This is a genomic window from Arcobacter peruensis (genome assembly GCF_003711085.1).
Classification (GTDB): domain Bacteria; phylum Campylobacterota; class Campylobacteria; order Campylobacterales; family Arcobacteraceae; genus Poseidonibacter; species Poseidonibacter parvus.
Window position 1 is genome coordinate 1,730,148 of the sequence record NZ_CP032363.1, and the last position, 461,373, is coordinate 2,191,520.

The following is a 461,373-nucleotide window of genomic DNA, read 5'->3' on the forward strand; positions in this document are numbered from 1 at the left end:
TTTTATTCTTTTTTCTTGGTATGCTTGCAGTTTTCTTTAAATCAGAACTATCGATTCCACAGCCTTTACCAAAGCTATTTTCTCTTTATTTATTAATAGCAATTGGACTTCATGGGGGATATGAACTTTCAAAAAGTGGTATAGATATTTATATTTTTAAATCACTTGGCTTAGCTGTATTTATGGCAACACTTGTACCAATTTATAGTTATTTTATCTTGCGTATAAAACTCGATACCTATAATGCAGTTGCAGTTGCTGCCACATTTGGTTCTATTAGTGCAGTTACATTTATTACTGGAATTACTTATCTTCAAACAATTGGAGTTGAGTATGGGGGATATATGGTTGCAGCTATGACGCTTATGGAATCACCTGCAATTATCATTGGTTTAGTTTTTGCAACATTATTTGCAAAAGACAAAAATGACAAAGATAATAAAGAAAAAACAGGTACAAATTGGGGTGAAATTTTAAGAGAAGCATTTTTAAACCCTTCTGTTTATTTACTTGTAGGTGCTTTAATTATTGGAATTTTAACTGGTCAAAAAGGTTGGGATTCAATGGAGCCATTATTTGGTACATTATTTAAAGGAATGCTTGCATTCTTTTTATTAGATATGGGAATAGTAGCTGCTAAAAGAATTTATGAACTAAAAAAATTAGGACTATTCTTAATTATATTTGCAATAGCAATGCCAATTTTTAATGCCTCACTTTCAATGGCATTAGCTTACTTTTTTGAATTATCAAAAGGTGATGCATTTTTACTTGCACTTCTAAGTGGTAGTGCCTCTTATATTGCAGTTCCTGCAGCTATGAGATTATCAGTTCCAGAAGCTAATCCTGGTATTTATTTACCACTTAGCTTAGCAATCACTTTCCCTTTTAATATATCATTAGGGATACCATTATATTACTATTTAATAAATTTACTTTGGGGGTAAACTATGAAAAGCATGAAAAAAATCGAAATGATAATAGAATCAATTTATTTAAATAAGGTACTAGATTTATTTAAAGAAAAAGATATTACGGGATATACAATCATCAAAGATATAGAAGGCTCAGGTGGTCATGGAATAAAAATGGCTGATCAGTTTAGTGATATACAAAGTAATAACTATATTTTTACAGTATGTGATAGCTCAAAATTTGAAGAGATAAAAGAAGAAATAAGAGCCTTTACTAAAAGATACGGTGGGAAATGTATCGTTAGTGATGCGATGATGTTACTATAAATCTTTTTAAACTAATTCTTATAATTTGAATCATAGAACTATTAGTTCATGATTCAACACTACACAAACAATAAACGAACTCTTTACGCAAGATACACATAAAAAATCTATAATACACTTATCAAACAAACGAAAATAAAAAATTAATATTTAAAAGGATTTTAAAATGAAAAAATTATCAACAACTATTATAGGATTAAGTTTATTAGCAGGAAGTGCATTATCAGCACAAGATACATTTGCAAGTTTTTACCCAGTTGAGAACGATGATACACCAAGTTATCTTTCTTCAGTTCAAGATGATTCAAAAGCTTATCAAACTTTAGCAGTTGCAACTAGTGATAACAAAGTATTTGCATCTTTTTATCCTCTTGAGAACAATGATTCTCCAGATTATTTAAGTTTTAACAATACGCAAACATCAGCAGCAAGTACTAATATTTTAGCAGCATCTGCTATTAGTCATTGTACACTAGCTTCTTTCTATCCAGAAGAAGATACTGATACTAGACTTCATACTTCTTGTTAATAATTTAACAAGAAACCCCTCTCCTTAATTTAAGAAGCTAGCAATTTATTTTGTTAGCTTTTTTTTACTTGATTTTACAAGAATTCATAAGCACTAAAAATCAACCTATCTCTATTTTTCTGCTTAATTACAATCGTATAGTTTGTATCATTAGATACTACTTCAAAATACTCTATATCTTCTAAGAGGATATCTATAAAAGCATTATCATAAAATTCAATTGGAGTATCTTGAAATAAAAACTTATCTTTACTTTCCATTCTAATTAGTTTATCATTTGAAGAAATAAGATATGTTACATAACTATAAAAAGGATTATGATATGTATTTGAAGTTTTAAAAGTAATTTGTGTATTCTTATCATTATCTATTTTAAATGTAATCTTAGTTGTTTTTTCAAGAATATCTTCAAGAAAGATATTACTTAATTGATTTGTTGATTTAATGTCAATTTCTTTTGTTTTAAATTGTGTATTTGAAAGCTTCGTTTGATCAAGAACTTTATATAAGAACAATAATAGAATCATAAAAATTGTAATAGATATTACTACCTCAAGTAGTGTAAAAGCTCTTTTCATAATCACAACTTAATTTTAAAAGAATACATATTTTTTTTTATATCATCTTCTATGCTATAACTTGTTTCATATGTAGTGATACTAAAATTTACAACATCGTTTTTAAAACTTGCAGTATCTACTTCTTCTTTTTTTACTTTTATTTTAATATCTTTTAATTCTCTTCTTATATCATCATTTTTAAATGTATATAATTTTCCTAAATATCTATTTTCATTGATATTATCTTTTTCATTGATATTAATTGCTGTTTGAATATAATCTTGGAACACAGATTTTTCTTTACTCTTAGTCACTAAAAAGATATTATCACTTTTAACTTGTAACAATGTAAGCATTACAACACTTAACATTATTATTGCGATAATTACTTCCATTAATGAAAAAGATTTTTTCATTTATTTAATACCAATTCTTACAGCTTCAGCGACTGAAGTTTCACCATTTTCTAGCATTAATCTTAATTGTTGGTCTAATGATATCATTTCATTTTTAGCAGCTAATTTCATCAAAGTATTATCATCAACATCTGTTTTTAGATACTCTTTTACTTCTTCTGTTAGAACAAAAAGCTCACCTATTGCAATTCTTCCTGTGTAACCTGTAAATTTACATTCATTACAACCGCAAGGTTTATAAAGCTTTATGTCTTTATTTAAATTAAATAAAGCATGTGATGCCTCAGAATCATCCTCTTCTTTACACGCTTCACATAATTTTCGAACTAACCTTTGTGCTAAAACTGCTAAAAGAGATGAAGAAATTAAAAAGTTTTCAATTCCCATATCCATAAGTCTTGTAATTGCTGCAGGTGCTCTATTTGTATGTAAAGTTGAGAAAAGTAAATGCCCTGTAAGTGCAGCTTGAACTGCTATGGAAGCTGTTTCTTTATCTCTAATTTCTCCAAGCATAATGATATCAGGATCTTGTCTTAAAATTGATCTTAAACCAGAAGCAAAAGAAAGCCCTACTTTATCATTTACTTGGATTTGTGAAAATTTATTTGATTTATATTCAACCGGATCTTCAACTGTTATAATGTTTTTTTCAACACTTACAACTTGGTGTAATAATGAGTGTAATGTAGTTGATTTTCCACTTCCTGTAGGTCCTGTAACTAAAACCATTCCATATGAGTTTTTAAGTATTTTTTCTAATTCATTTGTAATATAAGAAGGAAAACCTAACTCTTTTAAAGATAAAATATCTTCACTTTGCATCAGAATTCTCATTACAACTCGTTCACCATAAAAAGTAGGAAGAATTGAAACCCTAATATCTAAAGTTTTTCCAGCAATTTTAATTTGTGTTCTACCATCTTGAGGTATTCTTTTTTCAGAAATATCTAAATTTGAAACAACTTTAATTCTTGAAATTACTAAAGACATAATATTCTTATCAAGCTCTATATGCTTTGAAAGTACCCCATCAACACGGTACCTTACTTCTGCTTTAAATTCATGCATTTCAATATGAATATCTGAAGCTTGTTTTTTTATTGCTTGATAAAAAAGTGAATTTACAAATTTGATAATTGGAGCAGATTCTTCTGATGTTAAAATATCACTTCCAACTTTCAAAAACTCACTAACTGAAAAATCTTCATCTTCAATTGTTGCATCTTCTTGTTCTTGTTGAATTGCGTTCATTTCTTTATCTGTTCTAATTTCCAAAAACTTATTGTAAAGTTTTTCATAAGAGATTTCATCTAAAAACATTACTTCATATTCATATTCACATTTTGATAAATAATCAAAAGAAGTACTCATATATTCTTTTGATAATATAATTACAATTTCATCATCAACTTTAGAAAATAAAACATAATTTTTTAAAGCAAAAGTATAATTCTCAATTTCATAAGGTAATAGATTGGTATTGTGTATTTCTTGAATATTCATCTAGTTTCCTAATATCTCAGCAACTCTTTTTTCATGCTCGGTTCTGCTATCTATATCCTCATTTTGGATATTTAAAGCTTTATTACTTTGATTTTTTATATCTTTATACTCTTTATCTAGCTCTTGCATTTTAGCTTTATATAAATCTTCTTTTTTTAAATTATCAATTTGTTTTTGTTTTAACCTAATTAATGACTCTTTTAAATACTTATCTTCTAATAATTTTAATTCAGATAATTTATCTCTAACATAAGTTAAATCTTTTGATTTTGGAATAATATAAGGCGTAACAATAATAACTAAGCTTTTCTTTCTTGAATCAGTTTTATCATGTGTAAATAATTTACCTAAAAGAGGAATAGAGCCTAAAACAGGAACTTTACTTTCTGTTGATTCTACTTTATCTTCTATTAATCCACCTAAGATTACAGATTCTCCATTTTTTACAATTGCTGTAGTTAAAACTTCTTTTTTTGTTGTATCTGCATTTCCACTTGTTGTTTCTGTAGTTTTTACATCTTCTAAAACAGTTGTAATTTCTAAAGTAACTTTATTATCATTGGAAATACGTGGTTTTACTTTTAGAGTTAAACCAACATCTTCTCTTGAATAATTATCATTAGTAGTTCCTGCATCTGATACAGTAGATGAAGTTTTAACAGAAATAGTTTCACCAACATAAATTGAACTTTCTTTATTATTAATAGCTAAAATTGATGGTTCAGAGACAATATCTAAAGCTCCATCTTGGTCTAACAAACTAATTGAAGCTCCAAGTGCTAAACCAGATGTAAGAGTAGGAATAGATAAACCAATATCTCCAGGAGTAAATGCGATTGAACTTCCTCCATTTAAACTTGAAGAAAATGTTCCTAAGCCTTTACTCCCTGTTCTTCCTCCTAAAATTCCATATTTGATTCCAATTTCATCAACTAAAGTATTTGTAACTTCAATAATTCTAGCTTGTACATAAACTTGAGCTTTCTCTTTATCTAATTCGCTAAGTAATGCTTTTATATAATCAATTTCATCAGAAGGTCCCATTAAAACAATTGAATTTGATTCTTCATCAACAGATGCTAATGGCTTTGCATTTGGATCTAGGTATTTCTTTTTTCCAATAATTCCATCAATGATTTTTATTACATTTGAAGCTTCAACATTTTTTAATGAAATTACTTTTACAACTCTTTTAACTAATGAATCATTACTATCTATATTTTGAATATATTTTTTTAAATATTTTATATTTTGGTTTTTACCAACTATTACAAGAGAATTATCATCTGCATTTGAGATAATTGAAACTTTTTCAGTTTCTATTTTTTCATTAAAAATTGATTTTGCTACATTGATTAAATTTTTCTTTGCATCATCTGCTTTGATATTGTCTAATCTAATGATTTCAATACTTTTCTTAGCACCATATGTCATTACATTAACAACCTTTTTAACTGTATTAATATTGTCTTTAAAATCTGTAAGTATTAAACTATTTGATTCTTTATTAGTAACAAGTTTTGCATTTTTTGAAATTAAATGTCTGATTTTTGAAGCAATATAATCTGCATTTGCATTATGAACAGGAAAAACTTCTGTAAGCATTTGATAGTACAATTTACTATTATTACCGTTAACAACAGGTACATTATTCTTTGCACTATCATTTAGCTTTACAATTCGCATTATATTTTTACTTTGAATAAGTGTGTAGCCTTTTGCTTCTAATGAATAAATCAATATTTTCACTAAATCTTTTCTGTCAACTGGTTTTGTTGAAATAAAATCTACATTACCTTTTATATTCTCGGTTACTAAAATATTTTTATCTATTATCTTAGATGTGATTTTAACCAAATCCATGATTTTTAAATCTTTAAAATTAATATTTAACTTCTCATCTGCAAAAGATGAAAAACTAAATATTAATACTAATACTAATAAAACAACCCTAATCAATTTCATAATTTAACTCCACTATTTCATTATTTCTTAAAACTTCTATATTTAAATATTTAATATTATTAATATTGTTATAAACTTTGAATGCATCTTCATACGATTCTAAAGTATTATTGTTTATAGATTTAATTACATCATTCTTCTTTAATCCTAACTTTGTAAAAGCTGAATTTTTTTGAATTCTTTTTACTTCAAATCCTTCGATTTTACTATTTTTTCTAATTTCTTGAATTTGAATATTTTCCCAAATTTTATCAATATCATTTATATATGAATTTAAATAACTTCTTTTAATCTTAACATTTGAAGCATCTTCAATAATATTTATATTTGTATTTTTTTCTATTTCAGAAACTAACTCTTTTAATTTATTATTTGCTTGTTTGATATCTAATCTATACTCTTTTGCTACTTTTTCCATAATTACATAGTCTTTATATAATCGCGTAAGAACATAGCCATCAATATCTTCAAATTGGGATAAAATATAACTTTTTTGTGTTCTTTTATTAACAATTGTTATCCAACCTGAATTTGATACTGTTGAATATATAGCTTTTAAATTATAATTTACTAAGGTTTTTTGATTATCTTTATTCTCTTTTTTTACTTTTGCTTTAACTTTGATACTATTTTTAGAATAAAAGCCATCAAATTTTTTATACTCTAAAAAAGATGTTGATTTTTCAATATAATCAACTCCATTTTTTGGAAGAATGATAAAAACAACTGTTGCAATAATATATGCAATTAGAAATATAAATAAGTAAGGAATTGATTTTTGTATCAATTTATTAAATCTTGTATTCATAAATTCTTTTCCCATATATATTTACCATCAATTAATTTCATTTGTTTTAATAATTTGCTATATTTTCTTTTCATAATAGGAGATGCTTTTAATTCTAAGATTATCTTTTTTGCAAAGATATCTAATTTTCCATTTATCTCTCCAAAACTTCCATAACTTTGTATTTTAACATTTTTAAAATCCAAAACTGAATACTTTATATCAATATTTTCAATTAATGAAGGAATCATTCTAGATAAACTCTCACCAACTTTTACATTAGAAATATTAATATTATTAAAAAACAGAAAAGTAGAAAAAGACATTTTATCTATAACTGCTACATTAATTCCTTCATAATAAATTTTTGCATCACTAACATTTAATACAAATAATTTTTCGTCTCTTTTCTCATTTGAAATTATTACTTCTTCATTTGATAATTTATGTTCAAGTAAATTATATAAAGACTCTTTAGGTAAAAGTGTAATTATGAAAAAGAGCAATAATACTAAATAGAAAAAGAATTTAAATATTTTTTTCATTAATTAAGTCCTATTTCTAAATTGATATTAGTTTTTTCTATCAATAGTTTCTTTATAATCATTTGCTTATTTAAAACCCTATTTAAAAAATTGTTTAAAGCTTTTTCATCGCTTGAAGTAATACTTACTTTTATACTGTTTTTTGTTTCAAATCTTGATATTTTTGAGTTTACATATATTTTATTCCTTAGAATCTGATCAATTGTTTTATTTATATTTTTTTTATTATTCCAAGTTCTTTGATATGCCTGATAATCTTTTGCATTTTTACTAATAGACTTATATTCACTGTTTTTACTAAAAAAGTTCTCTTTTTCAATATTTAAAAGATAAAAAGATATCAATAAGATAGTAATAAAAAGAGCGATGATATATAAAGGATTTAATCTACTCATAATTTAATCCTTATATTTAAATCTTTTCCATTAATATTACTAGATAATATTTTATATTTTTTTGAGATATAATCTTCTATATCTTTTTTATTAGAATTTTCTAAAATTAAACTCAAATTTTCAGCTTTTAAATTTATTGTTTTAATTTTGATTTTATTTTTAACTAATATATATTCTAAGAAATCTCTTTTACTAATTTCATTTTCTAATTTTTTACTATTACTTTTTAAAATAGCTTTAGTTTGTAGCAAACTTTTTGGAAGATTAGATTCTATTTTAATTTTTTCTATTTTTTTATCTATGATTTCTACTTCTTTTTTATAATCAATAATTTTATATATATTCAATATTGAAATACTAATTAAAACAAAAAGAATTGAATAGATTTGTTTTGAAGTTAATAAATTATTATACAATTTGATATTAACTTTATTTGAAGACAATTCAATAGAGTCTATTTTTTCTGATAAATCAATGGAATTACTTGTAATTAATTTAGGAACTTTTATTAAAATTCCATCCTCTGAGTACATAAAAGATTTTCCATCACTATTAAACTGCGTAAATTTTTTACATTCATTTTGTGCAAAATATACTCCATTAACTAAAGATAAAGAGATGCCTGATTGTTTGATTACATCATATATTTTTTTATTGATATAAGCAAAGCATAAATATTTATTCTCTTCAAGTTTTATAACCTGATATGATAAATTTGTTATATTTTCTAAAATATCTTCAAATAATGTTGGTAAAACATGCCTTGCTTGCATTATATTTTTTACAGGAATATCAAATATCCTAACCCAGTAAAATTCTGGAGAAAGTATAATGTCTACTTTTTCTATTGTTGCAATCTTAGTATTAGTACATAAGAACACTTTTTTATTTTTATTTGAAACTAGACTCAAAATATGCCACCTTACCTTCCTTATCAAGTATATAATAAGCTTTAAAAAGCTCGTTTAAATGATTAATCTTTATAAAAAGTTCGTATAAATCGCTATTAGCACTTTTATTTATAAAACCTATTTTATTTTTTATATCTAAAATTTCATCACTATAGGTATCTTTTATAAATTTATCAATAATAAAATCAAGTTGTTTACTATTTTTTATAAACCTATTATCTTTTTCTTTATATTGATTCTCTTGTACTCTATAAATATCTTTAAAACTATAAAAACTTGAGATATTATATTCATTAAAAAGCTTTTCAATACTATTTTCTTTACTATCTTTTGAACTTAAAGAATTTACATCAACCTTATCATATTTTACAAGAGTGAATAAAAGTTCACTATTCCCTACTTTTGTGGGAATTGATAAGTTATCATTTTCCAAAAGAAGTTCATCTATTGATTCTTTATTATCTTTAATAACTTTACTTACTTCAACTTGAGCATTGCTAGTTAACGTAATCATTTGCGTTTTATTTAATCTGCTACTTTGCTCTTTTATATAAGAATTAGTATCTTCCAAATTCTTTAAAATCAGAATTGATAATGCAGAAATAAATAGAAGTGAAATTAATAAAACAATTGATTTTTTCATATTAACCCAAGTTCATTGAAAATATTGGTAATAACATTGAAATCACAATAAATCCAATTGTAACACCAACTATTAACATAAATACAGGTTCCAATAAAGCAAGAAAAATATCTGTTTTATCTTTATTTGCTTCATTATATAAAGTTGCAAGATTATTAAGAATTTCATACATTCTACTAGTATCTTCACCAATTGCAATCGAATGAATAAAAGCCTCATCAATTTTATAAATATTATTTGTACTTAATAATACTGATAACTTTTTCCCTTCAACTACACTTTTAGAAGCTTCTACAAATACCCTTTTAATCACAGAGTTTTTTAAAATATTAGCACTTAAATTTATACTTTGTACAATAGGAACTCCAGATTTTATTAAAATAGAATTCATGTATGAGAATCTTGCTAACTCGCCTTGTTCAATCATTGTTGAGAAAAAAGGAAGTTTTAAAGTAAATTTATCAAAGGCATATTTGAATACTTTTGATTTTTTCATTAATATTATAAACGAAGTTATAATCACAAATAAAATTGCTAATATATACATATAATTAGTTGAGAAAAAATCTCCTAAAGCAATTACAATTTTAGTACTCTGGGGTAATTCTTGATCAATCTGAGTAAAAATACTTGTGATTTTTGGAACAATAAAGCTTAACATAAAACCAACCATAAAAAAAGAAATAAACAGAATAAATAAAGGATAAGCCAAGGCTGAAGAAACTTGTTTTCTTATTCTATCTTGCTCTTTTAAAAAATGAGCCAACTCTAACAAAACAGATTCTAATAATCCACCATTTTCACTAATTTTTACAGATTGTTTAAAAAATTCTGGAAGATTAACTACATTTTGAGACTCTAAAGAAACATAAAAATTCTTTCCTTCATCTAAATATGTTGAAATTGATTCAAAAAATGAGTTAAGTACTTTATCATTTTTGTATCTTTGGTTAAGTAAGTTAATAGCTGAGATTAGCGATATTCCTGAGTTTAAATAAATACTTAAATCTCTAGAGAGATAAGATAAAGAAGATAAGCTAAGAGTTTTTTTTCTTTTTAGTGAAAACTTTGATAAATTAAAATCTTCTTGACTTAAAGAAGTGTATAAAATACCTTTTACTTTTAACTTTCCCTTTGCTTCATTTAAATTTAAAGCTTCAATTTTAGATTTAACTTTTTTTCCAGTAGAGTCAAAACCTTGATATTTAAAAAGCATCTTGAACCTCTATTTGTTTCTCATCAAATGTATTTAATACTTCATTTGTTGAAGTAAATATTTTAGCTTCATTAAATATTGAATTAAACAAATAAACTTTTTCATCTAATGTATCTAAAATAATTTCGCTTCCTTTATAATCACTATTAATTGAAAATAAAAAAACAATATTTTCACTTATATTGTTAATATTAACATCTCGATAGTCAATTACATTCATATCTTTATTGTATTCATAGACTTCTGGTTTTTCTTCAAATACATTTTCAATTATAAAGTCTTCTTTTATTTCATCATCAATTCTAATATAACACTTCAACTCTTTTTGAATACATAAAAAATCAAGTTTTTTCTCAAATTTGAAATTTGATAATAAATATTGCTTCAAAGATTTTAATGAAAAGTTACTACTTTCATTTTTTACAGAAAAATTAGTGTTTGAAAAAACTAAGTAATATGTAGTTGTAATTAAAATGATTACAACTACTAACTCCAATAGAGTAAAAGCTTTTTTCACTCTATTCAATTTCAATTATTGATTACACTTTGAATAATAAATATCATCAGCTGTACTTTCTTTTTTATCAGAACCAAGTGATATTAAATCAAAGTCTTCTTCACCTTGAATATAAATAAATTCATTACCCCAAGAATCCCTTGGTGCTTTTCCATCTTCAAAATATTTTTTTTCTACAAGAAGAGAAAGACCTTCTTCAGTTTTTGGATATGATGAAGTATCAAGTTTAAACATTTTTAATGTTTGAGCAATACTTTTCATTTGAATACAAACAATTTTACTTTTTGCTTCTTCACTTTTTCCTGTTAAGTTTGGTAGCACGAACGCTGCTAATAATCCAAGAATTATAATTACAACCATTAATTCCATTAAAGAGAATGCTTTTTTCAATAATTTGCCTTTTGTCTCAATTTATATATAAAATAATTATATTATAACAAAATTCTAATTAAGTGTTAAATTTAAAAGGTAAAAGTGAACAAGTTTATTAATAAAAACAACTATAATAAAATATTTGGAATTAAAATGACAATGGTTATTGAAAATTAAAATTTTATTATGAGTGTATTAATTATATGAGATATTAAAATCCCTATAGGTAATGAGCCTATAGAATTTAACAATTATTTAGAAGTGTTTTTAAGTACTGTAAGTAATTCAGATGAAAGTATTATTCCTGCTTTACTACAAGCATCAAATATGTTTTCATTGTTTTGAACAAGTCTTATACAAATTTCTTCTTTTTCTGTTAGTTTTACATCAATTATTGACATGATTATCCTTTATTATTTTGTTTACATAAAAATAATGATTTAGCGAGGGATAAATTATTAAGTTAGTGTGTTTTAGTGGTACTCCCAGCACGATTCGAACGTGCGACCTACGCCTTAGAAGGGCGTTGCTCTATCCAGCTGAGCTATGGAAGCATTTATTTAAAAGTAAAAAAGCCATAAACAAAAAGTCAAAAACTTTTTATTTATGGCTTTTTAATGGAGCGGGAAACGAGACTCGAACTCGCGACAATCTGCTTGGAAGGCAGAGGCTCTAGCCAACTGAGCTATTCCCGCAAAAGTATAAATTCAGTAAACTGAAGATACTTTAAGTATAAATGGTGCGGATGAAAGGACTTGAACCTTCACGCCGTAAAGCACTAGATCCTAAGTCTAGCGTGTATACCAATTTCACCACATCCGCATAAATATCTTTTTTACAAAAAAGATTAAAAAAAGTGGTACTCCCAGCACGATTCGAACGTGCGACCTACGCCTTAGAAGGGCGTTGCTCTATCCAGCTGAGCTATGGAAGCATCAAAATATTTAAAAATGGGGTAAGTAACCGGAATCGAACCGGCGACCCTCTGAACCACAACCAGATGCTCTAACCAACTGAGCTATACCTACCACAATTTAAATGGTCGGAGTGAAAGGACTCGAACCTTCGACCCCCTGGTCCCAAACCAGGTGCGCTACCAGGCTGCGCTACACTCCGACAGTCACTATTCTTACGAAAAGTGGACGGAATTATATTATGTTTTTGATCTTTTGTCAAGAGTTAATTTAACAAAATCAGAAATTTTGTTAAATTTTATAAAAACATTACTTTATTTTGTATTTTCTTCTATAAATTTCAAGTACTTCTTACTTGAATTACTAATATCTATTTCAATAATTTCAGGAACATCATAACTGTGATGTTCTTTTATTTTACTTTTAACTTTATCAAAGTCTTCTTTTTTAGTTTTTATATTAACTAAGATTTCATTGTCACAACAAAACTCATCGTGCCAATTATAAAAAGACTCAATTTCACTTAATTGAACACAAGCTGCAAGCTTTGAATCAATTAAAACTTTTGCAATATTCTTTGCTTCAGCTTTTGAAACACACGTTGTTTGGACTAAAGTAATATTCATAATCTTCTAACCTCTTCTATTAAATCAGATGGAATAAGTGAAAAATCATTTTTCTTATAATTAGCTCCAGCTAATGCATGTGCTAAAGAAGCACTAATCGCAGCATCTAAAGGCTCATAGCCTTGAGCAAGAAGGGAACCAACTAACCCACTTAAAACATCTCCACTTCCACCTTTACTTAAAACTGCACTCCCAAAGGTATTAATATACAAGTTCTTACCTTGAGAAATTATTACATTTGTTCCTTTTAATAGTAAAACTACTTTTGGATACTTGCTAGTAAATTCTTCAACATATTTTATTCTATTATTTTGTAATTGTTCTACAGAGATATCTGCAATATTGCTTAATTTTAGAAGGGAACAAAACTCTTTTGGATGAGGAGTAAGAACAATATCTTCATCTAAAGCATCAAGTAATAATTCATCATAAAACAAATCTGCATCAACTATTTTTTTCACATCTTTTGCTAATATTTTCTGAACCTCAGCTATTTCATAATTTCCAAGTCCCATACCAATTGCAATTGCTGTACAATTTTTACTTATAAAATGTGTTTGCATAATATGATAAGGTAAATCTAAATTTTCATGACAAACAACACTTACAATCCCTGTACCAAAACCAAAAGCCGCTTTTGCTGCAATTATTCCTGCACCTTTTTTACAACCTGCAACTACATTTAAATGTCCGTAAGAGCCTTTGTGTGAATTGTGTTTCTTTCTATTTGGTAGTTTTAAATCTTTTTTTTCTAGAAGGTATTTATTTGTAGAGGTTTCATATATTTCTCTTTGAACCCCAAGATTAGCTACTTTTATCTCACCTACAAAATCTTTTGCAATATCTGAAAACAATGAAGTTTTTAAAGCTCCCATTGTAATAGTTACATCAGCATCAAAAGCAACACTTTTAACTTGTCCATCAAAAGAAATACCACTAGGTATATCGCAAGCTATTTTTATTGCATCTAAAGAATTTAATTCATTTATCAATAAAACTGCATCATCGTCTAAAGCTTTATTTAAACCTGTTCCAAAAATACAATCAACAATAATATCACTAGAAATTACTTCTTCAATAATTGGAATATCTAGTGCTTTCGCTCTTTTTTCTTGAAGTATTGCCATTTGTGATTTTGCTTTTGAATAAAAGTATAAAGAAACATCAAACTTTTTATGTAACAGTCTTGCAAGTGCAATTCCATCAGCTCCATTATTTCCACAACCACAAGCTATTAAAATAGTTTTTTTATCACTATGATTTTCTTGAATATATAATTGCATACTTAAAGCAGCATGTTCCATAAGTATATCTTCACTTAATCCAAACTCTTCGTAACATCTTTTATCTAGTGAGTTTACTTCATCAAATATTTTTTGCATATATAATCCTAATCTATTTTTTCTTTAAAACCTCTATTAAAATACCTTGAATAACCGCACCAATAATTATATAAATAAAAAGTATTCCAGTAAAAAGTGCTCCAAAATAATCTATCATAATTGGAATAAAAGGTATTTTAATTGCCCTTGTATACATAAAAGTAGCTAATAAGCCATTTTTTAAGCCATTTTCTTTTAATTGAGAAAGCATTGGATACCAAACATACATTGGACCAGCACTTATAATTCCACCTAAAATGGAATAAATCCATGCTTTAACTCCACTATCTTTTCCAAAATGTTTCATAATAGATTTTGGTTTTAGAAAATAATTAAGTATTGTTGTTATAAGAATAATCATAACAAAAACTGGTAAAAGTTTTACTAATACCTCATAGCTTTTTATTAAAGATAAAAAAGAATTTTCTCTATCGAAAATAAAAAGTGCGAAATAAATAATTATTACAATAATTAAAAATTTAAGTCCTTTAAATTCTATTTTCTTATTTTGTTTATTATTTTTGTTTTTATTCATGATTGAATCCAAGTTACCGTTATAACTGTTAAAATAGAGATAGTAAGTGTTGTTATAAAAGCTAATAAAGTTCTATAAAGTGTAAATCTTGCTCCAAAAACTTCAACCTCAGCTGGTAACTGAACAACTCCAAGAGTTACCCATGATAATACAAAAGCAGTAACAGCATATAAAGAAACACCAGAATCTCTTAATTCTCCACCTAAGATATAAGAAATCATTGGATTACCAGTTAAAACTGCCCCCATTGAAGTTCCAATTGCACTATCAATAAAATTATTAGAAACAAACATAGAAGCTAACATTTCTTTTGTAATATATGTATCAAAAAGACCAAGTACTAATATAATTGCAAAAAGCATAGGAAGCATTGAAACTAAACCTATTATTGCTTTTTTAAAAGATTCTTTAATCATTGTTATTCTTTAATTTCTAAACTTCCAACCATCACTTTGTAATATAGTGATAATTTTTTCTTTCACATCGCCTTGAAGTTCAATCCATTCATCTCTAATAGCACCACCACAAGCTAGTTTTTTCTTTAAAAGTTTTAATACTTCTTTTTTATCTGTATCATTTAAAGAAAATCTACCTACTAAAGTAACAGGCTTTCCTTTTCTTTTTTCATAAGTAAATACTAATTGATGTTGATTTTTTGGTAAAATTTCATTTTTATTGAAAGTACTTGGAGCGGTAGGTTTATTAACTTTATTATTCTTTTTATTTGCTTTTGGCTTTTTTGCTTTCTCATCATACTTTGATGTGTCGTGATTATCGCCATCAAGTTTTGCACCCATTTCAAATATCATTTAAAATCCTTTTAATCTTGATTGAATATCAATTTCATCTACGTTTATAAAATCATTCATCTTATATTGCTCAACTGCTACTCGACCAATCATAGCTGCATTATCACTACAGTACTTAAGTTGGCTTAGATATAAAGCTGTACCATTTTTTTGGCATAACTCTTCAATTTGAGTTCGTAAGTGAATATTTGCACTTGCACCTCCAACAATGGCAAAGTTCTTAGGTGCTTTTTGCTTAAACAGTTTTTTTGTTTTTTGCATTATATGTGCAACTGCTGTTTTTTGAAATGATGCACAAATATCATATTTATCTTGGATCTGAATATTTCCATCTTCACAGACACATTTTTCAATTCTCATTCGAACAGCATTTTTAAGTCCTGAGTATGAAAACTCAATATTTGGACTTTGTCTTAAAGGAACTGGCAATTCAAATCTATTCTCATTACCTTTTAATGCATATTCTTGAACAACAGGACCACCTGGATATCCTAGACCTAACATCTTTGATACCTTATCAAAGCTTTCACCAAAACTATCATCCATTGTACTTGCTATTAGATTCATATCATTTAATGAATTTGCTTCTATTATTTGAGTATGTCCACCTGAAACTAATAAAATAGTCATTGGCAATACTTCTTCTTTTTCTATAAAAAGAGAATATATATGACCTTTTAAGTGATTAACTGAGATAAGAGGAATATCCAGCGAAATACTCAAAGCCTTTGCCATAGTCACACCTTCCATTAGTGTAACTGATAATCCAGGTGCAGATGTAACTGCTATTGCTTTTAGTTTTGGAAAATATTCCACACACTCTTCAAGTATCTTTGGTAAGGCTTCAATATGAAGTCTTGCAGCTAATTCAGGAACTACTCCGCCATAAACACTATGTTGTAATTCTTGAGATATTTTTTTGTGATAAACAAGCTCTAAAGTTTCAATGTCTGTTATTGCAATTGAGCTATCATCGCATGAACTTTCTATACTTAAAATCATTTATTTAACCAGTCTAATGCAAAATCAATTGAGCCAAAACCTGAGTCTGCGTTTATGTGTCCTGCATTTCTTAATACATTAATTTCTACATTTAAAACTTCTTTTAAATCTAAAGCTTCCTCTTCACTCATATATGGATCATTAGTAGAAGCTATCATAATCACTTCTTTTGCTTTTAAATCTTTTGCAATAGGATAAGGGTAAAAAGTACTAGCAGCATATACAACTCTGTTTCTACTAACTGGTGCAACAAGCATTAATTTATCTAAGCATATATCTAAATCATCACAAGTGTGAAACCATAAAACATTTGCAAGGGAGTGACAAATTACAATGTCAGGATTAAAATGCTTTATTTCTTTTGTTAAGCACTCTTTCCATTCTTCTAATTTTGGATTATCTCTGTTTGGAAAAGAAGGAAAAGATACTGTAAAGTGTTGCGAAATTAGTTCACCTGCTAATTTTGCTTGCCAATGAGGGTAATCACTTCCACCAAGACCGTGTAATATTAAAACTTTTTTATTCAAAATTCAAATCTCTCTTTATATATTTCTAATACATCTAACATATTTATTTTTATGTCTACTATCAAAATAAGGTGTTCCACTTACAAAATGCATATAATCAGCATAGAACCACAAAGTTCTCCAGTGTGATTTTTGCGCCCAATAACCATCTGGCACATTGTATTTAAAAGCTTTTTTTATGTAATTTTTGAAATTCTTTTTATCAACTATTAATTCAAACTCTTCAATCTTTGGAATTCGCCAGTTTGAATATCCTGCAAAACTTAATTGCTCACAATATGTTATAGCATCTTCATGAGTTTTTAAAACTTTTACAACTGAAATATCATCAACCCACATAAGTTTTGCATTTGTATCAACAACTACTTTTGAGCTTTTTCTGTATATTTGTGCATCTAATAAAGATACAAAAATAAGAAATAAAATTAAGTACTTCATTACTTATCCTTTTTTATCTCACTTATTTCAAACTTACCTTTTTCCAGCATTCCTCTTGCGCTTTCATCTGTCAATTCTACACTAACTTTATAACCAGTTTTAAATACTAATCCTGCAAGTTTTTTTACTGGTTTTTCTTCTTTTTCTTTTGAAGTTGTTGCATGTTTTTTCCACTCCTGAAGTTTTTCTTCATAAACTTCAACTATTTCTTTTTCAAACTTACTTCTTGAATAGATTAAATATACAACCAACACTAATAAAATTCCAAAAGGAATTAATAAATCAACACTCACAATATGCTCTCACTTCTTTATCAATTGCAAAAATATCATCTAAAGTGTTTATTTTTACATTGTTAAATTTATTTAATGCCTTAAGTGAAATTCTTGATACATCTAAAAAGCCAATTTCTGAGTTTAAAAACTTAGAAACTCCTACTTCATTTGCTGCATTTAAAACTACACCTAAATCAAGATTATTTATAATCTCATCTTTTGCTTCCCAAATTGGATATCTTGAAGTTTCTATTTTTTTAAATTCTAAGGAACCTACTTTCACTAAATCAACTGGTTCTAAAATAGGAGTATCGCACTTTCCTAAAATTGCATAAGCAATTGGAAGTTGCATTGAAGCATTTGCAATATGTGCTGTTGTACTTCCATCTTTGAAATTTACCATTGCATGAATTAGTGATTTTGTTTCAATAATCGCATCAAGTTTTCTAATATCAAATAGCCATGCAGCTTCCATAAGTTCAAATATTTTATTTGTCATAGTTGCAGAATCAATTGTGATTTTATTTCCCATTGACCAATTTGGATGATTTAAAGCTTCTTTGATTGAAACGTTTTTAAGCTCATCAAGAGCATAATCTCTAAAAGAACCACCACTTGCAGTTATTGTCATTGAATCAATAGCTTTTTTTTGAATTAAATACCATAAGCCAAAATGCTCTGAATCAATAGGACTAAGATTTGTATAATCAATAAATTTACCAGCAACGACAAGTGATTCTTTATTTGCCAGAGCTAACTTTTTACCGCACTCAATAGCTTTTAGTGTTGGTTTTAATCCTAAAAATCCAACAAGTGCATTTACAACAGTTTCACTCTTAGAATTTTCAATTGCATTAAGTATTTCATCTTCGCCAAAAGTTACATCAGAATGATTTACTTTTACAATATCAACTTTGTTTGCGATAACTACTTTACTAGGTTTAAACTCTTCAATTTGTTTATTTAATACTTCAATATTACTTCCAGCTACTAATATTTCAACATTTAAGTTAAATTTACGTGCGATATTTAAGGTATTAACACCAATTGAACCAGTAGAACCTAGTATTATCATCCAAGAACCCTAAGTAATACTAACATTACAATTGCACCAAAAAGATAACCATCTGTTCTATCTAATATTCCACCATGACCTGGTAAAATATTTCCACTATCTTTTATATTTGCTTCTCTTTTTAAATATGATTCAAATAAATCACCAAACACAGAAGCAAAAGCTACGATAATTGATATTACGAAAGCTGAAACAATATGAAGATTATCATTTGCAAAATATGTTCCTAAAATTGCAGCTACAACAACACCACCTACAACACCTTCAATAGTTTTATTAGGGCTAGTTTCACAAAATTTAGTTTTACCAAAACTTTTACCAACAAAATAAGCACCCGTATCAGCACCAGCTACAACTACAAGTAACCATAATAAAGTCATAACTCCGTATTCACTGTAAAGTGATAAAAGAAAAAGAAAAGATGCAGTTGGATAAAAAAGAGGTAAAAACATTTTTTTATCAAGTGTTTTTTTGTATGCAAGTTGTGAAGCATAACCAATAGCAACAATAAAAATCAAATCTTCAGGTGTTGGATAAAAATATGCAGCGAACCATAAAAGTGCAGAATAAACATAAATACTATCACTTTCTAATTGGAAAAGTTTTTTTGCTTCAGAAATAGAAATCATAAGAAGTGTTCCAAAAAGTGCCCACATAATGAAATATGAATCAATATATCCTATGATTATCATAGCAATAATCAAAACTAAACCTGTTTTTATACGAGTTGAACTCTCTTTTATAATGTTAGCCATTAAGTAAACCTTGTGTTGTTTAAATTACATTGATTATACAAAAATTTGGCTTTTGCTTATATTTTGAATAAATAAAAATATAATTTTGCTAGAAAAACATCTTTTAAATCTTTATTCCAATAGTCGTATAAGGATTATATAAAACATTCGCACCTGATTGAATTTTTACATTTCTTCTTTGTGTGAAATCTACTTCATAATCTCCTGGAAAATCTACAGAAAATTTTGCACAAATTACAGCTGCTTGTTCTATTACACTATCAGGTATAGTTTTTTTAGTGTTTTGTACAAATACATGAGAAGATGGTCTATCTTTTAAATGAAACCAAAAATCACTTGCTTTTGAATTTTTTAATAAAAATATATTTTCTCTTTCACTAGTTCCTAACATGATTTTATAACCTTCAAAAAAGAAGCTTTCATAAGGTTGGGCTTTTTTAGTTCTTTTTTGATTCTTTTCTTTTTTAGGATATAAGAATTCACACTCTTCAATATCTTTTGCATTTTCTAAACCATTAACCATTCGATAAAGAAACTCTAACTTTTCATCTAAGTTATCTTTTTCTAGTGAAATGTACTGAGCTTTTTGTTTAGCTTTTTTTGCTTTTTTAAATAAATCATTTGAGTATTTTGAAGGTGAAGCACTCTCTTCTAGAGATATTTCTACTTCTTCTCCTTTGTAATCAAATGTTGTAAAAGACTTCTGGTAGGCTTTTATATTATGTAAATTTGCTAAAATCAAATTTGCTTTTTCATATAAAGAGTTTGATTCTTCTTCTAACTCTTCTTTTTTAGCTAATGAACTTATTGTTTTTTCAAGTTTTTTGATTTTTTTCTTTATTTGTGAAATTTTTTGTTTCTTCAAATTTTCTAAATTCTTAGATTCTTTTTCTTCATAAATTTGATATAAATACTTTTCAATATCATCAACAACTTCCATTTTTGGAACAAAACTCTGTTTAGGGATTTCATCAAGCTTTATTCCAACTTTAACAACTCTACTTGATGAAAACTCATCAATATGTCTTAAAGCTTCAATTATAATTCTATTTTCATCTAAAATTACAATATTTGTATGCTTACCTGTAAATTCAAACTGTAAAATAGTTGTTAATTTTTTATATGATGAAGATGAATTTACATGTATATTTATAATCTTATCATCATTGTATAACTCAATTTTTTCTATTTTTGAGTTATAAAACCTTTTTTGTAAAGCAACATCAAAAGGAGCATTGAAATCTTTTTTAGAATTTAGTACTTTTTGTGATTTAAACACTGTACTAGAGCCTTTTGACATATCAAAATATATTATATTCCTATTATTAAATTCTATTATAATAGTATTATTGTCAATTCGCTTTATAAGCTTTATATTTTGCGTATTCTCTACTAAATACTCAACTAACTGTTTTAATAAAAAATACTTCACTATTACTCCACTTTTAACTAATATTATCAACTAAGATTTATTTTTATATGTATTAGATATAATTATAGCTAAATTTTCATTAGGAGATAAATATGAAGTTATTAAAAATCGCAATAGCTGGGTCATTAATTTTAGGAGTTTGTTCAACATCTTTATTCGCAGATGCAACAAAAGGTCAAAAACTATTTGTTAAAAAATATAAGGGTTCTTGTGGTTTCAGTGGTGATAAATTCGCAGCTAAACACTCTCAAGACGAATGGGAAACTATTATGGAGAGTGGTAAGTTTAAAGAAGAACTTCTTAAAATTTGTCCAAATGTAAAAGAAGCTGAAGTAAAAGACAAATGGATTCAACACTTATATGATTTTTCTTATAAATTCGCAAATGACTCAGGAAATGTTCCTGCTTGTTAATTCATAACTAAATCAAAAAAAAAGCTAATATCTTTTGATATTAGCTTTTTTTATGTCTAAATATTATAAGTTTTACTTATTTTATAAGTCTTCGTTAGCTTCTACTTTACAATCATTTACTTTACAATCTATATTTGCATCAAAATAGAATACGTCTTTACCTACTCTATCTTTTAACCCCAAGGCAACTTCTGCAGATTGCATTCCAGTATTACAATAAAGTACATATAATTTATCATCAGAGATTTGACTCATATCTATAATCTCTTTTTTATCATTTACTGCTACGTTTATCGCACCTTTTATATGTCCTTCTTTAAAACTTTCAGCTTTTCTAACATCTACTAATTGAACATTTTTTGGTAAATCGTTTAATACAACTTTTTCAAACCAATATTGATCAACCATTCCTTTATCTTGTCCTAGATAAATAGTTGCACCTTTAGCTTGATATTTTTCACCTTTAGCTTTTACTTCTTCTACAGCTTTTTCAACTTTTAATACCATACTTGGCATTTGCATCTCTTTCCACTTTGGATATCCACCTTTAAATACTACAACATTTGTATATCCAGCATTTTGTAAAAGAACTGCTAATTCATCTGACATTTCACATTTAATTCCATTACAATATGAAACTATCTTTGCATTCTTATCTTGTGGTAAGAAACCTTGCTTTGCTTTAAATTCTTTTACAGTAACGTTTAAAGAACCTAAAATTGTACCTCTTTTAAAAAGTTTTTCCGCTCTTGCATCAATGAATAATGCTTTCTTTGTTTCAAATAATTCTTTTGCTTTCGTAAAATCAATCACTTGTAAATCATTTGCTTTTACAAATGAAACTAAAATACACACCGCAAGAATTTTGCTAATTAAAGATTTCATAATTTCCCTTATTTTGATATTGAGATAATTATAGCTTAATTATTATAAAATTAATTCATATTAATATTATAAGTATTACTTATTTAAATGAATAAGAGTCCAACTTGTAGATAAGCTCTTCAGCAACTTCAATCATAGAAATATTTAATCTTTTGAAATCACTATTCTTAACTTTTACTAATAATTCATCATAAACATTTCCATAAGTATATAAAGAGAAGAAAATATATTCTTTCGAGCGAGATTCTTTGTTTAGTTCTTTAAACCAAAGAGCTAGAAGAGAAAAATATAGCATTGAAGGGTTGAATGTCTTTTTCTTTTCTAAAGATTTTGATATTTGTTTATTTATATAGTTATATCCATCTAAGACAGCTTTTACACGATAATGTTTCCTATTTTTCATATAATAATCACTAGATAAAGTTGCTTTATTAATTTCTTTTAGCATTACATCACTAATTTTATTAAATTTTTCTATCAATTCTTTATCAGTACCAGTGATGTTAATTTCTTCTTTATCTTTATATGAAAGAATTAAATCTTTACAAAACAATAGTAAGCTTTCTGTTTTTATTTTGGATAAGTTTAAAATCATACTTTATTGTAACCAAAATTTTATAAATTAACTTATAAGTAATTAAGTTTAAGTCTCTTTGCGATAAAATAAGCTAAATTTAATTAATGAAACTTATAAACAAAGGAAACTATTGGAACCAATAGGTGTATTAAAAGACGGTCAAATTTATGATCTTCAAACTGCTGAAGCTTTAAATATCGAAGGTGATATTATAAAGCAAGATAACTCCGCTGAATCTTTAGAGATTCTTAGACACTCATGTGCTCATATGATGGCTCAAGCTATTAAAGAGCTTTATCCTGATGCAAAATTTTTCGTAGGACCAGTTGTTACAGAAGGTTTCTACTATGACTTTAAAGTAGATGCTAAAATCACTGATGATGATTTAGTAACTATTGAAAAGAAAATGAAAGAAATTGCAAACAGAAAATTAAAAATAGAAAGATATGAGGCTACAAGAGAAGAAATTGTTACAAAATTCGCTGATGATGAATTAAAACAAGCTGTACTTTCAAAAATCACAGATGATACTTTAACTATGTATAAACAAGGTGATTTTGAAGACCTTTGTCGTGGCCCACATTTACCAACAACAGGAATGATTAGAGCATTTAAACTTACACGTGTTGCTGGTGCTTATCTTGGTGGTGATGAAGAAAACGAAATGATTACAAGAATTTATGGAATCGCATTCTTTGATAAAAAAGAATTAAATGATTACGTAAGAATGCTTGAAGAAGCAAAGAAAAGAGATCATAGAAAACTAGGAACAGAATTAGAACTATTTACATTCAATGAAGATGTAGGTGCTGGGTTACCATTATGGTTACCAAATGGTTCTAGACTTAGATCAAAGTTAGAGCATCTTTTATATAAAGCGCATAGAGTTAGAGGTTACGAACCAGTTCGTGGTCCAGAAATTTTAAAATCTGATATGTGGGATATATCTGGACATAATGCAAATTATGGTCAAAACATGTATTACACAGAGATTGATGGTCAACAATATGGAATGAAACCTATGAACTGTGTTGGTCATATTCAAATTTTTAAAAATGATTTAGTTTCATATAAAGACTTACCAAAAAAATTATTTGAATATGGTGTTGTACATAGACATGAAATGTCTGGAGCAATGCACGGATTATTTAGAGTTAGAGAATTTACTCAAGATGATGCACATATTTTCTGTACACCTTCACAAGTGAAAGAAGTAATCATTGATGTATTAGAATTTGTTGATTCATTAATGAAAACTTTTGATTTTGAATATGAAATGGAAGTTTCAACAAAACCTAAAAAAGCAATAGGTGATGATGAATTCTGGGAAACTACAACTAAAGGTATTATGGAAGCTTTAGATGAAGAAAACCTACCTTATGGAATTGATGAAGGTGGTGGAGCATTCTATGGACCTAAAATTGATATAAAAATTACAGATGCTATTGGAAGAAAATGGCAATGTGGTACAATACAAGTAGATATGAACTTACCTTCAAGATTTAATGTTGAGTATATCAATGATGAAGGGCATAAAGAACAACCAGTAATGATTCATAGAGCTATTTTAGGTTCATTTGAAAGATTTATTGGAATTTTAACTGAACACTGTGCTGGTGAATTTCCATTTGTTATTGCACCAACTCAAGTTATTTTTGTTCCAATTGCAGATACACATGTTGAATATGCAAAACAGTTACAAAAAGAGTTATTAGAAGATGAAATGGATTCTAAAATCTTTGATATGAACGAAAGTTTAAATAAAAGAATTAGAATGGCAGAAAAACAAAGAGTTCCTATGATTGTTGTTGTTGGTGATGAAGAAGTTCAAAATCAAACAATTGCATTAAGAAATAGAAGAACAAGAGAACAGTCTAACATGAGTAAAGATGAATTTATCTCAATGTTAAATGAAATTAAAAAAGGAAGCAGAATTTGAGTAGAGACAACAAAAAAAACAATGTAATAATGAATGAAGATATTAGAGCTACAGAAGTTAGATGTACAGCTGATGATGGAACTAATTATGGAATTATTTCAACAAGAGATGCACAACAAACAGCAGATGATTTAGGATTAGATTTAGTTTTAATTGCACCTGATGCAAAACCACCAGTTGCTAAAATCATGGATTATGGTAAATTTAAATACCAACAAGAAAAAAAGAAAAAAGAAGCTAGAAAAAATCAAAAAGTAATTGTTGTTAAAGAAATTAAACTTTCTGTAAAAATTGCTGATAATGATATTGGATATAAAGTAAAACACTCAAGAGAATTCTTAGAAGCTGGACACCATGTTAAGTTTAGAGTTTTCCTAAGAGGTAGAGAAATGGCAAATCCACAAGCAGGTATTGATGTACTTAAAAGAGTATGGCCAATGGTTGAAGATTTAGCGGTAATGGATAAAGAACCAAAACTTGAAGGAAGATATGTAAATATGATGGCTCTTCCTAAAAAAGATGAAAATCACAAATAATCAATAATTTATTAAAAAAGAAGAGACTCTACTCTCTCTTCTTTTAACTTTCAAAACTCCTTTAAAGATAATCTAAACAAAATTTAAGTATAATCCAAGACTTTTTCATTAATAAATGAAATTGCAAATTTAAAAAAGGATTTTTCAATGCCAAAGATGAAAACTAACAGTGGCGCTTTAAAGAGATTTAAAATCAAGAAAAATGGTTCTATTAAAAGAGGATCAGCTTTTAGAAGTCACATCTTAACAAAAATGTCTCAAAAGAGAAAAAGAAATCTTAGAGGACCACAAACTGTTGCAGAAGTGGATTCAACAAGAGTTAAAAGAATGTTAAACAAAGCGTAATCATTTATAATTGATTATTTAGTCCCTCCACAAAAGTGGAAAAGTTCAACAATTTTGTTGACACCTTATTATTTTTTAAAATAATGGTAAAGAAAGGAAATATACATGCCTAGAGTTAAAACTGGTGTAGTTAGAAGAAGAAGACATAAGAAAGTATTAAAAGCTGCTAGAGGATTTTTTAGTGGTAGAAGTAAGCATTTTAGAAAGGCCAAAGAGCAATTAGAACACTCAATGGTATATGCATACAGAGATAGAAGACAGAAAAAAAGAGATATTAGAAAGCTTTGGATTGTAAGAATCAATGCTGCTTGTAGATTAAATGATATCAACTATTCTAGATTCATGAACGGATTAAAAATAGCTGGAATTACTTTAGATAGAAAAATCTTAGCTGATATGGCTATGAATGATTATACATCATTTGTATCATTAGTTAATTCTGCAAAAGATGCATTAAAATAATTAAATTTGCATAAACTAAAAAAGGGATTGAAGTTTTCTTCAATCCCTTTTTTTATGTCTACTCTAAAGGCTCATTAGCCTCTATTTTACACTCTGTACCTTTACAATCAATATTTGCATCAAAATAGAATATTTCTGATAAATCTATCTTTGCATCTTTTAATTTACTCCATGCTTCAATTGACCTCCCTCCAGCAGTACAATTAAATACAATTGTTTTATCTTTTGGAAGTTTTGCAAAAAATTCTTGTGCTTTAAATTTTTCTGCTTCAATATTGATTGAACCTTTTAAATGACCTGATTTAAACTCTTCTGGAGCTGTTACATCAACTATTTGGATATAAGATGGAACTTTATCCTCTAATACTAGTTTCTTAAACCATTCTCCATCAACTGAGCCTTCGTCTACTCCTAGTTTTAAGCCATTATTACTGAATTCTTTCTTTTTAACTTCTGCTGTTGCTTTTACTTTTTTTGTTTGAGCTGTAGTGGCTAAACCTAATTTTTTCCATGTTGGAAGACCAGCAGAGTAAACAGATACATTTTTATAGTCTAATGAAATTAATTTTTTTGCAACTATATGTGATTTAACACATTTAAATCCACCGCAAAAAATAATTATCTTCTCATCTTTGCTTACAGGAAATCTTCCCTTTAACTTATCAAGTTTTGTATCTGGAATAGAAATAGCTCCAGGAACTGTTTCTTGTAAAAATTTTTTATATGGTCTTGCATCTATAATTAAACTTGAGTTATTTTTATAAGCAGCTTGTAATACAACTGTATCAATCTCTTTATAACTCTTCTTAATCCATTCCGGTTCACCTGCTGGATAAACTTTTACATTAGTAAAACCTTTTTTAATTAACATCGCAGCAACTTTTGGACTTTTAGCACATTTATATCCACCACAATATACTATTAATTCTTTTTCTTTAGATGTATCTTTTAATAAAGATACATACTCATCAAATTTAGTATCTGGAATATTCATACTTGAAGGAATAGTACCCTTCTTATACTTTGCTTCTGGTCTTGCATCAATTAAGATTGCTTTTGCACTACTTCGAGTACCCTTTGCAATTATTTTATTAACATAATCAAAAGTTACACTTTCTAAATTATATTTATTAATTAAAGACTGAACCTTTTGATTTGGTTGACTTAAAGTATTTTCTGAGCTGTTAGCTAAAGAACCAGTTGATAATAATCCTATTAGAGCAATACTTGCTAGAAATTTATTTGTTTTCATATTTCTCCTTCTATTATACTTCTTATATTAAATTATATAACTATTAGGATTTAAAAATGAAATTTATTTGTATTTTTTAGTGAAAAGTTTTATGATTCCTCTAGGAATCAAAAATAATATATATATAATAAGAGTAAATATTAAAGGATGAAAAGATCCAAAACCATAAGCACCTGAATTTTCCAATGCTGCAATTTGTTTAAGAGGATAATCAAGAAATTCTTGGTAATGCATAATAATAGTAAGTACAAAGAAGATACCTACTATTATAAAGAGTTCTTTTTTCATAGAATAATTAATTAAAAACTATGCTTTACCTGACAACATTCCATATTGTGTCATTGGTTTAAGCATATAAACTTTTAGTAACCACCAAATATATCTCTCTTGAGTTGGATCTAAAGGAAATGAAGGTGTCGGTTTTTTAGTCCAATCAAACTCTGCTAACATAACTTTTCCAATATCAGTAATTAAAGGACACACAGTATAACCTGCGTATTTTGCATTTAATTCTTTACCTTCCATAGCAGCAATTAAGTTATCAACTAAAACTTTATATTGTTTTCTTACACTTCCACCTGTTTTACCCATAGGAACAGCTGCGATATCACCAAGTGAAAAGATATTTTTATATTTAACATGCTGAAGAGTTTCTTTATTAACAGGAACCCAACCTTTTCCAGAACCAACCGCAGAGCTGCCTATTTCATCTGGTGCTTTCATTGGAGGTGTGATATGCATAAAATCAAATGGTACTTCAACTTCTTGATGTTTTGTAATCATTGAATACTCTTCTAAGTCTTCATCATAAGGACCTTTTTCATCCCATCTTTTATCAAATATTGCCGTTTTATTTTGAATATCAACAGTAGTTAAATTATGTTTGTAATTCCATTTAAAATCTCTTGCTTCGAATTGTTTTACAATAGCATCATGATATTCTTTAACACTAAACATTTTGCCACTATTTACATAATAAGTTAATTCAGCATTATCTCTTGCACCTGCTTCTACTAATCTAGAATTTGTTAAATACATGATTTTCTTTGGAGCTCCACCACATTTAATGGCTGTATCTGGATGTGAAAAAATACCTTTAACTTTTTCTCCATTTTTAGCTTTATCAACAAATTTTTGCATTTGTGTCCAAGTTTCAGTAGCAGTGTCAATATTATACATAGATGTGATTCCAGAATCACCAAAGGCTTTTAATATTTTTGAAGCATCACCTGCAGTATAAGCATCACCAACTTCTTCTAAACCTTTAATTCTCCCAAAGTCTAAAGTAAGTCCTGCTGCAATAATTAGGAAATCATAAGAGAGTGTTTCTCCAGAACCTAATACTACTTTATTTGCATCTGGATTGAATTCAACGGCTTTATCTTTTATAAGTTTTACACCAGCTGGTAAGAAATCTTTTGTATTATAAACAATATCAGATTTTTCATAAACACCACTTGCCACTAATGTAGTTCCTGCTTGATATGAAACTGAATTACTAAGAGGTTCAACAATTGTAATATCAGGTGTTGTTAAAGAACTTGATAGTCTAGCAGCTGTTGACATACCTGCAAGACCTCCACCAATAATTAAGATTTTACCTTTTGCTTCACTAGCTTGTGCAACAGTAGCTGCTTGTGCTTCGCTTGTTCCACCCATTAAATATGCAGCAGAACCAAGACCAGCTAATTTAAATGCTTCTCTTCTTGAAATTCCAATTTTTTTAATTTCCGAATCAACTAATTCTAATGCGTCATCTAATTCATTTTTTGCCATTTGACTTCCTTAAGCTTATTTATTCTATAAAATAGCATAGCAAATTTTACTTAATAAGAAACTTTAATATAGCTAAATAGTATATTTTATTTATTTGATTTACTTATAATACTCATTGCTTTGTTATATTCATCTTTATTGTTCAGATTAATAAATTCATCCTCATTTATAAAATCTATATATTTAGTCTTATTGTTTTTAAGTAAATACCCTATCTTATGGATGTCTTTTGATAACATTTGCTTAACTTCATCTAATAAATTTGTAGAAAAAACACCACATAAATTGTGTGTTCTTTGTGTTTGTGCAACACAAATATCACTATTAATTGATTCATTTATTAATCTAGAAATTGACTCAATTGTAACTAATGGTGTATCAACTGTAATTATAAATACTTTTGATGATTTAATTGTCTTAAAAATAGTTTCTAAAGCAATTAGAGGTGAAAAAACATCACCTTTATCTAAAACAAGATATTTATCTTTATTGAAATCAAAATCAAATTTATCCACCTTTGAAGATAAATAAATTTCATTAAAGTGAGGTTTTAGTTTGTTGTATTGATATTGTGTTAGTGAGTTTGAGTTTGAAAAAGGAAGAAGGGATTTATCTTCTCCCATTCTTCTACTTTGACCACCACATAAAATTACACATGGAATTTTAAATGGCTTAATCATTTTTATAAACCTCTAGGGTCTGTAATATATCCAGAAATTGCAGAAGCAGCGGCTACTGCAGAGTTAGCTAAATAAATTTTTGAAGACCTAGAACCCATTCTACCTACAAAGTTTCTATTTGTTGTAGAAATACAAACTTCATCATCTCCTAAAATTCCCATATATCCACCTAAACATGCTCCACATGTAGGATTAGATACAACACCACCTGCATCAACTAAAATATCAATATATCCGGCTTTTGTAGCATCTCTTAGGATTTTTTGAGTTCCTGGAGTTAAGATAAGTCTTGCATGTCGTGCAACTTTTTTACCTTCTAAAATCTCAGCAGCAACTTTAAAATCAGATAGTCTTCCATTTGTACAAGACCCAATAAATATTTGATCAACTTTAATTTCATCAGATACAGCTTTTGAAACTGAATGACCATTTGATGGTAAGAAAGGATATGCAATAACAGGCTCTAATTTATCAGTATCAATTTCGATTACTCTTGTGTAAACTGCATCTTCATCTGAATAATGAATTTTAGGTTCAGCTCTTAATCCACCATTTAATTCAGCTGTTTGCTCTAAGAATTCTTTTGTAACATCATCATATGCAACAATACCATTTTTAGCACCTGCTTCAATTGCCATATTACAAAGACTAAATCTATCATCCATTGATAAGTATTGTATTGCTTCACCAGTAAATTCTAAAGTTTTATATAAAGCACCATCAACACCTAAAATTCTAATGATTTCTAGAATTAAATCTTTTCCAGTAATTTGATCTGCTGGCTTACCTTTAAAAACAACTTTAATAGCTTCAGGAACTTTAAACCAGTTGCCACCTGTAATCATTCCAAATGAAATATCAGTAGAACCCATACCAGTTGAAAATGCACCAAGTCCACCATGTGTACATGTATGAGAATCTGCACCAATGATAACATCACCTGGTAACACTAAACCTTTTTCAGGTAATAATGCATGTTCAATTCCCATATCTTTTTCATCAAAGAAATATTTTAAATCATGTTTAATCGCAAAATCTCTTGAAATTTTTGCTTGATTTGCAGATGCAATATCTTTAGCAGGAATAAAGTGATCAAGTACAATTGCAAAACCTTCTGGGTTTGCTAATTTTTTAAAACCACCATCTTCAAATGCTTTAATAGAAATAGGAGTTGTAATATCATTCCCAATTACCATATCAATTGGACTTCTTACTATCTCACCTGCAAAAACTTCACGTCCTACATGTTCACTAAAAATTTTTTCTGTTATTGTTTGACCCATATTTATCTCTTCCTATAAATTTTATAATATTAATTTTCGCCATTATAGCTAATTATATTTTAAGCTTTCAAATTTCTTTTTAACTCTTTTGTTTACGCTCTTTCATCCACTGTTTAATTTGAGTATAAATAATTATTGCAACTGCAATGTTTATAAGTACATCTGAAATATTAAATATTGCAAACTCAAAACCATAATGCCAATAAAAGTAATCAACAACTCCACCATAAGTAAATCTATCTAAAATATTAGATAAGCCTCCTACAAATAGTAAAGTAATTGCAAACCAATACTCTTTAAATACTTCTTTATTTTTTAATAAATATATAAAACCTGCAACTACCATAGCTAATTGAATATACTTTAAATATTGTGCTAAAAAAGAGAACATTGAAAAAGCAACTCCATAGTTATATGCCAAATGCAATGACATATAAGGACCTTTCACATTCCAATCGAAATTTGCAAATCCAAATTTTATAACTTGGTCAATTGAAAATAGTACAACAAATATTATGACTGATAAAACTACTTGTGTTTTCATAAAACTTTTTTAAAAAATGCTTTTAAAGTTTCCATTCCTACTTCAACATCTTTTTTATTTTTACCTTCTAAAAGAAGTCTGATTTTATTTTCAGTCCCAGAATATCTAATTAAATCTCTCATACCTTTTTGTCTTAAAGGTTTAACTAATTCTTCTAAGCCTTCAATTTCTTCTAATGGTATTTTTTCACTAACTTTCATATTATGTAAGATTTGAGGATATAGTTCAAATGGATTTAATACTTCACTTGCTTTCTTTTTTGATTTTAAAATTAATGCTAAAACTTGCAGTGCAGAAGCTAATCCATCTCCAGTTTTTGCAGCATCTGAGAAAATAATATGTCCACTTTGCTCACCACCAAAATTAATACCTTCTTTTTTCATAACTTCAAGAACGTATTTATCTCCAACGTTTGATCTATGTAATTTAATCTTATCTTTTTCTAAATAATCTTCTAAAGCTTTATTAGACATTACTGTTGCAACACAACCATTGCCTTGTAATAGTTTCTCATCTTTTAAATATTTACAAAGTGCACCTATTAATTTATCACCATCAACTACATCACCATTTTCATCAACAACTACAAGTCTGTCAGCATCACCATCTAAAGCTAAACCAACATCAGCTCTATACTCGCGTACAAGTTTAGCAACATTTTCAGGATGCATTGCTCCACAGTTTTCATTAATATTAAAACCATTTGGTTTATTATTTATTGTAATTACATCCGCACCTAATTCTTCTAAAATAGTTGGTCCTACTTTATATGCTGCTCCATTTGCACAATCAAGAACTATTCTTAATCCATGCAAAGACAAATCTTTAGGAAATGAACTTTTAATTGAAACAATATATCTTCCAATTACATCATCAATTCTTTTTGATGCTCCAATATTTCTTCCTGTTACTTGCTCAGAAATCATGGCGTCATTATCATTAAAAATTTCTTCTATTTTCTTTTCACATTCAACGTTTAATTTATTACCATGGTTATCAAAGAATTTAATTCCATTATCTTCATAAGGATTATGTGAAGCAGAAATCATAATACCTGCATCACATCTCATACTCTCTGTTAAATATGCAATTGCAGGAGTTGGCATCGGACCTATTTGTATTACATCATACCCTACTGCTGTAAGACCACTTACAAGAGCATTTTCAATCATATATCCACTTCTTCTAGTATCTTTTCCAACAAGAATTCTTTTTGTTGTTGAATGTTTCCTAAAATAAATACCTGCGGCTTTTGCTAATTTTAATACAGTCATTGCATCTAAAAAAGTACCAGCCTCTCCTCTAACTCCATCTGTTCCGAATAGTTTCATTAAATCTTCCTAAAATTAAACTTGTTTTAAGTTGCTTTGGGTAACATTCTACCCTTAAAAATTTTACAAAGAGGTTAAATAAAATGGCAAATCATAAATCAGCTGAAAAAAGAGCTAGACAAACAATCGTTAAGACTGAAAGAAATAGATTCTACAAAACAAGAATCAAAAATGTTACTAAAGCAGTAATCACTGCAATCGAAGCTGCAGACAAAGATGCTGCATCTACTGCAATGAAAACAGCAAACAAATATTTACACCATTGTGTATCTAAAGGTATCCTTAAAAAGGGAACTGCTGCAAGAAAAGTATCTAGATTACAAACTGCAGTTAACGCAATATAATTTTATTGTAAATTAAATAATAGATTATGCTACAAGACAAACTACAGCCTTTTATTAATAGATCTGAAGAAATTAATGAATTATTAATTTCTCCAGATATCACTAGTGATATAAAGAGAATGACTGAACTTTCAAAAGAACAGTCAAATATTGCTCCAATTGTTAATAAAGCTAAAGAGTACATCCAATTAATTGAAGATATAGAAGAGAATAAAATGCTTCTTGATGATTCAGAATTAGGTGAACTTGCAAAAGAAGAGCTGAAAGACTTGGAGCCTAGAAAACCAGAATTAGAAGAAGAAATTAAATTTCTAATGATTCCTAAAGACCCTAATGACGATAAAAATATCTATTTAGAGCTTAGAGCTGGTGCTGGTGGTGATGAAGCTGCTATCTTTGTTGGTGACCTTTATAGAGGTTACCTAAGATATGCAGAAAATAATGGCTGGAAAGTTGAAGTTATGAACACTAATGATAGTGAATCAGGTGGATACAAAGAAGTTGTAATTCTTATAAAAGGTGACCTTGTATACTCGAAATTAAAATTCGAGAGTGGTACACATAGAGTTCAACGAGTTCCTGCAACTGAATCACAAGGTAGAGTTCATACATCAGCAATTACAGTAGCAGTTATGCCTGAAGTTGACGATGTAGAAATCGATATTGATCCAAATGATCTTAAAATTGATGTTATGAGAGCTAGTGGAAATGGTGGACAATCTGTAAATACTACAGATTCAGCGGTTAGAATCACTCACCTTCCTACAGGACTTGTAGTAACAAATCAAGATCAAAAATCTCAACATAAGAATAAAGATAAAGCTATGAAAGTTTTAAAAGCTAGACTTTATGATTTAGAAATGAATGAGAAAATGGAAAAAGAAGGTGCTGACAGAAAAGAACAAGTTGGTACTGGAGATAGAAGTGGAAGAATTAGAACTTATAATTATCCACAAAATAGAGTAAGTGATCACAGAATTAATTTAACTCTGTATCGTTTAGACTATATTATGAATGACGGTTTATTTGATGAAGTAATTGATCCTCTTATTGCTGATCATCAATCTAAACTAATTGAGGCTAATGGATTATAATCCATTAGTTTTCTTTTTTTTTATACCTACTGCAAATGATTAAATTAAATCAAACATATACACACTACAAAAACAAACAATCATATATAACAATAAACTTTTGTAAAATCCAAGAAAATGATATTTGGGTTAAAGCTGTTATATATAAACCTGATGATTGTGATGAAATGTTTGTAAGAGAATACAAAGAGTTTGAAGAAAAGTTTATTCTAAAACCTTAAAACCCCTGCTAAATAAATACGTAACCAAATTGTAATCAATACATATTAAACTTCCAACATAAAAATTATTACGGAGAACAATATGTCAATCAAGAAAACATCAATTGCTTTATTAGCAAGTGCAACTTTAACAATGAGTTTAAGTGCAAGAGATCAAATTAAAATCGTTGGATCATCAACTGTATATCCATTTTCATCTTCAGTAGCTGAAGAATTTGGTGCAACTACAAAGTTTCCTACTCCTGTTGTTGAATCAACTGGTTCAGGTGGTGGAATGAAACTGTTTTGTGCTGGAAATGATTTAAATACTCCAGATATTACAAATGCATCAAGAAGAATGAAAGCAAAAGAATTTAAAATGTGTGAAAAAAATGGAGTAACTGATATTACAGAATCTGTAATTGGTTATGATGGTATTGCATTTTCACAATCAATATCAAATGCACCATTTGATATTTCTAAAAAGAATTTAGCATTAGCAGTTGCAAAAGAAGTTCCATCAAAAGATGGAAAATCATTAATTGCAAACCCATACAAAAAATGGTCAGATATAGATGCTTCTTTACCTTCAAGAGAAATTATTGTTTATGGACCACCAAAATCTTCAGGAACTAGAGATGCATTTGAAGAACTTGTAATGCAAAGTACTTTCAAAAAAATGCCTCTTTATACAGATCTTTATAAAGCTGATAAAAAAGCAAATAAAAAATATAAAAAATACTCTATAGTAAGAACTGATGGTGTATATGTTGAGTCTGGTGAAAATGATAACTTAATTGTTCAAAAACTAGAAAAAAACAAAAATGCATTTGGTGTATTTGGATTCTCTTTCTTAGTTGAAAACGATGATAAAGTTCAAGGTGCTACAATTGATGGTGTTAAACCAACTCCTGAGAATATTTCATCTTCAAAATACCCAGTATCTAGATCATTATTCTTCTATATTAAAAACTCTCATTCAAAAGAAGTACCTGCTATGAATAAATATGTTGATTTATTTATGTCTGAGAAAATGATTGGTGAAGATAGTATCTTAGGTGAAATTGGTTTAATTGCTTTACCTACAGAAGCTAGAAATAAAATCAGAGAAAGTGTTTCTAAAAGAAGTAAATTAACTTTAGCTGACTTATCTGCTAAACACTAAATAAAAACAAAGAAAGCAGTTTTAAACTGCTTTCTTTTATTCATAAATATCACTCTAAACTCCCTATTTAAAATACTTTTATAAATGTAATCAATCTGTAACCATCCTTATATATAATCACGAATAAATTAAAATAAAGGCAAAAGTATTGAGCACTTTTGAAACAAGAAACAAGCAAAGAGAATTAACAGAAAAATTAATTAAATCAGCTTTAATTATTGCATCTGGTATTTCAATATTAACTACATTTGGTATTCTTTTCTCAATTCTTTTTGAATCAATAGAATTTTTTCAAATGAGAAGTTTTTGGTACTTCATTACAGGAACTGAATGGTCTCCAGGTGTTGAAGGAAGTAAATTTGGTGCAGTACCTATTTTTGCAGGTACCTTTGTAATTACAATAATTGCACTATTAGTTGCAATTCCAATAGGTCTTGGAAGTGCTATTTATATGAGTGAGTATGCAAGCTCAAATACAAGAGATTATCTAAAACCTATTTTAGAAGTGCTTGCTGGAATTCCAACAGTTGTTTATGGCTTTTTTGCAGCTATTACAGTAGCACCTCTTATTGTAAAAATGGCGGATTTTGTTGGTTTAGAAGCTACATTTAACTCTGCTCTTGCATCTGGTGTTGTAATGGGAATTATGATTATTCCTGTAATTTCATCATTATCTGATGATGTAATAAGATCAGTTCCAGACTCACAAAGAAAAGCAGCTTTAGGACTAGGACTTACACAAGGTGAAACAATAAGAGATATTGTAATACCTTCAGCACTTCCTGGAATTATTTCAGCTTCATTACTTGGTTTATCAAAAGCCTTAGGGGAAACTATGATTGTTGTAATGGCAGCAGGTCTTCGTCCTAATCTTTCTTGGAATCCACTTGAAGATATGACGACAGTTACAGTAACAATTGTTAACTCACTTGTTGGAGACTTTGAATTTAATTCACCAGAAACTCTTTCAGCATTTGCATTAGGGCTTATTTTGTTTGTTGTAACACTGATTTTAAATATTATTTCATTGTCACTAATTAGAAAATTTAAAGAAAAATATAAAGTGAATACATTATGATTAAAAGAAAAAAGAAAAATACACAAAATCCTTTTTACGATCCAACATTAGATAAAAGACATGCAAGTGCAAAGAGATTTAAGAAGTTTACTTTAACATCTTTAATTTTTTCAATTGCATTTTTAGCCTTTTTCTTAATAGACATAATTGGAAAAGGAACACCAGCATTTAAAGTTACATACATAGAAGTAAATGTAGCTTATAATCAAAAATCTGTTGAAGATTCAAGATTTGCAGTTGATAGAAAATATAGAAAAATAGTTTCAAGGTCTTGGCTTAGAGATTTACCTATGCAAGTTAAGCAAAATCCAAAGCTATTAAATACAACTCAAACCTTATGGGTTTTAGCTGATGATCAAGTTGATCAATATTTAAAAGGTCACCATTATAAATTAAAAAGAAAAGATAAGGCATTAGTTGATACATTAAACGCTGAAGGAAAAATTGAAACTAGATTTAATTCAATATTCTTTTTACATGGAGATTCAAAGATTCCTGAAAATGCAGGTCTATTCTCTGCAATGATTGGTTCAATCTTAACACTTTGTATTACTATGTTAGTAGCTTTTCCACTTGGAGTTATGACAGCAATTTATCTTGAAGAGTTTGCAGAAGATAATAGATTTACAAGATTTATTGAAGTAAATATTAATAACCTTGCAGCTATTCCATCTATTTTATTTGGATTATTAGGACTTGCAATTTTTATTAATCTTTTTGGAATGCCACGTTCTTCACCACTTGTTGGTGGTCTTACACTTGCACTTATGACTTTACCTATTATAATTGTAAGCTCACGTGCAGCATTAAGAGCAGTTCCTGATAGTATTAGACAAGCTGGATATGGTTTAGGATTAACAAAAATACAAGTTACAAAAGATCATGTTTTACCACTTGCTTTTCCAGGAGTTTTAACAGGTTCTATTATTGGTTTAGCACAAGCTATGGGTGAGACAGCACCACTTATTATTATAGGAATGATTGCATTTATACCTGATGCACCAACGTCTGTAATGGATGCAGCAACTGTTATGCCTGCACAATTATTTACATGGGCAGGAATGCCAGAGAGAATGTATATAGAGAAAACAGCTGCTGGAATTATGGTACTTCTTAGTATCTTAATCTCACTTAATGCAGTTGCAATTTATTTAAGAAAAAAATTCGAAGTTAAATGGTAGAAGGAAAAGTAAAAATGGCAAAAGATAATAAGACAAAAGTAAAAGTTAATAAACTAAATCTTTGGTATGGAGATAATCATGCTTTACATGGAATTGATGTAGATATTTATGAGAATAAAATCACTGCATTAATTGGACCTTCAGGATGTGGAAAATCTACATTTTTAAGATGCTTAAATAGAATGAATGATTTAATTCCAATTGTAAAAATTGATGGTTCAGTAGTAATTGATAAAAAGAATATTTATGATAAAGATGTTGATGAAGTAAGTGTTAGAAAAAGAATTGGTATGGTATTCCAGCAACCAAATCCATTTCCAAAATCAATTTATGATAATGTTGCCTATGCTCCTATTAAACATGGAATTGTATCTAAAGGAAAAGAGTGTGATGCTTTAGTTGAGCAATCTTTAAAAAAATCTGGACTTTGGGATGAAGTAAAAGATAAATTAAATGATCCAGGAACTTCACTTTCAGGGGGACAGCAACAAAGATTATGTATTGCTAGAACAATTGCTGTTAAACCAGAAGTTATTTTAATGGATGAGCCAACATCAGCACTTGATCCAATTTCAACAGAAAAAATTGAAGCACTAATGTTAGAGCTTAAAAAAGATTACACAATAATTACAGTAACTCATAATATGCAACAAGCAGCAAGAGTAGCAGACTACACAGCATTTTTCCATTTAGGAAAACTAATAGAATATGATGAAACAGAAACTATTTTTGTAAACCCATCAAACAAAAAAACAGAAGATTATATTACAGGGAGATTTGGATAATGTTAAAAACTTACGAAGAAAAAAGAAATAATATCAAAGATGAAGTATTACTTATTGGTAATAGCGTTGTTGAAGCACTTGAGACATCATTAAAAACACTTAAAAGTGATGATGTATCTGCATTAAAAGAGATTGATTTATCTGTAAAAAAACTATCAAATAAATCTAATGAAATTGATAATTTAATTGTTACAGCACTTGCACTTTATTCACCTGAAGCAAAAGATTTAAGAGAGATGGTTTCTTTTTTAAAAATTACAAATGAATTAATCAGAGCTGCATCAAATGTAAAAGGTTTTATTAAAATCTTTAGAAAAGCATATTCAGATGATTTAAACACAAGCACGATTTTAGAATTTACTATTCCTTTACATAAATCTGCCCTACTTTCATTAAGAACTGCAATGTCAATGATTGAAGAAACTAATGATGATCATACAGAAGAAAAATATGGAAGAGTAATGGTAGAAGATAGTAAAGCAGATGACTTATATTCTATGGTTGAAAAAAATATATTAAAATTAATTACAAAAAACCTTGAACTTTCAAAAGAGTATTTTGATATTTTAAGTAGTCTAAGACGATTAGCAAGAACATCTGATAGAGCATCATCAATTGCTTCATTAGCACTTTTTGCACAAGTTGGTGGAGATATTACACAATCATAATTTTATGATATAATTCATGTATGAAAAAAGCAATTATTAAAATAAAAACATACTTTTCTTCAAATTTTGAAGTACTAGCCGCTGCAATTATATTTGTAGGTATTCTTGCTACTGGACTGGATTTTTATAAAGCAATTATTCTAATGCTAGAATTTATTGTTATTATGGAAGTTGTAAAAATGATTTCTGATTTTATTAAAAATCATAAATTAAGACTTAGATTTGTAATAGATATTTTTATTATCTTTTTAATTCGAGATGTAATTATATTAACAACGCATGTGAATAAGGACTACTTTGATATTTCTTTTTTATTAATAGTTGTTAGTGTATTTTTTATTTTTAGAATTTTAGCTATTAAATTCTCACCAGGTGTTATTAAAGTATCAAAAGACACTGTTATTGAATATGAAGATGATAGAGATAATAAAAAAGTTGAAGAGGATAGAAAGTTGATGAAAGATGCAAAATAAACTTATTTTAATTGTTGAAGATGAAGAGGATATTTTAGAATTACTTGAATATACTCTTCAAAAAGAAGGCTTTGAAACAATAGGTTTTCTAAATATTGACAAAACATTAAAAAAAGTTTTAGAGCAAGAAGATATTAGCTTAATTTTAATGGATAGAAACCTTCCTGGAAGTGAAGGAACTACTTTTATAAATGATATAAAAAAAGAGGGTTATAATAATCCTGTTATATATGTAACTGCAAAAGACAAAGATGAAGATATTCTAGAAGGTTTTGATGCACATGCAGATGACTATATTACAAAACCTTTCAATGTAAAAGAGTTAATTGCACGTGTAAAAGCTGTTATTAAAAGAACTTCAAAAAAAGTTGATATCTTAAAAATTAGAGATATTGTTTACAAAGCTAGCAATAAAAAGTTTTATATAGAAGATAAAGAAATAGAACTAACACACTTAGAACATGATCTATTTTTAGAGTTTCTAAAAAATAAAGATATTTTAATGTCAAGAGAGCATTTACTTGAAACTGTTTGGGAAGATTCTCTTGATAAAAAAGTAAAAACTGTAAATGTTGCAATAAAAAGATTAAAAGCAAAAATAGACCCAGATGCTACAAAAGATTATATAAAATCAGTAAGAGGTGAAGGTTACATATTTTGCTAAAGATTCACCAATTATTTTTAAGAACATTTGTTTTAATATTTTTAGGAATACTTTTTACGTTGACAATTGTTACTTATTTTTGGTCAAAAAATATTTATATGAATCAAATAGAAAAAAATCTTATTCAAAATATTGATACTTTTTCTATTGTAGTAAAAGATTTAGATAATATTGATACAATTCTAAAAGATTTAAAAGCTAGTGTAAACCTTCGTATTACCATTATCGATGAAAAAGGTAATGTAATTGCAGAAAGTGATAAAAATAAAGAATCAATGGATAACCATTCAAATAGAGAAGAAATTCTTCAAGCAAAAGATTTTGGAATTGGAAAAGTTGTTCGATTCTCAAACACAGTAAATAAAGAGCTTTTATATATTGCAAAAAAAGTAACAATCAATAAAAACATATATTTTATAAGAATGGCTGATTATACAAATAAAATCACAGATAACTTTATAAAACTTACTGCACAGATTTTTGGATTTATTGCATTCTTTTTAATTATTGGATTTTTTATAACTTACTCAATAAGTATAAAAATCAAAAAAGAAACAGATAACATTTTAAATTTTTTAACCCAACTATCTGATAAAAAGCCTACTTATATTTTAAAATCTAGATATACCCAAGAGTTTTACAAAATAACAAGACTATTAAATAAAGTTGCTTTAAAATTATCAAAAAGAGAAAAACAAAAAGCAAAACAAACAGCAAAATTAAAAATAGCAAATAGACAAAAAGATGAAATCATTTCTGCATTATCACATGAATTTAAAAATCCTATTGCAATTATTTCAGGATATAGTGAAACTATTTTAAATGATAATGATATGCCTGTTGTTATGAAAGAGAAGTTCTTAAGTAAAATTCATTCTAATGCAAATAAAATGTCTCATATAATTGATAAACTAAGATTAACTCTAAAATTAGAAGAAGGGAAACAAGAACTTCTATTAACACCTTGCCCTATTAAAAATATCTTAAATGATATTACATCTGATTTAGAAGATAAATACAAAAATAGAGAAATTATTATATCTGGAGAAGATATAGATTTAAAAGTAGATGAAACACTAATTTCAATGGCAATATCAAATTTAATTGAAAATGCCTTGAAATATTCAGAGGATGAAGTATTTGTAGAACTTACAGACAATTCAATTATAATAAAAGATAAAGGTATTGGAATAGAAGCAAAAGAATTAGAAAAAATCAGAAATAAATTCTACAGAGTCTCAAATAACGGCTGGAACAACTCACTAGGACTTGGTTTATTTATAGTCCAAGCCATACTATCTTTACATAATTTTAAACTAGAAATCAACTCTGAATTTAACAAAGGTTCAGAATTTAGAATAAAATATTAAATAATACTTAAATTAAGGTTTATTTAAGTATTACTACACTATTATTCCACCTCATTAATAAAAGCGGAGAAAATAAATGAAATTTACTCAAATGGCAAAAGCTAACGAAATCGAAAGAGATTGGATAGTAATCGACGCAACTGATAAAGTATTCGGAAGAATAATCACTGAAGTTGCTACTATTTTAAGAGGTAAGAATAAACCTTACTATACACCTCATGTTGATTGTGGAGATTACGTTGTAATCATTAATGCTTCTAAAGCAAAGTTTTCTGGTAATAAATTAGAAACAAAAAATTACTTCACTCACTCAGGGTATTTTGGTAGTACTAAAACTCACAAAATGTCTGATATGTTTGAAAACAACCCAGAAAAATTATACAAACTTTCTACAAGAGGTATGCTTCCAAAGACTACTCTTGGAAAAAATATGTTAAAAAAATTAAAAGTATATGCAGGTTCAGATCACCCACATACTGCACAAATTAAAGGATAAGACTAATGGCTAAAGTTTATGCAACAGGAAGAAGAAAAACATCTATCTCTAAAGTATGGTTAGAAGTTGGTACTGGAGAATTAACTATCAATGGTCAGTCTTTAGACGCATGGTTAGGTGGACACGAAGCAATTAAAAAAAGAGTTATGCAACCTTTAGAAGTTACTAAACAAGAAACTTCAGTAAATATCGTTGTTAAAACTTTAGGTGGAGGATACTCTGCACAAGCTGATGCTGTTAGACATGGTATTTCTAGAGCTTTAGTTGCTTATGATGAGCAATTCAGAGCTGTATTAAAACCTTACGGTTTATTAACTAGAGATGCTAGATCAGTTGAAAGAAAAAAATACGGAAGAAGAAAAGCAAGAAAAAGCGGTCAGTTCTCAAAAAGATAGACACAATTTTTCAAAGATTTTATATCTTTGTATTTTCAAAAGGAAAGCAAATTTTGCTTTCCTTTTTTTATGCACTTTAAGTTATTAATATTCAAAAAAACTATACAATACTTAATGAAATTTTTAATCACATTATTCTTACTCTTAACAACAATAAATGCAAGTACGCTAAACCTTTCAATTAGTTCAAGTCCAAGTAGACTAAACCCTATTTTAGCAAATGATACTGCAAGTTCTCAAATAGCTGACTGGCTATTTAATGGCTTATTCAAATATGATAAAGATGGAAATCCTGCTGTTGATTTAGCCTCCTCTTACACTTTTGAAACAAAAACAAAATTAATCATAAAGCTTAAAAAAGGTGTTAAATGGCACGATGGAGTTGAACTTACAGCTAAAGATATAATCTTTACTTACAATACTATTTTAGACCCAAAAGTATTTAATTCAATTAAATCAAATTATAAAGAAGTAAAAAGTGTAAAAGCTATTGATGATTATACAATTGAAGTTATTTATAAAAAAGCATATTTTAAAGCCTTAGAAATATGGATGGTTGGAATTTTGCCTTATCACTTATTAAAAGATGAAAAAAATCTTATGACAAGTACTTTTAATAAAAATCCAATAGGAACAGGTCCTTATAAACTAGAAAGCTTTAAAGTTGGTCAAGATATAAAACTAAAAGCAAATAAAGATTACTTTGAAGGTGCACCAAAAATTAATGAACTTTTGTATAAATTTATTCCAGATACAAATACTTCATTTTTATTTTTAAAACAAAAAAAACTAGACTTAGCAGGATTAACACCACTTCAAATTGATAGACAAATAGATGATGATTTTAAAGATTCTTTTAAAATTATTGAAAGTCAAAGTTTTTCATACTCATATGTAGGTTTAAATCTTAAAAATGAAAAGTTTAAAGACCTAAGAATTAGAAAAGCTTTATCATTAGCAATCAATAGACAAGAGTTAGTTGATATACTCTTTTTTGGTCATGGAAAAGTTTGTAATGGTCCTTTTTTACCTGGAAGTTTTGCTTATAATGATGAAGTAAAACAAATAAAGCCTGATTTAAAAGAAGCCAAAAGATTATTAAAAGAGTTAGGTTATGATGAAAATAATCCCTTTACTTTTGAAGTTGTAACTAATACAGGAAATGACACAAGAATAAACGCAGCTCAAATCATGCAATATCAATTAGCAAAAGTAAATATAAATATGAAAATTAGAGTAATGGAATGGCAAGCTTTTTTAAACACTATTGTTCATCCAAGAAACTATGAAGCAGTTTTACTAGGTTGGTCACTATCTTTAATGCCTGATGCTTATCCTTTATGGCATTCAAGTTCAGATAAAATTGGACGTTTCAATTTAGTTGGATATTCAAATCCAGAAGTTGATAAGCTAATAGAAGAAGGTTCTGTTACTGTAGATAGAAAGGAATTAAGTAAAATATATAAAACAATATTCAAAAAAATTACTGATGATATTCCTTACTTATTTCTTTATATTCCAAATTCAATAACTGTAGTAAATAAAGATATTAAAAATATTGAGCCTGCATTTACAGGTGTTACACACAATCAAAAAGATTGGATAAAACCATAAGTTAAAACAAAAGGAAAAACTTGAAACAAAATATAATATTATTTGATTTAGACGGAACATTAATAGATTCAACAGATGCAATTGTATCAACATTTTATCACTCATTTGAAGAGCTAAACTATGATTTTAAAGGAAATGATGAAGATATAAAATCTTTTATTGGTTACCCTTTAGAAATTATGTATGAAAACTTAGGAGTGCACAAAGATCAAGCACCTAAATTTGTAGCTTCATATAAAAATAGATATAGAAAAATATCTACATTAAAAACATTACTTTTACCACAAGCTTTAGAAGCTGTAAAATTAGCTTCTAAAATAGCACGTGTTTCAGTGGTTACTACTAAAACTAGATTATATACCATGCCTTTATTAGAGCATTTTGAAATGGCTGAACATTTTGAGATTGTTACAGGTAGAGAAAATGTAGAAAATCCTAAGCCACATCCAGAACCTATATTAAATACATTAGAGCAAATGAACTATGATAAAAACTTTCATAAAGTATGGATGATTGGTGATACAAAACTTGATTTAATAGCAGCAAAAGATTCAAAAGTAGATAGTATAGGAGTGCTTTGTGGTTATGGAAAAGAAGAAGAACTAAAAACTTATACAAAAAACATTAGCCAAAATGCTTTAAGTGCAGTTAAATTTATAGAATCTATTTCTGAATAAACTCTAAAAAAACACAATATATTCTACAAGGATTATAAGCTCAAGTTATGTATAAAAAAGTTACACTTGTTAAATAATTATAAAAATAGTACTTAATTATTAAGTTAAAAGTATATATAATATTACAGACTAATTTATAAATTTAAGTACAAATTAATTTTAAGGAGCTTCTATGTTAGAAATTAGATGGCATAGCCGTGCTGGTCAAGGTGCAGTTACAGGTGCTAAAGGACTTGGGTCTGTTGTTGCCCAAACTGGAAAACAAGTACAAGCGTTCGCTTTTTATGGCTCAGCTAAAAGAGGTGCGTCTATGACTGCTTATAATAGAATAGATGATGAAGTAATTTTAAATCACGAAAAATATATGGAACCTGATTATGTATTTATTTGTGATCCTGGACTAACTTATACTGACGATATCACTGCAAATGGTACTCCCAAAACTAAATATATTATTACAAGCCACCTTAGCAAAGAAGAAGTTATAGCTAATGTTCCAAAACTTCAAGGAATAGAAGATAGAGTTTATGTTTTAGACTGTTTCCAAATCTCTAGAGATACAATTGGGAAAGCAATTCCTAATACTCCAATGCTTGGAGCTTTTATGAAAGTTAGTGGTATGTTTGAGTTAGAGTATTTCAAAGAAGAAATGAAAAGTGTACTTAAAAAGTTATCTCCAAAGCTTATTGATGCAAATATGCTTGCAATCCAACGAGCTTATGACGAAGTGAAGTAAAGGATATAAAATGAATAAACCAATTAATGATATGGGATGGGATGAGTTAGTACCTGGTGCAGCTTTATATGCATTTGAAGGTGAAATAACTTATGATATATCACAAATACAACCAGAAGATAGGCTATATTCTCAAACAAGCTCACAAAGCATGTCTGTTGGCGATTGGAGAGTAATTAAGCCAGTTTGGAATTCAGAAACATGTATTGACTGTCAAAACTGTTGGATTTTCTGTCCTGATACATCTATTATTGCAAGAAATAAAGAGATGAAAGGTGTAGATTATGACCACTGTAAAGGATGTGGATTATGTGTAAGTGTATGTCCTACTAATCCAAAATCTTTATTAATGTTTAATGAATATGAAACTACAGAAGATGCTTTAGGTAAATGGCCTCTTAAAAAAAAGAAGGGTGAATAAGTATGAATAGCAAAGAAATGATATTAAAAGACGTTGAAGTTTGGGATGGAAACATGGCAAACTCACAAGCTATTAGACAAGCTGATGTTGATGTTGTTGCTGCATATCCTATTACACCATCAACTGCTACAGTTGAAAATTATGCAATGTTTAATGCAAATGGATATGTAGATGGCGAAGTAATTATGGTTGAATCTGAACATGCTGCAATGTCTGCATGTATAGGAGCTGGAGCAGCTGGTGGTAGAGTTGCAACGGCAACTTCTTCACAAGGTTTAGCACTAATGATTGAAACTTTATATCAAGCATCAGGAATGAGAATTCCTGTTGTTTTATGTTTAGTAAATAGAGCTTTAGCATCTCCATTAAATGTAAATGGTGACCATTCAGATTTATATTTAACTAGAGATGCTGGTTGGGTTTCAATAGATGCTTTCTCTCCACAAGAAGCTTATGATATGACTTTAATGTCATTTAAAATTTCAGAACATCCATCTGTTAGACTTCCAGTTATTTCTAACCAAGATGGTTTTATGACATCTCATACAGCTCAAAATGTTAAACCATTAAAAGATGAAGTTGCCTCAAAATTTATTGGTGATTACTTAGCTGTTAATGCACTATTAAACTTTGACAAGCCAGTAACTCATGGTGTGCAAACTGAACAAGATTGGCACTTTGAACATAAAGCTAAGCAACATGCAGCTTTAATGGCTTCAATGGATGTTATTAAAGATACATTTAAGCAATTTAAAGAGTTAACAAATAGAGAATATAAAGTAGTAGAACAATATAAAATGGACGATGCAGAAATTGCAATTGTTTGTTTAGGTTCAACTTTTGAAACAGCTACACTTGCAGTTGATCAAATTAGAAAAGAAGAGGGAATAAAAATAGGAATAGTTGCGCCTAGAGTATTTAGACCTTTCCCTCTTGAAGAAATTGCAGATTCTTTGCAAAATGTAAAAGCAGTTGCTTGCATGGATAGATCAGCTCCTGGTGGAACAGTTGGTGCTTTATATAATGAAATATCTGGTGCACTTATTAACACTCCAGCAAGACCATTAGTAACAAACTTAATTTATGGATTAGGTGGTAGAGATATGACAGTTGCACAATTAAAAGATATCTTTAGAAAATTAGATTCAGATGCAAAAGCTGGGAAAATTTCTGGAAAAATCCAAACACTAATTGGTGTTAGAGGTCCAACATTAGAATTTTACGACGTGAAAGGAAAATAAATATGAGTACTCAAAAAGTAATTAAAAACTTAAAATCATTTTCAACTGCAGCTGAAAGATTCGAAGGTTCACACCTTCTATGTCCAGGTTGTGCTCACTCTATTATTGTAAGAGAAGTATTAAATGCAACAAATGATAACTTAGTAGTATCAGCTTCAACTGGTTGTTTGGAAGTTTGTACAGCAATTTATCCTCATACTTCATGGGATTGTTCTTGGATTCATATTGGGTTTGAAAACTCATCAACAGCAATGGCAGGTGTTGAGACAATGAATAAAGCTCTAAGAAATAAAGGAAGAATAAGTAAAGACACTCCAACTCCTAAGTTTGTAACTTTTGGAGGAGATGGTTCAACTTATGATATTGGATTCCAATGGATTTCAGGTTGTTTTGAAAGAGGACATGATTTCATGTACGTTTGTTTAGACAATGAAGTTTATGCAAATACAGGAGGTCAAAGGTCATCATCAACTCCAATTGGTTCAAGTACGACAACAGCACCAGCAGGAACTGACTCTTATGGTGAAAAAAGACAGAAAAAAGATATTGTTTCTATTATGGCTGCTCATGGTTCACCTTATGTTGCACAAGTTGCACCAAATAAATGGAAGGATATGGTTAAAAAAATCCAAAGAGGTTTTGATACTGAAGGTCCAGTATTTATAAATGCAATGTCAGCATGTACGACTGAATGGAAATTTGCTCCAAATCAAACTATTGAGGTCTCTGATTTAGCAGTCGATTCTCTTGTATTTCCATTATATGAAATCATTGATGGTACAGAACTAAATATTACATATAGACCTAAAAATATACTTCCTGTAAAAGATTATTTAGCAGCACAACCTAGATTTAAACACTTATTTACACCTCAATATGAATACATTATTGATGAGTGGCAAACAAGAATTGATAAAAGATGGGAATTCTTACAAAAAAGAGAAGAAATTAGAATGTAATTTCTTCCTAGAGCATTAAAATATTTATATTTTAATGCTCTAAGTTAATCACATAAAAAAGCTCTTACACCATACACCATAAATACTAATACAAAACTCAGAAAAATTATTTTTTATGTTTAATCTCAAATTTTACTATTCTTATGTTATTATATTACATAAAAGTAACTTTTTAGAAGGATGTTATAATGTTTAAAAATGGTTCAATAAAGATAAAATTATTATCAACAATAATAGGTTCAATGGTATTAATAACAGTAATTATGTTAGCTCAATCAATTATTAGTTTAAAATCCACATCAAATTCAATAATAGAAAAATCAAGCTCTAGTGCTTTTAAAGCAAAGGAAGAAGAGTTAAAAAACTATGTTTCTCTAGCATATAAAACAATTGAATCATATCATGAAAGAACTGCACAAGATAAAATACAAGCTGAAGTTGAAAATTATTTATTAGAACAAACAAATTTTATTTTTACTATTATAAATAGTGAATATAATAAATATAAAGACACACTTTCAAATGAAGAATTAAAACAAAGAATAAAATCAATTATTTCAGCATCAAGATTTGGAGAAAGTGGTTATTTTTTTGCATATAATCCAAATGGTATTAATATGGTTCATCCTATTAAACCCTCATTAGAAGGTAAAGATTTATCAAAATTAAAAGATACAAATGGTGTGATGATTATCCAAGAACTTTTAAAAGCAGGAAAATCTGAAAAAGCAGATGGATTTATTACATATTTATGGCCAAAACCAGGCTTTGAGAAAGACCAATTAAAAGTCTCTTATGTAAAAATGTTTAAACCTCTAAATTGGATTATAGGAACAGGGTCATACTTAACTGATGTAGAAGAAAAAATGAAAGCTGAAGCATTAGATGCAATTTCAAAAATGAAATATGGTAAAAATGGTTATTATTGGATTAATGATTCGAATCATGTTGTTTTAATGCATGGTGCTAAACCTGAATTAGCAGGAAAAAACCTTTATGATTTTAAAGATAAGAAAGGTAAGTATTTATATAGAGAAATTGTAAAAAGTACAAATGAAAAAAAAGAAGGTTTATTAGTAAAATACTATTGGGGAATACCAGGAAAAACTGGAGAATTTGAAAAATTCTCATATGTAAAAAAATTCGAGCCTTGGGATTTTATAATAGGAACAGGTTCATACGTTACTGAAATTGAAGAAAAAGTAGCACAGATGAATGAAGAGACTAATGAGAGTATTGATAGTAGTATAGTTTCTATTGTTACACAAATTATTATTGTAATTGTAATTATTTCGTTTTTAATTATTCTATTTATGAAAAAAATTATATTTACTCCATTAACAAACTTTCAAAATGGATTATTAAGCTTTTTTAAATATGTTAATAAAGAAGAAAAAGAGATAAAAAGTTTAGTTATTACATCAAATGATGAAATTGGACAAATGTCTACACTAATTAATGAAAATATAGAAAAGACAAAAAACATTATTGAGCAAGATAATGTTTTAATTAATGATGTAAAAGATATAGTAAACCATGTAGGAGAAGGTTTCTTAGAAAAAAGAATTTCTAGTTCGACAAATAATGAATCCTTAGAAGAGTTAAAATCATTATTAAATAATATGCTTGATAATGTACAAACTTTAGTAGGAACTAATATTAACGCACTAAGCGATGTTTTAGAACAATATGCAAAAAGAAACTTTACTGAAAAGATTGATCCTACAAATAGTGGAAAAATTGGTAATGATATTATAAATATGAATAAAATGATAACGAAAATTTTACAAGATAATCAAAATGATGGACAAAGTTTACAAAAACGCTCTGAAGAATTAACATCAAATGTAAATATCTTAAACCAAAATGCAAATAGTCAAGCTGCTTCATTAGAAGAAACAGCTGCATCTATAGAAGAGATTACTGGAAATATTAAACAAACAAGTGAAAAAGCACATGAAATGTTAGCAATTTCTAGAAAAACTCAAAATTCTGCAAATATTGGAAAAGACTTAGCAACTAAAACTGTAAAATCTATGGATGATATTAATGAAACGGTTATTGCAATAAATGACTCAATTTCAGTGATTGACCAAATTGCATTCCAAACAAATATTCTTTCATTAAACGCAGCTGTTGAAGCAGCAACGGCAGGTGAGGCAGGAAAAGGTTTTGCAGTTGTTGCAGCAGAAGTTAGAAATCTTGCAAGTAGAAGTGCAGAAGCAGCAAAAGAGATTAAAGACTTAGTTGAATCTGCAACAATAAAAGCAAATGAAGGTAAAAAAATAAGTGCTTCAATGATTGAAGGTTTTGCTGAACTTGAAGCAAGAATTGAAGAAACAAGTCACTTAATTGATGATGTTTCAAATGCAGCTCAAGAACAAAATACAGGAATGACACAAATAAGTGACGCAGTAAATCAATTAGATAAATTTACGCAACAAAATGCTTCTGTAGCAGATAGAACCAACACAATTGCAATGGAAACAAATAAGAGTGCAAATGATACAGTTGCAAAGGTAAGAGAAAACGATTTTGACGGAAAAAGTTAAAACAAACTTAATATAAAAACTAAAAAAGAGAGTACATGACTATTATAAAACCTTTATTTAAAATGTCATTTACTCTTTTTATTGCAAGCTTAGGCTCAATATTTTTCATATATTTATCACTTCCTTTACCTTGGCTTTTAGGTTCTATTTTTGCTTCTGCAATTTTAATGAGATTTGAAAATCTTCCAATACAAACTCCTAAAATATTTTCAACTCCTGCACGAATTATGATTGGTCTTACAATTGGTAGCGCTTTTACTCCTGAAATTTTGCAGTTTTTAGATGTGTATTTTTTAAGTTTATTACTTATAATTCCCTACTCTATTTTGACTATTATTTTGGGAATGTATTATTATCACAGATTTATAGGCTTTGATAAAAAGACTGCATATTTATCTTCAATGCCAGGTGGTGTTATTGAAATGGTAATCATAGGTGAGCAAATAAAAGCAGATATATCAAAGATAACACTAGTTCAATCATCACGATTATTTTTTGTAGTAGTTTCTCTCCCTTTTATAATTCAATATATTTTTCATATTGATATTAGTGGAAATAAAATCATAACAACTCCAATAATAAATATTGATTTATTTGAATTAACAATACTATTATTTGCAGGTACACTTGCGGGAATGCTTGCAAAAAAAGTTAATATGTCAGCAGCTTTTCTAATGGGACCTATGATAATTAGTATCCTTTTACATTCAAGTGGGTTAATTCATACTCCAATGCCTGATGAGTTTTTAAAGTTTGTACAAGTCGTATTTGGAACAATTATAGGTTTTACTTTTAAAGGTGTGGAATTTAAAACTATCGTAAAAACTTTAGTTTCAACTTTTGGACATTTTATAATTCTTGCAATAACCTCAGCATCTTTTATATTTTTAGCTTCTGTATTATTCGATTTTCCAATAGAATCAATTCTTCTAGCTTTCTCTCCAGGAGGACAAGCGGAGATAAACCTAATAGCCATACTAATTGCTGCAAATGTTCCATATATTACTTTACATCATATTGTAAGGCTTTTAATTGTTATGAATCTTGCTCCCATTTTTGCTAAAAAATTGTAAAAATATATAATCCTTCTTTTTTCCCTCTATTAATTTATATACTTTTAGTTAGAACAATTAAAAAAATAAAAGGAAAGATAATGGAAAATACAGCTTTAATAATCATAGATTTACAAAATGACTACTTTGGAAGCATCAAAGATGCAAAATGGCCTTTATACAAAACAGAAGAAGCCGCAGAAAATACATTAAAAATTCTTACAAAAGCAAGAGAAAAAAACTTAAAAATTGTTCATGTAAGACATGAATTTCAAGGAGATAATCCTCCATTTTTTGCTCCAAATACAAAAGGTTCTACAATTCATGAATCTTTAACTCCAAAAGAAAATGAATCTCAAGTTTTAAAAAATGGTGTAAATGCTTTTTTAAACACAGATTTAAAAGCTATTTTGGATGAGTCTAATATTACAAATGTTATCATCGTTGGAGCAATGTCATATATGTGCATCGATGCAGTGACAAGAGCCGCTAGTGATTATGGATATAATTGCTTTTTAGCACATGATGCTTGTGCTACAAGCAATATAGAGTTTAACGGTGTAAAAGTAGAAGCTAAATTAGCTCATGCCACAATTATGGCAGCACTTAGTTTTGCTTATGCAAATGTACAAACAAGTGAAGAAATATTAAAACAAATATAAGGAAATAAATGGAACTTAGTGATTTATCTGTACTTTATATCATGGATAATCAATACAAAGAAGAGAAGCTATATTCCCTTCTTTGCGAGAGTGTAAAAAAAGTTAGTTGCACTACAAATATAGATGATGCAAAGTTACAATATATCAAACAATCTCCTTGCTTAATCATAATTGATAGTAATTTTGAAAATAAAGATATTATTGACTTTTTAGTTGAACTTAGAAAAGATGATATAAAAACTGCTTTTATAGTAATCTCAAATAATAAAGACAATCAATATCTAAGCCAATTATTAGAACTCTATATTACAAAGTATTTGATAAAACCTTTTAAAAGTGAAATTTTAATTCAAGCACTAAACAAATGTATGGAAATCATAGAACGTCGTATATATAGTAACTTTAAAATATCTGACGATATGTTTTTCAATTTCCAAACTCAAAGTATCATCAAAAACAATGAATCATTTGTATTAAATAAAAAAGAGAGCTTACTTCTTAATTTATTAATACAAAATCAAGGAAGAATTATTTCTTATGAAGAAATAGAATACACTATATGGAATAATGAATGCACAAGTGCTGCATTAAAATCTCTTATTAGAGATTTGAGAAAAAAGACTGATAAAAATATTATTGTGAATTATTCGGGAATTGGTTATAAATTAGAACTACAAAAAATTAGTATTTAATAACGTTTTGAGTCACTATTATATAATCATAGACACTATATAATAGTTTAAAAATTATCAGAAGTTCAAAACCTACAGGTTATTAAACTTATTCTATAAAGTATTAACTTAGAACAATTTAATTTATCTTAATATAATGTTTTTTATTTATTTTAAGTCTATAAATGAACCCAAAGCAAATAAAATTGAGACTGAAACTAATACTGTTGCAAGAACATGAAAAAGACCAACTGCAGCTGGATTTATACATGAAGTTTCTCGAAGATATATCACAATGGGACACAATAGTTCATTATTAGAGAGGGTAAAAGCATTAGCACCAAAATATGAAAATGCATATCCCATACCTAAAAAAGTACTGCCTAAATGGATAACTTGGCTTATTTCTCCACTTGTTGATAAAGTAATTACAAGAAAATTGTAAGTAATAATATAAATATTAAATATTTTGCAGATAACTCAAAAATTAAAAGAGGATGTTAAATTTGTAGAATTTGATATGAAATTTGTATTTTTTAGTATGGTAAGTATGGAATATTATGGTTAATATATTATAAAAAATAAAAAGGAAAACTATGTCAATAAAATTAACAGTTGATGAAAAAGTTTATTCAGTTGATGTATCTCCTGATACTCCACTTCTATGGGTATTAAGAGACAGCTTAAATCTAACAGGTACAAAGTTTGGATGTGGAGTTGGTCAATGTGGAGCATGTACAGTATTAATGGATGAAGAATCTGTTAGGAGTTGTGCAACGCCAATTAGCACAGTTGGTAATGCAAGAATTACCACTATTGAAACAAAAGAAGATAAAACAGTACATAATCTTCAAAAATTTTGGGTAAAAGAAGATGTTGTTCAATGTGGATATTGTCAATCAGGACAAATAATGAATGCGGCAGGACTTTTAAAGAAAAACCCAAACCCAAATGATGATGAGATTATATCAGCAATGGATGGAAATATTTGTAGATGTGGAACATATAATAAAATCAAAACAGCAATAAAAGCTGCTACAAAGGAAGTGTAAAATGGAAAGAAGAGATTTTTTAAAAACTACGTCACTTACAGCATCTGCATTTGTTATTGGTTTTTATATTCCAAGTAAATCAAGAGCAGAAGATACAAAAGAAGTAGCCTTACAACCAAATGCTTTTGTTGAAATAAATTCTGATAATACAATTAATTTTATTATGGGACAAGTTGAAATGGGTCAAGGTACATATACAACTTTAGCTATGTGTATTGCAGAAGAGTTAAATGTAAATTGGGAAGAGATTAACTTCAAAGCTGCAACAGTTGCTCCTGTATATAATCATTTTTATGGTCCACTTATGATTACAGGTGGTTCAAGTTCTATTGTTGCAAAACAGTTAGAAATGAGAAAAATAGGTTCTGCTTTAAATATTATGATAAAAGAAGCTGCTTCTAAAAAATGGAAAGTAAGAGCTTATGATGTTGAAACAAAAGATTCAAAAGTAACAAATAAAAGAACAAAAGAAGAGTTTACTTTTGGGCAGTTAGTATCTGATTTAGCTTCAATCAAAGTTCCAAAAGATCCTAAAATTAAAAATTTAAATGATTGTACAATTGTAGGAAAACCTCACTCAAGACATCCTAAAGAAGCTTGGGCAAAAGTTACTGGTAATGCTGATTTTGGTTTAGATATTAGAGTTGATGGACTTAAGTATGCTGCTGTACTTCACCCCACAGTATTTGGAGCAAAAGTTAAAAGCTTTGATGCAAGTAATGTAGAAAAAAGAAAAGGTGTAATCAAAGTTAAGCAAATTCCAACAGGTATTGCAGTTATTGCAGACTCTTGGTATGTAGCAAAAGAGGCTTTAAATGATTTAAAAGTTGAATGGGACTTAGGAGAATTTTCTAAGGTAAATACTAAATCTATGGATGAAGAGTACTCTTCACTTATGGAAAAAGATGGTGCATCAATGAGAAAAGATGGTGATTCTGCAAAAGCATTTAAAGAAGCAAAAAAAGTTATCGAACTTAATTATAACTTTCCTTTTCTTGCTCATGCACCAATGGAACCTTTAAGTTTTGCAGCACATCATAAAAAGGGGAAAGCAACACTTTGGTCAACAGCACAATCACAAACTTTAGCTTTTGCTGCAGCACTAAAAGTTCTTGGAGTTGAAGCTTCAAACATTACATATAATACACCTTATTTAGGTGGAGCTTTTGGTCGAAGAGGTGCAATTAACCTTGATTTTGTACTTGAAGGACTTTTTGTAGCAAAAGATGAAGGTTATCCTATTTTAACTTTATGGACAAGAGAAGATGATATTAAACTTGGAAGTTATAGACCAAAATATAAAAACAAAGTTAAACTAGCATTAGATGAACATGGCGATATTACTGCTTTTGATGCAAAAGTGGTAAGCCAATCAATATTCAAAGGTTCACCTTTTGAAGGCTTTGGATTTAAAGATGGTGTAGATGGGGCACAAAAAGAAGGCTTAGCTTCTCATCCTTATAGTATTGAGAATCATGATATGCAAGCATATATTACAAGCTCACCTATTCCTGTATTATGGTGGAGATCCGTAGGACATACTCAATCTGCTCAAACAGTTGAGTGTAGTATTGACCAAGCGGCATATTATGCAAAAAAAGACCCAATTGAATATAGAAAATCTATGTTAACAAATCAAAGATTTATAGACCTGCTTGATGATGTAGCTAAGAAATCTAACTGGAAAAATAGAAAAAAAGAGAAAAATGTAGGATATGGAGTAGCTATTGTTGAATCATTTGGCTCTATATGTGCTCAAGTTGCAAAAGTAAGAGTTTCAAAAGATAGCTATAAAGTTGAAAAAGTTTGGTGTTCAGTTGATTGTGGATTTGCATTTAATCCTCAAAATGTTGAAAATCAAATGGTTGGAGGTATTAATTTTGGTCTTGCAACACTTTTAAGTAGTGAAATTACAATAAAAGATGGAGCAACTATTCAAAGCAACTTCTATGATTATACAGTTACAAGAATTTCTGATGTACCTGATATTGAAGTAAGTATTATTAACTCTGGTGAAAAAATTGGTGGTATTGGTGAACCTGGAACTCCTCCAATTTTAGCTGCCGTTCCAAATGCAATCTTTGATGCAACAGGTAAGTTGTATACTTCAATGCCCATAAAAATGGGATAAAAAATGTTTTCAAATAAAGAGTTTTTGAAATTTATAGAAGATTCTAGAAGAAAAGCTTTAGATATAGTTGTAGCTAGTGTTATCCAAACACAAGGCTCTACTTATGCTAAAGCAGGGAATATGCTACTTGTAAACTCAATTGGAGAGTTTATAGGTGTTTTAGGAAGTCCTTTCTTACATAATAAGATTTTAGAAGCTTCAAAAGATATTTTTAATAGCAAAGAATCCTATATATTTGAATCTATTCCTCAAGATGAATCATCTGGACATGGACATAGTAAATATTTTCTGCAGCCTTTTTTTTTAAGTGAAAACTATGGAGTAGTAGGATTAGCAAAAGAGAATATAGGAAAAACACTAGTTCGTTCAACTAAAGATAATAGTTACAAGATTCTTGATGAAAAATGTGATACTAAACTTGAAAATGATGAGTTTTATCAAACTATTGAGTCTCCTTATAATTTATTAATTTTTGGCTCAGGAGCCCATGTAAAATCACTTATTTCAATGGCAAATTTAATGGCTTGGAAAACAACGGTGATAGATCTAAAGATAAAAGAATATGTAAACGAAGCAGATGAACTAATAGAATTAGAAAAAGTAGAAGATATTCTAACAATGGATTTAAGCTCTTATAATGCTTCAGTTATATTAAGTCATAGTCCAAAAACTGATGATATTTATTTAAAAGCTTTACTTAATTCAAATGCAGAATATATTGGAATGATGGGGAATAAAAAGAATATGAAAAGAAAAATTGAACAGTTTAAATTAGAAAATGATAAAAGATTTTTTGCTCCAGTTGGCTTTGATATTGGAGGGAATACTCATCAAGCAATAGCTCTTTCAATATGTTCTCAAATAGAGGCAAAGAAAAATGGAAAAATCTGATAACTTGACAATTTTAATTCTTGCTGCAGGTTCATCAAAAAGATTAGGAGAACCTAAACAACTTATAAGAGTTAAAGACAAATCTTTGTTAGAAAAAGCAATTGAAAATGCTTTGAAACTTACTTCAAGTATAGTTGTAGTTTTAGGATATAAGAGTGAAGAAATAAGAAAAGAGATAAAAGATTTACCTGTTTCAATAATTGTAAATTCAAATTATAAAGAAGGTATGGGAAGTTCAATTTCTTATGCTATGAAAAATATTCCTCTTACAGAAAATGTTTTACTTATGCTTTGTGATCAACCTTTAATACCTAACTCTCATTACGAAAAGTTGATTGAAAAGTCTGTAATAAATAAGAGTAAAATTGTTTGTTCAAAATATTATAATAGATTTGCTGTTCCTTCAATATTTCCTAAAAAATATTTTAAGCATTTAATTGAATTAAATGCTGATTATGGTGCAAGAAAATTCTTGGAGAATAATCCTGTAGAATTTGTAGAACTTGATAATAAACTTGCTTTAGATATTGATACACTAGAAGATAAAGAGTTTTATTTAAATAAAATAATATGGAAATGAGATAACTGTATCAGAAAATTTCAAAGAGTATGTTCTTGAGGATTCTGATAAATTTGTAGAGTGGGCAGAGGAATCAGTAGAAGTTCAAAAAAGAAATTAATAGTTTCAACAATATACATTTAAAAATATATATGTCCTGGAATCTCTTACTTTTAGAACAGTTTTTTGGAAAGGTAGTAATATCAGGTAAAGTTCAACAAATAAAATGTTACAATTGCGAAATTATCATAACAAAAGGTAAAAAATGTTTGCTTTCAAAAAGACGCAATTACTACTTATTATTTCACTTTTAGTTTTATTTTCAGGATGTATAAATAATATTAGTAAAGAGGGTTTAACCTTAAATATCAATCCAAATGAATTAAATATGCAAGCAAATATTTTTCCAATCAAAAAAGATTTTACTCTTGCAAATATTATTGTTAACAAACCTAGTTTAGGTATAAGTGAGAATCAAATCACTGCAATTGTTGGTTTAGATTTAAAAGCATTTTTTATTCCTGATTCAACTGCAACACTTGCTATTGCAGGCGAACCATATTTTGTAAAAGAAAAAAATGCACTCTTTTTAAGAAACATCTCAATTAATGATATAAGTTTTGAAAACAATCAAATTTCACAAAGCTTTTCATCTGAACTCATTTCAATATTAGACCCACTTCTTAATGAATTATTTAAAAATATTCCAATTTATAAAATCAAAGAAGATTCATATAAAAGTACTTTAGTTAAAGATGTGAAGGTAATAAATTCAGAACTTCTTGTTACTTTTGGTTTGTAAAATCAGCTACTTAAACAAGTTTTGATATAATCTCAAATTAAATACAAACATATTTATATAAAAAATTAAAGGAATTAAATCATGCCATTATTAGACAGTTTTAGAGTTGATCATACAATTATGCCAGCACCAGCAGTAAGAGTTGCAAAAACAATGAAATCACCATCAGGTGATATTATCACAGTTTTTGATTTAAGATTTTGTGTACCAAATGAATCAATGTTAAGTGAAAAAGGTATTCATACTTTAGAGCACTTATTTGCAGGATTTATTAGAAATCATTTAAACAGTGATACAGTAGAAATCATTGATGTTTCACCAATGGGTTGTAGAACTGGTTTTTACATGAGTTTATTAGGAAGCCCTGATGAAAAAACAGTAGGAAAAGCTTGGAGAGCAGCGATGCAAGATGTTATTGAAGTTGAAAAACAAGATGATATTCCTGAATTAAACATTTTCCAATGTGGAACATGTGAAATGCACTCACTTTCTGAAGCAAAAGAAATTGCACAAAATATCTTAAATAGCGATATTGGTGTAATGTCAAATGAAGATTTATATCTTTCTGATGAAAAGTTAACTTCACTAGGAAACTAGTTTAAATGGAACAAAAACTATCACTATTTAAAGAGTTATTTGCAGATTATATTAATATTGCAATCTTGCATATTGATAACTCTTTGGGCTTAGTTGATTTGGCACTTGAAGAAGTAAGAGAAAAAAATGAAGGGAATATAAAATATATTCCTTTTGAAAATGAATCCTCTGCAAAACTTCGTGCAACAGCAAGAGAATACGAATACATAGTATTAGGAAATATCTTATCTTATTGTCCAAATAAAAAAGAGATTTTAAAGCTTATGTATAAAGCTATTGAAAATTCTGGAAATATTATCATTTTAGAAAAAATTGAAAACAATAACAGATATGAAATTTTAGACTTATTAGAAGAGTTAGGGTTTCAAGCTGGAAATTGTATTGAACTTTTTGATGATACATATATTTTCACTGCAAAAAAAATGCATCATTGGGACAATGGTCTTTAACAATGGTTTTAAACTTTGCAAGATAACATAAACAGTGTTGTGCAAACCAAAGATGGTTCGCACACACTTTTCTCACAAAAATACAATCAACATTATCATAATCCTGATGATGGAGCAATCAATGAATCCCTTACAAAACACATACTTCCAACTTTTAAATATCATGAAAATAAAAAAGAATTAAAAATCTTAGATATCTGTTTTGGGATAGGATATAACACTTTTTCAACAATTTATCATATTAAAAAAAATAAATTAAATAAAAAAGTAAGTATTTATTCACCTGAACTTGATGGTAATCTTGTCTCTTCATTACAAAACTTTGATTTTCCCAAAGAGTTTGAAGATATAAAACATATTATAAAAGAAGTAGCTAAAAATCTAAAATATGAAGATGAAGATATAAAAATTGAAGTAAGTATTGGTAATGCAAGAAAATATATAAAAACCTTAGAAAAACAAAGCTTCGATATTATATACCAAGATGCTTTTTCTTCTGAAGTTAATGTTGAATTATGGACAAAAGAGTATTTTGATGATATCTATAAGCTTTGTAATTATACTTGCGTTATGAGCTCTTATTCAGTAGCTACTCCTATTAGATTATCAATGAATGAAGCTGGTTTTTTTATCTATGAATATAGACCAGAAAAAAGAAAAATTACACTTGCAACTAAAAGCAAAAAAAATGTTTTAGGAAAGTTTATTGATATGGATTTAAAAAGACAAAGAAATAAAGAAGCAAAAGCTATTTATGATTAAAACTTGAAATAATTTAGAAGATTTTACTCTGCTAAATTATCTAAAATATACTTTTCAAGCTCTCTTTTTGGAACTTCTTCTTTTAAAGAACGTTCAAATATCTCTTCAATTTTTTCTGAATATTCTTCATATGAAAAGAAAGGAAAATGTAGTTTCCATGATTTTTTAATAAGTTCAATGGTAATATTATCTCTCATTTTTGCTCTAAAGAAATTAAATCCAATAAAAATTATCGCCGTGATAACAACTGCTCCAATTATAGAGATATGTGAATCAATTTTTGCTAATGGCTTATGAGTAAGAAGGGAAATAGGAACTAACACAGATAAAATCAAACCAGTATATACTAAATAAGCCCGTGTTAATTTTAATCTAAATCCTAATTTTGCAGGATCTACGTGCATACCTTCTTTGTATTGTCTATTTGCAAGAAGTAAATCTCTTAATAAAATTGGCTGTTTCGAAACAATATATATATAATCTAAAATTTTTTCTTTAAATGTCTTTTCTTTTGGCATGTATAACCCTATGTATTAATTATAATCATTTTATCTAATAAAAGATAATAATTTGTTAATTTAAAATGATGAAATTTATTTCTTTACTACTTTAATTGTGAATAAAGTGTATTTCACTCATGATTTATCAATCCTTTGCTATGCTTTTATTATAAAGACAACAAAATATTTTCTAGGATTTAATATGCTAATACTTATTTATTTTCTACTAGCAGTAGGCGTCTCCTTTTTATGTTCAATTTTAGAAGCAGTTCTTCTGTCTATTACACCTTCACATATAAAGCTTGTAAAAAAAGAAAACAAAAAACTTGGCAAAGAAATGCTAAAACAGAAAAATAATATTGATTTTTCTATTGCTGCTATTTTAACACTTAATACTTTCGCTCATACATTAGGTGCAGCAGGAGTTGGGGCGGAAGCTGCCAAAGTATTTGGTGAAGACTACATGTTTTATATCTCTGCTATTCTTACTTTATTAATTTTAATTTTCTCTGAGATTATTCCTAAAACTTTAGGTGCGTATTATTGGAAAAGTTTATCTGGTTTTTCTACTAGAAGTATAAAATTTTTAATTCTTTTCACTTATCCTTTACTTATTATTTTAAATAAGATTACTAACTATATAACACCTATGAATAAAGAAGTAATCACAAAAGAAGAAATTCTTGCAACTGCAAATATTGCTGAAGAAAGTGGTATTTTAAAAGAGAGTGAAAGTGGTGTAATTGAAAACCTATTACAACTTAGTGATATTAAAGTAAGAGATATATTCACTCCAAGAAGTGTACTCTTTTCAGTACAAAAGAATGATTTAATCAGAAGTTTTAAAGACCCAAGTATTTTAGATTTAGAAAAGTTTAAAGAATATTCTAGAGTTCCAATATATAAAGATGGAATTGATGATATTATTGGTGTGGTTATCTCAAAAGAATATTTTCATGAATATATTCAAAATAAAATTAAAAATAAAGAAAAAATCATTAAACCTGTTTTTAGTGTAAATGAAAACATACCAATATCTAAATTAATTGACCTTTTTTTAATAAAAAAGGTGCATATGTTTATTGTTGTAGATAACTATGAACAAACAAAAGGAGTTGTAACTTTAGAAGATGCAGTTGAAACACTTTTAGGTGTTGAAATTGTTGATGAACTTGATACAAATATTGATATGAGAGAAGTTGCTAGAACTAAAATGAGAGAAATAAGACGAATTAAAAACAATCAAATTTAAAATTTGTAGAAATTAACATGTTATTTAGATAATTGTATATTCCTTCATATTGAATATTATTTTATAATTATGCAAATACAAACTAATATAATAAAAGGAAAAAATATGAATATTCTTATAGTACTTACATCACATGATAGATTAGGCGACACAGATAATAAAACTGGATTTTGGTTAGAAGAGTTTGCATCTCCATATTACACATTATTAGATGCAGGAGCAACAATTACACTTGCAAGTCCAAAAGGTGGCTTACCACCTTTAGATCCTTCAAGTAATGCACCAGATTTTCAAACGCAAGCAACAAAAAGATTTGAAGCTGATGAGCAAGCAAACAAAATATTAGCAAATACGATTAAACTTTCAAGTGTAAAAGAAAGCGATTTTGATGCCGTTATGTATCCAGGAGGACATGGTCCTTTATGGGATTTAACTAACGATGAAGATTCTATTTCCTTAATTGAAGATTTTGTAAAAGCAAATAAACCAGTAGCTAGTGTATGTCATGCACCTTCTGTTTTATTAAATGTAAAACTAGAAAATGGTGATTATTTAGTAAAAGGCAAAAAAGTTACTGCATTTGCTAATACAGAAGAAGAAGCTGTACAACTTCAAGACATTGTTCCATTTTTACTTGAAGATGAATTAAAACAAAGAGGTGCTTTATATTCTAAAGTAGAGGATTGGAATTCATATTCAATAACTGATGGAAAACTAATCACAGGACAAAATCCAGCTTCTTCACAAGCTGTTGCAAAAGAACTTCTTAAACTTCTTTCATAAAATAAAAAAGGACTTGACACACAAGTCCTTTTTTGTAGAAATCAACACATTTTATAAATAATCTAACAAAGTTTTAACTATAATAAATAAAAAAATATTTGGAAATTTTATGGACAATAGAATATTAAAAGAAGCAAATAAACTTATAAAAGAAGATTCTCTAACAAGAACTAATATTAAAGGTGTGCATTTATATAAAACAACTACTTTTTTACCTAGAACTCCTTTAACTTACGATTTTTGTTTAGTTTTTGTACTACAAGGTAAAAAGATAGGTTATCTTCCCAATAGGAGGTTTGAGTATGACTGCAATAATTATCTTGTAGTACCAGCTGCACTTCCATTTGAGTGTGAAACAATTGCATCAAAAGAAGAACCTTATATATGTATTTTAATTGATATTAAAAAAGAACTTATGCATGATGTAATTTCATCTTTAAGTAAAGAAGATTCTAAAAAATGTAAGTTAGTACAAAGAGCTGTTTTTAGTGATAAAGTAACTATGGATTTAGAAGATTCAATTTACAGACTATTAAAAGCACTTCAATCAAAAGAAGAATCAGCAATTATAGGCGATGCAATTTTAAAAGAAATCTACTATAGAATTGCAATAGGAGAAAACTCTCACTTCTTACATAAAATGTTTTTAGAAAATAAAATGGAAGCAAAAATGACTAGAACATTAAAAACTATTCATAATCAATATAATGAACACTTAGATATTTCAACACTTGCTAAAGAAGAAGAAATGAGTGTATCCTCTTTTCATACACATTTTAAAAAAGTAACTACTCTTAGTCCCTTACAATATATTAAGAAAATTAGATTAAATAAGGCAAAAGATTTATTAACAAGGCAGAACTTTCAAGTAAATGAAACAGCCTATGCTACTGGATATGAGAGCTCATCACAGTTCTCTAAAGATTTTAAAAGTTATTATGGGTATCCACCAAAAGAAGCCAAAGCCTCTTTTGTGATTATCTAAAGATAGATTATTTCATAGCCATTTTAAGAATTTTTTCACAAATATCTAAAGTGATATTTTGATTCTCACCAATTGCAGTCATTCCATGAGCTTTTAGTGATGGAATGATAGTTTCAATAACTTTATCATCAACACTTTCGTAATCGTTTAGATTTGTTGTTACGCCAACACTTTGGTACATTTTTTCAATTGCAACAATAACTGCTTCATTATCATTTTTAATTCCAAAAACATTTTCACCCATTTGTGCTATTTTTTCACTTTTTTGCTCAATCATTACTCTTAATAATGATGGTTGAACAACAGCTAAACTTTGAGCATGGTCAACTCCATAAAAAGCAGTTAATTCATGTCCTATCATATGTGTTGCCCAATCTTGTGCAACTCCGGAACCAATAAAACCATTTAATGCTTGATTTGCAAGAAGCATTAAGTTCTCTTCCCAAATTGGATCTTTTCTATTATCCCAAGTATTTGCAAGAGTAAATAAACCTTTTAAGATAGTTTGGGCATATCCATCATGTAATAAAGACGTGTTTGGACATGTTAAGTATTGTTCACATGTATGAACGAATGCATCAACTAGTCCATTTGCAAGTTGTCTGTCTGATAATGTACTCATTACACTTGGATCTAAGACTGCAAATTTTGGGTATACAAAAGGTGAACCAAAAAATCTTTTTTCATTTGTTGATTTTTTTGAAACTACAGCGTTTCCATTTGATTCACTTCCTGTTGCAGGTAGTGTTAAAACAGCACCAAGAGGTAATGCTTTTTCTATAATTGCACTTCCATCTAAAAAAGCCCATCCATCTTCATCATAAAGTGCAGCTGCTGCTATATATTTTGAACCATCAATAACAGAGCCACCACCAACACCTAAGATAAAATCAACTTTTTCTTTTTTTGCAAGTTCTACTGCTTTTGATAAAGTTTCATAACTTGGATTTGCTTCAACTCCTGAAAACTCTATCCAATCAAAATCATTTAAAGCTTTTGATACTTCATCATAAACTCCATTTTTTTTAATTGAACCACCACCATAAACTACTAATATTTTATTGTCTTTATTTATATGTTTTACTATTGAAGCAATTTGACCTTTTCCAAAGTGAATTGCTGTTGGATTTGAATAATCGTAAATTAAACTCATAATATTTCCTTCATAATTTTTAATTTATGTATTATAGAAGAAATAAATATGAATTAGAATAGCTAATCCTATAAATTATATGTCAATTTATACAAATAAGCTATATTATCTTTTTTTCATTCCTTTTGGCATACATACAAAATACTTATCATCAGGAGTATTCTGACAAGTTCCATTTAACGAGTCACCTCTTGGAGTTGTCATATTACAAGTATCACCACTATTTAATCCTTCACAAGCACTTATTGCTTCTTGTGGAGGAGTTCTTTTTTCTCTATCTTGACCATTTTGTGGTCCATTTGCAAAACTCAGTGTTGTACCTAGTAATAATGTTGCTAAAAATATTCTATTCATCTTAATTCCTTTTAAATTTTGAAAAGTATATATCAAAGAATTAAATACACTTTAAATAAAAAGTTAATCAAAGTTAATACAAAAAGTTAAATAAGTTAAAATTATAATATTTATATAATTTAGTATTATAATTAAGCTTAGTTTAATTAAAGAAGGTATAGAATACTTTTATCAAAGGATAATTATTATCCTAATAAGGAAAAGTTATGGCATGCGATACAAGTGTTAAAGCTAGAGAAGAAAATGTTGCTAACGAAGTTAGTCAAAATGATAATAACACAGAAGTGAAAAAAGGAAAGAAAATGAGCTCAACAATGGTACAAAAACAAATCCCAGAATTTAAAATGGATGCATATGATGCAAAAACAGGTCACTACACAACAGTATCAAGTGAAGATTACAAAGGTAAATGGGCAGTAGTTTGTTTCTACCCAGCAGATTTTACTTTTGTTTGTCCAACTGAAATTGCAGCTATGAATGCACACTATGATGAGTTCCAAGAACTTGGTGTTGAAATTTTAGCAGTATCAACAGATACTAAATTCTCTCACAAGAGATTTGTAGAAACTGAACCAATTTTAGAAGGTTTAAAACTTACTATTGGTGCTGACACTACAACTGTTGTTAGTGAAGACTTTGGAGTATTAATTGAAGAAGAAGGAATGGCTTTAAGAGGTAGATTCTTATTTAATCCAGAAGGAATTTGTGTAGCACAAGAAGTTCAAGCACCAATGGTTGGAAGAAACGTAAATGAATTCTTAAGACAAGTTAGAGCTTGGCAACATGCAACTGCTACAGGTGAAGTTTGTCCTGCAGGTTGGAGACCAGGTAAAAAAACACTTCCAGTAAATACAGATGTAGAGCAAATGACTGGTAGAGTTGGTGATTATATTACTATTGAAGAAATTCTTTCTTAATAGTTAATCATTTTATAAAAAGGGTTAGATTTTTCTAGCCCTACTATAACTTTATAATTGCGGTCATTTTTTGATTGTTACTAACTTTTCCTGACCGCAACTATAAGGTTAATATTTTATCTATGTTTTGACATTCCTTTAGAATGACTACCATGTCCTCCATCATGACCCCAAAAACGTGGACCACAACCAATAAGTGTAATTGATATAATTGTTATTATAATACTTGTTCTAAATACTGTTTTCATTTTACTTCCTTTATATGTTAAAATATAATTCTAAAATTTGTTTTTGGATATTCAATTTATATAATTTTATATCTAAAGCTCGAATCATTTTAGAATTTCTAATTGTATCAACATCATCAATTGTTTTGTACCCAGCTTTATACTCTTCTTCATTTACCTCTAAAAGTTCATCATATAATTTAATATCATTTTGAGCCAATAAAATTCGCTCTTCATAACTTTTAATAGTTAAGACTTTTTCATCATAAGTAGTTTCACTACTCACTTTTTCATCATTTAACTCTTTTTTACTAATTAAGTAATCAAGTCTAGTTTGCTCAATATCATTTGATGAAGTGTAACTAAGGGGCATAGATAAATTTAAGCCATAATTATAATAATCATCACCATCAATAGTTGAGCTATCTTGATATCCATATTGTCCTGTAACAGCTAAAGATGGTAAATAATCACTTTTTTTAATCTCATATAATGAATTATTCACTTCATTTTCTACTTTTATATAGTTTATTGATGTTGCATTTTGTAAATATATTTCCTTACTCATTAATTTTACACTTGGTATTTCTATATTTTTATAGTTTTTACTTGTGTATTTTTTTATTGTATTGATATTTACTAACTTTGCTAAAGCTAATTCTTTTTGAGTATCACTTAATGTATTTTTTGTCATGATGGCATCATTTAAATCACTAATGCCAAGCTCGCCTGCTTTATATTCAGATTTTTTACTTCTTATATCAATTTCGCTGTTTAAAACATTTAGTTTATTTTGTTCTAAATTAATTTCATTTATTTTTGCATCAAGTAAAGTAGAAAAAATAGTATCTAAATCCTCTTTTGTACTAATACTCAAGCTAAGACTTTCCATTTTTTTTAACTGTTTTGCATAATCAATTTGTGAAGTAATTCCTCCAAATTTATATATATCTTGAGAAATTGATAGGTTAAAATCTCTTGTAGTATCCGAGTCTTGATCTTTTTTTATACTTCCATTTAAATTAATATCTGAAAGCCAATCATATTTATTATATTGTTCTTTTTGTTCAATTTGTTTTTGCTTTAGTTCAATTATCTCTTGTTTTGTATCTGATAAGACTTGACTTGTTTGCTCACTTGAAAAAGCAAGTAGAGGAATTAAACTCAATAGTGTTAATTTTGATAATTGTTTCATTTTACAAACTCCACTTTTAAAACTTTTCCAAAATTATTATCATCTAAAGTAATAGTAACTTTATGTGCTGATACAAAAGTTTCATCTAAAGTTTTATCTACTTTTTCAATCTTTGCTAAACCTTCTTTTCCATTAATTAGTACTTTTTTATTTTCAATATCACTGTAATCATCATCACTTATATAAACGATAGCTTTTGATTTACTAATATCATAAGCACTTGCAAGTTCAGTACCTGCTGTTACATAATCTCCAAGATTAACGTTAAACTGCTTTATATATTTATTCTTAACTGCAATAGTTTTTTTCTTTAAAGTGTCTTGAATAGTTTTAATATCTAATTTTAATGATTCAATAGAAATTTGAAATTCAATTAAATCATATAATTTATCATCTTTATCAGACTGACTTTTACCTCTAATAGTTATATATTTTTTATAACTAGCATTTAGAATACTTAGCTTCTTTTTATATAAACTTAGTTGCTTATTATAAATTGCTAATTCTTTTTCTTCTAAAGATGAATCAAGCTTGATAATTGTTTTACTTACAACTTTCGTTTCATCATTTTTATCAAGAGTTGTAATTTGTCCTGATGTTTGTGCATATATTGTAAAGCTATCATAAGGCTCAACTTTTGCCATATATGATTGTGCAAAAACTATTAGTGGTGTTATTAGTAAAAGTAAATATTTTTTCATAATTAATCCTTGATTTTAAATAAAGTTGCGTATAAAGCAGGTACATATATTAGGTTTAAAATAGTTCCCCATGCAATCCCAAATCCTAATGAAATTGCAATTGGTTGAAGCATTACAGATTCTCCTGTTGGGAAGAATATTAAAGTTGAAAGTCCTAAGATTGTCGTAATTGATGTGATTAAGATAGGTCTTACTCTTTGTTTTGCTTTCACAAAAAACTCTTTTCTATTTTTTGTATCGTGTAAGAAATCTAACATAATAATTCCATCATTAATAACAACACCAGCAAGTCCTAGCATTCCTATAAATGATTGGGAATTTAGATTTATTCCCATAATAAAGTGTCCTAAAACAGCCCCAAAAACGGTAAAGGGAATAACAGAAAGTATAATAAATGCACTTTTAAAAGATGGGAAATTTATAAGTAGTGTTAAAAATATTAAAAATAGACCAACCATAAAAGCTTTTAACATATCACTTGCCATTTGAGAACTTTTTTCTCTCTCACCTCCAAATCCTATAGTAACTCCTGATTTTTCAATCTCTTTAATTGTTGCGTCAAGCTGTTTTATTACTTCATTTGCACTTGTAATTTTAGTATCTATATTTGCAAATACTTTTTTCTGTATTAAACCATCTTCTTTTTCAATTTTTTCAAAGTTTCGCTCAATTTTAAAATCAACAAGTTGTGACAGTTCAACTTTTGTATCATCAATTGCTATTAAAAAGTGTTTTAATTCATCTAAACTATCTTTATAAACAGATTGAGTTTTTATATTAATTACTCCATCTTTATTAAAAGTATCACCTTGGTCTTTTTCCATAAAATAGTTTGTAATCTGTGTTGCTATTTCTTTATCTGTAAGTCCTAAATTCATTGCATAATTATTTAGTGAAAATTTATATTCCCAATCACCAAGTTGTGTATCATCCGCAATATCTTTTGTACCTTTCATTTTACTAATTGCACTTTTTAAAGTATTAATACCTTCTAGTAAAGCTGTTTTATTATCACTGCTTAGTTTTAGCTCAATATCAGTTCTTACGATACCAATTCTACTTGTAACTACATTGAACTCTACAACTTTGTCTTCTTTTGTTTGAGCAGTTACAAGCTCTCTTATTTGTTCCATTGCTTCATTTGTAGAAGTTGTTCTTATCTTACTTTTTTGTTCAAAATCAAAACTAAAGTTTAATACTGGATTTATATATCTATTTAAAAAATCATCTTCTTTTGCATCTTCAAGTTCTAAAGATAAGGTAAAACCATTTTCAATTGTTTCACTTGAACTTGCAACATTTGTAAATCTTCCAACAGTTGAATCAATATTTTTTATAAATAAATCTTTTGAATTTTTCAAAAGAATTTCTTCATACTTTTTAGTGATAATATCTGTCTCTTCTAGTGATTTTGATTCATCAAGTTTAAAAGATAGTGTTACATTTCTAGAAACCATATCAGGCATCATTTGAAATCTACTTTGACTGATTAGAAAATATGTAATTAATGGAACAGTTATAAAAAACATCATCAAAAAAGTTTTTTTATAATGGATTATTTTATGTAAGATACTTTCATAAAAATTATATGCTTTTGTCCAATCAAGCATTTTATCTTTTCTTTTTAAAAGATGTTTTGCATGAAGAGGTAAAAAGATAAATGATTCAATCAAAGATGCAAAAATAAGTACAGAAACAACTATTGGTACAAGCATCATCAAAATTCCAAATTCACCACTAATTAAAAGCATTGGTAAAAAAGCAAATATCGTTGTAAATGCTGCTATTAATACAGGTGCAATCATCTCTTTTGCACCATTTAAGACAGCATCATTAATGTCAGCCCCTTCATCAAGATGCCTTTGAATATTTTCACTTACAATAATCGCATCATCCACTACAATTCCAAGTGACATAAGAATAGCCATAAGAGAAATCATATTTAAACTATATCCCATAGCTTCGATTATTAAAAGACCTAAAATAAAAGAAAAGGGTATTCCCATTACAATTACTAAAGATAATCTTGTAGAAATAAGTACGTGCATAGCAAGTCCTACTAAGATAAGACCTAAAGTAATATTTGAGATGATTGTTTTTATTCTATCATCAACAGGGCCTGATGAATCTCTTGTAATATCAATAGTTAAATCAGAACTTGATTTTTCATATTTTTCTAAAATATCTTGAATAGTGTTTGCAACAGCTATTGAATCACCTTCATCATTTTTATATACATTAAGAGATACAGTAGTTTTTCCATTCAATCTTGATATTGTCTCATCTAAGGGATAATCAATTGAAATATTAGCAATATCTTTTAAGTAAACTTTTTTATCATTTACTTTTATAATTGTATTTTCCCAAATTTTCTTATCAAATTTGTTATTATTAGCAGTTAAGTAGATATGATTTCCAACTTGTTCAATTTGACCAACAGGATAGATATAAGATAAATTTTGTAAGGCTGATATAACAGAATCACTTTGCAATCCATACATATTTATCTTTTTATGATCTAAGTAAAAATCTATTTGTAAATCACTATCCCCAAATATCATAATCTCACTAATACTTGGTACTTGATATAGTTTTGTTTTTATAGTTTCTGCTATTTTTAATATTTGAGCTTTTGTTTTATTTTGTGAAGATATAGAAACATTTAAAAGTGATTTTTGTCTTTGTACACTTGAAACAGTAGGCTCTGTCATATCACTTGGAAGATATTGCTTTGCTGAACTTACGGCATCACTAATCTCATCTTGTACAGTTTGTTTATCAACTCCATCTTGGAGTTCAACTTCTATTGTCAAGTGCAATCCAAAAATGCACCAATATGCAGTGCAAAAGTGCACCACTTTGTAACACCTATTTATTAGAAATATCTAACAATCCAGCTTCCCTTTTTTGTTTCAATCTATAGCTTTCACCTGTAACATTTATTAAATGTGAGTGATGAATTAATCTATCTAATATTGCTGTTGTTAATGCTTCATCATTATTGAGTACCTCCTTCCATTTTGTAAATGATAAATTTGATGTAATTATTATTGATCCTAATTCATATTTTTTATTAATTATTTGAAAAAATAAATTAGCTTGATTTTCATTGAACTTTACATATCCAAACTCATCAATAACTAAAAGTCTTGGAGTACCTATAACTCTTTTAAAGTAGTTATCAAGTTTATTTTGAGATTGTGCACTTTCAAGTTGTATAATTAAATTGCTTGCAGATATAAATTTAGTTTTTATTCTTTTTTGTGTTGCTGCATATGCTATTGCACTTGCCAAATGTGTTTTTCCAACTCCACTTGGGCCAAATAGTAAAATATTTTTAAATTCATCTATAAATCTAAAAGTTAGAAGCTCATTTATTAGTGTTTTATCAACTGATGAAGATTTATAATCGAAGCTATCAATTGTTTTTATTTTAGGCAACCCTGCTATTTTTAAAAGCATATCTTTACTTCTTTGTTCTCTTCCTATATTTTCAAACTCTAATAATTTATGTAGATATTCACTATAAGACATTTTCTCTTTTGAAGCTGTATCTGCTAAGTGTTGATACTGTTCTAAAATACCAGGAAGTTTAAACTTTGAACAATATTCATTAATTGATTCATGCAGTAGCATACGAGACTCCTAACACTTTTTCATAATCTGAAATTGTTGTATGATATTTTATATCTATATTTAGTTTCTCTAAATTTATACTGTTAGTTATATGATTATCTTCTTGTTTATTTTTTACTTCTTTTACACTTGAGTAAAATGGCTGTAACAAATGTTTCTCTTCTTTAAACAGATCAATTGGCTTTTTCTTTGTTGTATCATGGATTCTTGAGTTTGCCATTTCTAACCAACTAAATATTTTATTATTTAGTAAATCACAATCTATTTGTATTTGACTACCTTTTAAAGCAGCTTTTAGTGGTACATAGAAGTTACGTTTTAAATATAGATTAAATCTTTCCACTTTTCCTTTAGTTTGTGCACGATAAACTTTACATAATTTTGGAATAAAATTATCTTTTGCAAACTCTAAAAAATCATTATTAAATCCATGTTGATTTTTCCCATATTTATCTCTTTGTATTACTACTGATTTTAAATTATCATAGAGAAGTGTTTGTGGAACTCCACCAAAGTATTCAAATGCTTTAACATGGCAATCTTGCCAAGTCTCTTGTCTCATATTATCTGTAAAATATACAAATGCCATTCTACTAAATCCTAATACCATAACAAAGCCATATACAGGATTTTTCCCTGTTCTTATAAATGTCCAATCAACTTGTGCTTGATAAGATGGCTTTGTCTCAAATCTTATTACTTCTTCTGGAGCTGAATCTATTTTTAATGAACTTAAAAATGTTTGTAATATTCTCACTTTTCCATCATATCCATATTTCTTTATCTCTTCATATATTACACTTGATGGAATATTATCTGGTAAAGCTTGTTGTACTCTGGAAATTATATATTCTTTATATGGATCTAATTTTGATTTATACTGAATATTTTTATAAGATTTTAATTCATTTTCTTTTAATCGTTTTGAAACTGTTCTTCTATTCAATCCAACTATTTTTGATATAGCTCTTATACTATATCCTCTTTTATGTAAAGTATGTATCACGGTAAATTCCTCTTTATCAATCATACCAACTCCAAATATTTTATTTAGAGTTTATTGTATTTATTTCTATTAATAAAGTGGTGCACTTTTACTTTGCACTACTGGTGTATTTTACCTTTGCACTTGACATCTATAGTAAAGCTTCCATTTCTAATAGTTGATTTAACTTCTTCAATACCTGAAATTGTATCTATTTGATTTTCTATTTCTATTACTGCAAAATTATTTAGATTATCAGCACTTGCTCCACTATAACTTCCACTAACTTGAATACTATCTAAAGTAACAGTTGGAAACATCTCTTTTGGTATTTTTATATAAGAAAAAATCCCCATAATTAATATAAAAATTAAAAGTGTATAGTTAAGACGTGAATTCTTTAAAAAATATTCTATTACATTACTCATTCTTATTCTCCGCCAAATTATTATTTGACATAGTAATCCACTTCCTTAAATCATTTATGAATATAAAGTAAATGAAAGTAAATAATAGTTTATCTATTTAGAAAAGTTAATGACAATTAAAGATAAAGCAGAAAAGATTAATATACTTCCCATAAAAATATTAAATACTTTTAATCTAGAGTTTGTGTTTAATAAAGCTTTTGCTTTTTGACCTAAAAGTCCCCAAGAACTAAGACTTAAATAGCAAACAATAAAATATATTACAACAAAAATGAGTAAGCTGCTTTGATTAATTGAAAACATAGAAGTTCCAGAAACTGAAGCTATCCATGCTTTTGGATTTAGCCACTGTAGTAAAAAGCCTTCATAAAACTTCAAGTATTTTATATCATCTTTTATTTCAATATCTGGAGTTGAAGATGCAATTTTATATCCCATAAATATTATAAATAAAGCTCCAAATAAACCTAAATATTTTAAGAAGTCCGGATAATCAAGTAAAATTGTACTTAAACCAAAACTAACAAAAATTAATAATAGTGTAAAACCAATAGTAGCTCCACTAATAAAAGCAAAAGTTTTTAGAAATCCATTATTAATACTAGATGAAAGTATTAATATATTTACAGGACCTGGTGATATTGACATAGCTAAAGAAAAACTAAGCATAGCAATTAATATTGTAAGTGTCATTTATACTCCTAATTTTTTTAAAGTATAAAGTAATTCAAAAATATATTATTGTACAAAATTGAGTCTATATTCATTAGGTGTATTTGCTACAATCTTTAAAAAGTTCCTATGAAGATGACTTTGGTCAAAAAATCCTGATTCTTGAGCAACCTCAGAAATTGAATAACCTTTTTTTAAATACTCTTTTGCTTTATTAATTCTTACATTTAAAAGGTAAGAATGTGGAGTTAAGTTCATCTGTGACTTAAAAAGCCTGATAATATAAAAAGGATTTAGATTAAACTCTTTTGATAAATCTTCTAAAGATATATTTTCTTGAAAGTTTTCATTTATAAACTCTTGAATTTCATAAAATTTTTCATCAACTATTCTTTCTTCTTTTTTTTCTTAAATTTAATGAAAAGAAATCTAAAAAGAATTTTAGCAATTCATTTCTTTTTTTAGAATATAAGACTTATTTCTATTTTGATAAATACTAGTACCTTTTTTATTTACACCAATAGAAAAAGTATCATGAAAATGTTTTTTATAATGTGCATTAGAATTAGAGTATCTTAATTCTAAAAAAGGAAGTTTTTTATGAATAAAGACTTTCGTAAAAGTTTTATTCATGTAAACTAGTTACATCCACAAGAAATATTTGTAGCAGCTTTTGCATTTTTACCAGAAGTTTTATAACCATCTCTAATCCACCAGTCCAGACCACCTAATAATTCTTTTGTTTTAAAGCCTAACTTAGACATGTTTAAAGCTCCTTTTGTTGAAGCATTACATCCAATTCCATCACAATATGTAACATAGTTTTTGTTTTTATCTAAATGCTTTGTACTTTCTTCATTCATTGTTTTATGTGGAATATTTATAGCATTTGGAATATGCTCTAAATTATAAGCGTCAACAGCTCTTGCATCTATTACAACTGTATTACTATTTTTACTTATGGCATCATTAAGATCCCAAGAATCAATTTCAAAAGCAAGTTTTGCTTCATAAAAGTCGATTTGTGTCATTTTATATTTCCTTTTCTCAAAGTATACAATGAATTTATAATTAATGTAAATACTATTATAAAACCACCAATAAAAGTATTTGAACTTGGTATTTCATTTAAAAACAACCAAACCCAAACAGGTGCCATAACTGTTTCAATAATCATTAAAAGTGTAACTTCACTAGCATTTATATATTTTGTACCATTACCCATTAAAACTCTTGCAACTGGTGTTATAAACAATCCCATAATTGCAATAATTCCTAATGTTCTTAAATCAATATTTAAGGTATCGCTAAAAATTAATGAAATAATACTCATGCTAATTCCAAGACATGCTGTTAATACTACACGACTAATATTTTTATATCTTACTAAAAATACAAAAGCTAAAGAGAAAGTACAAACTGATAAAAGAGCAAAAAGATTTCCTTTCATCCCTCCTAAGCTTAATTCATCAATAAAAATTACAACAAGACCAATTATCATAAAAATAGAAGCTAGTATTATATTCTTTGTGATTCTTTCTTTATAAATCAAAAAAGCAAATAAACTTGAAAATAGTGCTGCTGTTCCAAAAATTAAAACAACATTTGCAACACTTGTATTTTTAAGTCCTGAAATAAAAAAAACATTAGAACTTCCCATTAAAGTAGCACATATTATTAACATTGGAAAAGAAGTTTTTGTGATTTTACTGATTACGTCTTTTTGTTTTATAATCAAAAATGATGTCATAGAAATAAATATAAAAATACCAAGATAAAAACAAAAAGTAAGTGCATCAATATTTGTAAGTTTTACAAAAAGAGATTCTAAACTCATAATCAAAACGCCTAGCGATGTGAGTGCTAGACCTTTTGCATTATTACTCAAAGTTTAAGAACTTTAAATATTATAATAGTTTGCATCTTTATGAGGCACAACTATTGCACAAGTTGTTTGCTCTGGATGCATTTGGAATGTTTCAGATAATTCAATTCCATACTCTTCAGGATTAAGTAAATCAAAGAAATCTTTATTCATTGCCAAGTCTGGACAAGCTGCATATCCTGGAGAATATCTACAACCTGTATATTGTTTCATTTGAACATCATTTAAAGTATGTCCCTCTTTAGCAACTATATCTAAATCAAGTCTAACTTGTTTATGAAGTACCTCAGCTAAAGCTTCAGCTAGCTCAACTCCAAGTCCATGAACTTGATAATATTCAGTAAATTTACCTTCATCATAAAGCCCTCTTTCATAATCAGATATTTTAAGTCCTGCACTTGCAAGTGTAAATGCAACTACATCTAATCTATCATTTGCAAAGAAATCAGGAATACATCTAAATGGTTTTCTCTTTTGTCTAGGGAATTCTAATACTTTTATAGCTTCTTCCAAAGGTGGTACATTTTTAGCTTCTTCTTCAGAGTTAAATAAATGTTCTTTAGAAAAAATATAAAGTTTATTATCATGAGAAATACAAGGATAATAAGCATATATAGCAATAGGATCAAAGATATCTTTATCGAGTAAATCATCTTTTAGTTTTCTATATAATGGCTCTACTGTTTCTTCTTCATATTTTAAGAAAGCATCTCTATCTTGTTTCCCTCTTTTATATCCCCATCTTTGTCTAAATAAAACTCTATGGTTTATCCATTTAAATACTAACTCTTTATCTATTGCACTTCCACTTTTTCCAATTCTATCCCATAAAGGAGGAAAAACAAAAGGTGCTTTAGGTGGTAATGATATCTCTTCATAAGGAGGAATTACAACCTCTTCCTTTTCAACTTTATCACTTGTATCTGCTACTTCAATTAAATCAGCTGCTAAAGCAGTATTTTCTAAATCACCTTCTTCAATTCTTTGCATAGAAACTACGCCATCAAAGGCATCTCTACAATAGAAGATTGGTCCGTCATAAATTGGTCTACAAAAATCATTTACAAAGCCTTTTGTAAGTGCTGCTCCACCAATAAGAACTGGAATATCAATACCCATTTTTTGCAACTCTTCTAAGTTTTCTTTCATAACAGCAGTTGATTTTACAAGTAATCCACTCATTCCAATAGCTTGTGCTTTATGCTCTTTTGCTGCTATTAAGAAAGAGTTTAAATCAGCTTTAATCCCAATGTTTATAACTTTAAATCCATTGTTTGAAAGAATAATATCAACTAAGTTCTTACCAACATCATGAACATCACCTTTTACAGTTCCTACTACAATTACAGTTTCACTGGCTTTTTCTTCTTTTGGTAAATATGGATTTAAAGCATCAACTGTAGCTTTCATAGTTTCTGCACTTTGCAATACAAATGGTAATTGCATTTGTCCAGAACCAAATAATTCACCAATGATTTTCATACCATCAATTAGCCATTCATTTACTATTATTTCTGGTTTTACATCATGTCTTAATTCTTCAACTAAAGGAAGTAATCTATCTTTATCACCATCAAGTAATAACTTCTTAACTTTCTCAATAGGTTCAAGATTTTGGTATTCTTCATCACTTTGTTCTTCTAAATCATCAACGTTTGAAAAGTGCTCAATAAAAGCAAATAAAGGATCACCACTTTCTTGATTATTAAAGATTAAATCATCACAAGCTTTTTTATCTGCTTCAGAGATTTTATTAAGAGGTAAAATATGCTTTACATTTACAATAGCAGATGTTAAACCAGCTTGAACACAATAATCTAAGTAAATAGAATTTAAATAAGCTCTAGCTTTTATATCAAGTCCAAAAGAGATATTTGAAAGTCCAAGAGTAGTTCCAACTTCAGGATGAAGTATTTGGAATTCTCTAATAGCTTCAAGTGTTTCAATACCTGCTGTTCTATATTCATCATCACCAGAACCTATAGTAAATGTAAGCATATCAAATACTAAATCATGAGGATCAAAACCGTGTCTATTTACACATAAGTCATAAATACGCTCAGCAATTCTAATTTTATCTTCTTTAGTTTTTGCCATTCCAACTTCATCAATTGTAAGACATACTAAAGCAGCTCCAAACTTTTTAGCTAACTTACAAACAGCATCAAATTTCTCTTCTCCATCCTCTAAGTTAACAGAGTTAATAATTGGTCTTCCACCAATTTGTTTAAGTGCTGCTTCAAGTGCATAAATTTGTGTAGAATCTGGCATTAAAGGAAGTGATATTTTTTGAGAATAAAGCTCAACAACCTTATCCATATCTTCTCTTTCATCTCGACCTGCAAACCCAACAGATACATCAATAATATGTGCCCCTGCTCTTACTTGTTGTTGTCCAACAGTTAAAGTTCCCTCATAATCATTTGCTTTTAGTAATTCTCTAAAGGCTTTTGAACCTGTAGCGTTTGAACGTTCACCTATAAGAAGTGGTGCAGGTTCTTGCTTTAAAGTTACTGTACTAAATAGTGAGGCTAATGATGCTTTTAAGAATCCACAAGGTTTTAAAGGTTTTATATCTTTAACTGTTTGAGAAAGTACTTTTATATGTTCAGGAGTTGTTCCACAACATCCACCTAAAAATGCAACCCCATTAATTTCTAAAAACTCTTTTTGTAGTTTTGTAAACTCTTCTGGTCCCATTGGATAATAAGAAACTCCACCTTTATTTTGAGGAAGTCCCGCATTTGCATGAACAGAAATTGGGAACTTTGAAACTTCGCTTAATGATTTTACATGTTTATGAACTTGCTTTGGACCTGTTCCACAGTTAAAACCAAGTGATAAAATATTAAAAGGAGCCATAATAGCTGCAATTGTTTGTGCATCTGTTCCAATTAGCATTGTTCCTGTCATTTCAATTGTTACTGATACCATAATTGGAATTTGTGGAGCTGCATCATTTAGTGCATGAAGTGCTGCTTTTATTTGTAAAGGATCTTGACAAGTTTCAAGTAAGAAAACGTCCGTTCCACCATCAACAAGCCCTTGAGCCATTATTTTATATCCCTCATACATTTCATCATATTTTATATGTCCAAGTGAAGGAAGTTTAGTACCAGGTCCAACAGAACCTAACACAAATTTTGGATTATCAGGTGTTTCATACTTTACACAAGCTTCTTTTGCAAGTTGTGCTCCTAATTTCGATAATTCATAAGAAGTCTGAGGAATATCGTATTCATCTAAAACCCAAGGCATTGAACCAAAAGTATTTGTAGTAATTAAATTAGAGCCAGCACTTGCATAATTATCATGAATATTTCGTAAGATATGAGGAGCGGTTAAATTTAGAAGTTCATTACAACCTTCTAAATCAACGCCCTCGTACATCCACTCTTCTGCTTTGATATCAGATATTTGAAGCTGTGTTCCCATTGCTCCATCTATTATTAGTACTTTTTCTTTTATAATATTTTGTATTTTTTCTAACATTTTATTCTCTATTTTCTATATTTTTTATTTCTATTAATTATTTGGAGTGTATTCAAATTTTCGTTAAATTTCTGTTAAGCGATTATTGGGTCAATACCCTAGTAATAGAGTATTGATTAGATTTTTTAATATATGCTATTTTTGTATTACTACTCTAATAACACAAGCTTCGCCTTGATGACCTTTTCCTTCATCAAGTATTGTAACTTGTTCATATATTTCTTTATCACATAAGGCAAAAGATTTTTTAAAATCATCAACAGTATAAAGTAAGTCTTCATCCCTTGGGCCACCACTTGAATAGTTTATTTGTTTTGTAGAAAAGAATTCACCAATAAAGTAACCATCATCATTTAAAGATTCTTCAATTTTTTCAAATAATGATATTCTATCTTCTTTATGCATATGTAAATAAGAAGCAACAATTACATCATATTTATGACTTGTATCCCATTCATTTAAATCTAAACACAAAGTATCAATATTCAAATTTTCTTCTGTTGCTCTTTGTTGAAGTTTTGATAATCCAATATCTGAAGCATCTAAAGCTGTGACCTCATAGCCTTTTTTTGCAAAAAATATTGCATTTCTTCCTTCACCTTCACCTAAGCATAGTACTTGTGATTTATCTCTTAAAAGTTTTATTTTAGAAGAGATAAATGCATTTGGTTTTGTGCCATATAAAAAACCATCTCTTGAAAATTTACTATTCCAAAACTCTTGTTGACTCATATTTAAACCTTGTTATTTTACTTAATTTTGTATTTTACTTATTATATCATTAATTTATTATCATTCTACAAATGCAACTTAGTTGCACAATATAAAAGGAGAATTATATGAGATTTTTAATCCCATTTATTTTATTAGTAAATTTTGTTTATGCACAAACAAATATAGTAGTTAGTATTTTACCTCAACAAACATTTGTAGAAAAAATTGGTGGAGATAAAATTAATGTCGTTGCAATGGTTACACCAGGAAGTAATCCTCACTCTTATGAACCAAAACCATCACAAATGGTACATATTTCAAAGGCTGATGTATATTTCCCAATTGGTTTTGGATTTGAAGATACTTGGCTTGAAAAATTTGCGAATCAAAACAAAAATATGAAATTTGTTGAAATGACAAAAGATATAAAAAGAATAATGATGAAAAAGCACAATCATCATCATGGTGATAAACACAATGAGCATGATTCTCATGAACATAAAAAGCATGAGGAACATGCACATCACGATGAACATGATGAACACGATGAACATAAAGAAGAAGTGAAATATAAAGAAGATCCACACACTTGGACAAGTCCTCAAAATGTAAAAATTATGGCAAAAAATATTTATGATACTTTAGTTGAAATTGATGCTTCAAATAAAGATTATTATTTAAATAATTATAATAATTTTTTAGAAGAAATAAATCAAACAAATAAAAAAATAAAAGAGATTTTTTCTAAAATACCAAAAGACTCTAAATTTATGGTTTTCCATCCAGCATGGGGATATTTCGCAAAAGATTATAATCTAGTTCAATTTCCAATTGAAGTTGAAGGGAAAGAGCCTAAACCTAAAATGTTAAAAAGAATTATTGAAGAAGCAAAAAAAGAAAATATAAAAGCAATATTTACACAAAGTGAATTTTCTGATAAAAGTGCAAAAGTAATTGCAGATGAATTAAAAATAAAAGTTATCAAAGAAACACCACTTGCTACAAATTGGTCAAAAAACCTAATACATGTTGCAAATACAATAGCAAATAATAAGTAAAACCTTAAAAGGTTTTACTTTATAAAAGATGACCTAACTCTTCTTTTTTTACTTTTAAATACTCATAGTTATATTCACAAGAACTTATTAAGACTGGAATTCTTTCAACTATTTCAATATCTTCTAAAGCGCTTAATTTTCGTGGATTGTTTGTCATTAGTTTAATTTTATCTATTTTAAACTCTTTTAATATCTTAGGAACTAAATCAAATTTTCTTAAATCAGCTTCAAAACCTAATTTCTCATTTGCTTCAATTGTATTAAAGCCATGGTCTTGAAAAGCATATGCATTAACTTTATTGAAAAGTCCAATTCCTCTACCTTCTTGTCTTAAATAAATTATCATACCACCCTCTTTTGCAATCTTTTTCATTGCAAAATCAAGTTGTTCTCCACAATCACATTTTATACTTTTAAAAACATCTCCTGTTAAACACTCAGAATGAATTCGTATAAAAGGAATTAAGGGTAATTCTTCTGTAAAAATAATAAAGTGTTCAAGTTCATTTTCTTTGAATGACTGTATTTTAAAGTTACCATATTGTGTTGGAAGTTTTGCTATATTTGAAATTTTAAGAGACATAATTCTCCTTTTTTTAGGAGAATTTTATCATTTTATACTTATTTGCAACTTAGTTGCAAATAGTTTTAGTAATCTGGTGAACTACAATCTGTAGTAATTCTATCTATTAATGTTATATACCAATTATTATCAATAAAAGTTAAATAAAAAGATAACTCAGGAGTTAAAACAACTTTATAACTAGTATTTTCGATTTGTTCTGCTTTTTGAAAATCTTTTTGTTTATAAGTACTATAGTTTTTCATCATTTTTAAAAGAGGAAAATCACTTTTATTTGATAAAAATAAACCATCATCATTCCATCCATAAAAAGCATCGTCATTTGGACTACAATCAAACTTAACATTTTTTTCAATTATTTTTAAACTTGTAGATTTTGGCTTTACTCTAGAAATTATATGAGAAATCTCTTCTGTTTCTTCATCTACAATATTATAGATCATTTTTTGCTCAACAATAACTTTTGCCCCATCAATTTTATATAAGTTGTAAAACCCAAATGAAGGATGGATATACTCTTGATTTAATTTAATTAAATCATTTTTAGACATTGCTTTTAAAATATCCCTTATTCTGTTTTTTAATAACAAAGAAACTGCTGGTCTTTTATATATAATTTTTTCTATTTTCTCTGTTTTTGTTTCGCTTAAATCTTCAATTATATTTCCATCTTTATCATAAGTAATAAGTTTATGTGTACACCCTGATAAAAGAAGAATTAATGTCAAAGAAGAGATTGTTTTTATAATATTTTTGTAATTCATATTGTAGATTTGTACCCTATTAATTTTTTTGATAATATACCATAAATACACGCTAATTCAAATAAAATTCACAAGAAATATCTTATGCCATCATTTTTTAATATTATCTTAGATAAAATAATATCTTAAATTAAATCTAATAGGAATTTATACAATGACTGAAGCAAAATATATTTGGATGGACGGAGAATTTATAGCTTGGCATGATGCTAAAGTTCATGTACTTTCTCATACACTTCATTATGGAAATGGTGCTATTGAAGGTACAAAAGCATATAAAACTCATGATGGTAGATGTGCTATTTTCAAATTAGAAGAACATACTAAAAGACTTTTAAGATCAGCAAAAATGACATTAATTGATGTTCCTTTTACTGAAGATGAATTAAATAAAGCTCAAATTGAATTATTACAAAAAAATGAATTAACTGAAGGTGCTTATATAAGACCATTAGTTTATTTAGGTTATGGAGTTATGGGACTTTACCATAAAGAAGCACCTGTAAATGTTTCTATTTCTGCATGGGAATGGGGAGCATATTTAGGTGAAGAAGGAATGAAAAAAGGTGTAAGAGTAAAAATTGCATCAATGACTAGAAATTCTAATACTTCTGGAATGGGTAAAGCAAAAGCAGTTGCAAATTACTTAAACTCTCAAATGGCTAAAGGTGAAGCAGTTGAATGTGGATATGATGAAGCATTATTAAGAGATGACCAAGGTTATATTGCTGAAGCTTCTGGAGCTTGTTTCTTTATTGTTAGAGATGGTGTAATTATTACTCCTCCAAATGATAACTCATTAGAGTCAATCACACAAGCTACTGTAATTGATTTAGCACAAGATTTAGGTTATGAAGTTGTAAGAAGAAGATTAACAAGAGAAGAAGTTTATATTGCAGATGAAGCATTCTTTACAGGAACTGCTGTTGAAGTAACTCCAATTAGAGATATTGATGCAAGAATTATTGGAAAAGGTGAAAGAGGTCCAATTACTGAAGCTTTACAAACAGCATATTTTGATGTAGTTGCAGGTAAGAATCCTAAATACATTAAAGATTTAACTTACATTAATTAAAACATTTTTTTGAAGTACAATAGATCAAAGTTTATTTTGCTCTTTTGTGCTTCAAAAGAAGCCAATAAATAAAATATAAAATTTTAAGGAATATTTATGCCAATAGATAACGACTATTTTAAGAAAAAACAACAACAAAACGGTGGAGGAAATTCATCTAATAATAATGGTGGAGGTGGTAATTATCAACCTCCTTTTGAGCCACCTGAATTTTTTAAAAATTTAGGTAAAAAAGCAGGATTAATTTATGTAATTATTGCACTTATTGCTGCTTTATTTATATTTAAACCTTTTGTAATTGTTGAATCAGGACAAGTGGGTATTAAAGTAACTACAGGTAAATATACAGAAGAGCCATTAAGACCTGGTTTCCATTTCTATATTCCAGTATTTCAAAAAGTTATCTTAGTTGATACAAAAGTAAGATTGATGAACTACAAATCAGTTGAAGAAATCAGTGGATTTGATTCTGGAATTAGAATTAACCCAGCAATTTCTATTCTTGATGCTAGAGGTTTACCTGTTTCAATTGAGTTAACTGTTCAATATAGATTAACAGCAGATGGTGCTCCAAATACAATTGCTAACTGGGGACTTTCTTGGGAAGATAAAATTATTAACCCTGTTGTAAGAGATGTTGTAAGAAATGTTGTAGGAAGTTACACAGCTGAAGAATTACCAACAAAAAGAAATGAAATCGCTGTAAAAATTCAAACTGGTATTGAAGAAGATATTAATTCTTTAAATGGTCAACCAGTAATTTTACAATCAGTTCAATTAAGAGAAATTGTTTTACCAACTAAGATTAAAGAGCAAATTGAAAGAGTTCAAATTGCAAATCAAGAATCTGAAAGAGTAAAATACGAAGTTTTAAGAACAAAACAAGAAGCTGAAAAAAGAGCTGCTAAAGCTATTGGTGATGCTGAAGCAAACAGAATTGAAGCACAAGGTAGAGCAGATGCAGTTACTATTGAAGCAAAAGCACAAGCAGCAGCTAATGAAGCAATTGCAAAATCTTTAACACCAAATCTTTTACATATGCAACAAATTGATGTACAAGGTAAATTTAATGAAGCACTTAAAGTTAATAAGGATGCAAAAATCTTCTTAACACCTGGTGGTTCAACTCCAAATATTTGGGTTGATACTAAAAATAAATCAAGAGATACGGCAGTTAGCCAATAAGGAGGAAGAGTAGAGAAATCTACTCTTTTCTTATCATGAAAAAAGCTACAATATTAATACTAATCAAAATTTTTTTATTTACACTTTTTGTGAATGCAAATCTACTAGAAGAAAAAAAACTAAATCTAAATCCTGAAATAGTTGAAGAAAAATATCAACTAGAAGATAGATACGATAAACCAGTTGAGCTACCTTCTGAAATTAGGAAAAAAGATTCTTCAATAAATTTAGATGTAGATGTAGATAAAGAAAAAAAACAAATAGATAGATTAAAACTAGATGTTGATAAAAAATTTTAAGGCATTATATAATGAATCAAATAGATAAAATTGACTGGGAAAAAATGGATGGCTTAATTCCTGTTGTAACACAAGAAGCTAGTACAAATGAAGTTTTAATGCTTGCATATATGGATAAAGAGGCTTTAAGTCTTACACTCGAAACAAATATTGCTCATTACTTTAGTAGAAGTAAGCAAAGAATTTGGAAAAAAGGTGAAAGTTCTGGACATACTCAAGAAGTTCTAGATATTATGATTGATTGCGATGATGATACAATTTTACTAAAAGTTAAACAAAATGGTGTTGCTTGTCATACAGGAAGAAAATCATGTTTCTTTACTAGTATGAAAACAAATGAAGAAGTACTTTCTGTTGAAGTTGATACAACAGCAGCTTACGGAGTTATTGATACTTTATACCATACAATATTAGAGAAAAAAAATGATGATCCAAAAACATCTTATACGGCAAAACTTCTTCAAGGTGAAGAAAATTCTATGCTTAAGAAAATAGTTGAAGAATCAGGCGAATTTACTTTTGCAATAAAAGATAATGACACTGAAGAAATTATTTATGAAGCTGCTGATATTACTTACCATGTTTTAGTTGCACTTGCATCTAAAAATGTAAGCCCTGATAGAGTAAAACAAGAATTAGCTAGACGTTTTGGAATGTCTGGAATTGAAGAAAAAAATTCTAGAACTGCCAAATAGTTATATTTTAATTTAAATAATACATTAAAAAAGGGAAGATATCAAATATCTTCCCTTTTTTTATTTCAATAAATGATTGTCAATTAGTGACAACCACATCCTGTACCACAACTTTCACCACTTGATTGCTCTTTTTTAGGAGCAGCTGTTGTTGAACACGCACTTACACCTGGAGGTGTTGTAGGTTGAATATCTTCATTAGTTCTATCATCATCAATAGAATCAACAAAAGTAATTACTTTAGCTGCTGCTTCCATATATCTTTTTGCTGAAACACTTTCAGGTGCAAAATATACGATTGGTTTACCAGCATCTCCACCTTCTCTAATAGAAGGCTCAATTGGTAACGAACCTAATACTTGAGTATTATATTGATCAGCTAATGCATCACAAGTTCCCATTCCAAAGATATCTGATTCAGTATTACAAGATGGACAAATAAATCCACTCATATTTTCAACAACACCAGCTACTGGAATATGTAATTTTTCAAACATATCTAATGATCTTCTTGAATCATCAAGAGCAACATGTTGAGGAGTTGTAACATTAATTCCAGCAGCAACAGGTACACTTTGAGCTAGAGTTAATTGTGCATCACCAGTTCCTGGAGGCATATCAATAAATAAGATATCTAAGTTTTCCCATAAAATATCTCTTAATAATTGCTGGATAGCTTTCATAATCATAGAACCTCTCCAGATTACAGCTTGTCCTTCTTCCATTAAAACACCCATTGACATTACATCAACACCGTATGCGTTTAAAGGTTTAGCTTTATCACCAATTACTTCTACTTCTTTACCATTTAAACCCATCATACGTGGAATATTTGGTCCATAAATATCAGCATCTAAGATACCAACTTTTTTACCTTGCATTGCTGCTGCTACTGCTAAGTTTACAGTTGTAGTTGATTTCCCAACTCCACCTTTTCCTGAACTTACCATTACAATTTTCTTAATTTGTGGTGCAATGTTATTACCACTTACAGTATTACTACTTTGTTTTGGAGCTGCTGGCTTATTGAAATTAAGTGTTGCTTTCATTCCAATAGCACTAATACATGCGTTTATATCTTTTGTCAATTGTTCTTCAACATCTTTTGCGCTTGATGTAATATCAAGAGAAATTAAACAGTTTTCACCGTCTATTTTAACATCCTTAACAAAACCAAATTCAATAATTGATTTTGCAAAACCAGGATATTTTACTTTCTCTAATTCTTTTTTAATATCTTCGATATTTGCCATAGAAAAATTCCTTTATATTTTTTATATTTTTGTATTATAATTAAAATAGGATAATTATTGTCTTAATTAAAAATTAAATTTTTAATTATCGCTAATCTTAAGCTATATTCATATTATATACTCTTTATTTACTTAAAAAACTAAAGGAGTTTTATGTTTCGTTTATTTTTTATTATATTTATTTTTTTTGTATCTATTAACAACATAAATGCTTCTATGAGTAAAGAACAGATTAGTAATTATCTTAAAGAACCTCTACAGCTTGGTGAGAAAGATACTAATTTAGCTTTATGGGAAGTTTTGGATAAGAATAATACTTTACATTCTTATATCTTTGAAACTCATGATTTAGCGCCAATTGCAGGCTTTTCTGGTGGAAAGATGAATATGCTTGTGCAAATGGATACAGAAGGAAACTTTCTTGATGTTACATTATTGGAACAAGATGAACCTGTATTTGTTTCAGGTTTGGGAGTTGCTCCTTTTATTGAATTTTTAAATCAATACAAAGGTAAATCTTTAAAAGATAATATAAAAGTTGGTGGAGGAAATGGTAGTGGTAGCTCTGTTCATATTGACGGAGTAAGTAAAGCAACAGCTTCTGTAAAAATTGCAAATGATAGTATTTTAGCATCTGGAATAAAGATTGCAAAAGAAAAACTTTCAGGAGTTGCACCTAAAGCTATTTCTAATCCTAAAAAAGACCTTTTGGAAAAGTACTCATGGCAAGAGCTTCTTGATAAAAAACTTGTAAAAAATATAAAAATCACAAAAAAACAAGCAGAAGAATTATTTATTGATACAGAATATTTTAATGAATTAGATGAAGATGAAGAAAAGGAATTATTTGTTGATATATATGTAGCTGATTTAAGCATTCCTACCCTTTCAAGAAATATTATCAAACAATCAACACAAGATGAATTAGATGGTCAACTTCTAGATACAGAAGAGGCCATACTTGTTCTTGCAAATGGTTCACATGATATTTTAGGAGAAGAGTTTGTAAGAAATACTTCTCCTGATACACTTGAAATAAAACAAGAAGGTTTTGCTTTAAATATTAGAGATGGAGATTATGAAGTAAATTTAAAAGATGATATTCCAAATTTTGAGCAAGATGTAATTTTACAAGTTGATAAAAGATTTGATTTTGATCCATCAAGTTCTTGGACTTTAAATACTAAGATTGTTAGAGGAAATGACACTTTATATGGAACTCCTATAGTTAAGGATTTAACACTTACTATGGATTTACCTAAAAAGTATTTTTTAATTCCTAAAAAAGAAGAAAAAACACCTTTATGGCTTAGTTCTATTTATGAACAAAAAACAAAGTTAATAGTTCTTACAATTTTTTTAACTATTTTGTTTATTATGCTTTATAAATATCAAGCATTACTTTCAAATTTAAGATATAAAAGAAGTATACTTTTAATATTTACACTATTTTTTATAGGTTGGTTTGGACAGGGTCAACTTAGTATGGTTACTGTTTTGGGTGTAGTAAAAGCAATTGTAAATTCACAAAGCTTGATGTTTTTATTATATGACCCATTTTCACTTATAATTTGGTTTTTTGTTTTTATTTCACTGGTAATTTGGGGAAGAGGAACATTTTGTGGATGGTTATGTCCTTATGGGACACTTCAAGAGTTCTCACACTATTTAGGAAGGCTACTTAAACTTCCTAGAATTAGATTTAGTGAAAATTTAAATGATAAACTTGTAAATATTAAATATCTAGTGCTTGCTAGTTTAATTTTATCCGTAATTTTTGCACCAAATATTAGTGAATACCTAGTAGAAATTGAGCCTTTTAAAACATCTATTACTTTAATCTTTGATAGAGAAATACCTTATGTGTTATATGCACTATTTTGGCTATTTTTAGGAATGTTCCTATTTAAAGGGTTTTGTAGATATATCTGTCCATTGGGAGCATTTTTATCATTAATGGGTCGTTTAAAAATACTTGATTGGTTACCACGAAGATTTGAGTGTGGTAACCCATGTAACAATTGTCATAAATCTTGTAATTATCAGGCTATTGATAAAAAAAGTGGAAATATTAAATATGCTGATTGTTTTCAATGTTTAGATTGCGTACAAATATATAGCGATTCTAATCTTTGCAAAATTCTAAAAAAAGATGCACAAAAAGAAAAAGACATGTTAATTAAAAACTGGAGAAAAGAAAATGCATAAAACAAATAAAAGTATATTATCAAGAAGAAAATTTTTAAAAATATCTGCATGTTCTCTTGCTTTTTCATTAACTCCAAATATTTTAAATGCAAATGAAAGAGAAAAAATATCTTGGAGTGGAATTGCCTTAGGTGCCCAATCTAATATGACTTTATTTCATAAAAATAAGCTTTATGCTAAAGATACACTTGATATTTGTATAAATGAAATAAAAAGATTAGAAAATATTTTTTCTTTATTTATTCCAAACTCATCTATTTGTTTATTAAATAAAAATGGGAATTTAAAAAACCCTCCAAAAGAACTAGTTGAAGTTCTAAAATTTGCAGAAGATATTTCTATAAAAACAAATGGTGCTTTTGATGTAACAGTTCAGCCATTATGGGTGGCTCATGCGAAATATTCCAATAATAAGAATAAATTAAAAAAAGCTATTAAAGAAGCAAAAAACTTGATATCTTATAAAAATATACAAATTAAAGAAGATAAAATAAGCTTTAAAAAACCAAATGTACAAATTACTTTAAATGGTATTGCACAAGGATATATCACTGATAAAATCACTTCTATTTTAAGACAAAAAGGTTTTACAAATGTCTTAGTTGATTTAGGTGAACTAAATTCAATTGGTGGGTATAACGAACAAAGAGATTGGAATATTGCAACACCATATCTAGTAAATACTCCTTATTTAAAACTAAATAACCAAGCAATGGCAAGTTCAGGTGGATATGGAACAATGTTTAGTAAAAGATATCATCATCTATTTGATACAAAAACGAGAACAAGTGCAAATTATATAAAAAGTGTGACAGTGAAAGCAAACAACGCTACATTAGCAGATGCACTTGCAACTGCAATTTGTGTAATGCCAAAAAAAGAAAATGAGAAATTAAAAAACACATATCCAGAAATTGAAATATACACATCTTAATAAAAAAAGTTACTTATATAAGTTTCTTTTCTATATAATTATTGATTACAAGTAGTTATGAATTTAAATTAGGAAATGCATGAAGAAGAACTTAATAGAAAAGATAGATAATCTGCCTCCTTTACCAAGTACTATCTTAGAATTAGATGATTTTAAGAAAGTTGAAAACTCAAGTCCTGAAAAACTAATAAAAATAATAGAAAAAGACCCTTTAATGGTTACTACTATTTTAAGAGTAGCTAATTCTTCAATGTTTGGTTTTAGAAGTAAAGTTGATACTCTTAGTCGTGCAATACATTTACTAGGTATGAATTTTACTATTTCTATTGCTATGGGAAGTGTAATTCAAGAAACTCTAAAATCAAATCTATGTGCTTATGCTGTATCTACTGAAGATTTTATTTACTCTAGTGCCTTAGCTTCAAAAATTGTCAATAATTGGATTTCTAGTATTGATTTTGATTTAAAAGATGAATTATTATTGCCTGCATTTCTTCAAGAAACAGGTAAGTTTGTTATTTCAGAAGTGATTCAAGAGAAAAAACAAACAGAAGATTTTTTAAAAATGCTTGATGAAAAAAATGATATTACATTTTGTGAAAAAGAGTTTACAGGTTTTACTTGTGCAAGAATTACAGCCAACATATTTAAAAATTGGTCTTTGGGTCATAATTTAGTTTTTTCAATAGGTTTTGTTGGTGATTTAGAAAATTGTCCAAAAGAGTTTATAAAAAAAGTTCAAATATTAGAAATAGTAAAAATTCTAGCAGATATAAGGAACCCATTAAATGATAAAGCTATTGAAATAGCAATGAAAAAAGTTGTTGAATATGATTTTGACTTAGAGCACTTTTTAAACTCTCTAGATGCTATAAAAGAAGAAATCGAAAATAACTCTTAACTTTTGCTTAAGTAACATTCAACTATAATATGTAACTTTTTTACACAAAGGAAATATTTGCAAAATGTTACTTTAATAGTCTTATGTGCAGGGAATTCTAGTAGATTCAAGCATAATACAAAGAAACAATGGCTAAGAATTGGGAATGAACCATTATGGCTTAATGTTACAAGAAAACTTTCATCTTACTCAAAATTTGAAAAAGTGATTGTGTGCTCACACAAAAACGAATTAAACTATATGAAAAACTTTTGCGATGATTTTACCTTTATTGAAGGTGGTAATACACGGCAAGAATCTATTGTAAACTCTCTAAAAGAAGTAACAACATCTCATGTTATGATTTCAGATGTTGCACGTGCTTGTATCCCCAAAAGTGTAATTATTGAGTTATTAGAAAATAAAGACAATGCTGATTGTATAGTACCTGTCTTAAATGTTTCTGATACTGTAGTCTATGAAGATAAAACAATAAACAGAGAAAAAGTTAAATTAATACAAACGCCTCAACTTTCAAATACTAAAATATTAAAAGAGTCATTGAATACTAAAATAGAATATACAGATGATAGTTCTGCTATTAAAGTAGGTAATGGAAGTATTAAATATATCAAAGGAAGTATTGAAAGTAAAAAACTTACTTTTGGAGATGAATTAGATAGTTTCCCTACTCTAAAAGCTCCTTCAAATAATTTCTTTACAGGAACTGGTTTTGATATACACCAATTTGAAGACAAAAGAGATATGTTCTTAGGTGGTATAAAACTACCTACAGATTATGGATTCAAAGCACATAGTGATGGTGATGTGTTAATTCATTCTTTAATAGATGCATTACTAGGTGCTTGCGGAGCAGGAGATATTGGTGAGTTTTTCCCAGATACCTCTGCTGAATTTAAAGATATTGACTCAAAAATTTTATTAAAAAATATTGTTGAATTTATTTATAATGTAGGTTACGAAATTGTAAATGTTGATTTAACAATAATAGCTCAAATACCAAAAATCAATCCTCATAAAAATGAAATTAAAAATTCTATCTCAAAGCTATTGGGAATTGAAAAACCCTTCGTAAATATAAAAGCAACAACAGCAGAAAAAATGGGCTTTATAGGAAGAGAAGAAGGTGTTGCAGTACAAAGTATTGCAACTTTAAAATATTATAACTGGAAAAATAAATGAATATATTAATTATAGAAAATGAAATCTATTTAGCACAAAAAGTAGTTTCAAGATTATTAGATGATGGACATAGTTGTGATTATATAGAATCACCAAATATTGATAATCTTACAAAAGATTACGATATTGTATTACTTTCAACTTCACTTCCAGCACCTTTATGTAAGAATATAATTAAAAGATATAGTGAGAAAAAATCAATTATACTTCTATTAGTTTCTTATATATCGGATGAAACTGTAACAAACCCTATTAAAGATGGTGCAAAAGATTATATTATGAAGCCATTTATTATGGATGAATTAGTAAGAAAAATTTATCATTATAAAGAGTGTCGTTCTATGAAAAGAGAGCTTCAAACATTACGTGAATATATTGATTTTATGATGGCAGATATTGATAGTAGTGATGTTTTATTGCCACCATCTTTTCCTTCATTAATAGAATCAAACTCACAAAAATGCGCAGATAAATTAGTATTTGAACTATCTCGTAAATTAGATAAACCAATTAGTTTTATTTCACTTGGAAACAATACTTGGCAAAAACAATTAAATGCTATTGAAGATAAGAAAACTATTATATACTTAACTGATTATCACTCACTAAAAAGAAGTGCTAAAGAGAATTTAATCAAACTTATTGAAGATAAAGATTGTGTTATTTCATCGCTTGAAGCTGAAGATGATTTTCCATTTAGAAAAGTAGAGTTTAATGATGGGAATTTATTAATGAGTAATACAAATATCATGACTATTAATGACTATGTTAAATTAATGGTTTTATCATACCAGTCAAAATATCCAGATACAGAACTTTCTAAAAAACTAGGGATTTCAAGAAAATCACTTTGGGAAAAAAGAAAAAAACTTGGTATTGAAAAGAAAAAATAAGGATCAAATTTGAATTTAAGAAAGTTTTTTTTAACAGTAGGATTTTCAGGACTAAGTCCAGTAGCACCTGGAACAGTTGGTTCTTTTGTATCTTTATTATTAGTACTACCTTTGATAGAATATGTACATGTATCAACTATTTTTTTACTATCACTATTAATTTCAGTAATCGCTGTAAAGCAAATTAATATATATGAAGAAGAAGTTGGACAGCATGATGGAAAAGAGATTGTAATTGATGAATTAGCAGGAATGTGGATTGCTATATCTATTTGTGGTATTACTCAAGAAAACATGATAATAATGGCACCACTTGCATTTATATACTTTAGAATCTTTGATATCTGGAAACCTTCAGTTATTGGAAGAATTGATAGGGATGTAAAAGGTGGCTGGGGAGTTATGGGTGATGATATAGTTGCCGGAATTGCTGCAGGAGTTGCAACATCTGGAACATATCAGCTATTAACAATGTATGTATTATAAAATATAATCTACGTTTCAATAGAACAAAAAAAGGGAAAGAGTAAAAACTCTTTCCCTTTTTTTATGTAAACTTCTAAAATAAACAAGATTCTAAAAGAAGTTATTGTTTTTTGTAAGTTCAAGGCAAAAGTATAAATTCATAAGGAGCGTACATAAAGTACGTGACGAATGAATTTATACTTTTAACGCAGAAGTTGCAAAAATAAGATGACTTATTTTACAATCTTGGCGAATTCGTTGAATATGTATTTCGACTCATGCGGCCCTGGAGATGCTTCTGGGTGATGTTGTACTGAGAAAATCTCTTTATTTTTATATTTCACACCTTCAATTGTATTATCAAATAAATTTTGGTGTGTTATTTCTGCTATTTCTATAATATTATCAGGAACATTATAGTTATGATTTTGTGCAGTTATTTCAACTACATTATCTGGATTTGCTACAGGATGGTTACCACCATGTTGCCCAAATTTTAACTTGTATGTATCAAAACCATGAGCAATTGATAACATTTGATGACCTAAACAAATTGCAAACATTGGAATATTAGCATCAATTAGTAATTGAACTTGTTTCTTTTCTTCTGTTAGTGTTAATGGATCACCTGGACCATTTGAAAGGAAAATACCACCAATTTCTTTTGCTTCAAATCTTGATATTAAATCAACTGCTTTAAAATTAGATGGAATTACTTCAACTTCAAGACCAGATTCAACTAATTCATTTAAGATATTTCTTTTAACTCCAAAATCAACTACTACAACTTTTTTATCACTCATAACAGCTTTGTTATAAGATAGTTCTTGATGATTCCATGCTCCAAATTTATGAATATAAGGCTCTTTAGTTGATACTTGTTCAATATAATTAATATCTTCAATTCTAGGAGATGCTGCTAATTGCTTAGCTAACTCTTCTTTTGAAGAAATTTCTGTAGAAGCTATCATCATCATAGCTCCTTCATCTCTTAACATTTTTGTTAAATATCTTGTATCAATAGAACAAATACCTAAAACATTATGTTCTTTTAATAGTGAATCTAAATTATCTTCACCTCTATAGTTTGAATAATCATTGTGATAATTTCTAACTAATACACCTTTACAGTGGCAAGTATTGCTTTCCATATCATTTGCATTAACACCAACATTACCAATTTCTGGCATTGTAAAAGTTACAAATTGTCCTGCGTAAGATGGGTCAGAAATAATTTCTTGGTAACCAGTTAATGATGTATTAAAAACTATTTCACCAACAGATGTTCCAGATGCTCCAAATGACTTAGCTTCTAAAAATGTTCCGTTTTCTAAATATATCCATACTTTTTGCATATTAAATCAATCCCCTTTTTATTAATTCTTCTTCATATAATCTATGATAAACAACGTCATAATCTTCAGTTCCTGGTATTAGCTTTCTTTTATATGTTTTAAGTTTTGCTAATACATCAGAGTCTGCTTCTTCAAAACCTTTCATAAATTGGTCAATAGAAGCAAAAATTACATTTTTAATTTGATTATCTGAACATCTATAATGAATATAATCTTCATCCCATAAATAATCTAAAATTTGATGTGCAATATCTGAAAATCTATCTTCATTATTTAATATTACACCAAAATCATTTGCTAATCTTTTTTTAGTCATCCAAAAAAGCTGTCTTCTATCAGCATTATGGAATTCTATTTCTTCTTCTTGTTCATCAAGAATATTATCAACTTTTTCGTCTAAATCATACTCTTTATCAATATCTTCATCTAAGATTCTTTCAACTTGAGCTTCAATACTATGTTTTTCTTTTCTAATTTCAACAAATTCGCAAGTAAGTAAATCTCTTGTAATTCTTCTTGAAATATATGGTGTATGGTGTGTCTTCATTCTCATGATATTAGCCCCTTATAATTGTATCAGCTCTCTCTGGTGAAGTCGAAACTATTCCTACTTTAACAGATGTTACTTCTTCAATTTTTTCAATATATTTTTTTGCATTAACAGGTAGTGCATCATAATCTCTCGCACCTACAAGTGTATCCCAACCGTCAAACTCTTCATAAATTGGTTTTACATTATCCAAATCAGATGGCATATAATCAATTCTTTCACCATTTAAATCATATGCTACACATATTTTGATTTTTGGGAAACCATCAAGTACATCTAATTTCATTAATGATAACTGGTCACAACCATTAAGTCTAGCTGCGTGTTTTACTGCAATTGCATCAAACCAACCACATCTTCTACCTCGACCTGTTGTAACTCCAACTTCTTTTCCAATATCAGCAATTTTTTGACCTTCGTCTGTAAAATCTTCTGATGGGAAAGGTCCATTTCCTACTCTTGTTGTATATGCTTTAACAATTCCAGTAACCATTCCAATATCTTTTGGACTAATTCCTAAACCTGTACATGCACCTGCACTTACAGTTGAAGAAGAAGTAACATATGGATATGTTCCATGGTCAATATCAAGTAAAGTACCTTGAGCACCTTCTAATAATATTTTTTTATCAGCATCAATTGCATCCCAAACCATATTTGTTGTGTTTGCAATAAGTGGTGCTAATGCATCTTTGTAAGAAGTTAATAATTCTAGTAATTCATCTTCTTTTGGAGTATCAATTTCTAATACATCAAAAATTGCTCTGTTTTGTGCAAAGTATTCTAAAATTGCAGTCGTTAATTTAGAAGGGTTTAATAACTCACCTACTCTAAATCCTGATCTAGAAATTTTCTCAGCATATGCAGGTCCTATTCCTTTTCCAGTTGTACCAATAGCCTTATCACCTTTTAGTCTCTCTTTTGCTTGATCAATTAAAGCATGGTATGGTAAATTTAAATGTGCTTTATCTGAAATGAATAATCTTCCAGTTAAATCACCAAATTGTTCCATTTCTTTAATAATTGATTCAGGAGATAATACAACTCCATTTCCAATAATATTAATAGCTTTAGGATTTAAAACTCCAGATGGAATTAAATGAAGTGCATATCTTACACCATCAACCCAGATTGTATGTCCAGCATTGTGACCACCTTGACTTCTACAAACCATATCATAATTTTGGGCAAGCATATCAACCATCTTACCTTTACCTTCGTCACCCCATTGTATTCCTACAATTAAATCTGCTTTACTCATATTAATCCTCTAAAATTTTTAATAAACTATCTGTATAAAGTGCAAAACCTAATGAACATGAACCCTCACTTGAGTACATTCCACCTTTACACACTGTCAAATTATCACTAATAACTCTGTAATAAATACCATCATAATATTTTAAAGAACCATAATATAACGGTGCAATAATCATATTTGAATAATTAACTTCTTTAGCTCTTGTTAATAGTTTTTTTAATTGGTCTTGTATTGAAGAAGGAACAATGTTTATAATACCTTCTAAATCTTCAATACTTTTTACTTTTATCAATTTGTTTAACCAATCACATTTTAATTTAAATAGTGATGCTATTTCACCATTTTTAAATAAATCAATATCTATATTTAATTCTTGTGCAACAAGTTTTGGAATATTTATATTTGATACTTGTAAAATTGGTTCTACATTAAGTGCTTTTAAAATATCTGTAGTTAAGTTCATAATATCTGCAATATTATCATGACCTATCCACTCACATCCAATTTGATACTCTTCAGTTGAAGGATATGTAAAAATAGGTTGAACATAAAACCATTTTTTATGTGTTGTTGTTCTTCCTAATCTTTTTGAAATAATTCTAACTACATCAAGTGTTGAATCAGCTCTTAGCGCAACTTGCTCATTTTTTTCATCTGAAAATTTAATTAATTTTTTTTCATTTTCAATTGATTGATGTTGCGAATATGAAAAGTTTGGAGTGATAATTTCCTCAAAACCTTTATCATCTAAAATAGCACATACTTTATTTTCTAAAGCTCTTTTAGCTCGGGCTACTTTTCCAAAATATAATCTACTTCCTTTAGGAATTTCGTGTTCAAATACCATTTATTCTAATTTCCTTTGAACATATTTGTAGAAAATACTCTATTTGCAGTTCCATCAAATTCTCTTATTTTTAATTCATCAAGTGCTAACTCAACTGCATTTAAAACCCATGCAGCTTCATTATCTTCAACTAGTCCCATATGATTAATTCTAAAAATTAATGTTTTTATATGATCTTGTCCACCTGCAATATTTACATCATATTTTGTTTTTAATATTTTTCTAATAGCTGGTGCATGTTCTGTATACACAGTAGTCATAGAATTAGCAGGAGTTGTTGGATATATTTCACAACCAATTGCTTTTAATGCTTTTCTTGAAGACTTAGCTCTTAATGCAGTTTTAGTGTAAAGTGCATCAAACCCACCATTTTCTTTTATATTTGATAGAATTTCTCGTAATCCAATGATAAGTGTTGTTGCTGCTGTCCAAGCTGTTGTATTCTTTCTTTGTTGTTTGATTTCAGTTGCTAAATTAAAATAAAAACCTCTTGGTTTTTTCTCAATCTTTTCAACTGCTGCATTTGATAAACCAATTACTGCAAGCCCAGGTGGAAGCATTAAAGCTTTTTGACTACCTGTAATTACAGCATCTAGTTTTGATGTATCAATTTTTTCAACAGCAACTGCAGTTATTCCATCAGCTACAATCATAATATCTCTATTCAATTTTTTAACAGCTTGTGCAATTTCTTCTACTGGATGTCTTAATCCTCCAGCACTTTCACAAATTTGAATAAATATTGCATCAATATCTTGGTCTTGATCTAAAGCATACAGCACTTCTTCTACTGATACAGCTTTGTTCCATTCATTTTTAATTTCAGTATATTCAATGTCAAAAGCTTTACAAATTTTTCCAAATCTTTCACCAAATTTTCCTGAATTAATAGTAAGGGCTTTTTTGTGTGTTAAGTTTGTGATACAAGCTTCCATAGCTCCTGAACCACTAGATGCAAGCATTACAACCTCATCCATTCCATATAGTTCAAATAATAGTTCTCTAGTTTGAGCAAAAATAGCTTCAAACTCTGGAGTTCTATGATGAATCGTAATATCAGCCATTGCTTTTCTTACGAATTCTGGTACAGGAGTAGGTCCTGGAGTTAATAACATATTAGTTTCCTTATTTCTTTCTTTATAGCAAAACGTATTATTTTATCTAAGTCTTTATTATGAAAAGGTTAAAAAATTTTCTTATTAAACTTGACAATCATTATTAATTATATGTATAATAAAATTTACATAACAAATTTAATTATAAAAAGGAAAAAAATGAAATTAGTAAAATTAGGATTAGCATCAATATTAACAGCAAGTGCACTTTTTGGAGCATCATTTAATGTAGACAAGACTCACTCAAGTGTTGGGTTTAAAGTAAAGCATATGATGATTTCGAATGTTACTGGACAATTTGATAATTTTAAAGGTTCATTTGAATATGATGAAACTAAAAATGTTTTAGAATCTCTAAAGGGAACTGTAGAAGTAGCTTCTATTAATACAGCAAATGCAAAAAGAGATAATCACTTAAAAGAATCTGATTTCTTTGCAGCAGAACAATTTCCAGAAATTACTTTTGTATTAAATAAAGTTGATGGAGATAAAGCTTTTGGAAAACTTACTATGAGAGGTGTTACAAAAGACGTTGAACTTGAAGTAGAAACAAGTGGAAGAACAATCAAAGATACAAGAGGAAAAATCAGAGTTGGTGTTACACTTGAAGGAGAGGTTAATAGATTTGATTACGGAATTAAATATAACTCTTTATTAGAAGCAGGTGGTGTTGCTATTGGTGAAAAAGTAAAATTAATCATCGAATTAGCAGGTGTTAAAGCTCAATAATTTAAGCTAATTAGGGATTTAAAATTAAATCCCTAATCTTCTTAAATCTTAACTTTTATCACTTATTTTTCTTGCTAATTCTTCTGAATTACTTGAAAGTGAAACTAATTTTTTCATAACAATTGTAGCTGTTAAATCTCCTGTTACATTTATAGTTGTTCTACACATATCTAAAATTCTATCAACTCCTAAAATAAGTGCAACCCCATCAGGTGGTACACCTAAACCTTGAAGAATTGTTGCAAGTATTATTATTCCAACCCCTGGTGTACTAGGCGCTCCAATTGAAGCACCAACAGTTGTAACTGCTAAAATAACAACATCAATTAAATCTAAATCAATTCCAAAAAGTTGTGTTAAAAATATTGCAGCACTTACTTGATAAAGTGCTGTTCCATCCATATTAATTGTAGCTCCCAAAGGTATTACAAACTTAGAAATAGGACTTGGAATATTTAACTCTTCTTCTGCTGTTTTCATAGATAAAGGCATTACAGCAGCTGAAGATGAAGTTGAAAAAGCCATTAATTGAACTTCTCTTATTCTTTTTAAAAAGTCTAAAGGTTTAATATTTGAACTTAAATAAACAATAATCAAATAAAAGCAAAGAAGAGTAAGCAAGCCTAAAATCACAGTAAATACATACATCGACATTGAAGAAATTGCATCAAAACCAATTTTAATTGTAATATTACATAACAATCCAAAAACTGCATATGGTGCTAATTTCATAGCCCATGAAACAACAGTTAGAGAAAAAGCTTGTAAAGATTTTGCTAAGTCTTTTAAAGGTTTTGCATCATCTTCTTTCATACTCATTAAAGCCACACCTATAAAAATAGATAAAATTACAAAAGCTAAAATATTACCATCAAGTCTTTCTTTTACACTATTTACAGGAATTAAATCAACAATCATATCAGGAATAGAAATATCCTTTAAAACTGATGTCTCTTTTAAAACGACTTGTGTAGATGAAATTTGATTTATAATATCAGCAGATACAAAATTTCCTGGTTGTATAAAATATGTTATACAAATACCAATTGTAACTGCGGTTATTGTTGTAAATACGAAATATGGAGCAATTTTCAAACCTAATACTTTTAATGTTTGAGTATCCTCTGCACTTGTAATTCCTAAAATAATTGAACTCATAACCAAGGGAATTACAATCATTTGAATTAAAGCTAAAAAAACATTACCAACTAATGCAACCCAAGGAGCAATTGCAAAAGCTAAGTCTTTTGATATTAAAGCAAAAGCAGTAGGTGAAAGTAATAATCCAATTCCTACACCTAAAAGCATTCCAATAATTACTTGAAACCATAATTTTTTTAATAAGTCTTTCATTATAATTTCTCAGCTTTAAAAATTATTGCATAAAATACAGGAACTAAAATCATTGTTAAGAAAGTAGCTACTACTAAACCAAATATTATAACAACTGCCATTGATGCAAAAAATGGATCTGAAACTAAAGGAATCATTCCTAAAGCTGTCGTAAGTGCAGCCATTGTAACAGCTCTTAATCTATTGACTCCTGAATGATGAATGGCTTTGTTTAAAGGCATTTTATTTATTTCATTTTCTAATGTTATTTCATCAATTAAAACAATTGCATTTTTAATTAACATTCCCGAAAGAGATAAAAAACCAAGTAGGGACATAAACCCAAAAGGTAAATCCATAACAAGTAAACCAATAACAACACCAATAAGTGCAAAAGGAACAGCTAACCAAATTACTAATGTTTTTTTAATTGAATTAAATAAAGCAATAATAATTAAAACCATAATAATAAAAAATAGTGGTAAAGATTCAATAATTGGTTTTTGTGAATCTTTTGAACTTTTATATTGTCCATGCCATTGCACATAATATCCATCTTCGAAATCTATATTATCAATTTTGTCTTTTACATCAAAAAGTAAATCATTTGCAAGTTTACCTTCAATTGGGTCTGAGTGAATTGTAATTGCTCTTTTTCTATTATATTTATAAATAATATCATCTTCAAAAACTGTTTCATATGAAGTAATTAATTGCTTTAAAGGGATCATTTTATTTGCAACATTTGAAAATATTTGAATACTTTCAATATTTTTTATGTCACTTCTTTCACTTTGTGCTGATCTTAAAATTATAGGTAAAAGCTCTTTTCCATCTCGATAAATCCCAATTGTTCTACCTTGGAAAGTATCTAATATTGCATTGGCAATTGAATCTTTTGTAATGCCATTTAAATTAGCTTTCTCATAAGAAATCACAGGTTTTAAGACTTTTACTTTATTTCTCCAATCGCTTCTAGTACCTTTTGAATATGGTGATTGTTCTATGATTTTATAAACTTTCTCTTCATAAACTCTAAGTTTATCTAAATCATTACCAAATATTTTTGCCTGAACTTTTCCTCCACCTCCAGGTCCTAAAATAAATTTTTTTCCATATACATTCATATCTGGATATCTATTTTTTCCTAAAGTTTCAATATCTTTAATTATTTTATCAGAGTGCTTATAATCTTCTACATCAATTAACATTTGGGCAAAAGCAGAATTTGGTTTTTCAGGATCATAAGTAAGAAGAAACCTTAATGCACCACTTCCTACAAAAGTAGAAATATGCTTAACTCCGTGTATATTTAGAATATCTTTATTTAAAGAACTCACATACTTTGATGTTGTTTCAATCGAACTTCCTTGAGGAAGAAAATAATCTACAATAATCTGAGGCCGTGAAGAATCAGGGAAAAAACTTTGTTTTACATATTTAAATCCCATAATGGAAGCTGTAAACATTGCAAGTGCAATTATAATTATGATAAATCTATGATTAATTGCAAATTTTAAAAGTGCTGAGTATGCTTTATAGATAAATGAAGTATATTCTTCTTTTTCTTCTTCATTATTTTTTTTCTTTTGATTTGATGGTTTTAAAAACTGCACTGCTAAAATTGGTGTTAATGACATAGCAGTAACCCAAGATAAAAGTAAAGAAATCAATACAACATAAAAAAGTGATTGAGTAAACTCACCCGTAGCATCATCAGATAAACCAATAGCTCCAAAAGCTAGAATTGCTACAATAGTTGCTGCAAGAAGTGGTAAGGCTGTTTGTTTTACGACTTGACTTGAAGCTTCTTTTGCATCCATTCCTTTATTTATTCGAACTAAAATACCATCAACTACAACAATGGCATTATCAACAAGCATTCCAAGTGCAATAATTAAAGCCCCCAAAGAGACTCTTTCTAGTAAAACACCAAATAATGGCATAAAAATAAAAGTAATAACAATAGTTACAAGTAAAACACTTCCTATTATTAAACCAGATCTTAATCCCATAAATATAAGTAGAACTACAATTACAATGGCAACAGCTTGTACTAAATTTATCATAAAAGAGTTTATTGATAAAGAAACATCACTAGCTTGATTTGAGATAGTTCCTATTTGAATACCAAGAGGTTTTTTTGATTCTAGTTGTTTTAATTTTTCATTTATAAGTTCACCCATTTTTACAACATTTCCACCTTCAGAAGTGGAAATACCAATAGCAATTGACTTATGACCATCATATTTTAAAATCTCTGAATAAGGCTCTTGATATGAATCTTTAATTACTGCAATGTCTTTTAAAAATATTTGAGCTTGACTATTATTTCCTTTTATTACAATATTTTCTAGCTCTTTTATATCTTTAAAACCATCTGCTTTTACTCTTATAAACTCTGTTCCTATATTTATTTTCCCAAAATTAGGAATAAGGTTTTTTAAATTTAATTCTTGAATAATTGCGTTTTTTGTTATACCTAATTGAGATAATTTTTCTTTATTTATTTCAACAATTAAAGCACGTTGTTGTTCTCCATAAGTATCGACCTTACCAACTCCATCAACTAAAATAAACTCTTTTTTCAAAAAATCTACATAATCTTTTAATTCTTCATAAGTATATTCATCCCCATAAATAGCAAGCATTATTCCATATACATCACCAAAATCATCATTTATATAAGGCGTTTGAACTCTTGGAGGCAGATATGTTGTAGTAACTTTTTTTCTTAATTCATCCCAAATTTGCTTTAACTCATCAGCTTTATACTTATCTTTCATAGTTACAATTATAAAAGATTGTTCAGAAGAGTTTTTTGTAACTATTTTTTTTACAAAAGGAAGAGTTTGAATACTTTCTTCTAATCTATTTGAAACTTCTTTTTCTACTTCAATTGCACTTGCCCCTGGATAGTTTGTAATTACTAAGGCATCTTTTATAGTAAATTCAGGATCTTGAAGTTTACCTATTTGCTCATAAACAATTAAACCATAGGCAACACCTATAATTGTAAGTACATAAATTAACAATTTGTTTTTTAAACTAAATTTTGCAAAATCCATTTTATTCACCTATTTTCTCATAAGCTTTTACCTCATCATTGTTTTGTAAAAACCTAATTCCTGATGTTACAATTTTTGATACACCATCAAGTCCACTTAAAACCTCAACTAAATCGCCAGATATATTTCCTATTTTTATCTCTTGTTTATATACCCTATTATCTTCATTAACTGCCCAAATAAGTGAACTGTTATTTGTATTTGTAAATATTGATTTATAAGGAATAAAAACTCTTTTTTTATGTTGTTCTTTTTCAATTACATTAACTTGTGCAGTCATTCCTGGTAAAATTGTTACACTATCTTGAACTTGCATTTGCAAGGTTGCTTCAAATGTTCGAGTCACTTTTTCAGCTGTTGTTGAAATATCTATTAGTTTTGCTTTATATTTTTTATCTTTATCATTTCCAAGAGTGATATAAAAATCTACTAAACTTTCAATATGCTCTACACTTAACTCGCCTTTTACTTTTCTAATATCACTTTCAGGAACAAAGAACTTAACTTTATATGATGAATTATCTTGAAGTCTTACAATTGCTTGTTTTGCTGTAATTCTTGCATAATCATTAACCATTTTTTTTGCAATAACTCCATCAAACTCAGCAAGCAATTTTGTTTCATCTAAATTTTTCTTTGCAACTTGAATAGCTGCTTTTGTAAGTTGTAGGTTTTGTCTTTGTTTTTCAAACTGTATTTTTGCAACTGATTTTGATTCATAAAGTTTTTTATATCTATTATAATCAGCAAGAGCTTGATTGTAATTAGCACGAGCTGCATTATAGTTTGCTTTATATATTGCATCATCAAGTTTTGCAATAACAGAACCTTTTTTTATCTTTTGTCCTTCTTTATAATAAAACTTTACAACTTTTCCATTTACTTCAAAAGCTAAACTTGAATCTTGAAAAGCATAAACTTCAGAAGGATAAGAAAAAGACCTAGAAAAATTCTCGCTATTTTTTAAATCGAGTATCTTTACAACTTTTGTACTTGGTTTTTCTATAACCTCTTCTTTTTCATTAATACATCCAGTTAATAATACTGCTGATACTACTAAGATTGATAATATTCTATATTTCATTTTGATTCCTTGTTTTTACTATTGCATCTATGATTATATTTGAGATAAAATGTGAAATAAAATCTAGAGTCTTTTGGCTATTTTGTTTTAATTCCTCATCATTTCCAAGAGGAAGGTCTGACATTTGAATGGCATAGAAACTATTTATAGTTCCAGTAATAAAAGAATAAAAAGCATAAATATTCATATTTTTATATTCCTCTTTTAAATCAAAACCATCTAATACTTTCTGTAAAGCACTAACTTCTTCTTCAACAAAAGGAATGAAGCTTTCATCAATATTAGCTCCAAAGTTTGCTAATTCTCGCAGAGCAATTGGAACAATATTAGGATTTTCTTTTATTGTTAAAATAATTGCATTTACATAATCTCTTAAAAGAGTTTTATTCTCTTTTTCTTGTTCAAATATCTTTTTTATATTTTCATTAGATTTAGTAATTGCTTTTTTAACTATTGTCTGATATAAACTTTTTTTATCTTTATAGTGATAATAAATCGTAGCTTTATTCATATCAAGTTTTTTTACTAAATCATTCATACTTACTGTATCATAACCATGTTTAGCAAACTCTTCTTCTGCAATGATTAATATTTTCTCTTTTTTTGTCATTCCAAATCCTAACTAACCGTTTGGTTAGTTTTTATAATATTATAATACATTTTTATAAAATTTACAATAAATATATATGACAGGAATATCTCTAAAATACTTTTGTGATATAATTTGCCAAATAAAAAGGAAACTTCCATGGAACTAAATGTTTGGTTAACGCTACTTTTAGCAACTATTGCTATTTCAATCTCTCCTGGAGCAGGGGCTGTTGTTTCAATGAACTATGGAATTAAATATGGTCTTAAAAGATCTTATGCTGCTATTTTTGGATTACAAGCTGGACTTTTAATCCAAACATTTATTGTTGTAATTGGCTTAGGAGCTATTATTGCAAAATCTGTTTTAGTATTTACAATAATTAAATGGATTGGTGTTTTATACTTAGTATATATGGGATTATCTAAAATATTTGAAAAAGTAGAACTGGCCAAAGATGGGGAACAAATAAAAGACTATAGTGCTAAAAAAGCTTTTGTAAGTGCAACGCTTATAAATGTAACTAACCCTAAAGCTACAGTTTTTTTAGTAGCTTTCATACCACAGTTTTTAAATCCTAATGAATCATTATGGCTACAATTTGGAATAATTTGTCTTACTTTATGTGTTATTGATATTATTGTAATGACAGGATATTCTTCTATGGCTTCAAGACTAAAATTTTTAATAAAAGATGTAAAAGCTATGAAAATTCAAAACAGAATAACTGGAGTTTTTTTAATAATTGCAGCTATTTTTATGTCAATGACAAAAAGAGCATAACTATTTCTTCATCCACACTTTAAACGGTTGTAAAGAGTCTATATAATCTGTAATATCATCAATATCTTTTTCTTTTAAAGGTAATGTTGGCATTGCATTTGCGCTATAACCAAATCTTTCAAAATTAGAATAAGGATCTTTTATATAAGCCTTAATATCTTCTTTTTTTCTTGTATAAGATACAATATTAAAATCTTTTCCAAATGCACTTCCACCATTTACAGTATGACATATAGCGCAATTTGCTAGATATTGTTTTTTTCCATTTTCTACATCTGCTTGAAGGCTTATTCCTAATAAAGCAATAAACATAACGATAATCGTTTTCATTTTTAATCCTTTCTTAGAACTTTAGCAAACATGAAAAGAATTTTTATTGATTTATATCAAAAAAAGTTATAAATTAATATAATAAAATCTTATATAAAAGATGATTGTATCAAAATAATACTATTTTCAAAATTTCCCTTTTATGATACAATCCTAAAAAATAATTTGTATAGGTTTTAGCTTATGAAAACAAGAGTATTAATAAATGGTATAGGAAGAATTGGAAAAGCTGTTTTAAAACAGCTAATGCAAAATAAAGACTTTGACATCCTAGCTATTAATGAAATAAATCCTTACCTTGAAAATATAGTTTATTCAATAAACTATGATTCAACATATGGAGCTTTAGAGGATAAGTTTAAAATTGTAAATAAAAACTTTATAAAAAATAGTTTTACAAAGATAGAAGTACTTAATTTTAAAACATTAAGTGATATTGATTTATCAAATATTGATATTATAATCGATGCAAGTGGGAAAAAAGAGGATATAAAACTTTTAAAAAGTTTGGATGTCCAAGCTATATTTTTAACACATCCAAACTCAAAAGCTGACATAAATGTAATTTTGGGAGCAAATGAGAAAGAACTAGATTATAAAGAGCATAAAGTAATTTCAACAAGTTCTTGTAATGCAACAGCACTACTTCCAGCATTAAAACTACTTGATGATAAAAAGCAAATACTATGTGCTGATATTGTTACAGTTCATCCTTTACTAAATCATCAAAGAGTTTTAGATGGAAGTTTTGTTGCTAGTGAAACAAGAAATGTAGAATACAATTTTGAGTTTGGAAGGTCTTCTACACAAAATATTATTCCAAACAAAACTACAACTATAAAAGCTTGTTCATATGTATTACCTAAGTTTAATTCTACTTTAATTTCTTCAAGTTCACTTCGTGTTCCAACTGATACAGTAGGAGCTATAAACGTAACATTATTTGTTCAGAAAGCTTCTTCAAAAGAAGAAATTATCGATATTTTCGAAGAGTATGAAAATAATCAAGAATTTAAAGTAATGCTAAATAATAATGAACCTTTAGTTTCAAGTGATTTCAAAAAAGAAAAATACACAACTATTATTGACCACCGTTATACAGATGTAAAAAATGGAAAAATGATTAAACTTTTACTTTGGTATGATAATGAATGGGGCTATGCATCAAAAGTTGTAGATATTTTAAAGTTTTATGAAGACATAAAAAAAGCCTAAACTCTTTTGAGTTTAGGCTTTAAATCTAAAAGAAGAAATTGAATTTATTAAATAAATTCAACACCTTTTTCTCCAGCTGCAATTTCACCAATAACATAACCATCAGTGTTAGCTAGAACTGCATCAACATTTGCAGGATTTACAACTAAAATCATACCAACACCCATATTGAATGTTCTGTACATTTCTTCAAGTTCTACATGTTGTCCCATAAATTCAAAAATAGGTAATACTTTAATTGAATCTCTTTTTACAACAGCTTTTAAATTATCAGGTAAAACTCTTGGTAAGTTTTCTGTAATTCCACCACCTGTAATATGTGCTAAGGCATTGATATTTTCTTTATTAGCTTTGAATTCTTTTACATAAATTCTAGTTGGCTCTAATAATACATCTTTTAAAGGCTTACCTTGGAAATCATCATCTAAACTCATTCCTAATTTTTCTAATAATAGTTTTCTAACAAGAGAGAAACCGTTTGAATGAACACCAGAAGATGGTAAGGCAATTAAAGTATCTCCTACTTCAATTTTTTCAATTCTATTTAGCTCTTCTTTTTCTGCAATTCCAACACAAAAACCAGCTAAATCAAAATCGCCGTCTTTATACATTCCCGGCATTTCAGCAGTTTCACCACCAACAAGTGCACACTCAGATCTAATACATCCTTCAGCAATACCTTTTACAACAGAAGTTGCTTCTTCAACTTCAAGTTTTGCAGTTGCATAATAATCTAGGAAAAATAATGGTTCTCCAAAATTACATAATAAATCATTTGTACACATTGCAACTAAGTCAATTCCAACTGTATCAAATTGTTTAGCATCAATTGCTAACTTTAATTTTGTTCCAACACCATCAGTACCTGATAGAATAACTGGTTGTTTGTAACCTTGTGGTAATTCAAAAGCACCAGCAAAAGAACCAATACCACCAAGAACACCAGGGATCATTGTAGATTTAACATGTGGTTTAATATTTTCTACGAACTGATTTCCTGCATCGATATCAACGCCTGCGTCTTTGTAACTTACTGTGCTCATTATTCACCTTTTTAATAGCTTATCTTTAATCTTAGATTAATTTTTAAATATTTTTGTATTATATCTAAATGTTTATAAATATTAATGCCCGAAAAGACAAACCTTCCTTCAATTTAAATAAATATTTATTATTGTAGAATTGTTTTTATGAGTAAAAATTTATTTAAAAATGCAATCGCCTTAACAGGTGGAATTTCAACAGGTAAAAGTACTGTTTGTAACATTTTAAAAGAACATGGTTTTTCTATAATTGATGCGGATAAAATTGCACACAAATTATTAGATGAAAGTTCAAATGAAATAGCTTCAATGTTTGGAGACAAATATGTCTTAGATGGAAAAGTAATAAGAAAAGAGCTAGGAAAAATTATATTTTCTAATGAAGAAAATAAATTGAAACTAGAAGCACTTCTTCATCCTTTAATAGAAAAGCAAATTATTGAAGAATCAAAAGTATTAGAAGAAAAAAATAAAACATACTTTATAGATATTCCTTTATTTTTTGAAAAAATGCATTATCCAATACCAAAATCTTTACTAGTATATACTCCAAAAGATATACAAACAAAAAGATTAATGAACAGAGATAATATTAGTGAAGATGAAGCAAAATTAAAAATGTCAAATCAAATGGATATTGAAGAAAAAAAGAGCTTATCTGATTTGATAATAGATAACTCAAAAGATTTAAAACATTTAGAAAATGAAATTAAAAAAATTATAAAGGTAATTACATGACATATACAAAATATTCTGCAAGTGGAAATGATTTTGTAATCTTTCATACATTTACAAAAAAAGATTATTCACAAGAAGCTATAAAACTTTGTAATAGAACAGAAGGTATTGGTGCTGATGGTTTAATTGTACTAGTTCCAAATGAAAATGCAGATTTTGAGTGGTTATTTTACAATAGTGATGGAAGTGATGCTTCAATGTGTGGGAATGGTACGAGAGCTTGTGCACATTATGCGTATACAAATGATTTAGCACCTAGTACTATGAACTTTTTAACTGGTGCAGGTTTAATAAAATCTATTGTTAAAAATTCAATCGTTGAAACACAATTAACAGCTCCAATTGTTATAAAAGAACAGTTCGAGCAAGAAGGATTCACTTGGTATTTAGTGGATACTGGGGTTCCACATTTGGTAACCATTGTAGATGACTTAGAAAAGTATGACCATGACTTGTGTGCAAAAATGAGATATGAACATAATGCAAATGTTAACTTTGCAAAAATAGAAGATAGTAAAGATGGAAAAGTTTTAAAAGTAAGAACTTATGAAAGAGGTGTTGAAGGTGAAACGCAAGCTTGTGGAACTGGAATGGCAGCTTGTTTTTTAAGAGCAAATAATCTAAATTTAGTAAAAGACAAAACTTTTGTTTACCCAAAAAGTGGGGAAGAACTTACTTTATCTTTGATTGATAGTACTATTTATTTCAAAGGTGCTGTTAAAAAAGTTTTTACTACAAGTTTTTAAAATGTTAATAAATAAATTTTTATTCTTTATCTTACTATTTAGCTCAGCTATTTTTGCAAAAGGTATGCCAAAAGAGTATTTTGAGATTAAAGATAGAGAAAAGCAAAAGATTTATTTTTTCGAATATATTTATAAACTAAGTAAAAATGAAAATGAAAAGATTTTAAAAGAAAGAAATTTTGTAAAAAATGTATTAAATTCTAACTTATTGAATATTGATACTAATTCAGATGAATTCTTAAAACTTTTAAAAATAAAGAAAAAATACCGAATTAAAAAGCTTTATGATTTAAAATCTTATATGAGTAAAATTGATGTAATTCCTCCAGCGTTGAGTCTATCTCAAGCTGCGATTGAAAGTGGTTGGGGGAAAAGTCGTTTTGTAAAAGAAGCAAATAATATATTTGGGCATTGGACATATAGTTCAAAAATTGGAATGATTCCAAAACAAAGAAATGCTGGAGCTAAACACTTTATTAGAGTGTTTAAAACAATGCAAGCATCAGTTAATGCTTATATGCTAAACCTTAATAGAAATAATGCCTATAAAGCTTTTCATAAAAAAAGATATGCAATAAGATTAAAAAATAAGAAACCAACAGGTCTTGAACTTTCACAAACTATGATAAACTATTCAGGAATTGCAGAAGAATATTTAAGAATTTTAAAAAAAGTAATTTTAAAAAACAATCTAAAGAAATATGATAAAAGATTTTATCAACAAATTAAATAAACATAAGGAAAATAAATGAATTTTACAGCACCATTAAAATCTGACTCAATAAAAATAATGCTTTTAGGAAGTGGAGAACTTGGGAAAGAAGTAGTGATTGAAGCACAAAGATTAGGTATTGAGACAATTGCCGTTGATAGCTATAATAACGCACCTGCACAATTAGTAGCAAATAAATCATATACAATCAATATGAAAAATGAAAATGAAATACTTGATGTAATTAGAAGAGAAAACCCTACATATATCTTACCAGAAGTTGAAGCTATTAATATTCAAGCGCTTTTTACAGCTGAAAAAGAAGGTTTTCATGTAATTCCAAATGCTGATGCTGTTAATAAAACAATGAATAGAAAAAATATTAGAGAATTTGCAGCAGTTGAACTTGGTGTTAAAACAGGTGGGTATGAATTTGTTACTACTTTAGACGCTTTAAAAATAGCTGCACAAAAAATGGGCTTTCCTTGTGTAATTAAACCAGTTATGAGTTCATCAGGTCATGGTCAAAGTGTTGCAAAAAGTCCTGATGATATTGAAAAATCATGGGAAATTGCAAAAGAAGCTAGAGGAGATGCTAGTGAGTTGATTGTTGAAGAGTTTATCACTTTTGATTATGAAATTACAATGCTTACTGTACGAAATGAAAAACAAACTGTATTTTGTGAACCAATTGGTCACATACAACAAGATGGTGACTTTATTTTCTCATGGCAACCAATGAATATGAGTGAAGAGGCTAAGAAAAAAGCACAAAATATTGCTAAAACTGTTACTGATGGGCTTGGTGGTCGTGGTATTTTTGGTGTAGAGATGTTTGTAAAAGGAGATGAAGTTTATTTTTCTGAAGTAAGTCCTAGACCTCATGATACAGGAATGGTTACTATGATTACACAAAGTCAAAGTGAATTTGCACTTCATGTAAGAGCTGTTTTAGGATTACCTTTAGATTATATTGATTATGGTGCGGGTGCAAGTGCTGCTTATAAAGCAAGAAATGATAGCTTTAATCCAGCAATAGATATTTTTGATCAGTCATTTACAAAAGATTCAATTATAAGAGTATTTGGTAAGCCTCAAAGCCATGTAGGAAGAAGAATGGCTGTTGCTCTTACATTTGATAAAGATTCAAGTGATAAAGCTTTACAAAAAGCTAAAGAGATTATTGGTAACTTTGACGATAAATAGAGGTCTTAGATAAAACTAAAGAATATCTTTAGTTTTATCTATATTTTAAAAGAACAACTATATAACATACCTTCATTTTCAATACTACTTACTTCAACTTCAGCATTCATCATATTAGCAAAGTTTTTAGCTTCAATAGTATATTTGTTTTCACTATCTGAAAGAAACAAGGTGTGAATATTTTTAACTTCAAAACCATTATTTCTAACAAGTAATTGAATGTTTTTCTTATGTTTGAAAATACTAACTTCTATTAATTTGTTAATCTTTCCTTTTTTCATCTCTTTTTTAACTAAATCCATACAAGATTGTTCAATAAAAGACGATATTATATTCTCTAAAAATGAAATATTTATATTTATAGGCTTTCTTAAATTTAAATCATAATTATAATCTAAATTAATTTTATATCTAAAGTTTGCATAGATATAGTTATCAGCTCTTCTTTTATGTAGCTCTAGTAAAGAGTTTAAAACCGTTAATTCTTTAACTTTTTCATTTTCTTTGTTAAAATTATTGATTAAATACTCAAACTTTTTTAATTCTTCAAAATGTAGAGCAAAAGTATCAATTAATTCAAAGATAAACGTACTATTGATTAAATCTTCAACTCCAAGTTTATTTAAATATTTATCAACAATTGTAGTATCAAACATACTAACTAAATATTTTAAATTAAATATTTTATTTTTTATATTAGATAGTTCTTCTATATCATTCAAAAGATTTTTTTTAGAATTAGCATGCATAACTTTTGTTTCAAGATCCATTTTTATCAAATCTAAAAAGTTTTTGTCATCGTATATTAAATTTGTAGTCTCAATTTGACTAGATTTATTACACTCTAATAATAAAAATCTCATATACTCTTTTACAACATCTAAAGATTTATCTAGTTCTGAATGAATTAAAAGAATCCTTTCTTGCATTAATTCATGCTGATCATTTAATATCTGTCTATTTAATTTTGTTTTACCACCATTCTCACTTATAAGAATTTCATCAAAAATGAATAGTTTATTAAATAGCTCATTAAAAGGTTTTATTTCTTCAGAAATATTTTTTATATGATGATTAATTTTTTCATTACATTCACCTATTATATTAGCCAAAATGATACCTTATTGACAATTTTCATCATCTGTAGATAAATTATTATCTGCTAGTTGAACCCAGTTAGAATCCTCATCAACAACCATTACATCACCTGATTTCTTTTTATAAATAGTATCTAAATGTAACCACTTACCTTTCTTTTCTTGAATTGTAAATTGATCATTTATTCTTAATATTCTTAATATTGTAGCATCAAGTTTACTTTGATTTCTAACATTTAAATTACTTATATGAACTGTATATAAACATGCAGACACACTTTTTTCTATTTTTTCTTTTTTAATTTGTTTATTTTTAATTTTTGCAAAAGATTCTTTTACACTATAAGCTTTCTCTTTTTTAATCTTTTTTTCTTTCTTTGCAGTTTCTTTTTTTGCTTTTGGTTCTTTTTTTAGGTCACTAACTGAGGTACCATAATTACTTAGATAAACTAAATATCCATACTCTTCATCGACTTTTTTATAAAGTTTAATTGTTTTAGTTCTTACATCAATTTTTATAATCTTATGACCTAAAATATAATCACCTTTTACATATCTTCCTTCAATATTAGAACTTAACTCATCATTTGCTTTAGAATTCTTTTTTTCATCAAGTTTTAAAATCACATAATCTTTTCCATTAAAAGAGTACATACTTTTAATCTTAATATCTCTTAAGTTCTTTGTTCTTGTAAAATCACTAGTAAGTCTTGCCATTTCATTTTGATGTTTAAATACGTTTTTTTCATAATCTTCTTGTGATAGTTCTGGTTTCTCTACATAATTAGGCTGTTGTCCAAGATTTGTATTTTGATTAAAATTAGTTTTATTATTAGCTTTATTTTGTATTGAATCAATTTGCTGTTCTAAGTAATCTTTTTCAAGTCCTGTTATACTTTTGAAGAAGTTTTTTGATTGTTGATCTAAAACGTCTAACTTATCCATATTCTCTATTGTTTCTTTATTAACTTCATTAGCATGTAAATTAATAATTGTAAATATAAATACAATAATTAAACTAATTTTTTTCATTTTTTTCCTTTTTAAACTTCTACTTAAATTCAAATTCATAATTAAATCCACCTATATATGTTGGGTATTTTATATAAAAATCATTTCCTGATGAATTCCAATCCCCTGATGTCATTTTAGTTAGTGAAGGATTTCCACCTTCTACAACTAAAAAATCCTTATCCAAATCATATAGATTTGTATTAAAAACTGGTAACATAAAAGTATTCCCTTTTGAATTTGAAGCATCATAAAATGACATTTGTCCCCAACAATACATTTGATTATCAGCAGATATTCCACACATACTGTTATCTTCTTCTATCACTTTTATTTTTTTCCATTTAATTTCTTTTATCGCAGAAGTAAAAAACTCATCTTCCTCATCATCTTTAAGATAATCACCTTTAAGTTCATTTCCACTATTAACCCATACGATACCTGTTTGAGTAAAATCAACTGATAATATTTCCTTATCATTTGTATCACTATAACTTGAATGCTTTTTTATTTCATCTGAAATATTTATAACTACAGGTTTCTCATCATCTTTTTGATATATCTTATAAAATTCATCATATAAAGATACTCCAATAAAAGCATCTACTCCACCTTTGATACTTTTAAAACTTATATCACCTGCATCAACTTTTAAAGGATGACAAAGATTGGGAAGGGAATCTTCTGATTCATCTTCCCATGTTGTAACTTCACAGGCAGTGCCATCTTTTCTACCCCAAATATAAATATCGCCACTTTGAGACAATGCTCCAAGCTTTTTAGCATTACTACTTGTTAATAAATATGTTATCTTAGTAAACTTAACATCTTTTCCATCATCTGTAACTACAATTTTTTTTGGGTCCAACATTTCATCTTTAACTGTTGAACTTTTATAGTTATATGTTTTTTCTCCATTACCTGAAAAGCCTTTTCCTGTATCATATCCCCATCTGAAAAGCTCTCCCTCATCAGATAATATAATCCAGATTTGTTCATCTGCAAATATCTCTAAAGCCTTATTATCTTCACCATTAAAAAACTTACTCTTGTATAGCATTTCCTTTTTCACTTTTGGGTCATAATTTATTACATATGTTTCTTCATCACTTCCAACAACATGCGTAAAATAATTCCCAAAAGAATAATCATCAGCTGTTATTCCTCCACAATAAAGTGCTCCATCAACACTAATTCCACACGTACTATTATAAGATGAACTGAATAAATCTATAAATTTAGGTCGTAAAGGTGAAGAAAAATAGTTTTTACTTTCCATAGTACTATCGTAAGATTTAACTTTAGCTCGAACCAATCCTGCGACAACGGGATACTTCGTACCCGCTGTTCCTTCTTTATTAGTATAACTATTTGAACCTAATCCAAGTTTTTGACTTGCATTGTTACCCCATGTATAAATATCACCATTTATAAGAACTCCACCTGAACTTCTTCCAAATTGAATAACTGTTTTTCCAATATCTTCACTTGTGTCACTTACTTGTATAATTCCAACATCATTACCTATATTTATATATTCTACTGCAATATTTTTTTCTATATTTAATATTTTTTGTCCTGGATATAATAATCCTTTCCCACTAATATTAGCAGATGAAACATTTCCATCATCATCAATAAAATTTGCATCAGGATAAACAATAAGCTTATCATCATAAGAATACATTAATTTTGTACTTGTTTTATACCAATGAAGTACACCTTTATCATCCAAAACATATTTAGGATAAGTTACTTTTGTTATATCAGATGTATATTTTAAAATATACTTTTCTTTTGTAGACAATACTATCTCTACATTTTCATTTAATTTACTACTAGGTGCTTTAGTATAAACTCTATTTTTATTTGAATAATATTCATCATAAAGTGCTGATTTTACAGTTAATGGCATTGGATTAATTAGATATGTTTTTGTTGAATGAAGAGTTAAATTAGTATTAAATAAATTAGATTTACTAAAACCATTTGGTAAATCTAAATCAGATATAGAAATAGGCTTAGCTCCTTTTTCCATAATATATAATTTATAAGCTTTTGCAATTTGCTCTTCTTTTTTTATAAGTTTTTTTACTTTTGATAAAGATATAGTATCAAAGTACATCTCTTTTGAATACAAAGATATTGATAATAAAAATAAAATAAAAAACTTAATAAAAATCATTTTTTAATATCCTTTGGCTTTGATATATAGTTTACAAAATATATAGTATTATTTTTGTCACTTTTTTTCATTTCACCTAAATATGAAAGAATTCCCTCTCCTGCTTTTAACCCTTCTTTACTTCTTGCTGTTAGTTGCGCAACCAAAATATAGTTATCAATGCACATTTTTTTTGAATTTAAATATTTTAAATTATAATCTAAAACAGACATTCTTTCAAAAATATCTTTCACTTTTTTATCTATTTCATCTTTTTTAATATATCGTGATTCTACTTCTTTTATTTTTTCTTTTTTTCTTATAACCAATCGTTTTAAACTAACAGTTTCTTGTTTCTTTATTTGTAGTTCTTTTGTAAGTCTGTCTTTTTCAAATAAGATTTGAAAAAAGCTTGCTAATTTAAAAAAGAAAAAACCTATGATATAAGCTAGCAAAACAAATAAACCGACTTTTATTATTAATTTATATCTTTTTTTATTTATACTAATCATTTTTCACCTCAACAGATGTAATACAACCAGTTAAGTCTTTATATTTTTTATCTTCTCTTTTTAAAAGTATTTTTTGTCTATGAATTAATCTATTTTCTATTTTTATTTCTCTTTTTAACTTTTCCAAAGGCTGAGTGTAAATATATTTTTTAGTTACCATATCTAATCCAATAAATACAATCCATAAAATAAGTAGAGTAAACCCTAGAAGAAAAAAACTCTTACTAAAGTGTGATTTTAAGGTATCTAATTCATTTAATGGTTTTATTAATTCATCAACATTACCTAAGCTTTGTGCAATTTCTTCATTAAGTTCATTTTTTGTATTTTGTTTTAAAATGTGCTCAACTGCACTTTTGTATTTTGATTTAATCACATAATAGTATTTTTCAATTGTTCCACCACTAGAAAGCATTGCTATATGCTTTGTAATTAGAATAGATTTTATAATATCATCTGTAATAAAATTTTGATTTATTTTTGCAGAATAAACAGTTTTGTGATTAAATAAAATAAAGTATTCACTATCTGTAATATGTACTAATATTTGATTTTTATTCAAGTGCTTTTTTGATAATAAATTTAATGAATATATTGTATCTGTTACATCATATTTTGATAAATAAACACTATATTTTTTAAAAGAATCATAGGTAAACATTTTTTGCGATATATCAAATTCATCATTAAGATAAAAAGCTTCGTTATCTTCTTTAGTTTGGAAATCGGTTACTACTAATCGTACCATACTTCCTCCCCTTTAATAATAGCAGTAGCATCAGATTTTGTGATAAACCCAGCATGATATTGTGCCATACAAGCTTTTTCTACTGTCATATATTCAGCAGGGTTTTCAAAGTCTCCACCAAAACCAAGTTTAAATCTAATAACCTCAGCAATAGGAACCCTATCTTTGAATCCACTTTGATTACACTCATCACACCCTACTTTTGCGTAACCACCTTCACCATCTTCTTCTTTACAATATTCACAAAGTTTACGAACTAATCTTTGAGACACAATACCTCTTAAGTTATCTACAACATCACCTTCATTAATACCTAGTGAACTTGTCATTCTAGATACTGTAGCAGGTGCAGAGTTGGTATGCATAGTAGAGAATACCAACTGTCCTAAGTTTGATGCATTTACAAGTTGTGATGCAGTTTCTGGTTCTCTTGTTTCCCCAATAAGTATAATGTTTGAATCCTGTCTTAAAATATCAACAACTGCTTCGGGGTAACCATATTTAAACTCTTCACTTGCACTTGCAAACTCAGATAAATCAATTTGAAAGAAAGATTCATCTACATACTCAACAGGATCTTCAATAGTAATAACATACTGTTGCTGTTTTGCAAGTTGTTGTAAAAGTGCATACATTAAGTGTGTTTTACCAGAACCAACTTGTCCAGTAATTAAAATCATACCATTTGAGTATTTTGTTAGATTATCAAGAATATCAACAGTTTCATCAGGATAGTTAAGTCCTCGTAAATTATGAGAAACAACACCTTTCCCACCAATCATTCTCATTACAAGTGAAAAGTTTAGTTTTGAGTTAATAAGACCAAGTCTAAATTTGATATTTTTCTTTCCATAATCATAATTTATAACACCATTAATTGATTCAAAATCAGAATCTTCTTGATCTGCCATTGTTACAAGACGTCTTTTAATAGTTTTTGCAATTGCAATAGGCATTGTTCCCATATCAACTTTAATACCATCAATTCTAAACCATAAAGAAGCATATCTATTTGTCTTTTGGATATGTATATCTGAAGCACCTAATAAAATAGCTTGACCCATCATTTTATCAAAGTACTTATCTATTTCGGCATCATTATCTGTATCAGTATTTGAACCGAAAATAATCTCTCTATCTTCACCAAATACAGAAGATAATACACCCTCACCTAAAACAACAATTTTTGTAAAATAAAATTTACTTAAAATTTCGAAATCTAAATTTACAACATCCCTAATACCTAGAACCTTGTTTTTAGTTTTTTTATCTTCAAGTGTAATAATATACATAGTCGTACAAAATTCTAATTTTCTTTCATCTAATTGAAAAGATGTATCTTGATAATGCTTAGAAAGTTCATTATATGAAGCATAATATTCATAACCTAAACTTCTTACAAATTCTGCATATTTAGTTTCATTTGCGATTAAATCACCATAACCACCAGATAAATTAAATCTATCTTTTATAACATCTTCAATTAATGTTCCTAAAACAGCATCTTTTTCTTCTTCTTTTTTTATATAACTTGTAACTAATTCTTTTTTCTCTTTATATAATTCTTTAAGATTAATCTTGTTGTTTTTCTTAGCTAAATTAGTAAGGCTTTTTGTTTTGTAATTTTTTAATAATTTTTTTAGCATATTTTCTTCTTATTGATACAATGTTTTAAAAGTAAATGTACTAATAACTAAATTTATAATATCTGAGCCTATTATAACCGTAACAAGCATTGCTATTAACCAAAAAAGAAGTCTCCATTGAATAACCATATATGCAATATTTTTCTCATACATCGTATCACATGTTTGATATAAAGCTTTTGTAACATCAGCAAAACTAGTTTGACTAAGTTCTGAAAGTTTTATATCTGCTGTAATTAATGGAGGAAAATTATATTTTTCAAAAACTAAAAAAAGTTTTCTATTTTTATTTATAATTTCAGCAAGTTCTGCAAAGAAAGGTCTTAATCCTACTTTAAAATAATCTTTTGATAAAATCATAGATGTTTTATGGAAAGAAATACCAGCACTTAACATACCATTTAAAATCCTAAACATAAACCTACCATCAGAATAACATTGTGTTTTAAATACTTTATAAAGCCATTCTGGTCTATATTTTTCTGTATATATATATCCTAAAAAAATAAACAAGGTAATAAATATAGATATTCCTAAACCTAAGTATGCAAAATCATAAGTAAAATATGCAGGAACGCCTAAAAAAGACTCTACGTCAGAGTTTAATTTTCGCAAACCTACTAAATCTTTTTCAAGCATTCCTAAATATAGAATCAAGCCATAAAAAGAAAATATTATAATCAATAAAGGCACAAAAATAGGATTAATCATTTTTGGTAAAAGATTTGAATTTGCTTTTTCAAAAGATTGTACAAGCTTCAAGCCATCAACTGTATTTGTACTATTTACTACTAAACTATATTGAAAATCATTTAAAAACTTATTTTTATGAAGTATTGCTTCTAACTTATGCTTTCCAATTTCCATATCTCTAATAGCAGATTCTAGTCTTTTTTTGAATCTTGTTTCTTTAGTAATTTGCTCTTTGTATAAAAGTAAAGCTTTTCTTGTATTAGATCCATTTTCTAATTTTGTTACTAAATAATCTAGTAAAAATTGTTCATATGGATCAGCAAACATACTCATTATTAAAAGCCTTTAATGCTTTTTACAGAAACAACATAAACTATTTCTCTTCTTACATACTCTTTTGAATCACTTCCACCAATAGCAAAACCTTCTAAAGGAAGTATTCCTTCATATTCTTTTGAATCATCATGAACAATAATAGAACCTACAATTGCTGTCTCACCTACTTTTATTTCTCTAGATATATTATAACTTTGGTCTTTGTATTCAGGTAATTGAATCGTTGAGTCTCCAACTGTTGCTTCTGAAATTTTAATTAATTTTTTAATATTTGGAGTAATATTTAAAAACACTTTATCTCTAGATATTTTACCCATTGCAGTTATTGATGTTCCATCTTTAATTGTATTTACTGTTGCTTCTGAAGTTGTAACATTATCATTTACTGTTGTTTCTATTTTTTCAATATAATCTGTATTTTGACTAATTGATTGTACTGAAGGGATATTGTTTTTTAGAACCATTAAATTTTTACTATAACTAAGGATTTTTCCAATACCATTATTAGCAGTTGCTACAACTTTTAAAAGTCTTGTTGCATTATCACTTGTAAAACCTAAAGCTCCACCTGTTGCTATACTTTTTATAATTCCTGCGTCTGCATTTGTCTGTCTATCAGAAGAGATTGAACCAATACCATATTCTTGATTTTTATTTAAAACTAATTCTATTCTTTCAAATTCAATAGTAGCTTCTCTTGCAAAACTTTCTTCATAAGCTTTTGCAATTGTTCTAAGTGCTTGTTCAATACTTTTTGTAGATTTTAAGAAAATCAATCCACTTGATTTATCAATATGATATGTAGAGATACTATCATTTCCAATAATATTTTTTATCATTTTATCTAACTCATCATATAAAACTATTTCAGAACTATTTTCTACTGTACTTTCACCAGAAGTTTCACTTGATGAAGTTTCATTCGTTGTAGTGATATTTAACAAAGGGATATTCAGTTCAACTACAACATCTTTATATCTTCTAATATTTATCATCTCTTTTTCATAATCAATATCTACATAAACATTTTTTGCATGTGCTAAAGAATTTATTGCATTAACTAAGTTTTTTGATTTTACTGAAATAATACTACTTTGAAATTCATCTCTGTTTTTAATATAATTCCCAATAGATACTTCATATCCAGATTCAGCAGTTATAAGTTTAATTAGCTCTTCTACAGATATTTGACCATCTAAATTAAAAGGAATATGCTTTATTGACTGTTTTTTACTTTCACTTATATTTAGAAGTTTTACTAAGTAAATAGAACCACTTTTCTTGATAAAAAGTTCTTTGTCTAACACTGCATTTAAATATTGATTTAACTCTGTCATATTTCGAATTTTCATTCTACTTTTTGGAACTAAGATATCACTACTTTTTAAATAATAAAAATTTCCATCAATAATTTCAAGTTCTTTAAGAACATCTCCTAAAGACTTATCACTTAAGATATCAATAAATTGTTTATTTTTTGTTTTTTCATCAACTAGTTTACTTGAATATGAATTTCTAATTTTTCCATAACTCTTTTCATTAACTGTTTGTTTTGCATCAGATATCATTTCATTATGATAATTCTTTTGTGAACAACCTGTTATAAATAGCAGAGCTGTTGCAAACAGTAAAATACTTTTTAAAGTATAACGCATTCTTTTCCCTTATTTAAAATAAAAACCATAATCAAATCCTCCAATATATGTTGGAAATCTAAGAAAAAGTTTCCCATTTGAATAATATGGAGAATAAGACATTTGATTCTTTTTTTCACTCTCTTGTGTAATAAATAATTTATTTATATTTATATTACCTATATCATATAAAGATGTACTTAAAATCGGTATACTTCTTCCTATATTTCCCCAACAATACATTTGAGACTTAGTACCTAAGCCTGTCATTGCACATACAAATTTTTTGTTTGTTTCTTTTACTTTTACATGAACATTATCTATTCCCCAAGATTCATCATTTAAGTTTTGCCAAGCTATACTCCATTCATTGGATCCTAGTTCACCAGAAGGAAGAAGTCTTGTACTAAATCTTACTTTTAACTTTCCATCTTCATCTAACTTATGTCTTAATTTATAGTGATATTTTTCATCATTATATTTAGAAGCAGTTACGCTTGTACCATACAGATGAACTAAATTTTGAATTGAAACACCTGTATCATTTGTATCTTCAAAGGATTGATGATTATCATGAATAAACCCATCATCTGTAAAATTCACTCCATTTAGCTCAACATTAAGTTTTTCAAAATCCCAAGAATCTATTTCAAAAAAATCGAACTCAAATTCAATCTCATTATTTGCATAAGTATTACCAAAATCATATGTTTTTTCTAAATATTCCGTACCAATAGCTACCACGCCTAAAATTCTTGTAGGATCAATTCTATTTGCATCATCATATCCACCACCTGTTTTAATAGCAGTAGGAGGATATGTTGTTCTTGTTACTCTATCAGTATCAGTATCATAAGGATTATCATCTGCACTTTTTACTAAACCTACTCCATCACTTGTTTTATCGTATATATTCCAGCCTGAACTTGCAACTTTTGAAATATCTTCAAAGTCTTCAAACTCTTCTGTTATTACATTATCCAATTTAAAAATAGACACATTGGCAAAATTTGCTAATTTCTCTCCATTATCACGAGTTGATTTTGTATTTAATTTAGTTATTGAATCATTAAATAATCTTATATTATTATTAGTAGTACATGCTTCAGTTTCATTTGATTTCATACATTTAAGCAAAGTATCACTACCAAGTAATTCTAACTCATCAGTAACATATAAATAAAACTCATCATCATTAGAATCTTTATATGCAGATACGCTGATTGCAGAGTTTGGTATGCTATTAATCTCCTCAACTTTATCATCACCTGTTGTAATATAAAAAACATTTCCAGTACTTTTTAATATAAATTCATTTGTACTTACAAAGATTGCATCTTTATTAAATGTAATTGTTTCAGCTAATTTAGTAGGTCTATAATAAATAGTACCATTAGGTCGTTCACCCCAAATCCAAAAAACTCCATCTTCATCAATTGCTCCTAAGCCTTTTATATCTCTTAATGCAAATATTTTTTCAAACTTCGGATATGAGTTTTCATCATTTTCATCAATATATACAGGTTTATTATTTATTAAAAATTTATCATCACTTCCAATTCCTAAAGCACCTTTATAGTTTCTTCCAAAAGAGTAAATTTTTCCTTCATCTGATAAAACGATTGCTGTATCTTCTATCATTACAATATCTTGAAGATAAATTTCATCATCATTATCATCATCTATCAAATCATCTTTTCCATCAGCAAAAAAGATACTTTTCTTTAAAATTGAACTATTTTTAGTTATATCTTCTTCATCATCTACATCTTCAAAATGAGTAGAAGAAAGTATTCCGTTACAATATAAATCTCCTCCAGTTTTATATGCAGAGTTTTCAATTTCAATTATTGCAGTAATTGCACATACATTTGTACTATTCATTGCCATCTTATCAAATTTTACTCGATATGGATTGTTGTACCAGCTTTTATCATTTCTTGACACATTATTTATCTTTGTAGTATCATCAATTTGGACTTTTAACATAACGGGTGTATTTACATAATCAGGACTTAACGTAATATCTAGCTGTCCATAACTTTCTATTCCCACTTTCTTATAATCATTATTTCCCCAACAAGAAATATCACCTTTTACAAGCATACATCCACCATCTTGTCTAAAAAGCAAATCATTTGAATCAGAAACATAATTATCAATTAGGTCATTTATATTTTCAATATCTTCTGTTTGACTTAAAGTTGATCCCAAATATTCAGGGATCCAAGGAGGGCTAGTTTCTCCTTGATAATAGTATTCATACCATATTCCATTTTTACTAGCATATGCAACATCACCAATTGTTGCTTTTATATATTGTAAATCATCTATATCTTCAACATAAACTGGTGATTCTTGATATACTGTAATTGAATCATCATTTTTACAATATTTTAAAGTTAATTTTTCACCTTTTAATTCATAATAATAATTTCCAGGAGTACAAGCTTGACTATCAAGTTTTATTGTATTAACTTCTGGGCTGATAAGATTTAAGGTATCAACTATTTCTTTTTGAATATTAGAATATATTACTTGAGAACCTATTAATAAATTCTCTTCCTTTTTATCTTCAGGTGCTAAAGTATTTACTCTAAAAATCCTACTTGTATAAAAATTGTATATATATAATAAAGTATCATCATAGTTTGTTTTTCTAGTATTACCAATATAATCAACAACTCCTCTAATAAAAAAGTTATGACTACCCGTATCATAATAAACACTCATATCTTCAGATGTAATTGGATTTGTTCTATTAAAACCACTTCCTAAGTAATCATCTACTTCTAATTTTTCCCAAGCTAATATATTTTCACTTGTTTTTGGAATTGTACCTGTTTGAAGAATATATTTATTAATTGCAAGGGCTATATATTCTTCTTTTTGAATTACTTTTTTAAGTGCATTCATTCTAGATATATTTTGACTATTTGCAAAACTTATATTTATAAATAAGAAAAAGAAAAGTAAATATTTCATTTAATCAATCCTAACAATATCTATAGATAAATCACTAGATAATTTTAAGTATTTATCGCCATCTTTTACAAAAATCGTTGAACCTGTTTTTAAATTATCTAACTTTGAATTTGTTAGAAGTCCTGCTGTACTAATTGTTATATTGCCATCTTCAAAATCAGAAATGCTGTATTCGATCCAATACGAATCACCGTCATACCATTTAATAGACTTTGAATTTGCAATACAATATGTATTTATTAGTGTTGGTGTACATTTAGGGTTTATTGAAGAACCTGTTTTTAGTATTGCAAAAATATTCTCTGCTTCTTTTGATTTTAATTCGAAAGATATATAAGAGTTACTTGAGTCAATATCTTCAGGTGTATTATTAACATTTGTAGTTTCATATACAGTATAAGCAGTAGTCATATCTCGATATAATTCTCTTTTGTATAAGCCAATTACATATTCTTGTGTATCTTTATTTGTTATTGCATAATTAATTTTTAAATTACTTCCATCTAAAGTTATACTAGCTCCAAATCTATTTGTATCAGTAAAGTTACTGCCTAAATAATCATCTGTTTTCAATTTTTCTAGCGTTGGGATTTTAAACTCTTGCAGTAAATATTTTTCAAAATTATTAGCTATTTTTTCTTCTATTTCAATCATATTTTGTACATATAAAACATTCTGTTGTTGCATTACTAGGGTATCTTTAGCATTAAGAAAACTCAAAAAAAGAAATAAAAATAGCAATATTTTTTTCATTATTTCAATACCTCTATAGAACTTAGAGTTTTTATATATTTTACGGCTGAAGTATCATATAAAAGTGCACCTCTAGGAAGTGATTTGAACTCATCTTCATCATAGGGTGCTGCATCTTTATTAATAATAATAGGACCTGTTTTAAATTTGTCAATAGAATAATACATTAAAAGATCTGTTTGCGTGTCATCTGTATATATATAAATAACATTTTCATCATCACTATCTTCTTCTCCCCAACAGTACTTTTCCTTATTTAAATCTTTACATTCTAATAAATCAAATTTTCCTGTTGAACTTAAAAAATACATATGTTTTACAAATTCATCTTCTAATTTAAAGCCTACAAAATCATCTGTTTTATCATCAGGAGTACCATTAGTATTATAATATGTTTTTTTTCTAAAAGAATCACTTTCATATATACTTTCGTAACTTGCATCACCTTGCAAGCTAGTTTTTATAAATCTGCTAGTTAATTGTTTTTTAAAATTAAAAGAAAAGTTACTAAGTTCAGGTATTAATGTACTTTTAAAACTACTACCTAAATATTCATCCGTAACTAAAGTATCAAAATCTTCTGGTATTTTTTTTTCATTTAAAATATAATTTTCATAAGCTCTAGCTATTGATTCTTCATCTTGAATCATTTGCTTAACAACTAATAATAATCTTTGTTTATCAGAAAACGACGAACTATCTGCTGCATTTAAAAAGCTTGAAATTAAGAATAGTGTTAAAAATATTTTAATCATAATTCATCTTTCAGATAATAATACAGTTTTGTTTCCATTGCATTCTCATTTAATATTAATTGTTCTTTTATTTTTTCTTTAAAATACGCTTCTTTTCTTTTAGCAAGTTCATCTGCTGTTAAAACCTCTGTATCACTTTCTTTCATATCCTGATAAATATCAGAATGTGGAGTATAAGTGTCAATTGCTGTATCAAGTTTATCTTCTATTTCTGTTGCTGTTAATGTTGAATATAAAATTGCTGTACTTAAATACTCAATTGCTCTTTGGACACTATTTTCAATTGACTCATTTTTATTTACTATATTTTTTTCTATATTTCCAACTTGAAAAGTGTGTGTTCCATCATCTATTTCTTCACTTGATGATATGTTTTGTAATTTTGCTCTTAATGCAAAAAGTTTTAATTGCTCATTTTCATTTAATACAAAGTTACCAGCATCATCTACTAAAGCGTTATTTTCAAGAGTACTAGAACTATTTCTATCTAGAAGCAATACCTTTTCCCAGTTTCCACCTGCAGGTAGATGCATCATGATTTCATCACGTGTTACTTCATCTGGATTTTTATTGTATTGTTCAGCTAACAGTGTTTTTATATCAGTTATGATTTGATAGTTTTCTTGAATTTGCTTTGCTTCTTGGGTATCTGAGTATGACTTATACATAGAAGATGCTGAATATATAGCTGTAACAATAAGTGCCGATGATAGCCATATATTTCCTAACATTTGTATTTTCCTCTTTTGTAAAATAAAAAATGAATATTATAAGTTAATACTCATTTTTTATTTTAGATAACACTTAGGCTTAAAAGCCTAAGTACTTGCTCATTTTATTATAATGTTTCTTTTGGCATATCTTTAAAGTAAATTGTAAATACTCCATCATCAACATTTGCACTAGAATCACTTGCTCCAGTCCATGTTCCATCAATTGTTTTTCTATCAATATTAGCTATAGCAGATAAATCATTAGAAATTTGACTTTCTAAGAATGCTCTATTATCAAATAATTTATTTAATAATTGTACTCTAATTCCAGGTGCAGTATTTGCTGCACCTACAACAAGACTTAAGTTCATTCCTGGTGTATCTTCTCCTCCAAATGAAATAGCTGAATAGGTATTTGTAGTTTTCGAATTATCTGTTGTTGCATCATATGAACCTGCTACTGCCGTATTATCATTGATTTCATCATTCATTTGATCTGCGAAATAACCTAGTGATGCTAAAACCTTTAATGTTGCCGCAGGAATTGCCGCAGCTGATTCATCCACTGTTGTTGTTGCAGGATCATCAATAACTGCAGCAACTCCCTTTGTAACATCTCCCGCTCTAACCGCTAATTGTAAACCATTTCTAATATTATTAATTTCTGTAACAATACTTGTCTTTTGTGCGATACCTTCAATCTTATCACCTGTTCCACCAAACGTTTGAAACATGTAAATCATTGCTCCAACTACTACTATAACCATTGCTATTAACTGTGGCATTTTAATCCTTTTTTATTTAATTTAATTTTCCTACCAACCTACCATAAATTTTAACAATTTATTTTTATACTATAAATCGCACCAAACTATTTAAACACAGTACAAGTAAATATTCCATCATTACTTGCACCTCCGCTATTTTCAAAATCATCTGTACCATCAAATTGATTTTCATTTAGCGCTGCTGTACCGAAAAGCGATTTCTCGCAAAATTCTCTACTTGAGAAATTTTCTGAAAAAATAGCTTTACTCATCAATCCTGCACTTGCCCTCATATCAACTAATAATTTATATGAATTACTTGCATTTTTATTTGGAATTATTTGCCAAATAACATCATTATGTGGAAAAGTTACAGTAGATGATAATCCACTACCTGACACAACAGAATTATTAATTAATACTCCTGCAATACTTAACTTTTCAAAACTAATATCATCTAAACAACTACTATCTGTATTAATACAAGTCTCAACAAAACCATCAACCATTGAAAACATAACTCTCATATTTTCAAGTTCCGCTTTTATAGTACTATCATCTGCTTCATATCTTGTAAATAAAATAGTCATAGCCGTAACAATAGATATAATTGATGCAACGAGATATGGCATTTTATTCCTTAAAATAATTAATAGATAATATTCTATTTAACTAATTGTATCATACTTATAATTAAAATTAAGCTTAATTAGAATTATTTTTATAAATATATTTTTCTCTAAAAAGTGATTATTCAATAAAAGAGCCCATAATTAGGCCACTTGATAATATTTATAAAATTATAAAATTATAAACTTTAATTATTTTAAACTAAAATTTATAAATGTACAATAACTATATTCTTAATGATATTCTTTAATTGTGATATAAAAGTGAATTAGGGGTTAAGAGTCATTTTGATAGTATTTTACAAACAAAACTTAGGAATAAAATGAATAAAAATGACAAAAAACCTGATGTTAAACTTTTCTCAAGTAAATTCTTTGCAAGAACTAAAATATCATACTTAATTACAATGCCTTTTATAGCAATGATGATAATACCAGCAATAATTGCAGATATTTTTGCAAGTATATATCAAGCTATAAACTTTCCTGTATATAAAATTCCAAAAGTTAAAAGAAGTAAATACATTATAATAGATAGACATCATTTAAGCCATTTAAATTTTATGGAAAAGGTTTTTTGTGTTTTTTGTGGATATGTAAATGGAGTAATTCAATACTGCGCAGAAATAGGCTCAAGAACAGAAGAATTTTGGTGTCCAATTAAACATAAGAAGAAAACTGGTTTCAAACACGCAAGATATGATAATTATATCGAATATGAAGATACAGAAGAATATCATCAAAAAAGAAAAAATATAAGACTTAAAATGAAAAAAGACTTGGATTAAAAAAAATATGCTAAATATATATTTTTTAAAACTTGATTTTAATATCAGTGATCATGATTTATCAATGTTAGAAAAAACAATTTCGACCCAAAGGGTTGAATATGCAAAACAATATCATCAAAAAAAAGATTATATTCGTTCACTTTTAAGCTCTGTCGTGCTTTATTATGCTTTAGATAAAAATGGAATTGATAAAAAAAATATAGTCATTGAGAAATCTCCAATGGGAAAACCCTTTTTAAAAAATTCAAAAGACTTTAAAAATATAGATTTTAATATCACTCACTCTGGAGATTGGGTAGCTTGTGCAATTGATAGTGGTGGTATTGGAATAGATATAGAACAAATCAAAGATATTGATTTAACAGACTTTGAAGAGATACTAAGCACAAAAGAAACAGACTATATAGATGGAAACCTAGAAAATTTTTACCAAATTTGGACACTAAAAGAGAGCTTTCTTAAAGCACTTGGAGTTGGTGTTTATAAGCCTTTATCATCTTTTAGTATTCAACCATATGACAAACATTATGCAAAAGTTTTTGAAAATGATTATGACGAGCAACAATGGTATTTTTATAACTTCAAATTAGATGAAAAACATTTCTGTTCTATTTGCTCACAATCAAAAATCAGTAAAGAAAGTTTCAACTTCTTAGAATATGAAAGTTTCTATAAACTAGCAACTTTAAGTCGCTAGTTCATATATTTATTCTTTTAGCCAAGTAGCCAATGATTCCACTGAAGGATTATCAAACACACTAGCTAGTGTAAGCTTACTGCTATGCTCTTTTATATTTCTTCGAAGTCTTAATAAGATTTGACTTGCAATCAGACTATCTCCTCCAACACTGAAGAAATTATCGTCATCATTTAGCTCAGGCATACTTAATACATCTTTGTAAATTTTTGAAATTCTTTGAACTAAATCATCTTCTTGTTTTTCATCACTGTTTTCTGAACTCTCTTCATCATCAGCTTTTTGATGTAGCCATTGCTCAACTCTTGGATTCATATCTCTTGTCGAAATTAAAATTTGAAGTGGCTCACTCATAGAAATCACTCTTTTAATACTCTCTATACCATCTTCTGGACTCATAGAGTATTTAGCAACAGTTTGCTCATATGCGCTTACTTGCTCTTTTGAGTATTCAAAATCCCAATCATCCCAGTTTGTACATAGCCATTTTATACCAAGTCTATATGGATTTATTTGAGTAAATGTATCCATAAATCGATTTGCTGCTGTATAAGCAGTCATACTATAACCACCTAATATTGAAGCAAGTGAAGAGAACATCATCACAAAATCAGGCTTAATATCTTTTTGTTCAATTAATTTAGCTAATACATTCTCTAAGTTTAAAAGTCCATAGATTTTTGGATTAAACTCTAACTCACAAATTTCTTCACTTATCTCAGGTAAATATCTTAAGTCTGCAACTCCAGCTAGATAGAATATTCCATCAATTTTTCCATACTCACTAACTGCAACATTGATAATATTCTCAACATCTTCAACTTTAGCCATATTGGCTTGTAAAACTTGTACTTTTGCACCCTTGTCTTCAAGCGCTTGAATATGCTCTTTTATTCTTTGCGTTTTTGCATCGCCTCTAGTAGTTAAGATTAACTTTGCATTAAATGTAGCTAACTTTTCACTTAGAGATGTGGCAATTCTACCAAGCCCTCCAGTTATTATATAAACCCCATCTTGTTTAAAACCATCTTGATTTTCTACAGGTGCAATTGCTGCTTTTTCATATCTTTTTACAAATCTTTTAATACCACGAATTGCAACAAAAGGTTCAATATCAGGATTTTGGGCTGAGATTTCATTTAAAACTCTTCTTTTAGTATCAGTAGAGCTAATTTCAGCAGATAAGACATCAATCATTCTACATTCTATTTGAGAATATTCTTGTGGTAAAACTATTGATGGACCAAAAAGAGTAGCTTTAACTGGATTTGTTTTTTCATCATTTACGCTAAATGTATAATCAGTTAGAATCCACACTTTAAGCGTATCAAATGAGCTTTGTGATGCTAAACCTTTTGTAAAATTAAGTAGTGGGTAAAAACTCATATCTAACTGTTCTTTTACATCTTCACTTAATCCTAAAGTCCATAAATAAAGTATTCTATTTGGATATTTTTCTTCTGCATTCAGAGTATTAAAAAGCGTTATAAAAGAATTAGGATCATCCATTTTTACATCTTCAGGATAAACAACTTCAATACTTGCATTTTTATCTTTTAATGACTTTATAATATCATCTGAAAATTCATCTGCCTTAGCAAAAACTAACCATTTTTGCTCTTGTAAATCCTCATTTACACTAGCAAAAACACTTCTTGTCCAAGAAGGAATAAAACCACGACTTGATACATCTTTAATCATCTCATCTTTGCTAGTTTGCTCTGCCCCAGCACCCATTAAGTTTTCATTGTTTGCCCAACAAGAAACTTTTTCAAATGAATATCCAGGTAGTGCGATTTTATTTCCTTTATAATTACTATAAAGACTCCAATCAACTTCTCTACCACTTGCCCAAATTTGAGCTATTACGTTATTTAGAGCTTCTATATCACTTGTAGCTGTATCTTTTGCATGTCTTGAGCTAGGAACAACTAAAGGTTTATCATCAAGTTTTAAAGTAAAACTACGCATTACACGAGTTTGAATTGTATTCGCCCCAACTTCAACTACATTAGTTGGACTCTTAGCTAATAAGCCCTCAATATTATCAGAGAAGTACACACATTCGCGCATGTGAGTTCCCCAATATTCATCATCATTTACTTGGTTCTGGCTCATCCAAGTTCCTGTAACATTTGACATTAAAGGAATTTGAGGTTTATTTCTTTTTATTGTTTTAACTACTTTGTTTAGTTCCTGTGCTGCCTCACTCATCATTGGTGAATGAAAGGCTTGTGAAACATTTACTTTTTGAGCTTTTATCTCTTTGGATTCTAATTCTTCTTTTAGTTTTAATATCGCCTCAACTTCTCCTGAGAAAACAATACTATTAGGTGTATTTATAACTGCAATTGAAACTTGATTATGTTTTTGTAGTATTTCTTTAGCTTCTTGTAACGGCATTGAGGCTGATAGCATTGTACCCTCACCTGCTTTTTGCATTGCTTTACCTCTTGTAATAACAAGTTTTAAAGTATCTTCAAGAGAGAATATCCCACTAATAAGTGCAGCTGTATATTCTCCAATACTATGACCTGCAAGTCCATCAGGCTTTATTCCCCAATCCATTAATGTTTTAGCAATAGAGTACTGATGAGCTACAATTAAGGGTTGCGTATAATACGCATATTCAAATGCTTGGGCACCTTTTTCAAAAAGTAATTCTTTAAAATCAACGCCTAATTCTTTTTCTAAAATCACACAACATTCATCAAAGTATTTTTTAAATCTTGGTTCATTTTGATATAGTCCTAGCCCCATAAACTCATGCTGTGAGCCTTGACCTGAGAAAACAAAAACATTTTTTATATCACTTTGTATTTGTTTTGAACTAAGTTTGCTAACTTTAGTTCCTTTTGCACTATTTCTTAAAGCCTTAATTGCTGAGTTTTTATCAGTACAAGAAACTCCTACTCGATATTCATAAAACAGTTTAGTTTCTCTTAACGTATATTCAATATCATCTAAACTAATATCTGGGTTTTTCTCTATAAAGTTGGCTATTGATAAAGCATTTTCTTTTAGTGAGTTTTCACTTTTTGCACTAAGTAAGAAAAGATTGTGCATCTTATCTTGCTTATCTTTTTCTTGTTTATCTTCATTTATTTGAACTTCTGGAGCTTCTTCTAGAATAAAGTGATTATTTGTCCCACCAATTCCTAAAGAAGATACTCCTGCTCGTCTTGGGAAATCTCCATCAACTTCCCATTTTTTAAGCTCCGTATTTACATAAAAAGGAGAATTTTCAATATCCATAGATGGATTTGGTTTATCATAATTGATATTTGGCACTAAGGTTTTATGATATAAACATAAACTTGCCTTCATAATACCAGCCATACCAGCAGCAATATTACTATGTCCAATATTTGGCTTAATTGAGCCTAAGGCACAATATTGTTTTTTGTCAGTATATCTTTCATAAACATCACTTAATGCTCTTACTTCAATTGGATCACCTACTAGCGTTCCTGTTCCATGAGCTTCTATATAACTAATAGTATCTGCACCTACATTTGCATTTTCAAGCGCTTGAGTTACTGATACTTGTTGTCCTTTAACTGATGGGGCTGAATATCCTGCTTTTTCAATACCATCATTATTTGTTGCATAACCTTTTATAACTGAATAAATAGTATCGTTATCTCTTATTGCATCTTCTAGCCTTTTAATAACTACAACACCAACACCATCACCTAAAATAGTCCCACTAGCTTTTTCATCAAATGTTCTTACTTTTCCATCTAGTGAGTTTATGTGACCTTCAACATATTGATATCCACCTTGAGGGAAAGTAATACTTGATGCACCTGCAAGTGCAACATCACATTGATGAAGTTCTAGTGATTGACAAGCTGAACTAATAACTGAAAGAGCAGTTGAACAAGAAGTTTGAACTGCTATACTAGGCCCTTGTAAATCAAGCATATATGAAACTCTAGTTGTTAAATAATCTTTATCATTTCCTGTTTCTGTTAAATGGTATTCCATAGGATCAGTTGGATCCATAAAACCACCACCGCCTAATTGATGTAATAAATAAAGCGGTGAATACGAACCACCAAAAACACCAGTTCTTTCGCCATTTCCTGGTTTTATTCCTGCATTTTCTAGTGCGTGATAACAAGTTTGTAAAAACAGTCTATGTTGAGGATCCATTAAAACTGATTCTTTTTTGCTTAAATTCCAAAATTGATAATCAAAATGCTCTACATCATCTATTAGAGCACCAAAGCTGCGATAATTTTCATCTTCATAAATTTCAGCACTAACGCCTATGCTTTCTAAGTATTCTTTACTTAATTCTTTAATAGAGCAAACTTCATTACACATATTATCCCAAAACTCATCAACATTTTTAGCTCCTGGAAAAATACCATCCATTCCTACAATTGCTAAATCACTTGAGCCATTTTGGTGATCTTTATCTTTTGAACTAGTAATATTATCAAGATGAGCAAGTCCTCCACCACCTTCTCTTGAATCAATTAGCTTACCAAGACTTTGAACTGTTGGTTTATTAAAAATATCAACAACTGAAACTTGAATATTAAGCTTTTGCGAAAGATGAGAACATATTTTAACTGCTAAAAGTGAATGCCCACCTAAATCAAAAAAGTTGTCTTTTACTGAACTTACAGGAGTGCCTAAAACATCTTGCCATACTTCTATAATAATCTGTTCATTTAAAGTTCCACCAATTTGTGGTGCATTTTCTATAGCCTTGCTCGCTGCAACATCAGGATCTGGTAATTTTTTTCTATCTAATTTACCAGTAACACTATTAAGTGGTAATTCATCAAGCACTATTAAATATGATGGTACTTCATAATGAGGTAAATTTTCTTTTAAATGCTCTCTTAAAGATTTGATTAATTTATTATCTTCCATACTTTTATCGCTTACTAAATACGCTACTAATGCATCAGGCTGTTTTGTTTGGGGATTATCTTTAGTAACTACAACACATGCGTTAATTGCACTATAATCATTAATAGCTGCTTCAACTGCACCAGGTACAACCGTATAGCCACGAAGTTTAATCATAAACTCAATTCTACCTTTTATTTCTAATTCTCCATTTGGAAGTAATCGTCCTGCATCTCCTGAACGAAACATAATTGAGCCATCATTTTTAATACTATCTTTTACAAATCTTTCATCAGTTTTTTCTTTATCTCCTAAATATCCTCTAGCAAGAGAATCACCTGCTACATAAATTTCAGCACTCACACCTTGTGGAACTGGATTTTGTTCTTCATCTAAAAGATAAATGCTCACATTTGACATTGGTTTTCCAACACTTGAGAACTTAGGTGAGTATCTTTCATCTAAAAGCGCTAAATCATAAGTACAAATATCATGAGTTTCTGAAACAGAATAATCATTTAAAAGTTTACAATCTGGGAAAACTTCAAAGAATCTATTTTTTAATGTAGTTGGTACAACTTCACCGTTTAACCATACAATTTTTAAGCCTGATAAACGATTTGTTAAATCTATATCAGGAGTATTTAAAATTTGCTCTAATAATGAAGGAGTAAAAAGCACTCTTGTGATTTTATGCTCTTCTAAAAAGCTTACTAACTTCCATGGATCGTAAATTGAGCTATCAGGAATAACATAAGTAGGGAAACCTTGAAGCAAGGCACGAACAGCCTCCCATACAAAAAAGACATTACAAGCTTCTCTTTCATTTTCTTGATATGGATAATAGTTATATCTCCAATAATACGAATTTACAGCACCCCTATGAGGACAAATAATACCTTTTGGTTCACCTGTTGTACCTGAAGTCATAACACAATATGCAAGTGAGTCAATATCTGGCTTTTCTTGATTTGCGTAAAGTTCTGGAAGATTTTCTTTTTTTAATCTTTCTTGCCAATTCTCATCTAAACATACTATTTGCTCATTTTGCGGCAAGAATTCAATATATTCATTTGTCGTTACTATAACTTTTGGTTTAGCTTTATTTAATGCTTTTTTTAATAATTCTGTAGGATATGCAACCTCTAAAGGCATATATGCCCCACCTGCTTTTAAAATTCCTAAATATGCAATTATATATTCAACTGAACTCTCAGTATAAATTCCACCAATATCATCAACGCCTAAGCCTAAAGTTTGTAATTTTCTTGCTAATAAATCAGTTTGTTCGTCTAACTCTTTAAAGCTTATTTGCTTATTGACATCTAGTACTGCAATCTTTTCTGGGTTTTCTGACGCTTGTTCACTAAAGAGTTCATGCAAACACTTCTTTGGATAATCTGCACTTTCACCATGCATAATTGAAAGAGGAAGAGCTTTTAAATCTTGCTTTAACTCTTCTACAATATCATCAAAAAGAATATCTTGTTTTGATACTGTATAAAAATGATCGCCATCATACTCTTTAATTTTATATTCACTATTTGTATATTTTTCCCATTTTTGTATATCTTGTTCATTTAATAATGGATCAGTTTTACCAAAAGTTGCAGTTATTGGAATATTTAAAGCATCGCTTTTTTCGTACTCATAAGTTTCAGAAATTTCAAAATCAGCTCTAAGCGGTGGCAAAATAAAATCAAGTAATTCTTTATTTTCAAGCACATCCTGGGGTAATAAACCAAGCTCTAAGATTTTACTCATTAAATCTTCATCGCTAAGCGTATACATAGGCTCATCTTCTTTTGAATCCTCAGGAGCCTTATGAGCTGATAGAATTAATCTAAGTGGTGGCATAATACCTTGCTTTTCAATCTCTTTTGCAACTTCGTAAGCCACTAAAGCACCAACACTATGACCAAACATAACATAAGGTTTATCTGAAATTTGAGATATTACATTAGCAATTTCATCCGATAATTCAAACATATTGCAAATTGCATTTTCTTCACGTCTGCTTCCTCGACCTGGGAAATTAAGTGCATACACTTCTATAAAATCAGGTAATTTCTCTGCCCATTCTTTATAAACATGTGACCCACCTCCACCATGAGGAATACAAATCAAACGAATCTTTGCATTTTCTCTAGCTTCATAGCAACTTATCCAGGGGTTGTTGGTATTTGTTATAACAGACATATTTTTTTCCTTAAAAATGATAAACTTCATTAAGTAGTAAAATTTTGCAATAAACTTGACTCTAAAATAACAAAGCCAATAAGTTAAGACAGCAAACTTTTAATATTAAAAAAACTTATATAAAAGATATATACAATTTTTATCAATAGTTAATTAAACTATATCTTATAAAATATTAATCTTACTAGAGAAAACAAATAATTAGATCTTATTAATAATAAATTTATAAATTTTTTATATTTAATATAATCAATGGAATTTCTAGTATTGAAGAGGACAAAGAATATAACACAAATCAATTTTTATCACTACTACAACCACTAGAAAGTGTAGCATTTGTCAAAGACGTATCTCAGAATTGATATAAAATATTTTTTAGAAAAGATATTAGAAATCGTAACACTAATTTGCAATATTTGAATTCTATTTTAAAATTGTTTAATGATGTAAAGCCACATAAACTCAGCGGTTCTTTTTATTTATCCAACTGCCATTTTTGCAATATTTTTCCATAAAAATGGTGGTATTTTATTTTCAAGTTCCCATGTAATACTCATAGGTTGACTTCCATAATGACTTTTATAAATAACTTTCCCTAGACATATATATGTCATTACATTTTTATTTTCATTATGATTTGATTCTCTTACAAATAAGATAATATTTTTATTCTCTTTTTGGTGATTAATATAAATTAAACCTTTTGGAGAATCTGGTTTAGTTGAGTTTTGAGATTGCCAATGGAATAATCTGTCATTTATTGCATAATCGTCATACATAGTTGTAGGGGAATATTTATCTTCTGTTTTTTCTAATGTTACAAATAAAAGTTCAGTATTTTTGTCTTTTATATTTAAAACACCTTCTCTACTACTTGATTTTTTTTGAAAACTGTTTTGTCCAAAACCTGATAAAATCTGTTCTCTTGTATATCTTGAATGTAGTTTTATTGGACAAAAATATGGTAAATCTAAATCCCTTTCAATATGAGTGATTTTATCTATTAAAATTTCAATTACCTCTTTTAATTCCTTAATTAAGATTTTATTATTCCCTATATATTTTATTCCCTCATCTAAACTATTAAACTTATTTGGGTCTTGAAAGAAATCATAATAAAGCATCAAAAATGATTGTTTATTTTTTTCCATAACTTCTTTTGTAAAATCAAAATTATTATCTATAAGTTCTAAAATAAATTCAAAATAACTATGAGATCTTGTTAATAGCCATTTTTTAGAAATTGCTCTTATCAGTTCTTTTTCATTAACTTCATCAAAATCTTCTACAATATCAGCTTCATAACACAATTTAGAAAAACTATCTTTTTTATATAAATTTTCTAAAGAAAGATGATTTATCTTCGTAAAATTTCTAATTGTAAGTGGTAAAGTTGTCTGATTTTCATAATTTCTTATTTTTGATATTAATTTTCTTCTACCAAGTGTAGTTGCTTTTTTAATATTATTTAAAATATGTTCTTTAGCTTTTTTTTCTAAAACTATTAAACATCCTAAAGGTAAATGAGGAAATTCATTTTCTATTTCATCTTTTACACTATTAGAAGTTTTACCAATTAAGTTTCTAAATTTACCTTCAAAATCATATTCATCTCTAGCATTTCCAACAAAATCTAAAACAGTCAAGCACTCTTTGTTTTCAGTAAATCTAAGTCCCCTTCCTAATTGTTGTAAAAACACAGTTAAACTCTCAGTTGGACGTAAAAATAATATGGTATCAATTTGGGGAATGTCAACACCTTCATTAAAGATATCAACTACAAATAAATAGTTTATTTCTTTTTTTAACAATCTTGATTTCACATCATCTCTATTAGAACTTCCAATTATAAGGAAATCTGCTTTTAAACCAACTTCCTTAAATTTCTCACTCATAAACTTTGCGTGTTCTTGTGATACACAAAAGCCAATTGCCAAGACATCATTTATATCTGTTAGATATTCTTCACATTTTGTGATTATTTCACCAACTCTTTTTTCACTTAACAAAACATCATTTAGTTCACTAGTTTGATATTTTCCATTTTGCCATTTTATATTTTGTAAATCTACACTATCGCTAATCCCAAAATATTGGAAAGGACAAAGCAGTTTTCTATTTAATGCCTCAGGAAGTCTAATCTCAGAAGCTGTTACTCCACAAAAATCATCTAAAATATTTTCATTATCCATTCTCTCAGGTGTTGCAGTAAGACCTAAGAGAATATTAGCTTCATATTTTTGCAAAATTGGTCTATAACTTTTTGCAGCTATGTGATGTACTTCATCAATTATTATAAAATCATAATAGTTTTTTGTAAGAGAGAGTTTTTCAATATTATTTTGCAGAGTCTGAACAGAAGTAAATAAATACTCATAACTTAAAGGAGTAATTCCATCAACCCATAATTCACCAAAATTATTGTCTTTTAATATCGCTTGAAAAGTAGCTCTAGCTTGTATTAAAATTTCCTTTCTATGTGCTACAAATAGAAGTTTTGCACTTGGATTATTTTGTTTGAATCGTTTATAATCAAAAGCACTTATAACTGTTTTTCCAGTTCCTGTTGCAGCAACTAAAAGATTTTTGTAACGTTTATGAATCTCTCTTTGTACTTGAAGTTCTTCTAAAATTTCTTCTTGATAATGATGTGGTTTTATATCAAAGAAGGTTGAAAAATTATTTGTATCTTTTATGGAACCATTTTTTAGTGCCGTTTGAAGTTTTTGCTTTTTTTCTTGTGTAAAAACTTCAAATTCTTTATCTTCCCAATATGTTTCAAAAGTTTTTTGAAACTTTTTTATTATGTGCGAAATTTCTGAATTTGTTACTTTTAAATTCCATTCTAATCCACTTGTAAGTGCACTTTTTGAAATATTTGAAGAGCCTATATATCCCGTATGAAATCCCGTATCTCTAAAAAACAAATAAGATTTTGCATGCAATCTTTCATTTGCTGTATTATATGAAACTTTGATTTCAGTATTTGGTAAACTTGCTAAAAATTCAACCGCTTTTAAATCAGTTGCTCCCATATAAGAAGTAGTGATAATTTTTAATTGTTTTCCACTTTTTGTAAATTCTCTTAACTCTTTTTCAAATATTCTAATTCCTGACCACTTAATAAAAGAGACCAAAAAATATATTTTATCAGAGGAAAGTATCTCTTTTTTTATTTCACTTTCCAAAGAAACTCCAGCATTACTTCCCGTAAAAAGTTCACTTTGTGTAAGCCCTGTATATGGAGTAATTTCTTTAATATAAGTATCAAAATCTTTTATATGAGAATCAAGTTTTGGTATAACTGCTTTTAAAATAGAAGTATTAATATCAAGTAAATTATCTTTAAAGTCTTGCTTTTCTATTTCATTTTCAAGTAATAAGATTATTTTATTTATGATATTTATTTGTGTTTCAATACTATTTTCACCACTTATTAGATTTAATGAATGATTTATAAAGTCACTTATATATTGCGTTAAAAAAGTAGAGGCTTCTGATTTCTCAATAGTAGTAGTTTTATAATAGATGGTTTCTAAATCCAAAGAATTTAGTTTGTTTGAAATCAAATTATTTATAAGTTGTTCGTATAATCCATTTTTAAACATTTAGAATCCAATTATTTTTGTAAATTGAGTTTATCATATTTTTAATTTAACATATATATTAAATATGAAGTCTTTTTTCAAATATTATCAATTAGTATCATATTATTTAGTATATACCTTAAATTTAAAGTAAATATTAATTTTTATAGATATATAATTAAACATATTTAACTTATATACTAAATAAGAATACATATTAAGGTATTAAAATGGAATCTACTTCTACTAAAATAGGTAAAACTATAAAAATAAGAAGAAAAGAATTAAATCTTGAATTAAAAGATTTACAAGATTATTCGGGTGTTAATTATGTTTCAATATCTGAGATTGAAAATGGAAAAGCAAATCCTACGGTTAAGACACTTGAAAAACTTTTAGATGTACTAGGAATGGAATTAGATATCAAAGTGAAGATTAAATAATGCAAAGAGCAAAAGTTTTTAGAAATAGTATATTTACTGGTTTACTTACAAAGTTTGAAGAAAATAGCTATAGCTTTGTTTATGATAAAGAGTATTTAAATAAAGATATTGGAAAAGCTATTAGTTTAACATTCCCCTTACAAGAAGAAGAATTTACATCAAAAAACTTATTTCCTTTTTTTTATAATCTATTAGCAGAGGGTAAACTAAAAGATATACAATGTAAAGAGCTTAGAATTGATAAAAATGATGATTTTTCAAGGTTATTATTAACAACCAAAGAGAACACAATAGGTTCTATTACAATAGAAAAAGATGAGATATAAAGATGGAAGATAAGATATGTTTAGGCTGTTTAGCAGAAAATAAAAAACTAAGAAATAACTATTGTTCAAAGTGTATTAAAGAACTATTTAATGGAAAGGTACCAAATCCTTTAAATTTTGATAGAGTTGAATTTACTAAAAAAAGAGCAGAATTATCACCTAGAATGTCAATCTCTGGAGTACAAGATAAAATCTCCTTAGCTTTTGAAAAGAAAGATTTAATACCAACTGCAGCTAATGGAAGATATATATTAAAACCTATTACAAATGGAGATGGACATATTCAAAATGAAAAAGATATTGTGGCAAATGAACATCTATCAATGCTTATCTCAAAGAATATATTTAAAATTCCTACAGCTTGGTGTGGTTTGATTAGATTTAGTGATGGAGAGTTAGCTTACATAACAAAGAGATTTGATTATGATGAAGAAACAAACTTGAAATATGATCAAGAAGATTTTGCTGGAATTATGGGAATAACACCAGTAACTCATGGAGAAAACTATAAGTATGATGCTTGTAGTTATTTAGATTGTGCAAAGATGATAAAAAAATATGTAGCATCAAGTGTAGTATCACAAGAAGACTTTTTTAAAAGAATTATTCTAAATTATCTAATATGTAATGGTGATGCTCATATTAAAAATTTCTCTTTATATAGTAAAGTAGATTCTAGAGAATACTTTTTAACACCAAGTTATGATTTATTAAACACAAGATTTCATATAAATGAAAAATATGGAGATATGGCTATAGATTTATTAGATGATTATACTTCTACTTATGAAGCTTATGGTTACTATACTTATGATGATTTTAAAACTTTTGCTAAGTATATAGATTTACCTAAAATTAGATTTAATAAAATTATGAAATTTATTGAAGGCTCATATTTAGAAGTAGAAGATTTGATTGATAAATCTTTTTTAAGCTCTGAAGCAAAAGAGTTTTATAAGGAATCTTATAAAGATAGAATGAAAAGATTGAGGATTAAATAGTATAAAATATTTTTATACTATTTGTAACACTCTAAATCGTAACACTAATTTGTACTAAAATTATCAAATATATCTTGCATAACTTCTTTAAATAGGCATCTCACGTCACATAATTTTTTTAATATTTTATACTTTTTTCTGGAAAATACTTTCAATATTCTTATATTTTGGAGTTTTTATTAGTTATCAATTGCAATTACAACTATTTATTGTACATACAGGACATAGACTTTTTTTAGATACCTATATGTTTGTTTTTATAAATATTATATATAGTGTGAAATAGGTGTGAATCGATTTTTTAATAGACATAAAAAAAGCCCGACCTAAACACTGCAAACAGTAATTAAATCGGGCTTCTAGGTGGTACGCCTGGAGGGATTCGAACCCCCAACCGCCGGGGCCGAAACCCAGTGCTCTATCCAGTTGAGCCACAGACGCGCTTTAAATAAGGAAAGAATATTACCACATAAAAACTTAGATACCTTTTATGTTATAAAAATTCTTTCTTTTTTAGTAAAAAATATTATCTAACACAATCAATATAAAAAATACAATTCCTAAGTAGCCATTAACAGTGAAAAAGGCTTTATCTATTTTTGTAAAATCTTTATTTACTAAATAATGTTCATAACTTAGCATCAGTGCACTTATTATTACTGCTAAATATGCAAAAAATGAGCTCTCTGAGTTTATTACAAATAATAACCAAAAAACTACTGTAAAAAAATGAAATACTTTTGATATTAGCATTGTCTTTTTAGCACCAAATTTTGAAGGGATTGAGTGAAGATTTAATTTTTTATCTACTTCGATATCTTGTAAAGAATAAAGTAAATCAAACCCAGCAACCCAAAACATAACTCCAATACTAAGAAATACAGACCATAAAGGAATAGTTTCTAATACTGTTACAACACCTGCTATTGGTGCAAGTCCTAGAGATATACCTAATATTATATGTGCAAGATATGAAAACCTTTTAAAATAAGAATAAGAGCCAATAACAAATAAAATAGGTAAAGATAAATATAACGCTAAATCATTAACAAAATATGCGATTAGAATAAATCCTAATGCATTTGCAATTGTAAATATTAACATAGAAGAAGCCGAAATCCTTCCATCTACATTTGGTCTATTCACAGTTCTTGGATTTAAAGCATCTATATCTCTATCCATATATCTATTAAATCCCATTGCAAAATTTCTTGCAGTAAGCGCGGCTAAAATACCAAGTATCATTAATTTAAATCCAAACCAACCATTTGCAGCAACAACCATAGCAATAAAAATAAAAGGTAGTGAAAATATCGAATGTTTGAACATTACTAGTTCATTAAAATCATTAAGTTTTTTTAAGAGTTTTTCCATAAAAGAATTTTAGCTAAGAATAATAAAAAAATAAATAAAGACGCTAGTTTGTCTTTATTTATTTAAGAGTTTTATTGCTCGTTATATTTAATAGTTGCAATTCTTGATTTTTCACTTGCAATGTAGTTTGATAATTCAGCAGCTGTATTAAATACTTCACCAATTACTCTTCTATTTTGTGCAGCACCAGATTCAGTGTTGTTGTTGTATAAAGGAGATGATTCACCAAATCCCATAGCTCTTACTTTTGATGGGCTAACACCTAATCTAATTAATTCTGATCTAACTTTTGTAGCTCTTTTTGATGATAAATCATAGTTATATTTAGCGCCTGCTAAAGAACTTGTATGTCCTTCAATAACTGTGTATAAATCAGTTTCTTTTAAAAATTGTGCATATTCTCTGATTTCTTTCATTTCTGAAGAATTAGAATATACAGTAGATGCATTTTTAAACTGAACATTTAAGTCCTTTACCATTACACAATCAGCAGCACTTAAAGATGCAGCTCCAATTAATCCAACTAATGTTGATACAATAATTTTTTTCAATTTATTCTCCTCGAATTTTAATAAGTTAACGAATAGTAACATAACTTTTATAAATTTTAAAGTAATGTTTATAATTATTCAGCTAAGATTTATAAATAAAAAATTTTAAAGGGATAAAATGTCAAATTATTTAAGAAATTCTGCAATACTAGCAACTGCTGCTGTTATTGGGATGACTGGATGTTCATCTAAAGATACAATGGGTACATCATCTGATAAAGTAATGCAATTACAAAAAGAAATTGAAGCACAAAATGCGAAAATTTCTCAATTAGAGATGGATAAAACAAAAGCATTAAGTTCAATTAATGCAATGAATGCTGAATCTAAAGATTCAAATGCTGTAAGTAATTCATTAGTACCTGCGAATGCAAAAGCTGGTGAGTGTTACGCAAAGGTTTTAGTTCCTGCAAAATATGAAACTAAAAATATTCAAAAAATGTTAAAAGAAGCAAGAACTAATATTTCAATTACTCCTGCAACTTATAAAGTAGTTGAAAAGAAAGTTACTATTAGAGAAGCTTCTACAAAATTAGTAGCAGTTCCTGCGACTTATAAAACTGTTACTGAAAAGATTTTAATTAAGCCAGAAACAACTAAGTTAGTTGTAGTACCTGCAACTTACAAAAAAGCTAATCAAAATGTAATGGCATCTGCTGAAACTTCAAGAATTGTTACAGTACCTGCAACTTATAAAACAGTTAAAGAAACTATTATGGTTGAGCCAGAAAAAACTAAATTAGTTACAGTTCCAGCTACTTATAAAACTATGTCTGAAAAGATTTTAGTTAAGCCTGCATATACTGCATGGAAAAAAGGTAGAGGTGAAATTGAAAAAGTTGATAACTCAACTGGAGATATTTTATGTTTAATTGAATATCCAGCTGAATATAAAACACTTACTTCAAAAGTAATTGATAAACCTGCAACAACTAGAGAAGTTAAAACTCCAGCTGTTTACAGAACTGTAGAAAGAAGAGTTGTTGCAACTCCTGCTACTACTAAAGAAATCAAAATTCCAGCAACATATAAAAATGTTCCAACTCAAGTAATTGCAACTCCTGCTACTACTAGAAAAATTGTTATTCCAGCTGTTTACAAAATGGTAACTAAAAAAGTTGTTGCAACTCCTGCTACTACTAAAGAAGTTAAAATTCCAGCTGTATGCAAAATGGTTAAAACTAGAGTTGTTGCAACTCCAGCAAAAGAAATGAAAACTAACATTCCAGCTGTTTATACAAATGTACCAACAAAAGTTAAAGTTGCAGATTCTTACCTTAAATGGCAAGGAATTCTTTGTGAAACAAATACAACTTCTGATGTAGTTTCAAATTTACAAAGAGCATTAAAAGCTAAAAACTTTAACATCACTAAAATTGATGGTGTTTATGGTTCAGAAACAAAAGCTGCTGTTAACGCTTACCAAAAAGCTAACAAATTAAATGAAGGTGCTCTTACTTTAAAGACTTTAAAATCTTTAGGTTTATAGTATCCCAAAAACAAAAAGCAGTAATGCTTTTTGTTTTAATCTAACATTACAAAGAAAGAACTTTATGAAATTCCTTAAACCTACAATACTTATAATAAGTATTACAATATTATTTACTGCATGTGCATCAAAAGTACAAACTCATGTTGTAGAATCTGAAAAAGAAAATGTTTCAACATTATTAAAAAAACTAATAAAAAAAGAACAAGAAATAAATAAATTAAACCAGAAAATAGAAGACTGCAAAGAAACTCAAAAATCTAAATAATATTGCTTTCACTAAAAATTAGCTAAAATTTGCCAATGAAAGAAATAGCAATAATTGGCTCAACTGCCTCTGGTAAAACTGGTTTATCCTTAGAAATAGCACAAAAAACAAACTCTATTATACTCTCACTAGATTCATTATCTGTATATAAAGAAATAGATATAGCGTCTGCAAAACCTTTAAAAGAAGAAAGAGGGGATATTATTCATTTTGGAATAGATGAAGTTTATCCCAATGTTGAGTATGATGTAATGCAATTTATTGATTGTTATAAAAAAGCTAAAAACTATGCTTTACAAAACAATAAAAACTTAATCATCGTTGGTGGAACTGGTTTTTATTTAAAAGCACTTATTGAAGGCTTATCTACAGGTGTAAACTCAAAAGTAAAACTTGATAGCAATGTTGGTGAAGTTTATGATTTACTATATTCAAAAGATGAAGATTATATGTCTAAAATCAAAAGAAATGATAAATATAGAGTTGAAAAAGCCTATGCCATTTATAAAGAAACAAATTTAACTCCTAGTGAATACTTTATTCAAAATCCTAAAACTCCTATAGTAAAAGATTTAAAACTTTTTGAAATACTTTGGGAAAAAGAAGATTTAAGAAAAAGAATTAATCAAAGAACAAAAATGATGATAGATGATGGAATCATTGATGAAGTAATTTATCTAGAAAAAAAATATACAAGAAAACCAAATGCCATGTCTTCAATTGGAATTATTGAAACACTAGAGTTTTTAGATGGAAAATTAAATAAAAAACAACTTGAAGAAAAAATTGCTTTAAATACTAGTAAATTAGCAAAGAGACAAAATACCTTTAATAAAGGACAATTTAATAATCTTCAAATTTCAGATATTATAACAAACTTAAATTCAGAGATTCTTAAGTATTTTTAGATATAATCCCCGTCCAAAAGAGTTTAATAAAGGGCAACATTAAGACTTGACCTTTTATTTTACATTAATTTATATAAGGAATATGGCGTGAAAAAAGATATACACCCAGATTACAAAACTTGTGCAGTATCTTGTGCTTGTGGTAATTCATTTGAAACTAAATCAAATGTTGAAACTATGAGAATTGATATTTGTTCAGCTTGTCACCCATTCTTTACTGGAGAGCAAAAAATTGTTGATGCTGCTGGTAGAGTTGAGAAATTCAAAGCTAAATACGCTGCTGCTTCTAAGTAGTAGAACTTTATGCTCTGCTTAGTTCCCACTCCAATTGGAAATCTTGAAGATGTCTCAAAAAGATCTCTTCAAGTTTTACAGGAGTGTGAACTAATTTTTTGTGAAGATACAAGAGTCACAAAAAAACTACTTTCACTTTTAGGTGAAAAAAATAATTTAGATTTTTCAAATAAAGAATACAAATCTTATCATTCTCACAATGAAAAAAAAGTCTTAGAAACATTATCAAAAGAAACTTTTACTAAAAATGTTGTTTACGTAAGTGATGCAGGAATGCCTTGTGTTTCAGATCCAGGTGCTTCACTTGTTGATTATTGCATAAAAAATAATATAGAATATGATGTACTTCCTGGTGCAAATGCTGTATTAACTGCTTACGCAATGAGTGGTTTTGAAAGTACTACTTTTTCTTTTCATGGTTTTTTAGACCACAAAGGAAAGCAAAGAGCTTCAAAACTTGATGCAATTTTAAATGATAATAAATTAGCAATACTTTATGAATCACCACATAGACTTGCAAAACTACTAGAAGAATTAAAAGACAAAGCTCCAAATAGAACAATATTTTTAGCAAAAGAGATTACAAAACTACATCAAACTATTTATAAAAATAAAGCTTCAAATCTTTTTGAAGAGTTTAAAAATATAAATATAAGAGGTGAATGGGTTGTGATAATTGAACCTTTAGAAACTATAGGTTCAGCTTTAGAATTAAAAGACATTCAAGACCTTGACTTAGCACCTAAAGTTAAAGCAAAACTTATCTCAAAACTTACAGGACAATCTACAAAAGAGGTTTATCAACAACTTTTAGATACAATCTAGCCATGATAATATATGGAAAACAAATCGTACTATTCGTACTAGACAACTACCCAAATTTAATTGAAGAAGTTTTTCTTTCAAAAGAAATAGATAAAAAACTTTTTTCAAGGTTTGCAAAACTAGATAAGGTTATTTACAAAGTAGATAATCAAAAAGCTCAAGCTCTTGCAAAAGGTGGAAATCATCAAGGTTTCTTTTTAAAGTTAAGTCAATTTGACTATACCCCAATCAAAGAATTGAAGAAAATGAACTTTATTTTAGTTCTTGATGGATTAACTGATGTTGGTAATATTGGTGCAATTGCAAGAACTGCTTATTCAATGGGAATTGAAGGCTTAATTGCTTCAAATATTAAAACAATTAATAACTCAGGAATTGTAAGAACAAGTGCTGGTGCATTACTTGATTTACCATTTACAGTTCATCCAAGATCTGCTGATTTAGCAAGTGAATTAATTGATTCAGGTTTCACTTTAATTGGTGCAACTATGGATGGTGTTGATTTAAAAAAATATGGAAAAATTGAGAAAACAGATAAAGTTGCACTATTTTTAGGAAGTGAAGGGGAAGGAATTTCTCCAAAAGTTGCTAAAAAACTAGACTTAAAAGTATCAATTGCAATGGAACATGAATTTGATTCATTAAACGTATCAGTAGCAGCTGGGATATTAATTTATAATCTAAAAAGATAAGAGATTTAAAATGATAAAAAATTTAATTTTAATAATAACTTGTACTGTTGCATTAAATGCAAGTATAAATACACCAATTAAAAATATTTTAGGATATAGTGCTTATAATAAGCATAAAAACCTAATTAACTATATTTTTAAAAATAATAGCTCTGCGTATTATACTAATGGTCAAGTAAATTATGTTGCATTAACAAGTAAACTACAAAGTAATGGTTTATTAAAATTAAAATATAGAACATCAAGATATATAGATGTTTCTTTTAAAATAAGTGAGAATCCAAAAAAATCTTTAATGATTTTACAAGACTCACTTAAATCTCTTGGACATTATTACTATTTAGTTCAAGATGTAAAATATGATGGAAACAATTTTATTTGGAATATAAAATTAAAAACTGAAGCCGCCATTAACCCTCTTAGATTATCAAAAGCACTTGCAAAAAATAATTGTAAAGTAAGCTTTATAAAAAAAGAGGGAACATATAACTGGAGATATTCTATTATTAGTGATAATTCTGTGATTAAGAAATCAAAAGATTTAGTGAACAACAATCAATTATCTCTAAAAAAACCACTTAAAGCATATATGCTAAAAGTTGCTAATGCAAATAGTATAAATATAATTTCAAAAAGTGGTAATAGATGGCATCCTAATGTAGTTTTTTATGACAATGATTTAAACATCATAGAAAACTTTAAAGATGATAGTTTGCATCAAAATTTAAGAGTAGATGTACCAAATAATACAACATATATAAAAATAGATGATTTGTATTCCCTTGCTAATTTAAAGCGAGGAATTAGTATTACTAAGGAGTAGTAAAGTGTTTGAAGAAATAGAGTTTGAAAGAATGAAGCGACTTCCAAACTACGTGTTTGCAGAAGTTAATAATATAAAAATGGAAGCAAGACGTGCTGGTGAAGATATTATAGATTTTTCTATGGGAAATCCTGATGGTCCTGCACCACAACATGTAATTGATAAATTAAAAGAAACTGCTGATAAAGCAAAAAACCATGGTTACTCAGCAAGTGCTGGTATTTATAAACTTAGACTTGCGATTTGTAACTGGTATAAAAGAAAATATGGCGTAGATTACCTAGATCCAGATAAACACGCTTGTGCAACAATGGGTTCTAAAGAAGGTTATGTTCACTTAGTTCAAGCTATTGTAAATGTAGGCGATGTTGCAGTTGTACCAGATCCTACATATCCAATTCATTCATACGCATTTATGTTAAGTGGAGCAGCTATTCACAAGTTTGAACTTTCATTTGGAAAAGATTTTAAAGTTGATGAAGATCTATTTTTTGAAAGATTACAAAAAACTTTAGATGAATCAATTCCAAAAGTTAAATATGTATTAGTTAACTTCCCACATAATCCAACTTGTGCTACAGTAACACCAGAGTTTTACCAACGATTAGTTGATATGGCTAAAAGAGAAAGATTCTATGTAATTTCAGATATTGCTTATGCTGATATTACTTTTGATGGATATAAAACTCCTTCAATTTTTGGAGCAGAAGGTGCACTTGATGTTGCAGTTGAATCATTTACATTATCAAAGTCATATAATATGGCAGGATGGAGAGTTGGATTTATTGTAGGTAATGAGAAACTTGTAGGTGCATTAAAAAGAATAAAATCATGGCTTGATTATGGAATGTTTACACCAATTCAAGTAGCAGCTACTGTTGCACTTGATGGTCCACAAGAATGTGTTGAAGAACATATTGAAAAATACAGGTTCAGACGTGATGTAATGATTGATGCATTTAAAGATGCGGGTTGGGATATGGATGTACCAAATGCTTCTATGTTTATTTGGGCAAAAATTCCAAAACAAGCAGAGCATTTAGGAAGTATGGAATTCTCAAAACAATTAATTACACATGCAAAAGTAGCTGTAAGTCCTGGTATTGGATTTGGACACTATGGTGATACACATGTAAGAATTGCACTAATTGAAAATGAAAAAAGAATTAGACAAGCAGCAAAAAATATTAAGAAATATTTAAAATCATTAGAAAAATAAAGATAGGAAAACAAATGTTAAAAGTAGGAATTATTGGAGTAGGAACAGTAGGAGCAAGTGTTGCAAATATTTTAAGAGATAATAAAAATATTATCACAGCACGTGCTGGTATCGAAATTGAACCTGTTCTTGGAGTAGTTTCTAACTTAAACAAAGACAGAGACGTTTCAATAAAATTAACAGACAATATTGATGAAGTTTTAAATGACGAGTCAATTGATATTGTTGTTGAGCTTATGGGTGGAATTGAAAAGCCTTATGAAGTTGTTAAAAAAGCATTAGAAAAAGGCAAAGCAGTAGTTACTGCTAATAAAGCCTTATTAGCTTATCACAGATATGATCTTCAAGAAATAGCAGGAGATACTGCATTTGAATATGAAGCAGCAATTGCTGGTGGTATTCCGATTGTTAATGCATTAAGAGATGGATTAACTGCAAATAATATTTTATCAATCAAAGGTATTATGAACGGTACTTGTAACTATATGCTTACAAAAATGATTGATGAAGGTGTTGATTATGACACTATTTTAAAAGAATCTCAAGAATTAGGTTATGCAGAAGCTGATCCAACATTTGATGTTGGTGGTTTTGATGCTGCTCATAAACTATTAATCTTAGGTTCTATTGCTTATGGAATTGATGCAAAACCTGAAGATATTTTAATAGAAGGAATTGAAAACATTTCTCCTGAAGATATTGATTTTGCTTCTGAGTTTGATTATTCAATAAAATTATTAACAATTGCTAAAAAAATAGAAAACAAAATTGAACTTAGAGTTCATCCTGTATTAATTCCAAATGCACAGATGATTGCAAAAGTTGATGGTGTTATGAACGGTGTTTCTGTAATTGGTGATAAAGTTGGTGAAACAATGTACTATGGACCAGGTGCAGGTGGAGATGCTACAGCTTCAGCTGTTATTGCAAATATCGTTGATATTGCAAGACGAGGAAAAGGCTCACCTATGCTTGGTTTTGAAACTTCTTATGGTGAAGAGTTAAAACTTATGAATAAAGATGATATTCAAACAAAATATTATTTAAGATTAAGAGTTGAAGACAAAACTGGTGTATTAGCAAAAGTTGCTAATATATTAACAACTCATAATATTTCAATTGAGAAAATGATTCAAAAGCCACTTAATAGAACTTGTGCTCATCTTTTACTTTCTACTCATACTTGTATAGAAAAAGATATAAATAAAGCATTAAACGATATCAAAGAAGCAGGTGTTGTTACAGCTGAACCTTCAATGATTAGAATAGAAGACTAAACTCTTCTTTTCTAATTAATTATTAAATACACCCTTAAACTATCTTTTTGATACAAGGACTTTCCTTTTGAGAAAATCAGAACACTTAACTACACAAAATATTCCATCACTTATTAAACAATTAGCCATTCCAGCTAGTGTAGGAATGTTTTTTAATACAATGTATAATGTTGTAGATACATTTTACGCAGGACTTATATCAACTGAGGCTATTGCTTCACTATCTTTATCATTTATGATATTCTTTTTAATTATTGGATTAGGATATGGATTTTCATCTGCGATTACAGCCCTACTTGGAAATGCATTTGGAAAAAAGAAATATAAATTAGCTTCTATTTATGCACATAAAGGTTTATTTTTTATTCCTATACTTGGTATCTTTTTAGGTCTTATAGGTTATTTTGCAGCACCTTCTTTGTTTATACTTTTAGGTGCAAGTGAGCAATACTTAAATACTTCTATTGAATATATTAACCCTATTTTATTTGGTACAGTATTTTTTATGTTTAACTTTTCTCTTAACTCAATATTAGTAGCCCAAGGTGATACAAAAACATATAGAAATACACTTATATTTGGTTTTTTTGCAAACTTAGTTTTAAACCCTTTATTTATTTATGGGTTTTTATTTATTCCTGCTATGGGAATACAAGGTATTGCAATAGCAACAGTTTTAATTCAAGTATTAAATATGTGTTTTATGTTTTACAAAGTTTTACAAACAAAAGTTATTCACTTTGAAAAACTTGAATACTTTATACCTAATTTAAGAGTATATAAACTATTTTTATCTCAAGGTTTACCTATTAGTTTAAGTATGCTTACAATGGCATTTGGTTCTTTAATACTTACTTATTTTGTATCTCATTATGGTATGCAAGCAGTTGCTGGTTATGGAATTGGATACAGAGTTGAACAACTAATGCTTTTACCTGCACTTGGTCTTAATACAGCTGTTTTAACATTAGTTTCAAACAATTATGGTGCTAAAAAATATGATAGAGTTATTGAAACTTTAAAAGTATCACTTAAATATGGATTTATTATTTCTACAATTGGAATTGTATTATTAACACTTCTTGGAAGATTTATTATTACACAATTTGATTCAAATGAAACAGTTGTAAATTTTGGAGTTGATTACTTACTAGTTGAAATTTGGATTTTCTATGCTTATATTGTTCTGTTTATTTGTGTATCAACACTTCAGGGAATTAAAAAACCTAAAATGATTTTATATATTAGTTTATATAGACAAATTGTTGCAAAACTTATTATTGCGTGGGTAATCGTAAAATATTTTGAACTTGATTTTATTTATCTATGGTTTGGTATTTTATTTATGATTTATTCAGCAGCTATTTTTGCATATTTTTATACAAATAGAGTTTTAAAAGAGGTTTGTAACAAAACTATTTAAACCTCTTTCTCATAGTTCTCATCTTGTCTAGGATCTAATTGTGGTAATTCAGCCCCAGATGCAACTGGAATATTTACAAAGACACTTAAGTCTTTGTCTTTTACTCTTTCTTGTGTTAAAGCATAGATACTTAGAATAAAACATAGAGTAAAGAAACTTATAAACAAAAAGTTAGGACTTAGACTAAGACCAACACCTATTATAAGAGGTGAAAGAAAAGAACCAATTCCATATGTAAAAAGCAATGTTCTACTTATCTCTATAATATCTTTACTTTCATCAACAACATCATTAGCTCTTGCAACTGCTAATGGATACAAGGTAAATATTGTTAATCCTAGAAAGAAACCAAGAATATATAAATACAGTTCTTCTTGTGCATATAAAATAAAGAAAAGAGATGTAAAAGCTGAAAGAAAAGAAACAATAGAAATAAGTTTTCTTCTTCCATATTTATCAGAAAGTATTCCTACAGGCCATTGAGAAATTAGTCCACCTATTATTGAAATTAGCATAAATTTTGAAACAAGTTCAAGCGAATCACTTTGCATAAGAATATAAATAGGAAGCATTGTAAAAAACCCTCCCACTACAAATCCACTAATAAAACTAGTAACTGTTGCAAGTGGAACTATTGAAAATATTTTTGGAAAACTAAATTTATCAAAAGGTTCTAAGATGGGTTCTTTTATTTTAGTTAAAGAGATAATAAGAACAGAAAAGAGAACAAGAACAGAACCTATTGTAAAAATAAATTGCTTAAAATGCTCATCAATATTTAGAAAAAGTTGTCCTAATGCAGTAGCTAAATAGAAAATTATTGTATAAATAGCTAATATCTTCCCCCTACTTTCTTCGGAGCTTTTTTCATTTAACCAGCTTTCTAATATTATTAATAAACCATAAAAAGAAAAGCCAGAAATTAATCTTAAGGCTGCCCATAAAATCTCATTAAAAAAAACAGAATGCAAAAGAAAAGAAATAATCATTAAAGCAGCAAAAGCAGCAAAACTTCTAATATGTCCAACAGTAGATATAATTTTTTGAGAAAATATTGAAGATAAAATAGCACCTAAAAAGAATGCAGCATTAATAATCCCAATAACAGTATTATTAACACCTAAGTCTTTTAAGTAAACACCTATAAATGTTAAAATCATTCCATAACCAATAGCTAAAAAAGCAATTGCAAAAAATAATGATGATATTGGAAAAATGATTTTTTTTAAACCCATTGTAGACTCTTTTCTTTGTTAATATATTTTTTAATAAACTTATATACTAACAAAAAGAACTTAGGTTTTAATAAATAGCCTTTGAAAATAGTAACTCTTTTAAAGGCTCATATAAAACCATTTTAGCCTCTTCCAAATCTATTTCATTTTCTATACATAAAGCTTCTAAAATTTTTAGAATACTTTGTTTTTTATTCGATTGTTTTATTAGTACATATAAGAACTGATTAATTTCTCTAAATAATACCTCATCACTTTTATAGTCATAATATATAATTAAAAAATTTTCTCTTTTATTTTTATGTTCTTTATTAATAATATCAAAATTAAAAGTTTTAAGTCTTGCACTTGGAGCTAATTTATAGCTTTTATTCCAATCAAAATCTTTTACTTTTATTTTTTTATACTCTTTCATGTATATTTCAACTTCAATCCAGTCAAAATATAATAGTTCATACAAATATTTTCTATCGTGAAAAAGCTTTTGTTTTTTTACAAACTTTCTATAATCATTTGCTATTTGCCATACAAATGGTGTACTTGGTGGATTTTTTAAAAATTCATATATACTTTTTTCTAATTCATCTTCACTTATATACTTGCAAAATTCGATAAATGTAGTTTTTATAATTTCTTCATATCTATAAAAGACTAATTTTTGATAAACATTATAAACTGAATTTGTAGAGTTTTCTTTTTGTTCACTTATAATATCAATGAATCTATCTTGAACTTCTCTTTCAAGTGGTTTTTTATTTTGCATTACGAACAGCCTTACAAATACTTTCCATTTTTTTGTATTCTACTACAAGTTCATCAAGAGGTGGTACGTTATTATCTCTTTCAATCATAACAGGAGCATCAATTTGTTTTAGTGTATATTCTAAAAGTTTCCAAACACCAGAACAAATAGGCATACCATGTGAATCAATTTTAAGTCCTGAATCTTCATCAAAGTAATGTCCAGCCATATGCATATATGCTACTTTACTTTTATCAAGCTGGTCAATAAATTTTCGTGCTTTAAATGAATGATTCACTGAGTTTACAAAAACATTATTTACATCAAGTAGCATTTTAGCACCTGATTTTTCCATTACTTCATTGATAAAATCAACCTCTGCCATTTCAGCGTATGGAACTAAATAATATGTTGCATTTTCTAATATTAGATTTCTTTGAATTATATCCTCAACTTCTTTTACTCTATCACTTACAATCTCTATCATTTTTTTTGTCATTGGTAATGGTAATAATTCGTATGATTGTTTATTGTCTATTGATGAGAAGGAAAGATGTTCAGAATAGAACTCTATATTATATCTATCTAGGAAAGTTTTGATTTGCTTGACAAACTTTCTATTAAGTTTGTCAGCAGAACCAATTGATAAAGATAAACCATGTGCAACAGTAGGTTTAGAAAAAACTGCTTTTTCAAAAGCTTTTTCATAAAGCCTTGGCATATGCATCCAGTTCTCAGGAGTTACCTCCCACCAATCTGGTTGAAATTTACTTGATTCTATATCAAGTAAAAAATCACTTCTAAGCCCTAGTCCACATCCATTTAAATTTATCATTGTTTATTCTTTTTAAAAATTATTTTTTATCTGAACCACATTTACCAGCTCCACAAGAACCTTTTTTCATGTCTTTCTTAGCTTCACCACCACATTTTCCAGCTCCACAAGAACCTTTTTTCATGTCTTTCTTAGCTTCACCACCACATTTTCCAGCTCCACAAGAACCTTTTTTCATGTCTTTCTTAGCTTCACCACCACATTTTCCAGCTCCACATGAACTTCCTGCAGCAAATGCAGATGTAGTTGTTAAAGCAGCTCCTAACATAATTCCAGCTAATTTCATTTTAGTATTCATTTTATTTCCTTAGTATTTTAATTGATAATTATCTTATCATATATATTATTTACTTTTCTATTTAAAAAAGCGTCATTTTTTTCTTATCTCTTTCATATGTACAAGGGAATTATACATTTTTATTGTGTAGTGAATGTTTAGATTACAAAATATTATATATTTTTATGAAAAATTCTCAATAAACCCCTTATTTATAGTCTTTTTTATACTTAATTTTTTTGTCTTAAAGTTAAAATATAGAATATCGAGGGAATTATTATCAAAGTTAAAAACGCAGATGATATCATTCCTCCTATCATTGGTGCTGCTATTCTTTGCATTACTTCACTTCCTACTGTATTTATATACATAATAGGAATTAAACCACCTAAAATTGCAAATAATGTCATAAGTTTTGGGCGAAGTCTTAATACCGCTCCTTTATAAATATATTCAAAGATATCCTTATCTTCAATTTTTATACATTTTTGTTTTAATTCATTCATTGCTTCATGTAAATAAACTAGCATTACAATTGAAGTTTCAGCAGCAACACCAAGTAAGGCTAAAAAGCCAACTATAACTGCAATAGATATATTAAAGTCTAAATAGTCTAAGTAAAATATTCCACCTGTGAGTGCAAAAGGAAGGGTGAAAAATATAATCATTGTATATGTAATATTTTTTAGTGCAAAATAAATCAAAATAAAGATCAGCACAAAAGTTAAAGGAATAATATACATTAGCCTTTGCATAGCAGATTCTAAATACTCACTTTGCCCTGCCCACTCATAATAAAACCCATTAGGAAGTTTTATATCTTTTAATAACTGCTTTGCTTCATCTTTATACTGTTTTGCAGATATATCATTTTTAGGTGTTATATAGATAAAGTTTACATTTAAAGCTTTTTCAGACTTAATTACAGAAGGTCCTTCTTCATACTTTAAATTTGCAAACATTTCTAAAGGCTGAAAACCTAGTTTTGTTTTAATTTGAAGATTATTTAAAACTGTTATATCTTCTCTTTGAGTAGTTTCAAATCTTAAGCTAATTGGATATCTCTCTAAGCCATCTATAAAAGTTGATATTTTTGAGCCTGCAACACCAAGTGATATTGTTGAAAGTACATCATTTTTATTTATTCCAAATCTTGCAAGCATTTCTTCTTTTACATCAATATTTAAATAATACCCTGAATTAATCTTATCTGTTGATACCGAAAGAGTTTTATCAAACTTTTTTAGTTTTTGCTCAATTAAAGTTGCTGTAATTTCTAATTGTGTATGACTATTCCCATATAATTTTATTCCAAGAGGTGTTCTTATACCAGTTAAAAGCATATCAATACGTCCTCGAATTGGATATGTCCAAGAATTTATAAGCCCTGCTATTTGAAGTTTTTTATCCATTTCCTGCATTAACTTTTTATATGTCATTCCTTCCCTCCACTGCTCTTGTGGTTTAAAAGTAATAATAGTTTCAATCATTGCTAAAGGTGCAGGATCTGTAGCAGTATCAGCTCGACCTGCTTTTCCAAATACAGTTTGAACTTCAGGAAAAGATTTTAAGATTTTATCTGTTTTTTGTGTAAGCTCTTTTGATAAATCAATTCCTAAACCATAGGGAGTTACTGGCATATACATAAAAGTTTGTTCATTTATCATTGGCATAAATTCCCAATTTTGCTTCTTATAAACAGGATATGCTGCAATTATTGTTGCTAAAAAAATAAATACTATTAAATATCTAAATCTAAGAGATATCTTTAGCAAAGGAGAATATAAAGTGACGAAAAACTTATTTAACCAGTTTTTATCTTCACTTAAAAGTTTTCCTCGTATTAAAAATATCATTAATATTGGAACAATTGTAATTGATAAAATTGCTCCACTAATCATTGCAAAAGATTTTGTAAAAGCTAAGGGAGTGAAAAGTCTTCCTTCTTGTCCTGTTAGTGCAAAAATTGGTAAAAAAGAAACTACAACTAATATTAATGCAAAAAATATTGGACGTCCAACTTGCTTAGCAGACTTAATTATAATTTTAATTCTTTCCTCATTTGAAATATTTTCTTTTCCTTGAAGATATTTATGAGCATTTTCAACCATTACAATTGTTGCATCAACCATTGCACCAATAGCAATAGCAATTCCTCCTAAACTCATAATATTTGAACCCATTCCAAATGCTTTCATTAGTAAAAAAGTGATTAAAACTGTAAGAGGTAGTGTTATTATAATAATAAGTGCAGACCTAAAATGAAATAAAAATAAACCAGTAATAATCATCACAATAATTGATTCTTCAATAAGTGTATTTTTTAATGTATCAATAGCCTTATCAATTAACGATGTTCTATCATAAGTTTCAACTACTTGCACACCTTCTACATTTAAAGTCTTGATTTTTTCTTTTACTGCTTTTATTACTGAGTATGGATTCTCACCATATCTTACAACTACAATTCCACCTACTGTTTCACCTTCACCATTTAAATCTACCATTCCACGACGATTTGTTGAAGTAATATTCACATTTGCAATATCACTTATTTTTAAAGGTATTGAGTTGTTTGTTTTTACTGTAATATTTTCAATATCTACACGTGATTTTAAATAGCCTTTTGCTTGAATCATATGCTCAAAACCATTTTCTAAAATAATTCGACCGCCTTTTTCGTCATTGTTTTTTACTAAGGCACTTTTAACCTCATCAATACTAATGTTATATTGAACTAATCTATCTTGATTTAAAGTAATCTCATAGTTTTTTATAAACCCACCAATTGAAGCAATTTCACTAACTCCATCAACACCAAGCAAGGCATATTTATAGTAATAATCTTGTAATGTTCTTAATTCATCTAAAGATTTACTTTCAGATTTAAGAGCATATTCATAAGCCCAACCAACACCTGTTGCATCTGGACCAATTGCAACATCAACACCTTGAGGAAATGTTCCTTGAAGTTGAGAAAGTTGTTCAAGTATTCTATTTCGTGAATCATAAAGGTCTGTACCATCTTTAAATATAATATATATCAAAGCATTTTGAAAAGAACTCATAGCTCTTACTGTATCAATATTTGGTAAGCTCATTAAATTTGATATTAAAGGATATGAGACTTGCTCTTCTATTGTCTTTGGACTTTGCCCTGCCCATTTTACTTGCACAATTACTTGTGGAGGTGATAAATCTGGTAAGGCATCTAAAGATGTGTTTTTTACAGCCCAAAAAGAAGCAATTGTTAAGACTATTATAGAAAAAAGAACTAAGAATTTATTTTTTATACTATATGAGATTATATTTTCAACCATTGTTTTTCCTACTACCTATTACCAGTCATCGTCATCATCTGAACTATAAAGTCCATTTGTAGTAGCATCAGAATCAAGTAAAAACAGTGCATTATTTATTACACTTTGTCCTTCTTCTAAACCTTCTATAATTTCATACTTATTAGAAGAAATTCTTTTTGCTTTTACTTCTATTGGTTCAAATTCTGTTTTTGAAAGGTTTTGAAAAACAAAAAACTTATCCCCTTTTGAAAGTACTGCTGTTTTAGGTAAAGTAAGCATTTCTTTTTCAATAGTTTTAATATCAACTTTTCCAAACATATTAGGAATTAGTTTTAAATCTTTATTTTCTAATACAAATCTTACATCTACTGTTTTAGTTTTTAAATCAAGTGTAGGATAAATCATATCAACTTTTGAAACTATAGGTTTTTTTATTCCATCAAGATATATTCTTGCTTTCATATCTTTTTTTATAAAGCTTAAATCTTTTTGATAAACAGAAGCTATAAACCAAAGCTCATCTAAAGAGGCAAGCTGGAGTAAAAGTTTTCCTTTTTTAGCAAAACTTCCTTTGTTAATGTTTTTTTGTAAAATAATTGCATTTGAAGGAGAATAAAATGAAATATTTTTAATTGTCTTTTTTGAAGATTTTATTCTTTTAATAGTTGAAGAATTTATATCTAAAGCTTTTAGTTTTTCAATATTACTATTTATTAATGATTTATTAAATTTCTTAGCAATTTGTAATTCTTGCTGTATTGAATTTATTTCATCAGAATATATTGTAAAAAGTGCTTTTCCTTTTTTTATACTTTTATATTGTTCGTTTGCATATAAATTTGTAATATATCCATCAAATCTTGTAACAATATCATAAATTTTTGTTTCATTTAAAGCACTTGTTCCATAAAAGCTTTTTAAAGTACCTATATGCTCTTTTTGTACTTTGACGAGCTTTTTATTGAATACTTGTGAAACTTCAAGAATTTGAGCATTCAGTATTGTAAAGCCTATTATTAGGGCACTTAAGATATATTTCATTGGACTTCCTCTCTTAAATACATTGATTTTGCTATTGCAGTGAAATATTTTTCTTTTTCATCAATAGCTTGTAGTTTATATTTTATAATTTCATTTAGATTTTTTATAAGAGAACTTGAATCAATATTATTTGAAAAACCGTTTGAATTGTATGCTTCTAAAACTTTTTGTAAATGACTAAATTTTGGAAGGATATTATTTTCAATAATATTTATTGTTTTTATAGAATCATTAATATTACTTTGATAAGTTTTGATTTTATTTATAAAAGTCATTTTTGTATCTTGGAGTTTATGATTTAATTCAAGAGTTTTAATTTTTGCTTTTTTAGCTTTTAAATCTTCACTTCCATAAATAGATAAAGGAATAGATAAAGAAACATTTACATAATCTTCATATTTACTATCTCTTTGAAAATAACTAAGTGAAACTTTTACATCTGAATTCTTCTTTTCTTTTTCTAAAACAGAAATATTATCTTGTTTCTTTGATGCTTGCTCTAATAATAAAATCATCGGATGAGTATCAATAGCCATAGATAACTTCACTTCTTTTACACTTAGATTAATATCTATATCTTCTATTTTTTTATATGTTATTTGCTCAAGTTTTAAATTTATTGTATTTAATATTGTTTTTAATTTTTGTGATTTTAGCTTTAAATTTTCATATAATATTTGTGTATTCAATATTTGTACTTGAGATGCTTTATTATATGTATAAAGTTGCGTTAATAGTTTTTCAAGATTTTTAGTATTTATTTTAAACTCTTCATATAAAGCTAATCTCTTTTCTACTAACTTTATATAATAAACATATTCATATATTTTAGATTTATATTCTAGTTTTTTATCCTCTAATAAATATTTTGATATTTCATAATCATTTTTAGCTATTTTCTCTTTTGTTTTAAGTTTATCATTTATAGGTACCACTTGCGAAATACCTATAAATGCAGATTGCATTGGTTCTAAATCTCTTCTTGAAACATCATCAAACTGTATATCATTTACACCAAAAGATAAATTTGGATTATTCCATTTAGAAGAAAGTTCTATTTGTTCTTTTGCACTTTTAATACTTTGTTCTAAAGCTTTTAGATTATAGTTTTGTTTAAAACTATAATCTATTAAACTATTTATATTCTGAGCATTTAAAATATTAAAAAACAGTAGTGATGAGAATAGAAGAGTCTTTTTTAACATAATAAAACCTATAAGTTTACACTTGATCTTATTTTATGTACTTTTCCATCTTCTGTTTTAAATAGTAAATGATATTGCCAAGTTCCACCCATTGAAAAGTTTATTTTCATTTGATATTTATTTTCAATTAATTTTGCTTTATCTTTAAATTCCATATATGGCATACCAGGCATTTCTGGCATAAAAAACTTTGCTTTAACTTTTGCATTTGTAAAGTTTTTTCCATCTTTTAATAAAGTGACAAAGAAAATATTATCTCCAACAACTAAGGACTTTTCTGATTTAAGTACAATTTTATAGCCATTTTTTTCACCTTCTTGAAAGATTCGTTCTGCATTTAAAAAACCAAATGTTAAAGCAAGTATTGTTAATAATTTGAATAAGTTCATATAAACTCCTTTTTTAATTTAAAGAAGTATATATATTTAATGAGGAGAAAGTGTGGAGGAAATAGAAGTAACTTAAAAAGTAAGAGTAAAAGTAGTTTCTTCTTTTACTTTTGAATGAACATCAACTTTTATATTGTATTCATCACATATATTTTTTACGATATTAAGTCCTAACCCAAAGCCACCATTGTCCTTTGTAGCTCTATAATATCTATTAAAAATATCTTTAATTTTATCATTATCAATTCCAATACCTGAATCTTTAATAACAAGTTTTCTTTCTTTTAATAAAACACTAATAGAACCATTTTGTTTATTATATTTTATAGCATTTGATAAGAGATTATTAAAAACTCTAATAAAGTCTGATTCATCAATTTTATATTTTAAGTCTTCTAAGTTAACATCTATTATTATTTTCTTTTTTTCAGCTAAGACTTCAAAGTATTTCAATTCTTTTTCGATTAAAATTTTTAAAGAAATTTCTTCTAGGTTAGTCTTTGTTTCTCTTTCTTCTAAAAAAATATATGTTAAATCTTTATATACATCACTCACTTTAATTGCACCTAAGCGCACTCTTTCAATTTGTTTTTTACTTAATTTTTCATTTTCCAAAGACATTAAAATTGCGCTTATTGGTGTGTTTAATTCATGGGTAGTGTCTTTTATAAAGTTGTTTAACTTTTCTCTTTCATCTTTTATTGGTTTTAAAAATAAACGAGCAAGATAGAATCCAATTAATCCCAAAATAGAATATATAATTAGAAAAAGAATTATGATTTCATTTCTTAAGTCAATAATCTTTTGATAATATAAGTTTTCTTTTATAGCAATATGAAATATTCCTAGATGTCCATAATCATCATCATGCACTAAAATAAAATATTTTTCTTTTTGAATAATCTTTTTTGAAAAATCAACTTTTTCTTCTAAGTTTCCATATAACTTATTTTTATATTTGTCATAAAATGATATTTGATAGAGGTCACTTTTTAAAAATTGAGATTTATCAAGTGTTTTACCTTGCATATGTGCAAGAATAACTTGTGATCCGATATTAGATACAATATTTTGCATTTTTGTTTTTGTTAAATCAAAATATACATTTTTTTCATTTTGAAAATAAAGTATTGCAATAAAAAGTATCAAAAAAAATGAACTACCTAAATATAGACCAAGAAATCTTATAAATGTTCTTTTTTCACTTTGTGTTAATTTAATATAAAACTCCTGTTTTTCATATTTTTTGCAAGAGTATAACATAAAAGCTTTTTTCCATATACTTTCCATGTAAAATTAACTATACTTCTAGAATGAAAATATTACTACTAGAAGATGATTCCTTATTAAATGAAATCATAGAAGAATTTTTAGATGAATTAGGACATGAAGTTCATACAACTTTTGATGGTCAAGAAGCAATTGAAGCTATTTATGAAAGATCATTTGATTTATTACTTCTTGATGTAAATGTACCTTCATTAAATGGTTTTGATTTATTGAAAAGCTTAAAAGAGCGTCAAATTGATATTCCAAGCATTTATATTACTTCTTTGCATACTTCGAAAGATATGCAAGAAGGGTTCGATTCTGGTGCTGATGATTATATTAAAAAACCTTTTACTTTAAGCGAATTAAATTTGCGTATTAATAATATAAAAAGATTAAGACAAATAGACAATCAAGAGATAAAAGTTTTAAGCCAAAACTTCTCATATAATTATAATACAAAAGATATAATCTTTGAAAATAAGCAAACTCATCTTTCAAAAACAGAAGCAAAAGTTTTTGAATATTTATTAAAAAATAAAAATAAAGCTGTCTCAATAGATGAAATTTCATTGAATAACTGGGTTTATGATGAAGTACCAACTGCTACAACTATTAGAACTTATATAAAAAACTTACGAAAAGTTTTAGGAAAAGATATGATAATTACTATAAAAGGGATAGGTTATAAACTGAAATTATAGGTAATCACTTTAGGTACCATCTGGCACCTAAAATGTAAGTTGATTTTATTCTTTGTCGAAGTTCTTTTCTATTGCTCTATCAAGTCTAGACCGAGTTTCATCGTAACCTAAAATAGAAATAATATCGTAAACAGAAGGTGCTTGTGTTCCACCTGTTAATGCAATTCTAATTGGTTGAAATAATTGAGGAAATTTTAAACCATTCTCTTCAATAAATGGTTTTGTAATTGCTTCAACTTTATCAACTGAATATAAATTGTCTTTATTTTCACCTAATAATACTAGATATTTATTTAAAAACTCTACTGTTCCTTCTTTAACAAACTTTTTACTTCCTTTTGCTTCATATGAAGTTGGTACTTCTAAAATTGTATTAACAGCATTTTTTAATTCAATTAAAGTTTGTGCTCTTTGTTTTGCTAAATCTAGTATCTCTGTTTTCTTATTGTAGTGTGTTAAATCTAAATCAAAAGCTTTTAACTCCTCTACTAATCTATCATTTGAAACAGCTTTTATATATTCAGAGTTTAACCATAAAAGTTTTTCTGCATTATATGAAGATGCTGACTTATTAATATTATTTGGATCAAACAGTTCTAGCATTTCATCCATTGAGAATACTTCTTGATCTCCATTTGACCAACCAAGTCTAACAAGAAAGTTTAATAAAGCTTCTGGAAGATAACCATCAGCTTTATATTGCATAACATCCATAGCTCCATCTCTTTTAGATAGTTTTTTACCTTGAGGGTTATTAATCATTGGCATATGGAAGAATTTTGGTACTTCAAAACCTAGAGCATTATAAATTACAATTTGCTTTGGAGTATTTGTTAAGTGATCATCACCTCTTAATACATCAGTCATTCCCATTAAATGGTCATCAATAGCCACAACAAAGTTATAAATAGGCATTCCATTTGCCCTAGCAATTACAAAATCATCAACTTGATTAGCTTCAAATTTCATAGAACCTTTTACACCATCTTCAAAAGTTATAGCACCCTCTTTTGGAGCTTTAATTCTAATAACTGGTTCAATATCAGCAGGAATTTGAGGTAATACTTTACCCTCTTCTGGTCTCCAAGTTTCATCATATCTTGGATTTTCTTTTGCAGCTTCTTGCTTTGCTCTTAAAGCATCAAGTTCATCTCTGCTCATGTAACACTTATAAGCTTTACCTTCTTCTAAAAGTTGTGCGATATATTTTTTATAAATATCAACTCTTTTAGATTGGTATTCAATCTCACAGTCACTTGGCATTCCAACCCATTCAAAAGCTTCTAATATTGCCCTTACAGCATCTTCGTTATTTCTAGCATTATCAGTATCTTCAATTCTTAATTTAAATTCACCATTAGTTTTTTTAGCCCAAAGATAAGAATAAAGTGCAGTTCTAAGTCCTCCAATATGTAAATATCCTGTTGGACTTGGTGCAAATCTTGTAATTGCCATTTCTTACTTCTCCTCTTTTTTATTATATATGTAAAATCCTACGCCTGATACTATTGCTACAATTGCTATAAATATTAGTAATCCTATCTCAAGTAAGCCCATTTGCATCCTTTTCTTTTAACTGTCCACATGCTGCAGAAATATCTATACCTTTTGATTCTCTAATAGTACAAATAAGTCCTCTATCATTTAAATAGTCTTTAAATCTAATCATATCAGCAACTTCTGGTCTTTCATAATCAGTTCCTGGATAAGGATTAAAGAAAATTAGATTTACTTTTGCATTTATACCATTTAATAGTTTAATTAATTTAGCAGCAGCTTCAATACTGTCATTTTTACCCTTGATTACAAGATATTCAAACATCACTTTTTTTCTTGTATCAACAGGGAATTTTCTAACCGCATCAATAATAGTTTGAATATTATAGGCTTTATTCATAGGAATTAACTCAGATCTTAAGTCATCATCAACAGCATGAAGTGAAATAGCTAATTGTATTCCTAAATCAAACTCCCCTAGTTTCTCAATCTTAGAAGCAACACCAGAAGTAGAAACAGTTTGTCTTCTTTTATTAATAGATAATCCCTCTTCTTCACTAAATACATTTACAGCACGTGTAAAGTTTTTGAAGTTATCAAGTGGCTCACCCATTCCCATATATACTATATTTACTGATTTATTAGCTGGGATATCATTATCTCTTTTAATATTTACAATTTGTGCAATATACTCGCCAACTGTAAGGTTTCTAACAAAGCCACCTTTTGCAGTTAAACAAAAAGTACAGCCTACTTTACATCCAACTTGAGAAGAGACGCAAACAGTGTATTTTTCACTTCTTACAATTACACCTTCTTCGTTTTTCTTTTTTTCTTTCATAAGTAATAAAACAGCTTCAACTGTTAAATTATCTCTTAATTTAAAAAGATATTTAATACTTCCATCAGTACTTACTTCTTTTTTTAAAATACTCATTACATCAATAGGGTATTTTTCTTCTAGTTCTTCTTTCAAATCTTTTGGTATATTTTTCATCTCATCATACGAAGATGCGTATTGCTTGTATAACCAGTTATATATCTGTTTTGCTCTAAATGATGGTTTTAAAGTCTCTTTTAATTCATCAAGTGAGAAGTCATATATTGAGGGTGTTCCTTCTTTTGCCATTACTTTTCCATTTCTTTTCTATTATTTTTTTTTATTTTATTTTATGATGTTCTTATTAAGTAAATATTCACTTAATTTTTCCATCGCAATTTTATGATTTTTTATAAAATCTTTATGTGCATTTTCATTTGTATAATTTGTTATTATAAATACACCTGCAATTGGAATATTAAATTCTTTTGCTACTTGAACAAGAGAAAAAAACTCCATATTCTCGATTCCTACACCATATTCATTGTATTTCTTACATAATTCTTCATTTGTTGAAATATAATTTGATGAATTAACAATTGTGTCATCTCTTAGCATTTCATTTTTTGACTGGGCAATTTTATCTAAAGGTGTATATGAATCATTTGAAAGAAAAGATAATTCAATATTTGAAGCACTTTTTGATTCAACAATATCAAATATCTCATGCTCTCCATAAGAACCTGCACTTCCTACAAAAATTATAAATTCAGGTTTATCTTCTAGGCATTTTTTAGTTAAATTAATTGCCGATTCAATCAAGCCAACACCCATTGCATTAGCAAATATAAAAGTTTCATTTCTTCCTGCGCAAATTATCATTTACACTCCAAAACAAAATTTGGTTCAATTTTAATTTCTACATTTGTACTAATAGGTGCAATATTTGATATTCGTTTTTCTGTAAGAGATTGTGCAGTTCTTGCTCTAAAAACTTGTGGACTTGATTGGTTAATATTAATATTTTTCACTTCACATTCTTTAGATATTTCATTTTTTAAAGAGTTTGCATATACTTCAATCCATTTAAAAGCATCAATCCTTAATGTATCTTGATTACTTTCATAAAGTTTATTACTAACAGTCCATGAAAGCTTTGAAATTCTAAGTTTAACGTTATCTTTATCGTACTTTGATTCTAAAGCTATTAAATCATCAATAAAAGAGTTTATATTTTTTGCACTTTCACCTTTAATTGTATATCTTAAATTTCCATGGTAACCAATAAACTTTTGAGTATTCTTAAAATACTTATATTTTGGACTTATAGTTACATTTCCATGGCTTTTTTGAACTGTTTTATTTCTATCAATATACTTAGTAAATTTTTCTATATGTGAAGCTATAAAGCCTTCAGATTCATTTTCAATACTAATATTTACACTTGCAACTAAAATATCAGGAGCAACAGATTTTGAAAATTTCTTATTAAAACTAATTTCATATGACAATAGTGAAATAGGTAGAAGTAGGGCAATTAAAAATAAAAACTTAACTTTCATATTATATCCTTACTGGTATATTATTATCTCTTAGATATCTTTTTAAATCCATAATATCAATTTCTTTAAAATGGAAAATTGATGCAGCTAAGGCAGCACTTGCTCCATGTTCAAAAGCTTCTTTCATGTGTTCCATAGTCCCAGCACCACCAGATGCAATAACAGGAATATCAATCATTGAAGAAATTTTTTCAGTAATGTTTAACTCAAATCCTGTTTTAGCACCATCAGTATCCATAGAAGTAAGTAGAATTTCTCCAGCACCTCTATCATATACTTCTTTTGCCCATGCTACAGCGTCAAGTCCTGTATCTTCTCGTCCACCTTTTACAAAAACATGATAGGAACCATCTTCTACTTTTTTTACATCAATAGCGGTTACTATACACTGGCTACCAAATCGTTTTGCACTTTCATTAATTAAATCAGGGTTTGTAACAGCAGATGAATTAATAGAAACCTTGTCACAACCAACATTTAGTAGCTTGTAAATATCTTCAAGTTTTCTTATACCTCCACCAACAGTAAGAGGAATAAAAACTTCTTTTGCAACTTCTTTCACAATATCTACAATTGTCCCTCGATTTTCATGACTTGCAGTAATATCTAAAAAAGTTATTTCATCTGCACCTTCATTATTATATCTTTTTGCAACTTCTACAGGATCACCTGCATCACAAAGTCCAACAAAGTTAATTCCCTTAACCACTCGTCCGTTATCCACATCTAAACAAGGTATAATTCTTTTTGCAAAACTACTCAAATAAATTCCTTAATTATTATTAGTTATTATCTTATCTAATTGTAAGTTAAAAACAGTTATACTCTTCGCAATTATGGAAAATATAAAAGCAAAAAAGAAATACGGACAAAACTTTTTAAAAGATACTATGGTTTTGGATAGAATCATCCAATCGATGCCCAACAACAATAACTATGTCGTGGAAATTGGGCCTGGATTAGGTGATTTGACTAAAAATATAGTCAAGTACAAAGAGATGACTGCTTATGAAGTAGATACTGATTTAATTAGTATTTTAGAGTCCAAATTTGCAATAGAATTAGAAGAGAATAAACTAAAACTGATCCACACTGATGTTTTAGAAGCTTGGGATGCCCAAGGAACTCTACATAATGGTAAATATGATTTAATAGCAAATTTACCATATTATATTGCAACAAATATTATATTAAGAGCATTTGAAGACAAAAACTGTGAGAGTATCATTGTAATGATTCAAAAAGAAGTAGCTTTAAAATTCTCGGCGAAGCCTAAGGATAAAGAGTTCTCTTCATTAGGAGTAATTGCGGATATGGTATCACTTGAATCAAGAATACTATTTGACGTTCCTCCTGAATCATTTGATCCTCCACCAAAAGTTATGTCTTCTATTCTTTATATTAGAAAAGATATGAGTAAAACTATTGATAAAGATTTTAATAAATTTTTGAAAGCTTGCTTCGTGCAGCCTAGAAAAAAATTATCAAAAAATCTTTCTTCGCTTGTTGATAAAAAATTAATATCTCAATATTATGAAGAACTTGGAATTAATGATAATATAAGACCTCATGAAATCAGTTCATCTTTGTATAGCCAATTGTATACAAAGGTAAAAAATGGAAGAAATTAAACAAGAAGAAACAATTGTTAACACGCAGGCTGCTAAAGAAACTACTGAAAACAATCCAGTAGAACAAAAGCAAACAAAAAAAGAAGATAATAAGCCTTCAAATGAAGGTCAAAAAACTCCTCAAAAAAGAAAACCAAACCACAATAACAATAATAGAAGACCAAAAGCAAAACTACCAACTGAAATGACAGGTGATGGTTGGATGAATGATCTTAAAAAAGCACACTTAGTAAATGAAAAGATTCAAAAAGATAGGTTAAATCCTCATTATAAATTGAACTTAAACACATCTGCAAAAATGAGAATTACTCCTCTTGGTGGATTAGGTGAAATTGGTGGAAATATGATGATTATTGAGACTGAAAAGTCTGCAATTATTGTTGATGTTGGTATGAATTTCCCTGATGAAACTATGCATGGTGTTGATATTTTAATTCCTGATTTTACTTATTTAAGAGAAATTAAACACAAAATTGAAGCTGTTATTATTACACATGGACATGAAGATCATATTGGTGCAATGCCATATTTATTCAAAGAGATGCAATTCCCAGTTTATGGTACATCATTACCATTAGAAATGATTGGTTCAAAATTTGATGAACATAAAATGAGAGAATTTAGAAAATTCTTTAGATGTATTGAAAAAAGAAAACCAATTAAAATTGGTGAATTTGAAGTAGAGTGGATGCATGTTACTCACTCAATTATTGATTCATCTGCAATTGCAGTTACAACTGAAGCTGGAACTATGATTCACACAGGTGATTTTAAAATTGACCATACTCCTGTTGATGGATATCCAACAGATTTACATAGACTTGCATATTATGGAGAGAAGGGTGTTTTATTATTAACATCTGATTCAACAAACTCTCACTCGCCAGGATTTACAAAAACTGAAAAAACAGTAGGACCTACATTTGACAGAATTTTTGCTGATGCAAAAGGTAGAGTTATTATGTCTACATTCTCTTCAAATATTCATAGAGTTGCACAAGCTATTGAAAGAGGAATTAAAGCAAATAGAAAAGTTTGTGTAATTGGTAGATCAATGGAGAAAAACTTAGACTTAGCAATGGGTCTTGGATATGTTAAATTCCCAAAAGATTCTTTTATAGATGCACATGAAGTGAATAAATATAAAGATGAAGAAGTACTAATTGTAACTACAGGTAGTCAGGGTGAACCAATGTCAGCATTATTTAGAATGGCTATTCATGAACATAGACATATTAAAATCAAGCCAAGTGATCAAATTGTATTATCTGCTAAAGCAATTCCTGGAAATGAAGCTAGTGTATCTGGAATTTTAAATAATTTATTAAAAGCTGGAGCTAAAGTAGCATACCAAGATTACGCAGATATTCACGTATCAGGACACGCAGCTCAAGAAGAGCAAAAATTAATGTTAAGATTAGTTAAACCTAAATTCTTTATGCCTGTTCATGGTGAATATAATCATGCATTAAAGCATGGTAAAACAGGGATTGACTGTGGTATTTTAGAAAGAAATCTTTATATTATGAATGCTGGTGAGCAAATTGAAGTAACTCCTAAGTATATGAAAAAAGTTAAAACTGTTAAATCAGGAAAAGTGTATATTGATAATCAATTAAATCACAAAATTTCTGATGATATTGTTATGGATAGACAAACAATGGCAAACGAGGGTGTTGTTATGATTGTTGCACAAATTAATGAAAATGATAGAACATTAGCTAATAGAGCAAAAGTTACTTCATTTGGATTAGTTCCTGATAAACAAGATAAATTTTTTGCAAAAGAAATTGAAGATTTATTAGCTACATTCCTAGCAAATGTTAAACCAGGTATTTTCAAAAACACTAGAATGATAGAAGATGAAATTAGAAAAGCCGTTAGAAAACATTGTATTAGAAAATATAAAAAATACCCAATGATTGTACCTACTATATTTGTACAATAAGGAGAAAAGAATGGATTTTAAACAAATAGTTAAAGATACACTGTTAACAGAAGCTAAGGAATTAGAAAAAGCGGCAGGAAAAATATCTTTTGATATAGATAAAGCTATTGATTTAATTGTAAATTCAAAAGGTAAACTTATTATTACAGGTGTTGGTAAATCAGGACTTGTTGGAACAAAAATAGCAGCTACACTTGCAAGTACTGGTACTAGTTCATTTTTCCTTCATCCTACTGAAGCTATGCATGGGGATTTAGGAATGATTGGTAAAGAAGATATTGTTTTAGGTATCTCATACTCAGGTGAGAGTGAAGAATTAGTTCAAATTCTTCCTCATCTTAAAAGATTTAATATTCCACTAATTGCAATGGCTAGTAATGAAAATTCAACACTAGCAAAATACTCAGATGTTTTTATAAATGTAAAAGTTGAAAAAGAGGGATGTCCTTTAGATGTTGCTCCTATGTCTTCTACTACATTAACTATGGCAATGGGTGATGCATTAGCAGTTACTTTAATGAGAAAAAGAAACTTCCAAAAAGAAGATTTTGCATCATTTCACCCAGGAGGAAGCTTAGGAAAAAAACTTTTTGTAAAAGTTGATGATTTACTTAGACGTGAGAATCTTCCTATCGTTTCACGTGAAACAAAACTAAAAGATGCCATTTTACAAATGAGTGAAGGTAGACTTGGAAGTGTAATAATCACAGATGACAACAATAAAGTAATTGGATTATTAAGTGATGGAGATTTAAGAAGAGCTCTAATGAATGATGACTTTACAATTGATTGTACAGTTGAATCATTAGCATCAACAAATCCTAAAACATTAAAAAATAAAGATCTTTTAGCTAGTGATGCATTACAAGTTATTGAAGATTTTAAAATACAATTATTAATAGTTACAGATAATGAAGACAAACTAATTGGTGTACTTCATATTCATGACTTAATAGAAGCTGGTATAAAATAATGAGAAAAGAAGAAGAACTAGAAGCTGTTAGATTAAATAAATTTTTATCACATAATAGTAAATATTCAAGAAGAGAAGCAGATAGATTAATAGAAGAGGGTAAAGTAAAAGTTAATGGTGTTGTAGTTGAAAATTTAGCTACAAAAGTAACTGTTAATGATGAAGTTCATATCAATAAAACTCCTATTAAAGAAGATAAAAATAAAATGCCTACGGTAATTATTTACAATAAACCAAAGGGTGAAATAGTATCTAAGAAAGACCCGCAAGGTAGAAAAACTATTTATGATTCATTAGGTAAAAGATATGCTCACTTTATGTCTGTAGGACGGCTTGATTATGCAAGTGAAGGTTTACTTCTTTTATCTGATTCAGTTCAGATTGTTGATGCTTTAATGCACTCTAATTTAGAAAGAATTTACAAAATAAAAGTAAATGGCCCAATTGGTCCAAAAGTTGAATCTGCAATGATGCATGGTTTAGAACTTGAAGATGCAACAGATGGAGCATTTAAAGGTAGTAAAATCAGATCAATGAAATTTGCTCCGTTCTTAGGATATAACATCGTAAGTAATGGTGAAAAATTTTCAAAAATTAAAGTATCAATAAATGAAGGTAAAAACAGAGAATTAAGAAGATTCTTTGCACACTTCGGACTTGATATTTTAGATCTTAAAAGATTTGAATTTGGTGGAATTTCACTAAATAATCTACCAACAGGAAAAAGTAGATTTCTTTCAAAAGAAGAATACAGAAACCTAAGAGACTTTTTAAGCCAAAACGAAGAAGATGACAGATCTTTCTAACAAATTAAGACCAACAAGTTTAGATAACTTTGTTGGTCAATCTCACATAATATCAAAAGACAAAGCCCTTTATAAACTTATAAAACAAAAAGAAATACCACACTTATTTTTCTATGGAAAACCAGGAACTGGAAAAACAACTCTTGCAAAAATAATAGCTCGTGAAATAGATACAGATTATTACTATTTTAATGCCACAAGTATTAAAGTTGAAGATTTACGTAAAGTATTTGATAGATATAAAAATGCTTTAATTAAACCTTTAATTTTCATTGATGAAGTACATAGACTTTCTAAAAATCAACAAGAAGTTCTTCTTCCAATAATGGAAAATTATGATGCAACGATAATAGGTGCAAGTACTGAAAATCCATTTTTTACATTAACAAATGCAATTCGTTCTAGATCTTTTCTTTATGAATTTAAAGCTTTTACACAAGAAGAAATGGAAAAGATATTACAAATAGCTTTAAAAGATATTGATGCAAAATTTGATAAAGAAACAAAAGAGTATTTAATCCTTTCAAGTTCAGGTGATGCAAGAGCAATGCTTACACTTTTAAACTTTTCATATAAAGTATCAAAAGAGATTACAATTGATTTATTAAAGCAACTAAGAGAGAATGTTATAGGAGATGGAGTATCCTCTTCTAATACTCATTATGATTTAGCATCTGCGATGATTAAATCAATGAGAGGTTCAAATATTGATGCAGCTTTATATTATATGGCAAGATTAATAAACGGTGGAGAAAGTGTTGATTTTATTACAAGAAGACTAGTAATTTTTGCAAGTGAAGATATTGGTAATGCTAATCCTAATGCTTTTAATCTTGCTGTTAGTACAATGACAGCATGTAATAAAATCGGATATCCAGAATCTAGAATTATGCTAGGGCAGTGTATAATTTACTTAACATCAAGTCCAAAATCTAATGGTGCTTATAAAGCTATCAATAAAGCTCTACAAGGCATTAAAGATGGAAAACTACTAGATATACCAAAACATTTAGATTCGCAGCATATAGGCTATTTATACCCTCACGATTTTGGTGGCTATGTTGAACAAGAATATTTAAAAGAAGATCTAAACATATATAATTCATTAAATATTGGGTATGAAAAAACTTTAAATGATTGGGTAGCAAAAATTAAAAACAAGGATTCATAATGGAATACTACACATGGATATTAACTTTTCATATAATGGCTGTAATGTCATGGATGGCAATGTTGTTTTATCAACCAAGACTTTATGTCTATCACACTGAACATCAAAATAAAAAAGAGTTTGTTGAAGTAGTAAAAATACAAGAATTAAAAATGTATAAATATATTGGTGTTCCTGCTATGTGGGCTAGTATTATAAGTGGTGCTGTTATGATATATTTAAATCCATATTTACTTTCAAGTGAAGCTGGTGGTTGGATGCATGCAAAACTTTTATTTGCACTATTATTAGTAATTTATTCTTACTCTCTTGGATATTTCAGAAAAAAACTTGAAAACGATAATTATGAAAGAAGTGGTAATTTCTTTAGAGCTTATAATGAAGTACCAACAATTTTAGCTTTATTGATTGTAGGATATGTAATAACAAAAACATTTTCAATTGCCTTTACAGTAATTACGCTTTTAATTGGTGCTTTTATAGTCTATAAAGTTTATAAACAAAAAGAGAAAAAATAAATGAAATTTGATAAATACTACGTACTTGATACTAATATATTATTAGAAGATGCAAGTAATATTTTTAAACTGTCACAAGATAGTAAAAACCTAATAATTTTACCTGAGACAGTTTTAGATGAAATTGATAGTAAAAAATCAGGTTTTGATGAGATAAATTTTCAAGCAAGAGAGTTTGCAAGAATACTTGAAAATTCAAAAATTAAAGAATCAATAAAAAAAGATACTTACAAAATAATACGATTAGAAATACAAAATAAACAAGCTACAATAATTGATATTATTTCAAAAGAAGAGTATTCACTAAATTCAAAGAATGTATCTTTAAATATAATTAATGACAGAAAAATATTAGAAATAGCGACTTTTTCAAATAGCTATTATGAAAAAGAAGTTGAATTTTTATCACTTGATATTATGGCAAGAACTAGAGCAATATCACTTGATATAAAAACTGATGCGTTACTTGGTTCAAATAAAGATGAGTTTAACTATGAGTTTATAAAAGATATTGAAATAGATTTTCAAGATTTAGAAGATTTTGATAATCAAGAAATATATAAATTTGATAAAGATTATAAACCATATAACTATTCATATTGTTTTAAAGTTATAGATTCAGATCAAGTAATTTTAGCAAATATAGAAAACAAAAGAATTAGAGTTTTAGATGAGGGTGAAATTAGAAATCAAATAATTACACCTTTAAATAAAGAACAATTATTCTTTTCAAATGCAATTGCATCACACTTATATAACGTTTTAATTATAGAAGCAAAAGCAGGTTCAGGAAAAACTCTTTTAGCTTTAAGTGGAGCACTTAAACTAATAAGACAAAAGCAATATCAAAAAATCATTTATATCAGAAACTCTGTTGAGTCATTGGATAAAGGTGAAGATGTTGGATATCTACCTGGATTTGAAGAAAAATTCAGAATTTATAATCATCCTTTAATGGATAGTTTAGAATATATAATTAGAACAGAATATAAAAAGAAATCAAAAAAGAATATTGAAAATATACCAGAACTTGATGACAGTGAAGTTACTTCAAGAGTAGAGCAGATGATTCAAAATTATAGTATCGAAACTATGTGGGTTGGAGAGATGAGAGGTAGAACTATTTCTAACGCATTTATTATTATTGATGAAGCACAAAATATGTCAAATAAAACGATGCAAATGGTACTTTCAAGAATAGATAATACATCTAAAGTTGTAATACTTGGATCAAATAAACAAATAGATAATTTCTATGTAAACAAATATACAAACTCTTTGACTACACTACTAAAATCTACAAAAAATGAAAATACTTTAGTAAATACTTTTGCAATAAAATTACAAAAAGTATTAAGAGGTCCAATCACAGAATGGGCTGAAATGATATTTTCAAAATAAAAAAATACAATAGTACATATGTAATTATATGTACTATTATAACTGGATAATAAGCTATATAAGCCTCTTAAAAAATATCTCTTTTCATCAGAAAAACATTTAAACCTTTTATTAATATTCCAAAATGTGCTACAATACATATCACAATACGTATAGGAGTATAAATGGACTTACTACAATATAGATCAAATGAGATGTTTTCATCAACAGAATTAATCAGAAAAAGTAAAATGATATTTGATAAAGTATCGAAAAAAGAGATTGATAAAGCTGTAATATTAAGAGATGGTAAACCTAGTTTTATGTTATTAGATTTTTATAAATATGAAGAACTAATAAATGATTATATAAAACTTCAAGAAAAAGTAAAACAAAAAGAACTTAAGAAACCTGAAGTTATTAAGGATGAAAAAGAAGTAATTGAAGAAGAAAGTATTGATGAAATTAATGATAAAGATTTAGAAGATGCCCTTGCTCAAATTGAAAATCTAGATTTAGATTTACAGAAAAAGACTTCAACAAAAAAAGAAAATGAAGCTTTAAAAGATTTTTGGGAATAAGATGTATGATGTAATAATAATAGGTTCTGGAGCAGCTGGATTAACAGCAGCTTTAACTGCGAAACAAAATGATACAAAAGTATTAGTAATAGCTAAAACATATCCAACACATTCACAAACAGTACAAGCCCAAGGTGGAATAAATGCTGTTTTATATGAAGATGATGATAGTGTTGATATTCATACACAAGATACATATACGGCATCAAGAGAACTTAGTAATAAAGATAATATTAACTTTATGTGTAAAAATGCTAAAGATACAATAAACTGGCTTGATAGTATTGGAGTTCCATTTACAAGAAATGATAGTAATCAAATTGCACAAAGAAAGTTTGGTGGAACTAAAAAACTAAGAACATGTTACTCAAGTGATTACACAGGATTAAAAATTGTTCATACATTATATGATCAATGTATAAAAGAAAATATTAACTTTTTAAATGAACATATGCTTCTTGAATTAATAGTAGAAAATGATACATGTAAAGGTGCTGTTATTTTTGATATACAAGAAGGAACTATAAAAGAAATATTATCTAAAAGCACAATAATTGCTTCTGGTGGTTATGCTGGTATTTATTCAAACTATACAACAAATTCATTTTCTAATACAGCAGATGGATTAAATTGTGCATTAAAAGGCGGTGCAATTTTATCCAATATGGAATTTGTACAGTTTCATCCAACAGCCTTAGAAAATAGTAATATATTAGTAAGTGAAAGTGCTAGAGGAGAGGGTGGTTTTTTACTTGATGAAAACAAAAAAAGATTTATTGATGAATTAAAACCTAGAGATGAAGTCGCTCGTGCAATATATAAAAGAATAAACCAAAATCAAAAAATATATTTAGATTTAAGACATTTAGGTCTTGATAAAATAAATGAAACTATGCCTCAAGAAAAAAGACTTGCACTAGAATTCTCGAATGTCAAAATTGAAGAGGAGTTACTTCCGATTAATCCAGCTGCACACTATTCAATGGGTGGAATAAAGACAGATATAGATAGCAAAACAAATATAAAATCTTTATATGCTTGTGGTGAAGTTGCTCAAGCATCAATTCATGGTGCAAATAGATTAGGTGGTAATTCTTTATTAGAAATTGTAACACTTGGTAAAGTTGCAGGTACAAATGCATCAAAGAATAATGTAAAGTCTAGTAATAATATAAATAAAGAAACAGCTAGTTTTATTAAACAAAAAAACTTTATCGATGAAGTTTATTTATATACAAATGAAATAAACTTTTATGAAGAAAAAGAAAAATTAGGAAAACTATTTTTCAATAATGTTGGAGTATTTAGAAATGAAAAAAATCTAACTTTTGCATTAAAAGAAGTATTAGATATAAAACAAAATATAAAACAAATGGGTATTCAAGATAAATCAAAACAGTACAATAAAAATCTTATTGAATTTATAGAGTTTATAAATATGATTGATATTGCAGAAATAATTGTTAAAACTGCTTTACAAAGAAAAGAAAGTAGAGGAGCTCATTATAGAGATGATTATCCATCTGAACTTGAAGAATATCAAAAAAACTCTTTTGCAAGAATTCTTAAAAATGAACTTCAAATAGATTTTGAGGATGTAATATGAAAATAAATATAAAAAGATTTAGTAAAGAGAATGAGAATAAAAATAGTATAGATTTCTTTGAAACAAAAAAAACAAATTTACTTCAAGCCTTGATTGAGATAAAAACTAAACAAGATCCTAGCTTAACATTTAGATGTGGATGTAAAAGTGGAGTTTGTGGTTCTTGCTCTGTTCTTGTAAATGGTGTAGAAAAACTAAGCTGTAAAACTAATGTACAAGAAAATGATTTGATTGAGCCTTTGAAGAATCGTTCAGTAATAAAAGATTTAGTTACAGATGTTTCACATGAAACATTGCTAATAAAAACTTCAAATGCATTTTTAGAAAATATAAGTAATGAAGAAATTACAAACAATGATATAAAACTAATTGATACACAAAGTAATTGTATACTTTGTAATTCATGTTATAGTTCTTGTCCTGTTTACGATGTAAATAAAGAGTTTCTAGGCCCTTTTGCACTAACAAGAGCATTGAGATATGTAAATGATAAGAAAGTCCTTGATAATAGCTCTATAATCGCTTCTATACAAGATAAAGGTATTTGGGATTGTACTTTATGTAGTGCATGTACTTTTGTATGTCCTCAAGGTATTGATCCTAAAGCAGATATTATGCAATTACAAAATATCTCTGTTCAAAAAGGATATGAAAATCCTAATTTATCAAACTTTGATACTTCTATGAATTTTGGAAGTAATGATGATTTTGGATTTAATCCAAATGGATTTTAATTAAGAGCTAAAGGCTCTTAATTAATTTTTGTAAACTATTTTAAATTATCTTTTAAGTATAGATAATCAGACATCTTAGTCCATTCTCTAGCTTTTTTTAGATAAGAATCTTGTGAATCTAAAATCTCTTTTAACAAATCACTTTTCTTAGATACTTCTAATCTAATCTTTTCATTAGATTTTTTCATTTCATCCATTACAACTTTTGGAAAAGTTTTGATTTTAATATCTGGATAATCAGTTTTGATTTTTTTCCAAGCAGTTGCACTCATATCATAATTTTGAATATACATATCGTAAGCAGATACTCTCATTGCAACAAGTAGAATTTCTTGTAAATCTTTTGGAAGTTTATTATATTTTCTTTTATTAACTAAAAATTGCATTTCAGAAGCTGGTTCATGCCAACCTGTATAATAAAATGGTGCTACTTTATGAAATCCCATTTTTATATCCATTCCAGGCCCAACCCATTCAAGAGCATCTAAAGTTCCTCTTTCAAGTGATGTATATAATTCTCCAGGAGCCATATTAGTAACAGCAACACCTAAATCAGCCATAATTTCACCTGCAAGTCCAGCAATTCTCATTTTAAGACCTTGTAAATCATCAGGTGTATTTATTTCTTTTTTAAACCATCCACCCATTTGAACACCAGTATTACCACCAGGAAAAGATAAAACTTTATGTTTGCTATATGCTTTTTGCATTAACTCTAGACCACCACCATAGTAAAACCATGCATATTGTTCAGCCGCAGTCATACCAAAAGGCATTGTAGTAAAAGGTAAAGTATCAATATCTTTACCTTTCCAATAATAAGAACCTGAATGTCCCATATCATATTGACCACCTTTAACCATATCTAAAATACCTAATGGAGCTTTGTGCTTATTAGAAGAATCTACTCTAATAAGAAATCTTCCATTAGACATTTTTTCAACAAGTTTTGCCATTTTAATTGGTGAATCAATTAGAGGTGAAAGAGTTTTCCCCCATGTAGTTGCAAGTTTCCATTTATAAACTTTATCTGCAGCTTGAGCATTTACTGAAATTGTTGCAATTAAAGCAGACGCTAGTCCTAACTTTGTAATAGTTTTTATCATTTGTTCTCCTTGAATAACAAGAAGTATATATTTATAAGAGTATTATTTCTCTTAATTCATACTTTATATGAAAAAAGAAAGAGTAGATTAAGATAAGAAAGAAGTACAAAAAGAAGCTAATTGCTTCTTTTTATTTATTGTTATTTTAAATTATCTTTTAAGTATAAATAATCAGACATTTTTGTCCATTCTCTAGCTTTCTTCTGATAAGCATCTTGTGAGGCTAAAACTTCTTTTAATAAAGCACTTTTAGCACTAACTTCATCTCTTAATTCTTTATTTGATTTTTTCATTTCATCCATAACAACTTTTGGGAATGTTTTAACTTTGATATCAGGATTATCTTTTAACATATTTTTCCATGCAGTAATATTCATATCGTAGTTTTTAATATACATATTATATGCAGCTGTTCTCATTGAAACTTTTAAGATTGTTTGTAAATCTTTTGGAAGTTTATCAAATGATCTTTTATTAATTAAAAATTGCATTTCTGAAGCTGGTTCATGCCAACCAGTATAATAAAATGGTGCTATTTTATGAAATCCCATTTTAATATCCATTGATGGTCCAACCCACTCTAAAGCATCAATTGTTTTGCTATCTAAAGAAGTATAAAGCTCCCCAGGAGCAATATTTGTAACAACAACACCAAGTTTAGCCATAACTTCACCTGCAAAACCTGGAATTCTCATTTTAAGACCTTTTAAGTCATCAAGAGAATTAATTTCATTTCTAAACCATCCACCCATTTGAACCCCAGTACTTCCACCAGGAAATGATAATACTTTATGTTTTGAGTAAACTTTTTGCATAAGTTCTAAGCCACCACCATGATAAAACCATGCATATTGCTCAGGTGCAGTTAAACCAAAAGGCATAGAAGTAAAAGGTAATGTATTTATATCTTTACCTTTCCAATAATAAGATGCTGAGTGTCCCATATCATATTGACCACCTTTTACCATATCTAAAATACCTAAAGGTGCTTTATGCTTTGATGCAGTATCAACTCTAATTTTTAATCTACCATTTGACATCTCTTCAGCTAATTTTACCATCTCATAAGTTGTATCAATTAAAGGTACAGTTGTTTTTCCCCATGTAGTAGCAAGTTTAAGTTTATAAACTTTTTCTTTTGCTTGCATACTTACAGACATTGCCATAAGTAATGCAGATGTAATAGCTACTTTTGTAATCATTTTTTTCATATTTTTCCTTTTTTTAAGATTAATTTTTCTAATTTCTTCTTCTTTTTCCAACCAAGTTTTTTTAATTCTGGTTCATCATAAAACTCTTTTGTATATCCAAAGCATAAATATGCGATAAATTTGTAATCTTCTTTTTTGATATCAAATATATCATTTATTTTTTTCGGCTTTAGAATTGAAACCCATCCCATACCAATATTTAACGATCTTGCAGTTAACCACATATTTAAAATTGCACATATGACAGAATATTCACCTGTTCTTTTCATATAAGTTTGACCCAAAATATCTTTTTTGCTTTTTTTATAATAAACAGCAATATTGATATTTGATTCTTTTATACCTTCTAATTTAAGTGAAGAGTATAATTTTCTATCTTTAAATTTCTTTTTACTTTTTTCAAATGATTTTGAAAAGTGATTATAAACTAAGTCCTTTTTCTTTTTATCAACAATTATAAAGCGCCAAGGTTGTGAATACCCAACAGAAGGTGCATTTTGTGCTGAGTTTAAAATCTTTAAAAGTTTCTTTTTTGATATCTTTTTATTAATAAAATTATTACCTCTAACATCACGTCTTGAGGTAATAATATTTTCTAATGTAGTTTGATCTTTTTTATTAAAAATCATTTATACTGTAAAGTCGTGTAAATCTTTGAATAAAAAAGCTTCAACGATTTCATCAATACTTTTTTGTGTTGGAGCAATTAAAGCAATTATTCCTTCATCCATAAATGGCCAAACATATTCTAACTCATTTATAACCACTACTGCATCAATCCATACAGAAATATCTTCTCTTCTTTCTACAAACTCTATCTTCGATATTTTACCACCATCTAAAGTTACAAAAGCCCATGATTTATTTTCTTCTATTGATGCAATAACACATTCGTCTCTATTTGTTGAATCAACAGGTATTAGTACTGTCATATAGTCCTCTTTTAAAATATTATAAATTATATAAGTCTTGATTTTACACTTTTGTTTCTTAAGAAAGATACTCTTTTTTAAACCATAGTGAGAATATAAATAAAGAATACAAATGCTGCTTAAATTTTCTATCTAATGAAAGTGAATAAATATGTCTAATATACGTTTCATTAAATAATTTAGTTGTATTATTTACATCTAATATAGTATCTAAAATTGATTTTCCATATTCTTCATTTAGCCATTCATTAAAAGGTGAGTTAAATCCTTTTTTTGTTCTATTTATAATTTCATTAGGAATATATTTAGCTGCAATTTTTTTAAGTAAATATTTATTCGTATTTCCTACTTTTATATTTGAATCAACACTAAACATATAATTGACTAAGTTAAAATCTAAAAAAGGAGTTCTAACTTCTAGTGAATTTCTCATAGAAATCCTATCAACTTTTGAAAGTAAAGACTCTCCTAACCATATTTTTAAATCAATATAACTCATCCAATCAACTGGATCGTTTTTTGGTTTTTCAGCTTTATAACTAGGAAGCTTATTAAAAAGCTTTTTTCTTTGAATATCTGTATATATTTCTCCAAAAGAGTTATATAGAGTTTGTTTTTTTACGATTCTTCGTAAATATTCGCTTTCTTTTGTATTATTTTGTAAGGCTGAAACGATTGTGTTTAAAAAGTCATTTTGACCTTGTGAGAGTGTTTTTTCAAATTCATAATATTTTAAAAACTTAGCATAGTTATCATATCCTAAAAATATTTCATCACTTCCTTCTCCTGATAATACAGTCTTAATTCCGCTTTGATGAATATTTTGACTTAAAATATTTAAAGGAATTGCTGCACTATCTCCATGAGGTTCTTCTAAGGCATCTAAAGAGTCATGGAAGTTATTTATATACTCTTTTTTTGATATTATCACCGGATGATGATTTGAGCCTATATGCTTAGCTGTAATTTGTGCATAATCTAATTCACAATAATTTTTATATTCATCATATCCAACTGAAAATGTATTAATCTTTTTACCAGATATTTTAGTATAAAGTGCTGATATTAGTGAACTATCAATTCCACCACTTAATAAAGATGCAACTTCAACGTCACCCACAAGTCTTGATTCAACACTAGATATTAAAAGCTCTTCAATATCTTTTAAAGCTGTCTTTTCATCTTTTATTTTTTTATAGGTATTAATCTTATAATATCTTTTTTTTATAAGCTCTTTTGATTTTTTTGGTTCATAAATTAAATATGTTGAAGATTCAAGTTTTAAAATATTTTGATAAAAAGTATCCTCACCATATGATACAAAATATTGTAAATATTTATTAACAGCCACTTTATTTAAATTAGGTTTTTTATCAAGTAGCTTTAAAACTGATTTAATTGAAGAAGCAAAAATAAACTTGTTATCTTTAAAATAGTAAAAAAATGGTTTTTTGCCATATCTATCTCTTGCACAAAAATACTTTTCTTTTTTCATATCATAGATACAAAAAGAAAACATTCCATTTAATTTATTTAAAAAGTCATGCTCATACTTTTGATAAAGTCTAATAATTACTTCAGTATCAGATGCAGTTTTACACTCTAAGTTTTCATCAATAATTAACTGCTTATAGTTATAAATTTCACCATTAAAAACAATCAAGATATCATCAAAAATCATAGGTTGATTTGCTTCTTCATTTAAATCAATAATTGCCAATCTATTATGACCAAATTGCATGTTATTTATTTTCACACTTTTTTGGTAATCAGGACCACGATTATTTTGTATTTGCAAAGCTTGTTCAAAATCATTTGATAAAAAATTACTACCTAAAATTCCACACATAAAAAGTCCTATTTAATAAAGTATTCAATAATTTGAATATAAGGATATAAAAGAAAAACAAAAATTACAGATGAAATTAAAATCGAAGCTGTTACATCATATGGTTTACAGTTGTATAAAGCAGCTAAATTTACATTATTAACAGCAAGTGGTACCATTAGCTCCATAATTAAAATTGATGCCACATAAGCGTTTAGATTCGTAAAATATAAAATGATAAATATTCCAAATAGTGGTAAAAATATATGTTTGATAAAACTAATATGTAAAGATGAATACCAAGGCATTGATTTGATTTTGATTTTAGATAAATACATACCAAAAATAAGTAACTGAATAACCATAGAAGCATAAGCTCCCATTTCTAAAGCAGTATAAATATTTTTATTGATTCCAATACCATTATAATTTACAAGTAAAGCTAAGATTGCAAACCAAATACCAGGTATTTTTGAAATTGAGAAAATTGCTTCTTTTAATGAAAATTGCTCTCTTGCAAAGAAATAAACTGAGAAAATATATATAAATAGTATATTTGCAATATTTATAATACTAGTATAAGGAACAGAAGCCATACCAAATAGTGCAATTCCTAAAGGAATACCCAAATTACCAGTATTACCTACAAGTGCAGTTGCTAGATAAATAGATTGGTCTTGTCTTTGTTTAAATATCTTTTTATTTACTATTAATAAAATTAGTAAGGAAATTAAAACAATTGCTAAATATACTAAAGGAGAGGCTATAAATGCATAATCAATAGGAGCTTTTGTTAGTCCCCAAAAGATTAAAATAGGTTGAAAAAAGTAAAGAGATAAAAGAACTAATGTTCTTTCATTAATTTCATCACTAAAAACTTTCTTAGCTGCAAAACCTAAAACAATGAAAAAATAAACTGGTAAAACTGATAAGATAGCTTCGATAGAGAAATTCCTATTTTTTTCGTGATTTTATCATAAAGTTATAAAATCTTTCAAATAGAATAAAGAGTAAGGTCTTAGGCCTTAAGTAGATATTTCTACTTAAGACATAATTCCTTTTATCATAAAGAATACAGCAGCTGAAAGAATAGCAGCAGCAGGTACAGTAATTACCCATGCAGCAATAATTTTTTTAACTGCATCTCTTTTTACATACTTAACACTTTTTGCTTCTTTAACATCTTTTTTCTCTTGTTTTACAATCTCTTGTTTTTCTTCAATACTTTTGTATAATTCAACAATTCTCACATAATTAGTTTTTGATTTTTTTTCAATAGCTTCTAATTCATCAAGCTCTTTAGTCATTGAGTCTAATTCTTTTTTATGCTTTTTAAACTTTTTTCTTAAACCTTGTAAAAATCTACTTTCATTAGAATCTAAATATTCTCGTAAAAAACCTACCCCAAATACACCACCAACTGCAATATGAGTTGAAGAAACAGGGAGTCCAAGTTGAGATGCAATAATAACAGTAATAGATGCAGCCATAGCAATTGAATAAGCTCTCATTTGGTCTAATTCAGTAATTTCAGAACCAACTGTTTTAATAAGCTTTGGTCCATATAATGCAAGTCCAACGGCAATACCTAAAGCACCAACTGCCATTACCCAAAATGGAATATCAACTTTTGAATGAATTTCAGAGTTCATAACAGCATCATTAATAGCAGCTAATGGTCCAATTGCATTTGCAACATCATTAGCACCATGAGCAAATGATAAAAGTGCAGCTGCAAAAATTAAAGGAACTGTAAATAGTGTATTAACACTAACTCTTGTATTTTCAAGCTTATCTGCAGCTTTTGCAATTAATGGTTTTACTAGTATATATGCTATTACTGCAATTATTAAAGCAATTCCAGCAGCAGTAAAGAAGTCTAATTTTATTAATCTTTTAATACCTTTTAAAATTAAATAAGTAGAAAATGCCCAAGTCATAACAGCTATTAAATAAGGAACAATTATTTTTGCAGAACTTACCATATCTTTTTTATAAACAATCTTAGTTTTAATAAGATAAAGAAAAGCTGCAGCAATAATTCCACCTAAAACAGGAGATATAACCCAAGAAGCAGCAATTTTCCCCATTGTTCCCCAATCTACAATAGAAAAACCTGCTGCTGCAATACCTGCACCCATAACACCACCAACAATTGAGTGAGTAGTTGAAACTGGAGCTCCAACAGATGTTGCAAAGTTAAGCCAAAGTGCAGCTGATAATAAAGCAGCTGTCATAGCCCAAATAAAGATTTGAGGGTCAGAAATTAAAGCAGGATCAATAATACCTTTTTTAATAGTCTTAACAACATCACCACCTGCAACAAAAGCACCAAGAGCTTCAAATGTAGCTGCAATTATAATTGCCCACATTAATGTCATTGCTTTTGAACCAACAGCAGGTCCTACGTTATTTGCAACATCATTAGCACCAATATTCATAGCCATATATGCACCAAATACTGCACCAATAACTAAAAATGTGTTATTTGGAACATCACCATGTGAAGTATAAGACCAAAGAAAAACTACTACCATAAAAAGTAATGCAAGTGAAAGTTTAGCAAAGCTTGAAACTGTTTTCTCAGTAGCTTTATCTATAGAATCGAAAGTTTTAATATCCAATGTAACCCTTTTGTAATTTTAAATGGATATTATTTTAGTGGAAAATTACTTGCTAAACCTTTAAATAAGCTTAATTTATTTATAGCTAAAGTAGTTAATTTATGATAAAAGACTATATTATATACCTGAAAAATTTGTAAATTTTACAATATTAGAAAAGATAAAAAGAGATTTAGGATTATTATTTTGTATTATATACTATAAGTAGTTTTTGAAGTTTATTGGGTGTAGAAAAAGAGATTAATCTCTTCTTCTATTTCTATCGCCTGATCTTCCACCAGACCGTCCGTCAGATCTACCACCAGATCTTCCGCCTCTATCTCTATCACCGCCTGATCTTCCACCAGAACGACCATCAGATCTTCCACCACCAGATCTTCCGCCTCTGTTTCCACCTCGGTAACCACCTCTACCTCGACCTCGACCACCTCTGTCATCGCCTCTTGGAGCATTTTCAATAAGTCTTTTAATATCACTTTCAGATTTACCGATTTTATCGTTACCTTTTACATAAGTAGAAGAAGCAACCATAGAAGCTAATTTAAATGCAATTGTTGAAATATCAAATTCTTCTTTTAATTCTTCAACTAATTGTAAAGCGTAATCTTTAATATCTTGTTCAGTAATTTTGTCTTTTAAATCTGCAACTTTTTTTACTTTAACAGAATCAATATTTGGAACAATTTTACTTTCAAGTTTTGTACCAATATTTTTTTCAATTTTTTGAAGCATTCTGAATTCATGTGGAGTTACAATTGAAACAGCAACACCTTCTTTACCTGCACGTCCTGTTCTACCAATTCTATGTACATATGATTCAGAATCAAATGGTAAGTGGTAGTTAAATACGTGAGATACATCATTTACATCTAATCCTCTTGCAGCAACATCTGTTGCAATTAAGATTTCTAATTTAGATGATTTAAAAGCTCTAATTGCTTCTTCTCTTTGTCTTTGCTCCATATCACCATGAAGACCTTTTGCCATAAATCCTTGAGAAACTAAGAAAGTTGATAATCTATCAACTTCTTTTTTTGTTCTACAAAAAATTATTGATTTTGTAGGATTTTTAAAGTCGTATAATCTAATTAATGCATCATCTCTTTCTCTTTCATCAACAACATAATATGTTTGTGTAATTTTAGAGTTTGTAACATCTTTTTTAGTTAATGTAACAAATGCTGGGTCTTTTAAAATTGTTTTTGCAAGATTTTTAATAGCTTGAGGCATAGTTGCAGAGAATAATAAAGTTTGTCTTTCTGCTGGCATAAATGTAAAAATTTCTTTAATATCATCTAAGAATCCCATGTCAAGCATTTCATCTGCTTCATCTAAAATTACGTAAGAAGGTTTAATATTAATTTTTCCACCTCTTAATAAATCTAAAAATCTTCCTGGAGTTGCAACAATGATTGAAGACCTATCAATATTTCTTAATTGCATAGAGTAAGATTGCCCACCATATACAGTTGCTGTATTAAAGTTTAAATTTTTACCAAATCTAAATAATTCATCTGATACTTGCATTGCAAGTTCTCTTGTAGGAACAATAACAACAGCTTCAACACCTTGTTGTCCCTTCATCATATTAATTACAGGAAGTCCAAAAGCAGCAGTTTTACCTGTACCTGTATGAGCTTGACCAACCATATCTTTTCCTTCTAAAACAATAGGAATTGCTTCAGCTTGTATTGGTGATGGTTCTTTAAATCCTGCAAAATCAATTGCTTTTTGTAACTGTTCTTTAAAATTGAAATCGTTAAAAGTCATTTTTTACCTTAGTATATTTTTATTAAATGATACACGGTTATATAAGTAGATCTTATCTTCCCATTAATGTACGATTAAAGCGTAATTTCAGTTATGTCAAAGTTGAGTTATTTTATCAAAAATGAATCTTTGATATGAATATGTAAACATATTATCAAAGTAGAATGGGGTATATAAATGTGTATAATTTGGCGGATTATATCTAATTTTAGATAAATTTAAGCTTTAAGAAATAGGGGTTAATCCCTTATTTCTTAAATATCATCAAGTGATTTGTAGTTTTCTAGGTATTTTGTATCATATTCATTTGAAATAAAATCTTCATTTTCCATCATTTTTTTATGGAATGGAATTGTAGTTCTAATTCCTTCTACTTCAAACTCATTTAAAGCTCTTTTCATAATATTAATAGCTTTATTTCTATCTCTTCCCCAAACAATTAGTTTTCCAACCATTGAATCATAATAAGGAGGTACAACGTATCCTGCGTATAAATGTGAATCAACTCTTACATTTCTTCCACCAGGAACCATCCATTGTGTAACTTTTCCAGGACTTGGTAAGAACGAATTAGGATCTTCAGCTGTAATTCTTACTTCAATTGCATGACCTCTAAATTTGATTTTTTCTTGTGCTGGTAATTTCTCACCTTGTGCAACTTTAATCATCCATTCAACAATATCAAGCCCAGAAACCATTTCAGAAACAGGATGCTCAACTTGAAGTCTTGTATTCATTTCCATAAAGTAAATATTTTGCTTATCATCTGCTAAGAATTCAAAAGTTCCAGCACCTTCATACTTAAGGAATTTTGTAGCTTTAACAGCAACATCATGTAAATGAGCTCTAGTCTCATCATTTAATAAAATTGCAGGTGATTCTTCAATAACTTTTTGATGTCTTCTTTGTAAAGAACAATCTCTTTCACCTACATGAATTGCATTTCCATGAGAATCTCCAATAACTTGAACTTCAATATGTCTTGGGTTATTAATAAATCTCTCAAGGTACATAGTACCATCACCAAATGCAGCTAAAGCTTCAGAAGAAGCAGCCATGAATAGCTGATCAAAATCAGACTCATCATTAATAAGTCTCATTCCTCTTCCACCACCACCAGCAGATGCTTTAGCCATAATTGGATAACCAATTTCAAGTGCTACTTTTCTACCTTCTTCAAGTGAATGAACAGCACCATCTGAACCAGGTACAACTGGAACACCAGCTTTAATCATTTCATCTTTTGCTTTTGATTTATCAGCCATTTTTTCCATTACTTCAACAGAAGGACCAATAAATTTAATATTATGTAATCTACAAATTTCTACAAAATCTTGGTTTTCAGAAAGGAAACCATAACCTGGGAAAATTGCATCACATCCTGTCATTTCTGCAGCAGTAATTAGTGCAGGAATATTTAAGTATGAATCAGCAGACTTAACATCACCAATACAAACAGCTTCATCTGCATGTTTTAAATATGATGCATTTTTATCACCTGCAGAATAAACTGCAACTGATTTCTTACCCATTTCTCTAATAGTTCGTATAGCTCTTTGAACTATTTCTCCTCTATTAGCAATTAATATTTTTTTAATTTCAGCCATATGAAATCTTTATATTTTTTCTACAGTAAATATAGGCATATCATATTCAACTGGGTCACCATCTTTAACTAAGATGTCAATAATCTTACAATCAAATTCAGCTTCAACTTCATTCATAATTTTCATAGCTTCTAAGATACATAAAGTTTGACCTTTTTTAACTGTATCTCCAGCTTTTACAAATGCAGGAGCTTCAGGTGATGGAGAAGCATAGTATGTTCCTACCATTGGCGAATCAATTGTATCACCAGTAACAGCAGTGCTTACTGCAGCTTCAGAACTAGCAACAGCAACAGGTGCTGCAACAGGAGCAATTGGTGCAGCAACAGGTGCAGCAGCAGTAGTTACAACCGTACCACCTTCAAATCCAGTTTGCATAGAGATTTCAAATTCTCCATCTTTAACTTTTAATTTGTTTAATGCACTCTTGTCAAATACTCTTATTAATTCTTTGATTTCTTTAAAATCCATAGTTAGCCTTTTTATTAATCTTGTCAAATTTTCAACATGTTATCACAATTTTAATTATAATTTTATTTTTGTTAAAACAAATAAGCATAATTTAAGTTTATAGCAATGATTTTTATTCTTTTATTTGCTATACTTCTATAAATAACCACAAGGTACAAAAATGTTAAAAGACCAAACATTTATAAATATTGCAAAAGAAATAGCAAGTGCTTCAAAATGTGTATCAAAACAAGTAGGCGCTGTAATTGTAAAAGATGGAAGAATACTCTCAACGGGTTATAATGGAACTCCTGCTGGATATACAAATTGTAGTGACCATTGGAATGGAGAATATACAAAAGACCATCATGACTGGTCTAAAACTTACGAAATTCATGCTGAAATGAATGCAATAATTTGGGCAGCAAGAAAAGGAATTAGTATAGAAGATGCAACAATTTATGTAACTCTAGAACCTTGTAGTGAATGTTCAAAAAATTTAATAGCAAGTGGAATAAAAAGAATTGTTTACGATAAAGCCTATGAACATACAAACTCAGAACTTATCTCTAAATTTATTAAAGATAACAATGTAATAATTGAACAAATAGATAACTGCTAAATCATGGCAAATATTGGATATAAAAATAATACTCAATTTTATAAAAGAGTCATAAAAAAATATGGGATTAGTGCTAGAGGAGTTCACTGGAGCTGCGAAGAGTCACAGTATATACGTTTTAAAGTATTAACACAATTTATTCAAGACGAAGTAAAAGAATGTGTAATTGTTGATGCAGGTTGTGGCTTTGGTGAATATTACAACTATTTATTTGATAATGATTTTAAACCAGAAAAGTATATTGGTATTGATTGCGAAGAAGAAATGATAAACGCGGCATCAAAAAGATTTTTAAATACAAAATTCGTTTTAAAAAATATACTTGAAGATAAGCTCCCTAGTGCTGATTATTACATCTGTAGTGGAGCTATGAATACTCTAAATGAAGATGAAGTTTTAACTTTTATAAAACGTTCATATAAAGCTTCAAAAAAAGGTTTTGTTTTTAATTTCTTAAAAGATGATCCATTAAGTGATATTTCTATAAATACGGTGCTAAAATTTTGTAAAAGCATCTGCTCACAAATAAAAATAAAAGATGATTATTTAGAAAACGACATTTCCATTTATTTAAAAAAATAAAATATCATACCAATTTCATATATTAAATATAGAATTACAAGATAATTTAAAAGGAGTTTATATGAAAATAGGTCTATTTATTCCCTGTTTTATGAACGAACTATATCCAGATATTTGTAAATCTACTTATAAGATATTAAAACAACAAGGCTTGGATATAGATTATCCACTAAACCAGACATGCTGTGGACAACCTATGGCAAACTCAGGCTGTTCTAAAGACGTTGAAACTTTAGCAAAGCAATTTGTTAAAACATTTAAAGATTATGACTATATTGTAGCACCTAGTGGTTCATGTGTTTCAATGGTTAAAGAACATTATGCACCTTTTTTCAATAATGATGAAGATTATAATAAAGTTAAAGCTTCAATTTATGAAGTATGTGAATTTTTACATGACGTAGTTAAGTTAGAAAACCTAAACTTTAACACAAGTTTTCCTTATAAAGTTGGTCTTCATAACTCTTGTCATGGACATAGAGTTTTAAAATTAGCAACTGCAAGTGAATTAAATATTCCATATAATTCTAAGCTAAAAAACTTACTTCAAAAAGTTGAAGGAATTGAACTTGTTACATTAAAAAGAGAAGATGAATGCTGTGGTTTTGGTGGAACATTCTCTGTGCAAGAAGAAGATTTATCAATTGCTATGGGGAAAGATAGAATTAAAGATCACTTAGACTCAAATGCTCAAGTAATGACAGGTGCTGATATGTCCTGTTTAATGCACATGGATGGAATCATAAATAGAAATAACCATCCAATAAAAGTAAAACATATTGTTCAAATCTTACTAGGAGAAGAACTATGAGTACTAATCATCCACAAAATGCAAAAGAGTTTGTTGCAAATGATGAAAGAATGCATTGGCATGACCAAGCTTTATGGTTTGTAAGAGAAAAAAGAGATATAGCAACAAAAACTATTCCTGAATGGGAAAATTTACGTGAGTTTGCAAGTAGAATCAAATCTCATACAATGGCAAATTTAGATACTTATCTTTTAGAATTTGAAAAAAATGCTAATGCAAAAGGCATCAAAGTTCACTTTGCAGCAGATGCAAAAGAGCATAATGAAATTGCATATAAACTTCTAAATGAAAAAAATGTAAAAAAACTTGTTAAATCAAAATCGATGTTAACAGAAGAGTGTCATTTAAATCCTTTTTTAGAAGAGCGTGGTATAGAAGTTATTGATACCGACCTAGGAGAGAGAATTGTTCAATTAAGAAACGAACCTCCTTCACATATTGTACTGCCAGCAATTCACTTAAAAAAGATGGATGTATCTGATACTTTTGTTGAACATTTAGGAACAGAAAAAGGAAATGATGATCCTACATATTTAACAAGAGCAGCAAGAGCTTCATTAAGAGAAGATTTCTTGAACGCAGAAGCTGGAATGACAGGTGTAAACTTTGCAATTGCACAAACAGGTGGAGTTGTTGTATGTACAAATGAAGGAAATGCTGATATGGGTGCATCAGTTCCAAAACTTCATATTGCTTCAATGGGAATTGAAAAAGTAATTCCAAGACTTGAAGACTTATCAGTATTTACAAGATTACTAGCAAGAAGTGCAACAGGTCAACCAATTACATCATATACTTCACATTTTCATGGGCCAATTGAAGGTGGAGAAATGCATATTATTATTGTTGATAATAAAAGAAGTGAATTTTTATCTTCTGAAAAGTATAAAAAAGCATTAAATTGTATTAGATGTGGTGCATGTATGAATACATGTCCAGTATACAGAAGATCAGGTGGTCACTCTTATGAATATGTAATTCCAGGACCAATTGGTTCTATTTTAGGTGCAGTTAAAGAGCCCGAAAAGCATAACACATTGCCTTTTGCTTGTACTTTATGTGGTTCATGTACAAATGTTTGTCCTGTAAAAATTGATTTAGATTCACAACTTTATGCAAGACGTCAAGATTTAAGTGAAATGAAACTAATTGATCCTAAGAAAAAAATGGCTATGAAAATTACAGCATGGCTTATGACAAAACCAAAGTTATTTGATTTTGCAGGAAAAATGGCTCGTAAAATTGTTCCAAAACTTCCTGATTCAATTGTTTACAACAAAGCAAATGCATGGGGAAAACAAAGAGATATGCCTAAAATGGCAGAAAAGAGTTTTAAAGAAATGTTTGAGCAAGGAGATTTAGATGACTAGTAAAGAAAAAATACTACAAAACATTAAAAAGAATAATGTAGCTGTTGATGTAGAACTTCCTTCTTATGAAAACTTTGGAATAACTTTTGAAAAAAAACATGAGAAATTTTCTACAATGATTGAAAGTGTTGGAGGAAAAGCTTTAGTAATTGATAAAAAAGATTTAGATAAAACTATTAAAGAATTATATAAAGATGAAAAACAAATTGCTTCAAATGTTGATGGTTTTACTCTAAGCAATTTTAATGCAAATGAAGAAGATGATGCTCATAATTTAAAAAATATAGATTTAGCAGTAGTAAAAGGAAATTTTGCAGTTGCTGAAAATGGTGCTATTTGGATGAAAAATGAAGATAATAGACATAGGTCTTTATATTTTATTGCACAAAATATTGTAATTGTAATAGATGAAAAAGAAATTGTTTCAAATATGCATGAAGCATATGAAAAAATAAATTTTGAAAATACTGGCTATGGTGTATTCATTTCAGGACCTTCTAAAACAGCAGATATAGAGCAGTCACTAGTTATCGGTGCTCATGGTCCAAAATCTGGTTATGTAATTTTTACAAAATCTTGATATAATAGCTAAATAGAAGGTATAAATGAAAAAAATAATACTATTTAGCTTAATTTTTATTACATTTGTTTTAGGACAAGAACCAAAAGAGGTTTTATTACTTCATTCATATCATAAAGGATATGTTTGGAGTGATGATATTTCTAAAACCATTGAAAAAGAGTTTAAATCGCACGAAAATATAGAACTTACAACTGTATATATGGATACAAAAAGAGTTGCTGATCCAATATATTTAGACCAACTTGCAAAACTTTACAAACAACAATTTCAAAAAAGAAGCTTTGATTTAATAATTGCAAGTGATAATAATGCTTTTGATTTTGTAATTAACTATCATACTTATCTCTTTGAGAACTTGCCTGTTCTTTTTTGTGGAATAAACAATTTTGATAAAGCATTTTTAGAACAAAACTATATGAAAAAATATATGACAGGTGTAGTTGAGCAAGTAGACTTAGAAAAAAACTTTGAGTTAATAAAAGACTTACACCCAAATTTAAAAAAACTAGTAATAATAAATGATAATTCTAAAACAGGTTATGCAGTAAAAAGAGATTTAAGACCTATTATTCAAAAATACAAAAAAGATTTTGAAATTGAATATATTGATAATTTAGAAATCGAGGGAATTGCAAAAAAAGTTTCAAAATTAGGGGAAGATACTGCTGTTTTATTTGTTTTATTGTTTAAAGATACAACAGGTAAATATTTTACATATAAACAAAGCTTTACCAAAATCAGAGAAGCCAGCCATGTTCCAATTTATGGTCTTTGGGATTTTTATTTGAATTATGGAATTGTAGGTGGACTTTTAACTTCTGCAATTGGTCAAGGAGAAGCTGTATCAAAAATGGCACTTGAAATATTAAATGGAAAAAAGATTTCCCAAATACCAATTTTAGAAAAATCACCTAACGAATATATGTTTGATTATAATGAATTAAATAGGTTTAATATAGATATAACAAAACATGTAGATGATTATATATTAACAAATCAGCCAAGTTCAGAATATAAAAAATTTACACAGTTTTTTATTTTAGCAATTTTGATTATTTTGGTATTAAGTATTATTGTTGTCACTCTTCGTGCTAATATTCAAAGAAGATTAAAAGTAGAAAGAGCGCTATCTAATAGGTTAGAATTTGATAAAGTATTATTAGATACTATTCCTAATCCAATTTATTATAAAAATATTCATGGAAAGTTTTTAGGTTGTAACTTAGCTTTTGCAAACTTAGTAAATGAACATAGAGATCAAATCATAGGTAAAACTGCCTTTGATTTTTTTACAAATGAAGTTGCATCAAAAAACACAATAATTGATAAAGAGTTGTTAAATACATTCTCAACTTCTACTTCAGAATTTACATTTTACACAGCGTCAAATCAAATGAAACATATCATTTTGAATAAAGCTGTTTATAAAAACATAGATCAAAGTGTTGGTGGAATAGTTTGTATTATGGATGATATAACTGAACGTGTTCAACAAAAACAGTTCTTAATACAACAAAGTAAATTAGCTGAAATGGGTGATATGATTGCGGCAATTGCACATCAATGGAATGAACCACTTGTAGAGCTATCAGCATTAGTTCAAGATATACAAACATCATATTTATTAAATGAATTAAAAGATATAGAAGTAAATGATTTTGTAAAAGACTCAATGGTTCAAATTAAATATATGTCTAGAACTTTAAATGATTTTAGAAACTTCTTAAAACCCTCAACAAAAAAGAAACTCTTCTCAATTTCTAAATCTTTAAACGAAATAAACGAAATTATTGGAAAACAAATATTCTATTCTAATATAGAAATGAGTTTTAATTATAAAAATAAAGATGAAGAACTTTTAATCTACGGTTATGAGAACGAGTTTAAACAAGTTTTACTAAACCTTGTAAATAATGCAAAAAATAAAATTATAGATAAGCAGCAAGATGAAAATAAAAAAGGTAATATTCAAATTAATATTGAAAGATGTATTAATTATAATAGCATAGAAATTATTGATGATGCAGGTAAAATTGATGAAACAATAATACACTCTATCTTTCAACCATACTTTACTACAAAAGCAGATGGAACAGGCCTTGGTCTTTATATGGCAAAAGTAATTATTGAAGATAAAATGAGGGGAACAATTACAGTTAGAAATGAAGATGATAATGTAATTTTTACAATTAGACTACCTCATAAAAAGGTTTAAAATGAAAATCTTACTACTAGAAGATAATAAAAAGTTAAATGACACTATTACTAAAAGGTTAAAACTAAAAGGCTATAAAGTTCAATCTTGTGTGGATGGAGCAGATGCAATAGAAAAAATAGCTGATGGATATAGTTGCTTTATTTTAGATATAAATGTTCCAAATATTGATGGGATTAAAATATTAAAGAAAATTAGAGAGTTCTACAAAGATATACCTGTAATTATAATTTCTGCTAGTGTTGAACTTAATGATATCAAACAATCTTATGACTTTGGATGTAATGACTATTTAAAAAAACCATTTTTTATAGATGAACTTGAAATAAAAATAGAAAAGTTTTGTAAAATACAAGATGACTTAATCTATTTTGATGAGAATTGTTATTTTGATTATAAATCATCTTTGATATTTATAAATGATAAAGAGCAAAGATTAACAAAAAAAGAAAGGCTACTTCTAAATCTCTTTTTAACTAAAAGAAATCAAGTTTTATCTTACGAAGCAATTGAAAATTATGTTTGGGAAGGAAGTTTTGCATCTTTAGAATCTATACGATCTTTAATTCGAAGATTAAGAAAAATTCTTTCTAATGATTATATTGAAACAGTAGTAGATACTGGATATATTTTCAAAACTAGCTAATTTCTACATAAATTTTACATTTATCACATAAAATATCATATCATTTTCATTTCTTGTAGTTAAACTTTACGCATAACAAATCTAAGGAGAAAATGATCATGTTAAAAACTACAACTAAATTACTTCTTACTTCTGCACTAGTTGCGGGATTAAGTACAGCAGCAGTTGCTAAAGATAAAGTATACAAGTGGAAGCTTGCTACTACATGGGGATCTACATTAAGCCCATTCTATGATACACCAACTAATATGGCTAAAATGGTTGAAGAAATGTCTCAAGGACAATTAAAAATTAGAGTTGACGCTTCAAATAAACATAAAGCAGCACTTGGAATTTTAGATATGGTTAAAGGTGGTCAGTATGATATGGGTCACTCTGCATCATATTACTGGAAAGGTAAAGATATTAATACTTTACCATTTACAACTATGCCATTTGGTATGACTACACCTGAGCAATATGCATGGTTCTATCACGGTGGTGGTATGGACTTAATGAAAAAAGCTTATAAAAAACATAAAGTATTATCATTCCCTGGTGGAAACACTGGAAACCAAATGGGTGGATGGTTCAGAAAAGAAATTAAGACTGTTGATGATTTAAAAGGTCTTAAAATGAGAATTCCTGGATTTGCTGGTGAAATCATGGCAAAATTAGGTCTTACAGTTACTAATATCGCATCTGGTGAGTTATATACATCACTAGAAAGAGGTACTATTGACGCTCTTGAATGGGTTGGACCTGGTATGGATATTAAAATGGGATTCAATAAAATTGCTCCTTACTACTATACAGGATGGCATGAGCCAGCAACTGAATTACAATTTTTAGTTAATGAAAGAAAATTCAACAAGTTACCAAAACATTTACAAACTATTTTAGTAACAGCAATGAAATTATCTGCATATGATATGTATATTCAAAACTACCACATGAGTTCTGAAGCATGGTCTAAAATTGAAAAAGACTATCCAAATATTAAAATCAAAACTTTCCCTAAAGAAGTTATGGATGCTATGAAAAAAGCAAATGCTGAGTTATTAGTTGAAAAAACTAAAGGTCAACCATTATTAAAAGAAGTATTAGATTCACAAGCTGCTTACCAAAAGAAAGCTAGAGAATGGACTAAAATGTCTGATTACTTATATTTAAAAGACAACTTAAAATAGATATAATACGCTGTCGAAATTTTAACCCTCATAAAAGAGGGTTAAAATACTCATCTTAGAAAAGAATAAGTGTTATAAATATATACAATATATTTATATTTATTCGACTTATTAAGAACACTCAAAAGGATTTTTATGCTGTTAAAACTAGAAAAAGGTTTTGATAAATTTGCCAATATTATAGGGTATATTACTGCAATAGTAATGGTACTTATGATACTAAACGTATTTTATGATGTAGTTATGAGATACTTTTTTAGATCAGGAAGTATTGCTATGCAAGAAATGGAATGGCATCTATTTTCAGTAATTATACTTTTAGGTATTTCATATACACTAAAAGAAGATGGTCATGTAAGAGTGGATTTAATCTACGATACATTAAAAGATAAGAAAAAAGCAATAATTAACATGGTTGGTGTTGTATTATTCATATTACCAATTTCAGTATTAATTGGTTTTGGTTCAATTGATTATGTTATTGAAGCTTACCAATCAGGAGAGCAAAGTGGTGATCCAGGTGGGCTTACGAATAGATGGTTAGTTAAATCATTAATTCCAATATCATTTTTCTTACTAATTATTACTTCAATTGGATTTTTTATAAAAAATCTAAATGTATACAAAGGTTTACATCCAGTTGCACCTCATATGGTAAATGGAGATATTGAACACATGGTTGATGAAGTTCACAAATTAGATGATGACTTACACCACAAAGGAGATAAATAATGGTAGGAATTATAATGTTTTTTGCTGCACTTATAATGCTACTATTTGGTTTCCCTGTAGCATTTACATTTGCAGCTGTTTCTGTATTATTTGGAATAATTGCTGGTATTCTTGAAATTGGTTTTGATGATGGTTTAGACGTAGCTTTAATAGACGGTTTTGAAGAAGGTCTATTAATGTTTGACTTTATGCCATTTAGAATTATGTCAATTATGCAAAATACAATTTTAATGGCAGTTCCTATGTTTATTTTTATGGGTATTGTTTTACAAAAAACTGGTCTAGCTGAGAGACTTTTAGAATCAATGGGATTCTTATTTGGAGAAATTAGAGGTGGAGTTGCTATTTCAACTGTTTTAGTTGGTGCATTACTTGCAGCATCTACTGGTGTTGTTGGTGCTTCTGTTGTTGCTATGGGTGTTATTTCACTTCCTGTAATGATGAAGTATAAATATAATACTCCTCTTGCTTGTGGTACTATTTGTGCTTCTGGGACATTAGGACAAATTATTCCTCCTTCAATTGTTTTAATTATCTTAGGAGATGTATTCCAAGTTCCTGTTGGAGATTTATTTAAAGCAGCAATTGGTCCAGGACTTGCACTTGTTGGTGCATATATCTTATATATTGTTGTAGTATCATTTTTAAATAAAGATATGGCTCCTGCAATTCCAGCAGATTCTAGTCGTGGGTCTAAAAGTAAACAAGTAATAAGAGCTTTAATTGATATTATTCCATCTTTAACACTAATTTTATTAGTACTTGGTTCAATTTTTGCAGGTGTTGCAACACCAACTGAATCATCAGCAGTAGGATGTTTAGGAGCAGTTGGTCTTGCACTTGTTTATAAAACATTCTCACTTCAAATGGTAAAAGAAGCATCTTTAGAATCAGTTAAAATTACTTCAATGGTATTTGGTATTCTAATTGGTGCAACAGCATTCTCAATGGTATTTACATATACAGGTGGAGATGAAATTGTTGAGCACTTTATGATGAGCTTACCTGGTGATGAAAAATGGGGATTCATTATCTTTACAATGTTAGCTATTCTAGTATTAGGATTCTTTATTGACTTCGTTGAGATTTCATATATTATTGTTCCTATATTAGTTCCAATTGCAATGAATTTAGATATTAACCCTGTTTGGTTTGCTATTTTAATTGCTATGAACTTACAAACATCGTTCTTAACGCCACCGTTTGGATTCTCCTTATTCTATTTAAAAGGAGTAGTTCCAGCAACTGTTAGAACTATACAGATTTATAAAGGAGTAATACCATTTATTATAATTCAAGTTATAGTATTAATGTTAATTGCTTTCTACCCAGAGTTCTTCGGAATTAATCCAAGTACAGCTGGATAAAAATTAAAAACAAAAGGCTAGACCTTTTGTTTTTATAATAGGAGATATGCCTATGAATTTATTAATTCAAAAACTACTTTCAAACATCATATATAAAAGCAAAGATAGGATGTTTGCTTTTATATACGATCCACAACAAAGAATATATACAGTACCAAGACTAGAATAATACTTTATTTTTAAACAATTTTAATCAAAACTAAATATAATTAAAAACTAAAGGATAAAACATGTTAGAAGGTAAATATTTAAACTTTTATAATCAAATTTCAAAAAAGATTGAAAAAACAAATATCTTTACGGATAAGCTACATACATTAGCATATGGAACAGATGCTTCTTTTTATAGATTAATTCCAAAAATAGTAATTAAAACTGATAATGCAAAAGAGGTTCAAGATATCATTGAATTATCAAATGAATTAGAGTTAAGTATTACATTTAGAGCAGCTGGAACTTCACTTTCAGGACAAGCTATTAGTGATTCTATTTTAATAGTAACTTCAAGAAAATTTACAGACTTTAAAATTTCAGATGATAAAAGTTATATCTCATTACAACCAGCACTTACAGGTGCACAAGTTAATAACTTATTATCTCCATATTCAAAGAAAATTGGACCAGATCCAGCATCTATTAATGCAGCAATGATTGGTGGAATTGCAGCTAACAACGCATCTGGTATGTGTTGTGGTATTTCACAAAACTCATATAAAACGTTAAAATCAATGAAGTTAATTTTCGCAGATGGTACAAAACTTGATACATCATGTGAGACAAGTAAAAATGCTTTTAGAGTAACTCATAGAGAGTTTTTAAAAGACTTAAAGCAATTTTCACAAGACACTAAAAACAATGAAGAATTACGGGCAAAAATTGAAAGAAAATTCAAAATTAAAAATACATGTGGTTACTCGTTAAACGCACTGATTGATTTTGATGATGAGTTTGAAATTTTAGAGCATTTAATAATTGGTTCTGAAGGAACATTAGCATTTATTGAAGAAATTACTTACTATACAGTTGAAGATTTAAAAGATAAAGCATCTGCTCTTATTTACTTTAAAGATATTAAAGAAGCATGTTCTGCTGTTACAAAATTAAAACTTGCACTTGATGATAAAAGTATTACTGTTGATGCAGTTGAGCTAATGGATAGAGCAGGGCTAAGAAGTATTGAAGAAGATCCAGCAATGCCTGAATTTATAAAAGATTTTGATGAAAATGTAACAGCATTATTAATTGAAACTAGAGCAAAATCAGATGAAGACCTTGATATTCAAACTGTACAAATTCAAAACCTACTTGGAGACTTTAAAGTTGTAAGAGATATTTATTTTACAAAAGATGTAGAAGAATATACACTTTATTGGAAAATTAGAAAAGGTTTATTTCCAGCAGTTGGAGCAGTAAGAGAAACAGGAACTACAGTTATTATTGAAGATGTTGCATATCCAATTGAGTGTTTAGCAGAAGCTACACTTGAACTTCAAGATTTATTTAAAAAACATGAATATAGTGAAGCTTTAATCTTTGGACATGCACTTGAAGGAAACTTCCACTTTGTATTCACTCAAGATTTTGCAGATGAAAAAGAGATAAAAAGATATGATGCCTTTATGAATGATGTTGTTCACTCTGTTGCTGTAAAATATCAAGGAAGCTTAAAAGCAGAACATGGAACTGGAAGAAACATGGCTGCATTTATTGAAGTTGAATGGGGTAATGACGCATATATAATGATGAAAAAAATCAAATGCTTATTTGATCCAAAAGGCTTATTAAATCCAGGTGTAATTATAAATGATGATGCTGAAGCGCATCTTAAAAACTTAAAAGGAATGCCTGCAACTAATGAAATAGTTGATAAGTGTATTGAATGTGGATTCTGTGAACCTTCATGTCCATCAAATGACCTTTCTTTAACACCAAGACAAAGAATTGTAATCAATAGAGAGATTTCAAGATTAGAAAGACTTGGGAAGGAAGAAGAAGCAAAAGAGTACAGAGATTTATACCAATATGATGGAATTGAAACATGTGCAACATGTTCACTTTGTTCATCTGCTTGTCCTGTAAATATTGATACAGGAAGTTTAACTAAGCATTTAAGAGCAGAACAATTAAGTCCTCGTGCTAAAAAAACAGCTAACTTTATTGCAAATAATTTCTCAATGACTTTAAAGGGAATGAAGTTTGGATTAGGTAGTGCAAATGCAGTTCATAAATTACTTGGAACTGCTAGTATGGAAACAGTAACTGCAACTATGAGAGATTTTTCAAAAGGAAAAATAGCTAAATGGAATGCAACTTTACCAAAACCAATTAGTATAAATACAAACTTTGAGCAAAAAGTATCTTCTAAAAAAGTAGTTTATTTCCCTTCTTGTATTAATAGAACAATGGGATTAAGTGATGTAAGCGTTGAAGAAAAACAATTATTTGATGTAACTGTTGAATTATTACAAAAAGCTGGTTACCAAATTATTTTCCCTGAGAATTTACCAAATCTTTGTTGTGGAATGCCATTTTCATCAAAAGGATTTAATGAAGCAGGAGCTACAAAATCATCTCAACTTGAAAAGGCCTTAGTAAAAGCTACAAATAATGGTGAGTATCCTGTATTATGTGATACAAGTCCTTGTACAAAAACAATGATTGAAAAGTTTAAAAGTGATTTAAAACTTTATGAACCAATTGAATTTGCACTTGACTTTTTAAGTAATGATTTAGACTTTACACCAATTGCAGAGCCAATTACAATTCATACAACTTGTAGTTCAGCTAAAATGGGATTAGAAGGTAAATTTAAAACTTTAGCACAAATGTGTTCTACAGAAGTTATAATTCCTGCAGATGTAAAATGTTGTGGATTTGCTGGAGATAGAGGGTTTAATTATCCTGAATTAAATGAGTCAGCATTAAGAGATTTACCAAAAAGTATTAAAAATGCAAAATATGCATTTTCAACTTCAAAAACATGTGAAATAGGTCTATCAGAACACTCTGGACTAGACTATAATTCGATATTCTATCTTATAAACAAGTGTACAAAAGCTAAAAATATTTAATTCTCTTTTAGCCAAAACAGATATTTACCATTATTTAGGTAAAATATCTGTTTTAACAAATAAGGAATTATAATGTACAAACTAATAATAGCATTTTTACTAAGCTCAACACTTGGTTTTGCAGGCGTTGTAAATGCAATTGCTCTAACAGTAAATGATGATCCAATAACACTTTATGATATTGACAAAACTATGCTTACAAAAAAAGTTGATAAAAACCAAGCAGTTAGTTTACTAGTTGATAAAATATTATATGATCAGTTAATTCAAAAATATAATATCCAAGCAGATATATTTGACGTAAACACTTATATTGAGAAACTTGCAGCTTCAAATAACATGGATCTTTTCGCATTCAAATCAATAGTAAGACAAAAATACCCTGATTATTCAGTATTTGAAGATGAAGCTAAAACTATTGTTACTAGACAAAAATTAATTAAGAAATTAGTTCAAGGTAATTTAAAGATTGCTTCAGAAGAAGATATTAAACTATATTATGAAAACAATCAAAATAAATATACTACAGCAAAAACAGTAGAAGTAGTACAATATTTATCGAATAAAAAAGCATCATTAATTGCAACTGTTAAAAGCCCATTATTAGTTCCAAATGATGTACAAAGAAATCCTTTAGTTTTAGAAGTAAAACAATTAGATCCACAAATGCAATATCTTTTAAATAATACTGCACAAAATAGTTTTACTCCAATTTTTACTGCAAATAAAATGTATAACACTCTTTTTATTATTAAAAAAGAAGGTACAGATACCTTAGATTTTGAAGTAGTAAAAAACAAAGTATTTAATGAAGTAATGTCATTAAGAGAAAAAAAATATTTAAAAGATTTTTTTGAAAAACAAAAATTAACAGCTGATATAAAAATATTAAGATAATAAAAAAGGAAATAGATGTTTGAAGTAATTTTAGGTTTAGAAGTACACGTACAGTTAAATACTAACTCTAAACTATTTTGTTCTTGTGCAACAAGTTTTGGAGAAGAACCAAATACAAATGTATGTCCAACTTGTTTAGGACTACCAGGTGCACTTCCTGTATTAAATAAAGAAGCAGTACACAAAGCAATTATGCTTGGAACTGCTTTAAAATCACAAGTTAATCGAAAGTCGATTTTTAATAGAAAAAACTATTTCTATCCAGATTTACCAAATGGTTATCAAATTTCTCAATTTGAAGTTCCTGTTGTTGGATTAGGTGAATTAGTAATTGATTTCCCAGATGGAAGTCAAAAAACTATTGGAGTTACTCGTGCTCACTTAGAAAATGATGCAGGTAAGAGTAAGCATGCAGCTGATGGTTCATTAGTGGATTTAAATAGAGCAGGAACTCCACTACTTGAAATTGTTTCAGAACCAGATATGAGAACAGCTGAAGAGGCTATTTTATACCTTAAAAAACTTCATTCAATTGTAAGATACCTAGGAATAAGTGACGCTAATATGCAAGAAGGTTCTTTTAGATGTGATGTAAACGTTTCTATTAGACCAAAGGGCGATACAAACTTAAATACTAGATGTGAAATTAAAAATATGAACTCATTTAAGTTTATTGAAAAAGCAATTCATTATGAAGTAAATAGACATATTGAAGCTTGGGAAGACGGTATTCATGATACTGAAATTGTTCAAGAAACAAGACTATTTAATGCTGATACTGGTGAAACTAGATCAATGAGAGGTAAAGAAGATGCTGCTGATTACAGATACTTTCCAGATCCAGATCTTTTACCTGTAATTATTACAGATGAAATGTTTGATAAATATTCACAAATTCCTGAGCTTCCAGATGAAAAGAAAGAAAGATTCGTAAAAGATTTTGGAATAAAAGAATACGATGCATCAGTTATAACAGCATCACTTGAAACTGCAAACTTCTTTGATGAAATGATGAAAGAAGGAATTAGTGGTAAAAATGCAACTACATGGCTAACAGTTGAATTACCATCAAGATTTACAGAAGGTGTTTCAATTGAAAACTCTCCAGTTGGTGCAAAAAAATTAGCAACAATGATTAAAGCTATTGAAGATGGAACAATTTCAGGAAAAGCAGCAAAAGAAGTACTTGATTTCTTAATTGAAAATCCAGATGAAGAAATTGATACTGTAATTGAAAAACTAGGACTTAAACAAGTATCAGATGATGGTGCAATTTTAGAAATCATTGATAGTATCATTGCAGCAAATGAAGATAAAGTAGAACAATATAAAGCTGGAAAAGATAAGCTATTTGGATTCTTTGTAGGTCAAACTATGAAAGCTTCTAAAGGTACTGCAAATCCAGCTAAAGTAAACGAATTACTAAAACAAAGACTTTCATAAAACAATAAATAGAATCATCTTGATTCTATTTATATTCCACATATAAAAAACAGGAGGATTACAAATATGAGTAATAAACCTAAAATAGCTGTTATTGGTGCAGGGAAATGGGGACAAGCGCTTCATTTTGCACTTAGTTTTAAACAAGAAACATATATTACATCAAGAACACCAAGAGATATAAAGAACTTTACAGATTTAAATACAGCTTTAAATTGTGAGTATTTAATAATAGCAATACCAGCTCAACAAATAAAACAATGGTTAAAGGAAAATTTTGTATTTAAGAATCAAAAAGTCCTAGTTGCATCAAAAGGTATAGAAGCAAATACAGGAGAATTTTTAAATGAAATTTATGCTGAGCATGTTCCTGAAAAAAATATTGGTTTTATTTCAGGACCTTCTTTTGCAGCTGAAGTAATACAAGGACTTCCTTGTGCTTTAGTTTTAAACTCTACATCTAAGAAATTATATCAAGAATTTAAACCCTTTTTTCCTGATTTTATAAAGACTTATTATAGTGCTGATGTAATAGGTGCAGAAGTTGCAGGTGCATATAAAAATGTTCTTGCAATTGCAAGTGGTATTTGTGAAGGTTTACACTTAGGAAAAAATGCACAAGCTTCTTTAATATCAAGAGGATTAGTTGAAATGCAAAGGTTTGGTAAAAACTTTGGAGCTAAAAAATCTTCATTTATTGGATTAAGTGGAGCAGGGGATTTATTTCTAACAGCAAGCTCAAACATGAGTAGAAACTACAGAGTTGGCCTAGGACTTGCACAGAATAAAAGTCTTGAGGAAATACTCGAAGAACTAGGAGAAGTTGCTGAAGGTGTTAAAACATCAGAAGCAATATATAAACTTTCAAAAGAGTATAATATTTATACTCCTATTGCAAATGAAGTAAAACTTGTACTTGATGGAAAGAATCCAAAAGACAGTTTAAAAGATTTACTTAATTCATAATAGAATACAATTTTTAATACATACTCTAGTATGTATTTAAAAATAACAACTTACTGATTTTTCTCATTAAAAGTATTATATATTAAGCTTTCTAAATACATATAATTTTAATTAATACTTAAAAATAAATTACTAATTAATTAATTTTTTATGTACATCACCCCATATATAAAGTTGTTTTAAAATTGGTTTTAAACTTTTCCCATATTCTGTAATTGAATACTCAACTTTTGGAGGAACAACAGGATAAACTTCTCTATGAACTAAACCATCTGTTTCTAATTCTCTTAGTTTTTGTATTAACATTTTTTGAGTTGTTCTTGGAAGTAATTTTTGAAGTTCATTAAATCTTTTTTTTTCATCTTTTAAATACCAAAGAATTAATATCTTCCATTTTCCTGCAAGGGCATCAATTGCTGTCTCAACTGGACACTTGTCAATTTTAATATCTAATTTTTTTGTCATAATAAATACTCCATAGTATCTTTTTGGTTAGTACATTTCTTAAAAGTAAGTTCTTGTGCTTTTGAAATATTTTAGCTAAAGTTTCAACATAAGTAAATAAATTAAAATAAACAAGGAATAAATATGAAAGCATTTGTAGTAGAAAAAATAGCTGATAGAGAATTTAAAGCAGACATACAAGAAGTATCAATGCCAAAATGTGAAAATGATGAAGTAATTATAAAAGTTTCTTATTCATCATTAAACTATAAAGACGCATTAAGTTCAGTAGGTAACCCAGGAGTTACAAGAAAATTTCCACATATTACAGGAATTGATGTAGCAGGTGTTATATATGAATCAAACTCTACAATATTTAAAGCAGGTGAGAGAGTACTTGTAACTGGTTATGATATGGGAATGAATACTCATGGTGGTCATGCACAATTTGTAAAGGTTCCAGCTTCATGGGTAGCTAGAATGCCTGATGCAATAAGTGATAAAGAAATTATGACTTTTGGAACAGCTGGATTAACAGCGGCTTTAAGTATAAACGAACTTATAGAAAATGGAGTTAAACCTGAAGATGGTGAAGTTTTAGTAACAGGAGCAACTGGTGGTGTTGGTTCAATTGCTGTTTCAATCTTAAGTAAAATTGGTTTTTCTGTAGTTGCAATCTCAGGAAAAGCAGAAAAAATTGATTACTTAAAAAGAATAGGTGCTAGTGAAGTAATATTAAGAGATACTTTTAATGAAGAGTCAAAAAAACCAATGATGGGTGAAAAATATGCTGGTGTAGTTGATACAGTAGGTGGTGAAGTTTTAGCAAATGCACTAAAATATGTAAAATATGATGGTGTTGCTACTTGTTGTGGACTTACATCATCACATGAATTAAATACAAATGTATTTCCATTTATCTTAAGAGGTGTTAGATTAATTGGTATTGATTCTGTTGAATGTAAATTAGAGAAAAAACAAGCAGCATGGAAAAAAATAGCAAGTAAATGGAAAATCGATAACTTAGATAATATAACAAATGAGATTTCATTAGAAGAAATTAAAAATGCTTATGAACTATTATTAGATGGAAAAGCAGTAGGAAGATACGTAGTAAAAATTGGATAGGAACTCTCCTATCTAATAAAAAATATAAACTTTTATAAAACATTCTAGTTAGTAAATACAAACATATCCTATAATTTGTTATAATACCAAAAATAAAAAGAAAAATTATAGGAAATATTATGCAGAAATTTTTAGAAGAGGCTAAAAAAACAAGCCGAACTATTGCAAACCTTGATGCTCATACTAAAAACAATGTTCTAAGACAGATGGCTAATGCACTTGTTGCTCATAGTGATTATATAATAGAGCATAATAGTAAAGATATGAGTGAAGGAACTTTAAATAATTTAAGTAGTGCCTTATTAGATAGATTATTACTAACAAAAGATAGAGTTGAAGCTATGGCTTTAGCAATTAAACAAATAGCAGATCAAAAAGAACCAGTTGGAAGAACACTAGAAGGCTGGATAACAGAAGATGGTTTAAATATACAAAAAATTTCAGTACCAATTGGTGTTATTGGAATAATCTACGAAAGCCGTCCAAATGTTACAAGTGATACAGCAGCGTTATGTTTTAAAAGTGGTAATGTTTGTGTTTTAAAAGGTGGAAAAGAAGCTGAGCGTTCTAATCAAGCAATTGCAAATGTTTTAAAACAAGTATTAGAAGATAATAAACTACCAACACAAGCTATTTCATTACTACCAGATTCTAGTAGAGAAGGCGTTGCAAAATTAATAAAGCAAGATAAATATGTTGATTTAATTGTACCTCGTGGTGGAGAAGCCTTAATTAGATATGTAAGTGAGAACTCTTCTGTTCCTGTTATAAAGCACGATAAAGGGCTTTGTCATATTTTTGTAGATAAAGATGCAGCACACAATAAAATCATTGATATTGCAATAAATGCAAAATGTCAAAGACCAGGAGTTTGTAACTCTATGGAAACTTTATTAGTACATGAAGATATTGCAGCTTATTTACTTCCTGGATTATATGATGAGTTTATGGAACATGGAACGCAACTAAAAGGTTGTGATGAAACAGCTAAATATATTGATGTAACAATTGCCACACAAGAAGATTATAGTACTGAATATTTAGCAAATATTTTAAATATAAAAGTTGTTAAAAATGTTGATGAAGCAATTGAACACATTGCAACATATGGCTCTGGACATTCAGAATCAATATTAAGTGAAAACTATACTGTTGTAAATAAATTCTTAGATCAAGTAGATGCTGCTTGTGTTTATGCAAATGCAAGTACAAGATTTACAGACGGTGGAGCTTTTGGATTAGGAGCTGAGGTTGGAATATCAACTAATAAACTTCATTCACGTGGTCCTATGGGAATAAATGATTTAACTACATTTAAATACAAAATTTATGGAAAAGGTCAGGTAAGATAATGTCAAAAAAAATATATTGTATAGCTTCTTTTGAAGCAAAGCAAGGAAAAGAAAAGCAGTTAATAGAAGTACTTCAAGCTTTAGAGCCTAAAACAACTAGAGAAGATGGTTGTATACAATATATTGTGACAAAACATATTTCACATCCAAATGCAATGGGTAAATCTTTTCCTATTGTATTTAATGAAATTTGGGAATCAAAAGAGGCTTTTGAAGAGCATTGTAATAAAAGTTATATTACAGAATTTTTCCAAACTCACTGTGTAGAAGAGTCTGGTTTTGTAAAAGATTTTAACGTAACTGTTTATAGTGATGAGGTAAACTAATATGTCTGATACAAATGAATATCCACACTTTCCAAGTGATTGCAAATCTTTATTATCAAAATACCTTACAAAAGAAGTTTATACACAACTAAAAGATAAAACTACTCCTTCAGGTTTCACTCTTGATGAAGCAATTGCATCAGGGGTTCAAAATAGTGATAGTGGAATTGGTGTTTATGCAGGAGATATTCAATCTTACACAACTTTTTCAGCACTTTTTGATCCAATTATAGAAGAGTATCATGGTTTTTCTAAAACTGATTCTCATATTAGTAATTTAAACCCAAATGATTTAAAAGCAGCAAATCCAGATCCAGAAAATAAATATATTATTTCTACAAGAATTAGAGTCGGAAGAAATATTGCAAACCTTCCTTTAGGACCAGCAATTTCAAATGAGCAAAGAGATAATATAGAAAAGCAAGTATCACAAGCTTTAAATGCATTAGAAGATAGTTTAAAAGGAAAATACTATCCACTAGATGGAATGAGTGAAGAAATAGCACAAAAGCTAATTACTGACCATTTTTTATTTAAAGCAGGAGATAGATTTTTAGAAGCAGCAGGACTTAATAGAAATTGGCCAAAGGCAAGAGGTATTTACCATAATGATGAAAAAACTTTTTTAGTATGGGTTAATGAAGAAGACCAATTAAGAATAATCTCTATGCAAAAAGGTGGAGATATTAAAGAAGTATTTACAAGATTAACAAATGCAATATCAAAATTAGAAGAAAAAATTGAGTTCTCATATAATGAGCACTTAGGATATATCACATCTTGTCCTACAAACCTTGGAACTGCTATGAGAGCTAGTGTTCATATAAAAGTTCCTAACTTATCACAAAATTATGCAAAATTTGAAGAGATTACAAATAAATATCATCTCCAAATTAGAGGAATAAACGGTGAACACTCAAAAAGTGTTGGTGGAGTTTATGATATTTCTAATAAAAGAAGATTAGGTGTTACAGAAGTTCAATGCGTACAAGATATGTACGATGGAGTTGTTGCTTTAATTGAAGAAGAAAAAGCTCTATCTTGAAGATAGAGCTAGTTTTATTCCAAGTGCTACTAAAATAGTAGAAGTCAATATATTCATAACTTTTACAATACTTGGGTTCTTTTGTAATTTTGAACTTAAGAGATTAGCTGCTATTCCAATACTAGAAAATACAATAACTGTCATAATCATAAATATAATTCCTAAAGTAATCATTTGAATTGGTACATTTCCAGCTTGAGTATTTACAAACTGCGGTAAAAAAGCTAGAAAAAATATTGAAACTTTCGGATTTAAGATATTCATAATAAAACCTTTAAAAAATAGCTTTTTAAGTTCAGAACTTGAGTTTTGCACACTTAAATCTAAGGGTTCATTTCTATATTTAAAAGCTTGATATGCAATATAAAGTAAATATGCAGCCCCTGCATACTTTACGATATTAAAAGCCATTTGTGAAGTTTGAAATATTACAGAAATACCAAGTGCAGCGGCACTTGTATGAATAATTAAACCAGTACAAAGTCCAAAAGTTGTGATGATTGCAGCTTTTTTACTTTTTGTCATTCCTTGAGTTAATACATAAATATTATCAGGTCCTGGTGCTAAACATAGTAAAAATGAGGCTGCTATAAAAAGCAGTAATTGTGTTAATTCAATCAATATTTTCCTTTTATTATATTATTTTATATTTTATATTATTTCGTCCATCAGCTTTTGCTTCATATAATTTATTATCAGCTTCTTTATAAATAAAGTCTAATTTATGATCTGAATCTATATCTTTTCCTTCAATAATAATTAATCCAAAAGATGCTGTAACAATACCTAAAGGAGGATTTTCCTTATGTTTTATTTCAAGTTCTTCAATATTACTTTTTGCAAGATTTGCAAGTTCTAGAATATCCTCTTGTATTTTTGCATTTATCAACACTCCAAACTCTTCACCACCTAATCTAAAGATCAAATCATCGCTTCGTTTAAATGTATCTTTTAAAGACATAGATAAAGCAATAAGAACATTATCTCCTTCTTGATGACCATAGGTATCATTATATTTTTTAAAATAGTCAATATCTAAAATCATAAACCCAAAAACTTTGTTGCTTCTTACAGTTTTGTCGAATATTGCTTTTGCAATATCATTAAAATATCTTCTATTATATAAAGAAGTTAATCCATCAGTAATAGATAACTCATAAATTCTTTTTTTATCAGTAATATCTTGTCTTACAGCAGAATAACCAATTTTGTTTTTTTGCTTATCAAAAATTGGTTCAATAACAGCACTAACCCAATAAGAAGAGCCATCTTTACGAAGATTTTTTATTTCACCTTTCCAAGTATTGTTTAGATTTATTGTTCCCCATAAATCTTTATAAACCGAACTTGGCATATCAGGATGCCTTACAATACTATGACTTTTTCCAACTAATTCACTTTTCTTATAACCAGATATTTTACTAAAAGCAGAAGAAACAGAAGTTATTATACCTTTAGTATTTGTTGAAGATGAAATAATATTATCATCAAAAATTTTATTAAAAGTATCTAATTCTTCACGTTGTTCAATATTTGTAAAAAGATTAAAAATTTTTGTCTTTAATTCCTCTTCAATGATTGGTTTTTGAATAAAATCATCGACACCAATTTTATATAAATTTGTTTTTAAATCCTTATTAATTTCATTATTAATAATTAATATAGGTACATTACTATATTTCTCATTTTCTCTTAACATTTTAGTAATACTTATTATATCCTCAAGTAAAGTTTCATAATCAAAAATTATAAATGAAATATCATAATCATTTTTTACTATATCAATAATCTCTGAATTACAATTTGCTTGTTTTATATCTAAAGAAAAACTCTTTAATACATGTTTTATTTTTACTTTCGAATCTATTGATTCACTAATAAGTAATACCTTGTAATCTTTTATGTGTGCAAAAAGTTCCACAAGATTATAAGCATGTTTTAAACCATAAGTAGTATCTTTTAAAACATAATCCATTACATTAAAATCTTTATATTTTTCCAATAATTCATTATTGATTTTTGAGCTAAGAATGATTATAGGAATATAGTCAGATTTTAATATATTTGTTGATTTATTATCTGATTTATCAAGATATTTAGTACTTGATATTACAGTAAAAAAAGTCTCATTATCTATTAATTTTTTTGCTTCTTTAGTATTACTTGCAGTATATATAGAAAAGTTATTTTTCTCAGAAAATAGCTTCATAAAAGTGGTAATAACATGTATAGAATCATCTATAATTAGTAGTTTTTTCAAGTTATTCCCCTTCTAATATCTATTTTAAAAAATTATATCATATCAAATATGAATAAACTATGAATATATTACTATTCATTTTTAAAGATTATAGCAATATCTGGATTGTTTTGATTTTTTATTTTTGTTATAATTTCTACAATTAAAAATATCACTTAAAAATAAGGAATATAAAATGAACTATATATCAAACGCAAACCTAAAAGAAGCAGATTCAGAAGTATTTGAAATATGTGAAAATGAATTAGAAAGACAAACAGACCATTTAGAGATGATTGCAAGTGAAAACTTTACATCTCCAGCAGTAATGCAAGCAATGGGTTCAGTATTTACTAATAAATATGCAGAAGGTTACCCTTATAAAAGATATTATGGTGGTTGTGAGCAAGCTGATAAAGTTGAGCAACTTGCAATAAATAGAGCTTGTGAAATCTTTGGATGTAATTATGCAAATGTACAACCTCATTCAGGTTCTCAAGCTAATGGTGCAGTATATGCAGCACTATTAAAAGCTGGTGATAAAATTCTTGGTATGGATTTATCTCATGGTGGACATTTAACTCATGGTTCAAAACCATCATTTTCAGGTAAGAACTATACTCCTTTTTATTATGGTGTAGAATTAGATGGAAGAATTAATTATGAAAGAGTAATGGATATTGCTAAAATTGTTCAACCGAAAATTATTGTTTGTGGTGCTTCTGCATACGCAAGAGAAATTGATTTTGCTAAATTTAGAGAAATTGCTGATGCAGTTGGAGCTATTTTATTTGCTGATATTGCACATATTGCGGGATTAGTTGCAGCGGGTGAGCATATGAGTCCATTCCCTTATGCAGATGTAGTAACAACTACAACACATAAAACACTTCGAGGACCTAGAGGTGGAATGATAATGTGTAATGATGAAGATATAGCAAAGAAATTAAACTCTGCTATTTTCCCAGGATTACAAGGTGGACCATTAGTACATGTAATTGCTGGAAAAGCAGTAGCATTTAAAGAAATTCTAAGTCCTGCTTGGAAAGATTACGCAAAACAAGTAAAAGCAAATGCAAAAGTTCTAGGTGAAGTACTAGTTTCAAGAGGATATGATATTGTATCTGGTGGAACAGATAATCACTTAGTATTAGTATCATTTCTTAATAAAGAATTCTCAGGAAAAGATGCAGATGCTGCATTAGGAAATGCTGGAATTACTGTAAATAAAAATACAGTACCAGGTGAAACAAGATCTCCATTTGTAACATCAGGGATTAGAGTAGGATCTCCTGCATTAACAGCACGTGGAATGAAAGAAAAAGAGTTTGAAATCATTGCAAATAAAATGTGTGATGTATTAGATGATATTGAAAACACTAAATTACAAGAAACAATTGCAAATGAGTTAAAAGAACTTGCATCTAATTTTGTGATTTACAATCAATCTACTTACTAGTGAGTATTTATTAACTAACTAAAAGTATAAGTGGTATAGAATACCACTTATATTAAACCTTATAGGAAATCTCATGGATGATAAACTATTACTTGAAAATGAAAACTATAAAAAAATAGAAAAAGTAATAAGATACATCGATGATAATTTCAAAGAACAACCCTCAATAGACACAATATCAGAATATATAGGAATGAGTAAATTCCACTTAATTAGAGTATTCAAAGAATATGTTGGTGTGACTCCTATTCAATTTTTACAATCTGTTACTTTAAATTATGCAAAAGAGCATTTAAAAGAATCAAAAAGCATACTTGATAGCTCACTTGATATGGGTTTATCAAGTCCTAGCAGATTGCATGATTTATTTGTAAATATTATTGGTGTAACTCCTAAAGAATACAAAGAATCTGGACAAAATGTAGAAATTACTTATGGTTATGGTTTTACTCCTTTTGGAGAGGCTTTAATTGCCTTTACTAAAAGAGGTGTTAGCTATCTTGGTTTTGTTGATAATAATAAAGAAGCAATTTTTGCAAGATTTAAAGAGCTTTGGGAAAAAGCAACTCTAATAGAAGATGATAAAAAAGCACAAGATTATCTTGATAATATATTCATTGAAAAGAAGAAGTTTGATTTATATGTAAAAGGAACAAACTTTCAAATAAATATTTGGAAAGCCTTATTAAATATTCCAAATGGAACAATCACAACCTATCAAGATATTGCAAATAGTATTAATAAACCAAAAGCAGTACGAGCAGTCGCTAGTGCAATTGGTTCAAATCATATAGGATACTTAGTACCTTGTCATAGAGTTCTCGCAAAATCAGGTGCCATGAGTGGTTACCGTTGGGGAATTGAACGAAAAAAAATACTTATTGCTTATGAGGCATTAAAAAACTAATTTTAGGAAAAGAATGTCAATACAATTAGAAAAAGGTGCTACTTCAGTTAAAATTGCACAAGGATTAAGAGATTTTCCAAAAGAACTATATAGTTTAGAAAATAGCTTAGAAGTTTTGGATTTAACAGATAATAACTTATCCTCTTTACCAGATGATTTTTATAGATTTAAAAAACTAAAAAGACTGTTTCTTTCAAATAATCAATTTAATCATGTTCCAAAAGTATTAGCAAAGCTCCCAAAGTTATCAATGATAGGAATAAGAAACAACCAAATTAAAATATTTGAAGAAAACTCATTACCTCTTAGTACTAGATGGTTAATTCTAACAAATAATGAACTTACAGCACTTCCTAATTCAATAGGAGATTTAAAGTCTCTTCAAAAATGTATGTTATCAGGTAATAAACTAAACTTCCTTCCTGAAACTTTTTCTAATTGTACCAATTTAGAGTTATTAAGAATTTCAGCAAATAAACTAGAAGTATTTCCCACTTTATTACTATCTTTACCTAAACTTTCATGGCTTGCATATAGTGCAAATCCTTTTTGTAAAAAACATCCTAAAATAAAAGATAAGTTAAAAGTTGTTTCATGGGAAGAGTTAGAAATTAAACAGCTTTTAGGAGAAGGAGCTTCTGGAAATATTTATAAAGCTATTTATGAAGAAAAAGAAGTTGCTATAAAAATATTTAAAGGTGAAATGACATCAGATGGTTTACCACAAGAAGAAATGGATATCAATATTTCAATGGGAGTACATAAAAACCTTATTGATGTATTAGCCAAAGTTTCTAATCATCCTGAAAATAAAGATGTCTTAATGCTTGAATTAATTCCATCAAGTTTTAAAAACTTAGGGCTACCTCCTAGTTTAGAAAGTTGCACAAGAGATACTTATCCAAGTGACTTTAAACTCTCTATAAAAGATAGTTTAAAAATACTACAAGAGACGGCAAATGCTGCTTTTCATATGCATGAAAGAGGTATTATACATGGAGATTTTTATGCTCATAATATTATGATTGATAAAAAATATACTAGTATTTTAGGTGATTTTGGAGCAGCTTCTTATTATGAATTAGAAGAAATAAAAATTAAAAATACTTTAGAAAAAATAGAAGTAAGAGCTTTTGGGTGCTTAATTCAAGAGTTGTTATCTCTATGTAAAGAAGACTTATCCAATAAAGAAATAAGAGATTATTTAATCAAGTTACAGAATAAGTGTAAAAATGAAATAATAGAAAAAAGACCTTTATTTAAAGAAATACTAAAGATATTAAATAATTTATTATAAAACAGATTAATATTATTTTTGTTATAATTATTATATAAAGGTAATATAAATGCTAAATTATGTCTTCCAAAAATACAAGCTTTTAATAATAGTAACATTTCTTCTATCTGCAGGTTTTATTATAGCTTCATTTTTTAGCTATAAAATTGCTGTAGATTTAACAAAAGATCAATTAAAATATAAATCTTTGCCATTAAGCAGTGATAATATTTATTCTGAAATCCAAAGAGATTTATTAAAACCAAATTTAATCTCTTCTTTAATGGCTCAAGATACTTTTATGATTAATTGGATTAAAAATGGAGAAAAAGATGTAAATCAAATTTCCTCGTATTTAGCTGCAATAAAAAAGAAATATAATACTTCAAGTAGCTTTCTAGTATCTGATATTACAAAGAATTACTACTATTCAGAAGGTATTTTAAAAACAATTAGTCCAAGTGATAAAAGAGATAATTGGTTCTATAGAGTAAAAAATGTTGTTGATGTTTATGAGAGTAATATTGACTTAGATTTAGCGCATGAAGATTCTATGACAATCTTTACAAATTACAGAGTTGAAGATGAAAAAGGTAATTTTTTAGCAGCTGTAGGAGTAGGGCTACAAACACAGCATGTGAGTAAACTTTTAAAAGATTATAAAGAAAAGTATAATCATGATATTTCTTTTATAAATAAAGAAAATAAAGTCTTGATTTCATCAAATAATATTGAAGAACTAAATAAAAAAGATATAACTTACATAAATACACTGATTAATAATTTCAATAATAAAAATAAAACAACTCAAGAATATACAAAAAATGGTAAAGATTATATTGTAAATATTAGATTTATAGATGAATTAGACTTATATTTATGTGTTGAAGCCCAAGAGAATACATACAAAAAAGAAATTGAAAATGCTTTATATTTTAATATTCTTATGTTTTTAATTATTGTAATAATCATTATGATATTAATTATATATTATATAAATAATACTCATAAATCACTTCAAAAGTTTGCAAATACTGATAAACTAACTTCATTAAATAATAGAAATAGTTTTGATAAAGCTTTTAAAAGTATGTTTAATACAAAAACTAAAAACTTAACTCTGCTTATATTTGATGTTGATAAATTTAAAACGATAAACGATAAGTACGGACATATAATAGGAGATAAAGTTTTAATTAGAGTTTCAGAATTATTTAAAAGAACTTTTAGAGAGCATGACTTAATTGCTCGATGGGGAGGAGATGAGTTTGTTGCACTACTTCCTAATCTAGATAAGCAAACTGCTTATAAACTTGCTCAAAGACTTAGAATCAAAGTAGAAGAGGATAAAGGCTTAAAAGAGTTATTAGATAGACAAATCACTGTTAGTATGGGTATTGCTACAAAAACTACTGAAACTAGTGCTGAAGAATTATTTTCTAGAGTTGATAAGAATCTATATCAAGCAAAAAAAGAAGGTAGAAATAAAATTATTTATTAGTTATCAAATTAATTTTAAAAACCACTAAATGAACACCAAAAAAATATAAACTTCTTCAAACAAAGGAGTTTATATGTCTTACACAAAAAAAAGATATTTTACATATCTATTTATTACAATATTCACATTCGTAATACCTTTTATTACAATCAATGGTAATCATATATTGCTTTTATCTTTTGATAAATTGCAATTTCATATATTAGGTTTTGTTTACAATGTAAGTGAGCTTTACCTTATGCCATTTTTACTAATGTTTCTATTTATTGGGATCTTTACAATTACAAGTATATTAGGAAGAATTTGGTGTGGATGGGCCTGTCCTCAAACAATTTTTAGAACTATATATAGAGATTTGATTGAAAGTACAATCTTAGATATTAGAAGAATTAAAAATAAGCAAAAAGATATTGATTATTCTAAAAATTCTAACAAGTTAAAAAAGTATATATCAATTTTTCTTTGGATTATTATTTCACTAGTGATTGCAACAAATTTTATGTGGTATTTTGTTCCACCTGAAGATTTTTTTATGTATATTCTAGATCCTTTAAATCATTCATTTATGATTATATTTATTATATCCACTGCTATGTTTTTGGTTTTTGATATCATATTTATGAAAGAGAATTTTTGTGTTTACGTATGTCCGTATTCAAGAATTCAATCTTCTTTATATGATAATGATACAAAACAAGTTGTTTATGATACTTCAAGAGGTGGAAATGTTTTTGTAAATAATGAAAAATCTATCTTTAAAATGAAAGAATGGAAAGCAAATGAAGAGTGTACAACTTGTGAAGCATGTGTAAAAATCTGTCCTACAAATATTGACATTAGAAAAGGATTACAAGTTGAGTGTATTAACTGTTTAGAGTGTTCTGATGCTTGTACTACTGTAATGGAGAAACTTGGGAAGAAGTCTTTAATTAATTGGGGAAGTACAAATACAATTATCAATAAAAAAGTTTCAAAAATATTTACAAAAAGAAATATAACTTATTTTATTTCCTTAATATTATGTCTTGTTTTAACTGGAGTATTTGCTTCAAAAAAAGAATACTTTTTATTAAATGTTAACAAAACTACAAAACTTTATAATATAAAAGAAAATGCAAAAGTTTCCAATAACTATGTATTAACTTTTCACAATACACAAAAAAGTGCATATACTTATGATTTAGCTTTAGAAGATAATGAAACTTTTAAAATAAAAAGATTTAAAGCTTTTAAATTAAACCCAGGAAAACGAGCTAAAAAAGTTTTAATTATAGAGACTAAAAAGAGACTTTATTTATCAGATAAAAAAGATACAGCTTTAAAAATAAAACTTATAGCTTATGCAAAAGAAGACAAAAAAGTAAAACTTGAAAAAGAACTAGCTTTTGTTTATCCAAGAAATGATTTATTGAAAGACTAATCAAATGACTTTTCAAAAAAGAGGGTAAATACAGCACCCTCTTTATCATTTAAAACATCAATTCTTCCTTCAAAACTCTCTTCAATAATTAACTTTGCTAAATAAAGACCAATCCCTGAACCATCTTCTTTTGTAGTAAAATATGGTTCAAAGATTTTTGTTAAGTTCTTTTTACTTATTCCTCCTGCATTATCTTTTATTACAATTATAACCTCAGCATTATTTGAGTTAATATCAATATTTATCATTGGATTTTGAGTGCTTTTTAAAGCATCTATTGCATTTGAGACAAGGGATAAGACTACTTGTGATAACTCATTTTTAACACCAAATATTTGAATATTTTCATCTGTATTTACATTAACTTCTAAGTTAATATTATATTTCTTTAAATTTGCATCTAAAATAGTAATGCAGTTTAATATTGCTTCTTTAACACTAAAGTTTTCTTTTTGTTTTGAAGGTGTATAAAACTCTTTAAAATCATCGATTGTTTTAGATAAAAACTGTAATTGACTATTTGCTTGAGTAATCTTCTTTTCAAAATATACCTCATCAAGTTCATTTTTTGAAAAACGTTTTTTTAAGTTCATTAGAATATATGATAAATTATTCAAAGGCTGTCTAAACTGATGAGTAATATTTCCTATCATTTCACCTGATTTTGCTAACTTTGATTGTTGTAATAACATATCTTCATAAGAATTACTTTGTATTTGTAAGTTATTGTATTTATATGCTACTGAGATAGTAAATAAAATAGCCTCTATGGCAAAAACTAATAAAACTAAATCCATATATCCATTTTGTTTATAAATACTTTTAAAGTCCATTACAAATAAAATAAAACATAAAACAGACCAACCAAGAACATATATAACTGTTGCTTTAAACTCTTGTTTTAAATTAAAGATTATTGATACAAATAAAATTGCGTATATAACTGTATATGGTAAATACTCAAAAAGCATATAATGATAGAAAGAACTTAAAATTACAACATTAAGTAAAAAGGTATTAAAAAGCAACTCTTTAAAATTTCTCATTTTAGGAAAAAACTTGCCCTCATAAAAAGATACTGCAAAAACAAGAGCACTTAAACTAGCAAATACTAAAGCTAGTTCTTGAAAAAAAGAACTTATGGAAAAGAGTTTACTATAAGCTAATATATACACTAAAGAAAACACTTGCATAAAACAATAAGAAATATAAAATATCTCTTTTGAGTATACATATCTAATAAACGTATATACTATTGTCATTATTAAAATACCAAAGGTAATCCCATATACTAGTGTAGTATTTAAATCATAAATCAATTTTATATCCAGTTCCTGAAAGATTTGATATTAGCTCTTTTGGTATTTTAGTTTTTATATTTTTAACTAAGGTCTTTAAAGCATCTTTACTCATAGCACTATGGGTCCATACATGGTTTTCTATTTCACTATATGTTACATATCTATTTTTATTTTTAAGTAATAGAGTTAAGAAGTCTATTTCTTTTGTTCGTAGTTTTATAATTTCATTTTTATATACTAGGGTATGATTAAAGATATCAAAAGTACATTCATCGTTTAACTCGTATATATTAGAGGAATCATTGTTTATACTTTCAATACATAAGTTTAAGGCTTCTTCAAATTCATGCTCTTTAAGAGGTTTAATCAAGTACTTTACAAGTTGTAGTTCTATTGCTTTAAATAAATAGTCTTTATGCGAGAAAGCTGATATTACAATTACTTGTACTTTTTTATCTTTTTCTCTAATTCTTTGAATAAACTCTAAACCATTTAACTTAGGCATTTGAATATCTGTAATAATTAGATGAGGTTGATGCTTCTCATAAAGCTTTAAAGCACTAAGAGCATCACTAGCTTCATAAATATATTCAAAATAGTTTTCTAAGTATTCTATACCATTTTCTCTTGCTATCTCATCATCTTCTACATAGAGTACTTTTATTTTACTATTTATCATATATCTATTCTCTTTATACTTTAACTTTTAGTTTTTTAGAAGTGGTAACTTATCTAATAACTTCTCACAATAATCCCATTGTTCTAAAGTTTCCTTCCATTCCTGTGGAATTGCATCAACTCCAAACTTAGCTCCTAATACCATACCAATTGCAATTGATCTTGAAGCATTATCTCCACCTACCATTGTATTTGCTTGTAGTGCTTTTTTAAGACCATCTTTTTCATCTGCATATTTTAATATAAAATAAATACTTCCAGGCATAGTTCCTTCAGTAGGACTGGCTTTTCCTACTTTAATAGGTTCACTTCTTCCAACATCCCATAATCTAGCCATTGATGTAATTGCTAAATCATCACAAAATAACTCTTTTGATAAGTCAGATTCTGGATTTATAGCTTCTTCATATTTTGAAATTGCTTGTTTTGTTTTTTCTTCAAAAAAACCACCCATTAAAATAGCAACATCTTCAATAGCAGATCTTGGATGCTCACCTCTTAAAACTCTATGTGTAACACGAGCAAAAAACTCACCACCACCAAGAGCATGAACATCTTTGTGTGTAAACATAGCTTTTCTTGCAACATCAACTATCTCTTCTTCTGTTTCATAATAAGAGTGTGCTGCTATATGTCTAATAGCAGTTGCATTTGAAATACCTCCAAGATATTGAACAGGTGTTCCATTTTTAACTTGAGAGTAAGTCTCTTTAGTCATAGTACAAATCCATGAACCCCATGAATGCTCTAACCTATTCATCCAATGAGGAAGTAGGGGTGCAACTTCAAAAGCTCTAGGAGGATTTGCAATACTTGCAAGATGTTCTAAAACTAAGATATTATAATCTCCATAATCAGTTGTTCCTCCTGCACTTTTTCCTGGATGATAATTTCGCTGTCCCCAACCAATTCCATGAGTTTCACCACCCATTTTTTCACCAGGACTCATAAACTTTTCAATTGGTTTTTCTCCATAAGCTTCATAAATCTTTTTTGCATCATATTCATAGTGAGAACCTAAACATAAAGCATCTCCTACAATAGCACCAAAAAAGGTACCTTTTAATTTATTTTTATCTAATTTTATATCTGTTTTATTACTCATAATATATTCCTATTTTTTTGATAAAACATTATAACTTATTTTCTTTATGTTAAAATTCAATTATGAGAGAATACAAAACACCTAACAAAGAAATAATACTAACAACTACAATTGACACTCCACTTGGCCAAATGTTTGCAGCTGCTTCAAAAAAAGGAATAGTAATGCTTTGTTTTTTCACACCATTTAATATAGAAGCTAGAATTGATATTTTAAAAAAGAGTTTTGACACTGATATTATTCCATCTGAGTGTGAATATTTTGATATGTTAAGAACTCAACTTGAAGAGTATTTTAATAGACAAAGAACTACATTTGAATTACCAATGCAGCTTGTTGGTTCAACATTCCAAATACAAGTATGGAAAGAGCTACTAAATATTCCTTATGGAAACAAACAAAGCTTTTCTTCTTTTGCATCAAAAATAGATAGTTTAAATACAAATAGAGCAACACAAAAAGCAATTGAGAGTCCACTTGCACAAAATATGTTAAATATAATCGTACCTTGCCATAGAATACAAAAAGATGATGGAAGTTCTAATATATATGCAGGTGGAGATGAAGCAAAAGAGTTTTTATTAAATTTAGAAAGTAAAAGAGCATAAGATAAGTGATAAACAAAGCTATATTTAGACAATATGATATTAGAGGTATAGTTCCAAATGAGTTAAATAGTGAAAATACAAAACTAATTGGATACTACCTAGGACTCGAAATCCAAAAAAGAACGCAAAGGAAAGCTTTCGTAATAGTGGGATATGATATTAGAAAACACTCTACAATGCTTTTTAACTCACTAATAAGTGGACTTAACAAGGCTGGATGTAAAGTGTTAAATATTGGTCTTGTAGCAACAGGAGTTAATTACTTTGCTTCATACCAAGAGTTTAAAGTAAATGCTCAAACAATTAAACCTCATGCATCTATTATGATAACAGGTAGCCATAATGCAAAAAAATATAATGGTTTTAAAACAACAATACAAAACCAACCTTATTTTGCAGATGATTTGATAAAGCTTTACCAAGATATTAAAGCAAATGAAAATATCAAGATTGAAGATAATCATGATTTTATTAAAGTTGATGCTAAAAGTTTATATATAGACTATATGGTTAAACAGTTCTCACACTTAAAAGATTTACCAATAAAGTTTGTAATTGATTGTGGAAATGGAATGGCTGATACTGTTATTACTTCTATCTTTGATAAACTAAATTTAAACTATAAAGCCTTATATACAAAACCTGATGGTAACTTTCCAAATCATCATCCAGACCCTAGTAATGAAAAGAATCTATCTGATTTAAAAAGTCATTTAAAAGAGGATTGTCATTATGGATTTGCTTATGATGGAGATGCAGATAGAATTGCAGTACTTACCCAAAAGCATAATATCAAAGGCGATATCTTAGCACTACTATTTTCAAAAACAATGAAAAACCCTGTAATAATTGGTGAAGTTACATATTCTCAAAATGTATTCAATGAGATAAATACACATGGCACAACTATTATGAATAAAACAGGATATTCAAACTTGCGACTTAAACTCAAAGAGCTAAATGCTGATTTAGCAGCTGAGGTTTCAGGGCATATATTTTTTAACGATAGATATTATGGTTTTGATGATGCGATTTATGCAACATTTAGAGTTTTAGAGTTAATTTCTTCAAATATGAATATTGACAAAGAAATAGATAATCTACCAAAAATTTATACAAGTGAAAATATTGAAATCCAAGTAGTAGAAGAAAAAAAGTTTTTATTAATGCAAAAAATAGAGACTTCATTAAAGAGACTAAATAGAGACTTTCCTATAATTAAAAATATTATCACAGTTGATGGTCTTAGAATAAACTTTGAAAATGGTTGGGCGCTAGTAAGAGCTTCAAATACTAATCCAATCTTAGTTACAAAATATGAAGCAAGTAGCTTTGCAACTGCAAAAACATATCAAAATGCTCTAGAGAAATTAATACAAAAGGAAATAAATGAACTTAATAGCACTACAGATTAAAACCCAAGAAGATTTTTCAAAAAATCTAGAGCACTTAAAAGAGTTAATTATACAAAGTCCAGAAAACTCTGTTATTTTAGCACCTGAAATTGCTTTAAGTGGATTTTGTTATGACAGAATGGAAGAAGCCTCAGAGTTTTCTATTATTGCTATAAAAGAGCTAATGCAATTAGCAGTAAATAAAACTATAGCCCTAACACTAATAACTCAAAAAAATGGAAAGTTTTTTAATACCTTACATATTTTTAATAATCAAGAATTAGTTCATACACAATCTAAAGTAAAACTATTTCCACTAGGCTCTGAGCATGAGCATTTTGAAGTAGGAAATGAAGAAGATATAAAAATTATTGAGATAAATGGAATTAAAATTGCCACTTTAATTTGCTTTGAGTTAAGATTCCCACAGCTTTGGGAAAAAGTAAAAGGTGCTGATATAATTTTAAATCCTTCTATGTGGGGAATAAAAAGAAAAGACCATTATGAAACTATTTCTAAATCTCTTGCTTTAGTTAATCAATGTTTTGTAATTGCTTGTAATAGTAGTGATTCAAATATGGCAAAAGGAAGTGCAATAATTTCACCTTTTGGAAATGTAAATAAAGATGATGAAAAAGAAATAATAATTGAAAAATATGATCATGAAGAGATAAAAAAAGTACGTAAATATATTAATATTGGTTTATAAGATTTATCAAAAGTTGTAAAAAATCTAAAAAAAAGTAAAAAAAGTCACTTAAAATTGTAAAAAATATTTATAAATATTTTAAAATTATTTTTTTATTTTATTTTTATAAAAATTATTGTAATTTTTAATAATTTTTATAAAATAAAATCTTACATGATTTAACACTAAAAATTAAAGAGGAAACAAAATAATATATATAAAAAATAGATTAAGAAATCTAATCTATTTTCATTGCCTCTTTTATTTCATCAAAAGGAACACCACTGTGTTTGGCTAATAAAGCCATGTTTATGATTCTTACAATATGATTTGGTATAAATTTATATGTTGTAAAAGTCGTTGCTTTCACACCTATTTCTTCTGCAAAACTTCTTTGCGAAGTAAAGCCAATTTCTCTAATTAGTTTTTTAAATTCTTGTTTTTTCACTAGCTACTTGTCTTAATAAAAATTTTCGGAATTATAATCGGGAGTAACTAAATACTAAATTAAATGAACTGTAAAAGTAGTAAATAATAGGTAAAATTTGACAAATTTGCATATTTAATATATAATTCGCGCTTTAATTTAAGAGTAAATAAAGGAAACCTGTATGAATTTAAAAATTACATTATTAGTAATGTTATTTATTACAAATATTTTTGCATCAAACTTTAACGCATCAAAATTAACACCAGCAGAAATTAAAACATTGAAACAAATAAAAATGCAAGGTAAAAAGCACGGTCTTAGTTATTCACTAATGGCAATTGCAATTAAAGAATCATCTATTGGAAAATATCTTGTAAATGTAGATAGTAAAGATTATGGATTATATCAAGCAAATATCAAAACAGTATTAAGTAGACAGAAAGCCAGAAATACTTCATGGAATAGAAATAAATATGCTATGAGATTGATTTCAGATTTTCAATTCGCTACAAAAAATGCAATTGCTGAATTAACTTATTGGAAAAAAATTCACAAGAATGATTGGAAAAAAGTTTGGGGTTCTTACAATGGTGGTTGGAAATATAATAGCAAAAGAGCTAGAAATTATTCAAGAGATATCGCTACAATTATAAAAAGATTAAAAAGAGTTAAAGTATAGTTTTATCTATACGTTAATCTCTTCATTCTCCACTTTCTGACTATACACAGTCTCTTTACCCGTTTCTAATATTTTTGCTTGTTCAACCCATTGATGCTTTTTAGCAGATCCTGGTAATAATAAAAACTCTTCAATCCAATCACAATTTTTACTTGACCAAGAAGCAATTTGATTAAAATGAAAAATACCTAATTTATTTAAATCTTTTTCTACTTTTGAATCTATACCTTTAATCTTAATAAGATTATCTTTTCCTGAAGGTCTAGGTGAACTTAGAATAAGTGGTTTATTATCAACATTTGAGTTTTTCCTAAAGATAGGATTTACACTACTTTTAGACTTAACATCCATAGTGTCATTTTTATTATCATGCTTTTCATTATTAGAAGGCTTAAAAGTATTTCCTGAATTCTTTCCAATTAAATATCCAATAACCATTCCAATAATAGCTGCAATTAATAAATTTACAACTATTAATGATGCCGTTTCAATCATTTTATTTCTCCTACTATAAACTCTACTCTTCTATTAATCTCAGATAAACCTTGTTCATCATCTTTGGCAATTGGAAAATCTTCCCCATAACCTATTGCTTTAATATTCTTAGAATCAACTCCTAAGTTAACTAATGCTGCTTTAACACTATTTGCTCTATCTTGAGAGATTCTTTTATTTAAAGAGGCACTACCTCTTGAATCAGTATGACCTGCAATTTCTACAGTTAGTTTACTATTTTCTAACAAAATACTTGCAATATCTTTTACTGTTTCTTTTGATTCTTCTGTAATATTAGTACTTCTTCTTTTAAAAGTTATTTTTTTATTAGAAGTTAAATTATTTATATCTCTTTGTGCTTCTTGAACTAAACTAGATTTAACTTCAACAGCTTTAGTTACTGTATTTTCTAAATCATTTAATTTATCTTCTGATTCACTACTTAACTCAATTTTAGCAACAGTTTTAATTGATTTTGTACCAACCGTTTTAATACCATCGATAATCTCTTCTGTTTTAGACTTACTAGGTTCTTTTATATTAGTTTTTATATTAAGATTACTTTTTGCAATAATTGAATCTAATAATGGTTTAAAGTTTGAATCCTTTAATTCACCATTTAATAAAACCTCTCCATCTTCTAGTAATAACTTTGAACCATCCAAGAAGAACTCTTTAAAAGAATCCATAATCATAGATAACTTATTTAATAAAACAACATCTTTTACTCTATTTTCTTCAAATTTATATTCACCATTTCTATTAATATTTAATAAATCAACAATACTTTTAGCTTGTTCTTCATCTTTAAAAGTACCATTCATTAGAACTATTCCATTTTCTTTTTGTAGTTCTAATCTAACAGGCTTTTTATTTTCTTTTATTGTATCATTCGACTCTAAACCAAGTGTTTCTAGTATGCCGCTTTTTAACTCATTTATCTTTGCAACAAATGAATCTGCATATTCACCAAACATTGAATCTTCACTACTAAAACTAGTATTTTGTGTTTGTCCATCATTTAGTATTGTTTTGTAATTAAATGTTGATACTGTGTAAGTTATTAAAATAACTAACGCTATTAATAAAAAGAAAACTTTTTTTCCTACTGACATTATTATTCCTATGGTTTTATAATTTTTAAGATTATATCTTATCTCTAAATAATTATTGATTAAATTATGTGATGTAAGAGCGTATTTTAGCTTTTTTAGGTGGATAAAACAAGATAATGATGTTAAGAATTTAATCGTTTAGTAAATCAATCCAAAAGTATTTAATATTTGAACCTCTATCAAGAACTTTCCATCCATACTCTAAAGAATGATATTGCAGTTTATTATCAATCATTCTAAAGGTCATCTCTTTTTGACAAGCTTTAGAAAAAATCTCAGTAAACTCTAAGTATGCAAAACTATCTTCAACATCAAATGTATATTTAAATTCATCTAATTCTTCAAATTGTATTTTTATAAACTCTTCTATTTTTTCTTTTATCATAAGATTATCCTTCAAATTGGACAATATTGTACTATATTTGTATTATATTAAATTAAAACTGACTCTTTTAATATAGATTTTTTTTAGATAGAATTTAATAAAAGGAAAAATTATGAAACTTATTATTGCTGCATGTGTTTTGATGTCTTTTGTTTTCGCTTCACCACCAGAAGAGTTTGATAAAGAAAAATATTTAATAGGAGAAAAGGTTTTTGATAATAAATGTTCCTCATGTCATGTAAAATCAATGGATATACAAGTTCTAATGAGTAATTTTATAGAACATGATAATAAGGTTTTAAATCTTTTAGCACCAACAGGAAATGAAATATCATTTAGATTAAAAAGCCAAATAGGTAGTAAAGATGATATAGAATTCCAAATAGATGAAGTAACTGATTTTGTTAAAGATTATCTAATCAATCCAGATAAAGCTAAGACAGTATGTTTAGAAGGTGTTGTAAAACACTTTGATACTATGCCTTCAATGAAAGGACAAGTAACAGAAGAAGAAATGGAAGATGTTACATTTTTCTTATACTTTTTAGAAGGCTGGAATGGAATAAATGAATATTATGAAAAAGATGAGTTCTAAACTACATGAAAAAAATATTATTAACAAGCTTATTAGCTATTAGTGGAAGTTTATTTGCAAATGAAGTAAAAGTAGTAGATGTAAAAGCAAACTGTAATGCCAACAAAGTATGTACATTTAACGTAACGTTAGAGCATGAAGACACAGGTTGGAAGCATTATGCAAATAAATGGGAGATATACACTCCTAAAGGAAAACTACTTGCTTCTAGGACTTTATATCATCCACATGTAAATGAACAACCTTTTACAAGAAGTTTATCTGGGGTTATAATACCTAAAGGCTTAAATAAAGTGATTGTAAAAGGTCATGATTTAGTTCATGGATACTCTGATGATGTTTTTGTTTACGAGTTTAAATAAAAAAATTAAAAAGGATTTTAAATTAGAGAAGAACTAATAAAAAAAGGAATTTTAGTAGGGTTGTTATTGTTAATCCTACTTGTTTATACTTTAATTAGGTAAAGACATTGTTAAAATCATTATTTAGTTTATGAGTTTAAATAGAATATTTTTATTATAATTATGTCATAATATCAGTAATAAATTAAGAGAGGTGGAAATTAGGGATTCCATGTGCCTTGAACTTTTAGCTATTAATAGCAGGGCGTAACTAGTTCAGGAAAGATGCGGGGAGGTTCTCTCCCGCCTCTTAATTTGTAGTAAATTCTTCTTTAAGTACTATTATATTTTTATTTTCTTTAAAATTTTTCTTAACTTGACTTGGATTTGTTTGAAATAAAGTTGAAACTTCAGTTCTTTTATTTTTAGAAACCAAACCATAAACAAGAAGTTTATTATCGACTTTTGATAAACAATTATATATTCTATCTTTATCATCATAATAAATCATTAATGTATTATCAATTACTATTTGAAAATTGTTACTATGTATAAACTCTTTATCTAAAGGAGGATGTTTTTCCTCTATTTTCTTTACCGTAGAATCTGTCATACAAACTCTTTTTTTAAAAGTATTTCTAATTTTATGTAAAATATGATTACTAATTAAACCCAGAAATATTCTATTTTTAGAACCCATAGGAAACTCCTATACTTTCTAAAAGTCATCAAAATCAATTGACCCTTTTGAATAATTAACAACATTCCCTTCAAAGAAGTTTGTTCTTTGATCATTAAAACTTGCATAACCATCAACCCATGGAATAGGGTGTTTTACATTATATTCTGGTTTATATCCAACTGCGTCAAGTCTTTTATCTGCTAGGTATTGAATATATTGTTTAATAATTGCATCTGTAAATCCTAGGATTTGACCTTGAGTGATATATGAACCCCATGAAGCTTCAAGCTCAACTGCTTTTCTAAACATAGCTCTTACTTTTTCTTCAAGTTCTGCTGTAAATAATTCTGGTCTTTCTTTTCTAACAGAGTTAATCATGTTTTGAAATAAAAGTAAGTGTGTTACTTCATCTCTTTGAATAAATCTAATCATTTGTGAAGAACCTAGCATTTTACCTGATTTTCCAAGCGCATACATAGCTGCAAATCCAGCATAGAAATATAAACCTTCTAAGATTTGATTTGCAAAAAGTGCAAGAACAATTTTTTCATCTGTAATTTCACCTGAAAGGTTTTTATAAACATCTGCAATATAATTGTTTTTCTCTCTTAATTGCGCATCATTTTTCCACATATCATAAATCTCGTCTGTATTATCAGATATAGATTCAACCATAACAGCATATGACTTTGAATGATTAGCTTCTTCGTATGATTGTCTTGATAGACATGCATTTACTTCAGGAGCAGTAATATATGGATTAATATTGTCCATTAAGTTATTTGTTTGTAATGAATCCATAAAGATTAACTGTGATAATACTAAATCATACATTCTTTTTTCAGGAGCTGTAAGATACTTATAATCTTTAGCATCTCCTGTCATTTGTACTTCTTTAGGAAACCAAGTATTACCTTCCATAGTATCCCAAAGGTTAAGTGCCCATTGGTATTTCATTTTAGTGAAGTTAATCATACCATCACTATTACCACCAAAAATTCTTCTATCGTTTAAACTCTCTTTTGAGTCTGGGTTATATATTACTTTTCTGTCCATGTGTTTCTCTCTTATATTTTATTCAATTTTATTTAATTTATTTTCATGGGAGTTATCTTATTGACAACCAGAACATTCCATACTTCTATCTTCTACATCATTATTAGCTTCAGGAGACTGACTTCTTAGATAATAAGTTGATTTTAATCCAAGTTTCCAAGCTAATGTATAAATTTCATGTAAGTACTTTCCACTTGCTCTATCTAAGCTCATAAAAATATTTGTACTTTGACCTTGATCTATCCATTTTTGTCTAATTGCAGCTGCTTTAATTACTTGTAATTGGTCAATTTCAAAAGCAGGTGTATAATAAGACCATGTTTCAGGACTTAATTTTGGAACAACAACAGGAATTAATCCTGATAAGTTCTCTTCAAACCATTTTCTTTTATAAACAGGTTCAATAGCTTGAGTAGTTCCTACAAGAATTGAAATTGAAGATGTAGGTGCCACTGCCATTAGGTAACCATTTCTCATACCGTTTGCTTTTACTTCTTCTCTTAATACATCCCAATCATAAGCTGCATCAAATAAATCTTTATCAACTAATGCATTTACAGCTTGTGGAGCATGATCATGAGGCATAATTCCAGCAGACCATTTTGAACCTTCAAATGTTGGGTAAACACCTTTTTCAACACCTAGTTTAGATGATGAAGAAATAGCATTATAAGAAATTGCTTCCATAATAGAATCAATCTTTTTGAAATGCTCTTGTGATCCCCATGCTAACTTATGTTCAGCTAACATTTCAGCTTCACCCATAACACCTAAACCAATTGATCTAGATTTTAAGTTAGTTGCTTTTACTTTTCTTAATGGATAGAAGTTTAAATCAATAACATTATCAAGCATTCTAACAGCAATTGGAACTACTCTTTCAATATCTTCTTTAGTATTAATTCTAGAAAGGTTTACAGATGCCAAGTTACATACAGCTGTATCTCCATCAATTTTTTGTTTCTCAACAATAAATACTTTTTTACCATTAATACTATCAAGTGCAGTAACTTTATTTGCTTTCTTTTCAATTCCACCATCAACTATTACTAAATCTTCTTCTTCGTAAGTAGAAATTGAACCATCATTAAACTCTAACTTGATTTTATAGTGGTTAGGGTTTGTATTTTGGAAAATCTCTGTACAAAGGTTTGAGCTTCTAATATGTCCAACATGACTATTTGGATTTGCTCTATTTGCATTATCTTTAAAACAAAGGAAAGGTGAACCAGATTCAAAATAAGATGTTAAAATCTTTTTCCATAAATCTTTTGCTTTCATTCTATCTTTTGTAATATTCTCATCATTTTCATAAGCTTCATATCTTGCTTTAAATGCATCACCATGAAGTTCAGATAAGTCTTTTACTTCATAAGGATCAAATAAAGTCCAGTAAGAATCAGCAATAACTCTTTCCATAAAAAGGTCAGTAATCCATAAAGAAGGGAATAAGTCATGCGCACGTCTACGCTCTTCACCTGAGTTTTTCTTTAAATCAATAAAGTCAACAATATCCATATGCCAAGGCTCAATATAAACTGCAATTGCACCTTTTCTTGTACCTAACTGGTCAACTGCTAATGCAACATCATTTGTAATTTTAAGAAATGGAACTGTACCTCCAGCAGCACTTTTATGGTCATCAATCACACCACCTAAAGCTCTAACTTGGTTCCAATCCCAACCAATTCCTCCACCATATTTAGACAATAATGCCATTTCATGGTAAGAGTCAAAAATACCTTCAATATTATCAGGTGTTGAACCAATATAACAAGAAGATAATTGATGTCTATTTGTTCTTGCATTTGATAATGTTGGAGTTGCAAGCATTACTTCAAATTTAGAAACTACATCATAGAACTCTTTTGCTCTTTGTTGTTTATTTTCTTCATCTTGTGCAAGAAAAATAGCAATTGCCATAAACATTTGCTGTGGTAATTCAATAGGATTACCTTTATTATTTTTGATTAAATATCTATCGTATAAAGTTTTAATTCCAAGATAATTAAATAAATAATCTCGCTCAGGCTTAATATAGTCATTTAAATCATCTAAATCAAAACCTTCACCTAAGTTAGGAAGAATTCTTCCCGCATCTTTTCCATATTGTAAATATTCTTTAAAGTGGCAGTATGGCTCACCTTTTATACCATGTGTTGCTTTTCCAACTCTATGGTATAAATCAAATATAAATAATCTAGCAGCTGTAAATGTCCAGTTTGGAACATCAATATCAATTTTTTCAACAGCAGTTTTAATAAGTGCATCTTGAATATCAGAACTTCCCATTCCATCAATAAATTTGATTTGCGCATCAAGTTCTAATTCACTCTGAGATACACCATCTAAGCCTTCAGTTGCTTCTATAGTCATCTTTTGAATTTTAGTAATATCTAAAACTTCTTTACGACCATTTCTTTTTTGAATCATAATTGCCATATTTAATTACCTTTTATTTGAATACTCTTTTGAAAATTGCACTAACATTTTTTGTGTAATATTCAAAGTTGAAACATTCTCTAATTTGTTTTTCTGATAATGAATTTCTTAATTCTTCATCACCTAATAAATATTGTAAGTATAAAGACTCACCTTTTTTATTTGTTGTAGCTTTCCCTTGTTGAATTTCCTGCCAAACTTTCATAGCATTTCTTTGAACAATTCTATAAGCATCTTCTCTACTTACACCTTGAAGTGGTAGTTCTAATAATACTCTTTGAGAGAATACTAATCCACCAGTTAAGTTTAAGTTTTTCATCATATTTTCAGGCATAACTGTTAAGTTAGCAATTACATTATTCATTCTGTGAAGCATAAAATCAGATGTAATAAATGCATCTGGTAACCAGAATCTTTCACTTGATGAGTGAGAAATATCTCTTTCATGCCATAAAGCAACATTTTCCATAGCTGGAACTGCATGTGCTCTAATTGATCTTGCAAGACCTGTAATATTTTCTGTTAAAATTGGATTTCTTTTATGAGGCATCGCAGAAGAACCTTTTTGACCTTTTGCAAAAAACTCTTCACATTCGTAAACTTCTGTTCTTTGTAAGTGTCTTACTTGAACAGCAAATTTTTCAATAGTTGAAGCCATAGAAGCTAGTGCCGTTGCTAATCTTGCATATCTATCTCTGTGTACAACTTGATTTGAACAAGGTTCTGGTTTTAAACCTAATTCTTTCATTGCATATTCTTCTAATTCTAAAGGAGCATGAGCAAAGTTACCCATTGCACCAGAAATTTGACCAACAGAGATAACTTTTAGAGTTTGCTTTAAGTTATCTAAGTGTCTTTTCATTTCGTCATACCATACTGCAAGTGTAAGACCAAAAGTAATAGGTTCACCATGAATACCATGAGATCTTCCTACCATTAGAGTATATTTATGCTCTTTTGCTCTTTTTTTAATAGATTTCATAAGCATTTTTACATCTTTGATGATTAATTTTAAAGAATCTCTCATTTGAAGTGCAACACCTGTGTCAACTGCATCTGATGAAGTCATACCATAATGGAACCATCTAGACTCTTCGCCAAGTGATTCAGAAACAGATGTGTTAAAAGCAATTAAGTCATGTTTTGTAACAGCTTCGATTTCTTCTATTCGCTCAACTGAAAATGTTGCATTTTTTACAATTTTTTTAGCATCTTCATCAGGAATTAATCCAATTTTATTCCAAGCTTTAACAGCTGCTTTTTCTACTTCTAACCATGCTGCATATCTTGCTTGCTGTGTCCACTTTGAACTCATTTCTTCTCTTGCGTATCTTTCAACCATGTTTTATGTCCCTTGTAATCATTGTTTTAGTATTTTATAAAAAATTAGTATTTATTTTAGTATGATATACTATCTAAATAAGTTAAAAAAACATATAAAAACAAGATAAATTTTTACCTATTTCAAAAATTATTTCAGGATTTAATATTGCCCTTCATTTTAAAAAAAATTAAAGCTATAAAAGATAAAAAATTAAGCCTTTTTTTACTTCAAGATTTAAAAGTAAATCATCGTAATGCCCAAAGATACGCCTCTAGAGGTAGAATTTTTGATGAAAATCTAAACACATTAAAGCCAAGTGATAAAATCCCTACTGAATATATAAACATGGCTGTATTTGAGGGTATTTCTAGAGGACTTAAGCCTCTAATTGAGTTTGAAGAATTTGCGATATTCGACAAACCAACGCACCTAATGGTTCACCCCATTTCTAAGAGTACTCCATACTCACTTTTAGATGAAATTCGCTTTCATTTTGGAGAAAATGCCAACTTAATTCATAGAATTGATGCTGAAACTTCAGGACTTGTAATAGTAGGGAAAAATAAAAAAAGTGAAAAAACTTTAAAAGATATGTTTGAAGAAAAGAAATATCATAAGTCATATTTAGCCCTAGTTGATGGAGAAATAAAAAAAGAAATTACAATTGATTCTAAACTTGAAAAAGAAGGTTTAAATATTGGTGTTAGAATGAAAGCAGGGCAAAGTGGAAAAGAGTCTTGTACTATTATTAAACCTATTAAATATAATCCAGAAAAAAACATTACATTAATTGAAGCACTTCCCTTAACAGGAAGACAACATCAAATTAGAGTTCATTTATACTCAATTGGTCATAGAATCGTAGGTGATCCAATTTATGGAATAGATGATAATATTGCTGAAGCATATTTAAATAAAGAATTAGAAAAAAACAAAAGAGAAAAAGCAACAGGAAGCCATAGATTATGGTTACATGCAAACTATTTAGAATTTACATTTAAAGATATTACTTATAAAATAAAATCTAAAAATGATGATATTTATAAATTTTTTACAAAATAAGAAGTGCCAAAAAGAGGTATCTTAAAAATTTTGCTATAACAACTAATAAAATAAATAGTTTTAAATTATATTTTAAAACTCCTGCAATAAATGTTATTGGATCACCAATAAGAGGTAACCACGAAAATAAAATACAAATACTTCCATATTTATCAAAATAGTTTTTTGTTTTTAAAATACTTTTTTCTTTAACTAAATTCTTTTTTATTAAAAATTCTTCCCCTTTTAATCCTAAGAAATAGTTAAAAAGAGAACCTAAAGAGTTTCCTAATGTTGCAAAAAATAGAAGATAATAAATATTATAACCCTCTTTGATATCATAAATTAATAAAGCTTCACTTCCAAAAGGAATTAATGTAGCAGAAACAAAAGCTGATAAAAAAAGAATAAAATAAACCAATTTATATCTTTTATTTTTTTAAAATATATTTATATATCTTTTTTAAAGGTGCTTCAGAAATAAATACACCGAATAAAATAGTAAAAGAGGCAATAAGTTCTACTAAAGTTAATTTTTCATTTAAAATTAGATATGCTAAAATCAGAGTAAATACAGGAATTAAATATATAAAAACAGCTGCTTTTGAAGCTTCGATTTTAGTTAATGCATAATTATATAAACCATATCCTCCAAGTGTAACTACAACTCCTAAGTAAAGAACACACAAAATCGCATTTGTAGTAAAATTTAAATCACTTGTATTATATTCATATATATAAAAAGGAAAGAAAAATATAGCACCAATAAAAACTTGAATTGCAGTTATAAATAAAGCTGAATATTTATCAGATAAATATCTAGCAACTATTGTATAACCTGCGCCACAAACCATTGCAAGTAATTCATAAAAATTTCCCAACATTGGATTTGGAGCATTTACACTCGAAACTGCTTGAAGACTCAACCAAACAGCTCCACAAAGTGCTATTAATGAACCAATAATTAGTTGTTTTGAAATAATTTCTTTTAAAAAATACCCAGCGGCCATTGCAGTAATTACAGGCATTAAAGAAGTAATCATTCCAACTTGTGAAGCTGTTGTAAGTGCAATAGCCTTTGCTTCAAAGATAAAATATAAACAAGGTTCAAAAAATGCTAGAAGAATTATATATTTAATATCATTTTTAGAAAAAGAGTATTTCATAAACCCTTTTATAAAATACAAAAAGCATAACGATGCTGTAAACATACGTAAAAATATTACAGTATAAGGTTCTAAATCACTTATTGCAGTTTTTAAAGCAATAAATGAACTTGCCCAAATAAACATGGCAAATACTAATGCAAATATTCCTACAACACTAAAATCTTTTTTCATAAAGGTTCTCTACTTTCAAATAATTCCGTATTGTACATCAAATTTTTATTTATTTTATTAATTTATAAAAAGTTTAAGATTTTTTAGATATAATTCCAATCCAAAGACGAACACTGAGAATATTTTAAATATTTTGAGTGCTCTTCTTTAGACCCTTACAATCATTATTAAAGACAACGCCCCAGGATGGGAACATAGCAAGGCACCTTTCTTATTGGTGTGTTTGGGTATCTGGAGAAGAGTACTTTTTAAGTACTCTTTTTTTTTACACTTTTTTTAGTAAAACAATCTTAACTTATATTAAATCTTTAAAATCCGAATTTAAAATCAATAGTTTTTTCTCTAATTTATTATAAATAAATCTTCTATCATTATTTTTTATAGCTGTTAAAATAATTAGTTTTATATCATTTTGTGATTTGTTGTTTCTTTTTAACAATATAGAAAAGTCTTTTAAAGAAATAAATTCAGTTTCACTAGTAGTATTTGTTTTTTTAAGTTCTTCTATTTCAGGTTTATAAATAGATCTCATTTCATTAAAAGCACTTTGAAGAAGTTTAATTTCTGAATTTAAAACCTTCATCATATTTTCTTGATTTTTTTCTAATCTTTTAATCTCTGAAATATACTGTCTTTTCATCCATTTCATAGATTTTTTTAATAAAGTGATTTGTTCATTTTTTACATCAATAATTGATGAAACATCATTATTATTAGAAGTAGTATTTTTTGGGATAGGAGTAATTTCTTCGATAACATCATTTGTTTCATTTTTTGATTTAGCTTTTGATATTTTTTCCATATCAGAAGTTATATAAACGAAAAGTCGTCCACCTTCTTTAATAGATTTTAATCGATTCTTTTTTATTCTATAATGTATACCTTGTAAAGAAAGCCCAAGCATTTCTGCTGCTTGACTTGTAGTAACTAATCTTTCCAAGGCTTTAACCTACATCTTCGCAGAGTCAATTTCAATTACAGTATGAACATTACCTCTTGGCTTGAAGTCTGCAATAACTTTTAACCATTTTGGATTTAAATTTTCATATAATGTATCAAAAATTTCATTTGCTGAGTTTTCATGTGATACTTCTCTAAACATAAAAGTATTAATATAAATTTTTAAAGCTTTTAACTCAATTACTTTTTCATCAGGAGTATATTGAATTTTAATTTCTGCAAAATCAGGATATCCACTTCTTGGACATTTTGCCATAAATTCAGGTAATTCAATATCTATAATATAATTCTTTTTATTTTTATTTGGCCAAAAATTTTCTGCATTATTAATATCAAATTCTCTTATTTCTTTTTCACCATATTTCATTTCCATTTGTATATAACCTTTACTAATATTATTTATGCAATTTTATCTAAATGTTACTTACAATTATTACTAAGTAAAAAAAAACAAAAATTTTAGTATAATCCGATAAATTTAATAAATATAAAATAAGAGAGTATTATGACAGATAAAATATATGACATTGTAATTATTGGTGGAGGACCTGGTGGAATAGGCTGTGCAATTGAAGCATCTTCACATAAACTAGGTGAAATTTTGTTAATTGAAAAGACTGATAATCACTCAAATACTATTAGAAAATTTTATAAAGATAATAAAAGAGTTGACAAAGATTATAAAGGTCAAGTTTCTGTTTTACAAGGAAATGTTGATTTTTTTGATGGAACTAAAGAAACTACACTTGATTACTTCGATAATTTATTAGATAGTGATAAAATAGATTCATTATTTAATACTGAAGTTGAAAAAATGATAAGAGTTGGTGATTTTTTAGAAGTTCATACTTCAAATGGAATTATTAAAACACGAAACGCAGCTATTACTATTGGAAAAATGGGTAAACCAAATAAACCCTCTTATAAAATTCCACCATCAATAAGATCTCAAGTTAATTTTAATTTAGATAAATGTTCTTCAAATGAAAAAGTATTAGTAGTTGGTGGTGGAAATTCTGCTGCTGAATATGCTTATGATTTAGCTGATCAAAATAACAATGTTACTATGGTTTATAGAAAAGAGACTTTTTCGAGACTAAATGAAACAAATGAAGAAATATTAACAAAATATGATGGTCAAGAAAAATTAAGACTTAGAATGAACACTGATATTGAATCATTAGAAAATGAAGCAGGAAAAGTGAAAGTTAATTTTAATGATGGTTTTAGCGTATTATACGATAGAGTTATCTATGCAATTGGAGGAACTACACCTGTTGACTTCTTAAAAGCATGTGGAGTGGATGTAGATGAAAGTGATAAACCTATTTTTGATAAACATCATGAAACAACTGCAAAATGTGTTTATGTTGCAGGAGACATAGCTATGAAATCTGGTGGTTCAATTGCAATTGCTTTAAATCACGGTTACCATATTGTAAATAATATAATTAGAAAAAGAGGTCAAATATTTTCACATACAGAAATAGTAGCCTCTATTGAAGATAATTAAACCATAGATTTTAATCTATGGTTTTTTTTAATCTCATATAATCAAAATAAAACTCATCTAACTTATTCATATTCTTTCCATCTGGCACTATAGTTTTAATTTTTAATAAATTAAATACTTCAATTTTATCTTTACTAAGAAGAAAATCTTTTAAGATTAATTTATAATTTTCCATATTACTATTACTTCCAAAGGCTATAATCATATTATTAAATATTCTTGGGCTTTCTTCCAAAATTTTAATCTTTTTTGTTATACTAGGGTTAAGTTCAAGCATTGTTTCATACTCATAAGAATCTACAACAGAAGCATCATAAGACCCAAAATATGTTTTTAATAAAATAGAACTATTGGCTAAAAAGTCAATATTATCAAGAACCTTTTTTGCACTTTTTTTAGTCTTTTCTATATATGTTTTTTCTAGAAAGAATTTAGATATTTTATTTGCACTATTTATTGCTATTTTTTTATCATTTAAATCTAAAATACTATTTATATTATTATTAACAATTAAATATTTTTTATGAAAATCATACTTCATATCTTTTTTCATAAACCAGTATTCATCTGTAATACTTTTAAATTTTTCTATATTTTTAACATAATCGTAAGGAGTAAAAACTAAAATATCAATTTTTTTATTAAAATAATCATTAAGCATATTTTCATTATTGTCATAAATTTTTAAATTTATATATGTGTTATTATTAGAAGTTACTTTTTTAATCCAAGTTTTTAGCGCACTTCCTGAATTTTGATATTTCATCATTTTTCCAAGATTTGTATTAAAAGCTAGTATTTTTTCAAGTTTTTCTTCTTGTGAGAATAAAAAAAGAGGTAAAATTAATAATATTAAAATTTTAAAAAACATTAATTTACCCCTTTTCATTTATTATAAAAAGAAATTAAACATCAAGATGTTCAACGTCTTTTGCATGTTCTTCTATATAATTTCTTCTTGGTTCTACTTCATCACCCATAAATAGAGTAAACGTATCAGATGCAACTTCAGCATCTTCAACTGTAACTCTAAGAAGTCTTCTAGCTTCTGGAGTCATTGTAGTTTCCCATAATTGCTCAGGATTCATCTCACCTAAACCTTTATATCTTTGAATATAAGCACCTTTTTTAGCTAATCCTTCAATTTCATCAAGAATTTCAATTAAGTCTCTTCCATCAAACATAGAAATATCTCGTTCTACAAGCTTATTATAGATATATGTAGCTTCAGAGAAATAAGGTGAAGCAAATAACTCATCATCAATGATAAGCTCTTCTAGACCTTCATTTGTTTGTACAAACAATTGAATTTTATCTTCAGTAATGCTTTTAGATAAAACGTTGTAACCTTTTTCATCTAAGAATGATTTTACTTCATCATATAATTTAGAGAATTCTAAATTAACTAAATCAGAATTTTCAATTAAATGCTTTAATACTTCAGATAAAGAGTATCTTTTTTCTAATTGACCTAACATTCCTCTATATCTAGAAACTGTTTTAAATAAATCAACTAAATCGTTGTAACCTAAACCTTCAAAAGAGAATGATTCTAAACCATTTTCGATTAAGAAGTTTGATAATGCAGTATCATCTTTTAAATAAGTTTCATTTTTACCTTTTTTATATCTATATAAAGGTGGCTGTGCAATGTATAAATATCCACTATCAACAATTGGTCGTAAAAATCTAAAGAAGAATGTTAAAAGTAGTGTTTGGATATGAGATCCATCAACATCGGCATCTGTCATGATTATAATTTTATGATATCTAACTTTTTCAGCATTAAAATCTTCACCAATTCCACAACCAATTGCAGTAATCATATTTCTAATTTCATCTGATTTTAAAATCTTATCTAATCTTGATTTTTCAACATTTAAAATCTTACCTTTTAATGGTAAAATTGCTTGATAAACTCTATCTCTACCTTGTTTAGCTGAACCACCTGCTGAATCCCCTTCTACTAGGTATAATTCTCTTACAGCTGGATCTTTTGATTGACATTCTGCTAATTTTCCAGGAAGTGTACCAACTGTCATAGCATCTTTTTTTCTAGTTAAATCTCTTGCTTTTTTAGCAGCTTCTCTACCACGTGCTGCCATTAAAGCTTTTTCCATAATAGCTTTTGCTTGATTTGGATTCTCTTCAAAATGCTTAACTAATGATTCAAAAGTAACTTTTTGACATATAGGTTTTACATAAGAAGACCCTAATTTACCTTTAGTTTGTCCCTCAAATTGTGGTTCTGGAACTTTTACAGAAATAATAGCAATTAGACCTTCTCTTACATCATCACCTGTAATTTTTGCGTCTTTGTCTCTTGCTGATGCATTTTCATTTACATACTTAACAATTGCACGAGTTAGACCTGCTTTAAAACCAGCTTCATGAGTACCACCATCAATTGTTCTAATATTATTTACAAAAGAAAGTGTTTTTTCTGTATATGTTGTGTTATATAAAACAGCGAAATCAGCTTCAATATCATCTTCACTTACATTAAATGAAACTGCTTCAGTTACTGCTGTATCTTTATTTATATCATTAGCAAATTGTGCAAGTCCACCTTCAAAATGGTAAACTTCTTTTTTATTTACTCTTTCATCTTTTAACTCAATTGTAATACTTGGATTTAAATATGCAATCTCTTTAAATCTCTTTGATAAAACATCAAATTGAAAATCAACTACTTCAAAAATAGTAGCATCTGGCCAAAATTCAATTGTTGTTCCAGTTTTTCTACAAGTATCAATTACTTTTAAATCTTCTACTGGAATACCTGTTTTAAACTCTTGAAAATGAACCTCATTATTTTGATAAATTGTCATTTTTAAATCAGAAGATAAGGCATTTACAACAGAAACACCAACCCCATGAAGTCCACCAGAAACTTTATAAGTATCTTTATCAAATTTTCCACCAGCATGAAGTACTGTTAAAGCAATAGTAGCAGCTGATTTTTTTTCAGTAGGGTGCATTCCTGTTGGAATACCTCTAGCATTATCAGAAATAATACAAGAACCACTTTTTGTTAAAGTTACTTTAATAGTGTCACAAAAACCTGCCATTGCTTCATCAATAGAGTTATCTACAACTTCATAAACACAGTGATGTAGACCATTTGTATTTGTATCACCAATATACATACCTGGTCTTTTTCTAACTGCTTCAAGACCTTTTAAAACTTTAATATTACCAGCGCTATATTCGTTGCTCATTTATGTATTCCTTGTTATTTCTATTTTTCTAAAACAATTGGCATTACAATTGTATAAAACTTATCATCTTCTAAATAAAATGGTAAATTTGATTCATTAAATCCAACAGCTATATTTTCATTATTTGTCATAGATAAAAAATCTAATAAGTATTTAGCATTTACAGCTAAATAAAATTCATTATCAATATTTAATGGTAAATCAATTTGTGTTTTTGATTCTGTATCTTCATCTAATGATTCAAATATAATTCCATCTTTGTTAAATGTAACTTTAATATTTGAAAATAAAGATGTAACTAATTTAATAGATTCAACTAAAACATTTTTTGGTAGTTTTAAATTGTATTTTAAATTTTGTGGAATAATTCTTTCATAATCTGGATATTTTCCATTAATTAATTTTGTAAAGAAAGTCATTTTATCATTTGATACTACTAAATTAGTTTCATCATATGTAATAGTTGCTTCATCTAAAAATAGTTTTTGTATTTCTATAATTGCTTTTTTAGGAATGATAAATTGTGATTCTTCATTGTTAATATTTTGTAAATGTGATATTGCTAATCTTCTAGTATCAGTTGATACAAAATTAATCTTAGAACTTTTAATATCTATTAATGCACCATTTAATTCAAATTTAGGATTATTGTTATCAATTGCTGGAGTAATTTTTCTTACAGAATTAATAAAGTTTAATGTTGAAATATCTAAATTTTTAAGATTTTGTGATTTTGTTAATGATGGATATTCATTAGCATCATACATTGGTAATTTAAATGTAGATTTATTTTGTTTGATAATTATATTGTTGCTTACTACTTCAAATATAATATCTTCATTTTTTAATCTTTTAATAATACCTAATAAATTAGAACCATTAGTTGTAGCTTTTCCATCTACACTATCACTTATATTATCTATATGTGATTCTAAACCGATTTCATAATCAGTTGCTTTTAAAATTAAATTTCCATTATTAGTTTCTAGATATATATGTGATGTTATTGAACTAGCATCTTTTTTTTCTAAAAAAGGTTGCATTGATGATATTACATTTTCAATGATATTTTTTGTAATTACAAACCTCATTTTATCTCCTATTTCTTTTTATTTTATTAGTGGCAGTAGTAGAGCATGTGAAAAGATGAAAATACATCTTTAGAGTTGTCTGTATCGAAACTCTTTCATGTGATTAAACGAAATGAAATATTCACACCTTTTCACACAAACTCTTAAAACTTTTTCAAGTTTAGTACTTTTACCACTCCTTATTTATGATTTTATTCTTTAAATTTTCAATAATTAATTTAAAGTTCTCGTCTTTTTCAATTAACTCATTTGCTTTTTTAATATTATGAGAAATTGAAGAGTGATCTTTCATTCCAACAAACTTTGCAATATCTGGCATTGAGTTATGTGTAAGCTCACGTGCAAGATATATAACAACACGTCTTGCATTTGCAACTGTTGCTGTCCGTTTTTTAGATTTAATATCACTTGGTTTTATATTAAGTTCTGATGCTACAATGTTGATTACATCTGGAAGTTTAATATTCTCTTTTGTTTCTTTTATTTGATCTTTGAGTAAACCTTGTACCATTTCTAGGGTAATATCTTGGTTTAATAAAGATGCAGATGCATTAATTCTAATTAATACACCTTCTATTTCTCTAATTGAATTATCTAAATTTGTTGCAATAAAATTAATAATTTCTCTACTTAATTCAATTCCATTTAAATCAGATTTTTTTTCAATAATTGCAATTTTAGTTTCTAATCCTGGTATTTGAATATCAGCTGTTAAGCCCCATTCAAATCTAGATTTTAATCTATCAACTAATCCTGCTATTTGTGAAGGTAGTCTATCTGATGTCATTACTATTTGTTTTTTTGCATTATGTAATTCATTAAAGGTGTGAAAAAACTCTTCTTGAGTTTGTTCTTTTCCAGATAAAAATTGAATATCATCAATTAATAAAACATCACATTTACGGTACTTAGACCTAAAATGTTCCATGTTTTTATTTTTAATTGAGAATGTAAAATCATTCATAAACTGTTCAATTGTTACATAAATTACTGTCTTACCATTTTCAATAGCAGAGTTTCCAACTGCTTGTAAAAGGTGAGTTTTACCTAAACCAGTTCCACCATAAATAAATAGTGGATTATATTGAACTCCAGGTTTATTTGAAACTGCTAAAGAGGCGTTATAAGCCATTTGATTTGAAGGTCCAACAATAAATGAATCAAAAGTATATGATGGATTTAGTATTGTACTTTCTGCAGTTTTATTTTCTATTTGTTCTTTTATAATTTCTTTTTTAGATTTTTTTTCACCAGCAATTTTTATTTCTATTGTAGGTTTAGTTCCATCAAATATTGTAAAGCAATTTTGTATTACATCAGTATATTTACTTTTAATCCATGATGCAATATATTTATTTGAAACTTCAAAAATAGCAATATTATCGTCAGATGATATTTTTTTATATACAAGCTGTTTTAAATATCTGTCGAAATCAACAGTAGTAGCTTCTTTTTGAATAATTGATAAAAACTCTTTGTTTGTCATATAGTATTAACTCTTTAATTTATAAATAATTACTATTATATCTAAATTATTATAAATTTTATAAAAGTAGTAAAAAAGTAATTTTATAAAAGTAAAAAAGACAATTTTTATCTTCATTGTAAAATTTACATAAAATGAATGAAATTTGAGTGAACAAATGTTGTACACATAGTGAATAACCCGTGAATAGTTTGTTTACATTAAGTGAAAATTTATGTAAATAATACCATTATACGGGCTTAAACTAATGTGAATAAAAAATTTAACAAAAAGAGTTAATACGTGAAAATACTTGGAATTGACCCAGGAACTAGAAACTGTGGCTATGCTGTAATTGAAAAAATTAACGGTAAAACAAAGCTAATAGAGGCAGGTTTAATAAAAATAAAAACTAAAATTTTACAAGAGCAAATTGTAGAAATGACAGAAGGTTTTGATCTTATTTTTGATAAACATGAAATTCAAGAAGTTTCAATTGAAGATATGTTTTATGCATTTAATCCAAAAACTGTAATTAAATTAGCACAATTTAGAGGAGCGATTTCTTTAAAAGTATTACAAAGATTTGGAAATTTTGCAGAATATACTCCTTTACAAGTTAAACAAGCAGTAACAGGTAACGGAAAAGCTGATAAAGAGCAGGTTGCTTTTATGGTAAAAAAATTACTTGGAATTAAAAAAGAGATAAAGCCTTTAGATATTACAGATGCAATTGCAATTGCACTAACTCATTCTCAAAGAATTAGGTAAATATAAATTGACTTATATAATAAATATTTTATATTTGTTATAATTTCGCCCCAATTTTAAAGATAGGATATAAAATGAAAAGAATAGGTATTTTAGCTTCTTACAATGGAAGTGGTTTTTTAACAATACAAAAAGCTATTGAAGAAAAGATTTTAGATGCTCAAGTAATTATTGTAGTTTCTAATAATAGCAATGCAAATGTTTTAAAATCAGCTGATGATTTAAATATACCTAATTTTATTATAAATGATAAAAAATATCCTAATGAAAATATTGATGAAAAAATCGCAAATTTATTTAAAGAATTTAAATGTGATTATATATTTTGTTCAGGTTATATGAAAATGATTGGAACAAATTTAATATCAAAATTTGAAGAAAAAATAGTAAATACTCATCCTGCACTTTTACCTTCTAAATATGGTGGTAAAGGAATGTATGGAAGATTTGTTCATGAAGCTGTTATAAAGAACTCTGAGAGTAAATCAGGTGTTACAATACACTTTGTAAATGAAAAATATGATGATGGTAAAATTATATTGAAAAAAGAGCTTGAAATTAGAAAAGATGAAACAGTAGATTCTTTAGAAGATAGAATTAAAGACTTAGAAAATATCGCTATTGTAGAGGCTTTTAAAAAATTATTAACCTAAAACTAGGTTAATAATTTAATTTAGACTATTCAAAAATAGCTTTTAATTCTTCCGTTGTTTCAATATACTTAACATTAGAAACTTTTCCATCTGTTACTGTATAAACAGTAATTTTGTCATCTTTTGTATCAAATGATTTACTTTGTTCTTCATCTACTAAAAGAATTGAGAATGGATATTTTTTCATTTTTGGTAATGCAATAAATTTAGAAATTAAACTTGGCATTCCAGAAATATCTGCTATATAATGAGCTTTGTTTTTTGCTAAAAAGTCAGTATCTTTAGTTAAAAGGTACTCTCTTATAATAACACTAGTTCCTCTACTCTCTGCAACTAAAATAGTTTTAGCATCTGCAGAAATTTTGTGCATTTTTTCAAATTGATCTTTTATTTCAAATGTTGGTGTTGAATCACCAATGTTTAAAGCATTTGCAAAAGTTGCGACTAATAATAATGTTGAAAATAATAATTTTTTCATTGTTTCTCCTAATTTTTTAAAAATTATGAAAGTCTACCCACGAAAAGTTAATGAAAAGTTAAAGTAAAGAATTAATTTTTTTATTTAGATAAAGTTGGAAGATGCCATTGCTGATAATAGGCTAATAATCGAAGTGCAACACCAAATACAAATACAGCAATTAAAGCAGGAAGACTTTGTAAATTAAATATATGTAAAGCATAAGTTATAAGACCAACTATAATTGCAACTGTTGCATAAAATTCTGAAACTAGAATAGATGGAACTCTATTTATTAAAATATCTCTAATAGTTCCACCACCAACTGCTGTTATAAAGGCAAGAATTAAAACACCTAAAAAATTAAACTCATTTTCTATTGCTACAAGAGAACCTGTAATTGCAAAAGAAACTAAACCAACTGCGTCTGAGATTATAAATGCAGTTTTACTTTCAATGTCATCACTTTTATGAAGTTTAAAAATTAGGGCAATTATTACTGTTGCAATTACAAGTATTACAGGCATTGTATCTGTAAAAACATAGGGAGTTTTAGAAGCTAGTACATCTCTTGTCATTCCACCACCAAGTGCTGTTAAAAAAGCAGAGATAAAAACACCTAAAATATCAAGTTTATAATGAACAGCAATTAAAAATCCACTTAAGGCAAAACAGATTATTCCTATAAAATCAGCTATTTCAAGTGCAGTCATTATTTACCTTATTTAATATTTTTTGTTAATTATACTAAAAATTTATCAATTTTGTTAAAAAATTGATAGTCCAGTTTTTGTTGTAAATAACTCTAGGGCTTTTGTTCCTATTAGTGAATTACCTTGTTTATTTAATTTTGGAGAATAAACACAAATTGACATTTTTCCAGGAACTATTGCAACAATACCACCACCAACACCACTTTTCCCAGGTAATCCAACTTTGTAAGCAAAATCTCCTGATGCATCATAATGTCCACATGTAAGCATTAATGAATTTATTCTTTTTGCTTTTGCTTCATTTATCAAAACTTTATTTGTAATTGGATTTACTCCATGATTTGCTAAAAAAAGCATTGAATTTGCTAATTGTTCAGTATTCATTTCAATCGAACATTGTTTAAAATATGTTTGAATTACTTTTTCTAAATCGTTGTTTATATTTTTATAGCTTTTCATCATATTTATTAAAGCCATATTTAAAAAACCATGTTCTAGTTCTGAACTGTAAACTTCTTTATCATAATTGATTGTAAAATCATTTGCACTTGTTCTTATAAAATCTAATATATAATCAAAACTTTTATCTTGATACTTAGATAATAATGTATCAGTTGTTACAATTGCACCTGCATTTATGAATGGATTTCTAGGAATTCCGTTTTCATATTCAAGCTGAATAAGTGAGTTAAAAGGGTCACCCGAGGGTTCATGTCCTACTCTTTTATATAAACTTCTACCATATAATTGTAAGGCTAATGTAAAAGTAAATACCTTAGAAATACTCTGAATTGAAAACTTATTTTGAGTATTTCCTACATTAAAGCTTGTTCCATCAAGTAGTTTTATACTCATTGCAAATTGGTTTGGATTAATATGTGCAAGTGCTGGAATGTAATCAGCTACCTTGCCTTCTTTGAAATATACTTGTATTTCATCTTCTATTTCATTAATAATATTTTGGTAATTCATTCGGAATATTATTAGGTTTTAACCTAATAAATACTTAAAACTTTAATTATTATATAAGATATATTTGCTTGTTTGTAAACAAATTGTAACAAAAGTTAGAAATCTAGCTTAAATTAAGCAAACTTTTAGTATAATCCGCGAAATTAATAGAAAAAGTTTTTTTTACAATGAATTTTTTTCTAAACCTTATAATAAAGAGATCCAATGAGAGATATTAGAAATATTGCGGTTATCGCACACGTTGACCACGGTAAAACTACATTAGTAGATGAATTATTAAAACAATCAGGTACTTTTACTGCACACCAAGAAGTAGAAGACAGAGTTATGGATAGTAATGATATTGAAAAAGAAAGAGGAATTACAATTCTTTCTAAAAATACTGCTGTTGATTACGAAGGTGTTAGAATTAACATTATTGACACACCAGGCCATGCTGACTTTGGTGGAGAAGTTGAACGTGTACTTAAAATGGTTGACTGTGTACTTTTATTAGTAGATGCTCAAGAAGGTACTATGCCTCAAACAAAATTCGTTGTTAAGAAAGCTTTACAATTAGGTCATAGACCAATTGTTGTTATTAACAAAATTGATAAGCCAGGTGCTGATGCAGATAGAGTTGTTGATGAAGTATTTGACCTGTTTGATCAAATGGGTGCTACAGAAGAGCAATTAGAATTCCCAGTTGTTTATGCAGCTGCTAGAGATGGATATGCAAAACTTAACTTAGAAGATCCAAGTGATAATCTAATTCCATTATTTACAACAATTTTAGAAGAAGTTCCAAAACCAAAAGGTAACGATGAAAATGGTCTTCAGTTACAAGTATTTACACTTGATTATGACAACTTCATTGGTAAAATTGGTATTGCTAGAATCTTTAATGGTACGATTTCTATGGGTGAAACTGTAACTTTAGTTAAAGCTGATGGTGAAAAAATCAAAGGTAGAGTTACTAAACTTATTGGTTTCAAAGGTGTTGATAGATTTGATATTAAAACTGCTGGTACAGGTGACATTGTTGCTGTTGCTGGTTTTGAAACTATTGATGTTGGAGATTCACTTTGTGACCCTGCAAATCCAATGCCATTAGATCCTATGCATATTGAAGAGCCTACATTATCTGTTACTTTTGCAGTAAATGATTCTCCATTAGCTGGAACTGAAGGTAAGTTTGTAACTTCAAATAAAATTGATGAAAGACTTACTGCTGAAATGAATACTAATATTGCTATGAATTATGAGCAAATTGGTGAAGGTAAATTTAAAGTTAACGGAAGAGGGGAATTACAAATTTGTATCCTTGCTGAAAACATGAGAAGAGAAGGTTTCGAATTCTCAATTGGAAGACCTGAAGTAATCGTTAAAGAAATTGATGGTGTTAAAATGGAGCCATTTGAGCATTTAGTAATTGATACACCAGATGAGTTCTCAGGTGCAATTATTGAAAAACTAGGAAAAAGAAAAGCTAACATGACTAACATGGTACCAATGGGTTCAGGTTATACAAGATTAGAGTTTGAAATTCCAGCACGTGGTTTAATCGGTATTAGAACTGAGTTTTTAACTGAAACTAAAGGTGAGGGTGTTATGAACCACTCATTCTTAGAATTCAGACCTCATTCAGGTACTGTTGAATCTAGAAAATATGGAGCATTAGTTTCTATGGAAAATGGTGAAGCTGTTGGTTATTCAATCTTCAACTTACAAGATAGAGGAATTATGTATATCAAACCTCAAGATAAGATTTATAACGGAATGGTTATTGGTCAACATGCAAAAGCAAACGATTTAGATGTAAATCCAATCAAAGCTAAGCAACAATCAAACGTTAGATCTTCTGGTGCAGATGAAGCTATTAAGCTTATTCCACCAAGAGTTATGTCTTTAGAAAATGCACTAGAGTGGATTGAAGAAGATGAGCTTGTTGAAGTAACTCCAATTAATGTTAGAGTTAGAAAAAGAGATTTAGATCCAAATGTTAGAAAAAGAACTGCTAAAAAAGTGAAATTCGCTGATTAGAAATTAGATTTATCTATTTTTAAAAGGGATGTGCTTTTTAGCACATCCCTTTTTTTTTACAAAATTTTTAGACAAAAGGGTTTATATGTCCGATATGAAGATATTTAGGATTAGGCAAAAATTAATAAAAATAAAAAAATAATAGGAGAGTTTTTTCTCCTATAAAAAGGAGAAAAAATGGAAAATATTAAAGATTATATAATAGTAATTGCAATTGAATTTATAACTATTGTTACAAGCTTTGCTTTTGTAACAAACTAATAAAAAGAGATAATTTAAAAAATTGTTAATATGTATAAAAAATTATCTCTTTTGGAAGGGAAAGGAGAAAGTATACCCAGTTTGGGACAGCTGGGTTGTATCTAGCTAGTGTAGTTAGGAGGACACTAAAAAAATTTGTATATAAACAATGCTAAGATAACAGTTTACTTCTTGTTCTGAAATCAAGTTTATCAATCAATTTTGTTTTATAAAGTATGTTTGAAATTTAAAAAATTTAAACAAATACTGATATAAATGTTATGAAATTCATAAAGAAATTATATACTACAATGATTAATGAATTTTAAACAAAAAGTTAAGATTAGTTAACAATTTGTTTAATAGATTTTAATAACTCTTTGATTTCTTCTTCACTTTGTGAATAATGTATTGAAATTCTAATCCATCCTGGGTTTTCTTCATTTTCTAAGTCATTAATTCCTAATAAGTCATGTCCATAAGGTCCGGCACATGAACATCCTGCTCTTGTTTGAAAACCCTTTGTAGAAGAAAGTTTTGAGCATAGTTCATAAGGGTCATGATTTTGAATATTAAAAGAGATGATTCCTATATTGTCTTCTTGTTTATTTCCATAAATTTCACATGTTGGAATTTCTAAAAGACCATCTAAAAATATTTTTTTTAGTTTTTCTTTTCTTTCTTTTATAAAATCGAAACCTATTTCATTTCTTAATTGATATGCTAAACTAGCTCGTATTAGTTGTAAAATTCCAGGTGTTCCTGCATCTTCTCTTATTTGTACATCATCTTGATAAACTTGTTTTTGTTTATTTACATATTTCACTGTTCCTCCACCTGCAAATGACGGAGCTAAGCTAGTATCAATTAAAGATTTTCTTATTACTAAAAGTCCACAAGAACCAGGACCTCCAAGAAGCTTATGAGGAGACATAAACATTGCATCATAAAGATGTGAAGGTACATTTATATATGGAGAAGAAGCTGCTGCATCAAAGCAAACTACTGCATTATATGATCTTAAAAGTTTTGAAATTTCTTCATATTTTGTAATAATTCCAGTTACATTTGAGGCAATACAAAATGAAGCTATTATTTCTCTATTTTTATTCTTTTCTAAAACTTGTTTTAAATGTTCTAAATCTATTAATCCACATTCACATAAATCTATTCTTTGAATTTCGCAAAAAGCTTCTCTGAATGAAACTTCATTTGAATGGTGCTCATAAGGTCCAACTATTACTAAAGGTAATTTAGACTTATCAACGTTAATAGCGTATCTTTTTTTAGTTGCAGGTGGAATATATAATCCCATAAGTTCTTGAAAATGTTTAATAGCAGCAGTTGTTCCACAGCCATTTGGAAGTATTACAAAATCTTCAGAAAGTTCTAAACTTTTTGCTAAATTTATTCTTGCCATTTCATAATAATTACTCGTAGTATCTGCATTTGATGACTCTTTTGAGTGAGTATTTGCATAAGTTTCAAGAACATCATGTATTCTATTTTCTATTTGTCTAAAAGCTAATCCCGTTGCCGTATAGTCAAAATACTCTTTTTTATTTTTTCCAATAGTGTTGTATCGTATAAAATCAAGAGTATTTGTATTTGTATTTAAAAATGGTTTGAAAACTTTGTTGTTCATTATTTCACTCAATATTAAATAAAAGGATTAAAATTTACTTTTTTTAAATCGTTTGCTAAGTCATTAGCATTATTTGTTGGTGCATCTAATATAATAATATTACCTTGGTTTGTTAATTTTATTTTTGATGCATCATGCTTTTCAAGAATTTTAGCAAGGCTAGAAAAATCATTTGAACTTAGAGCTAAAGATTTAATTTTGAATCCTACATAACTTTCACCTTCAACAATACTTTTATTTATACCAAAGTGTTCGCCTTTTGTAGCTACATTATCCTCTTCTAAAATGATATCTTTTAGATTAAAATTTATAGATGAATTTAAAATATTATTAAATTCTCTAAGACCCCATGAATTTACTAGTGATGAAAAACTACTTTTATTAATATCTGTTCTATTCCCATATTCTTTATAAATATTTGCAATAGCTTTTGATGTCTGAATAACCTGAGAAGGTGTAATATAGCCTATATGTTCACCTATAATTTTTACAGAAAATAAAACTTTATTACTTTTATATGAATAGGCATCAAAATTTACATCAGGAATTTCTTTTAAATTACATCCTTCTTTACATCCACTTATTGCCATTTGGAATTTATTAGGTAGGTTAGAGAATTTTTTATTTCCAATAAATGATTGATTGATTTTTGCTGCAATTGAACTTACATCAATTAATTGCTTACAATCAACAGTATTTATAGGACATGTAATAATACTTCTTACAGTATGTCCAGCTTCAAAAATTGTATTTAGATTTACATTATGTAAAAGATTAAAAATATGAGGTAAGTCATGCATTTTTAACCATTTAAATTCTATTTTTTGGCCATGATTTATATCTAATGAATTTCTTGCATACTCTTTTGAAATTGATGCTAAAGTTTTTAATTGTTCAACATTCAATTCTCCTAAAGGAAGAGGAATTACAATTCTAAAATAGTTTGAATCATCTGTTTGTTGATAAATTCCATACCATTGAAATCTAATTAAATCTTTTTGCGAAACTTTTTCACCTAGAACAGCATAGATATAGATGTCACTTAAGACATCTAATCCATCCTTTTCTTTTTTGATATGTTCTATATTTAAAGCTAAATTATTTGACATTATATTGCCTTACAATCCCACTGAGGATAATTTTTTCTAATAAATGCATTTAGTTCAATCTCAGCTTGAGTGTAAACTTTTTCATCTTCAAGTTTTGCAGCACCTTCACATGAGCTTACAATCATACCAGCACCTACAGTTGAGTTAGTATACTTATCAATAATTATAAAACTTCCTGTATATCTGTTTTCATGATATGGATCTACTGCTATTTCTCTATCTAGTGATACTGTAACTTGTGCAATATCATTTAACTCTAGCTTTTTGGCATCTATTTCTTCAAATGTATTAATATTCTTTTTAAACTCAATTGAATTAAAAGCACCATTTAATACAGATGTTGCTCTTTTAATTATATAATTTTGGTTTAACTCTAAAGGTGCTTCATCCATCCATACTACCATTGCTGATAAATGATTTGATACTTCTGGAATATCAGTAGATTTAACAATCATATCACCTCTACTAATATCAATTTCATCTTCAAGTGTAATAGTTGTAGCCATTGGAGCAAATGCTTTAGGAATTGTTTCTACTGTTTCATCTTTACCAATTGGTCTTAAATCTTTAATCTCATTTGATACTATTGATTTTACTTTAGATGTTTTTCCTGATGGTAATACAGTAATCTCATCACCAACACTAACACTTCCACTTGCAATCGTTCCAGAGAATCCTCTAAAGTTTAAGTGAGGACGTACAACGTATTGAACTGGTAATCTAAACGAGTTATTCTCTTTTTCATGTATTGAAATAGTATCAAGTAATTCCATTAAAGGTTTATCTTTATACCAAGGTGCTTTTGGTGAATTAGTTAAGATATTATCACCATCTAAAGCAGAAATAGGAATAAATTCAATATTTAAATCTTCATTGTGAGGAAGATTTGGAATAATTTCTTTATAATCACTTTTAATACTTTCAAATACATCTTGGCTAAAATCAACTAAATCCATTTTATTAATAGCAACAACAAGGTTTTTAATACCTAATAATGAAGCAATATAAGAGTGTCTTTTTGTTTGAGTTAAAATACCTTGTCTTGCATCTATTAAAATAATAGCAATATCAGCAGTACTAGCACCAGTTGCCATATTTCTAGTATATTGTTCATGACCTGGAGTATCTGCTATGATAAACTTTCTTCTTTCAGTTGAGAAGAATCTATAAGCAACATCAATAGTAATACCTTGTTCTCGTTCACTTGCTAATCCATCAACTAAAAGTGCTAAATCTATTTTATCACCAGTAGTACCTGATTTTTTAGAATCTTTTTCAATAGCTGCTAATTGATCTTCAAAGATCATTTTTGAATCATAAAGAAGACGTCCTATTAAAGTACTTTTACCATCATCTACACTACCACAAGTAATAAATCTACAAATCTCTTTATTCTCATGCTCTTTTAAATATTGTTCTATATCTTTTTCTATTAAATCTGATTGATGTGCCATCTTAAAAATACCCTTCTTGTTTCTTTTTCTCCATTGACGCATCACTATCTGAGTCAATTAGTCTACCTTGTCTTTCACTTGTTGTACATACAAGCATTTCTTGAATAATTTCAGGTAATGTTGTAGCTTCACTCTCAACTGCACCTGTTAAAGGATAACATCCAAGAGTTCTAAATCTTACCATTTCTTTTTTAGCTGTTTTTCGTAACTCTTCAGGCATTCTGTCATCATCTACCATGATTTTTGTACCCATATACTCTACTACTTCTCTCTCTTTTGAGAAGTATAAATCTGGAATATCAATATTTTCTAAATAAATATATTGCCAAATATCTAATTCTGTCCAGTTTGAAATTGGGAATACTCTAATTGATTCACCTTTAGTATGTCTTCCATTATAAACATTCCAAAGTTCTGGTCTTTGGTTTTTTGGATCCCATCTATGGTTTTTATCTCTGAATGAATAGATTCTCTCTTTTGCACGAGACTTTTCTTCATCTCTTCTTGCTCCTCCAAATACTGCATCAAACTTCTGCATATTTAAAGCATTTTTTAATCCTTCTGTTTTCATAATATCTGTATGAACAGAAGAACCATGTTCAAAAGGAGAGATACCCATTTCAATTCCTTTAGGATTTGAATATGTAATAAGTTCCATTCCTACTTCTTTAGCACGTCTATCTCTAAATTCAATCATCTCTTTAAATTTCCATTTAGTATCTACATGCATTAAAGGTAATGGTGGTGGTGCTGGGTAGAAAGCTTTTTGTAAAATGTGTAACATTACAGAAGAATCTTTCCCTACACTATAAAGCATACCAGGGTTTGAAAACTCTGCTACTACCTCTTTCATTATATGCATTGATTCAGCTTCTAGCTGTTTTAAATGCGTTAATCGTTCTTGACTTATTTCCATCTTTATTCTTCTCCATTAATTTACGAATCACTCAAATTAAAAGTTTGAAATCATCTTTTTATATCTTATTTAAATAAGGTTTATTTTTTGTGTAGTCCACACTCTTTGTGTTCTGGGTTTTCCCACCACCATCGTCCAGCTCTAATATCTTCACCTTCTTTTACAGCTCTTGTACATGGAGCACATCCGATACTTGGGAATCCTTTGTCATGAAGTTTATTGTATGGAACTTTATTTTCTTTTATATAATTCCACACATCTTCTTCACTCCAATGTATTATTGCATTTACTTTAATTAATCCAAAAGCCTCATCATACTCAACAAGTTTCATATCTGTTCTTGTTACACTTTGAGCTGCTCTTACTCCAGTAAACCAAATATCAAGATCTTTTAAAGCACGTTTAAGAGGTTCAACTTTTCTTATACCACAGCATGTTTTTCTTTTTTCAATACTTTCATATTGACCATTTACACCTTGTGTTTTATAAAGTTCTTGAACATCTGTTTCATTTGGAAAATATACATCCATCTTAATGTTATATTTTAGGTTCGTCGCATCCATTACATCATAAGTTTCTGGATGAAGTCTACCTGTATCTAAAGTGAAAATTTTAGCGTCTTTATATTTTTTTAAAATGATATCTGTCAAGACTTGGTCTTCTGCTGCTAAACTTGAACTTAAAGCACTGCTATATTTATAATGTTCTAAAAAATACCCTACTATTTCTTGTGTAGATTTATTTTTTAATTCTTCATTTAATTGTTCCGCTAATTCTTTACTCATTCTTTACCTTATATTTGATAATCATTTGCTGTTGGTTTTACTCTACCTAAATCAATTTTATTCCATGCACGTTCGTGAAAATAGTATAAAGCCATTTTTGTAAATAATTCTATTGAACCAATTGAGGCTGCCATTGCTAAGTTACCAGTAATAAAATATGAGATGATTATTGTATCTAGTGTTCCAATTGTTCGCCATGATATTGTCTTAACAACTGATCTGTAAGCTTTTTCTTGCATTTATTTTTTCCTCATATATTATTTATTATATGAGAACGAAGAGTTTTACTCTTCGTCATAATCATATAATCCTGAACTTAAATATCTTTCACCTGTATCACATAAAATAGTTACAATTGTTTTACCTTTGTTTTCAGGTCTTGCAGCTACTTGTTTTGCAATATGTGCGTTTGCACCAGCAGAAATACCAATTAATAGTCCTTCTTCTTTTGCAATACTTCTAGAACTAGCTATTGCGTCTTCATTTGATACTTGAATAACTTCATCATAAACTTCAGTATTTAAAACATCAGGAACAAATCCAGCACCAATACCTTGAATTTTATGAGGACCTGGTTTTCCACCACTTAATACAGGTGATGCTTCAGGTTCAACTGCAATAATTTGAACATTAGGATTATTTTGCTTTAAAATTTCACCAACACCTGTAATTGTTCCACCTGTACCAATTGCTGCAATGAAAATATCAATTTTTCCATCTGTATCTGCAAGAATTTCTTGTGCAGTTGTTTTTCTATGAATTTCTGGGTTTGCTAAGTTTCCAAATTGTTGAGGAATAAATGAATTTTCTGTTTTTTCACTTAATTCAACTGCTTTATCAATAGCACCTTTCATTCCTTTTTCAGGCTCTGTTAATACTAAATCAGCACCTAATGCTTTTAATAATCTTCTTCTTTCAATACTCATAGATGAAGGCATAGTAAGAATTAACTTAATTCCTAAAGCTGCACAAACACTTGCTAATGCAATACCTGTATTTCCAGATGTTGGTTCAATTACTGTTGTTTCTTTATTGATTAAACCTTGCTCTAAAGCAGTATTAATCATATTTGTTCCAATTCTATCTTTTACAGAATGTGATGGGTTCATAAACTCACACTTTCCTAAAACTGTTGCTTGACTTTCTTCACTTGCTCTTTGTAATTTTACAAGAGGTGTGTTACCTATTAATTCTGTTATATTTGCTGCATATTTCATTTTAAATTCCTTTATATACTGTAATGTAAAAATTCGTTGTATTTGTCTTGATAATCATCTAAATTAGATAGATTCAAATCAAAAATCTTTTTCATTTGTTCCTTTGATTCATCAAAGAAAATGTTCAAAATCGGATTCTTCGCTTTTACATCAACTATTTTAATATCACCTTCAAGTGCAATTAAAATGTCAACAACCTTGATTTCTTCAGGTTCTCGCGCAAGAATATATCCTCCCTTTGCACCTCTTATACTTTTTACAAGTTGTGCTCGTCTTAATTTACTTAAAAGTTGTTCTAAGTAATTTTGAGGAATATTGGCATTTGATGAAATCTCTTTAATTTGCATAGGAGATTGTCTATCATGTTTACCAAGTTCGTACATGGCTGTTAAACCATATACACCTTTTGTTGAAATTAATGGCATATCATTAAACCTTAATTTAACGCTTGCTCTAAATCAGCTTTTAAATCTTCTGTATTTTCTAAACCAATAGAAAGTCTGATTGTTACAGGATTAACTCCTGCTTTCTCAAGTTCTTCAGGGCTCATTTGTGAATGAGTTGTAGATGCTGGATGAACAATTAGTGATTTACTATCTCCAATATTTACAACAACTGAAAATAACTTAGCACTATCAATTACTCTTCTTGCTTCTTCAAAACTTTCAACATCAAATGAAATTAATCCTGAAGCTTTTCCACCTTTGAAGTATTTTTGAGCTTTATCATAATATTTATCAGATTTTAAACCTGGATAATTCACTGCTTTTACTTTTGGATGTGCTTCTAAAAACTCTGCAATTTCTAAAGCATTATCAGAATGTTTATCAACTCTTAAAGCAAGTGTTTCTAATGTTTGAATTAGTAACCATGAATTATGAGGTGATTGAACTGCTCCAATATCTCTTAATAACGATAATCTAGCTCTTAAACAAAAGTTTGGAAGAGGAACATCTGTATAAACTAAACCATGATAAGAAGCATCAGGAGTTGTAAAATCTGAATATCTATTTTCATTTGCTTTAAAGAATTCGCTCAAGCCATCTCTTTCAACAATAATTCCACCAATTGCTGTACCTTGACCATTTGTATATTTTGAAGTTGAATGAACTACAACATCAACTCCCCATTTAATTGGATTAAATAGTGCAGCACTTGCAACTGTATTATCACAAATTGTTAATACACCATTTCTTTGTCCAACTTCAACAATCTTTTCTACATCAGCAATTGCGATTTGTGGGTTTGATAATGATTCAAAGAAAATTGCTTTTGTATCTTCATCGATTTGCTCTTCTAAATCGCTTGCATCTTCACTTCTAAATATTTTTGCTTCAATACCAAATCTTTTTATAGTATGAGTTAATAAAGTAACAGCTCCACCATATAATTTGTCTGAAATTAAAATATTATCTCCAGCACTTGCAACATTTGCAATTGCATAGAAAATTGCAGATTGTCCACTTGATACACATAAAGCAGCAGCTCCACCTTCAAGTTGTGCAAATCTTTGCTCTAATACATCTGTTGTAGGATTATTTAATCTTGTGTAAATTGGTCCTAATTCTTTTAAAGCAAATAAATTTGCTGCATGTTCTGAATCTCTAAAGGCATATGCAGTAGTTTGAGTAATTGGTACAGCCATTGAACCATAACCTTCTTTTTTATTATAGCCCCCGTGAACTGCAATTGTTTCGTTTTGCATTGTGTAATTCCTTTTTTGTTTTTTATTTATGGTGAAATTATAGAATTTTTTTATTTTAATGTCAAGTGATTTAATCATATTTAATTAAATAAAGCCTATTAAAATACTTGTATTTATTAAATTATTTAAATAAAAGAAGAATTTTATTATTTTATAAAGTCTATATAAGCTCTAATATATGGTACTTTTTGATAATATATAAACTTTTTATATTAATCATGATTAAAAAACAAAGAATTTTAAAATTTGTGAAAAAAAGTTTAAAATATTAATAGTTGATTAAAATAGTATAGATTAATAATTAACTTTTTTGTATAAAAAGGTTATACTTCAAAAGAATAAAAGGTTAAAAAATATGAAAAAAAACGTATTTGAAAATATTATAATAGATAAAAAACAAGAGCAGTTTTTTGAATTACTTAAAAGTGATAATATCAAAATAGAAAAAATTGTCTCAAATGGACAAAGCTCACCAGTAAACTTTTGGTACGAACAAGAAGAAAACGAGTTTGTCTTAATATTAAAAGGTAATGCAGTTTTAGAATATGAAAATAGTGAGCTTATTTTAAATGAAGGTGATTACGTAAATATAAAAGCTTTTACAAAACATAGGGTAAAATACACAAATCAAACGCAGCCAACTATATGGCTTGCAGTATTTTACTAAGGCATAAATTGAAAATAGCAATAATTGGAGCTGGTGCTGCTGGAATAATAGCAGCAATAACAGCTAAAAGATTAAACAAAAACATACAAATTGATTTATTTGATGCAAATAAAGGTATTGGAAAAAAAATACTTGCAAGTGGAAATGGAAGATGTAATATCTCAAATAGTCAAGTAACGCACAAAAACTATTTGGGAGAGAATCCCGATTTTACTTCTTATGCTTTAAAAGAGTTTACATTTAAAGATTTTGAAAAGTTTTGTAAAAGTATAGGACTGCTATTAGATATAAAAGAGACAAATAAAGTATATCCTTTATCAAATGAAGCCAAATCTGTTACAAAGCTTTTAGACTTAGCACTTGATTCTTTAGGTGTTAATATTTATTTAGAATCTTTAATTTCAGATATTGAAAAAATTGAAAACAAATTTAATATAAAAACACAGATACAAGAATATAAAGATTATGATAAAGTTTTAATCTCAAATGGTCTAGGAGCAGCACCACAACTTAATGCAAATGAATCAGGTTTAGACTTTGCTTCAAAATTTGAACACAGCTTCAACCCAACATATCCCTCACTTGTAGGACTTCATACAGATGTAAATTATCACTCTCGTATGCAAGGAGTTAAAAAAGAGTGTAATGTATCACTATATATAAACGGACAGCTTGAACAAGAAATATTTGGAGATGTACTATTTACAAAATATGGTGTTTCAGGTTTTGCAATATTAGATATCTCTCAAGTAGCTGCATATAATCTAAGTCTTTATCAAGATGTAAAAATAGCAGTTAATTTCTTCCCAAAAATCAATAGAAATGACTTAAGCGACCAAATTCAAAGCTTGTTTAAAACAACACCAAATCAAAAAGCCTTAGATATCTTAACAGGAATGATATCAAATAAAATAGCACCAGTTTTACTAGAAATATGTAAAGTAGATAGTGAAGCAAAAGCAGGACAAGTAAACGCAAAACAAATTAAAGCAATTTCATATCAATTAAACCAATGGAAACTAAAAATCACAGATACTCAAGGCTTTGGACATGCAGAAGCTAGTGGTGGTGGAGTTCGTACTGATGAGGTAGATAATAAAACTTATGAAAGTAAGAAGTGTAAAAACTTGTACTTTGCAGGAGAGGTTTTAGATATCGTTGGAAATAGGGGTGGGTTTAATCTGCAGTTTGCGTGGGCTAGTGGGTATTTGGCTGGAAGATATTTAAGCAAAACTTAAATTAAGTTACTATAAAGTAACTTTAGTTATAATACACGAATTTTATTTTAATAATTATATAATTAAATTAGTTATTCAAATATAATTACAAGATATTAGAATAGGAAAAGTTATGTTAAAAAGTGATCTTTGGAAAGAAATAAAGTCAAAAAATTCAATTGCCCAAGAAACAAGTACTAAAATCTCAAAAGAAAAAGTAAGAAATAATATGTTACTGCAAATGGATGAGATTGTTGGTAAGTTCACTAAAAATAATTATACAGACTTCAATACAAAATCTGAGCGTGATTGGTTTTTAGAGAATAAAGAATTATCATATTAATGAGTGGTAATTTAATATCTAATAAAAGTTTAGAAATATCTTCTAAATACAATAAGTTAGAAGAACTATATAAGCTAAGCCAACAAGCAGAAAATACATTTAAAACAATAGTTTTAAATGAATATAGATATTTTTCAAGAGCAATGGTAGATTACACAGAAGCTACTTCTGATGAAAAGAAGATAAATGCTCTTTCTAGAGCAGAAGTGGCAATTTCTGCTGCTTATAATGACATCATAGATTCACTAATTATGAATATAAAAAAATTTATTCATAATGTTAAAATCAAATATTCAAAAATCAATGTTGCGGTAATATTCAAAAAATATCATTATGAAGAATTATTAAAAGCAATTGAATATGCTGATAAAATGATTATAAACTCGAGAGGTACAAGAGTTAAAAGATTTGATATTTATTATGATTTTAGTATATCAGAAGAGTATAAATCAATTGTTGACTTTTGTTTAAAATTTGAACAAATTGAATATGACTGTGCATTAGTATTGCATGAGAAAGATATTGAAGAAGAGCCTGTATTAAATGAAAAAATTATCAATTTATTTAATGGTGGAGTTAACACTAGATGTTTTCTTGAGTTATATTTCCAGCCAAAATTTGACAAATCAAAAAAAGTTGTTGGAGCTGAAGCATTAGTTAGGTTGAAAGAAAATATAAATTCAGAAGAAGTAAAAACTTATTATCCAGATGAATTTTTATTTATTATTAATGAAAATGGCTTAAATGATAGTTTAGATAAGCAAGTGATTGAAATGGCGTGTGATGTACTGAAAAAATGGAATAATAATAGATTAATTAATAGTTCTTTTGATTTATCTATTAACATCACACCCTCATTTGCATCAAATCAAGTCTTTCCTTTATTTATAAATAATAATATAGATGAAGATTTAAGTAAATTATTAAGTATAGAATTATTAGAATCTTGGAATAAAGATGAAAATATAGATGTAAATTATAGACTAGAAGAATTAAACAAAAATATTAAGATTTCAATTGATGACTTTGGAACGGGAAGTACTAAACTAGAATACTTGACAAGAATTAATAATCTTCATAAGATTAAAATTGATAAATTACTTATTGATGGACTATTATCGCATAGTAAAGATAAATATTTAAAATTGATTCAAGGAATATATCTTTTAGCTAATAATATGGGTTTCGATGTTGTTGCAGAAGGAATAGAAGAGAATGAACAGTTAAAATTATTAAATGAAATTGGTATTAATGAATATCAAGGATATTTAGTTTCAGAGCCTTTAACTGAAGAATCATTTTTAGAGTTTTATAAAAACAACAAGTAGGATTAAGAGTTACTAAGTATTTACTTGATGAGATAGATGAGTTTACAAAAACATATTCTGTTAATAGAAGTGAAGTTATCATTGAAGCTATCAAGTCTTACGTTGAGATTCAAAAAGAAAATATTTTTTATAATGAATTTGAAACTTCGGTAAAAGAGTTAAAGACAAGTATTTCTAATAATAAAAAAGAAGATACTTTAGAAGATTTGATAAATGAACTTGAAAATAATTAGTTTAGAATCTTTTAAAAAAGATGCTAAAAAATTATATAAAAAGAATAAAAAGCTTCCTAGTGATTTAAAAACACTAAATGAAGTTTTAAATGAAAACCCAAAAGCTGGTATTGAACTTACGTCAGATTTATATAAAATTAGATTAGAGAACTCATCTTCAAAAGTTGGAAAGAGTGGTGTTTTTAGAATTATCTATTATTACATAGATAAAGATGAAAATCTATATTTATTAAAAATATACTCTAAAACCGAAACGCCAAATATAAAAGAAGAAGTTCTAATTAAAATTTTAAATGAACAAATGAGTTAGTAAACATCATCATGTGTCCGAATATCCACTGGAATTATCTCATCATCTCTAATAATAAAATCTATAATAACTCTATATTCCATATTTATTGAAATAGAATGAAAATCAGATAGTTTACCTTTTAGTTTATGAAGTCTTAGACTTGGATGGTAAGGATCTTGTTCTAGTATAAAGATACATTTTGCATATCTATCTAACATATCAGGATGTTTCTTGAAAAACTTCTTTAGTTTCTTTTTGTACTCATCACTTATTAGTAGTTTATAACTCATTTTTTAATTCTTCAATATGCTCTTTTGCACTTTGAGTTTTATAATTACCTTTTTCTATATCTTGCATAGTTTTTAAGTATGCTAAATCAAGTTCATTTGCTCTTAGTTCTTTGTATCTTTCAATATCAATAACAACAAATTTATTTTTTCCTCTAACATTTATAATAAGTTCATCAAATTTATCAAGAAGTGTTGAAAATATTGAAACACCTTTTGTTTTTATTTCATTTGCATTTATTACCATTATAGTATCCTTAATAGTACTTTTAAAAGTATTATAAGATATTTATATTTTTTTGTCAAATTTCGACTTTATCCTAACAACAACCGTTGTTAGGATTAGCAATAGAAAAAGCTGCTTTCTTTTTATCATCATTAAAAGTTGGAGTACAGCATTCACTATGTTCATTGTCTCCATAAACTTCTACATCAGACATTGAGTGGTAGTTTTCCCAGATTAGTCCACTTGGGTCATTTACCCAGTATTTATTTGATTCTTTATAACAGCAGATTGCTCCAGCTTCTTCTTTACCTTTTATTCCAGCATCTTCAAAACTTTTTTGAGCAGTAGCTAGTGCTTCATCGCTTTCGTACTGAACTCCTAAATGATTAAGACCTTTTTGCTCACCTTTTGTAGAGATTGCAAAGTTTACTGCCATATCTTCTAGTAACCATTGTGCATAATCTTTTTTAACTTTTGTAGGTTTTGCATCAAACTGTGTATTATAAAAATGTATACTTTCTTCTAAGTTATCCACTGTTATATGCATATGTAATCTTTTTTTATTGTTCATTTTCATTCCTTTTATAAATCTACTGCATAAGACTTCAAAGTCTCTAAATCAATAAGCTCTAAAATACGTTCATGAGTAGAGTGAATAAATATTTTAGGAGCTTTCCCTTCCATATGAGCTTTTACAAAACTATATCCACCTAAACACCAGCTCTCACCTGGTTTTACACCTGGAAAGTTATACTCAGGAATAGGAGTTGATAAATCATTACCTGCTTTTTTAGAATACTCTAAAAACTCTTCGGTTGCATAAATACAAACAGCATGAATACCATCATTTTCTTTTCCTGAAAAACAACAGCCGTCACGGTAAAATCCTGTTAATGGATTTACACTACAAGGTTCTAGAGGTCCACCGAGTGCATTTAACTTTTCTTTCATTCTTTGTCCTCACTTTTAATCATTAAAATTATTGTATTAAAATTAAGATTAAATTTATCCTATTTAATATACAATCATTGCGTCAACACTCTCGGGGTGCCGCAAGGCTGAGATAGTTTTATACTTATCCCGCTGAACTTGAACTGGATAATGCCAGCGTAAGGAAGAGAAAAGTACAAATTATCATGATAGCTCTCGCTGTCGTACCATTTTTTATACATTTTCTCTTTATTTAAAAAAATAAAGGAAAACAAATGACTATTAAAACTAACACTATAGAAAACTCAAACGATATAATTACTACAGAGCCATTACCCGCTTCAACTAAAGTTTATCTTTCAGGGACAATACATCCTGAAATTAAAGTTCCAATGAGAGAGATTCTTCTAGCAAATGAACACAAACTTCGTGTTTATGATACATCAGGTGTATATACAGATACAACAGTTGATATTGATGTAACAAAAGGAATTTCTCCAATTAGAAAAGATTGGATAACAAAGAGAGAAGTTGAAGAATACGAAGGTCGTATTGTTGCACCTAAGGATAATGGTTATAAATCAGATGAACAATTAGAAAAAGCAACAGCTGGTTCACTAGGGCTAGTTCGAACACCATTACGTGCTAAAAAAGGGCAAAATGTTTCTCAATTACATTATGCACGTCAAGGTATTATTACACCAGAAATGGAATTTATTGCAATTAGAGAAAATCAAGACAGAGCAATGAGTGAAAACTATTTAAGTGACCCTGAAAGAGAAGAAAGATTAAAAGGTAATAACTTTGGTGCAAATTTACCAAATGAAATTACAGCCGAATTCGTAAGAGATGAAGTAGCACGTGGACGAGCTGTAATTCCTTGTAATATTAACCACCCCGAAGTTGAACCTATGATTATAGGAAGAAACTTTTTAGTAAAAGTAAATGCAAATATCGGTAACTCAGCTACATCTTCATCTATTGCAGAAGAAGTAGAGAAAATGGTATGGTCAACTAGATGGGGTGGCGATACGGTTATGGATTTATCTACTGGCAAAAATATTCATACTACTAGAGATTGGATTTTACGAAATTCTCCTGTACCTATTGGAACGGTACCAATTTATCAAGCTCTTGAAAAAGTAAATGGTGTTGCAGAAGACCTTACTTGGGAAGTATTTAGAGATACATTAATTGAGCAAGCAGAACAAGGTGTAGATTACTTTACAATTCACGCAGGACTACTTCTTCATCATGTACCAATGACTGCAAAACGAGTTACCGGAATAGTAAGTCGTGGTGGTGCTATTATGGCAAAATGGATGATTGCCCATCATGAAGAAAACTTTTTAAATACACACTTTGAAGATATTTGTGAAATTATGAAAACATATGATGTAACATTCTCTCTAGGCGATGGTTTACGTCCAGGTTCTACTGCTGATGCTAATGATGAAGCACAGTTTGCAGAACTAAAAGAGTTAGGAAGATTAACAAAAATTGCTTGGAAACATGATGTTCAAACACTTATAGAGGGACCTGGTCATGTACCAATGCACATGATTAAAGAAAATATGGAAAAACAACTTGAATGGTGTGATGAAGCACCTTTTTATACTTTAGGCCCACTAACAACTGATATTGCACCAGGTTATGATCACATTACATCAGGTATTGGAGCTGCTATGATTGGTTGGTATGGTTGTGCGATGTTATGTTATGTAACACCAAAAGAGCACTTAGGACTTCCAAATCGTGATGACGTAAAAGAAGGATTAATTACTTATAAAATAGCAGCCCATGCCGCAGATATTGCAAAAGGACATCCAGGTGCAAGAGCACGTGATGATGCAATGTCATTAGCACGATTCGAGTTTAGATGGGTTGACCAGTTTAATATTGGACTTGATCCAGAACGTGCACGAGAATATCATGATGTAGAACTACCTGCTGAATCTGCAAAAGTAGCACATTTTTGTTCTATGTGTGGACCAAAGTTTTGTTCTATGAAAATTTCACAAGAAGTTAGAGATTATGCTGATGATAAAGAATTAAGCGTTGAAGATGCCAAAAAAGAAGGTATGAATAAAATGTCTCAAGTCTTTAAAGAAAGTGGAAGTGAAGTTTATGTTGAAGCGAAAGAATAATAAATTAAAAAATGAAAATATGAATATAGCAATAGTAGGTACAGGTTTAGTAGGTAGAGTTTTAGCACTTAATCTATTAAAAGATGGTCATAACTTAACTTTATTTGATAAACATGGTAAAGATGGTGTTAAAGCAGCTGGTTTTACAGCAGCTGGAATGTTAGCACCTTTTGCTGAACTTGAAACTGCTGAATCAATAATTTTTGATTTAGGAGTTCGTTCTATTGCTTTATGGCCAGACTTACTAAAAAAAGTAGGAGTATATGATGGTTTTCAATTAGCAGGAACAATTATAACCTCACATCCACAAGATTTAAATGAACTTGAACATTTTATAGCTACTCTTAAAAATAAAGTAAAAGAAGCCAAAGAGATTGATTTTATAAATAAAGAAGAGTTAAAAGAGCTTGAGCCTGAATTAAATAACTATAATAAATCCTTTTATATTAAAAATGAAGGTCAAGTAGATTCACAACGTTTTATATCATTTTCTACTAACTATTTGCAAAATCATCCTAATGTAATATGGAAAGATTTTACTGAAGTTGATAAAATTGAAGAAGGTAGTGTCTATATTGAGAATAAAAAAGAAGAGTTTGATTGGGTTTTTGATTCAAGAGGTTTAGGAGCTAAAGAACATTTTAAAGATTTAAGAGGAGTGAGAGGTGAGGTTTTATGGTTAGAATCAAATGATATTAATATCACAAGACCAACAAGATTACTTCACCCAAGATATAAAATCTATATAGTACCAAGGCAAAAAGGCTGTGAAGGAATTGATTTAGAATATTGTAGTGATTGTAAAATCACACAATCTAAGGGTTCAATACGTTATATAGTAGGTGCAACAGAAATTGAAAGTGAAGATACTAGTCCTATTTCAGTACGTTCTTCTTTAGAGCTTTTATCAGCTGTTTTTACAGTTCATCCAAGTTTTGGAGAAGCACGTGTTGTTAATACAGAAACTAATTGTCGTCCTGCATTTAAAGATAATTTACCTAGAATAGAAAATAGTCATAAACTTACAAGAATCAATGGTCTTTATAGACATGGATATTTATTAGCCCCTGCAATTGTGGAAAAGGCATTAAAGGAAGGAATATATAAATGATAGAAATTATAGTAAATGGTGAAAAGCAAAAAGTAAAAGAAGATATAAATATAAATGAAATGATAGAAGTTTTAGAATATAAAGACAAATCTTTTGCAGTTGCTTTAAATGGTACATTTGTAGCTTTAAAAAACTATAACGAAACAAAAATAAATGATGCTGATAAAATAGAAATTCTAGCGCCAATGGTTGGAGGTTGATATGTGGGAAATAGGTGGTAAAAAACTTGATAGTAGATTATTAATAGGTTCAGCACTTTATCCTTCACCTTCAAATATGGAAGAGTCTATTAAAATCTCCCAAGCTCAAATAGTTACTGTATCACTTCGTCGACAAAATGCAGGTGATAAAGCAGGTGAAAGTTTTTGGAATATTATTAAAGAAATGAACTTAGAAATATTACCAAATACGGCAGGTTCACACTCCGCAAAAGAAGCAATTACTACTGCACAAATGGCACGTGAGGTATTTGGTACAAACTGGATAAAACTAGAAGTAATTGGAGATCAATATAATCTGCAACCAGACCCTTTTGAAACTGTAAAAGCTGCTGAGGTTTTAATAAAAGAAGGCTTTGAAGTATTTCCCTATACAACAGATGATTTAGTAGTTGCAACAAAACTAGCAGATGTTGGATGTAATATTTTAATGCCTTGGGGCTCTCCTATTGGTTCAGGTCAAGGCTTGATGAATCCTAGTAATTTAAAAGCTATAAGAAAGAAGTTTCCAAATTTACAACTAATTATTGATGCAGGTATTGGAAAGCCATCTGATGCAGTTGAAGCAATGCAATTAGGTTATGATGCAGTTTTATTAAACTCTGCAATTGCACTAGCACATGACCCTGTTAAAATGGCAGAAGCTTTTAAACATGCAATAAGTGCAGGACGTTTAGGGTATGAAGCTGGTGTTATGCAAGAAAGAGAATTTGCAACTCCATCTACTCCAGTAGTAGGAACACCTTTTTGGCATCAGTTTGATTAGATATTTAATTAGTGAGCCTTCTTATAATTATAAAAGCTTTAAAGATGCTAATTTTGTTTGTTATAGAAACAAAAATGCAGTTAATTTTGAAGAAGAAGCAAAAGCTTTTATAAAAAAAGCAAAAAAAGAAGGTATTGAAAATATCTTTTTAAATACAGACTACTTATTAGCTTCAAAACTAGAAGTTACAGGAGTGCATTTAACATCAAAGCAACAAAATTTTATATCTAGTGCAAAGAAATTAGGCTTAAAAGTAATTATTTCTTGTCATAATGAAGAAGAAATAAAAAAAGCAATTGAAGAAAAAGTAGACTTTATTACATATTCACCTATTTTTGAAACACCAAATAAAGGCAAGCCAAAAGGTATAAAGAATTTAGAACAAATAGTTTGTAAATATGATGTTAAAATTATTGCACTTGGAGGAATTATTACTAAGGAGCAAATAGAGAAAATAAAGCATACAAAAGCTGCTGGTTTTGCATCTATTCGCTATTTTTTAGATGAGGAGTAAATTAAAATATCTTAAGATTATTACTCAACAATCCCACTCATACAAGTAACTTCAAGACCTTCTTTTCTCCAAGCTTTTACAATTTCAAGTAAACCTATACTATCGCTTGGCATATGAGGAGCTATTATTATATTTCCTATATTTTGTTCTTGTACTGCTTTTTTTACATCTTCTGGAACGTGCATAGCTATTATAGTTCCAACTCCTGCTTCAAAATATGATTTATAAACATCAACGCCACCATTTGTTCCACCTGCCATTAATACTTCTATTCTTCCTGCATAATCTTCATTTGAACCAACTCTAATAACAGGTTGTGCAGTTTTACCTACATAATATTCCCATGAATTTAACTCTTCAATAATATCTTTTAGTTTTGTTTTTGCTTTAGTTTCAAAAGCTTTATCAAGTCTTGTTTGAACAATTTCTTCAGTTATAAAATCAGCTGGAATATGAATATTTAAATAAGGCATTTTCATAAGTCTTGCAGCAGAACTAACTCGGTCATAATTTGAAGCATGACTTCCTAAGTCAACGCTTTGTTGTTTCTTTTTTAATGCTTTTTGAGCTTTATTTATAGGAACTCCAGATTTTACCATTCTATCTATTTGCACATCCATTACTTTTGAAAAATCAACTATACAAGAGTCTGCTTTTGGATGATGAGATACTACACAATCATATCCCATTTGTTGTGCTAAAAGTAATTCAGGTGTCTCCATATCAATACCAATAAGTACTTTTTTTATATCTTTACCTTCAACTATAATATTTGTATCATAAGGCATAGCATCTAGTTTTGCAAGTTTTAGTGCTGTATTCATTAAGTTTGTTGTTGTCATATATATTTCCTATTCTAATTAAGCCATGAGCTTAAAGCTCGTGGTTTTCCTAAGAAGTAACCTTGTCCATAAGTTACTCCTATAGCTTTTAGTTCTTCAACATCTTCTTTTGTTTCAACATATTCAGCAACAGTTTCTTGTCCCTTAAGTTGTGCAATTTCTTGAATGTATTTTATCACTGCTTTATCTATAGGATCTGTATGCATATCTTTTACAAAACTTCCATCAATTTTTACTACATCAAATGGTAAACTTTTAAGATATTCAAAAGAAGCCATACCTGTTCCAAAATCATCTAACGCAAGTCCAATATTTTGTTTTTTAAGCCATATTATAAACTCATTTGCCATATTAAAATTACCAATTGCTGAACTCTCCGTAATCTCTAATTCTAGTTTATCCCAAGGAAAATCAAAATGTTCAATAGCTTCTTTTACTTTTGCTTGAAAGTCTGGGTTGTTTAGACTTGAACCTGCTAAGTTTATATGTGCAGAGTGTAGCTTTTCTATATGGTTTTTATCTTTTGTAACAGTTTCAAGATATGTCCATAGAACATGCATATCAATATCTGCCATAAGTTGATATCTTTCAGCTGTTGGCAGAAAACTATCAGGTGGTATGAAGTTATTATCTTTATCCCACATACGTATAAGTATTTCATAACTTATCTTATCTGTATCATATTGTAGTGGAACTATATCTTGTGCAAAAAGTTCAAATCTAGCTGGACCATCTGCTAACGCTTCTTTTATAAGTTTTGCAGTATCAATTTCCATGGATACTCTTTTTGCAATTTCATCACTTGGGTCAAAGATTTGTGATTTACCTCGTCCTTTTTGTTTAGCTGTATAAAGAGAAGTTGTACTTGCTTTTAAAAGCTCTTTTAGAGTAAATTCAAAAGGTTTAAAAAATACAAGTGAGATACAAGCCGATACACTAAATGTTTCACTTTTATATGAAAATCTAAAATCATGGAGTCTTTTTAGACTTTCTTTTAAAAAATTTTTTCCAAATTTTTCATTTGAATCTTTTAAAAGTACAGAAAAAGTATCTCCATCAATCCTAGCAAAAGGAGTACCTTTTGGTAAGATTGCTTGATAATGAGTCACTATCATTTTTAGTAGTTCATCCCCAGCTTGATATCCTGCTGAATCATTTACTAGTTTAAATTGATCTAGATTTATAAGTAAGTAGTTGTATCCTTTAATATTTGGACTATCATTTTTTAAAGCATTTAGAAGTTCCTCTTTCATAAAAAAACGATTATAAATATTTGTTAGTTGGTCATGATTAGCTTGGAATTTTAATTCTTTAGATGACTTTTCTATTTGTTTCATTTGTAAATTAAAACCATCAAATAGCTCTTTGATCTCGTTATTTGCATTAGTGCTAACTGCAGTAATTTTATTATTAGTAGGGTCACTTTTTCTCATTGCATCTAATAGTTCTATAAAAGGTTTAGTATAGTTTTTACTTAAAAAAAGACTAATTAAAAATCCAAAAAGTAGGGCAAAAGGAAATATTATAAGTATTGTATATGTAATTTGTTCTTCTTTTTGTTTAAAAGATGATAAGTCTACATCAATCAATTCAAAACCTAAAGTATAATTATCAGCAGTTATATCTTTTTTGACAAAAAGGTGTTCATCTATAAATATTGTCTCTTCTTCAAAAATAGATAATTGTTTTTTTGTTAATTCTTTCGTATCTCCATATTGAAAAATTGCTTTTTTATTTCCATCATAAAGAATAACTCCTCTTATTTCTTTAAATGCAGATAATCTAAATGTTATATCAGATAAAATATCAGCATTTGGGTTTAATATAAAATTTAGAAGGTCATTATTTAAAGATTGAGTAATTGCGTTAGTTTGAGTAATTGCGTTTTGTTGATTCTCTTTTTTTTGAACGTTTAATATAAAAAATAAGGTACTAGCTTCCACAACAATTACAATTATAGTCATAAAGACTATTAATTGTGTTTTTATTCTAAATCCATTCCACATTTATTTTTGTGCTTTAGATCTATTTATAATTGGTAAACTTATATCATTACCCCATTCTCTCCATGAAGCATCATAATTAGAAACGTTGTATCCTAGTTCTCTTAATGCAAAATAGTTAGTAGAAGCAACTCTTCCTATTTTACAGTATATTATAATTTTCTTATCTTTATTCACATCTTTGTATAACTCTTTTAATGTAGTAGTTTCTTTTAATTTTGATAATTTATTTTCTTTTTTTAAATTTGAATATGCTGGAATATGAATAGCATTTGGTATGTGACCAAATCTTTTTGCCACTGATCTTTTACCTATATAAGAGTTATAATCTCTTGCATCAATAACAGTTTGGTTTGGATTCTTTGTCGCAATTTGAGTTGTAAATTTTGTAGATAATCTATTGTTATTAATTGAAGCTATGTACTTACTAGGTTTAACTTTAAGTATTTCAGAAGAAACAGGAAGTTTTTTCTTTTCCCATGTATCAAAACCACCATTAAGTAATTTTACATTTTTAAATCCATAAACTTCTAAAGTCCAAAATATTCTTGAAGCATCATAAAAAACACCATCATCATATATAACAATATTATCCTCAATATTTAAGCCTAGTTCTCGCACTATTTTTTGCATTTTATTTGGATTAACAATTTTACCATCGACTCTTTTATTTTCATAACTTTTTGAAACAGGAAAGTTTAGAGAGTTTTTTATATGACTAATTGAAAAATCTTCATAGTTTCTCACATCAACAATTTTGTAGTCTGTAATATTTTTTGATAATTGTTCGACACTTATTCTTAAATCTTGTGCATTTAGTGTAAATTGTGTTGCTAAGAAAATAAAAATAAAATAAAAATTATTTTTCATGATAAAACCTTTTTTTGCTTTGTAAAAAGGATATTATCATTATTATCTTCATTTGTAAATAGATTATTAGTATATTTTGTACGATATGCTTGTACTTTGAATTATAATAGAGTGAATAGTTTTATGTGTCAAACTCTAAAAAAGAGTTTGACAAAAAGTGATTAGTTTCCTAATAATTTTGTAGCAGTACCCATTAAAGATGAGTTTGAAGTTGCAGCTTTTGCAGCTTCTGTTGTTGCTGCGTCTTTTGCATCATTAACTGCACCTTCTAAACCTTCACTTGATTTTTCAGCACAAATATCAATAGCTTTTGCCATCATACCATCATCTGCAATTCCTACAAATGACTTATAAGTAGATGCTTGCGTACAATATGTTTTTGCTTGAGCAGCAGTAGCTGGAGCTTTTTCTTTTACCATTGCTGCTAACTTTGTTCCAATACTTTCTGCTGTAATTCCCATTGCACCACCAACAGTTTTTGCCGTACTTGCAATATCAAATGCAAAGATTGTAGTAATTGTAAGTGCTGATGCTAATATAATTTTTTTCATTTTTTTCCTTTAATTTTTTCGGATTATACTCTTAAAGACTTAAAACCTTTCTTTTAAAATTATAATTTTAGTTATTAAATCAAATTCAAAATTACCTTCTTGCGTTTTTAGGATGTGTTTATCTTCCGTTATTAACTTAAGAGCTTTAACTTTTGTATATTTTTTGTTTTTATACATAAATGAAATATAGTTTTTATCTTCAATTGCTTTTAGTAAAAATCTTTCTTGAATATTCATTTAGACTCTTTATAAGTTTGTAAAGGTAATTAATACCTTAGCAACCAGATTGATATCATTTTCTTTATAAACTAAATGAGAAAAATCTGGATTTATTGAAATAAAGTTTTTATTTTTTAAATCATATTGTTTTACCCACATTTCATTTTCATAATATAGTAAATATATTCCATTATCTTCTAAAGTCTTATTTGAAAGATCTGAAACTATAAGGGCTTTATCATTTATTACAGTTTGCATTGATTTTCCATTTACGATAGTTACAAATAATGAATTTTCATTAAATTTTTGATTAATCAAGTGTTTTGAAAAAGTTAAATTTTTTGTTTTATTATCATCAAAAATATCAATATATTCTAAACTTAGATTTTTCATATACTTACCTTTTCTTTTTAAAATAGAGTATAAGTATATCTATATATTATTTAGATAAAATGCCACTTTAAAAATTATTAGGACAATATTTGAATTTCAAACTTATAACAATGGCAATTTATGCAACTTACTTAACAAATAAGTTTGGTTTTCTTCTTAAAAATGCGAAAACAAAAGAAAAGCAAATGCTTCTTAGGGAAGAGTATTCAAGTACTTTATTTTCAAAATTAAGAATAAATATAAATGTTATAAATAAAGAAAAATTACCAGAAGATGGTAAATATTTATTGATTTCAAATCATAAAAGTATTATTGATCCTTTGATAATTGAAAGTGCTTTAGTTAATACAAAAATTAGAGGTTATTGGGTTGCTAAAAAAGAGTTATATAACTCTTTTTTCTTTGGGATGTTTACAAGAAATGCTGGCTCTATTCTTTTAGATAGAGAATCTAAAAACATGTCTTCATTTTTTAAAAGATTAAAAGAGGTCTCTTCAAATGGAGACTCTATATATATCTTTCCTGAAGGTACTAGAAATAAAGAAAATACACCAATATCATCTTTTAAAGAGGGTGCTAGAATTATTGCTTTAAAAAATAGACTAGCTATTTTGCCTATTTTTATTAAAACAAATGCAAATGAGATTTTAAAAGAAGCAATAAATAAAAGAGATAAAGATTTAACAATTGATATTGAAATTGGAGATATTATTGATTATAAAGATAAAACTCCATTAGAAGAGAATTATCGTAATATTTTTAATTTAGATAAATAAAGAAGGACAAAAATGAGTAAAACAATTAAAGAAAAACTAGTTCAAGATGAATTCAACGTTAATGTTGCATTTTATATTCATTTAAAATCATTTAATGATAATGTACGAAAAGAATTAAAAGAAAGAATAAAAGAAGTATTTTTCTTTTCAAAAGGTGTAGACTGGAAGTTTGATAGTTTTGGTATTGAAAAACCAGGTTCAAGAAGCAATGATATCTTAGGATATTTTATTTTTAGAACATCAGATGTAGAGAAATTAAAAAAACTATTTATAACAGAATTTAGTGATTATGATAATGCTTCAAAAATCACTTGTTCTGTGGCTAAATATGAAAAAGTTGATGAAACTTTTTTTGAATTAGAAGTATAGATTAAAATACTAAGAGATTAAAATATCGTAGAGTTCATCTGTATTTGATACGATGAAATCTGCACCATTATCTCTTAGCTCTTTTTCATCTCTAAATCCCCATAGAACTCCAATAGCAATCATCCCTGCATTTTTAGCTGTTTGCATATCAATTTTTGTATCACCTACAAAGTATATATTTTTAACATCTTTTTCTAAGTCTTTTGCAATTAATAAAGCAGCACTTGCATCAGGTTTTTTTGCAATACTATCTTTTTGTCCTGAAATATTTACAAATGAATAATCACTAAAAAACTTGTTCATGCAATCTAGCGTAAAGTTATGTGGTTTGTTTGATAATATTGCTTTAGGATAAGCTTGATTTTCTAATTTACCTAAAAGTTGATGAATACCTTCATATACTTTTGTTTTTGAATCTATTTCTTTTTTGTAAATCACTTTAAATCTTTTGTGAAGTTTTTCAATAGTTTCCTCATTTTCTTTCTCATTTGTAGCTCTTTTTAGTAAAACTTTTACTCCATCACCTATAAAATATTTATATGCATTTATTTCATGAGTATTAAAACCAAACTCTTTTAGTGTTTGATTAACTGAATTTGCTAAATCTTCTAATGAGTCAATTAGTGTACCATCAAGGTCAAATATTACTGCTTTTTGTGACATAAAAATCCTTTGTTGACATTTTAATAGATTCATTTTATAATAGGATTAATAAAGGAACAATTGATGAAAATTTTAGTTTATATATTTATATTACTTAGTTTTCTAAATGCTAATAATTTAGAAAAAGGTTTTGATAAGTTAAGTACAGAACAAATGGCAGAAGTATTAGCTCAAATGATTGGTAAACAATTACCAAGAAGATTAGATGAAATTACAGTTGCTAAAGAGACTTTTTTCGAAGGTAAAACTTATGGCATGAAAAAGTATTTAATTCCTGAGAATAAAAAAGTTGCCGAAGATTTTAAACCTTATTTAGTTGCAAAACTCTATGCGAAACAAAGTTTCTATGAATATATGAAAAGAAGTGAAGTTACAAATATGTGTAAATCAAATTTGATTAGAGTATTTTTAAATAAAAATGGAAAAGTTAGAATAGATTACTATAATCAAGAAGAAGAAAATATTTTATTTATTTTACTTAATAGAAATGACTGCAAGTAAGGCTACCAGCCTCCACTTGCACCACCACCACCAAAGCCGCCACCGCCACCACCAAAACCACCAGAAGATGAACTAAAACCTCCTCTTCCAAAACTACCACCATATCCTGAAGTATAGTTATTTGAAGAGTTACTTTTTATACTTTTTAATTTATCAAAATCTACATCTTTTGTATTTATAAAATTAAATACAAATACAACTATAAAAATAATAAGTGCAAGAATTAAACTATATGCTGTAAATGCAGAACCCATTGCATATACAAAAAAAGCAAAAAAAGATGAAGGTATTGAAGATTTTGTAACTTTATATAAAGTCTGTTTTCTCAAAGCTCTTGAAAATGAATTTCCAAAAACTGATAAAAATATAATTGCAAAAAATACTAAAGGTATAAACTCATTTGTATTATCATTTATTTGGGCTTGTGGATGATTTGTATACTCTCCATTAATAGCTTCAATAATTTTTTCTGTTGCATTGTTTATACCTATGTAATATTGCTGTTTTTTAAAAGCTGGTTTTAAAGTATATTCAATAATTTCATGAGAAATTTTATCTGTTAACGCACCCTCTAATCCATAGCCAACTTCAATACGAAGTTTTCTATCATTTAGAGATATTACGAGTAATACTCCATTGTCTTTATCTTTTTGACCAATTCCCCAATATCTTCCAAGTTGATAAGAATAATCAGCAATATCATATCCTTCTAAAGAATTAAGACTAACAATTACGATTTGATTAGAAGTTTTTTCTTCATGTGCTTTTAAAATAGAAGATAAAGTCTTTATTTGGTCTTTTGTTAAAAGTTTTGCATTATCTACAACTCTTCCTGAAAGATTGGGAAAAGAATCAGTAATATTTGCAAAAGAAGAAAAAACAAAACCTGAAAGTATAAGAATTATTAGTAATATCTTTTTCATATTTTAAACCAACTCTATTACATCATTAGGAAGTTCATTTTCATCATCGTCTTTTATTGGAAACTCTTTGATTAAATATGTGCTACATGAATCAATAGCTTTTAAGTAACCCTTTGATAACTCATTATTCTTAACATCTTTTATAAATTCATCTACGATTACTTGCCAATAATCATTAGAAATTTTTTCAGATATCTTTTCATCTGTAATAATTTCAACATATTTTTCATCAATACTTACAAAGAACATTAAAGCTTGTTTTGTTTTTGTTCTATTTAATCGAAGATTTTCAAATTGTGTATTTGCATATTTACTTGCTATATTTTTTTTATAAAAACTTGGAAGTAGGAATAATATGATATTTTCAAATCTATTAAAGATAAAATGTAATATTAAAAATGTAAGTATTTGTGTTTGTATTAAAAGTAGTGTAGAAATATCAAAGAATAAACAAAGTAAAGAGAGTAGACAAACTATAATTATACTTATTACAGAAGATGCATACTTATAAGTTGCACTTCTTTTTGCTACAACTGCAACTAATTCAGCTGAACTTTTAGACTCTAAAAGTTCAATTGATTTAGAAATGGCTTGTTTATGCTCTTCCTTGATATACATGACTAAAACTGAACTTTTGGAGCTTCTTGTTCTGCTTGTGTTGCTTTAAATGTTTCTTTTACACTTGCACTTGGGTGAGCAATTGCAGCTACAAGTTTCCCTGGCATTGTTCTTAATTCAATATTATATTTTTTAACAGATGCTATAAAATCTTTTCTAGCAACTGTAATTCTATTTTCAGTTCCTTCAAGTTGTGATTGTAAAGCCATAAAGTTAGCATTTGCTTTTAAGTCAGGATATTTTTCAACAACTAGCATTAACTTTGATAAAGCACCAGATAGTCCTGCTTGTGCTTGAGTAAATTGTTGCATTGCAGCTGGATTATTTAAAGTATCAGCATTTATATTCATTTGAGAAACTTTACTTCTAGCTTCTGTTACTTCTATAAAAGTATCTTTTTCATGAGCTGCATAACCTTTTACAGTTGATACAAGATTTGGAATTAAATCTGCTCTTCTTTTATATTGGTTTTGAACTTGTGACCATTTTTCTTTTACATCTTCGTCTAGTTTTGGTACATTGTTATAGTTTGTAATGATTAAATATACAAGTGGTAATACAATTACAAGAACAAGTATCATAGCGATTTTTTTCATGTTTAGCCTTTTGTTTATATACGCGAATAGTATATGAATTATCATTAAAATTATATGAATAATTATTAAATACAGATATAATATTCAATAATCTATAAAAAAACTAAAAAATTAAGAACTTTTCAAGAGATATTGAGTATGATTATCATTAAATTTTTAAAGGAGTATTAAATGAACGCATCAGAATTATTTATAAAAGCATTAGAAAACGAAAATGTTGAGTACATCTTTGGAATCCCAGGTGAAGAAAACCTAGACTTCTTAGATGCACTTAGAGAATCAAATATTAAACTTATTTTAACAAGACATGAGCAAGCAGCTGGTTTTATGGCAGCTACTTATGGAAGACTAACAGGAAAAGTTGGAGTTTGTCTTTCAACTTTAGGCCCAGGGGCTACAAATTTTGCAACAAGTGCAGCATATGCACAATTAGGTGGAATGCCTATGATGATGATAACAGGTCAAAAGCCTATTAAAAAATCAAAGCAAGGTAGATTTCAAATTATTGACATTGTTAATATGATGAAACCTATGACAAAATATGCAAAACAAGTCGTAAATGGTGATAATATACCTTCAATGGTTAGAGAAGCATTTAAAATTGCAACAACAGAGCGACCAGGTGCTGTTCATATTGAATTACCTGAAGACATTGCAGCTGAAGAAGTTGAACTAAATATTTATCCTGTTCAAAATTTCAAATATCCAAAAGCAGAAAAAGATTCAATTTTAGAAGCTGTAAAGATGATTGAAAAAGCTAAAATGCCACTATTATTAATAGGGGCAGGGGCTAATAGAACAAGAATTGGAAATGCACTTACAAACTTTGTAAATGAAACAGGAATACCTTTCTTTTCTACACAAATGGGAAAAGGTGTTATTGATGAAAACCATAAACTTTGTTTAAGTACAGCAGCATTATCAAAAGATGATTTTATTCATTGTGCAATTGAACGAGCTGATTTAATTATCAATGTTGGACATGATGTTATTGAAAAACCACCATTTTTTATGGATAACCATGAAGGTGCTACAAAAGTAATTCATGTTAATTTTTTACCTTCAGAAGTAGATGATACTTATTTCCCACAATTAGATGTTTTAGGAGATATTGCAACAAATATTGAAAGTTTAAGTACAGCAATTTCACCACAAGACCATTGGGATTTTGAATATTTCAAAAAAATGATTGTTGAAATTAAAACACATTTAAATAAATACTTTGCAGATACAAGATTCCCTATTCTTCCTCAAAGAGCAGTAAGAAGTATTAGAAGTATTTTAGATGATGAGGATATTGTTACTTTAGATAATGGAGTATATAAAATATGGTTTGCAAGAAACTATAGATGTGCACAACCTAATACTTTATTATTAGATAATGCATTGGCAACTATGGGAGCAGGGCTTCCTTCAGGAATGGCTGCTAAAATGGTAAATCCAGATAAAAAAGTTGTTGCTGTTTGTGGTGATGGTGGATTTATGATGAATTCACAAGAGATTGAAACAGCAGTAAGATTAGGAATTGATCTTACAATCATAATTTTAAATGATAATGCATATGGAATGATAAAATGGAAACAAACAGGTATGGGATTTGAGTCTTATGGACTTGACTTAGAAAACCCAGATTTTGTAAAATATGCGCAATCTTATGGAGCAAATGGTTATAGACCTGAATCTTGTGAAGATTTTGAAGAGATATTAGAAAAATGTGTTAATTCTAAAGGTGTTCATTTAATAGATTTAGCAGTTGATTACTCATTAAATCATGCGATTTTAAATGATCTTTTAGCAAAAAAACAATGTTTAGTATAAAATTATAAGGAAATAAAAATGAATACAATTGAAGTAACATCACCATTTGACGGTAAAGTAGTTGGAACTGTACCATTTAGTTCAGTAGAAGAAGTAACACAAGCAATAGATTTAGCACAAGATACTTTTTTAGATACAAAAAATCATTTACCAAAGTACAAAAGAGTAGAAATTCTAGAAAATGTAATGAATATCATGAGCTCTCAAATTGAAGAACTAACAAATCTTTGTGCAAGTGAAGGTGGGAAACCTTATATAGATTCAAAAGTGGAAATTCAAAGAGCAATAAATGGTGTTAAATTAGCAATTGAGCATTTAGGTGCATTTGAAGGTAAAGAAATTGCAATGGGACATACAGCAAGTTCTGCTAATAGAATGGCATATACTTTTAAAGAACCAATTGGAGTAGTTGCAGCAGTTTCTGCTTTTAATCATCCTTTTAATCTTGCAGTTCATCAAGTAATTCCAGCACTTGCTGTTGGTTGTTCTGTTATTATTAAACCAGCAACTCAAACGCCTATGTCTGCTGTAAAATTAATAGAGATATTAGAAGAAGCAGGATTACCAAAAGGTTGGGCACAAGTAGTAGTTTGTGGAAGAGAAGCTGGAGAATTATTAGCAACGTCTAAGAAAGTGAATTTCTTAACGTTTATTGGTTCTGCTAAAGTTGGTTGGTATTTAAATTCAAAAGTAGCTAATGGAACAAGAGTTGCATTAGAGCATGGTGGAGTAGCACCTGTTATTGTTGAAAAAGATGCTTGTTTAGATGAGTTAATTCCTTCTTTATCAAAAGGTGGATTCTATCATGCAGGTCAAGTTTGTGTATCTGTTCAAAGAGTTTATGTTCATAAAGATATAATAGATGAAGTAGCTAATAAATTATCAAGTGCAGCTCAAGCTTTAGTAGTTGGTGATCAAATGGATCCAAAAACTGAAGTAGGTCCATTAATTAATAATGATGAAGTAAATAGAGTTGAGCAATGGGTAGATGAAGCAGTAGAAAAAGGTGCAAAGATTTTAACAGGTGGAAAAAGAATATCTGATTCTTTATATGAACCAACTGTAATTTTAAATCCAGCAGATGATGCTTTAGTTTCTACAAAAGAAGTATTTGGACCAGTAGTATGCTTATACTCTTATGATGATATTGAAGAAGCATTTACACGTGCAAATTCACTTGAAGTATCATTTCAAGCAGCAGTGTTTACAAAAAATATAGATACTGCTCTATTAGCTGTAAAAAGATTAAATGGAACTGCTGTTATGGTAAATGATCATACTGCATTTAGAGTTGATTGGATGCCATTTGGTGGTGCTAAAGCTTCAGGACTTGGAATGGGTGGAATTCTTCATTCAATGGAAGAGATGAGTAATGAAAAATTAATGGTTATTAAATCAAACGTACTATAAGAGGATAAATATGAAGTGGGAAGACTTTTTTAAACAAGAAGAGCAAAAAGATTATTATAAAGATTTAATGAAAAGTATAGAAAAGGCATATAGTACAAGTGTTGTTTTTCCGTCTAAAGATAAAATCTTTAATGCTTTTAGTCTAACTCCCATTTCAAATTTAAAAGTAGTAATTCTAGGGCAAGATCCTTATCATGGAGTTGGACAAGCTCAAGGCTTGGCATTTTCAACTCCAAGTGATATTAAAAATCCACCTTCAATGAGAAATATATTAAAAGAAATAGAAGATGATTTGAAGTTAAAGTCTGTATGCGAACATGGAGATTTAAACTCCTGGGCAAAAGATGGGGTATTGCTTATAAATGCTATTTTAACAGTTGAGCAAGCAAAACCAAAGTCACATCATAAATTAGGTTGGGAAATATTTACTGATAATCTTATAAAGTTTATATCTTTAAATTGCAAGGATATAATTTTCATATTATGGGGTAGTTCGGCTATAAAAAAAGAAAAAATTATAGATACAAGTAAACATCATATTTTAAAAGGTGTTCATCCAAGTCCATTATCAGCTTATAGAGGATTTTTTGGGTGTAAGCATTTTTCAAAGACAAATGATATTTTAAAAAAATTAGGAAAAGATGAGCTTAGGTGGTAAAAGTAAAATTTAAACAGTTTAGGAAAATAAACTCTTAATTCGTTTTTTTACTTTTGTAAGACTTAGTTTTATCGCTGCATATTTCATCACTTTTGCGATATTTTTCCATCTAGGTTTTTCATAACAAGGAGTTGGACATGTTCTGCATCTTGGTTTTATATCATGCTGACATTCGATTAAACGTTGATGCGAATAGCTAATTGCATCATGACAAGTAGGACAAAGACATAAATTCATAGTAAATTTTTTATCTTTATATTCTAAAGTAATTTCTTTATCTACTAGATTTTCATGTTTATCTTTACAATAAAGTTCAAAAAACTTCTTTAATGTATTGATTTCTATTTCAAATTTTTCAGTTGTCATAAAAAAATCCTTTATTTAAACCTATATTTAATATTTTTCCATAAAATACATTAGCAAACATTGATTTTAGTCAATAAAAAGAGAGAAGAAAACATGGAAGTAACAGGATTAGAAGATTTTTATTTTTTCAGTTTTTTAGAAAAAGATGAATTGGTTAGATTAAAAGAGATATCTATAAAAAAACGTTATAACAAAAATGAAATACTTTTTTATAAAGGTGATAGTTCTAAATATTTACATTTATTAATAAAAGGTGTTGTTAAACTATACACACATGACCATAAAGATAATGAAGTAATAATTCATAATTTAATGGCACCTTCATTTATTGCAGAAATTGCGAATTATGAAGAAGTAAAGTTTCCAGCAAATTGTGCTTTTGAAACAAATGCAGAAGTGCTTTTAATTGACTATGATAAGTTTAAAGAAGAGTTTTTATTAAAACCTGAAATATCAATCTTTTTTATTAAATCATTAACAAGAAAAATAAAAGCTCTAGAGAGTTTTATATCATATAACATTAGTTCAAACAGTAGTGAAAAGATTGCAAAATTTTTATTAGATAATGAATCTATTTTAATAAATTTAAAACAAGTAAAAATTGCTCAAATATTAAATATCACGCCAGAAACATTTTCAAGAAAAATTTCTAAATTAAAAAAAGATGGAATTATTCAAAATGAGAAGGGTTTTATAACAATCTTAGATCATGAAAGTTTAAAATATTTAGTAAATGAATAAAGAAAGAGTTTAGTCTTCTTTCTTTAAATCAAATAATAGCTTATATATATTGTTTTTATGTGTTTTATCAACTTGCATAAAAATAAAAGCTACAACAACTACATTTAAATGTATCACGGCATCTTGAAATGGGAAAAATATAAAAATAACTCCAACTATTAGAATAAAAAAAGGCTTTGAGAGTTTTATAAGTCCTTCTGCTTTTATAATTTGTAGTTTATACTCATTTTCATTTGTGTCTATAAATTCTTTATCTTGTTCGCTTAATTCATTAGAATCTTTTAATTTAACAAGACCTTCAATAACATCCATATTTTTTTTGTATTGAAAGTATCTATATAATAATATTCCAAGCAGTACGATAGATGCAAAGTTTGAGATTAATTGCAGTGGTATTTGGTTTAACATTAACTTCCTTTAATATTGTATGTATACAAGTGTATTGTATAATTTCAAAAATTACCTTAGGATTAAAAATTTCTGATTCATTTATACTTTATACTTTATACTTTACTAATATGTACATCTTTTACACTTTATATTTGCTACATATTCTTTTCGAAAAAAGATTATACTCATTATACAAAAGATAACTTATTAAATACTCAAAATCCATGGTATTGGGAATGGGATAAAGAAAATATTAAAACCCTACATTCTAAATGTTCAAAATGCGATGAACTATTAGTCTACGATGAAAACTATTGCAATAATAGAGTATTTTTTTATTGTCCAAGTTGTGATAATCAAGAAATGATTATTCGTGGTGGGAATTATAAATACTCACAATATATAATTGAACGTGAAATAAAAAGAAAAGCAGGGATTGGAAAATATAAAAAAGTAATTTAATTCACAATTTATACATAATTAATTTCTAATATTATGAATATTTAATTAAATTAGATATAATAATTTAAATTATTTCAAGGAGAAAAAATGAAAAAAATTGTTTTACTATTAATGTTAGGTGTTTCATTTATGTTAGCTGCCATAAATTTACAAACAGCATCTAAAGATGAGTTAATGAGTATTAAAGGTATTGGGCCAGTTAAAGCTGATCAAATTATTAAATATAGAAAATCAAATAAGATTAAAAGTCCTTCTGATTTACAAAATATAAAAGGTTTTGGACCAGGAGTTATTTCAAACATAACTGGAAATAAAACTGTTTCAAAAGCAAAAATGTCAGAAAAAAAGAAAATAGCGAAGATTGAAGATAAGAGAAAAGATAAAATCTCTAAAGCAAAAAAATCTAATATGTCTAAAGATGAATTAAAAGCAAAAAAAGAAAAGATTAATAAAAAAGCAAAAGCTAAAAAAACTGATGTGAAAGAAAAAACAAAAGCAAAAAAAGAAAAGATTTCTAAAAAAACTGCTGCAAAATTAAAAAAAGCAAGAATGAAAGAAAAAGCTGGTAAAAAACTTACAAAAACTGAAATCAAACTTTTAAAAGAATATAAAGGTAAATAGTCTTAGTAGGATTTTCCTACTAAACTTTTTACATAAATATGCTAAAATCTCTTAAAAATAAGAGGTTCACTACTTGAAAATATCTACAAACTCTAAATGTTTATGCAACTCTGATAAAAAATACAAAAAATGCTGTAAGCCATTTCATGATGGTGTATTACCAACTCTTGCTGTTGAATTAATGCGTTCAAGGTTTTGTGCATTTGCATTAAAAAAAGCTGAATATATTATTAATACTACGCATAAATCAAATAGTGATTTTACAGATGATTTAAAAGCATGGAGAGAAGATATAGAATTATTCTGTGATAATACAAAGTTTATATCACTAGATATTTTAGAAGAGATAAATGGTCTTGATGAATCATTTGTATCTTTTAAAGCAACATTATTACAAAATGGACAAGATGCTTCTTTTAAAGAAAAGAGTAGATTTTTAAAAGTAGAAAATAGATGGGTTTATGTAGATGGAACTTTTTTTTAATAAGGATATAAATGAAAATATTGTTTTCGCCTAGTGAGGCAAAGTTTAAAGATGGAATAGATGAGAGTTTTAATAAAAATAGTTTTGTATTTCCAGAGTTATTTGATGCTAGGCTAGAGATAATTACAAAGTATCAAGAATTTATAAATAAAGCTAGTAATGATGAAATAATAAAACTATTTGGTACAAAAAAACAAGATGTTGTTGATTATTATTCTAATGATATTTTTGAAAGAAATACAAAAAAAGTTATTCAAAGATATGATGGCGTAGCATATGATTATTTAAAATATGAAGAACTTACTAAAAATGAGCAACAATATATTGATGAAAATGTGATGATTTTCTCAAACCTTTTTGGACCTATTCTAGCAGGTGATTCTGGCCTTCCTGATTATAAACTAAAACAAGGAGAAAAACTTGATGGACAAGCTGTAGAAGTTTTTTATAAAGAACATTTTACTTCTGCTATTGATGCTTATTTAGAAAACGAAGATGTTTTAGATTTAAGAGCAGGTTTTTATGAAAAGTTTTATAAGTTGAGTAAACCTTATACAACAATGAAATTTATTAAAGATGGAAAAGTAGTAAGTCATTGGGCTAAGGCATATAGAGGTATAATATTAAATACAATATCAAAAAATAATATAAATTCAATCGAAGAATTGATGAAACTAAAAATAAATAATTTAGTTATTAGTGAAATAAAAGAGAGTAAAAATAAAAAAGAGATTATTTATAATATAGTTTAAAGATATTCATAAAGGTATGTGATGCCAAATATTTTAGAAAATATAACAATTTTATATGTTGAAGAAGAAGAATCATTAAGAATTAGATTAGTTAATAATTTAAAAGCAGTTATAAAAAAAGTTTACGTATGTAATAATGGAATTGAAGCGCTTTCTCTTTATAAAAAATATGAAGATTCAATTGATATTATAATTTCAACTGTAAATATTCCAGGAATTAATGGAATAGAACTTTTAAAAGAAGTAAGAAAAATTCATAAAAAAATACCTTTTATGATTAACACGATGTATCTAGAATCAGAATTATTACTTGAAGCTATTGAGTATGATGTTACTGAATATGTTTCAAAATCTATTACTATAAAAGATTTACTTGTAAAAATTGCAGAAAGACATCATGAGAGATTTTCATATATGAAAATGGCAGCACAAGAAATAGAAATGACAAGATATCTTGATGCTTTAAATAAAGTTGCAATTGTCTCTAAAACAGATCTAAAAGGTATTATTACTTATGTAAATGAAATATTTTGTGAAGTTGCTCAATATAAGGAATCCGAGTTACTAGGTAAACCTCATAATATAATACGTCATCCTGATATGCCAAAAGCAGCATTTAAAGAAATGTGGGAAACAATACAAGCTGGACAAAAATGGCAGGGAAAAGTAAAAAATAAAGCAAAAGATGGAAGTCCTTATTTTGTAAATGCAACAATATTTCCTCAATATGATGAAGCAGGAAAAGACATTATTGGATATATTGCCATTAGATTTTTAACAACAGATGATGAAAATGAAAAAAGAGAGTTCAAGAAAAAAGTAATTGAGAATTTACAAGATAGTAGAAAAAAACAATTACAATTAGCTAATGAAAATAGTAAACTAGAAACACAATTAGATAAATCCAACTGTAGAGTCTTTGAATTAGAAAATTATATTGGAAGTCTTCAATCTTCAATAAAAGATTTAGAATCAAAAAATTTAAGTAAAGAAAGACAATTAAACCATTATGAACTGCAAATGCATAATGTGGATGAAAGTTACTTAAAAAAGATGGAAAATAAAAAGAAAGAAGCAGAAGGAAGAGTTGGCAATATCCATGATTTAAGACGAGATAAAGATATGCTAGTTAAGAAAAACAATGATTTAGAATCAAAACTAGATGAGCTTAAGAAAACTATTTTAAATTCAAAATTAAAAGATGAAGATCAGAGAAAAAGAATCAGAGACTTATCTGATATTGTTCAGGACTTAGAAAAGAAAATTAGAGATTATGAGAGCTAAATAAAAAATAGTGTTATAAGAGAAACTAAAGCAAATATAGCACTATACACAAATAAATACTCACCATAAGACCAACCAGCAGCAAAAGCACCTACAAAGCCACCTAATCCATAAGCTACTCCATACATAAACTGTTGTGCTAGTTTTTTATTATCATAAAGTGTATATAAAAACATAATTACAGTACTATGATATAAACCAAAAGAAAAAGCATGTAAGCTTTGAGATAAAAAAGTAATAGTTAATGAATCAGGATAGGCATATAATAAAAGCCATCTAAATACAGTAATACCAACACATATTTTTATAATAGTTAATAAGTTCTTTTTTAATAAAGGTCCTTGAAAATAAAGAATTAATATTTCACAAATAACTCCAAAAGACCAAAGATATGAGGTCATTTCTAAACTTATACCATGTTCAGTTTCATAAATAGTAAAGAAGTTATAAAAGCCTCCAAAACTCATTTGCATAAAGAAAAGACTTAACCAAAATGGCCAATACTTTAAAAATGAAAAACTTTCATCTTCCTCTTTTTTTACATGGGCTACATCATTTTTTACAAGTAAAAGTGCAAAAATTACTGTTAGTATATTCATTGCTAAATAGTAATCAAGTGCGATTTTTGGTTCACTTAGAAATTTTGCAAGCACTAAAGATATAAGCATGAATCCAATTGAGCCAAATAGTCTTGATTTACCGTATTTGCTACTTCCTAGATTTTTAATAGCTGTAACTTCTAAATAAGGAAGTATCAAGGATAGACAAACTCCAAGTATTGCATTATTTATCATAAAAGCATAAAAATTATCAATTGTAAAATAAAATAACGATGATGTTAATATAGATAAAAATAAAGCACTTTTAAAAACAGTTAAATTTAATTCAACATGTTTTAAAAATAAAAAAGGAGTTGCAAATCTCATTAAAGGTGCAAGAGCGAAAATAATACCAATATCAAAAGCATTATAACCTATATCATGAAGTACTTTTGGCATAAATATTACATATACACCAACAGCTGCAAAGTAAAAAAAGTAAAATGCAGAGAGATTAAAAAATAGCATTATTCAGGAACAATAATAGTGTTTGAAATTAAATCCTGAAATGTTTTTTTATCTTTTCTAATAAAAGGTAAAAATATTAAGAAAAATGATACTACTGCAAATAATGTAGCTACATATCTTATAAGTGATTGAATTAATGATATTTTACCTTTACTTGTAGCATCTACAACTTTTAGTGCATAGGCTTTAAGTCCTGGAGTTTGGTTTTTTACAAACCAGAAAAATATAATTATTAAAAGATGAATTATAAGGATTATTGACCATCCTTGGATTCTATCTTCTGAAAAAGCCTCACCACTACCCATTATAAAATATATTACTACATAAAAAATAGGAGTAGTGATTAAAAAAGTGTCAGTTAAAAAAGCTCGAAGTCTCGAAGATACAGAAGAAGAGTCTACTTGAGTCTTTTCTTCCTTAATAGAAGTATTCTCATTTTCTTGAGTTTTTCTATTTTGTTTTGTATCTCTCCATCTAGCCATTAAGTTTAGTTACCTCTTGAACCTGGTTTATAAGCAATATCTTTAAAATCACACTCATCAGGAGTATACATTTTGAAAGTAAAGTCTTCTAATGCAAATAATGGTTTATCAAGTGGTAATTTACAATTATCTTGAGCTTGTAAATCACTTCCAACTCTTGAACAAAAACCTCTGTTTGCAAGTGCTGCATATGCAACAATATTTCCACCAGCAGCTTCAACTTGTTTAGCAGCTTCAAGTGCAGATCCACCAGTTGTGATAATATCTTCACATATGATGTAGTTTTCACCTTCACTAACTTCAAAACCACGTCTTACTGTCATTTGTCCATCAACTCTTTCCGCAAAAATAAATCTTACATCTAAAGCAGTTGCTAATGCAAATCCTGAAATAATTCCACCAAGTGCAGGTGAACATACAGCATCAACTTTAATACCAGACTCTTTTATTTGCGCAGCTAAAGCTTCGGCTAATAATTTAGCAGTTTTAGGATCTTCTAAAACCTTTGCAGATTGTAAATAAAAGTTTGAGTAATTACCAGAGCTTAATTTAAAATGTCCTTCTAATAAGGCATTTGCATCTTTATAAATTTGTTCTACGTTCATAATTATACCGTTAAAATTTCTTGTTCTTTTGCTTTTAAAGTATCATCAGCTTTTGCTACGAACCCATCAGTAATCTTTTGAATTTCATCTTGTGCTTTTTTACTCTCATCATCAGTAATTTCTTTATCTTTGTGAAGAGCTTTAATTTTGTCATTTGCAGTTTTTCTGATATTTCTAATTGCAACTTTTGCATTATCAGTCATAACTTTTGCACCCTTAGCACTTTCTTTTCTTTGGTCAACTGTCATAGGTGGGAAGAATAATTTGATTACTTCACCATCATTATTTGGATTAACACCAATGTTAGCATTTTGAATAGCTTTTTCAATATCACCTAAAAGATTTTTTTCCCATGGGTTTACTACAATAGTTGTAGCATCTGCTGCTAAAACAGAACCTACTTGATTTAAATCTGTAGGAGTTCCATAATAATCAACTTTTACACCATCTAAAACAGAAGTAGTAACTTTACCTGTTCTTAGTGTTTTATAATCTCTTTTTAAAGCCTCAATAGACTTTTCCATATGATCTTTTGTTTCAGCATTTAATTCTTCTAACATTAATTCTCCTTGCAAGGTTTAACTTTTTTATTTAATTTAAGCGGCATTATACCATTTTTAACTTTGATATCTTTCTATAATAGAGTTGTAAATTTATAATTTTATGTTTTTAATGTAGATTAGTAAAAGATGTGAGAAAAGAAAAAGTAAAGAGTGTAAGAAATATAAATATTTCTTACTATTTCTTTAAATTATTCTGCAGCAGGTACTGTTGGTACTGGTGCTGATGAAGGAGCTGCAGGAGCAGCTTGTTCAGTTACTGGAACTGGAACTGATGGTATTAATGATTCTGTTTTTACATTATCAATTGCACTTTCGTTTCTTTTTTCATTGTACATGTAACCTAAAGTCACTGTATTAATTACAAAGATTAAACCTAATGCCATTGTTGCTTTAGTTAAAAAATTACCTGGTCCTTTAGCACCAAATAAAGACTCGTTACTTCCACTATAAGCTCCAAGACCGATGCTTGAACTTTTTTGAAGTAATACTACTATAGTTAATAAAATCGCTAAAACAAATTGAACTACTAAAAGTGTAGATGTCATAATTTATTTCCTTTTTGAAAAATGGGGTATATTTTATCTAAAACTTATTAAGAAAAAGTTAAAATGAATCTTACTAAAAAATATCTACTATAATAAAGAGCAAAATTGTCAATCAAAAATGAATTTTCAAAGCATGCAAATAAATATAATGATAACAATATTATTCAACAAATTATTGCAAAATCACTTGTACGTGAATTAAAAAGTAAACCTAAAAAGATATTAGAATTAGGCTGTGGTTCAGGGCAAGTTTTCAATCATATTAATTGGGAAATAGATTTTTACAAGGCAATAGACTTTTCTGCCCAAATGTGTAAACTACATCCTAAAAACAGTAAGGTTGAAGTTAAATGCCATGATTTTGATAGTGATGAATTTTTAAATGAAATCAAAAATGATAGCTATGATATAGTTCTTTCTTCATCTGCATTACAATGGTCAAAAGATTTAGGGAAAATCATAAGAAACTTGTCTTATGTCACAAAAGAAATAAATGCAGTTTTATTCACTTCAAATACATTTAAAACAATTCAAAATATAACAAATTCAAAATCTCCAATTTTAAGCGAAGATGAAATAAAAAAGGCATTTTCTCAATATTTTAATTGTGAATTTGAAACAATAATGTATAAATTAGAGTTTGACAATAAAAAAGATTTATTTAATTACATTAAAAATTCAGGTGTAAGTGGTGGGTCAAATGCTTTAGATTTTAAAGATGCTAAGAAACTATATAAAGAGTATGGTTTAAATTATTTAGAGTTTGAAGTGATTTTTATTAAGACATTTACTAAACTGTAAACTAACTCCCAAAGGAGTTAGTTTAACTATTTAGTCGTCGTTACTATTCATAATTCCTAAAATTTGTAATAATGAAATAAACAAGTTAAAGAAATCTAAGTATAAAGATAGTGCAGCATCAATTGGAGAATCATAATTCCCTTTGATTATTTGTTGTGTATCATATAAAATGAACGCAGAAAATAATAATGCACCAGCACTAGCAATTCCTAATTGTAATAATGATGATTGAATAAAGATATTAGAAATACCTGCAACAATCATAATAATTAAAGCAATGAATAACATTTTTCCCATTGAAGAGAAATCTCTTTTAGTTGTCATTGCAAACATTGAAATTCCAGCAAAAGCAACTGAAGTCATTAAGAAAGCTTGTCCAACAATAGCAGCACCAGCTGGCATTGCAAAGATTGAAGCTAATAATGGAGCAATTGTTAATCCAGAAATAAATGTGAATCCAAATAATACAGCTAAGTTAACACCTGGAATATGTTTAGTTCTTGGTATTACGAAGAAGATTAATGCTAATTCAACAGCAAATAAAACCCATTTAACAGGTCCCATTAACATTGAAACAATTTCTAACCCAATATATGCACCAGCAGTAGCTGCTAATAAAGAACCTGCAAATAATTGATAAGTAGCTTTTAAGAAGCTCATCAATTGTGATTGCGATGACTCTTGTGCATGTTCATTAGAATTATTTGATAAATAATCTCTATTATACATATGTATATCCTTTTAATATTATAGTTTAAGTGCGTAATTTTATTATGTTAGTCTTAATAACATCTTTAATTAAGTATGTTATCGTTTACCACTTTAGATATATTATATTATAAAAGTAAATGAATAATTAATAAAGATAAGGTTTTTACTTATTAAAAATGATATTTAATTGTTTTTTACAATATAAATATAGTATTAATAATACTATTGAAAGGAATTCCAAAATTTAAGCCACATCTAAGAAAAACCCCTTGACAAGAAGAAAATTATACCCTATAATTCCCGTCCAAAAACAGAGGAACGACATCAAAAACATTTGATGAACAGCCGATACGATGGATGATCTTTAACAATGTAATGAAGTTTGTAAAGTAATCTTTATAAACTGAATATAATACTCTAATATATAATCTAAAAGAAATAGATTTAAAAAAAATAAAAAAATTATAACAAGAATTAATTCTTGTCTATAAATTTGAGTGATAATTTTGTATAACAATACAAATTTGTCAGTATCAAACTAGACGCGTTTATAAAACTTGACATTAAGTCAACTTTGTATCGCACTTCTTTATGGAGAGTTTGATCCTGGCTCAGAGTGAACGCTGGCGGCGTGCTTAACACATGCAAGTCGAACGAGAACGGATTAAAGCTTGCTTTAATTGTCAGCTAAGTGGCGCACGGGTGAGTAATATATAGGTAACGTGCCTTCAAGAAGGGGATAACAATTGGAAACGATTGCTAATACCCTATATGCCTTTAGGACTTAAGTCTGCAAGGGAAATATTTATAGCTTGAAGATCGGCCTGTACAGTATCAGTTAGTTGGTGAGGTAATGGCTCACCAAGACAATGACGCTTAACTGGTTTGAGAGGATGATCAGTCACACTGGAACTGAGACACGGTCCAGACTCCTACGGGAGGCAGCAGTGGGGAATATTGCACAATGGACGAAAGTCTGATGCAGCAACGCCGCGTGGAGGATGACACATTTCGGTGCGTAAACTCCTTTTATATAGGAAGATAATGACGGTACTATATGAATAAGCACCGGCTAACTCCGTGCCAGCAGCCGCGGTAATACGGAGGGTGCAAGCGTTACTCGGAATCACTGGGCGTAAAGAGAATGTAGGCGGATAGAAAAGTCAGAAGTGAAATCCAATAGCTCAACTATTGAACTGCTTTTGAAACTTTCTATCTAGAATATGGGAGAGGTAGATGGAATTTCTGGTGTAGGGGTAAAATCCGTAGAGATCAGAAGGAATACCGATTGCGAAGGCGATCTACTGGAACATTATTGACGCTGAGATTCGAAAGCGTGGGGAGCAAACAGGATTAGATACCCTGGTAGTCCACGCCCTAAACGATGCACACTAGTTGTTGTGAGGCTAGACCTTGCAGTAATGCAGTTAACACATTAAGTGTGCCGCCTGGGGAGTACGGTCGCAAGATTAAAACTCAAAGGAATAGACGGGGACCCGCACAAGCGGTGGAGCATGTGGTTTAATTCGACGATACGCGAAGAACCTTACCTGGACTTGACATAGATAGAATATAACAGAGATGTAATAGTGCTAGCTTGCTAGAACTATCATACAGGTGCTGCACGGCTGTCGTCAGCTCGTGTCGTGAGATGTTGGGTTAAGTCCCGCAACGAGCGCAACCCTCGTCATTAGTTGCTAACAGTTCGGCTGAGAACTCTAATGAGACTGCCTGGGTAACCAGGAGGAAGGTGAGGACGACGTCAAGTCATCATGGCCCTTACGTCCAGGGCTACACACGTGCTACAATGGGGTATACAAAGAGCAGCAATACCGTGAGGTGGAGCAAATCTCAAAAATATCTCCCAGTTCGGATAGCAGTCTGCAACTCGACTGCTTGAAGTTGGAATCGCTAGTAATCGTAGATCAGCAATGCTACGGTGAATACGTTCCCGGGTCTTGTACTCACCGCCCGTCACACCATGGGAATTGAACTCATTCGAAGCGGGAATGCTAAAGTAGCTACCCTCCACAGTGGATTCAGTAACTGGGGTGAAGTCGTAACAAGGTAACCGTAGGAGAACCTGCGGTTGGATCACCTCCTTTCAGAGACAGAGACTTAATTCGTTTTAAGTCTCATCAAGAAAAACAAAAAAAGAGTATTATGTTCGGTTTATAAAGATTATTAAAAACCTTACATATTAGAGTTTAGTTATTCAAACTAAATATAAGTACTTAATATAAAGTATTTATATTTGGTTTAATTACCAAAATGATATTTAAAAATATAATGTTAAAGTCTTTTAATTTTTTCATTAATTAATACTAATTTATTAGTAAAGATTAATAAACAATTTTAAAAACTATCTAAGAGATTAGATAGAACACAATTTATTATTTTATAAAATATGCATTAAAGTATGTTTAATAAGATAGTAGCCAAAGAATAATTATCAAATGCGACAGATTAAATTCTGTTTATTATAAGCTATTAAGGGCTAATGGTGGATGCCTAGACTGTAAGAGGCGATGAAGGACGTACTAGACTGCGAAAAGCTACGGGGAACTGTCAAGAAGTTTTGATCCGTAGATATCCGAATGGGACAACCCAGCTAATAGAGATATTAGTTACACGAAAGTGGGCAAACCTGGTGAAGTGAAACATCTCAGTAACCAGAGGAAGAGAAATCAAAAGAGATTCCCAAAGTAGCGGCGAGCGAAATGGGATTAGGACAAACCCTATGCTTGCATAGGGGGTTGTAGGACCAAGATGTGAGACTAGAGAATATAGATGAATAACCTGGAAAGGTTAAGCGTAGAAGGTGATACTCCTGTAATCGAAATGTTCAATAGCTCTATTGGTATCCTGAGTAGGACGGAACACGTGATATTTTGTCTGAATCTAGGGGGACCACCCTCTAATCCTAAATACTACTTACAGATCGATAGTGAACAAGTACCGTGAGGGAAAGGTGAAAAGTACTCCAGCGAGGAGAGTGAAATAGAACCTGAAACCATTAGCTTACAATCATTCGGAGCCCTATGATTTATCAGGGTGACGGACTGCCTTTTGCATAATGAGCCTGCGAGTTGTGGTGTCTGGCAAGGTTAAGCCAAGTGCGAAGCCGTAGCGAAAGCGAGTCTTAATAGGGCGACTTAGTCAGATGCTGCAGACCCGAAACGAAGTGATCTATCCATGAGCAGGTTGAAGCTGGTGTAAGAGCCAGTGGAGGACCGAACCGGTGTGCGTTGAAAAGTGCTCGGATGACTTGTGGATAGGGGTGAAAGGCCAATCAAACTTCGTGATAGCTGGTTCTCTCCGAAATATATTTAGGTATAGCCTTGCGTAGTAGCATATAGGGGTAGAGCACTGAATGGGCTAGGGCTGCTTACCGCGGTACCAAACCCTATCAAACTATGAATACTATATGTGTAATCGCAGGAGTCAGGCGTAGGGTGATAAAATCCTATGTCGAGAGGGGAACAACCCAGACTAACAGCTAAGGTCCCAAAGTCATATCTAAGTGGAAAACGATGTGGAGTTACTGTGACAACCAGGAGGTTGGCTTAGAAGCAGCCATCCTTTAAAGAAAGCGTAACAGCTCACTGGTCTAGTGATTCTGCGCGGAAAATATAACGGGGCTAAGATATGCACCGAAGCTTTAGATTCAATATTTTATATTGAGTGGTAGGAGAGCGTTCTATTCAGCGTTGAAGATGTACCGGTAAGGAGCGTTGGAGCGGATAGAAGTGAGCATGCAGGCATGAGTAGCGATAATTGAGGTGAGAATCCTCAACGCCGAAAACCCAAGGTTTCCTACGCGATGCTCGTCATCGTAGGGTTAGTCGGGTCCTAAGTCGAGTCCGAAAGGGGTAGACGATGGCAAATTGATTAATATTTCAATACCAACAAACAAGCGTGATGTGGGGACGCATAGAGTTAATCGAGCTCACTGATGGAATAGTGGGTCGAAGGACGTAGGTCGTAATTTAGGCAAATCCGGATTACATGAGACCGAGATCTTACAGGCTCCTGACACTCTTCGGAGGAGATGGAGAATCGATGATACTGTCGTGCCAAGAAAAGCCACTAAGCATATTGTTTGTTGCCCGTACCGTAAACCGACACAGGTGGGTGGGATGAGTATTCTAAGGCGCGTGGAAGAACCCTGGTTAAGGAACTCTGCAAACTAGCACCGTATCTTCGGTATAAGGTGTGCCTACTTTGGTATAGGAATTTACTTCCGAAAGCTAGAGAGGTTGCAACAAAGAGTCCCTCCCGACTGTTTACCAAAAACACAGCACTTTGCTAACTCGTAAGAGGATGTATAAGGTGTGACGCCTGCCCGGTGCTCGAAGGTTAACTGATGATGTTAGATTTATCGAAGCATTTGATTGAAGCCCGAGTAAACGGCGGCCGTAACTATAACGGTCCTAAGGTAGCGAAATTCCTTGTCGGTTAAATACCGACCTGCATGAATGGCGTAACGAGATGGGAGCTGTCTCAACCAGGGATCCAGTGAAATTGTAGTGGAGGTGAAAATTCCTCCTACCCGCGGAAAGACGGAAAGACCCCGTGCACCTTTACTACAGCTTGACACTGTAGCTTGGATATTCATGTGCAGGATAGGTGGGAGGCTATGAAACTAGGATGCCAATTCTAGTGGAGCCATCCTTGAGATACCACCCTTGAATATTTGAGTTACTAACTGGGAAGAGTTATCCTCTTTCAGGACAATGTCTGGTGGGTAGTTTGACTGGGGCGGTCGCCTCCTAAAAAGTAACGGAGGCTTACAAAGGTTAGTTCATGGCGGATGGAAATCGCCAGTTGAGTATAATGGCATAAACTAGCTTGACTGTGAGACATACAAGTCGAACAGAGACGAAAGTCGGTCATAGTGATCCGGTGGTTCTGTGTGGAAGGGCCATCGCTCAAAGGATAAAAGGTACGCCGGGGATAACAGGCTGATCTCCCCCAAGAGCTCACATCGACGGGGAGGTTTGGCACCTCGATGTCGGCTCATCGCATCCTGGGGCTGAAGCAGGTCCCAAGGGTATGGCTGTTCGCCATTTAAAGCGGTACGCGAGCTGGGTTCAGAACGTCGTGAGACAGTTCGGTCCCTATCTTCCGTGGGCGTAGGAAAGTTGAGGAGATTTGTCCCTAGTACGAGAGGACCGGGATGAACGTACCACTAGTGTACCAATTGTTCTGCCAAGAGCATCGTTGGGTAGCTACGTACGGATGAGATAAGCGCTGAAAGCATCTAAGCACGAAGCCAACTCCAAGATTAACTTTCCCTGAAGATCCCAGCAAGACTAGCTGGTTGATAGGCTAGATGTGTAAGCGTTGTAAGACGTTTAGCTGACTAGTACTAATAGATCGTTTGGCTTATTTATAATTCAAATTTAGTATTCTTTGGTTTACTATCTTATTAAGTGTACGCAATGTATGAATAAAAAATAAAATGTGTTGACTTTAACATTATTAATATCTTTACTCACAGATTAAGTTGAGTAATGAGTATACTTCTATAGTATATTGATTACTCAGTTTTGCTGGTGGTTATAGAGAAGAGGAAATACCCAGCTCCATTTCGAACCTGGAAGTCAAGCTCTTCATCGCTGATAATACTGCAGGGTCCCCTTGTGGAAACGTAGGCCGCTGCCAGCTCTTGAGTATTTATTCAATTAGCTTATCAACTAACAATCTTTATTGTTATTTGGTAAGCTTTTTTTTTGGCCTCTTTTTTGGGTTTTTGCTTTTTTCTTTTATACTTTTATTTAAATCTTCTTTCTTATCTTTTTCTTTTTCTTAATTTTTATTCTTTTAAATTAATCAATAGTATCTATTCTATTAGTATATATATTTATAGTAAGCTCTTGTCTTTGAAATAAGGATAAGGTAAACTTCTTTATTAATAGTTAAAAGGTAATAAAATGTCATATAAATATATATTAGTTGAAGTAAGAAATAATTGTGTTGGATTGATTACATTAAATAGGCCAAACTCTTATAATGCTTTATCCTCAGAATTGATTAGTGAAGTATCTAATGCTGTTAAGAGTTTTGATGAAGACAAAAATATTGGAGCAGTTATTATAACTGGAGGTAGTAAAGTCTTCGCAGCAGGTGCAGACATAAAAGAATTATCTCAATTAGATTTTGCAAGTGCTTATAATAGCGAGTTTATAACAAAGCAATGGAATGGTTTAGAAAATCATAAGAAGCCAATAATTGCAGCAGTATCTGGAGTTGCACTTGGTGGAGGATGCGAGTTAAGCTTGTTGTGTGATATAACTGTTTGTGATGAAACTGCAAAATTTGGTCAACCTGAGGTTAAATTGGGAACAATGCCTGGAATTGGAGGTACTCAAAGATTAATTAGAAGTGTTGGAAAATCAAAAGCAATGCAGATGTGTCTAACAGGAGATATGATATCAGCATTTGAAGCTAAAGACTTTGGTTTAGTTTCAGAAGTATTTAAAGAAGGTACTGTAATTGATGAAGCTGTAAATATAGCTACTAAAATAGCTTCTATGTCTCAACCAGTTGTAAAGCTTATAAAAGAATCAATTGATAATGCTTATGAAATGTCACTTAGTTCAGGTTTACAAAATGAAAGAAAATATTTTTATGCTACATTTAATTTGGAAGATAAAGATGAAGGTATGTCAGCTTTTATTGAAAAAAGAAAAGCAAATTTCAAAAATAAATAGACATAAAAAAAGGCCAATCTTTCGATTGACCTTTTTTATTGGAAGAAAAGTAAAATCTACAGTCTAGACTCGTATCGTCTAAGCATGTATAATCTCTTAAGCATTTTCTTTCTAGCGTTAATTTTTTGTTTTTTTCTGATCTCTGTCATTGGTTCAAAAAATCTTCTAGCTCTTGTTTCAGTTACAATAAGATTTCTATCACATTGCTTCTTAAACCTTCTGTATGCTTCGTCAAATGATTCACTATCTTTAACTTTAATGCCTGGCACTAAAATCACCCACTTTCTTTTTAAATTTTAGGGTTGCATTATATTTAAACTTTACTTAATTCTTATTTAACTAAATTTAGAATATAATAAATATAACAAAATAAAGGAAATATCATGACTTTAACGCATTTAGATGATAATAATAGACCAAAAATGGTGGATGTATCAAATAAAAATGAAACACATAGAATAGCAGTTTCTACTGGACAAATAAGCATGTCTATTGATGCATACAATGCTATTGTAGATAATACTTCTAAAAAAGGTCCTGTGATTCAAACAGCAGTAATTGCAGCTATTATGGGTGTTAAAAAAACAAGTGAATTAATACCTATGTGCCATCCTTTGTTATTAAGTGGAATTAATTGTGATGTTGAAGAATTACCTGAGCTTCCAGGATTTAAACTGAAAGTAACAGCAAAGTTAAATGGACAAACTGGTGTTGAAATGGAAGCTTTAACAGGTGTATCTGTTGGTTTATTAACTATATATGATATGGTAAAAGCAATTGACAAGTCTATGGTGATATCAAATGTACAACTAGAAACTAAATCTGGTGGTAAAAGTGGTGATTTTAAAAGGAATTAAATATGATTGATTTAAGTAAAGAGAAATTAGAATTAGATTATCCATGTAATTGGAGTTACAAACTAGTCGTATTACAAACTACTTGTGTTCATACTACGGTTAAAGAAATAGTTCAAAAAAGAGAACATAAAATTGTCAAATCTAAATCTAGCAAAAAAGGTAAATTTGAGAGTTATAATTTAGAATTACTAGTTCATAATGAAGATGATAGAAAATTACTTTTTGAAATTTTAGGTAAACATGATGATATTAAGATGGTTATTTAGTATTAATGATAAATATTAGAAGAGATTTTATTAAAAAAAGTACTATATTTACTCTTGTTTCTATATCTAGTATGGACTTATTTGCTAGTAGTCGTGAAATAAAAAGAAATGATTTATTTATTGAAAAAAAAGACTACAAAACTTTTCAATCAATTAGAAAAAAATTAAAACTTGTTCAAAGTTATGTTGGATATGGAAATTTTAATATTATTAGTTTTGATTCAATGCTAAGTATTGCAAGAAGAGCTCCAAATATTGAAGCTTTTACAAAAGAAGAATTAGATTTTTTAGAATTTATTTTTTATTATAATCCTAGTTCCCATGGTTTTTTTGGAGATAGAATCAGTAGTAATATAAGTGATGTAATTGATAAAAAACAAGTAAAAAAGATTCCTTATACTGGACATTATTTATTTAAAGGTAAAGCAGATAATACATACAATGAAATGAAAAAGGATGTAGGAAGTTCTCTTACATTAACTTCAGGAATTCGAAGTATTGTAAAACAAACAAAACTTTTTCTAGATAAAATACATAGAGTTGATGGAAATATCTCAGTTGCTGCAAAATCTATTGCACCTCCAGCTTTTACATATCATTTAGTAGGTGATTTTGATGTTGGTAAAAAAGGTTTTGGATATGCAAATTTTACTTCAAAGTTTGCAAATACTCATGAATTTCAAGTAATACAAAAATTAAAGTATGTTGATGTTCGGTATACAATAAATAATAAGGACGGTGTAAGGTATGAACCTTGGCATATTACGACTATTTAAAATCTCATTAATATTTTTATGTTTGCAATATTTAAATGCAGATGTAAAAAGTTTCGATTTTGATTTTATAAAAAAAGGTCAACAAGACGATAATACATTGTTAATAATTGGTGGGATTCAAGGTGATGAACCAGGTGCTTTTATGGCAGCTTCTTTAATTGCAACGCATTATGATATTAAAAAAGGTTCTGTTTGGGTAATTCCTAATTTAAACTTTTATTCAATTATTAAAAGATCACGTGGCCCTTATGGTGACATGAATAGAAAATTTGCAGCCTTATCAAAAGATGATCCTGATTATAATACTGTTGAGAGAATTAAAAAGTATATAAAATCAGATGAAATAAAATTAATTTTGAATTTACATGATGGAAGTGGTTTTTATAGAAAAAAGTATATAAATAGTAAAATGTCTCCTCGAAGATGGGGAAACTGTGCTATTGTTGATCAATCTAATTTAGATATTCCTAAATATGGAAATCTTGAAGAAATCTCAACACAAGTAGTGAAATCAATTAATACTAAACTTATTAGAGATAGAGATAAGTACCATGTTAAAAATACTAAAACTAGACTTGGTGATAAAGAGATGGAAAAAACTCTTACATATTTTGCTATTAATAATGGTAAAGCAGCTTTTGCAAATGAAGCTAGTAAAGAGTTAAACTTACAAGAAAGAGTTTACTATCATTTATTAGCTATTGAAGAGTATATGAATATTATGGGTATTGAATTTGAAAGAAAATTTGATATTTCAACTGTTGATATCAAAAAAGTAATTGACCATGATATTTTTATATCTTTTTATGATGAGAAAATTAAGCTACCACTTTCTAAGGTTCGAAAACTTTTAAAATATTTCCCTATTAATAAAGATGGAACATTAGACTTTACTCCGTCAAATCCTCTTATGACAATTGTTAAAAAAGGAAAAGAGTATATTATTCATTATGGAAATAGAAAACTTGCTAAGCTTCATCCTGATTATATAAAATTTATTGAGGATGAAAGAGATATTAATATAACTATTGATGGAGTTTCACAGAATATAAAATTTGGTGATATTATTTATGCAAAAAATAGTTTTAATATCAAGCCAATTGCTGATTTAAGAGTAAATGTTATTGGATATGTAAATAAGAGTAAAAAAGAAGTTGGTATTAATATAAAAAGAAAAGAGCTTGCAAAAAGATTTTCAATTGATCAAGATGGTAATCTTTTTAGAATTGAGTTTTACCAAGGTAATAACTTTGCAGGTATGATTCTTCTAGGATTTGAGAAATAGAGTATTTTTATACTCTATTTAAAAAACACTAACTCTTTTTTGATTTTTTCTTGATTTAATTTTTTACAAGCTGTTTTGTATATTTCATTAATTCTTTCATCATCATCGTTAATTATTGTTTTTACTTCATCTATAGATTTACCTTCACTAAATGCTACAAATACTTTAAATTCTTTTTTTGTGAATTTTTTCTTTAAAACTTCTTCTAGTTCTTCTTCATGTTTTAATGTACCAACTAGTTTGTCTATATTTAGCTCAATTGCTTCTGTAAAATTCATTTATTTCCTTTTTAATTGTTTAACCAATTTTGTGTTTTTTCAATATCATTATATGATGTTAAATCTAGCATAATAGGTGTTATTGATACGTAATTTGCTTTTATAGCTTCAAAATCACAATTTTTATCTTTGGATTCTTTCCAAATTAATGGATGTAGACCAATCCAATAAAACTCTTCACCTCTTGGATTATGATGCCTATGAGTATCATTCCCATACTCTCTATATCCAGCTTTTGTGATTTTAATTCCATTACACTGTTCTGGTTTTATTGCTGGGATATTAACATTTAAAAACTTTCTTTCCTCTAATGGAAAGCTTTCATCAAGTATTTTCTTTGCTAAAGTAGCAATTGTTTGCTTTGCTAGTGCAAAATCCCATCCATTTTTTATATCATTACACTTATCTTTGCAAACTTGTGAAATTGCTATTGCTGGTACTCCTTGAAGCACTGCTTCCATAGCTGCTGCTGCTGTTCCACTATAAGTTATATCTTCACCCATATTTGCACCAATATTAATACCGCTTATTACTAAATCGGGTTTATAACCATCTTTAAATAAATTGTTTAATGAAATAAAAATACAATCTGTAGGACTTCCATCATCAACTTTATAAAAATCATCATCAACTCTATCAAGTCTTAATGGTCTATCAAGTGTTAAAGAGTGTCCACAAGCTGATTTGTTTTTTGCAGGTGCTACTACTGTTATTTTAGCAATTGGTTTAAGTGCTTCAATTAATGCTTCTAAACCAATTGCATCAAAACCATCGTCATTTGATAATAAAATATGTTTAATCATGAAACTACAAAAGCTCCTTCTATATTATGAATTAATTTTTCTAAATTAGTATTTATCTTAAAACCACTTTCAAGTTCAATATCTGCAAGTTTTGATTTTACTAATATTTTTAGGTCTCTTTTCCCTTGATTATTTGCCACTAAATCAAAGAGTTGGTAGATACTATTTTCATTGTTTGTAAATGGAATAGCAATTGTTAAAGGTGGCTCTTCTTCTACTTTTTGTTTTGTTTTAATTTTCTCTTTTTTTGCATCTTTTAAACTTTCAATTTTCATGATGTTCATTCTTGTGAAGTTTTCATCTTTTGAGATTTTTACTTTAAATGCAATTGGTTTTTCTAAATCAAAATCATCTTCAAGCTCTTTAATTCTATCTTCAAATAATAAAAGCTCAATACTTCCGTGTAAATCTATAATAGAAGCAATTCCAAATTTATTACCTTTTTTTGATATTTTTGTAACTATATTTTCAATCTTCCCTACAAACAAAGCTTGTGAACCATCTGCTAAATCTTCAATTTGAGAAGAAAGGGTATATTTAATTTGATCTAATTGTTCTCTATATTCATCAAGTGGATGCCCTGATACATAAAATCCTAATGAAGCTTTTTCAAACTCTAGTATCTCTTTTGCTTCAAACTCTTCAAGTTCATCTAAAACAATATCAATTTTTGTAAGCTCTTGTGAATCTCCAAAGAGTGAACCTGTCGCCATTTTCTTGGCTTTCATAGAGTTTGCAACACACTCAGAAATCTTCTCAATTTGCTCAAGCATGGCTCTTCTTGAATAACCAAAGCTATCAAAAGCTCCTGTTTTTGTTAAAGATTCTATTACTCTTTTATTTACTTTACTTCCGTCAATTCTTGAAATAAAATCAGCTAAATCTGTAAAATCTCCACCTTCATCACGTGCAGCAATAATAGACTTAATAGCAACATCTCCAGCACCTTTTACAGCACCCATTCCAAACATTACAACTTCATTCCCCTCAAGTTTAGTTGCAGAAAATACTAAATCTGATTTATTAATATCAGGTGGGAAAAGTTCTAAGTCTAATCTTTTTACTTCATCAACATATTTTACAACTTTGTCTGTGTTATCTTTTTCTAATGTTAGAAGTGCTGCCATAAATTCTGATGGATAATAGTTTTTTAAATAAGAAGTATAAAATGTTACAAGGGCATACGCTGCTGAGTGAGATTTATTAAATCCATATCCAGCAAACTTTACAATAAGGTCGAATAACTCTTCACAGTGACTTCTTACATAACCTTTTTTAACTCCACCATCTGCAAACTCACCTTTTAATCTGTCCATTTCTTCAACAATCTTTTTACCCATGGCTCGTCTTACAAGGTCTGCACCACCAAGACTGAATCCACCAATAGTTTGTACAATTTGCATAACTTGCTCTTGATATACAATAACTCCATAAGTTGGCTCTAGAATTGGTCTTAAAGGTGCATCAAACTCATCATAGAAATAGTCAATTTTAGCACGACCATGTTTTCTATCAATAAAGTCATCAAGCATTCCTGACTCCATTGGACCTGGACGATAAAGTGCTAGAACGGCAATAATATCTTCAAAATTATCAGGTTTTAATCTTTTACATAAATCTTGCATACCATCTGATTCTATTTGAAATAGCCCAATTGTATTTCCTGTTTGAATAAGGTCATAAACACCTTTATCATTTACATCTGCTGTTAAGAAGTCAATTCTTTTTCCGTGTCTTTTTTCAATAAGTTGTAAAGCTTCTTCAATTACTGTTAAAGTTTTTAATCCAAGGAAATCGAATTTAATTAAATCAACATCTTCAACATATTTACCATTATATTGAGTTGCTAGTGTATCAAGTCCTGAGGGTTTAAATAAGGGAGTTTTATTCCATAAAGGTTCATTTGAAATAACAACACCAGCTGCGTGTGTTCCTGCATTTCTATTAAGACCTTCTAAGGCTAGTGCATATTCCCAAACTCTTCCTGCTTGTGGATCAGCATCACATAGTTCTTTTATTTTTGGTTCTTTTTCCCATGAATTTGTAAGGTCAATTCCTAATTCATCAGGAATTAGTTTTGCCATTGCATCTGCTTTTGAATATGGCATGTCTAAAACACGAGCGACATCTCTAATTACACCTTTTGCAAGAAGTTTACCAAAGGTAATAATTTGAGCAACGTTTGCTCGTCCATATTGTTCAACTACATAATCAATAATTTCACCACGTCTTGCTTGACAAAAATCCATATCAATATCTGGCATAGATATTCTTTCAGGATTTAAGAATCTCTCAAAAAGTAAGCCATAAGGCATTGGGTCAATATCGGTAATCTCTAGTGAAAAAGCCACTAAGCTTCCTGCTGCTGAACCCCTTCCTGGACCTACTGGAATTTTCATTTGTTTTGCAACGATTACGAAATCCCAAACAATAAGCATATACCCTGGGAATTTCATTCCATTGATAATGTCAATTTCTACTTGTAGTCTGTCTTTGTATTCTTGATGTTTTGAAGGATCTACAATTTGAAGTCTTTTATCAAGTCCTCTCCAGCACTCATCAATAAATAAAATTTTATCATTTTCAAGAGAATATTCAAGCTCTGGTTCGGGTAGAGTTAAATTATTTACTTCCGCTTTTTGTCTTGTAAACTTGAAGTTTGGAGGAGTTGGATCTCCTAGTTTTATTTCTAAATTACATTTATCAGCAATTTCTTGCGTTGCTGTTATTGCTTCAGGAATATCAGCATATAGTTTTGCAATTTGTTCTGGTGTTTTCAAATAAAATTCGTGTACAGAATGTCTTAATCTATTTGGATCATCATAAAGTTTATTCATAGCAATACACATAAACGCTTCATGTGCATCTGCATCTTTTTGGTTTAAATAATGTGTATCATTAGTTGCAACTACTTTAATATCAAGTTCTCGCCCAAGTTTTAAAATCTGGTCATCAACAAAATGTTGGTCACCAATTCCATGACGCATGATTTCTAAATAAAAGTCATCTCCAAAAATTTCTTTATATTCTAGTGCAGCTTTTCTAGCACCTTCATATCCTTTTGCACCGTTTTTTACATTTCTTTCATTTTGAGTATTTAAATTCCAGTTGATTTCACCTTGTAAACAAGCAGCAGAACATACAAGTCCGCCTGAGTTTTCTGCTAAAAGTTTTTTATTAATTCTTGGATAGTAATAAAACCCATGCATATAAGCTTGTGAGCTTAAAAACATTAAGTTTTTATAACCTTCTTGGTTTTTTGCATATAGACATAAGTGAAATCTTTGTCTGGTTGTTTTATCGCCTAATTCTTCATTATTATGAATATATGCTTCCATTCCAATAATAGGTTTAATACCTTCTTTTTTCATGGCATTATAAAAATCAATTGCTCCAAAAAGATTTCCATGATCTGTCATTGCAACAGAAGTCATTCCCATCTCTTTTACTTTTTTTGCAAGTGGTTTTATTTTGTTTGCCCCATCAAGTAGTGAGTATTCTGTATGTAAATGTAAATGTGTAAATTGTGGTGTTGTTGACATAATATAATCTTTAATATTTATTTGTATTTTATTAAGAGAGTATATCTAAAAAATGTTTTTTAGCTTCTTTAACTCCAAGATTAAAACAATCTTCAATTTCTTTAAAACTATATAAGGCAAAATCTCTTATATGACTGCTTCCAAGGTAGTAGTCGGTGTTTTCAAGAGAGTATTTATAGTTTGTATAAAGTTGTGTAAAAAGTTTTCTTTTTATAATTTTTACTGGATTTAATCTAAGTAATGGATTTGCATATTTTTTTGGAAATAAATCAATTGCAAAGATGTCATAGTTTTTGTTTTCAAGTGGTTTTATAGGAATATTATCAAATAATCCACCATCAATTAAGTACATATCTTTGTATTTAACTGGTTTAAATAATGGAACAATTGCACTTGAAGCCATACATAAAGTAATAGTATCTCCACTATTAAAATAGTGTAATTCTCTTTTTTTTAAATCATAAGCATTTACAAAAACTGGTTTTGGAATATCTTCAATTTTAGAAATAGGTAAAAGCTCTTTAATGATTTTATTTGAATTATCAATTTTTAAAAGACCATTTTTAAAATAGTTAAATTTTAAAACTTGTCTTATATCTTTTGAAGAAAATATTTTTAATTGTTCTTTAGCACTTACTCCACTTGCATGTGAACATGAAATAATACTTCCAATAGAGGAGCCACTATATGCATGAATTTCAATATTATTTTGCTCGCAATAATGTAAAAATCCTAAGTGAAAAGCTCCACGTGCAGCTCCTCCACCTAATGCTAGTGCTAAATTCATTTATCTAACCAATTTATAATTTTAAATTCTCCATCATATGTTTCTACTACTGCTGTACAAGATTCAACCCAATCACCACAATTTAGATATTGTATTGAATCAATATCTCTAATCTCTGCTTTGTGAATATGTCCACAAATAATACCATCATATCCTTTATTTTTTGCGTGATTTGAAAGTACAGTTTCAAAATCATTAATAAAAGAGACAGAAGATTTAACACTATCTTTTACGTATTTTGATAGTGACCAATATTTTTGAATGCCTATTTTTCTTCTTAAAAAATTTAAGAGTGAATTTAAATGAAGTAGTAAATCATATCCATAATCACCAAGTATTGCTAACCATTTTTTAGTCATGGTAATTGAATCAAAAAAATCACCATGAGTTACATAATATTTTTTTCCATTAATTCCAAAATAATCAAGTTCGTTTGTTATTTCTAAAGAATCGCCAAGAATTAAAGGAACAAAAGGTCTTATAAACTCATCATGATTACCCGTTATAAAGGTTACTTTTGTTCCTTTTCTAGCTTTCTTCAATATTTTTTGGATTACATCTGAGTGTGTTTGAGGCCATATAAATTTTCTTTTAATTGCCCATCCATCAATAATATCTCCTACTAAGATTAAGTTTTCACTTTCATTATGTTTTAAAAAGTTTAATAGCTGTTTTGCTTTTGAGAATTTTGTCCCAAGATGTATATCTGATATAAATATGCTTTTGTATTTCATACAAAAAGCATATTAAGTTATGATTACATTTGAATGACATAGAAATAATCTAAAAGAACTATTTAAAAAGTAAGCCTTTTTTCACATTTTCATAAACTTCATTTCCACAAAGAATATTTACTATTTCAAGTGCAAAACTCATGGCAGTTCCTGGACCTCTTGATGTAATTACTTTTCCATCAATTACAACTGCATCTTCTAAATGGTAACCATCTTCTTTTATTTTTTCTTCAAAACTTGGATAACAAGTATAGTTTGTATTTAAAACTTCTGCTTTATGTAAGGCATAAGGTGCTGCACAAATTGCACCAATATCTTTATTTTGATTTTTAAACTCTTTTAAAAGTGATTGTACTTTTTTATTTTCTGCTAAAGTAAAAGCATTTGGAAGTCCACCTGGTAAAACAATCATGTCATAATCAATTGAATTTATATCTTCAATCATACAATTAGCTTCGATTTTTATATTTGATGCACCTGTTGTTTGAATATTTTCAAGTGCTGCAATTGTAACTTCAATATTTGCTCTTCTACACACATCAATAACTGTTATTGCTTCAATTTCTTCAAAACCATTTGAAATAGGTAATACAACTTTTGGCATAAAAATCCTTTTGTTTTTCTAATTATAATTAAAGGTGAATAAATATGCATTAAAATAGTACTTAATAGTAATAAAAAATAATCTTTTCAAGAGTATATAAGCAAAGTTTAAATAAAATTTAAAGAATTAGTAAAAGGGGTTTTTAATGTTTAAAAGTATTTCTAAAGTAGGTGTAATAGCTACTTTAATGGCATTTGTTATATCTGGATGTACATACAAAAATGAGATTACAAGTACGTCTGTTGATGGTGAAGTTTTAAAAGAGTATAACAAAGTTCAAACTACAAAACAACATCTTGAAATCGCACAAGATAAACAAAGATATGTAACTACTCAAGATACATTAGAAGGTACAATCTCCTCTTTAGCTACTCAAATGATGAGAAATCAAAAAATGAATACACATAAACCTGTGCTTATAACTTCATTTGTAAGACTTGATGAATTCAAAAAAACTACTGAATTTGGTAGAGTTGTAAGTGAAAGTTTAATTGATGAATTATCAAATAGAGGTTTTAATATTATTGAATTTAGAGGTCAATTAGCAGTTTCTGTAAACGATGAAGGTGAATATTTCATTACTAGAAAAACTAATAAGCTTAAAAATAAAATACCAAATACTTATGTAGTTGTTGGAACTTATTCTAGACAATATGGAAAAGTAATGTTAAATGCAAGAGTAATTGATAATATTACAGGAAAAATTATTTCAAGCTCAAGAGCTACTTATAATCATAAAAGAATGAATGATTGTATGTTGTTTAAAGATTGTAAACCAGCAAGAACAATAAATATAATAAAAGAACGATAAGTAAATGCTTTTTAGATTTAGTAAAGTAGTAAAGCTAGTATTTTTATCTAGCTTTTTAGCTTTATTTTTAAGTTCATGTACCCATAAAAATTTAATTAATGGAACAAATGATTTTCACTCACTAGTTTCCCAATTAGTTGATGAATCAGCTAAAAAAATCAAAAGTCATACTATGATTGATGATATTGTATTAGTTTCAGATTTTGTTAATTTAGATAAGTTAAAAAATAGATCAGAGTTAGGTTTTTTATTAGCTGATATTTTAAAAGATAGACTAGTATCTTTAAATATTATAGTTAGAGAAGTTGAATTTAGTAAAGAGTTTGAACTAGGTCCTACTGGATTTAATTTATTAACTAGAAAACAAAGTGAAATTGTTTCTACTAAAGTAGATAAAGAAAGATATGCTGTAGTTGGAACTTATTCAATTACTAGTAGAAGTTTAAATTTATTTATTAAATTAATTGATATAAGAACTGGAAATATATTAGCTTCATCATATGAAAGAACAGGTATTGATGAAGAGATTATACAGCTTGAGGGTACAGATAATATAACTCCTGTTATCCGTCCTCATGTAGTGTTATAGAACTACTATAAAATAATTTCTTGTATTAAAAATTGAGGAGTAACTTCTCCTCTAAACTCATTTTTACTAACAGATACTATTAAATCAAAACTACTTGGTAAGTCACTATTAGAATCATTAAATTTTAATGCTTCAAAAATAACTCCATCACAATTTAGCATTAGCTTCATATGATTTTTATCTTTTCCTAATAAAGTGCATTTTACAAGTGAAACATTTGATATTCTAAAAATAGGTTTTAGGTTTTCTAAACCGTATGGCTCAAATTGGTCAATAATATCTATAAATTGTAAATCTACAGAGGAAACATCAAGTTCACCTAAAGTTGTTGGTTCTATATGTAAATCATTCTTATGTTCTTCTAGTTCTTTGTTTATAATAGCTTTAAACTCTTCTAGGTTTTCTTCTTTCATTGAAAGACCAGCTGCATTTTTATGTCCACCATAACCTATAAGTAAGTGTGATGCTTTTGTTATTATTGTATGAAGATTTATATTTGCATTTGCTCTTGCACTTCCTTTTGCAATTGCATTATTCAATGAAAAAATAAAAGCAGGTTTTTTAAAAGAGTTTGATAATTTTGAAGCAACAATTCCTATAACGCCTTCATGCCAATCTTCTCCCCAAACAATTACGGCATTGTCATTTTTATCTGTTTTTGCTTCTGCTTTTTTTGTGATTTCCTCTTGTAGTGTTTTTCTAAAATTATTCAGCTCTTCTAACATTTGTAAAGATTCATTTGCTTGATATGATGTTTTTGAAAGAAGAAACTCTAGGGCAATACTTGCATCTTCCATTCTTCCTGCACTATTTATCTTAGGAGCTATAAAAAAGCCAATATCATCTGATACAAAAGCTTGCTTACTCATAACTTCATTTAATTTCTTAAATGCTTCTCTAGGAGAGGTTTTAATTTTTTTAAGACCTTGTTTAACAAGAGTGTGGTTAAGTGCTGTCATTGGCATAATATCTGCAATAATAGCAACACAAAGAAGGTCTAAAAAGTCTGTCATTTTTACATCAAGGTTTAGCTCTTTTTTAATTGATGCACATAAATACCAAGCAACTTGAGCTCCACAGATATCTTTAAACTCAAAAGTACAATCTTCTTGTTTTGGATTTACAATTGCATAAGCATAAGGTATTTGCTCTCCAACTGTATGATGATCAGTTATTATTAAATCAATACCTTTTTCTTTTAGTTTTAGTGCAGCTGGCATGGCTGATATTCCATTATCAACTGTTATTACAAGACCATCGTCAATCATATCAACAATCATAGGAGATAATCCATAGCCATGCTCAAATCTATTTGGGATTATGTAGTCTATTTTTACATTAATCTTTTTAAAAAAGTCAACCATAATTGTAGTTGAAACAACGCCATCAACATCGTAATCTCCAACAATAGTAATTGTTTCTTGATTTAAAATTGCAGTCTTAATTCTAGAAGTTGCTTTTTTTATATCTTTAAAATTATCAGGTGGGGGAATATCTGCTAGACGCGAATATGGGTTATTCGAATGTCTAGCAGAAAGGAGTTCAAAAAGTCTATTTTTAGTGACTTTTGACATTAAGCTTTTTTATTAGCTTGTTTTACAAACTCAAAAATAATTGGGTTCGGAGTTTCTAAATGTGATGTAAATTCAGGGTGGAATTGAACACCTACAAACCATGGATGATCTTTAATCTCAACTGCTTCAATTAAGCCGTTTGATTGTCCTGAAATAATCATTCCAGCTTCTTCAAGTGCATCTTTATATTTTGGATTTGCTTCATATCTATGTCTATGTCTTTCATGATAGATTTCTTCATTTCCATAAGCTTTTTGAAGTTTTGTACCTTTTAATGGCTCAAATGGATATTCACCTAATCTCATAGTTCCACCCATTGGTGATTTATGTGTTCTTAGTTGTTTTTGTCCACTTTGATCCATAAATTCATCAATTAAATAAATTAAAGGATTAGCTGTATTTGCATCAAATTCAATAGAGTTTGCATCTTCAATTTCAAGTACATTTCTAGCATACTCAATTACTGCTAATTGCATTCCTAAACAAATACCTAAATATGGTATTTTATTTTCTCTTGCATATTGAATAGCTTGAAGTTTACCTTCAACTCCTCTTTCTCCAAATCCACCTGCAACTAATACTGCATCTGAATTTCCAATAATATCGTAAGCTCCGTGAACTTCAATTTTTTCAGAATCACACCAGTGTATATTTACTTTTGTATTTAAGTGTGCTCCACTGTGAATTAGTGCTTCTGTTAATGATTTGTAAGATTCTTTTAATTCTAAGTATTTACCAACAAAAGCAATTGTAAGTTCATCTTTTGGTACTAAAATATTTTTAACTAAAGTATCCCATTTTTCCATATTTGGTTTGATTTTAATGTTGAAGTGGTCTGATAAAGGATTAATGATTCCTTCTTTAATAAAGTGTAATGGAACTTGATAAATAGATTGTGCATCACCTGCTTCAATTACTGCATTATTGTCAATATCACAAGACATTGCTAATTTTGCTTTTAAATTCTTTGGAAGACTTCTTTCTGTTCTACAAACTAACATATGTGGAGTAATACCAATTCTTCTTAATTCTTGAACAGAATGTTGTGTTGGTTTTGTTTTAAGCTCACCTGCTGCTGCTATGTATGGAATTAATGTAACATGAATATTCATAGTATTTGTTTTTGGAAGTTCATGTCTTATTGCACGAATAGATTCCATAAAAGGTAAACCTTCGATATCTCCAACTGTTCCACCTAATTCAACAATTAAAAATTCATAACCTTCGGCAGCTGCATAAATTCTATCTTTAATTTCATCTACTACGTGAGGGATTACTTGAATAGTTTTTCCTAAGTAACCACCCTCTCTTTCTCTTTTAATTACACTTTGGTAAACTTGACCTGTAGTAAAGTTATTTTGTGCAGTTAAAGTAGTATCAATAAATCTTTCGTAATTTCCTAAATCTAAATCAGTTTCAGCACCATCTGCTGTTACGAAAACTTCTCCATGCTCTAATGGACTCATAGTTCCTGGATCTACATTTAAGTATGGGTCGATTTTAAGCATAGATACTTTAAATCCTGATTGTTTTAAGATTGTTGCAATTGATGCTGCGGTGATTCCTTTTCCTAGTGAACTTAGAACCCCACCTGTTACGAAGATGAATTTAGTCATTTAAAATACTCCAATGAATTTTGTTAATAATTATATTCGCGATTGTAGCTAGTTTTTGTTGATAAATAAGTTAAATAACTTATGTTTTTTTTAGAGTATAGACAAGTTTATAAAATATAAACTTGTCTTTTATGAAGTTATTTTAGTTTGTCAAACCTAGGGTACATAAATACAGCTTTTCTAAATACCACTACTTTTTCTGGATCTTCTTGTGCATAAGCTTTTAAAGTTACTGCAATAGGAGTATCTTTTGTTGAATTTTCAACTAGAACTTTATTTGTTTCAAGTATTACAACTTTTTTTGCCATTTTACCTGGACTTAAAGTAAAAGGTTTAAATCTTTTTATTTTAATTTCATCATGGTCTAAAACCTCAAGATTGTATGTTAAAGGTTTAGATTCAGTATTTTGGAATAATAATAAGAAGTTATTAGTAACTACATTATTTTCTTTTACTTTATATAATTGAGTAGTTTTATTTACATTTAATAACATGTACTCTTTTTTACCACCCATTACAAATAATAAAGCAATAACAATTAATAAAGCAACTGCATACATAATAGTTTGTTTTCTGATGATTTTTGTTGGAATATCTCTTTTTATTGTATTTGTACTTGACCATTGAACAAGTGAAGGTTTACCAAGTTTTCCCATAACAGTAGTACATGCATCAACACATTCTAGACAGTTAATACATTCAAGTTGTGTACCTTTTCTAATATCAATATGTGTAGGACAAACAGTAACACATGCTTCACATGTTGTACATTCATTTGTATCTACAGGTAAATCTTTTGCTTTAAAGATGATTTTTTCTTTATCATCATTATAAATATCTCCACCTCTTTTAGTTGAGTAAATAGCTTGATATGTATCTTCATCATATAAAACAGATTGAACTCTTGAGTAAGGACAGATATAAATACAGAAATCTTCTTTCAAGAAAATTCCATCATATATAATAAATGCAGCGATTCCAAGTACAAAACCAATTAAAACCATATGCTCAGTTGGGTTTTGTATATAAGCGAAGAAATCTTCTGGTGGAATAAAAAACCACATAAAGTTAGAAGCTGCTAATAATGATAAAAATGACCAAATTAACATAGCAATAACTCTTTTTGAAGCATTCTTAGGTTTTGAATAATCTGGGTCTTTTTGTTTATTCTTAATTCTTCGTAAGCCTAGTAATTTAGACTCAATTAAATCTCTGTATATAACTCTAAAAATAGTCTGTGGACATGCCCATCCACACCAAGCACGACCACCTAGTGAAGTTGCAGCAAATATTCCTAGGAATAGAAGCATTAGTAAAAATGGCATTAAGTATAATTCTTGCATATCAAATGCAGTACCTAATAAATGTAGTTGTTTCTTGTCAAACGATAATAAAAAGATATGATTCCCACCAATTGTTATAAATGGTAATGCAAGTGAAATTATAGTTGCTAATGCATATCCATAATATCTTTTTATTCTGTAAGGTATTTTGTCTAAAAATTTATTTTTTTCTTTCATTAAAAAGCCTTTATTATAATTCTTTTGTAATTTTATATAAACCTAGCTTATAATAAGCATAAACTATTATAATTATAACTTATAATAGTTTGATATGTTTTTTATTATTGTCCTACAAGCCGGTTCTATTCTTCGAGTTTTTCTTTAATATTTAATTGAATATCTTTTAAATTTGTATTATTGAAATTTTCTATTTGTGGATAGTTTTTTATAATAGTTTCAAAATTTTCGATAATTTTTTCTAAGTTACTTTCTTCTATTATTGGTAAATTTATTTTAGAGATTAATTTTTCATTATAAGTTTTATCTTCTCTTTTAAATAAAACTGCTTTATTTCCACAGGCAATTGATTCTAAAGCAGTTTGTAACGATGCTGTTAAAAGATATTTACTATTTTGAATAGTTTCTACATACTCTTCTTCATCAATTATTTTAGAAAAATGATTTTTAAATATTTTTTCATTTCCTAAAAAGAAATAGTGTCCCATCAATAATTCGATATCATATTTTGTAGATGCTTCTACTAGATTTAAAAATAGATTATTATAGTCATCATCTCCAAAAAAAAGAGTCTTTTCAATAGAAGGATTTTCATTCTTGTTATAAATAGATGCATCTATAACTATATCTGATAAGTCACTATTTACTGAATATAAAAGTGTACAAAACTGTTTCATATCATTTTTCATGAACTCATTTGTTTCATCTGTATCATAAATTAAAATATCTCTTTTTTCCATAATATTATATAGGTTTCTTAGAACATCAATATTTACATACTTTTTTATTCCTAATAAATCTTTTGCAAATGCACCAGCTCTAAAATCACTTGTACATAAAATAGGATCAAATTCTTTTAATTCATTTACAATGGCAGCACATCTTTTTGTAGCTTCTAGTCCTATTGCATGGCCACTTTTTGCATATAAATAAACTTTCACATAAATCCTTTATTTTCTTCTTAATTAGACAGAAACTTTATTTCTACCCGATTCTTTTGCTTTATACAATAAAATGTCTGCATTTTTATAAATATCATCTTCTGTTATTGTTTGTTTTGGTGATATCATTAATAATCCAGCAGAAATTGTTACTACTTTTGAAGGAAGGTTTTGTATATGAGGTATTTGTAAGTTTTGAATAGACTCTCTTATTAAATTTGCAAATGGTTCTGATTCTTCTTCTGTTTGCTCTGAAAATAAAATTCCAAACTCTTCACCACCTAATCTAAAAGCGAAATCTCCTGCTCTTTTACAAAAAGATTGTAATATTTTTGCAATTGCAAATAATACTCTATCTCCTTCTTGATGTCCATAAGTGTCATTATAAAGTTTAAAATGATCAACGTCTATCATCATAAAAGAAAGAGTTCTATTATCCCTTTTTGCCCTATTAAGTTCATTTGAAAGTACACTATTAAAATGACGTCTATTATATAGTTTTGTTAGTTCATCATGAATTGAAATTTCTTCAATTCTCTTTTTATCTGTAATATTTTGTCTAATTGATGTGTATCCAGTTTTTTTACCAGTTATAATGTCATAATTGGGATAGATTGTTGCTTCAACCCAATAATCACTTCCATCTTTTTTCTTATTTTTTAATTCACCTTTCCAAACATTGCCTTTTTCAATTGTATTCCATAAATCATCAAAAACTTCATTTGGTGTATCTTCATGTCTTACAATAGAATGTCTAAAAGAGATAAGTTCTTCTTTTTTATAACCACTAGTTTCACAAAAAGCATTAGAAGCTTCTTTAATTATTCCTTTTAAATCAGTAGTAGAATATATTATATTTTCATCCATTATTTCTATATAATGTTCTATTTTAATTTGAGCTTGCTTTAATTTTGTAATATCTGCAATATTATATAAAAGTGTTTTTCTATCTGGCATTAGTGAAATAGAGATATTAATAGAAATTATTTTATTGTTTATTTTAAAGTTTCTATTGATATTTTCTATGTAACCATTTTTTATTACTAAATTAACTATTTTTTGTGACTCTATGTTTTCATCAATTTCTTCAAGACTAGAAAAATAACTATCTTTTAATTCATCTTTTTCAAGTCCTAATATTTCACAAAAAGAGTTGTTTACTGTAATGAATTTAGTATCTAAATCAGTAATTGCAATTCCATTTAAAGATTTATCAAAAATAGTTTCAAACTCTTTTTTTGTTTGATCTATTTCTTGCATTTTTATTTCTAAGGTATTTACTGTTTCTTCAAGAGAGTTATTAAGTTCAAATATTTTTAAATGAGTTGCTACTCTAGCTTGCAGTTCTTCTTTAGAGAAAGGTTTTGATATATAATCAACAGCGCCATTATTAAAACCTTTTTCTATACTTTTTGAATCATTTTTAGCAGTTAGAAATATAAAAGGAATATTGGAATTCTTTTTAGAATTTTTTAATTCATTTGCAACTTCATATCCACTCATTTCAGGCATATTAATATCTAGTAATATTAGATCAGGTTTTTCACTAGCTATCATTTCTAATGCATTTTTACCACTAGTTGCAACTCGTATATCATAATATGGATGTAGAATTTCAGCAACAATATTTATATTAGTAGGTTCATCGTCAACTATAAGAACATGTTTTTTTTTCAAGATAAATCTCTAATAACTTTTTTAAGTAATATTTGTGCATTTTTATAATCAAAATTAGATAAATAGTTTTCTAATTCTTTTGCAAGTTCTTCATTTGATATTTTATTAAGTTGACTTATTATGAAGTTTCTTTTTTCACTAGAAATAAATGTTCCCTCTGCTATTTCAGAATTGAACTTTTTAAGTTCATTTAGTATCTCATTTTCCGATAAAGAATCAACGGTTTTATGCTTATCAAAATTATTAACTATTTTTTCATTTATTTCATTTATTATAAATGTTAAACTACTTTTTAGTTTATCTAAAAGTACTTTTTTGTTTTCTAAATCATCACTTGAATATAGTTTGCTACTATATTCGTAAACATCATTTAGAGATAAATTGCCACTTAAACCTTTTATACTATGAATTAAAAAATTAAATTCATCACAGTCTATACTCAGATTATTAAGTTTATTAACAATATCTTTCTTTTCTGTTGCAAAGCTTACTAACATTTTATATGCAAGTTCTTTATTATCATTTAATCTTGTAATAAGCTCTTCAATATTTATCCCTTCAATATTCTGATAATTAGACATTTCTTTTTTAATTCCTTTTTCTTCATATGAAGTTTCTAAATATTTTATAATAACTTCTTTCAATTTCTTTACATCAATAGGTTTACTTAAATGCTCATTCATTCCCGCTTGTTTAGTCTTAGCTAAGTCTTCTACTAATACAGCAGCACTTAATGCTACTATAGGAACAGTAGAAGAGATTTTTCTTATTTGCATGCTAGCTTCATAACCATCCATAATTGGCATTTGTAAATCCATGAAAATAATATCAAAATTTTCTTCTTGTACTTTTTGAACTGCTATTTTTCCGTTTATTGCAGTAATGACTTCTAATCCAAAGTTTTCTAGATTTTGTTTTGCAACAATTTGATTTATTTCATTATCTTCAACTAATAGAGCTTTTCCTTTTGCCAAAAGCTTTTTAGGAATTTCATCTTTTTTTAACTTTTGAGATGATGAATTATCATCTTCTTTTATGTGTGAAAGAGTAGTTGTAAAACTAAAAGTACTTCCTTTTCCTTCATTACTATTAACCGTGATATTCCCTTTCATTAACTTAGCTAAGTTTTGAGAAATAACAAGTCCTAATCCACTTCCTCCATATTCTCTTGTATTAGAAGTATCAATTTGAGAAAAACCTTTAAATAGTTTGTTTTGCTTATCTTTTGAAATTCCTATTCCTGAATCAATAATATCAAATCTTAATTTGACAATTTCATTTTTGATTTCTTCTACTTCAACATTTAAAGTTATAGAACCTTTTTGCGTAAATTTAATTGCATTTCCTATTAAGTTAATAAGAATTTGATTAATTCTAAAAGGATCACCTATTAAATTATTAGGAACTAGGTTTTGAATTTTAGTATTTAATTCTAGACCTTTTTTTTGAGCTTCAAATGTAAATAAGCTAGAAGACCCATTTATTAACTTATCTAATTTAAAAGGGATATTCTCTAATTCAATTTTATTAACTTCTAATTTTGAGAAATCTAAAATATCATTGATTACATGTAGTAAGGCTTTAGATGAGGTATTTGATTGTTCTAGATATTTTTTCTGTGTATTTGTTAATGATGTTTCAAGTAAAAGGTTACTAAGACCAATAATACCATTTAATGGTGTTCTTATTTCATGAGACATATTAGATAAAAATTCACTTTTTGCATTCGATGCATTTTCAGCTACTTCTTTTGCTTTTATTAAATTAACTTCTAAATTCTTTTGTTCTGTAATGTTTATTATGTATCCAATAAAATAAAGTTTGTTTTTTTTAGTATCTTTTTTTATAACTGTATAGTGTGAAACCCATTTTATTTTTTTATCTTTTGAGATAATTCTATAAGGTTTATGAATAAAAAATTCTTTATTTTCTTTTATTGCTTCAAATATTTCTTTTTTAAAATTATCTATATCTTCATTGAATACAAAAGAGTTGTATTTAACTTCATTTGCTGTAAAACTTGAAGGTTTAAAGCCAAAAAGTTTATCAACACTATTTGAAGCATGTGTAACATTCCAATTGATTTTATTTTTAAATATTTCAACTCTTTCCCACTTAAACAGTACAATATCTCCTTTATCAAAAAGTGATAAAAGTGTATTTTGTTCGTGTAATAAATCTTTTGTTTTATTTTCAACCTCAAGTTCAGATTCTTTTTTTACTAATAACGCAATTAAGAAAGTAACTAAAAAACCAAGTATTGTAAAAATAAAGCCATTGATATATTTTTGAAAATCAGAAAAATCTTTTTTTGCAGAAATCTCAAAAGTCCAAGAATGTCCATCAAGTTTCATCGTTATAGTATTAACAAAGGTGTTGTCTTTATTTTCTTTCGTACTTGAGTCATAAAAAAGTGTCTGTGCATTTTTTATATTGCCATCATACATTTTAATATTTATAATCTCTAATGAATTACCAATTGCTGCATTTAAAAAATCTTTTGTTCTAAATACTGCATATACAAAACCTTTAATTGCTTTATATCTTTGTTCTTTAGTATTTAAATCAGTATTTTTGTAATGAGGTGTATATAGAAGAAATCCAGTTTGTACATCAGTTCCATTTTCTTGAACTAATTTAACCTTTGTAGATAGAGCAGGTAAACCTGTTTCAATAGTTCTATTCATAGCTTCTCGTCGTTGTTCTTGAGAATACATATCGTAACCAAAGGCTCTTTTATTTCTTGAGTCAAAAGGCTCAATATAAATTATTGAAGTGTATACCTCTCTTTTTCCTTTTGGATGAATATCGTAATAAGGAAATCCTTCCTCTCTAATATTTTTTATATTTGTTTGTAATTCTTCTTCTTTTAAAACAATACTATATCCTAAACCTTGAATACCTGGAAAATATTTTTGAATTTGTAATTTATTTACAAATATATTCCATTCTTTTCTATTAATATCATTTGAAGCTTCAAAAAAACCTTCACCACTATGAAGAATTTCTCTATAGGTATCCATTCTATTTTCAATTTGTTTAATAATATTTTTTGAGAGAAAATCAAATTGTATTTGTTCTTTTTCTAAGAAGTTTTTATACGAAAAATAACCTAAAGTTAGGCTGCTTAAAATTCCTATAACAAGTAGTAATAAATAGAATTTCTTAAATTTATAATTCATAAAATAACCTTCTAGGGTAATTTAAAGTTAAATAGTAATTATTATATCATTTTTGTTTAATAAAGAAGTTTGAGTTTTAATAAAGATACCTAAGTGGTACCTTTATTTTTTATTATTTAAGTTTATATTTAAGTGAATAATATCAATTGCAGCAGGTGTAATACCTGATATTTCGCTTGCATTAAATAGTGTAGGTGGCTTAAATTTTTCTAGTTTTTCTACAGCTTCATTTGAAAGTCCCGCAATTCCTCTAAAATCAAAGTTTTCAGGAATTTTTAGTTTTAGCATCTTTTTCATTTTATCAATTTGTTTTTGCTGCTTTAAAATATATCTATAATATTTAGCTTCAATAATAATTTGCTCTTTTAAATATGAGTCTGTATTTGCTAAACTTGGAACTAATTTATCAAACTTTTCATTATTAACTGTGTTTCTTCCTACAATATCAATTAAAAGTGCTCTATCTTTGATTTTATCTTCACCAATTTCTTCAAGTAATTCAAGGTTTTCTTTTTTTGATGTAAACCATTCATTTGACATAAACTCAACTGCATCATTTAAGACTTTTCTTTTGTTTTCAACTTTTGCGTATGTTTCATCATCGATTAGACCTAAGTCATGACCATATTTAGAAAGTCTAAGGTCTGCATTTTCTTCTCTTAAAAGAAGTCTATACTCAGCACGTGAAGTAAACATTCTATATGGTTCATTAGTACCTTTTGTAACTAAATCATCAATTAAAACTCCAATATATCCCTCATCTCGTCTTAAGATAAATGGCTCTTTTCCATCAATTGCTAAACATGCATTAATACCTGCCATTAGACCTTGTGATGCAGCTTCTTCATAACCTGTTGTTGCATTAATTTGTCCTGCATTATAAAGGTTTTTAACTTTCTTTGTTTCTAATGTATGTTTTAATTCAGTTGGGTCTACATAATCGTATTCAATTGCATACCCATATCTGATAATTTTTGCATTTTCAAGTCCTGAGATAGAATGAATCATCTCTTTTTGAACATCAATAGGAAGTGAGGTACTTAAACCATTTATATAGTATTCTGTACACATTGAAGTTTGTGGTTCTAAAAATAACTGATGTCTATCACGTTCAGAGAATCTATTTACTTTATCTTCAATACTTGGACAATATCTTGGACCACTTCCTTGAATTTGACCTGTAAAAAGTGGTGCTCTATCAAAGTTTGAAGTAATAGTGCTGTGCGTATCAAGATTTGTATATGTGATATAACAAGGGTATTGTGTTGGTTTAAACTCACTTTTATTTGTTCTAAAAGAAAATGGTGCAGGTTGTACATCTCCACCATGTGCATCCATATTTTCAAAATTTATTGAGTTTCCATCAATTCTTGCAGGTGTTCCTGTTTTAAGTCGTCCAACATTTAACCCTAGTTCTTTTAATTGCGTTGAAAGAGTTGAAGAAGGCAATTCCCATGCTCGTCCAGCTTCGTATTGGCTTTGGCCAATATGGATTAAACCTTTCATAAAAGTTCCAGTTGTGATGATTACTTTTTTAGCTTCAAACTCTTCACCAAGTTTTGTTTTTACACCGTAAACTTCATTTTCGTTTTTAACAAGTAAGTTTGTTACTTCATCTTGATATATTTCTAAATTAGGAGTGTTATGACAAACTTTTCTCATATATTCTCTGTATTTATCCATATCAATTTGAGCACGGCTTCCTTGAACTGCTGCACCTTTTGAAGCATTTAAAATTCTAAATTGAATTCCAGTTGCATCTGTACAAAGACCCATTTCTCCACCAATTGCATCAAGCTCTCTTACTAAGTGACCTTTTGCAAGACCACCAACAGCTGGATTACATGAAGCTGCTCCAATTTGCTCAACTAACATAGTAATTAATAGAGTTTGTTTTCCCATTCTAGCACTTGCTAGTGATGCTTCAATACCTGCGTGGCCACCACCAACAACAATTACATCATATTTCATTTTCTTCCTTAAATCATGTATTCTTTTATATTTTATAGTATTTTATTTATGTTTGAATTTTCAAATATAGGTTTTATTAAAAAGCAAATAAAGCTTTTGGATAAGTGATAAAATTAGCTTCTTAACATATTTTCGATATTATACCTTAATTTTATCAAAAGGTTTTTTAAGTGTTTACAGGTCTTATTCGCGAGATGGCAAAAGTTGAAAGTTTTAATAATAGTTACCTAACATTAAAAGCAAAATACTCACCAAAAATTGGTGATTCAATTGCAATTAATGGAGCGTGTTTAACAGTTGTAAAAATTTCAAAAGATACTTTTACAGTTGAATTATCTCCTGAATCTCAAAAGATTTTGGCAATGGAAAACTACAAAAATAAAGTTCATATTGAACCTGCTATGATGATGGGTGATAGATTTGAAGGTCATATTGTTCAAGGGCATGTTGACTGCTTGGGAACAATAAGTGCTATTAAAAATAATGGTAATTCTACAGATTTTTTTATCGACCTTCCTTGTGAATATTCAAAATATATTATTCCAAAAGGTTCAATTACAATTGATGGTGTTTCTTTAACTGTTAATGAAGTTATGGAAGATTCTTTTAGACTTACAGTAATCCCTCATACAATTGAAAATACTCTTTTCAAAGGATATAAAGTTGGAACAAAAGTAAATTTAGAAACAGATATGTTTGCACGATATATTTTTAATATGTTCAAAAAAGATGATAAAAAAGATAAGATGACTTGGGATCAAGTAGATAAGATAATGGCTACTTATTAGTAGCTTTTGTATCTTTTTCTATAGGTTTTTCTATATCTTTTTTATTATGTGAATAGTGTTTGTATGTATAAAAGTATTTCTTTTTTAATACATTTGCATAAGGTTTAATTACAGCTGTTCTCATATCCGGAAGTGTGTTTTCTTCCACAATTCTACCTACTTTTAAACCTTCAAAAAATATATTATCCATGCCTGAAGTTATAACTTCATCACCGATTTTAATTTCAGACCAAATTGGAATATATTTAATAAGTAGATTTTTACCATCACTTGAAGAAGTGATAATTCCTGGAATCTTATCTTCTCCAATGAAAACTGCATAAGAGCACTCTTTATTACCATTTAAAAGTGCTACTGATTTCCCATTTTGATTTACTACAATTCCTGCTGCATACTCTTCTGTTATTAATCCTAAAATAGAATTATCATCTTTTTTTTGATCAAGCCATACTTTTGTAAAATCATTAAAATTTATATAAGATAATACTTTCGCCAAAGAAATATTTGGTTTTGATTCATCTGCATCCATTGTGATAACAAACTCTTTAATTGTATCAAGTTGTTTTTGTGTTGCAGTGTAAAGTATTTTATACTCTTTTAATTCATTATTTTGAATTCGAAGTTCTTCAATAGTACTTGCTTGATTAAAGTATTTTTCAACTGTTGTTGATATGCCTATTACTTTATTTATATAAGAAAGTTTAAGGTCATTGAAGAATGTGAATTTTTTAATAATTAGATTGTCAATCTCAAAGAGATATAACAAACTAATTATAAGAAAAAGGATAATAAATAAGAATTTACGCATTAGTTATTAGTTTAAGTAAAGCATCCTCATCTAATACATTGCTTGTACCATAAGCAACTGCTAATAATGGATCTTCTGCAACTTTTACAGGAAGTTTAATAATATCAGCAAGATATACATCAATACCTCTAATTAAAGCACCACCACCTGTTAAGATAACACCATTGTCAACAACATCACCTGCTAAATCAGGCGGCATCTCTTCTAATACTGAACGAACAGCAGAAACAATTTCTTTAAGAGGTTCTTTAATTGCAGACCTAACACCTTCACTTCCAAGTTCAACAGTTGAAAGTAAGCCAGAATTATCTCTACCTTTTACTTTAATTTTTAATTCAGTATCAAGTTTTACAGCAGTTCCAATTTCAATTTTGATATTTTCAGCTGTTCGCTCCCCAATATAAAGATTAAAGTTTTGTCTTACATGTTCGATAATTGACTTGTCAAATTTATCACCAGCAACTTTAATAGACTTTGATAATACAAGCCCACCAAGTGAAGTTACACCAATTTCAGTTGTACCTCCACCAATATCAACAACTACATAACCAGAAGGATCTGATACAGGAATTCCTGCACCAATTGCAGCTGCCATTGGTTCTTCTACTAAGAATACTTCTCTTGCACCTGCACTCATAGCTGATTCTTCAACTGCTTTTCTTTCAACTTGAGTAATTCCATAAGGGATACAAATGATGATTCTTGGACGAATAAATGATTTTCTTGAATGTGCTTTTTCAATGAAATATCTAATCATTCTTTCAGTCATTTCAAAATCAGCAATAACACCATCTTGCATAGGACGAACTGCTTGAATATTCAAAGGAGTTTTTCCAATCATTTGTTTAGCTTCTTGTCCAACTGCTAAAATTTTATCACGACCATATTTATCATTTTGTACAGCAACAACAGAAGGTTCATTTATAATGATACCTTTTCCTTTTACTGAAACAATTGTATTTGCAGTCCCTAAGTCAATAGCCATATCACTTGAAAATAGACCAATTAATTTATCTAAAAACACATATCATCCTTTTTATGCAACTTTTGGTTCTTTTGTTTTAAGAACCACATCTTTCGTTATTGTAATAGTTTTATTTTTATAATTTGGAAGATCAAACATAATATCAAGCATGATATCTTCTAAAATAGAACGTAATCCTCTTGCACCTGTTTTTCTTTCAATTGCAAGTCTTGCAAGTTCCTTTAAAGCTGCTTTTTCAAATTTTAACGTTACATCATCCATTTCGAATAATTTAATATATTGTTTGATTAATGCATTTTTAGGTTCAGTTAAAATATGAACCATATCATCTTCTGTAATTTCATTTAAAGTTGCTAGCATATGAAGTCGACCAATTAATTCTGGAATTAAACCATATTTAACTAAATCATCAGCTTCTACTTTTGAAACAATATCTTTATCTTTTTTCTTACTTTTTGCTTCATGGTTAAAACCAAGTACATTTGCACCTTCTTTTTTCTTGATTATATCTTCAAGACCGTCAAATGCTCCCCCACAAACAAATAAAATATTTGTAGTATCAACTTGTAATGCTTCTTGACCTGGGTGTTTTCTTCCACCTTTTGCAGGAACATTAATTGTTGCACCTTCAACTATTTTAAGTAAGGCTTGTTGTACTCCTTCACCTGAAACATCTCTAGTGATTGATCTATTTTCACTCATTCTTGCTACTTTATCAACTTCATCAATAAAGATAATACCTCTTTGAGCTTTTTCAATATCTCCACCTGCTGCTTGAACAAGTCTTGTTACAACATTTTCAACATCATCACCAACATATCCTGCTTCTGTTAAAGAAGTTGCATCAGCAATTGCTAAAGGAACATCAAGATATTTAGAAATTGTTTGAGCTAATAAAGTTTTACCTGAACCTGTTGGTCCAATTAGTAAAACATTTGATTTATTTAACTCCGTATCATCATCAATCTCATGATGTCTAAAAATTCTTTTATAGTGGTTATAAACTGCAACTGATAAAACTTTTTTAGCTGTATCTTGACCAATTACATACTCATCTAAAATTGCTTTTAATTGTGCAGGTGTTCTTAAAAGTGCTTCTTTACTTGGAAGCTCATCTTTTTTTTCAATATTTTCTTGTGCTGGAACACTTCCACTCATAATATCATTTGCTGCTGTTACACAAGCTTTACAAATACAAGCGTTATCACCTGCTATTACTGGATTATCTTTAGAGTCTGTTGTTCCACAAAAGTCACATATAATTTTACTCATTGTCTGCCTATTTCTTATTTTCTATTGTAAGGAATACCACGTTTTGTATTTACTACAAAACTTGCTAATTCTTTTACATGTTCATTTTCACTTGTTTCAAGTAGTTCTTTTGCAACATCTGCTAGAGGATTACCTGCTTCAAATAGTGCTTTGTAAGCACTTTTGATTGCATTAATATCAGATCTATCTTTAAATCTTCTTCTTAATCCATTTAAGTTAAGACCTCTTAATACTGCTTTATTACCTTCAACTAAACAATATGGAGGAATATCTTGAGCAACTGCTGAAGCACCTCCAACCATTACATGTGTTCCTATTTTACAAAATTGATGAATTGGTGTTAATCCACCAACTACTACAAAGTCATCAACTTCGACATGACCTGCAAGCGTTGCACCATTTGCAAATACACAGTTATTCCCAATAATTACATCATGTGCAACATGAGTGTAACCCATAAATAAGTTGTTGTCACCAATTTTAGTAATTGATCCACCACCTATTGTTCCTGGATTAAATAGTGTAAATTCTCTAATTTTATTGTTATTTCCAATAATTAGTTCTACGTCTTCACCATTAAATTTTAAATCTTGAGGTATTGTTCCAATTGCTGCATGTGAGAAAATATGATTATTTTCTCCAATTGTTGTTTTTCCTTCAATTACTGTATGAGAATCAACAATCGTTCCATCACCAATTTTTACATCTTTTCCAATAATTGTATAAGCACCAATAGTGATATTATCACCTAAAGTTGCTCCTTGCTCAATTATTGCAGTTTTATGAATAGTATTCATGATAGGTCTTATTTATCTACTATCATTGCTTTAAATTCAGCTTCAGCAGTTAGCTTACCATCAACATAGGCTTTTCCACTTAACATCATTAAAGTACTTTTCATTTTGATTACTTCAAGTTCGTAATCTAATCTATCACCTGGTTTAACAGGATTTCTAAATTTTGCTTTATCAATACTCATGAAGTAAATTACTTTATTTTTCATTTCTTCTTCGCTTAAATCAGAGCTTTTTAAAGCTAAGATTCCACCAGCTTGAGCCATACCTTCTAAGATTAATACACCAGGGTAAATTGGATGACCTGGGAAGTGACCTTGAAATGCTGGTTCTGAAATAGAAATATTTTTAAAACCTCTGATTGATTTTTTTAATTCCATATCTGTGATTCTATCCACAAGTAGTAGTGGATATCTGTGAGGAAGTATTTCTTGAATTTGTGTAATATCGAACATTTATTATCCTAAATTTTTTATTAATGGTAGATATTATATCTAAAAAAAAATTAGTTTTGAATTATGCTTGCAACATTTTTGGAACTTCCATTTTGTAAGTATTCTCGCAATATTTGAGAGTTTTCAAAAAATAATTTTTTATCCATAGTATTATAGTCATGTAAAAGATTTTCTACACTTACGTTTTCTTGTAAGAATTCTTTATGAATTTCTTCTTTTCCCATTTTCTCAAAGAAAATATTCGCTAATCCTACATGAGAAAGTTTAACAAATCGTGAACCAATAAAATAGTCAATTTTCTTTGCAATATAAGAAAGTGTGAAAGGAGTTCCAATTAAAGCTGCTTCAAGTGTTGCTGTTCCTGAACAAATAAAACCATACTCAGCTTCTTGAAGTGTTTCATGCGCTTTAGTTGAGATTGTAAAATCACTTATATCTCCATAAGTTTTTGTAATATATTCTTTGTCAAATTTTTGGGGAATAATTAAGATATGTTCTTTATTTGGAATTTTTTTAGCAAGTTCTCTAAAAATTGGCATATGATTTTTTATTTCAGTTTTTCTACTTCCTGGCATGAAAGCAATTTTCCCACTTTTTGTTAGTTCTTTTTTAAAGTTATGTATCTCATCAAGTAGTGGATGTCCTACATAAGTAATTTTTTCTTTATCATTATAAATTGAACTTTCAAAAGGAATAATTGAACAAAGTTTAGAACAATATTCTTCTAGTTTTTTAACTCTTCCTTGCTTCCAAGCCCAAGCTTGAGGTAGAATATAATAAATTATTTCTTTATTTGGATAAGTTGCTTTTAGTTTTTTTGCAAGAGGTAAATTAAAGCCTGATGAATCCATTAATAAAACTTTATCACAATCACTTGCTAATTCTACTAACTCATCTCGAAGTTTAAAGAAAAATCTTAGTTTCTTTAAAGCATCAACTATTCCCATAATAGCAAGTGCTGTTAAATCATATAAAGGATTTCCAAGTTCTTTATCAAAAACACCTACCATTTCAATATCATCATTACAATGTTTTTTTAACTCTTTTAAGTGAATATTAGAAGATGTCTCCATTGCACAAACTAAAAGTTTCATACGATTTCCTCTCTTACGTCATCGTAAGTTTCAGCATTTAGTTCAAGCTCATATTTTGCGTCTATAATTTCATCTAAAACTATGATAGAACTTAGATTAAAAGCACTTTTTAAAATCTTTGAACGCACTTGTAATTCTTCATCAAATGATGGAGGTAGGTACATTAATTCTTTTACATTTTTATAGTTAGTATTTGCAAGTGCATTAAACTTTTCAATTGAAATAATTTTTAATTCATCTCTATTTAAATAGTTGATTCCATCTTTTTCATACTCAATTCTTCCATTTGTTTTGTTTCTATTTATCATTGAGTATGGTAAAATATACGATGGTACAGTTTGTTTAGCTACTTTAACGCGGGCACTTAAAAGTCTATAGTTTAAAAATCTATGTTTTACAATCTTATACTTTTCACCACTTGTTTCAAGAGCGTTTCTCTTTTTATAAAGTTCTAATCGCTCTTCAATTGACTCAGGCAAGATTTGATTTGAAATTGGGTTAAACATCTCATCCATTATTTTATCTTGTGCTTCTCTTTGGGCACTAAGACCAAATAAACAACCACAATAGTTCTGTCTATAAAGTTGGTTTTCTTTTACTTTTTTACCTTGAATTTCTGCACCATTTCCTGCTTTGTAATCTCTGTAAATGAACTCAATTCCATGAAGTTTTTCTAAGTTATGACCTATGATATCAAGTTTTTCTTGAGATTTTTTAGGTGATATTAAAAGAGTTGTAGTAAATTTATCATGACCTAATTCTTTTGCTTTAGCAACTGTATTATCAAGTCTATCATCATAACAAACTGTACATCTATCACCTTTTTCAGGTAAATGCTCCATTCCTTTAACTTTTTTAAGCCACTCTTCTAGATTATAAGGACCTTCAATAAGCTCAATACCAAGCTTTTGGCATGAGTACTCTACATCTAAGTATCTTAAACGATACTCACTATAAGGATGAATATTAGGGTCATAAAAAAAACCTACTAGAGTTTCATCTGGATACTCTTCTTGAACTCTTTCTAAAAAATAGTGACTATCGACGGCACAGCAAATATGAACTAACAAAAAATAACCTTTGATTTTATAATTTAAAGATATTATAGTAAAATGTAGCAAAACAAAGGATTAGTTATAAAAAATCTTATACTTTTAATTATCACAATATTTATTTTTACAGCATGTGCTAGTAAAAAACCAACTTTAAGTTCAAGTGCAACAATACTAATAAAAACACCTCAAATGAAATTTTATGATAAGGGTTTTATTTATAAATATAGTGACTATACACAAGTTCAAATATTTTCTGCTGGTACTGTTGTACTTGATATGAAAATATATGAAGATAGAGTTTGCAAAAGCACTTTTGAATGTCAAGATTTAAAAACATTTAATAAAGAGAATTTAAGTAGTTCATATGATGATAATTTTATAAAAGAACTATTTCAAAGAAATGAAAAAGAAATAGTTCATAGAGATAAAAAGAATAATATTTTAATTAAAATAAAAAGAGATTAGATTGAATATAAAGAATTTAAAAAATGACTTCTTTGGTGGTCTAATCTCTTCACTTGTTGCATTGCCTTTAACTTTAGCTTGTGGAGTTTTATTATTTAAAGGTCTTCAAGACTTAGAAATGTATGGAATTAATGCAGCTATTTATACAGCAATTATTGGAACATTTATTTCTGCATTTATTGGAAATCATCAGTTGCAAATAAGTGGTCCTAGAGTTGCTACTACTTTGATTTTGTCTAGTTTTTTATTAGAAATTTTTACAAGACTACAAAGCTATGAAAATATATATAATTTAAATGAATTATTAATTGTTTTTATGATTTTAACAGTTTTAGTAATGGGAGTATTTCAGCTTATATTTGCTTATTTTAATCTTGGTAAATTAATTAAGTTTTTGCCATCTTCTGTAAAAATGGGTGTTAGTACAACTATTGGTTTGATAATCATTTTTAAGCAATTTCCTATCATTTTTAATTATCAAGGAGATGATTTATTTCAAGAGTTTATAACAAATCCTTTAACAATAATTACAAATCAGACCACTTTACTTTTTATTGCTATTTGTATTTTTATTGTTTTACTACTTTTTAAAAAAGAGATTGTTACTAGTAAAATTAGAATGATTGTTCCTCTTCTAGCTCCAATTTTGGGTGGAGTAGTTTTTTATTTATTTATAAATAAAAACCCAAGTGAATTTATAATTGGCGAAATAAATATAACTCTACCTTCTTTTGAATTGTATTTTAATACTTTTACTCAAAACTTTTCTATTGTAAATGAAAATATTTTAGAAATTATAATTGCAGCATTTGTTTTAGCTTTGATGGGTTCTTTATCATCACTTCTTAGTATTAGTGTATTAGAGGATAAACAAAAAGTTAGAAGTACCAATCCTTCAATTGAATTAAAAGGTCAAGCCTTTGGAAATATCATTTCAGCATTTTTTGCTGGAATGCCAAGTGCTGGTTCTGAAGCTAGAGGACTTAGTAATTATAACTCTGGTGGTAGGACTTTTATTTCAGTAATTTTTCATGCTTTATTTTTAATAATATTTGTTTTCTTTCTTGATGAATATATTGCATTAATTCCACAAATAGTTTTATCTTCTTTGTTAGTTCACACTGGAATTGTAATGATTTTACCTTTGATAAAATTATCAAGTAATATGAGTATTACTTGTCTTAGAACTAAAACTAAAAATATAAATGAATGCTTAAAAGATATTTTCCAAACAGTACTTGTTGTGATTGTAATGTTGATTGCAGAAGAAATGGCAAATTTAACAATTGCAATTATTACAGGTTTTGCGATGGCCTCTTTACTTTTTATTTATGAAATGATGAGTAATACAAATTATAATATTATTCTAGGAAATAAACATCATTCAAGAAGAGTACGAACTAAAAAAGTAATGACTTTTCTAAAAAATAAAGGTTCATGTGTAAAGATTATTGAATTAGAAGGAGCAATCTTTTTTGGAACAGCTGATTTTTTAAGAACACTAGTAAGCGATATAAACAAAGACACGTCTTATATTATTTTAGATTTTAGGAAAGTTAGTGAAGTTGATATTACAGGTGCTGAAAAGATTAAACTTTGTACAAAAGAGAATAGTAACATAGGGTTTTCTTTTTCTCATATACGAAAAGGTGATGATACTTATCAAGCCCTTTGTGCTGTTGGGCTAATTGGTGTTGATGGTTTACCTTGGTTTGAAAATACAGATTTAGCTTTAGAAAAAGTTGAGAATAAACTTTTAGAGCAGTTTACAGGAGTTGAAGAAGAAAAAGGAAAAACTTTAAATATTGATAGTTTAAACTTTACGAAAAACTTAAGTAAAGAAGAACAAGATATTTTACTAATTTATATGATAAGTAAAGAGTATAAAGAAAAAGATGAACTTTTTACAAAAGGAATGAAATCAGATGAATTATTTTTCCTACGTAAGGGTACGGTTTCTATTATGCTTGAACAGAGCTTTGTTAAAGGTGTAAAAGATAAGTTATCAAAAATAAGAAGAATTACTTTTTCAACTGGTGTTGTAATAGGCGAAATGGCATTTTTTGAAGATACTTTACATAGTGTTGATGCACTTGCAAATGAAGATGTAAGTGTTTATATTCTTAGTAGACATAACTTAGATTTATTAAGTAAAGAACATCCAATTTTAGGTAGAAAACTTATCTACTCTTTTTGTGCTCACTTATCAAATAGATTAAGAGAAGTAACATCAGAAATACAGATATTGGAAAGATGGTCTTAATTTATATTTGACTACTAAATAATATACTTTTTAGATATATTATTTTAATACGTTTGGATAATATCTTTGTAAATAACGTTTTAATCCATAATAACTACTATCTTTTAGTGCTAAATCTTTAAGCGTTAAACCATTTGAATTTTTTGTATTTAAATTAGCCTTTGAATCCATTAGAAACCTAAAAATTTTCATATGTTCTTGAAAGTATTTTGGGTAAGTATTATACATTTTATTTATGTGATAGCCATGTGTCATTAAAGGAGTTTCACCTTTATATGATTTGCTGATACTATATCTTTTGTTCTTTAAATAAATAGCTTCATCTAAAGTCTTTGCAAATCTAATTGATTTAGCTTTTACTTTTAACCCTTTTTTTACTCGATATTTAGGTTTTTTATTTATTCCTTTTGAAATAAGATATTGAACAATATCATTTTTATTATATCTTTTTGCATGGTCTAAAGCATTTTTTTTATATTCATCACGAATATATAAACTAGTGTTGTTTTCTATTAGGTACTTAGTGATTTCTAAACTTCTACTAGCTGCTAGTATTAAAGGAGGAGTATCATCAAGCCATAAGTTTGAATCAACTTTATCATTTTGGATTAAGTACTTAATTAAATTTAGGTTGTTAGAAATAATTGCTCCTTTTAAAATAGTGTTATTAAAATGAATACTATTAATACTTAAAGAACCCCAAGTCATAAGTGTGTTTATAATTGAATCATTTTGTTTTAACAAATCAGGATGAAAATCATTGTTTGGTAATGCTTTTTTTATTTCAATTGTTTTTCCTGCTTTTATATTTGGGCCGTTCTGTAAAAGATACATAAGCTCATTTTTATTTGGGTCTTGCACTACATACTGTAAAGTGGAGTGTTTTCTATACTCTTTTTTCTGTTTTACTTCATTTGAAGAATACTTAGAAGTACATGCACTAAATAATAATGCAAAACTAATAAGTAAGATAAGGTTTATTGTTTTTAGTGGTTTCATTTTTTATTCTCTCCAATACTTTTAATAATTATATTATAATAATATTAAAACAGATATATCAAGATAAATAAAGATACTAAAAAAGTAGTAATCATTAATATCTTTAGTCTTTTATATGGTTTAAAACTATTCATCAACAATTATCTCTTTTTTTATTTCAATCTTCTTTTCTTTAGCTATAAATGTACTTGCTAAAAGATAACTAGTTGCTATGCATAAACACATAATTAAAAAATATTTCATCTTCTTTCCTTTAATTAAATTTATAATAAAATTATAAAAATATGTGTGGACAACATTCTGTCCAAATTATAATTAGGATAAAAATGTTTGAGAATTTGTCAAAGAAAAGTAATAAAGTAAGTAATAGTGATAAGGTTTTAACAAGACTAATAAAAACTCTTCAGATGTTGTCTAATAATGAGTTACCAACAAGAAAAGAGCTTATGGAAGAGTTTAATGTAAGTGCAAAAACAATTCAAAGAGATATAAAACAAAGACTTCATTTTTTTCCAATAGATGAAGACAGTTTAAAAAGATTGAAATTTGAAGAAGGTTTTTCTTTAAATAAAGCATCTTTGAAAGAAGATGAAATGCTTTTTGTTTATCTATCATTATCACAAATAAAAGACATTAATAAAAACTTTGAAAAAACTACGCATAGTATATTTTCAAAGCTTCTAACACCTAGATACTCACCTGCTTATCATATAAAAGCTAACTCTTTTGAAAATATTGATATCAATTCAAAATTATTAAATGATATAGAAATATCAATTAAGTATAAAAATACTATAGAAATACACTTACCTAATAAGGTTTTATCTTTAGAGCCTTATAAGGTGATAAGTTTTGATGGAATTTGGTACTTATTTGGTAGAGATATACAAGATAAGAAAATTAAAACAGTTTTTATTCATCAAATTAAAAATATGAAGATATTAAAAGAAAAATTTGTAGTAGATAAACCAATTAACGAAATACTTGACAATGTTCATACTGCATGGTTTGAAGATGGTAATACAATGGAAGTTAGGATAAAAGTTCATGAAAATGTAGCATATAACTTTAAATTAAAAAAGATTCTTCCTTCACAAGAAATTATAAGTGAAGAAAAAGATGGTTCCCTTGTTGTAATGTTTACAGTTACAACAGAAGAAGATATTGATAATACTATAAAAGCATGGTTACCTAATATTGAAATCATCTCTCCTTTAAGTTATAGAGATAAGTTTATTAAAGAGTTGGAAAATTATCTTTCTTTATATAAGAAATAAAATAAATGTTTAGCTAATAAATAGTACTATATAAAAATTATTTTTTTGGAGAGTTTAAATGAAAATAAAAGTTTTGTTTTTTCTTTTTTTATCTGTATCTTTGTTTTCAAGAGAAGTTATAGATCAAAGAGGAAGCTGTAAAATAAATTGGACACAAGGGTTTATACTTTGTGAGGGTGAATCTGCACAAAATCAAGGTAAATATGCTGCTAATCTATCAGCAAAAGTTATCTCACAAAGAAATATGCTTGAAGTTATTAAAGGTGTAAATATTACTTCAGAAATTACTATAAAAAGTGGTTTAGATAGTAGTGAAATCATAAAAAGTAGAGTGGAAGGTATTGTTCGTGGAGTTCAAGTGATTTCTTCAAAGTATGATAGAAATACAAAGTCTTCAGTTGTTACAACAAAATTAGAACTAGGGAAAGATTTACTTTCTGCACTATTAAGTGATCCAACACTTCTTTCATGGAATGAAAAAGTTGAACAGTTATGGAATAGTTTTAATATATTACCACAAGCACTAGCTTCAACATATATGCCAAAAGAAAAAGAAACAATTTTAAAATTAATGGAAGATTTAAGAGATAATAGTGATGCAAAAAAACATTTAGAAAATATTTTAAAGAGCATGGAAAATACTATAAATTACACAGGAATATTATTGGATATTAGTGAAATAAGTAATTTCCAAAAAGCACTTATAGTTAAACTTGTTGATGAAAAAGGAAAAGAGATTTATCCTTCAAACTTAGTTTCAAAACAAACACTAACAAAGAGAAATACTTCAGTAGGCTATATGTTTGGGATTGATGATGCGAAGAAAAACAAAAGAGTTTTTGATAATCCAATTGAAATAAAGCCTACTTCAACTTACAAAAGCAAGTTATCAAATATCGTATTAAACAAAGAGCAGATAAAAAAGATAAACTCAATAGATAAAAATGTATTAAAAAATGCAAAAATTATTCTGGTATTAGGTGATTAATGAAATTATTTTTAATACTTCTTTTATCATTTAATCTTTTTGCTTCTAATAAACATTTATCTTCAGAAATTAGAGCAGAAGTATTTGCACAGAATTTAGTAGACTCAGGTGAATATAAAAAAGCAAAAGAGTTCTTGAAAAAAGCAAAGGCTAAATATCCTAAGAGTGAAGCTTTATGGATGTTTAGTGCAACGGTTGCTTATGAGCTAAAAGACTTTAATGAAGCAAAGATAAATTTTATAAAAACATTAGAAATTAATCCGAAAAATGAGCAAGCTTCAGCTTTTAAAGAAATAATTGCAAAGCAAGAATCAGCACTTGAAAATAAGTCATTAGAAGATATTTTTGCATATTTAAATGATAAAGGAATAGATTTTTTATCAATCTTTTTAGCTTTTTTAGGTGGTGAAATAATTGCTAGAAAATATGCAAAATGTAGAAGTATTGATGAAAGGAATATTGCCAAACAATTTAAATCAAAAGATGAACTATCTTCAAGTATTTCTTCTAGGGTTCTTTTTGCAACAAGGAATTATATTTGTTTAAAAAATTCTCCTTCTTTTTGCTCTTTTTTACACTTGTTAATTATTTTCCTTATTTCATGTTCTTTGCTTATTTTCTTTTTATTATTTGAACTTTTAGTAGGAGTTCATTTCTTATCATCAATTCCATTAAATCATATGGGAACATCTCAATTATGGGTATATGTTTTAGAGAACTTTGCTATTTTCGTTATTATAACAATAGTTCTGCAAATATTGATGTACTCTTCACACTTAAAAAATAGCTCAGAGAATATCGAAATAGAATTAACTCAATATTTAGAAACACTAAGTGCTGAGAGCAAACTTGATAAATTATATGAATTAATTAAAGAATTTAAGAAGTTAAATGTAAGTGAAGAGTCTATACTTTCAGAATTATTAAGTGATGAATGTAAAGAAAAAATTAGATATTTTTATCGGAAAAAATAAAAGATAGGTATTCAAACATACCTATCTTTTAATAATAATTTGTTTTATAGGAAAACCTTGCTGATCCTTCTCTCCAAAAGCAGGAAGTAAGGATTGTTTTTTCTTATTTACAAGAACTGATCGTACGTTTAAAACAAGCCTATCCATTCTATCCATATCAACTATCATTGAAATTGATTGAGTTTTATACTTTTTCCAAGAACTTTGCCAGCTTTCAACTAATAAATATGAAGATCTTATAACTTTTCTTAATTGTGTATTCCAAAGTTTACTATTTTTTTCATAGATATCTAATTTAGATAGTCTATTACTTGACGTATCTATAATTCTTCTACTATTCATAAGTTGAGGGAAAGATACAGATACTCCACCTTTTAAGTTTCTATAAACATTGTCAATTAATATATCAATATGTACTTTATCTCCAATAATTTCATACAAAACTTTTCCTTCTAAATAATCATTAGAAAAATAAATCTTATCGGAAGTGTTACTTTGCTTTTTTTCTATAGTAGAACTTGGTTTTTGAATAGGTTCTTTTTGTACAATGACTTTTTGCTGCATATTCTTATTAGTTTGTGGTTTGTACAATTCAACTTCATAAGGATATAAAGAACCAACTGCTTTGAAACAGTAAGATCCTGTATTAAAATCAAATTTATCATTTGATATTGAAAAGTCGTGAATTAATTCTTGTGCTTGAGATAATGAGATGTTTTTTAGTGAAGGTTTATATTTAGTTAAAATCTCTCTATATGCTTTTTCTTTTGCTTTTTGTTTGATATCTTTTGTTGCAACTGTTGTGTCATTAAAACAGAAGTTTTGTAAAGTCATTTGTTTTAAGGAATATTTCTCTAAATCTTTTTTTGTAATATATGCATTAATATCTGAACAAATTTCTCCAAAATTTACACCATTATAAAATTTTGGATTACCTTTTATTCTTACTGAACCAACAGCTTTTTGTTTAATTTCATCTGAGACTAACTTCCCATCTTTTACATCAGTTTTAGATAAAATAAGACTTCCATATAATTCTCCAATAGCATCTCTTTTTGCTTGTTTAATTAATATATCTTTTAATTGTTTTTGAGATTTTCCTGAGTGTTCTGATGTTTGAATACAACTAGTTTTGATTGTTTCATATTTTTCAATTGCATAGATATTGCCTAATAATAAAAAAAATGATAGAAAAAATTTCATTGAGTTCCTTTTTGAGTGCTATATAATAATAAATAACAAATTAATTGTTTATTAAATAAATTAATTTGCCATTATATTTTAAATAAGAACTAAGAGTTTTTTATAGTTTTTTTAGCTTTTTATATCCAGCTTTGATAATTTTAAGAAGTGGTTTTCTATATGAAGAGAATACATACTTTTTAATTTCATAAGCAATCCTTCCTTCAACATGAACCATATCATATAAGTTTCCTGCTGCAAATTTACCACCAAGGGCAATTAAAATACCTTCTAGTTTTGGATCACAAGCTACAAGTTTTTTCTTCTTTATTCTGTTTAATATATTTTTACCAGCACAAGTACCACTAATTCTTGCTACTGTAACATTAGGAGGCATTAATTCACCTTTTTTATTATGAATTTCTGCAATATCACCAACAGCAAAAATATTATCATGACCTTTTGCTTGAAGGTATTCATTTACTAAAATTTGTCCTCTTCCATTTTTTTCTACATCTAAATCTGATGTAATTGTAGAAGCTTCAATTCCTCCTGTGAAAATAATAAAAGAATGGTTGATTTTTGTACCATTTGATAGTTCAAGATTATCTTCATTACATTTAGTTAGCTTTGTATTTGTAATTACATTAATACCTAAAGATTTTAATCTCTTATGCGACATACTAACTAGTTTTGAGCTTAATCCTGGAAGAATAGTATCAGAGCTACTTACAAGAGAGATTTTTAAATTATCACAAGAAAAGTTTCCACGTTTAAAAAACATTTTTGAGTTATAAGCCATCTCAGCTGCAATTTCAACTCCTGATAAACCAGCACCAACAACTACAATATGTGTATCTTCACATTGTTTTGCTTCATCACTAATTTTTTTGAATAACTGATTTTCAAAACTTTGTTTAAAGAACATTGCCCAATGAAGTTTTTTAATATCATGAGCATTATTTAATCCTGGTATTTGAGGGGGAAAGAATGTTCTTGTTCCTGCTGCCATTACTAAATAATCGTATTCTACAATCTCTTTTTCTTCAGTGTATATTTTTTGTGCTTCTTTGTCTATTTTTCGTACTTTTAAGTTTTTATACTCTACATAATCATGGTTTATTCCCATACATAATGTAGTTAAATCAATAGTTACATCTGCAATATTTGATTTATTTGCAATTAAATCATAAACTTCTGGTTGTAAGTTGTGAAATGTGTGTTTATCTATTAATGTAATTTGTATATTCTTATTTTTTGCTAGTTCTTGTAGTGCATATATTCCTGAATATCCACCACCAATTATTACAACTTTTTCCATAAATCCGCTTCCTTTTTATATGTTTTATTCTATCGATAATTTCTTATTGTCAAAAGTAATCCTAACTTTTCTTAGTAAATATCTAAAAAGTCTAGTAATTACGTAACAAAATAATGTACTGTTATAATAATGATACTTAAAATTTATAGCTAGTATATAGCTATTTTAAAACTAAGAGAAAAAACTGTAAGATTACGAAATTTAAATATATAGGAATTAATATGAAATATGTAGGAGCACACGTAAGTGCAAGTGGTGGAGTTTTTAATGCACCAATAAATGCAAAAGCAATTGGAGCAAAAGCCTTTGCTTTATTTGTTAAAAACCAAAGACAATGGGCTGCTAAGGATTTTGAACCAAAAGTTTTAGATAAATGGTTTGAAGAATTAGAAAAATCAGGTGTACAAACAAAACATATTTTACCTCATGATTCATATCTTATTAATTTAGGTCATCCAGTTGTTGAAAATAGAGAAAAGTCTTTAAATGGATTTTTACATGAAATAAATCGTTGTGAAATTTTAAAACTTGATAGATTAAATTTCCATCCAGGTTCGCACCTTAGAAAAATTACTGAAGACGAATGTTTAGATAATATTGCTGTATCTTTAAATAGAGCAATAGATGCCACAAACGATGTAAAGCTAGTAATTGAAAACACTGCAGGTCAAGGCTCAAACCTTGGATACAAATTTGAGCATTTAGCACATATTATTGATAAAATAGAAGATAAAAGCAGAATTGGTGTTTGTATTGATACCTGTCATATGTTTACAGCAGGTTATGATATTAGAACACAAGAAGCTTATGATAAAACTTGGAATGAATTTGATTCTATTGTTGGACGTGAATATTTAATGGGAATGCATATTAATGACTCAAAACCAGAACTTGGAAGCAGAGTAGATAGACATGATTCTCTAGGTGAGGGTAAAATTGGTTGGGATGCTTTTAAATTTATTATGAATGATGATAGAATGGACGATATTCCACTTGTTTTAGAAACAATTAATGAAGATATTTGGGCGCAAGAAATTCAAGCGCTTTATGATTTAGTAGAAAAATAAATCTACTAAAGATATATATAAACTTTACAGTTTATATATATCAAATGTTTTATCTGACTTGTTAGCATTTGCTTTTTCTGTCCAATATTTTGCTTTTACTTCATCTTTTTTAATATCAAATAGACCTTTTGAATAAATAATAGCAAGTTCTCTTTGTGCTACAAACATGTTTTTATTTGCTGCAAAATTTAAATACTCTAAAGCTTTTTTCGTATCTTTTTGGATTGTAATACCTTTAGCATAAAACTTTGATAATTGAAAAGCTGCATTTGGATCTTTTGAAGCAGATGCTTTTAAAAGTTCTAAAGATTTACTTGCATCTTTTTCAACACCAGTTCCTTGAAAATATAAAAAAGCTAAAGGAAGATTTGCATAATAATTTCCCATTTCTTTTGAAGACTCTAAAAGCTTAGAAGCTTTTTCAAAGTTTTTTCTCTCAGCATTATAAATACCAAGTTTCAAAGCAGCCATAGAGTTACTTGAACTAATATCTTCATAACATTTTATTTTGTTTTTTATTTCTTTTATATTTTGACACTCTTGAACTTGAACTTTTTCAGTATCAAGATTAAATGCAGGTTTTGAAAAAGAACAAGCACTTAAGAAAAAAGCTAAAAAAGAAGCTGTAATTATTGATTTTGTCATTTTATATCCCATAAATTTTTCTAATTAGACTATCACTTTTGTCTTCGTATCGTTCATACCAAAACTTTGCTTTTTGAGGATTGTCTTTTGTAATAGTGCCATCTCTATAAATCTTTGATAGCTCATATTGTGCTTTTTTTACATTATTATTTGCAGCAAATTCTAAAAGCTCTAAAGCTTCATCATAATCTTTTTTGTTTACATAATAAAAAGAAAGTTTATAAGCAGCAATTCCATCAACTGAAGATACATCTTCTAAAAGTTCAAGCGCTTTTTCTTGGTTTTTATTAACTCCATTTCCTTTATTGTAAAGGTCAGCTAAAAGTGAATTAGCATAAAAGTTACCTTTTTGTTGTGCAACTGTATATCTATGAAAAGCTTCTTTATAGTTTCCTTTTGAATAAGCATTTACTCCTGATCGAAGCATTGCAATTGAGTTTTTATATGAAATTAAATCATAGCAATCTGATTCAAACTCTTTGTTTGTACTTATACACTCATTTGCTTGTGCAATTTCATTTGGCATTGTTTTTAATGCAGCATCGTGGTTAGCACATCCTACTAATAGTAAAGAACTAATACTTGTAAGCAATAAAAATTTAACACTTTTTATTATCATTATTTCCCTTTTTATGTTTTGCTTGTTTAATTTATAAAAACATTTTACCTTTTTTTCCTAAAGCTTGACTAATTAATTAAGATATATTAATGTATTATTTAATATATATAGGGGATAAAATGATTTTTATAGCACTTTTTGGATTTATTGCTTTTGTAGTTATTTCATTAAATATGTATGACAATTATAACTTACAGAAAATAGAAGATTATATTAAAAAAGAAAAATGTGAAAGTTTTATTTATACAAAAGGTTCATATAAAGCACTTTGCCAGGACAAGTTATTGCAAATAGCTAATAGTTTTAATCTTGATATAAAAACACAAAAAAAAGAGCTTGTTTATAAAGAAATAAAAGATATCTCTATAGACAAAAAAAGTATAATTATAAATAAAAAAGAAAAAGTCTCTTTTTCAAAAGAAGAAGAGTTAAATACATTTTATAGAAATTTAAAACAAAAATTAAACAAATAGGATTAGAGTAGATAATGAAAGAATTAATTGATTTTATTAAGTCAAAAGATATAGAAAAAACAAACTTTTTTACACAGTTAAAGTGTACAAAAGAAGAAGCAATATTATTACAGTTTATTACAAAAGAGTACGTTCAAGGTAGAGATAGCTTAGTAGTTATTGATGTTTTATCAAAGTTTTACGATGTAGAAAAGTTTATGCATTTAGAAAAGCTTGATTTAATCAAGTCACTTTTAGAGTTTGGATGGTTAGTTCAAATCTCATTTGACCAAATTAAATTAAATGAAATATCAAAACTAGAGCTGTTAAATTCAAGTGTATCTTTATCAAGTTCATATTTAAAATTATTAGAAAATGGTTCAAATGATTTTATACTTCCTGAAATAAAAAACTATTCAGACCACCTAGAGTATTTACAAGATCAGTTTTTTAAAATAGATTTAGCTCAGCAATTAAATGTTGTGAAAAAAAACTTTCATGTAAATAGCCCAAGTTCTAATAGATTAAAATCAAAGTTAGTATTACTTGAAAATAGAATTAAAGAAAGAATAAAAGTTACAAACAATTCAATAATGCTTGAAGACTTTTTTAAAGAGAATGATTTAAAAGAACAAGAACAAACACTATTCTTGGCACTTTTAAAAGAAGAATACTCAGGTGGTGATGGTTCAATTAGAGATATGAATGCTTTAATTGAATTAATTTCAAGTGATGATTATGAAAAAATAAAATATAGGTCTTTACTTGAAGAAAGTTCAAACTTAGTATCAAACTCACTTGTAGATTATGATGAGGTTTTAACAGCATTTGGAGGAATAAATAGAAACTTTTATATTCCAGATGAAGTTTTATATAAAATTTCACATCCTACAAAGAAAAACTCAAGAGGTCCAAAAATTAAGCTTGATTCTATTATCAAAGAGCAAGATACTTTTGAGTTAATTAGTACAACAAAAACTTTAGAAGATGTAGTTTTAAATGATAAAACAAAAGAGACTTTAAATGCACTTTTAAAACAAGTTGATAAAGATGTAATGAATAGATTAAAACAGTGGGGAATAAAAGATAAAAAGAAAGGTATTGAAGCGAAGATTATCTTTTATGGAGTTGCTGGAACTGGTAAAACATTAACTGCCTTATCAATGGCGAAATCTTTGAAAAAAGATGTACTTAGCTTTGATTGTTCAAAAATTCTTTCTATGTATGTAGGTGAGAGTGAAAAAAATGTAAGAAGTATTTTTGATAAATATTATGAACTAAGAGATCAAACAAAATCAGACCCAGTTTTACTTTTAGATGAAGCTGACCAATTTTTAAGTTCTAGAACTTCTGGTGCTGGAAGTGGTAGTGATAAAATGCATAACCAAATTCAAAATATCTTCTTAGAACAAATTGAAAAGTTCGATGGAATATTAATTGCAACAACAAACTTACTTGAAAACTTAGATAAAGCCTTTTCAAGAAGATTTAACTATAAAATTGAGTTTATGAAACCTAATAAAAAACAAAGATTAGCTCTTTGGAAAAAACTACTTCCTTCAAATCTTCCACTAAGTAAAGATTTTGATTTAGAAGAATTGACTTCTTATGAGCTAACAGGTGGTCAAATCGAGCTTGTTATTAAAAATACTGCATATAAAATTGCAGTTAGTTCTGAACCTATTTTTACTGTTGAAGATTTCAAAGAACAAATAAGTAAAGAGAAAAAAGGTCAGTTTGATAGTGAAAATAAAGTAGGTTTCTTTTAAAAAAAACAATAAAACATTTACACACTCTAAATAATATTAGAGTGTTTCTTTTTGTACCATCTCAAAATCTATCCTAAGAAAAAACTTAAAAACTAAGCTTACTTTTAAAAGCTTAGTTTATCATTTGTCTAAATTACAGTAAGTGGCTATTTATCACTAATTCGATAAAATAAAAGCATTATAAAAGAAACTATTTTAGTTTTTAAAGGATATATGAAATGACACATATGGATTTTGCCCATCCTTATTTCGGTGCATTTGTGATGTTTGTAGTAACATTCACAGCATTCGGCGCTACAGTATGGCTTTCAAGGTATGTTAGTAGAAAAATTGCTAGACTAGATACTGAAAAATTAAAGACTACATTATACGAATGTGGACCAGAAGTTACAAAACAACCAAATACAATATCAACACAATTTTATTTAGTAGCCTTACTATTTATTCTATTTGATGTGGAAATAATTTTCATGTTTCCTTGGGCAGTTAACTTTAAGTTATTAGGATGGTTTGGATTTGTAGAAATGTTACTATTTATCACACTCTTATCAATTGGATTTTTATATGCATGGAAAAAAGGAGCCCTTGAATGGCACAGCATAAAGTAAATTATTTACAAGATGGTGGCGCACCAATTAAATTAACTACTATAGATAAGTTAGTTAATTTTGGTCGTTCTAACTCATTATGGCCAATGACTTATGGATTAGCATGTTGTGCTATCGAGATGATGGCAACTGGTGCATCTAGATATGACTTCGATAGATTTGGTACAATTTTTAGAGCAAGTCCAAGACAATCTGATGTATTAATTATTGCAGGAACTCTTACAAAAAAACACGCAGAGTTTATGAGAAGGTTATATGACCAAATGCCAGATCCTAAATGGGTTATTTCAATGGGGTCATGTGCAAACACTGGTGGAATGTTTAATACTTACGCAACAGTTCAAGGTGCAGATAGAATTATTCCTGTTGATATTTATCTTCCAGGTTGTGCTCCACGACCTGAAACTTTGCAATATGCACTTATGACACTTCAAAGAAAAATTAGAAAAGAGTCAATTTTTAGAGCTCATAAGAAAAAAAGGTTGGTGTAATGAGAAAATATACGCCAAAAGACGATGTTCAAAGAAAAGCTCCTTTTTCAGATAGATTTTTTGTATCTCCTAGTGTTCCAAGAACTGATATTGATGATGATGAAATCTTTTCAAAAGATTATGAAAAGTTTTGTTCAAAATTTAATGTATTAGATGCTTTTATAGAACATACTCATTTAGTAATTCATATTGATAAAAATGATATTGTTGAAGTTATGACTTTTCTAAGTGAAGAATTAGAATACGATATGCTAATTGAAATGTCGGCAATTGATTACTTAAGTGCAAGAAGTGGTTATGAATTGTTTTATGAAATGCTTTCACTTTCAAAACATAAAAGATTAAGAATCAAATGTTTCTTAGACAAAAACGATGCGGTTGAATCTATTACTTCTATTTTTGATTCTGCTAATTGGAGTGAAAGAGAAATGTATGATATGTTAGGTGTAAAAGTTTTAAATCACCCTAATATGAAAAGATTAATCATGCCAGATGATTGGTATGACCATCCTTTAAGAAAAACTTATCCACTTCAAGGTGATGAGGCAGCTTCATGGTATGAAGTTGATAAAATTTTTGGAAAAGAAGCTAGAGATATAATTGGACCAGAGCAAAGAGATCCAGCTGCAATTGATAGATATGATACTGAACGATTTGCAAGACTTGGTCATGAAGTTCCTTTCCAAACTGATATTACTGAGTTTGAACCTGAAACTTCAATTCAATATCAAGAAGATGATACATCAAAAATTATGAAAACTTTAAAACCTGAAGAATCAGTTGTTTTAAAAAGAAGAAGGTAGAAAAATGCAACAACCTAATAGATTAAAACCTTTCTTTGAAAATATTAACTTCGAGCGTGAAGATAATACTATGATGGTAAACTTTGGACCACAGCATCCATCTGCCCACGGTCAACTTAGACTAATTTTAGAGCTTCAAGGTGAAGAAGTAGTAAAATCAAGACCAATGATTGGATACCTTCACAGAGGTATGGAAAAAATGGCTGAGAATATGATTTATAATGAATTCTTACCAACAACAGATAGAATGGATTATATAGCTGCAACTTCAAATAACTACGGATATGCACTTGCAATTGAAAAACTTCTAGGAATAGAGGCTCCACGTAGAGCTGAAATTATTAGAACAATGCTTTTAGAATTAAATAGAATTACTTCACATCTTTTCTGGTTAGCAACACATGCACTTGATGTTGGTGCTATGTCTATGTTCTTATACTGTTTTAGGGAAAGAGAATACGCAATGGACTTAATTGAAGACTATTGTGGTGCAAGATTAACTCATAGTGCTGTTAGAATTGGTGGAGTTCCTTTAGACTTACCATCAAACTGGATTGATGACTGTATGTCATTTTTAGAAATTTTAGAAACAGAAATTAAAAAATATGAAGGTCTTTTAACAGAAAATAGAATCTGGAAAATGAGACTAGAAAATGTAGGTATTATTACTCAAAAGATGGCAAAATCTTGGGGATGTTCAGGAATTGCATTAAGAGGAAGTGGGATCAAATGGGATTTAAGAAAAGAAATGCCTTACGGTATTTATGATGAATTAGATTTTGATGTTCCTATTGCATATACATGTGATTCTTATGGAAGATATAAAATTTGTATACAAGAGATGTATGAATCTTCAAAAATATTAAAACAATTAGTTCCGATGTATAAAGACAGTGAATCTCAACTTATGGCTCATGCACCAAACTATATTTCAGCTCCAAAAGAGCAAATCATGACTCAAAACTATTCTTTAATGCAACACTTTGTACTTGTAACTCAAGGTATGAGACCACCAAAAGGTGAAGTATATGTTGCAACTGAATCACCAAAAGGTGAGCTTGGATATTTTGTTGTAAGTGATGGAACACCTTATGCATATAGAATGAAAATAAGAACACCAAGTTTTCAACATACTGCACTTTTAGAAGAGATACTTGTAGGATTACAATTAGCTGATGTTGTTACATTAATCGGAAACTTAAACATAGTTTTCGGTGAGATTGATAGGTAAGGGAAAGCACAATGAAAAGATTTGATTTAAGACATTTAAAAAATGATTTTTATGACAGAATGCTTGAGCTACTTGATAAGCAAATAAGTGATGGTGAAACTGCAATTATTATATTTGAAATTGGAGATTTTGAAAATGTTCAAAAATCTGCTGATGTTGTATATGAGAATGGTTATACATTAATGAACTCAATTAAATTTACAGAAGTTGATTGGACACTAGTTATTAAAAAAGTAAAACCAGAACCAAGAGCTGTTGAAGAAGATGAAACTGCAAAAGAGGAAGGAAAGTAATGAGTAAGAAAGAACTAATTTCTAAAAGTGATTTTATTCTTTGTCTTGGGACTATGCTTTCAAATAATAAAGAAGAAGTAAGAAATTCAATAATTGAATCAATTGCAAAAACAAACGCACAGTTTATTTATATGCATCCTATTGATAATATTGATTTAAAACTTTATTATACGCAATTTATAAAATATGAAGTAGGTAGCGAAGAAGGAATTTTAGCCTTATTACTTGATACTTTTGTAAAGCAATCAAATGAGCAAATCCAAAAATATATTAATGATTTAGACCTAGGTTATATCTCAGCTGAAAGTTCAGCAGGAGAAGAAGAGTTTGAAGAAGCTTATGAAAATTCTTTAAACGCAAAAGTAAAAACATTAATTATAGGTGATGATTTAATTGAACATCCAAGAGTAGAAAATATTATAAAGTTAATTTGCGTAATTAAAAAATTTACTGACTTTAATATAATTGTATTAGACGAAAAATTTGAAGAAAAAATAAATTCATGTAATAATTTAGATTTAGAAGAAGTTGAAGATTTAAAATCTTTTGATGGAACTATTGTTTATAGGCTTATTGAAGATGAATCAACACAAGATTTAATTGCAAGCCAATCTTTTGCAAGAATTGCAAAAGTTGCAAATAACGATAAAGTATATTTAAATTACAAAAACTCAAAAGTGTTAAAAACTATTAAAATTGATGAAAAACTACAAGGAACAATTGCAATTGCTAAAATAACAGATTGTGATGAAGAAATATTTAAAGATTATAGATACAAACAAGTAAAAATACAAAAGGTTGATGAATAATGAGTGATATGATTACATTAACAATTGATGGTAAACAAATTGAAGCTAAAGATGGTGAATCAATCTTAAATGTAGCACGTGCAAATGATGTATTTGTTCCTGCTGTATGTTATTTAACAAGATGTTCTCCAACACTAGCTTGTAGATTATGTTTAGTTGAAGCTGATGGAAAACAAGTATACGGATGTAATACAAAAGTAAAAGCTGATATGGAAGTTGTAACAGAAACTGAGAATATTGCAAAAGAAAGACGTGCAATAATGGAAGTTTATGATGTTAATCATCCATTACAATGTGGTGTTTGTGACCAAAGTGGTGAGTGTGAGTTACAAAACTACTCTTTATATATGAAAGTTGATTCTCAAAGTTATAGTATAAGAGACGTTCATAGACCAACTGCTCATTGGGGAGTTATGAATTACGACCCTGGACTTTGTATTGTATGTGAAAGATGTGTAACTGTATGTAAAGATATGGTTGGATCAAATGCACTTAGTACTGTAAAAAGACCTTCTGATGCAATTGAAAAAACATTTAAATCAGAGATGCCAAAAGATGCATACGCAATGTGGAATAAACTTAATAAGTCACTTATTGGTTATGATGCTGATGCCTGTACTGACTGTGGTGAGTGTATCGCAGCCTGTCCTGTGGGTGCTTTAGTTTCACATGATTTCCAGTATACTTCAAACTCTTGGGAACTTAAAAAAATTCCAGCAGCAAACTCTCATTCAAGTGACTGTGCTTATATTTATTATGAAATCAAACAAGATTCAATTGATAATCACGAAACAAAAAGAATTTATAGAGTTACAAATGAACCTCATTATTCTACATTAAATGGTGCAGGAAGATTTGCTTATGATTTTGATAATAAAGTACAAACAAAAGATACAACTGCATTTATAAATGCAATTGAAGCTTTCCAAAAAGCAAAAAATATTAAATTTAATTCATTTATTACAAATGAAGAAGCTTTACTTTTACAAAAAATTGCAGATAAAACTGGAGCAAAACTAGTAAATGAAGATGCAAGATTATATCAAGAGTTTTTAACTAACTATTCTAGTACTGCAGGAACTTCTTTATACTCTTCAACACTAACAGCTGTTCATGATTCAAATTTTGTAATTTCTGTTGGTTCATATTTAAAATCAGATTTACCAAATGCAAGATATGCTCTTAATAACTCAGTTATTATGAACAAAGGTGCAGCTTTATACTTCCATCCAATTGCAGATCCAGTTATGGAGAAAATTGGTAAAAAAGGTAAAACTACTGAGTTTATTTACCATGATGCATTAGCTCAAGAATCAATTTTATATTTTATTCTTTATAAATTTGGTAAAGATTTACCAGAAGCTACAATAAACTATTTAGCTTCTTTGACTGAAACTAGAACTAAAACTGTTACTGAAACAATTAAAGAAAAAGTTGTTGAAATTGTAAAAAATGAAGAAACAGGTGAAGAAAAAGAAGTTTCTAAAATGGTTCCTAAAAAAGTATCTAAAGAAGTTGAGTTTGAATATATTTCACTTTTAGAAGATTTTGGAAAAGATGAAACATTTGTTGAGTTAATTGATACAATGCTAGCTAAAAAAGATACTTACTCTTTAATGGTTGGTGAAGATTTAATCACACATCCAAATGCAGCAAACTTAGCAAAACTTTGTGGTTTAATTACTAAGTATACAGATTTTGAAGTAGTTATTATTCCAACTTCTACAAATACTTTAGGTGTATCACAAATATGTACATTATCTAAGCAAGAAGAAGGCTTTACAGTTGGATATAACGAAGCAGCAGATTTCCAATTATCAGCATTAGGTGATGGAGATTTAGATATTCCAGCACTTAATCAGCAAGAAGGTACTTTTACAAATATTGATAAAAAAATCATTCCTACAAATGCAGCAGTAGCTTTTAAAGGTTATGCTTTAAATAATATTGCAAATATGATTTTAGATGTTGATGTTGAATATACAATTGAATATACATCACAACTTCCAGTATCAAAAGGTTATAAAGAAGTAGAATTTGATGACTTACCAAACATGTTTGGGAATGACAGAGTTGAATATAGAGGTTATGATTTAACTGCCTGTACATTAGAGTCAAACGATGAAGTAAAAGAAATATCTCTTAAAAAACTTGAAACAAAAGATAATGAAGTTGTAATATACAAAGCAAACCCAATTAATCAATTTAATGAATTTACAGCAATGTCACATGAATTTAAAGATGATTTACAAGCAGGGATTTTCTTCTCAAAAGCACAATTTGAAAGTTTAGAATTACAAGTTGGTGATAAAGTAAAAGTTACTGCTAATAATCAAACTTTAGAATTAAACGCGTATACAGATATTCAAATTACAGGTGAAATTGCTTATGTATCAACGTTTGATAAAAACTCAAGCTCAAAAGCATTATTTGATACATTCAGATATAACACAGCTGTTATAGAAAAGGTGTAATATGGAAACAAGTATTATAATAGAAACAATTATCAAAGTAATAGTAGTTTTAACAGTATTTTCTGCCCTTGCAGGATTTACAACATATATTGAAAGAAAAATATTAGCATTTATGCAAAGAAGATTAGGTCCAACAAATGTTGGTCCTTATGGTCTTTTACAAATTGCAGCTGATGGTATTAAACTTTTTACAAAAGAAGATTTTATTCCAGCAAATGCAAATAAACCTATCTTTATGATTGCACCAATCATCACAGCAGCAACAGCATTTATTTCAATGAGTGCTATTCCATTCTTCCCAGAATTTGAGATGTTTGGATATACAGTAAGACCAATTATAAGTGATATTAATGTTGGGGTTTTATTTGTACTATCCGTTGGTGGTGTTGGACTTTATGGACCATTATTAGGTGGTATGAGTTCTGCAAATAAATGGGCACTACTTGGAGGTGCAAGAACTGCAATACAACTTTTATCTTATGAAGTAGTGTCAGGTCTTTCACTTTTAGCGCCTTTAATGATGGTTGGTTCTTTATCTTTAATTGATATTAATAACTATCAAGCAGGTGGAATATCAAACTGGATTGTTTGGTCTCAACCATTAGCGTTTATTTTATTTGTTATTGCAGGATTTGCTGAAACAAATAGAACACCATTTGATTTACTTGAGCATGAAGCCGAATTAGTTGCAGGTTATGCAACTGAGTATTCTGGTATGAGATGGGGTATGTTCTTTATTGGTGAGTATGCAGCATTATTTACAATTGCTTTCTTAACTGCACTAATTTTCTTAGGTGGATTTGAGCCATTATGGTTTATTCCAGGTGGTTTAGCTATTGTATTAAAAGTTATGTTCTTAATTTTCCTTTTCCTTTGGACAAGAGCATCATGGCCACATATTAGACCAGATCAATTAATGTGGTTATGTTGGAAAATATTAATGCCATTAGCTTTACTAAATATTTTAGTAACTGCTATTGTGATAATGATTTAGGGAGATAATTATGGGATTTGAAGAATTTAAAAATAGAAATATATCAGAAGATTATGTTGTAGTTCAAGAAGATAATTATCCTAAAACATCTTGGGATGCATTTAAACAAGTAGTAACAAGATCTGTAAAAGGTGAACTTTTTACAGGTTTAAAAATTACTTTCAAAATGATGACAGGTGCTTTATTTAATAAAGAAATGGCAACAGTTCAGTATCCAAAAGAAAAACTACCAATAGGTCCAAGATATAGAGCAGTACATAAATTACTTGTACTTTTAGAATCAGGTGAAGAGAGATGTATTGGTTGTGGTTTATGTGAAAAAATTTGTATTGCAAATTGTATTAGAATGGAAACTAGAGTTGATGAAAACTCAAGAAAAGAAGTTTTAGAATATACAATTAATATGGGTAGATGTATTTTCTGTGGTTACTGTGCAGAAGTTTGTCCAGAGTTAGCAATTGTTCATGGTGGAAGATATGAAAACTCATCAGAGCAAAGAGCACACTTCTCACTAAAAGAAGATATTTTAACACCATTTGATCAATTAAATCAACAAACTGAGTTTGCTGGTTTTGGTTCAGTATCACCAGATGCTGATGAAAAAATTAAAAAAACACCATTGTCGTACTAAGGAGTATAGATGTTTGAAATAGTAGCTTTTTGTCTGTTTTCAGTTTTAACTATAACTATGTTTAGTATTACAGTGTTAACAAACAATGCATTATACGCGCTAAGTTCATTAGCAGCAGGAATGATTTTTATATCTGCATTTTTCTTTTTATTAAATGCTGACTTTTTAGGAGCTGTACAAATTGTTGTTTATACAGGTGCTGTTATGTCTTTATACGCATTTGGGATGATGTTTTTTGATTCATTATCAGAAGTAAAAGAAAAAGTTAAAAATCCAAGATTAGTTTTTCTTTTATCAGGAATGGTAGCTTTAATTGTTGTAGTTATTTTTATATCTCCAGTTTTAGGTGAGAATATTGAAGCAAATATCCCTGTTAATCCAAGTTATGGAAATACAGTAGATGTTGGTTTAGTATTATTTACTAAATACTTGGTTCCTTTTGAAGTTGCCGCAATTATGTTACTTATTGCAATGATAGGTGGAATTGTATTAGCAGGAAAGAAAATGGAAGTTTCATATTCGGATATGACTGAAGATAAAATCGATGCATATATAAAAGAACAAGAAGAATTAGAAGCTTCAAAAAAGGATGTTAAATGACACTTAATGCTTATTTAATACTATCAACACTGTTATTTTGTATAGGTTTAGTTGGAGTAATAAGAAGAAAGAATGTTTTAATGCTTTTTTTCTCAACTGAAATTATGTTAAACGCAGTAAACGTTGGACTTGCAGCAATTTCTAAATTCCATGGAGATTTAGCAGGGCAAATGTTTGCATTCTTTATTATTGCAGTTGCTGCAAGTGAAGTTGCTATTGGTTTAGGTCTTTTAATTCTTTGGTATAAGAGAACTGGTTCTATTAACTTAGATGAAATTGCAAGAATGAAGGGGTAAGGATGGAAAAATACGTATATATAGCACTTTTTGCCCCATTAGTTGGATCACTAGTAGCTGCATTATTCTCAATGAGAGGAAAAATTGCCTTTACAGGATGGTTTACATCTTTTATGTTAGCAGTTTCAATGTTTGCATCTTTAAACTTACTTTCGTTTGTTTACTCAACAGATACTGTTATAAATGTAACTTTATTTGACTGGATACAAGCAGGTAATTTAAATATTCCTTTTGGTTTTGTAGTTGATCATGTAAGTGTAGTAATGATGTCTGTTGTAACTGTTGTTTCAACAATGGTTCATATTCATTCAATTGGTTATATGGAACATGACGATGGATTTAATAGGTATTTCTCGTACCTTTCTGCTTTTGTGTTCTCAATGCTTGTGCTTGTAATGAGTGACAACTTTGCTGTTTTATTTATTGGATGGGAAGGTGTTGGAGTTTGTTCATGGCTATTGATTGGTTTTTGGTATAAAAAAGAATCTGCATCTTGGGCTGCAAATGAAGCGTTTATTATGAATAGAGTAGGAGACTTAGGTCTTTTACTTGGTATGTTCTTAATTTACTGGAACTTAGGTTCTTTACAATATTCTGTTGTATTTGATACTATTGGAACTTTAGAATATAGTACTATTGCTTGGATTGGTGTGTTATTATTTGTAGGAGCAATGGGTAAATCAGCTCAGTTCCCACTTCATACATGGCTTGCAGATGCAATGGAAGGTCCTACACCTGTATCTGCCTTAATTCATGCTGCTACTATGGTAACAGCTGGTGTTTACTTAGTTGTAAGATCAAATGAATTATATGCACTAGTTCCTGAAGTTGGATATGGTATTGCTTGTCTTGGTGCATTTGTTGCAATATTTGCAGCATCAATGGCACTTGTTCATAATGATATGAAAAGAATTATTGCTTATTCAACATTATCACAATTAGGATATATGTTTGTTGCTGCTGGTCTTGGAGCTTATTGGGTTGCATTATTTCATTTAGCAACTCATGCCTTCTTTAAATCAGTATTATTCTTAGGTGCTGGTAATGTTATGCATGCTATGAATGATGAACTTGATATTAGAAAAATGGGTGGCTTACACTCTAAGATGAAATCTACTTCAATTATTATGGCAATTGCATCTTTAGCACTTGCTGGGATTTTCCCATTAGCAGGTTTCTTCTCAAAAGATAAGATTTTGGAAGCTGCTTTTAATGCTGAATCTTATGGTTTATGGATTGTTTTATGGATAACAGCGGGGTTAACTGCTTTTTATTCATTTAGACTTGTAATGAAAGTGTTCCATGGAGAGCAAAATTATTCAAGCGAAGAATATCATCCTCATGAAGCAAAAGGTTTTGTAATAGCAGCAATGATTCCATTAGCTATTTTAGCAGTAATTGCTGGATGGTTTGAGCATGGATTTATTGATTTTGTAACAAAAACTTTACCAACATGGGAAGCTAATAATATGGCTCACTCTACTGCTTGGATTTTAATCTTAGTAACAAGTGCTATTGCAATTGGTGGAATTGTGTATGCTGTAGTTAAATATAAAAATGGTGGTTTCTCAAAAGAATGGGAAGAAAAAGGTATTTATAAACTTTTATCAAACCAATATTATGTTCCACAGTTTTATGAAAACTTTGTTACTAAACCATATTACAAACTTTCTGTTTGGGTATTTGATGTTATTGAAACAAAAATAATTGATAATACAATTGAAAGAATTGCAAGCTCAATTTATAAATTGGGTGAAAAAGCAAGAGTTATTCAATCAGGAAACTTATCATCATCGCTTAGACTAATGGTTTTAGGACTTATTTTAGGATTAGTTCTTGCCTTAGTATTATCATTATTTGGAGGGGCTAAATAAATGGAAAATATTTTATCTATGCTGATATTTTTCCCAGCAGCCGCAGCTACTGTAGGATTTATGATTCATAAAGATTCTATGCGTCAGTTTGGTGTTGTTGTTACAATTGTTGAGTTTGTATTAGCTTTATTATTATGGAATGAATTTGATTCAAGTGTTGCACAAATGCAATTTGTTCAAACATTACCACTGATTAGCTCTTACGGAATTAATTATGTTGTTGGAGTTGATGGTGTTTCATTATTCTTAATTATTATGATTACATTTATGACAATGATTGCAGTAATTGGACTTACAGAAAAAAGAGCAGTTAAAAATTTAATTATTACAATTCTTTACCTTGAAATGACTATGGTTGGAGTTTTTGTATCGCTTGATTTAATTATGTTCTATATTTTTTGGGAATTAACACTAATTCCTATGTTTTATATTATTGGATTTTGGGGAGCTGAAAAAAGATTTAAAGCGGCTATTAAATTCTTCTTATATACATTTATAGGTTCATTAATCATGCTTATTGGTATGTTATATTTTGGATATATCTACCATGAAACAACTGGAGTATGGAGCTTTAATTTACTTGATTGGTATAGTGTTGTTTTACCATTTGATGTTCAATTATGGCTATTTATTGCTTTCTTCTTTGGATTTGCAGTTAAAGTACCAATGTTTCCATTTCATACATGGTTACCACTTGCACACAGTCAAGCACCAACAATTGGATCTATTGTATTAGCAGCTGTATTACTTAAAATGGAAACATATGGATTTATAAGATTCTCACTTCCATTATTTCCAGATGCGAGTGTTTATTTTATGCCGTTTATGGCAACACTTGGGATCATTGCAATTATCTATACAGCAATGGTTGCATATGCGCAAGAAGATATGAAACAAATGATTGCTTACTCTTCAATTTCTCACATGGGTGTAATTATTCTTGGAGTATTTGCTTTAAATGCTGAAGGTATAAGTGGAGCAGTATTCTTAATGATTGGGCATGGTGTTGTATCTGGTGCACTATTCATGAGTGTTGGAGTTTTATACGATAGAAGAAAAACTAAGATGATAAAAGAGTTTGGTGGATTAGCTAAGAATATGCCAATGTTTGCATTAGTTTATGCAGTTGTTTTAATGGCTTCTATTGGATTACCTTTAACAGTTGGATTTATTGGTGAGTTTTTATCCCTACTTGGATTCTTTAAAGTATCTCCATTCTTAACATTTATTGCATCTTTAACAATTGTTTTAAGTGCGGTTTATATGTTATCTATGTACAAAAGAACATTCTTTGGAGAATTACTTAAAAAAGAAAACAAAGATATGAAAGATATTCATGGACGTGAACTTTTAGCTTTAGGTTCTTTAGTATTTTTAATTATATCTTTAGGTGTTTATCCAAAAGTTATCTTAGAACCACTTGATGTTTCAGTTCAAAAAGTAATTAAAATAATGGATGTTAAATCTGTTGAACAAAAAACAAAAGATAGATTACGTGAACTAAATACAATAGGGGAGGTTAAATAATGGAACCTATTTCAATTAACATAGCTTCTTTAAACCTAGGAACATTAGCACCAATGCTAATAGCAATTATTGGTGCTATTAGTATTTTATTAACTGACCTTTTTAATAAAGAAAAACATAAATCTTTATATGTAATTTTAGTAGTACTATTTTTAGTATTTGATTTATTTACGCTTCTTGCTTTTAATGGAAGTCCTGATGGAATGTTTGATTTAATCATGCTTGATGGAATTGCAATATTGTCTCAATGTATTATCATTGGTGGTGCAATACTATTTATTTTTCTTTCATTATCAAATTTAAGATTCCAAGAATTTAGATACGCAGAATTCTTTGCACTTTATTTATTTGCAGTTGCTGGATTCCAATTTATGGTAAGTTCTGATTCTTTAATTTTAATTTTCTTAGGATTAGAAACAGCATCATTATCTTTATATGTAATGATTGCAATGCATAATAAAATGACATCAATTGAAGCATCTGTTAAGTACTTTACAATGGGTGCATTAGCAGCAGGATTCTTTGCCTTTGGTTCGATGATTTTTTATGCACTTACAGGAAGTTTAGATTTATCACAAATTTCTGCAATTATTGTTCAAGAAAATTTCTTATCAAGTGAAAACTATTCAAACTACGTATTTGTTTTAACTGGATTTGTATTTATGTTTGCAGCCTTAGGATTTAAATTATCATTATTCCCATATCACGTATGGGTTCCTGATGTTTATAGAGGTTCAACTTCTGCAATGGCAGGATTCTTATCAGTTGTTCCAAAAATGGCAGGTTTTGTAGTTGCTATTAGATTCTTTGAAGTGTTTATTGCAAGTGATGATATTATTATTAAAACTATGCTTTACACTACAATTGTCTTAACAATTACAGTTCCAAACTTAATAGCACTGCATCAAACAGATATAAAAAGAATGCTAGCATACTCTTCTATTTCAAATGCAGGTATGGCAATGGCTGCTGTTTATATAGGAACTACACAAGCTACAACAGCATTATTTTTATATTGGATTTTATTTACAATTACTAACTTTGGTGCTTTTGGTATGTTATGGTTAAATAGAGGTAAAGAATCAAAAGATTATGAATCACCATATACTTTTGAGAAATATTCTGGATTAGTACAAATTTCACCATTTGCAGCTTCTATTCTTGCAATGTTCCTTTTTGCACTAACAGGACTTCCTCCATTTGCATTATTCTGGGGAAAAATGTATTTAGTAGCTAGTTCAGTAAATGCAGGACAAATTGCACTAGCTGTTATTATTGTACTTAACTCTGCAATTGCTGCTTATTACTATTTAAGACCAATTTCTTATATGTTCTTAAAAGACCCAATTGAAGGTGCAAATGATAAATTTATGCAAAATGCTACAACACCTATGAAATCTGTTATTGGTATTTGTGTATTTTTAGCAATTATTTCAGTATTAACAATTGAACCATTATTAGAAATGATAAATTACTACGTTACAAACGCAGGATTTTAAATAAATATTCTAAGCATTTACTAAAATGCTTAGAATTATTGTAAAATTAATTTATGAAAAAAATATTTATTAGTTTTATACTCTCTTTTTCTTTTCTTTTTTCAAACTCTTTAAATCTCACACAAAATGATATTGTGATTTTAAAAAAATTAAAATCCCTTACAGATGATAAAATGATGAAGTATTCACTAATGGCAATAGCAATAAAAGAATCCTCTCTAGGGAAATATGTAATAAACTCAAAAAGTGAAGATTATGGACTCTTTCAAGCAAATATCAAGACGGTTTTAAAAAGGCAAAAAGTAAAAGACAATTCATATAATAGAAGTATTTATGCTCAAAAACTAATAAACGATGTAGGTTTTGCTACAGCAAATGCAATTATAGAATTAAAATACTGGAAGAAAGTACATAAAGACAATTGGTTTAAAACATGGTCAAGTTATAATACTGGTTGGAATTATAATAGTAAAACAGGTATTAAATATTCAGAAAAAGTATTTGAACTTATTAAAAAACTTAAACTTGAATATAAACTATAAACTCTCACATAACCAAAGCATAAACCACAACCTGATACAATCACAGTAATAAATTTTAAGGACACGATATTGAAAACTATAAGTGTTGCACACTCTCCGGATGCTGATGATATATTTATGTACTATGCAATCAAGTTTGGTTGGGTAAGACCTAAAGATGCAAATTTTACAAATATTGCAGATGATATTGAAACATTAAATCAAGCTACTTTAAAAGGTGAATATGATATTTGTGCAATTTCTTTTGCTTTATATCCTTTTATAAAAGATGATTATGCATTACTTAAAACTGCAGTTTCTTTTGGCGAAGGTTATGGACCAAAATTAATTAAGAAAAAAGGTATTAGACTTAAAAAGAATTTTAAAGTAGCTCTTAGCGGTGAATTTACTACTAATGGTTTACTATTTAAAATCGCTTATCCAGAAGCTAGAATAACATATATGAACTTCTTAGAAATTGAACAAGCTGTAATTGATGGAACAGTTGATGCAGGTGTTTTAATTCATGAATCAATTTTAAACTTCAGTGAGCAACTTGAAGTAGAAAAAGAATTATGGGATGTTTGGGTTGAGTTAAGTGGAGGAGATTTACCATTACCTTTAGGTGGAATGTGTATTAGACGTTCAATTCCTCTTCATAGTGCAATTGATTATGAAAACACTTTAATAAAAGCAGTTGATGTTGCAAATAAAAATAGAAAAGTATTAGCTCCAATGTTAATAGATGAAGGTCTTATTCGAGTTGATGCTAAAACTTTAGATACATACTTGGATCTTTATGCAAATGATAACTCAGTAGAACTCAGTCCCATTCAATATAAAGCATTAGACAAACTTTTTGAACTTGGGCATAAGCACGGTTTTTATGAAAACTTAGTGAAATCACAAGAGTTTTTAATACCAAGTGAATATGAAGAATTAAGAGCAAAATAAATAGTAATGGAAAACTACTTTAAAGAAATTGATTTTTCTAGATACTCATCACTTAAAATTGGTCCCAAGGCTGAAGTTTTAGTGATAAATAAAATTGATGACTATAAAGATTATCAAATTATGGGACGATGTAATAATACACTTGTAGGTCCTAATCATCCGAAATTCGCAATATTAGGTGAAGAGTTTGATTATATAAGACAAGAGGGCGATTTACTTTATGTTGGATGTGCAACAACATCAGGTAAATTACTCACTTACACAAGAAATAATGATATTGCAGATTTAGAGTTTCTAGCAAAACTTCCTGGAAATATGGGTGGTTTGGTTAAAATGAATGCAGGTTTAAAATCTTGGGAAGTTTTTAATTATGTTCATTCAATAAAAACAAAAGATGGCTATATCAAAAAAGAAGATATAGACTATTCATATAGACATACAAAAATAGATACAATAGTTTATGAAGTAGTGTTTAATATAACACATGGCTTTTCAAAAGACATGTTAAAACAATTTAATAAAATGAGAGACAATCAACCACATATGCCAAGTGCAGGTTCATGTTTTGTAAACCCAGATAATGATTTTGCTGGAAGATTAATAGAAGAAATTGGTTTAAAAGGGCTTGCAAAAGGTGATATGTCTTTTTCATCACAGCATGCAAACTTTTTGGTTAATAATGGAAAAGGTACATATGAAGATGCCCTATATTTAATCAATCTAGCAAAGAGTAAAATAAAACAGCAATTTAATATAGATATAAAAGTTGAAATCATAATTTATTAGTAATATTAATTAATTTATGTTAGAATGCAAAAATTCAAAATAATATAAGGTTTTTTTTAGTGAAGAATTTAGTAATAGTAGAGTCACCTGCGAAAGCAAAAACAATATCAAAATTTTTAGGAAGCGATTACGTTGTAATGGCATCAATGGGACATGTAAGAGATTTACCAAAGTCAAAACTTGGATTTGATCCAGCAGATAACTTCAAACCTAAATATTTAATTTCTACTGATAAAAAGAAAGTCATCACTGATTTAAAAAAACATATTAATAAAGATACTACAATTTACCTAGCGGCCGATGAGGATAGGGAAGGGGAAGCAATTGCTTGGCATTTAATTCCTGCTTTAAAAATCGAAAATAACCCTATTAAAAGAATTGTATTTCATGAGATTACTAAAGATGCAATTTTAAAAGCCTTAGAAAACCCAAGAGAAGTTGATCAGCATTTAGTAGATGCGCAACAAGCAAGAAGAATTCTTGATCGTGCTGTTGGATATGAACTTTCACCATTATTATGGAGAAAAGTAAGATATGGATTATCTGCAGGGCGTGTTCAGTCTGTTGCTGTTAAAATCATTGTTGATAGAGAAAATGAAATTAAAGAGTTTAAACCAGAAGAGTACTGGAAAATTAAATCTGAATTTTCTGATCCTGAATTAAAATCAGAACTAGCTAAAATAAATGGTAAAAATACAAAAGTTACGAATGAAGCACAAGCTAAAGAGATTGAAGCTTCTATAAAACTTGGAAACTTTTTATTAAATGATATTGAAGAAAAAGATTCAAAGAGAAATCCAGCAGCTCCATTTACAACTTCTACATTACAACAAGAAGCTTCTAGAAAACTTGGATATTCAGTTAAGCAAACAATGATTATTGCTCAACAACTTTATGAAGGAAATGTAGGAAATATTCCAGGTCATACAGGTGGTTTAATCACTTATATGAGAACAGATTCACTAAATCTTTCTAAAGTTGCAACTAGTGCTGCAAAACAAGTAATTGAAGCTGAATATGGAAAAGAGTATTCATTAGCTAAGCCAAGAGCATATAAGTCAAAAGCAAAAGGAGCACAAGAAGCTCACGAAGCAATTAGACCTGTTGATTTAAGTTTAAAACCAAGTGATATAAAAGCATTTGTTGATAATTCACAATACAAACTTTATAGTCTTATTTGGAAAAGAACATTAGCTACTCAAATGGCTCCTGCACAAATTGCAAATACAACATATAAAATTCAAGCTGGAAAAGATAAAGAGTTTGAATTCCAAACTAAGGGTCAAAGAATTATCTTCCCAGGGTTTATGAAAGCTTATACAGAAGGAAGTGATAATCCAGAAGGTGCACTTGATAGTACTGAAAAGATTTTACCAACTATTAAAGTTGGAACTGTTTTAAACTTAGAAAAATTAGATTTAGAGCAATTATTCACTAAACCACCTGCAAGATATACAGAAGCTTCTTTAGTTAAAAAGTTAGAAAGTGAAGGAATTGGACGACCTTCTACTTATGCTCCAACTATTTCAACAATTCAACAAAGAGAATATGTTGTAAAAACTGAAGATAAAAAATTAGCTCCAACACCAACTGGTGAAATTGTTAATAGCTTTTTAGCAGACCATTTCTCAGATGTAATAAATCTCGGGTTTACAGCAAAAATTGAAGAAGAATTCGATGATATTGCTGAAGGTAAAATTGCTTGGGAACAAGTAATGCAAGAGTTTTATGGTGGCTTTAAAAAGACTATCGAAGAAAAAGAAGAAACTGTAAATAAAGAAGATTATTTACAAATTAGAGAAATAGGAACTGACCCAAAATCTGGAAAACCTATGAGTGCAAGAGTTGGAAGATTTGGTCCTTTTGTTCAAATTGGAACTAAAGATGATGAAGAAAAACCACAATTTGTTGCAATTCCAAAGCATTTAAATATGGATACTATTACTATGGAAGAAGCGTTATTTCTATTCACACTTCCAAGAGTTGTAGGACAAAATAAAGATGGCGAAGATATTAAAGCAAATATTGGGAGATTTGGACCATATTTACAAGTTAAAAGTGCATACTTCTCATTAAAAGAAGATGATCCTTATACAATTGAGTTGCCACGTGCATTAGAAGTAATTCAAGAAATAACAGAAGCAAAAGCAAAAGCTACAATAAAAGTATTTGAAAAAGAAAAAATACATGTACTAATTGGAAGATATGGACCTTATATTAAGCAAGGTAGAAAAAACTTTAAAATTCCAAAAGGTATGGAAGCAGAAGATTTAACTCTAGAGCAATGTGAAGAAATTATTGCAAAAGACCCAAAATCAAAAGGTAGTAAAAAAGAGCCTGTTAAAAAAACAGCAGCAAAGAAACCAGCTGCTAAAAAGACAACAGCAAAAAAAGCGCCAGCAAAGAAAACTACTACTAAAAAAGCACCTGCTAAGAAAACTGCTACAAAAAAGCCAGCCGCTAAAAAATAATGAAAATAGGAATTCTCTCTGATAGTCACTTCAAAAGTGACTATACTAAAGAAGTAATTGATTTACTAAAAGAAAAAGGTTGTCAGTATTTAATTCATGCAGGTGATTTATGTATTGAAAAAAATCTTGAACTTTTAGTTGAATCAAAATTACCTTATGTAAGCGTTTTTGGAAATAATGATATGAATTTAGTTGCTGTTTCTAATAAATATGTTATTAAGCAAGAACCATATTATTTCAAAATAAAAGATATTACATTTAAATTAATGCATATGCCATATCACTTAAGTCCTGATTCAAATATAGTAATTTTTGGACATACTCATATATTTGAATGTGAGTATAAAAATAATACACTATTTATAAATCCAGGAGAAGTATGTGCTAGAGAAAAGCCTCATATTGAGTGTGCACTACTTGAAATTAATGAAAATGAGTATATAATCTCACACTATTTTAAAGATATAAATAAAAACAATTATGAGAAAGAAGAGTATAAATATGAGCGATAAATTCGAAAAAACTGATGAAATTTTTTTATGTGCAATATGTAACGCAGAAAGTGGTACTTGTAATGAAGACTGTAAATTCTGTACACAAAGTGTTAGATACAAAGCAGATATTCAAAGATATAAATTAAAAGAAATTGAGCAAATTGTAAAAGAAGCAAGAATTGCTAGAGAAAATGGAGCTGTTGGCTTTTGTTTAGTAACAGCGGGACTTGGACTAACGGATAAGAAAACTAAGTTTATTGCACAAGCTGCAAAGGCTGTAAAAGCTGAAAACTTAGGATTAAGATTAATTGCATGTAATGGTACAGCTTCTGTTGAGCAATTAAAAGAATTAAAAGCTGCAGGTGTTGATAATTATAACCACAACTTAGAAACTTCAAGAGATTTTTATCCATCAATTTGTACTACACATCCTTGGGATGATAGATATCAAACATGTTTAAATGTTAAAGAAGCTGGGCTTCAACTTGTTTGTGGTGGAATCTTTGGAATGGGTGAGACTCAAGAAGATAGAATTTCTATGATTAAATCAATCGCATCATTAGATCCTATGAATGTACCTTTAAACTTTTTCCATCCAAATGAAGCTTTACCAATTGTTGAAAACACAATTTCAAGAGAAGAAGCTTTTGATTTAATTACATTAGCAAGAGAAATGATTCCAAATGCTCATAAAATTATGGTTGCAGGTGGAAGAGAGTTAATGTTTGGTGATGAACAGTATGAAATCTTCAATAGAGGTGCTAATGCCTTTGTTATTGGTGATTATTTAACAACTGCTGGTAAAACTCCAAAAGATGATGTTGCTGAATTAGAAGCTCAAGGCTTTAAAATTGCTAAGCATGTAGTAAAAATGGCAGAAGAGAAGTAGGTATTAAATGAGTGAAGAAATATTAATAATTATATCAATATCATTAATTATCTTTATTTCTCCACTAGTTGCTAGAACACTTAGACTTCCATCTATTACTGTTGAAATAATGCTAGGGGCACTTGCAGGTTACTTTGCATTTATTATGGATCATGCCATTTTAGACCTTGCTTCAAAGCTAGGTTTTTTATATCTGATGTTTTTAGCAGGTCTTGAAATAGATTTAAAAAAGATTATAAATATCTCTCCTACAATATTGAAAAAATCTCTTATTTATAATGTCATTTTATTTTCATTATCCGCATTAATTACCTTTTATTTAGATGTTGGATATATATTTATTGTTATTTTGCCTTTAATATCTATTGGATTATTAGCTGCTTTAAAAAAAGAGTATGGCGATGTTGAATGGATTCGGCTTTCAATCCTTGTTGGCTTAATCGGTGAGATTGTATCAATCTTTGCATTAACTACAGTATCAGCTGCATTAGAGTTTGGAATGGGAGAGCAGTTTTATAGAACTATGTTCTTATTTGTAATGTTCTTAATTTCAATGATTATTATCTATAAAGTATTTCATAATCTTATTTGGTGGTTTCCTGAGATTAAAGCTTATTTAATGCCAGAAAAAGATCATCAAGAGCAAGATATAAGAATTTCAATGTCTATATTTTTCTTAATGATTGCAGTTATGATGTTACTTAATTTAAAAGTTGCATTTGGAGCATTTATTGCAGGAATGTTTATTACAACATTCTTTGAAAAGCATAACAAGCAGTTGCCTCATAAACTAGAAAGCTTTGGCTTTGGTTGGCTTGTTCCTATTTTCTTTATATCTGTAGGAGCATCTTTTGAGCTAAGTGCATTAGTTCAAGATGGCTTACTTCAAAAAGCTTTATTAATAGTAGCTGCTATGATTTTTATTAGATTTGTGGCTTCAATGTTATTTATACAAGAAATGGGATGGAATAAGTTTTATATGATAGGACTTACACACTCAATGCCTATCACACTTTTAATTGCAGTTACAACTCTTGCTTATAACAATCATACGATTGATCAAGAATATTACTATGCGTTTATTTTAGCAGCAATATTAGAAGTATTAATAGTAATGATTCTAATAAAGTTTTTTGCTAATTTAATTAGTAGAAGAGAAAATAGTAATTAAACCATCTTTATAATCAACATTATAAGTTGATGGTTTATTTTCTAAAAGAATTACAACTCTATAGAAGTTCTCTTTTTTATGATTACCTACGGCAATTTTTTTAAAGTTTGTTGACTCTAATGTATCTCTTTTTGTATAAAAATTCTTTTTAGCTTTATAATCTATAATGATTTTATTCTCTTTTTCAAGAGTGAATTTTTTTGATACAGCATCTTTTGTATGAATAGTAATTTGAGAATCATTATATTCTACTTTAATAAAATCTAAAAGCATTTTTGTTTTCATTTTTGCTTTAATTACTTCTTCATCATCAATAATATCTGTTCTAGGTTTTAAATAAACTACTTGTTTTGGTTCAACTACTTTTGTTTTTTCAAGCTCTTTTTCTACAAGTTTTTTTACTTTACTTTCTGATTGAACTTGTGCTTTTTTGATTAACTTTTTTACTTCTTTTTTCGTATAAGTTTTTTCAACTTTTAAAGCTGGTTTTAATTTCTTTACAGCTTCTTTAACTTTATTCTTATTTGCATCTTCTTTTGGTTTGTCAGAAACTTTTGACATTTTTTCTTGCATTTCTTTTATGTAAGCTTCTTCATTAATTGAGTTTTGATCAATTTCATTTTGCTCAATAATTCTTGCTGCTTCTTCTTCATAAGCATTTGTTGCTTCAAATGGATTCTCTCTAGCATTTAAATTTAATGCTAAAACTAGTGTTAATGTAAATAAAAATAAAGTTTTCATTCTTCTGGCTCCAGATTTTTTAATTCAAAATATTCTTTTTGTAAATATGCATTATCTTCTTGAAGTCTTACAATCTCTTTTTCTAAATAAGTTTTCTTGTTTTTTAAAGAGTTGTAAACTTCTAAAGAGCTTTTTCCAAAAAGCGTATTTGCTACGTGATAAGAAAGAAATATAGTAAGAGCAATAGAGGCTATTGCAATTGCTATAAATTTCTTGTAACTACGTAAAAAGTTTTTCATAAATACTTAATTATTTAGAAAAAGGTGTTTTCCCTAAATATTCTGCATAACCAATTTCTGCACCGATTTCTAATAATCTATTATATTTAGCGATTCTATCACTTCTAGCAGTTGAACCAGTTTTGATTTGACCACAATTTAATGCAACAGCAAAATCAGCAATAAATGCATCTTCACTCTCACCAGATCTATGTGACATTACACAATTATAATTGTTTCTTTGAGCTAATCTAATTGTTAACATAGTTTCACTAACTGTTCCAATTTGATTTGGTTTAATTAAAATTGAGTTTGCAATGTTTTTGTTAATACCTTCATTTAAAATTGAAGCATTTGTAACAAATAAATCATCACCAACTAATTGTACTTTATCACCTAGAACTTCTGTTAATACTTTCCATCCATCCCAGTCATCTTCACTTAATCCATCTTCAATTGAAACGATTGGATATTTAGCACATAAATCAGCATAGTAATTTACAAGCTCTTCAGATGTTATTTCTCTGTTTTCTGATTTTAATACGTAAAGACCTTTATCATTAATAAGTTCAGAAGCAGCAACATCTAGTGCTAATGCAATTTGCTCACCTGGAACATACCCAGCTTTTTCAATTGCTTTTACAATTACTTCTAAAGGCTCTTCGTTTGATTTTAAGTTTGGAGCAAATCCACCCTCATCACCAACAGCTGTACTTTCACCCATTTCATCAATTACTTTTTTTAAGTGCTGATAAATTTCTGCAGTTGCTCTTAAACCTTCGTTGAAGTTTTCAAAACCAACTGGCATAATCATATATTCTTGGAAATCAACAGAGTTGTTAGCATGCTCTCCACCATTTATGATATTAAACATAGGAACAGGCATAGTCATTGCATTTGCACCACCTAAATATCTGTATAATGGAATATTTAAAGAAGCTGCTGCAGCACGTGCAACTGCCATAGATACACCTAAAACAGCGTTTGCTCCAAGTTTTGCATAGTTGTGTGTTCCATCAATATCTTTCATTGTTGCATCAACTTCAGCTTGGTTAAATGGGCTTAATCCCATTAATTCATCAGCAATAAGAGTGTTTACATTTTCAACTGCTTTTAAAACACCTTTACCTAAAAATCTATCATCACCATCTCTTAGTTCTAATGCTTCTCTTTTACCTGTACTTGCACCACTTGGTACGATAGCACTTTGTTTTGTACCATCACTTAAAACAACAGTAGCTCTAACTGTTGGGTTTCCTCTTGAATCTAATACTTCGTCTGCGTATACATTGTCAATAAATACCACGTAGTTCTCCTATATTCTTGTAATTTGAATGATTATATCTAAATTTTGATTTTGGTTTGCTTTGTTAAAAATAATTTTTATTAGTTATTAATAAGATGGGTAAGATAGAAATCAAAGAGAAATTTCTCTTTGATTTTGTAAAGTTTTGTTTCTAGAGTTTTTTAGTCTTCTTCGCTGTCTTTTGGATCTTTAATAGTTCCTTCAAGAATCTCATCATTTACACCCATAGCTGCTAAGATTTTGTTTTCAATTTCTTTTGCAATTTCTGGGTTATCTCTTAGGAATACTTTAGAGTTTTCTTTACCTTGACCAATCTTTGAATCACCATAAGAGAACCAAGCTCCGGCTTTATCAACAATATCAAGTTTAACACCATAATCAACAAGCTCACCCATTTTTGAAATTCCTTCGCCAAACATAATGTCAAATTCTGCTAGTTTAAATGGAGCTGCTACTTTATTTTTTACAACTTTTACTTTAACTCTATTTCCAATTGAATTGTCACCTTGTTTAAGTGTTGCAATTCTTCTAATATCAAGTCTTACAGAAGAGTAGAATTTAAGTGCATTTCCACCAGTAGTTGTTTCAGGAGATCCATATCCTGTCATACCGATTTTCATTCTAATTTGGTTAATAAAGATTACAGTACATTGCATTTTATTTAATAAACCAGTAATTTTTCTTAAAGCCTTAGACATAAGTCTAGCTTGAACACCAACTTGTTGATCATCCATATCTCCATCAATCTCAACTTTTGGAGTTAAAGCTGCAACTGAATCAATTACAACTAAATCAACAGCTCCAGATCTTATAACAGTTTCTAATATCTCTAAAGCTTGCTCACCAAAATCAGGTTGAGATACAAGTAAATTATCAATATCAACACCAAGATTTTTAGCATATGCAGTATCAAGTGCATGTTCTGCATCAATAAATGCACAAACACCACCAGCTTTTTGACATTCAGCAATTGCATGAAGTGTTAAAGTAGTTTTACCAGAAGATTCTGGTCCATAAATCTCAATAACTCTACCTTGTGGAAGACCACCAACACCTAAAGCTAAATCAAGACCTAATGATCCTGTACTAATTGCTTCTGTTGGTATTACTTCTTTATCCCCAAGTCTAATTAAAGTACCTTTTCCAAATGCTTTATCAATTTGTTTTATTGCTAAATCTAGTGATTTTTTTTGATTATCGTCCATTTTATTTCCTAATGTTTATTTCTATTCTTTTATTTATGTGAGAATTTTAGCAGATTTTTTTTAAAGTATGTATTTTTATTACAAATTGTAAGGTTTTATTTTTCTTCTTGTATTTTCTCAACTGTTTCAATAGTTTTGATATGTGATTTAACTCTTTGTTTCATAGAAAAAGATTTAATATGTTTTGCTAGAATTTTTGTGTATTTCTTATAGTTTCTAGAGTCTTTTTTTAATGAGGCTAGTTTTTTTTGTATTTTTAATATGTCTGGGGGAATAACATTATTTTCCATGTGAAACCTAATTAATTATTTTATGATAAAAAGTATATCATACTTATGCTATACTTTTTATCATAAAATAATTATAGAGCAATCAAACATGAAAATAGAAAACAGAATAATAGATGAAAATAATCCTCCATTAGTAATAGTTGAAATTGGTATTAATCATGAAGGTTCGATAGAAGTTGCTTATGAATTAGTCGATGCAGCATGGAAATCGGGTGCAGAAATTATAAAACATCAAACTCATGTTGTTGAAGATGAGATGAGTGCTGAAGCAAAAAAGGTAATTCCAGGAAATGCAGATGTTTCTATTTATGAAATAATGGAACGTTGTGCATTAAATGAAGAAGATGAAACAAAATTAAAAGAATATATTGAATCTAAAGGTATGATATTTATAAGTACTCCTTTTTCAAGAGCTGCAGCTGATAGACTAGAGAGAATGAATGTTAAGGCATATAAAATTGGTTCAGGAGAGTGTAATAATTATCCTTTAATTGAACATATTGCATCATTTGGAAAACCAATGGTTGTAAGTACAGGGATGAATGATCTTGAGTCAGTTAAAAAAACTGTTAAAATTTTGGAAAAACATAATATAGATTATGCATTATTACATACAACAAATATTTATCCTACTCCTTCTCATTTAGTAAGACTTGGTGCGATGCAAGAGCTTAAAAAAGAATTCCCCAATGCCGAGGTTGGATTATCTGACCATACCACTTCAAACTTAGCTTGTTTTTCAGCTGTTGCTTTAGGAGCTAATATTTTAGAGAGACATTTTACTGATAGAATGGATAGAAAAGGTCCTGATATTATAAACTCTATGGATCCTATTTCTTTAAAAGAGCTTCTTATTGGTTCAGATGAAATTAGAAAAATGAGAGGTGGGAAAAAAGAGGCTGCAAAAGAAGAACAAGTAACAATAGACTTTGCTTTTGCTACTGTTGTAACTATTAATCCTATTAAAAAAGGCGAAGTTTTAACAAAAGAAAATATTTGGGTGAAAAGACCTGGCACGGGAGAAATAAAAGCCGAACATTATGAGGAACTATTAGGAAAAAAAGTTAATAAAGATATTTTAAATGATACTCATCTAAAATGGGAAGATATTAATGAATAAAAAAATTGTTTTTCTCACTGGTACTAGAGCAGATTTTGGTAAACTAAAATCTTTAATGAAAATCACTCAGGATAGTAACGCTTTTGATGTGCATATTTTTGTTACTGGCATGCATATGAATTCAAAGTATGGAAAAACTGTTGATGAGGTATTTAAATCTGGATTTGAAAACATTTACCAATTTATAAATCATGATACTATTGAACATATGGATAGAACTTTAGCTAAAACAGTTGATGGTTTCTCTCATTATATAGCAGAGTTAGAACCTGATTTGATTATAGTTCATGGGGATAGGGTTGAAGCTTTAGCGGGAGCAATAGTTGGAAGCTTAAACAATATTTTAGTAGCTCATGTTGAAGGTGGAGAGATATCTGGAACTATCGATGAACTTATAAGACACTCAGTTAGTAAGCTTTCTCATATTCATTTAGTAGCTAATCCTGAAGCTAAAAGAAGATTAATTCAGATGGGTGAATATGAAAAATCAATACATATAATAGGCTCCCCTGATTTGGATTTAATGAATCCTCGAAAACTCCCTAAGATGCCAACTGTACAAAAATATTATGAGATAGATTTTGATGAATTTGCAATTTTGATGTTTCACCCTGTTACTACTGAGTACAAACAGATGAGAAAATATACAAAAAATTTAGTGAATGCAGTAATAGAATCAAACTTAAATTTTGTAGTAATATATCCTAATAATGATTTAGGTAGTAATGAAATATTACATGAGATGGAAGTCTTAAAAGATAATGATAAGTTTAGAGTTTTTCCTTCTTTAAGATTTGAATATTTTTTAGCCCTATTGAATAATTCAAGATTTATGATAGGAAACTCAAGTGCAGCATTAAGAGAAGCTCCATATTATAAAATACCATCTATAAATATAGGAACGAGACAAAGTAATAGAGTTAAAGATAATAAAAACATCATCAATTGTGACTATAAAAAAGAGTCCATATTAGAGGCAATAGAACAGATGAAAGATAAGAAATTTGTAGGTAGTTCAAAAACAGAGTTTGGTGATGGAACTAGTGATGAACAATTTATTGAACTTTTAAAAAATAAAGAGTTTTGGAAAATAAAACAACAAAAACAATTCTTGGAGATTTTCTAGTGAATAAAAAAAGAGTAATTTCTCGAATTGATGTTAAAAATGAATTTGTTGTAAAAGGTATCCAATTAGAAGGATTAAGAAAGCTTGGTAATCCTAATGAATTAGCACTAAAATATTATGATGAAGGTATTGATGAGATAATATTTATGGATGCTGTTGCAGCTTATTATGATAGAAATAGTTTAAGTCATATTATTGAGATGGCTTGTGAAAATATTTTTGTTCCAATAACTGTTGGTGGTGGAATTAGAAAAGAAGAAGATATTAAAGAACTTCTAAATGTTGGCGCTGATAAGGTTGCAATAAATACACAAGCTGTAAAAGATCCTAGTTTTCTTACAAAAATGTCAAAAGTTTTTGGTAGTCAATGTATTGTCTCTTCAATTGTTGCAAAAAAAATAGATAAAAATAAATGGGAAGTCTATATTGACAATGGAAGAGAACCCACAGGTTTAGATGCTATAGAGTGGGCTAAAGAGGTTGAAAAATTAGGAGTTGGTGAGATACTAGTTACTTCTGTTGATAAAGATGGAACAAAAAAAGGATTTGATTTAGAACTAAATGAAGCCATATCAAGTGCTGTTTCTATTCCTACAATTGCATCAAGTGGTGCAGGAAATAAAAAAGATGTTTTAAAAGTATTAAAAAATGAAAAAATTGATGCTGCAGCTATAGCTTCTGTGCTTCATTACAATATTGAAACATTAGAGAATATAAAAGGTTATTGTAACTCAAATGGAGTACTAACTAGATGAATAAAAAGATTGTAATAGTTGATTATGATATTGGAAATATAAAAAGTATAATAAATGCATTTAAACATCATAGTGTGGAGTTGATTTTATCAAGTGATAGGGATGTTATTCTTTCTGCTGATGCAGTAGTTCTACCAGGAGTTGGTGCTTTCTCTCAAGGAATGAAGAACTTGGAGAAAAAAGGGCTTGTTGAGGTTCTAAAAGAGTATGCAAGTAAAGATAAACCTTTTTTAGGTATTTGTTTAGGAATGCAACTACTTTTTTCTAAAAGCTATGAATTCTCAGAGACAAAAGGTCTTGATATAATTTCTGGAACTGTAGAGATATTAACTAAAGATGAGAAAGTAAAGTTACCTCATATAAGTTGGAATGAGATTTTTACTGAGGATATTAATCTTTGGGAAAATACAATATTCAGTGATATTCCAAACTCTTCTGATGTATATTTTGTACATTCTTATGCTTGTATTCCTGAGGATGATAGTTTGGTATTATCTTATACAGATTATTGTGATAACAAGTTTTGCTCTACAATAAAAAAAGGTAATATCTATGGGTGTCAATTTCATCCAGAAAAAAGTGCTAGTTTAGGTTTGAAAATTATAAAAAATTTTATTGAAATGGTAGGAAAGAATTAATGGAAGAAAAACTTGAAGCGTATTATGGCTTACCAAATGAAGTTAAGTTTTGTAAAAAATGTGTGATATCTAATCAAAGACCAAGTTCAACTGTTGAGTTTAAAAATGAAAAAGGTGAGAAGAAAAAAGTAATTAATTTTAATGAAGATGATGTTTGTTCTGCTTGTGTTTTTCATGAAGAAAAAGAGATGGGAATTGATTGGGATGAAAGAGATGATAAATTAAGAAAACTACTATCAAAGTTTAGAAGTACAGATGGTTCTTATGATGTGATTGTTCCAGGAAGTGGAGGAAAAGATAGTGCTTATACGGCACATGTATTAAAGTATAAGTATGGAATGAATCCTTTAACTGTTACTTGGGCTCCTCATTTATATACAGATATTGGCTGGAAGAACTTTCAAGAGTGGATGCATACGGGAGGACTTGACAACTTCTTATATACTCCTAATGGAAAACTTCATAGGGAAATGACAAAAAATGCTTTTCATAATCTATTGCACCCTTTCCAGCCATTTATTGTAGGACAAAGAATTATTGGTCCAGCAATGGCTAAAAAGTTTGGTGTAAAATTAGTAATGTATGGTGAAAATCAAGCAGAGTATGGAAATGCAATTGAAGAAAATACTAATCCTATCATGAATATGGATTTTTTCTCTGCTGATGATGCTTTAGAGATGAAGTTTGGTGGAATAAGTATGAAGGAGTATATTGATAGTGGAAGATATACTAAAGATGATTTTGCTCCATATATAGCTCCTAATAAAGAGGACTTAATTGAGGCTGGTGTTGAGGTACACTATTTAGGCTATTATTTAAAATGGGACCCTCAAGAGTGTTTTTATTATGCAGTAGATAATACTGGTTTTCAGCCAAATACAGAGAGAACGGAAGGTAGTTACTCTAAATATAGTAGTATTGATGATAAGATAGATCCCTTTCATTATTTTACTACACTTATAAAGTTTGGTATTGGAAGATGTACTTATGATGCAGCACAAGAAGTAAGAAATGGAAAAATTACAAGGGAAGAGGCCGCATACTTAGTAAAGAAATATGATACTGAGTTTCCTTCAAAATTCTTTGAAGAGTTCTTAGAGTATATTGATACTACAGAAGAAGAGTTTTGGGATACAGTTAATAAACATCGGTCTCCTCATATTTGGAAAGAAGAAGATGGTGAATGGAAATTAAGACATACTGTAACAAAAGATGGGACAGATGACTAAAAGGGTATTATCAGTTATCCCTGCAAGGGGTGGTTCTAAAGGACTGCCTCGAAAAAATATTATAGACTTAAAAGGCAAACCTTTAATTGCTTGGACTATAGAATCAAGTTTAAAATCAAAATATATTTCAAAAACAGTAGTTAGTAGTGATGATGAAGAGATATTAGACATTTCGAAGAATTATAATGCTCAAACTATTAAAAGACCAGAAGAGTTCTCTAATGATGAAGCTTCAAGTGAATGTGTTGTTTTTCATGCTCTTCAGTATTTGAAAAAAGAGGATTTTGAATTTGATTATGTTGTTCTTCTTCAACCAACTTCTCCTTTGCGTGATGAAAAAGATATTGATATGGCTTTTGAAAAGTTATTTGAAAAAGAGGCAAGCGCATTAATCAGTGTTACTCTTTATGATAATAAAATCTTGAAAGCTTTTATGCTAAACAGTGATGGGTTTATGCAAGGGGTTTCAAATAATAGTTTTCCTTTCCAAAGAAGACAAGATTTACCTAAAACCTATCTTAGTAATGGTGCAATTTATATTATAGAAGTAGAAGAATTTTTAGAACGAGATAGTTTTTATACTGATAAAACAGTATCTTTTGAGATGTCAAAAGAGAAAAGTTTTGATGTTGATACCATTGAAGATTTGAAACATATTGAAAGGCAATTAGATGAAAAAAATTAGAGTTTTACAATTAGCTAGTTTTGAAGGTAACATCGGAGATAATGCAAATATGTCAGGAACAAGAAAAAAGCTTTCGCAGAATTTGAAAAACTATGATTTAGAGTTTACTAATTTAGAAATAAGAGAGTTTTATTGGAAGAAAAGATTCTTTGATGATGATTTTGTATCTTATGTAAATGAGTTCGACTTATTTCTTGTTGGCGGTGGAAACTATTTTGAGCTATGGGTTGAAAACTCATCTACAGGAACATCAATAGATATTAGTGTAGAAAAATTAAAAGCTATTAATACTCCTACTGTTTTTTATGCTCTTGGCTGTGATGAAGGACAAGGTATAGGAAAAGGTTGTTTAGATAAATTTAGGGCATTTTTAGATTATGTATTATCTAATAAAGAGCAGTTCTTGGTTTCTGTAAGAAATGATGGTTCTTTTAACACAATAAAAAAGAATCTAGGGGAAGAGTATTCAAATAGAATACATAGGGTTGCTGATGGTGGTTTTTTTGTAGATATTAAAGATACAAGCCATCCTGAAATAGAGCTTGAAAATAGAAATATTGGTATAAATATTGCTGGCGATATGCTTGATGGAAGGTATTCAAATATTTCATATGAAGAGTTTACTAAGAAGTTTTCTAATATGCTTAAAAATATTATGGATAAAGATGAAAAAGTAAATTTAGTTTTATTCCCGCATATTTATAAAGACATAGCAACTATATCAGATTTTGTTCATTCCTTTCCAGATGATTTTGCAAGAAAAAGAATAACTGTATCTCCTTATCTTCATGGAGAGAAATCGTCTGAATATATATTTGATTTATATAGTAAATGTGATTTAATTTTAGGGAATAGGTTTCATTCAAATGTTTGTGCAATTGGATTAGGTGTTCCTTCAATTGGCATTGTAAATTACCCTCAAGTAAAATATTTATATGAAGAATTATCTTTAAAAGAAAACTTCGTAGATATAAATAATAATGATAATTTTGAAAAAAAATTTACTGAATTAATTGAGTATAGTTTAAATAATAAAAAAGAGATTAGTGATAATTATAAATTTATTACAAAAAACTTAGAAGATGAATTAAATATATTTCACTCAGAAATAAAAAAACTTTTAGAAAACAATGGGAATTAAAAATGGCAGAAAATGAATTACAACAAAAATTACAAGAATCATTAGTAAATACATATTTATCAAATCTTACTTTTTTAAGTGAATATGATAAGAGTCTTTATGAAAAGATAGATTCATTATCTTTTGCAATAGAAAATGGACAATATTTAGAAAAATATAGATTGGAATTTGTTGAGGAAAATGGTGATTTTGATATTTATGACCTTAAAAATGATAAATATTTATATAATAGAAACCCTAAGAAAATTAACAATAAGATGAAAGATAATATTAGTCTTGATAATAAAAATACTATTAAGACTTTAGAGAAAGCAATTTATAATATATCATTCAAAAGATTTGATAATAATAGAGTAGTTGAAATGAAAGAGTCTTTACAAGATGTAGATGAATCAATACAATTAGTAAGAAATAATATCTTAGAATATATTAATGTTTTTGAAAAAGAGGAACATAGTACGAAGTTGAAAAAGGTTGATAAATTTATTTTTTTTGGTACTATTTTAGGGCGTCATATTAACCCAATTGCAGAGAAAGTTGATGCTTCTTCTTATTTTGTATGTGAAAGGAATTTAGAATTATTTAGACTTTCTTTATTTGTAAATGATTATAAAAATCTAGCTAAGAAACAAGGTGTTATTTTTTCTATCATGGATGAAGAAGAAGATTTGCAACGAAAAATTGAAGAGTTTATTGGTATAAATAATCCTTTCTCAAATTATCTAATAAAACTTTCATCAACAGGAATGAATATTCAAGAATATGTTGATGCCTTTTTAACTTATATCGTAATTAATAAACCTACTTCTTTTGATTATAATAGAATACAATACACACTTATGCGAAATATCTCAAGAAAAATAGGAAATTATAATATCTTAGAATTTAAAAAAGAAAAAGTATATGATATTTTTAATGAATCGCCTGTTCTTTTTGTTGCAGCTGGCCCGTCTTTTCATGAGAAGTTAGAATGGATAAAAAGCAACCAAGATAAATTTTATATAGTTACAGTGGGGGCTGCTTACAAAACATTAATTGAAAATGGAATAAGAGTAGATATGATAATTACTCTAGATTCAAGTTATAGGTCTTTAGGTGAAAAACAATTTTCACAAGAGAACGTAGATTTGATTAATGATAATACAATTATATTAGCATCTACCATGACTGATGAAAGGTTACTAAATAGATTCAGTAACCAGAAATTATTTTTATACGAAATTATGTTTTCTTATTTTGGAAATGAAGCTCCAATGGATGCTTATAGTGTAGGAGAAAAATCAGTATATATATTATTAAATATGAATGTAAAAAATCTTTACCTTATTGGACTAGATCTTGCTTTAAATCAAAGTACTGGAGATACACATGGCAGCACTAGTGATTCAAATAAAAGTAATTATGATATCGAAAAGTTAGATTTATCAGATAGAAGTACTTTTGGTTTACAAACAGGGATTATTAAAGTAAAGGGAAATTTCAATGAAAAAGTTTTAACTACATCATTATTTAATGCATCAATAAAATCTTTAAATAGAATTTTAATAGAAAAAAAGAATAATGATAATACAATTTACAATTTATCAACGCATGGAGCTTTTTTTATTAATACAATACCTTTAAAAACTGAAGATACTAATTGTAATAGTTTTAACAGTTTATCTATAAATAAAGATGATTTATATAATCTTCTTTTACATAATTCAGAAACTAACATATTTGTTTTAGGAGATATTCAGAAAATTGAAAATGAGATTTCTTATATAAAAGTAACTATATTTAGTGAATTTAATGATTGTCGAAAAAAAGAATTTGAAGACTATCGAAGCTTTCACTTAGGAATTAGAAAACTTATTTATTTGTTAGCCTTAAAAAATGAGAATACAACTCTTCTGTCAGCTGTATTCAAAAACTATTTTGATATATCGTTAAACTATTTAGAATATATGTTTAACGATAGAAAACTTAAGAAAGAAAAGAAAAAAGTACAAAAAATAAAAGAAATATTTTTTAGTCAATGCGAAGTTTTATTAAATGATTATCTACGATATTTAGAAGGAATAAAAAAACCTAAGTCATAAAGACTTAGGTTTAATAAGATAAAAATATATTATTACTATTGTAATAGTTTTAATACATTTTGTTGAACAGAATTTGCCTGACTGATTGCATATGAACCAGCTTGAGAAATAATGTTTTGTTTGTTAAAGTTTGCAGATTCTTCTGCATAATCAACATCTCTAATAATAGATTCAGCTGCAGCAACATTAGTAGCCTGAGTCATTAAGTTAGTAACAGCAGATTCAACTTGGTTTTGAGTAGACCCGATGTCTCCTCTAAATCCATTCAGTGTTGTTATTGCATCATCAATTGTAGTTTGGAATCCAGAAGCTGCTGCACTATCAAAAGCAGTAGTAGTTATTGATGCTAAAGTAGTTAATGAAAGACCTGTTGTATTTGACTGAATATTAGCAGTTGAAATTGTATCAGCATTACTTTCACCAATTTGGAATGTTAATCCTGATTGAACAGCTATTGCAGCCGTAGCACTTCCAACATCAGCTTGAAGTAAAGCAGTACCATTATAGTTAGTTTGCTCAGCAATATTATCTAATTGTTCTAATAGTTTAGTAATATCTTTTCTAATAGATTCTCTACCATCATCAGATGTAGTATCAGTATTTGCTTGAATTAATTTAGCTTTAACAGTATCAAGAATAGATGATTGTTCAGCCATAGATTTATCAGCAATTTGAAGTAAAGTAACAGCTGAGTTACCGTTGTCAACACCTTGGTTAATTGATGTAGCTTGAGTTCTAAGTTTATCAGCAATTGCTAAACCAGAAGCATCGTCTGCTGCTTTGTTAATTTTAAGACCAGTAGATAATTTTTCTAATGAACTTGAGATACTTTTACCAGTATTTGTAGCTGCTTCTTGAGCAGTAATTGATGAAACGTTAGTATTAATAATCATAATAAATCCTTTTTAGTTATGACGTCATTGTGAATAAATCACACTTAACAACCTTCTTGTTTTACCAAGCATAGAAGAAAATAGAATCTTCTTCTTCGGAATCAATCGATACCTAATTTGTATAATAAAATTATGACACACCAATTCTTAAATTTAGATTAAATGATGTGTAAAGTATTTAGAAGATATAAAAAAACCTAAGTTAAAATAACTTAGGTTTTTAAATTTGTTATAAAAGATTACTATTGTAATAGTTTTAATACATTTTGTTGAACAGAATTTGCCTGACTGATTGCATATGAACCAGCTTGAGAAATAATGTTTTGTTTGTTAAAATTCGCAGATTCTTCTGCATAATCAACATCTCTAATAATAGATTCAGCTGCAGCAACATTAGTAGCCTGAGTCATTAAGTTAGTAACAGCAGATTCAACTTGGTTTTGAGTAGACCCGATGTCTCCTCTATATCCATTTAGTGTTGTTATTGCATCATCAATTGTAGTTTGGAATCCAGAAGCTGCTGCACTATTAAAAGCAGCAGTAGTTATTGATGCTAAAGTAGTTAATGAAAGACCTGTTGTATTTGACTGAATAGTAGCAGTTGAAATTGTATCAGCATTACTTTCACCAATTTGGAATGTTAATCCTGATTGAACAGCTATTGCAGCCGTAGCACTTCCAACATCAGCTTGAAGTAAAGCAGTACCATTATAGTTAGTTTGCTCAGCAATATTATCTAATTGTTCTAATAGTTTAGTAATATCTTTTCTAATAGATTCTCTACCATCATCAGATGTAGTATCAGTATTTGCTTGAATTAATTTAGCTTTAACAGTATCAAGAATAGATGATTGTTCAGCCATAGATTTATCAGCAATTTGAAGTAAAGTAACAGCTGAGTTACCGTTGTCAACACCTTGGTTAATTGATGTAGCTTGAGTTCTAAGTTTATCAGCAATTGCTAAACCAGAAGCATCGTCTGCTGCTTTGTTAATTTTAAGACCAGTAGATAATTTTTCTAATGAACTTGAGATACTTTTACCAGTATTTGTAGCTGCTTCTTGAGCAGTAATTGATGAAACGTTAGTATTAATAATCATAATAAATCCTTTTTAGTTATGACGTCATTGTGAATAAATCACACTTAACAACCTTCTTGTTTTACCAAGCATAGAAGAAAATAGAATCTTCTTCTTCGGAATCAATCGATACCTAATTTGTATAATAAAATTATGACACACCAATTCTTAAATTTAGATTAAATGATGTGTAAAGTATTTAGAAGATATAAAAAAACCTAAGTTAAAATAACTTAGGTTTTTAAATTTGTTATAAAAGATTACTATTGTAATAGTTTTAATACATTTTGTTGAACAGAATTTGCCTGACTGATTGCATATGAACCAGCTTGAGAAATAATGTTTTGTTTGTTAAAATTCGCAGATTCTTCTGCATAATCAACATCTCTAATAATAGATTCAGCTGCAGCAACATTAGTAGCCTGAGTCATTAAGTTAGTAACAGCAGATTCAACTTGGTTTTGAGTAGACCCGATGTCTCCTCTATATCCATTTAGTGTTGTTATTGCATCATCAACTTTTGCCTGTAGCGATGATGCTAAAGTAGAAGTTAAACTATCAGCTGCAGTTAGAGTTGTTAAACCACCTAAAGAAAGACCAGTAGTATTTGCTTGAATAGTAGCAGTTGAAATTGTATCAGCATTACTTTCACCAATTTGGAATGTTAATCCCGCTTGAGCACCTATAGCTGTTGTTGTCTCACCAACATCAGCTTGAAGTAAAGCAGTACCATTATAGTTAGTTTGCTCAGCAATATTATCTAATTGTTCTAATAGTTTAGTAATATCTTTTCTAATAGATTCTCTACCATCATCAGATGTAGTATCAGTATTTGCTTGAATTAATTTAGCTTTAACAGTATCAAGAATAGATGATTGTTCAGCCATAGATTTATCAGCAATTTGAAGTAAAGTAACAGCTGAGTTACCGTTGTCAACACCTTGGTTAATTGATGTAGCTTGAGTTCTAAGTTTATCAGCAATTGCTAAACCAGAAGCATCGTCTGCTGCTTTGTTAATTTTAAGACCAGTAGATAATTTTTCTAATGAACTTGAGATACTTTTACCAGTATTTGTAGCTGCTTCTTGAGCAGTAATTGATGAAACGTTAGTATTAATAATCATAATAAATCCTTTTTAGTTATGACGTCATTGTGAATAAATCACACTTAACAACCTTCTTGTTTTACCAAGCATAGAAGAAAATAGAATCTTCTTCTTCGGAATCAATCGATACCTAATTTGTATAATAAAATTATGACACACCAATTCTTAAATTTAGATTAATTAAATTGTGTCTTTTATTTCTTTTTTAAAATTACACCTGATTCAATATGATGTGTATATGAAAACTGATCAAATAGTGCGAAATTAACTATTTCATGTGTTTTTGTTAATTCTTCTAAATCTCTATGTAAAGTTTCAGGATTACATGAAACATATATGATTTGATCGAAGTTTTTAACCAATGCTCTTGTCGTATCATCAAGTCCAGCTCTAGGAGGGTCAACAAAAATAGAATCAAAATCATAAGCTTTTAAATCTACATCTTTAAGTCTTGAGAATACTCTTTTTTCTTCTAAAGCTTCTACAAACTCTTCTGCGCTCATTCTTATAAACTCAATTTTAGTATTGTTATTTAACTCACAGTTTGTTTTTGCAGATTTGATTGATGTTTTTGATATTTCAGTTGCTAGAACTTTTCTAAACTTACTAGAAAGAGGGATTGTGAAGTTTCCACCACCACAGTAAAGTTCACAAAGGTCATCTCTTGAGTCTTTTATATTATTTAAAACCCATTCAATCATTCCAACATTTACTTTTGAGTTTGGTTGTGTAAATCCACCTTCTATATATCTAAAGTTATAGTTTGTATTATTGATGTTTAGTTTTTCATCTATATAATCATTTTCTAGAATTACTTTTTGTTTTCTTGAACGACCGATTATTTTGATATTAAACTTTTTTGATAATTCTAATGCTAGAGTATTCCAATCCTCTTCAAGTTTTCTATGATAGATTAAAGTTACAAGCATATTGCCTGTTGTTGAGTTTAAAAACTCTATTGCAAATAGTTTAAATGAAAGTATTTTATTTTTTTGTATCTCTTCTAAAAGTCTTGGCATTAAGTTTGCAATATCAAGGCTTACTATTTGGCATGAGTTTATTTCTAATACATTCTTTTCAACACTTGTCATTGCATAAGATAGTGTTGCATTATCGTTTTCATCAAAGTTTTTCCAGATTTTAAATTCAGCTCTATTTCTGAAGTTTTGCTCATCACTTTTAATAATGTCAAAATCAATATCTTTTAAGTCTGTAAAATTTGAGAAACGTTCTTTTTCTCTTTGTATTTTAAAATCCAATTGGCCTTCATATCCAATATCATGTATTGTACACGAGCCACATTTGCCAAAATATTCGCAATTCATCAACTATCCTTAGTTATTTAATGCGATATTATATTCAATTGATTATAATACGCACATGAAAGAAAATTGGCAAGAACAACTACACAGCTTATTAAACTGTGATTTAAAAGAATTATATCCGCTAGCAAGAAGTTTAAACAGAAAGCTAGAGTTTTATGTAGGACCTACAAACTCAGGTAAAACATATAATGCAATGCAAAAATTAAAAGTTGCAAACTCTGGACTTTATCTAGCACCTTTAAGACTTTTAGCCCTTGAAGGTTATGAAGATTTAAAAAAAGAAAACATAGATGCTTCACTTATAACTGGTGAAGAACAGATGTTAAATGAAGATGCAGCTCATGTATGTTCAACAATTGAAATGATTGATTATGACTTAGATGTTGATGTGGCTGTTATTGATGAAGTTCAAATGTTAGGAGATATTGACAGAGGTTGGGCTTGGGTTAATGCAATTATTGGTTGTCCTGCTAAAAAAGTGATTATGACAGGAAGTGTAAATGCTCTTGAAGCTATTAAAAAAATAGCTACTTATTTAGGCGAAGAGCTTGAAGTAGTAAGACACAAAAGAAAAACAGAACTTAAAGTAAATGAAAAATACACTTCTTTAGATAATTTAAAAGAAGGAACTGCTCTTATTGCTTTTTCTCGTGCTGATGTTTTAAAACTTCGTCATAGACTAAAAAAGAATTATACAGTTTCTGTAATATATGGAAACCTTTCACCTGAAGTTAGACGTGATGAAGCGCGAAAATTTAGAGAAAAGAAAAGCCAGATTTTAATAGCAACAGATGCAATTGCAATGGGTTTAAATCTTCCCATTCAAACAATACTTTTTACAACTGATACAAAGTTTGATGGAGTATCAAGAAGAAAAATAAATGTAAATGAAATAGTTCAGATAGCTGGTCGTGCTGGAAGATACGGACACTTTGAAGCTGGATTTTTAGGTGCAACTAGACGTGATATTTTAAAGCATATAAGCGAAGAATTCAAACAACCAGTGCGAACTATAAAACCACCTTTTAGAGTTAAGATAAATGCTTCACAACTTGAAAGTTTAGCTTCTCATATAAAAACAAATTCACTTACAAAAGTATTAAAATACTTTGCTGATAATATGTATTTTAGTGGACCTTTTGTAGCTGCTAATATTTCCTCAATGATAACAGCTTCGAAAATTGTAGATACAAGATTTAATTTAAAACTAGAAGATAAATATTTACTAGCACAAGCGCCAATTACTACAAAATCACCAATTATTTTGCAAGCTTATGAAGCATATATAGCAGCTGTTGTAAAGCAAAAAGTTTGTAATTATAAACCTTCTATTACTCTGCCTAAAAAAGCAATAACTCAAAAAGATTTGCTTTTAGTTGAAGATGAAGTTAAAAAAATATCACTTTATTTATGGCTATCTTACAAGCTTCCAGAAATTTTCCCTGACCATGATAAGGCTTATATTTTAAGAAATACTTTTAACTCTTTTATTGAAAATTCGCTAAAAGGTAAAATTATTCAAGTAGATGATCCAAGACGTGGAAACTTTAAAAGAAGAGATAATAACGAACGTCCAAGAAGAAATGATGAAAAAGATTTTGATAAAAAATTAAGACCAAGACGAGCTAGAAGTGAGTTTAAACCAAGAAGAAGAAAGCGTGATTAATTCACGCAAAATATTTTAATAAAAAATTAGCTAAAATATAACTAATACTGCAAACTAATCTGGAACAAGGGAAAATATTTATGTTTAATCTATTTAAAAATAGTACTTATGAATCATTTCAGAAAGAACTATTTAGCGATAATATAAATTTAAATAAAATCCAAAAAAGTATAGACAAGGGTATTGATATAAATACCCTTGATGAAAATGGTAGAACTGTACTTTTTTCACTTTGTGCTAAAAAGAAACTTGATGCAATAAAAATATTAATCAATAATAAAATAGATTTATACATAGAAGATAAATACGGAAGAACAGTCTTAGCCGAAGCTGTAAGTAAATCTGATGGTGTTATGATTAGATTTCTTCTTGAAAATGGTTTTGATATAAACCACAAAAATTCTAGTAATAGAACAATTCTACAAGACGTAGCTTTAGAAGGAAACTTTAAAATATTTTCTATTTTAATGTCTTATCACCCAAATTATGATGATATTGATTCTTATGGAAGAACTGTATTATTTGATGCAGTTGAAGGTGGAAATGTATCAATTGTAAAAGAGCTTGTTAATAATATGCGAAATATTGATGTTAAAGATGAAAATAATGAAACAGCCTTATTTAATGCAGTTCTAAAAGATAATCCTAAAATCGCGCAAACTTTAATACTATTTGGAGTAAACCTAGATATTTTAGATAGTCACGGAAGAAATGTTTTATATAATACTGTGCTTTTAGGTACAAAAAATATAGAAACATTAAAACTAATGATTAATAAAAAAATAAATATTAATCAAGTAGATATTAATGGTGAAAATATCTTAGATGAACTACTTTATATTTTAGATTTGCAATTACTTAAACCAAAAAAGCTACTTCAACTTGAAGGAAATTATTCACTAATAAAAAAAGATACTAATTATTTAGATTTAGCTCGTATTTTAATTGAAAATGGTCTAGATATAAATAAAATGGATGAATATGGAATTACAAGTTTAAGTAAAGAAGTTGAAAAGAAAAAGTATGAACATATTGAGTTTTTGGTTAATTGTGGCGCTGATATCAATAATAAAAATATAAATGGTAAAACATTACTTTTTAATGAAGTAATGAAAGGTAACTCAAACTATAAAATGATTAAATTTTTACTTGAGCATGGAGCAGATATAGAATCAAGAGATGGTGAAGAAAAAACTATTATTGATGACTTAGTTGAAATTATGTTAATTCATAAAGGTTTTAAAGAACAAGACTTTGAGAAGTATCCAAATATTTATGAAGAAGAAAACTATGATTTACTCTTTAAAAAGATGCTTTCTTTTAGACCAGATTTAGATAGAACAAGATCAGATGGAAGAAATATTCTTTTTGATGTAATTACATATAATGATTTTGATACGATTAGATTACTTTTTAATTACGGAATAAATCCAAATATTATTGATAATGAAGGAAATACTCCTTTATCTATTTTAGTAGATGAAGGTCTTAAAATTGAAGATACTAAGCAAAGAGAGCTATTTTTAGAACGTTTAGTTTTTTTATTAAAATTTAGAGTAAATGTAGATATTCAAGATAAAAAAGGTTACACAGTTTTTCATAAAAGTGTAATTGCAGATGATTTAACGGTTGTTGAAAAATTACTTACAAAAAAAGCAGATTTAAGTTTAAAAGATAAACAAGGAAGAACAGCTCTTCATCATACACAATGGAATGGCAATCATAAAATTGCAAGATGGTTAATTGCAGCTGGTGCTGATATTAATCAAGCTGATAACTCTGGATTTACACTTTTAAATTATGCAGCAATATTTGGACATATTGATTTAGTTGTAACACTTATAAAATCGGGTGTTTTAATGTATAATAAAAACAAAAAAAATAAAAAAGTTGGATTGTTTTTAAAAGAAAAACAAAATAATCTTGATAACTTACTAATAAATAATATTATTGATGATAAAATGCAAAATGCATTTAAAGAAATAATAGAAAATACAAAAAAAGAAATAGCAGAAGCAATACAAGGATAAAAATGAATAACAAGTCAATAATTATATTAGCAGCAGGTGCAGGTACAAGAATGAAATCAACAACACCAAAGGTTTTACATAAAATCTCTGGTAAAGCGATGTTGTATTATTCAATCAAAGAAGCTTTAAAATTAAGTGATGATATTACAGTTGTATTATTTCATCAAGCGCAACGTGTTAAAGAAGAAATGCAAAAGCATTTTTCAAATATTAATTATGTTATTCAAGACCATGAAAACTATCCTGGAACTGGTGGTGCTGTTATGGGTATTACACCAAAATATGAAGAAGTTTTAGTTTTAAATGGTGACATGCCTTTAATTCAAAGTGAAGAGCTTAAAAAATTTGATATTGATGCAACTATTGTTATGTCAGTACTTGAACTAGAATCTGCAGATGGATATGGTAGAGTAATAGTTGAAAATGGAGCTGTTAAAAAAATTGTTGAGCAAAAAGATGCAAATGAATCTGAATTAGCAGTTACTACTGCAAATGCAGGAATTTATCAGTTTAATACTAAGTTTTTACTAGATAATCTTCCAAAACTTTCAAACGATAATGCTCAAAAAGAGTATTATATTACAGACTTAATTGAAATAGCAATTAAGCAAGGTAAGGTTTTAAAACCACTTGCTGTTAGTGAGGAAAACTTTAAAGGAGTTAATTCTAAAGTTGAGCTAGCAGATGCTGAAGTAATACATCAAAATAGAATTAAAAATGAGTTCTTAAAACAGGGTGTTATTATGAGATTACCTGATACTATTTATATAGAAGAAGGTGTTGAAATAGAAGGTGAATCTATTTTAGAAAATGGAGTTACTTTACTTGGAAATTCTAAAATCATAAATTCTCATATAAAAACAAACTCAATAGTAGAAGACTCTATTTTAAAAGATTCAGATATAGGACCAATGGCTCGTGTTAGACCAGGAAGCGAACTAAATGAAACACATTTAGGAAACTTTGTAGAGACTAAAAAAGCTTTATTAACAGGTGTAAAAGCTGGACATTTAACTTATCTTGGAGATTGTGAAATTGATGAAGGAACAAATATTGGTTGTGGAACAATTACTTGTAATTATGATGGTATTAATAAATACAAAACAATAATAGGTAAAAATGTATTTGTAGGTTCTGATACACAATTTATTGCACCTGTAACTATTGAAGATAATACTATGATTGGAGCAGGAAGTACAGTAACTGCAGATGTGAAAGAAGGCGAGTTATATACAAGTCGTGCTAAAAAAAGAGTTGTTTCTGGATATTATGATAAACACTTTTCACAGAAGAAAAATAAATAAAAATTTTAAAACTAAAGATTTGATATGCTATTAAAAGATAAAAAAATACTTGTTGGTGTTACAGGCTCAATTGCTATATATAAAAGTTTAGATCTTATACGGTTATATATAAAAGCAGGTGCAAAGGTACGAGTTATTATGACAGAAGGTGCTAAAAAATTTATTAGTCCTTTAACTTTTGAGGCAATATCACAAAGTAAAGTATTAGATGAAATAAGTGAAAACTGGGATAAAAATCAAGACTATAATCATATTGATATAGGAAAATGGTCAGATATTTTTGTAATTGCACCAAGTTCAGCTAATACAATCAATAAACTATCAAATGGCTTAGCTGATAATTTACTACTTCAAACAGCACTTGCTTATCCTAGAGTTAAACTTCTAGCACCTGCAGCTAATACTATGATGCTAAAAAATCCAATTACACAAGCTAGTTTAAAAATGCTAAAACTTTGTAATTTTGAAATCATTTCTTCACAGACAAAAGAGCTTGTATGTAAAGATGTAGGTGATGGAGCAATGGCAGAACCTCTTGATATTTTCAATGCAACTGCAAGAGAGCTTTTAAAAGAGGAATATTGGGTAAATAGAAAAGTAGTATTAAGTGGTGGTGGAACTGTAGAAAAAATTGATGAGGTTAGATATATTTCAAACTTTTCATCAGGTAAAATGGCAGCTTCAATGGCCAAAGCTTTATATTTTAAAGGTGCGGATGTTTGTTTAGTAAGTACTAGAGGATATGAAGATATTCCAAAAGATGTTCACTTAATTCCTGTTCAAAGTTCAGAAGAAATGAGTGGATATTTAGTTGATGCAATAAGAGTTGCAAAAAAAGGAACTTTAAGTAAAGCTACTTTAATGGATGATTCTAGACCTGAGTTAATTCAAAAGCGAGCATTTTTATTTATGATTGCAGCTGTTAGTGATTATATTCCATCATTTCCTCAAAATGGAAAAATGAAAAAAGACACAATAGGTGAAACATGGAATTTAGAATTAAAACAGAATATGGATATTCTAAGTTCTTTAAACAAAAATGATTTAATTACTATTGGGTTTAAAGCGGAGATGGATAAAAAAAGTGCAAAACAAGCAGCTTCTTCGATGTTAGAAAAGAAAAATCTTGATGCAGTTTGCTTAAATATTTTAAATGATTCCCAAAGTTTTGGTTCTAATGATAATGAAATAGAATTAATATTAGAAGAAAAATCACATGAATTTAAAGGTAATAAATTAGATATTTCTTTAGATATTTTGACTACATTAGAAAATGAGTTTGAAAAATATGCTTAGTAATAATGTTCCATCACATATAGCCATGATTATGGATGGAAATGGTAGATGGGCAAAAGAGAGAAATTTAAAACGAACAGCAGGACATAGTGCTGGAGCAGAAGTAGTACGAAAAATAACTGAACATTGTGGAAAGATAGGTGTAAAGTATTTAACTTTATATGCATTTTCAACTGAGAATTGGCAAAGACCAAAATTAGAAGTAGAATTTCTAATGAAGCTTCTTGAAAAATATCTAAAACAAGAATTAAGTATATATCTTGAAAATAATATTAAATTAAAAACTATTGGAGATATTTCTAAGTTTTCTAAGTCCTTACAAAAAACTATAAAAGAAACAGAAGAAAAAACTGCAAATGGAAAAAAATTAACACAAGTACTAGCTTTAAATTATGGTTCAAAAGATGAAATAGTTCGAGCAGTAAAAAGAATAAATGAAAAAAATCTAGAAGTAAATGAAAAAAATATAGAAGCCAATCTTGATACAGCAGGTATGCCTGATGTTGATATTATGATTCGAACAAGTGGAGAAGTAAGGCTTTCAAACTATCTTCTATGGCAAAATGCTTACGCTGAAATGTTTTTTACTCCAACTTATTGGCCTGATTTTAATGAAAATGAGCTTGATGATATAATAAGTGATTTTAATAGTAGAGATAGACGATTTGGAGCTGTTTAGTTTTATATTTGGGCTTGCTATAGGATCTTTTTTAAATGTTCTTATATTAAGACTTCCTTTAAATAAATCTGTTGTAACTCCTAGAAGTTCTTGTCCTAGCTGTAATCATACAATTTCTTGGTATTATAATATTCCTCTTTTTTCTTTTCTTTATTTAAAAGCAAAATGTGCATATTGTAAAGAAAAAATCTCATGGCAATATTTAATTGTTGAATTACTTTCTGGAATACTTACATTAGCTTTATTTTTAAAACTTGGTCTTTCAATGCAGTTTTTGTATATGAGTTTACTGGTTTATGTTTGTATTACTTTGTCTTTTATAGATTTTAAATATAAAGCAGTTCCAGATTATTTACTTTTAATAGTATTTATTCTTTCTTTTCTTGCTACTTCAACTCCTCTTTTTGAAGCATTTAAAAATGCTTTTTTATTTTCTGGAGCTTTTGTTTTATTGAATTTTATAATCACTTTTTATATACAAAATATAAAAGCAAGAATTTTAAAAGATGAGAATTTAAAAACTGCTGAAGCATTAGGTGAGGGCGATATTCCAATTATTGCAGCTATTGCAGTTATTTTAGGAATAAAAGCTGCAATGATAGCTGTATTTTTAGCAGCAATTTTTGCTATAATACCATCAATTTATTCTAACATCGTAAAAAAAGATATTCAGACTCCTTTTATTCCTTATTTAATTTTAGGAATGTTAAGTGTATATTTCTTTGATTTAGAAAATATTTTAAAGGTACTTTTTTGAAATTAAAACAATATTTATATTCACAATTAGCAATTACATTTTTCCCAATATTTTTAGGATTATACTTTATTACATCTATAGTATTTCTTGTAAAAATTGCTTCTTTAACATCAATTATTACAATTAACTTTTTTGAATTATTCACGCTATATGCTTATGTGATTCCTCAAATTATATTTTATACAATGCCTATTTCTTTTTTTATTTCCCTTGTAATAACACTTTCAAAACTTGCAAGTGAATATGAACTTACAGTTATTACGTCTTTTGGTTTAAATCCTGTAAAAATACTAAAGATATTTTTACCTTTAACTCTTGTTTTATCTACTGCACTTTTAGTTATTTCAGTTGGTTTAATTCCTAAAACAAAGTTTTTAACAAAGCAATTTATAGATGCAAAAACAAAGGAAGCAAATTTTAATATAAAAGCATCTGAGTTTGGGCAGAAATTTGGTGATTGGTTAATTTATATCAAAAATAAAGAAGATAAAGTATACAACGAGATAAAACTCTTTAAAACTGAAAATGGAAAAGAACAATTTATTCTAAGTAAAACAGCAATTTTAGACAATGATAAAGGAAATCTAAGCTTTAGGCTAAATGATGGTAAAGCTTTTTTTGTAGATGGTTCAGAAGTTAATCAAATAGATTTTAAATCTATGCATATAAATGATTCAATTACTGGAAGTAAATTAGGTATTTTTACTACAACTTATGAATATTGGAAGAGTAATATAGCCAAAGGAAAAGATATTGATGATTTAAGTTTTTTCGTTTTAACTTCGCTATTTCCTGTTTTATCACTTTTTCTTGTTATAACTTTTGGATATTTTAATCCAAGATATGAAAAAAATCGTGCAGTTACTTACTCTTTAATTTCTATAGTTTTATATTATGTACTAATCAAAGCTATTGGGGATTCATTACTTTTACATGCCTTATATTTGATTCCTGCAATATGGTTAGTAGCAACTTATCTTCTTTATACAAAAACTGTTAAAAAAGAATACTAAGTATTTTTTATGAATGTTAAATTTGTTATTTCTTATGATGGGTCTTTATATAAAGGCTCTCAAAAGCAACCTAATAAACAAACAATAGAAGACAAACTTCTTCAAAGTTTTAAAAGAATAAATATTGAAACTAAAATAATTCTAAGTGGAAGAACAGATAAAGATGTTCATGCAAGTGGACAAGTTTTTAACTGCCAAATCCCAGATTTTTGGACAAATTTTTCAAAATTAAAAGATACTTTAAATCAACAACTTCCCTTATCTATTAGAATACATAATATTAAAAAAGTAAAAGATGATTTTCATTCAAGATTTCATGCAAAAAAAAGAGTGTATAGATATTTTATAACTACAAAAGATATCACAGCTTTTAATAATAAGTTTATAACACAAGCAAAAAATATTGATGAAGTAAAAATAAAAGAAGCTATAAAAGAGTTTATTGGTGTTCATGATTTTGAATACTTTCATAAGCAAGGAAGTGATAAAGAAATTACAGTAAGAGAAATATATGATACAAGATTTTATAAGTACAAAGATATTTATGTATTTAAATTTACGGCAAATTCTTATTTAAGATCTCAAATTAGATTAATGGTTGGTTTTTTATTGAAAATATCAGAAGGAAAACTTGAGATAAAAGATTTAAAAGCTCAATTAGCAAAAGAAAAAAACATTCATAGGCTTCCTGCGCTTGCTAATGGTTTATATTTGGCGAAAGTGATTTACTAATATGTTTTTTAAAAAAAAGAAATTTTATACACTATTAGATATACGAAAACAAATTGTATATACTCCTTTGATTTTTGTAATTTTATTAGCTGTTGTTTCTTCTATAGTCTTATATTTTTTCCTGACATACCAAGAAAACAATAAAGTTAAACTTCTTATTCAAAGTGATAACTTTTATAAGACAGATGAGCTTAAAAATTATATTAGTAATATAAAATACAATACAAGTGCAAATTTTGATGATTTAGAAATAGAATTAAGTAATAGTGTTTATGAGTTAAATGGATATATCAAGTCCTCATTATTTGATAACAAAAACTTAGATTTAGTAAAATTTGAGAGATATATAGATGAACTTGAAAATAATCGTGATATAAAGTTTTTACTATTTGATACAAATAATTATAATATTTTACATGGTGATCTATTAATTGAGAACTTAGCAAAACTTACAAACTCTAAAATTAAAACAGATAAGTTCATAAAACACATGCTTGAAAATATCAAATACATGGGTGATAATAATCTAATGTATTGGATAGATAATACAAAAGAAAATATTCAACTGAGTTACTTTAAATATGTAAAAGGGAAAGAGCTTTTCTTAGGAGCTTTTTCAAAAGTTGATGATATGAATCTTTTAACTAGAAAAGTAATATTAGAAACAATTGCTGCAAAAAGTAAAAATATAAACAATGCATATTTTTGTTTTTATGATAAAAATAAAGCTACAGTTTTCAACTATTATGGAAAATCTCAAGAAATAAATACTAGTGAAATTAAAGACTTTAGTAAGATAAAAAATAAAAGCTTATCGCATAGCTTTTCTAAATATCAATATGAAATATTTATAAAAGAGACATTTTTAGAAGATGAGGTTAGAAGAATAAAAGGTGACTACGAATACAAAATAATTATGAGTTTTCTAACTATTATTTTTGTTGCACTTCTTTTAATTACAACTTCAAATATTTTTGGTAGATTTATTAATACTATTTTTAATAGATACAACAAAAGAATAGAGACAAAGAATGCTTTATATAAAAAATGGAAAGAGAGATATGAGTTAGCAATTATTGCTTCAAATGATGGTTTATGGGATATAAACCTTGAAACAAATGAAATATTTTTCTCCAATAAATGGCTTGATATGTTTGGCTATAAAAGAGATGATATAAATAACTTCGAGCAGTGGTTAAACTTAATTCATAAAGATGATAAAGAAAAAGTATTAAAAAGATATAAAGCTCATTTAGAATCTAAAAGTGAACATTTTTCTTGTGAATATAGATTAAAATCAAAATCAAATCAATACAAATGGATGTTAGTTAGAGGAAAAGCTTTTAAAAAAGGCAAGTCTAATAGAATGCTAATGATGTCAATGGATATTGATAATAGAATGAAGCTTACAAAAGAGTTGCGTAATGTTGAACTTCTTACAGAGTTTGGAAGAATTGTAATTTTCAGGTGGCTTAATGATGAAGATTTAACAGTTAAATTTGTTTCAAAAAGTATTGAAACATACGGATATAAAACAACAGATTTTTTAAGTAATGATGTTAAGTATTTTGAGTTAGTCTATAAAGATGATATTGATAATTTAAAGAAAGTTATAAAAACTGCAATTGAAAATGATGCAAGTTCTTTTACAAACATTCATAGAGTTGTTGAGAATTCAGGAAATATTAAATGGGTATACAATAGAAGTATCTTAGTAAAAGATGACCATGGCAATGTAATTGGTTTATATGGCTATTTAAATGATATTAATGAAATGAAGTTAAATGAAGAAGAATTAAAACAAAAAGTTGAACTAGAAGTAGAAAAGAATATTAAAAAAGATAGATTACTTGTACAACAAAATAAGTTAGCATCAATGGGTGAAATGCTTGGGAATATTTCACATCAATGGAGACAACCTCTTAATAATATTAATTTACTACTATATTTTATTAGAGATAATTTTGATAAGTTTTCAAAAGAAGAAATGCATGATTCTATAAAAAGTGCAAAAGTACAAATAGATTATATGTCACAAACAATTGATGATTTCAGAAATTTTTATCAGCCAACAAAAGATAAAAAATATTTTGATATAAAAGATTCAATCAAGAAAAGCTCAAAAATTATACAAGCTTTATTTGAAAGAAATAATATAAATTTAGAAATTATTGGAAGTGATGTAAAGATTAATTCTTATGAAAATGAGTTTGAACAAGTAATAGTAAATATTTTAAATAATGCAAGTGATGCAAAGCTAATAAAAGCAAAAACAATAAAATTTGATGCAAAGGTATTAATCAATATTAGTAAAGATGATGAAGACATAACAATTTCAATTTTTAATAATTGTGGTAATGTTGATGATACAATTCTTGATAAAATGTTTGAACCTTATTTTACTACAAAGTTTGAAAACCAAGGTACTGGAATTGGACTTTATATGACAAAAACAATTATAGAAAAAAACATGAATGGAACAATTGATGCAATTAATAAAGATGATGGGGTAGAGTTTATAATCAAATTAAAGTGTTAATTTAACTTTAGCTATAATCTTAGTAATTTATAATAATGGAAGAAGAAAATGAGTAATTTGACAACAAGAGTACTTTTAGTTGAAGATGAAGATGTTGCAAGAAAAACCCTTGCTTTTTATTTAAATACAATTTTTGATGAAGTAGTATTAGCTTGTGATGGACAAGAAGGTTTTTCAATTTTAAAAGATAATGTTGAAAATAATAAAACTTTTGATTTAGTTTTAACAGACTTAAATATGCCAAATGTTGATGGTATGGGAATGATTGATTTAATTAGAGAGCTTATTCCAAATCAAAGATTTATAATTGTAAGTGCCCATAAAAATGAAGAAGACTTACTAAAATTAATTAATTTAAGAGTATTAGGATATTTCTTAAAACCTCTAAATATTGATAATATGATGGAAATGCTACAAAAAGCAAAAGAAGAAGTATTAGAAGATAAAAAAGAAACTCTTACAAATGAAAATTTTGTAACACTAAATAAAACTTATACTTATGATTTATCAAGTGATAAGCTTTATAATCATGAGACGATTGTAAAACTTTCAAAAAAGGAATCAGATATCTTACAAGTACTTATAAAATCACTTGGAGAGGTTATATCTGTTGAGAAGTTTAAAGAAGCTGTTTGGAATGATATAGATACGAATGACTCTGCTTTTAGAACTGTAATGAAAAGATTAAAAGATAAAATTATTGATGATGATTTTATTGTATCTCATAAAGGTTATGGATATATAATCGAAAAACTTTTTGTAAAATAGAAATTATTAATAAGAAGTAAAAAGGGGAAAGAGTTAAACTCTTTCCCCTTTTTTTGTCTTCTTTATAATGTTACTTCAGAAGGTGATGTACTTTCAGCTTTCTGTTTTGCTTTTTGGAAAATGTAAATTAATCCAAATATAGCTAAACCTATCGCGTACGATAAGTAATGACTTGGTAAGCTAAAGTAAGATTCCATAATCTTTGGTAAGAACATAAATGGAACTACAGCTAAGAATATAAATCTTTCAAATATATTTGTTTTTACAACAAAATATCCTTGAGTAAAACAAGAAAAGGCTACCATTCCTATAAACGCAGTTGTAAATATAACTAATATTTCAACAGGATTTGTAATCCAAATCCATCCTTGTGGATTTGCGGGATTTAGCTCATCAACTCCAGAAATCAATAATAACTCTGGATTAAAGAAGAACATAAATGGTAAAATCGCTGTTCTAATATCGTATTTAAATCCTTGAATACCTGTTTTAATTGGATCAGCTTTTGCAATACCAGCAGCAGCGTAAGCTGCAAGTCCAACAGGTGGGGTATCATCTGCTAAAATACCAAAGTAAAATACAAATAAATGCGCTGCAATTGCTGGAATAAAGTATCCATTATCAGCTGCAAGAATTAAAATTACAGGTGCTGTTAATGAAGCCATTACAATATAGTTTGCAGTTGTTGGTAATCCCATTCCTAGAATTAAAGATACAAATGCTGCAAGGAATAATATAATAAAGATATTTCCACCAGATAACTCTTCAATTACTTCAAGTAATACTTGACCTAATCCAGTTAATGTAATAGATCCAACTACAATACCTGCTAAGGCAGTTGCAATTGCAATAGGAACCATATTTTTAGCACCACTTATCATTCCTGCTAAAATATCAACAAAACCACTAAGCATTACATCTCTTGTGATTTTCTCTTTTGCAAGGAAGGCTCTAAATGGATGTTGTACTACCATTAAAAGCATAAGTAACATAATCGCATTAAAAGCTGCACTTGCCGCACTTTCTCTTAATACCATTAGTGTATACATCAAGAAGAATATAGGAATTAAATAGTGAATACCTGTAATAAATGTCTTCCATTTTGGTGGAATATCTTCATCATTCATTCCTTTAAGACCAAGTTTAAGTGCTTCTAAATGAACAATATAAAACAGTGCAAAATAAGAAACAAAAGCAGGAATAAATGCTGCAACAATAACATCTGTATAAGCCATTCCTAAAAACTCTGCAATAATAAAAGCAGCAGCACCCATAACAGGAGGCATAAGTTGTCCATTTGTTGAAGATGCAACTTCAACTGCACCTGCTTGTTCTGGCCTGAATCCTGCTTTTTTCATAAGTGGAATTGTAAAAGTTCCTGTTGTTACAGTATTTGCAATTGATGAACCTGAAATAATTCCAGTAAATCCAGATGCAACAACAGATGCTTTTGCCGGACCACCTCTATATTTACCAAGCATTGCAAATGCTAAGTTAATAAAATACTCTCCTGCTCCTGCTTTATCAAGTAATGAACCAAATAAAACAAAAAGAAATACGAAACCCGCCGATACACCTAAAGGCACACCAAAGATACCTTCAGTTGTTAGGAACATATGACCTGCAAGTTTATTTAAACTTGCACCCTTATGAATAATAAGTTCAGGCATATAAGGTCCTAAAACGTCATATGATAAAAATACAATAGCAATAATACTTAGTGCAAAACCTAATACTCTTCTTCCAGCTTCTAGTAAGATAACAATACCAACAAGAGCTACAATAATATCTAATGCTATATAATCACCTGGTCTTTGTGATATTTCTTCATAAAATACTGCAATATATGATGCAGTTCCTACTCCAATTGCAGCGAGCGTAAATCCAAACCATCTAATCTTTTGTAAAAAATATGTTTTTTTAAACATTGGGTAAATTAAGAATGCTAATAAAATACCAAATGATAAGTGTATTGATCTTGTAATTGTAGAGTTAATTGGTTCTACAACTATATATAGTTGAAATAATGACCATAAAAGTGAAATTCCTGATATTAACCAGAATTCATAGTGCTGTGCTCCAAAGACTCTTTGTCCTTCAAGTTCATTTACAACAGCTTCACTTTCTAAGGCTTGTTCTTCTTCTAATTCACTAAGCTTGTGAGCTTTCTCTTCATAAAGAGCCATAGTAAATCCTTTCAGTATTTATAATTTGATATTTGTCATACTTCATTTAAAGAAATTTAAATGAAGTATAAAAATTGTTTCAAGAGCCGAAGCTCTTGAAAATAGTAAGGATTATAATAATCCTGCTTCTTTGAAGTATTTTTTAGCACCTTCATGTAATGGAGCAGATAAACCATCTAATAAAGATTTTTTAGTAATGTTGCTGTACGCTGGGTGAAGTTTTTTGAAATCATCAAAGTTTTCTAAAATAGCTTTGATTACTGTATAAACAGCTTTTTCACTTACATCGTCACTAGTAACTAATACAGCTTTTACACCAAATGTTGGAGTTGCATCAGGGTTACCTTTGTACATTCCAGCTGGAACATCAGCTTTTGCAAAGTATGGATATTTTTTGATTAATGCATCAATATTTGAACCTTCTAAAGGAGTGATTTTTACATCAACAGAATTCGAAGCATCTTTAATATTTGCAGTTGGATGTCCTACCATGTAGAAGTAACCATCAATTTTATTATCTCTTAATGCATCAGGCATTTCAGAAGCTTTTAAAGCACCAGCAAAAGATAAGTCATCTTTTTTAATTCCACTTGCATCAAATAAAGTTAAAGCTGTAGCTTCATTACCTGAACCTGGGTTTCCTAAGTTAATTCTTTTACCTTTAACATCTGCAATACCATTTATACCAGCATCTTTTCTAGTAACAAGTGTTAATAATTCAGGGTAAATAGCCATAACAGACTTTAATTTTTTAACTTGCTTACCATCAAATTTACCAGTTCCATTAGAAGCCTGATATACAACATCAGATTGTGCAATACCAAAATCTAACTCACCATTTTTAATAGTATTAATGTTGTAAACAGAACCACCAGTAGATTCAACTGAACATCTGATTTTTGTTTCCTTCTTGTATTTGTTTACAAGTCTACAAATAGCACCACCTGTTGGATAATAAGTACCTGTAACACCACCAGTTCCTATAGTAACAAACTCAGCTGCGAATGCTGGAATTGTTAAAGCACCTAATAAAGTCATTGTTGCAATTTTTTTCATTTTTCTTCCTTTTAATTTGTTTATGTATTATAGCATTTTAGTACTATAAATCAGACAATTTAATTATTAGTATCATATAAATAATACATTAATTACAATTAAGTTACAAATTTAGCGAATCTATAATTTATATAAGCTTAAAATATACAAATAAAGATTTTCTGTTTTTGAAGTAAATAGTATAAATCTCAAGAATAAAACCTTTTTAACGTACGAAAATAAGGGATTTTTTTAGTAATTATGAATTTATTTATAAAACTACTTGACAAATATACACTCAATAGGTTATAATTCTTTAGCAGTTTAAGACAATGAGTGCTAATAAATTAAAATGGTTGTAAAATGATTGATAAAAAAGAGTTTTTATTACAGTCTATTATTAAAGCATATATAGAACACTTAGAGCCAATTGGTTCTACGCAGTTAAAATCTATGTATGATATCACTTATTCTCCTGCAACAATTAGAGGTTATTTTAAAAAATTAGGTGATGAAGGTTATCTAGCTCAAGAGCATATAAGTAGTGGAAGAACTCCAACAACTGAAGCTTTAAAAGAGTATTGGAAAACTAAACTTAATTTTGATGTTACAGATATAAATTTAAAAGCATTACAATATTATGCTTCTGAAGTAGAAGTATCAGTATTTATTAAAAAAGAGAAGTCTGATATTTTAAAAGATGTTTTAAATGTAGAAGATAAATATATGATATTAGAATTTTCTTCATTTGCAATATCTGTTAAGTTTTCAGATGCATTATATAGATTTTTGCAAGATATGAGAGGTCTTACATTAAAAGATATTTTAAAAATATCTAAAGATGTTGGAGCATATGACATTTGTGAAGCCATTAATCAAACTTTACAAAATTCAGATTTTGAAATCTTTAATTATAAAGAGTTTTTAAATCTTGCCTTAACATATGATTTTGATGAATTGACTATTAATAAGTTTTTAAAAGGTCAAATCTTAGATGAATTAGATGAAGGTTTATATTTTGAAGGTTTCTTACCTATTGGATATATAGGTATTTGTCATTATTGCAAGATTAATAACGAAGATGTGAAGATGCTAGTAATTGGGCAACTTCCAAAAAATTATGAATATTTTTATAAAAAAATTACAACTTTTTAGGAGAAGAACTTGAGCGAAGAAAAAAAAGAAGAATTACAAACAGAAGAAGTTTTAGAGACTGAAACTGAAGTTATAACAGAAGAAGCACCAGTAAAAGAAGAAACAATTGAAAGTGTTAAAGCTGATTTAGAAGAGAAATTAAAAGAAGCAGAAGATAAATATTTAAGAGTTCATGCTGATTTTGAAAATATCAAAAAAAGATTAGAAAAAGAAAAATACAATGCTATTGATTATGCAAGTGAAAAGTTTGCAAAAGATTTATTAGCTCCAATTGATTCTTTGGAAATGGCACTAGCAGCAGAAGAAGCAGCAAAAGATATGCCAGCTGATGAATTATTAGCAAAATTAAAAGAAGGTGTTGAATTAACAATTAAAAACTTCTACACAGCTTTTGAAAAACATGATATTTCGACAGTAGAAACAGATGGTGATTTTGATCCAAATTTCCATGATGCAGTAATGCAAATTGATAGCCCAGATCATGAAGATGGACAAATTGTTCAAAGACTTCAAAAAGGTTATAAATTAAAAGAAAGATTATTAAGACCAGCAATGGTTTCTATTTGTAAAAAGTAGATTTAATAAGGGTTGACCGTAATGTCAAAAAACTAGAATGAATTAGACAAAAATTAAATTAAAAAATAAAACTTGATAAGGAAGAAAAATGAGTAAAGTAATTGGAATTGATTTAGGAACTACAAACTCTTGTATGGCAGTTTACGAAGGTGGTGAAGCGAAAGTTATACCTAATAAAGAAGGGAAAAATACAACTCCTTCAATCGTAGCATTCACAGATAAAGGTGAAGTTTTAGTAGGTGATCCTGCAAAAAGACAAGCTATTACAAATCCTGAAAAAACTATTTATTCTGTAAAAAGAATTATGGGTTTAATGATGGACGAAGAAAATGCTAAAGAAGCACAATCTAAAGTTGGATATAAAATCGTTGATAGAAACGGTGCAGCAGCAGTTGAAATTGGAGATAAAGTATATACTCCTCAAGAAATTTCTGCAAAAATTTTAGGAAAATTAAAAACAGACGCTGAAGAATATTTAGGTGCTCCTGTAACTGATGCTGTTATTACAGTACCAGCTTATTTTAATGATGCACAAAGAAAAGCAACTCAAGAAGCTGGAACAATTGCAGGTTTAAATGTACTTAGAATTATCAATGAGCCAACAGCTGCATCATTAGCATATGGTTTAGATAAAAAAGGTGAAGAAAAAGTATTAGTATATGATTTAGGTGGTGGTACTTTTGATGTTACTGCACTTGAAATTGGTGACGGTACTTTTGAAGTTTTATCAACAGATGGTAATGCATTCTTAGGTGGAGATGACTTTGATAATGCAATCATTGATTGGTTAGCAAAAGAATTTGAATCTGAAAATGGTTTCGATGTTAAAAATGACAAAATGGCATTACAAAGATTAAAAGATGCTGCTGAAAATGCTAAGAAAGAATTATCTTCAGCTGAATCAACAGAAATCAACTTACCATTTATCTCTATGGGTTCAGCTGGTCCTGTTCACTTAGTTAAATCATTAACAAGAGCTAAGTTTGAATCAATGACTGAAGATTTAATTACTGAAACTTTAGAGCACATCAAAGTTGCTTTAAAAGATGCTGGTTTAGATAAAGATGAAATTGAAGAAATCATTATGGTTGGTGGATCTACTAGATTACCAAAAGCAAATGAAGTTGTAAGAGAATTCTTTGGAAAAGATTTAAATAAAGGTGTTAACCCTGATGAAGTTGTAGCTGCAGGTGCTGCTGTTCAAGCTGGTGTATTAAAAGGTGATGTTAAAGATGTATTATTACTTGACGTTACTCCATTATCACTAGGAATTGAAACTTTAGGTGGTGTTTTAACTAAATTAATTGAAAAGGGAACTACAATTCCTGTTAAAAAATCTCAAGTATTCTCAACAGCTGAAGATAACCAACCAGCAGTATCTATTCACGTTGGTCAAGGTGAAAGAGAATTTGCTAAAGATAATAAATCTTTAGGTATGTTTGAATTATCAGATATCCCAGCTGCTCCAAGAGGTGTTCCTCAAATTGAAGTAACATTTGATATTGATGCAAATGGTGTTTTAAATGTATCTGCTAAAGATAAAGGTACTGGTAAAGAGAATAAGATTACTATTTCTGGTTCGTCTGGACTATCTGATGAAGAAATCGAAAAAATGGTAAATGAAGCAGAAGCAAACAAAGATGCAGATGCTAAGAAAAAAGAAGTAATTGAAGTAAGAAACCAAGCTGATGCTTTATTACATTCAACTAAGAAAACATTAGAAGAAAACCCTGATGCAGTTTCTGAAGAAGAAAGTAAAGCAATCGTTGATTCAGCAGCTGAACTTGAAGAATTATTAAAAGATGAAAATGCTACTAAAGAGCAAATTGAAGAAAAAGTGAAAGCTTTAACTGAAAAATCTCATAAATTAGCAGAAGCTATGTATAAAAAAGAAGGTGGAGATCAAGCAGGTGCTGCTGGTGAACAACCAAACAAAAAAGCTAAAAAAGACGATGACGATGTTATCGATGCTGAAGTAGAGTAAATCTCTGCTTCATGCAAACAATAATATTTCTACTACTTGCTTTTTTAATTGTAATATTCTCTGTATTACAATACTTCAAAAGCAAAAACTCAAGATTAGATAAATTAAAATCAGGCGAATGCCCAGATTGTAAAGAAAAAACAAAAACTTTTTTTGATGATAATACAAAAACAACTTTTACACAAGAAGTTATAAGTGCTAAAATATTAAAAGGTGGTGGATGCTCTGGTGTGCCAGATATTGAATATAGATGCAAATCGTGTGGACTTAAGGAAGTTTATAACTCTTAAGTGGATATAATTCCAAAAAACTTGGGATTAGTACTTTGAAACATTATTTATTTATTACATTTTTACTCTTTTTATTTATTGGTTGTACTACAAAAAATGAAGTATTACCAGAAGTAAAACCTACTGAAAAAACGAAACAACTTACAAAAATAAAAAAAACTCCCTTTGACTATTTAGATGGCTTTTATGATGATGACTTAGACTTAGCGCTTGATGTATTCAAAAAAGCTTGTACAAAATCAAAAAGAAAAGAACAATTTAAAGATGTATGTGAAAACTCGCTAGATTTTACTAATGGAAAAGAGTTTTTTACAAAAAACTTTACACCAAAAGTTTTAGTTTCAAGTACAGGTGATACTGGTTTAATCACAGGCTATTACGAACCTTTACTTTATGGAAGTAGAACAAAGTCTGATTTATATCCATATCCAATATATAAAACTCCAAAAGATTTAGTAACAATTAAAAATAAAAAAAGACATTCAAATTTTAAGCATTTAAGATATAAAGCAAAACTAAAAAAAGGAAGATATTATCCTTATGATACAAGAGAGCAAATTGAAAAAAGAGATGATTTAGAAGTTCTTTGTTATGTTGAAGATAAAATTGATTTGTTTTTTTTACAAGTTCAAGGCTCTGGACGAGTTTTATTAGATAATGGAGAGTTAATTAATGTTGGCTATGCAAATCAAAATGGAAGAAAATATAGATCAATTGGTAAAAAATTAATAGAAGATGGTTACTTAGAAAAAGAAGAAGTGAGTTTACAAACTATAAAAGCTTTTTTATTACAAAATCCACTAAAAGTTGATGAAATATTAAACTATAATCCTAGTTATGTTTTCTTTACTGAAAAAAAACAAACAGCAACAGGAAGTTTGAATGTACCTTTAGTAGCAAAAAGAAATATTGCAGTTGATAGAAGATATATCCCTTTAGGCATGCCAGTATTCTTAGAAACATCAAATCCAAAAACAAAAAAAGCTATTAATAAACTTGTAATTGCAGCAGATACAGGCGGTGCAATTAAAGGTGAAATAAGAGCAGATTATTTTTTAGGATATGGAGATGAAGCGATGGAATTAGCAGGTCTTATGAAAGAAGAAGGAAGACTTTTTATGCTAATTCCTAATGTTGTAGTTGATTAAAAGAAAACTTTCTTAACTACAACAACCATTTCCACAGCAATTATCTCTTGCATCTGAATAAAATTTTATAACAAAATTGTTATACATTTCTTCTACTTCAAACTCATGCTTTTTACAAAAATCTTTATTCATTGTACTCTTCATTTCTAATGCTTTCATAAGTGCATCATCTTTTGATTGAAACTTTATATTACTTTCTAAACTACTCTTTTTAAAACATGCGCACTGGTTTGCTACAACTATTTTGTACACAAAAACTCCTTATATAATTTATAAATTTTAATGCTGAAATAATAGCTAAAAAGTGCAATTTAATTTATTAAAGCCATTTAAGAAGTAAATATAGATAAAATATCTCAATTATTAATACAAAAGGAACAAAATGCATATTACAAATTTAATTTCTCAGAACTTTGGAAAATTTGCAAAAAAAGAGTTTCCTTCATTTATTCAGAAAACTATAAATGCAGGTTACGTTAAATTTTTAGGTTTAGATATGAGTGAGTTTAAAAAACCAAAATTTTATAAATCTTTAAATGCTTTATTTACAAGAGAATTAGAAATAAATAGAGAAATTAATGAAGATAAAAATGTAGTTATTTCTCCAACTGATAGTTTGATAACTGAATGTGGAAAAATAGAAGACGATATTGCTTTACAAATTAAAGGAATGGAATATAGTGTAGAAGATTTATTAACTTACTACTGCAACGATAAAATAGAAAAAATTAAAAATGGTTCATTTATGAACTTTTATTTATCACCAAAAGATTACCATAGATATCATGCTCCTAGTGATTTTAATCTTAAAAAACTTATTCATGTTCCAGGAAAATTATATCCTGTAAATTTAAAATATTTAAATAAAGAACTTGATTTATTTGTACAAAATGAAAGAGTTATTATAGAGTGTGAAAAAAATGGAAAGCTATTTTATATGGTTTTTGTAGGTGCACTTAATGTTGGTCAAATGGTATTTGAATTCGAACCAAAAGTTGAAACAAATTTAGATACAGCAGAAATAAAAGTATATGAATATGAAAATGTACAAATTTCTAAAGGTGATTGTTTAGGTTACTTTAAAATGGGTTCAACTGTAGTAATGCTATGGGAAGAAAATAGTGTTGAAATAGAAGAATTATTAAATCAAGATGTTAGATTCGGACAAGTTATAGCAAAAGAAATATAATTTTCTTAATAAATAACAAAAAATAATTTTGCTATAATAATCATAACTAAAGAATTGGAATAACTATGAATAATAAAATCTTTTTAAAAATTGGTTGGATGCTTATTATAGCATTGCTTGGTTACTTATTTTTTGTCGTATTTTTTCTTTCACCAAAAGTAAATACTTACTTAAGCGATACAGAAATTAAAAATGAAAGACTTCAATTTAATAAAGTTGTTTCAATAATAAATAATAAATCTAAGACTTTTGAAAATAAAGATTTATTACTAAAAGAAGTTGAACTATTATTAAGTAGTGTAACTTTAGCAAAAACTGGGCAAATTTATATTTTTGATAGTTCAGGAAATGTTGTAATAGATTCAAGTAATGAATTTGACTCTAAAAATATATCAAAACTAATTCTTCCAAATTCTGAAAATAAACTTTTTTTAGATGAAATTAAAAAATCATATAATAGTAAAACGGCTTTTGAATATTTATGGAATAAGCAATATGACATTTATAACTATGCTTATCCAAAAATTTCGTGGGTACAGTACAATAAAAGTTTAGATTGGTACATAGTTTCTTCAATTTATAAAGAAGACTTCTCAAGTTATGTTGATGGAATTAATTCTTTAATTTTAAACATTTCGATTTTATTATTCGTAGTACTTGCAATCATAGGTATATTTATTACTGTAAAAGTGGTTGCTCCTATTAACAAGATGTTCTCTGAAGTTCAAAAAGCACAAGTAGAAACTAATGAATTTGAATCAGCTCCAAAATCAAAAGATGAAATTGGGTTTTTAGCAAATCAATTTAATACTTTACTTGATCAAGTTGAAACAAATAGAAAAACATTAGAAGATCATGTTCAAAAGAAAACAAAAGAGATTAGTGACAAACTTTACTACGATGAGCTAACAAATCTGAAAAATAGATATGCATTACAAGAAGATATTAAAGATTGTGATTTTGTTTCAGTGGCTTTAGTTGATATTGATTCTTTTGATGATATTAATGAACTTTATGGTTTCTCAACTGGTAATCTAGTTTTAATTGAAACAGCGAATGTTTTAAATGAGTTTGCTAATAAATACAATGTTACTGTAAATAGAATTCATGGTAATGTATTTAGTGTTACAGATAAAAGAATGATGGGGTTTTCTAAATATGACCAATTCATTAATGAGTTATCAACATTATTTAAAAATAGAGCTATTCTTATTGAAGAACTAGATATTGAAATATTTATCGATATTACATTAGGTATTTCAATTGCACAAGAAGAACCACTTAAAACTGCGGGAATTGCTTTAAAGAAAGCTAAGAAAAATAATCAAAGATTCTTTGTTTACAATAATGAATTAGATACAAAAGAGATTATTGAGAAATCAATTTTCTGGAGAGAAAAAATCAAATGTGCATTAAAAGACAATACAGTAACTCCATTTTATCAGCCTATTTTTAACAAAGACAAAGAAATAGTAAAATATGAAACATTAATGAGAATAAAAGACTTAGATGAAGAAGGAAATGATACTTATTTACTTCCATATTTATTTTTAGATGTTGCTGTTAAAACTAAGCAATATTTACAATTATCAAATCAAGTTATTTCAAAAGCATTATCTGATTTAAATAGAACTGATAAACAAATATCTTTTAACTTAAGCTTCAAAGATATCTTAGATATAGATTTTGTTGAATCTTTAGATAAAAACTTAGATAAAATTGATTCTGTTAACAAAAAAAGAATTGTATTTGAAATATTAGAAAGTGACCATATTGCAGATTATACTATCCTAGAAGATTTTATCGAGAAATATAGAAATCAAGGTATTAAAATTGCAATTGATGATTTTGGTACAGGTTACTCTAACTTTGCACATATTTTAAAAATTAGACCAGACTATATAAAAATTGATGGTTCTTTAATTAAAGACATTAATACGGATAAAAATTCATATGAAATGGTAAAATCTATAATAGAATTCTCAAAAGCTTTAAATATAAGGGTTATTGCCGAGTTTATTCATTCACAAGAGGTGTTTGATTTGGTTAGTGAATTAGGAGTTGATGAATTCCAAGGTTTCCATTTAGGAAAACCTGATCCACATATTGAGTAATTTTAATAAAACAAAAGTTTATTTTTGTAAAATAATAGCAGAATTAAAAATTAAATAATAAGGGTACAAAATGTCTACAATTACAGAACTAGGTTCATTACCATTAGCAGGTACAAAAAAAGGTGTTATTTCAGTTTCTAATGTTACTGAGCCTTACGGAAAAGATACAGCAGATATCGTAAGTATTGGTGTTTCATTAAATGGTACAGATATTCAATGGAAATCACATATTCCTTATGAAAACTTAGATGAAATTATTACTATTTTACAAAAAGCTAGCGAAGATAGAAAAAACGCATAATCTTAGAATATAAAAGATAAGATTTTTTTCTTATCTTTATTTTATAAATACTTTTTAGAAACTTTTTTTTGTTATAATTCTTTTATTAATTTAATTAAAGGAAACAATTGAAAAAGCTATTTATACTTATCACACTAATCTTATACCTAACTACGGTATCTTTTGCAAAAGATGTTAAATCATTAATAGTTGATGAACTTGAAGTTTTTATCCAGAAAAATATTATTATTGTTGATATTAGAGATAAAAGTAAATGGAAGCAAACAGGAATCATTCCTAACTCTTATAGAATAACCTATACAAGTAAAGATGAAAAAAAATGGTTACATACATTAATAAGATTAATTAAAGACAAAAATAGAGCATTTGTTTTGATATCAAAAGATGGCAAAAAAGCAGAAAAATTGGCTTCAAAGTTATATAATGAAAAAAAGATGAGAAATGCAATGTATCTTGAGGGTGGAATTGATGAATGGGTTGATTCAGATAGAAAAATTATAAACTACTAAGCTTCATACTTAGTAGTTTCTCTTAATTCTTGTTCCCATAAAACCATTCCTCCAAATAAATGAGATGTATTTTTATAATCTTGCGATATCAAATAATTCCCAATAGTTCTAGTTCTATTTCCTCTTGCACATATTAAAATAAAAGTTTGATCTTTTGATGTAACAAGCTTTTCAAATTTATTCATCCAATCTTCTAAATTATATTCACCTTTGTCATCAAAAAATGTTAAAAGATGAGAATTTTTAATTAATCCTGTTCTTTTCCATTCTTCTTCTCTTCTAACATCAATCATCACAATATTATCATTAATCATTTTTTCTACAATTCTTGGTTGTAAATCTACTAATTCATTCATAAATATCCTTTTATAAAGAAGATTTTATCATAATTATCTTATAAATAAATATAATAAAATCTTATATTTAATAAGAAAAGAATTTAGAATTAACAAACTCTTTACAAAATTTTAATATAATAAGATATATTTACAACCAAACCATATTAGGACTATTGATGAGAAAAATATTATTACTATTGTTTATAAGCTTATATGCTTTTTCATTAGAATTTGAACAAAATTTTTTAGAGCCAGATGAAGCTTTTAAAACGGAAATAGTAAAAGAAAATAAAAAAATTGTTTTCAAATTAAATTTAGGGAAGGATATATATTTATATGATGATAAACTTCAAGTATTTATTACCAAACCTTCAAAAATTGATATTACAAAAGAAGTTGATATTCCAAAACCTGTAGAATATGATGGCTTTATTGTTCATTTTACAAATCAAAATATTGAAGTGCCTTATTCTTTAATTGAATCAAAAATAGCAACTAGCACAGCTGAGTTAACTTTTAAGTTTCAAGGTTGTTCTAAAGCTGGGCTTTGTTATGCACCAATGAGTAAAAAAATTCAATTAGATGAAATACAAGCTAATGCAAAACAAGAGCAAACAAAAGAAGTAGTTAATACAGAAAAAGTAGAAAGTTCTGCTGATCTAAATGAAACAGACAGTATTGCAAATACTTTGAAAACAGGAAATATACTATTAGTTTTAGCTACATTCTTTGGATTTGGTTTATTACTTTCATTTACTCCTTGTGTTTTTCCAATGATTCCTATTCTATCTTCAATTATTGTAGGTGCATCTCAAAATGAAAAAATGACAGCAAGTAAAGGCTTCTTTTTGTCACTAGTTTATGTTTTAGCAATGGCAATGGCATATACAATTGCAGGTGTAATAGCAGGATTATTTGGTGCAAACTTACAAGTAGCACTTCAAAATCCTTATGTTTTAACTGTTTTTGCAGCTATATTTATAGCACTTGCATTTTCAATGTTTGGATACTTTAAAATCGAGTTACCACAAAGTATTCAAAATAAAATAAATAAAACTACAGATGGAAAAGAGAAACAAGGTATCTTAGGAATTGCAATTATGGGGTTCCTTTCAGCATTAATTGTTGGACCTTGTGTTGCTCCTCCACTTGCAGGTGCTTTGGTTTATATTGGACAAACAGGTGATGCAGTTCTAGGTGGACTTGCACTGTTTGTGTTAAGCATAGGAATGGGAATGCCATTGTTATTAATTGGAATTGGTGCAGGAAAATTCATGCCAAAACCTGGTGGATGGATGGATTCTGTTTCAAAAGTATTTGGAATTGTAATGCTAGCAATTGCTATTTGGATGTTAGATAGAGTTTTAGATGCAAGTATTGTAATGTTTTTATGGTCATTATTATTCTTAGGAGCTGCAATTTACTTAAACGTATACAAACATATTTTAGCTCAACTTGTAACTGTTGTAATATTCCTTTACGGTGTTTCTTTATTCTTTGGAACTATCTCAGGAGCTATAAATCCTTTAAAACCATTTGAAAAATTTACAAATGCTTCAGGAGTTGTTAGTCAAACACAAGCTTTGAAATTCTCTTATATTAAAAATATTGAGGAGTTAGATTTAGCAATTGCAGCTTCTTCTAAACCCGTAATGTTAGATTTTTATGCGGATTGGTGTGTAGCTTGTAAAGAGTTAGAAGAGATAACTTTCAAAGATCCTGAAGTAATTAAAAAACTTCAAGGATTTACACTTTTAAAAGCTGATGTAACAGCAAACAATGATGATGATAAAGCTTTACAAACAAAATATGGAATAGTTGGACCTCCAGGATTAGTTTTCTGGGATACAAATAATAAAGAAGTAAAAGCTTCTAAAATTGTAGGATACAAAAATCCAAAAGATTTTCTTGAAATTGTGAATAAATATTTTAAATAAGCGCATATTTGTTATACTTCCTAAAAATTAAATAAAAGGCTTCAAATGAACTTTGAAACAATTTTGGGAAGTAGCGATTTTCTTGAATATTTAAGAGGTAAAAAAGCAACTTTCCTTTTATCAGGAAGTGTTACAAAAACTTGTGAAATTCCTAATATCTCTCAAGCTGGAATTCCTGGAAAACTTTCATTAACACCTACATTAGATGCAGAATTCTTATGTTTAAAAGAAGTTCGTTCTTTAGAAGATATTGCTCAAACTCCAAAAGGAGTACCAACTCCTGCACTTATCACAAGGGCAGTTCATGAACTAAAACCTTTTTCAAATATTGAAATACTTGATTTAGGATTAGAAGTTAAACCAAAAATTGATTACTTTAAAATACATGATTTTGATTTAGAGCCAAGTGCACGAATTGATGATGGTGCAAAAATTGATGCAATGGCAGTTTTTCAAGCAGGAGTACAGTTTGCAAGTTCGTATGAAACAAATGACGATTATGTAATTCTTGCAGAATCAGTTCCAAGTGGAACAACAACAGCAAATGCTACAGCTAAGGCTTTAGGTTATTCAAGTGATGGATATTTTTCAAGCTCTTTTAAAAATAATCCAAGTGATATTAAAAATGAAACAATAAAAAATGCTTTAAATAGAGTTTTACAAAATGATGATGTTTTTGCAAAACTATCAAATGTAGCTGATAATATGCTAATTTTTAATGCAGGTTTTGTTTTAGGAAGTACATCAAAAGATTTAAAAGTAATACTAGCTGGTGGTACTCAAATGGCTACTGTACTTTTAATTGTTAATTCTATTTTAGAAAGTATGCAAGGAGAAATAAACTCTTCAAATATTGCTTTATGTACTACTAAATGGATTAATGAAGATGAAAACTCAAATATAAAAGCACTTTTACAACAGCTTGCATTTCCTATAAATGCTTATGCTTCTAGTTTTGACTTTTCAGAATCTTCTCATCGGGCATTAAAACTATATGATGAAGGCGAAGCAAAAGAGGGTGTTGGTTGTGGTGCTGCTTTATGTTATGCAGCAATTAATTCAATTGAAAAAATCACATTAACGAAAAAAATTGAAAGTTTTTTAGGATAAATCATGGAAATTTTTATATCAACATTTTTAAAAATGTTTTTTATTATGACACCATTTTTTGTGTTGTCTGTTTTTTTAACAGTAACTCACGATGCAACAATAAAAGAAAGAAAAAAGTTAGCAATTAAAGTTACAACATCTGTGATTGTAGTAAGTTTAGTATTATTGTTTTTTGGTAATCATATTTTTGATGTATTTGGAATAACTTTAGATGCTTTTAGAATAGGTGCTGGAGCACTAATGTTTTTATCCGCAGTTGAATTAATCCAAGGGAACAAAGCTACAGCTAAAGTAGGAGATAAAGATATCTTAGACTTAGCAGTCGTACCTCTTGCTATTCCTATTACAATTGGACCTGGAACTATTGGTATTTTACTAGTAATGGGTGCAACTTTTGAAAACAAGTCTTCAATGGTAATGGGAAGTTTAGCTTTGATTTGTGCTGTTTTAGTAATAGGGATTATGCTTTATAGCTCTAATATTATTGAAAAGATTATCGGTAAACAAGGGCTTTTAGTGATTTCAAAAATAACAGGATTATTTTTAGCTGCTTTATCTGCTCAAATTGTATTTACGGGTATTAAAAACTTTTTAGGTTTATAATGAAAATATTATATTTTGGTGGTCAAAAATCAGGGAAAACAAGCGCTGCTTCACAAAAAGCACTTGAACTTTCAATAAATCAGAAACCATATTATGTTGCTACTTACGATAATTCTTACAATGACTCTTCAATGCAAAATAGAATTGATAAACATTTAGAAGATAGAGTTGATGAGTTTTTAACTATTGAAGAGCCAAAAGATTTAGACAAAGTAATTGAAGATAATAAAACATATTTAGTTGATTGTGTTTCTATGTGGCTTTTTAACAATCTTGAAAAAGATGAAGAAGTATTAAAAAAACAATTACAAAATGTCTGTAAAATAGATGCAAATATTGTTTTTGTTTTAAATGATGTTTCTTGTGGAGTAATTCCTTTTGATAGTGAGTCTAGAAGATTTGTAGATTTCTCAGGACTTATAGGACAAGAGTTAGTAAAGCTTTGTGATGAAGTTTATGAAGTTAAATATTCACTTTCAAAAAGATTAAAATGAAACAAATACTAAACGCTTTTTATTTTGCACTTTCGTATTTTTCGATTATTCCTGTATTTGTAAAAGAGATGAAAATTACAAATGACACTTATAAATACTCTCTTGCTCTTTTGCCATTAGTTGGTTTTATACTTGGGTGTACTGTAATAGCTTTAAATCTTTTTTTAAATGAGCTTTTTAATCCATTATATTCAGCTTTTGTTGCATCTGTCTTTTATTTGGTTCTTTATGGATTTTTACATTTAGAAGCTATATGTGATGTAGTTGATGCATGGTTTGCTTCTTATTCAGGAAAAGATCCATATAAAATCATGAAAGACCCAACTATTGGAGCAATTGGTGCTTTATATGCTTTTTGCTTTGTTTTATTAAAAGTTGGAATCTCTACTTATATTTTATATAAACAAGAGTATGCTTTGTTTATTATAGTTTTAGTGTTTTCTAGACTAAATTTCATGTATTTATTACAATTTTTTAAATTTAACAAAGATAGCTTTTTATCACTTGCTTTTCAAAGTGCAGGAGTAGGGAAGCTTAAAATAATCACTTTACTTTATGTTTTAATAGCTATGTTTTTTGCTTCAAATGTAATAATACTTTTTATAATTTCACTTCTTAGTTTTTATTTTATATTAAAAGTTTTAGATAAAAAGTTTTCTTTTGTAAATGGTGATTGCTTAGGCTTTACTCTAGAACATACAGAATTGCTTTTATTAAATATCGCATTGGCTTTAATTTTATGAAAACTTATGAACATGGTGGACAAGTAGAACTCTTTGCCAAAGAGTTAAACTGTAAAATAGATGAGATAATCGACCTTTCTTCAAACATCAACTTTATAAAACCAGAGGTAAATATTAATTTTAATAATCTTGATATCTCTTCTTATCCAATTTATGACAAGTTATATGAAAAGATTGCAAAAAACTATAAGATAAAACCATCTCAGATGGAGCTTTTCAATGGTGGAAGCTCAGCTATTTTTGCACTTTTTAGGCACTTAAATTTAAAACATTGTACTATTTATTCACCTGCGTATTTAGAGTATAAAAAAGCTTGTGTAAACTTTGGCTATGAATTAAGAACAATAAATCGCTTTGAAAATATGAATTTACCAGTAAAAGAAAAGAGCTTAGTAATTTTTGTAAACCCTTCAACTCCTGATGGAACATATTATGATTTTGATAATTTGATGGAATATTGGATTGAAAGAAATTGTACTATTTTAATAGATGAAAGCTTTTTAGATTTTTGTGATGGGGATTCAGCTATTAAGTATTTAGAAAAATATGATAAATTATATATTTTAAAATCTATGACAAAATTTTATTCAAGTGCGGGCATTAGAGTAGGTTGTATTGTATCAAATGAAAAAAATATTGATTCATTAAAAAGATTTGAGCCAATGTGGAAACTCTCAACTTTTGATTCAAACTATTTACAAGCTGCTCTTGAAGATAATAGTTTTAAAAGAATCTCAAAAGCAATAAATGCAAAAAATAAATTAGAATTAGAAAATATACTAAAAAATTCAGATTTAATTGAACTGATATATCAAAGTAGTGCAAACTATATACTTGCAAAACTAAAAACTATAAATGCAAGGCAATTTCAAGAAAAACTAAAGCCATATAAAATCATGATAAGAAACTGCCAAAACTTTGACTTTTTAGATGATTCATATGTAAGAATCGCTGTTAAATCATCAAATCACTTAAGTACTTTGAAAAAAGCCTTAGAAGAAATATGTTAGTAAATAATAAATATCTAAAATACTTCTCATTTATTCTATCTTTCATTTTTATTGCTTACGTAATTTATATGATTTTTACATCTTATAATATTGTCAAAAAACAATTTATAGATATAGGTGATTTAACTTATGTAAATCAAGTAAGACGTGATGATTACACTTTAAGACTTGCAAATCATCTAACAAAAACATGCCAAGAAAATGAAATATGTGAAGTTCAAAAAATGCTAGATTTTGTAACAAGAATACCATATAAAGTTAATGAAAGTGTTGCTAGAAGTTCAAAGCAAGTAGTAAGTCAAAACTTTGGAGATTGTGATGATAAATCAAATCTTCTAATCTCAATGTTAAATATGAAAGGCTATGAAGCTTACTTTGTGTTAGTTCCAAAACATATATTTGTAATAGTAAATTTAAAAAGTAAATTAGCAAATAAAAAAGCATTATATGTAAACGATAAAGCTTTTTATATCTTAGAATCAACAGCAACAAACTCAAAAATAGGCTTTAGGTTGAAATACAAATTTGACGAAATCGAAGCGATTATTGACCCTTTTAAGAATAAGCAGTTAGTAGTAAACAAGTTAGAATATAAGTAATAAATAAAAATTTGATATAATATAATTATTATAAAAAGGAGTATCTAATGACTATGTCTATGAATTTACACCCTCAGTATATTACAAATGATAATGGAGAAAAAACATCAGTTATCATATCAATTGAAGAATATGAAAATATGCTTGAAGACTTTGAAGATTTAGTAACTGTTGCCCAAAGAAAAGATGAAGAATCAATTTCTAGTGAAGATTTTTACAAGGAATTAAAAGAAGATGGCCTTATATAAAATTCAGTGGAAACTATCTGCTAAAAAAGAATTTAAAAAGATTGATAAAACTGAAATAAAGAAAATCTTTCTTTCAATAGAAAACCTATCAAATGATCCTTTTCCCACAAATTATAAAAAACTTTTAGGTACTGAATCTATTTATAGAATTAAAGTAGGAAATTACAGAGTAATTTACTCGATTGAAAAAGATGAGCTTATTATAGAAATAATAAGAGTTCGACACAGAAAAGAAGCCTATAGAAAATTTCCTTAAGGAAAAAGAATAAATGTATTTATATGAATACCAAGAAGTTCCAGAAGAAATTTCAAAAACTATAATAGATAATAAATCTTTACATAAATACTTTAAAGAAGATTGGGGAAAAGTAAGAACTCAACAATACTGTGGAATTCTTAATATTTATAATAAAGACTATTTTATTCTTCCTAAAATTTCTAAGCAAGATGAGAATAATTTAGACATATTTATATATATGTTAATGTATTGCTATGACATAAAACTTGAAAATGAACAGTTAGCTTCATGTCAAAATCATAAGCATAGTTTTATAGAAGTCTTTATTCAAATGTTCGCACAAAATTTATTTAAAGAGTTACAAAAAGGTATTTATAAAGAGTATACAACTCAAGAAAATAACTTGACTACATTAAGAGGGAAATATCTAATAAATGAAAATTTAAAGTATAACTTTTCAAAGACAAAGATTTATTGTGAATATGATGAATTCTCTATGAATAATAGTTTAAATCAATTTTTCTTATACGCAATAAAAATATTAGCAAAAAGTGTAAAAGATAAAAAGCTTTTAAAACAATGTGAATTAATTTTTGATGAGGTAGAAGATAAGAACTTTGATATAAATAGTTTGAATATTCATTTTAATAGATTAAATCAAAGATTCAAAGACTCTTTTGAGTTTGCTCTTTTACTTTTAAATAAATATATTCCTTTATTTTCACAAGATAAAAAATCCTTTGCCTTTTTATTTGATATGAATATCTTATTTGAAAAATTTATTGGTAAAATGAGTAAAGAAATTGAACCAAATACAAAACTCCAAAGTTGTGATACTTTTGAAGACTTGATATTAAAACCAGATATTATTGTAAATGATTTGATAATTGATACTAAGTATAAAAAGTTAAGTAATAAACATAAAATTAAAAGAGATGATAAGTTTCAAATGTATGTTTATGCAAATAATTATAAGATAAAAAATACTATGCTTTTATACCCAAAGTATAAAAATGAATATGATGATGAATTGATTTTAGGTAAGAATGAAAATAAAGTAAATCTTAGAATTAAAACTGTAGATTTAAATTATGATGATAGTAGTTATAGTGAATATATAAGAAGTATTAAAATAAAATTGGAGAAAATATATGACAATAGATGAAAGAAGAAATGAATATAGACTTTATGCTAGTCAAACCTTACAAAATGAAAATACTATAAATAATTATATACGAAGTCTAGATGAAGATTTTTCCCAAAAGCTTAATATAGATACTATTTTTAATATTATTGATTTATCTTCTTTACGAGACATTTCTAATAGATGCAATAATGACTTAGAGGAATGGAGCAGAAGTACTGGGAATCATTTACCTCGTGCAGCTATTAATAAATATATTAAGTTTATAGAGTCTCAACAGATAGATGATGAGTTTGCTAATAAAACTAACATCCAAAGTTTAAATACAAAAAATATAATGCTATATGGTGCACCAGGAGTTGGTAAAACACATAATTATAAGAAACTTATATCTATGATAGAAAATGGAGTAAAAGAACAAGATATTTTTAAATCAATAAGTACTAATGATAATACAACAGATGAATATAATGATATCTTTCAAAATATAAAAGATGAAAAAAGAATCGAGTTTGTAACTTTTCATCAAAGTTATTCTTATGAAGATTTTATTGAAGGGTTTAGACCAAGTGAAGAAGGGAATATTGAACTTGAAAATGGGATTTTTAAAGAAATCTCCACTAATGCAAATAATAACCTTACAGATAGTAAATTAAAAGGTTTAAGGAATATCTCTTTAGCTGAATTGCTAAGTAAGTTTACAAACCATATTCAAGAACATTTAGATGATGAAAAAAAGTTTTTTATTAATAAAACAATAACAATAAAATCAATTAATAATAAAGGTGCTTTTTTGTTAGGTGGTTCAGTAAAATCACCTCAAAGGTTAGCTTTGGATATTATTGAAAGAGATTATGAACAGTTTAAACAAGGATTAATAAAAACATATGAAGATGTCAAACCAAAGTTTGAATCTCAAAGAAGTTTTCATGGAAATGCTAGATATTATTTTATGTTTTATAAAAAAATGTATGAATATGAACTAAATATTGATAAATCATATATAAACTTAGAATCTACAGAGCAAAAAAACTTTTACATAGTAATAGATGAAATAAACAGAGGAAATATCTCTAAAATATTTGGAGAGCTTATTACTTTAATTGAAGAAGATAAAAGAGATGATTATGAGATAACGCTTCCTTATTCAAAAGAGAAATTTAAAATACCATCAAATCTATTTATTATAGGTACGATGAATAGTACTGATAAATCAATTGCTACTATTGATATAGCTCTACGAAGAAGATTCACTTTTTTAAAAATGAAACCAAATGAAGAGTTGATAAACTTTTATAATGCAAAAGTTTTAATGAAGAATTTAAATGAATTTATTGGTGAAAATATAGGTGAAGATTATAAATTAGGTCATAGTTATTTTATGAAAGTTGTAAATGATGAAGAATTAGAATTTGTAAAAGAATATAAAATCAAGCCATTACTTGAAGAATATTTTTATGCAGATGAAGATAATTATAAAAAAGTAACACAACTATTAAATGAAGATTTATATGAATAACATATCAATCCTAGGCACTTCCTCAGACGCAGGAAAATCAACTATAACATTTGTAATAGCAAAGATACTTCAAGACTTAGGTTACAGCGTTGCACCTTTTAAAGCACAAAATGTATCAAATAATTCTCACGTATGTGATGATGGAAGTGAAATAGCAATTGCCCAATACTTTCAAAGTGAAGTACTTGGAGTTGAAACTTCATATCATTTAAATCCAGTATTGCTTAAGTCTGGTCGAGGAAGTTCTGCTTCTTTAATAGTTGAGGGTAAGGTAGTAGCAAATAAAGAAGTACTTGAATACTATAGAGATTTAGATTTACTAAAACCTGCTGTTAAAAGATGCTATGAATACTTAGATGAAAAATATGATTGCATTGTAAATGAAGGAGCAGGCAGTCCAGTTGAATTAAACTTAATGGATAAAGACCTTTCAAATATCTTTATAGCAAATGAATATGATACCAAAATCATATTAGTAGCAGATATAGAAAAGGGTGGAGTGTTTGCATCTATATATGGTGTATATCATTTACTTCCAGAAAAGTTAAGAAATAATATCATAGGTGTAGTAGTAAACAAATTTAGAGGTGATTTATCTTTATTTGATGAAGGTATTAGAATAATTGAAGAAGATTTTAAAATTCCGGTTTTAGGAGTATTACCATATATTCCATTTAATTTAGGCTTTGAAGACTCAGCTTCTTTAAAAAACTTTGTACAAAACCCAAAAAAGAAAAAACTTGATATTGCAGTGATTTCATATCCATATATGAGTAATTATAATGACATTGAACCACTAATTGCAGATGATGAGGTATTTGTAGAGTTTGTAGATTATAATATATCACTTGAAAAGTTTGACCTTGTAATACTTCCAGGCTCAAAACTTGTGATAAAAGATTTAAAATGGCTAAAAGAAAATGGACTATTTGAACAAATTAAGAACTACAAAAAAGATATATGTTGTATTTGTGGTGGATATGAGATGATGTTTGAAACTCTTAATGATAAGTATGCACTAGAAAATAGTGAAGCTTTAATAGAACAAGGCTTTGCCAAAATTCCTGCTAGTATTACTTTTGAAAAACAGAAGATATTAGAAAAAAAAACATACGATTTATTTAATACACAAATAGAAGGTTTTGAAATACATCATGGAAAAAGTGATGAATATTCATTATCATTTGAATGTGAAAAATTCAAAGGTACTTTTGTACATGGCATTTTTGATAATGATGAGTTTAGAACTTCATATTTTAAAGAGATTAATTCTTCATATATAGGGTATAAGTTTGAAGAGTATAAAAAGAATTCAATAGATACTTTTGTAAATACAATGAAAGATAAACTCGATGTTCAAAGGATAGTAGATAATGTTTTATAGTATTGCTTTGATAGCTTATATTTTAGATAATATCTTTGGAGAGTTTGAGAAATTAAAATTTATAAAACATCCAATTATTTTAATGGGCGATTATATAAATTGGTTTAAAGAAAAATACTATGAAGATTCAATTAAAGTAGGTGCAATTCTTACTCTTTCATTACTTTTAATAGTATATCTCATCACTTCTTTCCTAGCTAGTTTTGATAATGTATTTTTTCAAGGCTTTTTAGCTTCTTTTACACTTGCTTCAAAAATGCTATACGATAGCGTGAAAGATGTAATATCAAGTAATGATTTAGAGATAAAAAAACAAAAAATTAGTATGTTAGTTAGTCGTGATACACGCGATATGACAAACTCAGATGTAAATAAAGCAGCAGTAGAAACATACGCTGAAAACTTAAGTGATGGAGTAATAGCTCCTTTGTTTTATTTATTATGTTTTGGAATAGTTGGAGCATATTTATATAAAGCTATCAATACACTTGATTCAATGGTTGGATATAGAAATGAAAAGTATGAAAACTTTGGAAAAGTATCCGCAATACTGGATGATGTTGTAAACTACATTCCTGCAAGAATTACAGCTTTTTTAATTGGACTATTATTTGCAAGTAAAAAAGCATTAAAAGAGTTTAATAAATATGGCTCTAAACATGATAGTCCAAATGCTGGCTTACCAATTGCAGCAATGGCTTTAAGTCTTGATTTAAAACTTGGAGGTTCAACTTCATATTTTGGAAAAGTAAAAGAAAAAGCTTTTTTTGGAATAGGAAAAGAAAGTATTGAAAATAGTGATGTTTTAAAGACACTTTCGTTAAAGTATCGCTTAGATTTATTTATAATAATTGTATTGATTTTAGGAGTACTATGATGACTTATGACGAATGGTTTATCCAGCAAGGAAACCTTCACGCAAATGTAATGAAAAAATTAGAAGATAAAAGTGTTGATGAGGTAATAGAATATTTTAGATTTGATAATATGGTAAAAAATGAGCCAGATTTCTGTCCATTATATAAAGACAATAAAAAATGCCATGATATGGAAGACCTAAACTGTTATCTATGTGCCTGTCCAAACTTTAGATTTAAAACAGAAGGCTTTGAAAAAACAGAGGAAGGTAGAACTTTATTTTCTGTATGTAATATTAAATCTCGAGATGGATCACAATATATTGGAGATGATTATATTCATCAAAATTGTTCAGGATGTATAGTTCCTCATAGAGAAAAATATATAAAAAAACATTTTAACCGTTCTTGGTTTGAAGTAATGAAAGATGTAAGAAGCTAAATAATAAATGCAATATTTAATTTTTGTGACAATACTTTGGGCATTTTCTTTTAGTTTAATAGGTGAGATTTTAGCAGGTCAAGTGGATAGTTATTTTGCAGTACTTATTAGAGTTGCATTAGCTTCATTAGTTTTTTTACCTTTTACAAAATTTAAAGGCATTCCCAATAAATTAAAACTAAAAATCATGCTTATTGGAACAGTACAAATTGGCCTAATGTATATCTTTCTTTATAAGTCCTTCCTATTTTTAAGTGTTCCTGAGGTTGTACTTTTTACTGTATTCACTCCTATTTACGTAACACTATTTTATGATGGGTTAAAAGGACAATTTAAAGCACTTTATCTTGTAAGTACTGGGTTAGCTGTATTTGGTGCATATATTATTCGATATCAAAATATTAATGAGGATTTTATTACAGGTTTTTTAATGGTTCAAGGCGCTAGTATTTGTTTTGCTTTGGGGCAAAGTACTTATAAAAAGGTAATGGAGTCACACAGAGAAATTAGACAAAGAGATGTTTTTGGATATTTTCATTTTGGAGCATTAATTATAAGTGCTATATCTTTCATACTTTTTGCAAATCCAGAAAAACTATCTCCTTCATTAATTCAATGGGGTGTTTTATTTTGGTTAGGTGTTGCAGCTTCTGGTTTAGGATATTTTTTATGGAACAAAGGTGCTTGTTTAGTAGATGCAGGAGTACTTGCAATTATGAATAATGCTTTAGTTCCAGTTGGGTTACTTGTAAATCTTATCATTTGGGAAAAAACAAGTAATTATTTGTTACTTTTTTTAGGAAGTGCAGTTATAGCTTTATCTTTATATCTTCACTACAATTTTATGAAACTTTATAATAAAAAATAGAGTTTCATAAAAGTTATAATAATAGCTATTTTACATTTTTATCATAAAGTAGTTTTTCCCATTTTCATATTTATATTCTAAAGTATAACCATGTAAACAAGCAATGGTTTTTACGATATATAAACCTAATCCAAAGCCATCACTTCTTTTTTCTTCTTGTGAAAAAGCTTCTGTGTAATAACTTAAATCATATTGTAATGGTTCTCCAAGAGATATAACTTGTATTTCATCTTTTGAAGCATTAATAATTGCTTTATTATTCGGAGAGAATTTAATTGCATTATCAATCAAGTTTTTAAGAGCAATTGAAAACATAGAAATATCAACTGAAAAGTTAAATGATTTGATTTTAGATGCAATATTTTCAGGATTTACCATCATGATTTCTAAAGTTTTATTATAAATATTAAAAAATGATGTTGGCTCTTTATACATCATACTATTAGCAGATGTTAGCTTTTCAACAGTTGCTAACTCTTTTATAATATCGTCCATTCTTTTAAAAGCTCTTTGTAGATTATCTCTTGTTTGTTCATTATCTAGAGTTTCTGCAATAAACATGGCTTTTGTAATTGGAGTTTTAAGTTCATGCATCATATTACGCATAAACAAATCTTTTGATTTTGTTTGATTATTTATAAGTGTAATTGCTTCATTAAAACTTTTTGCAATTGTTCCTATTTCATCATTGCTAACAGATTTTATTTTAACATCTTTATTACCATTTGAAAACTCAATAATTTGCTTATTTAATAGTTTTAAAGGTTTTAATTTTCTTTTTAAAATCGCATATAAAAAAAGTATTGTTACAATTGAAAGAATAAAAGCTCCTACAATTATTGCCATACTATAGTTATGATTTCTTATATCTTTTAACATAAGATTGTATCCATATTGTTGTACATAAATATAATAAGTATTATCATATTTATAAACTCTATATGTTCCTAAGTAATTTTGCGTGATTGTAAGTTCTTGGGCATTTTTGATTATCTCTAGTTTTTCATCTCTATCTTCTAATGGCTTAACTTGAAATTTTTTAAAAAGTTTAAAAAGAGATTGTGCATCAGGTAAATTTTGAAAAGTACTCAAAAAATTCTCAGCAATAAGCTCATATCTATTTTGTTGAGTGATTTCATGTTTTTGTTTATCAAAACTGATAAAAAATGAAAATGTAATTAGTATTGCAATAAATGCTAATGAAAATATAATATTAATAAAAGCAGAAATAGAGATATTTCTAATCATACTAATTGATATCCTATACCTCTAACAGATTTTATATATGTTTTACTATTATCAATTTTTGATAATTTTGATCTAATTCTTGAAATAATTACATCAATGTTTTTTAACGATGAATCATCTTCAATACTATCACTAGCATAAATAAAATCTTCTCTAGCAATCACTCCACCATTTCTTTGAATGAGTAATTTTAAGATATCATATTCAGCTAAAGTAAGAGTAAGTGATGAACCTTGAAAAGATATTTGCATATCTTCTTCTTTTATATTAAAAGCAGAATTATGTTCTTCTTTTTTAACTTCACTTGGTTTATCAATTCTTTTTAAAATAGTTTTTATTCTAGCTTGTAGTTCTCTTGGATTATAAGGTTTTGGTAAATAATCATCAGCACCTCTTTCTAAACCCATAACTTTATCCAAAATATCATCTCTTGCAGAACTAATAATAATAGGTATTTCAGATTTCTCTCTAATTTTAGGAAGTAATTCTAATCCATCAATTTCAGGAAGAGTTAAATCTAAGATAATTAATTGAAACTCTTTATTTACACTTAGCATAGATAACCCATTATAAGGGCTATCTGTATTTGTAACTTCTATATCAAATGATGCTAAATAATCAGTGATGATTTGAGCTAACTCTAAATCATCTTCTATCATTAATACTTTTATGATTGTAAATCCTTTATTTTATAACAAATAGTATAGTTTGCCCATATCTATTTACATAAACTCTTTTATGTTTATTTTTGTATTTTGTTAAAGATACTTCAAGATTTTGGAAGTTTTTAACTTCAACATCTTCAATTTGAATTATAATATCTCCAGCTTGGAAACCAACTTTTTCAGCTTTACTTTTTGGTTCAACATCAGAAATTAACACACCTTTTGTATCAGGAGCTAATCTAAATTGTTTTTGCATATTAGCATCAATTGCACTTACTTTTAATCCGCCAAGAACTCTACCGTTGTTAGATTGGATTTGAACTAGACTTGATCTATTTCCTAATATGATTTTTAATTCAATATTCTTTTTATCTCGTTCAATCTTAAGTACAATCTCTTCATTTGGTTTAAATGAAGCTACAACATTTTGTAATGAAGTTCTATCTTTTATATCTTTATTGTTAATAGCATAAATTAAATCACCTCTTTTAACACCATATTTAAAAGCAGGAGTATCAGGAGATACATCTAGAACTAAAGCACCTTTTTTATGATTATAAACTTTTGACATTTCTTTGTCTAAATCACTAATAGCAACACCTAGATATCCACGAGTTACTTTTCCATCTGATACTAATTTTTTAACAACATCTTTAACCATTGCTACAGGAATTGCAAATCCAATTCCATTATTTCCACCACTTTTGGAAATAATAGCAGTATTAATTCCAATTAATGCCCCTCTACTATCAACAAGAGCTCCTCCTGAGTTTCCTGGATTTATTGATGCATCTGTTTGAATATAGTTTTCATATCTATTAATTCCAACTTTATTTTTATTTAAAGCTGAAATAATACCTTGTGTTACAGTACTTCCAATTCCAAATGGGTTTCCAATTGCAAAAATCATATCTGCAATTTCTAGCTCTTTTGAATGACCAAATTTAATAGGAGTTAAATTATCAGACTCAATTTTTATAACAGCTAAATCACTATCAGCATCTTTTCCAATTAATTTAGCACTATATTCTGTTGTATCATTTCCAATTGTTACAGTAATTTCTTCAGCATTATCAATAACATGGCTATTTGTTACAATATATCCATTCTTAGCAATAATCACACCAGAACCTAATGATCTTTGTACTCTATTTTGTTTAAATTGATTACCAAATTGATCTCCAAAAAATCTTTTGAAAAATGGGTCATTAAACATTTGTAAGGGTAAGTTTTCAGTCGATGAATTAACATGTCTTTTTGTTGAAATATTTACAATTGATTTCATAGATTTTTTAATAGCACCATTAAATGATAAAATTTGATTATTTGTATTAGGTGCTATTCTTTCAGGATTTTTATCCATCATATCAAAATTTATTGTTTCAGCGAATAATTGACTAGCAATTAATGTTGAGGCAAATAAAAGTTTTTTCTTCACAATATATCCTTTTGAGTTTTTGATTAATATAATTGTAGGGTATAAGTGTAAACTATTTTTCAATCAATAGTTAATAATTGGTTAATAAAATCAAGGTTTTTCCTTGATTCTATTAAATTTAAGACTAAAGGTCAGTTTTTAGCATTGCACCGTTACTTGCATTAGTTACAAGTGATCTATATTGTCCTAACCAACTTGAAGTAAGTGGTTTTTTAATTGGTGTGAAGTTTTCTCTTCTTTTTGCAATTTCTTCATCAGATAAATCAACAGATAAAAGATAAGCATCAACATCAATATTAATAATATCTCCATCTTTTAATAATCCAATCATTCCACCTTCAGCAGCTTCAGGCGAAACGTGACCAATTGAAGCTCCTCTAGTAGCTCCACTAAATCTACCATCAGTAATAAGTGCAACTGTATCACCCATTCCCATTCCCATAATTAAACTTGTAGGTGCAAGCATTTCTTGCATTCCTGGACCACCTTTAGGTCCTTCATATCTAATTACAACAACATCACCATGAGTTACTTTTCCGCCAACAATACCAGCAATAGCTTCTGCTTGTCCATCAAAACAAACAGCTTTCCCAGAAAGAGCACGAGCACCAGTAATTCCAGCAGTTTTAATAACCGCACCTTCTTCTGCTAAGTTACCATATAAAATAGCTAATCCACCAACATCAGAATAAGGGTTATCAATAGTATGAATAATATTTGTATCTTTAATATAAGCGTCTTTTATTTTCTCTAAAGTACTTTCACCAGTAATTGTAAGATTATCTAGTAATATATCTTCACCACGTTTAGTCATTTCTTTCATAACTGCATTTACACCACCAGCTACATTAATATCTTCCATATGTACAGTAGATAATGATGGAGAAATTTTAGCAATATGAGAAACTCTTTTAGAAATTTTATTAATATCTTCTAAGTTAAAATCAACTTTTGCTTCTCTTGCTATTGCTAACATATGTAATACAGTATTAGAAGATCCACCCATAGCCATATCAACAGCAAACGCATTTCTTACTGCATTTTCATTTAGAATATTTCTTAATAAGTATTTTTCTCTTGATTGCTTATCTAAAGCAATTTCACAAATTCTTCTAGCTGCTTTTCTATATAACTCTTCTCTTTCAGGAGTTAAAGCAAGAATTGTTCCATTTCCAGGAAGTGCAATTCCCATAGCTTCCATAAGTGTATTCATAGAGTTTGCTGTAAACATTCCAGAACATGAACCACCACTTGGACAAGCATTACATTCAATATCATGTAACTCTTCATCTGTGATTTCACCAGCTTCATGTTTACCAACAGCTTCAAATGCAGTTGCTAAATCAATCGGAGTTCCATCTTCAGTATGTCCTTTTTGCATTGGACCACCAGATACGAAAATAGTAGGAACATTAACTCTTAATGCACCCATAATCATACCAGGAACAATTTTATCACAATTTGGAATAGCAATCATTGCATCTAATTTATGTGCATTCATTACTGTTTCAATTGAACTTGCAATTAATTCTCTTGAAGGTAATGAAAATAACATACCATCATGCCCCATTGCAATACCATCATCAACACCAATAGTATTAAATTCAAAAGGTACACAACCACACTTCTTAATCTCATCTTTAATAATCACACCAACTTTGTTTAAAAAGAAGTGCCCAGGAATTAACTCAATAAAAGAGTTTGCAACTCCAATAAATGGTTTCTCAAAATCATCATCTTGTAATCCCGTAGCTCTTAACAAAGATCTATGCGGTGCTCTATCAAAGCCTTTTTTTACTTCATCACTTCTCAATTTTAAATCCTTTAAATGTATACATAGTTTATTCAATTATTATACATGTTTTGCTGTTGATATCTTATTAAAAAATAAAAAAAATAAAAAATTTAACATTTTTTATAAAAACTCTTGACAAAGAATAATTAATCTATTATAATTCCACTCCAATTTAAGAAACATCAGTTTTTTAGATTCTACCAAATAGTGCGAGTGTGGCGGAATAGGTAGACGCGTTGGACTTAAAATCCAATTCCGGTTTCGGAGTGTCGGTTCAATTCCGACCATTCGCACCACTAATTATAAAAGTAGAGAGTTGCCAGAGTTGGTCGAATGGACCGGTTTTGAAAACCGGCGAGGTTCACGCCTCCGAGGGTTCGAATCCCTTGCTCTCTGCCACTTTTATTTACAACTAATCATTTTCTTTCCAATATAAAAATGATTTATCTAACATTGGAGCTATAGCAAAGCTGGTAATGCCCCGGATTGCAAATCCGGTATGCGTTGGTTCGAGTCCGACTAGCTCCTCCATTTCACTAATCACACAAGTCTATATTAGTTTAAAGATCCCAATCACTCGAACTCTTTAATATATTTCCAGTCTATATCGATTTATGTAAATTTTATAAAGATACTAAAAAATGGCCTATCAAATGGCCTATCAATTTTTCAAATAATGTCTTCTCTTCACTACTCAAATCCTGATAAGCCATTTACACTTTTAATACTTCTTAATAACAATATACCTATTGTTATTATGTATCTTACATCTAAATATTATTCTATGAGAGATAAATAATTATGTAACTAATTTTCATAATTTAATTATGAGTATCATATAGGTTTATATAATTCTATGTTAAACAAAAGTCTCATCTTATGGTATCTCTAGTAAGTTTCATTTAAATGTTTTGTCATTAAAATACTAAAAATGTATATTGGAATAAAGAATGAAATATAAAAAGAAAGAATTAAGTGATTTAACAATTAAACATTTAAAACCTAACATTAGAAAAGATATTGATGGTAATGAAACGTTAATAATTAATCAAATATCAGATACAAGAGTAAAGGGGCTTTATTTAACCGTAAAAGCAACAGGAAATAAATTATGGGAATTTAGATATACCTCTCCTATTAAAAGAAATAGAAGAAGAACTTCTTTTGGTAATTATCCAAATATTACATTATCTAAAGCGAGAGATATTGCTTTAACCTATAGAGAACTATTATCTAATAATATTGATCCCATAGATTTTAAAAGAGAAAAAGAACAAGAAGAAATCCTTGATGTTAAAGGGCAAATAAAATTTGCAATTGAGGAATGGCTTACAAAAGAAGGATTATCAACTACAGAAACAACTCAAAGAAGTAAGAAATTAATTTTTAATAATTATGTATTAGTTTTTTTCAGAAAAGAACATATAAATTATGTAAAAGATATTAAATTAAGGGATGTTACAAAATTATTACAAGAGAAAGAAAAAGTAGCACCGGAAACAGCATCAAAATTATTTAGTTATATAAGTAATTTCTTAAGATTTTGTGTATTAAAAGGTTATTGTGAGTTAAATTTAATAGCTAGCATAAGAAAGAAAGATGTGCTTGCAAAAAAAGAAGTAACTCATATGCCTAAAATTACAGATATCAATACTCTAAAAAGAGTAATTAATACTATTTATTCTAATGAGCAAGGAAGTAAATCTATTCAAAATGCATTAAAACTTGTATTACATTTACCTTTAAGACCAGGGAATCTAGCAACTTTAAAATGGGAGTATATTAATTTTGAAAACAAGACTTTGACGATACCTAGAAATAATATGAAAGTAAAAAATAAAAATTTACCTGATTTTTCGTTACATTTGACAACAGAAGTAATTAACATATTAATAAATCAGAAAGATTTTATTCAAGAATATTTTTCACTAGGTGAATATGTTTTTATAGGACAAAATTTTACTTCACATATCAATAAAGAATCAGCTAATAAAGCATTAAAGAGATTAGGATTTAATGAGAAAAAGGAAAGATTAAGAGCTCATTCCTTTCGCGGTATCTTTAGATCATTAATTGATACCTTAGATAATACTAATAGATTTTCTTTTGAAACCAAAGAACGTGCACTTGACCATCATGAGGAAAATAAAGTTACAAGAGCTTATAATCATAAAGCTGATTACTCAAAACAGATAAGTGAATTAATGCAATTTTGGAGTGATTTTATTAATGGTTTAAAGGATTTATAATTTTTAGTAGAGATAGTTATGAGGCAATTGAACACTATGAAAAATATGAATATACAAGTAATATGATTAATCAATTCTTTAAAAGAACAATAAATAAAGAAGAACTACATAAATTTGAATATGAGCCTTTTATACAGCATACTTTAAAAATAAAAGATGTTATTTTATTTGAAAATGATAAAGTAAAATTTACACTTCAAGATGTAATATACAATGCTTATCCAAAATTATACGATATCGTTGATAATGATAATAATATAAAAGACAAAATAAATTTTTCTATAAATATTCAAGATTTTTTGGATAATTGTAAAGATTTTGATTTTAAAGAGGTTATTTATAAAGATTTAAATAAGAATAAATTTATTAAATTAACCGAAAAAGATATTTTAAAAAAAATAAACGAAACATCCTTATATAAAAAAATTAATATTAGATATCAAGAAAAACAACTGAAGCTAGAAAAAAGTAACTTTATTAATTTATATGATTTAAATATAAACTTACCAGATGATGAATTATTAGATTATATTTTAAAAATAAAGAGAACACATAAAAGAGAACATACCGAAAAAAATATTGATTGTAATATTGATTATGAAGAAAGATATAAATTATTAAATCAAAATGGTAGAAATAGAATTAAAAGCTTTATTATTTATAAAGAAAAAAAACAAAAAAAAATAGAATCAGAAAAAGAATCTATACAAACATACAAAGAATTTTTAAAGAATTATAATCAAAAGAAAATTATAAAAAAAGAAATTGAAGATAAAGATTTATTTGAAGGACTGAAAAAATTTAATGAATTAGAAATTTTAAATTCAGAAATGATTGAAAAATCAAAAAGAGAAAAGAATTTAAAATATAAGTCATATATTTATAATCCTAAAAAACTTGCAGATATCTTATTTATTTATGACTTTATGGAAAATAAAAATGATGATAACACATATGAACAGTTTATGACTAAAGCACAATACTCACTGTTTACTAACAGAAGAAAGTATATCAATATACTAGAAGAAGAAGATTTAGAAGGCTGTAATTTATCTAACACATTGATTAGTCAAATAATGGAATTGAATTCTGAATTATTTGACTTACTTAACTTTAACCCACCGCATGAAGAAATTAATTATACTGAGTTCTTAAAATTAATAGAAGATGAAAATTTAAAAAAGATAAATGAGATAATGAAAGAAATTTATTCACGCATGAATGAAAAAGCAAAAAAAAGATATTTACCTTATTCTCCTTATATTTCAACACGAACTCTCTATAAATATCATGAAATTGCTAAATTTTATATAGAAGAAGAGAATTATAAACTACTTTTAGATTAATCAAATCTAATTCCCTAAACATTGATTAGTCAAATAATGGAATTGATTTCTGAATTATTTGACTTACTTAACTTTAATCCACCGCATGAATGAAAAAGCAAAAAAAAGATATTTACCTTATTCTCCTTATATTTCAACACGAACTCTCTATAAATATCATGAAATTGCTAAATTTTATATAGAAGAAGAGAATTATAAACTACTTTTAGATTAATCAAATCTAATTCCCCAAACATAACCTTAAAGTAATATTAAAAAACCTTCAAAATTAAAACATTTTGAAGTAAATTCTACAAATAGATTCAAAAAAAAACAAAAATAGTGAATAAAAAGATATTAATACTCATATTTTATGTATGAATTATCAAAAAATACTTCAATAACTATAAGTATACTTTTATAGTTATAACTACTACAAATTGCGCAATTTAGACTTATTATTAAAAAGGAAAAAAGAAATGTTTGTTAAAAACAATGTTAAAGAATCTATCTATACAGATGACATTCTTTGTTTTAGAATTGAATCAGCTGCCAAATATATCTCTTGCAGCACTAGCCATATTAAAGCACTAATTAAAGATGGTAGCTTGGAGGCATGGAAATTGAGTGAAAAAATAACTTTTATTTATAAAAGAGATTTAATTGAATATGTAGATAGAGTAAAAGTAAAGGCAAATATAAATGGAAAATAAAATTAAAATTACTAAAGTATCAAATGCAGAAGGTTCTCTAAACAAAACCTTCTCTTTAGATCAAAATGGACAGGTAAAAAAGCAATCAAATGCTTTTTTATCAAACGGAACGGCTGAAGTTATAGAAATAAATGATTTAACAGAGTTATATCATTTATTAGAAAACTTGAAATCAAATGAAGCGATAATATTAGGAGAAGTAAATGACGAAAGTATATAAAATAGTAAAGAAAGGAAAAGAAGATTTTCCTTGGAGTATATCAAGAAGTAATAAATATCTTAAGTATCCTGCTAAATCCCTTTTATTAGCTGATCACGATCCAGATCCATCAATGCCTGAACATATGTTTTTGAAGGATTTTAAAGATTTTTATAATGCACTTCTAAAAATAATGCCAAAAGACTTTGAAAAGGTAGAATGCTTGATTGGTTCGGGTTCAAGTAGTGGTATAAAAAATAGTAAGGGAGAACTAGTTTATAATAGTAATTCAATGCATGCTTATTGGCCAAATATTAATGCTTCAGATGATTCTATTAAAAGATTAAACGAGTATATTAAGAGGGCTTGTATTTTTAATAAACTTTATTATCTAAAAATACATAAAGATGGAAGCTGTAGTATGAGATATCAAATAGATTTAGCTGTTTTAAGCTCATCTAAATCAAGATTAGTTTTCGAATCAAAGCCAACATGTAAAGATGGCTTATATCAAGAGAAACCTGTAAGCCTTATTTGGAATATAAAGAGTAAAGAAACATTAGACTTATCTCAAGTCTCTTATGATCATTTGCCAGATTGGAAACCTATTTATGAACAATTAAAAAATGATAATAAAGAATTAATTAAAGAGACAAAAGAAAAGTACAAAGCTTTAAAATTATCAGAATATATAAGCTCTGGTTTAACACCAGAAGTAGCTACACGAATGATAGATAGATATTTAGAACAAGGACTACTTTCTGTAAAAACTATAGTAGAGGTAAATTAAGATGGGTGTTCCAATTATAAGTTTATTTAACGAAATAAATAGTCAAATAGATTTAAGGGACCCCATAAGTCCCGAGAAGGGTTTTATGAAATCAAGATTATATGCAAATTATTTTTTTGATGCTATTATTACTACTTTTCTCCATGGAGGGAAACGATACCTAATGGATTTCGATTTCGATGATATTTGTAGTATATTAGAAGCACACAAAGGTAATGAAAAGATTTATAAAATAATCAAAGCTCTTGCATTTTATTTGCTTTCTGCAAATAAAAATTTAAACTTTATAAAATCTGTAGCTAACAAGGTAAGAGAAATAACAGCAGATGCTGAACTTTCTGAATATTTTGAAGGTATCTATGATACTAAGTATCTTGAAAAGAAAGCTTCTAAATATATAAAAGACTACGCATTAATACAAACCGGAGGAAAAGTTGGTTTTATAGCAAAGAATAAATTACAGCTAGAAATTTATTCGAAAGGTGATTTAAAAATAAAGCTAGAAAACAAAAAAATAAAGGCTCCTTTTAGCAAAAAATTATCTAATCCTATTGATATCTTTATATCAAGTGAAAATAGAGAAGAATATAATTCTATAGTATTTAAATCTCAGGAGAACGTTAAACCACATGAATATAATTTATTTAAAGGATGGCCATATAGAGCAATTAAAAAAGTAGATACTATTTTATATTGGTCTTTTGTAAAAAAAGCAATTGCTGCTGATGATGACTTATTATTTAATGTGATCAAGGCATGGATGGCACAGATTATACAAGATCCTTTCTCAAAGGTAGGCACAGCACTCGTCATAACAGGTGAAAAAGGAGTAGGTAAAGGAACTTTTGTAAAAGTTTTTGGCTCTTTATTTGGAGATTATTTTATGGAAAGTGCTGATCCTAAAAGAATTTTTGGATCTTTCAATGTTCATCTTCAAACATGTATATTACTTTATGGTAATGAAGCTTTTTGGAGTGGTCAAAAAGCAGATGAGGCTAAACTAAAAAACCTAGTAACGGATATTGATCAAACATATGAAATAAAAGGGTCTTTAACATATAATGGAGAAAATTATACTCATTTAATTTTAGATTCAAATTCGGATCATGTTGTTCATTTGACTTTTGACGAAAGAAGATGGACTAATACTGAAACATCATCTATTTACAGGGGTAATATTGAATTCTTTATCGAGCTGAATAAACTAGTAAAGACTAAAGAATTCAAAGAATCATTAATGCATGACTTAGTACATTTTGATTATAAGCCATGGGAAAAGCATCTTAGAAAAGCACCTCAAACAAAGGCAGGATTAGATCAATTATTACACTCTTTAGATTTATATGAAGAATGGTGGTATCAAGTCTTAGAAAATGGCGCTTTTGGAGAGTATTTTTACATCCGTGATAATGATAATTCAATTCGAATTTCTAATGAAGTAGTACATAAAAGTTTCAAAGATTTTATTAAAGATAATAGTAAAAGGAATTTTGATAACACAGCAACATTTACGAAAGCAATTAAGAAGAGATTCCTTTCTGAAACTTTAATTATCAGTGATACAATTAAAAGTAATGATGGTAAGAATGCAAAAATAATTGCATCATTAGATAAGTGTAGATCTTATTTCTCAACAAAGTATGGCATTGAAATAAAATCGGCAATTATGGAGTGGCAAATTCCCAAAAATTCAATCTATTTAAGTCAAGGTTATTAAAATGTTAAAAACAGATAGACATCCATATATCGAGTTTGATGAACATATTGGCATTGCAAAAATTTACTTTCCTCAATTAATGAGGGAATTGAATCAAAACAAAAAGAATTATTATTCTTTTTGTTTAATAGAAGATTTTTCAAGAAAATATCTTGTGGAAAAACATCCAATTATTACTTTAATAGAAAAAATAAAAGCTGAGAAACTAGATTTTAAAAAAAGTATAAATTTATTAAAAAGGTTATACAACTATTATGAAAGAATTTATAAATATCATTACCCAAAAGAATTCAACCCATATGAAGATAAATCTATTTTTAATTTAAATTCAAAAAATTATACAATATAACCCATTTAACTTATACATTCTATTTTTATAGAATATATAAGTTACCCTCTCTTGTCATTAAAATTTCCGAACTTAACTTAACCACTCAATTTAACTCTTTAAATAAAACTCATACAATTACATTAAAAATCAATAATAGTTATCTCTAGGTAATATATGAAAAGATATACATACACTAATAGTCTTTTTTGTCAAGTGCAAAGGTAAAATACACCAGTAGTGCAAAGTAAAAGTGCACCACTTTATTAATAGAAATAAATACAATAAACTCTAAATAAAATATTTGGAGTTGGTATGATTGATAAAGAGGAATTTACCGTGATACATACTTTACATAAAAGAGGATATAGTATAAGAGCTATATCAAAAATAGTTGGATTGAATAGAAGAACAGTTTCAAAACGATTAAAAGAAAATGAATTAAAATCTTATAAAAATATTCAGTATAAATCAAAATTAGATCCATATAAAGAATATATAATTTCCAGAGTACAACAAGCTTTACCAGATAATATTCCATCAAGTGTAATATATGAAGAGATAAAGAAATATGGATATGATGGAAAAGTGAGAATATTACAAACATTTTTAAGTTCATTAAAAATAGATTCAGCTCCAGAAGAAGTAATAAGATTTGAGACAAAGCCATCTTATCAAGCACAAGTTGATTGGACATTTATAAGAACAGGGAAAAATCCTGTATATGGCTTTGTTATGGTATTAGGATTTAGTAGAATGGCATTTGTATATTTTACAGATAATATGAGACAAGAGACTTGGCAAGATTGCCATGTTAAAGCATTTGAATACTTTGGTGGAGTTCCACAAACACTTCTCTATGATAATTTAAAATCAGTAGTAATACAAAGAGATAAATATGGGAAAAATCAACATGGATTTAATAATGATTTTTTAGAGTTTGCAAAAGATAATTTTATTCCAAAATTATGTAAAGTTTATCGTGCACAAACTAAAGGAAAAGTGGAAAGATTTAATCTATATTTAAAACGTAACTTCTATGTACCACTAAAAGCTGCTTTAAAAGGTAGTCAAATACAAATAGATTGTGATTTACTAAATAATAAAGTATTTACTTGGTTAGAAATGGCAAACTCAAGAATCCATGATACAACAAAGAAAAAGCCAATTGATCTGTTTAAAGAAGAAGAACACTTATTGCAGCCATTTTACTCAAGTGTAAAAGAAGTAAAAAATAAACAAGAAGATAATCATATAACTAACAGTATAAATTTAGAGAAACTAAATATAGATATAAAATATCATACAACAATTTCAGATTATGAAAAAGTGTTAGGAGTCTCGTATGCTACTGCATGAATCAATTAATGAATATTGTTCAAAGTTTAAACTTCCTGGTATTTTAGAACAGTATCAACACTTAGCAGATACAGCTTCAAAAGAGAAAATGTCTTATAGTGAATATCTACATAAATTATTAGAGTTTGAAAATATAGGAAGAGAACAAAGAAGTAAAGATATGCTTTTAAAAATAGCAGGGTTGCCTAAAATAAAAACAATTGATAGCTTCGATTATAAATCTTCATCAGTTGATAAAACACTAATAAATGAGCTTCTAACTTTTAGATTTATAGATGAATTTAAAAATATTTTACTATTTGGCCCAAGTGGAGTTGGAAAAACACATTTGGCAAGTGCAATAGCATATGCAGCAACACAAAAAAGAATAAAAACTAAATTTATATCTGCAAGCGATTTAATTATACAACTTGAAAGTGCACAATCTCAAAATAAACTTGATAACTACTTTAAAAGAGTTATAGGTACTCCAAGACTTTTAGTTATTGATGAGTTTGGATATGTAAAGTTCAATGAAAATCAAGCTAATTTATTTTTTCAAATAATTAATAAAAAATATGAATTAGGATCAATAATAATTACATCAAATTTATCATTTACAAAATGGAAGGAGGTACTCAATAATGATGAAGCATTAACAACAGCAATATTAGATAGATTAATTCATCACTCACATTTAATAAATGTTACAGGTGAAAGCTATAGATTGAAACAAAAAAGGGAAGCTGGATTGTTAAATATTTCTAATAAATAGGTGTTACAAAGTGGTGCACTTTTGCACTGCATATTGGTGCATTTTTGGATTGCACTTGACATTTTTATATAATATTTAAATAAATCTCATTTTATTTGATTATTCAAATATTTATCACAATCTTCTAAAGTATTAAATTTTAGATTACCTTGAATATTTAGTTCTTCTGAAAAAGCAACAAGGATTATAAATTTTTTATCTCTTTGAATATCCTTTATAATAAATTCATCACCTTTCAATAAAATAGTTTTATTAGAGTACTTACTTAGGATTGCTTCAATTGTTAGAAGAGATAGAGTTTTTGAATTAAACCTTTTAATAAAGAATTGAATATTCTTACTTTGATTATCAATTTTCATTATATTAAACTCAATTTGTATATCTGTATGATTGTTAATTGAAGTTATAGTTTCTTTGAGTTTTTTATGAAAATTAAAAAATGAATCAAAGCTTTTCTTTTTTAGTTCCATAATTTCTTTTAAATTTACTATTGAGATAGTAAATACTTCAAAGCTAATACTTTTAAAGTATTCATAAAGTTTTATTTCTTCTTTTCTTTTTAAATTTATTAGATTTTCAAGCTTATATTTTGTAAACTCTTTTTTTATGTCTAATAAATATTCTTTTAAATCAGATGATAACGGAACTTTATATGTTCCTCTTTTTTTATCATATATAATCTTTCCAACTAAAGAAACTTCTATCTCTTCATCATCACTATTCTTAACAACCACAAAGACTGAGGACAATTTTCTAAGACTTGTTTTTATGTAACTATGGATATTTCTTTCATTAAAGTGAAAAGTTCTTACTTCCTCTTTTGTAATAAAGTAATAATCATAAAATTCTTCGCTTGTCGAATTAACTTTTGATACTAATAGTTTTAGTATTTTTATATCTCTAACACCTAAAAAAGAAAAATCTCCTCTTATAAATTTATTCTTTTGTACAACTACTAATTCTTTCTTCATCCCAATTTCCTAATATTAGCATTGGAATATTAAAAATATTTCTAATATTTATATTTGCAAAATCCCAATTTTGTAATAAAAGTTCAATAAAATGGACATTTTTATAATATTTAATACATGACTTTCCCAATTTAGTAATATTTTAATTGGCTAAAATTTATTGCAACACCGGCTAGTCGTGTGCTATAAGGTTTTAAAATTTAGTCCAAAAAAAATATATATTAAAAAAAGAATTATAAAAAAGGAACCACTATTTTATAGAACTCCTGTTACTTTTATTGAAAATATTTTATGTTTGATTTACTTACTTTTTTATGATTGTTATGAATATTATAAAATGAGATTCTAATAATCAGATAGGAATATTCTTATCTAATTATTAATATAAACTATATGATGAAAGATAACTTTTATTAAGATATACTTTTACTACTTTTTTTGAATATAAAAAGGGTTAACTGAACTAGGTAAAAAAGAAAACTTTTTATATAGTAAATCAGTTATTAAATATTTAGACCATTTAACATTAATATTGGGTAAATCTATTTCTTTCATTAACTCTTCTATATCTAATTCTATAGATTGTTCTAATTTTATATTGATTAGGTTTTCAATTGTCTTTAGGTCGTATTCTTGTATCCCGATTTTATCAAACAAGATATATTCATATCTATTGCTACGGATATATATAGTATTCGATATTAATTGCAATCCTAATTTGATTTGACGATTATTCCATCCTCTTTGCAATAAAAAATTATATATTTCATCGATGTGAATAATTTCTTTTTTTGTAAAAAAATAAAGATATGAAAATGTTGACTGATGGTTCGTTTTTGAATATTTAAATGTAATAAATCTCGCGTCATTTATATAAAAATTCACTGGAGTATAATATTTTGAGATTAAATCTAATGTGATTTTTTCTTTATTATAATCTTTAAATATATTTAACTCCTCTCGGAAAGAATCAATAATCAAATTAAGATGAATTATTCCTAATTCCTCTATCTTAATTTCAATCCATTGTCCAATTTGATCTATTAATGATCTATCAAATTTAATATTATCTATATGTTTATATTTATTTGAATCAACACGAATTGCTTCTTTACAACGTTCAACTAACTGTAGAGCTCTTAATGATGTTGTATTTAGGGAAGTCTCAATTTCTTCAAGACCTAATGTATCATTATTTTTTAATTCTTTGATCAGATATTCTGATAAATCAATTCTTCCTTCTATATTTGAATTACTAATCCACGGGCAATCTTGATAATTAAAAAGATCAGGGTATTTAAATTTTAAAATAGAATGTAATCCATGTTCTGAGAGAATTCCCTTTTTCTTAATAATTTCTTTATTTTGATGAAAATAGTCTGTAAGACTTATTAACCCCTTTATTTTTAATTCATAAGTAAGGTAAGAAATAATTGGGTCATAGAAAAATGAATCAATTATTTCCAACACATTTTCATAATGAACATGTAATCCCCAATCCCATAGTAAGATTTCACTAACATCACTTAATGAAGTGATGTTCCGATCAGTTGTATCTACAGGAAATGTGTCTGGGTAATATAAAGTGAGATCTTTTTTAATTTCTTTTACTTTTTTATTAATTTCGATTGGTTTTCCAATAAATTTAATATAAGATTTAAAGCATTCTCTTTTTGCATGATCTGAAAACCTATTTTTAAAAGTGAGCTTCCCATTTATATCATAAATTTCATTTCTTTTAAGTATAGATAGAACATATATCATACTTGAAAAATCTAACTTTTCAAGTATAATATTTATTAAATCTTCTTCAGTGCAGTAAAAGAGATTATTTTCTTCAAGATTTAAATAAATATGTTCTAATATCTTTTTATACGAAATGTCTTTATCGTAAATAAAAGCACTTAAATTATCATCGTATAAAATCTTTATTTTTAATTTTTTATGAGACATTATATTTGCTACCCATAAGTCATCTATACTTATTGGAAATAATCTTTGAAATTTTATTACTTGTGCAGTTTCAATGATTTTCGACAAATTATAATGATTAACTAACCTGATAAATTTATCATCTATTTGACGAACTCTTTCTCTTGATAGTCCATGAATTTTTCCTGTATCAGATAGTGTCAAATTGTTTTTAAATTTTGTTTTTAATATTTCTATATGGTTCTTTTTAAAATTTGATTCCATCATTTCAGTGATTTCATTGAACAACAAACTCAAGTTTTGTTTTTTATTTAATGGAATAGAGAAAGAGAATTTGATCTCAGAATTTGTATATTTAAATTTAAAGTAATTCAAATATGTAATAAAATCATCAATAGCCAGATTAGAATAAATATATTCTTTTAATAAGTTATTAGTCTTAAGTAAATAAAATTTATACCAAAGTTCATCAAATTCATAAAAATGAAGTTTTGATAATTTGAACACATCATAATGACATATATTTGCATCAAATAATTTTGCATATACTTTTTCTTTCTCTACTTGATCAAAATACTCAAAATAAAAATTGGCATCACTAATTGAATAAATATTTTCTAACATAAATTATACTTTCTTAATAGTTTTTCAATTTCTTCAAGAGTAACTTTTAGTTCAACTAAATTTATAAGGAAAGAATGATTTCTAAAAGTAAATAATATTTTTGTAACGATAAAACCATTAGAATAACTTCTTGGAAGATTCTTAATTGTATTAATGTCTTTTTCTGTTAAGTTATCATCTTTAATTTTTTGGATAAATAAATCCACTAGACTCTGAATTTGAGTGACGCTTAAAGAATCTAATTTTGGAACAACTTTATGTTTTAATTCACTTGAAAAAAGTAAATTATTTTCTGAAATGGATATACTCTTACTAAGTTTAATTATTTTATTAAGATCAACAATACTAATTTGTTTTAAAAAATTAATATCTTTATATAATTCTTGAAAACTATTTTCTTCCAAATTATTTAAAAGGCTTCGATATGAATCAATCACCTGATTAAAATTAATTAAGTCATATTTCTCAATTAAAAAGTCTTTTTTATTATCAAATTCGTGTTCTGAATAAGAAGAATAAAGTAAATATAATCCAGCTATGAATGTGTCTTCTTTAATAAAAGAAGTTTTGTACATTGAATAAAGTTCTTCTTCTGTATATTGCATTTTATTGTGGTTTTAATAAATCTTCTAATGATAAAGAAGAATCTAGTTGTTCATTATTTTTAATTTCTAAAACATCAATTATACATTCTTTTAATATTTCATAACTATCAGCTTCTCTTCCTGTTAACTCTTCTTTTAAATACTGCAATCCTGCATTTGCATATTCTTCAAAACACTGGATTTTGGATTCTATTTGAATATCATTTGTATGAGAAACAATATTTAGATTGTCTGGATCATCATATAGTGCTAAAAGATCTATGAAAGAATGATTCTCTTCATTAAATATAGTCATTGCAATAGGTGAAGCATCAGGAGATTTAATTGGTAATCTATTTTTATGTTTTGCCACAGCTACTGATGCAGCAAAAATATAAACATCAGAATGCTTTTGAAAGAATCCATATTCACTATCTTTTAATAATTTAAAAACACTATCTTTATCTTTATCTTTTCTTACTTTTTTACTTAATAATTTACTCATTATAAACCTTTATATCTTTTGAATAGTTGCAAATTCTTTTTTTGATTCACTTTCAAGTTTGTGGTATTGGCCATCAATTTTGACTTCTTTTTCTTTTTGATTGTCTTTTATTGGTCTATTTATTTCAATAATATAATGATTACTTACATAGTTTGAAACATGGTTTTCAATTAAGTTCCATCCATCGTGTTTCATTAAAAGAATAACCTGTGGTGCCATTCTTTTTAATACTTTTGCAATTGCTTCTGCATAATCCGGATCTAAATCACTGAATGGAGCATCAATTACAACTGGATATATTCCTGCACCACCAAGTTTAGAAGTTGAATTCTCAAACTCTTTTGCTAAATGTACTAAACTTGCAATGAAGAGTAAGCTTACTAATTGATCTTCACCATCAGATTTATTAGCATTTATTTGTGTTCCATGAACATATTCTTTAATTTTAAGTTGGAAGTTATCGTCTATTACAGCTTCTCTATCTTTATGTAAAATTTCCTTAAATAGTTTGTTCATTATTTTTGATAATTTAATTTTGATTTCATCAGTATCGGTATTGATTTTACTTTCCAGATATTCTATAGATTCATCGCAGAATGAAACCCTGTCTTGAAATTTTTGTTGTTCTGAATCTTCAAATTTAATGCTGGTTAATTCTTTTTCTTTAAGGTTAAGTTCATCCGTAATATCTTTTATTTCTTTAGCATATGCTATGTTCTTAGCCCCAAGTTCATTGAGAATACCTGTGATTTTTTTTTGATTTTCATAAAGTTCCTTATAATTATCAGGCATATCTTCACCAATTCGCTTATCTAGTGCTAGTATTTTATCTTCATTTTCTACAAGATCTGAATTTATGTCTTCGATTTGCCTTTTCAACTCTTTATATTTATTAACAAATAACTCTTTTGGATTTAAATTATTTGAAATAAAAACATTTAAATTATCTTGTAATATATTTTCAATTTCTGATTCTGATTCATTTGAATTTAAAAATTTAGTAAGTTCATGAAAACATTTATCATTCTCATTAAACTCTGATCCACAAATACACTTCTTCTCTTCAAGTAACCTATTGATAAATGAATTTTTAATACCACTTGGTAAGCCAAGTTTTATTTTTTCTTTTAAAATCTTTGAGGTATCATGAATAAGATTATTTGATAAAGCTAAATAAGATTTAGTTGATACTAGAAGTTTTTCGTCGTTTTCTAACCCTATTTTCTGATCGTCTAATCTCTTTACTAATACTTCAAAAGCTTTTTTCTCTGATACTAAGGACTCTACTGCTTTAACATTAAGAATCTGTTCTTCAACATGTATTTTTTTCCTATTGTATGTAGTTAAACTTTGTTTAGTTTCTTTAATTATGGTATCTAATTGCTCTTTTTTGGTAGTTAAAGATTCAATCTCAGTTGTAAGAGTAGTTGTTGAATTAGATGATATTTCTTTTAATTCTTTCAAATATTCTTTTTTTATATCTTTTAAATAATTAACAAGTGTTTCATAGACATCAATTTTCATAATATTTCTAATACCAAGTTTAACTTTATCAGAACCTTCTTCCTCTGCAAGTTTCTTAACCCCTTCTCCTCTAAAGAAAAAATAGTCTTGAAGTTCTTTACTTAATACTTTTTCAATACCATTGTTACCATAACTCATTTCCTTACTATTTCTTTGTACAATTGGGTCTTTAAATCTATTGTCTGGAGTATCATCAGAGTTTCTTTTAACAATTACACTTCTTTCAACTGTATAAGGAATGTCTCTATCTGTAAACATTAATGTAACTTTTACTTCTTTTTCTTCATTAGGCTCAAGTTCATAAAAAATATTCTTACTTAAATATTCTTCTACAGAAGGAAGATTAGAAAGTGTCCCGCCATATAAGCACCATGTGAAAGCTGATAGGATAGTAGTCTTTCCAGCACCATTCGCACCGTGAAAAACAATGATATTTTTATCATCAGTAGTATTTAGGTCAATAACATGTTTACCTTCAAATTGACGAAAATTTTCTAAAATAATTCGATTTAGTTGCATTATCTTACCTTTCTATCAATAAGTTTTTTAATTGACTTCTTAATCTCTTTAACTGGTGTATTCTTATTATTCTCTAATGTTTCTATTGCTTCTTTTAAGAACTCTACAATTTTCTTTTTATCTTCCATTATATATCCCCTTATTATAAATGCATTAGATCATATCTTCTTTGGTATGATTCTATCTCTGTTAATGCTTCCCCACAGTTATTCGCAAGTTCTGCAAATTCTATATATCTTTTAAATTCTCTCTCTAAGTATTTTCTTTGATATTTATATATATCAGTTCCCTTTTGACCCATGCTGTTAGGGACTACTATAAAATCATAAATATGTGCAAACTTTTTTCCAGAGCTTTTTCTTAAAACTCTTCCTCTTCTTTGAATAAATTCTTTAGGATTTGAGTTACTAGCTAAAATAAATGCATTTTGTGTTGTTGGTATATCAACACCTTCGTCTAAACATCTTATCGCTACTAGGCCATCTATATATTCTTTAGCAAAGCTTTTTAAGATATTCATTCTTTGTTCTTTATCTTCTGTTGAAGTAAATTTTGTAGTTTGCAATCCTAACATTTCTAATTCCCTAGAGACCTTTTCTACATGTCTACCATCTTCATCAATTTTTGAAGAACAGTAAAAAATATTATGTTTACTATTTTGTAAACTTTCTTTAGTTATTAAGTTAATAAGTTCTGGTATTTTATTTTGTGCTGCTGAAATTAGTAATGCTCTTTTCCTAAGTAGGTTATCTAATCCTGCTCGATTATTATCATCTTGATAAACTGAAAGTTTCGATATTTCTTTCGATAATGAATTAAATTCAGTCTCTTCTTCTGCTGTAAGATTTACAAAGACCGGGTGATAATAATATTTTGTTAAAAAATCATTGTCAATTGCCTCTTTTAATGTAAATTCGAACACTATCCCATTAAAATACTCTAAGAGTTGATCTGTACCTTCTTCATCCATATGACGCTTAGGAGTAGCTGATAAACCAAGTCTAAATTTTGCATTATCCATATAATTGGTAATCATATTTTTTGCACCAAAATTATGTGCTTCATCAACAATTAAAAAGAGATTATTTATTTTTTTTACTAAATCTTGGAATTGAGGTGTTATATATGTAGCGTTTGTCACAATTATTGGTAAAAAATTACGAGTAATACCAAAATTGTTTATTTCTTGACGTAGTTTCTGTTTCCATTTATAGTTACTATTACACCGAATAGGGAAAATATTAAATTCTTCAGATTCTTCTGCCCATTGTTCTAAAAGATGCTGATAAGGAACTACAATAAGAACACATAATTGCTTGATTCTTGACGTTTTATTGAATAGTTTTGGAATAATACTTAATGCTGTTTTTGTTTTTCCCGATCCTGTAGCCATACTAAGTAAGCCTTTACCATTATTTGAAATCCAACTCTCAATGGCTTTAGATTGATAAGGCCTAGGTTTAAATTCTTTAGGTAATGTTGGCAAATCCATGTCAATATTTTCTTCTTTAATCCTTTTACTTCTTATTTTTTTATAATTATCAATGTCATAAGGTCTATCTGAATATTCTTTTAATTTTAAAAGTTTTTCTTTTATAAGAATTCCAATATCATAGATATTTAGATTAGGATCATTATCTTCCCATAGATTATCAAACCTCTCATTTTCATCTTCACAAATTATTTTACTTCTTTCATCAATCCAAGAAGGATGAACGGTTATTGATTCATAATTAGAATTTGCTTTTATGCTATCATTCATAGAACCACTAAAGGATATTATATTTCTTTCTTCATCAATGAAAATACCAAATTTATCATGGAATTCACCACCTACAAGATCTTTTTTAGGAACAGCAAATTTAAATTCTATGATACCATCATTTATCATCCATCCTAGCATTTCTCTTGTATTTTTTAGAAGATTTTCTTCTAAATCTGAAAAACAGTTTAAGACTAAACTATCTATAAAATCTTTTCTATATTCTCCTTTTAAAGCTTTTATATCATTTTCATCTAGAATTGGGCTAGTAATATATTTTATTTTTGCTCCATTTTGAATAACTTGGGCAAAAGATATTGAATTCCTTTCAATCCATCCAGATGTAAAATATCCAACACCTCTTTTATACTCTATGCAATTTGGAAAACATTTTGTATAAAAATCATTTATTATATCATCTTTAGAAGTATTGTATTTAGGTCTATAGTCGTGTATATTAAGCATTATAGGTTTATCTTTAAAATATTTTTATACATTATAAATCTTAAGAGCTTTTATTATTATTAAATAATCATAAAGGATTAGTTGATCTATTTTTAATATTAGCCATAAATATGATAAAGTATACTCTATTGGTTTTTTTCTAAGCCATCTATTTGAACTAAAACCTTTGAAGATGAAACAAAAAAGATAAAAGAGGGCTTCTATCATAATAAGATGAATAATAGGACAAAAAGAGTTGTTTTTTGTTCATTTAGTGAACAGATTAAAGACGTTAGGACTAACTATTCATATATATGTAATTCCATTTCTTTTAAAATGATTCAAAAAATTTATGACAGAGTTAAATGAAATTAAAAAAGCAATAAAACTTGAACTTAAAACCAATAATATTAATATGATGTTTAATACAAGATATGAAAGTGATTTTTCTCATTTGGAGAAACAATTACAAACATTTTTAATTATTTATATATCATCTGGTATTACACTAAATATCTATTCAATATAAGACTTTAATAAAAAAATTTACTTAGACTGAAATTGATTTTGACAATTTGAATTTTGAATAATTTCTATCAATTAAACTCTTGTTTAATCCATTCAAAAATATTACTATTATCATTAAGAGATGAGGCTAAAATATTGAAGCCTCTCTCACAGTGCTGTTCCAGTTTTAATTCTAAACCTCTTAGTGTATTTACTTTCTTATTTTCATAATTGGCTATAAATAAAGCAATCATATCAGTATAATCAGCTTGTACTCCTTGAGTATCAACTTTACCTTTTCCTGTGATTACATCAAGAGGATATGTTTTTCCATCTGTGAAGTCTATCTTGAGGCTTGAATCTAACTCTTCTTCAATAGATAAAGATATAAATAATGCAAACCTAATAGTTACCCACTTAGGATCTTTTTCAAAGCCTAAAAGTTTAGCTATTCTTCCTATTTGTTGTTCTGTATGTGAAGTTGTTCTCATTTATTTATACCTATTTTCGAAGAATTCTGTTTTGTTTTGTTCTGTTATTGAGGTAGCTGACCCTTTGTTTGATAATGTAAAAATTTGTGAAATATCATTCTCTAGGTTTTTAAATCCTTCATGTCTTAGTTCACTAGGAGTTGGTAGTATTAGTACCTGTGGTGATGCATGTGGATAAAACTGATTTAAAATAAGTGATTGATTCTTTTCATCAAGTCTTCCAAGTGGAGTATCTATAATCATAGGAATTTCTTCTGATATATATTCTGATATTCCCCATATAAGTGCAGTTGCTATTACTTGTTTTTGTCCTGAAGAACTAGAAAGTATATCCATAGCTCTTTTATCTTTATCAAATACATTGATATTAAAGTCATTGTCAAGAATAATCTTATCAGCCTCATATCCTTCTTTTTTAAGAAGATTAAACTTGATATTTATAGAAGTTTCTAGCATCTCTCTCTTGTCTTCTTTTATCTTCTCTTTCATTTGTTTTGCAACTACTATTGTTGATTTTAAAGATTGAATTTTAAGTTTTGCTAAACTATTTTGATGATCTTGAATACTAGTTTTTGCTATTTCTCTTTCAATTTCTTTTTTTGAAATAAGTAGTTCATTTATCTGAATTTCTAACTCACTTAGTTTTTCGTTTTGTACTCCTATGTTTTGAGCAATAATCTTTATTTTTTTAAAATCTTCTTCATACTCTTTTTTATCATCTTGGATTTGAAGATCTAGTGAATAAATTTCATCTTGATAATATTTTATATCATCTTTTATTGAGATAAGTTTATCTATAGTTTCTGTTAGGTTCACATCTTTTAATTCATTGTATTGAGCTTCTATTTTAATAGAATCTGCAAAAGGTACATTTTGTTTATTATTCTGAGAATTAAATACATTATCAAAGATTTTTTCCATAGATTCTTTTTGAGAATCATCTATTTGATTTAAAAACTCACTCTTTTTAATAGCTATAATATTTTGAGAAATTGCTATATTCCCTTTATAATTAGTATTTATGTCTTTTATCACTTTCTCTTTAAGTTTTTTATTTAAAAGTAAAGGGAGTTGAATATATGATAACTCTTTAAACATTGAAAGATATGTTTGTTTTTCTTCTTCTAAATTACTTAATTTTTCTTTTGCTTCTTTTAATGGTTTCTTATGTTTACCTTCAAGTTTTTTTAGTTTTTTATCAAGCTCATTTTCGGCAGAAAGTAGTTCTTTTAACTTTTGTTTTTCAAGTGCAGTCTTTTCTTCATTTTCTTCTATTTTCGTACTTATAATTACTAATTCTTCTTCTTTTTGAGTAACTATTTTTTGAAGTTCTGGATTTAGTTCTTGTTTGTTGATTTTTTTGATTACATTTTCTGCATCTACTACTAATTGATCGTATATATCCAATTCTAATACATCTTCAAGCATTTGTCTAAATTCATCTTTACTAAAATCTGCAATAGTTTGAATCTTTTCTCCATCAAAGAAAAAGAACTTTGCAAGCGTTGGAGATATTTTATAGTTTATAAAATCCTGTGCTTCATAATCATAAATAAAACTTTCATTTTCGAAATCTTGAATAGTTAATTTTTCATTATATGAATTATTATTAAAAGTAAATTCTCTTTTAATTCTAAATAATCCACCATCTTCGAGTTCAATAATAACTGATGCTTTGTTTTTATCTTCACTTTTTGCAATTCTATTTAAAATTCCACTAAAGTTTTTTGAAGTACTACCTAAAATATAGTCTTGCTTACTAAGTGTTAATTCACCTATTTGAAGCAAATCTTTTGTAATACCATGTAGTGCAATTTTTATTGAATTGATAAAGGAAGTCTTACCAAAACCATTTTCTCCAATAATTAGTGAAATAGGTTGAGATGAATTATTAAAATCAAACTTTATTTGTCCTTGATAAGAAAATAAATTGTTTATTGTTATTGATTTAAATTTCATTTATTTTTCCTAGTGCATAAGCCTCTGCTATCTCTTCTATATCAGTTAATATACCTGATCTCTTTAGTTGATGTCTATATTTATGTTCTGTGTGAATTAGCTTATCCATTAATTCAATTTGAATACCATTTTCTTTACATAATGAGTTGAAATAGTCTTGTTCGTTTTGATTAAATGATTTAGTGGATTCATGTCTAATATTTCTTCCATATTTATTTGCAAGATTTATTGCTGTTTCAAAGAAGTCACCATCATGAAGCCACTCTTTTTGTATTTGAATAATATCTTCATCCGAAATAAGATATTTTCCTTCTAGTTTTTCTAATAAGTCTTTCTCAATTTTTAAAAGTTTATCAAGTAATTCTTTTCTCGTAGCAATAGTAAAAGGGCCATAACCTTTTTGACCATTCCTTCTAATTGATTGTCTCTTCTCATCATGCATTGATCTGTATTCTTCTAAAATATTTCTAAAATCATGAAGTGGCTTCATCCAAACATCTTCTGGGTTTTTAAGCATATTCTCCATAGATTTATCTTTCGAAACAACAGTACAAACCCAACAACCAAACCTAGTCTTTCCACATGATGGTGATTCAGGATTTAAGGCAATGTTACAGTCACCTTCGCTACTTCCTTTATCATAAAGTTTCATCATATCATCATGACTTCCCCATGGAGCATTGTAAGTACTTAAGAATGTCCAAACTTCAGGATTAGTCCAATCTTTTACTGGAGATAAAACAAAAGCATTTGGAACTGTATCATGTCGAACAAGTCCTCTATGATTTCTATCTCTTTTTTCAATTGAAGCAGCTCTAGTTTGAGATTCATCACTTCTAACACCTAAAAGCATTAAAATTGATTTATTATTAGTTGATAATGTTGTTAAGAATTTTGTAGCTGGTTTAATTTTTAATCTATCAGTACACCATCTAAAACTTTGGTTTGGAGAAGGATAACCACGACCTATTAAAAGTGGCCAATAAGAATCTTTAGAATCAGGTGATACTACAGCAACTTTCATATTTAATTCATTTTGATTAATAAACTTCTTTAATTGATCAATTTTTTTAAAAAAGTATTGATCAATTAAAGGCATTTCGACTCTAGTATCTGACGATACTATGTGTACTGTTTTTGTATCTTTATTTTCTTTTTTTAATTCTTGTAAAACTTCAACTGTTAAGTGTAATACTGTAGATGAATCTTTCCCACCAGAAAATGTAACTACCCATGGTCGTTCATCAGCTAAATATTGTTCTTTTAATAATTGTTTTGTTTCTTCAATTCTTTTTTCGATGTTCATATATTTATTATCTTATATTTAAAATTTTGTAATGCTATATTTTTAGAATAGTATCTAATTTTTGATTTGAAAGATGTTATATTTCTAATAAGGAATTCCTTCTAAATTTATTTATAAAAAGATTCTATGCAAATAAATATGAAATAATTCTGAATATAATGGTTTGTGTTAAATATTGTTAAGTATTCTTCTCGATTTAATATAACTCCTTAATGATGGCTGAGTACCAACACCAATATAATTTACAATTTTTTGTACAGATAATCCAAGTTTATAAAGTTCTTGGATCTTTTCTTTATGTTCATCATATTTACTTTTTACAATTTGTCCTTTTTGTCTTCCAAGAATTTTTCCTTTTGCTCTTGCAACTGCTAATCCTTGTTTTGTTCTTTCACTAATGATTTCTCTTTCTGTTTGTGCAAAATATCCATAGATTGAAATTAATAAATTTGACAGTGCAGAATTATCTGTTGATAGTTCTGGTTGGTTTATAAATATAAGTTTGATATTTTTAGAATTAAATTTTTCAATAAGATTTAAAATCTCTAGCATATTTCTTCCAAGTCTTGAAAGCTCTGTTACTATTAAAGTATCATTTTCTTTTAGTTTTAAAAAGAGTTCTTCTATTAATCTTTCTTTTTGTGTTTTCTTACTTGATACCTCTATTTCAATAAAATCTTGAATTTGAATCTTTTTATTAAATGCAAATTCTAAAATTTTGTGCTTTTGGTTTTCTAATGTTTGTTTGTCTGTAGATACTCTAATATAAGCATAATATTTACTCATTTTCTGTCCTTATAAGTTTAGTCCTATTAATTATATGTAGGCTTATCTTGCTTACTCCTGTAAGTCGAGCATTTAGACGATTAAAAGTTAGTTGTTTAGATGAACGGTTAGAGTTATTAGTTATTTTAACAGTTGCGTGATAATTTGTTTGTCAACTTCACTAGCTTGGGATAAAGCATATGAACCTGCTTGTGCAATAATATTTGCTTTATTAAAATTAGCACTTTCTTCTGCATAATCAACGTCTCTTATTACACTTTCTGCATTTTTTAGATTTGTGTATCCTGTTAAATTATTTCTTACTGATGATTCTAGTTGATTTGTTCCCGCTCCCACATTTGCTCTTTGTGCGTTTAGTTGACTTAATGCTTTATCAATAACTTTCATTAACTTTTGTGCTTGTATAGTTAAGGTTGGATTATCATCGTTTCTTGTTAAGTCTGTGTAGTCACAACCACAGGAAGGATCTTCGGAATAAGTTGGATCTGTTGGATCAGTTGGATCAGTTGGATCTGTTGGATCAGTTGGATCAGTTGGATCAGTTGGATCAGAAATTGTTGGCTTATAGTTTCCATCATTACGAACACTATATGTTGAATCTATTGTATTGTCTGGTACAAAATTAATAATAATATCATTAACATCAGTTTCAGGAATCAATTTTTCTGCTTCAAATGATTGTATGATAACATTATCCATCTTTGGAGCCATATCGTTATTCATATCATTTGTATCATGAGTATGAGAGGTAACATCAAAATTTAATGTCTGTTTTTGTAATAATATTAAAGGAGCTGTATCATTCAATAAAGGTCCCGAGTAACTAGTAAGACCTTTTGTCTTATAATAGTCTCCTACGGTTGGATTGTAGAAATGTTCAACTACTGTAGAAGAGGAGCCATTTATGTCATCATCAAGAGTAGAAAGTGCTTCAAAATAATCTTTTGTCATTTGATCTTTTGGGAAATAAGTTCCTGACGCTAGATTAGTATAGTTACCATTCTCTGTAAAATTTGTTTCATTTGCTATTATACTTACACTAATAAGACCTAAAGGATCCGAGTTTCCCAAAATCAAAAACTGATTTGATAATAAATCTTCATCTAAAATTTCATTCTCTGGAATATTTAGATAATAATCTTTAAAACCATCCATATCATAGGTAGTTTCATATTTTAAATTATTATTTGCTGTATAATAGGGTAAACTTGCTGGTGTTGGTGCTGGTGCTGGTGTTGGTGTTGGTGCTGGTGTTGGTGTTGGTGCTGGTGTTGGTGTTGGTGTAATATTATTAAAACCCGTTATAAAATTCTTCAATTTATAAGGATCATCCTCACCCATTTTGTTTGATTCTATATTATCTATATTAACATTTATAATATCACTTGAATTATCTCCCACTTGAAAAGAAAAAGGTGATGAGCAACCATTAAGCAATGGGGTATGATTATAGTTTGTAGAACACACTATATTATCATAATTATCAATTAATTTTAAAATATCGGTTTTGATAGTTTTTCTTCCTTCTTCAGAAGTTGTATCAGTGTTCATTTGTATAGCTTTTGCTTTTATAGTGTCTAAAATATTACTTAGTTCATCCATAGACTTATCTACTATATTCATCATAGCAATAGCACTATTGGCATTACTAATTCCTTGTTTTATTCCACTAGCTTGAGTTCTTAGTTTATCAGCAATAGATAATCCTGATGCATCATCACTTGCTTTATTTATTTTTAAACCTGTGGATAATTTTTCTAAAGAATTTCCTAAAGTTTTATTATTATTTATTGAGTTTTCTATTGCTTTGGCAGATAATATACCAATATTCATGAATTTATAAAACTCCTCTTGCTAATTTTTATTATTTAATTACACTAGACTTACATTATAAAGTAATAACGATTAATATATTATAATATTATGTAAAAAGATGAAACCCATCTTTTTTTAAACCCTAATACATAAGTATTATATGCTTTTGCATTAGAGTAAAGAACTTTCTTGAATCTTCAATAAGTTGTGTTCTATCACTTACATATGATATTTGATTAAATTCAATATCATCTTTTCCTGCTATTACTTTCCATAAATCATCTTTTAATATTTCAAGTTTAAACCTAGAATCAAATCCTAATGGTGTGCCATTACGATTATCATAAGTTAATTTGAACTTCTTTTTATTATGTTCTATAAATCTTATAATAGCTGTATTCTTCATTACTTCTTTTTTAATTGTCATTTGTTTTTCCTTCTTTTATTTTTATAATTAACAACTCGGGTACTTCAAACATTTTTGAAAGTGTTTGAAGATTGCCAGAGCTATTTAATATGTTTTTATATAAGGATTTTGGATTTAAATTGTATGGATCATCTTTACATATATCAATAATTTGTTTTTGTAAAGATTTATCTAGTTCTTCAAATTCAAATATCCTATTACTCTTATTTTTTTGATTATAATTATTCATCTTTTTACTCTTAATTTTTTAATTCTTTTATATCTTTAAACTTAGTTGGTTCAAAATGTAAATCTCTTTCTATTTTTAATCCTAAAGGGCCTGTTACTTGTTCTAATTCTTCTAAAGCAAAATATCCCCATTCTGGATAGTTACCATTTACATAACCAAAGAATATTTTTTCTGTTTTACTATATTCTGTTACATACCATGTCCAATTTGCATCGGGTGTAAAGTATTTAACATAAACTATTTTCTCATCTACTTTTATATTTTCAGTTTCGTATAAATTAGGTATTTTATCCTCTAATCCTTTCGTTAATAACTGCATAATTTAATCTCCTTTTGTTGTATTCGATTAAATTATTTCTATGTTATAGTATTCAATTTTGTGAGTTTTTAGAATAGATATAGGGTGAGATAATCTTTGAGAATAAAATATCAAAAATGATAAAATATAGTCTTTGCATAGATATATAAGAATATGGGATATATAGGTAATATGGGTGTTTTCTACTTTTTGTATAAATTAATATAATGTATAAAAAATAAAGAACCATTTATAGAGAAAGGTTAAAAGCTTTGGGAAACATATATAGTTTTATATAATACTATTGTATCTATATATAAAAATAATAGGCCTATCAAAATGGCCTATTGGTTTAAAATAAATTGAATAAAGTACTATAATATAGTACTTTATTGTTAGATATCGAGGTAGACTAGCTCCTCCATTTTCTAAATTCAAATATTTAATTAAAAACTTCCTTTAAAATTCCAAATACAAAAATTTAATTCTTTTTCTATAATATGTATTATTGCTAGATATATTTTTATTGACTATTATTTATATATTATGTCCTGCGATATGTTTAGATAAAAAAAATTTAATAATTCAATAGTAAAATTGATAAAAAATAGACAAAATCAAAGGAATTCCAAAATTTAAGCCACATCTAAGAAAAACCCCTTGACAAGAAGAAAATTATACCCTATAATTCCCGTCCAAAAACAGAGGAACGACATCAAAAACATTTGATGAACAGCCGATACGATGGATGATCTTTAACAATGTAATGAAGTTTGTAAAGTAATCTTTATAAACTGAATATAATACTCTAATATATAATCTAAAAGAAATAGATTTAAAAAAAATAAAAAAATTATAACAAGAATTAATTCTTGTCTATAAATTTGAGTGATAATTTTGTATAACAATACAAATTTGTCAGTTTCAAACAATTACATATTAAATTATGTAACTTCATATTATGGAGAGTTTGATCCTGGCTCAGAGTGAACGCTGGCGGCGTGCTTAACACATGCAAGTCGAACGAGAACGGATTAAAGCTTGCTTTAATTGTCAGCTAAGTGGCGCACGGGTGAGTAATATATAGGTAACGTGCCTTCAAGAAGGGGATAACAATTGGAAACGATTGCTAATACCCTATATGCCTTTAAGTCTTAAGACTGCAAGGGAAATATTTATAGCTTGAAGATCGGCCTGTACAGTATCAGTTAGTTGGTGAGGTAATGGCTCACCAAGACAATGACGCTTAACTGGTTTGAGAGGATGATCAGTCACACTGGAACTGAGACACGGTCCAGACTCCTACGGGAGGCAGCAGTGGGGAATATTGCACAATGGACGAAAGTCTGATGCAGCAACGCCGCGTGGAGGATGACACATTTCGGTGCGTAAACTCCTTTTATATAGGAAGATAATGACGGTACTATATGAATAAGCACCGGCTAACTCCGTGCCAGCAGCCGCGGTAATACGGAGGGTGCAAGCGTTACTCGGAATCACTGGGCGTAAAGAGAATGTAGGCGGATAGAAAAGTCAGAAGTGAAATCCAATAGCTCAACTATTGAACTGCTTTTGAAACTTTCTATCTAGAATATGGGAGAGGTAGATGGAATTTCTGGTGTAGGGGTAAAATCCGTAGAGATCAGAAGGAATACCGATTGCGAAGGCGATCTACTGGAACATTATTGACGCTGAGATTCGAAAGCGTGGGGAGCAAACAGGATTAGATACCCTGGTAGTCCACGCCCTAAACGATGTACACTAGTTGTTGTGAGGCTAGACCTTGCAGTAATGCAGTTAACACATTAAGTGTACCGCCTGGGGAGTACGGTCGCAAGATTAAAACTCAAAGGAATAGACGGGGACCCGCACAAGCGGTGGAGCATGTGGTTTAATTCGACGATACGCGAAGAACCTTACCTGGACTTGACATAGATAGAATATAACAGAGATGTATTAGTGCTAGCTTGCTAGAACTATCATACAGGTGCTGCACGGCTGTCGTCAGCTCGTGTCGTGAGATGTTGGGTTAAGTCCCGCAACGAGCGCAACCCTCGTCATTAGTTGCTAGCAGTTCGGCTGAGAACTCTAATGAGACTGCCTGGGTAACCAGGAGGAAGGTGAGGACGACGTCAAGTCATCATGGCCCTTACGTCCAGGGCTACACACGTGCTACAATGGGGTATACAAAGAGCAGCAATACCGTGAGGTGGAGCAAATCTCAAAAATATCTCCCAGTTCGGATAGCAGTCTGCAACTCGACTGCTTGAAGTTGGAATCGCTAGTAATCGTAGATCAGCAATGCTACGGTGAATACGTTCCCGGGTCTTGTACTCACCGCCCGTCACACCATGGGAATTGAACTCATTCGAAGCGGGAATGCTAAAGTAGCTACCCTCCACAGTGGATTCAGTAACTGGGGTGAAGTCGTAACAAGGTAACCGTAGGAGAACCTGCGGTTGGATCACCTCCTTTCAGAGATATGAACTTAGATTCGTTTCTAAGTCTCATCAAGAAAAACAATAAAGAGTATTATGTTCGGTTTATAAAGATTATTAAAAACCTTACATATTAGAGTTTAGTTATTCAAACTAAATATAAGTACTTATTTAAAGTATTTATATTTGGTTTAATTACCAAAACGCGTTACCTTGAAAAAACTTGTTTTTTTAAGCTAGCAAGATATTTAAAAATATAATGTTAAAGTCTTTTAATTTTTTCATTAATTAATACTAATTTATTAGTAAAGATTAATAAACAATTTTAAAAACTATCTAAGAGATTAGATAGAACACAATTTATTATTTTATGTAATGTACAGAAATGTATGTTTAATAAGATAGTAGCCAAAGAATAATTATCAAATGCGACAGATTAAATTCTGTTTATTATAAGCTATTAAGGGCTAATGGTGGATGCCTAGACTGTAAGAGGCGATGAAGGACGTACTAGACTGCGAAAAGCTACGGGGAACTGTCAAGAAGTTTTGATCCGTAGATATCCGAATGGGACAACCCAGCTAATAGAGATATTAGTTACACGAAAGTGGGCAAACCTGGTGAAGTGAAACATCTCAGTAACCAGAGGAAGAGAAATCAAAAGAGATTCCCAAAGTAGCGGCGAGCGAAATGGGATTAGGACAAACCCTATGCTTGCATAGGGGGTTGTAGGACCAAGATGTGAGACTAGAGAATATAGATGAATAACCTGGAAAGGTTAAGCGTAGAAGGTGATACTCCTGTAATCGAAATGTTCAATAGCTCTATTGGTATCCTGAGTAGGACGGAACACGTGATATTTTGTCTGAATCTAGGGGGACCACCCTCTAATCCTAAATACTACTTACAGATCGATAGTGAACAAGTACCGTGAGGGAAAGGTGAAAAGTACTCCAGCGAGGAGAGTGAAATAGAACCTGAAACCATTAGCTTACAATCATTCGGAGCCCTATGATTTATCAGGGTGACGGACTGCCTTTTGCATAATGAGCCTGCGAGTTGTGGTGTCTGGCAAGGTTAAGCCAAGTGCGAAGCCGTAGCGAAAGCGAGTCTTAATAGGGCGACTTAGTCAGATGCTGCAGACCCGAAACGAAGTGATCTATCCATGAGCAGGTTGAAGCTGGTGTAAGAGCCAGTGGAGGACCGAACCGGTGTGCGTTGAAAAGTGCTCGGATGACTTGTGGATAGGGGTGAAAGGCCAATCAAACTTCGTGATAGCTGGTTCTCTCCGAAATATATTTAGGTATAGCCTTGCGTAGTAGCATATAGGGGTAGAGCACTGAATGGGCTAGGGCTGCTTACCGCGGTACCAAACCCTATCAAACTATGAATACTATATGTGTAATCGCAGGAGTCAGGCGTAGGGTGATAAAATCCTATGTCGAGAGGGGAACAACCCAGACTAACAGCTAAGGTCCCAAAGTCATATCTAAGTGGAAAACGATGTGGAGTTACTGTGACAACCAGGAGGTTGGCTTAGAAGCAGCCATCCTTTAAAGAAAGCGTAACAGCTCACTGGTCTAGTGATTCTGCGCGGAAAATATAACGGGGCTAAGATATGCACCGAAGCTTTAGATTCAATATTTTATATTGAGTGGTAGGAGAGCGTTCTATTCAGCGTTGAAGATGTACCGGTAAGGAGCGTTGGAGCGGATAGAAGTGAGCATGCAGGCATGAGTAGCGATAATTGAGGTGAGAATCCTCAACGCCGAAAACCCAAGGTTTCCTACGCGATGCTCGTCATCGTAGGGTTAGTCGGGTCCTAAGTCGAGTCCGAAAGGGGTAGACGATGGCAAATTGATTAATATTTCAATACCAACAAACAAGCGTGATGTGGGGACGCATAGAGTTAATCGAGCTCACTGATGGAATAGTGGGTCGAAGGACGTAGGTCGTAATTTAGGCAAATCCGGATTACATGAGACCGAGATCTTACAGGCTCCTGACACTCTTCGGAGGAGATGGAGAATCGATGATACTGTCGTGCCAAGAAAAGCCACTAAGCATATTGTTTGTTGCCCGTACCGTAAACCGACACAGGTGGGTGGGATGAGTATTCTAAGGCGCGTGGAAGAACCCTGGTTAAGGAACTCTGCAAACTAGCACCGTATCTTCGGTATAAGGTGTGCCTACTTTGGTATAGGAATTTACTTCCGAAAGCTAGAGAGGTTGCAACAAAGAGTCCCTCCCGACTGTTTACCAAAAACACAGCACTTTGCTAACTCGTAAGAGGATGTATAAGGTGTGACGCCTGCCCGGTGCTCGAAGGTTAACTGATGATGTTAGATTTATCGAAGCATTTGATTGAAGCCCGAGTAAACGGCGGCCGTAACTATAACGGTCCTAAGGTAGCGAAATTCCTTGTCGGTTAAATACCGACCTGCATGAATGGCGTAACGAGATGGGAGCTGTCTCAACCAGGGATCCAGTGAAATTGTAGTGGAGGTGAAAATTCCTCCTACCCGCGGAAAGACGGAAAGACCCCGTGCACCTTTACTACAGCTTGACACTGTAGCTTGGATATTCATGTGCAGGATAGGTGGGAGGCTATGAAACTAGGATGCCAATTCTAGTGGAGCCATCCTTGAGATACCACCCTTGAATATTTGAGTTACTAACTGGGACGAGTTATCCTCGTTCAGGACA

453 protein-coding genes, 10 tRNA genes, 5 rRNA genes and 1 riboswitch (2 of these 469 running past the window's edge) are annotated in these 461,373 nt (G+C 28.2%); of the genes, 240 read left to right on the forward strand and 228 right to left on the reverse strand.

Annotation, left to right across the window (positions count from 1 at the left end):
* The 3 genes from D3Z07_RS08685 to D3Z07_RS08695 all read left to right on the forward strand — a co-directional run.
* Positions 1–947: the 3' portion of a sodium-dependent bicarbonate transport family permease gene (locus D3Z07_RS08685; protein WP_076083349.1), read on the forward strand. 43 nt of this gene lie to the left of the window's left edge; 947 of the gene's 990 nt are visible here — the last part of the coding sequence; its start codon lies beyond the left edge, outside the window; the stop codon is at positions 945–947.
* 3 nt (positions 948–950) lie between these two features.
* Positions 951–1,241, forward strand: coding sequence for a P-II family nitrogen regulator (locus D3Z07_RS08690; protein ID WP_076083347.1), 291 nt, complete (start codon positions 951–953; stop codon positions 1,239–1,241).
* 166 nt (positions 1,242–1,407) lie between these two features.
* Positions 1,408–1,770: a hypothetical protein gene (locus D3Z07_RS08695; RefSeq protein WP_122893647.1), complete on the forward strand. Its 363-nt coding sequence runs from the start codon at positions 1,408–1,410 to the stop codon at positions 1,768–1,770.
* Between the two features lie 74 nt (positions 1,771–1,844).
* Here D3Z07_RS08695 and D3Z07_RS08700 read toward each other — a convergent pair whose 3' ends face one another.
* From D3Z07_RS08700 to D3Z07_RS08845, 31 genes are all read right to left on the reverse strand, one after another.
* On the reverse strand, positions 1,845–2,348 hold the full coding sequence (locus D3Z07_RS08700; RefSeq protein ID WP_122893648.1) for a prepilin-type N-terminal cleavage/methylation domain-containing protein: 504 nt from the start codon (positions 2,346–2,348) through the stop codon (positions 1,845–1,847).
* A gap of 2 nt (positions 2,349–2,350) precedes the next feature.
* Positions 2,351–2,746, reverse strand: a complete 396-nt coding sequence (locus tag D3Z07_RS08705) for a type IV pilus modification PilV family protein (RefSeq protein WP_076083338.1) — start codon at positions 2,744–2,746, stop codon at positions 2,351–2,353.
* The gene (locus tag D3Z07_RS08710; protein ID WP_122893649.1) at positions 2,747–4,249 is read right to left on the reverse strand and encodes a GspE/PulE family protein; all 1,503 of its coding nucleotides are present in this window, start codon (positions 4,247–4,249) and stop codon (positions 2,747–2,749) included.
* Positions 4,250–6,214, reverse strand: a complete 1,965-nt coding sequence (locus tag D3Z07_RS08715; protein ID WP_122893650.1) for a secretin N-terminal domain-containing protein — start codon at positions 6,212–6,214, stop codon at positions 4,250–4,252. It abuts the gene before it with no gap.
* On the reverse strand, positions 6,201–7,037 hold the full coding sequence (locus tag D3Z07_RS08720; RefSeq protein WP_076083332.1) for a PDZ domain-containing protein: 837 nt from the start codon (positions 7,035–7,037) through the stop codon (positions 6,201–6,203). The genes D3Z07_RS08715 and D3Z07_RS08720 overlap by 14 nt, the downstream gene beginning before the upstream one ends.
* A complete protein-coding gene (locus D3Z07_RS08725; RefSeq protein WP_076083329.1) occupies positions 7,019–7,546 on the reverse strand; it encodes a hypothetical protein in 528 nt (175 codons plus the stop codon). Before D3Z07_RS08725 ends, D3Z07_RS08720 begins: the two co-directional genes overlap by 19 nt.
* Entirely contained in the window at positions 7,546–7,941 is a 396-nt protein-coding gene (locus D3Z07_RS08730) for a hypothetical protein (protein ID WP_076083326.1), read from the reverse strand. Before D3Z07_RS08730 ends, D3Z07_RS08725 begins: the two co-directional genes overlap by 1 nt.
* Positions 7,938–8,852 (reverse strand): hypothetical protein, encoded by a 915-nt coding sequence (locus D3Z07_RS08735; protein WP_076083323.1) that lies wholly within the window; start codon positions 8,850–8,852, stop codon positions 7,938–7,940. The genes D3Z07_RS08730 and D3Z07_RS08735 overlap by 4 nt, the downstream gene beginning before the upstream one ends.
* Positions 8,833–9,495, reverse strand: a complete 663-nt coding sequence (locus tag D3Z07_RS08740) for a hypothetical protein (RefSeq protein ID WP_076083320.1) — start codon at positions 9,493–9,495, stop codon at positions 8,833–8,835. Before D3Z07_RS08740 ends, D3Z07_RS08735 begins: the two co-directional genes overlap by 20 nt.
* A 1-nt stretch (position 9,496) precedes the next feature.
* Positions 9,497–10,711, reverse strand: coding sequence for a type II secretion system F family protein (locus D3Z07_RS08745; protein ID WP_122893651.1), 1,215 nt, complete (start codon positions 10,709–10,711; stop codon positions 9,497–9,499).
* Positions 10,701–11,243: a type II secretion system protein gene (locus tag D3Z07_RS08750; RefSeq protein WP_076083314.1), complete on the reverse strand. Its 543-nt coding sequence runs from the start codon at positions 11,241–11,243 to the stop codon at positions 10,701–10,703. The genes D3Z07_RS08745 and D3Z07_RS08750 overlap by 11 nt, the downstream gene beginning before the upstream one ends.
* The gene (gene gspG / locus D3Z07_RS08755; RefSeq protein WP_076083311.1) at positions 11,244–11,618 is read right to left on the reverse strand and encodes a type II secretion system major pseudopilin GspG; all 375 of its coding nucleotides are present in this window, start codon (positions 11,616–11,618) and stop codon (positions 11,244–11,246) included.
* A 233-nt stretch (positions 11,619–11,851) separates the two neighbouring features.
* Entirely contained in the window at positions 11,852–12,001 is a 150-nt protein-coding gene (locus tag D3Z07_RS13875; RefSeq protein ID WP_164707215.1) for a hypothetical protein, read from the reverse strand.
* A gap of 76 nt (positions 12,002–12,077) precedes the next feature.
* Positions 12,078–12,154 (reverse strand) — tRNA-Arg (locus D3Z07_RS08760).
* A gap of 64 nt (positions 12,155–12,218) precedes the next feature.
* Positions 12,219–12,295 (reverse strand) — tRNA-Gly (locus tag D3Z07_RS08765).
* Between the two features lie 42 nt (positions 12,296–12,337).
* Positions 12,338–12,422 (reverse strand) — tRNA-Leu (locus D3Z07_RS08770).
* A 35-nt stretch (positions 12,423–12,457) separates the two neighbouring features.
* Positions 12,458–12,534, reverse strand: a tRNA-Arg gene (locus tag D3Z07_RS08775).
* Positions 12,535–12,551: 17 nt separating this feature from the next.
* Positions 12,552–12,628, reverse strand: a tRNA-His gene (locus tag D3Z07_RS08780).
* 11 nt (positions 12,629–12,639) lie between these two features.
* A tRNA-Pro gene (locus D3Z07_RS08785) sits at positions 12,640–12,716 on the reverse strand.
* 112 nt (positions 12,717–12,828) lie between these two features.
* Complete coding sequence (gene cutA, locus D3Z07_RS08790; RefSeq protein WP_122893652.1) at positions 12,829–13,140, reverse strand: divalent-cation tolerance protein CutA; 312 nt, start codon at positions 13,138–13,140, stop codon at positions 12,829–12,831.
* Positions 13,137–14,522 carry an NAD(P)H-hydrate dehydratase gene (locus D3Z07_RS08795; RefSeq protein WP_122893653.1) on the reverse strand — a complete coding sequence of 462 codons (1,386 nt, stop codon included), beginning with the start codon at positions 14,520–14,522 and terminating at the stop codon, positions 13,137–13,139. Before D3Z07_RS08795 ends, cutA begins: the two co-directional genes overlap by 4 nt.
* Positions 14,523–14,535: 13 nt before the next feature.
* Complete coding sequence (locus D3Z07_RS08800) at positions 14,536–15,057, reverse strand: permease (protein ID WP_122893654.1); 522 nt, start codon at positions 15,055–15,057, stop codon at positions 14,536–14,538.
* Positions 15,054–15,473 carry a permease gene (locus D3Z07_RS08805; RefSeq protein ID WP_076083299.1) on the reverse strand — a complete coding sequence of 140 codons (420 nt, stop codon included), beginning with the start codon at positions 15,471–15,473 and terminating at the stop codon, positions 15,054–15,056. Before D3Z07_RS08805 ends, D3Z07_RS08800 begins: the two co-directional genes overlap by 4 nt.
* Before the next feature lie 9 nt (positions 15,474–15,482).
* Entirely contained in the window at positions 15,483–15,866 is a 384-nt protein-coding gene (locus tag D3Z07_RS08810) for an SUI1 family translation initiation factor (protein ID WP_122893655.1), read from the reverse strand.
* Positions 15,867–16,868 (reverse strand): tRNA (adenosine(37)-N6)-threonylcarbamoyltransferase complex transferase subunit TsaD, encoded by a 1,002-nt coding sequence (tsaD, locus tag D3Z07_RS08815; RefSeq protein WP_122893656.1) that lies wholly within the window; start codon positions 16,866–16,868, stop codon positions 15,867–15,869. It abuts the gene before it with no gap.
* Entirely contained in the window at positions 16,865–17,395 is a 531-nt protein-coding gene (locus D3Z07_RS08820; RefSeq protein WP_122893657.1) for an RBBP9/YdeN family alpha/beta hydrolase, read from the reverse strand. Before D3Z07_RS08820 ends, tsaD begins: the two co-directional genes overlap by 4 nt.
* Positions 17,396–17,410: 15 nt before the next feature.
* Entirely contained in the window at positions 17,411–17,833 is a 423-nt protein-coding gene (locus D3Z07_RS08825) for an Lcl C-terminal domain-containing protein (RefSeq protein WP_122893658.1), read from the reverse strand.
* A complete protein-coding gene (locus tag D3Z07_RS08830) occupies positions 17,833–18,126 on the reverse strand; it encodes a hypothetical protein (protein WP_122893659.1) in 294 nt (97 codons plus the stop codon). The genes D3Z07_RS08825 and D3Z07_RS08830 overlap by 1 nt, the downstream gene beginning before the upstream one ends.
* A complete protein-coding gene (gene dxr, locus D3Z07_RS08835; RefSeq protein ID WP_122893660.1) occupies positions 18,116–19,183 on the reverse strand; it encodes a 1-deoxy-D-xylulose-5-phosphate reductoisomerase in 1,068 nt (355 codons plus the stop codon). The genes D3Z07_RS08830 and dxr overlap by 11 nt, the downstream gene beginning before the upstream one ends.
* Complete coding sequence (locus D3Z07_RS08840) at positions 19,180–19,938, reverse strand: phosphatidate cytidylyltransferase (RefSeq protein ID WP_122893661.1); 759 nt, start codon at positions 19,936–19,938, stop codon at positions 19,180–19,182. Before D3Z07_RS08840 ends, dxr begins: the two co-directional genes overlap by 4 nt.
* 103 nt (positions 19,939–20,041) lie before the next feature.
* Positions 20,042–21,370 (reverse strand): NFACT RNA binding domain-containing protein, encoded by a 1,329-nt coding sequence (locus D3Z07_RS08845; RefSeq protein ID WP_122893662.1) that lies wholly within the window; start codon positions 21,368–21,370, stop codon positions 20,042–20,044.
* A 92-nt stretch (positions 21,371–21,462) separates the two neighbouring features.
* Between D3Z07_RS08845 and D3Z07_RS08850 the strand changes: the two genes are divergently transcribed.
* Positions 21,463–21,783 carry a cytochrome C gene (locus D3Z07_RS08850; RefSeq protein ID WP_076083274.1) on the forward strand — a complete coding sequence of 107 codons (321 nt, stop codon included), beginning with the start codon at positions 21,463–21,465 and terminating at the stop codon, positions 21,781–21,783.
* An 81-nt stretch (positions 21,784–21,864) separates the two neighbouring features.
* Here D3Z07_RS08850 and D3Z07_RS08855 read toward each other — a convergent pair whose 3' ends face one another.
* Positions 21,865–22,668: a rhodanese-like domain-containing protein gene (locus D3Z07_RS08855; RefSeq protein WP_122893663.1), complete on the reverse strand. Its 804-nt coding sequence runs from the start codon at positions 22,666–22,668 to the stop codon at positions 21,865–21,867.
* Between the two features lie 79 nt (positions 22,669–22,747).
* Positions 22,748–23,221 (reverse strand): hypothetical protein, encoded by a 474-nt coding sequence (locus D3Z07_RS08860; RefSeq protein ID WP_228200534.1) that lies wholly within the window; start codon positions 23,219–23,221, stop codon positions 22,748–22,750.
* A gap of 154 nt (positions 23,222–23,375) precedes the next feature.
* Here D3Z07_RS08860 and thrS point away from each other — a divergent pair, with 154 nt between their 5' ends.
* From thrS to rplT, 4 genes are all read left to right on the forward strand, one after another.
* Positions 23,376–25,184: a threonine--tRNA ligase gene (gene thrS / locus D3Z07_RS08865; protein WP_122893665.1), complete on the forward strand. Its 1,809-nt coding sequence runs from the start codon at positions 23,376–23,378 to the stop codon at positions 25,182–25,184.
* Positions 25,181–25,720, forward strand: a complete 540-nt coding sequence (gene infC, locus D3Z07_RS08870; RefSeq protein ID WP_076083262.1) for a translation initiation factor IF-3 — start codon at positions 25,181–25,183, stop codon at positions 25,718–25,720. The genes thrS and infC overlap by 4 nt, the downstream gene beginning before the upstream one ends.
* A 147-nt stretch (positions 25,721–25,867) precedes the next feature.
* A complete protein-coding gene (gene rpmI, locus D3Z07_RS08875) occupies positions 25,868–26,065 on the forward strand; it encodes a 50S ribosomal protein L35 (RefSeq protein WP_076083259.1) in 198 nt (65 codons plus the stop codon).
* Positions 26,066–26,170: 105 nt separating this feature from the next.
* On the forward strand, positions 26,171–26,527 hold the full coding sequence (gene rplT / locus D3Z07_RS08880) for a 50S ribosomal protein L20 (RefSeq protein ID WP_076083257.1): 357 nt from the start codon (positions 26,171–26,173) through the stop codon (positions 26,525–26,527).
* Between the two features lie 58 nt (positions 26,528–26,585).
* Here rplT and D3Z07_RS08885 read toward each other — a convergent pair whose 3' ends face one another.
* The 6 genes from D3Z07_RS08885 to glmM form a co-directional block, all read right to left on the reverse strand.
* Positions 26,586–27,779, reverse strand: a complete 1,194-nt coding sequence (locus D3Z07_RS08885) for a rhodanese-like domain-containing protein (RefSeq protein WP_122893666.1) — start codon at positions 27,777–27,779, stop codon at positions 26,586–26,588.
* 306 nt (positions 27,780–28,085) lie between these two features.
* Entirely contained in the window at positions 28,086–29,555 is a 1,470-nt protein-coding gene (locus D3Z07_RS08895) for an NAD(P)/FAD-dependent oxidoreductase (RefSeq protein WP_076083250.1), read from the reverse strand.
* A gap of 86 nt (positions 29,556–29,641) precedes the next feature.
* Positions 29,642–30,235: a molybdenum cofactor guanylyltransferase MobA gene (gene mobA / locus D3Z07_RS08900; protein WP_076083248.1), complete on the reverse strand. Its 594-nt coding sequence runs from the start codon at positions 30,233–30,235 to the stop codon at positions 29,642–29,644.
* Positions 30,236–30,237: 2 nt separating this feature from the next.
* Positions 30,238–31,518, reverse strand: coding sequence for a 3-isopropylmalate dehydratase large subunit (locus D3Z07_RS08905; RefSeq protein WP_076083246.1), 1,281 nt, complete (start codon positions 31,516–31,518; stop codon positions 30,238–30,240).
* 79 nt (positions 31,519–31,597) lie between these two features.
* Entirely contained in the window at positions 31,598–32,062 is a 465-nt protein-coding gene (gene lspA, locus D3Z07_RS08910) for a signal peptidase II (protein WP_122893667.1), read from the reverse strand.
* Positions 32,059–33,393 carry a phosphoglucosamine mutase gene (glmM, locus tag D3Z07_RS08915; protein WP_076083242.1) on the reverse strand — a complete coding sequence of 445 codons (1,335 nt, stop codon included), beginning with the start codon at positions 33,391–33,393 and terminating at the stop codon, positions 32,059–32,061. Before glmM ends, lspA begins: the two co-directional genes overlap by 4 nt.
* An 83-nt stretch (positions 33,394–33,476) precedes the next feature.
* Here glmM and rpsT point away from each other — a divergent pair, with 83 nt between their 5' ends.
* The 23 genes from rpsT (at position 33,477) to D3Z07_RS09030 (ending at position 53,912) form a co-directional block, all read left to right on the forward strand.
* On the forward strand, positions 33,477–33,737 hold the full coding sequence (gene rpsT / locus D3Z07_RS08920) for a 30S ribosomal protein S20 (protein ID WP_076083240.1): 261 nt from the start codon (positions 33,477–33,479) through the stop codon (positions 33,735–33,737).
* Positions 33,738–33,763: 26 nt separating this feature from the next.
* Positions 33,764–34,831, forward strand: a complete 1,068-nt coding sequence (gene prfA, locus D3Z07_RS08925) for a peptide chain release factor 1 (protein ID WP_122893668.1) — start codon at positions 33,764–33,766, stop codon at positions 34,829–34,831.
* Between the two features lie 35 nt (positions 34,832–34,866).
* On the forward strand, positions 34,867–35,052 hold the full coding sequence (locus tag D3Z07_RS08930) for a DUF1653 domain-containing protein (RefSeq protein WP_122893669.1): 186 nt from the start codon (positions 34,867–34,869) through the stop codon (positions 35,050–35,052).
* 88 nt (positions 35,053–35,140) lie between these two features.
* Entirely contained in the window at positions 35,141–36,196 is a 1,056-nt protein-coding gene (locus D3Z07_RS08935; protein ID WP_407641346.1) for a substrate-binding domain-containing protein, read from the forward strand.
* A 148-nt stretch (positions 36,197–36,344) separates the two neighbouring features.
* Positions 36,345–37,274: a phosphate ABC transporter permease subunit PstC gene (pstC, locus tag D3Z07_RS08940; RefSeq protein ID WP_122893671.1), complete on the forward strand. Its 930-nt coding sequence runs from the start codon at positions 36,345–36,347 to the stop codon at positions 37,272–37,274.
* Positions 37,271–38,455, forward strand: a complete 1,185-nt coding sequence (pstA, locus tag D3Z07_RS08945; RefSeq protein ID WP_076083228.1) for a phosphate ABC transporter permease PstA — start codon at positions 37,271–37,273, stop codon at positions 38,453–38,455. Before pstC ends, pstA begins: the two co-directional genes overlap by 4 nt.
* 14 nt (positions 38,456–38,469) lie before the next feature.
* Positions 38,470–39,240 carry a phosphate ABC transporter ATP-binding protein PstB gene (pstB, locus tag D3Z07_RS08950; RefSeq protein ID WP_076083226.1) on the forward strand — a complete coding sequence of 257 codons (771 nt, stop codon included), beginning with the start codon at positions 38,470–38,472 and terminating at the stop codon, positions 39,238–39,240.
* Positions 39,240–39,908, forward strand: a complete 669-nt coding sequence (locus tag D3Z07_RS08955; RefSeq protein WP_122893672.1) for a phosphate signaling complex PhoU family protein — start codon at positions 39,240–39,242, stop codon at positions 39,906–39,908. The genes pstB and D3Z07_RS08955 overlap by 1 nt, the downstream gene beginning before the upstream one ends.
* Before the next feature lie 20 nt (positions 39,909–39,928).
* A complete protein-coding gene (locus D3Z07_RS08960; RefSeq protein ID WP_122893673.1) occupies positions 39,929–40,381 on the forward strand; it encodes a phosphate-starvation-inducible PsiE family protein in 453 nt (150 codons plus the stop codon).
* On the forward strand, positions 40,371–41,045 hold the full coding sequence (locus D3Z07_RS08965; protein ID WP_122893674.1) for a response regulator transcription factor: 675 nt from the start codon (positions 40,371–40,373) through the stop codon (positions 41,043–41,045). The genes D3Z07_RS08960 and D3Z07_RS08965 overlap by 11 nt, the downstream gene beginning before the upstream one ends.
* A 59-nt stretch (positions 41,046–41,104) precedes the next feature.
* Complete coding sequence (locus D3Z07_RS08970) at positions 41,105–42,415, forward strand: sensor histidine kinase (protein WP_228200535.1); 1,311 nt, start codon at positions 41,105–41,107, stop codon at positions 42,413–42,415.
* Between the two features lie 76 nt (positions 42,416–42,491).
* A complete protein-coding gene (rplM, locus tag D3Z07_RS08975) occupies positions 42,492–42,911 on the forward strand; it encodes a 50S ribosomal protein L13 (protein ID WP_076083216.1) in 420 nt (139 codons plus the stop codon).
* 5 nt (positions 42,912–42,916) lie between these two features.
* Entirely contained in the window at positions 42,917–43,306 is a 390-nt protein-coding gene (gene rpsI, locus D3Z07_RS08980; protein ID WP_076083214.1) for a 30S ribosomal protein S9, read from the forward strand.
* Between the two features lie 114 nt (positions 43,307–43,420).
* A complete protein-coding gene (locus tag D3Z07_RS08985; RefSeq protein ID WP_076089147.1) occupies positions 43,421–44,920 on the forward strand; it encodes a peptide-binding protein in 1,500 nt (499 codons plus the stop codon).
* Between the two features lie 20 nt (positions 44,921–44,940).
* A complete protein-coding gene (locus D3Z07_RS08990; RefSeq protein ID WP_206423277.1) occupies positions 44,941–45,597 on the forward strand; it encodes an HAD family hydrolase in 657 nt (218 codons plus the stop codon).
* A gap of 172 nt (positions 45,598–45,769) precedes the next feature.
* The gene (locus D3Z07_RS08995; protein ID WP_076083212.1) at positions 45,770–46,333 is read left to right on the forward strand and encodes a pyruvate flavodoxin oxidoreductase subunit gamma; all 564 of its coding nucleotides are present in this window, start codon (positions 45,770–45,772) and stop codon (positions 46,331–46,333) included.
* Between the two features lie 10 nt (positions 46,334–46,343).
* Positions 46,344–46,754: a 4Fe-4S dicluster-binding protein gene (locus D3Z07_RS09000; RefSeq protein WP_076083210.1), complete on the forward strand. Its 411-nt coding sequence runs from the start codon at positions 46,344–46,346 to the stop codon at positions 46,752–46,754.
* Between the two features lie 2 nt (positions 46,755–46,756).
* Positions 46,757–47,995 carry a 2-oxoacid:ferredoxin oxidoreductase subunit alpha gene (locus D3Z07_RS09005; protein ID WP_122893676.1) on the forward strand — a complete coding sequence of 413 codons (1,239 nt, stop codon included), beginning with the start codon at positions 46,757–46,759 and terminating at the stop codon, positions 47,993–47,995.
* Positions 47,996–47,997: 2 nt separating this feature from the next.
* Positions 47,998–48,954, forward strand: coding sequence for a thiamine pyrophosphate-dependent enzyme (locus D3Z07_RS09010; RefSeq protein WP_076083204.1), 957 nt, complete (start codon positions 47,998–48,000; stop codon positions 48,952–48,954).
* 188 nt (positions 48,955–49,142) lie between these two features.
* Entirely contained in the window at positions 49,143–51,506 is a 2,364-nt protein-coding gene (locus D3Z07_RS09015; protein ID WP_122893677.1) for a methyl-accepting chemotaxis protein, read from the forward strand.
* Positions 51,507–51,541: 35 nt separating this feature from the next.
* Positions 51,542–52,579 carry an AbrB family transcriptional regulator gene (locus D3Z07_RS09020; RefSeq protein ID WP_076083199.1) on the forward strand — a complete coding sequence of 346 codons (1,038 nt, stop codon included), beginning with the start codon at positions 51,542–51,544 and terminating at the stop codon, positions 52,577–52,579.
* Between the two features lie 80 nt (positions 52,580–52,659).
* On the forward strand, positions 52,660–53,220 hold the full coding sequence (locus D3Z07_RS09025; RefSeq protein WP_076083196.1) for a cysteine hydrolase family protein: 561 nt from the start codon (positions 52,660–52,662) through the stop codon (positions 53,218–53,220).
* Between the two features lie 8 nt (positions 53,221–53,228).
* A complete protein-coding gene (locus D3Z07_RS09030; protein WP_076083193.1) occupies positions 53,229–53,912 on the forward strand; it encodes a response regulator transcription factor in 684 nt (227 codons plus the stop codon).
* Between the two features lie 147 nt (positions 53,913–54,059).
* Here the strand turns inward: D3Z07_RS09030 and D3Z07_RS13880 are convergent, their stop codons facing one another.
* A complete protein-coding gene (locus D3Z07_RS13880; protein ID WP_156981715.1) occupies positions 54,060–54,257 on the reverse strand; it encodes a hypothetical protein in 198 nt (65 codons plus the stop codon).
* Between the two features lie 230 nt (positions 54,258–54,487).
* Between D3Z07_RS13880 and D3Z07_RS09035 the strand changes: the two genes are divergently transcribed.
* The 8 genes from D3Z07_RS09035 to D3Z07_RS09070 all read left to right on the forward strand — a co-directional run bounded on the left by D3Z07_RS09035 (position 54,488) and on the right by D3Z07_RS09070 (position 61,134).
* Positions 54,488–54,943 (forward strand): (2Fe-2S)-binding protein, encoded by a 456-nt coding sequence (locus D3Z07_RS09035; protein WP_076083190.1) that lies wholly within the window; start codon positions 54,488–54,490, stop codon positions 54,941–54,943.
* Position 54,944: 1 nt separating this feature from the next.
* Entirely contained in the window at positions 54,945–57,074 is a 2,130-nt protein-coding gene (locus tag D3Z07_RS09040; protein ID WP_076083188.1) for a molybdopterin cofactor-binding domain-containing protein, read from the forward strand.
* A 3-nt stretch (positions 57,075–57,077) separates the two neighbouring features.
* Positions 57,078–57,965, forward strand: coding sequence for an XdhC family protein (locus tag D3Z07_RS09045; protein ID WP_076083185.1), 888 nt, complete (start codon positions 57,078–57,080; stop codon positions 57,963–57,965).
* Positions 57,952–58,545, forward strand: a complete 594-nt coding sequence (locus tag D3Z07_RS09050) for a nucleotidyltransferase family protein (RefSeq protein WP_076083182.1) — start codon at positions 57,952–57,954, stop codon at positions 58,543–58,545. The genes D3Z07_RS09045 and D3Z07_RS09050 overlap by 14 nt, the downstream gene beginning before the upstream one ends.
* A 244-nt stretch (positions 58,546–58,789) precedes the next feature.
* A complete protein-coding gene (locus D3Z07_RS09055; protein WP_076083180.1) occupies positions 58,790–59,326 on the forward strand; it encodes a DUF1439 domain-containing protein in 537 nt (178 codons plus the stop codon).
* A gap of 81 nt (positions 59,327–59,407) precedes the next feature.
* The gene (gene luxS / locus D3Z07_RS09060) at positions 59,408–59,923 is read left to right on the forward strand and encodes an S-ribosylhomocysteine lyase (protein WP_122893678.1); all 516 of its coding nucleotides are present in this window, start codon (positions 59,408–59,410) and stop codon (positions 59,921–59,923) included.
* A 5-nt stretch (positions 59,924–59,928) separates the two neighbouring features.
* Positions 59,929–60,372 (forward strand): hypothetical protein, encoded by a 444-nt coding sequence (locus D3Z07_RS09065; RefSeq protein ID WP_122893679.1) that lies wholly within the window; start codon positions 59,929–59,931, stop codon positions 60,370–60,372.
* A 15-nt stretch (positions 60,373–60,387) separates the two neighbouring features.
* Positions 60,388–61,134, forward strand: a complete 747-nt coding sequence (locus D3Z07_RS09070) for a tRNA (5-methylaminomethyl-2-thiouridine)(34)-methyltransferase MnmD (RefSeq protein ID WP_122893680.1) — start codon at positions 60,388–60,390, stop codon at positions 61,132–61,134.
* 23 nt (positions 61,135–61,157) lie between these two features.
* On the opposite strand, the gene D3Z07_RS09075 is transcribed toward D3Z07_RS09070, so the two are convergent.
* On the reverse strand, positions 61,158–61,652 hold the full coding sequence (locus D3Z07_RS09075; RefSeq protein ID WP_122893681.1) for a hypothetical protein: 495 nt from the start codon (positions 61,650–61,652) through the stop codon (positions 61,158–61,160).
* A 184-nt stretch (positions 61,653–61,836) separates the two neighbouring features.
* Here D3Z07_RS09075 and D3Z07_RS09080 point away from each other — a divergent pair, with 184 nt between their 5' ends.
* From D3Z07_RS09080 to D3Z07_RS09090, 3 genes are all read left to right on the forward strand, one after another.
* Complete coding sequence (locus tag D3Z07_RS09080; protein ID WP_122893682.1) at positions 61,837–62,886, forward strand: CNNM domain-containing protein; 1,050 nt, start codon at positions 61,837–61,839, stop codon at positions 62,884–62,886.
* Positions 62,887–62,991: 105 nt separating this feature from the next.
* Positions 62,992–63,669: a type 1 glutamine amidotransferase domain-containing protein gene (locus tag D3Z07_RS09085; RefSeq protein WP_076083162.1), complete on the forward strand. Its 678-nt coding sequence runs from the start codon at positions 62,992–62,994 to the stop codon at positions 63,667–63,669.
* Positions 63,670–63,778: 109 nt separating this feature from the next.
* Positions 63,779–64,654: an AraC family transcriptional regulator gene (locus D3Z07_RS09090; protein WP_076083159.1), complete on the forward strand. Its 876-nt coding sequence runs from the start codon at positions 63,779–63,781 to the stop codon at positions 64,652–64,654.
* Between the two features lie 7 nt (positions 64,655–64,661).
* Here D3Z07_RS09090 and D3Z07_RS09095 read toward each other — a convergent pair whose 3' ends face one another.
* Together D3Z07_RS09095 and D3Z07_RS09100 are read right to left on the reverse strand one after the other, a co-directional pair.
* Entirely contained in the window at positions 64,662–65,807 is a 1,146-nt protein-coding gene (locus D3Z07_RS09095; protein ID WP_076083156.1) for an iron-containing alcohol dehydrogenase, read from the reverse strand.
* 105 nt (positions 65,808–65,912) lie between these two features.
* Positions 65,913–66,161, reverse strand: a complete 249-nt coding sequence (locus D3Z07_RS09100) for a hypothetical protein (protein ID WP_122893683.1) — start codon at positions 66,159–66,161, stop codon at positions 65,913–65,915.
* A gap of 206 nt (positions 66,162–66,367) precedes the next feature.
* Here D3Z07_RS09100 and D3Z07_RS09105 point away from each other — a divergent pair, with 206 nt between their 5' ends.
* Positions 66,368–67,078 carry a peroxiredoxin gene (locus D3Z07_RS09105; protein ID WP_122893684.1) on the forward strand — a complete coding sequence of 237 codons (711 nt, stop codon included), beginning with the start codon at positions 66,368–66,370 and terminating at the stop codon, positions 67,076–67,078.
* Between the two features lie 116 nt (positions 67,079–67,194).
* On the opposite strand, the gene D3Z07_RS14330 is transcribed toward D3Z07_RS09105, so the two are convergent.
* From D3Z07_RS14330 to D3Z07_RS09165, 14 genes are all read right to left on the reverse strand, one after another.
* Positions 67,195–67,326, reverse strand: coding sequence for a hypothetical protein (locus tag D3Z07_RS14330; RefSeq protein ID WP_265936462.1), 132 nt, complete (start codon positions 67,324–67,326; stop codon positions 67,195–67,197).
* A 10-nt stretch (positions 67,327–67,336) separates the two neighbouring features.
* Positions 67,337–68,500, reverse strand: a complete 1,164-nt coding sequence (locus D3Z07_RS09110) for a TolC family protein (protein ID WP_076083142.1) — start codon at positions 68,498–68,500, stop codon at positions 67,337–67,339.
* On the reverse strand, positions 68,497–69,201 hold the full coding sequence (locus D3Z07_RS09115) for an HlyD family efflux transporter periplasmic adaptor subunit (RefSeq protein WP_122893685.1): 705 nt from the start codon (positions 69,199–69,201) through the stop codon (positions 68,497–68,499). Before D3Z07_RS09115 ends, D3Z07_RS09110 begins: the two co-directional genes overlap by 4 nt.
* Before the next feature lie 2 nt (positions 69,202–69,203).
* Positions 69,204–72,014 carry an efflux RND transporter permease subunit gene (locus D3Z07_RS09120; protein ID WP_228200536.1) on the reverse strand — a complete coding sequence of 937 codons (2,811 nt, stop codon included), beginning with the start codon at positions 72,012–72,014 and terminating at the stop codon, positions 69,204–69,206.
* A 55-nt stretch (positions 72,015–72,069) separates the two neighbouring features.
* Positions 72,070–72,837 carry an IS21-like element helper ATPase IstB gene (gene istB, locus D3Z07_RS09125; protein WP_122893687.1) on the reverse strand — a complete coding sequence of 256 codons (768 nt, stop codon included), beginning with the start codon at positions 72,835–72,837 and terminating at the stop codon, positions 72,070–72,072.
* The gene (istA, locus tag D3Z07_RS09130; protein ID WP_122893688.1) at positions 72,824–73,867 is read right to left on the reverse strand and encodes an IS21 family transposase; all 1,044 of its coding nucleotides are present in this window, start codon (positions 73,865–73,867) and stop codon (positions 72,824–72,826) included. Before istA (D3Z07_RS09130) ends, istB (D3Z07_RS09125) begins: the two co-directional genes overlap by 14 nt.
* Before the next feature lie 74 nt (positions 73,868–73,941).
* A complete protein-coding gene (locus D3Z07_RS09135; protein WP_122893689.1) occupies positions 73,942–74,250 on the reverse strand; it encodes an efflux RND transporter permease subunit in 309 nt (102 codons plus the stop codon).
* A 93-nt stretch (positions 74,251–74,343) separates the two neighbouring features.
* A complete protein-coding gene (locus D3Z07_RS09140; protein WP_122893690.1) occupies positions 74,344–74,943 on the reverse strand; it encodes a LysE family translocator in 600 nt (199 codons plus the stop codon).
* Between the two features lie 45 nt (positions 74,944–74,988).
* Positions 74,989–75,312: a helix-turn-helix transcriptional regulator gene (locus D3Z07_RS14240; RefSeq protein WP_322898850.1), complete on the reverse strand. Its 324-nt coding sequence runs from the start codon at positions 75,310–75,312 to the stop codon at positions 74,989–74,991.
* Positions 75,313–75,363: 51 nt separating this feature from the next.
* On the reverse strand, positions 75,364–75,555 hold the full coding sequence (locus D3Z07_RS14245) for a hypothetical protein (protein WP_228200537.1): 192 nt from the start codon (positions 75,553–75,555) through the stop codon (positions 75,364–75,366).
* Positions 75,556–75,560: 5 nt separating this feature from the next.
* Complete coding sequence (locus tag D3Z07_RS09150) at positions 75,561–75,953, reverse strand: rhodanese-like domain-containing protein (protein ID WP_122893691.1); 393 nt, start codon at positions 75,951–75,953, stop codon at positions 75,561–75,563.
* Positions 75,950–76,810 carry a DMT family transporter gene (locus tag D3Z07_RS09155; RefSeq protein ID WP_122893692.1) on the reverse strand — a complete coding sequence of 287 codons (861 nt, stop codon included), beginning with the start codon at positions 76,808–76,810 and terminating at the stop codon, positions 75,950–75,952. The genes D3Z07_RS09150 and D3Z07_RS09155 overlap by 4 nt, the downstream gene beginning before the upstream one ends.
* Positions 76,811–76,822: 12 nt before the next feature.
* Positions 76,823–80,299: a methionine synthase gene (metH, locus tag D3Z07_RS09160; protein ID WP_122893693.1), complete on the reverse strand. Its 3,477-nt coding sequence runs from the start codon at positions 80,297–80,299 to the stop codon at positions 76,823–76,825.
* A 135-nt stretch (positions 80,300–80,434) separates the two neighbouring features.
* A complete protein-coding gene (locus D3Z07_RS09165; RefSeq protein WP_122893694.1) occupies positions 80,435–81,031 on the reverse strand; it encodes a class I SAM-dependent methyltransferase in 597 nt (198 codons plus the stop codon).
* Positions 81,032–81,138: 107 nt separating this feature from the next.
* On the opposite strand from D3Z07_RS09165, the gene D3Z07_RS09170 reads away from it, so the two are divergent.
* Positions 81,139–82,071: a metal ABC transporter solute-binding protein, Zn/Mn family gene (locus tag D3Z07_RS09170; protein WP_122893695.1), complete on the forward strand. Its 933-nt coding sequence runs from the start codon at positions 81,139–81,141 to the stop codon at positions 82,069–82,071.
* A 19-nt stretch (positions 82,072–82,090) separates the two neighbouring features.
* Here D3Z07_RS09170 and ribA read toward each other — a convergent pair whose 3' ends face one another.
* Both ribA and D3Z07_RS09180 read right to left on the reverse strand, forming a co-directional pair.
* On the reverse strand, positions 82,091–82,654 hold the full coding sequence (gene ribA / locus D3Z07_RS09175; protein WP_122893696.1) for a GTP cyclohydrolase II: 564 nt from the start codon (positions 82,652–82,654) through the stop codon (positions 82,091–82,093).
* Between the two features lie 65 nt (positions 82,655–82,719).
* A complete protein-coding gene (locus D3Z07_RS09180) occupies positions 82,720–83,418 on the reverse strand; it encodes a hypothetical protein (RefSeq protein WP_122893697.1) in 699 nt (232 codons plus the stop codon).
* Between the two features lie 154 nt (positions 83,419–83,572).
* On the opposite strand from D3Z07_RS09180, the gene D3Z07_RS09185 reads away from it, so the two are divergent.
* From D3Z07_RS09185 to hisIE, 4 genes are all read left to right on the forward strand, one after another.
* Positions 83,573–84,493, forward strand: coding sequence for a branched-chain amino acid transaminase (locus D3Z07_RS09185; protein WP_122893698.1), 921 nt, complete (start codon positions 83,573–83,575; stop codon positions 84,491–84,493).
* Positions 84,494–84,589: 96 nt separating this feature from the next.
* Positions 84,590–85,678 carry a prohibitin family protein gene (locus D3Z07_RS09190; RefSeq protein WP_122893699.1) on the forward strand — a complete coding sequence of 363 codons (1,089 nt, stop codon included), beginning with the start codon at positions 84,590–84,592 and terminating at the stop codon, positions 85,676–85,678.
* Positions 85,679–85,713: 35 nt separating this feature from the next.
* Positions 85,714–85,977 (forward strand): hypothetical protein, encoded by a 264-nt coding sequence (locus D3Z07_RS09195; protein ID WP_122893700.1) that lies wholly within the window; start codon positions 85,714–85,716, stop codon positions 85,975–85,977.
* A gap of 11 nt (positions 85,978–85,988) precedes the next feature.
* Positions 85,989–86,672: a bifunctional phosphoribosyl-AMP cyclohydrolase/phosphoribosyl-ATP diphosphatase HisIE gene (gene hisIE / locus D3Z07_RS09200; RefSeq protein ID WP_122893701.1), complete on the forward strand. Its 684-nt coding sequence runs from the start codon at positions 85,989–85,991 to the stop codon at positions 86,670–86,672.
* Positions 86,673–86,755: 83 nt separating this feature from the next.
* On the opposite strand, the gene D3Z07_RS09205 is transcribed toward hisIE, so the two are convergent.
* Complete coding sequence (locus tag D3Z07_RS09205; RefSeq protein ID WP_122893702.1) at positions 86,756–87,925, reverse strand: Mrp/NBP35 family ATP-binding protein; 1,170 nt, start codon at positions 87,923–87,925, stop codon at positions 86,756–86,758.
* 153 nt (positions 87,926–88,078) lie between these two features.
* Between D3Z07_RS09205 and D3Z07_RS09210 the strand changes: the two genes are divergently transcribed.
* The 6 genes from D3Z07_RS09210 (at position 88,079) to D3Z07_RS09235 (ending at position 94,529) form a co-directional block, all read left to right on the forward strand.
* Positions 88,079–90,133, forward strand: a complete 2,055-nt coding sequence (locus D3Z07_RS09210) for a 4Fe-4S binding protein (RefSeq protein ID WP_122893703.1) — start codon at positions 88,079–88,081, stop codon at positions 90,131–90,133.
* Complete coding sequence (locus D3Z07_RS09215) at positions 90,126–91,067, forward strand: FAD:protein FMN transferase (protein ID WP_122893704.1); 942 nt, start codon at positions 90,126–90,128, stop codon at positions 91,065–91,067. Before D3Z07_RS09210 ends, D3Z07_RS09215 begins: the two co-directional genes overlap by 8 nt.
* A gap of 79 nt (positions 91,068–91,146) precedes the next feature.
* Positions 91,147–91,968: an HDOD domain-containing protein gene (locus D3Z07_RS09220; RefSeq protein WP_122893705.1), complete on the forward strand. Its 822-nt coding sequence runs from the start codon at positions 91,147–91,149 to the stop codon at positions 91,966–91,968.
* A 57-nt stretch (positions 91,969–92,025) separates the two neighbouring features.
* Positions 92,026–93,150: a bifunctional 2-C-methyl-D-erythritol 4-phosphate cytidylyltransferase/2-C-methyl-D-erythritol 2,4-cyclodiphosphate synthase gene (locus tag D3Z07_RS09225; protein WP_122893706.1), complete on the forward strand. Its 1,125-nt coding sequence runs from the start codon at positions 92,026–92,028 to the stop codon at positions 93,148–93,150.
* Positions 93,147–94,043, forward strand: coding sequence for a DNA-binding transcriptional response regulator (locus tag D3Z07_RS09230; RefSeq protein WP_122893707.1), 897 nt, complete (start codon positions 93,147–93,149; stop codon positions 94,041–94,043). The genes D3Z07_RS09225 and D3Z07_RS09230 overlap by 4 nt, the downstream gene beginning before the upstream one ends.
* A gap of 9 nt (positions 94,044–94,052) precedes the next feature.
* Entirely contained in the window at positions 94,053–94,529 is a 477-nt protein-coding gene (locus D3Z07_RS09235) for a phosphatidylglycerophosphatase A family protein (protein WP_122893708.1), read from the forward strand.
* A 212-nt stretch (positions 94,530–94,741) separates the two neighbouring features.
* Here the strand turns inward: D3Z07_RS09235 and carA are convergent, their stop codons facing one another.
* Genes carA through D3Z07_RS09260 form a run of 5 tightly spaced genes read right to left on the reverse strand, consistent with a single transcriptional unit; the run spans position 94,742 to position 99,636 of the window.
* Positions 94,742–95,863, reverse strand: a complete 1,122-nt coding sequence (gene carA, locus D3Z07_RS09240) for a glutamine-hydrolyzing carbamoyl-phosphate synthase small subunit (RefSeq protein ID WP_122893709.1) — start codon at positions 95,861–95,863, stop codon at positions 94,742–94,744.
* A 1-nt stretch (position 95,864) separates the two neighbouring features.
* On the reverse strand, positions 95,865–96,416 hold the full coding sequence (locus D3Z07_RS09245; protein ID WP_076083073.1) for a DUF507 family protein: 552 nt from the start codon (positions 96,414–96,416) through the stop codon (positions 95,865–95,867).
* Positions 96,417–96,420: 4 nt separating this feature from the next.
* On the reverse strand, positions 96,421–97,674 hold the full coding sequence (locus D3Z07_RS09250; protein ID WP_076083070.1) for an adenylosuccinate synthase: 1,254 nt from the start codon (positions 97,672–97,674) through the stop codon (positions 96,421–96,423).
* Between the two features lies 1 nt (position 97,675).
* Positions 97,676–98,521 carry an ATP phosphoribosyltransferase regulatory subunit gene (locus tag D3Z07_RS09255; protein ID WP_122893710.1) on the reverse strand — a complete coding sequence of 282 codons (846 nt, stop codon included), beginning with the start codon at positions 98,519–98,521 and terminating at the stop codon, positions 97,676–97,678.
* 5 nt (positions 98,522–98,526) lie between these two features.
* Positions 98,527–99,636: a pyridoxal-phosphate-dependent aminotransferase family protein gene (locus D3Z07_RS09260; RefSeq protein WP_122893711.1), complete on the reverse strand. Its 1,110-nt coding sequence runs from the start codon at positions 99,634–99,636 to the stop codon at positions 98,527–98,529.
* A 159-nt stretch (positions 99,637–99,795) separates the two neighbouring features.
* On the opposite strand from D3Z07_RS09260, the gene D3Z07_RS09265 reads away from it, so the two are divergent.
* Positions 99,796–100,365, forward strand: a complete 570-nt coding sequence (locus tag D3Z07_RS09265; RefSeq protein WP_122893712.1) for a YceI family protein — start codon at positions 99,796–99,798, stop codon at positions 100,363–100,365.
* A gap of 48 nt (positions 100,366–100,413) precedes the next feature.
* On the opposite strand, the gene D3Z07_RS09270 is transcribed toward D3Z07_RS09265, so the two are convergent.
* The 4 genes from D3Z07_RS09270 to D3Z07_RS09285 are packed head-to-tail and all read right to left on the reverse strand — an operon-like array spanning position 100,414 to position 106,459.
* Positions 100,414–101,718, reverse strand: coding sequence for a dicarboxylate/amino acid:cation symporter (locus tag D3Z07_RS09270; protein WP_122893713.1), 1,305 nt, complete (start codon positions 101,716–101,718; stop codon positions 100,414–100,416).
* Positions 101,718–104,765 (reverse strand): efflux RND transporter permease subunit, encoded by a 3,048-nt coding sequence (locus D3Z07_RS09275; protein WP_122893714.1) that lies wholly within the window; start codon positions 104,763–104,765, stop codon positions 101,718–101,720. The genes D3Z07_RS09270 and D3Z07_RS09275 overlap by 1 nt, the downstream gene beginning before the upstream one ends.
* Before the next feature lies 1 nt (position 104,766).
* Positions 104,767–105,849, reverse strand: a complete 1,083-nt coding sequence (locus D3Z07_RS09280) for an efflux RND transporter periplasmic adaptor subunit (protein ID WP_076083051.1) — start codon at positions 105,847–105,849, stop codon at positions 104,767–104,769.
* The gene (locus tag D3Z07_RS09285; protein ID WP_122893715.1) at positions 105,839–106,459 is read right to left on the reverse strand and encodes a TetR/AcrR family transcriptional regulator; all 621 of its coding nucleotides are present in this window, start codon (positions 106,457–106,459) and stop codon (positions 105,839–105,841) included. The genes D3Z07_RS09280 and D3Z07_RS09285 overlap by 11 nt, the downstream gene beginning before the upstream one ends.
* A 138-nt stretch (positions 106,460–106,597) precedes the next feature.
* Between D3Z07_RS09285 and D3Z07_RS09290 the strand changes: the two genes are divergently transcribed.
* Positions 106,598–107,221, forward strand: coding sequence for a LysE family transporter (locus D3Z07_RS09290; RefSeq protein ID WP_122893716.1), 624 nt, complete (start codon positions 106,598–106,600; stop codon positions 107,219–107,221).
* Here the strand turns inward: D3Z07_RS09290 and D3Z07_RS09295 are convergent, their stop codons facing one another.
* Positions 107,222–107,551 (reverse strand): c-type cytochrome, encoded by a 330-nt coding sequence (locus D3Z07_RS09295; protein WP_076083043.1) that lies wholly within the window; start codon positions 107,549–107,551, stop codon positions 107,222–107,224.
* 183 nt (positions 107,552–107,734) lie between these two features.
* Between D3Z07_RS09295 and D3Z07_RS09300 the strand changes: the two genes are divergently transcribed.
* A complete protein-coding gene (locus tag D3Z07_RS09300) occupies positions 107,735–108,766 on the forward strand; it encodes a glyceraldehyde 3-phosphate dehydrogenase NAD-binding domain-containing protein (RefSeq protein WP_122893717.1) in 1,032 nt (343 codons plus the stop codon).
* Between the two features lie 47 nt (positions 108,767–108,813).
* On the opposite strand, the gene purM is transcribed toward D3Z07_RS09300, so the two are convergent.
* The gene (gene purM, locus D3Z07_RS09305; RefSeq protein WP_122893718.1) at positions 108,814–109,809 is read right to left on the reverse strand and encodes a phosphoribosylformylglycinamidine cyclo-ligase; all 996 of its coding nucleotides are present in this window, start codon (positions 109,807–109,809) and stop codon (positions 108,814–108,816) included.
* A 147-nt stretch (positions 109,810–109,956) separates the two neighbouring features.
* Here purM and coaE point away from each other — a divergent pair, with 147 nt between their 5' ends.
* The 4 genes from coaE to purT are packed head-to-tail and all read left to right on the forward strand — an operon-like array spanning position 109,957 to position 113,211.
* Positions 109,957–110,547, forward strand: coding sequence for a dephospho-CoA kinase (coaE, locus tag D3Z07_RS09310; RefSeq protein ID WP_122893719.1), 591 nt, complete (start codon positions 109,957–109,959; stop codon positions 110,545–110,547).
* Positions 110,544–111,293 (forward strand): diaminopimelate epimerase, encoded by a 750-nt coding sequence (dapF, locus tag D3Z07_RS09315; RefSeq protein ID WP_122893720.1) that lies wholly within the window; start codon positions 110,544–110,546, stop codon positions 111,291–111,293. The genes coaE and dapF overlap by 4 nt, the downstream gene beginning before the upstream one ends.
* 1 nt (position 111,294) lies before the next feature.
* Complete coding sequence (locus D3Z07_RS09320; RefSeq protein WP_122893721.1) at positions 111,295–112,026, forward strand: glucosaminidase domain-containing protein; 732 nt, start codon at positions 111,295–111,297, stop codon at positions 112,024–112,026.
* Positions 112,027–112,041: 15 nt separating this feature from the next.
* Positions 112,042–113,211: a formate-dependent phosphoribosylglycinamide formyltransferase gene (purT, locus tag D3Z07_RS09325; protein WP_122893722.1), complete on the forward strand. Its 1,170-nt coding sequence runs from the start codon at positions 112,042–112,044 to the stop codon at positions 113,209–113,211.
* 38 nt (positions 113,212–113,249) lie between these two features.
* Here purT and D3Z07_RS09330 read toward each other — a convergent pair whose 3' ends face one another.
* The 14 genes from D3Z07_RS09330 to D3Z07_RS09395 form a co-directional block, all read right to left on the reverse strand.
* Complete coding sequence (locus D3Z07_RS09330) at positions 113,250–114,323, reverse strand: hypothetical protein (protein WP_122893723.1); 1,074 nt, start codon at positions 114,321–114,323, stop codon at positions 113,250–113,252.
* A 9-nt stretch (positions 114,324–114,332) separates the two neighbouring features.
* A complete protein-coding gene (locus tag D3Z07_RS09335) occupies positions 114,333–115,340 on the reverse strand; it encodes a hypothetical protein (RefSeq protein ID WP_164707216.1) in 1,008 nt (335 codons plus the stop codon).
* Between the two features lie 19 nt (positions 115,341–115,359).
* Positions 115,360–117,504, reverse strand: coding sequence for a hypothetical protein (locus tag D3Z07_RS09340; protein WP_122893725.1), 2,145 nt, complete (start codon positions 117,502–117,504; stop codon positions 115,360–115,362).
* Complete coding sequence (locus tag D3Z07_RS09345; protein ID WP_122893726.1) at positions 117,501–117,995, reverse strand: hypothetical protein; 495 nt, start codon at positions 117,993–117,995, stop codon at positions 117,501–117,503. The genes D3Z07_RS09340 and D3Z07_RS09345 overlap by 4 nt, the downstream gene beginning before the upstream one ends.
* Positions 117,988–118,743, reverse strand: a complete 756-nt coding sequence (locus tag D3Z07_RS09350) for a hypothetical protein (RefSeq protein ID WP_122893727.1) — start codon at positions 118,741–118,743, stop codon at positions 117,988–117,990. Before D3Z07_RS09350 ends, D3Z07_RS09345 begins: the two co-directional genes overlap by 8 nt.
* Positions 118,731–120,389, reverse strand: coding sequence for a GspE/PulE family protein (locus tag D3Z07_RS09355; RefSeq protein WP_122893728.1), 1,659 nt, complete (start codon positions 120,387–120,389; stop codon positions 118,731–118,733). The genes D3Z07_RS09350 and D3Z07_RS09355 overlap by 13 nt, the downstream gene beginning before the upstream one ends.
* 9 nt (positions 120,390–120,398) lie before the next feature.
* Positions 120,399–121,415 (reverse strand): hypothetical protein, encoded by a 1,017-nt coding sequence (locus tag D3Z07_RS09360; protein ID WP_122893729.1) that lies wholly within the window; start codon positions 121,413–121,415, stop codon positions 120,399–120,401.
* Between the two features lie 2 nt (positions 121,416–121,417).
* Positions 121,418–123,073 carry a hypothetical protein gene (locus tag D3Z07_RS09365; protein WP_122893730.1) on the reverse strand — a complete coding sequence of 552 codons (1,656 nt, stop codon included), beginning with the start codon at positions 123,071–123,073 and terminating at the stop codon, positions 121,418–121,420.
* Between the two features lie 9 nt (positions 123,074–123,082).
* A complete protein-coding gene (locus D3Z07_RS09370) occupies positions 123,083–126,037 on the reverse strand; it encodes an RCC1-like domain-containing protein (RefSeq protein WP_122893731.1) in 2,955 nt (984 codons plus the stop codon).
* Entirely contained in the window at positions 126,038–126,724 is a 687-nt protein-coding gene (locus tag D3Z07_RS09375; protein WP_164707217.1) for a hypothetical protein, read from the reverse strand.
* Between the two features lie 65 nt (positions 126,725–126,789).
* Positions 126,790–127,545, reverse strand: a complete 756-nt coding sequence (locus tag D3Z07_RS09380) for a hypothetical protein (protein WP_122893733.1) — start codon at positions 127,543–127,545, stop codon at positions 126,790–126,792.
* Positions 127,542–128,276 carry a hypothetical protein gene (locus D3Z07_RS09385; RefSeq protein ID WP_122893734.1) on the reverse strand — a complete coding sequence of 245 codons (735 nt, stop codon included), beginning with the start codon at positions 128,274–128,276 and terminating at the stop codon, positions 127,542–127,544. Before D3Z07_RS09385 ends, D3Z07_RS09380 begins: the two co-directional genes overlap by 4 nt.
* A gap of 107 nt (positions 128,277–128,383) precedes the next feature.
* Positions 128,384–129,043 (reverse strand): hypothetical protein, encoded by a 660-nt coding sequence (locus D3Z07_RS09390; RefSeq protein ID WP_122893735.1) that lies wholly within the window; start codon positions 129,041–129,043, stop codon positions 128,384–128,386.
* Positions 129,044–129,129: 86 nt separating this feature from the next.
* Positions 129,130–129,657: a hypothetical protein gene (locus tag D3Z07_RS09395; RefSeq protein WP_122893736.1), complete on the reverse strand. Its 528-nt coding sequence runs from the start codon at positions 129,655–129,657 to the stop codon at positions 129,130–129,132.
* 320 nt (positions 129,658–129,977) lie between these two features.
* On the opposite strand from D3Z07_RS09395, the gene D3Z07_RS09400 reads away from it, so the two are divergent.
* Together D3Z07_RS09400 and D3Z07_RS09405 are read left to right on the forward strand one after the other, a co-directional pair.
* Positions 129,978–130,442 carry a hypothetical protein gene (locus D3Z07_RS09400; RefSeq protein WP_122893737.1) on the forward strand — a complete coding sequence of 155 codons (465 nt, stop codon included), beginning with the start codon at positions 129,978–129,980 and terminating at the stop codon, positions 130,440–130,442.
* A 7-nt stretch (positions 130,443–130,449) separates the two neighbouring features.
* Positions 130,450–131,142 (forward strand): 4'-phosphopantetheinyl transferase family protein, encoded by a 693-nt coding sequence (locus D3Z07_RS09405; protein ID WP_122893738.1) that lies wholly within the window; start codon positions 130,450–130,452, stop codon positions 131,140–131,142.
* Between the two features lie 9 nt (positions 131,143–131,151).
* Here D3Z07_RS09405 and D3Z07_RS09410 read toward each other — a convergent pair whose 3' ends face one another.
* Together D3Z07_RS09410 and D3Z07_RS09415 are read right to left on the reverse strand one after the other, a co-directional pair.
* A complete protein-coding gene (locus tag D3Z07_RS09410; RefSeq protein ID WP_164707218.1) occupies positions 131,152–138,210 on the reverse strand; it encodes a type I polyketide synthase in 7,059 nt (2,352 codons plus the stop codon).
* 479 nt (positions 138,211–138,689) lie between these two features.
* Positions 138,690–141,818: a DUF3427 domain-containing protein gene (locus D3Z07_RS09415; protein ID WP_122893740.1), complete on the reverse strand. Its 3,129-nt coding sequence runs from the start codon at positions 141,816–141,818 to the stop codon at positions 138,690–138,692.
* A 209-nt stretch (positions 141,819–142,027) separates the two neighbouring features.
* On the opposite strand from D3Z07_RS09415, the gene D3Z07_RS09420 reads away from it, so the two are divergent.
* The 3 genes from D3Z07_RS09420 to D3Z07_RS09430 are packed head-to-tail and all read left to right on the forward strand — an operon-like array spanning position 142,028 to position 143,567.
* Positions 142,028–142,240, forward strand: a complete 213-nt coding sequence (locus D3Z07_RS09420; RefSeq protein ID WP_076082982.1) for a helix-turn-helix domain-containing protein — start codon at positions 142,028–142,030, stop codon at positions 142,238–142,240.
* Positions 142,240–142,566, forward strand: coding sequence for a HipA N-terminal domain-containing protein (locus D3Z07_RS09425; RefSeq protein ID WP_076082979.1), 327 nt, complete (start codon positions 142,240–142,242; stop codon positions 142,564–142,566). Before D3Z07_RS09420 ends, D3Z07_RS09425 begins: the two co-directional genes overlap by 1 nt.
* Positions 142,567–142,568: 2 nt before the next feature.
* Positions 142,569–143,567: a type II toxin-antitoxin system HipA family toxin gene (locus tag D3Z07_RS09430; RefSeq protein WP_076082976.1), complete on the forward strand. Its 999-nt coding sequence runs from the start codon at positions 142,569–142,571 to the stop codon at positions 143,565–143,567.
* Positions 143,568–143,931: 364 nt separating this feature from the next.
* On the opposite strand, the gene D3Z07_RS09435 is transcribed toward D3Z07_RS09430, so the two are convergent.
* The 3 genes from D3Z07_RS09435 to D3Z07_RS09445 form a co-directional block, all read right to left on the reverse strand.
* Positions 143,932–144,008 (reverse strand) — tRNA-Arg (locus D3Z07_RS09435).
* Between the two features lie 72 nt (positions 144,009–144,080).
* Positions 144,081–144,941: a menaquinone biosynthesis prenyltransferase MqnP gene (gene mqnP, locus D3Z07_RS09440; protein ID WP_076082928.1), complete on the reverse strand. Its 861-nt coding sequence runs from the start codon at positions 144,939–144,941 to the stop codon at positions 144,081–144,083.
* A gap of 71 nt (positions 144,942–145,012) precedes the next feature.
* Positions 145,013–145,492: an OmpA family protein gene (locus tag D3Z07_RS09445; RefSeq protein WP_164707219.1), complete on the reverse strand. Its 480-nt coding sequence runs from the start codon at positions 145,490–145,492 to the stop codon at positions 145,013–145,015.
* 118 nt (positions 145,493–145,610) lie between these two features.
* Here D3Z07_RS09445 and D3Z07_RS09450 point away from each other — a divergent pair, with 118 nt between their 5' ends.
* The 10 genes from D3Z07_RS09450 to D3Z07_RS09495 all read left to right on the forward strand — a co-directional run bounded on the left by D3Z07_RS09450 (position 145,611) and on the right by D3Z07_RS09495 (position 154,710).
* Entirely contained in the window at positions 145,611–146,981 is a 1,371-nt protein-coding gene (locus tag D3Z07_RS09450) for a peptidoglycan-binding domain-containing protein (protein WP_076082922.1), read from the forward strand.
* Between the two features lie 64 nt (positions 146,982–147,045).
* Entirely contained in the window at positions 147,046–147,249 is a 204-nt protein-coding gene (locus tag D3Z07_RS09455) for a hypothetical protein (protein WP_076082919.1), read from the forward strand.
* Positions 147,250–147,284: 35 nt separating this feature from the next.
* Complete coding sequence (gene miaA / locus D3Z07_RS09460) at positions 147,285–148,157, forward strand: tRNA (adenosine(37)-N6)-dimethylallyltransferase MiaA (protein WP_076089143.1); 873 nt, start codon at positions 147,285–147,287, stop codon at positions 148,155–148,157.
* 87 nt (positions 148,158–148,244) lie between these two features.
* Positions 148,245–148,451: a 50S ribosomal protein L31 gene (gene rpmE, locus D3Z07_RS09465; RefSeq protein ID WP_076082916.1), complete on the forward strand. Its 207-nt coding sequence runs from the start codon at positions 148,245–148,247 to the stop codon at positions 148,449–148,451.
* Positions 148,452–148,460: 9 nt separating this feature from the next.
* On the forward strand, positions 148,461–149,276 hold the full coding sequence (rsmI, locus tag D3Z07_RS09470; protein WP_076082913.1) for a 16S rRNA (cytidine(1402)-2'-O)-methyltransferase: 816 nt from the start codon (positions 148,461–148,463) through the stop codon (positions 149,274–149,276).
* Between the two features lie 2 nt (positions 149,277–149,278).
* A complete protein-coding gene (gene rlmB / locus D3Z07_RS09475) occupies positions 149,279–149,968 on the forward strand; it encodes a 23S rRNA (guanosine(2251)-2'-O)-methyltransferase RlmB (protein WP_076082910.1) in 690 nt (229 codons plus the stop codon).
* Between the two features lie 10 nt (positions 149,969–149,978).
* The gene (locus tag D3Z07_RS09480; RefSeq protein ID WP_122893742.1) at positions 149,979–150,791 is read left to right on the forward strand and encodes a hypothetical protein; all 813 of its coding nucleotides are present in this window, start codon (positions 149,979–149,981) and stop codon (positions 150,789–150,791) included.
* A 4-nt stretch (positions 150,792–150,795) separates the two neighbouring features.
* Entirely contained in the window at positions 150,796–152,010 is a 1,215-nt protein-coding gene (locus D3Z07_RS09485) for an LL-diaminopimelate aminotransferase (RefSeq protein WP_122893743.1), read from the forward strand.
* A 14-nt stretch (positions 152,011–152,024) separates the two neighbouring features.
* A complete protein-coding gene (locus D3Z07_RS09490; RefSeq protein WP_076082902.1) occupies positions 152,025–153,287 on the forward strand; it encodes a homoserine dehydrogenase in 1,263 nt (420 codons plus the stop codon).
* Positions 153,288–153,354: 67 nt separating this feature from the next.
* On the forward strand, positions 153,355–154,710 hold the full coding sequence (locus D3Z07_RS09495) for an MATE family efflux transporter (protein ID WP_076082899.1): 1,356 nt from the start codon (positions 153,355–153,357) through the stop codon (positions 154,708–154,710).
* Here the strand turns inward: D3Z07_RS09495 and D3Z07_RS09500 are convergent.
* The 9 genes from D3Z07_RS09500 to D3Z07_RS09540 all read right to left on the reverse strand — a co-directional run bounded on the left by D3Z07_RS09500 (position 154,707) and on the right by D3Z07_RS09540 (position 164,999).
* Positions 154,707–155,945: an MFS transporter gene (locus D3Z07_RS09500; RefSeq protein ID WP_076082897.1), complete on the reverse strand. Its 1,239-nt coding sequence runs from the start codon at positions 155,943–155,945 to the stop codon at positions 154,707–154,709. The genes D3Z07_RS09495 and D3Z07_RS09500 overlap by 4 nt on opposite strands.
* A gap of 67 nt (positions 155,946–156,012) precedes the next feature.
* A complete protein-coding gene (locus D3Z07_RS09505; protein ID WP_076082894.1) occupies positions 156,013–156,708 on the reverse strand; it encodes an HvfC family peptide modification chaperone in 696 nt (231 codons plus the stop codon).
* Positions 156,698–157,522, reverse strand: coding sequence for a DUF692 domain-containing protein (locus D3Z07_RS09510; RefSeq protein WP_076082892.1), 825 nt, complete (start codon positions 157,520–157,522; stop codon positions 156,698–156,700). The genes D3Z07_RS09505 and D3Z07_RS09510 overlap by 11 nt, the downstream gene beginning before the upstream one ends.
* 19 nt (positions 157,523–157,541) lie before the next feature.
* The gene (locus D3Z07_RS09515) at positions 157,542–157,820 is read right to left on the reverse strand and encodes an HvfA family oxazolone/thioamide-modified RiPP metallophore (RefSeq protein ID WP_122893744.1); all 279 of its coding nucleotides are present in this window, start codon (positions 157,818–157,820) and stop codon (positions 157,542–157,544) included.
* 209 nt (positions 157,821–158,029) lie between these two features.
* Positions 158,030–161,119 carry an efflux RND transporter permease subunit gene (locus D3Z07_RS09520; RefSeq protein WP_122893745.1) on the reverse strand — a complete coding sequence of 1,030 codons (3,090 nt, stop codon included), beginning with the start codon at positions 161,117–161,119 and terminating at the stop codon, positions 158,030–158,032.
* An 18-nt stretch (positions 161,120–161,137) separates the two neighbouring features.
* On the reverse strand, positions 161,138–162,142 hold the full coding sequence (locus D3Z07_RS09525) for an efflux RND transporter periplasmic adaptor subunit (RefSeq protein ID WP_076082884.1): 1,005 nt from the start codon (positions 162,140–162,142) through the stop codon (positions 161,138–161,140).
* Positions 162,139–163,347 (reverse strand): TolC family protein, encoded by a 1,209-nt coding sequence (locus tag D3Z07_RS09530; RefSeq protein WP_076082881.1) that lies wholly within the window; start codon positions 163,345–163,347, stop codon positions 162,139–162,141. The genes D3Z07_RS09525 and D3Z07_RS09530 overlap by 4 nt, the downstream gene beginning before the upstream one ends.
* An 8-nt stretch (positions 163,348–163,355) precedes the next feature.
* On the reverse strand, positions 163,356–163,736 hold the full coding sequence (locus D3Z07_RS09535; RefSeq protein ID WP_076082877.1) for a FixH family protein: 381 nt from the start codon (positions 163,734–163,736) through the stop codon (positions 163,356–163,358).
* A gap of 72 nt (positions 163,737–163,808) precedes the next feature.
* Positions 163,809–164,999, reverse strand: a complete 1,191-nt coding sequence (locus D3Z07_RS09540; RefSeq protein WP_083657295.1) for a sensor histidine kinase — start codon at positions 164,997–164,999, stop codon at positions 163,809–163,811.
* A gap of 50 nt (positions 165,000–165,049) precedes the next feature.
* Here D3Z07_RS09540 and D3Z07_RS09545 point away from each other — a divergent pair, with 50 nt between their 5' ends.
* Positions 165,050–165,709 (forward strand): response regulator transcription factor, encoded by a 660-nt coding sequence (locus tag D3Z07_RS09545; RefSeq protein WP_076082874.1) that lies wholly within the window; start codon positions 165,050–165,052, stop codon positions 165,707–165,709.
* Positions 165,710–165,754: 45 nt separating this feature from the next.
* On the opposite strand, the gene gltX is transcribed toward D3Z07_RS09545, so the two are convergent.
* The 5 genes from gltX to hisF (D3Z07_RS09570) form a co-directional block, all read right to left on the reverse strand.
* The gene (gene gltX, locus D3Z07_RS09550) at positions 165,755–167,164 is read right to left on the reverse strand and encodes a glutamate--tRNA ligase (protein ID WP_076082872.1); all 1,410 of its coding nucleotides are present in this window, start codon (positions 167,162–167,164) and stop codon (positions 165,755–165,757) included.
* A gap of 88 nt (positions 167,165–167,252) precedes the next feature.
* Positions 167,253–168,335, reverse strand: coding sequence for a 23S rRNA (adenine(2503)-C(2))-methyltransferase RlmN (gene rlmN / locus D3Z07_RS09555; protein WP_076082869.1), 1,083 nt, complete (start codon positions 168,333–168,335; stop codon positions 167,253–167,255).
* Positions 168,336–168,371: 36 nt separating this feature from the next.
* On the reverse strand, positions 168,372–168,908 hold the full coding sequence (locus tag D3Z07_RS09560) for a phosphorylase family protein (protein ID WP_122893746.1): 537 nt from the start codon (positions 168,906–168,908) through the stop codon (positions 168,372–168,374).
* Positions 168,905–169,588 (reverse strand): SIMPL domain-containing protein, encoded by a 684-nt coding sequence (locus D3Z07_RS09565; protein WP_122893747.1) that lies wholly within the window; start codon positions 169,586–169,588, stop codon positions 168,905–168,907. Before D3Z07_RS09565 ends, D3Z07_RS09560 begins: the two co-directional genes overlap by 4 nt.
* A 1-nt stretch (position 169,589) precedes the next feature.
* Complete coding sequence (hisF, locus tag D3Z07_RS09570) at positions 169,590–170,351, reverse strand: imidazole glycerol phosphate synthase subunit HisF (protein ID WP_122893748.1); 762 nt, start codon at positions 170,349–170,351, stop codon at positions 169,590–169,592.
* 73 nt (positions 170,352–170,424) lie between these two features.
* Here hisF (D3Z07_RS09570) and rsmA point away from each other — a divergent pair, with 73 nt between their 5' ends.
* The 10 genes from rsmA to D3Z07_RS09620 all read left to right on the forward strand — a co-directional run bounded on the left by rsmA (position 170,425) and on the right by D3Z07_RS09620 (position 180,936).
* A complete protein-coding gene (gene rsmA, locus D3Z07_RS09575) occupies positions 170,425–171,219 on the forward strand; it encodes a 16S rRNA (adenine(1518)-N(6)/adenine(1519)-N(6))-dimethyltransferase RsmA (RefSeq protein WP_122893749.1) in 795 nt (264 codons plus the stop codon).
* Positions 171,206–173,167 carry a ribonuclease J gene (locus D3Z07_RS09580; protein WP_228200538.1) on the forward strand — a complete coding sequence of 654 codons (1,962 nt, stop codon included), beginning with the start codon at positions 171,206–171,208 and terminating at the stop codon, positions 173,165–173,167. Before rsmA ends, D3Z07_RS09580 begins: the two co-directional genes overlap by 14 nt.
* Before the next feature lie 10 nt (positions 173,168–173,177).
* Positions 173,178–174,140 (forward strand): KpsF/GutQ family sugar-phosphate isomerase, encoded by a 963-nt coding sequence (locus tag D3Z07_RS09585; RefSeq protein ID WP_076082852.1) that lies wholly within the window; start codon positions 173,178–173,180, stop codon positions 174,138–174,140.
* Positions 174,140–174,946: a pseudouridine synthase gene (locus D3Z07_RS09590; RefSeq protein ID WP_076082849.1), complete on the forward strand. Its 807-nt coding sequence runs from the start codon at positions 174,140–174,142 to the stop codon at positions 174,944–174,946. The genes D3Z07_RS09585 and D3Z07_RS09590 overlap by 1 nt, the downstream gene beginning before the upstream one ends.
* A complete protein-coding gene (locus D3Z07_RS09595; protein WP_122893750.1) occupies positions 174,930–176,117 on the forward strand; it encodes a replication-associated recombination protein A in 1,188 nt (395 codons plus the stop codon). The genes D3Z07_RS09590 and D3Z07_RS09595 overlap by 17 nt, the downstream gene beginning before the upstream one ends.
* Complete coding sequence (hemJ, locus tag D3Z07_RS09600; protein ID WP_122893751.1) at positions 176,117–176,635, forward strand: protoporphyrinogen oxidase HemJ; 519 nt, start codon at positions 176,117–176,119, stop codon at positions 176,633–176,635. The genes D3Z07_RS09595 and hemJ overlap by 1 nt, the downstream gene beginning before the upstream one ends.
* Complete coding sequence (locus tag D3Z07_RS09605) at positions 176,636–178,036, forward strand: PhoH family protein (RefSeq protein ID WP_122893752.1); 1,401 nt, start codon at positions 176,636–176,638, stop codon at positions 178,034–178,036. It begins immediately after the preceding gene.
* Positions 178,037–178,200: 164 nt separating this feature from the next.
* Positions 178,201–178,596 carry a hypothetical protein gene (locus D3Z07_RS09610; RefSeq protein ID WP_122893753.1) on the forward strand — a complete coding sequence of 132 codons (396 nt, stop codon included), beginning with the start codon at positions 178,201–178,203 and terminating at the stop codon, positions 178,594–178,596.
* A gap of 1 nt (position 178,597) precedes the next feature.
* A complete protein-coding gene (locus D3Z07_RS09615; RefSeq protein WP_122893754.1) occupies positions 178,598–180,202 on the forward strand; it encodes an FAD-binding protein in 1,605 nt (534 codons plus the stop codon).
* Positions 180,199–180,936, forward strand: coding sequence for a succinate dehydrogenase/fumarate reductase iron-sulfur subunit (locus D3Z07_RS09620; protein WP_122893755.1), 738 nt, complete (start codon positions 180,199–180,201; stop codon positions 180,934–180,936). Before D3Z07_RS09615 ends, D3Z07_RS09620 begins: the two co-directional genes overlap by 4 nt.
* 35 nt (positions 180,937–180,971) lie before the next feature.
* Here D3Z07_RS09620 and D3Z07_RS09625 read toward each other — a convergent pair whose 3' ends face one another.
* The 10 genes from D3Z07_RS09625 to accB form a co-directional block, all read right to left on the reverse strand.
* Positions 180,972–182,042, reverse strand: coding sequence for a TRAP transporter substrate-binding protein (locus D3Z07_RS09625; RefSeq protein ID WP_122893756.1), 1,071 nt, complete (start codon positions 182,040–182,042; stop codon positions 180,972–180,974).
* A 140-nt stretch (positions 182,043–182,182) separates the two neighbouring features.
* Entirely contained in the window at positions 182,183–183,253 is a 1,071-nt protein-coding gene (locus tag D3Z07_RS09630) for a TRAP transporter substrate-binding protein (protein ID WP_122894214.1), read from the reverse strand.
* On the reverse strand, positions 183,250–183,882 hold the full coding sequence (bluB, locus tag D3Z07_RS09635) for a 5,6-dimethylbenzimidazole synthase (RefSeq protein WP_076082828.1): 633 nt from the start codon (positions 183,880–183,882) through the stop codon (positions 183,250–183,252). The genes D3Z07_RS09630 and bluB overlap by 4 nt, the downstream gene beginning before the upstream one ends.
* Positions 183,883–184,185, reverse strand: coding sequence for a hypothetical protein (locus D3Z07_RS09640; protein ID WP_076082825.1), 303 nt, complete (start codon positions 184,183–184,185; stop codon positions 183,883–183,885).
* Positions 184,186–184,243: 58 nt separating this feature from the next.
* Positions 184,244–186,034: an asparagine synthase (glutamine-hydrolyzing) gene (gene asnB, locus D3Z07_RS09645; RefSeq protein ID WP_122893757.1), complete on the reverse strand. Its 1,791-nt coding sequence runs from the start codon at positions 186,032–186,034 to the stop codon at positions 184,244–184,246.
* A gap of 8 nt (positions 186,035–186,042) precedes the next feature.
* On the reverse strand, positions 186,043–186,957 hold the full coding sequence (locus D3Z07_RS09650) for an AEC family transporter (protein ID WP_122893758.1): 915 nt from the start codon (positions 186,955–186,957) through the stop codon (positions 186,043–186,045).
* 99 nt (positions 186,958–187,056) lie between these two features.
* Positions 187,057–188,637 carry an inorganic phosphate transporter gene (locus D3Z07_RS09655; protein ID WP_228200540.1) on the reverse strand — a complete coding sequence of 527 codons (1,581 nt, stop codon included), beginning with the start codon at positions 188,635–188,637 and terminating at the stop codon, positions 187,057–187,059.
* A 240-nt stretch (positions 188,638–188,877) separates the two neighbouring features.
* Positions 188,878–190,407, reverse strand: coding sequence for a DEAD/DEAH box helicase (locus D3Z07_RS09660; protein WP_076082815.1), 1,530 nt, complete (start codon positions 190,405–190,407; stop codon positions 188,878–188,880).
* A 254-nt stretch (positions 190,408–190,661) separates the two neighbouring features.
* On the reverse strand, positions 190,662–192,014 hold the full coding sequence (locus D3Z07_RS09665; RefSeq protein WP_076082812.1) for an acetyl-CoA carboxylase biotin carboxylase subunit: 1,353 nt from the start codon (positions 192,012–192,014) through the stop codon (positions 190,662–190,664).
* A 9-nt stretch (positions 192,015–192,023) separates the two neighbouring features.
* Entirely contained in the window at positions 192,024–192,485 is a 462-nt protein-coding gene (gene accB / locus D3Z07_RS09670) for an acetyl-CoA carboxylase biotin carboxyl carrier protein (RefSeq protein WP_076082809.1), read from the reverse strand.
* Between the two features lie 160 nt (positions 192,486–192,645).
* Here accB and D3Z07_RS09675 point away from each other — a divergent pair, with 160 nt between their 5' ends.
* The 14 genes from D3Z07_RS09675 (at position 192,646) to D3Z07_RS09740 (ending at position 208,938) form a co-directional block, all read left to right on the forward strand.
* Positions 192,646–193,086: a deoxycytidylate deaminase gene (locus tag D3Z07_RS09675; protein ID WP_076082806.1), complete on the forward strand. Its 441-nt coding sequence runs from the start codon at positions 192,646–192,648 to the stop codon at positions 193,084–193,086.
* A 3-nt stretch (positions 193,087–193,089) separates the two neighbouring features.
* On the forward strand, positions 193,090–193,668 hold the full coding sequence (locus D3Z07_RS09680; protein ID WP_076082804.1) for a class I SAM-dependent methyltransferase: 579 nt from the start codon (positions 193,090–193,092) through the stop codon (positions 193,666–193,668).
* 61 nt (positions 193,669–193,729) lie between these two features.
* Positions 193,730–194,479 carry a (Fe-S)-binding protein gene (locus D3Z07_RS09685; protein WP_076082801.1) on the forward strand — a complete coding sequence of 250 codons (750 nt, stop codon included), beginning with the start codon at positions 193,730–193,732 and terminating at the stop codon, positions 194,477–194,479.
* Positions 194,476–195,849 carry a lactate utilization protein B gene (locus D3Z07_RS09690; protein ID WP_076082798.1) on the forward strand — a complete coding sequence of 458 codons (1,374 nt, stop codon included), beginning with the start codon at positions 194,476–194,478 and terminating at the stop codon, positions 195,847–195,849. The genes D3Z07_RS09685 and D3Z07_RS09690 overlap by 4 nt, the downstream gene beginning before the upstream one ends.
* Complete coding sequence (locus D3Z07_RS09695; RefSeq protein WP_076082796.1) at positions 195,842–196,429, forward strand: LutC/YkgG family protein; 588 nt, start codon at positions 195,842–195,844, stop codon at positions 196,427–196,429. Before D3Z07_RS09690 ends, D3Z07_RS09695 begins: the two co-directional genes overlap by 8 nt.
* A gap of 25 nt (positions 196,430–196,454) precedes the next feature.
* Entirely contained in the window at positions 196,455–198,647 is a 2,193-nt protein-coding gene (locus tag D3Z07_RS09700; RefSeq protein WP_122893759.1) for a sensor histidine kinase, read from the forward strand.
* A 1-nt stretch (position 198,648) separates the two neighbouring features.
* Positions 198,649–199,293, forward strand: a complete 645-nt coding sequence (locus tag D3Z07_RS09705; protein ID WP_076082790.1) for a response regulator transcription factor — start codon at positions 198,649–198,651, stop codon at positions 199,291–199,293.
* Between the two features lie 98 nt (positions 199,294–199,391).
* Entirely contained in the window at positions 199,392–200,462 is a 1,071-nt protein-coding gene (locus D3Z07_RS09710) for a TRAP transporter substrate-binding protein (RefSeq protein WP_197682248.1), read from the forward strand.
* Positions 200,463–200,597: 135 nt separating this feature from the next.
* A complete protein-coding gene (locus D3Z07_RS09715) occupies positions 200,598–201,194 on the forward strand; it encodes a TRAP transporter small permease subunit (protein ID WP_076082785.1) in 597 nt (198 codons plus the stop codon).
* On the forward strand, positions 201,194–202,561 hold the full coding sequence (locus D3Z07_RS09720) for a TRAP transporter large permease (RefSeq protein WP_122893760.1): 1,368 nt from the start codon (positions 201,194–201,196) through the stop codon (positions 202,559–202,561). The genes D3Z07_RS09715 and D3Z07_RS09720 overlap by 1 nt, the downstream gene beginning before the upstream one ends.
* A 230-nt stretch (positions 202,562–202,791) precedes the next feature.
* Positions 202,792–205,632 (forward strand): FAD-binding and (Fe-S)-binding domain-containing protein, encoded by a 2,841-nt coding sequence (locus tag D3Z07_RS09725; RefSeq protein ID WP_122893761.1) that lies wholly within the window; start codon positions 202,792–202,794, stop codon positions 205,630–205,632.
* 72 nt (positions 205,633–205,704) lie between these two features.
* Entirely contained in the window at positions 205,705–206,529 is an 825-nt protein-coding gene (locus D3Z07_RS09730; RefSeq protein ID WP_122893762.1) for a peptidyl-prolyl cis-trans isomerase, read from the forward strand.
* 15 nt (positions 206,530–206,544) lie between these two features.
* Positions 206,545–207,972, forward strand: a complete 1,428-nt coding sequence (gene gatB / locus D3Z07_RS09735) for an Asp-tRNA(Asn)/Glu-tRNA(Gln) amidotransferase subunit GatB (RefSeq protein WP_076082774.1) — start codon at positions 206,545–206,547, stop codon at positions 207,970–207,972.
* 66 nt (positions 207,973–208,038) lie between these two features.
* Positions 208,039–208,938 (forward strand): NAD(P)H-dependent glycerol-3-phosphate dehydrogenase, encoded by a 900-nt coding sequence (locus tag D3Z07_RS09740; protein WP_076082770.1) that lies wholly within the window; start codon positions 208,039–208,041, stop codon positions 208,936–208,938.
* Between the two features lie 132 nt (positions 208,939–209,070).
* Here the strand turns inward: D3Z07_RS09740 and D3Z07_RS09745 are convergent, their stop codons facing one another.
* The gene (locus D3Z07_RS09745) at positions 209,071–209,403 is read right to left on the reverse strand and encodes a winged helix-turn-helix transcriptional regulator (protein ID WP_076082767.1); all 333 of its coding nucleotides are present in this window, start codon (positions 209,401–209,403) and stop codon (positions 209,071–209,073) included.
* A gap of 123 nt (positions 209,404–209,526) precedes the next feature.
* On the opposite strand from D3Z07_RS09745, the gene D3Z07_RS09750 reads away from it, so the two are divergent.
* From D3Z07_RS09750 to D3Z07_RS09765, 4 genes are all read left to right on the forward strand, one after another.
* Positions 209,527–210,510 carry a YhdH/YhfP family quinone oxidoreductase gene (locus tag D3Z07_RS09750; RefSeq protein WP_122893763.1) on the forward strand — a complete coding sequence of 328 codons (984 nt, stop codon included), beginning with the start codon at positions 209,527–209,529 and terminating at the stop codon, positions 210,508–210,510.
* Between the two features lie 119 nt (positions 210,511–210,629).
* Positions 210,630–211,862, forward strand: a complete 1,233-nt coding sequence (locus tag D3Z07_RS09755) for a glutamate-5-semialdehyde dehydrogenase (RefSeq protein ID WP_122893764.1) — start codon at positions 210,630–210,632, stop codon at positions 211,860–211,862.
* Complete coding sequence (locus D3Z07_RS09760) at positions 211,862–212,188, forward strand: putative quinol monooxygenase (protein ID WP_076082758.1); 327 nt, start codon at positions 211,862–211,864, stop codon at positions 212,186–212,188. Before D3Z07_RS09755 ends, D3Z07_RS09760 begins: the two co-directional genes overlap by 1 nt.
* A gap of 1 nt (position 212,189) precedes the next feature.
* Entirely contained in the window at positions 212,190–213,233 is a 1,044-nt protein-coding gene (locus D3Z07_RS09765; protein ID WP_122893765.1) for a phosphagen kinase, read from the forward strand.
* Here D3Z07_RS09765 and D3Z07_RS09770 read toward each other — a convergent pair.
* Entirely contained in the window at positions 213,225–213,854 is a 630-nt protein-coding gene (locus D3Z07_RS09770) for a LysE family translocator (RefSeq protein ID WP_122893766.1), read from the reverse strand. The genes D3Z07_RS09765 and D3Z07_RS09770 overlap by 9 nt on opposite strands.
* Positions 213,855–213,867: 13 nt before the next feature.
* On the reverse strand, positions 213,868–215,493 hold the full coding sequence (locus tag D3Z07_RS09775; protein ID WP_122893767.1) for a diguanylate cyclase: 1,626 nt from the start codon (positions 215,491–215,493) through the stop codon (positions 213,868–213,870).
* Between the two features lie 175 nt (positions 215,494–215,668).
* Here D3Z07_RS09775 and D3Z07_RS09780 point away from each other — a divergent pair, with 175 nt between their 5' ends.
* From D3Z07_RS09780 to ccoG (D3Z07_RS09800), 5 genes are all read left to right on the forward strand, one after another.
* On the forward strand, positions 215,669–216,931 hold the full coding sequence (locus D3Z07_RS09780) for a serine hydroxymethyltransferase (RefSeq protein ID WP_122893286.1): 1,263 nt from the start codon (positions 215,669–215,671) through the stop codon (positions 216,929–216,931).
* A gap of 73 nt (positions 216,932–217,004) precedes the next feature.
* The gene (locus tag D3Z07_RS09785; RefSeq protein ID WP_076082741.1) at positions 217,005–217,838 is read left to right on the forward strand and encodes a bifunctional helix-turn-helix domain-containing protein/methylated-DNA--[protein]-cysteine S-methyltransferase; all 834 of its coding nucleotides are present in this window, start codon (positions 217,005–217,007) and stop codon (positions 217,836–217,838) included.
* A gap of 13 nt (positions 217,839–217,851) precedes the next feature.
* Positions 217,852–219,135 carry a leucine-rich repeat-containing protein kinase family protein gene (locus D3Z07_RS09790; protein WP_122893768.1) on the forward strand — a complete coding sequence of 428 codons (1,284 nt, stop codon included), beginning with the start codon at positions 217,852–217,854 and terminating at the stop codon, positions 219,133–219,135.
* 49 nt (positions 219,136–219,184) lie between these two features.
* The gene (locus D3Z07_RS09795; RefSeq protein ID WP_122893769.1) at positions 219,185–220,615 is read left to right on the forward strand and encodes a sensor domain-containing diguanylate cyclase; all 1,431 of its coding nucleotides are present in this window, start codon (positions 219,185–219,187) and stop codon (positions 220,613–220,615) included.
* Positions 220,616–220,688: 73 nt separating this feature from the next.
* Entirely contained in the window at positions 220,689–222,035 is a 1,347-nt protein-coding gene (gene ccoG / locus D3Z07_RS09800; RefSeq protein ID WP_122893770.1) for a cytochrome c oxidase accessory protein CcoG, read from the forward strand.
* Here ccoG (D3Z07_RS09800) and D3Z07_RS09805 read toward each other — a convergent pair.
* From D3Z07_RS09805 to D3Z07_RS09815, 3 genes are read right to left on the reverse strand one after another with little or no spacing between them, the layout of a single operon-like run.
* The gene (locus D3Z07_RS09805) at positions 222,032–223,354 is read right to left on the reverse strand and encodes a HAMP domain-containing sensor histidine kinase (RefSeq protein WP_322898818.1); all 1,323 of its coding nucleotides are present in this window, start codon (positions 223,352–223,354) and stop codon (positions 222,032–222,034) included. The two genes, ccoG (D3Z07_RS09800) and D3Z07_RS09805, sit on opposite strands and share 4 nt — an antisense overlap.
* Positions 223,344–224,015 (reverse strand): response regulator transcription factor, encoded by a 672-nt coding sequence (locus D3Z07_RS09810; RefSeq protein ID WP_122893771.1) that lies wholly within the window; start codon positions 224,013–224,015, stop codon positions 223,344–223,346. Before D3Z07_RS09810 ends, D3Z07_RS09805 begins: the two co-directional genes overlap by 11 nt.
* A gap of 27 nt (positions 224,016–224,042) precedes the next feature.
* Entirely contained in the window at positions 224,043–225,119 is a 1,077-nt protein-coding gene (locus tag D3Z07_RS09815) for an ADP-ribosylglycohydrolase family protein (protein ID WP_122893772.1), read from the reverse strand.
* A 62-nt stretch (positions 225,120–225,181) separates the two neighbouring features.
* Here D3Z07_RS09815 and D3Z07_RS09820 point away from each other — a divergent pair, with 62 nt between their 5' ends.
* The 3 genes from D3Z07_RS09820 to D3Z07_RS09830 are packed head-to-tail and all read left to right on the forward strand — an operon-like array spanning position 225,182 to position 227,830.
* A complete protein-coding gene (locus D3Z07_RS09820; RefSeq protein ID WP_122893773.1) occupies positions 225,182–225,727 on the forward strand; it encodes a methylated-DNA--[protein]-cysteine S-methyltransferase in 546 nt (181 codons plus the stop codon).
* A gap of 5 nt (positions 225,728–225,732) precedes the next feature.
* On the forward strand, positions 225,733–227,142 hold the full coding sequence (locus tag D3Z07_RS09825) for a phosphomannomutase/phosphoglucomutase (RefSeq protein WP_122893774.1): 1,410 nt from the start codon (positions 225,733–225,735) through the stop codon (positions 227,140–227,142).
* Positions 227,117–227,830 (forward strand): nitrilase-related carbon-nitrogen hydrolase, encoded by a 714-nt coding sequence (locus tag D3Z07_RS09830; protein WP_122893775.1) that lies wholly within the window; start codon positions 227,117–227,119, stop codon positions 227,828–227,830. Before D3Z07_RS09825 ends, D3Z07_RS09830 begins: the two co-directional genes overlap by 26 nt.
* Before the next feature lie 217 nt (positions 227,831–228,047).
* Here the strand turns inward: D3Z07_RS09830 and D3Z07_RS09835 are convergent, their stop codons facing one another.
* Positions 228,048–228,257 carry a hypothetical protein gene (locus tag D3Z07_RS09835; protein ID WP_076082714.1) on the reverse strand — a complete coding sequence of 70 codons (210 nt, stop codon included), beginning with the start codon at positions 228,255–228,257 and terminating at the stop codon, positions 228,048–228,050.
* A 163-nt stretch (positions 228,258–228,420) separates the two neighbouring features.
* Between D3Z07_RS09835 and D3Z07_RS09840 the strand changes: the two genes are divergently transcribed.
* Positions 228,421–228,918: a transglycosylase SLT domain-containing protein gene (locus tag D3Z07_RS09840; RefSeq protein WP_076082711.1), complete on the forward strand. Its 498-nt coding sequence runs from the start codon at positions 228,421–228,423 to the stop codon at positions 228,916–228,918.
* A 6-nt stretch (positions 228,919–228,924) separates the two neighbouring features.
* Here the strand turns inward: D3Z07_RS09840 and D3Z07_RS09845 are convergent, their stop codons facing one another.
* The 3 genes from D3Z07_RS09845 to D3Z07_RS09855 all read right to left on the reverse strand — a co-directional run bounded on the left by D3Z07_RS09845 (position 228,925) and on the right by D3Z07_RS09855 (position 230,913).
* A complete protein-coding gene (locus D3Z07_RS09845) occupies positions 228,925–229,413 on the reverse strand; it encodes a hypothetical protein (RefSeq protein ID WP_122893776.1) in 489 nt (162 codons plus the stop codon).
* A complete protein-coding gene (locus tag D3Z07_RS09850) occupies positions 229,410–230,528 on the reverse strand; it encodes an OmpA family protein (protein WP_076082705.1) in 1,119 nt (372 codons plus the stop codon). Before D3Z07_RS09850 ends, D3Z07_RS09845 begins: the two co-directional genes overlap by 4 nt.
* Positions 230,529–230,658: 130 nt before the next feature.
* Positions 230,659–230,913, reverse strand: a complete 255-nt coding sequence (locus D3Z07_RS09855; protein ID WP_076082703.1) for a hypothetical protein — start codon at positions 230,911–230,913, stop codon at positions 230,659–230,661.
* 112 nt (positions 230,914–231,025) lie between these two features.
* Between D3Z07_RS09855 and D3Z07_RS09860 the strand changes: the two genes are divergently transcribed.
* Both D3Z07_RS09860 and D3Z07_RS09865 read left to right on the forward strand, forming a co-directional pair.
* Positions 231,026–231,508, forward strand: a complete 483-nt coding sequence (locus D3Z07_RS09860; RefSeq protein WP_076082700.1) for a hypothetical protein — start codon at positions 231,026–231,028, stop codon at positions 231,506–231,508.
* 5 nt (positions 231,509–231,513) lie between these two features.
* A complete protein-coding gene (locus tag D3Z07_RS09865) occupies positions 231,514–231,870 on the forward strand; it encodes a hypothetical protein (RefSeq protein ID WP_076082697.1) in 357 nt (118 codons plus the stop codon).
* 289 nt (positions 231,871–232,159) lie between these two features.
* Here D3Z07_RS09865 and D3Z07_RS09870 read toward each other — a convergent pair whose 3' ends face one another.
* From D3Z07_RS09870 to purB, 4 genes are read right to left on the reverse strand one after another with little or no spacing between them, the layout of a single operon-like run.
* Positions 232,160–232,549: a hypothetical protein gene (locus D3Z07_RS09870; protein WP_076082694.1), complete on the reverse strand. Its 390-nt coding sequence runs from the start codon at positions 232,547–232,549 to the stop codon at positions 232,160–232,162.
* Between the two features lie 18 nt (positions 232,550–232,567).
* Positions 232,568–233,587 carry a ribonucleotide-diphosphate reductase subunit beta gene (locus D3Z07_RS09875; RefSeq protein ID WP_122893777.1) on the reverse strand — a complete coding sequence of 340 codons (1,020 nt, stop codon included), beginning with the start codon at positions 233,585–233,587 and terminating at the stop codon, positions 232,568–232,570.
* Between the two features lie 57 nt (positions 233,588–233,644).
* Positions 233,645–236,029 (reverse strand): ribonucleoside-diphosphate reductase subunit alpha, encoded by a 2,385-nt coding sequence (locus tag D3Z07_RS09880; protein WP_122893778.1) that lies wholly within the window; start codon positions 236,027–236,029, stop codon positions 233,645–233,647.
* 13 nt (positions 236,030–236,042) lie between these two features.
* Entirely contained in the window at positions 236,043–237,371 is a 1,329-nt protein-coding gene (gene purB / locus D3Z07_RS09885; protein WP_076082673.1) for an adenylosuccinate lyase, read from the reverse strand.
* A gap of 147 nt (positions 237,372–237,518) precedes the next feature.
* On the opposite strand from purB, the gene D3Z07_RS09890 reads away from it, so the two are divergent.
* Positions 237,519–238,415, forward strand: a complete 897-nt coding sequence (locus tag D3Z07_RS09890) for an RluA family pseudouridine synthase (RefSeq protein ID WP_122893779.1) — start codon at positions 237,519–237,521, stop codon at positions 238,413–238,415.
* Here the strand turns inward: D3Z07_RS09890 and D3Z07_RS09895 are convergent.
* The 4 genes from D3Z07_RS09895 to queF form a co-directional block, all read right to left on the reverse strand.
* Positions 238,405–238,815, reverse strand: a complete 411-nt coding sequence (locus D3Z07_RS09895) for a YqaA family protein (RefSeq protein WP_122893780.1) — start codon at positions 238,813–238,815, stop codon at positions 238,405–238,407. The two genes, D3Z07_RS09890 and D3Z07_RS09895, sit on opposite strands and share 11 nt — an antisense overlap.
* 10 nt (positions 238,816–238,825) lie before the next feature.
* Positions 238,826–239,734 (reverse strand): DMT family transporter, encoded by a 909-nt coding sequence (locus D3Z07_RS09900; RefSeq protein WP_122893781.1) that lies wholly within the window; start codon positions 239,732–239,734, stop codon positions 238,826–238,828.
* Positions 239,735–240,029: 295 nt separating this feature from the next.
* On the reverse strand, positions 240,030–240,674 hold the full coding sequence (locus tag D3Z07_RS09905; protein ID WP_122893782.1) for a helix-turn-helix transcriptional regulator: 645 nt from the start codon (positions 240,672–240,674) through the stop codon (positions 240,030–240,032).
* Between the two features lie 9 nt (positions 240,675–240,683).
* Positions 240,684–241,061, reverse strand: coding sequence for a preQ(1) synthase (queF, locus tag D3Z07_RS09910; protein ID WP_076089135.1), 378 nt, complete (start codon positions 241,059–241,061; stop codon positions 240,684–240,686).
* A gap of 138 nt (positions 241,062–241,199) precedes the next feature.
* On the opposite strand from queF, the gene D3Z07_RS09915 reads away from it, so the two are divergent.
* Positions 241,200–242,207, forward strand: coding sequence for an NAD(P)-binding domain-containing protein (locus D3Z07_RS09915; protein WP_076082659.1), 1,008 nt, complete (start codon positions 241,200–241,202; stop codon positions 242,205–242,207).
* Between the two features lie 10 nt (positions 242,208–242,217).
* Here the strand turns inward: D3Z07_RS09915 and D3Z07_RS09920 are convergent, their stop codons facing one another.
* From D3Z07_RS09920 to dnaA, 4 genes are all read right to left on the reverse strand, one after another.
* Positions 242,218–243,078: a PhnD/SsuA/transferrin family substrate-binding protein gene (locus tag D3Z07_RS09920; RefSeq protein WP_164707220.1), complete on the reverse strand. Its 861-nt coding sequence runs from the start codon at positions 243,076–243,078 to the stop codon at positions 242,218–242,220.
* Between the two features lie 34 nt (positions 243,079–243,112).
* Positions 243,113–245,428 (reverse strand): DNA topoisomerase (ATP-hydrolyzing) subunit B, encoded by a 2,316-nt coding sequence (gyrB, locus tag D3Z07_RS09925; RefSeq protein WP_122893784.1) that lies wholly within the window; start codon positions 245,426–245,428, stop codon positions 243,113–243,115.
* A gap of 20 nt (positions 245,429–245,448) precedes the next feature.
* Positions 245,449–246,519, reverse strand: coding sequence for a DNA polymerase III subunit beta (gene dnaN, locus D3Z07_RS09930; RefSeq protein WP_076082653.1), 1,071 nt, complete (start codon positions 246,517–246,519; stop codon positions 245,449–245,451).
* A gap of 169 nt (positions 246,520–246,688) precedes the next feature.
* Positions 246,689–248,005 carry a chromosomal replication initiator protein DnaA gene (dnaA, locus tag D3Z07_RS09935; RefSeq protein WP_076082651.1) on the reverse strand — a complete coding sequence of 439 codons (1,317 nt, stop codon included), beginning with the start codon at positions 248,003–248,005 and terminating at the stop codon, positions 246,689–246,691.
* A gap of 282 nt (positions 248,006–248,287) precedes the next feature.
* On the opposite strand from dnaA, the gene ruvC reads away from it, so the two are divergent.
* Positions 248,288–248,755, forward strand: a complete 468-nt coding sequence (gene ruvC / locus D3Z07_RS09940) for a crossover junction endodeoxyribonuclease RuvC (RefSeq protein WP_122893785.1) — start codon at positions 248,288–248,290, stop codon at positions 248,753–248,755.
* Between the two features lie 74 nt (positions 248,756–248,829).
* Positions 248,830–249,408: a phosphoribosylglycinamide formyltransferase gene (gene purN, locus D3Z07_RS09945; RefSeq protein ID WP_122893786.1), complete on the forward strand. Its 579-nt coding sequence runs from the start codon at positions 248,830–248,832 to the stop codon at positions 249,406–249,408.
* 25 nt (positions 249,409–249,433) lie between these two features.
* Here the strand turns inward: purN and D3Z07_RS09950 are convergent, their stop codons facing one another.
* From D3Z07_RS09950 to D3Z07_RS09960, 3 genes are all read right to left on the reverse strand, one after another.
* A complete protein-coding gene (locus D3Z07_RS09950; protein ID WP_122893787.1) occupies positions 249,434–249,886 on the reverse strand; it encodes a hypothetical protein in 453 nt (150 codons plus the stop codon).
* An 80-nt stretch (positions 249,887–249,966) separates the two neighbouring features.
* Positions 249,967–250,578, reverse strand: coding sequence for a trimeric intracellular cation channel family protein (locus D3Z07_RS09955; protein ID WP_122893788.1), 612 nt, complete (start codon positions 250,576–250,578; stop codon positions 249,967–249,969).
* Between the two features lie 54 nt (positions 250,579–250,632).
* Positions 250,633–251,550, reverse strand: a complete 918-nt coding sequence (locus D3Z07_RS09960; protein ID WP_076089126.1) for a glutaminase — start codon at positions 251,548–251,550, stop codon at positions 250,633–250,635.
* A gap of 204 nt (positions 251,551–251,754) precedes the next feature.
* Here D3Z07_RS09960 and typA point away from each other — a divergent pair, with 204 nt between their 5' ends.
* On the forward strand, positions 251,755–253,572 hold the full coding sequence (typA, locus tag D3Z07_RS09965; protein ID WP_076089124.1) for a translational GTPase TypA: 1,818 nt from the start codon (positions 251,755–251,757) through the stop codon (positions 253,570–253,572).
* Between the two features lie 583 nt (positions 253,573–254,155).
* Here typA and D3Z07_RS09970 read toward each other — a convergent pair.
* The 9 genes from D3Z07_RS09970 to D3Z07_RS10010 all read right to left on the reverse strand — a co-directional run bounded on the left by D3Z07_RS09970 (position 254,156) and on the right by D3Z07_RS10010 (position 262,643).
* Positions 254,156–255,457 (reverse strand): aminotransferase class V-fold PLP-dependent enzyme, encoded by a 1,302-nt coding sequence (locus D3Z07_RS09970; RefSeq protein ID WP_122894217.1) that lies wholly within the window; start codon positions 255,455–255,457, stop codon positions 254,156–254,158.
* Positions 255,458–255,471: 14 nt separating this feature from the next.
* The gene (locus D3Z07_RS09975) at positions 255,472–256,566 is read right to left on the reverse strand and encodes a sulfite reductase (protein WP_122893789.1); all 1,095 of its coding nucleotides are present in this window, start codon (positions 256,564–256,566) and stop codon (positions 255,472–255,474) included.
* A complete protein-coding gene (gene cysN / locus D3Z07_RS09980; RefSeq protein WP_122893790.1) occupies positions 256,566–258,020 on the reverse strand; it encodes a sulfate adenylyltransferase subunit CysN in 1,455 nt (484 codons plus the stop codon). Before cysN ends, D3Z07_RS09975 begins: the two co-directional genes overlap by 1 nt.
* A gap of 1 nt (position 258,021) precedes the next feature.
* Positions 258,022–258,936, reverse strand: coding sequence for a sulfate adenylyltransferase subunit CysD (cysD, locus tag D3Z07_RS09985; RefSeq protein ID WP_122893791.1), 915 nt, complete (start codon positions 258,934–258,936; stop codon positions 258,022–258,024).
* A gap of 80 nt (positions 258,937–259,016) precedes the next feature.
* Positions 259,017–259,721 carry a phosphoadenylyl-sulfate reductase gene (locus D3Z07_RS09990; protein ID WP_076089114.1) on the reverse strand — a complete coding sequence of 235 codons (705 nt, stop codon included), beginning with the start codon at positions 259,719–259,721 and terminating at the stop codon, positions 259,017–259,019.
* 8 nt (positions 259,722–259,729) lie between these two features.
* Positions 259,730–259,960 carry a DUF2061 domain-containing protein gene (locus D3Z07_RS09995; protein WP_076089112.1) on the reverse strand — a complete coding sequence of 77 codons (231 nt, stop codon included), beginning with the start codon at positions 259,958–259,960 and terminating at the stop codon, positions 259,730–259,732.
* 45 nt (positions 259,961–260,005) lie between these two features.
* Positions 260,006–260,938, reverse strand: a complete 933-nt coding sequence (cysK, locus tag D3Z07_RS10000) for a cysteine synthase A (RefSeq protein WP_076089110.1) — start codon at positions 260,936–260,938, stop codon at positions 260,006–260,008.
* Positions 260,939–260,949: 11 nt separating this feature from the next.
* The gene (locus D3Z07_RS10005; protein ID WP_076089108.1) at positions 260,950–261,363 is read right to left on the reverse strand and encodes an RrF2 family transcriptional regulator; all 414 of its coding nucleotides are present in this window, start codon (positions 261,361–261,363) and stop codon (positions 260,950–260,952) included.
* An 11-nt stretch (positions 261,364–261,374) separates the two neighbouring features.
* Complete coding sequence (locus tag D3Z07_RS10010) at positions 261,375–262,643, reverse strand: O-acetylhomoserine aminocarboxypropyltransferase/cysteine synthase family protein (RefSeq protein ID WP_122893792.1); 1,269 nt, start codon at positions 262,641–262,643, stop codon at positions 261,375–261,377.
* A gap of 355 nt (positions 262,644–262,998) precedes the next feature.
* On the opposite strand from D3Z07_RS10010, the gene D3Z07_RS10015 reads away from it, so the two are divergent.
* The 5 genes from D3Z07_RS10015 to D3Z07_RS10035 all read left to right on the forward strand — a co-directional run bounded on the left by D3Z07_RS10015 (position 262,999) and on the right by D3Z07_RS10035 (position 266,741).
* Positions 262,999–263,310 carry a cupin domain-containing protein gene (locus tag D3Z07_RS10015; RefSeq protein WP_076089104.1) on the forward strand — a complete coding sequence of 104 codons (312 nt, stop codon included), beginning with the start codon at positions 262,999–263,001 and terminating at the stop codon, positions 263,308–263,310.
* 8 nt (positions 263,311–263,318) lie between these two features.
* The gene (locus tag D3Z07_RS10020; protein WP_122893793.1) at positions 263,319–264,548 is read left to right on the forward strand and encodes a BaiN/RdsA family NAD(P)/FAD-dependent oxidoreductase; all 1,230 of its coding nucleotides are present in this window, start codon (positions 263,319–263,321) and stop codon (positions 264,546–264,548) included.
* A gap of 112 nt (positions 264,549–264,660) precedes the next feature.
* Positions 264,661–264,870: a hypothetical protein gene (locus tag D3Z07_RS10025; RefSeq protein ID WP_122893794.1), complete on the forward strand. Its 210-nt coding sequence runs from the start codon at positions 264,661–264,663 to the stop codon at positions 264,868–264,870.
* Positions 264,870–266,198, forward strand: coding sequence for an EAL domain-containing protein (locus D3Z07_RS10030; RefSeq protein WP_122893795.1), 1,329 nt, complete (start codon positions 264,870–264,872; stop codon positions 266,196–266,198). The genes D3Z07_RS10025 and D3Z07_RS10030 overlap by 1 nt, the downstream gene beginning before the upstream one ends.
* A gap of 213 nt (positions 266,199–266,411) precedes the next feature.
* Positions 266,412–266,741, forward strand: a complete 330-nt coding sequence (locus D3Z07_RS10035; RefSeq protein WP_122893796.1) for a hypothetical protein — start codon at positions 266,412–266,414, stop codon at positions 266,739–266,741.
* Here the strand turns inward: D3Z07_RS10035 and D3Z07_RS10040 are convergent.
* The 4 genes from D3Z07_RS10040 to D3Z07_RS10055 all read right to left on the reverse strand — a co-directional run bounded on the left by D3Z07_RS10040 (position 266,738) and on the right by D3Z07_RS10055 (position 268,187).
* Positions 266,738–267,013, reverse strand: a complete 276-nt coding sequence (locus D3Z07_RS10040; protein ID WP_076089092.1) for a type II toxin-antitoxin system RelE/ParE family toxin — start codon at positions 267,011–267,013, stop codon at positions 266,738–266,740. The two genes, D3Z07_RS10035 and D3Z07_RS10040, sit on opposite strands and share 4 nt — an antisense overlap.
* Positions 267,003–267,257, reverse strand: coding sequence for a type II toxin-antitoxin system prevent-host-death family antitoxin (locus tag D3Z07_RS10045; protein ID WP_076089090.1), 255 nt, complete (start codon positions 267,255–267,257; stop codon positions 267,003–267,005). Before D3Z07_RS10045 ends, D3Z07_RS10040 begins: the two co-directional genes overlap by 11 nt.
* A 73-nt stretch (positions 267,258–267,330) precedes the next feature.
* The gene (locus D3Z07_RS10050) at positions 267,331–267,807 is read right to left on the reverse strand and encodes an ArsI/CadI family heavy metal resistance metalloenzyme (RefSeq protein ID WP_122893797.1); all 477 of its coding nucleotides are present in this window, start codon (positions 267,805–267,807) and stop codon (positions 267,331–267,333) included.
* Positions 267,808–267,818: 11 nt separating this feature from the next.
* On the reverse strand, positions 267,819–268,187 hold the full coding sequence (locus D3Z07_RS10055; protein ID WP_076089086.1) for a DUF2237 family protein: 369 nt from the start codon (positions 268,185–268,187) through the stop codon (positions 267,819–267,821).
* A gap of 82 nt (positions 268,188–268,269) precedes the next feature.
* Positions 268,270–268,369: riboswitch (TPP riboswitch) on the forward strand.
* Positions 268,370–268,441: 72 nt separating this feature from the next.
* Here D3Z07_RS10055 and thiC point away from each other — a divergent pair.
* Genes thiC through D3Z07_RS10080 form a run of 5 tightly spaced genes read left to right on the forward strand, consistent with a single transcriptional unit; the run spans position 268,442 to position 272,922 of the window.
* Positions 268,442–270,313, forward strand: coding sequence for a phosphomethylpyrimidine synthase ThiC (gene thiC / locus D3Z07_RS10060; RefSeq protein WP_076089084.1), 1,872 nt, complete (start codon positions 268,442–268,444; stop codon positions 270,311–270,313).
* A gap of 19 nt (positions 270,314–270,332) precedes the next feature.
* On the forward strand, positions 270,333–271,424 hold the full coding sequence (locus tag D3Z07_RS10065; RefSeq protein ID WP_076089389.1) for an FAD-dependent oxidoreductase: 1,092 nt from the start codon (positions 270,333–270,335) through the stop codon (positions 271,422–271,424).
* On the forward strand, positions 271,421–271,624 hold the full coding sequence (gene thiS, locus D3Z07_RS10070; protein WP_122893798.1) for a sulfur carrier protein ThiS: 204 nt from the start codon (positions 271,421–271,423) through the stop codon (positions 271,622–271,624). Before D3Z07_RS10065 ends, thiS begins: the two co-directional genes overlap by 4 nt.
* 1 nt (position 271,625) lies before the next feature.
* Positions 271,626–272,408: a thiazole synthase gene (locus D3Z07_RS10075; protein ID WP_122893799.1), complete on the forward strand. Its 783-nt coding sequence runs from the start codon at positions 271,626–271,628 to the stop codon at positions 272,406–272,408.
* Positions 272,401–272,922, forward strand: coding sequence for a thiamine phosphate synthase (locus D3Z07_RS10080; RefSeq protein WP_122893800.1), 522 nt, complete (start codon positions 272,401–272,403; stop codon positions 272,920–272,922). Before D3Z07_RS10075 ends, D3Z07_RS10080 begins: the two co-directional genes overlap by 8 nt.
* Before the next feature lie 20 nt (positions 272,923–272,942).
* Here the strand turns inward: D3Z07_RS10080 and D3Z07_RS10085 are convergent, their stop codons facing one another.
* The 6 genes from D3Z07_RS10085 to D3Z07_RS10110 form a co-directional block, all read right to left on the reverse strand.
* Complete coding sequence (locus D3Z07_RS10085; RefSeq protein WP_122893801.1) at positions 272,943–273,764, reverse strand: hypothetical protein; 822 nt, start codon at positions 273,762–273,764, stop codon at positions 272,943–272,945.
* Between the two features lie 14 nt (positions 273,765–273,778).
* A complete protein-coding gene (locus D3Z07_RS10090; RefSeq protein ID WP_122893802.1) occupies positions 273,779–275,770 on the reverse strand; it encodes a bifunctional diguanylate cyclase/phosphodiesterase in 1,992 nt (663 codons plus the stop codon).
* Positions 275,771–276,637 carry a sulfurtransferase gene (locus D3Z07_RS10095; RefSeq protein WP_122893803.1) on the reverse strand — a complete coding sequence of 289 codons (867 nt, stop codon included), beginning with the start codon at positions 276,635–276,637 and terminating at the stop codon, positions 275,771–275,773.
* A gap of 161 nt (positions 276,638–276,798) precedes the next feature.
* Positions 276,799–277,188, reverse strand: a complete 390-nt coding sequence (locus D3Z07_RS10100; RefSeq protein ID WP_076089072.1) for a hypothetical protein — start codon at positions 277,186–277,188, stop codon at positions 276,799–276,801.
* Between the two features lie 39 nt (positions 277,189–277,227).
* Positions 277,228–277,425, reverse strand: a complete 198-nt coding sequence (locus D3Z07_RS10105) for a hypothetical protein (protein ID WP_076089070.1) — start codon at positions 277,423–277,425, stop codon at positions 277,228–277,230.
* A 9-nt stretch (positions 277,426–277,434) separates the two neighbouring features.
* Positions 277,435–277,800: a S24 family peptidase gene (locus D3Z07_RS10110; protein ID WP_122893804.1), complete on the reverse strand. Its 366-nt coding sequence runs from the start codon at positions 277,798–277,800 to the stop codon at positions 277,435–277,437.
* An 89-nt stretch (positions 277,801–277,889) separates the two neighbouring features.
* On the opposite strand from D3Z07_RS10110, the gene D3Z07_RS10115 reads away from it, so the two are divergent.
* Both D3Z07_RS10115 and D3Z07_RS10120 read left to right on the forward strand, forming a co-directional pair.
* Positions 277,890–278,576 (forward strand): lysophospholipid acyltransferase family protein, encoded by a 687-nt coding sequence (locus tag D3Z07_RS10115; protein ID WP_122893805.1) that lies wholly within the window; start codon positions 277,890–277,892, stop codon positions 278,574–278,576.
* A 12-nt stretch (positions 278,577–278,588) separates the two neighbouring features.
* Positions 278,589–278,945 carry a hypothetical protein gene (locus tag D3Z07_RS10120; RefSeq protein ID WP_122893806.1) on the forward strand — a complete coding sequence of 119 codons (357 nt, stop codon included), beginning with the start codon at positions 278,589–278,591 and terminating at the stop codon, positions 278,943–278,945.
* A gap of 9 nt (positions 278,946–278,954) precedes the next feature.
* Here D3Z07_RS10120 and D3Z07_RS10125 read toward each other — a convergent pair whose 3' ends face one another.
* The gene (locus D3Z07_RS10125; RefSeq protein ID WP_228200542.1) at positions 278,955–279,608 is read right to left on the reverse strand and encodes an HAD family hydrolase; all 654 of its coding nucleotides are present in this window, start codon (positions 279,606–279,608) and stop codon (positions 278,955–278,957) included.
* Between the two features lie 63 nt (positions 279,609–279,671).
* Here D3Z07_RS10125 and D3Z07_RS10130 point away from each other — a divergent pair, with 63 nt between their 5' ends.
* Positions 279,672–280,109: a hypothetical protein gene (locus D3Z07_RS10130; RefSeq protein WP_076089060.1), complete on the forward strand. Its 438-nt coding sequence runs from the start codon at positions 279,672–279,674 to the stop codon at positions 280,107–280,109.
* Positions 280,110–280,111: 2 nt separating this feature from the next.
* Here the strand turns inward: D3Z07_RS10130 and D3Z07_RS10135 are convergent, their stop codons facing one another.
* Genes D3Z07_RS10135 through D3Z07_RS10145 form a run of 3 tightly spaced genes read right to left on the reverse strand, consistent with a single transcriptional unit; the run spans position 280,112 to position 282,246 of the window.
* Positions 280,112–281,032, reverse strand: a complete 921-nt coding sequence (locus D3Z07_RS10135) for a TPM domain-containing protein (protein ID WP_122893807.1) — start codon at positions 281,030–281,032, stop codon at positions 280,112–280,114.
* A gap of 3 nt (positions 281,033–281,035) precedes the next feature.
* On the reverse strand, positions 281,036–281,650 hold the full coding sequence (locus tag D3Z07_RS10140) for a TPM domain-containing protein (RefSeq protein WP_076089056.1): 615 nt from the start codon (positions 281,648–281,650) through the stop codon (positions 281,036–281,038).
* 2 nt (positions 281,651–281,652) lie between these two features.
* The gene (locus tag D3Z07_RS10145) at positions 281,653–282,246 is read right to left on the reverse strand and encodes a LemA family protein (RefSeq protein ID WP_076089054.1); all 594 of its coding nucleotides are present in this window, start codon (positions 282,244–282,246) and stop codon (positions 281,653–281,655) included.
* Positions 282,247–282,417: 171 nt separating this feature from the next.
* Between D3Z07_RS10145 and D3Z07_RS10150 the strand changes: the two genes are divergently transcribed.
* Genes D3Z07_RS10150 through ung form a run of 3 tightly spaced genes read left to right on the forward strand, consistent with a single transcriptional unit; the run spans position 282,418 to position 286,132 of the window.
* Positions 282,418–284,064 (forward strand): acetolactate synthase large subunit, encoded by a 1,647-nt coding sequence (locus D3Z07_RS10150; protein WP_076089052.1) that lies wholly within the window; start codon positions 282,418–282,420, stop codon positions 284,062–284,064.
* An 18-nt stretch (positions 284,065–284,082) separates the two neighbouring features.
* On the forward strand, positions 284,083–285,474 hold the full coding sequence (locus D3Z07_RS10155; RefSeq protein WP_076089050.1) for an aldehyde dehydrogenase family protein: 1,392 nt from the start codon (positions 284,083–284,085) through the stop codon (positions 285,472–285,474).
* Positions 285,475–285,484: 10 nt separating this feature from the next.
* Positions 285,485–286,132, forward strand: a complete 648-nt coding sequence (gene ung, locus D3Z07_RS10160) for a uracil-DNA glycosylase (protein WP_076089048.1) — start codon at positions 285,485–285,487, stop codon at positions 286,130–286,132.
* Positions 286,133–286,150: 18 nt separating this feature from the next.
* Here the strand turns inward: ung and D3Z07_RS10165 are convergent, their stop codons facing one another.
* Positions 286,151–286,498 carry a nitrous oxide-stimulated promoter family protein gene (locus D3Z07_RS10165; RefSeq protein WP_076089046.1) on the reverse strand — a complete coding sequence of 116 codons (348 nt, stop codon included), beginning with the start codon at positions 286,496–286,498 and terminating at the stop codon, positions 286,151–286,153.
* Positions 286,499–286,591: 93 nt separating this feature from the next.
* Between D3Z07_RS10165 and D3Z07_RS10170 the strand changes: the two genes are divergently transcribed.
* Positions 286,592–287,239, forward strand: coding sequence for a Crp/Fnr family transcriptional regulator (locus tag D3Z07_RS10170; RefSeq protein ID WP_076089044.1), 648 nt, complete (start codon positions 286,592–286,594; stop codon positions 287,237–287,239).
* Between the two features lie 9 nt (positions 287,240–287,248).
* Here the strand turns inward: D3Z07_RS10170 and D3Z07_RS10175 are convergent, their stop codons facing one another.
* The gene (locus tag D3Z07_RS10175; protein WP_076089042.1) at positions 287,249–287,647 is read right to left on the reverse strand and encodes a hypothetical protein; all 399 of its coding nucleotides are present in this window, start codon (positions 287,645–287,647) and stop codon (positions 287,249–287,251) included.
* A gap of 531 nt (positions 287,648–288,178) precedes the next feature.
* On the opposite strand from D3Z07_RS10175, the gene D3Z07_RS10180 reads away from it, so the two are divergent.
* The 4 genes from D3Z07_RS10180 (at position 288,179) to D3Z07_RS10195 (ending at position 291,232) form a co-directional block, all read left to right on the forward strand.
* A complete protein-coding gene (locus D3Z07_RS10180) occupies positions 288,179–288,712 on the forward strand; it encodes a ComEA family DNA-binding protein (RefSeq protein WP_076089038.1) in 534 nt (177 codons plus the stop codon).
* A 73-nt stretch (positions 288,713–288,785) separates the two neighbouring features.
* On the forward strand, positions 288,786–289,196 hold the full coding sequence (locus tag D3Z07_RS10185; protein WP_076089036.1) for a YchJ family protein: 411 nt from the start codon (positions 288,786–288,788) through the stop codon (positions 289,194–289,196).
* 11 nt (positions 289,197–289,207) lie between these two features.
* On the forward strand, positions 289,208–289,948 hold the full coding sequence (locus D3Z07_RS10190; protein ID WP_076089034.1) for a YaaA family protein: 741 nt from the start codon (positions 289,208–289,210) through the stop codon (positions 289,946–289,948).
* A 21-nt stretch (positions 289,949–289,969) separates the two neighbouring features.
* The gene (locus D3Z07_RS10195) at positions 289,970–291,232 is read left to right on the forward strand and encodes a response regulator (RefSeq protein WP_076089032.1); all 1,263 of its coding nucleotides are present in this window, start codon (positions 289,970–289,972) and stop codon (positions 291,230–291,232) included.
* Here D3Z07_RS10195 and D3Z07_RS10200 read toward each other — a convergent pair.
* The 5 genes from D3Z07_RS10200 to secG all read right to left on the reverse strand — a co-directional run bounded on the left by D3Z07_RS10200 (position 291,229) and on the right by secG (position 294,494).
* On the reverse strand, positions 291,229–292,299 hold the full coding sequence (locus tag D3Z07_RS10200) for an MFS transporter (protein ID WP_076089030.1): 1,071 nt from the start codon (positions 292,297–292,299) through the stop codon (positions 291,229–291,231). The two genes, D3Z07_RS10195 and D3Z07_RS10200, sit on opposite strands and share 4 nt — an antisense overlap.
* Positions 292,299–292,781: an RDD family protein gene (locus tag D3Z07_RS10205; RefSeq protein ID WP_076089028.1), complete on the reverse strand. Its 483-nt coding sequence runs from the start codon at positions 292,779–292,781 to the stop codon at positions 292,299–292,301. The genes D3Z07_RS10200 and D3Z07_RS10205 overlap by 1 nt, the downstream gene beginning before the upstream one ends.
* Positions 292,782–292,786: 5 nt before the next feature.
* Complete coding sequence (gene pyrE / locus D3Z07_RS10210) at positions 292,787–293,386, reverse strand: orotate phosphoribosyltransferase (protein ID WP_076089026.1); 600 nt, start codon at positions 293,384–293,386, stop codon at positions 292,787–292,789.
* 2 nt (positions 293,387–293,388) lie between these two features.
* Positions 293,389–293,946: a ribosome recycling factor gene (frr, locus tag D3Z07_RS10215; protein ID WP_076089024.1), complete on the reverse strand. Its 558-nt coding sequence runs from the start codon at positions 293,944–293,946 to the stop codon at positions 293,389–293,391.
* A 191-nt stretch (positions 293,947–294,137) separates the two neighbouring features.
* A complete protein-coding gene (gene secG / locus D3Z07_RS10220) occupies positions 294,138–294,494 on the reverse strand; it encodes a preprotein translocase subunit SecG (protein ID WP_076089022.1) in 357 nt (118 codons plus the stop codon).
* A gap of 105 nt (positions 294,495–294,599) precedes the next feature.
* Here secG and D3Z07_RS10225 point away from each other — a divergent pair, with 105 nt between their 5' ends.
* Positions 294,600–295,295: a methyltransferase domain-containing protein gene (locus D3Z07_RS10225; RefSeq protein ID WP_076089020.1), complete on the forward strand. Its 696-nt coding sequence runs from the start codon at positions 294,600–294,602 to the stop codon at positions 295,293–295,295.
* 30 nt (positions 295,296–295,325) lie between these two features.
* Here the strand turns inward: D3Z07_RS10225 and D3Z07_RS10230 are convergent, their stop codons facing one another.
* Positions 295,326–296,024: a Bax inhibitor-1/YccA family protein gene (locus tag D3Z07_RS10230; RefSeq protein ID WP_076089018.1), complete on the reverse strand. Its 699-nt coding sequence runs from the start codon at positions 296,022–296,024 to the stop codon at positions 295,326–295,328.
* 570 nt (positions 296,025–296,594) lie between these two features.
* Between D3Z07_RS10230 and D3Z07_RS10235 the strand changes: the two genes are divergently transcribed.
* The 4 genes from D3Z07_RS10235 (at position 296,595) to D3Z07_RS10250 (ending at position 302,722) form a co-directional block, all read left to right on the forward strand.
* Positions 296,595–298,111: ribosomal RNA gene (locus D3Z07_RS10235) — 16S ribosomal RNA — on the forward strand.
* A gap of 375 nt (positions 298,112–298,486) precedes the next feature.
* Positions 298,487–301,402: ribosomal RNA gene (locus D3Z07_RS10240) — 23S ribosomal RNA — on the forward strand.
* 158 nt (positions 301,403–301,560) lie between these two features.
* Positions 301,561–301,676, forward strand: a 5S ribosomal RNA gene (gene rrf, locus D3Z07_RS10245).
* The 16S, 23S and 5S rRNA genes sit together here, the layout of an rRNA operon.
* Positions 301,677–301,942: 266 nt before the next feature.
* Positions 301,943–302,722, forward strand: coding sequence for an enoyl-CoA hydratase-related protein (locus D3Z07_RS10250; RefSeq protein WP_122893808.1), 780 nt, complete (start codon positions 301,943–301,945; stop codon positions 302,720–302,722).
* Positions 302,723–302,778: 56 nt separating this feature from the next.
* Here D3Z07_RS10250 and rpsU read toward each other — a convergent pair whose 3' ends face one another.
* Positions 302,779–302,991, reverse strand: coding sequence for a 30S ribosomal protein S21 (gene rpsU, locus D3Z07_RS14390; protein ID WP_071628030.1), 213 nt, complete (start codon positions 302,989–302,991; stop codon positions 302,779–302,781).
* Between the two features lie 114 nt (positions 302,992–303,105).
* On the opposite strand from rpsU, the gene moaC reads away from it, so the two are divergent.
* From moaC to D3Z07_RS10275, 4 genes are read left to right on the forward strand one after another with little or no spacing between them, the layout of a single operon-like run.
* Positions 303,106–303,579 carry a cyclic pyranopterin monophosphate synthase MoaC gene (moaC, locus tag D3Z07_RS10260; protein WP_122893809.1) on the forward strand — a complete coding sequence of 158 codons (474 nt, stop codon included), beginning with the start codon at positions 303,106–303,108 and terminating at the stop codon, positions 303,577–303,579.
* Positions 303,580–303,581: 2 nt separating this feature from the next.
* The gene (locus D3Z07_RS10265) at positions 303,582–303,845 is read left to right on the forward strand and encodes an HP0495 family protein (protein ID WP_076089012.1); all 264 of its coding nucleotides are present in this window, start codon (positions 303,582–303,584) and stop codon (positions 303,843–303,845) included.
* 5 nt (positions 303,846–303,850) lie between these two features.
* Positions 303,851–304,621, forward strand: coding sequence for a D-alanyl-D-alanine carboxypeptidase family protein (locus D3Z07_RS10270; RefSeq protein ID WP_122893810.1), 771 nt, complete (start codon positions 303,851–303,853; stop codon positions 304,619–304,621).
* A complete protein-coding gene (locus D3Z07_RS10275; RefSeq protein WP_122893811.1) occupies positions 304,593–305,906 on the forward strand; it encodes a M99 family carboxypeptidase catalytic domain-containing protein in 1,314 nt (437 codons plus the stop codon). The genes D3Z07_RS10270 and D3Z07_RS10275 overlap by 29 nt, the downstream gene beginning before the upstream one ends.
* 14 nt (positions 305,907–305,920) lie before the next feature.
* Here D3Z07_RS10275 and D3Z07_RS10280 read toward each other — a convergent pair whose 3' ends face one another.
* From D3Z07_RS10280 to D3Z07_RS10305, 6 genes are read right to left on the reverse strand one after another with little or no spacing between them, the layout of a single operon-like run.
* Positions 305,921–306,184 (reverse strand): hypothetical protein, encoded by a 264-nt coding sequence (locus D3Z07_RS10280; RefSeq protein WP_076089007.1) that lies wholly within the window; start codon positions 306,182–306,184, stop codon positions 305,921–305,923.
* A gap of 11 nt (positions 306,185–306,195) precedes the next feature.
* Positions 306,196–306,984: a 5'/3'-nucleotidase SurE gene (gene surE, locus D3Z07_RS10285; protein WP_122894219.1), complete on the reverse strand. Its 789-nt coding sequence runs from the start codon at positions 306,982–306,984 to the stop codon at positions 306,196–306,198.
* A complete protein-coding gene (dnaE, locus tag D3Z07_RS10290; RefSeq protein ID WP_076089005.1) occupies positions 306,984–310,529 on the reverse strand; it encodes a DNA polymerase III subunit alpha in 3,546 nt (1,181 codons plus the stop codon). The genes surE and dnaE overlap by 1 nt, the downstream gene beginning before the upstream one ends.
* A gap of 31 nt (positions 310,530–310,560) precedes the next feature.
* A complete protein-coding gene (locus D3Z07_RS10295) occupies positions 310,561–311,316 on the reverse strand; it encodes a patatin-like phospholipase family protein (RefSeq protein ID WP_122893812.1) in 756 nt (251 codons plus the stop codon).
* A complete protein-coding gene (locus D3Z07_RS10300) occupies positions 311,313–312,050 on the reverse strand; it encodes a UDP-2,3-diacylglucosamine diphosphatase (RefSeq protein WP_076089001.1) in 738 nt (245 codons plus the stop codon). The genes D3Z07_RS10295 and D3Z07_RS10300 overlap by 4 nt, the downstream gene beginning before the upstream one ends.
* A gap of 58 nt (positions 312,051–312,108) precedes the next feature.
* Positions 312,109–312,654, reverse strand: coding sequence for a DJ-1 family glyoxalase III (locus D3Z07_RS10305; protein WP_122893813.1), 546 nt, complete (start codon positions 312,652–312,654; stop codon positions 312,109–312,111).
* A 145-nt stretch (positions 312,655–312,799) separates the two neighbouring features.
* Here D3Z07_RS10305 and D3Z07_RS10310 point away from each other — a divergent pair, with 145 nt between their 5' ends.
* Together D3Z07_RS10310 and D3Z07_RS10315 are read left to right on the forward strand one after the other, a co-directional pair.
* The gene (locus D3Z07_RS10310) at positions 312,800–313,465 is read left to right on the forward strand and encodes a FlgO family outer membrane protein (RefSeq protein WP_122893814.1); all 666 of its coding nucleotides are present in this window, start codon (positions 312,800–312,802) and stop codon (positions 313,463–313,465) included.
* A gap of 4 nt (positions 313,466–313,469) precedes the next feature.
* Positions 313,470–314,054, forward strand: coding sequence for a FlgO family outer membrane protein (locus D3Z07_RS10315; RefSeq protein ID WP_076088995.1), 585 nt, complete (start codon positions 313,470–313,472; stop codon positions 314,052–314,054).
* A gap of 5 nt (positions 314,055–314,059) precedes the next feature.
* Here D3Z07_RS10315 and recJ read toward each other — a convergent pair whose 3' ends face one another.
* The 7 genes from recJ to mnmG form a co-directional block, all read right to left on the reverse strand.
* Entirely contained in the window at positions 314,060–315,628 is a 1,569-nt protein-coding gene (recJ, locus tag D3Z07_RS10320) for a single-stranded-DNA-specific exonuclease RecJ (RefSeq protein WP_122893815.1), read from the reverse strand.
* A complete protein-coding gene (locus D3Z07_RS10325; protein ID WP_076088991.1) occupies positions 315,628–317,244 on the reverse strand; it encodes a CTP synthase in 1,617 nt (538 codons plus the stop codon). Before D3Z07_RS10325 ends, recJ begins: the two co-directional genes overlap by 1 nt.
* A gap of 137 nt (positions 317,245–317,381) precedes the next feature.
* Entirely contained in the window at positions 317,382–318,764 is a 1,383-nt protein-coding gene (gene ccoG, locus D3Z07_RS10330; RefSeq protein ID WP_076088989.1) for a cytochrome c oxidase accessory protein CcoG, read from the reverse strand.
* A gap of 125 nt (positions 318,765–318,889) precedes the next feature.
* Complete coding sequence (locus tag D3Z07_RS10335) at positions 318,890–319,705, reverse strand: hypothetical protein (RefSeq protein ID WP_122893816.1); 816 nt, start codon at positions 319,703–319,705, stop codon at positions 318,890–318,892.
* Positions 319,706–319,729: 24 nt separating this feature from the next.
* On the reverse strand, positions 319,730–321,382 hold the full coding sequence (locus D3Z07_RS10340; protein WP_122893817.1) for a GGDEF domain-containing response regulator: 1,653 nt from the start codon (positions 321,380–321,382) through the stop codon (positions 319,730–319,732).
* The gene (locus D3Z07_RS10345; protein ID WP_122893818.1) at positions 321,379–324,564 is read right to left on the reverse strand and encodes a CHASE domain-containing protein; all 3,186 of its coding nucleotides are present in this window, start codon (positions 324,562–324,564) and stop codon (positions 321,379–321,381) included. The genes D3Z07_RS10340 and D3Z07_RS10345 overlap by 4 nt, the downstream gene beginning before the upstream one ends.
* A 102-nt stretch (positions 324,565–324,666) precedes the next feature.
* Positions 324,667–326,535, reverse strand: coding sequence for a tRNA uridine-5-carboxymethylaminomethyl(34) synthesis enzyme MnmG (mnmG, locus tag D3Z07_RS10350; RefSeq protein ID WP_122893819.1), 1,869 nt, complete (start codon positions 326,533–326,535; stop codon positions 324,667–324,669).
* Positions 326,536–326,705: 170 nt separating this feature from the next.
* Here mnmG and ribE point away from each other — a divergent pair, with 170 nt between their 5' ends.
* On the forward strand, positions 326,706–327,323 hold the full coding sequence (ribE, locus tag D3Z07_RS10355; protein ID WP_122893820.1) for a riboflavin synthase: 618 nt from the start codon (positions 326,706–326,708) through the stop codon (positions 327,321–327,323).
* Here the strand turns inward: ribE and mreC are convergent.
* From mreC to D3Z07_RS10390, 7 genes are read right to left on the reverse strand one after another with little or no spacing between them, the layout of a single operon-like run.
* Positions 327,313–328,089, reverse strand: coding sequence for a rod shape-determining protein MreC (mreC, locus tag D3Z07_RS10360; RefSeq protein ID WP_237671623.1), 777 nt, complete (start codon positions 328,087–328,089; stop codon positions 327,313–327,315). The genes ribE and mreC overlap by 11 nt on opposite strands.
* Positions 328,090–328,123: 34 nt before the next feature.
* Entirely contained in the window at positions 328,124–329,155 is a 1,032-nt protein-coding gene (locus D3Z07_RS10365) for a rod shape-determining protein (protein ID WP_076088973.1), read from the reverse strand.
* Positions 329,156–329,167: 12 nt separating this feature from the next.
* Complete coding sequence (gene clpX / locus D3Z07_RS10370) at positions 329,168–330,388, reverse strand: ATP-dependent Clp protease ATP-binding subunit ClpX (protein WP_122893821.1); 1,221 nt, start codon at positions 330,386–330,388, stop codon at positions 329,168–329,170.
* A gap of 14 nt (positions 330,389–330,402) precedes the next feature.
* Positions 330,403–331,185: an acyl-ACP--UDP-N-acetylglucosamine O-acyltransferase gene (gene lpxA, locus D3Z07_RS10375; RefSeq protein ID WP_076088969.1), complete on the reverse strand. Its 783-nt coding sequence runs from the start codon at positions 331,183–331,185 to the stop codon at positions 330,403–330,405.
* An 8-nt stretch (positions 331,186–331,193) separates the two neighbouring features.
* Positions 331,194–331,637 carry a 3-hydroxyacyl-ACP dehydratase FabZ gene (gene fabZ / locus D3Z07_RS10380; protein WP_122893822.1) on the reverse strand — a complete coding sequence of 148 codons (444 nt, stop codon included), beginning with the start codon at positions 331,635–331,637 and terminating at the stop codon, positions 331,194–331,196.
* A gap of 50 nt (positions 331,638–331,687) precedes the next feature.
* The gene (lpxB, locus tag D3Z07_RS10385; RefSeq protein WP_122893823.1) at positions 331,688–332,731 is read right to left on the reverse strand and encodes a lipid-A-disaccharide synthase; all 1,044 of its coding nucleotides are present in this window, start codon (positions 332,729–332,731) and stop codon (positions 331,688–331,690) included.
* Positions 332,728–333,801, reverse strand: a complete 1,074-nt coding sequence (locus D3Z07_RS10390) for an epoxyqueuosine reductase QueH (RefSeq protein ID WP_122893824.1) — start codon at positions 333,799–333,801, stop codon at positions 332,728–332,730. Before D3Z07_RS10390 ends, lpxB begins: the two co-directional genes overlap by 4 nt.
* Positions 333,802–333,975: 174 nt before the next feature.
* Between D3Z07_RS10390 and D3Z07_RS10395 the strand changes: the two genes are divergently transcribed.
* Together D3Z07_RS10395 and D3Z07_RS10400 are read left to right on the forward strand one after the other, a co-directional pair.
* Entirely contained in the window at positions 333,976–334,251 is a 276-nt protein-coding gene (locus D3Z07_RS10395) for a hypothetical protein (RefSeq protein WP_122893825.1), read from the forward strand.
* 1 nt (position 334,252) lies between these two features.
* Entirely contained in the window at positions 334,253–336,514 is a 2,262-nt protein-coding gene (locus tag D3Z07_RS10400; protein ID WP_122893826.1) for a SulP family inorganic anion transporter, read from the forward strand.
* Positions 336,515–336,553: 39 nt separating this feature from the next.
* Here the strand turns inward: D3Z07_RS10400 and D3Z07_RS10405 are convergent, their stop codons facing one another.
* Positions 336,554–337,513 carry an ankyrin repeat domain-containing protein gene (locus tag D3Z07_RS10405; protein ID WP_122893827.1) on the reverse strand — a complete coding sequence of 320 codons (960 nt, stop codon included), beginning with the start codon at positions 337,511–337,513 and terminating at the stop codon, positions 336,554–336,556.
* A 326-nt stretch (positions 337,514–337,839) separates the two neighbouring features.
* On the opposite strand from D3Z07_RS10405, the gene D3Z07_RS10410 reads away from it, so the two are divergent.
* The 3 genes from D3Z07_RS10410 to D3Z07_RS10420 are packed head-to-tail and all read left to right on the forward strand — an operon-like array spanning position 337,840 to position 340,752.
* Positions 337,840–338,790 carry a helix-turn-helix transcriptional regulator gene (locus D3Z07_RS10410; RefSeq protein ID WP_164707221.1) on the forward strand — a complete coding sequence of 317 codons (951 nt, stop codon included), beginning with the start codon at positions 337,840–337,842 and terminating at the stop codon, positions 338,788–338,790.
* Positions 338,791–338,848: 58 nt separating this feature from the next.
* Positions 338,849–339,778 (forward strand): hypothetical protein, encoded by a 930-nt coding sequence (locus tag D3Z07_RS10415; protein WP_122893829.1) that lies wholly within the window; start codon positions 338,849–338,851, stop codon positions 339,776–339,778.
* Positions 339,778–340,752 (forward strand): tetratricopeptide repeat protein, encoded by a 975-nt coding sequence (locus D3Z07_RS10420; RefSeq protein ID WP_122893830.1) that lies wholly within the window; start codon positions 339,778–339,780, stop codon positions 340,750–340,752. Before D3Z07_RS10415 ends, D3Z07_RS10420 begins: the two co-directional genes overlap by 1 nt.
* A gap of 21 nt (positions 340,753–340,773) precedes the next feature.
* Here D3Z07_RS10420 and D3Z07_RS10425 read toward each other — a convergent pair whose 3' ends face one another.
* Entirely contained in the window at positions 340,774–341,955 is a 1,182-nt protein-coding gene (locus tag D3Z07_RS10425; protein WP_122893831.1) for a hypothetical protein, read from the reverse strand.
* A 100-nt stretch (positions 341,956–342,055) separates the two neighbouring features.
* Complete coding sequence (locus tag D3Z07_RS10430; protein WP_076088933.1) at positions 342,056–343,255, reverse strand: NAD(P)/FAD-dependent oxidoreductase; 1,200 nt, start codon at positions 343,253–343,255, stop codon at positions 342,056–342,058.
* Positions 343,256–343,476: 221 nt separating this feature from the next.
* Here D3Z07_RS10430 and nfo point away from each other — a divergent pair, with 221 nt between their 5' ends.
* On the forward strand, positions 343,477–344,322 hold the full coding sequence (gene nfo, locus D3Z07_RS10435; RefSeq protein ID WP_076088931.1) for a deoxyribonuclease IV: 846 nt from the start codon (positions 343,477–343,479) through the stop codon (positions 344,320–344,322).
* A 24-nt stretch (positions 344,323–344,346) separates the two neighbouring features.
* Here the strand turns inward: nfo and D3Z07_RS10440 are convergent, their stop codons facing one another.
* Entirely contained in the window at positions 344,347–344,967 is a 621-nt protein-coding gene (locus tag D3Z07_RS10440; protein WP_164707222.1) for a tetratricopeptide repeat protein, read from the reverse strand.
* A 1-nt stretch (position 344,968) separates the two neighbouring features.
* Complete coding sequence (locus tag D3Z07_RS10445; protein WP_083657278.1) at positions 344,969–345,586, reverse strand: tetratricopeptide repeat protein; 618 nt, start codon at positions 345,584–345,586, stop codon at positions 344,969–344,971.
* Positions 345,587–345,705: 119 nt separating this feature from the next.
* Between D3Z07_RS10445 and D3Z07_RS10450 the strand changes: the two genes are divergently transcribed.
* The 23 genes from D3Z07_RS10450 to D3Z07_RS10560 all read left to right on the forward strand — a co-directional run bounded on the left by D3Z07_RS10450 (position 345,706) and on the right by D3Z07_RS10560 (position 369,223).
* Positions 345,706–346,059 (forward strand): hypothetical protein, encoded by a 354-nt coding sequence (locus D3Z07_RS10450; RefSeq protein ID WP_083657276.1) that lies wholly within the window; start codon positions 345,706–345,708, stop codon positions 346,057–346,059.
* A gap of 14 nt (positions 346,060–346,073) precedes the next feature.
* Positions 346,074–347,807: an ATP-binding protein gene (locus D3Z07_RS10455; protein ID WP_076088925.1), complete on the forward strand. Its 1,734-nt coding sequence runs from the start codon at positions 346,074–346,076 to the stop codon at positions 347,805–347,807.
* A gap of 218 nt (positions 347,808–348,025) precedes the next feature.
* Positions 348,026–348,415 carry an NAD(P)H-quinone oxidoreductase subunit 3 gene (locus D3Z07_RS10460; RefSeq protein ID WP_076088923.1) on the forward strand — a complete coding sequence of 130 codons (390 nt, stop codon included), beginning with the start codon at positions 348,026–348,028 and terminating at the stop codon, positions 348,413–348,415.
* Complete coding sequence (locus tag D3Z07_RS10465; RefSeq protein WP_076088921.1) at positions 348,397–348,906, forward strand: NuoB/complex I 20 kDa subunit family protein; 510 nt, start codon at positions 348,397–348,399, stop codon at positions 348,904–348,906. The genes D3Z07_RS10460 and D3Z07_RS10465 overlap by 19 nt, the downstream gene beginning before the upstream one ends.
* A complete protein-coding gene (locus D3Z07_RS10470) occupies positions 348,906–349,709 on the forward strand; it encodes an NADH-quinone oxidoreductase subunit C (RefSeq protein WP_076088919.1) in 804 nt (267 codons plus the stop codon). The genes D3Z07_RS10465 and D3Z07_RS10470 overlap by 1 nt, the downstream gene beginning before the upstream one ends.
* 4 nt (positions 349,710–349,713) lie before the next feature.
* A complete protein-coding gene (gene nuoD, locus D3Z07_RS10475; RefSeq protein WP_122893833.1) occupies positions 349,714–350,940 on the forward strand; it encodes an NADH dehydrogenase (quinone) subunit D in 1,227 nt (408 codons plus the stop codon).
* Positions 350,941–350,951: 11 nt separating this feature from the next.
* A complete protein-coding gene (locus tag D3Z07_RS10480; RefSeq protein WP_076088915.1) occupies positions 350,952–351,233 on the forward strand; it encodes an NADH-ubiquinone oxidoreductase subunit E family protein in 282 nt (93 codons plus the stop codon).
* Complete coding sequence (locus tag D3Z07_RS10485) at positions 351,233–352,042, forward strand: hypothetical protein (protein WP_076088913.1); 810 nt, start codon at positions 351,233–351,235, stop codon at positions 352,040–352,042. The genes D3Z07_RS10480 and D3Z07_RS10485 overlap by 1 nt, the downstream gene beginning before the upstream one ends.
* Entirely contained in the window at positions 352,042–354,516 is a 2,475-nt protein-coding gene (locus tag D3Z07_RS10490) for an NADH-quinone oxidoreductase subunit G (RefSeq protein ID WP_122893834.1), read from the forward strand. Before D3Z07_RS10485 ends, D3Z07_RS10490 begins: the two co-directional genes overlap by 1 nt.
* Position 354,517: 1 nt before the next feature.
* Entirely contained in the window at positions 354,518–355,510 is a 993-nt protein-coding gene (gene nuoH, locus D3Z07_RS10495; RefSeq protein WP_076088909.1) for an NADH-quinone oxidoreductase subunit NuoH, read from the forward strand.
* A gap of 10 nt (positions 355,511–355,520) precedes the next feature.
* Positions 355,521–356,141 carry an NADH-quinone oxidoreductase subunit NuoI gene (nuoI, locus tag D3Z07_RS10500; RefSeq protein ID WP_076088907.1) on the forward strand — a complete coding sequence of 207 codons (621 nt, stop codon included), beginning with the start codon at positions 355,521–355,523 and terminating at the stop codon, positions 356,139–356,141.
* 9 nt (positions 356,142–356,150) lie between these two features.
* Positions 356,151–356,741, forward strand: a complete 591-nt coding sequence (locus D3Z07_RS10505; RefSeq protein WP_076088905.1) for an NADH-quinone oxidoreductase subunit J — start codon at positions 356,151–356,153, stop codon at positions 356,739–356,741.
* Positions 356,738–357,037 carry an NADH-quinone oxidoreductase subunit NuoK gene (gene nuoK / locus D3Z07_RS10510; RefSeq protein ID WP_076088903.1) on the forward strand — a complete coding sequence of 100 codons (300 nt, stop codon included), beginning with the start codon at positions 356,738–356,740 and terminating at the stop codon, positions 357,035–357,037. The genes D3Z07_RS10505 and nuoK overlap by 4 nt, the downstream gene beginning before the upstream one ends.
* 2 nt (positions 357,038–357,039) lie before the next feature.
* The gene (nuoL, locus tag D3Z07_RS10515; RefSeq protein WP_076088901.1) at positions 357,040–358,911 is read left to right on the forward strand and encodes an NADH-quinone oxidoreductase subunit L; all 1,872 of its coding nucleotides are present in this window, start codon (positions 357,040–357,042) and stop codon (positions 358,909–358,911) included.
* Positions 358,912–360,438, forward strand: a complete 1,527-nt coding sequence (locus D3Z07_RS10520) for an NADH-quinone oxidoreductase subunit M (RefSeq protein ID WP_076088899.1) — start codon at positions 358,912–358,914, stop codon at positions 360,436–360,438.
* Positions 360,435–361,937, forward strand: a complete 1,503-nt coding sequence (gene nuoN / locus D3Z07_RS10525; RefSeq protein WP_122893835.1) for an NADH-quinone oxidoreductase subunit NuoN — start codon at positions 360,435–360,437, stop codon at positions 361,935–361,937. Before D3Z07_RS10520 ends, nuoN begins: the two co-directional genes overlap by 4 nt.
* Positions 361,938–361,990: 53 nt before the next feature.
* A complete protein-coding gene (locus D3Z07_RS10530; protein WP_122893836.1) occupies positions 361,991–362,479 on the forward strand; it encodes a transglycosylase SLT domain-containing protein in 489 nt (162 codons plus the stop codon).
* Between the two features lie 66 nt (positions 362,480–362,545).
* A complete protein-coding gene (locus D3Z07_RS10535; RefSeq protein ID WP_122893837.1) occupies positions 362,546–363,412 on the forward strand; it encodes a menaquinone biosynthesis family protein in 867 nt (288 codons plus the stop codon).
* A 6-nt stretch (positions 363,413–363,418) separates the two neighbouring features.
* A complete protein-coding gene (locus D3Z07_RS10540) occupies positions 363,419–364,198 on the forward strand; it encodes a UDP-N-acetylmuramate dehydrogenase (protein ID WP_076088891.1) in 780 nt (259 codons plus the stop codon).
* A gap of 59 nt (positions 364,199–364,257) precedes the next feature.
* Positions 364,258–366,669, forward strand: a complete 2,412-nt coding sequence (gene topA / locus D3Z07_RS10545; RefSeq protein WP_122893838.1) for a type I DNA topoisomerase — start codon at positions 364,258–364,260, stop codon at positions 366,667–366,669.
* Entirely contained in the window at positions 366,669–367,181 is a 513-nt protein-coding gene (locus D3Z07_RS10550) for a metallophosphoesterase family protein (protein WP_076088887.1), read from the forward strand. Before topA ends, D3Z07_RS10550 begins: the two co-directional genes overlap by 1 nt.
* Positions 367,171–368,052, forward strand: a complete 882-nt coding sequence (locus D3Z07_RS10555) for a biotin synthase (RefSeq protein WP_122893839.1) — start codon at positions 367,171–367,173, stop codon at positions 368,050–368,052. Before D3Z07_RS10550 ends, D3Z07_RS10555 begins: the two co-directional genes overlap by 11 nt.
* A gap of 7 nt (positions 368,053–368,059) precedes the next feature.
* A complete protein-coding gene (locus D3Z07_RS10560; RefSeq protein WP_122893840.1) occupies positions 368,060–369,223 on the forward strand; it encodes a cation:proton antiporter in 1,164 nt (387 codons plus the stop codon).
* Here D3Z07_RS10560 and D3Z07_RS10565 read toward each other — a convergent pair.
* From D3Z07_RS10565 to D3Z07_RS10585, 5 genes are all read right to left on the reverse strand, one after another.
* Positions 369,194–369,964 (reverse strand): AMIN domain-containing protein, encoded by a 771-nt coding sequence (locus D3Z07_RS10565; protein ID WP_122893841.1) that lies wholly within the window; start codon positions 369,962–369,964, stop codon positions 369,194–369,196. The genes D3Z07_RS10560 and D3Z07_RS10565 overlap by 30 nt on opposite strands.
* A complete protein-coding gene (locus D3Z07_RS10570; protein ID WP_076088879.1) occupies positions 369,961–370,203 on the reverse strand; it encodes a septum formation initiator in 243 nt (80 codons plus the stop codon). The genes D3Z07_RS10565 and D3Z07_RS10570 overlap by 4 nt, the downstream gene beginning before the upstream one ends.
* Positions 370,204–370,213: 10 nt before the next feature.
* Complete coding sequence (gene eno, locus D3Z07_RS10575) at positions 370,214–371,488, reverse strand: phosphopyruvate hydratase (protein WP_122893842.1); 1,275 nt, start codon at positions 371,486–371,488, stop codon at positions 370,214–370,216.
* 161 nt (positions 371,489–371,649) lie between these two features.
* Positions 371,650–372,693 carry a recombinase RecA gene (recA, locus tag D3Z07_RS10580; RefSeq protein WP_076088875.1) on the reverse strand — a complete coding sequence of 348 codons (1,044 nt, stop codon included), beginning with the start codon at positions 372,691–372,693 and terminating at the stop codon, positions 371,650–371,652.
* A gap of 95 nt (positions 372,694–372,788) precedes the next feature.
* Complete coding sequence (locus tag D3Z07_RS10585; protein WP_122893843.1) at positions 372,789–372,983, reverse strand: hypothetical protein; 195 nt, start codon at positions 372,981–372,983, stop codon at positions 372,789–372,791.
* 88 nt (positions 372,984–373,071) lie between these two features.
* On the opposite strand from D3Z07_RS10585, the gene D3Z07_RS10590 reads away from it, so the two are divergent.
* From D3Z07_RS10590 to D3Z07_RS10625, 8 genes are read left to right on the forward strand one after another with little or no spacing between them, the layout of a single operon-like run.
* A complete protein-coding gene (locus tag D3Z07_RS10590; protein ID WP_122893844.1) occupies positions 373,072–374,103 on the forward strand; it encodes an N-acetylneuraminate synthase family protein in 1,032 nt (343 codons plus the stop codon).
* A complete protein-coding gene (neuC, locus tag D3Z07_RS10595) occupies positions 374,096–375,229 on the forward strand; it encodes a UDP-N-acetylglucosamine 2-epimerase (protein WP_122893845.1) in 1,134 nt (377 codons plus the stop codon). Before D3Z07_RS10590 ends, neuC begins: the two co-directional genes overlap by 8 nt.
* Entirely contained in the window at positions 375,229–375,984 is a 756-nt protein-coding gene (gene hisF, locus D3Z07_RS10600) for an imidazole glycerol phosphate synthase subunit HisF (protein ID WP_122894220.1), read from the forward strand. The genes neuC and hisF (D3Z07_RS10600) overlap by 1 nt, the downstream gene beginning before the upstream one ends.
* On the forward strand, positions 375,981–376,622 hold the full coding sequence (gene hisH / locus D3Z07_RS10605; protein ID WP_122893846.1) for an imidazole glycerol phosphate synthase subunit HisH: 642 nt from the start codon (positions 375,981–375,983) through the stop codon (positions 376,620–376,622). Before hisF (D3Z07_RS10600) ends, hisH begins: the two co-directional genes overlap by 4 nt.
* Entirely contained in the window at positions 376,622–377,851 is a 1,230-nt protein-coding gene (locus D3Z07_RS10610) for an N-acetyl sugar amidotransferase (RefSeq protein WP_122893847.1), read from the forward strand. The genes hisH and D3Z07_RS10610 overlap by 1 nt, the downstream gene beginning before the upstream one ends.
* A complete protein-coding gene (locus tag D3Z07_RS10615) occupies positions 377,844–378,536 on the forward strand; it encodes an acylneuraminate cytidylyltransferase family protein (RefSeq protein WP_122893848.1) in 693 nt (230 codons plus the stop codon). Before D3Z07_RS10610 ends, D3Z07_RS10615 begins: the two co-directional genes overlap by 8 nt.
* On the forward strand, positions 378,523–379,677 hold the full coding sequence (locus tag D3Z07_RS10620; RefSeq protein WP_122893849.1) for a polysaccharide pyruvyl transferase family protein: 1,155 nt from the start codon (positions 378,523–378,525) through the stop codon (positions 379,675–379,677). The genes D3Z07_RS10615 and D3Z07_RS10620 overlap by 14 nt, the downstream gene beginning before the upstream one ends.
* A 2-nt stretch (positions 379,678–379,679) precedes the next feature.
* On the forward strand, positions 379,680–381,758 hold the full coding sequence (locus D3Z07_RS10625; RefSeq protein ID WP_122893850.1) for a 6-hydroxymethylpterin diphosphokinase MptE-like protein: 2,079 nt from the start codon (positions 379,680–379,682) through the stop codon (positions 381,756–381,758).
* Positions 381,759–381,793: 35 nt separating this feature from the next.
* Here D3Z07_RS10625 and D3Z07_RS10630 read toward each other — a convergent pair whose 3' ends face one another.
* From D3Z07_RS10630 to trmA, 4 genes are all read right to left on the reverse strand, one after another.
* Positions 381,794–382,651, reverse strand: a complete 858-nt coding sequence (locus D3Z07_RS10630; protein WP_122893851.1) for a flagellin N-terminal helical domain-containing protein — start codon at positions 382,649–382,651, stop codon at positions 381,794–381,796.
* 242 nt (positions 382,652–382,893) lie between these two features.
* Positions 382,894–383,751: a flagellin N-terminal helical domain-containing protein gene (locus D3Z07_RS10635; protein ID WP_122893852.1), complete on the reverse strand. Its 858-nt coding sequence runs from the start codon at positions 383,749–383,751 to the stop codon at positions 382,894–382,896.
* A 242-nt stretch (positions 383,752–383,993) separates the two neighbouring features.
* The gene (locus tag D3Z07_RS10640; RefSeq protein WP_122893853.1) at positions 383,994–384,854 is read right to left on the reverse strand and encodes a flagellin N-terminal helical domain-containing protein; all 861 of its coding nucleotides are present in this window, start codon (positions 384,852–384,854) and stop codon (positions 383,994–383,996) included.
* A gap of 176 nt (positions 384,855–385,030) precedes the next feature.
* Positions 385,031–386,161, reverse strand: a complete 1,131-nt coding sequence (gene trmA / locus D3Z07_RS10645; protein WP_122893854.1) for a tRNA (uridine(54)-C5)-methyltransferase TrmA — start codon at positions 386,159–386,161, stop codon at positions 385,031–385,033.
* Positions 386,162–386,216: 55 nt separating this feature from the next.
* On the opposite strand from trmA, the gene D3Z07_RS10650 reads away from it, so the two are divergent.
* From D3Z07_RS10650 to D3Z07_RS10695, 10 genes are all read left to right on the forward strand, one after another.
* Positions 386,217–387,827, forward strand: a complete 1,611-nt coding sequence (locus D3Z07_RS10650) for a helicase-related protein (protein WP_122893855.1) — start codon at positions 386,217–386,219, stop codon at positions 387,825–387,827.
* A gap of 80 nt (positions 387,828–387,907) precedes the next feature.
* Positions 387,908–389,857 (forward strand): ankyrin repeat domain-containing protein, encoded by a 1,950-nt coding sequence (locus D3Z07_RS10655; protein ID WP_122893856.1) that lies wholly within the window; start codon positions 387,908–387,910, stop codon positions 389,855–389,857.
* 2 nt (positions 389,858–389,859) lie between these two features.
* Positions 389,860–391,161 carry a bifunctional UDP-N-acetylglucosamine diphosphorylase/glucosamine-1-phosphate N-acetyltransferase GlmU gene (gene glmU, locus D3Z07_RS10660; protein ID WP_122893857.1) on the forward strand — a complete coding sequence of 434 codons (1,302 nt, stop codon included), beginning with the start codon at positions 389,860–389,862 and terminating at the stop codon, positions 391,159–391,161.
* A gap of 24 nt (positions 391,162–391,185) precedes the next feature.
* The gene (coaBC, locus tag D3Z07_RS10665; protein WP_122893858.1) at positions 391,186–392,457 is read left to right on the forward strand and encodes a bifunctional phosphopantothenoylcysteine decarboxylase/phosphopantothenate--cysteine ligase CoaBC; all 1,272 of its coding nucleotides are present in this window, start codon (positions 391,186–391,188) and stop codon (positions 392,455–392,457) included.
* Positions 392,435–393,136: a di-trans,poly-cis-decaprenylcistransferase gene (locus D3Z07_RS10670; protein WP_122893859.1), complete on the forward strand. Its 702-nt coding sequence runs from the start codon at positions 392,435–392,437 to the stop codon at positions 393,134–393,136. Before coaBC ends, D3Z07_RS10670 begins: the two co-directional genes overlap by 23 nt.
* Positions 393,096–393,893, forward strand: coding sequence for a prepilin peptidase (locus tag D3Z07_RS10675; RefSeq protein WP_228200545.1), 798 nt, complete (start codon positions 393,096–393,098; stop codon positions 393,891–393,893). Before D3Z07_RS10670 ends, D3Z07_RS10675 begins: the two co-directional genes overlap by 41 nt.
* A complete protein-coding gene (locus D3Z07_RS10680; RefSeq protein WP_076088853.1) occupies positions 393,890–394,906 on the forward strand; it encodes an LptF/LptG family permease in 1,017 nt (338 codons plus the stop codon). The genes D3Z07_RS10675 and D3Z07_RS10680 overlap by 4 nt, the downstream gene beginning before the upstream one ends.
* 9 nt (positions 394,907–394,915) lie before the next feature.
* Positions 394,916–395,638, forward strand: coding sequence for a tRNA pseudouridine(38-40) synthase TruA (truA, locus tag D3Z07_RS10685; protein WP_076088851.1), 723 nt, complete (start codon positions 394,916–394,918; stop codon positions 395,636–395,638).
* Position 395,639: 1 nt separating this feature from the next.
* Positions 395,640–398,177: a PAS domain-containing protein gene (locus tag D3Z07_RS10690; RefSeq protein WP_076088849.1), complete on the forward strand. Its 2,538-nt coding sequence runs from the start codon at positions 395,640–395,642 to the stop codon at positions 398,175–398,177.
* Between the two features lie 48 nt (positions 398,178–398,225).
* Entirely contained in the window at positions 398,226–398,945 is a 720-nt protein-coding gene (locus D3Z07_RS10695; RefSeq protein ID WP_076088847.1) for a response regulator transcription factor, read from the forward strand.
* Positions 398,946–399,007: 62 nt separating this feature from the next.
* On the opposite strand, the gene D3Z07_RS10700 is transcribed toward D3Z07_RS10695, so the two are convergent.
* Positions 399,008–401,131 carry a TRAP transporter permease gene (locus tag D3Z07_RS10700; RefSeq protein WP_122893861.1) on the reverse strand — a complete coding sequence of 708 codons (2,124 nt, stop codon included), beginning with the start codon at positions 401,129–401,131 and terminating at the stop codon, positions 399,008–399,010.
* Positions 401,132–401,242: 111 nt separating this feature from the next.
* Positions 401,243–402,187 carry a TAXI family TRAP transporter solute-binding subunit gene (locus D3Z07_RS10705; protein ID WP_122893862.1) on the reverse strand — a complete coding sequence of 315 codons (945 nt, stop codon included), beginning with the start codon at positions 402,185–402,187 and terminating at the stop codon, positions 401,243–401,245.
* Between the two features lie 342 nt (positions 402,188–402,529).
* On the opposite strand from D3Z07_RS10705, the gene D3Z07_RS10710 reads away from it, so the two are divergent.
* From D3Z07_RS10710 to mltA, 5 genes are all read left to right on the forward strand, one after another.
* Positions 402,530–403,321 carry a heat-shock protein gene (locus D3Z07_RS10710; RefSeq protein WP_076088841.1) on the forward strand — a complete coding sequence of 264 codons (792 nt, stop codon included), beginning with the start codon at positions 402,530–402,532 and terminating at the stop codon, positions 403,319–403,321.
* Positions 403,322–403,330: 9 nt separating this feature from the next.
* On the forward strand, positions 403,331–403,897 hold the full coding sequence (grpE, locus tag D3Z07_RS10715; protein ID WP_122893863.1) for a nucleotide exchange factor GrpE: 567 nt from the start codon (positions 403,331–403,333) through the stop codon (positions 403,895–403,897).
* An 88-nt stretch (positions 403,898–403,985) separates the two neighbouring features.
* Entirely contained in the window at positions 403,986–405,881 is a 1,896-nt protein-coding gene (gene dnaK, locus D3Z07_RS10720) for a molecular chaperone DnaK (RefSeq protein ID WP_122893864.1), read from the forward strand.
* A gap of 11 nt (positions 405,882–405,892) precedes the next feature.
* A complete protein-coding gene (locus tag D3Z07_RS10725) occupies positions 405,893–406,171 on the forward strand; it encodes a hypothetical protein (RefSeq protein WP_122893865.1) in 279 nt (92 codons plus the stop codon).
* Positions 406,172–406,206: 35 nt separating this feature from the next.
* The gene (gene mltA, locus D3Z07_RS10730) at positions 406,207–407,319 is read left to right on the forward strand and encodes a murein transglycosylase A (protein ID WP_122893866.1); all 1,113 of its coding nucleotides are present in this window, start codon (positions 406,207–406,209) and stop codon (positions 407,317–407,319) included.
* 12 nt (positions 407,320–407,331) lie between these two features.
* On the opposite strand, the gene D3Z07_RS10735 is transcribed toward mltA, so the two are convergent.
* Complete coding sequence (locus D3Z07_RS10735; RefSeq protein WP_076088831.1) at positions 407,332–407,571, reverse strand: hypothetical protein; 240 nt, start codon at positions 407,569–407,571, stop codon at positions 407,332–407,334.
* A gap of 130 nt (positions 407,572–407,701) precedes the next feature.
* On the opposite strand from D3Z07_RS10735, the gene D3Z07_RS10740 reads away from it, so the two are divergent.
* From D3Z07_RS10740 to D3Z07_RS10755, 4 genes are all read left to right on the forward strand, one after another.
* On the forward strand, positions 407,702–408,508 hold the full coding sequence (locus D3Z07_RS10740; protein ID WP_076088829.1) for a phosphatidylserine decarboxylase: 807 nt from the start codon (positions 407,702–407,704) through the stop codon (positions 408,506–408,508).
* A 65-nt stretch (positions 408,509–408,573) separates the two neighbouring features.
* The gene (locus tag D3Z07_RS10745; protein WP_122893867.1) at positions 408,574–410,622 is read left to right on the forward strand and encodes an EAL domain-containing protein; all 2,049 of its coding nucleotides are present in this window, start codon (positions 408,574–408,576) and stop codon (positions 410,620–410,622) included.
* A 70-nt stretch (positions 410,623–410,692) separates the two neighbouring features.
* The gene (locus D3Z07_RS10750) at positions 410,693–410,923 is read left to right on the forward strand and encodes a hypothetical protein (protein WP_076088827.1); all 231 of its coding nucleotides are present in this window, start codon (positions 410,693–410,695) and stop codon (positions 410,921–410,923) included.
* 107 nt (positions 410,924–411,030) lie between these two features.
* Positions 411,031–411,432: a rhodanese-like domain-containing protein gene (locus D3Z07_RS10755; RefSeq protein WP_122893868.1), complete on the forward strand. Its 402-nt coding sequence runs from the start codon at positions 411,031–411,033 to the stop codon at positions 411,430–411,432.
* Here D3Z07_RS10755 and D3Z07_RS10760 read toward each other — a convergent pair.
* Positions 411,429–411,788, reverse strand: a complete 360-nt coding sequence (locus D3Z07_RS10760) for a rhodanese-like domain-containing protein (RefSeq protein WP_122893869.1) — start codon at positions 411,786–411,788, stop codon at positions 411,429–411,431. The two genes, D3Z07_RS10755 and D3Z07_RS10760, sit on opposite strands and share 4 nt — an antisense overlap.
* Positions 411,789–411,946: 158 nt before the next feature.
* Here D3Z07_RS10760 and dsbD point away from each other — a divergent pair, with 158 nt between their 5' ends.
* The 15 genes from dsbD to D3Z07_RS10835 are packed head-to-tail and all read left to right on the forward strand — an operon-like array spanning position 411,947 to position 424,966.
* A complete protein-coding gene (gene dsbD / locus D3Z07_RS10765) occupies positions 411,947–413,707 on the forward strand; it encodes a protein-disulfide reductase DsbD (protein ID WP_122893870.1) in 1,761 nt (586 codons plus the stop codon).
* 45 nt (positions 413,708–413,752) lie between these two features.
* Positions 413,753–414,817: a nicotinate mononucleotide-dependent phosphoribosyltransferase CobT gene (cobT, locus tag D3Z07_RS10770; RefSeq protein ID WP_122893871.1), complete on the forward strand. Its 1,065-nt coding sequence runs from the start codon at positions 413,753–413,755 to the stop codon at positions 414,815–414,817.
* 3 nt (positions 414,818–414,820) lie between these two features.
* On the forward strand, positions 414,821–415,420 hold the full coding sequence (locus tag D3Z07_RS10775; RefSeq protein WP_083657273.1) for a MarC family protein: 600 nt from the start codon (positions 414,821–414,823) through the stop codon (positions 415,418–415,420).
* Positions 415,420–415,914: a bifunctional adenosylcobinamide kinase/adenosylcobinamide-phosphate guanylyltransferase gene (locus D3Z07_RS10780; protein WP_076088815.1), complete on the forward strand. Its 495-nt coding sequence runs from the start codon at positions 415,420–415,422 to the stop codon at positions 415,912–415,914. Before D3Z07_RS10775 ends, D3Z07_RS10780 begins: the two co-directional genes overlap by 1 nt.
* Entirely contained in the window at positions 415,911–416,657 is a 747-nt protein-coding gene (locus D3Z07_RS10785; RefSeq protein WP_076088813.1) for an adenosylcobinamide-GDP ribazoletransferase, read from the forward strand. The genes D3Z07_RS10780 and D3Z07_RS10785 overlap by 4 nt, the downstream gene beginning before the upstream one ends.
* The gene (locus D3Z07_RS10790) at positions 416,654–417,667 is read left to right on the forward strand and encodes an aminotransferase class I/II-fold pyridoxal phosphate-dependent enzyme (protein WP_122893872.1); all 1,014 of its coding nucleotides are present in this window, start codon (positions 416,654–416,656) and stop codon (positions 417,665–417,667) included. The genes D3Z07_RS10785 and D3Z07_RS10790 overlap by 4 nt, the downstream gene beginning before the upstream one ends.
* A complete protein-coding gene (locus tag D3Z07_RS10795) occupies positions 417,661–418,266 on the forward strand; it encodes a hypothetical protein (RefSeq protein WP_122893873.1) in 606 nt (201 codons plus the stop codon). The genes D3Z07_RS10790 and D3Z07_RS10795 overlap by 7 nt, the downstream gene beginning before the upstream one ends.
* Positions 418,267–418,313: 47 nt before the next feature.
* Entirely contained in the window at positions 418,314–418,514 is a 201-nt protein-coding gene (locus D3Z07_RS10800; protein WP_076088807.1) for a hypothetical protein, read from the forward strand.
* Positions 418,501–418,770 (forward strand): type II toxin-antitoxin system RelE family toxin, encoded by a 270-nt coding sequence (locus D3Z07_RS10805; protein ID WP_076088805.1) that lies wholly within the window; start codon positions 418,501–418,503, stop codon positions 418,768–418,770. Before D3Z07_RS10800 ends, D3Z07_RS10805 begins: the two co-directional genes overlap by 14 nt.
* Before the next feature lie 13 nt (positions 418,771–418,783).
* Positions 418,784–419,917 carry an McrC family protein gene (locus D3Z07_RS10810; RefSeq protein WP_122893874.1) on the forward strand — a complete coding sequence of 378 codons (1,134 nt, stop codon included), beginning with the start codon at positions 418,784–418,786 and terminating at the stop codon, positions 419,915–419,917.
* Positions 419,904–421,415 carry an McrB family protein gene (locus D3Z07_RS10815; protein WP_122893875.1) on the forward strand — a complete coding sequence of 504 codons (1,512 nt, stop codon included), beginning with the start codon at positions 419,904–419,906 and terminating at the stop codon, positions 421,413–421,415. Before D3Z07_RS10810 ends, D3Z07_RS10815 begins: the two co-directional genes overlap by 14 nt.
* The gene (locus D3Z07_RS10820; RefSeq protein WP_122893876.1) at positions 421,408–422,799 is read left to right on the forward strand and encodes a cobyric acid synthase; all 1,392 of its coding nucleotides are present in this window, start codon (positions 421,408–421,410) and stop codon (positions 422,797–422,799) included. The genes D3Z07_RS10815 and D3Z07_RS10820 overlap by 8 nt, the downstream gene beginning before the upstream one ends.
* A complete protein-coding gene (gene cbiB / locus D3Z07_RS10825; RefSeq protein ID WP_076088797.1) occupies positions 422,789–423,676 on the forward strand; it encodes an adenosylcobinamide-phosphate synthase CbiB in 888 nt (295 codons plus the stop codon). The genes D3Z07_RS10820 and cbiB overlap by 11 nt, the downstream gene beginning before the upstream one ends.
* Entirely contained in the window at positions 423,676–424,098 is a 423-nt protein-coding gene (locus D3Z07_RS10830; protein WP_076089381.1) for a hypothetical protein, read from the forward strand. Before cbiB ends, D3Z07_RS10830 begins: the two co-directional genes overlap by 1 nt.
* 7 nt (positions 424,099–424,105) lie before the next feature.
* Entirely contained in the window at positions 424,106–424,966 is an 861-nt protein-coding gene (locus D3Z07_RS10835) for a DMT family transporter (RefSeq protein ID WP_076088794.1), read from the forward strand.
* Between the two features lie 30 nt (positions 424,967–424,996).
* On the opposite strand, the gene D3Z07_RS10840 is transcribed toward D3Z07_RS10835, so the two are convergent.
* The 4 genes from D3Z07_RS10840 to ilvD all read right to left on the reverse strand — a co-directional run bounded on the left by D3Z07_RS10840 (position 424,997) and on the right by ilvD (position 430,130).
* Positions 424,997–426,214 carry an ArsS family sensor histidine kinase gene (locus D3Z07_RS10840; RefSeq protein WP_076088792.1) on the reverse strand — a complete coding sequence of 406 codons (1,218 nt, stop codon included), beginning with the start codon at positions 426,212–426,214 and terminating at the stop codon, positions 424,997–424,999.
* Complete coding sequence (locus D3Z07_RS10845) at positions 426,211–426,888, reverse strand: response regulator transcription factor (RefSeq protein WP_228144715.1); 678 nt, start codon at positions 426,886–426,888, stop codon at positions 426,211–426,213. The genes D3Z07_RS10840 and D3Z07_RS10845 overlap by 4 nt, the downstream gene beginning before the upstream one ends.
* 10 nt (positions 426,889–426,898) lie before the next feature.
* Positions 426,899–428,317, reverse strand: a complete 1,419-nt coding sequence (locus D3Z07_RS10850) for a Do family serine endopeptidase (RefSeq protein WP_076088788.1) — start codon at positions 428,315–428,317, stop codon at positions 426,899–426,901.
* A 124-nt stretch (positions 428,318–428,441) separates the two neighbouring features.
* Positions 428,442–430,130 (reverse strand): dihydroxy-acid dehydratase, encoded by a 1,689-nt coding sequence (gene ilvD, locus D3Z07_RS10855; protein WP_122893877.1) that lies wholly within the window; start codon positions 430,128–430,130, stop codon positions 428,442–428,444.
* A gap of 191 nt (positions 430,131–430,321) precedes the next feature.
* Here ilvD and D3Z07_RS10860 point away from each other — a divergent pair.
* The 12 genes from D3Z07_RS10860 to istB (D3Z07_RS10915) all read left to right on the forward strand — a co-directional run bounded on the left by D3Z07_RS10860 (position 430,322) and on the right by istB (D3Z07_RS10915) (position 439,546).
* Positions 430,322–430,408: transfer RNA gene (locus tag D3Z07_RS10860), tRNA-Leu, on the forward strand.
* 14 nt (positions 430,409–430,422) lie between these two features.
* A tRNA-Ser gene (locus D3Z07_RS10865) sits at positions 430,423–430,511 on the forward strand.
* A gap of 56 nt (positions 430,512–430,567) precedes the next feature.
* A tRNA-Cys gene (locus D3Z07_RS10870) sits at positions 430,568–430,643 on the forward strand.
* Positions 430,644–431,062: 419 nt separating this feature from the next.
* Positions 431,063–432,361 carry a tyrosine-type recombinase/integrase gene (locus D3Z07_RS10875; RefSeq protein WP_122893878.1) on the forward strand — a complete coding sequence of 433 codons (1,299 nt, stop codon included), beginning with the start codon at positions 431,063–431,065 and terminating at the stop codon, positions 432,359–432,361.
* A gap of 62 nt (positions 432,362–432,423) precedes the next feature.
* Entirely contained in the window at positions 432,424–433,707 is a 1,284-nt protein-coding gene (locus D3Z07_RS10880) for a hypothetical protein (RefSeq protein WP_122893879.1), read from the forward strand.
* Positions 433,708–434,165: 458 nt separating this feature from the next.
* Positions 434,166–434,399, forward strand: a complete 234-nt coding sequence (locus D3Z07_RS10885; RefSeq protein WP_122893880.1) for a MerR family transcriptional regulator — start codon at positions 434,166–434,168, stop codon at positions 434,397–434,399.
* A complete protein-coding gene (locus D3Z07_RS10890) occupies positions 434,389–434,619 on the forward strand; it encodes a hypothetical protein (protein ID WP_122893881.1) in 231 nt (76 codons plus the stop codon). The genes D3Z07_RS10885 and D3Z07_RS10890 overlap by 11 nt, the downstream gene beginning before the upstream one ends.
* Entirely contained in the window at positions 434,603–435,388 is a 786-nt protein-coding gene (locus D3Z07_RS10895) for a hypothetical protein (RefSeq protein WP_122893882.1), read from the forward strand. The genes D3Z07_RS10890 and D3Z07_RS10895 overlap by 17 nt, the downstream gene beginning before the upstream one ends.
* Positions 435,389–435,473: 85 nt before the next feature.
* On the forward strand, positions 435,474–437,105 hold the full coding sequence (locus tag D3Z07_RS10900) for a primase-helicase family protein (RefSeq protein WP_164707223.1): 1,632 nt from the start codon (positions 435,474–435,476) through the stop codon (positions 437,103–437,105).
* Position 437,106: 1 nt separating this feature from the next.
* Entirely contained in the window at positions 437,107–437,454 is a 348-nt protein-coding gene (locus D3Z07_RS10905) for a hypothetical protein (RefSeq protein WP_122893884.1), read from the forward strand.
* A 294-nt stretch (positions 437,455–437,748) separates the two neighbouring features.
* Positions 437,749–438,792 carry an IS21 family transposase gene (istA, locus tag D3Z07_RS10910; RefSeq protein ID WP_122893885.1) on the forward strand — a complete coding sequence of 348 codons (1,044 nt, stop codon included), beginning with the start codon at positions 437,749–437,751 and terminating at the stop codon, positions 438,790–438,792.
* Positions 438,779–439,546 carry an IS21-like element helper ATPase IstB gene (istB, locus tag D3Z07_RS10915; RefSeq protein ID WP_076085329.1) on the forward strand — a complete coding sequence of 256 codons (768 nt, stop codon included), beginning with the start codon at positions 438,779–438,781 and terminating at the stop codon, positions 439,544–439,546. Before istA (D3Z07_RS10910) ends, istB (D3Z07_RS10915) begins: the two co-directional genes overlap by 14 nt.
* Before the next feature lie 86 nt (positions 439,547–439,632).
* Here the strand turns inward: istB (D3Z07_RS10915) and D3Z07_RS10920 are convergent, their stop codons facing one another.
* The 7 genes from D3Z07_RS10920 to D3Z07_RS10945 all read right to left on the reverse strand — a co-directional run bounded on the left by D3Z07_RS10920 (position 439,633) and on the right by D3Z07_RS10945 (position 448,432).
* Positions 439,633–440,517 (reverse strand): replication initiation protein, encoded by an 885-nt coding sequence (locus tag D3Z07_RS10920; protein WP_122893886.1) that lies wholly within the window; start codon positions 440,515–440,517, stop codon positions 439,633–439,635.
* 429 nt (positions 440,518–440,946) lie between these two features.
* Positions 440,947–443,073 carry an RNA polymerase sigma factor sigma-70 region 4 domain-containing protein gene (locus tag D3Z07_RS10925; RefSeq protein WP_122893887.1) on the reverse strand — a complete coding sequence of 709 codons (2,127 nt, stop codon included), beginning with the start codon at positions 443,071–443,073 and terminating at the stop codon, positions 440,947–440,949.
* On the reverse strand, positions 443,067–443,678 hold the full coding sequence (locus D3Z07_RS10930) for a hypothetical protein (protein WP_122893888.1): 612 nt from the start codon (positions 443,676–443,678) through the stop codon (positions 443,067–443,069). The genes D3Z07_RS10925 and D3Z07_RS10930 overlap by 7 nt, the downstream gene beginning before the upstream one ends.
* A gap of 1 nt (position 443,679) precedes the next feature.
* Positions 443,680–444,162 (reverse strand): DNA phosphorothioation-associated protein 4, encoded by a 483-nt coding sequence (locus tag D3Z07_RS10935; RefSeq protein ID WP_122893889.1) that lies wholly within the window; start codon positions 444,160–444,162, stop codon positions 443,680–443,682.
* A gap of 9 nt (positions 444,163–444,171) precedes the next feature.
* Entirely contained in the window at positions 444,172–446,205 is a 2,034-nt protein-coding gene (locus D3Z07_RS10940; protein WP_122893890.1) for an AAA family ATPase, read from the reverse strand.
* The gene (locus tag D3Z07_RS14335; protein WP_265936463.1) at positions 446,205–446,333 is read right to left on the reverse strand and encodes a hypothetical protein; all 129 of its coding nucleotides are present in this window, start codon (positions 446,331–446,333) and stop codon (positions 446,205–446,207) included. Before D3Z07_RS14335 ends, D3Z07_RS10940 begins: the two co-directional genes overlap by 1 nt.
* 14 nt (positions 446,334–446,347) lie before the next feature.
* Positions 446,348–448,432: a DEAD/DEAH box helicase family protein gene (locus tag D3Z07_RS10945; protein ID WP_122893891.1), complete on the reverse strand. Its 2,085-nt coding sequence runs from the start codon at positions 448,430–448,432 to the stop codon at positions 446,348–446,350.
* Between the two features lie 331 nt (positions 448,433–448,763).
* On the opposite strand from D3Z07_RS10945, the gene D3Z07_RS13885 reads away from it, so the two are divergent.
* Positions 448,764–448,940: a hypothetical protein gene (locus D3Z07_RS13885; RefSeq protein ID WP_164707224.1), complete on the forward strand. Its 177-nt coding sequence runs from the start codon at positions 448,764–448,766 to the stop codon at positions 448,938–448,940.
* 67 nt (positions 448,941–449,007) lie between these two features.
* Here D3Z07_RS13885 and D3Z07_RS10950 read toward each other — a convergent pair whose 3' ends face one another.
* The 8 genes from D3Z07_RS10950 to D3Z07_RS10995 form a co-directional block, all read right to left on the reverse strand.
* Entirely contained in the window at positions 449,008–449,409 is a 402-nt protein-coding gene (locus tag D3Z07_RS10950; protein WP_122893892.1) for a DndE family protein, read from the reverse strand.
* A complete protein-coding gene (locus D3Z07_RS10955; protein WP_122893893.1) occupies positions 449,410–451,368 on the reverse strand; it encodes an AAA family ATPase in 1,959 nt (652 codons plus the stop codon).
* On the reverse strand, positions 451,358–452,674 hold the full coding sequence (gene dndC, locus D3Z07_RS10960) for a DNA phosphorothioation system sulfurtransferase DndC (RefSeq protein WP_122893894.1): 1,317 nt from the start codon (positions 452,672–452,674) through the stop codon (positions 451,358–451,360). Before dndC ends, D3Z07_RS10955 begins: the two co-directional genes overlap by 11 nt.
* A gap of 168 nt (positions 452,675–452,842) precedes the next feature.
* Complete coding sequence (locus D3Z07_RS10965) at positions 452,843–453,460, reverse strand: recombinase family protein (protein WP_122893895.1); 618 nt, start codon at positions 453,458–453,460, stop codon at positions 452,843–452,845.
* A 120-nt stretch (positions 453,461–453,580) separates the two neighbouring features.
* Complete coding sequence (locus D3Z07_RS14250; RefSeq protein ID WP_228200546.1) at positions 453,581–455,293, reverse strand: flagellin N-terminal helical domain-containing protein; 1,713 nt, start codon at positions 455,291–455,293, stop codon at positions 453,581–453,583.
* A 124-nt stretch (positions 455,294–455,417) separates the two neighbouring features.
* Positions 455,418–455,702, reverse strand: a complete 285-nt coding sequence (locus D3Z07_RS10985; protein WP_122893896.1) for an immunoglobulin-like domain-containing protein — start codon at positions 455,700–455,702, stop codon at positions 455,418–455,420.
* Positions 455,692–455,931 carry a hypothetical protein gene (locus D3Z07_RS10990; RefSeq protein ID WP_122893897.1) on the reverse strand — a complete coding sequence of 80 codons (240 nt, stop codon included), beginning with the start codon at positions 455,929–455,931 and terminating at the stop codon, positions 455,692–455,694. The genes D3Z07_RS10985 and D3Z07_RS10990 overlap by 11 nt, the downstream gene beginning before the upstream one ends.
* Positions 455,932–455,941: 10 nt before the next feature.
* Positions 455,942–456,250 carry a DUF2958 domain-containing protein gene (locus tag D3Z07_RS10995; RefSeq protein ID WP_122893898.1) on the reverse strand — a complete coding sequence of 103 codons (309 nt, stop codon included), beginning with the start codon at positions 456,248–456,250 and terminating at the stop codon, positions 455,942–455,944.
* Positions 456,251–457,187: 937 nt separating this feature from the next.
* Here D3Z07_RS10995 and D3Z07_RS11000 point away from each other — a divergent pair.
* Together D3Z07_RS11000 and D3Z07_RS11005 are read left to right on the forward strand one after the other, a co-directional pair.
* A 16S ribosomal RNA gene (locus tag D3Z07_RS11000) occupies positions 457,188–458,704 on the forward strand.
* A gap of 413 nt (positions 458,705–459,117) precedes the next feature.
* Positions 459,118–461,373: ribosomal RNA gene (locus D3Z07_RS11005) — 23S ribosomal RNA — on the forward strand; it runs 660 nt beyond the window's last position.

Bases quoted from the DNA above. Each gene is read 5' to 3' on its own strand.
- D3Z07_RS08690 (WP_076083347.1), top strand. From the start codon at position 951: ATGAAAAGCATGAAAAAAATCGAAATGATAATAGAATCAATTTATTTA.
- D3Z07_RS08695 (WP_122893647.1), top strand. From the start codon at position 1,408: ATGAAAAAATTATCAACAACTATTATAGGATTAAGTTTATTAGCAGGA.
- D3Z07_RS08700 (WP_122893648.1), bottom strand. From the start codon at position 2,348: ATGAAAAGAGCTTTTACACTACTTGAGGTAGTAATATCTATTACAATT.
- D3Z07_RS08705 (WP_076083338.1), bottom strand. From the start codon at position 2,746: ATGAAAAAATCTTTTTCATTAATGGAAGTAATTATCGCAATAATAATG.
- D3Z07_RS08710 (WP_122893649.1), bottom strand. From the start codon at position 4,249: ATGAATATTCAAGAAATACACAATACCAATCTATTACCTTATGAAATT.
- D3Z07_RS08715 (WP_122893650.1), bottom strand. From the start codon at position 6,214: ATGAAATTGATTAGGGTTGTTTTATTAGTATTAGTATTAATATTTAGT.
- D3Z07_RS08720 (WP_076083332.1), bottom strand. From the start codon at position 7,037: ATGGGAAAAGAATTTATGAATACAAGATTTAATAAATTGATACAAAAA.
- D3Z07_RS08725 (WP_076083329.1), bottom strand. From the start codon at position 7,546: ATGAAAAAAATATTTAAATTCTTTTTCTATTTAGTATTATTGCTCTTT.
- D3Z07_RS08730 (WP_076083326.1), bottom strand. From the start codon at position 7,941: ATGAGTAGATTAAATCCTTTATATATCATCGCTCTTTTTATTACTATC.
- D3Z07_RS08740 (WP_076083320.1), bottom strand. From the start codon at position 9,495: ATGAAAAAATCAATTGTTTTATTAATTTCACTTCTATTTATTTCTGCA.
- D3Z07_RS08745 (WP_122893651.1), bottom strand. From the start codon at position 10,711: ATGCTTTTTAAATATCAAGGTTTTGACTCTACTGGAAAAAAAGTTAAA.
- D3Z07_RS13875 (WP_164707215.1), bottom strand. From the start codon at position 12,001: ATGTCAATAATTGATGTAAAACTAACAGAAAAAGAAGAAATTTGTATA.
- cutA (WP_122893652.1), bottom strand. From the start codon at position 13,140: ATGAATATTACTTTAGTCCAAACAACGTGTGTTTCAAAAGCTGAAGCA.
- D3Z07_RS08795 (WP_122893653.1), bottom strand. From the start codon at position 14,522: ATGCAAAAAATATTTGATGAAGTAAACTCACTAGATAAAAGATGTTAC.
- D3Z07_RS08800 (WP_122893654.1), bottom strand. From the start codon at position 15,057: ATGAATAAAAACAAAAATAATAAACAAAATAAGAAAATAGAATTTAAA.
- D3Z07_RS08805 (WP_076083299.1), bottom strand. From the start codon at position 15,473: ATGATTAAAGAATCTTTTAAAAAAGCAATAATAGGTTTAGTTTCAATG.
- D3Z07_RS08810 (WP_122893655.1), bottom strand. From the start codon at position 15,866: ATGATATTTGAAATGGGTGCAAAACTTGATGGCGATAATCACGACACA.
- tsaD (WP_122893656.1), bottom strand. From the start codon at position 16,868: ATGATTTTAAGTATAGAAAGTTCATGCGATGATAGCTCAATTGCAATA.
- D3Z07_RS08825 (WP_122893658.1), bottom strand. From the start codon at position 17,833: ATGAAGTACTTAATTTTATTTCTTATTTTTGTATCTTTATTAGATGCA.
- dxr (WP_122893660.1), bottom strand. From the start codon at position 19,183: ATGATAATACTAGGTTCTACTGGTTCAATTGGTGTTAATACCTTAAAT.
- D3Z07_RS08840 (WP_122893661.1), bottom strand. From the start codon at position 19,938: ATGGCTAACATTATAAAAGAGAGTTCAACTCGTATAAAAACAGGTTTA.
- D3Z07_RS08850 (WP_076083274.1), top strand. From the start codon at position 21,463: ATGAAGTTATTAAAAATCGCAATAGCTGGGTCATTAATTTTAGGAGTT.
- D3Z07_RS08855 (WP_122893663.1), bottom strand. From the start codon at position 22,668: ATGAAATCTTTAATTAGCAAAATTCTTGCGGTGTGTATTTTAGTTTCA.
- rpmI (WP_076083259.1), top strand. From the start codon at position 25,868: ATGCCAAAGATGAAAACTAACAGTGGCGCTTTAAAGAGATTTAAAATC.
- rplT (WP_076083257.1), top strand. From the start codon at position 26,171: ATGCCTAGAGTTAAAACTGGTGTAGTTAGAAGAAGAAGACATAAGAAA.
- D3Z07_RS08885 (WP_122893666.1), bottom strand. From the start codon at position 27,779: ATGAAAACAAATAAATTTCTAGCAAGTATTGCTCTAATAGGATTATTA.
- D3Z07_RS08895 (WP_076083250.1), bottom strand. From the start codon at position 29,555: ATGGCAAAAAATGAATTAGATGACGCATTAGAATTAGTTGATTCGGAA.
- mobA (WP_076083248.1), bottom strand. From the start codon at position 30,235: ATGATTAAGCCATTTAAAATTCCATGTGTAATTTTATGTGGTGGTCAA.
- D3Z07_RS08905 (WP_076083246.1), bottom strand. From the start codon at position 31,518: ATGGGTCAAACAATAACAGAAAAAATTTTTAGTGAACATGTAGGACGT.
- lspA (WP_122893667.1), bottom strand. From the start codon at position 32,062: ATGAAAACACAAGTAGTTTTATCAGTCATAATATTTGTTGTACTATTT.
- glmM (WP_076083242.1), bottom strand. From the start codon at position 33,393: ATGAAACTATTCGGAACAGATGGAGTTAGAGGAGAGGCTGGTACTTTT.
- rpsT (WP_076083240.1), top strand. From the start codon at position 33,477: ATGGCAAATCATAAATCAGCTGAAAAAAGAGCTAGACAAACAATCGTT.
- prfA (WP_122893668.1), top strand. From the start codon at position 33,764: ATGCTACAAGACAAACTACAGCCTTTTATTAATAGATCTGAAGAAATT.
- D3Z07_RS08930 (WP_122893669.1), top strand. From the start codon at position 34,867: ATGATTAAATTAAATCAAACATATACACACTACAAAAACAAACAATCA.
- pstA (WP_076083228.1), top strand. From the start codon at position 37,271: ATGATTAAAAGAAAAAAGAAAAATACACAAAATCCTTTTTACGATCCA.
- pstB (WP_076083226.1), top strand. From the start codon at position 38,470: ATGGCAAAAGATAATAAGACAAAAGTAAAAGTTAATAAACTAAATCTT.
- D3Z07_RS08955 (WP_122893672.1), top strand. From the start codon at position 39,240: ATGTTAAAAACTTACGAAGAAAAAAGAAATAATATCAAAGATGAAGTA.
- D3Z07_RS08960 (WP_122893673.1), top strand. From the start codon at position 39,929: ATGAAAAAAGCAATTATTAAAATAAAAACATACTTTTCTTCAAATTTT.
- D3Z07_RS08965 (WP_122893674.1), top strand. From the start codon at position 40,371: ATGCAAAATAAACTTATTTTAATTGTTGAAGATGAAGAGGATATTTTA.
- rplM (WP_076083216.1), top strand. From the start codon at position 42,492: ATGAAATTTACTCAAATGGCAAAAGCTAACGAAATCGAAAGAGATTGG.
- rpsI (WP_076083214.1), top strand. From the start codon at position 42,917: ATGGCTAAAGTTTATGCAACAGGAAGAAGAAAAACATCTATCTCTAAA.
- D3Z07_RS08985 (WP_076089147.1), top strand. From the start codon at position 43,421: ATGAAATTTTTAATCACATTATTCTTACTCTTAACAACAATAAATGCA.
- D3Z07_RS08995 (WP_076083212.1), top strand. From the start codon at position 45,770: ATGTTAGAAATTAGATGGCATAGCCGTGCTGGTCAAGGTGCAGTTACA.
- D3Z07_RS09000 (WP_076083210.1), top strand. From the start codon at position 46,344: ATGAATAAACCAATTAATGATATGGGATGGGATGAGTTAGTACCTGGT.
- D3Z07_RS09005 (WP_122893676.1), top strand. From the start codon at position 46,757: ATGAATAGCAAAGAAATGATATTAAAAGACGTTGAAGTTTGGGATGGA.
- D3Z07_RS09010 (WP_076083204.1), top strand. From the start codon at position 47,998: ATGAGTACTCAAAAAGTAATTAAAAACTTAAAATCATTTTCAACTGCA.
- D3Z07_RS09015 (WP_122893677.1), top strand. From the start codon at position 49,143: ATGTTTAAAAATGGTTCAATAAAGATAAAATTATTATCAACAATAATA.
- D3Z07_RS09020 (WP_076083199.1), top strand. From the start codon at position 51,542: ATGACTATTATAAAACCTTTATTTAAAATGTCATTTACTCTTTTTATT.
- D3Z07_RS09025 (WP_076083196.1), top strand. From the start codon at position 52,660: ATGGAAAATACAGCTTTAATAATCATAGATTTACAAAATGACTACTTT.
- D3Z07_RS09030 (WP_076083193.1), top strand. From the start codon at position 53,229: ATGGAACTTAGTGATTTATCTGTACTTTATATCATGGATAATCAATAC.
- D3Z07_RS13880 (WP_156981715.1), bottom strand. From the start codon at position 54,257: ATGGGATATGCATTTTCATATTTTGGTGCTAATGCTTTTACCCTCTCT.
- D3Z07_RS09035 (WP_076083190.1), top strand. From the start codon at position 54,488: ATGTCAATAAAATTAACAGTTGATGAAAAAGTTTATTCAGTTGATGTA.
- D3Z07_RS09040 (WP_076083188.1), top strand. From the start codon at position 54,945: ATGGAAAGAAGAGATTTTTTAAAAACTACGTCACTTACAGCATCTGCA.
- D3Z07_RS09045 (WP_076083185.1), top strand. From the start codon at position 57,078: ATGTTTTCAAATAAAGAGTTTTTGAAATTTATAGAAGATTCTAGAAGA.
- D3Z07_RS09050 (WP_076083182.1), top strand. From the start codon at position 57,952: ATGGAAAAATCTGATAACTTGACAATTTTAATTCTTGCTGCAGGTTCA.
- D3Z07_RS09055 (WP_076083180.1), top strand. From the start codon at position 58,790: ATGTTTGCTTTCAAAAAGACGCAATTACTACTTATTATTTCACTTTTA.
- luxS (WP_122893678.1), top strand. From the start codon at position 59,408: ATGCCATTATTAGACAGTTTTAGAGTTGATCATACAATTATGCCAGCA.
- D3Z07_RS09065 (WP_122893679.1), top strand. From the start codon at position 59,929: ATGGAACAAAAACTATCACTATTTAAAGAGTTATTTGCAGATTATATT.
- D3Z07_RS09075 (WP_122893681.1), bottom strand. From the start codon at position 61,652: ATGCCAAAAGAAAAGACATTTAAAGAAAAAATTTTAGATTATATATAT.
- D3Z07_RS09080 (WP_122893682.1), top strand. From the start codon at position 61,837: ATGCTAATACTTATTTATTTTCTACTAGCAGTAGGCGTCTCCTTTTTA.
- D3Z07_RS09085 (WP_076083162.1), top strand. From the start codon at position 62,992: ATGAATATTCTTATAGTACTTACATCACATGATAGATTAGGCGACACA.
- D3Z07_RS09090 (WP_076083159.1), top strand. From the start codon at position 63,779: ATGGACAATAGAATATTAAAAGAAGCAAATAAACTTATAAAAGAAGAT.
- D3Z07_RS09095 (WP_076083156.1), bottom strand. From the start codon at position 65,807: ATGAGTTTAATTTACGATTATTCAAATCCAACAGCAATTCACTTTGGA.
- D3Z07_RS09100 (WP_122893683.1), bottom strand. From the start codon at position 66,161: ATGAATAGAATATTTTTAGCAACATTATTACTAGGTACAACACTGAGT.
- D3Z07_RS09105 (WP_122893684.1), top strand. From the start codon at position 66,368: ATGGCATGCGATACAAGTGTTAAAGCTAGAGAAGAAAATGTTGCTAAC.
- D3Z07_RS14330 (WP_265936462.1), bottom strand. From the start codon at position 67,326: ATGAAAACAGTATTTAGAACAAGTATTATAATAACAATTATATCAATT.
- D3Z07_RS09110 (WP_076083142.1), bottom strand. From the start codon at position 68,500: ATGAAACAATTATCAAAATTAACACTATTGAGTTTAATTCCTCTACTT.
- D3Z07_RS09115 (WP_122893685.1), bottom strand. From the start codon at position 69,201: ATGAAAAAATATTTACTTTTACTAATAACACCACTAATAGTTTTTGCA.
- istB (WP_122893687.1), bottom strand. From the start codon at position 72,837: ATGCTACTGCATGAATCAATTAATGAATATTGTTCAAAGTTTAAACTT.
- istA (WP_122893688.1), bottom strand. From the start codon at position 73,867: ATGATTGATAAAGAGGAATTTACCGTGATACATACTTTACATAAAAGA.
- D3Z07_RS09135 (WP_122893689.1), bottom strand. From the start codon at position 74,250: ATGAGTAATGTAATAGAATATTTTTTAAAGAATTCACGTCTTAACTAT.
- D3Z07_RS09140 (WP_122893690.1), bottom strand. From the start codon at position 74,943: ATGACACTTACAATATTAATTGCTATGCTTAGTTTTTCTTTAGCTATG.
- D3Z07_RS14245 (WP_228200537.1), bottom strand. From the start codon at position 75,555: ATGAATAAAACTTTTACGAAAGTCTTTATTCATAAAAAACTTCCTTTT.
- D3Z07_RS09150 (WP_122893691.1), bottom strand. From the start codon at position 75,953: ATGACACAAATCGACTTTTATGAAGCAAAACTTGCTTTTGAAATTGAT.
- metH (WP_122893693.1), bottom strand. From the start codon at position 80,299: ATGTTAGAAAAAATACAAAATATTATAAAAGAAAAAGTACTAATAATA.
- D3Z07_RS09165 (WP_122893694.1), bottom strand. From the start codon at position 81,031: ATGAGTCAACAAGAGTTTTGGAATAGTAAATTTTCAAGAGATGGTTTT.
- D3Z07_RS09170 (WP_122893695.1), top strand. From the start codon at position 81,139: ATGAGATTTTTAATCCCATTTATTTTATTAGTAAATTTTGTTTATGCA.
- ribA (WP_122893696.1), bottom strand. From the start codon at position 82,654: ATGTCTCTTAAAATTTCAAATATAGCAAAACTTCCAACACAATATGGT.
- D3Z07_RS09180 (WP_122893697.1), bottom strand. From the start codon at position 83,418: ATGAATTACAAAAATATTATAAAAACAATCTCTTCTTTGACATTAATT.
- D3Z07_RS09185 (WP_122893698.1), top strand. From the start codon at position 83,573: ATGACTGAAGCAAAATATATTTGGATGGACGGAGAATTTATAGCTTGG.
- D3Z07_RS09190 (WP_122893699.1), top strand. From the start codon at position 84,590: ATGCCAATAGATAACGACTATTTTAAGAAAAAACAACAACAAAACGGT.
- D3Z07_RS09195 (WP_122893700.1), top strand. From the start codon at position 85,714: ATGAAAAAAGCTACAATATTAATACTAATCAAAATTTTTTTATTTACA.
- hisIE (WP_122893701.1), top strand. From the start codon at position 85,989: ATGAATCAAATAGATAAAATTGACTGGGAAAAAATGGATGGCTTAATT.
- D3Z07_RS09205 (WP_122893702.1), bottom strand. From the start codon at position 87,925: ATGGCAAATATCGAAGATATTAAAAAAGAATTAGAGAAAGTAAAATAT.
- D3Z07_RS09210 (WP_122893703.1), top strand. From the start codon at position 88,079: ATGTTTCGTTTATTTTTTATTATATTTATTTTTTTTGTATCTATTAAC.
- D3Z07_RS09215 (WP_122893704.1), top strand. From the start codon at position 90,126: ATGCATAAAACAAATAAAAGTATATTATCAAGAAGAAAATTTTTAAAA.
- D3Z07_RS09220 (WP_122893705.1), top strand. From the start codon at position 91,147: ATGAAGAAGAACTTAATAGAAAAGATAGATAATCTGCCTCCTTTACCA.
- D3Z07_RS09230 (WP_122893707.1), top strand. From the start codon at position 93,147: ATGAATATATTAATTATAGAAAATGAAATCTATTTAGCACAAAAAGTA.
- carA (WP_122893709.1), bottom strand. From the start codon at position 95,863: ATGCAAAAAGTATGGATATATTTAGAAAACGGAACATTTTTAGAAGCT.
- D3Z07_RS09245 (WP_076083073.1), bottom strand. From the start codon at position 96,416: ATGAGAATGAAGACACACCATACACCATATATTTCAAGAAGAATTACA.
- D3Z07_RS09250 (WP_076083070.1), bottom strand. From the start codon at position 97,674: ATGAGTAAAGCAGATTTAATTGTAGGAATACAATGGGGTGACGAAGGT.
- D3Z07_RS09255 (WP_122893710.1), bottom strand. From the start codon at position 98,521: ATGGTATTTGAACACGAAATTCCTAAAGGAAGTAGATTATATTTTGGA.
- D3Z07_RS09260 (WP_122893711.1), bottom strand. From the start codon at position 99,636: ATGTTATTAACTCCAGGACCTACTCCTGTACCAGAATTCGTAAGAAAA.
- D3Z07_RS09265 (WP_122893712.1), top strand. From the start codon at position 99,796: ATGAAATTAGTAAAATTAGGATTAGCATCAATATTAACAGCAAGTGCA.
- D3Z07_RS09270 (WP_122893713.1), bottom strand. From the start codon at position 101,718: ATGAAAGACTTATTAAAAAAATTATGGTTTCAAGTAATTATTGGAATG.
- D3Z07_RS09275 (WP_122893714.1), bottom strand. From the start codon at position 104,765: ATGGATTTTGCAAAATTTAGTTTAAAAAACAAATTGTTAATTTATGTA.
- D3Z07_RS09280 (WP_076083051.1), bottom strand. From the start codon at position 105,849: ATGAAATATAGAATATTATCAATCTTAGTAGTATCAGCAGTATTATTA.
- D3Z07_RS09285 (WP_122893715.1), bottom strand. From the start codon at position 106,459: ATGACAAAAAAAGAGAAAATATTAATCATTGCAGAAGAAGAGTTTGCT.
- D3Z07_RS09290 (WP_122893716.1), top strand. From the start codon at position 106,598: ATGGAACTAAATGTTTGGTTAACGCTACTTTTAGCAACTATTGCTATT.
- D3Z07_RS09295 (WP_076083043.1), bottom strand. From the start codon at position 107,551: ATGAAAACGATTATCGTTATGTTTATTGCTTTATTAGGAATAAGCCTT.
- D3Z07_RS09300 (WP_122893717.1), top strand. From the start codon at position 107,735: ATGAAAACAAGAGTATTAATAAATGGTATAGGAAGAATTGGAAAAGCT.
- purM (WP_122893718.1), bottom strand. From the start codon at position 109,809: ATGAGCACAGTAAGTTACAAAGACGCAGGCGTTGATATCGATGCAGGA.
- coaE (WP_122893719.1), top strand. From the start codon at position 109,957: ATGAGTAAAAATTTATTTAAAAATGCAATCGCCTTAACAGGTGGAATT.
- dapF (WP_122893720.1), top strand. From the start codon at position 110,544: ATGACATATACAAAATATTCTGCAAGTGGAAATGATTTTGTAATCTTT.
- D3Z07_RS09320 (WP_122893721.1), top strand. From the start codon at position 111,295: ATGTTAATAAATAAATTTTTATTCTTTATCTTACTATTTAGCTCAGCT.
- purT (WP_122893722.1), top strand. From the start codon at position 112,042: ATGAATTTTACAGCACCATTAAAATCTGACTCAATAAAAATAATGCTT.
- D3Z07_RS09335 (WP_164707216.1), bottom strand. From the start codon at position 115,340: ATGAAAAAAATTAGTTTAATTATTGTATTTATATTTACAATTATTAAT.
- D3Z07_RS09340 (WP_122893725.1), bottom strand. From the start codon at position 117,504: ATGATTTTTATTAAGTTTTTTATTTTATTTTTATTATCAATATCTTTG.
- D3Z07_RS09345 (WP_122893726.1), bottom strand. From the start codon at position 117,995: ATGATTAGTATAAATAAAAAAAGATATAAATTAATAATAAAAGTCGGT.
- D3Z07_RS09350 (WP_122893727.1), bottom strand. From the start codon at position 118,743: ATGGTACGATTAGTAGTAACCGATTTCCAAACTAAAGAAGATAACGAA.
- D3Z07_RS09355 (WP_122893728.1), bottom strand. From the start codon at position 120,389: ATGCTAAAAAAATTATTAAAAAATTACAAAACAAAAAGCCTTACTAAT.
- D3Z07_RS09360 (WP_122893729.1), bottom strand. From the start codon at position 121,415: ATGAGTATGTTTGCTGATCCATATGAACAATTTTTACTAGATTATTTA.
- D3Z07_RS09365 (WP_122893730.1), bottom strand. From the start codon at position 123,073: ATGCGTTATACTTTAAAAAGTATTTTACTGTTTGCAACAGCTCTGCTA.
- D3Z07_RS09370 (WP_122893731.1), bottom strand. From the start codon at position 126,037: ATGAAATATTTACTTTTCTTTTTCTTATTTATAAATATAAGTTTTGCA.
- D3Z07_RS09375 (WP_164707217.1), bottom strand. From the start codon at position 126,724: ATGCAACAACAGAATGTTTTATATGTACAAAATATGATTGAAATAGAA.
- D3Z07_RS09380 (WP_122893733.1), bottom strand. From the start codon at position 127,545: ATGATTAAAATATTTTTAACACTATTCTTAATTTCAAGCTTTTTAAAT.
- D3Z07_RS09385 (WP_122893734.1), bottom strand. From the start codon at position 128,276: ATGTTAGGAAATATATGGCTATCATCGGCACTTATTGTTACAGCTATA.
- D3Z07_RS09390 (WP_122893735.1), bottom strand. From the start codon at position 129,043: ATGCCACAGTTAATAGCAATGGTTATAGTAGTAGTTGGAGCAATGATT.
- D3Z07_RS09395 (WP_122893736.1), bottom strand. From the start codon at position 129,657: ATGCCATATCTCGTTGCATCAATTATATCTATTGTTACGGCTATGACT.
- D3Z07_RS09400 (WP_122893737.1), top strand. From the start codon at position 129,978: ATGAATAAAAATGACAAAAAACCTGATGTTAAACTTTTCTCAAGTAAA.
- D3Z07_RS09405 (WP_122893738.1), top strand. From the start codon at position 130,450: ATGCTAAATATATATTTTTTAAAACTTGATTTTAATATCAGTGATCAT.
- D3Z07_RS09410 (WP_164707218.1), bottom strand. From the start codon at position 138,210: ATGTCTGTTATAACAAATACCAACAACCCCTGGATAAGTTGCTATGAA.
- D3Z07_RS09415 (WP_122893740.1), bottom strand. From the start codon at position 141,818: ATGTTTAAAAATGGATTATACGAACAACTTATAAATAATTTGATTTCA.
- D3Z07_RS09420 (WP_076082982.1), top strand. From the start codon at position 142,028: ATGGAATCTACTTCTACTAAAATAGGTAAAACTATAAAAATAAGAAGA.
- D3Z07_RS09425 (WP_076082979.1), top strand. From the start codon at position 142,240: ATGCAAAGAGCAAAAGTTTTTAGAAATAGTATATTTACTGGTTTACTT.
- D3Z07_RS09430 (WP_076082976.1), top strand. From the start codon at position 142,569: ATGGAAGATAAGATATGTTTAGGCTGTTTAGCAGAAAATAAAAAACTA.
- mqnP (WP_076082928.1), bottom strand. From the start codon at position 144,941: ATGGAAAAACTCTTAAAAAAACTTAATGATTTTAATGAACTAGTAATG.
- D3Z07_RS09450 (WP_076082922.1), top strand. From the start codon at position 145,611: ATGTCAAATTATTTAAGAAATTCTGCAATACTAGCAACTGCTGCTGTT.
- D3Z07_RS09455 (WP_076082919.1), top strand. From the start codon at position 147,046: ATGAAATTCCTTAAACCTACAATACTTATAATAAGTATTACAATATTA.
- miaA (WP_076089143.1), top strand. From the start codon at position 147,285: ATGAAAGAAATAGCAATAATTGGCTCAACTGCCTCTGGTAAAACTGGT.
- rsmI (WP_076082913.1), top strand. From the start codon at position 148,461: ATGCTCTGCTTAGTTCCCACTCCAATTGGAAATCTTGAAGATGTCTCA.
- rlmB (WP_076082910.1), top strand. From the start codon at position 149,279: ATGATAATATATGGAAAACAAATCGTACTATTCGTACTAGACAACTAC.
- D3Z07_RS09480 (WP_122893742.1), top strand. From the start codon at position 149,979: ATGATAAAAAATTTAATTTTAATAATAACTTGTACTGTTGCATTAAAT.
- D3Z07_RS09490 (WP_076082902.1), top strand. From the start codon at position 152,025: ATGTTAAAAGTAGGAATTATTGGAGTAGGAACAGTAGGAGCAAGTGTT.
- D3Z07_RS09500 (WP_076082897.1), bottom strand. From the start codon at position 155,945: ATGGGTTTAAAAAAAATCATTTTTCCAATATCATCATTATTTTTTGCA.
- D3Z07_RS09505 (WP_076082894.1), bottom strand. From the start codon at position 156,708: ATGCAAAATAAAAAACCACTTGAAAGAGAAGTTCAAGATAGATTCATT.
- D3Z07_RS09510 (WP_076082892.1), bottom strand. From the start codon at position 157,522: ATGATAAATTTAAATGGATGTGGACTAGGGCTTAGAAGTGATTTTTTA.
- D3Z07_RS09515 (WP_122893744.1), bottom strand. From the start codon at position 157,820: ATGAATACTAAAATGAAATTAGCTGGAATTATGTTAGGAGCTGCTTTA.
- D3Z07_RS09520 (WP_122893745.1), bottom strand. From the start codon at position 161,119: ATGGTTGAAAATATAATCTCATATAGTATAAAAAATAAATTCTTAGTT.
- D3Z07_RS09525 (WP_076082884.1), bottom strand. From the start codon at position 162,142: ATGAAATATATCTTAAGTGCCCTAATAATAGGCTTTACAATACTGAAT.
- D3Z07_RS09530 (WP_076082881.1), bottom strand. From the start codon at position 163,347: ATGTTAAAAAAGACTCTTCTATTCTCATCACTACTGTTTTTTAATATT.
- D3Z07_RS09535 (WP_076082877.1), bottom strand. From the start codon at position 163,736: ATGAACTTATTCAAATTATTAACAATACTTGCTTTAACATTTGGTTTT.
- D3Z07_RS09540 (WP_083657295.1), bottom strand. From the start codon at position 164,999: ATGTTATACTCTTGCAAAAAATATGAAAAACAGGAGTTTTATATTAAA.
- D3Z07_RS09545 (WP_076082874.1), top strand. From the start codon at position 165,050: ATGAAAATATTACTACTAGAAGATGATTCCTTATTAAATGAAATCATA.
- gltX (WP_076082872.1), bottom strand. From the start codon at position 167,164: ATGGCAATTACAAGATTTGCACCAAGTCCAACAGGATATTTACATATT.
- rlmN (WP_076082869.1), bottom strand. From the start codon at position 168,335: ATGGCAAAAGAAGGAACACCCTCAATATATGACTTCTCACTTGATGAA.
- D3Z07_RS09560 (WP_122893746.1), bottom strand. From the start codon at position 168,908: ATGATAATTTGCGCAGGAAGAAATGAAACTTTTATATTTGCTAATGCA.
- D3Z07_RS09565 (WP_122893747.1), bottom strand. From the start codon at position 169,588: ATGAAAGTTAAGTTTTTATTTTTAATTGCCCTACTTCTACCTATTTCA.
- rsmA (WP_122893749.1), top strand. From the start codon at position 170,425: ATGGAAAATATAAAAGCAAAAAAGAAATACGGACAAAACTTTTTAAAA.
- D3Z07_RS09580 (WP_228200538.1), top strand. From the start codon at position 171,206: ATGGAAGAAATTAAACAAGAAGAAACAATTGTTAACACGCAGGCTGCT.
- D3Z07_RS09585 (WP_076082852.1), top strand. From the start codon at position 173,178: ATGGATTTTAAACAAATAGTTAAAGATACACTGTTAACAGAAGCTAAG.
- D3Z07_RS09590 (WP_076082849.1), top strand. From the start codon at position 174,140: ATGAGAAAAGAAGAAGAACTAGAAGCTGTTAGATTAAATAAATTTTTA.
- D3Z07_RS09595 (WP_122893750.1), top strand. From the start codon at position 174,930: ATGACAGATCTTTCTAACAAATTAAGACCAACAAGTTTAGATAACTTT.
- hemJ (WP_122893751.1), top strand. From the start codon at position 176,117: ATGGAATACTACACATGGATATTAACTTTTCATATAATGGCTGTAATG.
- D3Z07_RS09605 (WP_122893752.1), top strand. From the start codon at position 176,636: ATGAAATTTGATAAATACTACGTACTTGATACTAATATATTATTAGAA.
- D3Z07_RS09610 (WP_122893753.1), top strand. From the start codon at position 178,201: ATGGACTTACTACAATATAGATCAAATGAGATGTTTTCATCAACAGAA.
- D3Z07_RS09615 (WP_122893754.1), top strand. From the start codon at position 178,598: ATGTATGATGTAATAATAATAGGTTCTGGAGCAGCTGGATTAACAGCA.
- D3Z07_RS09620 (WP_122893755.1), top strand. From the start codon at position 180,199: ATGAAAATAAATATAAAAAGATTTAGTAAAGAGAATGAGAATAAAAAT.
- D3Z07_RS09625 (WP_122893756.1), bottom strand. From the start codon at position 182,042: ATGATAAAAACTATTACAAAGTTAGGACTAGCGTCTGCTTTAATTGCA.
- D3Z07_RS09630 (WP_122894214.1), bottom strand. From the start codon at position 183,253: ATGAAAAAAATGATTACAAAAGTAGCTATTACATCTGCATTACTTATG.
- bluB (WP_076082828.1), bottom strand. From the start codon at position 183,882: ATGATTTTTAATAAAAAAGATCAAACTACATTAGAAAATATTATTACC.
- D3Z07_RS09640 (WP_076082825.1), bottom strand. From the start codon at position 184,185: ATGACAGTACTAATACCTGTTGATTCAACAAATAGAGACGAATGTGTT.
- asnB (WP_122893757.1), bottom strand. From the start codon at position 186,034: ATGTGTGGAATTTTAGGTAGTAATTTTTTATCAAATGATTTTGAACAA.
- D3Z07_RS09660 (WP_076082815.1), bottom strand. From the start codon at position 190,407: ATGACTTTTAACGATTTCAATTTTAAAGAACAGTTACAAAAAGCAATT.
- D3Z07_RS09665 (WP_076082812.1), bottom strand. From the start codon at position 192,014: ATGGCTGAAATTAAAAAAATATTAATTGCTAATAGAGGAGAAATAGTT.
- accB (WP_076082809.1), bottom strand. From the start codon at position 192,485: ATGGATTTTAAAGAAATCAAAGAATTAATAAGAGTATTTGACAAGAGT.
- D3Z07_RS09675 (WP_076082806.1), top strand. From the start codon at position 192,646: ATGTTAAAAGACCAAACATTTATAAATATTGCAAAAGAAATAGCAAGT.
- D3Z07_RS09680 (WP_076082804.1), top strand. From the start codon at position 193,090: ATGGCAAATATTGGATATAAAAATAATACTCAATTTTATAAAAGAGTC.
- D3Z07_RS09685 (WP_076082801.1), top strand. From the start codon at position 193,730: ATGAAAATAGGTCTATTTATTCCCTGTTTTATGAACGAACTATATCCA.
- D3Z07_RS09690 (WP_076082798.1), top strand. From the start codon at position 194,476: ATGAGTACTAATCATCCACAAAATGCAAAAGAGTTTGTTGCAAATGAT.
- D3Z07_RS09695 (WP_076082796.1), top strand. From the start codon at position 195,842: ATGACTAGTAAAGAAAAAATACTACAAAACATTAAAAAGAATAATGTA.
- D3Z07_RS09700 (WP_122893759.1), top strand. From the start codon at position 196,455: ATGAAAAAAATAATACTATTTAGCTTAATTTTTATTACATTTGTTTTA.
- D3Z07_RS09705 (WP_076082790.1), top strand. From the start codon at position 198,649: ATGAAAATCTTACTACTAGAAGATAATAAAAAGTTAAATGACACTATT.
- D3Z07_RS09710 (WP_197682248.1), top strand. From the start codon at position 199,392: ATGTTAAAAACTACAACTAAATTACTTCTTACTTCTGCACTAGTTGCG.
- D3Z07_RS09715 (WP_076082785.1), top strand. From the start codon at position 200,598: ATGCTGTTAAAACTAGAAAAAGGTTTTGATAAATTTGCCAATATTATA.
- D3Z07_RS09720 (WP_122893760.1), top strand. From the start codon at position 201,194: ATGGTAGGAATTATAATGTTTTTTGCTGCACTTATAATGCTACTATTT.
- D3Z07_RS09725 (WP_122893761.1), top strand. From the start codon at position 202,792: ATGTTAGAAGGTAAATATTTAAACTTTTATAATCAAATTTCAAAAAAG.
- D3Z07_RS09730 (WP_122893762.1), top strand. From the start codon at position 205,705: ATGTACAAACTAATAATAGCATTTTTACTAAGCTCAACACTTGGTTTT.
- gatB (WP_076082774.1), top strand. From the start codon at position 206,545: ATGTTTGAAGTAATTTTAGGTTTAGAAGTACACGTACAGTTAAATACT.
- D3Z07_RS09740 (WP_076082770.1), top strand. From the start codon at position 208,039: ATGAGTAATAAACCTAAAATAGCTGTTATTGGTGCAGGGAAATGGGGA.
- D3Z07_RS09745 (WP_076082767.1), bottom strand. From the start codon at position 209,403: ATGACAAAAAAATTAGATATTAAAATTGACAAGTGTCCAGTTGAGACA.
- D3Z07_RS09750 (WP_122893763.1), top strand. From the start codon at position 209,527: ATGAAAGCATTTGTAGTAGAAAAAATAGCTGATAGAGAATTTAAAGCA.
- D3Z07_RS09755 (WP_122893764.1), top strand. From the start codon at position 210,630: ATGCAGAAATTTTTAGAAGAGGCTAAAAAAACAAGCCGAACTATTGCA.
- D3Z07_RS09760 (WP_076082758.1), top strand. From the start codon at position 211,862: ATGTCAAAAAAAATATATTGTATAGCTTCTTTTGAAGCAAAGCAAGGA.
- D3Z07_RS09765 (WP_122893765.1), top strand. From the start codon at position 212,190: ATGTCTGATACAAATGAATATCCACACTTTCCAAGTGATTGCAAATCT.
- D3Z07_RS09780 (WP_122893286.1), top strand. From the start codon at position 215,669: ATGAACTATATATCAAACGCAAACCTAAAAGAAGCAGATTCAGAAGTA.
- D3Z07_RS09785 (WP_076082741.1), top strand. From the start codon at position 217,005: ATGGATGATAAACTATTACTTGAAAATGAAAACTATAAAAAAATAGAA.
- D3Z07_RS09790 (WP_122893768.1), top strand. From the start codon at position 217,852: ATGTCAATACAATTAGAAAAAGGTGCTACTTCAGTTAAAATTGCACAA.
- D3Z07_RS09795 (WP_122893769.1), top strand. From the start codon at position 219,185: ATGCTAAATTATGTCTTCCAAAAATACAAGCTTTTAATAATAGTAACA.
- ccoG (WP_122893770.1), top strand. From the start codon at position 220,689: ATGTCTTACACAAAAAAAAGATATTTTACATATCTATTTATTACAATA.
- D3Z07_RS09810 (WP_122893771.1), bottom strand. From the start codon at position 224,015: ATGATAAATAGTAAAATAAAAGTACTCTATGTAGAAGATGATGAGATA.
- D3Z07_RS09815 (WP_122893772.1), bottom strand. From the start codon at position 225,119: ATGAGTAATAAAACAGATATAAAATTAGATAAAAATAAATTAAAAGGT.
- D3Z07_RS09820 (WP_122893773.1), top strand. From the start codon at position 225,182: ATGAGAGAATACAAAACACCTAACAAAGAAATAATACTAACAACTACA.
- D3Z07_RS09830 (WP_122893775.1), top strand. From the start codon at position 227,117: ATGAACTTAATAGCACTACAGATTAAAACCCAAGAAGATTTTTCAAAA.
- D3Z07_RS09840 (WP_076082711.1), top strand. From the start codon at position 228,421: ATGAATTTAAAAATTACATTATTAGTAATGTTATTTATTACAAATATT.
- D3Z07_RS09845 (WP_122893776.1), bottom strand. From the start codon at position 229,413: ATGATTGAAACGGCATCATTAATAGTTGTAAATTTATTAATTGCAGCT.
- D3Z07_RS09850 (WP_076082705.1), bottom strand. From the start codon at position 230,528: ATGTCAGTAGGAAAAAAAGTTTTCTTTTTATTAATAGCGTTAGTTATT.
- D3Z07_RS09855 (WP_076082703.1), bottom strand. From the start codon at position 230,913: ATGATAAAAGAAAAAATAGAAGAGTTTATAAAAATACAATTTGAAGAA.
- D3Z07_RS09860 (WP_076082700.1), top strand. From the start codon at position 231,026: ATGAAACTTATTATTGCTGCATGTGTTTTGATGTCTTTTGTTTTCGCT.
- D3Z07_RS09865 (WP_076082697.1), top strand. From the start codon at position 231,514: ATGAAAAAAATATTATTAACAAGCTTATTAGCTATTAGTGGAAGTTTA.
- D3Z07_RS09870 (WP_076082694.1), bottom strand. From the start codon at position 232,549: ATGGGTTCTAAAAATAGAATATTTCTGGGTTTAATTAGTAATCATATT.
- D3Z07_RS09875 (WP_122893777.1), bottom strand. From the start codon at position 233,587: ATGGACAGAAAAGTAATATATAACCCAGACTCAAAAGAGAGTTTAAAC.
- D3Z07_RS09880 (WP_122893778.1), bottom strand. From the start codon at position 236,029: ATGGCAATTATGATTCAAAAAAGAAATGGTCGTAAAGAAGTTTTAGAT.
- purB (WP_076082673.1), bottom strand. From the start codon at position 237,371: ATGGTTGAAAGATACGCAAGAGAAGAAATGAGTTCAAAGTGGACACAG.
- D3Z07_RS09900 (WP_122893781.1), bottom strand. From the start codon at position 239,734: ATGAAAAAAGATTTTAGTGTTGTAGGAATATTTGCATTAGTATTTGCC.
- queF (WP_076089135.1), bottom strand. From the start codon at position 241,061: ATGAAATATGGTGAAAAAGAAATAAGAGAATTTGATATTAATAATGCA.
- D3Z07_RS09915 (WP_076082659.1), top strand. From the start codon at position 241,200: ATGACAGATAAAATATATGACATTGTAATTATTGGTGGAGGACCTGGT.
- D3Z07_RS09920 (WP_164707220.1), bottom strand. From the start codon at position 243,078: ATGTTTTTTAAAATTTTAATATTATTAATTTTACCTCTTTTTTTATTC.
- gyrB (WP_122893784.1), bottom strand. From the start codon at position 245,428: ATGAGCAACGAATATAGCGCTGGTAATATTAAAGTTTTAAAAGGTCTT.
- dnaN (WP_076082653.1), bottom strand. From the start codon at position 246,519: ATGAGGTTTGTAATTACAAAAAATATCATTGAAAATGTAATATCATCA.
- dnaA (WP_076082651.1), bottom strand. From the start codon at position 248,005: ATGACAAACAAAGAGTTTTTATCAATTATTCAAAAAGAAGCTACTACT.
- purN (WP_122893786.1), top strand. From the start codon at position 248,830: ATGAAAAGAATAGGTATTTTAGCTTCTTACAATGGAAGTGGTTTTTTA.
- D3Z07_RS09950 (WP_122893787.1), bottom strand. From the start codon at position 249,886: ATGAAAAAATTATTATTTTCAACATTATTATTAGTCGCAACTTTTGCA.
- D3Z07_RS09955 (WP_122893788.1), bottom strand. From the start codon at position 250,578: ATGACTGCACTTGAAATAGCTGATTTTATAGGAATAATCTGTTTTGCC.
- D3Z07_RS09960 (WP_076089126.1), bottom strand. From the start codon at position 251,550: ATGAATTACCAAAATATTATTAATGAAATAGAAGATGAAATACAAGTA.
- typA (WP_076089124.1), top strand. From the start codon at position 251,755: ATGAGAGATATTAGAAATATTGCGGTTATCGCACACGTTGACCACGGT.
- D3Z07_RS09970 (WP_122894217.1), bottom strand. From the start codon at position 255,457: ATGAACAACAAAGTTTTCAAACCATTTTTAAATACAAATACAAATACT.
- D3Z07_RS09975 (WP_122893789.1), bottom strand. From the start codon at position 256,566: ATGTCAAATAATTTAGCTTTAAATATAGAACATATCAAAAAAGAAAAG.
- cysN (WP_122893790.1), bottom strand. From the start codon at position 258,020: ATGGCACATCAATCAGATTTAATAGAAAAAGATATAGAACAATATTTA.
- cysD (WP_122893791.1), bottom strand. From the start codon at position 258,936: ATGGAAATAAGTCAAGAACGATTAACGCATTTAAAACAGCTAGAAGCT.
- D3Z07_RS09990 (WP_076089114.1), bottom strand. From the start codon at position 259,721: ATGAGTAAAGAATTAGCGGAACAATTAAATGAAGAATTAAAAAATAAA.
- D3Z07_RS09995 (WP_076089112.1), bottom strand. From the start codon at position 259,960: ATGCAAGAAAAAGCTTACAGATCAGTTGTTAAGACAATATCATGGCGA.
- cysK (WP_076089110.1), bottom strand. From the start codon at position 260,938: ATGAAATATGCAGCAAATATAACAGAATTAATAGGTAACACACCTCTT.
- D3Z07_RS10005 (WP_076089108.1), bottom strand. From the start codon at position 261,363: ATGCCATTAATTTCAACAAAAGGTGTATATGGTTTAACAGCCATGTAC.
- D3Z07_RS10010 (WP_122893792.1), bottom strand. From the start codon at position 262,643: ATGCAAAACGAAACAATTGCAGTTCACGGGGGCTATAATAAAAAAGAA.
- D3Z07_RS10015 (WP_076089104.1), top strand. From the start codon at position 262,999: ATGAAAAAAAACGTATTTGAAAATATTATAATAGATAAAAAACAAGAG.
- D3Z07_RS10025 (WP_122893794.1), top strand. From the start codon at position 264,661: ATGTTAAAAAGTGATCTTTGGAAAGAAATAAAGTCAAAAAATTCAATT.
- D3Z07_RS10030 (WP_122893795.1), top strand. From the start codon at position 264,870: ATGAGTGGTAATTTAATATCTAATAAAAGTTTAGAAATATCTTCTAAA.
- D3Z07_RS10035 (WP_122893796.1), top strand. From the start codon at position 266,412: ATGAACTTGAAAATAATTAGTTTAGAATCTTTTAAAAAAGATGCTAAA.
- D3Z07_RS10040 (WP_076089092.1), bottom strand. From the start codon at position 267,013: ATGAGTTATAAACTACTAATAAGTGATGAGTACAAAAAGAAACTAAAG.
- D3Z07_RS10045 (WP_076089090.1), bottom strand. From the start codon at position 267,257: ATGGTAATAAATGCAAATGAAATAAAAACAAAAGGTGTTTCAATATTT.
- D3Z07_RS10050 (WP_122893797.1), bottom strand. From the start codon at position 267,807: ATGAACAATAAAAAAAGATTACATATGCATATAACAGTGGATAACTTA.
- D3Z07_RS10055 (WP_076089086.1), bottom strand. From the start codon at position 268,187: ATGAAAGAAAAGTTAAATGCACTCGGTGGACCTCTAGAACCTTGTAGT.
- thiC (WP_076089084.1), top strand. From the start codon at position 268,442: ATGACTATTAAAACTAACACTATAGAAAACTCAAACGATATAATTACT.
- D3Z07_RS10065 (WP_076089389.1), top strand. From the start codon at position 270,333: ATGAATATAGCAATAGTAGGTACAGGTTTAGTAGGTAGAGTTTTAGCA.
- thiS (WP_122893798.1), top strand. From the start codon at position 271,421: ATGATAGAAATTATAGTAAATGGTGAAAAGCAAAAAGTAAAAGAAGAT.
- D3Z07_RS10075 (WP_122893799.1), top strand. From the start codon at position 271,626: ATGTGGGAAATAGGTGGTAAAAAACTTGATAGTAGATTATTAATAGGT.
- D3Z07_RS10085 (WP_122893801.1), bottom strand. From the start codon at position 273,764: ATGACAACAACAAACTTAATGAATACAGCACTAAAACTTGCAAAACTA.
- D3Z07_RS10090 (WP_122893802.1), bottom strand. From the start codon at position 275,770: ATGTGGAATGGATTTAGAATAAAAACACAATTAATAGTCTTTATGACT.
- D3Z07_RS10095 (WP_122893803.1), bottom strand. From the start codon at position 276,637: ATGAAAAATAATTTTTATTTTATTTTTATTTTCTTAGCAACACAATTT.
- D3Z07_RS10100 (WP_076089072.1), bottom strand. From the start codon at position 277,188: ATGAAAAAAATTATATTAGCATCAGCACTTACAATTACTACAATCTTT.
- D3Z07_RS10105 (WP_076089070.1), bottom strand. From the start codon at position 277,425: ATGAATATTCAAGAAAGATTTTTACTAAAAGCAATTGAAGATAAAAAC.
- D3Z07_RS10110 (WP_122893804.1), bottom strand. From the start codon at position 277,800: ATGAAAAATCTAAGTTTAGAATATATTGATATTTTTGATGATAATAAA.
- D3Z07_RS10120 (WP_122893806.1), top strand. From the start codon at position 278,589: ATGAGTAAAACAATTAAAGAAAAACTAGTTCAAGATGAATTCAACGTT.
- D3Z07_RS10125 (WP_228200542.1), bottom strand. From the start codon at position 279,608: ATGTCACAAAAAGCAGTAATATTTGACCTTGATGGTACACTAATTGAC.
- D3Z07_RS10130 (WP_076089060.1), top strand. From the start codon at position 279,672: ATGAAAATTTTAGTTTATATATTTATATTACTTAGTTTTCTAAATGCT.
- D3Z07_RS10135 (WP_122893807.1), bottom strand. From the start codon at position 281,032: ATGAAAAAGATATTACTAATAATTCTTATACTTTCAGGTTTTGTTTTT.
- D3Z07_RS10140 (WP_076089056.1), bottom strand. From the start codon at position 281,650: ATGTATATCAAGGAAGAGCATAAACAAGCCATTTCTAAATCAATTGAA.
- D3Z07_RS10145 (WP_076089054.1), bottom strand. From the start codon at position 282,246: ATGAAAAAAATCGCTATGATACTTGTTCTTGTAATTGTATTACCACTT.
- D3Z07_RS10150 (WP_076089052.1), top strand. From the start codon at position 282,418: ATGAACGCATCAGAATTATTTATAAAAGCATTAGAAAACGAAAATGTT.
- D3Z07_RS10155 (WP_076089050.1), top strand. From the start codon at position 284,083: ATGAATACAATTGAAGTAACATCACCATTTGACGGTAAAGTAGTTGGA.
- ung (WP_076089048.1), top strand. From the start codon at position 285,485: ATGAAGTGGGAAGACTTTTTTAAACAAGAAGAGCAAAAAGATTATTAT.
- D3Z07_RS10165 (WP_076089046.1), bottom strand. From the start codon at position 286,498: ATGACAACTGAAAAATTTGAAATAGAAATCAATACATTAAAGAAGTTT.
- D3Z07_RS10170 (WP_076089044.1), top strand. From the start codon at position 286,592: ATGGAAGTAACAGGATTAGAAGATTTTTATTTTTTCAGTTTTTTAGAA.
- D3Z07_RS10175 (WP_076089042.1), bottom strand. From the start codon at position 287,647: ATGTTAAACCAAATACCACTGCAATTAATCTCAAACTTTGCATCTATC.
- D3Z07_RS10180 (WP_076089038.1), top strand. From the start codon at position 288,179: ATGAAAAAAATTGTTTTACTATTAATGTTAGGTGTTTCATTTATGTTA.
- D3Z07_RS10190 (WP_076089034.1), top strand. From the start codon at position 289,208: ATGAAAATATTGTTTTCGCCTAGTGAGGCAAAGTTTAAAGATGGAATA.
- D3Z07_RS10195 (WP_076089032.1), top strand. From the start codon at position 289,970: ATGCCAAATATTTTAGAAAATATAACAATTTTATATGTTGAAGAAGAA.
- D3Z07_RS10200 (WP_076089030.1), bottom strand. From the start codon at position 292,299: ATGCTATTTTTTAATCTCTCTGCATTTTACTTTTTTTACTTTGCAGCT.
- D3Z07_RS10205 (WP_076089028.1), bottom strand. From the start codon at position 292,781: ATGGCTAGATGGAGAGATACAAAACAAAATAGAAAAACTCAAGAAAAT.
- pyrE (WP_076089026.1), bottom strand. From the start codon at position 293,386: ATGAACGTAGAACAAATTTATAAAGATGCAAATGCCTTATTAGAAGGA.
- frr (WP_076089024.1), bottom strand. From the start codon at position 293,946: ATGTTAGAAGAATTAAATGCTGAAACAAAAGATCATATGGAAAAGTCT.
- secG (WP_076089022.1), bottom strand. From the start codon at position 294,494: ATGACATCTACACTTTTAGTAGTTCAATTTGTTTTAGCGATTTTATTA.
- D3Z07_RS10230 (WP_076089018.1), bottom strand. From the start codon at position 296,024: ATGTATAATAGAGATTATTTATCAAATAATTCTAATGAACATGCACAA.
- D3Z07_RS10250 (WP_122893808.1), top strand. From the start codon at position 301,943: ATGTCATATAAATATATATTAGTTGAAGTAAGAAATAATTGTGTTGGA.
- moaC (WP_122893809.1), top strand. From the start codon at position 303,106: ATGACTTTAACGCATTTAGATGATAATAATAGACCAAAAATGGTGGAT.
- D3Z07_RS10265 (WP_076089012.1), top strand. From the start codon at position 303,582: ATGATTGATTTAAGTAAAGAGAAATTAGAATTAGATTATCCATGTAAT.
- D3Z07_RS10270 (WP_122893810.1), top strand. From the start codon at position 303,851: ATGATAAATATTAGAAGAGATTTTATTAAAAAAAGTACTATATTTACT.
- D3Z07_RS10275 (WP_122893811.1), top strand. From the start codon at position 304,593: ATGAACCTTGGCATATTACGACTATTTAAAATCTCATTAATATTTTTA.
- D3Z07_RS10280 (WP_076089007.1), bottom strand. From the start codon at position 306,184: ATGAATTTTACAGAAGCAATTGAGCTAAATATAGACAAACTAGTTGGT.
- dnaE (WP_076089005.1), bottom strand. From the start codon at position 310,529: ATGTCAACAACACCACAATTTACACATTTACATTTACATACAGAATAC.
- D3Z07_RS10295 (WP_122893812.1), bottom strand. From the start codon at position 311,316: ATGAATTTAGCACTAGCATTAGGTGGAGGAGCTGCACGTGGAGCTTTT.
- D3Z07_RS10300 (WP_076089001.1), bottom strand. From the start codon at position 312,050: ATGAAATACAAAAGCATATTTATATCAGATATACATCTTGGGACAAAA.
- D3Z07_RS10305 (WP_122893813.1), bottom strand. From the start codon at position 312,654: ATGCCAAAAGTTGTATTACCTATTTCAAATGGTTTTGAAGAAATTGAA.
- D3Z07_RS10310 (WP_122893814.1), top strand. From the start codon at position 312,800: ATGTTTAAAAGTATTTCTAAAGTAGGTGTAATAGCTACTTTAATGGCA.
- D3Z07_RS10315 (WP_076088995.1), top strand. From the start codon at position 313,470: ATGCTTTTTAGATTTAGTAAAGTAGTAAAGCTAGTATTTTTATCTAGC.
- recJ (WP_122893815.1), bottom strand. From the start codon at position 315,628: ATGTCAAAAGTCACTAAAAATAGACTTTTTGAACTCCTTTCTGCTAGA.
- D3Z07_RS10325 (WP_076088991.1), bottom strand. From the start codon at position 317,244: ATGACTAAATTCATCTTCGTAACAGGTGGGGTTCTAAGTTCACTAGGA.
- ccoG (WP_076088989.1), bottom strand. From the start codon at position 318,764: ATGAAAGAAAAAAATAAATTTTTAGACAAAATACCTTACAGAATAAAA.
- D3Z07_RS10345 (WP_122893818.1), bottom strand. From the start codon at position 324,564: ATGAATTATAAATTTAAGAAATTCTATTTATTACTACTTGTTATAGGA.
- mnmG (WP_122893819.1), bottom strand. From the start codon at position 326,535: ATGAAATATGATGTAATTGTTGTTGGTGGTGGCCACGCAGGTATTGAA.
- clpX (WP_122893821.1), bottom strand. From the start codon at position 330,388: ATGAGTAAAATTATATGTGACTTTTGTGGAACAACAGACTCTAAAGAT.
- lpxA (WP_076088969.1), bottom strand. From the start codon at position 331,185: ATGAATACTATTCATAAAACTGCAATAATTGAGCAAGGAGCAACTTTA.
- fabZ (WP_122893822.1), bottom strand. From the start codon at position 331,637: ATGTTCGATATTACACAAATTCAAGAAATACTTCCTCACAGATATCCA.
- lpxB (WP_122893823.1), bottom strand. From the start codon at position 332,731: ATGAAACTTTTAGTTTGTGCAATGGAGACATCTTCTAATATTCACTTA.
- D3Z07_RS10395 (WP_122893825.1), top strand. From the start codon at position 333,976: ATGAAATTTTATGATAAGGGTTTTATTTATAAATATAGTGACTATACA.
- D3Z07_RS10405 (WP_122893827.1), bottom strand. From the start codon at position 337,513: ATGAAACCACTAAAAACAATAAACCTTATCTTACTTATTAGTTTTGCA.
- D3Z07_RS10410 (WP_164707221.1), top strand. From the start codon at position 337,840: ATGTTTGAGAATTTGTCAAAGAAAAGTAATAAAGTAAGTAATAGTGAT.
- D3Z07_RS10415 (WP_122893829.1), top strand. From the start codon at position 338,849: ATGAAAATAAAAGTTTTGTTTTTTCTTTTTTTATCTGTATCTTTGTTT.
- D3Z07_RS10420 (WP_122893830.1), top strand. From the start codon at position 339,778: ATGAAATTATTTTTAATACTTCTTTTATCATTTAATCTTTTTGCTTCT.
- D3Z07_RS10425 (WP_122893831.1), bottom strand. From the start codon at position 341,955: ATGAAATTTTTTCTATCATTTTTTTTATTATTAGGCAATATCTATGCA.
- D3Z07_RS10430 (WP_076088933.1), bottom strand. From the start codon at position 343,255: ATGGAAAAAGTTGTAATAATTGGTGGTGGATATTCAGGAATATATGCA.
- nfo (WP_076088931.1), top strand. From the start codon at position 343,477: ATGAAATATGTAGGAGCACACGTAAGTGCAAGTGGTGGAGTTTTTAAT.
- D3Z07_RS10440 (WP_164707222.1), bottom strand. From the start codon at position 344,967: ATGACAAAATCAATAATTACAGCTTCTTTTTTAGCTTTTTTCTTAAGT.
- D3Z07_RS10445 (WP_083657278.1), bottom strand. From the start codon at position 345,586: ATGATAATAAAAAGTGTTAAATTTTTATTGCTTACAAGTATTAGTTCT.
- D3Z07_RS10450 (WP_083657276.1), top strand. From the start codon at position 345,706: ATGATTTTTATAGCACTTTTTGGATTTATTGCTTTTGTAGTTATTTCA.
- D3Z07_RS10455 (WP_076088925.1), top strand. From the start codon at position 346,074: ATGAAAGAATTAATTGATTTTATTAAGTCAAAAGATATAGAAAAAACA.
- D3Z07_RS10460 (WP_076088923.1), top strand. From the start codon at position 348,026: ATGACACATATGGATTTTGCCCATCCTTATTTCGGTGCATTTGTGATG.
- D3Z07_RS10465 (WP_076088921.1), top strand. From the start codon at position 348,397: ATGGCACAGCATAAAGTAAATTATTTACAAGATGGTGGCGCACCAATT.
- D3Z07_RS10470 (WP_076088919.1), top strand. From the start codon at position 348,906: ATGAGAAAATATACGCCAAAAGACGATGTTCAAAGAAAAGCTCCTTTT.
- nuoD (WP_122893833.1), top strand. From the start codon at position 349,714: ATGCAACAACCTAATAGATTAAAACCTTTCTTTGAAAATATTAACTTC.
- D3Z07_RS10480 (WP_076088915.1), top strand. From the start codon at position 350,952: ATGAAAAGATTTGATTTAAGACATTTAAAAAATGATTTTTATGACAGA.
- D3Z07_RS10485 (WP_076088913.1), top strand. From the start codon at position 351,233: ATGAGTAAGAAAGAACTAATTTCTAAAAGTGATTTTATTCTTTGTCTT.
- D3Z07_RS10490 (WP_122893834.1), top strand. From the start codon at position 352,042: ATGAGTGATATGATTACATTAACAATTGATGGTAAACAAATTGAAGCT.
- nuoH (WP_076088909.1), top strand. From the start codon at position 354,518: ATGGAAACAAGTATTATAATAGAAACAATTATCAAAGTAATAGTAGTT.
- nuoI (WP_076088907.1), top strand. From the start codon at position 355,521: ATGGGATTTGAAGAATTTAAAAATAGAAATATATCAGAAGATTATGTT.
- D3Z07_RS10505 (WP_076088905.1), top strand. From the start codon at position 356,151: ATGTTTGAAATAGTAGCTTTTTGTCTGTTTTCAGTTTTAACTATAACT.
- nuoK (WP_076088903.1), top strand. From the start codon at position 356,738: ATGACACTTAATGCTTATTTAATACTATCAACACTGTTATTTTGTATA.
- nuoL (WP_076088901.1), top strand. From the start codon at position 357,040: ATGGAAAAATACGTATATATAGCACTTTTTGCCCCATTAGTTGGATCA.
- D3Z07_RS10520 (WP_076088899.1), top strand. From the start codon at position 358,912: ATGGAAAATATTTTATCTATGCTGATATTTTTCCCAGCAGCCGCAGCT.
- D3Z07_RS10530 (WP_122893836.1), top strand. From the start codon at position 361,991: ATGAAAAAAATATTTATTAGTTTTATACTCTCTTTTTCTTTTCTTTTT.
- D3Z07_RS10540 (WP_076088891.1), top strand. From the start codon at position 363,419: ATGGAAAACTACTTTAAAGAAATTGATTTTTCTAGATACTCATCACTT.
- D3Z07_RS10550 (WP_076088887.1), top strand. From the start codon at position 366,669: ATGAAAATAGGAATTCTCTCTGATAGTCACTTCAAAAGTGACTATACT.
- D3Z07_RS10555 (WP_122893839.1), top strand. From the start codon at position 367,171: ATGAGCGATAAATTCGAAAAAACTGATGAAATTTTTTTATGTGCAATA.
- D3Z07_RS10560 (WP_122893840.1), top strand. From the start codon at position 368,060: ATGAGTGAAGAAATATTAATAATTATATCAATATCATTAATTATCTTT.
- D3Z07_RS10565 (WP_122893841.1), bottom strand. From the start codon at position 369,964: ATGAAAACTTTATTTTTATTTACATTAACACTAGTTTTAGCATTAAAT.
- D3Z07_RS10570 (WP_076088879.1), bottom strand. From the start codon at position 370,203: ATGAAAAACTTTTTACGTAGTTACAAGAAATTTATAGCAATTGCAATA.
- recA (WP_076088875.1), bottom strand. From the start codon at position 372,693: ATGGACGATAATCAAAAAAAATCACTAGATTTAGCAATAAAACAAATT.
- D3Z07_RS10585 (WP_122893843.1), bottom strand. From the start codon at position 372,983: ATGGAAAATAATGTTATTCCCCCAGACATATTAAAAATACAAAAAAAA.
- D3Z07_RS10590 (WP_122893844.1), top strand. From the start codon at position 373,072: ATGAAAATAGAAAACAGAATAATAGATGAAAATAATCCTCCATTAGTA.
- neuC (WP_122893845.1), top strand. From the start codon at position 374,096: ATGAATAAAAAAATTGTTTTTCTCACTGGTACTAGAGCAGATTTTGGT.
- hisH (WP_122893846.1), top strand. From the start codon at position 375,981: ATGAATAAAAAGATTGTAATAGTTGATTATGATATTGGAAATATAAAA.
- D3Z07_RS10610 (WP_122893847.1), top strand. From the start codon at position 376,622: ATGGAAGAAAAACTTGAAGCGTATTATGGCTTACCAAATGAAGTTAAG.
- D3Z07_RS10615 (WP_122893848.1), top strand. From the start codon at position 377,844: ATGACTAAAAGGGTATTATCAGTTATCCCTGCAAGGGGTGGTTCTAAA.
- D3Z07_RS10620 (WP_122893849.1), top strand. From the start codon at position 378,523: ATGAAAAAAATTAGAGTTTTACAATTAGCTAGTTTTGAAGGTAACATC.
- D3Z07_RS10625 (WP_122893850.1), top strand. From the start codon at position 379,680: ATGGCAGAAAATGAATTACAACAAAAATTACAAGAATCATTAGTAAAT.
- D3Z07_RS10630 (WP_122893851.1), bottom strand. From the start codon at position 382,651: ATGATTATTAATACTAACGTTTCATCAATTACTGCTCAAGAAGCAGCT.
- D3Z07_RS10635 (WP_122893852.1), bottom strand. From the start codon at position 383,751: ATGATTATTAATACTAACGTTTCATCAATTACTGCTCAAGAAGCAGCT.
- D3Z07_RS10640 (WP_122893853.1), bottom strand. From the start codon at position 384,854: ATGATTATTAATACTAACGTTTCATCAATTACTGCTCAAGAAGCAGCT.
- trmA (WP_122893854.1), bottom strand. From the start codon at position 386,161: ATGAATTGCGAATATTTTGGCAAATGTGGCTCGTGTACAATACATGAT.
- D3Z07_RS10650 (WP_122893855.1), top strand. From the start codon at position 386,217: ATGAAAGAAAATTGGCAAGAACAACTACACAGCTTATTAAACTGTGAT.
- D3Z07_RS10655 (WP_122893856.1), top strand. From the start codon at position 387,908: ATGTTTAATCTATTTAAAAATAGTACTTATGAATCATTTCAGAAAGAA.
- glmU (WP_122893857.1), top strand. From the start codon at position 389,860: ATGAATAACAAGTCAATAATTATATTAGCAGCAGGTGCAGGTACAAGA.
- coaBC (WP_122893858.1), top strand. From the start codon at position 391,186: ATGCTATTAAAAGATAAAAAAATACTTGTTGGTGTTACAGGCTCAATT.
- D3Z07_RS10670 (WP_122893859.1), top strand. From the start codon at position 392,435: ATGAGTTTGAAAAATATGCTTAGTAATAATGTTCCATCACATATAGCC.
- truA (WP_076088851.1), top strand. From the start codon at position 394,916: ATGAATGTTAAATTTGTTATTTCTTATGATGGGTCTTTATATAAAGGC.
- D3Z07_RS10690 (WP_076088849.1), top strand. From the start codon at position 395,640: ATGTTTTTTAAAAAAAAGAAATTTTATACACTATTAGATATACGAAAA.
- D3Z07_RS10695 (WP_076088847.1), top strand. From the start codon at position 398,226: ATGAGTAATTTGACAACAAGAGTACTTTTAGTTGAAGATGAAGATGTT.
- D3Z07_RS10700 (WP_122893861.1), bottom strand. From the start codon at position 401,131: ATGGCTCTTTATGAAGAGAAAGCTCACAAGCTTAGTGAATTAGAAGAA.
- D3Z07_RS10705 (WP_122893862.1), bottom strand. From the start codon at position 402,187: ATGAAAAAAATTGCAACAATGACTTTATTAGGTGCTTTAACAATTCCA.
- D3Z07_RS10710 (WP_076088841.1), top strand. From the start codon at position 402,530: ATGATTGATAAAAAAGAGTTTTTATTACAGTCTATTATTAAAGCATAT.
- dnaK (WP_122893864.1), top strand. From the start codon at position 403,986: ATGAGTAAAGTAATTGGAATTGATTTAGGAACTACAAACTCTTGTATG.
- D3Z07_RS10725 (WP_122893865.1), top strand. From the start codon at position 405,893: ATGCAAACAATAATATTTCTACTACTTGCTTTTTTAATTGTAATATTC.
- D3Z07_RS10740 (WP_076088829.1), top strand. From the start codon at position 407,702: ATGCATATTACAAATTTAATTTCTCAGAACTTTGGAAAATTTGCAAAA.
- D3Z07_RS10745 (WP_122893867.1), top strand. From the start codon at position 408,574: ATGAATAATAAAATCTTTTTAAAAATTGGTTGGATGCTTATTATAGCA.
- D3Z07_RS10750 (WP_076088827.1), top strand. From the start codon at position 410,693: ATGTCTACAATTACAGAACTAGGTTCATTACCATTAGCAGGTACAAAA.
- D3Z07_RS10760 (WP_122893869.1), bottom strand. From the start codon at position 411,788: ATGAATGAATTAGTAGATTTACAACCAAGAATTGTAGAAAAAATGATT.
- dsbD (WP_122893870.1), top strand. From the start codon at position 411,947: ATGAGAAAAATATTATTACTATTGTTTATAAGCTTATATGCTTTTTCA.
- cobT (WP_122893871.1), top strand. From the start codon at position 413,753: ATGAACTTTGAAACAATTTTGGGAAGTAGCGATTTTCTTGAATATTTA.
- D3Z07_RS10775 (WP_083657273.1), top strand. From the start codon at position 414,821: ATGGAAATTTTTATATCAACATTTTTAAAAATGTTTTTTATTATGACA.
- D3Z07_RS10780 (WP_076088815.1), top strand. From the start codon at position 415,420: ATGAAAATATTATATTTTGGTGGTCAAAAATCAGGGAAAACAAGCGCT.
- D3Z07_RS10785 (WP_076088813.1), top strand. From the start codon at position 415,911: ATGAAACAAATACTAAACGCTTTTTATTTTGCACTTTCGTATTTTTCG.
- D3Z07_RS10790 (WP_122893872.1), top strand. From the start codon at position 416,654: ATGAAAACTTATGAACATGGTGGACAAGTAGAACTCTTTGCCAAAGAG.
- D3Z07_RS10795 (WP_122893873.1), top strand. From the start codon at position 417,661: ATGTTAGTAAATAATAAATATCTAAAATACTTCTCATTTATTCTATCT.
- D3Z07_RS10800 (WP_076088807.1), top strand. From the start codon at position 418,314: ATGACTATGTCTATGAATTTACACCCTCAGTATATTACAAATGATAAT.
- D3Z07_RS10805 (WP_076088805.1), top strand. From the start codon at position 418,501: ATGGCCTTATATAAAATTCAGTGGAAACTATCTGCTAAAAAAGAATTT.
- D3Z07_RS10810 (WP_122893874.1), top strand. From the start codon at position 418,784: ATGTATTTATATGAATACCAAGAAGTTCCAGAAGAAATTTCAAAAACT.
- D3Z07_RS10815 (WP_122893875.1), top strand. From the start codon at position 419,904: ATGACAATAGATGAAAGAAGAAATGAATATAGACTTTATGCTAGTCAA.
- D3Z07_RS10820 (WP_122893876.1), top strand. From the start codon at position 421,408: ATGAATAACATATCAATCCTAGGCACTTCCTCAGACGCAGGAAAATCA.
- cbiB (WP_076088797.1), top strand. From the start codon at position 422,789: ATGTTTTATAGTATTGCTTTGATAGCTTATATTTTAGATAATATCTTT.
- D3Z07_RS10830 (WP_076089381.1), top strand. From the start codon at position 423,676: ATGACTTATGACGAATGGTTTATCCAGCAAGGAAACCTTCACGCAAAT.
- D3Z07_RS10835 (WP_076088794.1), top strand. From the start codon at position 424,106: ATGCAATATTTAATTTTTGTGACAATACTTTGGGCATTTTCTTTTAGT.
- D3Z07_RS10840 (WP_076088792.1), bottom strand. From the start codon at position 426,214: ATGATTAGAAATATCTCTATTTCTGCTTTTATTAATATTATATTTTCA.
- D3Z07_RS10875 (WP_122893878.1), top strand. From the start codon at position 431,063: ATGAAATATAAAAAGAAAGAATTAAGTGATTTAACAATTAAACATTTA.
- D3Z07_RS10880 (WP_122893879.1), top strand. From the start codon at position 432,424: ATGATTAATCAATTCTTTAAAAGAACAATAAATAAAGAAGAACTACAT.
- D3Z07_RS10885 (WP_122893880.1), top strand. From the start codon at position 434,166: ATGTTTGTTAAAAACAATGTTAAAGAATCTATCTATACAGATGACATT.
- D3Z07_RS10890 (WP_122893881.1), top strand. From the start codon at position 434,389: ATGGAAAATAAAATTAAAATTACTAAAGTATCAAATGCAGAAGGTTCT.
- D3Z07_RS10895 (WP_122893882.1), top strand. From the start codon at position 434,603: ATGACGAAAGTATATAAAATAGTAAAGAAAGGAAAAGAAGATTTTCCT.
- D3Z07_RS10900 (WP_164707223.1), top strand. From the start codon at position 435,474: ATGAAATCAAGATTATATGCAAATTATTTTTTTGATGCTATTATTACT.
- D3Z07_RS10905 (WP_122893884.1), top strand. From the start codon at position 437,107: ATGTTAAAAACAGATAGACATCCATATATCGAGTTTGATGAACATATT.
- istA (WP_122893885.1), top strand. From the start codon at position 437,749: ATGATTGATAAAGAGGAATTTACCGTGATACATACTTTACATAAAAGA.
- istB (WP_076085329.1), top strand. From the start codon at position 438,779: ATGCTACTGCATGAATCAATTAATGAATATTGTTCAAAGTTTAAACTT.
- D3Z07_RS10920 (WP_122893886.1), bottom strand. From the start codon at position 440,517: ATGAAGAAAGAATTAGTAGTTGTACAAAAGAATAAATTTATAAGAGGA.
- D3Z07_RS10925 (WP_122893887.1), bottom strand. From the start codon at position 443,073: ATGTTAGAAAATATTTATTCAATTAGTGATGCCAATTTTTATTTTGAG.
- D3Z07_RS10930 (WP_122893888.1), bottom strand. From the start codon at position 443,678: ATGCAATATACAGAAGAAGAACTTTATTCAATGTACAAAACTTCTTTT.
- D3Z07_RS10935 (WP_122893889.1), bottom strand. From the start codon at position 444,162: ATGAGTAAATTATTAAGTAAAAAAGTAAGAAAAGATAAAGATAAAGAT.
- D3Z07_RS10940 (WP_122893890.1), bottom strand. From the start codon at position 446,205: ATGCAACTAAATCGAATTATTTTAGAAAATTTTCGTCAATTTGAAGGT.
- D3Z07_RS14335 (WP_265936463.1), bottom strand. From the start codon at position 446,333: ATGGAAGATAAAAAGAAAATTGTAGAGTTCTTAAAAGAAGCAATAGAA.
- D3Z07_RS10945 (WP_122893891.1), bottom strand. From the start codon at position 448,432: ATGCTTAATATACACGACTATAGACCTAAATACAATACTTCTAAAGAT.
- D3Z07_RS13885 (WP_164707224.1), top strand. From the start codon at position 448,764: ATGACAGAGTTAAATGAAATTAAAAAAGCAATAAAACTTGAACTTAAA.
- D3Z07_RS10950 (WP_122893892.1), bottom strand. From the start codon at position 449,409: ATGAGAACAACTTCACATACAGAACAACAAATAGGAAGAATAGCTAAA.
- D3Z07_RS10955 (WP_122893893.1), bottom strand. From the start codon at position 451,368: ATGAAATTTAAATCAATAACAATAAACAATTTATTTTCTTATCAAGGA.
- dndC (WP_122893894.1), bottom strand. From the start codon at position 452,674: ATGAACATCGAAAAAAGAATTGAAGAAACAAAACAATTATTAAAAGAA.
- D3Z07_RS10965 (WP_122893895.1), bottom strand. From the start codon at position 453,460: ATGAGTAAATATTATGCTTATATTAGAGTATCTACAGACAAACAAACA.
- D3Z07_RS14250 (WP_228200546.1), bottom strand. From the start codon at position 455,293: ATGAATATTGGTATATTATCTGCCAAAGCAATAGAAAACTCAATAAAT.
- D3Z07_RS10985 (WP_122893896.1), bottom strand. From the start codon at position 455,702: ATGACAATTAAAAAAGAAGTAATGAAGAATACAGCTATTATAAGATTT.
- D3Z07_RS10990 (WP_122893897.1), bottom strand. From the start codon at position 455,931: ATGAATAATTATAATCAAAAAAATAAGAGTAATAGGATATTTGAATTT.
- D3Z07_RS10995 (WP_122893898.1), bottom strand. From the start codon at position 456,250: ATGCAGTTATTAACGAAAGGATTAGAGGATAAAATACCTAATTTATAC.